Source organism: Microbacterium jejuense (genome assembly GCF_039544225.1).
Lineage (GTDB): Bacteria > Actinomycetota > Actinomycetes > Actinomycetales > Microbacteriaceae > Microbacterium > Microbacterium jejuense.
In genome coordinates this window covers 1-449,570 of the sequence record NZ_BAABLG010000003.1, presented here as the reverse complement: position 1 = coordinate 449,570, position 449,570 = coordinate 1, and the positions used below count along the sequence as shown (strand labels likewise).

General features: G+C 69.7%; 456 protein-coding genes, 16 tRNA genes and 1 other RNA gene (1 of these 473 running past the window's edge). 330 read left to right on the top strand and 143 right to left on the bottom strand.

Translation table 11 applies throughout. The annotated features are described in order from the left end of the window. From ABEA46_RS06575 to ffh, 5 genes are all read left to right on the top strand, one after another. Window positions 1-262, top strand: partial view of a hypothetical protein gene (locus ABEA46_RS06575; protein WP_345543576.1) — the 3' portion only. 170 nt of this gene lie to the left of the window's left edge; 262 of the gene's 432 nt are visible here — the last part of the coding sequence; its start codon lies off the left edge, out of view; its stop codon occupies window positions 260-262. Window positions 263-271: 9 nt separating this feature from the next. Then, window positions 272-1,297 (top strand): TetR family transcriptional regulator, encoded by a 1,026-nt coding sequence (locus ABEA46_RS06570; protein WP_345543575.1) that lies wholly within the window; start codon window positions 272-274, stop codon window positions 1,295-1,297. Between the two features lie 176 nt (window positions 1,298-1,473). After that, on the top strand, window positions 1,474-2,106 hold the full coding sequence (locus ABEA46_RS06565) for a hypothetical protein (protein ID WP_345543574.1): 633 nt from the start codon (window positions 1,474-1,476) through the stop codon (window positions 2,104-2,106). Next, a complete protein-coding gene (locus tag ABEA46_RS06560; RefSeq protein WP_345543573.1) occupies window positions 2,103-2,609 on the top strand; it encodes an RNA polymerase sigma factor in 507 nt (168 codons plus the stop codon). The genes ABEA46_RS06565 and ABEA46_RS06560 overlap by 4 nt, the downstream gene beginning before the upstream one ends. Window positions 2,610-2,654: 45 nt before the next feature. After that, window positions 2,655-4,217, top strand: a complete 1,563-nt coding sequence (gene ffh, locus ABEA46_RS06555) for a signal recognition particle protein (RefSeq protein ID WP_345543572.1) — start codon at window positions 2,655-2,657, stop codon at window positions 4,215-4,217. 44 nt (window positions 4,218-4,261) lie between these two features. Here ffh and ABEA46_RS06550 read toward each other — a convergent pair whose 3' ends face one another. The 3 genes from ABEA46_RS06550 to ABEA46_RS06540 all read right to left on the bottom strand — a co-directional run bounded on the left by ABEA46_RS06550 (window position 4,262) and on the right by ABEA46_RS06540 (window position 6,709). Then, complete coding sequence (locus tag ABEA46_RS06550) at window positions 4,262-5,425, bottom strand: glutamate--cysteine ligase (RefSeq protein WP_345543571.1); 1,164 nt, start codon at window positions 5,423-5,425, stop codon at window positions 4,262-4,264. Between the two features lie 73 nt (window positions 5,426-5,498). Continuing rightward, window positions 5,499-6,179 (bottom strand): hypothetical protein, encoded by a 681-nt coding sequence (locus tag ABEA46_RS06545; protein WP_345543570.1) that lies wholly within the window; start codon window positions 6,177-6,179, stop codon window positions 5,499-5,501. Next, window positions 6,176-6,709, bottom strand: a complete 534-nt coding sequence (locus ABEA46_RS06540) for an RNA polymerase sigma factor (RefSeq protein WP_345543569.1) — start codon at window positions 6,707-6,709, stop codon at window positions 6,176-6,178. Before ABEA46_RS06540 ends, ABEA46_RS06545 begins: the two co-directional genes overlap by 4 nt. Before the next feature lie 183 nt (window positions 6,710-6,892). Here ABEA46_RS06540 and rpsP point away from each other — a divergent pair, with 183 nt between their 5' ends. From rpsP to ABEA46_RS06520, 4 genes are all read left to right on the top strand, one after another. Next, window positions 6,893-7,318, top strand: a complete 426-nt coding sequence (rpsP, locus tag ABEA46_RS06535; RefSeq protein WP_345543568.1) for a 30S ribosomal protein S16 — start codon at window positions 6,893-6,895, stop codon at window positions 7,316-7,318. A gap of 4 nt (window positions 7,319-7,322) precedes the next feature. Next, window positions 7,323-7,553, top strand: a complete 231-nt coding sequence (locus ABEA46_RS06530) for an RNA-binding protein (protein ID WP_109210617.1) — start codon at window positions 7,323-7,325, stop codon at window positions 7,551-7,553. 49 nt (window positions 7,554-7,602) lie between these two features. Next, window positions 7,603-8,214: a ribosome maturation factor RimM gene (gene rimM / locus ABEA46_RS06525; RefSeq protein WP_345543567.1), complete on the top strand. Its 612-nt coding sequence runs from the start codon at window positions 7,603-7,605 to the stop codon at window positions 8,212-8,214. Between the two features lie 99 nt (window positions 8,215-8,313). After that, window positions 8,314-12,417, top strand: a complete 4,104-nt coding sequence (locus tag ABEA46_RS06520; protein ID WP_345543566.1) for a bifunctional nitrate reductase/sulfite reductase flavoprotein subunit alpha — start codon at window positions 8,314-8,316, stop codon at window positions 12,415-12,417. 194 nt (window positions 12,418-12,611) lie between these two features. Here the strand turns inward: ABEA46_RS06520 and ABEA46_RS06515 are convergent, their stop codons facing one another. Beyond that, on the bottom strand, window positions 12,612-14,033 hold the full coding sequence (locus ABEA46_RS06515; protein WP_345543565.1) for an MFS transporter: 1,422 nt from the start codon (window positions 14,031-14,033) through the stop codon (window positions 12,612-12,614). Between the two features lie 177 nt (window positions 14,034-14,210). On the opposite strand from ABEA46_RS06515, the gene trmD reads away from it, so the two are divergent. Beyond that, complete coding sequence (trmD, locus tag ABEA46_RS06510) at window positions 14,211-14,906, top strand: tRNA (guanosine(37)-N1)-methyltransferase TrmD (RefSeq protein WP_345543564.1); 696 nt, start codon at window positions 14,211-14,213, stop codon at window positions 14,904-14,906. 27 nt (window positions 14,907-14,933) lie between these two features. On the opposite strand, the gene ABEA46_RS06505 is transcribed toward trmD, so the two are convergent. From ABEA46_RS06505 to nirB, 4 genes are read right to left on the bottom strand one after another with little or no spacing between them, the layout of a single operon-like run. Further along, window positions 14,934-16,070: a uroporphyrinogen-III synthase gene (locus ABEA46_RS06505; protein WP_345543563.1), complete on the bottom strand. Its 1,137-nt coding sequence runs from the start codon at window positions 16,068-16,070 to the stop codon at window positions 14,934-14,936. Further along, window positions 16,067-16,819: a uroporphyrinogen-III C-methyltransferase gene (gene cobA, locus ABEA46_RS06500; protein WP_345543562.1), complete on the bottom strand. Its 753-nt coding sequence runs from the start codon at window positions 16,817-16,819 to the stop codon at window positions 16,067-16,069. Before cobA ends, ABEA46_RS06505 begins: the two co-directional genes overlap by 4 nt. Continuing rightward, window positions 16,816-17,244, bottom strand: coding sequence for a nitrite reductase small subunit NirD (gene nirD / locus ABEA46_RS06495; protein WP_345543561.1), 429 nt, complete (start codon window positions 17,242-17,244; stop codon window positions 16,816-16,818). Before nirD ends, cobA begins: the two co-directional genes overlap by 4 nt. Next, window positions 17,241-19,832, bottom strand: a complete 2,592-nt coding sequence (gene nirB, locus ABEA46_RS06490; protein ID WP_345543560.1) for a nitrite reductase large subunit NirB — start codon at window positions 19,830-19,832, stop codon at window positions 17,241-17,243. Before nirB ends, nirD begins: the two co-directional genes overlap by 4 nt. Window positions 19,833-20,112: 280 nt before the next feature. Between nirB and glgX (ABEA46_RS06485) the strand changes: the two genes are divergently transcribed. Then, the gene (gene glgX / locus ABEA46_RS06485; RefSeq protein ID WP_345543559.1) at window positions 20,113-22,314 is read left to right on the top strand and encodes a glycogen debranching protein GlgX; all 2,202 of its coding nucleotides are present in this window, start codon (window positions 20,113-20,115) and stop codon (window positions 22,312-22,314) included. Window positions 22,315-22,357: 43 nt separating this feature from the next. Here the strand turns inward: glgX (ABEA46_RS06485) and map are convergent, their stop codons facing one another. Further along, on the bottom strand, window positions 22,358-23,140 hold the full coding sequence (map, locus tag ABEA46_RS06480; RefSeq protein WP_345543558.1) for a type I methionyl aminopeptidase: 783 nt from the start codon (window positions 23,138-23,140) through the stop codon (window positions 22,358-22,360). A gap of 120 nt (window positions 23,141-23,260) precedes the next feature. Between map and ABEA46_RS06475 the strand changes: the two genes are divergently transcribed. The 9 genes from ABEA46_RS06475 to ABEA46_RS06435 all read left to right on the top strand — a co-directional run bounded on the left by ABEA46_RS06475 (window position 23,261) and on the right by ABEA46_RS06435 (window position 30,504). Further along, window positions 23,261-23,764: an MFS transporter permease gene (locus tag ABEA46_RS06475; protein ID WP_345543557.1), complete on the top strand. Its 504-nt coding sequence runs from the start codon at window positions 23,261-23,263 to the stop codon at window positions 23,762-23,764. Window positions 23,765-23,932: 168 nt separating this feature from the next. Then, entirely contained in the window at window positions 23,933-24,280 is a 348-nt protein-coding gene (gene rplS, locus ABEA46_RS06470; RefSeq protein WP_345543556.1) for a 50S ribosomal protein L19, read from the top strand. Window positions 24,281-24,431: 151 nt separating this feature from the next. Beyond that, entirely contained in the window at window positions 24,432-25,211 is a 780-nt protein-coding gene (gene lepB, locus ABEA46_RS06465) for a signal peptidase I (RefSeq protein ID WP_345543555.1), read from the top strand. After that, complete coding sequence (locus ABEA46_RS06460) at window positions 25,208-25,867, top strand: ribonuclease HII (protein WP_345543554.1); 660 nt, start codon at window positions 25,208-25,210, stop codon at window positions 25,865-25,867. Before lepB ends, ABEA46_RS06460 begins: the two co-directional genes overlap by 4 nt. Window positions 25,868-25,935: 68 nt before the next feature. Beyond that, window positions 25,936-26,259: a DUF2469 family protein gene (locus ABEA46_RS06455; protein WP_045297888.1), complete on the top strand. Its 324-nt coding sequence runs from the start codon at window positions 25,936-25,938 to the stop codon at window positions 26,257-26,259. 103 nt (window positions 26,260-26,362) lie between these two features. Further along, window positions 26,363-26,731: a YraN family protein gene (locus ABEA46_RS06450; protein WP_345543552.1), complete on the top strand. Its 369-nt coding sequence runs from the start codon at window positions 26,363-26,365 to the stop codon at window positions 26,729-26,731. Beyond that, complete coding sequence (locus tag ABEA46_RS06445) at window positions 26,728-28,251, top strand: YifB family Mg chelatase-like AAA ATPase (RefSeq protein ID WP_345543551.1); 1,524 nt, start codon at window positions 26,728-26,730, stop codon at window positions 28,249-28,251. The genes ABEA46_RS06450 and ABEA46_RS06445 overlap by 4 nt, the downstream gene beginning before the upstream one ends. Beyond that, window positions 28,248-29,486, top strand: coding sequence for a DNA-processing protein DprA (dprA, locus tag ABEA46_RS06440; RefSeq protein ID WP_345543550.1), 1,239 nt, complete (start codon window positions 28,248-28,250; stop codon window positions 29,484-29,486). The genes ABEA46_RS06445 and dprA overlap by 4 nt, the downstream gene beginning before the upstream one ends. A gap of 61 nt (window positions 29,487-29,547) precedes the next feature. After that, window positions 29,548-30,504 (top strand): tyrosine recombinase XerC, encoded by a 957-nt coding sequence (locus tag ABEA46_RS06435; protein WP_345543549.1) that lies wholly within the window; start codon window positions 29,548-29,550, stop codon window positions 30,502-30,504. Window positions 30,505-30,507: 3 nt separating this feature from the next. Here the strand turns inward: ABEA46_RS06435 and ABEA46_RS06430 are convergent, their stop codons facing one another. After that, window positions 30,508-31,068 carry a murein hydrolase activator EnvC family protein gene (locus ABEA46_RS06430; protein WP_345543548.1) on the bottom strand — a complete coding sequence of 187 codons (561 nt, stop codon included), beginning with the start codon at window positions 31,066-31,068 and terminating at the stop codon, window positions 30,508-30,510. 340 nt (window positions 31,069-31,408) lie between these two features. Here ABEA46_RS06430 and rpsB point away from each other — a divergent pair, with 340 nt between their 5' ends. The 9 genes from rpsB to ABEA46_RS06385 all read left to right on the top strand — a co-directional run bounded on the left by rpsB (window position 31,409) and on the right by ABEA46_RS06385 (window position 38,173). Beyond that, complete coding sequence (gene rpsB / locus ABEA46_RS06425) at window positions 31,409-32,371, top strand: 30S ribosomal protein S2 (RefSeq protein WP_345543547.1); 963 nt, start codon at window positions 31,409-31,411, stop codon at window positions 32,369-32,371. A gap of 86 nt (window positions 32,372-32,457) precedes the next feature. Next, a complete protein-coding gene (gene tsf, locus ABEA46_RS06420; RefSeq protein WP_345543546.1) occupies window positions 32,458-33,285 on the top strand; it encodes a translation elongation factor Ts in 828 nt (275 codons plus the stop codon). A 118-nt stretch (window positions 33,286-33,403) separates the two neighbouring features. Then, window positions 33,404-34,123: a UMP kinase gene (gene pyrH / locus ABEA46_RS06415; RefSeq protein WP_345543545.1), complete on the top strand. Its 720-nt coding sequence runs from the start codon at window positions 33,404-33,406 to the stop codon at window positions 34,121-34,123. Window positions 34,124-34,175: 52 nt separating this feature from the next. Continuing rightward, a complete protein-coding gene (gene frr / locus ABEA46_RS06410; protein WP_345543544.1) occupies window positions 34,176-34,730 on the top strand; it encodes a ribosome recycling factor in 555 nt (184 codons plus the stop codon). Window positions 34,731-34,739: 9 nt separating this feature from the next. After that, a complete protein-coding gene (locus ABEA46_RS06405; RefSeq protein WP_345543543.1) occupies window positions 34,740-35,822 on the top strand; it encodes a phosphatidate cytidylyltransferase in 1,083 nt (360 codons plus the stop codon). Continuing rightward, complete coding sequence (locus tag ABEA46_RS06400; RefSeq protein WP_345543542.1) at window positions 35,819-36,382, top strand: DivIVA domain-containing protein; 564 nt, start codon at window positions 35,819-35,821, stop codon at window positions 36,380-36,382. The genes ABEA46_RS06405 and ABEA46_RS06400 overlap by 4 nt, the downstream gene beginning before the upstream one ends. 56 nt (window positions 36,383-36,438) lie before the next feature. Beyond that, complete coding sequence (locus ABEA46_RS06395; protein ID WP_345543541.1) at window positions 36,439-37,158, top strand: aggregation-promoting factor C-terminal-like domain-containing protein; 720 nt, start codon at window positions 36,439-36,441, stop codon at window positions 37,156-37,158. Window positions 37,159-37,161: 3 nt separating this feature from the next. Next, a complete protein-coding gene (locus tag ABEA46_RS06390; protein WP_345543540.1) occupies window positions 37,162-37,446 on the top strand; it encodes a hypothetical protein in 285 nt (94 codons plus the stop codon). A 1-nt stretch (window position 37,447) separates the two neighbouring features. Further along, window positions 37,448-38,173 (top strand): alpha/beta hydrolase, encoded by a 726-nt coding sequence (locus tag ABEA46_RS06385; protein ID WP_345543539.1) that lies wholly within the window; start codon window positions 37,448-37,450, stop codon window positions 38,171-38,173. A gap of 6 nt (window positions 38,174-38,179) precedes the next feature. Here ABEA46_RS06385 and ABEA46_RS06380 read toward each other — a convergent pair whose 3' ends face one another. Next, window positions 38,180-39,247: an AI-2E family transporter gene (locus tag ABEA46_RS06380; RefSeq protein WP_345543538.1), complete on the bottom strand. Its 1,068-nt coding sequence runs from the start codon at window positions 39,245-39,247 to the stop codon at window positions 38,180-38,182. Between the two features lie 172 nt (window positions 39,248-39,419). Here ABEA46_RS06380 and ABEA46_RS06375 point away from each other — a divergent pair, with 172 nt between their 5' ends. Then, the gene (locus ABEA46_RS06375) at window positions 39,420-41,327 is read left to right on the top strand and encodes a DUF8094 domain-containing protein (RefSeq protein WP_345543537.1); all 1,908 of its coding nucleotides are present in this window, start codon (window positions 39,420-39,422) and stop codon (window positions 41,325-41,327) included. Next, a complete protein-coding gene (locus tag ABEA46_RS06370; protein WP_345543536.1) occupies window positions 41,324-42,277 on the top strand; it encodes a tetratricopeptide repeat protein in 954 nt (317 codons plus the stop codon). The genes ABEA46_RS06375 and ABEA46_RS06370 overlap by 4 nt, the downstream gene beginning before the upstream one ends. Window positions 42,278-42,313: 36 nt before the next feature. Here ABEA46_RS06370 and glgB read toward each other — a convergent pair whose 3' ends face one another. Genes glgB through glgX (ABEA46_RS06355) form a run of 3 tightly spaced genes read right to left on the bottom strand, consistent with a single transcriptional unit; the run spans window position 42,314 to window position 48,713 of the window. Next, window positions 42,314-44,491 (bottom strand): 1,4-alpha-glucan branching protein GlgB, encoded by a 2,178-nt coding sequence (gene glgB / locus ABEA46_RS06365; RefSeq protein WP_345543535.1) that lies wholly within the window; start codon window positions 44,489-44,491, stop codon window positions 42,314-42,316. Beyond that, window positions 44,488-46,572 carry a maltotransferase domain-containing protein gene (locus ABEA46_RS06360; protein WP_425563164.1) on the bottom strand — a complete coding sequence of 695 codons (2,085 nt, stop codon included), beginning with the start codon at window positions 46,570-46,572 and terminating at the stop codon, window positions 44,488-44,490. The genes glgB and ABEA46_RS06360 overlap by 4 nt, the downstream gene beginning before the upstream one ends. 56 nt (window positions 46,573-46,628) lie before the next feature. Then, window positions 46,629-48,713, bottom strand: coding sequence for a glycogen debranching protein GlgX (gene glgX / locus ABEA46_RS06355; protein ID WP_345543534.1), 2,085 nt, complete (start codon window positions 48,711-48,713; stop codon window positions 46,629-46,631). Window positions 48,714-48,816: 103 nt separating this feature from the next. On the opposite strand from glgX (ABEA46_RS06355), the gene ABEA46_RS06350 reads away from it, so the two are divergent. From ABEA46_RS06350 to ABEA46_RS06335, 4 genes are all read left to right on the top strand, one after another. Then, window positions 48,817-50,001, top strand: coding sequence for a cysteine desulfurase family protein (locus tag ABEA46_RS06350; protein WP_345543533.1), 1,185 nt, complete (start codon window positions 48,817-48,819; stop codon window positions 49,999-50,001). Window positions 50,002-50,010: 9 nt separating this feature from the next. Then, the gene (mnmA, locus tag ABEA46_RS06345) at window positions 50,011-51,108 is read left to right on the top strand and encodes a tRNA 2-thiouridine(34) synthase MnmA (RefSeq protein ID WP_345543532.1); all 1,098 of its coding nucleotides are present in this window, start codon (window positions 50,011-50,013) and stop codon (window positions 51,106-51,108) included. A 40-nt stretch (window positions 51,109-51,148) separates the two neighbouring features. Then, the gene (gene ligA / locus ABEA46_RS06340) at window positions 51,149-53,482 is read left to right on the top strand and encodes an NAD-dependent DNA ligase LigA (RefSeq protein WP_345543531.1); all 2,334 of its coding nucleotides are present in this window, start codon (window positions 51,149-51,151) and stop codon (window positions 53,480-53,482) included. Window positions 53,483-53,558: 76 nt separating this feature from the next. Further along, complete coding sequence (locus tag ABEA46_RS06335; protein WP_345543530.1) at window positions 53,559-54,050, top strand: DUF4262 domain-containing protein; 492 nt, start codon at window positions 53,559-53,561, stop codon at window positions 54,048-54,050. A 38-nt stretch (window positions 54,051-54,088) separates the two neighbouring features. On the opposite strand, the gene ABEA46_RS06330 is transcribed toward ABEA46_RS06335, so the two are convergent. Beyond that, window positions 54,089-55,789, bottom strand: coding sequence for a long-chain-fatty-acid--CoA ligase (locus ABEA46_RS06330; protein ID WP_345543529.1), 1,701 nt, complete (start codon window positions 55,787-55,789; stop codon window positions 54,089-54,091). Between the two features lie 92 nt (window positions 55,790-55,881). Between ABEA46_RS06330 and gatC the strand changes: the two genes are divergently transcribed. From gatC to ABEA46_RS06300, 6 genes are all read left to right on the top strand, one after another. Beyond that, the gene (gene gatC, locus ABEA46_RS06325; RefSeq protein ID WP_345543528.1) at window positions 55,882-56,181 is read left to right on the top strand and encodes an Asp-tRNA(Asn)/Glu-tRNA(Gln) amidotransferase subunit GatC; all 300 of its coding nucleotides are present in this window, start codon (window positions 55,882-55,884) and stop codon (window positions 56,179-56,181) included. A gap of 13 nt (window positions 56,182-56,194) precedes the next feature. Further along, window positions 56,195-57,715, top strand: coding sequence for an Asp-tRNA(Asn)/Glu-tRNA(Gln) amidotransferase subunit GatA (gene gatA / locus ABEA46_RS06320; protein WP_345543527.1), 1,521 nt, complete (start codon window positions 56,195-56,197; stop codon window positions 57,713-57,715). Further along, complete coding sequence (gene gatB, locus ABEA46_RS06315) at window positions 57,715-59,232, top strand: Asp-tRNA(Asn)/Glu-tRNA(Gln) amidotransferase subunit GatB (protein ID WP_345543526.1); 1,518 nt, start codon at window positions 57,715-57,717, stop codon at window positions 59,230-59,232. The genes gatA and gatB overlap by 1 nt, the downstream gene beginning before the upstream one ends. A gap of 91 nt (window positions 59,233-59,323) precedes the next feature. After that, window positions 59,324-60,586, top strand: a complete 1,263-nt coding sequence (locus tag ABEA46_RS06310; RefSeq protein WP_345543525.1) for a DNA polymerase IV — start codon at window positions 59,324-59,326, stop codon at window positions 60,584-60,586. 65 nt (window positions 60,587-60,651) lie between these two features. Beyond that, the gene (locus tag ABEA46_RS06305; protein WP_345543524.1) at window positions 60,652-60,972 is read left to right on the top strand and encodes a hypothetical protein; all 321 of its coding nucleotides are present in this window, start codon (window positions 60,652-60,654) and stop codon (window positions 60,970-60,972) included. Then, the gene (locus tag ABEA46_RS06300; RefSeq protein WP_345543523.1) at window positions 60,947-61,540 is read left to right on the top strand and encodes a nucleoside/nucleotide kinase family protein; all 594 of its coding nucleotides are present in this window, start codon (window positions 60,947-60,949) and stop codon (window positions 61,538-61,540) included. The genes ABEA46_RS06305 and ABEA46_RS06300 overlap by 26 nt, the downstream gene beginning before the upstream one ends. 10 nt (window positions 61,541-61,550) lie before the next feature. Here the strand turns inward: ABEA46_RS06300 and ABEA46_RS06295 are convergent, their stop codons facing one another. The 3 genes from ABEA46_RS06295 to ABEA46_RS06285 are packed head-to-tail and all read right to left on the bottom strand — an operon-like array spanning window position 61,551 to window position 62,685. Then, complete coding sequence (locus ABEA46_RS06295) at window positions 61,551-62,042, bottom strand: DUF2017 family protein (RefSeq protein WP_345543522.1); 492 nt, start codon at window positions 62,040-62,042, stop codon at window positions 61,551-61,553. Then, the gene (gene clpS / locus ABEA46_RS06290; protein WP_345543520.1) at window positions 62,039-62,347 is read right to left on the bottom strand and encodes an ATP-dependent Clp protease adapter ClpS; all 309 of its coding nucleotides are present in this window, start codon (window positions 62,345-62,347) and stop codon (window positions 62,039-62,041) included. The genes ABEA46_RS06295 and clpS overlap by 4 nt, the downstream gene beginning before the upstream one ends. After that, window positions 62,338-62,685 (bottom strand): metallopeptidase family protein, encoded by a 348-nt coding sequence (locus ABEA46_RS06285; RefSeq protein WP_345543804.1) that lies wholly within the window; start codon window positions 62,683-62,685, stop codon window positions 62,338-62,340. Before ABEA46_RS06285 ends, clpS begins: the two co-directional genes overlap by 10 nt. 133 nt (window positions 62,686-62,818) lie before the next feature. Between ABEA46_RS06285 and ABEA46_RS06280 the strand changes: the two genes are divergently transcribed. Then, entirely contained in the window at window positions 62,819-63,367 is a 549-nt protein-coding gene (locus ABEA46_RS06280) for a hypothetical protein (RefSeq protein ID WP_345543519.1), read from the top strand. A 241-nt stretch (window positions 63,368-63,608) separates the two neighbouring features. Here ABEA46_RS06280 and ABEA46_RS06275 read toward each other — a convergent pair whose 3' ends face one another. Continuing rightward, the gene (locus tag ABEA46_RS06275) at window positions 63,609-63,788 is read right to left on the bottom strand and encodes a hypothetical protein (RefSeq protein ID WP_345543518.1); all 180 of its coding nucleotides are present in this window, start codon (window positions 63,786-63,788) and stop codon (window positions 63,609-63,611) included. Window positions 63,789-63,848: 60 nt separating this feature from the next. Between ABEA46_RS06275 and ABEA46_RS06270 the strand changes: the two genes are divergently transcribed. Then, window positions 63,849-63,995 (top strand): hypothetical protein, encoded by a 147-nt coding sequence (locus ABEA46_RS06270; RefSeq protein ID WP_345543517.1) that lies wholly within the window; start codon window positions 63,849-63,851, stop codon window positions 63,993-63,995. Between the two features lie 305 nt (window positions 63,996-64,300). On the opposite strand, the gene ABEA46_RS06265 is transcribed toward ABEA46_RS06270, so the two are convergent. Beyond that, window positions 64,301-64,552, bottom strand: a complete 252-nt coding sequence (locus ABEA46_RS06265) for a hypothetical protein (RefSeq protein ID WP_345543516.1) — start codon at window positions 64,550-64,552, stop codon at window positions 64,301-64,303. A 150-nt stretch (window positions 64,553-64,702) separates the two neighbouring features. Between ABEA46_RS06265 and ABEA46_RS06260 the strand changes: the two genes are divergently transcribed. From ABEA46_RS06260 to ABEA46_RS06085, 36 genes are all read left to right on the top strand, one after another. Then, window positions 64,703-64,933 (top strand): hypothetical protein, encoded by a 231-nt coding sequence (locus ABEA46_RS06260; RefSeq protein ID WP_345543515.1) that lies wholly within the window; start codon window positions 64,703-64,705, stop codon window positions 64,931-64,933. Further along, window positions 64,930-65,160, top strand: coding sequence for a helix-turn-helix domain-containing protein (locus ABEA46_RS06255; protein ID WP_345543514.1), 231 nt, complete (start codon window positions 64,930-64,932; stop codon window positions 65,158-65,160). The genes ABEA46_RS06260 and ABEA46_RS06255 overlap by 4 nt, the downstream gene beginning before the upstream one ends. Then, entirely contained in the window at window positions 65,157-65,312 is a 156-nt protein-coding gene (locus ABEA46_RS06250; RefSeq protein ID WP_345543513.1) for a hypothetical protein, read from the top strand. The genes ABEA46_RS06255 and ABEA46_RS06250 overlap by 4 nt, the downstream gene beginning before the upstream one ends. Window positions 65,313-66,030: 718 nt before the next feature. Beyond that, on the top strand, window positions 66,031-66,441 hold the full coding sequence (locus ABEA46_RS06245; protein WP_345543512.1) for a beta-sandwich lipoprotein: 411 nt from the start codon (window positions 66,031-66,033) through the stop codon (window positions 66,439-66,441). 202 nt (window positions 66,442-66,643) lie between these two features. Next, window positions 66,644-67,234: a hypothetical protein gene (locus tag ABEA46_RS06240; RefSeq protein ID WP_345543511.1), complete on the top strand. Its 591-nt coding sequence runs from the start codon at window positions 66,644-66,646 to the stop codon at window positions 67,232-67,234. 111 nt (window positions 67,235-67,345) lie between these two features. Beyond that, on the top strand, window positions 67,346-68,260 hold the full coding sequence (locus tag ABEA46_RS06235; protein ID WP_345543510.1) for a DUF7666 domain-containing protein: 915 nt from the start codon (window positions 67,346-67,348) through the stop codon (window positions 68,258-68,260). Then, the gene (locus ABEA46_RS06230) at window positions 68,260-68,454 is read left to right on the top strand and encodes a hypothetical protein (protein ID WP_345543509.1); all 195 of its coding nucleotides are present in this window, start codon (window positions 68,260-68,262) and stop codon (window positions 68,452-68,454) included. Before ABEA46_RS06235 ends, ABEA46_RS06230 begins: the two co-directional genes overlap by 1 nt. A 6-nt stretch (window positions 68,455-68,460) precedes the next feature. After that, a complete protein-coding gene (locus tag ABEA46_RS06225; protein WP_345543508.1) occupies window positions 68,461-68,649 on the top strand; it encodes a hypothetical protein in 189 nt (62 codons plus the stop codon). A 33-nt stretch (window positions 68,650-68,682) separates the two neighbouring features. Next, window positions 68,683-69,159, top strand: a complete 477-nt coding sequence (locus tag ABEA46_RS06220) for a hypothetical protein (protein WP_345543507.1) — start codon at window positions 68,683-68,685, stop codon at window positions 69,157-69,159. Next, the gene (locus ABEA46_RS06215; protein WP_345543506.1) at window positions 69,156-69,485 is read left to right on the top strand and encodes a hypothetical protein; all 330 of its coding nucleotides are present in this window, start codon (window positions 69,156-69,158) and stop codon (window positions 69,483-69,485) included. The genes ABEA46_RS06220 and ABEA46_RS06215 overlap by 4 nt, the downstream gene beginning before the upstream one ends. After that, window positions 69,482-69,790: a hypothetical protein gene (locus tag ABEA46_RS06210; RefSeq protein ID WP_345543505.1), complete on the top strand. Its 309-nt coding sequence runs from the start codon at window positions 69,482-69,484 to the stop codon at window positions 69,788-69,790. The genes ABEA46_RS06215 and ABEA46_RS06210 overlap by 4 nt, the downstream gene beginning before the upstream one ends. Then, entirely contained in the window at window positions 69,787-70,323 is a 537-nt protein-coding gene (locus tag ABEA46_RS06205) for a hypothetical protein (RefSeq protein WP_345543504.1), read from the top strand. Before ABEA46_RS06210 ends, ABEA46_RS06205 begins: the two co-directional genes overlap by 4 nt. After that, the gene (locus ABEA46_RS06200; protein WP_345543503.1) at window positions 70,320-70,889 is read left to right on the top strand and encodes a hypothetical protein; all 570 of its coding nucleotides are present in this window, start codon (window positions 70,320-70,322) and stop codon (window positions 70,887-70,889) included. The genes ABEA46_RS06205 and ABEA46_RS06200 overlap by 4 nt, the downstream gene beginning before the upstream one ends. A 175-nt stretch (window positions 70,890-71,064) precedes the next feature. Continuing rightward, window positions 71,065-71,358, top strand: coding sequence for a hypothetical protein (locus ABEA46_RS06195; protein WP_345543502.1), 294 nt, complete (start codon window positions 71,065-71,067; stop codon window positions 71,356-71,358). Beyond that, window positions 71,355-72,266 carry a PD-(D/E)XK nuclease-like domain-containing protein gene (locus ABEA46_RS06190; protein ID WP_345543501.1) on the top strand — a complete coding sequence of 304 codons (912 nt, stop codon included), beginning with the start codon at window positions 71,355-71,357 and terminating at the stop codon, window positions 72,264-72,266. Before ABEA46_RS06195 ends, ABEA46_RS06190 begins: the two co-directional genes overlap by 4 nt. Next, a complete protein-coding gene (locus tag ABEA46_RS06185; protein ID WP_345543500.1) occupies window positions 72,263-72,652 on the top strand; it encodes a hypothetical protein in 390 nt (129 codons plus the stop codon). Before ABEA46_RS06190 ends, ABEA46_RS06185 begins: the two co-directional genes overlap by 4 nt. Continuing rightward, window positions 72,649-72,876 carry a hypothetical protein gene (locus ABEA46_RS06180; RefSeq protein ID WP_345543499.1) on the top strand — a complete coding sequence of 76 codons (228 nt, stop codon included), beginning with the start codon at window positions 72,649-72,651 and terminating at the stop codon, window positions 72,874-72,876. The genes ABEA46_RS06185 and ABEA46_RS06180 overlap by 4 nt, the downstream gene beginning before the upstream one ends. Window positions 72,877-73,000: 124 nt before the next feature. After that, the gene (locus ABEA46_RS06175) at window positions 73,001-73,255 is read left to right on the top strand and encodes a hypothetical protein (RefSeq protein ID WP_345543498.1); all 255 of its coding nucleotides are present in this window, start codon (window positions 73,001-73,003) and stop codon (window positions 73,253-73,255) included. 139 nt (window positions 73,256-73,394) lie between these two features. Continuing rightward, a complete protein-coding gene (locus tag ABEA46_RS06170; protein WP_345543497.1) occupies window positions 73,395-73,775 on the top strand; it encodes a hypothetical protein in 381 nt (126 codons plus the stop codon). Beyond that, complete coding sequence (locus ABEA46_RS06165; RefSeq protein WP_345543496.1) at window positions 73,772-73,987, top strand: hypothetical protein; 216 nt, start codon at window positions 73,772-73,774, stop codon at window positions 73,985-73,987. The genes ABEA46_RS06170 and ABEA46_RS06165 overlap by 4 nt, the downstream gene beginning before the upstream one ends. A gap of 19 nt (window positions 73,988-74,006) precedes the next feature. Continuing rightward, window positions 74,007-74,237: a hypothetical protein gene (locus ABEA46_RS06160; RefSeq protein ID WP_345543495.1), complete on the top strand. Its 231-nt coding sequence runs from the start codon at window positions 74,007-74,009 to the stop codon at window positions 74,235-74,237. Continuing rightward, entirely contained in the window at window positions 74,234-74,560 is a 327-nt protein-coding gene (locus ABEA46_RS06155; protein WP_345543494.1) for a hypothetical protein, read from the top strand. Before ABEA46_RS06160 ends, ABEA46_RS06155 begins: the two co-directional genes overlap by 4 nt. Next, window positions 74,557-75,141 carry a hypothetical protein gene (locus tag ABEA46_RS06150; protein WP_345543493.1) on the top strand — a complete coding sequence of 195 codons (585 nt, stop codon included), beginning with the start codon at window positions 74,557-74,559 and terminating at the stop codon, window positions 75,139-75,141. The genes ABEA46_RS06155 and ABEA46_RS06150 overlap by 4 nt, the downstream gene beginning before the upstream one ends. Further along, window positions 75,138-75,473 carry a hypothetical protein gene (locus ABEA46_RS06145; protein ID WP_345543492.1) on the top strand — a complete coding sequence of 112 codons (336 nt, stop codon included), beginning with the start codon at window positions 75,138-75,140 and terminating at the stop codon, window positions 75,471-75,473. Before ABEA46_RS06150 ends, ABEA46_RS06145 begins: the two co-directional genes overlap by 4 nt. Further along, complete coding sequence (locus tag ABEA46_RS06140; RefSeq protein WP_345543491.1) at window positions 75,470-75,736, top strand: hypothetical protein; 267 nt, start codon at window positions 75,470-75,472, stop codon at window positions 75,734-75,736. Before ABEA46_RS06145 ends, ABEA46_RS06140 begins: the two co-directional genes overlap by 4 nt. Continuing rightward, window positions 75,729-76,151 (top strand): DUF4326 domain-containing protein, encoded by a 423-nt coding sequence (locus tag ABEA46_RS06135; RefSeq protein ID WP_345543490.1) that lies wholly within the window; start codon window positions 75,729-75,731, stop codon window positions 76,149-76,151. The genes ABEA46_RS06140 and ABEA46_RS06135 overlap by 8 nt, the downstream gene beginning before the upstream one ends. Further along, complete coding sequence (locus tag ABEA46_RS06130) at window positions 76,135-76,416, top strand: hypothetical protein (RefSeq protein WP_345543489.1); 282 nt, start codon at window positions 76,135-76,137, stop codon at window positions 76,414-76,416. Before ABEA46_RS06135 ends, ABEA46_RS06130 begins: the two co-directional genes overlap by 17 nt. Window positions 76,417-76,844: 428 nt before the next feature. Continuing rightward, the gene (locus ABEA46_RS06125) at window positions 76,845-77,354 is read left to right on the top strand and encodes a hypothetical protein (protein ID WP_345543488.1); all 510 of its coding nucleotides are present in this window, start codon (window positions 76,845-76,847) and stop codon (window positions 77,352-77,354) included. Beyond that, on the top strand, window positions 77,332-78,285 hold the full coding sequence (locus ABEA46_RS06120; protein WP_345543487.1) for a phosphatase domain-containing protein: 954 nt from the start codon (window positions 77,332-77,334) through the stop codon (window positions 78,283-78,285). Before ABEA46_RS06125 ends, ABEA46_RS06120 begins: the two co-directional genes overlap by 23 nt. Window positions 78,286-78,299: 14 nt before the next feature. Continuing rightward, complete coding sequence (locus tag ABEA46_RS06115; RefSeq protein ID WP_345543486.1) at window positions 78,300-78,608, top strand: DUF7574 domain-containing protein; 309 nt, start codon at window positions 78,300-78,302, stop codon at window positions 78,606-78,608. Window positions 78,609-78,616: 8 nt separating this feature from the next. Further along, window positions 78,617-79,933 carry an RNA ligase family protein gene (locus ABEA46_RS06110; protein WP_345543485.1) on the top strand — a complete coding sequence of 439 codons (1,317 nt, stop codon included), beginning with the start codon at window positions 78,617-78,619 and terminating at the stop codon, window positions 79,931-79,933. A gap of 510 nt (window positions 79,934-80,443) precedes the next feature. Further along, window positions 80,444-80,884, top strand: coding sequence for a hypothetical protein (locus ABEA46_RS06105; RefSeq protein ID WP_345543484.1), 441 nt, complete (start codon window positions 80,444-80,446; stop codon window positions 80,882-80,884). Beyond that, the gene (locus ABEA46_RS06100; protein WP_345543483.1) at window positions 80,865-81,626 is read left to right on the top strand and encodes a hypothetical protein; all 762 of its coding nucleotides are present in this window, start codon (window positions 80,865-80,867) and stop codon (window positions 81,624-81,626) included. The genes ABEA46_RS06105 and ABEA46_RS06100 overlap by 20 nt, the downstream gene beginning before the upstream one ends. Before the next feature lie 31 nt (window positions 81,627-81,657). Next, complete coding sequence (locus tag ABEA46_RS06095) at window positions 81,658-81,924, top strand: hypothetical protein (protein WP_345543482.1); 267 nt, start codon at window positions 81,658-81,660, stop codon at window positions 81,922-81,924. Then, window positions 81,921-82,169, top strand: coding sequence for a hypothetical protein (locus ABEA46_RS06090; RefSeq protein ID WP_345543481.1), 249 nt, complete (start codon window positions 81,921-81,923; stop codon window positions 82,167-82,169). The genes ABEA46_RS06095 and ABEA46_RS06090 overlap by 4 nt, the downstream gene beginning before the upstream one ends. After that, window positions 82,166-82,903, top strand: a complete 738-nt coding sequence (locus ABEA46_RS06085; protein ID WP_345543480.1) for a hypothetical protein — start codon at window positions 82,166-82,168, stop codon at window positions 82,901-82,903. Before ABEA46_RS06090 ends, ABEA46_RS06085 begins: the two co-directional genes overlap by 4 nt. Window positions 82,904-83,334: 431 nt before the next feature. On the opposite strand, the gene ABEA46_RS06080 is transcribed toward ABEA46_RS06085, so the two are convergent. Continuing rightward, entirely contained in the window at window positions 83,335-83,862 is a 528-nt protein-coding gene (locus ABEA46_RS06080) for a hypothetical protein (protein WP_345543479.1), read from the bottom strand. Between ABEA46_RS06080 and ABEA46_RS06075 the strand changes: the two genes are divergently transcribed. The 47 genes from ABEA46_RS06075 (at window position 83,861) to ABEA46_RS05850 (ending at window position 117,444) form a co-directional block, all read left to right on the top strand. Beyond that, window positions 83,861-84,340 (top strand): endonuclease VII domain-containing protein, encoded by a 480-nt coding sequence (locus tag ABEA46_RS06075; protein ID WP_345543478.1) that lies wholly within the window; start codon window positions 83,861-83,863, stop codon window positions 84,338-84,340. The genes ABEA46_RS06080 and ABEA46_RS06075 overlap by 2 nt on opposite strands. Continuing rightward, entirely contained in the window at window positions 84,229-85,887 is a 1,659-nt protein-coding gene (locus ABEA46_RS06070) for a DNA methyltransferase (protein ID WP_345543477.1), read from the top strand. Before ABEA46_RS06075 ends, ABEA46_RS06070 begins: the two co-directional genes overlap by 112 nt. A gap of 181 nt (window positions 85,888-86,068) precedes the next feature. Next, window positions 86,069-86,329 (top strand): hypothetical protein, encoded by a 261-nt coding sequence (locus ABEA46_RS06065; protein WP_345543476.1) that lies wholly within the window; start codon window positions 86,069-86,071, stop codon window positions 86,327-86,329. A gap of 38 nt (window positions 86,330-86,367) precedes the next feature. Next, window positions 86,368-86,700 (top strand): hypothetical protein, encoded by a 333-nt coding sequence (locus tag ABEA46_RS06060; RefSeq protein WP_345543475.1) that lies wholly within the window; start codon window positions 86,368-86,370, stop codon window positions 86,698-86,700. Further along, on the top strand, window positions 86,690-86,914 hold the full coding sequence (locus ABEA46_RS06055; RefSeq protein WP_345543474.1) for a hypothetical protein: 225 nt from the start codon (window positions 86,690-86,692) through the stop codon (window positions 86,912-86,914). The genes ABEA46_RS06060 and ABEA46_RS06055 overlap by 11 nt, the downstream gene beginning before the upstream one ends. Then, entirely contained in the window at window positions 86,914-87,171 is a 258-nt protein-coding gene (locus ABEA46_RS06050) for a hypothetical protein (RefSeq protein WP_345543472.1), read from the top strand. Before ABEA46_RS06055 ends, ABEA46_RS06050 begins: the two co-directional genes overlap by 1 nt. A gap of 408 nt (window positions 87,172-87,579) precedes the next feature. Continuing rightward, window positions 87,580-87,972: a hypothetical protein gene (locus ABEA46_RS06045; RefSeq protein WP_345543471.1), complete on the top strand. Its 393-nt coding sequence runs from the start codon at window positions 87,580-87,582 to the stop codon at window positions 87,970-87,972. Continuing rightward, a complete protein-coding gene (locus tag ABEA46_RS06040; protein WP_345543470.1) occupies window positions 87,969-88,202 on the top strand; it encodes a hypothetical protein in 234 nt (77 codons plus the stop codon). Before ABEA46_RS06045 ends, ABEA46_RS06040 begins: the two co-directional genes overlap by 4 nt. Beyond that, window positions 88,199-88,537, top strand: a complete 339-nt coding sequence (locus tag ABEA46_RS06035) for a hypothetical protein (RefSeq protein ID WP_345543469.1) — start codon at window positions 88,199-88,201, stop codon at window positions 88,535-88,537. Before ABEA46_RS06040 ends, ABEA46_RS06035 begins: the two co-directional genes overlap by 4 nt. A gap of 7 nt (window positions 88,538-88,544) precedes the next feature. Next, on the top strand, window positions 88,545-90,413 hold the full coding sequence (locus tag ABEA46_RS06030) for a DNA cytosine methyltransferase (protein WP_345543468.1): 1,869 nt from the start codon (window positions 88,545-88,547) through the stop codon (window positions 90,411-90,413). Then, window positions 90,410-91,183: a hypothetical protein gene (locus ABEA46_RS06025; protein WP_345543467.1), complete on the top strand. Its 774-nt coding sequence runs from the start codon at window positions 90,410-90,412 to the stop codon at window positions 91,181-91,183. The genes ABEA46_RS06030 and ABEA46_RS06025 overlap by 4 nt, the downstream gene beginning before the upstream one ends. Further along, entirely contained in the window at window positions 91,180-91,668 is a 489-nt protein-coding gene (locus ABEA46_RS06020; protein ID WP_345543466.1) for a hypothetical protein, read from the top strand. The genes ABEA46_RS06025 and ABEA46_RS06020 overlap by 4 nt, the downstream gene beginning before the upstream one ends. Before the next feature lie 178 nt (window positions 91,669-91,846). Next, window positions 91,847-92,014, top strand: coding sequence for a hypothetical protein (locus tag ABEA46_RS06015; RefSeq protein WP_345543464.1), 168 nt, complete (start codon window positions 91,847-91,849; stop codon window positions 92,012-92,014). Continuing rightward, window positions 92,011-92,253: a hypothetical protein gene (locus tag ABEA46_RS06010; protein ID WP_345543463.1), complete on the top strand. Its 243-nt coding sequence runs from the start codon at window positions 92,011-92,013 to the stop codon at window positions 92,251-92,253. The genes ABEA46_RS06015 and ABEA46_RS06010 overlap by 4 nt, the downstream gene beginning before the upstream one ends. Window positions 92,254-92,977: 724 nt before the next feature. Further along, entirely contained in the window at window positions 92,978-94,228 is a 1,251-nt protein-coding gene (locus ABEA46_RS06005) for a hypothetical protein (protein WP_345543462.1), read from the top strand. Window positions 94,229-94,244: 16 nt separating this feature from the next. Continuing rightward, complete coding sequence (locus ABEA46_RS06000) at window positions 94,245-94,439, top strand: hypothetical protein (RefSeq protein WP_345543461.1); 195 nt, start codon at window positions 94,245-94,247, stop codon at window positions 94,437-94,439. 2 nt (window positions 94,440-94,441) lie between these two features. Beyond that, the gene (locus ABEA46_RS20370; RefSeq protein WP_425563163.1) at window positions 94,442-94,639 is read left to right on the top strand and encodes a DUF7455 domain-containing protein; all 198 of its coding nucleotides are present in this window, start codon (window positions 94,442-94,444) and stop codon (window positions 94,637-94,639) included. Further along, window positions 94,636-94,920 (top strand): hypothetical protein, encoded by a 285-nt coding sequence (locus ABEA46_RS05995; RefSeq protein ID WP_345543460.1) that lies wholly within the window; start codon window positions 94,636-94,638, stop codon window positions 94,918-94,920. The genes ABEA46_RS20370 and ABEA46_RS05995 overlap by 4 nt, the downstream gene beginning before the upstream one ends. A gap of 465 nt (window positions 94,921-95,385) precedes the next feature. Further along, window positions 95,386-95,541, top strand: coding sequence for a hypothetical protein (locus ABEA46_RS05990; RefSeq protein WP_345543459.1), 156 nt, complete (start codon window positions 95,386-95,388; stop codon window positions 95,539-95,541). A gap of 395 nt (window positions 95,542-95,936) precedes the next feature. After that, a tRNA-Tyr gene (locus ABEA46_RS05985) sits at window positions 95,937-96,010 on the top strand. A gap of 81 nt (window positions 96,011-96,091) precedes the next feature. Then, a tRNA-Gly gene (locus ABEA46_RS05980) sits at window positions 96,092-96,164 on the top strand. A 633-nt stretch (window positions 96,165-96,797) separates the two neighbouring features. Further along, the gene (locus ABEA46_RS05975; RefSeq protein ID WP_345543458.1) at window positions 96,798-97,259 is read left to right on the top strand and encodes a hypothetical protein; all 462 of its coding nucleotides are present in this window, start codon (window positions 96,798-96,800) and stop codon (window positions 97,257-97,259) included. Further along, window positions 97,256-98,968 carry a hypothetical protein gene (locus ABEA46_RS05970; protein ID WP_345543457.1) on the top strand — a complete coding sequence of 571 codons (1,713 nt, stop codon included), beginning with the start codon at window positions 97,256-97,258 and terminating at the stop codon, window positions 98,966-98,968. The genes ABEA46_RS05975 and ABEA46_RS05970 overlap by 4 nt, the downstream gene beginning before the upstream one ends. A 17-nt stretch (window positions 98,969-98,985) precedes the next feature. After that, window positions 98,986-100,509, top strand: coding sequence for a phage portal protein (locus ABEA46_RS05965; protein ID WP_345543456.1), 1,524 nt, complete (start codon window positions 98,986-98,988; stop codon window positions 100,507-100,509). Between the two features lie 28 nt (window positions 100,510-100,537). Further along, the gene (locus ABEA46_RS05960; RefSeq protein WP_345543455.1) at window positions 100,538-101,482 is read left to right on the top strand and encodes a hypothetical protein; all 945 of its coding nucleotides are present in this window, start codon (window positions 100,538-100,540) and stop codon (window positions 101,480-101,482) included. 9 nt (window positions 101,483-101,491) lie between these two features. Continuing rightward, a complete protein-coding gene (locus ABEA46_RS05955; RefSeq protein WP_345543454.1) occupies window positions 101,492-101,734 on the top strand; it encodes an Acb2/Tad1 domain-containing protein in 243 nt (80 codons plus the stop codon). 113 nt (window positions 101,735-101,847) lie between these two features. Next, window positions 101,848-102,459, top strand: a complete 612-nt coding sequence (locus tag ABEA46_RS05950) for a hypothetical protein (RefSeq protein ID WP_345543453.1) — start codon at window positions 101,848-101,850, stop codon at window positions 102,457-102,459. A 20-nt stretch (window positions 102,460-102,479) separates the two neighbouring features. Continuing rightward, on the top strand, window positions 102,480-103,328 hold the full coding sequence (locus ABEA46_RS05945) for a phage major capsid protein (RefSeq protein WP_345543452.1): 849 nt from the start codon (window positions 102,480-102,482) through the stop codon (window positions 103,326-103,328). Between the two features lie 58 nt (window positions 103,329-103,386). After that, on the top strand, window positions 103,387-103,725 hold the full coding sequence (locus ABEA46_RS05940) for a hypothetical protein (RefSeq protein WP_345543451.1): 339 nt from the start codon (window positions 103,387-103,389) through the stop codon (window positions 103,723-103,725). 3 nt (window positions 103,726-103,728) lie between these two features. Further along, window positions 103,729-104,292, top strand: coding sequence for a hypothetical protein (locus tag ABEA46_RS05935; protein WP_345543450.1), 564 nt, complete (start codon window positions 103,729-103,731; stop codon window positions 104,290-104,292). Then, on the top strand, window positions 104,289-104,681 hold the full coding sequence (locus ABEA46_RS05930) for a DUF6093 family protein (protein ID WP_345543449.1): 393 nt from the start codon (window positions 104,289-104,291) through the stop codon (window positions 104,679-104,681). The genes ABEA46_RS05935 and ABEA46_RS05930 overlap by 4 nt, the downstream gene beginning before the upstream one ends. Then, a complete protein-coding gene (locus tag ABEA46_RS05925) occupies window positions 104,681-105,076 on the top strand; it encodes a hypothetical protein (RefSeq protein ID WP_345543448.1) in 396 nt (131 codons plus the stop codon). Before ABEA46_RS05930 ends, ABEA46_RS05925 begins: the two co-directional genes overlap by 1 nt. Then, the gene (locus tag ABEA46_RS05920; protein ID WP_345543447.1) at window positions 105,073-105,498 is read left to right on the top strand and encodes a hypothetical protein; all 426 of its coding nucleotides are present in this window, start codon (window positions 105,073-105,075) and stop codon (window positions 105,496-105,498) included. Before ABEA46_RS05925 ends, ABEA46_RS05920 begins: the two co-directional genes overlap by 4 nt. Window positions 105,499-105,635: 137 nt before the next feature. Next, the gene (locus tag ABEA46_RS05915) at window positions 105,636-106,166 is read left to right on the top strand and encodes a phage tail tube protein (RefSeq protein ID WP_345543446.1); all 531 of its coding nucleotides are present in this window, start codon (window positions 105,636-105,638) and stop codon (window positions 106,164-106,166) included. Window positions 106,167-106,255: 89 nt separating this feature from the next. Further along, the gene (locus tag ABEA46_RS05910) at window positions 106,256-106,834 is read left to right on the top strand and encodes a hypothetical protein (RefSeq protein ID WP_345543445.1); all 579 of its coding nucleotides are present in this window, start codon (window positions 106,256-106,258) and stop codon (window positions 106,832-106,834) included. A gap of 65 nt (window positions 106,835-106,899) precedes the next feature. After that, entirely contained in the window at window positions 106,900-107,196 is a 297-nt protein-coding gene (locus ABEA46_RS05905; RefSeq protein WP_345543444.1) for a hypothetical protein, read from the top strand. Between the two features lie 72 nt (window positions 107,197-107,268). Continuing rightward, window positions 107,269-110,163, top strand: coding sequence for a phage tail tape measure protein (locus ABEA46_RS05900; RefSeq protein WP_345543443.1), 2,895 nt, complete (start codon window positions 107,269-107,271; stop codon window positions 110,161-110,163). A gap of 2 nt (window positions 110,164-110,165) precedes the next feature. Beyond that, a complete protein-coding gene (locus tag ABEA46_RS05895) occupies window positions 110,166-110,906 on the top strand; it encodes a hypothetical protein (protein ID WP_345543442.1) in 741 nt (246 codons plus the stop codon). 66 nt (window positions 110,907-110,972) lie between these two features. Continuing rightward, window positions 110,973-111,995 carry a hypothetical protein gene (locus ABEA46_RS05890; RefSeq protein WP_345543441.1) on the top strand — a complete coding sequence of 341 codons (1,023 nt, stop codon included), beginning with the start codon at window positions 110,973-110,975 and terminating at the stop codon, window positions 111,993-111,995. Then, entirely contained in the window at window positions 111,988-112,887 is a 900-nt protein-coding gene (locus ABEA46_RS05885; protein WP_345543440.1) for a hypothetical protein, read from the top strand. Before ABEA46_RS05890 ends, ABEA46_RS05885 begins: the two co-directional genes overlap by 8 nt. Continuing rightward, entirely contained in the window at window positions 112,880-113,230 is a 351-nt protein-coding gene (locus tag ABEA46_RS05880; RefSeq protein ID WP_345543439.1) for a hypothetical protein, read from the top strand. The genes ABEA46_RS05885 and ABEA46_RS05880 overlap by 8 nt, the downstream gene beginning before the upstream one ends. After that, window positions 113,223-114,347 carry a hypothetical protein gene (locus ABEA46_RS05875; RefSeq protein ID WP_345543438.1) on the top strand — a complete coding sequence of 375 codons (1,125 nt, stop codon included), beginning with the start codon at window positions 113,223-113,225 and terminating at the stop codon, window positions 114,345-114,347. Before ABEA46_RS05880 ends, ABEA46_RS05875 begins: the two co-directional genes overlap by 8 nt. Before the next feature lie 107 nt (window positions 114,348-114,454). After that, window positions 114,455-115,090, top strand: coding sequence for a LamG-like jellyroll fold domain-containing protein (locus tag ABEA46_RS05870; RefSeq protein WP_345543437.1), 636 nt, complete (start codon window positions 114,455-114,457; stop codon window positions 115,088-115,090). 221 nt (window positions 115,091-115,311) lie between these two features. Beyond that, complete coding sequence (locus ABEA46_RS05865; protein ID WP_345543436.1) at window positions 115,312-115,518, top strand: helix-turn-helix domain-containing protein; 207 nt, start codon at window positions 115,312-115,314, stop codon at window positions 115,516-115,518. A gap of 100 nt (window positions 115,519-115,618) precedes the next feature. Further along, complete coding sequence (locus ABEA46_RS05860; RefSeq protein WP_345543435.1) at window positions 115,619-116,521, top strand: M15 family metallopeptidase domain-containing protein; 903 nt, start codon at window positions 115,619-115,621, stop codon at window positions 116,519-116,521. Between the two features lie 210 nt (window positions 116,522-116,731). Next, window positions 116,732-117,211 (top strand): hypothetical protein, encoded by a 480-nt coding sequence (locus ABEA46_RS05855; protein WP_345543434.1) that lies wholly within the window; start codon window positions 116,732-116,734, stop codon window positions 117,209-117,211. Further along, window positions 117,208-117,444 (top strand): hypothetical protein, encoded by a 237-nt coding sequence (locus tag ABEA46_RS05850; protein ID WP_345543433.1) that lies wholly within the window; start codon window positions 117,208-117,210, stop codon window positions 117,442-117,444. The genes ABEA46_RS05855 and ABEA46_RS05850 overlap by 4 nt, the downstream gene beginning before the upstream one ends. A 130-nt stretch (window positions 117,445-117,574) precedes the next feature. On the opposite strand, the gene ABEA46_RS05845 is transcribed toward ABEA46_RS05850, so the two are convergent. From ABEA46_RS05845 to ABEA46_RS05810, 8 genes are all read right to left on the bottom strand, one after another. Beyond that, complete coding sequence (locus ABEA46_RS05845; protein WP_345543432.1) at window positions 117,575-117,850, bottom strand: hypothetical protein; 276 nt, start codon at window positions 117,848-117,850, stop codon at window positions 117,575-117,577. Between the two features lie 9 nt (window positions 117,851-117,859). After that, the gene (locus ABEA46_RS05840) at window positions 117,860-118,165 is read right to left on the bottom strand and encodes a hypothetical protein (RefSeq protein ID WP_345543431.1); all 306 of its coding nucleotides are present in this window, start codon (window positions 118,163-118,165) and stop codon (window positions 117,860-117,862) included. A gap of 38 nt (window positions 118,166-118,203) precedes the next feature. Beyond that, entirely contained in the window at window positions 118,204-118,401 is a 198-nt protein-coding gene (locus ABEA46_RS05835) for a hypothetical protein (RefSeq protein WP_345543430.1), read from the bottom strand. Further along, window positions 118,394-118,582 (bottom strand): hypothetical protein, encoded by a 189-nt coding sequence (locus ABEA46_RS05830; protein ID WP_345543429.1) that lies wholly within the window; start codon window positions 118,580-118,582, stop codon window positions 118,394-118,396. The genes ABEA46_RS05835 and ABEA46_RS05830 overlap by 8 nt, the downstream gene beginning before the upstream one ends. 44 nt (window positions 118,583-118,626) lie before the next feature. Beyond that, on the bottom strand, window positions 118,627-119,823 hold the full coding sequence (locus tag ABEA46_RS05825) for a tyrosine-type recombinase/integrase (RefSeq protein ID WP_345543428.1): 1,197 nt from the start codon (window positions 119,821-119,823) through the stop codon (window positions 118,627-118,629). Between the two features lie 125 nt (window positions 119,824-119,948). Next, a tRNA-His gene (locus tag ABEA46_RS05820) sits at window positions 119,949-120,024 on the bottom strand. A gap of 37 nt (window positions 120,025-120,061) precedes the next feature. Further along, window positions 120,062-120,688 (bottom strand): oligoribonuclease, encoded by a 627-nt coding sequence (gene orn, locus ABEA46_RS05815; protein WP_345543427.1) that lies wholly within the window; start codon window positions 120,686-120,688, stop codon window positions 120,062-120,064. 76 nt (window positions 120,689-120,764) lie between these two features. Continuing rightward, window positions 120,765-120,837, bottom strand: a tRNA-Arg gene (locus ABEA46_RS05810). Between the two features lie 107 nt (window positions 120,838-120,944). Here ABEA46_RS05810 and ABEA46_RS05805 point away from each other — a divergent pair. Then, window positions 120,945-121,157 (top strand): methyltransferase, encoded by a 213-nt coding sequence (locus tag ABEA46_RS05805; RefSeq protein WP_345543426.1) that lies wholly within the window; start codon window positions 120,945-120,947, stop codon window positions 121,155-121,157. Between the two features lie 49 nt (window positions 121,158-121,206). Here ABEA46_RS05805 and yczE read toward each other — a convergent pair whose 3' ends face one another. Continuing rightward, a complete protein-coding gene (gene yczE / locus ABEA46_RS05800) occupies window positions 121,207-121,854 on the bottom strand; it encodes a membrane protein YczE (protein ID WP_345543424.1) in 648 nt (215 codons plus the stop codon). A gap of 62 nt (window positions 121,855-121,916) precedes the next feature. Between yczE and yczR the strand changes: the two genes are divergently transcribed. Next, on the top strand, window positions 121,917-123,341 hold the full coding sequence (yczR, locus tag ABEA46_RS05795; RefSeq protein ID WP_345543423.1) for a MocR-like transcription factor YczR: 1,425 nt from the start codon (window positions 121,917-121,919) through the stop codon (window positions 123,339-123,341). A 6-nt stretch (window positions 123,342-123,347) separates the two neighbouring features. Here the strand turns inward: yczR and ABEA46_RS05790 are convergent, their stop codons facing one another. Continuing rightward, the gene (locus ABEA46_RS05790) at window positions 123,348-123,611 is read right to left on the bottom strand and encodes a hypothetical protein (RefSeq protein WP_345543422.1); all 264 of its coding nucleotides are present in this window, start codon (window positions 123,609-123,611) and stop codon (window positions 123,348-123,350) included. Between the two features lie 222 nt (window positions 123,612-123,833). Between ABEA46_RS05790 and ssb the strand changes: the two genes are divergently transcribed. The 4 genes from ssb (at window position 123,834) to ABEA46_RS05770 (ending at window position 127,344) form a co-directional block, all read left to right on the top strand. Next, window positions 123,834-124,385, top strand: a complete 552-nt coding sequence (gene ssb, locus ABEA46_RS05785; protein WP_345543421.1) for a single-stranded DNA-binding protein — start codon at window positions 123,834-123,836, stop codon at window positions 124,383-124,385. Window positions 124,386-124,519: 134 nt separating this feature from the next. Beyond that, window positions 124,520-124,996 (top strand): DUF6993 domain-containing protein, encoded by a 477-nt coding sequence (locus tag ABEA46_RS05780; protein WP_345543803.1) that lies wholly within the window; start codon window positions 124,520-124,522, stop codon window positions 124,994-124,996. A gap of 75 nt (window positions 124,997-125,071) precedes the next feature. Next, entirely contained in the window at window positions 125,072-126,751 is a 1,680-nt protein-coding gene (gene ettA, locus ABEA46_RS05775; protein WP_345543420.1) for an energy-dependent translational throttle protein EttA, read from the top strand. A 74-nt stretch (window positions 126,752-126,825) separates the two neighbouring features. Next, complete coding sequence (locus tag ABEA46_RS05770) at window positions 126,826-127,344, top strand: acyl-CoA thioesterase (RefSeq protein WP_345543419.1); 519 nt, start codon at window positions 126,826-126,828, stop codon at window positions 127,342-127,344. A 34-nt stretch (window positions 127,345-127,378) separates the two neighbouring features. Here ABEA46_RS05770 and ABEA46_RS05765 read toward each other — a convergent pair whose 3' ends face one another. After that, window positions 127,379-128,239: an acyl-CoA thioesterase gene (locus ABEA46_RS05765; protein ID WP_345543802.1), complete on the bottom strand. Its 861-nt coding sequence runs from the start codon at window positions 128,237-128,239 to the stop codon at window positions 127,379-127,381. Between the two features lie 121 nt (window positions 128,240-128,360). Here ABEA46_RS05765 and ABEA46_RS05760 point away from each other — a divergent pair, with 121 nt between their 5' ends. Further along, window positions 128,361-129,038 (top strand): DUF8185 domain-containing protein, encoded by a 678-nt coding sequence (locus ABEA46_RS05760; protein WP_345543418.1) that lies wholly within the window; start codon window positions 128,361-128,363, stop codon window positions 129,036-129,038. A 13-nt stretch (window positions 129,039-129,051) separates the two neighbouring features. Here the strand turns inward: ABEA46_RS05760 and ABEA46_RS05755 are convergent, their stop codons facing one another. The 8 genes from ABEA46_RS05755 to pepN (ABEA46_RS05720) form a co-directional block, all read right to left on the bottom strand. Further along, window positions 129,052-130,716 (bottom strand): FAD-binding dehydrogenase, encoded by a 1,665-nt coding sequence (locus ABEA46_RS05755; RefSeq protein ID WP_345543417.1) that lies wholly within the window; start codon window positions 130,714-130,716, stop codon window positions 129,052-129,054. A gap of 31 nt (window positions 130,717-130,747) precedes the next feature. After that, a complete protein-coding gene (locus tag ABEA46_RS05750; RefSeq protein ID WP_345543416.1) occupies window positions 130,748-131,227 on the bottom strand; it encodes a globin in 480 nt (159 codons plus the stop codon). Next, on the bottom strand, window positions 131,224-132,315 hold the full coding sequence (locus ABEA46_RS05745) for a mechanosensitive ion channel family protein (RefSeq protein WP_345543415.1): 1,092 nt from the start codon (window positions 132,313-132,315) through the stop codon (window positions 131,224-131,226). The genes ABEA46_RS05750 and ABEA46_RS05745 overlap by 4 nt, the downstream gene beginning before the upstream one ends. A 36-nt stretch (window positions 132,316-132,351) precedes the next feature. Beyond that, window positions 132,352-133,041, bottom strand: coding sequence for a response regulator transcription factor (locus tag ABEA46_RS05740; protein WP_345543414.1), 690 nt, complete (start codon window positions 133,039-133,041; stop codon window positions 132,352-132,354). Next, a complete protein-coding gene (locus tag ABEA46_RS05735) occupies window positions 133,038-134,300 on the bottom strand; it encodes a sensor histidine kinase (protein WP_345543413.1) in 1,263 nt (420 codons plus the stop codon). Before ABEA46_RS05735 ends, ABEA46_RS05740 begins: the two co-directional genes overlap by 4 nt. A gap of 10 nt (window positions 134,301-134,310) precedes the next feature. Then, a complete protein-coding gene (locus ABEA46_RS05730) occupies window positions 134,311-135,114 on the bottom strand; it encodes an ABC transporter permease subunit (RefSeq protein WP_345543412.1) in 804 nt (267 codons plus the stop codon). Further along, complete coding sequence (locus tag ABEA46_RS05725; RefSeq protein ID WP_345543411.1) at window positions 135,111-136,022, bottom strand: ABC transporter ATP-binding protein; 912 nt, start codon at window positions 136,020-136,022, stop codon at window positions 135,111-135,113. The genes ABEA46_RS05730 and ABEA46_RS05725 overlap by 4 nt, the downstream gene beginning before the upstream one ends. A 150-nt stretch (window positions 136,023-136,172) precedes the next feature. Continuing rightward, window positions 136,173-138,719 carry an aminopeptidase N gene (pepN, locus tag ABEA46_RS05720; protein ID WP_345543801.1) on the bottom strand — a complete coding sequence of 849 codons (2,547 nt, stop codon included), beginning with the start codon at window positions 138,717-138,719 and terminating at the stop codon, window positions 136,173-136,175. A 281-nt stretch (window positions 138,720-139,000) separates the two neighbouring features. On the opposite strand from pepN (ABEA46_RS05720), the gene ABEA46_RS05715 reads away from it, so the two are divergent. The 8 genes from ABEA46_RS05715 (at window position 139,001) to ABEA46_RS05680 (ending at window position 147,766) form a co-directional block, all read left to right on the top strand. After that, window positions 139,001-140,200, top strand: a complete 1,200-nt coding sequence (locus tag ABEA46_RS05715) for a ferrochelatase (protein WP_345543409.1) — start codon at window positions 139,001-139,003, stop codon at window positions 140,198-140,200. A gap of 80 nt (window positions 140,201-140,280) precedes the next feature. Continuing rightward, window positions 140,281-140,826 carry a ribose-5-phosphate isomerase gene (locus ABEA46_RS05710; RefSeq protein WP_345543408.1) on the top strand — a complete coding sequence of 182 codons (546 nt, stop codon included), beginning with the start codon at window positions 140,281-140,283 and terminating at the stop codon, window positions 140,824-140,826. Between the two features lie 3 nt (window positions 140,827-140,829). Beyond that, a complete protein-coding gene (locus ABEA46_RS05705) occupies window positions 140,830-141,828 on the top strand; it encodes an Fpg/Nei family DNA glycosylase (protein WP_345543407.1) in 999 nt (332 codons plus the stop codon). Window positions 141,829-141,863: 35 nt separating this feature from the next. Further along, on the top strand, window positions 141,864-142,505 hold the full coding sequence (locus ABEA46_RS05700) for an FMN-binding negative transcriptional regulator (protein ID WP_345543405.1): 642 nt from the start codon (window positions 141,864-141,866) through the stop codon (window positions 142,503-142,505). Continuing rightward, window positions 142,502-144,016 (top strand): amidohydrolase, encoded by a 1,515-nt coding sequence (locus ABEA46_RS05695; protein ID WP_345543404.1) that lies wholly within the window; start codon window positions 142,502-142,504, stop codon window positions 144,014-144,016. Before ABEA46_RS05700 ends, ABEA46_RS05695 begins: the two co-directional genes overlap by 4 nt. Before the next feature lie 87 nt (window positions 144,017-144,103). Continuing rightward, a complete protein-coding gene (locus tag ABEA46_RS05690; RefSeq protein WP_345543403.1) occupies window positions 144,104-145,684 on the top strand; it encodes a multicopper oxidase family protein in 1,581 nt (526 codons plus the stop codon). Beyond that, complete coding sequence (locus tag ABEA46_RS05685; RefSeq protein WP_345543401.1) at window positions 145,665-147,062, top strand: sensor histidine kinase; 1,398 nt, start codon at window positions 145,665-145,667, stop codon at window positions 147,060-147,062. The genes ABEA46_RS05690 and ABEA46_RS05685 overlap by 20 nt, the downstream gene beginning before the upstream one ends. A 20-nt stretch (window positions 147,063-147,082) precedes the next feature. Beyond that, on the top strand, window positions 147,083-147,766 hold the full coding sequence (locus ABEA46_RS05680; protein ID WP_345543400.1) for a response regulator transcription factor: 684 nt from the start codon (window positions 147,083-147,085) through the stop codon (window positions 147,764-147,766). A gap of 69 nt (window positions 147,767-147,835) precedes the next feature. On the opposite strand, the gene ABEA46_RS05675 is transcribed toward ABEA46_RS05680, so the two are convergent. Then, window positions 147,836-148,318: a Dps family protein gene (locus ABEA46_RS05675; protein ID WP_345543398.1), complete on the bottom strand. Its 483-nt coding sequence runs from the start codon at window positions 148,316-148,318 to the stop codon at window positions 147,836-147,838. A gap of 164 nt (window positions 148,319-148,482) precedes the next feature. Here ABEA46_RS05675 and ABEA46_RS05670 point away from each other — a divergent pair, with 164 nt between their 5' ends. Both ABEA46_RS05670 and ABEA46_RS05665 read left to right on the top strand, forming a co-directional pair. Beyond that, entirely contained in the window at window positions 148,483-150,630 is a 2,148-nt protein-coding gene (locus ABEA46_RS05670; protein ID WP_345543397.1) for an acyltransferase family protein, read from the top strand. Window positions 150,631-150,646: 16 nt separating this feature from the next. Further along, entirely contained in the window at window positions 150,647-151,186 is a 540-nt protein-coding gene (locus ABEA46_RS05665; RefSeq protein WP_345543396.1) for a gamma carbonic anhydrase family protein, read from the top strand. A 14-nt stretch (window positions 151,187-151,200) separates the two neighbouring features. On the opposite strand, the gene ABEA46_RS05660 is transcribed toward ABEA46_RS05665, so the two are convergent. Beyond that, window positions 151,201-152,100 carry an alpha/beta fold hydrolase gene (locus ABEA46_RS05660; RefSeq protein WP_345543395.1) on the bottom strand — a complete coding sequence of 300 codons (900 nt, stop codon included), beginning with the start codon at window positions 152,098-152,100 and terminating at the stop codon, window positions 151,201-151,203. 84 nt (window positions 152,101-152,184) lie between these two features. Then, a tRNA-Gly gene (locus tag ABEA46_RS05655) sits at window positions 152,185-152,255 on the bottom strand. 146 nt (window positions 152,256-152,401) lie between these two features. Between ABEA46_RS05655 and ABEA46_RS05650 the strand changes: the two genes are divergently transcribed. From ABEA46_RS05650 to ABEA46_RS05610, 9 genes are all read left to right on the top strand, one after another. After that, window positions 152,402-152,475, top strand: a tRNA-Pro gene (locus ABEA46_RS05650). A gap of 76 nt (window positions 152,476-152,551) precedes the next feature. Beyond that, window positions 152,552-154,078, top strand: coding sequence for a trigger factor (gene tig / locus ABEA46_RS05645; RefSeq protein ID WP_345543394.1), 1,527 nt, complete (start codon window positions 152,552-152,554; stop codon window positions 154,076-154,078). Between the two features lie 167 nt (window positions 154,079-154,245). Beyond that, a complete protein-coding gene (locus ABEA46_RS05640; RefSeq protein ID WP_345543393.1) occupies window positions 154,246-154,848 on the top strand; it encodes an ATP-dependent Clp protease proteolytic subunit in 603 nt (200 codons plus the stop codon). A gap of 31 nt (window positions 154,849-154,879) precedes the next feature. Beyond that, the gene (locus ABEA46_RS05635) at window positions 154,880-155,557 is read left to right on the top strand and encodes an ATP-dependent Clp protease proteolytic subunit (RefSeq protein WP_345543392.1); all 678 of its coding nucleotides are present in this window, start codon (window positions 154,880-154,882) and stop codon (window positions 155,555-155,557) included. A 210-nt stretch (window positions 155,558-155,767) separates the two neighbouring features. Further along, window positions 155,768-157,036: an ATP-dependent Clp protease ATP-binding subunit ClpX gene (clpX, locus tag ABEA46_RS05630; protein ID WP_345543391.1), complete on the top strand. Its 1,269-nt coding sequence runs from the start codon at window positions 155,768-155,770 to the stop codon at window positions 157,034-157,036. A 31-nt stretch (window positions 157,037-157,067) separates the two neighbouring features. Further along, window positions 157,068-158,042, top strand: coding sequence for a serine hydrolase domain-containing protein (locus ABEA46_RS05625; protein ID WP_345543390.1), 975 nt, complete (start codon window positions 157,068-157,070; stop codon window positions 158,040-158,042). A gap of 32 nt (window positions 158,043-158,074) precedes the next feature. Then, the gene (locus tag ABEA46_RS05620) at window positions 158,075-159,193 is read left to right on the top strand and encodes an epoxide hydrolase family protein (RefSeq protein WP_345543389.1); all 1,119 of its coding nucleotides are present in this window, start codon (window positions 158,075-158,077) and stop codon (window positions 159,191-159,193) included. Between the two features lie 172 nt (window positions 159,194-159,365). Continuing rightward, window positions 159,366-160,154 carry a hypothetical protein gene (locus ABEA46_RS05615; protein ID WP_345543388.1) on the top strand — a complete coding sequence of 263 codons (789 nt, stop codon included), beginning with the start codon at window positions 159,366-159,368 and terminating at the stop codon, window positions 160,152-160,154. A 4-nt stretch (window positions 160,155-160,158) separates the two neighbouring features. Continuing rightward, window positions 160,159-161,220 (top strand): alpha/beta fold hydrolase, encoded by a 1,062-nt coding sequence (locus tag ABEA46_RS05610; protein WP_345543387.1) that lies wholly within the window; start codon window positions 160,159-160,161, stop codon window positions 161,218-161,220. Between the two features lie 72 nt (window positions 161,221-161,292). Here the strand turns inward: ABEA46_RS05610 and ABEA46_RS05605 are convergent, their stop codons facing one another. Further along, a complete protein-coding gene (locus tag ABEA46_RS05605) occupies window positions 161,293-163,341 on the bottom strand; it encodes a M3 family metallopeptidase (protein WP_345543386.1) in 2,049 nt (682 codons plus the stop codon). Window positions 163,342-163,449: 108 nt separating this feature from the next. Here ABEA46_RS05605 and ABEA46_RS05600 point away from each other — a divergent pair, with 108 nt between their 5' ends. From ABEA46_RS05600 to ABEA46_RS05590, 3 genes are read left to right on the top strand one after another with little or no spacing between them, the layout of a single operon-like run. After that, complete coding sequence (locus tag ABEA46_RS05600) at window positions 163,450-164,070, top strand: winged helix-turn-helix domain-containing protein (RefSeq protein ID WP_345543385.1); 621 nt, start codon at window positions 163,450-163,452, stop codon at window positions 164,068-164,070. Window positions 164,071-164,080: 10 nt separating this feature from the next. Next, window positions 164,081-164,311 carry a hypothetical protein gene (locus tag ABEA46_RS05595; protein ID WP_345543384.1) on the top strand — a complete coding sequence of 77 codons (231 nt, stop codon included), beginning with the start codon at window positions 164,081-164,083 and terminating at the stop codon, window positions 164,309-164,311. After that, window positions 164,308-165,675, top strand: coding sequence for an MFS transporter (locus ABEA46_RS05590; protein ID WP_345543383.1), 1,368 nt, complete (start codon window positions 164,308-164,310; stop codon window positions 165,673-165,675). Before ABEA46_RS05595 ends, ABEA46_RS05590 begins: the two co-directional genes overlap by 4 nt. Before the next feature lie 54 nt (window positions 165,676-165,729). On the opposite strand, the gene ABEA46_RS05585 is transcribed toward ABEA46_RS05590, so the two are convergent. The 4 genes from ABEA46_RS05585 to ABEA46_RS05570 form a co-directional block, all read right to left on the bottom strand. Further along, window positions 165,730-165,969, bottom strand: a complete 240-nt coding sequence (locus ABEA46_RS05585) for a hypothetical protein (protein ID WP_345543382.1) — start codon at window positions 165,967-165,969, stop codon at window positions 165,730-165,732. 1 nt (window position 165,970) lies between these two features. Further along, entirely contained in the window at window positions 165,971-168,550 is a 2,580-nt protein-coding gene (gene valS, locus ABEA46_RS05580) for a valine--tRNA ligase (protein WP_345543381.1), read from the bottom strand. Window positions 168,551-168,692: 142 nt separating this feature from the next. Then, window positions 168,693-170,030 carry an MFS transporter gene (locus ABEA46_RS05575; RefSeq protein ID WP_345543380.1) on the bottom strand — a complete coding sequence of 446 codons (1,338 nt, stop codon included), beginning with the start codon at window positions 170,028-170,030 and terminating at the stop codon, window positions 168,693-168,695. A 62-nt stretch (window positions 170,031-170,092) separates the two neighbouring features. Then, complete coding sequence (locus ABEA46_RS05570) at window positions 170,093-171,583, bottom strand: GH1 family beta-glucosidase (protein WP_345543378.1); 1,491 nt, start codon at window positions 171,581-171,583, stop codon at window positions 170,093-170,095. Between the two features lie 332 nt (window positions 171,584-171,915). On the opposite strand from ABEA46_RS05570, the gene ileS reads away from it, so the two are divergent. Genes ileS through ndk form a run of 4 tightly spaced genes read left to right on the top strand, consistent with a single transcriptional unit; the run spans window position 171,916 to window position 177,528 of the window. Continuing rightward, window positions 171,916-175,281, top strand: a complete 3,366-nt coding sequence (ileS, locus tag ABEA46_RS05565) for an isoleucine--tRNA ligase (protein WP_345543377.1) — start codon at window positions 171,916-171,918, stop codon at window positions 175,279-175,281. Beyond that, window positions 175,278-176,636 (top strand): bifunctional folylpolyglutamate synthase/dihydrofolate synthase, encoded by a 1,359-nt coding sequence (locus ABEA46_RS05560; RefSeq protein WP_345543376.1) that lies wholly within the window; start codon window positions 175,278-175,280, stop codon window positions 176,634-176,636. The genes ileS and ABEA46_RS05560 overlap by 4 nt, the downstream gene beginning before the upstream one ends. Further along, entirely contained in the window at window positions 176,633-177,055 is a 423-nt protein-coding gene (locus ABEA46_RS05555) for a DUF4233 domain-containing protein (RefSeq protein ID WP_345543375.1), read from the top strand. The genes ABEA46_RS05560 and ABEA46_RS05555 overlap by 4 nt, the downstream gene beginning before the upstream one ends. A gap of 59 nt (window positions 177,056-177,114) precedes the next feature. Beyond that, window positions 177,115-177,528: a nucleoside-diphosphate kinase gene (ndk, locus tag ABEA46_RS05550; protein WP_345543374.1), complete on the top strand. Its 414-nt coding sequence runs from the start codon at window positions 177,115-177,117 to the stop codon at window positions 177,526-177,528. 70 nt (window positions 177,529-177,598) lie between these two features. Here ndk and ABEA46_RS05545 read toward each other — a convergent pair whose 3' ends face one another. After that, window positions 177,599-178,207, bottom strand: coding sequence for a vitamin K epoxide reductase family protein (locus tag ABEA46_RS05545; protein ID WP_345543373.1), 609 nt, complete (start codon window positions 178,205-178,207; stop codon window positions 177,599-177,601). A gap of 316 nt (window positions 178,208-178,523) precedes the next feature. Between ABEA46_RS05545 and ABEA46_RS05540 the strand changes: the two genes are divergently transcribed. Together ABEA46_RS05540 and ABEA46_RS05535 are read left to right on the top strand one after the other, a co-directional pair. Beyond that, window positions 178,524-180,962 (top strand): Rne/Rng family ribonuclease, encoded by a 2,439-nt coding sequence (locus ABEA46_RS05540; protein ID WP_345543372.1) that lies wholly within the window; start codon window positions 178,524-178,526, stop codon window positions 180,960-180,962. 86 nt (window positions 180,963-181,048) lie between these two features. Beyond that, a complete protein-coding gene (locus ABEA46_RS05535) occupies window positions 181,049-182,137 on the top strand; it encodes a glycosyltransferase (RefSeq protein WP_345543371.1) in 1,089 nt (362 codons plus the stop codon). Window positions 182,138-182,144: 7 nt separating this feature from the next. Here the strand turns inward: ABEA46_RS05535 and ABEA46_RS05530 are convergent, their stop codons facing one another. Next, window positions 182,145-182,411 carry a DUF4031 domain-containing protein gene (locus ABEA46_RS05530; RefSeq protein ID WP_345543370.1) on the bottom strand — a complete coding sequence of 89 codons (267 nt, stop codon included), beginning with the start codon at window positions 182,409-182,411 and terminating at the stop codon, window positions 182,145-182,147. Window positions 182,412-182,573: 162 nt separating this feature from the next. Between ABEA46_RS05530 and rplU the strand changes: the two genes are divergently transcribed. From rplU to ABEA46_RS05480, 10 genes are all read left to right on the top strand, one after another. Next, entirely contained in the window at window positions 182,574-182,882 is a 309-nt protein-coding gene (rplU, locus tag ABEA46_RS05525; protein ID WP_026305464.1) for a 50S ribosomal protein L21, read from the top strand. Window positions 182,883-182,900: 18 nt separating this feature from the next. Beyond that, on the top strand, window positions 182,901-183,158 hold the full coding sequence (gene rpmA / locus ABEA46_RS05520) for a 50S ribosomal protein L27 (protein WP_345543369.1): 258 nt from the start codon (window positions 182,901-182,903) through the stop codon (window positions 183,156-183,158). Window positions 183,159-183,248: 90 nt separating this feature from the next. Beyond that, window positions 183,249-184,766, top strand: coding sequence for a GTPase ObgE (gene obgE / locus ABEA46_RS05515; RefSeq protein WP_345543368.1), 1,518 nt, complete (start codon window positions 183,249-183,251; stop codon window positions 184,764-184,766). Then, complete coding sequence (gene proB, locus ABEA46_RS05510) at window positions 184,763-185,587, top strand: glutamate 5-kinase (protein ID WP_345543367.1); 825 nt, start codon at window positions 184,763-184,765, stop codon at window positions 185,585-185,587. The genes obgE and proB overlap by 4 nt, the downstream gene beginning before the upstream one ends. A 29-nt stretch (window positions 185,588-185,616) precedes the next feature. Beyond that, on the top strand, window positions 185,617-186,876 hold the full coding sequence (locus tag ABEA46_RS05505) for a glutamate-5-semialdehyde dehydrogenase (protein ID WP_345543366.1): 1,260 nt from the start codon (window positions 185,617-185,619) through the stop codon (window positions 186,874-186,876). Window positions 186,877-186,932: 56 nt separating this feature from the next. After that, complete coding sequence (locus tag ABEA46_RS05500) at window positions 186,933-187,157, top strand: hypothetical protein (RefSeq protein ID WP_345543364.1); 225 nt, start codon at window positions 186,933-186,935, stop codon at window positions 187,155-187,157. Window positions 187,158-187,168: 11 nt separating this feature from the next. After that, window positions 187,169-187,765 carry a nicotinate-nucleotide adenylyltransferase gene (gene nadD / locus ABEA46_RS05495; protein WP_191171083.1) on the top strand — a complete coding sequence of 199 codons (597 nt, stop codon included), beginning with the start codon at window positions 187,169-187,171 and terminating at the stop codon, window positions 187,763-187,765. After that, entirely contained in the window at window positions 187,762-189,045 is a 1,284-nt protein-coding gene (locus tag ABEA46_RS05490; protein WP_345543363.1) for a hypothetical protein, read from the top strand. Before nadD ends, ABEA46_RS05490 begins: the two co-directional genes overlap by 4 nt. Further along, window positions 189,042-189,422 (top strand): ribosome silencing factor, encoded by a 381-nt coding sequence (gene rsfS / locus ABEA46_RS05485; protein WP_345543362.1) that lies wholly within the window; start codon window positions 189,042-189,044, stop codon window positions 189,420-189,422. Before ABEA46_RS05490 ends, rsfS begins: the two co-directional genes overlap by 4 nt. Window positions 189,423-189,493: 71 nt before the next feature. After that, a tRNA-Ala gene (locus ABEA46_RS05480) sits at window positions 189,494-189,566 on the top strand. Between the two features lie 60 nt (window positions 189,567-189,626). On the opposite strand, the gene ABEA46_RS05475 is transcribed toward ABEA46_RS05480, so the two are convergent. After that, window positions 189,627-190,268, bottom strand: coding sequence for a M15 family metallopeptidase (locus ABEA46_RS05475; protein WP_345543360.1), 642 nt, complete (start codon window positions 190,266-190,268; stop codon window positions 189,627-189,629). A gap of 86 nt (window positions 190,269-190,354) precedes the next feature. Here ABEA46_RS05475 and ABEA46_RS05470 point away from each other — a divergent pair, with 86 nt between their 5' ends. Genes ABEA46_RS05470 through ABEA46_RS05440 form a run of 7 tightly spaced genes read left to right on the top strand, consistent with a single transcriptional unit; the run spans window position 190,355 to window position 197,857 of the window. Further along, complete coding sequence (locus ABEA46_RS05470) at window positions 190,355-191,041, top strand: response regulator transcription factor (protein WP_345543358.1); 687 nt, start codon at window positions 190,355-190,357, stop codon at window positions 191,039-191,041. Continuing rightward, the gene (locus ABEA46_RS05465) at window positions 191,034-192,119 is read left to right on the top strand and encodes a sensor histidine kinase (RefSeq protein ID WP_345543356.1); all 1,086 of its coding nucleotides are present in this window, start codon (window positions 191,034-191,036) and stop codon (window positions 192,117-192,119) included. The genes ABEA46_RS05470 and ABEA46_RS05465 overlap by 8 nt, the downstream gene beginning before the upstream one ends. A 59-nt stretch (window positions 192,120-192,178) precedes the next feature. Then, complete coding sequence (locus ABEA46_RS05460; RefSeq protein ID WP_345543354.1) at window positions 192,179-192,655, top strand: VOC family protein; 477 nt, start codon at window positions 192,179-192,181, stop codon at window positions 192,653-192,655. Further along, a complete protein-coding gene (locus ABEA46_RS05455) occupies window positions 192,652-193,809 on the top strand; it encodes a PQQ-dependent sugar dehydrogenase (protein ID WP_345543352.1) in 1,158 nt (385 codons plus the stop codon). The genes ABEA46_RS05460 and ABEA46_RS05455 overlap by 4 nt, the downstream gene beginning before the upstream one ends. A gap of 42 nt (window positions 193,810-193,851) precedes the next feature. Next, complete coding sequence (locus ABEA46_RS05450; protein WP_345543350.1) at window positions 193,852-194,937, top strand: zinc-binding metallopeptidase family protein; 1,086 nt, start codon at window positions 193,852-193,854, stop codon at window positions 194,935-194,937. Window positions 194,938-194,950: 13 nt separating this feature from the next. After that, window positions 194,951-196,621, top strand: coding sequence for an acyl-CoA dehydrogenase family protein (locus ABEA46_RS05445; RefSeq protein WP_345543348.1), 1,671 nt, complete (start codon window positions 194,951-194,953; stop codon window positions 196,619-196,621). Window positions 196,622-196,666: 45 nt separating this feature from the next. Then, window positions 196,667-197,857: a glycoside hydrolase family 3 N-terminal domain-containing protein gene (locus ABEA46_RS05440; protein WP_345543800.1), complete on the top strand. Its 1,191-nt coding sequence runs from the start codon at window positions 196,667-196,669 to the stop codon at window positions 197,855-197,857. A 22-nt stretch (window positions 197,858-197,879) separates the two neighbouring features. On the opposite strand, the gene ABEA46_RS05435 is transcribed toward ABEA46_RS05440, so the two are convergent. The 4 genes from ABEA46_RS05435 to ABEA46_RS05420 are packed head-to-tail and all read right to left on the bottom strand — an operon-like array spanning window position 197,880 to window position 201,292. Continuing rightward, on the bottom strand, window positions 197,880-198,752 hold the full coding sequence (locus ABEA46_RS05435; RefSeq protein WP_345543347.1) for a 3-methyladenine DNA glycosylase: 873 nt from the start codon (window positions 198,750-198,752) through the stop codon (window positions 197,880-197,882). Between the two features lie 40 nt (window positions 198,753-198,792). Then, entirely contained in the window at window positions 198,793-199,506 is a 714-nt protein-coding gene (locus ABEA46_RS05430) for an SOS response-associated peptidase (RefSeq protein WP_345543346.1), read from the bottom strand. A gap of 44 nt (window positions 199,507-199,550) precedes the next feature. Next, window positions 199,551-200,597 carry an App1 family protein phosphatidate phosphatase gene (locus ABEA46_RS05425; RefSeq protein WP_345543344.1) on the bottom strand — a complete coding sequence of 349 codons (1,047 nt, stop codon included), beginning with the start codon at window positions 200,595-200,597 and terminating at the stop codon, window positions 199,551-199,553. A 5-nt stretch (window positions 200,598-200,602) separates the two neighbouring features. Continuing rightward, window positions 200,603-201,292: a DedA family protein gene (locus ABEA46_RS05420; protein ID WP_345543342.1), complete on the bottom strand. Its 690-nt coding sequence runs from the start codon at window positions 201,290-201,292 to the stop codon at window positions 200,603-200,605. Between the two features lie 42 nt (window positions 201,293-201,334). On the opposite strand from ABEA46_RS05420, the gene ABEA46_RS05415 reads away from it, so the two are divergent. The 5 genes from ABEA46_RS05415 to holA all read left to right on the top strand — a co-directional run bounded on the left by ABEA46_RS05415 (window position 201,335) and on the right by holA (window position 209,461). Then, window positions 201,335-202,642, top strand: a complete 1,308-nt coding sequence (locus ABEA46_RS05415) for an anthranilate synthase component I family protein (RefSeq protein WP_345543341.1) — start codon at window positions 201,335-201,337, stop codon at window positions 202,640-202,642. Window positions 202,643-202,744: 102 nt separating this feature from the next. Further along, window positions 202,745-205,321 (top strand): leucine--tRNA ligase, encoded by a 2,577-nt coding sequence (leuS, locus tag ABEA46_RS05410; protein ID WP_345543339.1) that lies wholly within the window; start codon window positions 202,745-202,747, stop codon window positions 205,319-205,321. A 160-nt stretch (window positions 205,322-205,481) separates the two neighbouring features. Further along, the gene (locus tag ABEA46_RS05405; protein ID WP_345543799.1) at window positions 205,482-206,033 is read left to right on the top strand and encodes a ComEA family DNA-binding protein; all 552 of its coding nucleotides are present in this window, start codon (window positions 205,482-205,484) and stop codon (window positions 206,031-206,033) included. A 1-nt stretch (window position 206,034) separates the two neighbouring features. Then, entirely contained in the window at window positions 206,035-208,377 is a 2,343-nt protein-coding gene (locus ABEA46_RS05400) for a ComEC/Rec2 family competence protein (protein ID WP_345543338.1), read from the top strand. Between the two features lie 46 nt (window positions 208,378-208,423). After that, window positions 208,424-209,461 (top strand): DNA polymerase III subunit delta, encoded by a 1,038-nt coding sequence (holA, locus tag ABEA46_RS05395; RefSeq protein WP_345543337.1) that lies wholly within the window; start codon window positions 208,424-208,426, stop codon window positions 209,459-209,461. 78 nt (window positions 209,462-209,539) lie between these two features. Here the strand turns inward: holA and rpsT are convergent, their stop codons facing one another. After that, complete coding sequence (gene rpsT / locus ABEA46_RS05390) at window positions 209,540-209,800, bottom strand: 30S ribosomal protein S20 (RefSeq protein WP_345543335.1); 261 nt, start codon at window positions 209,798-209,800, stop codon at window positions 209,540-209,542. A 116-nt stretch (window positions 209,801-209,916) separates the two neighbouring features. After that, window positions 209,917-210,636 (bottom strand): alpha/beta fold hydrolase, encoded by a 720-nt coding sequence (locus ABEA46_RS05385; RefSeq protein ID WP_345543334.1) that lies wholly within the window; start codon window positions 210,634-210,636, stop codon window positions 209,917-209,919. A gap of 64 nt (window positions 210,637-210,700) precedes the next feature. Between ABEA46_RS05385 and lepA the strand changes: the two genes are divergently transcribed. The 11 genes from lepA to era all read left to right on the top strand — a co-directional run bounded on the left by lepA (window position 210,701) and on the right by era (window position 221,776). Next, window positions 210,701-212,551 carry a translation elongation factor 4 gene (gene lepA / locus ABEA46_RS05380; protein ID WP_345543333.1) on the top strand — a complete coding sequence of 617 codons (1,851 nt, stop codon included), beginning with the start codon at window positions 210,701-210,703 and terminating at the stop codon, window positions 212,549-212,551. A 10-nt stretch (window positions 212,552-212,561) separates the two neighbouring features. Beyond that, window positions 212,562-213,212: a DUF1990 domain-containing protein gene (locus ABEA46_RS05375; RefSeq protein ID WP_345543332.1), complete on the top strand. Its 651-nt coding sequence runs from the start codon at window positions 212,562-212,564 to the stop codon at window positions 213,210-213,212. A gap of 13 nt (window positions 213,213-213,225) precedes the next feature. Further along, window positions 213,226-214,443, top strand: coding sequence for a radical SAM family heme chaperone HemW (gene hemW / locus ABEA46_RS05370; protein ID WP_345543331.1), 1,218 nt, complete (start codon window positions 213,226-213,228; stop codon window positions 214,441-214,443). 143 nt (window positions 214,444-214,586) lie between these two features. Beyond that, complete coding sequence (gene hrcA / locus ABEA46_RS05365) at window positions 214,587-215,627, top strand: heat-inducible transcriptional repressor HrcA (protein ID WP_345543330.1); 1,041 nt, start codon at window positions 214,587-214,589, stop codon at window positions 215,625-215,627. A 51-nt stretch (window positions 215,628-215,678) separates the two neighbouring features. Continuing rightward, window positions 215,679-216,794, top strand: a complete 1,116-nt coding sequence (gene dnaJ, locus ABEA46_RS05360; RefSeq protein WP_345543329.1) for a molecular chaperone DnaJ — start codon at window positions 215,679-215,681, stop codon at window positions 216,792-216,794. 3 nt (window positions 216,795-216,797) lie between these two features. After that, complete coding sequence (locus ABEA46_RS05355) at window positions 216,798-217,535, top strand: 16S rRNA (uracil(1498)-N(3))-methyltransferase (RefSeq protein WP_345543328.1); 738 nt, start codon at window positions 216,798-216,800, stop codon at window positions 217,533-217,535. A gap of 58 nt (window positions 217,536-217,593) precedes the next feature. After that, window positions 217,594-217,941, top strand: a complete 348-nt coding sequence (locus ABEA46_RS05350; RefSeq protein ID WP_345543327.1) for an HIT domain-containing protein — start codon at window positions 217,594-217,596, stop codon at window positions 217,939-217,941. Continuing rightward, window positions 217,919-219,034, top strand: coding sequence for a PhoH family protein (locus ABEA46_RS05345; protein WP_425563162.1), 1,116 nt, complete (start codon window positions 217,919-217,921; stop codon window positions 219,032-219,034). The genes ABEA46_RS05350 and ABEA46_RS05345 overlap by 23 nt, the downstream gene beginning before the upstream one ends. Then, window positions 219,031-219,501: an rRNA maturation RNase YbeY gene (gene ybeY / locus ABEA46_RS05340; RefSeq protein ID WP_191170699.1), complete on the top strand. Its 471-nt coding sequence runs from the start codon at window positions 219,031-219,033 to the stop codon at window positions 219,499-219,501. Before ABEA46_RS05345 ends, ybeY begins: the two co-directional genes overlap by 4 nt. Beyond that, complete coding sequence (locus ABEA46_RS05335) at window positions 219,498-220,850, top strand: hemolysin family protein (RefSeq protein WP_345543326.1); 1,353 nt, start codon at window positions 219,498-219,500, stop codon at window positions 220,848-220,850. The genes ybeY and ABEA46_RS05335 overlap by 4 nt, the downstream gene beginning before the upstream one ends. Then, the gene (gene era / locus ABEA46_RS05330; RefSeq protein WP_345543325.1) at window positions 220,847-221,776 is read left to right on the top strand and encodes a GTPase Era; all 930 of its coding nucleotides are present in this window, start codon (window positions 220,847-220,849) and stop codon (window positions 221,774-221,776) included. The genes ABEA46_RS05335 and era overlap by 4 nt, the downstream gene beginning before the upstream one ends. A gap of 6 nt (window positions 221,777-221,782) precedes the next feature. Here era and ABEA46_RS05325 read toward each other — a convergent pair whose 3' ends face one another. Further along, on the bottom strand, window positions 221,783-222,418 hold the full coding sequence (locus ABEA46_RS05325; RefSeq protein ID WP_345543324.1) for a hypothetical protein: 636 nt from the start codon (window positions 222,416-222,418) through the stop codon (window positions 221,783-221,785). A gap of 253 nt (window positions 222,419-222,671) precedes the next feature. Between ABEA46_RS05325 and leuA the strand changes: the two genes are divergently transcribed. Continuing rightward, window positions 222,672-224,432 carry a 2-isopropylmalate synthase gene (leuA, locus tag ABEA46_RS05320; RefSeq protein WP_345543323.1) on the top strand — a complete coding sequence of 587 codons (1,761 nt, stop codon included), beginning with the start codon at window positions 222,672-222,674 and terminating at the stop codon, window positions 224,430-224,432. Between the two features lie 92 nt (window positions 224,433-224,524). Here the strand turns inward: leuA and ABEA46_RS05315 are convergent, their stop codons facing one another. Beyond that, a complete protein-coding gene (locus ABEA46_RS05315; RefSeq protein ID WP_345543322.1) occupies window positions 224,525-225,211 on the bottom strand; it encodes a trimeric intracellular cation channel family protein in 687 nt (228 codons plus the stop codon). A 59-nt stretch (window positions 225,212-225,270) separates the two neighbouring features. On the opposite strand from ABEA46_RS05315, the gene recO reads away from it, so the two are divergent. The 5 genes from recO to ABEA46_RS05290 all read left to right on the top strand — a co-directional run bounded on the left by recO (window position 225,271) and on the right by ABEA46_RS05290 (window position 229,727). After that, on the top strand, window positions 225,271-226,014 hold the full coding sequence (recO, locus tag ABEA46_RS05310; protein WP_345543321.1) for a DNA repair protein RecO: 744 nt from the start codon (window positions 225,271-225,273) through the stop codon (window positions 226,012-226,014). Next, window positions 226,011-226,823 carry an isoprenyl transferase gene (locus ABEA46_RS05305; protein WP_345543320.1) on the top strand — a complete coding sequence of 271 codons (813 nt, stop codon included), beginning with the start codon at window positions 226,011-226,013 and terminating at the stop codon, window positions 226,821-226,823. The genes recO and ABEA46_RS05305 overlap by 4 nt, the downstream gene beginning before the upstream one ends. A gap of 108 nt (window positions 226,824-226,931) precedes the next feature. Further along, window positions 226,932-228,326, top strand: coding sequence for a glutamate decarboxylase (gene gad / locus ABEA46_RS05300; RefSeq protein WP_345543319.1), 1,395 nt, complete (start codon window positions 226,932-226,934; stop codon window positions 228,324-228,326). 25 nt (window positions 228,327-228,351) lie between these two features. Further along, entirely contained in the window at window positions 228,352-229,038 is a 687-nt protein-coding gene (locus ABEA46_RS05295) for a hypothetical protein (RefSeq protein ID WP_345543318.1), read from the top strand. Continuing rightward, window positions 229,035-229,727 carry a DsbA family oxidoreductase gene (locus tag ABEA46_RS05290; RefSeq protein WP_345543317.1) on the top strand — a complete coding sequence of 231 codons (693 nt, stop codon included), beginning with the start codon at window positions 229,035-229,037 and terminating at the stop codon, window positions 229,725-229,727. Before ABEA46_RS05295 ends, ABEA46_RS05290 begins: the two co-directional genes overlap by 4 nt. Window positions 229,728-229,785: 58 nt before the next feature. Here ABEA46_RS05290 and ABEA46_RS05285 read toward each other — a convergent pair whose 3' ends face one another. Beyond that, the gene (locus ABEA46_RS05285) at window positions 229,786-230,289 is read right to left on the bottom strand and encodes a glutathione peroxidase (protein WP_345543316.1); all 504 of its coding nucleotides are present in this window, start codon (window positions 230,287-230,289) and stop codon (window positions 229,786-229,788) included. A gap of 60 nt (window positions 230,290-230,349) precedes the next feature. Here ABEA46_RS05285 and dusB point away from each other — a divergent pair, with 60 nt between their 5' ends. The 7 genes from dusB (at window position 230,350) to ABEA46_RS05250 (ending at window position 237,139) form a co-directional block, all read left to right on the top strand. Beyond that, window positions 230,350-231,516, top strand: a complete 1,167-nt coding sequence (dusB, locus tag ABEA46_RS05280; protein ID WP_345543315.1) for a tRNA dihydrouridine synthase DusB — start codon at window positions 230,350-230,352, stop codon at window positions 231,514-231,516. Next, window positions 231,506-232,849 (top strand): deoxyguanosinetriphosphate triphosphohydrolase, encoded by a 1,344-nt coding sequence (locus tag ABEA46_RS05275; RefSeq protein WP_345543314.1) that lies wholly within the window; start codon window positions 231,506-231,508, stop codon window positions 232,847-232,849. Before dusB ends, ABEA46_RS05275 begins: the two co-directional genes overlap by 11 nt. Then, the gene (gene dnaG / locus ABEA46_RS05270) at window positions 232,849-234,720 is read left to right on the top strand and encodes a DNA primase (RefSeq protein ID WP_345543313.1); all 1,872 of its coding nucleotides are present in this window, start codon (window positions 232,849-232,851) and stop codon (window positions 234,718-234,720) included. The genes ABEA46_RS05275 and dnaG overlap by 1 nt, the downstream gene beginning before the upstream one ends. 75 nt (window positions 234,721-234,795) lie before the next feature. After that, window positions 234,796-235,584: an ATP-binding cassette domain-containing protein gene (locus tag ABEA46_RS05265; RefSeq protein WP_345543312.1), complete on the top strand. Its 789-nt coding sequence runs from the start codon at window positions 234,796-234,798 to the stop codon at window positions 235,582-235,584. A gap of 77 nt (window positions 235,585-235,661) precedes the next feature. Continuing rightward, window positions 235,662-235,734 (top strand) — tRNA-Asn (locus ABEA46_RS05260). Window positions 235,735-235,798: 64 nt separating this feature from the next. Continuing rightward, window positions 235,799-236,467: a hypothetical protein gene (locus ABEA46_RS05255; protein WP_345543311.1), complete on the top strand. Its 669-nt coding sequence runs from the start codon at window positions 235,799-235,801 to the stop codon at window positions 236,465-236,467. Window positions 236,468-236,503: 36 nt separating this feature from the next. After that, window positions 236,504-237,139 carry a DUF1345 domain-containing protein gene (locus ABEA46_RS05250; protein WP_345543310.1) on the top strand — a complete coding sequence of 212 codons (636 nt, stop codon included), beginning with the start codon at window positions 236,504-236,506 and terminating at the stop codon, window positions 237,137-237,139. Window positions 237,140-237,187: 48 nt separating this feature from the next. Here ABEA46_RS05250 and ABEA46_RS05245 read toward each other — a convergent pair whose 3' ends face one another. The 3 genes from ABEA46_RS05245 to def form a co-directional block, all read right to left on the bottom strand. Then, the gene (locus ABEA46_RS05245; RefSeq protein WP_345543309.1) at window positions 237,188-237,784 is read right to left on the bottom strand and encodes a DUF305 domain-containing protein; all 597 of its coding nucleotides are present in this window, start codon (window positions 237,782-237,784) and stop codon (window positions 237,188-237,190) included. An 84-nt stretch (window positions 237,785-237,868) separates the two neighbouring features. After that, window positions 237,869-238,315, bottom strand: coding sequence for a DUF6153 family protein (locus tag ABEA46_RS05240; protein WP_345543308.1), 447 nt, complete (start codon window positions 238,313-238,315; stop codon window positions 237,869-237,871). 87 nt (window positions 238,316-238,402) lie between these two features. Continuing rightward, window positions 238,403-238,969 (bottom strand): peptide deformylase, encoded by a 567-nt coding sequence (def, locus tag ABEA46_RS05235; RefSeq protein WP_345543307.1) that lies wholly within the window; start codon window positions 238,967-238,969, stop codon window positions 238,403-238,405. 42 nt (window positions 238,970-239,011) lie between these two features. On the opposite strand from def, the gene ABEA46_RS05230 reads away from it, so the two are divergent. The 3 genes from ABEA46_RS05230 to nagE all read left to right on the top strand — a co-directional run bounded on the left by ABEA46_RS05230 (window position 239,012) and on the right by nagE (window position 242,333). Further along, on the top strand, window positions 239,012-240,130 hold the full coding sequence (locus tag ABEA46_RS05230; protein WP_345543306.1) for a DMT family transporter: 1,119 nt from the start codon (window positions 239,012-239,014) through the stop codon (window positions 240,128-240,130). Window positions 240,131-240,160: 30 nt separating this feature from the next. Further along, window positions 240,161-240,234: transfer RNA gene (locus tag ABEA46_RS05225), tRNA-Ile, on the top strand. 164 nt (window positions 240,235-240,398) lie between these two features. After that, on the top strand, window positions 240,399-242,333 hold the full coding sequence (gene nagE, locus ABEA46_RS05220) for an N-acetylglucosamine-specific PTS transporter subunit IIBC (RefSeq protein WP_345543305.1): 1,935 nt from the start codon (window positions 240,399-240,401) through the stop codon (window positions 242,331-242,333). 54 nt (window positions 242,334-242,387) lie between these two features. Here the strand turns inward: nagE and ABEA46_RS05215 are convergent, their stop codons facing one another. After that, window positions 242,388-244,394, bottom strand: coding sequence for a DUF262 domain-containing protein (locus tag ABEA46_RS05215; RefSeq protein WP_345543304.1), 2,007 nt, complete (start codon window positions 244,392-244,394; stop codon window positions 242,388-242,390). 165 nt (window positions 244,395-244,559) lie between these two features. Here ABEA46_RS05215 and ABEA46_RS05210 point away from each other — a divergent pair, with 165 nt between their 5' ends. Both ABEA46_RS05210 and ABEA46_RS05205 read left to right on the top strand, forming a co-directional pair. After that, complete coding sequence (locus ABEA46_RS05210) at window positions 244,560-245,333, top strand: hypothetical protein (RefSeq protein ID WP_345543303.1); 774 nt, start codon at window positions 244,560-244,562, stop codon at window positions 245,331-245,333. A 152-nt stretch (window positions 245,334-245,485) separates the two neighbouring features. Beyond that, entirely contained in the window at window positions 245,486-245,989 is a 504-nt protein-coding gene (locus ABEA46_RS05205) for a DUF3145 domain-containing protein (RefSeq protein WP_345543302.1), read from the top strand. A gap of 168 nt (window positions 245,990-246,157) precedes the next feature. Here the strand turns inward: ABEA46_RS05205 and ABEA46_RS05200 are convergent, their stop codons facing one another. The 6 genes from ABEA46_RS05200 to aceE all read right to left on the bottom strand — a co-directional run bounded on the left by ABEA46_RS05200 (window position 246,158) and on the right by aceE (window position 253,772). Then, the gene (locus tag ABEA46_RS05200; RefSeq protein ID WP_345543301.1) at window positions 246,158-247,396 is read right to left on the bottom strand and encodes a beta-ketoacyl-[acyl-carrier-protein] synthase family protein; all 1,239 of its coding nucleotides are present in this window, start codon (window positions 247,394-247,396) and stop codon (window positions 246,158-246,160) included. Between the two features lie 59 nt (window positions 247,397-247,455). After that, window positions 247,456-247,704: an acyl carrier protein gene (locus ABEA46_RS05195; protein ID WP_013586517.1), complete on the bottom strand. Its 249-nt coding sequence runs from the start codon at window positions 247,702-247,704 to the stop codon at window positions 247,456-247,458. Window positions 247,705-247,780: 76 nt separating this feature from the next. Further along, complete coding sequence (locus tag ABEA46_RS05190; protein ID WP_345543299.1) at window positions 247,781-248,782, bottom strand: beta-ketoacyl-ACP synthase III; 1,002 nt, start codon at window positions 248,780-248,782, stop codon at window positions 247,781-247,783. Window positions 248,783-248,794: 12 nt separating this feature from the next. Next, window positions 248,795-249,706 carry an ACP S-malonyltransferase gene (locus ABEA46_RS05185; RefSeq protein WP_345543298.1) on the bottom strand — a complete coding sequence of 304 codons (912 nt, stop codon included), beginning with the start codon at window positions 249,704-249,706 and terminating at the stop codon, window positions 248,795-248,797. A gap of 111 nt (window positions 249,707-249,817) precedes the next feature. Further along, a complete protein-coding gene (locus ABEA46_RS05180) occupies window positions 249,818-251,038 on the bottom strand; it encodes a PucR family transcriptional regulator (RefSeq protein ID WP_425563161.1) in 1,221 nt (406 codons plus the stop codon). Between the two features lie 7 nt (window positions 251,039-251,045). Then, window positions 251,046-253,772 (bottom strand): pyruvate dehydrogenase (acetyl-transferring), homodimeric type, encoded by a 2,727-nt coding sequence (gene aceE / locus ABEA46_RS05175; protein ID WP_345543297.1) that lies wholly within the window; start codon window positions 253,770-253,772, stop codon window positions 251,046-251,048. Between the two features lie 141 nt (window positions 253,773-253,913). Between aceE and ABEA46_RS05170 the strand changes: the two genes are divergently transcribed. Further along, a tRNA-Val gene (locus tag ABEA46_RS05170) sits at window positions 253,914-253,986 on the top strand. A gap of 24 nt (window positions 253,987-254,010) precedes the next feature. Here the strand turns inward: ABEA46_RS05170 and ABEA46_RS05165 are convergent. Beyond that, window positions 254,011-255,528 (bottom strand): amino acid permease, encoded by a 1,518-nt coding sequence (locus ABEA46_RS05165; protein WP_345543296.1) that lies wholly within the window; start codon window positions 255,526-255,528, stop codon window positions 254,011-254,013. An 88-nt stretch (window positions 255,529-255,616) separates the two neighbouring features. On the opposite strand from ABEA46_RS05165, the gene ABEA46_RS05160 reads away from it, so the two are divergent. The 3 genes from ABEA46_RS05160 to rnpB all read left to right on the top strand — a co-directional run bounded on the left by ABEA46_RS05160 (window position 255,617) and on the right by rnpB (window position 258,506). Then, window positions 255,617-256,348 carry a zinc ribbon domain-containing protein gene (locus ABEA46_RS05160; RefSeq protein WP_345543295.1) on the top strand — a complete coding sequence of 244 codons (732 nt, stop codon included), beginning with the start codon at window positions 255,617-255,619 and terminating at the stop codon, window positions 256,346-256,348. A 21-nt stretch (window positions 256,349-256,369) separates the two neighbouring features. After that, on the top strand, window positions 256,370-258,100 hold the full coding sequence (locus ABEA46_RS05155) for a bifunctional 3'-5' exonuclease/DNA polymerase (protein ID WP_345543294.1): 1,731 nt from the start codon (window positions 256,370-256,372) through the stop codon (window positions 258,098-258,100). A gap of 46 nt (window positions 258,101-258,146) precedes the next feature. Then, window positions 258,147-258,506: RNase P RNA component class A (rnpB, locus tag ABEA46_RS05150), an RNA gene on the top strand. Window positions 258,507-258,540: 34 nt separating this feature from the next. Here rnpB and ppgK read toward each other — a convergent pair. Beyond that, complete coding sequence (ppgK, locus tag ABEA46_RS05145; protein ID WP_345543293.1) at window positions 258,541-259,305, bottom strand: polyphosphate--glucose phosphotransferase; 765 nt, start codon at window positions 259,303-259,305, stop codon at window positions 258,541-258,543. A gap of 135 nt (window positions 259,306-259,440) precedes the next feature. Here ppgK and ABEA46_RS05140 point away from each other — a divergent pair, with 135 nt between their 5' ends. The 3 genes from ABEA46_RS05140 to ABEA46_RS05130 are packed head-to-tail and all read left to right on the top strand — an operon-like array spanning window position 259,441 to window position 264,082. Beyond that, a complete protein-coding gene (locus tag ABEA46_RS05140; RefSeq protein ID WP_345543292.1) occupies window positions 259,441-259,668 on the top strand; it encodes an SPOR domain-containing protein in 228 nt (75 codons plus the stop codon). Between the two features lie 60 nt (window positions 259,669-259,728). Then, a complete protein-coding gene (glnA, locus tag ABEA46_RS05135) occupies window positions 259,729-261,066 on the top strand; it encodes a type I glutamate--ammonia ligase (protein ID WP_345543291.1) in 1,338 nt (445 codons plus the stop codon). A gap of 13 nt (window positions 261,067-261,079) precedes the next feature. Further along, entirely contained in the window at window positions 261,080-264,082 is a 3,003-nt protein-coding gene (locus ABEA46_RS05130) for a bifunctional [glutamine synthetase] adenylyltransferase/[glutamine synthetase]-adenylyl-L-tyrosine phosphorylase (RefSeq protein WP_345543290.1), read from the top strand. Window positions 264,083-264,125: 43 nt separating this feature from the next. Here ABEA46_RS05130 and ABEA46_RS05125 read toward each other — a convergent pair whose 3' ends face one another. Both ABEA46_RS05125 and glnA (ABEA46_RS05120) read right to left on the bottom strand, forming a co-directional pair. Beyond that, window positions 264,126-264,698 (bottom strand): peptidase M23, encoded by a 573-nt coding sequence (locus ABEA46_RS05125; protein ID WP_345543289.1) that lies wholly within the window; start codon window positions 264,696-264,698, stop codon window positions 264,126-264,128. 271 nt (window positions 264,699-264,969) lie between these two features. Further along, window positions 264,970-266,394, bottom strand: a complete 1,425-nt coding sequence (glnA, locus tag ABEA46_RS05120) for a type I glutamate--ammonia ligase (RefSeq protein WP_345543288.1) — start codon at window positions 266,392-266,394, stop codon at window positions 264,970-264,972. Between the two features lie 132 nt (window positions 266,395-266,526). Here glnA (ABEA46_RS05120) and ABEA46_RS05115 point away from each other — a divergent pair, with 132 nt between their 5' ends. Then, window positions 266,527-266,919 (top strand): RDD family protein, encoded by a 393-nt coding sequence (locus ABEA46_RS05115; protein WP_345543287.1) that lies wholly within the window; start codon window positions 266,527-266,529, stop codon window positions 266,917-266,919. Window positions 266,920-266,979: 60 nt separating this feature from the next. Here the strand turns inward: ABEA46_RS05115 and ABEA46_RS05110 are convergent, their stop codons facing one another. Further along, window positions 266,980-267,690 carry a DUF4191 family protein gene (locus ABEA46_RS05110; protein ID WP_345543286.1) on the bottom strand — a complete coding sequence of 237 codons (711 nt, stop codon included), beginning with the start codon at window positions 267,688-267,690 and terminating at the stop codon, window positions 266,980-266,982. A gap of 125 nt (window positions 267,691-267,815) precedes the next feature. Between ABEA46_RS05110 and ABEA46_RS05105 the strand changes: the two genes are divergently transcribed. Next, on the top strand, window positions 267,816-269,141 hold the full coding sequence (locus ABEA46_RS05105; protein WP_345543285.1) for a hypothetical protein: 1,326 nt from the start codon (window positions 267,816-267,818) through the stop codon (window positions 269,139-269,141). 11 nt (window positions 269,142-269,152) lie between these two features. Here the strand turns inward: ABEA46_RS05105 and sucB are convergent, their stop codons facing one another. The 3 genes from sucB to ABEA46_RS05090 form a co-directional block, all read right to left on the bottom strand. Next, on the bottom strand, window positions 269,153-270,859 hold the full coding sequence (sucB, locus tag ABEA46_RS05100) for a 2-oxoglutarate dehydrogenase, E2 component, dihydrolipoamide succinyltransferase (RefSeq protein WP_345543284.1): 1,707 nt from the start codon (window positions 270,857-270,859) through the stop codon (window positions 269,153-269,155). 62 nt (window positions 270,860-270,921) lie between these two features. Continuing rightward, window positions 270,922-272,295, bottom strand: coding sequence for a dihydrolipoyl dehydrogenase (gene lpdA / locus ABEA46_RS05095; RefSeq protein ID WP_345543283.1), 1,374 nt, complete (start codon window positions 272,293-272,295; stop codon window positions 270,922-270,924). Then, a complete protein-coding gene (locus ABEA46_RS05090; RefSeq protein ID WP_345543282.1) occupies window positions 272,295-273,779 on the bottom strand; it encodes a leucyl aminopeptidase in 1,485 nt (494 codons plus the stop codon). The genes lpdA and ABEA46_RS05090 overlap by 1 nt, the downstream gene beginning before the upstream one ends. Before the next feature lie 84 nt (window positions 273,780-273,863). On the opposite strand from ABEA46_RS05090, the gene ABEA46_RS05085 reads away from it, so the two are divergent. The 4 genes from ABEA46_RS05085 (at window position 273,864) to ABEA46_RS05070 (ending at window position 277,693) form a co-directional block, all read left to right on the top strand. Beyond that, on the top strand, window positions 273,864-274,781 hold the full coding sequence (locus ABEA46_RS05085) for a proteasome assembly chaperone family protein (protein ID WP_345543281.1): 918 nt from the start codon (window positions 273,864-273,866) through the stop codon (window positions 274,779-274,781). A gap of 266 nt (window positions 274,782-275,047) precedes the next feature. Continuing rightward, window positions 275,048-276,388: an RNA polymerase sigma factor gene (locus ABEA46_RS05080; protein ID WP_345543280.1), complete on the top strand. Its 1,341-nt coding sequence runs from the start codon at window positions 275,048-275,050 to the stop codon at window positions 276,386-276,388. Further along, window positions 276,385-277,080, top strand: coding sequence for a coenzyme F420-0:L-glutamate ligase (locus ABEA46_RS05075; protein ID WP_345543279.1), 696 nt, complete (start codon window positions 276,385-276,387; stop codon window positions 277,078-277,080). The genes ABEA46_RS05080 and ABEA46_RS05075 overlap by 4 nt, the downstream gene beginning before the upstream one ends. A 109-nt stretch (window positions 277,081-277,189) precedes the next feature. Beyond that, on the top strand, window positions 277,190-277,693 hold the full coding sequence (locus ABEA46_RS05070) for a VanZ family protein (protein WP_345543278.1): 504 nt from the start codon (window positions 277,190-277,192) through the stop codon (window positions 277,691-277,693). On the opposite strand, the gene ABEA46_RS05065 is transcribed toward ABEA46_RS05070, so the two are convergent. Beyond that, complete coding sequence (locus ABEA46_RS05065; protein WP_345543277.1) at window positions 277,638-278,660, bottom strand: sugar-transfer associated ATP-grasp domain-containing protein; 1,023 nt, start codon at window positions 278,658-278,660, stop codon at window positions 277,638-277,640. The genes ABEA46_RS05070 and ABEA46_RS05065 overlap by 56 nt on opposite strands. 43 nt (window positions 278,661-278,703) lie before the next feature. Between ABEA46_RS05065 and ABEA46_RS05060 the strand changes: the two genes are divergently transcribed. After that, window positions 278,704-279,381 carry an alanine racemase C-terminal domain-containing protein gene (locus tag ABEA46_RS05060; RefSeq protein WP_345543276.1) on the top strand — a complete coding sequence of 226 codons (678 nt, stop codon included), beginning with the start codon at window positions 278,704-278,706 and terminating at the stop codon, window positions 279,379-279,381. Beyond that, on the top strand, window positions 279,378-280,421 hold the full coding sequence (locus tag ABEA46_RS05055) for an alanine racemase (protein WP_345543275.1): 1,044 nt from the start codon (window positions 279,378-279,380) through the stop codon (window positions 280,419-280,421). The genes ABEA46_RS05060 and ABEA46_RS05055 overlap by 4 nt, the downstream gene beginning before the upstream one ends. 15 nt (window positions 280,422-280,436) lie before the next feature. On the opposite strand, the gene ABEA46_RS05050 is transcribed toward ABEA46_RS05055, so the two are convergent. Next, window positions 280,437-280,655, bottom strand: a complete 219-nt coding sequence (locus ABEA46_RS05050; RefSeq protein WP_345543274.1) for a DUF7455 domain-containing protein — start codon at window positions 280,653-280,655, stop codon at window positions 280,437-280,439. Between the two features lie 170 nt (window positions 280,656-280,825). Here ABEA46_RS05050 and ABEA46_RS05045 point away from each other — a divergent pair, with 170 nt between their 5' ends. Next, a complete protein-coding gene (locus tag ABEA46_RS05045; RefSeq protein WP_425563160.1) occupies window positions 280,826-282,907 on the top strand; it encodes a DNA gyrase/topoisomerase IV subunit B in 2,082 nt (693 codons plus the stop codon). 78 nt (window positions 282,908-282,985) lie between these two features. Here ABEA46_RS05045 and ABEA46_RS05040 read toward each other — a convergent pair whose 3' ends face one another. Next, window positions 282,986-285,445, bottom strand: a complete 2,460-nt coding sequence (locus tag ABEA46_RS05040) for a DNA gyrase/topoisomerase IV subunit A (protein WP_345543273.1) — start codon at window positions 285,443-285,445, stop codon at window positions 282,986-282,988. Window positions 285,446-285,513: 68 nt separating this feature from the next. Here ABEA46_RS05040 and ABEA46_RS05035 point away from each other — a divergent pair, with 68 nt between their 5' ends. Beyond that, the gene (locus ABEA46_RS05035) at window positions 285,514-286,629 is read left to right on the top strand and encodes an alkaline phosphatase family protein (RefSeq protein ID WP_345543272.1); all 1,116 of its coding nucleotides are present in this window, start codon (window positions 285,514-285,516) and stop codon (window positions 286,627-286,629) included. An 18-nt stretch (window positions 286,630-286,647) separates the two neighbouring features. On the opposite strand, the gene sepH is transcribed toward ABEA46_RS05035, so the two are convergent. Beyond that, window positions 286,648-287,688, bottom strand: a complete 1,041-nt coding sequence (sepH, locus tag ABEA46_RS05030) for a septation protein SepH (protein ID WP_345543271.1) — start codon at window positions 287,686-287,688, stop codon at window positions 286,648-286,650. Window positions 287,689-287,895: 207 nt separating this feature from the next. Between sepH and ABEA46_RS05025 the strand changes: the two genes are divergently transcribed. Next, on the top strand, window positions 287,896-288,189 hold the full coding sequence (locus ABEA46_RS05025) for a DUF4193 domain-containing protein (RefSeq protein ID WP_345543270.1): 294 nt from the start codon (window positions 287,896-287,898) through the stop codon (window positions 288,187-288,189). On the opposite strand, the gene ABEA46_RS05020 is transcribed toward ABEA46_RS05025, so the two are convergent. Then, entirely contained in the window at window positions 288,164-288,682 is a 519-nt protein-coding gene (locus tag ABEA46_RS05020; protein ID WP_345543269.1) for a DUF3093 domain-containing protein, read from the bottom strand. The genes ABEA46_RS05025 and ABEA46_RS05020 overlap by 26 nt on opposite strands. Before the next feature lie 12 nt (window positions 288,683-288,694). Between ABEA46_RS05020 and dut the strand changes: the two genes are divergently transcribed. The 5 genes from dut (at window position 288,695) to dxs (ending at window position 295,521) form a co-directional block, all read left to right on the top strand. Next, window positions 288,695-289,147, top strand: a complete 453-nt coding sequence (gene dut / locus ABEA46_RS05015) for a dUTP diphosphatase (RefSeq protein WP_345543268.1) — start codon at window positions 288,695-288,697, stop codon at window positions 289,145-289,147. Then, window positions 289,144-289,743 carry a DUF3710 domain-containing protein gene (locus ABEA46_RS05010; protein WP_345543267.1) on the top strand — a complete coding sequence of 200 codons (600 nt, stop codon included), beginning with the start codon at window positions 289,144-289,146 and terminating at the stop codon, window positions 289,741-289,743. Before dut ends, ABEA46_RS05010 begins: the two co-directional genes overlap by 4 nt. Further along, entirely contained in the window at window positions 289,740-290,495 is a 756-nt protein-coding gene (locus tag ABEA46_RS05005; RefSeq protein ID WP_345543266.1) for a DUF3159 domain-containing protein, read from the top strand. Before ABEA46_RS05010 ends, ABEA46_RS05005 begins: the two co-directional genes overlap by 4 nt. A gap of 135 nt (window positions 290,496-290,630) precedes the next feature. Beyond that, entirely contained in the window at window positions 290,631-293,465 is a 2,835-nt protein-coding gene (gene acnA, locus ABEA46_RS05000) for an aconitate hydratase AcnA (RefSeq protein ID WP_345543264.1), read from the top strand. A 97-nt stretch (window positions 293,466-293,562) separates the two neighbouring features. Next, on the top strand, window positions 293,563-295,521 hold the full coding sequence (dxs, locus tag ABEA46_RS04995; protein ID WP_345543263.1) for a 1-deoxy-D-xylulose-5-phosphate synthase: 1,959 nt from the start codon (window positions 293,563-293,565) through the stop codon (window positions 295,519-295,521). Here the strand turns inward: dxs and ABEA46_RS04990 are convergent. Both ABEA46_RS04990 and ABEA46_RS04985 read right to left on the bottom strand, forming a co-directional pair. Continuing rightward, on the bottom strand, window positions 295,518-296,042 hold the full coding sequence (locus ABEA46_RS04990) for a hypothetical protein (protein ID WP_345543262.1): 525 nt from the start codon (window positions 296,040-296,042) through the stop codon (window positions 295,518-295,520). The genes dxs and ABEA46_RS04990 overlap by 4 nt on opposite strands. A 47-nt stretch (window positions 296,043-296,089) precedes the next feature. After that, a complete protein-coding gene (locus ABEA46_RS04985; RefSeq protein WP_345543261.1) occupies window positions 296,090-296,782 on the bottom strand; it encodes a TetR/AcrR family transcriptional regulator in 693 nt (230 codons plus the stop codon). A gap of 41 nt (window positions 296,783-296,823) precedes the next feature. Here ABEA46_RS04985 and pepN (ABEA46_RS04980) point away from each other — a divergent pair, with 41 nt between their 5' ends. Beyond that, entirely contained in the window at window positions 296,824-299,328 is a 2,505-nt protein-coding gene (gene pepN / locus ABEA46_RS04980; RefSeq protein ID WP_345543260.1) for an aminopeptidase N, read from the top strand. Between the two features lie 67 nt (window positions 299,329-299,395). On the opposite strand, the gene ABEA46_RS04975 is transcribed toward pepN (ABEA46_RS04980), so the two are convergent. The 4 genes from ABEA46_RS04975 to ABEA46_RS04960 all read right to left on the bottom strand — a co-directional run bounded on the left by ABEA46_RS04975 (window position 299,396) and on the right by ABEA46_RS04960 (window position 304,614). Further along, window positions 299,396-301,540, bottom strand: a complete 2,145-nt coding sequence (locus tag ABEA46_RS04975; protein ID WP_345543259.1) for a 3-hydroxyacyl-CoA dehydrogenase NAD-binding domain-containing protein — start codon at window positions 301,538-301,540, stop codon at window positions 299,396-299,398. A gap of 13 nt (window positions 301,541-301,553) precedes the next feature. Further along, window positions 301,554-302,759, bottom strand: a complete 1,206-nt coding sequence (locus ABEA46_RS04970) for a thiolase family protein (protein WP_345543258.1) — start codon at window positions 302,757-302,759, stop codon at window positions 301,554-301,556. Window positions 302,760-302,831: 72 nt separating this feature from the next. After that, complete coding sequence (locus tag ABEA46_RS04965; protein WP_345543257.1) at window positions 302,832-304,031, bottom strand: ribonuclease D; 1,200 nt, start codon at window positions 304,029-304,031, stop codon at window positions 302,832-302,834. Continuing rightward, a complete protein-coding gene (locus ABEA46_RS04960; protein ID WP_345543256.1) occupies window positions 304,024-304,614 on the bottom strand; it encodes a DUF3000 domain-containing protein in 591 nt (196 codons plus the stop codon). The genes ABEA46_RS04965 and ABEA46_RS04960 overlap by 8 nt, the downstream gene beginning before the upstream one ends. 25 nt (window positions 304,615-304,639) lie before the next feature. Between ABEA46_RS04960 and ABEA46_RS04955 the strand changes: the two genes are divergently transcribed. Further along, a complete protein-coding gene (locus ABEA46_RS04955; protein WP_345543255.1) occupies window positions 304,640-305,893 on the top strand; it encodes an alpha/beta hydrolase family protein in 1,254 nt (417 codons plus the stop codon). A gap of 9 nt (window positions 305,894-305,902) precedes the next feature. Here the strand turns inward: ABEA46_RS04955 and ABEA46_RS04950 are convergent, their stop codons facing one another. Both ABEA46_RS04950 and ABEA46_RS04945 read right to left on the bottom strand, forming a co-directional pair. Then, window positions 305,903-306,340: a SufE family protein gene (locus ABEA46_RS04950; RefSeq protein ID WP_345543254.1), complete on the bottom strand. Its 438-nt coding sequence runs from the start codon at window positions 306,338-306,340 to the stop codon at window positions 305,903-305,905. A 26-nt stretch (window positions 306,341-306,366) separates the two neighbouring features. Next, a complete protein-coding gene (locus ABEA46_RS04945; protein WP_345543252.1) occupies window positions 306,367-307,272 on the bottom strand; it encodes a sulfurtransferase in 906 nt (301 codons plus the stop codon). Window positions 307,273-307,449: 177 nt separating this feature from the next. Between ABEA46_RS04945 and zapE the strand changes: the two genes are divergently transcribed. The 3 genes from zapE to ABEA46_RS04930 all read left to right on the top strand — a co-directional run bounded on the left by zapE (window position 307,450) and on the right by ABEA46_RS04930 (window position 310,591). Beyond that, on the top strand, window positions 307,450-308,478 hold the full coding sequence (gene zapE / locus ABEA46_RS04940; protein WP_345543251.1) for a cell division protein ZapE: 1,029 nt from the start codon (window positions 307,450-307,452) through the stop codon (window positions 308,476-308,478). A 199-nt stretch (window positions 308,479-308,677) separates the two neighbouring features. Next, window positions 308,678-309,946 carry an ammonium transporter gene (locus ABEA46_RS04935; protein WP_345543250.1) on the top strand — a complete coding sequence of 423 codons (1,269 nt, stop codon included), beginning with the start codon at window positions 308,678-308,680 and terminating at the stop codon, window positions 309,944-309,946. 114 nt (window positions 309,947-310,060) lie between these two features. After that, on the top strand, window positions 310,061-310,591 hold the full coding sequence (locus ABEA46_RS04930) for a type II toxin-antitoxin system PemK/MazF family toxin (RefSeq protein ID WP_345543249.1): 531 nt from the start codon (window positions 310,061-310,063) through the stop codon (window positions 310,589-310,591). Window positions 310,592-310,750: 159 nt separating this feature from the next. On the opposite strand, the gene ABEA46_RS04925 is transcribed toward ABEA46_RS04930, so the two are convergent. Next, a tRNA-Val gene (locus tag ABEA46_RS04925) sits at window positions 310,751-310,826 on the bottom strand. Window positions 310,827-310,983: 157 nt separating this feature from the next. On the opposite strand from ABEA46_RS04925, the gene ABEA46_RS04920 reads away from it, so the two are divergent. The 6 genes from ABEA46_RS04920 to ABEA46_RS04895 all read left to right on the top strand — a co-directional run bounded on the left by ABEA46_RS04920 (window position 310,984) and on the right by ABEA46_RS04895 (window position 314,741). Then, window positions 310,984-311,056: transfer RNA gene (locus tag ABEA46_RS04920), tRNA-Gly, on the top strand. A gap of 53 nt (window positions 311,057-311,109) precedes the next feature. Then, window positions 311,110-311,180: transfer RNA gene (locus ABEA46_RS04915), tRNA-Cys, on the top strand. A 26-nt stretch (window positions 311,181-311,206) separates the two neighbouring features. Next, window positions 311,207-311,278, top strand: a tRNA-Val gene (locus tag ABEA46_RS04910). Window positions 311,279-311,341: 63 nt separating this feature from the next. Then, window positions 311,342-312,022, top strand: coding sequence for a DNA alkylation repair protein (locus ABEA46_RS04905; protein ID WP_345543248.1), 681 nt, complete (start codon window positions 311,342-311,344; stop codon window positions 312,020-312,022). Between the two features lie 143 nt (window positions 312,023-312,165). Next, window positions 312,166-314,160: a threonine--tRNA ligase gene (thrS, locus tag ABEA46_RS04900; protein ID WP_345543247.1), complete on the top strand. Its 1,995-nt coding sequence runs from the start codon at window positions 312,166-312,168 to the stop codon at window positions 314,158-314,160. Continuing rightward, entirely contained in the window at window positions 314,157-314,741 is a 585-nt protein-coding gene (locus tag ABEA46_RS04895; RefSeq protein ID WP_425563159.1) for an HIT family protein, read from the top strand. Before thrS ends, ABEA46_RS04895 begins: the two co-directional genes overlap by 4 nt. Window positions 314,742-314,786: 45 nt before the next feature. Here ABEA46_RS04895 and pdxY read toward each other — a convergent pair whose 3' ends face one another. Both pdxY and ABEA46_RS04885 read right to left on the bottom strand, forming a co-directional pair. Then, window positions 314,787-315,638, bottom strand: a complete 852-nt coding sequence (gene pdxY, locus ABEA46_RS04890; RefSeq protein ID WP_345543246.1) for a pyridoxal kinase PdxY — start codon at window positions 315,636-315,638, stop codon at window positions 314,787-314,789. 7 nt (window positions 315,639-315,645) lie between these two features. Beyond that, window positions 315,646-316,986 carry an aminotransferase class I/II-fold pyridoxal phosphate-dependent enzyme gene (locus tag ABEA46_RS04885; protein WP_345543244.1) on the bottom strand — a complete coding sequence of 447 codons (1,341 nt, stop codon included), beginning with the start codon at window positions 316,984-316,986 and terminating at the stop codon, window positions 315,646-315,648. A gap of 143 nt (window positions 316,987-317,129) precedes the next feature. On the opposite strand from ABEA46_RS04885, the gene pdxS reads away from it, so the two are divergent. The 11 genes from pdxS (at window position 317,130) to ABEA46_RS04830 (ending at window position 328,037) form a co-directional block, all read left to right on the top strand. Next, the gene (gene pdxS / locus ABEA46_RS04880) at window positions 317,130-318,020 is read left to right on the top strand and encodes a pyridoxal 5'-phosphate synthase lyase subunit PdxS (RefSeq protein WP_345543243.1); all 891 of its coding nucleotides are present in this window, start codon (window positions 317,130-317,132) and stop codon (window positions 318,018-318,020) included. Further along, window positions 318,014-318,640: a pyridoxal 5'-phosphate synthase glutaminase subunit PdxT gene (pdxT, locus tag ABEA46_RS04875; protein WP_345543793.1), complete on the top strand. Its 627-nt coding sequence runs from the start codon at window positions 318,014-318,016 to the stop codon at window positions 318,638-318,640. Before pdxS ends, pdxT begins: the two co-directional genes overlap by 7 nt. Before the next feature lie 10 nt (window positions 318,641-318,650). Continuing rightward, window positions 318,651-319,172, top strand: a complete 522-nt coding sequence (locus ABEA46_RS04870; protein ID WP_345543242.1) for a hypothetical protein — start codon at window positions 318,651-318,653, stop codon at window positions 319,170-319,172. Between the two features lie 72 nt (window positions 319,173-319,244). Continuing rightward, the gene (locus tag ABEA46_RS04865) at window positions 319,245-320,006 is read left to right on the top strand and encodes a YebC/PmpR family DNA-binding transcriptional regulator (RefSeq protein ID WP_345543241.1); all 762 of its coding nucleotides are present in this window, start codon (window positions 319,245-319,247) and stop codon (window positions 320,004-320,006) included. A gap of 81 nt (window positions 320,007-320,087) precedes the next feature. Beyond that, the gene (gene ruvC / locus ABEA46_RS04860; RefSeq protein WP_345543240.1) at window positions 320,088-320,666 is read left to right on the top strand and encodes a crossover junction endodeoxyribonuclease RuvC; all 579 of its coding nucleotides are present in this window, start codon (window positions 320,088-320,090) and stop codon (window positions 320,664-320,666) included. Between the two features lie 69 nt (window positions 320,667-320,735). Then, window positions 320,736-321,362 carry a Holliday junction branch migration protein RuvA gene (gene ruvA, locus ABEA46_RS04855; protein WP_345543239.1) on the top strand — a complete coding sequence of 209 codons (627 nt, stop codon included), beginning with the start codon at window positions 320,736-320,738 and terminating at the stop codon, window positions 321,360-321,362. After that, complete coding sequence (gene ruvB, locus ABEA46_RS04850; protein WP_345543238.1) at window positions 321,355-322,380, top strand: Holliday junction branch migration DNA helicase RuvB; 1,026 nt, start codon at window positions 321,355-321,357, stop codon at window positions 322,378-322,380. Before ruvA ends, ruvB begins: the two co-directional genes overlap by 8 nt. 83 nt (window positions 322,381-322,463) lie before the next feature. Continuing rightward, complete coding sequence (locus tag ABEA46_RS04845; RefSeq protein WP_345543237.1) at window positions 322,464-322,925, top strand: preprotein translocase subunit YajC; 462 nt, start codon at window positions 322,464-322,466, stop codon at window positions 322,923-322,925. 44 nt (window positions 322,926-322,969) lie between these two features. After that, entirely contained in the window at window positions 322,970-324,694 is a 1,725-nt protein-coding gene (secD, locus tag ABEA46_RS04840) for a protein translocase subunit SecD (RefSeq protein ID WP_345543236.1), read from the top strand. Further along, window positions 324,694-325,686, top strand: coding sequence for a protein translocase subunit SecF (gene secF, locus ABEA46_RS04835; RefSeq protein ID WP_345543235.1), 993 nt, complete (start codon window positions 324,694-324,696; stop codon window positions 325,684-325,686). The genes secD and secF overlap by 1 nt, the downstream gene beginning before the upstream one ends. A 101-nt stretch (window positions 325,687-325,787) precedes the next feature. Beyond that, window positions 325,788-328,037, top strand: coding sequence for a RelA/SpoT family protein (locus tag ABEA46_RS04830; protein WP_345543234.1), 2,250 nt, complete (start codon window positions 325,788-325,790; stop codon window positions 328,035-328,037). Here ABEA46_RS04830 and ABEA46_RS04825 read toward each other — a convergent pair. From ABEA46_RS04825 to ABEA46_RS04815, 3 genes are all read right to left on the bottom strand, one after another. Then, window positions 328,016-328,579, bottom strand: a complete 564-nt coding sequence (locus tag ABEA46_RS04825) for a type IV toxin-antitoxin system AbiEi family antitoxin (RefSeq protein ID WP_345543233.1) — start codon at window positions 328,577-328,579, stop codon at window positions 328,016-328,018. The genes ABEA46_RS04830 and ABEA46_RS04825 overlap by 22 nt on opposite strands. 122 nt (window positions 328,580-328,701) lie before the next feature. Continuing rightward, complete coding sequence (locus ABEA46_RS04820; RefSeq protein ID WP_345543232.1) at window positions 328,702-330,246, bottom strand: DUF349 domain-containing protein; 1,545 nt, start codon at window positions 330,244-330,246, stop codon at window positions 328,702-328,704. Window positions 330,247-330,355: 109 nt separating this feature from the next. After that, complete coding sequence (locus ABEA46_RS04815; protein ID WP_345543231.1) at window positions 330,356-330,649, bottom strand: dioxygenase; 294 nt, start codon at window positions 330,647-330,649, stop codon at window positions 330,356-330,358. Between the two features lie 244 nt (window positions 330,650-330,893). On the opposite strand from ABEA46_RS04815, the gene ABEA46_RS04810 reads away from it, so the two are divergent. The 14 genes from ABEA46_RS04810 (at window position 330,894) to nusB (ending at window position 344,156) form a co-directional block, all read left to right on the top strand. Continuing rightward, window positions 330,894-332,207: a replication-associated recombination protein A gene (locus ABEA46_RS04810; protein ID WP_345543791.1), complete on the top strand. Its 1,314-nt coding sequence runs from the start codon at window positions 330,894-330,896 to the stop codon at window positions 332,205-332,207. A gap of 198 nt (window positions 332,208-332,405) precedes the next feature. Further along, window positions 332,406-333,035 (top strand): 30S ribosomal protein S4, encoded by a 630-nt coding sequence (gene rpsD, locus ABEA46_RS04805; protein WP_018170803.1) that lies wholly within the window; start codon window positions 332,406-332,408, stop codon window positions 333,033-333,035. A 102-nt stretch (window positions 333,036-333,137) separates the two neighbouring features. Next, window positions 333,138-333,434 carry an ATPase gene (locus ABEA46_RS04800; protein WP_345543230.1) on the top strand — a complete coding sequence of 99 codons (297 nt, stop codon included), beginning with the start codon at window positions 333,138-333,140 and terminating at the stop codon, window positions 333,432-333,434. Between the two features lie 82 nt (window positions 333,435-333,516). Next, on the top strand, window positions 333,517-336,174 hold the full coding sequence (gene alaS / locus ABEA46_RS04795; RefSeq protein ID WP_345543229.1) for an alanine--tRNA ligase: 2,658 nt from the start codon (window positions 333,517-333,519) through the stop codon (window positions 336,172-336,174). Continuing rightward, a complete protein-coding gene (gene ruvX, locus ABEA46_RS04790; protein WP_345543228.1) occupies window positions 336,171-336,638 on the top strand; it encodes a Holliday junction resolvase RuvX in 468 nt (155 codons plus the stop codon). The genes alaS and ruvX overlap by 4 nt, the downstream gene beginning before the upstream one ends. After that, window positions 336,638-338,344 (top strand): endolytic transglycosylase MltG, encoded by a 1,707-nt coding sequence (mltG, locus tag ABEA46_RS04785; RefSeq protein WP_345543227.1) that lies wholly within the window; start codon window positions 336,638-336,640, stop codon window positions 338,342-338,344. Before ruvX ends, mltG begins: the two co-directional genes overlap by 1 nt. Continuing rightward, entirely contained in the window at window positions 338,311-339,189 is an 879-nt protein-coding gene (locus ABEA46_RS04780; RefSeq protein WP_345543226.1) for a shikimate dehydrogenase family protein, read from the top strand. The genes mltG and ABEA46_RS04780 overlap by 34 nt, the downstream gene beginning before the upstream one ends. Before the next feature lie 30 nt (window positions 339,190-339,219). Next, on the top strand, window positions 339,220-340,479 hold the full coding sequence (aroC, locus tag ABEA46_RS04775) for a chorismate synthase (RefSeq protein WP_345543225.1): 1,260 nt from the start codon (window positions 339,220-339,222) through the stop codon (window positions 340,477-340,479). Continuing rightward, complete coding sequence (locus ABEA46_RS04770; RefSeq protein ID WP_345543224.1) at window positions 340,463-340,993, top strand: shikimate kinase; 531 nt, start codon at window positions 340,463-340,465, stop codon at window positions 340,991-340,993. The genes aroC and ABEA46_RS04770 overlap by 17 nt, the downstream gene beginning before the upstream one ends. Next, a complete protein-coding gene (gene aroB / locus ABEA46_RS04765) occupies window positions 340,990-342,066 on the top strand; it encodes a 3-dehydroquinate synthase (RefSeq protein WP_345543223.1) in 1,077 nt (358 codons plus the stop codon). Before ABEA46_RS04770 ends, aroB begins: the two co-directional genes overlap by 4 nt. Further along, on the top strand, window positions 342,063-342,608 hold the full coding sequence (locus ABEA46_RS04760) for a GNAT family N-acetyltransferase (protein ID WP_345543222.1): 546 nt from the start codon (window positions 342,063-342,065) through the stop codon (window positions 342,606-342,608). The genes aroB and ABEA46_RS04760 overlap by 4 nt, the downstream gene beginning before the upstream one ends. Window positions 342,609-342,617: 9 nt before the next feature. Then, window positions 342,618-343,076: a type II 3-dehydroquinate dehydratase gene (aroQ, locus tag ABEA46_RS04755; protein WP_345543221.1), complete on the top strand. Its 459-nt coding sequence runs from the start codon at window positions 342,618-342,620 to the stop codon at window positions 343,074-343,076. A 105-nt stretch (window positions 343,077-343,181) separates the two neighbouring features. After that, a complete protein-coding gene (gene efp / locus ABEA46_RS04750) occupies window positions 343,182-343,742 on the top strand; it encodes an elongation factor P (RefSeq protein WP_345543220.1) in 561 nt (186 codons plus the stop codon). A gap of 3 nt (window positions 343,743-343,745) precedes the next feature. After that, window positions 343,746-344,156, top strand: a complete 411-nt coding sequence (gene nusB / locus ABEA46_RS04745) for a transcription antitermination factor NusB (RefSeq protein ID WP_345543219.1) — start codon at window positions 343,746-343,748, stop codon at window positions 344,154-344,156. A gap of 4 nt (window positions 344,157-344,160) precedes the next feature. On the opposite strand, the gene ABEA46_RS04740 is transcribed toward nusB, so the two are convergent. Further along, complete coding sequence (locus tag ABEA46_RS04740) at window positions 344,161-345,126, bottom strand: hypothetical protein (protein WP_345543218.1); 966 nt, start codon at window positions 345,124-345,126, stop codon at window positions 344,161-344,163. A gap of 146 nt (window positions 345,127-345,272) precedes the next feature. Here ABEA46_RS04740 and ABEA46_RS04735 point away from each other — a divergent pair, with 146 nt between their 5' ends. From ABEA46_RS04735 to ABEA46_RS04655, 17 genes are all read left to right on the top strand, one after another. After that, window positions 345,273-348,545: a DEAD/DEAH box helicase gene (locus tag ABEA46_RS04735; RefSeq protein WP_345543217.1), complete on the top strand. Its 3,273-nt coding sequence runs from the start codon at window positions 345,273-345,275 to the stop codon at window positions 348,543-348,545. A 101-nt stretch (window positions 348,546-348,646) separates the two neighbouring features. After that, on the top strand, window positions 348,647-350,215 hold the full coding sequence (locus ABEA46_RS04730) for a Rieske 2Fe-2S domain-containing protein (RefSeq protein WP_345543216.1): 1,569 nt from the start codon (window positions 348,647-348,649) through the stop codon (window positions 350,213-350,215). 160 nt (window positions 350,216-350,375) lie between these two features. Further along, window positions 350,376-350,906: a DoxX family protein gene (locus tag ABEA46_RS04725; RefSeq protein WP_345543215.1), complete on the top strand. Its 531-nt coding sequence runs from the start codon at window positions 350,376-350,378 to the stop codon at window positions 350,904-350,906. A 136-nt stretch (window positions 350,907-351,042) separates the two neighbouring features. Continuing rightward, the gene (gene pyrR / locus ABEA46_RS04720) at window positions 351,043-351,579 is read left to right on the top strand and encodes a bifunctional pyr operon transcriptional regulator/uracil phosphoribosyltransferase PyrR (RefSeq protein ID WP_345543214.1); all 537 of its coding nucleotides are present in this window, start codon (window positions 351,043-351,045) and stop codon (window positions 351,577-351,579) included. 10 nt (window positions 351,580-351,589) lie between these two features. After that, window positions 351,590-352,585 (top strand): aspartate carbamoyltransferase catalytic subunit, encoded by a 996-nt coding sequence (locus tag ABEA46_RS04715; protein ID WP_345543213.1) that lies wholly within the window; start codon window positions 351,590-351,592, stop codon window positions 352,583-352,585. After that, window positions 352,582-353,892 carry a dihydroorotase gene (locus ABEA46_RS04710; protein WP_345543212.1) on the top strand — a complete coding sequence of 437 codons (1,311 nt, stop codon included), beginning with the start codon at window positions 352,582-352,584 and terminating at the stop codon, window positions 353,890-353,892. The genes ABEA46_RS04715 and ABEA46_RS04710 overlap by 4 nt, the downstream gene beginning before the upstream one ends. Next, entirely contained in the window at window positions 353,889-354,398 is a 510-nt protein-coding gene (locus ABEA46_RS04705) for a PH-like domain-containing protein (RefSeq protein ID WP_345543211.1), read from the top strand. The genes ABEA46_RS04710 and ABEA46_RS04705 overlap by 4 nt, the downstream gene beginning before the upstream one ends. Next, window positions 354,395-355,552 carry a glutamine-hydrolyzing carbamoyl-phosphate synthase small subunit gene (carA, locus tag ABEA46_RS04700; protein WP_345543210.1) on the top strand — a complete coding sequence of 386 codons (1,158 nt, stop codon included), beginning with the start codon at window positions 354,395-354,397 and terminating at the stop codon, window positions 355,550-355,552. Before ABEA46_RS04705 ends, carA begins: the two co-directional genes overlap by 4 nt. Continuing rightward, the gene (gene carB / locus ABEA46_RS04695; RefSeq protein ID WP_345543209.1) at window positions 355,545-358,832 is read left to right on the top strand and encodes a carbamoyl-phosphate synthase large subunit; all 3,288 of its coding nucleotides are present in this window, start codon (window positions 355,545-355,547) and stop codon (window positions 358,830-358,832) included. The genes carA and carB overlap by 8 nt, the downstream gene beginning before the upstream one ends. Further along, window positions 358,829-359,671: an orotidine-5'-phosphate decarboxylase gene (gene pyrF / locus ABEA46_RS04690; protein WP_345543208.1), complete on the top strand. Its 843-nt coding sequence runs from the start codon at window positions 358,829-358,831 to the stop codon at window positions 359,669-359,671. Before carB ends, pyrF begins: the two co-directional genes overlap by 4 nt. A gap of 168 nt (window positions 359,672-359,839) precedes the next feature. Next, entirely contained in the window at window positions 359,840-360,772 is a 933-nt protein-coding gene (gmk, locus tag ABEA46_RS04685; RefSeq protein ID WP_345543207.1) for a guanylate kinase, read from the top strand. A 9-nt stretch (window positions 360,773-360,781) separates the two neighbouring features. After that, window positions 360,782-361,822 (top strand): DUF4037 domain-containing protein, encoded by a 1,041-nt coding sequence (locus tag ABEA46_RS04680; protein WP_345543206.1) that lies wholly within the window; start codon window positions 360,782-360,784, stop codon window positions 361,820-361,822. A gap of 92 nt (window positions 361,823-361,914) precedes the next feature. Beyond that, the gene (gene rpoZ / locus ABEA46_RS04675) at window positions 361,915-362,169 is read left to right on the top strand and encodes a DNA-directed RNA polymerase subunit omega (RefSeq protein WP_018170775.1); all 255 of its coding nucleotides are present in this window, start codon (window positions 361,915-361,917) and stop codon (window positions 362,167-362,169) included. Between the two features lie 121 nt (window positions 362,170-362,290). Further along, entirely contained in the window at window positions 362,291-363,484 is a 1,194-nt protein-coding gene (gene metK / locus ABEA46_RS04670; protein WP_345543204.1) for a methionine adenosyltransferase, read from the top strand. A gap of 19 nt (window positions 363,485-363,503) precedes the next feature. Next, a complete protein-coding gene (locus ABEA46_RS04665) occupies window positions 363,504-365,525 on the top strand; it encodes a primosomal protein N' family DNA-binding protein (RefSeq protein ID WP_345543790.1) in 2,022 nt (673 codons plus the stop codon). A 30-nt stretch (window positions 365,526-365,555) separates the two neighbouring features. Beyond that, on the top strand, window positions 365,556-366,476 hold the full coding sequence (gene fmt / locus ABEA46_RS04660; RefSeq protein ID WP_345543203.1) for a methionyl-tRNA formyltransferase: 921 nt from the start codon (window positions 365,556-365,558) through the stop codon (window positions 366,474-366,476). Next, window positions 366,473-367,843, top strand: a complete 1,371-nt coding sequence (locus tag ABEA46_RS04655; RefSeq protein WP_345543202.1) for an RsmB/NOP family class I SAM-dependent RNA methyltransferase — start codon at window positions 366,473-366,475, stop codon at window positions 367,841-367,843. Before fmt ends, ABEA46_RS04655 begins: the two co-directional genes overlap by 4 nt. A gap of 18 nt (window positions 367,844-367,861) precedes the next feature. On the opposite strand, the gene glsA is transcribed toward ABEA46_RS04655, so the two are convergent. Beyond that, window positions 367,862-369,034, bottom strand: a complete 1,173-nt coding sequence (glsA, locus tag ABEA46_RS04650) for a glutaminase A (RefSeq protein WP_345543201.1) — start codon at window positions 369,032-369,034, stop codon at window positions 367,862-367,864. A gap of 20 nt (window positions 369,035-369,054) precedes the next feature. On the opposite strand from glsA, the gene rpe reads away from it, so the two are divergent. From rpe to ABEA46_RS04575, 15 genes are all read left to right on the top strand, one after another. Further along, a complete protein-coding gene (gene rpe / locus ABEA46_RS04645; RefSeq protein ID WP_345543200.1) occupies window positions 369,055-369,750 on the top strand; it encodes a ribulose-phosphate 3-epimerase in 696 nt (231 codons plus the stop codon). Window positions 369,751-369,801: 51 nt separating this feature from the next. Next, the gene (locus ABEA46_RS04640) at window positions 369,802-370,065 is read left to right on the top strand and encodes a phosphoribosyl-ATP diphosphatase (protein ID WP_026305444.1); all 264 of its coding nucleotides are present in this window, start codon (window positions 369,802-369,804) and stop codon (window positions 370,063-370,065) included. Between the two features lie 44 nt (window positions 370,066-370,109). Continuing rightward, on the top strand, window positions 370,110-370,952 hold the full coding sequence (gene hisG / locus ABEA46_RS04635) for an ATP phosphoribosyltransferase (RefSeq protein ID WP_345543199.1): 843 nt from the start codon (window positions 370,110-370,112) through the stop codon (window positions 370,950-370,952). Further along, entirely contained in the window at window positions 370,952-371,725 is a 774-nt protein-coding gene (gene hisF / locus ABEA46_RS04630) for an imidazole glycerol phosphate synthase subunit HisF (RefSeq protein WP_345543198.1), read from the top strand. The genes hisG and hisF overlap by 1 nt, the downstream gene beginning before the upstream one ends. Then, complete coding sequence (gene hisI / locus ABEA46_RS04625; RefSeq protein WP_345543197.1) at window positions 371,722-372,087, top strand: phosphoribosyl-AMP cyclohydrolase; 366 nt, start codon at window positions 371,722-371,724, stop codon at window positions 372,085-372,087. Before hisF ends, hisI begins: the two co-directional genes overlap by 4 nt. After that, window positions 372,087-372,695, top strand: a complete 609-nt coding sequence (locus tag ABEA46_RS04620) for a Trp biosynthesis-associated membrane protein (RefSeq protein ID WP_345543789.1) — start codon at window positions 372,087-372,089, stop codon at window positions 372,693-372,695. Before hisI ends, ABEA46_RS04620 begins: the two co-directional genes overlap by 1 nt. A 46-nt stretch (window positions 372,696-372,741) precedes the next feature. Next, window positions 372,742-372,972, top strand: coding sequence for a DUF6704 family protein (locus tag ABEA46_RS04615; RefSeq protein ID WP_345543196.1), 231 nt, complete (start codon window positions 372,742-372,744; stop codon window positions 372,970-372,972). A gap of 2 nt (window positions 372,973-372,974) precedes the next feature. Next, window positions 372,975-373,751 (top strand): indole-3-glycerol phosphate synthase TrpC, encoded by a 777-nt coding sequence (gene trpC / locus ABEA46_RS04610; protein WP_345543195.1) that lies wholly within the window; start codon window positions 372,975-372,977, stop codon window positions 373,749-373,751. Continuing rightward, complete coding sequence (trpB, locus tag ABEA46_RS04605; protein ID WP_345543194.1) at window positions 373,748-374,956, top strand: tryptophan synthase subunit beta; 1,209 nt, start codon at window positions 373,748-373,750, stop codon at window positions 374,954-374,956. The genes trpC and trpB overlap by 4 nt, the downstream gene beginning before the upstream one ends. After that, on the top strand, window positions 374,953-375,762 hold the full coding sequence (trpA, locus tag ABEA46_RS04600; protein WP_345543193.1) for a tryptophan synthase subunit alpha: 810 nt from the start codon (window positions 374,953-374,955) through the stop codon (window positions 375,760-375,762). Before trpB ends, trpA begins: the two co-directional genes overlap by 4 nt. A gap of 65 nt (window positions 375,763-375,827) precedes the next feature. Next, a complete protein-coding gene (gene lgt, locus ABEA46_RS04595; protein WP_345543192.1) occupies window positions 375,828-376,799 on the top strand; it encodes a prolipoprotein diacylglyceryl transferase in 972 nt (323 codons plus the stop codon). 77 nt (window positions 376,800-376,876) lie between these two features. Further along, window positions 376,877-381,481 carry a glutamate synthase large subunit gene (gene gltB / locus ABEA46_RS04590; RefSeq protein ID WP_425563158.1) on the top strand — a complete coding sequence of 1,535 codons (4,605 nt, stop codon included), beginning with the start codon at window positions 376,877-376,879 and terminating at the stop codon, window positions 381,479-381,481. Next, window positions 381,474-382,940, top strand: coding sequence for a glutamate synthase subunit beta (locus ABEA46_RS04585; RefSeq protein WP_345543191.1), 1,467 nt, complete (start codon window positions 381,474-381,476; stop codon window positions 382,938-382,940). The genes gltB and ABEA46_RS04585 overlap by 8 nt, the downstream gene beginning before the upstream one ends. Window positions 382,941-382,986: 46 nt before the next feature. Further along, the gene (pyk, locus tag ABEA46_RS04580) at window positions 382,987-384,435 is read left to right on the top strand and encodes a pyruvate kinase (protein ID WP_345543190.1); all 1,449 of its coding nucleotides are present in this window, start codon (window positions 382,987-382,989) and stop codon (window positions 384,433-384,435) included. Window positions 384,436-384,517: 82 nt separating this feature from the next. Then, window positions 384,518-384,907, top strand: a complete 390-nt coding sequence (locus ABEA46_RS04575; RefSeq protein WP_345543189.1) for an SHOCT domain-containing protein — start codon at window positions 384,518-384,520, stop codon at window positions 384,905-384,907. Window positions 384,908-384,985: 78 nt separating this feature from the next. Here the strand turns inward: ABEA46_RS04575 and ABEA46_RS04570 are convergent, their stop codons facing one another. The 4 genes from ABEA46_RS04570 to ABEA46_RS04555 are packed head-to-tail and all read right to left on the bottom strand — an operon-like array spanning window position 384,986 to window position 387,301. Next, window positions 384,986-385,789, bottom strand: a complete 804-nt coding sequence (locus ABEA46_RS04570; RefSeq protein ID WP_345543188.1) for an ABC transporter permease — start codon at window positions 385,787-385,789, stop codon at window positions 384,986-384,988. Further along, window positions 385,786-386,565, bottom strand: a complete 780-nt coding sequence (locus ABEA46_RS04565) for an ABC transporter ATP-binding protein (RefSeq protein ID WP_345543187.1) — start codon at window positions 386,563-386,565, stop codon at window positions 385,786-385,788. The genes ABEA46_RS04570 and ABEA46_RS04565 overlap by 4 nt, the downstream gene beginning before the upstream one ends. Then, window positions 386,562-386,930 (bottom strand): DUF1048 domain-containing protein, encoded by a 369-nt coding sequence (locus tag ABEA46_RS04560; RefSeq protein WP_345543186.1) that lies wholly within the window; start codon window positions 386,928-386,930, stop codon window positions 386,562-386,564. The genes ABEA46_RS04565 and ABEA46_RS04560 overlap by 4 nt, the downstream gene beginning before the upstream one ends. A 2-nt stretch (window positions 386,931-386,932) precedes the next feature. Beyond that, on the bottom strand, window positions 386,933-387,301 hold the full coding sequence (locus tag ABEA46_RS04555; protein ID WP_345543185.1) for a PadR family transcriptional regulator: 369 nt from the start codon (window positions 387,299-387,301) through the stop codon (window positions 386,933-386,935). A gap of 157 nt (window positions 387,302-387,458) precedes the next feature. Here ABEA46_RS04555 and ABEA46_RS04550 point away from each other — a divergent pair, with 157 nt between their 5' ends. Beyond that, window positions 387,459-389,006: an APC family permease gene (locus ABEA46_RS04550; protein WP_345543184.1), complete on the top strand. Its 1,548-nt coding sequence runs from the start codon at window positions 387,459-387,461 to the stop codon at window positions 389,004-389,006. A gap of 64 nt (window positions 389,007-389,070) precedes the next feature. Here the strand turns inward: ABEA46_RS04550 and ABEA46_RS04545 are convergent. Beyond that, window positions 389,071-389,153, bottom strand: a tRNA-Leu gene (locus ABEA46_RS04545). A gap of 50 nt (window positions 389,154-389,203) precedes the next feature. Between ABEA46_RS04545 and ABEA46_RS04540 the strand changes: the two genes are divergently transcribed. Beyond that, a complete protein-coding gene (locus ABEA46_RS04540) occupies window positions 389,204-389,824 on the top strand; it encodes an ANTAR domain-containing response regulator (protein ID WP_018170749.1) in 621 nt (206 codons plus the stop codon). A gap of 64 nt (window positions 389,825-389,888) precedes the next feature. On the opposite strand, the gene ABEA46_RS04535 is transcribed toward ABEA46_RS04540, so the two are convergent. Next, window positions 389,889-390,320 carry a PaaI family thioesterase gene (locus tag ABEA46_RS04535; RefSeq protein ID WP_345543183.1) on the bottom strand — a complete coding sequence of 144 codons (432 nt, stop codon included), beginning with the start codon at window positions 390,318-390,320 and terminating at the stop codon, window positions 389,889-389,891. 48 nt (window positions 390,321-390,368) lie between these two features. Between ABEA46_RS04535 and polA the strand changes: the two genes are divergently transcribed. Continuing rightward, window positions 390,369-393,026 carry a DNA polymerase I gene (gene polA, locus ABEA46_RS04530; RefSeq protein ID WP_345543182.1) on the top strand — a complete coding sequence of 886 codons (2,658 nt, stop codon included), beginning with the start codon at window positions 390,369-390,371 and terminating at the stop codon, window positions 393,024-393,026. Window positions 393,027-393,077: 51 nt separating this feature from the next. Then, complete coding sequence (locus ABEA46_RS04525) at window positions 393,078-394,751, top strand: DUF885 domain-containing protein (RefSeq protein ID WP_345543181.1); 1,674 nt, start codon at window positions 393,078-393,080, stop codon at window positions 394,749-394,751. Between the two features lie 14 nt (window positions 394,752-394,765). Here the strand turns inward: ABEA46_RS04525 and ABEA46_RS04520 are convergent, their stop codons facing one another. After that, window positions 394,766-395,416 (bottom strand): phosphoribosyltransferase, encoded by a 651-nt coding sequence (locus tag ABEA46_RS04520; RefSeq protein WP_345543179.1) that lies wholly within the window; start codon window positions 395,414-395,416, stop codon window positions 394,766-394,768. A 109-nt stretch (window positions 395,417-395,525) separates the two neighbouring features. Between ABEA46_RS04520 and ABEA46_RS04515 the strand changes: the two genes are divergently transcribed. Further along, on the top strand, window positions 395,526-396,287 hold the full coding sequence (locus tag ABEA46_RS04515; RefSeq protein ID WP_345543178.1) for an SGNH/GDSL hydrolase family protein: 762 nt from the start codon (window positions 395,526-395,528) through the stop codon (window positions 396,285-396,287). On the opposite strand, the gene ABEA46_RS04510 is transcribed toward ABEA46_RS04515, so the two are convergent. Both ABEA46_RS04510 and ABEA46_RS04505 read right to left on the bottom strand, forming a co-directional pair. Further along, entirely contained in the window at window positions 396,279-396,764 is a 486-nt protein-coding gene (locus tag ABEA46_RS04510) for a DUF2087 domain-containing protein (RefSeq protein WP_345543177.1), read from the bottom strand. The two genes, ABEA46_RS04515 and ABEA46_RS04510, sit on opposite strands and share 9 nt — an antisense overlap. Then, the gene (locus tag ABEA46_RS04505) at window positions 396,757-397,389 is read right to left on the bottom strand and encodes a dihydrofolate reductase family protein (protein ID WP_425563157.1); all 633 of its coding nucleotides are present in this window, start codon (window positions 397,387-397,389) and stop codon (window positions 396,757-396,759) included. Before ABEA46_RS04505 ends, ABEA46_RS04510 begins: the two co-directional genes overlap by 8 nt. Window positions 397,390-397,450: 61 nt before the next feature. Between ABEA46_RS04505 and ABEA46_RS04500 the strand changes: the two genes are divergently transcribed. Both ABEA46_RS04500 and ABEA46_RS04495 read left to right on the top strand, forming a co-directional pair. Further along, window positions 397,451-397,825 (top strand): ArsR/SmtB family transcription factor, encoded by a 375-nt coding sequence (locus tag ABEA46_RS04500; RefSeq protein ID WP_345543176.1) that lies wholly within the window; start codon window positions 397,451-397,453, stop codon window positions 397,823-397,825. After that, window positions 397,818-398,261, top strand: coding sequence for an SRPBCC family protein (locus ABEA46_RS04495; protein WP_345543175.1), 444 nt, complete (start codon window positions 397,818-397,820; stop codon window positions 398,259-398,261). The genes ABEA46_RS04500 and ABEA46_RS04495 overlap by 8 nt, the downstream gene beginning before the upstream one ends. 18 nt (window positions 398,262-398,279) lie before the next feature. Here the strand turns inward: ABEA46_RS04495 and ABEA46_RS04490 are convergent, their stop codons facing one another. The 3 genes from ABEA46_RS04490 to ABEA46_RS04480 are packed head-to-tail and all read right to left on the bottom strand — an operon-like array spanning window position 398,280 to window position 401,346. Further along, entirely contained in the window at window positions 398,280-399,116 is an 837-nt protein-coding gene (locus ABEA46_RS04490; protein WP_345543174.1) for a carbohydrate kinase family protein, read from the bottom strand. Then, the gene (locus ABEA46_RS04485; protein ID WP_345543173.1) at window positions 399,116-400,030 is read right to left on the bottom strand and encodes a pseudouridine-5'-phosphate glycosidase; all 915 of its coding nucleotides are present in this window, start codon (window positions 400,028-400,030) and stop codon (window positions 399,116-399,118) included. Before ABEA46_RS04485 ends, ABEA46_RS04490 begins: the two co-directional genes overlap by 1 nt. Continuing rightward, a complete protein-coding gene (locus tag ABEA46_RS04480) occupies window positions 400,027-401,346 on the bottom strand; it encodes an MFS transporter (protein WP_345543786.1) in 1,320 nt (439 codons plus the stop codon). The genes ABEA46_RS04485 and ABEA46_RS04480 overlap by 4 nt, the downstream gene beginning before the upstream one ends. Before the next feature lie 179 nt (window positions 401,347-401,525). On the opposite strand from ABEA46_RS04480, the gene ABEA46_RS04475 reads away from it, so the two are divergent. Beyond that, a complete protein-coding gene (locus ABEA46_RS04475) occupies window positions 401,526-401,789 on the top strand; it encodes a DUF6458 family protein (protein WP_345543171.1) in 264 nt (87 codons plus the stop codon). A 65-nt stretch (window positions 401,790-401,854) separates the two neighbouring features. On the opposite strand, the gene ABEA46_RS04470 is transcribed toward ABEA46_RS04475, so the two are convergent. Further along, window positions 401,855-402,532, bottom strand: a complete 678-nt coding sequence (locus tag ABEA46_RS04470) for a GNAT family N-acetyltransferase (protein WP_345543169.1) — start codon at window positions 402,530-402,532, stop codon at window positions 401,855-401,857. 79 nt (window positions 402,533-402,611) lie between these two features. On the opposite strand from ABEA46_RS04470, the gene ABEA46_RS04465 reads away from it, so the two are divergent. After that, on the top strand, window positions 402,612-403,181 hold the full coding sequence (locus ABEA46_RS04465; RefSeq protein WP_345543167.1) for a TetR/AcrR family transcriptional regulator: 570 nt from the start codon (window positions 402,612-402,614) through the stop codon (window positions 403,179-403,181). 23 nt (window positions 403,182-403,204) lie between these two features. After that, window positions 403,205-404,077 carry a serine hydrolase domain-containing protein gene (locus ABEA46_RS04460; RefSeq protein ID WP_345543165.1) on the top strand — a complete coding sequence of 291 codons (873 nt, stop codon included), beginning with the start codon at window positions 403,205-403,207 and terminating at the stop codon, window positions 404,075-404,077. Between the two features lie 34 nt (window positions 404,078-404,111). Here the strand turns inward: ABEA46_RS04460 and ABEA46_RS04455 are convergent, their stop codons facing one another. Further along, window positions 404,112-404,882, bottom strand: a complete 771-nt coding sequence (locus ABEA46_RS04455; protein ID WP_345543164.1) for a TetR/AcrR family transcriptional regulator — start codon at window positions 404,880-404,882, stop codon at window positions 404,112-404,114. Between the two features lie 71 nt (window positions 404,883-404,953). Here ABEA46_RS04455 and ABEA46_RS04450 point away from each other — a divergent pair, with 71 nt between their 5' ends. Next, complete coding sequence (locus ABEA46_RS04450; RefSeq protein WP_345543162.1) at window positions 404,954-405,649, top strand: hypothetical protein; 696 nt, start codon at window positions 404,954-404,956, stop codon at window positions 405,647-405,649. A 227-nt stretch (window positions 405,650-405,876) separates the two neighbouring features. On the opposite strand, the gene ABEA46_RS04445 is transcribed toward ABEA46_RS04450, so the two are convergent. Then, entirely contained in the window at window positions 405,877-406,806 is a 930-nt protein-coding gene (locus tag ABEA46_RS04445) for a Rossmann-fold NAD(P)-binding domain-containing protein (RefSeq protein ID WP_345543161.1), read from the bottom strand. A 50-nt stretch (window positions 406,807-406,856) separates the two neighbouring features. On the opposite strand from ABEA46_RS04445, the gene ABEA46_RS04440 reads away from it, so the two are divergent. Next, window positions 406,857-407,411, top strand: coding sequence for a hypothetical protein (locus tag ABEA46_RS04440; RefSeq protein ID WP_345543160.1), 555 nt, complete (start codon window positions 406,857-406,859; stop codon window positions 407,409-407,411). A 27-nt stretch (window positions 407,412-407,438) separates the two neighbouring features. Here ABEA46_RS04440 and ABEA46_RS04435 read toward each other — a convergent pair whose 3' ends face one another. Further along, entirely contained in the window at window positions 407,439-407,921 is a 483-nt protein-coding gene (locus tag ABEA46_RS04435; protein ID WP_345543785.1) for a 2'-5' RNA ligase family protein, read from the bottom strand. Between the two features lie 53 nt (window positions 407,922-407,974). Here ABEA46_RS04435 and ABEA46_RS04430 point away from each other — a divergent pair, with 53 nt between their 5' ends. Both ABEA46_RS04430 and ABEA46_RS04425 read left to right on the top strand, forming a co-directional pair. Further along, window positions 407,975-408,430 (top strand): MmcQ/YjbR family DNA-binding protein, encoded by a 456-nt coding sequence (locus tag ABEA46_RS04430; protein ID WP_345543159.1) that lies wholly within the window; start codon window positions 407,975-407,977, stop codon window positions 408,428-408,430. Then, window positions 408,327-409,055 carry an NUDIX domain-containing protein gene (locus ABEA46_RS04425; protein WP_345543158.1) on the top strand — a complete coding sequence of 243 codons (729 nt, stop codon included), beginning with the start codon at window positions 408,327-408,329 and terminating at the stop codon, window positions 409,053-409,055. The genes ABEA46_RS04430 and ABEA46_RS04425 overlap by 104 nt, the downstream gene beginning before the upstream one ends. Window positions 409,056-409,402: 347 nt before the next feature. Here ABEA46_RS04425 and ABEA46_RS04420 read toward each other — a convergent pair whose 3' ends face one another. Further along, window positions 409,403-409,852 (bottom strand): pyridoxamine 5'-phosphate oxidase family protein, encoded by a 450-nt coding sequence (locus ABEA46_RS04420; protein WP_345543157.1) that lies wholly within the window; start codon window positions 409,850-409,852, stop codon window positions 409,403-409,405. An 87-nt stretch (window positions 409,853-409,939) separates the two neighbouring features. Between ABEA46_RS04420 and ABEA46_RS04415 the strand changes: the two genes are divergently transcribed. Continuing rightward, the gene (locus ABEA46_RS04415; RefSeq protein ID WP_345543156.1) at window positions 409,940-410,860 is read left to right on the top strand and encodes an AEC family transporter; all 921 of its coding nucleotides are present in this window, start codon (window positions 409,940-409,942) and stop codon (window positions 410,858-410,860) included. Between the two features lie 13 nt (window positions 410,861-410,873). On the opposite strand, the gene ABEA46_RS04410 is transcribed toward ABEA46_RS04415, so the two are convergent. The 3 genes from ABEA46_RS04410 to ABEA46_RS04400 are packed head-to-tail and all read right to left on the bottom strand — an operon-like array spanning window position 410,874 to window position 412,458. Continuing rightward, a complete protein-coding gene (locus tag ABEA46_RS04410; protein ID WP_345543155.1) occupies window positions 410,874-411,146 on the bottom strand; it encodes a DUF6510 family protein in 273 nt (90 codons plus the stop codon). Next, the gene (locus tag ABEA46_RS04405) at window positions 411,143-411,868 is read right to left on the bottom strand and encodes an FAD-binding oxidoreductase (protein ID WP_345543783.1); all 726 of its coding nucleotides are present in this window, start codon (window positions 411,866-411,868) and stop codon (window positions 411,143-411,145) included. Before ABEA46_RS04405 ends, ABEA46_RS04410 begins: the two co-directional genes overlap by 4 nt. Beyond that, the gene (locus ABEA46_RS04400; protein WP_345543154.1) at window positions 411,865-412,458 is read right to left on the bottom strand and encodes a sulfite oxidase-like oxidoreductase; all 594 of its coding nucleotides are present in this window, start codon (window positions 412,456-412,458) and stop codon (window positions 411,865-411,867) included. Before ABEA46_RS04400 ends, ABEA46_RS04405 begins: the two co-directional genes overlap by 4 nt. A 103-nt stretch (window positions 412,459-412,561) precedes the next feature. On the opposite strand from ABEA46_RS04400, the gene ABEA46_RS04395 reads away from it, so the two are divergent. After that, window positions 412,562-413,119, top strand: a complete 558-nt coding sequence (locus tag ABEA46_RS04395; protein ID WP_345543153.1) for an HdeD family acid-resistance protein — start codon at window positions 412,562-412,564, stop codon at window positions 413,117-413,119. Window positions 413,120-413,180: 61 nt separating this feature from the next. Here the strand turns inward: ABEA46_RS04395 and ABEA46_RS04390 are convergent, their stop codons facing one another. Continuing rightward, the gene (locus ABEA46_RS04390) at window positions 413,181-415,160 is read right to left on the bottom strand and encodes a prolyl oligopeptidase family serine peptidase (RefSeq protein ID WP_345543152.1); all 1,980 of its coding nucleotides are present in this window, start codon (window positions 415,158-415,160) and stop codon (window positions 413,181-413,183) included. Window positions 415,161-415,163: 3 nt separating this feature from the next. Then, window positions 415,164-415,949, bottom strand: coding sequence for an SDR family oxidoreductase (locus tag ABEA46_RS04385; RefSeq protein WP_345543151.1), 786 nt, complete (start codon window positions 415,947-415,949; stop codon window positions 415,164-415,166). A 44-nt stretch (window positions 415,950-415,993) separates the two neighbouring features. Here ABEA46_RS04385 and ABEA46_RS04380 point away from each other — a divergent pair, with 44 nt between their 5' ends. The 4 genes from ABEA46_RS04380 to ABEA46_RS04365 all read left to right on the top strand — a co-directional run bounded on the left by ABEA46_RS04380 (window position 415,994) and on the right by ABEA46_RS04365 (window position 418,712). Then, entirely contained in the window at window positions 415,994-416,479 is a 486-nt protein-coding gene (locus ABEA46_RS04380) for an NfeD family protein (protein ID WP_345543150.1), read from the top strand. Beyond that, window positions 416,476-417,438: an SPFH domain-containing protein gene (locus ABEA46_RS04375; RefSeq protein WP_345543149.1), complete on the top strand. Its 963-nt coding sequence runs from the start codon at window positions 416,476-416,478 to the stop codon at window positions 417,436-417,438. Before ABEA46_RS04380 ends, ABEA46_RS04375 begins: the two co-directional genes overlap by 4 nt. Beyond that, a complete protein-coding gene (locus ABEA46_RS04370; RefSeq protein WP_345543148.1) occupies window positions 417,435-418,211 on the top strand; it encodes a glycerophosphodiester phosphodiesterase family protein in 777 nt (258 codons plus the stop codon). Before ABEA46_RS04375 ends, ABEA46_RS04370 begins: the two co-directional genes overlap by 4 nt. 126 nt (window positions 418,212-418,337) lie before the next feature. Then, window positions 418,338-418,712 (top strand): RNA polymerase-binding protein RbpA, encoded by a 375-nt coding sequence (locus tag ABEA46_RS04365; RefSeq protein ID WP_345543147.1) that lies wholly within the window; start codon window positions 418,338-418,340, stop codon window positions 418,710-418,712. A gap of 3 nt (window positions 418,713-418,715) precedes the next feature. On the opposite strand, the gene lnt is transcribed toward ABEA46_RS04365, so the two are convergent. The 9 genes from lnt to ABEA46_RS04320 form a co-directional block, all read right to left on the bottom strand. Beyond that, window positions 418,716-420,299 (bottom strand): apolipoprotein N-acyltransferase, encoded by a 1,584-nt coding sequence (gene lnt / locus ABEA46_RS04360; protein ID WP_345543146.1) that lies wholly within the window; start codon window positions 420,297-420,299, stop codon window positions 418,716-418,718. Window positions 420,300-420,321: 22 nt separating this feature from the next. Continuing rightward, a complete protein-coding gene (locus ABEA46_RS04355) occupies window positions 420,322-422,820 on the bottom strand; it encodes a DEAD/DEAH box helicase (RefSeq protein ID WP_345543145.1) in 2,499 nt (832 codons plus the stop codon). After that, the gene (gene tatC, locus ABEA46_RS04350) at window positions 422,817-423,578 is read right to left on the bottom strand and encodes a twin-arginine translocase subunit TatC (protein WP_345543143.1); all 762 of its coding nucleotides are present in this window, start codon (window positions 423,576-423,578) and stop codon (window positions 422,817-422,819) included. Before tatC ends, ABEA46_RS04355 begins: the two co-directional genes overlap by 4 nt. A gap of 66 nt (window positions 423,579-423,644) precedes the next feature. Then, on the bottom strand, window positions 423,645-423,893 hold the full coding sequence (tatA, locus tag ABEA46_RS04345) for a Sec-independent protein translocase subunit TatA (RefSeq protein WP_345543142.1): 249 nt from the start codon (window positions 423,891-423,893) through the stop codon (window positions 423,645-423,647). Window positions 423,894-423,960: 67 nt separating this feature from the next. Then, the gene (locus ABEA46_RS04340) at window positions 423,961-424,920 is read right to left on the bottom strand and encodes a helix-turn-helix transcriptional regulator (protein ID WP_345543141.1); all 960 of its coding nucleotides are present in this window, start codon (window positions 424,918-424,920) and stop codon (window positions 423,961-423,963) included. Beyond that, the gene (locus ABEA46_RS04335) at window positions 424,917-425,912 is read right to left on the bottom strand and encodes a helix-turn-helix transcriptional regulator (RefSeq protein WP_345543140.1); all 996 of its coding nucleotides are present in this window, start codon (window positions 425,910-425,912) and stop codon (window positions 424,917-424,919) included. Before ABEA46_RS04335 ends, ABEA46_RS04340 begins: the two co-directional genes overlap by 4 nt. A gap of 47 nt (window positions 425,913-425,959) precedes the next feature. Then, on the bottom strand, window positions 425,960-426,943 hold the full coding sequence (locus tag ABEA46_RS04330) for an FKBP-type peptidyl-prolyl cis-trans isomerase (RefSeq protein ID WP_345543138.1): 984 nt from the start codon (window positions 426,941-426,943) through the stop codon (window positions 425,960-425,962). A gap of 9 nt (window positions 426,944-426,952) precedes the next feature. Beyond that, entirely contained in the window at window positions 426,953-427,996 is a 1,044-nt protein-coding gene (locus tag ABEA46_RS04325; protein ID WP_345543137.1) for a tRNA (adenine-N1)-methyltransferase, read from the bottom strand. After that, window positions 427,993-428,706, bottom strand: coding sequence for an HAD family hydrolase (locus ABEA46_RS04320; protein WP_345543136.1), 714 nt, complete (start codon window positions 428,704-428,706; stop codon window positions 427,993-427,995). The genes ABEA46_RS04325 and ABEA46_RS04320 overlap by 4 nt, the downstream gene beginning before the upstream one ends. Before the next feature lie 94 nt (window positions 428,707-428,800). Between ABEA46_RS04320 and ABEA46_RS04315 the strand changes: the two genes are divergently transcribed. After that, entirely contained in the window at window positions 428,801-429,679 is an 879-nt protein-coding gene (locus ABEA46_RS04315; protein ID WP_345543135.1) for a PAC2 family protein, read from the top strand. Window positions 429,680-429,721: 42 nt separating this feature from the next. Here ABEA46_RS04315 and ABEA46_RS04310 read toward each other — a convergent pair whose 3' ends face one another. From ABEA46_RS04310 to ABEA46_RS04285, 6 genes are all read right to left on the bottom strand, one after another. Then, entirely contained in the window at window positions 429,722-430,543 is an 822-nt protein-coding gene (locus ABEA46_RS04310; RefSeq protein ID WP_345543134.1) for an undecaprenyl-diphosphate phosphatase, read from the bottom strand. Window positions 430,544-430,613: 70 nt separating this feature from the next. Further along, entirely contained in the window at window positions 430,614-431,909 is a 1,296-nt protein-coding gene (locus ABEA46_RS04305; RefSeq protein ID WP_345543133.1) for a M20/M25/M40 family metallo-hydrolase, read from the bottom strand. A gap of 83 nt (window positions 431,910-431,992) precedes the next feature. Beyond that, window positions 431,993-432,077: transfer RNA gene (locus tag ABEA46_RS04300), tRNA-Leu, on the bottom strand. Between the two features lie 81 nt (window positions 432,078-432,158). Next, window positions 432,159-433,247: a VIT1/CCC1 transporter family protein gene (locus tag ABEA46_RS04295; protein ID WP_345543132.1), complete on the bottom strand. Its 1,089-nt coding sequence runs from the start codon at window positions 433,245-433,247 to the stop codon at window positions 432,159-432,161. 31 nt (window positions 433,248-433,278) lie between these two features. Beyond that, the gene (locus ABEA46_RS04290; RefSeq protein WP_345543131.1) at window positions 433,279-433,809 is read right to left on the bottom strand and encodes an SRPBCC family protein; all 531 of its coding nucleotides are present in this window, start codon (window positions 433,807-433,809) and stop codon (window positions 433,279-433,281) included. 31 nt (window positions 433,810-433,840) lie between these two features. Next, complete coding sequence (locus ABEA46_RS04285) at window positions 433,841-435,727, bottom strand: DEAD/DEAH box helicase (RefSeq protein ID WP_425563156.1); 1,887 nt, start codon at window positions 435,725-435,727, stop codon at window positions 433,841-433,843. Between the two features lie 157 nt (window positions 435,728-435,884). On the opposite strand from ABEA46_RS04285, the gene ABEA46_RS04280 reads away from it, so the two are divergent. Both ABEA46_RS04280 and ABEA46_RS04275 read left to right on the top strand, forming a co-directional pair. Then, window positions 435,885-436,745, top strand: coding sequence for an SGNH/GDSL hydrolase family protein (locus ABEA46_RS04280; RefSeq protein WP_345543130.1), 861 nt, complete (start codon window positions 435,885-435,887; stop codon window positions 436,743-436,745). Between the two features lie 2 nt (window positions 436,746-436,747). Continuing rightward, window positions 436,748-437,437, top strand: coding sequence for an SDR family oxidoreductase (locus ABEA46_RS04275; RefSeq protein WP_345543129.1), 690 nt, complete (start codon window positions 436,748-436,750; stop codon window positions 437,435-437,437). Window positions 437,438-437,461: 24 nt separating this feature from the next. Here ABEA46_RS04275 and ABEA46_RS04270 read toward each other — a convergent pair whose 3' ends face one another. Both ABEA46_RS04270 and ABEA46_RS04265 read right to left on the bottom strand, forming a co-directional pair. After that, the gene (locus tag ABEA46_RS04270) at window positions 437,462-438,262 is read right to left on the bottom strand and encodes a TrmH family RNA methyltransferase (protein ID WP_345543127.1); all 801 of its coding nucleotides are present in this window, start codon (window positions 438,260-438,262) and stop codon (window positions 437,462-437,464) included. 26 nt (window positions 438,263-438,288) lie between these two features. Beyond that, entirely contained in the window at window positions 438,289-439,062 is a 774-nt protein-coding gene (locus ABEA46_RS04265; protein WP_345543126.1) for a class I SAM-dependent methyltransferase, read from the bottom strand. Between the two features lie 84 nt (window positions 439,063-439,146). Here ABEA46_RS04265 and ABEA46_RS04260 point away from each other — a divergent pair, with 84 nt between their 5' ends. Both ABEA46_RS04260 and ABEA46_RS04255 read left to right on the top strand, forming a co-directional pair. Further along, complete coding sequence (locus tag ABEA46_RS04260) at window positions 439,147-440,001, top strand: Sir2 family NAD-dependent protein deacetylase (RefSeq protein WP_425563155.1); 855 nt, start codon at window positions 439,147-439,149, stop codon at window positions 439,999-440,001. Between the two features lie 74 nt (window positions 440,002-440,075). Then, window positions 440,076-440,684 carry a histidine phosphatase family protein gene (locus ABEA46_RS04255; RefSeq protein ID WP_345543125.1) on the top strand — a complete coding sequence of 203 codons (609 nt, stop codon included), beginning with the start codon at window positions 440,076-440,078 and terminating at the stop codon, window positions 440,682-440,684. A 24-nt stretch (window positions 440,685-440,708) separates the two neighbouring features. Here ABEA46_RS04255 and ABEA46_RS04250 read toward each other — a convergent pair whose 3' ends face one another. Genes ABEA46_RS04250 through ABEA46_RS04230 form a run of 5 tightly spaced genes read right to left on the bottom strand, consistent with a single transcriptional unit; the run spans window position 440,709 to window position 446,829 of the window. Further along, entirely contained in the window at window positions 440,709-441,518 is an 810-nt protein-coding gene (locus ABEA46_RS04250; RefSeq protein WP_345543124.1) for an HpcH/HpaI aldolase/citrate lyase family protein, read from the bottom strand. After that, window positions 441,515-442,018, bottom strand: a complete 504-nt coding sequence (locus ABEA46_RS04245; protein WP_345543123.1) for a MaoC family dehydratase — start codon at window positions 442,016-442,018, stop codon at window positions 441,515-441,517. The genes ABEA46_RS04250 and ABEA46_RS04245 overlap by 4 nt, the downstream gene beginning before the upstream one ends. 4 nt (window positions 442,019-442,022) lie before the next feature. Further along, the gene (locus ABEA46_RS04240; protein ID WP_345543122.1) at window positions 442,023-443,180 is read right to left on the bottom strand and encodes an acyl-CoA dehydrogenase family protein; all 1,158 of its coding nucleotides are present in this window, start codon (window positions 443,178-443,180) and stop codon (window positions 442,023-442,025) included. Next, the gene (locus tag ABEA46_RS04235) at window positions 443,180-445,216 is read right to left on the bottom strand and encodes an acetyl/propionyl/methylcrotonyl-CoA carboxylase subunit alpha (protein ID WP_345543121.1); all 2,037 of its coding nucleotides are present in this window, start codon (window positions 445,214-445,216) and stop codon (window positions 443,180-443,182) included. Before ABEA46_RS04235 ends, ABEA46_RS04240 begins: the two co-directional genes overlap by 1 nt. An 8-nt stretch (window positions 445,217-445,224) precedes the next feature. Next, window positions 445,225-446,829 carry a carboxyl transferase domain-containing protein gene (locus ABEA46_RS04230; protein ID WP_345543120.1) on the bottom strand — a complete coding sequence of 535 codons (1,605 nt, stop codon included), beginning with the start codon at window positions 446,827-446,829 and terminating at the stop codon, window positions 445,225-445,227. Window positions 446,830-446,992: 163 nt separating this feature from the next. Here ABEA46_RS04230 and ABEA46_RS04225 point away from each other — a divergent pair, with 163 nt between their 5' ends. Together ABEA46_RS04225 and ABEA46_RS04220 are read left to right on the top strand one after the other, a co-directional pair. Further along, window positions 446,993-447,589, top strand: coding sequence for an SACE_7040 family transcriptional regulator (locus tag ABEA46_RS04225; RefSeq protein ID WP_345543119.1), 597 nt, complete (start codon window positions 446,993-446,995; stop codon window positions 447,587-447,589). Window positions 447,590-447,622: 33 nt separating this feature from the next. Next, window positions 447,623-449,437 carry an alkaline phosphatase family protein gene (locus tag ABEA46_RS04220; RefSeq protein WP_345543118.1) on the top strand — a complete coding sequence of 605 codons (1,815 nt, stop codon included), beginning with the start codon at window positions 447,623-447,625 and terminating at the stop codon, window positions 449,435-449,437. The last annotated feature ends 133 nt before the right edge of the window (window positions 449,438-449,570 follow it).

Genomic DNA, 449,570 nt, shown 5'->3' with positions numbered 1-449,570 from the left:
CGAGGCCGCAGCGGGCGCCCTCGCAGCGGCGGGGCTCGGGCCGGTCGTGGCCAGTCCCGTCGTGAGCGTGCGGCTCGCGCAGGACGTGCCCGGGCAGCTCGGCGCGTTCACGCGTCGTCTCGGCGACGCGGGCATCCGCATCCTGGTCCAGTACAGCGACCACGATCACCGACTCATCGTCGTGGTGCCCGAATCCGATCGCCCGGCGGCCCGAGAGATCTGCGACCAGTGGGAGCAGGAGCGCGTCGCACGCGGGTCATAGGGTGGCTTCATGTCCACCGAGCCGCGCGCCGGGCGCCCCAAGGCCTCGTCCCGAGAGAACATCGCCGAGGCCGCGTGCGAGCTGTTCCTCGAGCAGGGCTACGAGCAGACCTCGATCGTCGACATCGCGAACCGGGCCGGCGTGAGCCGCTCCAGCTTCTTCAACTACTTCGCGTCCAAATCCGACGTCCTGTGGGCGGGCCTCGACGAGCGCCTCGCCGTGTTCGAGGAGCGGCTCGCCGCCGACGACGAAGGGATGGATGCCGCGGCCGCCGTGCGCCGCGAGTCCGAAGCCGTCGCGCGCGATTTCGCCCCCGACAGTCTGGCGCTCGGCATCGTCAACGCGGTCGCGATGGGGATCGCGGCCGAGTACGAACGCGACGCCGCACTGCGCCGGGCCAGGGTGGCCCGCGCCGCCGCGGCCCGCTTCGCCCGCGGCGGAGCCGACCGCGTGCGCGCCGAGGTCGCCGGCGCCGCGTGGGGCGGCGCCGTGCTCGCGGCGATCGAGGCGTGGGCGCACGACGGCGCCGGTCGCACGTCGCTCCCGCGGTTCCTCGCGCGCGCAGCGGACGCCGCCGAGGCGGTGCGGCCGCAGCCGGGTGGAGAGGTGCGGCAGCTGCGCGTCGTGGCGAGGGCGGAGGACTTCGAGGACGCCCTCGGCTTCTACCGGGACGTGATCGGGATGCCGCAGGCCGAGGCCTACGAGGCCGAGGGCGGCGCGCGCGTGGTGATCCTCGAGGCAGGCCGCGCGACTCTCGAGCTGTCCAACCCGGCGCAGGTGGCGTTCATCGACCGCGTCGAGACCGACGGCGATGCCCCGAGCGACCCGATCCGGCTGGCGTTCGAGGTGGACGACACGGCCGCGGCGACCGCGCGTGCGACCGACGGCGGAGCGATGCTGGAGGCATCCGCGCGCGAGACCCCGTGGCGTTCGCTCAATGCGCGTCTGCGCGGGCCGGCCGGAGTTCAGTTGACCCTGTTCCAGGAGCTCGCTGCGTCGGTCGTTGAGCGAGCGCAGCGAGACGAAACGCAGTGAGCCGCGCTGCGGACTCGACCACTTCGGCGACGTTCGCGTCGTGCCTGTTCTCGAGACCGGCTTGCGACGATGCGTCTTCGCTCGTTCCTCGCTCCGAGGGGCGAGCGGATGGCGGCGGACGTTTCGCGCTGTGCCGGACAGGTCAGGGGTAGAACACCCCCGACACTGGAGGCACCATGACCCCCGATCTGCTCGACGAATTGCTCGACCGCTCGGCCCCCGCGACGCGCGCCGCGGACCCCGCCGGACTGCGGTCGATGATCCACGACGCGTCGCGGCGGGCGAGGCCGCGTCGCCGCCGCAGCATCGGAATCGCCGCGGGCGCGCTCACGGTGCTGCTCCTCGGCGGAGCGGGGGTGGCCACCGCAAGCGGAGACTGGCCGTGGAGTGCGGGGCTGGAGAACCCGGACCGCAGCTACATCTACACGGCGCCGACGTGGGGTCAGTGCGAGATCCGCTTCAGCGGATACGACACGCACAACCTGCTGATCCAGGCGGACGTCAACCGCGTCATCGACGAGTGGTTCGAGAACACCGATGTCGAGGCTGCCGCGGCGCCGTACGTCGGCAGGCACCTGGCGCAGCTGAAGGCGGACCAGGCCGCCCAGGCCGCCGCCGGTGACGAGATCACCGACCCGCGGCTGGCGGATCTGAACGCCTGGACGGCGCATGAGCAGGCGCTCGGTGACGCCCTGTACGAGGAGCTGACGGCGCACGGCTACGATTCCGCCGCGCTCGCGGGCTCGGATGCGCACAGCCAGGTGCACTGCGAGGACGAGGACTGGGGCGGCGAAGGCGGCGACCGATGAGCCGCGACGACGTGCGTCTCACCGCGGCGCTGGGCGCGGCATCCGCCGATCTGCTCTCGTATCTGCAGCGACGCGTCGGATTGGACGACGCACCGGACCTGCTGGGCGAGACGATGGTGGTGGCGTGGCGGCGGGTGCGCGAGCTGCCGATCGAGCCCGAGCGCGCTCGCATGTGGCTGTTCGGCATCGCGCGGGGGACGGTGCTCAACCATGCGCGTGGGGAGCGGCGTCGCTGGGCCCTGGCCGATCGCATCCGTCTGGCCGTCGCAACGGGCGCCCCCTCGCCGGCCGCCGACGAGGGGGCCGAGATCCGGGACGCGATCGCCCGTCTCGATCCCGATCTGGCGGAGCTCGTGCGCCTGGTGCACTGGGAACGGTTCACGATCGCGGAGGCCGCCGGGGTGCTCGGGGTGCCGGCATCCACCGCTCGCGGACGGTACGCGAAGGCCAAGGACGCACTGCGCGTCGCGCTCGGTGCGGACGCCGTGGCGCCCCGTCTCTGAGCAACGGCTGGGAGCGGCATCCGTCGCCGGTAGAATCGGGGCATCATGGCGACTTTCGGCACACTCTCCGACCGGCTCACCGAGACCTTCCGCAACCTCCGCACCAAGGGCAAGCTCACGCCCGCGGACGTCGACGGCACGGTCCGCGAGATCCGGCGCGCGCTGCTCGACGCCGACGTGGCGCTGCCCGTCGTCAAGGAGTTCACCGCCAAGGTGCGCGAGCGCGCCCTCGGCGACGAGGTCAACCGGGCGCTGAACCCGGCCCAGCAGGTCGTGCAGATCGTCAACGAGGAGCTCGTCGCGATCCTCGGCGGCGAGCAGCGCCGGCTCCAGTTCGCGAAGAACCCGCCGACAGTCATCATGCTCGCGGGCCTGCAGGGCTCGGGCAAGACGACCTTCGCCGGCAAGCTGTCGCGCCAGCTCGCGAAGGACGGGCACACGCCGCTCCTCATCGCCGCCGACCTCCAGCGCCCGAACGCCGTGAACCAGCTGCAGGTCGTCGCCGAGCGCGCCGGTGCCGCCATCTATGCCCCCGAGCCGGGCAACGGCGTGGGCGATCCGGTCAAGGTGTCGCGCGACGGCGTCGAGTACGCCAAGCAGAAGCAGCACGACATCGTCATCATCGACACCGCCGGCCGTCTCGGCGTCGACGCCGAGCTCATGAAGCAGGCCGCCGACATCCGCAAGGCGACCGATCCCGACGAGGTCCTGTTCGTCATCGACGCGATGATCGGTCAGGATGCCGTCAACACGGCCAAGGCCTTCCAGGACGGGGTCGACTTCACCGGCGTCGTGCTCTCGAAGCTCGACGGCGACGCGCGCGGTGGCGCCGCGCTGTCGGTCGCCTCGGTCACCGGCCGCCCCATCATCTTCGCGTCTACCGGTGAGGGACTCGACGACCTCGAGGCGTTCCACCCCGACCGCATGGCGTCGCGCATCCTCGACCTCGGCGACATCCTCACCCTCATCGAGCAGGCCCAGCAGGCCTTCGACGAGGAGGAGGCGCTCAAGGTCGCCGAGAAGCTCGCGACCGAGCAGTTCACGCTCGAGGACTTCCTCGGGCAGATGCAGCAGATGCGCAAGATGGGCTCGATGAAGAAGATGCTCGGGATGCTCCCGGGCATGGGCTCGATGAAGCAGCAGCTCGACGACTTCGACGAGCGTGAGATCGACCGCACCGAGGCCATCATCCGCTCGATGACGCCCGCCGAGCGCCGCAACACGAAGCTGCTCAACGGCTCGCGCCGCCTGCGCATCGCGCGCGGCTCGGGCATGACCGTCACCGACGTCAACCAGCTCGTGCAGCGGTTCGACCAGGCCGCGAAGATGATGAAGACCGTCGCCCGCGGCGGTGTGCCGAACATCCCCGGCATGGGGCCGATCCCGGGCGCCGGGCGCCCCGGTGCATCGTCCAAGCGCGGCAAGCAGCAGAAGGCCAAGGGCTCGCGCTCGGGCAACCCCGCCAAGCGCGCCGCCGAGAACGCCGGCATCGCGGCCGAGGCGCCGCAGACGCCGACGGGCTCGGGCTTCGGGCTGGGCGGCGGAGCGAAGGGCGCGCCCACCGAGGCCGACCTCGCCGAACTGCAGAAGATGCTCGGCCGCGGCTGACCGCGGTGAGAGGGACGGATGCCAGGGCCCCGGCATCCGTCAGTTCAATGACCCAGGCTCGCGAGGTGATCGCGCAGGGTCGGCCCTGAGCGGAACTCGCCGACCAGGTGCCGCACCACCTCTCGCAGGTCGCCGTCGGCAGCGTCCGCGACGGCGAGCTGGCGAGAGTAGCTGGCGCCGTCGGTCAGGATCGTCTCTATCCCGGCGAGCTCCCGCGCGCATTTGAGCTCGACCGCGATATCGCGGAGCTCGTCGAGCGTCTCGCGCAGGTGCTCGGACACCGGGCGCTGGGTGCCGAGGTGATCGACGATCACGCGCGCATCGAGCCCGTAGCGGGCGGCGCGCCACTTGTTCTCGCGGATGAACCACGGCTGGATCGTCTCCAGCGGCAGGCCTTCGTCGAGGCGGCGCGAGAAGTGCTCGACGAGCACCTGCACGAGCGCGGCGACCGCCGCGAGCTCGGGGAGCGTCGACATGCCGTCGCACGCGCGGACCTCGATCGTGCCCCAGCGGGGCGCGGGCCGGATGTCCCACCGCACTTCGCTCGCGTCGGCCATGACGCCGGTGCCGATCAGGTCGTCGAGGTAGCCCTCGAACTCGCTCCAGTCGTGCAGCGGCCAGGGGAGTCCGGCCGTCGGCAGCTGCTGGAACACGAGCGCGCGATTCGACGCGTAGCCGGTGCGCTCGCCCGCCCAGAAGGGGCTCGAGGCCGACAGCGCCTGCAGGTGCGGCAGGTACACGGCCAGGGCGTTGATGATCGGGAAGACCTTGTTGACGTCCTCGACGCCGACGTGCACGTGGATGCCCCAGATCATCATGTTGCGTCCCCACCACTGGGTCCGCTCGATGAGCTTGTGGTACCGGGTCTTGTCGGTGACGCTCTGGTCGTACCACTGGGCGAACGGGTGGCTTCCCGCGCACAGCAGATCGACGCCATGCGCGTCGGTGTAGGTGCGCACCGCCGCGATGGCGTCGGCGATGTCGTCGACCGCGGCCGCGACAGTGCCGCCGATGCCGCTGGTCACCTCGACCGTGTTGGTCAGCAGCTCGCCGGTGACCGTGTACCGCTCCAGCGACGAATCCTCTTCGAGAGCGGCCAGCAGCGGCGGCGCCTGCGGGATCAGGTCGCCCGTGGCGGCATCCGCGAGCATCAGCTCCCATTCCAGCCCGACCGACGAGCGGGCCGACGTCGCGAAAGGCACCGTCATGCGCACAGTCTGGCACGCGGATGCGGCAACCCGACCGGTTCGGTGACGAACGATGTCGCGGCGTGGCCGGCCTTCACTCGGGCACGGCGTAGACGTCGACGGCATCCCCATCGATCGTGAAGCGGAGGAGCTCGCCGTCCACCCGGCGTTCGATGACCGCGGGCGCGCCGGCGGCGGGGCACACCGCCTCCGACCAGCCACCGCCGCCGTAGTCCGCCCGGATGAACAGGCAGGTGCCGCTGCCGTCGCTGCGGTCGGCCGTCCACGGATGCACGCGCCACACGCTCTGGTAGCCCTGTGCGGTGGCGCCGTCGAATCCGTTGTCGTCGAGCCAGACCCCGGTGCCCAGCAAGGCGCGGATGGTGAGGACCTGATCCGCGGGGAGGGTGATGCGGGTGCCGACGGCGGGCGGCGAGACGGCGGGCAGTCGGACCACATCGCCGTGCGGCGTCCAGATCTTCTCGCCGACACCCGGGGCCTCGGCGGGCGGCGACTCCTCCGGAGCCCGCGATGCGTCGAACGGGATGATCACCTCGGGCGTCAGGCTCGGGGTCGGTGCGGCGGGAGGCGCCTCGTGTCGCGACCCGAGCTGCGCGGTCACCGCGACGCCTCCCACGACCGCGGCGACGAGGATCGCGGCCGTGCCCGCGGCGATCCAGGTGCGACGCCGCGCGGCGGGCCGGATGCGCTGCGTGCCGGCCAGCAGCAGGTCGCGCATGTCGTCGTGCTCGTGCGGGGACAGGTGATCGTTCACGGCAGCACTTCCATCTGCGCCAGCTCTTCGCGCAGCCGTGACCTGGCGCGCGACATCCGCGATTTGACCGTGCCGATCGGGATTCCCAGTGCGACGGCTGCTTCGCTCTCGCGATAGCCCTGCATCACGGTCAGCACGACGACGCTCTGCTCCTTCTCCGGCAGGCGCCGCAGGGCGGCGAGCACACCGGTCTCGTCGGAGGGGGCGGGGCTCTCAGGCAGCGGCGGTTGGTCGATGCGTCCGAGCAGCGCGCGGTAGCGGCGTCCGGATCGCTCCAGATTGCGCGCCGTGTTCGACACGGTGTTCAGCAGCCACGGCAGCGGCGAGCCGTCGACCAGCCGGACCGACGCGCGACGGCGCCAGAGTTCGAAGAACGCGATCAGGACGGCATCCTTCGCGTCCTCCCGCACGGTGAGCAGTCGCGCCGCCTGCCGGAACAGGCGTGCCTCGTGGCGGTCGAACAGCCGCGCGAGCCCGCGAGGGTCGCCGTCGGTCAGCGCCCTCCAGTCGTCGGCGTCTTCGTCGCTCATACTCTGTAATGTCCGCCCGCGTTCGTTCGGTTCGTTCTGAGGCGTCCTGTCTGGCACAATAGAGGGTCGGAACATGCGCTCGACCCTCTATCCAGCGTGCTGTTCCTCCTCTGAGCTTCCGCCGGGTGTGCACCCCACGCTCCAGGCGATCAGTTCGTCCACTTCCACACATTCAGGAGAATCGTGGCTGTCAAGATTCGTCTCAAGCGCCTGGGCAAGATCCGTGCGCCTTACTACCGCATCGTCGTGGCCGACTCGCGCACCAAGCGCGACGGTCGTGTCATCGAGGAGATCGGCAAGTACCACCCCACCGAGGAGCCCTCGTTCATCGAGGTCGACTCCGAGCGTGCGCAGTACTGGCTGAGCGTCGGCGCGCAGCCGACCGAGCAGGTGCTCGCCATCCTCAAGCTGACCGGAGACTGGGGCCAGTTCAAGGGTGACAAGAACGCGGTCTCGACCGTGAAGACCCGTGAGGACAAGGCTGCGTTCGAGGTCGACGCCTCGAAGAAGTCGGTCATCAAGCCCAAGGCTGAGAAGAAGGTCGAGGAGCCCGCCGAGGCTCCCGCCGACGAGGCGACCGACGCGGCCGACGCCGAGTCCGCCGAGTAATCCGTTGCTCGCCGCCGCGCTCGAACACGTCGTCAAGGGGATCGTCGATCACCCGGACGACGTCCGCATCGACTCGTCCACGTCGCCTCGCGGCGACGTGCTCGAGGTGCACGTCCACCCCGAAGACCGGGGTCGCGTGATCGGGCGTGGCGGCCGCACGGCCAAAGCCCTGCGCACCCTCATCACTGCCCTCGCCGACGGCCGCCGCGTGCGCGTCGACGTGGCGGACGACTGAGGTGGCAGGCGAAGACACCACGGGATCGGGCGAGGACGCCCGCAAGCCCGTGAACGCAGTTCCCCCCACCGGCAAGACGCAGCTCCGGGTCGGCCGCCTCGTGAAGGCGCATGGCCTCAAGGGCGCGATCAAGCTGGAGCTGTACACGGATGATCCGGACGGGCGCTTCGTCCCCGGCGCGACCTTCACGCTGCAGGTGCCGGCATCCTCGCCGTGGCACGGCAAGCCGCTGACGGTCCGCGACTTCCGCTGGATGAACAGCCACCCCGTCGCCTTCTTCGAGGGAGTCGAGGATCGCGACGCCGCCGAGGAGCTGATCCGCGCGATCCTCTGGATCGACGAGGACGCCGAGTCCGCCCCCGTCGAGGAGGATGCCTGGTTCGACCACCAGCTCGTGGGCCTGGACGTCGTCCGCGAGGGCTCCGTGGTCGGCCGCGTGGCACGCGTCGAGCACCTGCCCGCGCAGGACCTGCTCATCGTGCGCGTCGGCGACGACGAGGTGCTGGTGCCGTTCGTGAAGGCCATCGTGCCCGAGGTCGACATCGCGGGCGGCCGCGTCGTCGTGACGCCCCCGGCCGGGCTGTTCGAAGAGCTTCCCGAGGACCCCGCCGACGACAAGCGCGCCGGCACGGGCGACGACGAGTCGCCCGACCAGGACTGACCCTCTCACACGCACTCCCACCCGCCCGTGCAGCAGATGTGATCTGCGGGAAACACGGTGGGACACGGCCTGGAACCTCGGTGCCGGAGCCTGGATGGCATGGGTGATGCCGGCAGCCGGGAGAGCACCGCGGTCAAGACCGTGTGCTCGTACTGCGGGGTCGGCTGCGGCATCGCCGTCACCGCCTCGCACCCCGACGTGGGGCATCCGATCGTCCTGACCAAGGTCGCCGGCGACCGCGAGCACCCGACGAACGCCGGGCGGCTGTGCACCAAGGGTGCGACGCACGCCGAGCTGATGCAGGCGCCCGGACGCCTGGCCACGGCGCTCGTGCGGCCCGCGCGCGGCGAGCCCGCCGTGCCTGCGGCGGTCGCGGATGCCGTCGCCGACACCGCCGCCCGGCTGCGTGCGATCGTCGACGAGCACGGTCCGGACGCCGTCGCGCTGTACGTGTCGGGGCAGATGAGCATGGAGGCGCAGTACCTCTCGAACAAGCTCGTGAAGGGGTACCTGCGCGGCATCCACATCGAGTCGAACTCGCGCCTGTGCATGGCTTCGGCGGGAACCGGCTACAAGCAGTCGCTGGGTGCCGACGGCCCGCCGGGGTCGTACGAGGACTTCGACCGCGCGGACCTGTTCTTCGTGATCGGCTCCAACGCCGCCGACTGCCATCCGATCCTCTTCCTGCGCATGGCCGACCGTCTCAAGCAGGGCGCGCGGCTGATCGTCGTCGACCCGCGGCGCACCACGACCGCCGATCGCGCCGACCTGTTCCTGCAGATCCGGCCCGGCACCGACCTGGCGCTGCTGAACGGACTGCTGCACCTGCTGGTCGAGGCGGGTGACATCGACGAGGCGTTCATCGCTGCGCACACCGAGGGCTGGGAGCGCATGCCCGAGCTGCTCGCTGACTATGCCCCGGCGCGGGTGGCCGAGCTCACCGGTCTCGCGGAGGACGACATCCGCACCGCGGCCCGCTGGATCGGCGAAGCCGGCGAGTGGATGACACTGTGGACGATGGGTCTCAACCAGTCCACGCACGGCACGTGGGCGACCAACGCGATCTGCAACCTCCATCTGGCGACCGGTGCGATCTGCCGTCCCGGCAGCGGGCCGTTCTCGCTCACCGGCCAGCCGAACGCGATGGGCGGCCGTGAGATGGGCTACATGGGCCCGGGGCTTCCGGGCCAGCGCGCCGTGTTCGACGCAGACGACCGCGCGTTCGTCGAGGAGCGCTGGGGCATCGAGCCCGGCTCGATCCGCGCGGAGTCCGGCGCGGGCACCATCGACCTGTTCCGGCGGACAGCGGACGGCGAGATCAAGGCCGTCTGGATCATCTGCAGCAACCCGGTCGCGTCCGTCGCCAACCGTCGCACCGTGATCGAGGCGCTCGAGACCGCCGAGCTCGTGGTCGTGCAGGACGTGTACGGCGAGACCGCGACGTCGGCCTACGCCGACGTCGTGCTGCCGGCGACCCTGTGGGTGGAGTCCGACGGGGTCAGCGTCAGCAGCGACCGGACGATGACCCTCGTGCAGGAGGTGCTGCCGGCGCCGGGCGAGGCGCAGCCCGATTGGCTGACGATCTGCCAGATCGCCCGAGCGATGGGCTTCGAGGGCTTCGACTTCGCCTCGAGCGAAGAGGTCTTCGACGAGATCCGCGGATTCTGGAACCCGCGGACCGGCTGGGATCTGCGCGGCGCGACGTACGAGCGACTGCGACAGGCGCCCGTGCAGTGGCCGGCCCCTCCGGATGACACCGGGACGCGGCATCCGATCCGGTATCTCAACGACGGTGTGAGCCAGACGCTCCACGTCGAGGCCGACGGCAGCGTGCCGCAGCTGGCGTTCGCGACGCCGTCTCGCCGGGCGCAGTTCCTCGCGCGGCCGCACCTGGACCCGGCCGAGCTGCCCGACGACGACTACCCCTGGGTGCTCAACACCGGGCGGCTGCCGCACCACTGGCACACGCTGACCAAGACCGGCCGGGTGGCAAAGCTCGCGAAGCTGCACCCGGGACCGTTCGTCGAGGTGCATCCCGTCGACGCGGAGCTGCACGGCATCGCCGACGGCGACCAGGTCGAGGTGGCCTCGCGGCGCGGCCGGTTCGTCGTTCCCGCCGTGCTCACCGACCGGGTCCAGCCCGGCGGGCTGTTCGCGCCGTTCCACTGGAACGACGAGCACGGCGAGTACGTCACCGTGAACGCGGTCACCAGCGACGCGGTCGACCCGCTGTCGGCACAGCCCGAGTTCAAGTACGCCGCCGTGTCGCTGCGCCGCGTGGGGCCCGCACCGGCCGCCGCCGACGACAGCGCCGAGGTCGAAGCCGCACTGAGGGGAGCGGGTGTCGCGCTGACGCCGCCGGAGCTCACCGACATCGAGGGCGCCTACCTCGCCGGCTTCCTGTCGATGGTGCGGTCGGTCGTCCTCGCTCCGGGTCAGGTGCCGGTGCTGCCGCCCGAGGCCCCGCTCGGCCCCCTCGTACGCGGCTGGTTCGACGGCGTGCTCGCCGGCGCCTTCTCGCGCACAGCGGCGGGAGGAGGGATGCCGGCGGCCGGAGCCTCGGCCGCCGACGAGGTGGTCGTGCTGTGGGGCTCGCAGACCGGCAACGCCGAGGAGTTCGCGGCGGCCGCCACTGCCGCTCTGGGCGCACGAGGCATCCCTGCCCGTGCACGGAGCATGGCCGAACTGCGGGCGGCCGACCTCACCGAGGTGCGGCGGCTGCTCGTGGTGACCTCGACGTTCGGTGACGGTGGGCCGCCCGACAACGCCGCCTCGCTGTGGCACGACCTCATCGCCGACGGCGCGCCGGAGCTGTCGGGCCTGCAGTACGCGGTGCTCGCGATGGGCGACTCGAACTACGACGACTTCTGCGGCCACGGCCGGCGACTCGACGAACGGCTCGGTGAGCTCGGGGCGACCCCGATCCTGGAGCGCGTCGACCTCGAACCGGATGCCGACGCGCCGCGTGAGGCGTGGCTGAGCCAGATCCTGGCGACGCTCGCCGACACCGGGGCCGGCGTCGGCGCCGGGGGTGCGGCATCCGCTTCTCCGATCGTCGGGGGTGCGGCGCCGGCACCGGCCAAGCGTCTGTTCACACGTGCCAACCCGGTCCACACCAGGCTGGTGCGCAACGACCTGCTGAGCGGGCCGGGGTCGCAGAAGGAGGTGCGCCGGTTCGCGTTCGATCTGGCCGACACCGGCGCCGCGTACGAGGCCGGCGATTCGCTGGGCGTCGTGTGCGCGAACTCCGGCGCCGTGGTCGCCGAGTGGCTGGATGCCACCGGGATCGCGCCGAGCGCCGTGGTCGAGCTCGACGGCGAGGAGCGCACGTTCGCCGATGCCCTGCGCACGCGCCTGGACATCACGAAGACCCCGCTGGACCTCGTAAGGTTCGTCGCGGATCGCAGCGGTGACAGCGGGCTGGCGACCTTGTTGCGGCGCGAGAACAAGAGCCGCCTCGACCAGTTCCTGTGGAGCCAGCAGGCGATCGACCTCGTACGCGACTTCCCTGTGAGCGCATCGGCGGAGGAGTGGGCGGGTGTGCTCAAGCGCCTGCAGCCGCGCCAATACTCCATCTCGTCGAGTCCCAAGGCGGACCCCGACACGGTGGAGCTCACGGTCTCGGTCGTGCGCTTCGAGACCGAGACGGGCCGCGCGCGCGGCGGCGTCTGCTCGACGTTCCTCGCCGACGGCGAGTCGCCGGCAGCGCCGGTGTACCTGCAGCGGACGCCGGCGTTCCGGCCGCCGGCCGCGCCCGATACGCCGATGATCATGATCGGCCCAGGCACCGGTGTGGCGCCGTTCCGTGCGTTCCTGCACGACCGGCGCGCCGACGGCCACACCGGGCGCAACTGGCTGTTCTTCGGCGAGCAGCACGCCGCGAGCGACTTCTACTACCGCGACGAGCTCGTCGGGATGCACGACGACGGGTTCCTGACCCGCCTGGATCTCGCGTTCTCGCGGGACCAGCGACAGAAGGTCTACGTGCAGGACCGCATGCTCGAGCACGGCGCCCGGTTGTGGCGCTGGCTGGAGGACGGCGCGCACGTCTACGTGTGCGGCGACGCCGCCCGCATGGCCAAGGACGTCGAGGCGACGCTCGCCACGATCGCGCAGCAGCACGGCGGCCTGGGCGAGGAGGCCGCGGGGGAGTACCTGCGCACGCTCGCTGCCGGCGCCCGCTACGTGCGCGACGTGTACTGACGCGCGCTCCGCCGTCTCGCGTCCCGCTCGTCGACGGCGGCCGTGCATGTCCCGACTCCGCGCCGTCGTGTCCCGATCCCCACTGCACGCGCCGGGGCGTTGTGAGCGAGATCGGGACATGCAGGGGAGTCCGCGCATGCGAGAACGGAGTGGATGCCTCGGGCCGAGGCATCCACTCCGTCCGGGTGGTGGCGTCAGATGCGCTGCTTCGCGAGCGACGCGCGCGGGATCACGTAGACCAGCAGCGTCACCAGCAGCAGTGCGACGTACGCCGCCACGAAGCCGATGAAAGCGGCGGTGTAGCCGCCGGTCGCGAGCTGGGAGGCGTTGAGCACCTGAGGCACGAGGAACCCGCCGTATGCGCCGATCGCGGCGATGAGGCCGAGGGCGGCCGCCGACTTGCGCTGCATGCTCAGCGCCGCGTCCGATCCCGGCTCGATGCCGCGTGCGAGCGTGCGTGCGGCGAAGATGCTGGGGATCATGCGGTATGTCGAGCCGTTGCCCATACCCGTCGCGGCGAACAGCACGAGGAAGCACGCGAGGAAGACGGCGAAGCTGCGCAACGGCATGGTCCACACCAGCGTGAGGGCGCCGAGCGCCATCACGGCGAACGCGCAGACCGTCACCCGCGCACCGCCGAAGCGATCGGCGAGGCGTCCGCCGTAAGGGCGGGCGAGCGACCCGACGAGCGCGCCGAGGAAGGCCAGCGACACGGCGGCCTGGCCGACCTGGATGGTCGAGAACGCGGGGAACTGGTCGGCGATGAGCTTCGGGAACACGCTCGCGAAGCCGATGAACGAGCCGAAGGTGCCGATGTACAGCACCGCCATGATCCACAGGTGCGGCTCGCGCAGGGCCGCCGCGGAGCCGGTGAAGTCCGCCTTGGCGGAGGACAGGTTGTCCATGTACCGCCACGCGCCGAACATCGCCACGAGGATGAGGGGGATCCACATCCAGCCCGCCAGCGAGATGTTGAGCGTCGCCCCGGCGCCGATGGTCACGACGATGGGCACCGCGAACTGCGCGACCGACGTGCCGAGGTTGCCGCCCGCGGCGTTGAGCCCCAGCGCCCAGCCCTTCTCCTTCTGCGGGAAGAAGTAGGTGATGTTCGCCATTGAGCTCGCGAAGTTGCCGCCGCCCACGCCGCCCAGCGCCGCGACCAGCAGCAGCACGCCGAAGGGCGTATCGGGGTTCGAGACGACGACGCCGAGCAGCACCGCAGGGATCAGCAGCAGACCCGCCGACACGATCGTCCAGTTGCGGCCGCCGAAGATCGCGACCATGAACGTGTACGGGAACCTCAAGGTGGCGCCCACCAGGCTCGGCAGCGAGATGAGCCAGAACGACTGCGAGCTGGTGAGATCGAAGCCGGCCGCCGGCAGCATCACGACGACGATGCTCCACAGCTGCCAGATGATGAAGCCGAGGAATTCAGCGAAGATCGACCAGCCCAGGTTGCGCCGCGCGATGGCGCGGCCCTGGGTGCGCCAGAACTCGGGGTCCTCGGCATTCCAGCCGTCGATCCACCTTCCCGCGCGGCGGGTGATGGCACCCGGTGGCGCGGCGAGGGGCGGAGATGCGGCATCCGTCGTCGACGGGGTCACGGTCGTGGTCATGGCGCCTCCCTGTGAACAGGCACTGCGGGTGAGTGTGCCTCCACGCTAGGAAACGGGTGTTTCGGGCCGTCGTGCCGGGCGGTTACCTCTCGGTCACTTCTCGATCACCCCGTCCGCAGGAGGGAGGTGGGGATGCCGTCACACGTCGGTAACACGCGCTCCTTCTAGACTCGAAGCATGCGCGTCGACATCGTCACGATCTTCCCGACGTTCTTCGACGTGCTCGGCGTCTCGCTGATCGGCAAGGCCAGGGACCGCGGCATCCTCGACATGCACGTCCACGACCTGCGCGACTGGACGCACGACCGGCACCGCACCGTCGATGACACGCCCTACGGCGGCGGCGCCGGCATGGTCATGAAGCCCGAGCCCTGGGGCGAAGCGCTGGACGCGGTGCTGAGCGAGGATGCCGTCCTGCTGGTGCCGTCGCCCGCCGGCGAGCTGTTCTCGCAGCCCCTCGCACGCGAGCTCGCCGAGGAGCAGCACCTGGTGTTCGCCTGCGGCCGCTATGAGGGCATCGACCAGCGCGTCGTCGACCACTACGCCGCGCGCGGCCGCGTGCGGCTGGTGAGCCTGGGAGACTACGTGCTCAACGGCGGCGAGGTCGCGGCGATGGCCGTCATCGAGGCCGTGTCGCGCCTGATCCCCGGCGTCGTCGGCAACCCCGAGAGCCTCGTCGAGGAATCCCACGAGCTCGGGATGCTGGAGTACCCGAGCTACACCAAGCCCGCCGAATGGCGCGGCCTGGAGGTGCCGCCCGTGCTGCTCAGCGGCAATCACGGCGCGATCGCCGCCTGGCGACGCGAGCAGAGCCTGGAGCGCACCCGCGCCCACCGGCCGGACCTGCTTGACGGCGCCGCCGCGACGGACTGAGCGCCCCGCTGGGCGCCGTCCCCGCGGTCAGGCGGGGTCGATGACGTCGATGCGGTAGCCCCGCTTGACGACGGTCTTCACGAGATCCGGCGTGCCGAGTGCTTCGCGCAGCCGTGCCACCGCCATCTCGACGGCGTGCGTGCTCTCGCCCGACCGCGGCAGCACGGTCTGCAGCCGCTGCCGCGACACGACGCCGCCGGCGGCGTCGAAGAGTGCGGCCATGAGGTCGGTACCGGTGCGCGACAGCGGGATGTGGCGGCCGTCGAGCACGACCCCGGAGCTGCGCAGCTCCAGGCGCCCCGACCCCGTGTCCAGCGCGTCGGCGTGACCGCCCCCGAAGTGGGAGACGACGGCGCGCACCAGCGCGCCCAGGCGTCCGCGCTCGGCGATGAGCGGCTCGACACCGGCGTCCTGCAGCGGACCGGCCGTGATCGGCCCGACGGCCGCGAGCAGCAGACGACCGCGCCCGGCGCGGTCGACGATCGCGTCGAGCGCGCCCTCGCGGGCCGCAGCGGCCATCCACTCCGCGGCGCCCGGCGCCGACGTGAAGAGCACCGCGTCGACCTCGCCCTGTGCGGCGGATACCACCGAGCGGGCCACCACGGCGGGGTCCGGCGGTGGTCCCCAGCGGTAGACGGTGAGGCTCACGACGTCACCGCCGGCATCCCCGAGCAGTTCATCGAGCCCGTCCGCACCCGAGCCGTGGTGCTGCACGGCGACGCGCCGGCCGGCGACGCCTTCGGCGAGCAGGTACTCGCCGAGCTCGGCCGAGGTCTCGGACTCCGCGACCCAGTCGGCGCTGAACCCGGCCTGCTGGATCGCCCCGCGTGCCTTGGGCCCGCGGGCGACGATCCGCGCCGACGCCAGCGCGGCGTGCAGCTCGTCGGCGAGACCGGCTTCGTCGGCCGCTTCCATCCACCCGCGGAACCCGACACCTGTTGTGGCGACCACGATGTCGGGCGGCGCCGTGATCAGGGTCCGCGTCGCGGCGATCAGCGCTTCGTCATCGATGTGCGGCACGATCGTGAGCGCCGGGGCGTGGCGCACGACCGCGCCGTGGCGTTCGAGCGCTGCGGCGAGCTCGGAGGATCGCCGATCGACCGCGATGACGACGGTGCAGCCGTCGAGCGCGGCCGAGAGGGTGGGGCGGGTGGTGGAGCTCAACGGACGGTGTCACCTGTCATCTCATGCGCGGGGAGCAGCAGTTCGGCGCGGGCGACATCGCCGACGACGATGACCGCGGGATTGCGGATGCCGGTGCGCCCGGCATCCAGCACCGCTCTACCGAGGGTAGTGCGCGTCGTGCGCTGGTCGAGATGGTGGCCCCGCTCCACGATGGCGACCGGCCGGTCGACGTCGACCCCGGCGCGCAGCGCGTCGGCGACGATGCGCGGGATCGCGCTCACGCCCATCAGGATGACGGTCGTGACCTCCGGGTCGCGCAGGGCGGCGAGGGTCGATTCGGTGACCGTGGTCTGCCCGTGGACGATGTGCACGGCAGTCGCGACCCCGCGATGGGTGACCGGGATGCCGGCGGCCTGGGGGACGGCGACGGCGCTGGTCACGCCCGGTATGACGTCGACGGGGATGCCGGCGGCCAGGCACGCCGTCACCTCTTCGCCGCCGCGACCGAACACGAACGGGTCGCCGCCCTTGAGCCGCACGACCTGCTTGCCCTCGCGCGCCCGGTCGACCAGCAGGGCGTTGATCTCGTCCTGGGGCACGGGGTGGTGGCCGGGGCGCTTGCCCACGTCGATCACCTCGGCGTCGGGGCGCAGCTCGCCGCGGATGTCGGTCGGCCCGAGCCGATCCATGACGACGACGTCCGCGGCGGTGAGCAGGCGCCAGGCGCGCAGCGTCAGCAGGTCCAGCGGACCCGGCCCACCGCCGATGAGGTGCACGCGGCCGGTCACGGTGCGCCTCCGTCGCCGACGGGGTCGTCGCATCGGACGAGCACGATGCCCCCGTCGTCCACCGCCGTGGGCCACACGTGGAGGTTGACGGGGTCCTTGCCCTGCGCGTCGAGGCAGATCCCGGTGCGCAGGTCGAACACCTGCTTGAACATCGGGGAGGCGACGGTCGGGGCGTCCTGGCGCGTGCCGACGATCCCGCGCGAGATGACGTTCGCCCGGCTGAAGGGGTCGAAGTTCGACACCGCGTAGACCCGTCCGTCTCGTCCGTCCGCACCTCTCGTGAGGAACAGCGCGATCTGCGTGCCGCCGAGGAGCGCCGCCCGTCCCCGCTCGACCTCGAGGTCCGCGAGGGCGCACACGGGCACCCAGCCGGGCGGCGCCCCGGTCGGCGGCTCCGCGGTCGTCTGCTGCTCGATCAGGGTCATCGGCGCACCTCCAGGGTCGTTCCGGCGATGAGGACGCCGCCGTCGGCGCGTTCGGCCTCGCGCTCCGCAACGGTGGCGGGGCGGGGCTGACCGCGTTCGGCGACATAGGCGAGCGAGGGATCGGGCGTGGTCGGGGCGTTGACGAACGAGGCGAAGCGGCGGAGCTTCTCGGGGTCGTGGAGCGTCGCGGCCCACTCGTCCTCGTACGAGCCGATGTGCGAGGCCATCGCGGCGTCGAGGTCGGCGCAGATGCCCAGGCTGTCGTCGAAGATCACCTCGCGCAGGCCCTCGATTCCGCCGTCGAGGTCCTCGAACCACGGCGCCGTGCGCTGCAGGCGGTCGGCGGTGAAGATGTAGTACATCAAGAAGCGGTCGATCGCGGTGAGCAGCTCCTCGTCGCTGAGCCCTTCCGCCAGCAGTACGGCGTGGCGCGGCGTGAAGCCGCCGTTGCCGCCCACGTACATGTTCCAGCCGGCCTCGGTGGCGATGACGCCGACGTCCTTGCCGCGCGCCTCGGCGCACTCGCGGGCGCATCCCGACACCCCGAGCTTCAGCTTGTGCGGCGAGCGGAGCCCGCGGTAGCGCAGCTCCAGACGCACCGCCATGCCGACCGAGTCCTGCACGCCGTAGCGGCACCAGGTCGAGCCGACGCAGGACTTCACTGTGCGCAGCGACTTGCCGTACGCGTGACCGGATTCGAATCCGGCGTCCACGAGTCGCTTCCAGATCTCGGGGAGCTGCTCCAGGCGTGCGCCGAACATGTCGATGCGCTGACCGCCGGTGATCTTCGTGTACAGCCCGAAGTCCTGCGCGACCTGGCCGATGACGAGCAGTCCCTCGGGGGTGATCTCGCCCCCCGGGATGCGCGGCACGACCGAGTAGCTGCCATCCTTCTGCAGGTTCGCCATCACGTGGTCGTTGGTGTCCTGCAGCGTCGCGTTCTCGCCGTCGAGGACGTGTCCGCCGACGAGCGTCGAGAGGATGCTGGCCAGCGCCGGCTTGCAGATGTCGCAGCCGCGGCCGACGCCGAACCGTTCGATGACCGCGCTGAACGTGGTCAGGCCCGACACCCGGACCGCGTCGAACAGCTGCCGCCGCGACAGGTCGAAGTGCTCGCACAGCGCATCGCTGACCGTGGCCCCGGCCTTCGTGAGCTCGGTGGCGACGAGCTTCTTCACCATCGTCACGCAGGATCCGCACGCGGCGCCGGCCTTCGTGCACTCCTTGATGCCCGCGACGTCGGTGCAGCCCTCTTCGTGCACCGCGTGGCGGATGCGACCGGCGCTCACGCTGTTGCACGAGCAGACGAGCGCGTCGTCCGGCAGGTCGCCGGTCGGCGCCGTCACGCCCCCCTCGGGCATCAGGTAGGCCGCAGGGTCCCCGCCGAGCGCGCCGCCGACGAGTGGGCGCAGCGAACCGTAGGCTGACGCGTCGCCGACCAGGATGCCGCCGAGCAGCGTCTTCGCGTCGTCCGACAGCACGAGCTTCTTGTAGACGCCGGCCACCGGATCGGCGTAGACGACGTCGAGGGCGCCGGGCGTCTCGGCGAACGCGTCGCCGAAGCTCGCCACGTCGACGCCCGAGAGCTTGAGCTTGGTCGACAGATCGTAGCCGGGAAAGGATGCCTCGCCCCCGAGCAGCCGCGTCGCCGCGACCTCGGCCATGGCATAGCCCGGCGCGACGAGCCCGACGCACTGGCCGTCGTAGTTCGCGACCTCGCCGATCGCGAGGACGCGGGGGTCCGAGGTCTGGCACCCGGCGTCGATGAGTACGCCGCCGCGCGGGTGGACGTCGAGCTCCGCGCCGCGGGCGAGCTCGTCCCGTGGCCGCACGCCGACGGTGAACACGACCACGTCGGTGCGCGCGTACGATCCGTCGCGGAACTCCAGGCCGGTCACCTGGCCGGTGCGGTCGGGGTCGAGGCGGGTCGTGACGGCCTCCGTCTTGACGCCGATGCCCCGCGACTCGATCAGCCGGCGCAGGGCGTCGCCGGCGGGCAGGTCCAGCTGGGCAGACATGAGACGGTCCGACGACTGCACGACGGTGCAGTCGACATCGAGGCCCTGCAGGGCGCCCGCGGCCTCCAGCCCCAGCAGTCCACCGCCGATGACGGTACCCGTCAGGCGACGGCCCAGCTGAGCCGAGCGCTGCTGCACGAACGCTTCGAGCCGTTCGACGTCGTCGAGCGTGCGGTAGACGAAGCAGCCGTCGAGCCCGAAGCCGTCGACCGCCAAGCGCGCCGCGTACGACCCCGTCGCGAGGACGAGCCGGTCGTAGCCGACGCTCAGGCCCGACTTCGTGGTCACGCGTCGTGCGGAACGGTCGATCCGCACGACCGCGTCGCCGCGCAGGAAGCGCAGGCGGGCGTCGTCGAAGAACGAGCGCTCGAGCGTGAGGTCGTCGGTCGACGCGCCGGCGAAGAATCCGGTGAGCCCGACCCGGTCGTACGGATGCCGGTCCTCCTCGCCGATGAGCGTCACGTGCCAGCGCTCGTCGGCGCGGCTCAGGAGGCTCTCGACGAAGCGGTGCGCGACCATGCCGGCGCCCACGACCACGACGTGCGTGCCGAGGGCGGGCAGGGTGGTCATGTCGTCACGGTACGCGGGCGATGTTGCATCGGTGTCAGCGTCATGTTTCGGGCTGTCGACACGGTCGCGGTGGGCCATGGCTCCTCCTGATCCGGTGGGGATTCGGTACCGCCGACGTTAGGAGCACGGTGTTTCGCCGCCGGGGCGCGTGCCGTTACCCCGAGCGAACGTTTCGCTCACAGGGCGTCCGGGCCCCATGTGAGACGCGGCCGGTGCCGCCGTACCCCGCGCCGCCCACCGGCGCGGGTAGGGTGTGGCCAGCGACGCATGGGGGAAGACGATGCACACCTGGCCGGGATCCGCGTATCCGCTCGGGGCGACGTTCGACGGGAGCGGCACGAACTTCGCGCTGTTCAGCGAGGGCGCGGAGCGCGTCGAGCTGTGCCTGTTCGGTACGCGCGGCGCCGAGACCCGGCTCGACCTCGTCGAGGTCGATGCGTTCGTCTGGCACGCCTATGTGCCGAACATCCAGCCCGGTCAGCGGTACGGGTATCGGGTCCACGGGCCGAACGATCCCGCGAACGGCCTGCGTTTCAATCCGTCGAAGCTGCTCCTCGACCCTTACGCGAAGGCAGTGGAAGGGGCCGTGCAGTGGGGCCAGCCGGTGTACGGCTACAACTTCGGCGACCCCGACTCCCGCAATGACGACGACTCCGCTCCCGACATGATGAAGGGCGTCGTCGTCAATCCGTTCTTCGACTGGGCGGGCGACCGCAGACCTGGTACCCCCTACGCCGAGACGCTGATCTACGAGGCTCACGTCCGCGGCCTGACGATGCGGCATCCCGCGATCCCCGACGAGATGCGCGGCACCTACAGTGCCGTCGCGCACCCGGCGATCATCGAGCACCTGACGAAGCTCGGCGTGACGGCGGTCGAGCTGATGCCGGTGCACCAGTTCGTCGACGACGCCGTCCTCCAGCAGAAGGGGCTCTCGAACTACTGGGGCTACAACACGATCTCGTTCTTCGCGCCACACAACCGGTATGCGGCGACCGGAGAGCTCGGTCAGCAGGTGCAGGAGTTCAAGGGCATGGTGCGGGCGCTGCATGCCGCGGGCATCGAGGTGATCCTCGACGTCGTCTACAACCACACCGCCGAGGGCAATCACCTCGGGCCCACGCTCTCGATGCGGGGCATCGACAACGCCGCGTACTACAAGCTCGAAGACGACAAGCGCTACTACACCGACTACACCGGCACCGGGAACAGCCTCAACGTCCGCAACCCGCACTCCCTGCAGCTGATCATGGACTCGCTGCGGTACTGGGTGATCGACATGCACGTCGACGGCTTCCGGTTCGACCTCGCCTCGGCGCTCGCGCGCGAGTTCTACGACGTCGACCGGCTGTCGACCTTCTTCGAGCTCGTGCAGCAGGATCCGGTGGTCTCGCAGGTCAAGCTGATCGCCGAGCCGTGGGACGTCGGTCCCGGCGGCTACCAGGTCGGCAACTTCCCGCCGCAGTGGACGGAGTGGAACGGCAAGTACCGCGACACCGTGCGCGACTTCTGGCGCGGCGAGCCGCAGGCCCTCGGCGAGTTCGCCTCGCGCCTGACCGGGTCCAGCGACCTCTACGAGCACTCCGGACGCCGGCCGGTGGCATCCGTCAACTTCGTCACGGCGCACGACGGCTTCACGCTGCGCGACCTCGTCTCGTACGACGAGAAGCACAACGAGGCCAACGGCGAGGACGGCCGGGACGGCGCGGACGACAACCGCTCCGACAACTTCGGGGTCGAGGGCCCGAGCGATGACCCGGCCGTGCTGACGATGCGGGCGCGGCAGCAGCGCAACTTCCTCGCCACGCTGATGCTGAGCCAGGGCGTGCCGATGATGCTGCATGGCGACGAGCTCGGCCGCACGCAGCGGGGCAACAACAACGGCTACGCGCAGGACAACGAGATCACGTGGATCGACTGGGATGCCGCCGACCGGCCGCTGCTGGAGTTCACGGCGGCCGTCAGCAGGCTGCGCCGTGACCACCCCACGTTCCGCCGGCGGCGCTTCTTCGAGGGGCGCCCCGTGCACCGGGACGTGGGCACTCCCGTGCAGGACATCGCGTGGCTGCGCCCGGACGGCACGCTCATGAAGCCGGAGGACTGGGGATCGGGGTTCGGCCGGGCCGTCGGGGTGTTCCTCAACGGCCTGGGCATCCGCGAGAAGGACCGTCGCGGCGAGCCGATCCGCGATCGCCACTTCATCGTGCTCTTCAACGCGGGCGACGACATCATCGACTTCCGCATCCCCGTGGTCGAGTACAGCCCGGACTGGGAGGTCGTCATCGACACCGCGGGGGAGCGGGCCGACTCGCCGCTGCTGAGCCCGGGCGACACCGTGCGTCTCGCGGCGAAGTCGCTCATCGTCCTGAGCGAGCACCCCCGCGTCGAGCGGGAGGTCGACCATTCGGTCGCGGCGTCGCTCGCCGCGCTGGCGGGGGCCTCGACGCCCGCCCACGCTCCGCGCGCCGAGCTGCGCATCTGAGCCGTCTCGGTGTCAGGCGGCAGGGCTGCCGGGCTCGTGCGGATCAGCTGACGCCGAGCCAGGACCGATCGGTGAGCACGAGGGGGCCGTCGGCGGTGATTGCGACGGTGTGCTCGGAGTGCGAGCCCCGCGAGCCGTCCACCGACCGCAGCGTCCAGCCGTCGGGGTCGGTCACGAGCTCGTCGGTCGTCTGCAGGAACCAGGGCTCCAGCGCGACGACGAGCCCTTCGCGCAGCGGGTAGCCGCGGCCCGGCTTGCCGTCGTTGGGCACGTGCGGGTCACCGTGCATGATGCGTCCGACGCCGTGGCCGCCGAAGTCGGTGTTGATCGAGTAGCCCTCGCCGTGGGCGACGGCCGCGATCGCGGCGGAGATGTCGCCGATGCGGTTGCCGACCGTCGCCGCCGTGATGGCGGCATCCAGGGCCCGCTCGGTCGTGTCGATCAGCGCGAGGTCCTCGTCGCGCGGGGTGCCGACGACGAACGACACGGCGGAGTCGGCGACCCAGCCGTTCACCGAGACGGCGAAGTCGAGCGAGACCAGGTCGCCATCGCGCAGCGCGTAGTCGTGCGGCAGCCCGTGAAGCACGGCGTCGTTCACCGAGGTGCAGATGACCTTGCCGAACGGGCTCGCGCCGAACGACGGGTGGTAGTCGATGTAGCACGACTCTGCGCCGGCACGGCGGATGAGGTCGTGCGCGCGGCGGTCGATCGCGATCAGGTTGGTGCCCACCTTGGTCTCATCGCGCAGGGTCGCCAACGTCTCGGCGACGAACCGCCCAGCGGGCTTCATCGCTTCGATCTCGGCAGGGGTGCGCAACTCGATCATCGGTAGTCCTCTCGTTCCTGCTCCCATTCTGCCGGGCGCGGGGCGGTGTGGCTGGGAGGATGCTCCGCGGCACGCAGGAGCGGACCCAACCGGGTGCGGCACCGGCGTACCATCAGAGGCATGTGGCTGCGTCGCGCATTCTTCGGCTGGCTGATTCCCGCAGCCTTCCTGCTCCCGCTGTGGCTGCTGGTGGGCTGGGCCGTCTTCAACGCGGGCGGCTGGGCGTTCCTGTGGGTGCTCTTCCTCGCGATCCCGGGTGTGTTCGTGTGGCAGCTGATCCTCACGCTGCTGGTGCGTGCGCGCGGCACTGTCCGCGCGCAGCGCGCGGTGTCGTGGTGGGACGTCGGCGGCTTCACTGTGTGGCACGCGCTGGTGATCTCGCTCGGCTTCTTCGTCGAGTCCTGGTGGGCGCCCGTCATGGTCGTCGCCATCCTCGCCGGCGTCGGTCTGTTCTGGCTCGCGCTCTGGCAGCTGTGGAGCGAGGCGCGCCCGTCGCGCGTCGTGCTGCACACCGCCGAAGGCGTGGCGTACATCCCGCCGCCGCAGGACGCGTCAGACGGCCCGACCGCTTCCGCGCGCGAGGTCATCGTGATCACCGAGAAGCAGACGCCGCCCGCGAACTGACGCGTTTTGGTGCCACGTCGCATCCGTGGCAGAATAGCTGTTTGTGCCCTGACCGGTTCTGCCTCAGGGGAACCAGCTGTACGGCGTCACGCCGGAGGCCTGTGGCACACCGAATCCTTCATAACACTTCCCGCGGTCGACCTGTGGCGGCCGCAGAGAGAGACGATCATGCAGATCCTCGACGCCGTCGACGCGGCTTCGCTCCGCTCCGACATCCCCGCCTTCAACGCCGGCGACACCGTCAAGGTGCACGTGAACATCACCGAAGGCAACCGCTCGCGCATCCAGGTCTTCCAGGGCGTCGTCATCGGCCGCTCGGGCGACGGCGTGCGCGAGACCTTCACGGTCCGCAAGATCAGCTTCCAGGTCGGCGTGGAGCGCACGTTCCCGGTGCACTCGCCGGTCATCGACCACATCGAGGTCGTCACCCGCGGTGACGTGCGTCGCGCCAAGCTCTACTACCTGCGCAACCTGCGTGGCAAGAAGGCCCGCATCAAGGAGAAGCGCGACTACTGACACGTCGTCGCCTTCGCGCATCGAAGCCCCGGACCGCTGGTCCGGGGCTTCGTCGTCTCCGGCGCGCACACGCAAACGCGCGGCAACGGCTCCGGAGTGTGTCACCCTTGAAGGCGGGCTGGCCGACGGTCGGCGCCCGCGGAGGAACTCGATGACGACTGAGAAGTCGGCCCCGGCCGAACCGTCGCCCGCGGACGGTGCCGAGGCGGCCGCGACGATCCAGCCGCGGCGACGCGGATGGCTCGTGTTCCTGCGCGACGTGCTCGTGATCATCCTGATCGCCGTGCTCGTCTCGCTCGTGGTCAAGACCTTCCTCGTGCGATCGTTCTACATCCCGTCGGGCTCGATGGAGGACACCCTCCTCATCAAGGACCGCATCCTCGTCGACGAGATCACGCCCCGGTTCGGCGGCTACGAGCGGGGCGACATCGTCGTCTTCCGCGATCCGGGCGGCTGGCTGCCGCCGAGCACGGAGCCCGCGCGGCCGCCGGTGGTCGAGGCCTTCGAATGGGTCCTCTCGCTCGTGGGCCTGGCCGCGCCCGACAGCGACGACCATCTGGTCAAGCGCATCATCGGGATCCCCGGCGACCACGTCGTGTGCTGCAACGCGATCGGGCAGATCAGCGTCAACGGCGTGCCGATCGACGAGTCGGCCTACATCAACGTGGCCGCGGACGATCCCGCGTCCAAGGAGTCCTTCGACGTGACAGTCCCCGACGGCTCCCTGTGGATGCTCGGCGACAACCGCAACCGGTCTGCCGACTCGCGGTTCCACATGGACCAGCCGGGCAAGGGATTCGTGCCGATCGACAATGTGGTGGGACGCGCATTCCTCATCACGTGGCCGTTCGACCGTTTCGGCATGCTCGACTTCCACCACGACGTCTTCGCCGGCGTGCCGGCGCCCGAAAGCGGCGACGGCGACGAATGACCGTCGCCGAGCCGCGGCTCACGCTCGAACGCCGCCTGCTGCGCGAGCACACGCTGGTGATCGCCTGCGACGAGGTCGGACGCGGTGCCCTCGCCGGGCCTGTCGCCGTGGGTGCCGCGGTCGTGGACGCGCCGCGGTCGCGCAAGCGCATCCCGCAAGGGCTGCGGGACTCGAAGCTCGTGCCCGAGCTGCGTCGACATGAGGTCGCCGCCCGTGCGGCCTCGTGGGTGGCCGCCAGCGCCGTGGGCTGGGCGAGCTCGCAGGAGATCGACGAGATCGGCATCATGCGCGCGCTCGGGCTCGCCTCGGTGCGGGCCCTCGCCGACCTGCGGACGCAAGGTGTGGTCGTCGAGGACGCGATCGTCATCCTCGACGGCAACTACGACTACATCTCACCGGCCGGCGAGTGGGCGCTGACCATCAGGCCGGTCATCAAGGCCGACCGCGACTGCGCGTCGGCCGCTGCCGCGTCGGTCATCGCCAAGGTCGCCCGCGACGATCTCATGACCGAGCTCCACGACGAGCTCCCCGCCTACGACTGGGCGCGCAACAAGGGGTACGCGAGCCCGGATCACCGCGCCGCGATCCGCGAGCACGGTATCAGCCGGCATCACCGCGCCTCGTGGTCGATCGCCGACGCGCCGACGCTGTTCTGATCCGGCGTTCGCCGCCCGCGGAACGCGGAGGTGCGGCATCCGCTCTCGGTCCTAGGATGGGAGACACCATGGACGACGAGGTGTTCGAAGACTACGACCGTGAGCTCGAGCTCGCCCTGTACCGCGAGTACCGCGACGTCGTATCCCAATTCCAGTATGTGATCGAGACCGAGCGCCGGTTCTACCTCGCGAACGAGGTCAATGTCGTGCGGCGCGACACCGAGCACGATTTCTACTTCGAGATCTCGATGTCCGACGTCTGGGTCTGGGACATCTACCGCGCCGACCGGTTCGTGAAGGCGGTCCGGGTGCTGACGTTCAAGGACGTCAACGTCGAAGAGCTCTCGCGCCGCGACTTCCACCTTCCCGAAGAGCTGTCGCTCGACACCTGACGTCTCCTCCCCAGCCCGGTGCTTCTGCGGCGCGTTCGGGGATTGTGAACGGATGCCGCCATCCGGCCTCCGCGGGGCATGCTCCCCGCGCGACGATGCCGGAATGGCAGAGAAGGACGAACTCGGGCGCGCGGGCGAGGACCGCGCGGCCCACTACTTCACGGAACTCGGGTACGCGGTCCTCGCGCGCAACTGGCGATGCGGCGTCGGCGAGATCGACCTCGTCGTGGCCGATGCGCGCAATGTCGTCGTGGTCGAGGTCAAGACGCGACGCGGTGAGGCGTTCGGGCATCCGTTCGAGGCGATCGACGCGCGCAAGCGCGCTCGGCTGTGGCGACTCGCCGTGGCCTGGGCGGCCGACAACCGCGACGTCCTGCAGGGACGGCGGCTGCGCATCGACGCGATCGGCATCGTCGGTCCGGAGCCCCGGTGCGCGGCGCTGGAACACCTCGTCGACGTCGAGGTGCCATGAGCGTCGCGCGCACCTGGGCGGTCTCGCTCGTCGGCGCCGAGGGCGAGGTCGTCGAGGTGGAGGCCGACCTCTCGAACCAACAGCCTGACTTCCGCATCATCGGACTGGGAGACAAGGCGCTCGGCGAGGCCGTGCAGCGCGTGCACAACGCGTGTGCGAACAGCGGGACCCCGCTGCCGCGACGACGGCTGACCGTCAACCTGTCGCCGGCGAGCCTGCCCAAGCAGGGTTCGGGCTTCGACATCGCGATCGCCGTCGCGTCCCTCGCGACCGAGCCGGGAATGGATGCCGCCTCCGTCGCCTCGACCGTGCACATCGGCGAGCTGGGGCTCGACGGTCGCCTCCGCCCTGTCACCGGGGTGCTGCCGGCCGTCGCCGCCGCTCGCCGCGCAGGACACCGCCGAGTGGTCGTCCCGCACGCGAACGGGCCCGAAGCAGCACTGGTCGACGGGATGGAGGTGCTGGCGGCCACCAATCTGGCGCAGGTGGTCTCGTGGCACGGCGGCGAGGTCGATGTGCCCGCGGACGAGCCCGTCGAGCTGGCCGACGACGCCGTCGCGCGCGACGACGTGGTCGACCTCGCGGACGTCATCGGGCAGCGCGACGCCGTCGACGCGCTCATCGTCGCCGCCGCCGGCGGGCACCATCTGCTGATGTGCGGCCCGCCCGGCGCAGGCAAGACGATGCTCGCGCGGCGGCTGCCCGGCATCCTTCCCGAGCTCGACGATCGGGCCGCGCTCGCGAGCGCCTCGATCCGGAGTCTGTCGGGCGTGCGGGTGGTGGAACTGTCGCGCACGCCGCCGTTCGAGGCGCCCCACCACAGCGCGTCGGTCGCGGCGCTCGTCGGCGGCGGATCCCGCGTCGTCAGGCCGGGCGCCATCGCACGGGCGAGCGAGGGCGTGCTGTTCCTCGACGAGGCAGGCGAGTTCCCCGCATCGGTGCTCGATGCGCTGCGCCAGCCGCTCGAGACCGGAACGATCGCGATCCACCGCGCCGGTGCCCATGCCGAGTATCCGGCGCGGTTCCAGCTCGTCCTCGCCACGAACCCGTGCCCGTGCGGCAACTACGGCATCCGCGGCGGCGACTGCTCGTGCCCGCCGGCCGCGATCCGGCGCTACCTCGGACGCCTGTCGGGGCCCCTGCTGGACCGGATGGACATCGAGCTGACGCTGTCGCGCGTCTCGGTCGCGCAGCGGGACACCGCGCCGGTCACCTCGACGGCCGTCGCCCGCGGGCGCGTGGCCGAGGCTCGCGACCGTGCGCGGCACCGGCTGCAGGGCACGATCTGGCACGTCAACGCCGACGTGCCCGGAGCCTGGCTGCGGGAGGGGCCGTCGGCACCGCCGCCGATCGTGCGCCGCCCGCTGGACGCAGCGCTCCATCGCGGCACCATCACGCTGCGCGGGTACGACCGCGTGCTGCGCGTCGCGTGGACCATCGCGGACATCGAGGGGCGGGCGCAGCTGAGCGCCGATCACATCGGTCGTGCGCTGTACCTCAAGAAGGGGATCGCGCTGTGAGCGGAATCGATCTGTCCGTCGCGGCGGCGCGCGCCGCACTGACTCCGCTCGGCCTCGACCTCGCCGACGAGGACGCGCAGCACCGCTACGCCGTGGCCGTCTGGTGTCAGCTGGTGGAGCCGGGCGATTCTGCCGCCGGCCGCGTGGTGGCCTCGCTCGGCCCCGTGGAGGCTCTGGTACGGCTCGCAGCGGCCGCAGAGTTCGCGGAGCTCACGGCCCGTGAGAACTCGGACGCGCGCAAGCGCTGGCTGCCACGATTGTCGTCGCGAGGAGTCTCCGACATGCTGCGCATCGCCGGTGCGCGCGGAGTGCGTCTCGTGACGCGCCGCGAGCCGGCCTGGCCGCAGCAGCTCGACGACCTCGGACCGCACGCGCCGATGTGCCTGTGGGTGCGGGGCGACGTCGGGGCGCTCGCGCGTCTCGATCCCTCCGTGGCGCTCGTGGGAGCGCGTGCCGCCTCCGGCTACGGCGACCTGGTGGCACGAGAGCTCGCCGCCGAACTGGCGGGCTCGGGTGTGCCCGTCGTCTCGGGCGGCGCGTACGGCATCGACGGTGCGGCGCACCGCGCAGCCCTCAGCGCCGGCGGACTGACCGTCGCGCTGCTCGCGGGCGGCGCGGAGCGCGCGTATCCGGCGGGGCACACCCAGCTGATCGACCAGATCGCCGCAACCGGAGTCGTGGCGAGCGAGGTGCCGTGCGGCTCGGCACCCACGAAGTGGAGGTTCCTCCAGCGCAATCGGCTCATCGCCGCACTGACGACTGCCACCGTGGTGGTCGAGGCCGGGTGGCGCAGCGGATCGCTGAACACCGCCGGTCACGCCGCCACCCTCGGCCGTGGGCTGGGCGCCGTTCCCGGGCCCATCACGTCGCCCGGCTCGTCCGGCACCCACCGGCTGATCCGCGAGTACGGCGGCGCGGCGTGCATCACCAGCGCCGACGATGTGCGCGAGCTGCTGGGACTGTCTGCGGTGACGCGAGGGGACGGCGGCATGACCCACGGCAGCGGGGGCGCCCGGGCGGGTGGCTCGCGGCCGGCGAGCGCCGGCGCCCGCACCGACGACACGACGCGGGTGCGGGACGCGCTGAGCGCGCGCGTCGGTCGTGACGCGGACGACGTCGCCCGCCGGGCCGGAATGGCCGTGGACGACGTCCGGGCGATGCTCGGCCTGCTGCGTCTGGAGGGGATGGTCCTCGCCGCCGCGGACGGGTGGCGCCTGCCGTCCGCTCACGGGTGAAACGGCCGGGGTCGCGGTGTGCCGCGGTCCCGGGTGCGTTCGCGCGCGACAAGCTGGAGGAATGAGGATCGCCGAGGCAGCCGAGGCGTACCTGCGTCACATCGACGAGGTGCGCCGGCTGTCGCCCGCGACAGTCCGCGCGTACCGGTCGGACCTCGCGGGGCTGGCGGCCGTGTGCGGCGACGTCGAGCTCAGCGCTGTGGATCTTGAAGTGCTGCGGGACTGGCTGTGGCAGGCGGTGCAGCGCGGCGACAGTCGCGCCACGATCGCGCGTCGTACCGCGGCGGTGCGCGGCTTCTTCGCGTGGGCCACCGAGACCGAGCGGATCGAGACGGACCCGAGTCTGCGGCTGGTGACGCCCAAACGCGGCAAGACGCTTCCGAAGGTCGCCACGGCACAGTCGTTGGAGGGGATGCTGGCGCGCCTCGAGCAGGCTGCCGCCGAGGGGGATCCCGTCGCCCTGCGCGATCACGCCGTGCTCGAAGTGCTGTACGGCGCCGCGGTCCGCGTCTCCGAGCTGTGCGGACTCGACCTCGACGACCTCGATCCACAGCGGCGGACCGCGCGAGTCCTCGGCAAGGGCTCGAAGGAGCGCGTCGTGCCCTTCGGCCTGCCCGCCCTGCGCGCGGTGGACGCGTACCTGGTGCGCGGGCGTCCCGCTCTCGCCGCCCGCGCGGACACCCCCATCGGCGGCGCGGCGGCGGGCCGGTCGGCCTCGGGGGTGGCACGCGCCGGCGGCGCGGCATCCGCTCTCTTCCTCGGTGCCCGCGGCGGGCGCCTCGGGCCGCGCGCCGTCTACGACCTCGTGTCGCGGGAGTTGGGGCCCGAGCTCGGTGCGCAGGTGGGACCGCATGCGCTGCGGCACTCCGCCGCGACCCACCTGCTCGACGGGGGAGCGGACCTGCGCGCGGTGCAGGAGATCCTCGGCCATGCGAGTCTCGGCACCACGCAGATCTACACGCACGTCTCCAGCGAGCGTCTCGCGGCCTCGTACCGCCTGGCGCACCCGCGGGCGTGAGGCTCAGCAGCAGGGGAGCAGGATCGCCCGCGGCACGCCGCCGAGCAGCAGCAGGGGATTGATGTACTCGCCATCCAGACGCACGCCGAAGTGCACGGTGCCGGCTGCCGCGTGGCCGCCCGTCGACACGATGCCGACCTCGGCGCCGCGCGAGACGATCGTCCCGGCGGCGAGATCGGACTGGACGGGTTCGAGCGTGGTCACCAGACCGTCGCCGTGATCGATCGTGAGGATGCCGCGACCGGCCACCTGGCCGGAGAAGGCGACGACCCCCGCTGCCGGCGCCATCACGTCCGCACCGCCGATGAGGCGCAGATCCACGCCGCGGTGACCCGGCCCGTACGCGTGCGGCGGCGCGACGAACGCCTGCTCGAGCCGGAACTGACGCACCGGCCACGCCCAGTCCTCTCCGCGCGGCACGACGTCGCGGGGCGCGGCGATCATGGTCGACGCGGCACGCGCGCCCTCCGGCTGGGTCCCCGTGGCGAAGACGACGAGCAGGGCCAGGACGGCGACCGCGCGCACGCCGCGGTGCACCCGAGGTGCGTCGGAACGGGACGTCATCTCCCGAGCGTCCCGCCGTCGCTGCACCACCTGCATCGGGGCCGACCGATCTGTGGAGAACCAGGGTCGCCGCCGACGAGGGGAGGAGGGGCGAGTTGCGCCGCTCCTGGTACACTGGGGGTCGCACTCCGCATGTCGGAGTGACTCCGCGTGCCCTCAGCGTGACGGACTCGACCCGGAAGGGACGACGTCTGTGACGCGGCATCCATTCCCAACGGTCCCTGCGAACGCTCCACCGCGAACGCCGGGCGGGTATGTGCCGGGCACCAGGCTCGCCGGCCGTCGGCCGGCGCGACACAACCGCAACAGGCGCTCATCGCGCCAGAACAGGAGACCGGCCATGGCCGTCGTCACCATTCGCCAGCTGCTCGACAGCGGCGTCCACTTCGGACACCAGACCCGCCGGTGGAACCCGAAGGTCAAGCGCTTCATCCTCACGGAGCGCAGCGGCATCCACATCATCGACCTGCAGCAGTCGCTGACGTACATCGACAAGGCGTACGAGTTCGTTAAGGAGACCGTCGCCCACGGCGGCACCGTCCTCTTCGTCGGCACCAAGAAGCAGGCGCAGGAAGTCATCGCCGAGCAGGCGACCCGCGTCGGCCAGCCCTACGTGAACCAGCGCTGGCTCGGTGGCCTCCTCACCAACTTCTCGACGGTGTCGAAGCGTCTCGCCCGCATGAAGGAGCTCGAGGAGCTCGACTTCGAGGACCCGGCCGCGAGCGGCTTCACCAAGAAGGAGCTCCTGCTCAAGAAGCGTGAGCTCGACAAGCTGCACAAGTCGCTCGGCGGCATCCGCAACCTCCAGAAGACCCCGTCGGCCATCTGGGTCGTCGACGCCAAGCGCGAGCACCTCGCGATCGACGAGGCATCGAAGCTCGGCATCCCGGTGATCGGCATCCTCGACACGAACGCCGACCCGGACGAGTTCCAGTACCCGATCCCCGGCAACGACGACGCGATCCGCTCGGTGGGCCTGCTCACCCGCATCATCGCCGACGCCGCCGCCGAGGGCCTCATCCAGCGCCACCAGCCCACCGACGAGGCCGCTGACGCCGAGCCGCTGGCCGACTGGGAGCGCGAGCTGCTCGAGCAGGGCGCCGCCACTGCCGAGGCTGACGCCGTCGAGCTGGCGACCGAGGCCGTCGTGGCCGAGGCCGTCGCCGAGGAGCTCGCCGCCGAGGGCGACCTCGAGGACGCGGTGGCCGTCGAGGCCGTCGCCGAGGAGCTTGCCGCCGAGGCCGTCGTGGCCGAGGCCGTCGCCGAGGAGCTGGCCGCCGAGGCCGGCGACGCCAAGGCGTAATCGCATCTTCCCGCCCGGCGGAGTCGTCTGAGGACGGCTCCGCCGCGGCATCCACGAGAACTCACAGAATCAAGGAGCCGCCACCCATGGCAAACTTCACGATCGCCGACATCAAGACGCTGCGCGAGCAGCTCGGCACCGGCATGGTCGACACCAAGAAGGCGCTCGAGGAGGCCGACGGCGACCTCGAGAAGGCCGTCGAGATCCTGCGCCTGAAGGGCGCGAAGGGCAACGCCAAGCGCGCCGACCGCTCCACGAGCGAGGGCCTCGTCGCGGCCAAGGAGGTCGACGGCAAGGTCACGCTCATCGAGCTGAACACCGAGACCGACTTCGTCGCGAAGAACGAGCGCTTCATCGCCCTCGCCGACAAGGTGCTCGACGCCGCCGCCGCTGCGGGCGCCGAGTCCGCCGAGGCTGCTCTGGCCGCCCCGGCCGGTTCGCAGACCGTCGCCGAGCTCATCTCGGACGAGGCCGCGATCATCGGCGAGAAGGTCGAGCTGCGTCGCGTCGTCACCCTCTCGGGCGACAAGTTCGAGATCTACCTGCACCGCACCAGCAAGGACCTGCCCCCGCAGGTCGGCGTGGTGCTCGCGTACACGGGTGACGACGCCGAGACGGCTCGCAGCCTGGCGCAGCACATCTCGTTCGCCAACCCCTCGTACCTGTCGCGCGACGAGGTCCCCGAGGCCGAGGTCGAGAAGGAGCGCGAGATCGTCACCGAGATCTCGCGCAACGAGGGCAAGCCCGAGGCCGCCCTGCCGAAGATCGTCGAAGGCCGCGTCAACGCGTTCTTCAAGCAGGTCGCCCTGCTCGACCAGGACTATGCGAAGGACAACAAGCAGTCCGTCGCCCAGGTCGCGAAGGCCGCCGGCCTGACTCTGACGGGCTTCGCCCGCTTCAAGGTCGGCGCCTGACCTTCTGAGAAGGCCCGCATCCGGACTCCGGTGCGGGCCTTTTCTCATGCCCTTCGGGGTGCTTCCTGGGTAGTTTTGGCCCAGGGCTGAGTAGTTTGTCGTCATCGAGAGGATCACCGTGATCAACGAGAACACCGGGCGCCGCCGCGTCCTGCTGAAGCTGTCGGGCGAGGCGTTCGGGGGAGGCCAGCTCGGCGTGAACCCCGATGTCGTCGGACAGATCGCGCGTGAGATCGCCGAAGCCGTCGACCGTGTCGAGATCGCGGTCGTCGTGGGCGGCGGCAACTTCTTCCGCGGCGCCGAGCTCAGCCAGCGCGGCATGGATCGCGGCCGCGCGGACTACATGGGCATGCTCGGCACCGTGATGAACGCACTGGCGCTTCAGGACTTCCTCGAGCAGGCAGGTGCCGCCACCCGCGTGCAGTCGGCCATCGCGATGACTCAGGTCGCCGAGCCGTACATCCCCCGTCGCGCCGAGCGGCACATGGAGAAGGGCCGCGTCGTCATCTTCGGCGCCGGCGCCGGGCTGCCCTACTTCTCGACCGACACCGTGGCCGCCCAGCGAGCGCTCGAGATCGATGCGCAGGAGGTGCTGGTCGCCAAGAACGGCGTCGACGGCGTCTACACGGCTGATCCGAAGAGGGATGCCTCGGCCACCAAGATCGACCGGATCACTTATCTCGATGCACTGCAGCGCGGCCTCAAGGTGGTCGACTCGACGGCGTTCAGCCTGTGCATGGACAACCGCATGGACATGCGCGTGTTCGGCATGGAGCCTGCCGGGAACGTGACCCGGGCGCTGCTGGGCGAGTCCATCGGCACGCTCGTCACGGCGTGAGCGCCGCGGCGTCGGTAGACTTGACCAGCCCCATCCATATGAAGGAGACACTGTGATCGCGGACGTCTTGGCCGATGCCGGAGCGCGCATGGACCGCGCCGTGGAGGCTGCGAAGGAGGACTTCGCGACGGTGCGCACGGGCCGTGCGAACCCGCAGCTGTTCCAGAAGGTCCTGATCGACTACTACGGCACGCCGACTCCGCTCGCGCAACTCGCCTCGATCAACAACCCCGAGGCTCGCACCCTCATCGTCACGCCGTACGACAAGTCGGCGCTGAAGTCGATCGAGCAGGCGATCCGCGACATCCCGAACCTCGGGGTCAACCCGACGAACGACGGCAACATCGTGCGCATCACGATGCCCGAGCTCACCGAGGACCGTCGCAAGGAGTATGTCAAGCTGACCCGCAGCAAGGGCGAGGACGCCAAGGTCCACGTGCGCGGCATCCGTCGCAAGGCGAAGGACGACATCGACGCGCTCAAGGGCGAGGTCGGCGACGACGAGCTCGCTCGTGCCGAGAAGGAACTCGACGCGCTGACCCGCGCCCACGTCGACGCCATCGACGAGGCGCTCAAGCGCAAAGAGGCCGAGCTCCTCGAGGTCTGAGGCACGCCCATGACCGACGCATCCGAGCCGCGGGGCGACGACGAGAACGGCGCCCCGCACCCTCGCCGCGAGGCCGACGACGCGCGTCGTCTCGCCGACGACGCTCGGCGCGCCGCCGCGGCTGCGGACGCGGCCGACGAGGGCGACCCCGGCGCGGTCCTGCAGGCGCATCTGCGTGCCGCGCGCAGCGAGTTCGAGAGCCAGGTGGCGCAGGCGAAGGCCGACTTCGAAGAGGCCAACGAGCGCATCAAGGAGCGGACCGGGCGCGATCTGCTGCTCGCGATCCTGATCGGATTGGCGATCGGCGCCGCCCTGCTGGCGTCGCTGCTGTTCGTCAAATGGGTCTTCGTCGTGTTCGCACTCGCGGCGGTCCTGCTGTCGATCTTCGAGTTCTCGCGCGCGCTGATCGCGAGCGGCCGGCGCGTGGACCTCGTGCCGCAGCTCATCGCGGGCGCTCTGCTGGTCGGGACGGCGTACTTCGTCACGTCGTGGCTGCAGTGGGTCATACTGTTCGTCGCCCTCGCGTTCGTCGTCGTCTGGCGACTGGTCGCCCAGATGGCATCGCATGACGGCCGCGCGTACGGGACCGTCCTGGGCGACGTGCTCATCGCGACGTTCATCCAGCTCTACGTCGCGTTCCTCGGCAGCCTGTGCATCGTGCTGCTGGGCAAGGACGGCGGCGAATGGTGGGTGCTCGGCTTCATCGTGGTCGCGGTCGCCGTCGACACCGGTGCCTACATCGCGGGCATCTCGTTCGGCAAGCACCCGATGGCGCCGCGCATCAGCCCCAAGAAGACCTGGGAGGGTTTCGCCGGTGCGGTGGCGGCGGCGATCATCGCCGGCGTGCTCGTGGGTCTGTTCATGCTCGGGCTCGACTGGTGGATGGGCGTTGTGTTCGGCATCGTGATCCTCGGCACGGCCACGGCCGGCGACCTGGGAGAATCGATGATCAAGCGCGACCTCGGCATCAAGGACATGAGTTCGTGGCTCCCCGGCCACGGCGGCGTCCTGGACCGGCTCGATTCGATCCTCCTGTCGGCGGCCGGCGCACTGACCCTGTACTATCTCTTCACCCCCCTGGTGGCATCATGACGGCATCCGAAGCTCCCGCGCGAGCGTCCTTCCCCGAGACCCGTGGCCGAGAGAAGGGCTACGACCCCGAGGCGGTCGACGACTTCCTGGCCAGGGCCCGCGGCAGTTTCGAACGAGGCACCGACGACATGACGTCGGCCGTGATCCGTCAGGCGGCGTTCCCGCTCGTGCGTCACGGCTACGTCATCGGATCGGTGGATGCCGCGCTCGGCCGCATCGAGGACGCCTTCGCCGCTCGCGAGCGGACCACGGCCGTGGCCGCGTCCGGGGCGAACGCGTGGGTGGGTCACACCCGTGACCTGGCCCAGGAGGTGCTCGACCGCCTGTCGCGTGCCCGCAAGGAGCGTTTCGACAGGGTCTCCGCCCTCCGGTACGGCTATCGCGTCGACGAGGTCGATCTCGTCGCCGACAAGCTGGCGAAGTACCTCGCGACCGGCGAGTCCGTGACTGTCGAGCAGGTGCGCTCGGTGGCCTTCCGCATGCAGCGCGGGGGCTATCAGGAGGCGCAGGTCGACGCGGTGCTGGACGCCGTCGTCGAGGTCATGCTCGCCGTCAAGTAGGACCCCGCCGCGTCGGATGGAAAGATCCGGCGGGGCTGTGCGAGAATCGGGACACTGTGACTTCCGGAAACGAGCTGAACCCGACCAGACGATCCCGACGTCAGGACGTGTCGACCCGGACCGCTCGCCGTGCCGTCGCTCCGCGACGGTCTGCATCGCAGACGTCGCGCTGGTCGCGTCGCCGCGGCGTCGTCGGCGCTTTCGCCGCCTTCGCCGCGCTGGGTTTCGTCGCGGCGTATGTCGGGCCGATCGGCGTCGCACTGGCGGACGTCGATGCCGCCGATGAGCCCGTGACGCTGTACGCGAGCTCGCTGGGCGATGTGCAGACGATCACCGGAGACGCGTCGGCCGAGCCGGCGCCTGCCGCGGAGCTCGATCGCGGCACCTACTCGGTCTACGTGAAGCCCAAGCCGACCATCGAGGCGAAGACCGCGTCATCGGGCGGATGGCGTCCGCCGTTCGTGACGCCGGATCCCGGCAGCGCCCAGGCCATCGCCTACGACATGGTGAAGGCGCGCGGGTGGAGCGACAGCGAGTTCGCCTGCCTTGTGGCGCTCTGGAAGAAGGAGTCCGGCTGGCGCGTGAACGCGTACAACGCCGGCAGTGGCGCGTACGGCATCCCGCAGGCACTCCCGGGCAAGAAGATGGCCAGCGCGGGCGCCGACTGGGAGACCAGCGCGGCCACCCAGATCACGTGGGGCCTCGGCTACGTCAGCGGCCGCTACGGCACGCCGTGCGGCGCGTGGGGCCATTCGCAGAGCACCGGCTGGTATTGAGCCATGCCGCGGTCAAACCGCCGCCGCAACGACTCGGGTGGCGACGACTCGTTCGAGCGTCTGCTCGCGGGGTGGAAGCGCACCGAGTACCGTCGTGGCACGGAATGGACCGTGCAGCCGGTGTCGGCCGCTCAGGCGCAGAAGGTCTACACCTGCCCGGGGTGCGGCGGTCCGATCGACGTCGGCGTCGCGCATCTCGTCGCGTGGCGCGCGGACGGCGTGCTGGGGGATGCCGCCGATCTCGCGGCGCGCCGGCACTGGCATCAGCACTGCTGGAAGGTTGCCTGACATGGAGATCCGCGGCCCGATCCAGCTGCCCGCGCGACGCGAGGAGGTCGAGCTCGAGACGCTCGACGGCCTGACGCTCGTCGGCGAGCTCGCCCTGCCCGAAGACCGTGAGCCGGTGGCGACACTGGTGACGCTGCACCCGCTTCCGACCGCGGGTGGGTTCATGGACTCGCACATCCTGCGCAAGGCCGCCGGTCGGCTTCCCGCACTCGCGGACCTCGCGGTGCTGCGTTTCAACACCCGCGGCACGTCGTCGCCGCGGGGGACCAGCGAGGGAGCATTCGACGGCGGCCGTGCCGAGGCGTTCGACGTCGCCGCTGCCATGGACTTCGTCCACGCCCGCGGACTGCCGCGGCCGTGGCTCGTCGGCTGGTCGTTCGGGACCGAGCTCGCACTCAAGTACGGCCGCGACCACGACGTCGAAGGCGCCGTTCTGCTGTCGCCGCCGCTGCACCGCGCCTCGGACGACGAGGTGGCCGCGTGGGCGGACGATCCGCGCCGGCTCATCGTGCTCGTGCCCGAGTTCGACGACTACCTGCGCCCCGAGGCCGCCGCCGAGCGCTTCGCGAGCGTGCCGAGGGCCGTGCTCATCCCGGTCGAAGGCGGCAAACACCTGTGGGTCGGCGAGAACCAGACCCGCCGCGTTCTCACCGAGATCGTGGCCGCGGTCAATCCCGATGCGCTGCCGCTGCCGACGCAGTGGCACGGTCCGATCGTCGCGGAGTAGTCGGCGTCACCTCTCGTTCTGCCGGGGGATGACCACCTGACGGTAGATGATCAGGATGCTGGCTGCCACGGGGATCGCCACGAGGGCGCCCAGCAGGCCGAGCAGCGAGCCGCCGGCGAGAGCTGCGATCACGACGACCGCCCCCGGCACGGCGACGGCGCGTCCCATGATGCGCGGTGAGATCACGTACGCCTCGATCTGCATGTAGACGAGGTAGTAGATCGCCGCGATGAGGGCAGTGATCGGGGTATCGGCCAGACCGAGACAGATCAGGACGATGATCGCCGAGCCGGTGAGGGTTCCGACGAGCGGGATCAGCGAGAAGAAGAACGCGATGACCGCGAGCACCGCGGGGAACGGGGCTCCGATGATCGACAGGAAGATCGCGCTGAGCACACCGTTGATGACGCCGAGGCTGACCTGGCCCATGACGTAGTAGCCGACCGAGTCGGTGATCTGCTCGCCGAGGTCCATGAACCGCGCGCGCTTGGACGCGGGCACGAGCTGATAGACGGCGCGCTTGAGGCCGGGGGTGGAGGCCGTGAAGTAGATCGTGAGGATCAGCACGATGAAGGCACCCGCCAGGCCCGAGAGCACGGCGCCGCCGATCGCGATGATGCTGCCGCCGATCTCGCTGCCGATCGCGCCGTAGTCGAGCGAGTTCAGCCATTCCTGCACGGACTCGAACACGTCGTCGACCTTCAGCAGCGGGAACTGCTGGGTCATCCAGGTGCGCAGATCTTCGACCGGGTTCCAGCTGCCGTCTTCGATCATCTTCTGGATCGCCGCGACGAGCTGACCGATCTGCTGCACGATGACGGGAACCACGATGAGGATGATGCCGGCGAACGCGGCGAGCACGACGAGGATGGTGATGAGCACCGCTGCCCAACGGGGGAGCTTGCGCCGCTCGAGCCACGCGACGAGCGGATCGAGGCCCAGCGACAGGAACAGCGCCGTGCCCACGTAGAGCAGGATCGTCTGCAGATTCTGGATGCTCCCGATGAGCAGCAGCCCCAGGCCGACACCGAGTGTTGCGAGCAACGCGGTGCGGAATGGGTTGTGGATCTTCATCGAGGTCCCCTCCGATCGGCTCGTCGCCGATCCCTGTCCGCCCAGGATACGCATCGGGGCCGTTCGGCTCGGGAACGGCGCCCTCCCACGCGGCTCCCAGGTCGTTTTCGCTAGTCTGAACTGTCGAATCGAAGGGCTGCACGCCTCCGTGCGCCCGGGAAAGGGTTTCTTCGTGCGTTTCGTGTGGGCCGTGGCGGCTTTCGTGCTCGCCACCGTGATGATCGGTGCGGGCATCGCCCAACGGACGATCTTCGAGGGACCCAAGACCGAGACGGCGGCGATCTCGGTCGAGGACGATGCTCCCTACATGCTGATCGACGGTGCCGTCCTGAACCAGATGCCGGGCACGCAGACGCTGCGGGCGCAGGCCGACGGCGACCTCTTCGCGTCGTACGGGCGCACCTCCGACATGGAGGACTGGCTCGCCGACGCGACCTACAACCGCGTGACTGTCAGCAAGAACGGCACGATCAAGACCACCCTGGTCGAGCCCGAGACGACCGATCCCGCCGCCACGACCGATCCCGCCGTCACCGATCCCGCCGCGACCACGGATCCCGCTGCCGCGACGACCGACCCGGCAGCCGCGGGCGACGCCGTCGCTCCGGTCGAGGGCACCGACCCGGCGGTCGTGACCGGCCGCAACCCCGCAGGCTCCGACCTCTGGCTCGACGAGTACACGAACAAGGATCTGCTGATCGCCCCGCTCCAGCTTCCCGAGGGCATGAGCGTCCTGGTCGCCGCCGACGGCACCGCTCCGGCCCCCAGCAAGGTCACCGTCACGTGGCCGCTGCAGACGTCGACCCCCTGGGCCGGACCCCTCATCGTGGGTGGCGGCATCCTGATGGCCGTCGGCGTGTTCCTCTACATCCTCGGAATCCGGCACGTGCGTCGCCGCCGCGGTCCGCGCCGCAAGGGCCTTCCCCTCCCGGTGACCGAGCCGATCGACATCTCGATGATCGACGATGACGACAAGGGCGTGATCAGCAGCCAGGCGCCGACGCGTCGTCGCGCGGTCGCCAGTGGCCGACGAGCGTTCGCCGTCGTTCCCGTCGTGGCGGTGTCCGCCCTGCTGTTCAGCGGCTGTTCCGCCGATGCGTGGCCGCAGTTCGGCTCTTCGCCGACGCCGAGCCCCACGGCGACCGTGATCGCACCCGAGGGCCAGCAGGCGCCGGCCGTCACCAAGGCGCAGGCCGAGCGCATCCTCACGCGCATCGCCGCCACAGTGGCCGACGCCGACGCCGCGATGGACGGCGACCTCGCCGAGACCCGCATGTCGGGTGCGGCACTGGCGGCACGCGACACCAACTACAAGCTGCGCTCGCAGATCGCGGACTACAAGGTGCCGGACCCGATCCACGCCAAGCCGCTCAGCGTGATCCTGCCGCAGGCGTACGACGACTGGCCCCGCTCGGTGATCGTGGTCGGCGCCGACGAGGAGTCGAAGACCTCCAGCATCATGGTGATGTCGCAGGCGGATCCGTGGTCGGACTACCGGCTGTCGTACATCGCGAACCTCGAGGCCTCTACGACGCTGCCCAATCTGGCGCCCACCTACATCGGCGCCGCGCAGGTCGAGCCGGACTCGCCGTTCCTGACCCTCGCTCCTCAGGACGTCGCGACCGCATACGCGGACATCATCGACAACGGCGAGGCCAGCCAGTACTACTCGATGTTCGAGTCGGACGGCGACCAGCTCCGCACCAGCATCGCCGCCGATCGCGTCCGCCGTCTGGCCGACTTCAACACGACGGCCCTCACCACGGCGCAGACCGGAACCCTCCTGTTCAAGGCCGCCGCCGGCACGCAGGCGCCCTTCGCACTGCAGACCGTCGAGAGCGGCGCGATCGTTGCCGTGAACATCGACGAGACCGACACGGCGACTCCCACCACTGCCGACGCCGTCATCACGAACAACGCGACGGTTGCCGCGCTCGCGGGCGCGACGCAGTCCGCGACCGGCACCACGACCACCTACAGCGACCAGGTGTTCTTCTACGTCCCGGGCCCCGGGTCGAACGAGAAGATCCGCCTGCTCGGCTACTCGTCCGCCATCCTCGAAGCGAAGGTCATCCCTTGAGCGATCCCTCCCTCGGCGCCGCGGTCCGCGGTGCGGTCGACCTCTCGTCGCTGCGCAATCGTCCGGCGCCGGGCGCGCCCGGGGAGCCGCAGGCTCCTGAGGGCGCAGGGGCGGCGGTCGCCGTCCCGTCGCTCGTGCTGGACGTCACCGACGACACGTTCCCGCAGGTGCTCGAGCTCTCGCGCACGGTGCCGATCGTCGTCGATCTGTGGGCCGAGTGGTGCGGGCCGTGCAAGCAGCTGAGCCCCATCCTCGAGCGGGTCGTCGCCGAGCTGGGCGGGCGTCTGGTGCTCGCGAAGGTGGACGTCGACGCGAACCCGCAGCTCTCTCAGGCGTTCCGTGCCCAGTCGATCCCGATGGTCGTCGCGCTCGTGGCGGGTCAGCCGGTGCCGTTGTTCACCGGCGCCGTGCCCGAGCAGCAGGTGCGCGAGGTCTTCGCGCAGCTGCTCCAGGTCGCGGCGCAGAACGGCGTCACGGGCACGGCCGTCGTCGACGGCGAGGAGGATGCCGCGCCGGGTGAGCCCGAAGAGGCGCCGTTGCCGCCGCTCCACGCCGAGGCGTACGACGCCATCGAGGCCGGCGACTTCGCGCGCGCGATCGTCGCGTACGAGAAGGCGCTGGCGGAGAACCCCCGCGACGAGGACGCCCGGGCCGGTCTCGGTCAGGTGCGTCTGCTCGATCGTGTGCAGGGGCTCGACCTGCAGGAGGCGCGTGCGGCGGCCGCGGCGGCACCGGCCGACGTGCGGGCTCAGCTCGCGGTCGCCGACCTCGATGTCGCCGGCGGCCACGTCGAGGACGCCTTCGGTCGTCTGCTCGACCTGTTCGCCCAGCTTCCCACCGACGAGCGCGGCCCGGTGCGCGAGCGACTGCTCGAGCTGTTCGGGCTCGTCGGCGACGCCGATCCGCGTGTCGCCACGGCGCGCGGCCGCCTGGCCTCGCTCCTGTTCTGAGAGAAGGGCCGGCGCGGCCCCGCTCCCGACGTCCCCTCAGCCCCTGGTGGGCGAGGGCACGTGCGCTGCGGTCTCGTGGCGCAGCCACAGCACGCCCAGCGGCGGCAGCACGAGCGTCGCCCGACCGCCCTCCGCGGCGTGGACCAGTCCGAGATTGCCCACGCCCGACCCGCCGTACGTCTGCGAGTCGGTGTTGAGGATCTCGTGCCACACGCCGCTCTCAGGCAGGTCGAGCTCGTACGCCGACAGGGGAGTGCCCGAGAAGTTCGCGGCCACCACGACGGTGTTGCCATGCCAGTCGCGCCGCGCGAAGACGATCACATTCGGGTTCCACGTGGGCGCACCCAGGCGTGAGAATGCGGCGCCGTCGCTGTCGCGGGCCCACATCGCGGAGTTGTCGCGGTAGACGCGGTTGAGTGCGCCGACGAACCCCAGCAGTTCGGCATGGCTCGGCTGGTCCAGCAGCCACCAGTCGAGCGAGCGGCCCTCGGACCATTCCGACAGCTGACCGAACTCCTGCCCCATGAACAGCAACTGCTTGCCGGGATGCCCCCACATGTACGCGAGGAACGCGCGCATGTTGGCGAGCTTCTGCCAGTGGTCGCCGGGCATGCGCCCGAACAGGCTCCCCTTGCCGTGCACGACCTCGTCATGGCTGATGGGCAGGACATAGTTCTCGCTGAACGCGTAGACGAACGAGAACGACAGCTCGCCCTCGTGGTGCGAGCGGTGCACGGGATCCCGCTTGATGTACTCGAGCGAATCGTTCATCCAGCCCATGTTCCATTTGAAGCCGAACCCGAGCCCGGCCTGGCTGGTCGGGGCGGTCACTCCGGGGAAGCTGGTGGACTCCTCGGCGATCATCGCGATGCCGGGGTAGCGCTTGTAGGCCGTCGCGTTGACCTCCTGCAGGAAGCGGATGGCCTCGAGGTTCTCGCGACCGCCGTGGATGTTGGGCTCCCACTCGCCGTCGCTGCGGGAGTAGTCCAGGTAGAGCATCGAGGCGACGGCATCCACTCTCAGACCGTCGACGTGGAACTCCTCGAACCAGTACAGCGCGTTCGCGACGAGGAAGTTGCGCACTTCGTTGCGGCCGTAGTCGAAGATGTACGTGCCCCAGTCCTTGTGCTCGCCGCGCCGGGGGTCCGGGTGCTCGTAGAGGGGCTCGCCGTCGAAGCGGGCCAGCGCGAACGAGTCCTTGGGGAAGTGCCCGGGGACCCAGTCCATGATCACGCCGATGCCCGCCTGGTGCAGCCGGTCGATGAGGTACCGCAGGTCGTCCGGGTGGCCGAACCGGCTCGTCGGGGCGTAGTAGCCGGTCACCTGGTACCCCCACGAGCCGCCGAACGGGTGCTCGGCCAGCGGCAGGAACTCCACATGCGTGAACCCCTGCGCCGTGACGTACTCGATGATCTGGTCTGCGGCATCCCGGTACGACAGCCCCTGACGCCACGAGCCGAAGTGCAGCTCGTACACCGACATGGGCTTGGACACCGGTGCGCTCTTGGCCCGGGCGTCGAGCCACGCCGCGTCGCCCCACGCGTAGGACGCGTGGACGACCACCGACGCCGTCGCAGGGGGGACCTCGGCGAAACGGGCCATGGGATCGGCCTTGAGCACCCACTCGCCCGCCCGGCTGCGGATCTCGTACTTGTACGCGGTGCCGGGGCCGAGGCCGGGGATGAACAGCTCCCACACGCCGGTCGCGCCCATGGAACGCATCGCGTGACCCTGGCCGTCCCAGCCGTTGAAGTCGCCCACCACCCGGACGGCGCGGGCGTTGGGCGCCCACACCGCGAACGACACGCCCGGGCTGCCGTCGTCGGTGCGCACGTGCGAGCCGAGGACGCGCCAGAGTTCCTCGTGGCGTCCTTCACCGATGAGATGCAGATCGAGCTCGCCGATCGTCGGGCCGTGGCGGTACGGGTCGTCGGCCACGTAGTCGGGGCCCTGCGCATACGTCGCGACCAGCTCGTACCGGCCGCGTGAGCCGGCGCGCGTGCCCTCCCAGATGCCCGAGCGCACGTGCTCCAGCGGGATGCGCGTGCCGTCGTCGAAGACTGCGGTGACGCTGCGGGCCAGCGGACGGCGGGCGCGGATCGTCCAGGTGGCGGTCCCCTCGGCGTCGGTGTCGGGATGGATGCCGAGCACGGCGTGAGGGTCGTGGTGCGAGCCTGCCGCGACGGCGTCGAGGAGCTGGTCGGAGGGCGTCATCGGGACTCCTTCACGTGCAGGATGTGGACGGGCTCGGTGAACGCGTCGAGCATCACGTAGTTGTGCTCCGCCCACGTCCAGCGCGCGCCGGTGACGAGATCCTCGACCTCGTACGGGGTGCCCGGCTCGACGCCCCACACGCGGGTGTCGAGATGGACCATCGTCTGGCGCACCGAATGGGGATCGGTGTTGACGACGACGATGACGGTATCGGCGCGGCCGTCGGGGGAGAGGGCCGCATCGAGGCGCTTGACGTACACGAGGATCGCGTCGTCGTCGCTCCAGTGGACGCTGAGGTTGCGCAGCTGGCGCAGGGCGGGGTGCGCGCGCCGGATGGCGTTGAGCTTCTCGAAGTACGGCGCGAGCGAGTCGCCGTGCTGGACGGCACCCGCCCAGTCGCGGAGCTTGTACTCGTACTTCTCGTTGTCGATGTTCTCTTCCGAACCCGGGCGCGCGACGTTCTCGTACAGCTCGTACCCGGCGTACACGCCGTACGTGGGGGCCGCGGTGGCCGCGATCGCGGCCCGGATGCGATACGCCGGGCGACCGCCGAACTGCAGGTACTCGGTGAGGATGTCGGGCGTGTTGACGAAGAGGTTCGGGCGCAGGAACGCGTCGGTGGAGTGCGAGAGCCCCGTCAGGAACTCCTCGAGCTCGACCTTCGTGTTGCGCCACGTGAAGTACGTGTAGCTCTGCTGGAAGCCCGCGGCGGCGAGGCTCTGCATGGGCGCGGGCCGTGTGAACGCCTCGGCGAGGAACACCGCGTCGGGGTGCTCATCGGTGATGGTCCTGATCAGCCACTCCCAGAACTGCAGCGGCTTGGTGTGCGGGTTGTCGACGCGGAAGATGTGCACGCCTTGCGCGATCCAGTGCTTCACGATGCGCAGCACCTCGGCGCGGATGCCCGCCGGGTCGTTGTCGAAGTTGACCGGGTAGATGTCCTGGTACTTCTTGGGCGGGTTCTCGGCGAATGCGATCGACCCGTCGGGCAGTGTCGTGAACCACTCGGGGTGCTCGGCGACCCAGGGGTGGTCGGGCGCGGCCTGCAGCGCGAGGTCGAGGGCGATCTCCAGTCCCTCCGCACGCGCCGCGCGCACGAACGCGCGGAAGTCGGCGAGCGAACCGAGGTCGGGGTGCACGGTGTCGTGACCGCCGGCCGCCGAGCCGATGGCCCACGGCGATCCGGGGTCACCGGGCCCGGCGTCGAGGGTGTTGTTCGGCCCCTTGCGGTTGAGCGTGCCGATGGGGTGGATCGGCGGCAGGTACACGACGTCGAACCCCATCTGCGCGACGGCAGGCAGGCGCTTGGCCGCGGTGCGGAACGTGCCGCTCTTGATCGTGCCGTCCTTGAGCCGCCGGGCGCCCTCGGAGCGGGGGAAGAACTCGTACCACGCACCGACGCCGGCGCGTTCCCGCTCCACAAGCAGCTCGAGGTCTTCGCCGAGGGTCACGAGCGACATGACCGGGCGCTGCCGGAAATGCGTCGCGATCGCGGGGTCGTCGACGATCGCGAGCGCGCCGTCGTCGTCGAGCTCTGGATCGCGGAGGGATGCCGCAGCCGCTGCCAGCGCCCTCTTCTCGGCCGCGGGGCGTCCTTTCTCGGCGCCGGCGCGGTCGAACAGCAGTGCTCCGAGCTCCCGCATGAGGGCGGCATCCACCCCCGCCGCGATCTTGACGGATGCCGCGTGCCGCCACGTGGCGAAGTCGTCGCCGAACGACTCGAACCGGAAGCGCCACACGCCCCGCTCGAGCAGCGCGACCTGTGTCTGCCAGCGGTCGAAGCCGTCGTCGAGCGCATCGAGGCGGTGCAGCGACTCGTCGCCCGAGGGGGAGAAGAGTCGCAGCTGCACGCCGATGCGGTCATGCCCCTCGCGGAACGCGGTCACCCGGAACGGCACCACCTCGCCCTCGTACCCGGTGGGGCGGTAGTCGCCCCAGGGGACGGCGGGGAACGGCCGGGCCAGCGGGATCCGGCGCGCGACGGTGTCGGGGTCGGGCTGCCAGGCGCGGGCATCGCGGACAGGGAGGGCCGAGGCGCTCCGCCACGGGCGGGAGCGCGCGGAGCGCGTCGTCGTGACCACGTCTCGAACCTACCGTTCCCCAGAGTCAGGCGACACCGACGTGACCGAAGCGTGCCTCACTCGGCGCGGAACAGGTGCATCGAGGTGCCGGGAAGCGAGACGACATCGCCCGGGGCGAACACCCTGCCGTCCTCCGCGGGCGTCTCGTCGGCGCTGGACCACAGCGACACGTACCGTGTCACGCCGTCGGCGTCGGGCAGGGTGACCTCGATCGGTCGCTCGGTGCCGTGGATCATGAGCAGGATCCGGTTGAAGTCCTCGACCTCCGGCGTCGAGCTCGCGACGTACTGCAGCGTGCGGTGGGACGGGTCGGTCCAGCGCTCGATCGACATGGTCTCGCCGTGCTCGTCGTACCACTCCATCACCGATGCGGACGGCGTGTGCTCGCCGAGACGCGCGAACCTGCTCGGACGCAGGGCCGGGTTCTCACGTCGCAGGCGCAGCAGGTGCCGCACGTGGGAGTACAGGTCCTGCTGCCAGGGTGTGTGCTCCCACCGCAGCCAGGTGAGGTCGGAGTCGTGGCAGTAGGCGTTGTTGTTGCCGTTCTGGGTGCGTGCGTGCTCGTCGCCGGCGGTGATCATCGGCACGCCCGCCGACAGCAGCAGCGTTCCCATGAGGTTGCGCATCGCCTTGCGGCGTGTCGCGAGGATGACCGGGTCGCCGGTGCGTCCCTCGGCACCGTGGTTGAACGAGCGGTTGGTGTCGGCGCCGTCACGGCCGTGCTCCCCGTTGGCGTGGTTGTGCTTGACGTCGTACGACACCAGGTCGCGCAGCGTGAAGCCGTCGTGGGCGGTGACGAAGTTGATGCCGGCCAGCGGGCCGCGCTCGTCGTCGAAGGTGTTTGCCGACCCCGCGAGCCGATGTGCGAGGCCGCCGATGCCGACCGGCGACACGCCGGCGCGCTGAGCGTAGTCGACGTCGCTCAGCCAGAAGTTGCGCACGCGGTCGCGGTAGCGGTCGTTCCACTCGCTCCAGCCGGCGCCGAAACCGCCGGTCTGCCAGCCGCCCATGCCCACGTCCCACGGCTCGGCGATGATCTTGGTGGCGCCCAGCACGGCGTCGTCGGCGATCGCGCGCAGGAGCGGATGCTGGGCCGTGAACTCGTGCGTCGCGTCGCGGCCGAGGGTCACCGCCAGATCGAACCGGAAGCCGTCGATCTGCACCTCCTCGGCCCAGTAGCGCAGCGAGTCCAGCACCAGACGGGCGGCGGCGTCGGTCGAGGTGTCGAGCGAATTGCCGCACCCGGTGACGTCGATGTAGGCCCCGTCGTCCTGCTGGCGGTAGTACGCCCGGTTGTCGATGCCGCGCAGGCTCGACCGCGGTCCGCCGAGCCCCTCTTCGGCGGTGTGGTTGTACACGACGTCGAGGATCACCTCCAGCCCGGCCTCGTGCAGCAGCTTCACCATGCCCTTGAACTCGCGCAGCACCGCCTCAGGACCCTGGCGGCGCGCCTCCTCGGTGGCATAGGCCGCGTGCGGTGTGAAGAAGTTGAGCGTGTTGTAGCCCCAGTAGTTCGCCAGGCCGTGCTGGAGCAGGCGCGGCTCGGTCGTGAACGCGTGCACGGGGAGCAGTTCGATGCTGGTGACGCCGAGGTCGAGGAAGTGCTGCACCATGGCCGGGTGGGCGAGGCCCGCATACGTGCCGCGCAGGGCGCCGGGAAGATCAGGATGCCGCTTCGACAGCCCTTTGAGGTGGCCTTCGTACAGCACTGTGCGATCGAGTGGGATGCCCGGCTTGCGCGATTCGCCCCAGTCGAACGAGCCCTCGACGACCACCGAGCGCCAGCCGTCGTAGCCGGTGCGCACGAGCCCCTTCGTGTACGGCTCGAGCAGGAGGGTGCCGCGGTTGAAGGTGTTCCCGGGACCTTGCGGCCCATCCACCCGGATCGCGTACGGCGTGCCCGGGCGCAGCAGCGACGACGTGACCTCCCACACGCCCTCTCCCACGGGCACGAGCGGCTCCGTGGCGGTGATCCAGTCCAGATCCGTGTCGTCGAACACGACGAGCTCGACCGCGTCGGCAGCTGCCGACCACACGCGCAGCCGGGCGCCGCCGGGCACGAGTTCGACGCCCAGCCCGTCCAGTCCGGGGCGGAGCAGGCCCGTGGCGGGGTGGGTGACGACGGTCTCCGGGCTCACCATGCGGACTACCATAACCATGGTCCGAGTCGGTGGCGTTACGGGACCGGGTCCCATACGGCACGGCACTCGGGTGCAGTCATGGACGTGAGTGGAGGGATGCCGGGTGCCTGTGTACCTCGACCACGCGGCGACCGCGCCGTTGCGACCGGAGGCCCGCGACGCGTGGGTGGCCGCCGCTTCCGAGGTCGGCAACGCGTCCTCGATCCACGGTGCCGGCCAGGACGCGCGACGCACGCTGGAGGAGGCGCGCGAGCGGCTGGCCGCAGTCATCGACGCCGACCCGATCGAGGTCGTGTTCACCTCCGGCGGCACGGAAGCGGTGAACCTGGCCGTGAAAGGCCTGTGGTGGGCGCGTGACGCCTCGAGCGACGTCGTGGTGCTGCCGGACGGCGAGCACCATGCGACGCTCGACGCGGTCGAGTGGCTGCACGCGCAGGGCGCCGAGGTGCGCCACCTCGGGCTCGACGCGGTGGGCCGGATCCCCGTCGACGCCTTCGCACAGGCGCTCCCGGGCGCGGCCCTGGCCACCGCGCTCGTCGCCAACAACGAGGTCGGCACCGTCAACGATGCGGCAGGACTCGCGGAGGCCGCGGCTGCTGCGGCGGTGCCGCTGCATCTGGACGCGGTGGCGGCCTTCGGCCATGTGCCCGTCTCGTTCCGCCGGTGGCGCGGCGCTGTGAAGGGACGCGCCGGGCTCGTGGCGCTGAGCGTCTCGGCCCACAAGATCGGAGGGCCCGCCGGCGTCGGCGCGCTCATCGTGTCGCGCGCCGCCGAGCTCACCGCGCTGGTCCACGGCGGGGCGCAGCAGCGACGCCTCCGAGCCGGCACGCAGGACGTCGCCGGTGCGGCGGCCTTCGCGGTCGCCGCCGAGCTCGCCGAGGCCGAGCGTGAGGCCGAGGCCGTCAGGCTCGCGGCGCTGCGGGAGCGGCTGGTGGGCGGCATCCACGCGACGATCTCCGGGGCGGAGCTGCTGGGCGACCCGGTCGACCGCGTGCCGGGCAACGCCCACGTGCTGTTCCCGGGGGCGTCGGGCGAGACGCTGCTGTTCCTGCTGGACCGCGCGGGCATCTCGGTGTCGACCGGGTCGGCGTGCCAGGCCGGCGTACCGGAGCCGTCGCACGTCGTCATCGCGCTCGGCCGCAGCGATGTCGAGGCGCGGCAGGTGCTGCGGCTCACTCTCGGCCGGACCACCACCGCCGACGATGTGGAAGCCGTGCTGGCGGCCCTCCCGGAGGCTGTGCAGCGCGCGCGTGCGGCATCCGGCCCGCGTCCAGGCCGGGGTTCGTAGACTGGACCCATGCGGATCCTTGCGGCCATGAGCGGTGGAGTGGATTCCGCCGTCGCGGCCGCGCGGGCCGTCGAGGCGGGCCACGACGTCGTCGGCGTCCACCTGGCGCTCTCGCGCGCCGGCGGAACGCTGCGCACCGGCAGTCGGGGCTGCTGCACCATCGAGGACGCCATGGACGCACGGCGTGCGGCCGATCGCCTCGGGATCCCGTTCTACGTGTGGGACTTCTCGGAGCGCTTCCGCGACGACGTCATCGAGGATTTCGTGTCGGAGTACCGCGCGGGTCGCACCCCGAACCCGTGCATGCGCTGCAACGAGAAGATCAAGTTCGCGGCGCTCCTCGAGCGGGCGATCGAGCTCGGCTTCGACGCCGTCTGCACCGGGCATTACGCGACCCTCGTCGACGCTCCTGAGGGGCTGGAGCTGCACCGCGCCTCGGACTCCGCCAAGGACCAGTCCTACGTGCTCGGGGTGCTCGACGCCCAGCAGCTGGCGCACACGTACTTCCCGCTCGGCTCCACGCCCTCCAAGGCGCTCGTGCGCGCCGAGGCAGAGGAGCGCGGGCTCAGCGTCGCGCACAAGCCCGACAGCCATGACATCTGCTTCATCCCCGACGGCGACACGCGCGGGTGGCTGGCCGAGAAGGTCGGCGCCGAGCAGGGCGACATCGTGGATCGCACGGGTGCCGTCATCGGCACGCACGAGGGTGCGCACGCGTTCACGGTTGGCCAGCGGCGCGGGCTGCAGCTCGGCGTCCCCGCGCCGGACGGCAAGCCCCGGTTCGTGCTCGAAGTGCGTCCCGTGTCGAACACCGTGGTGGTCGGCCCCAAGGAGGCGCTCGCGACCGCAGAGATCGCAGGGGAGCGCCACTCGTGGGCCGGGCGCCCGCAGCCCGAGGGCGAGTTCGCGTGCGACGTGCAGATCCGTGCGCACGCCGATCCGGTCCCTGCCACGGCGACCTTCGCCGACGGACGCCTCACCGTCGTGCCCGAGACCCCGTTCGACGGCGTCGCACCGGGCCAGACCGCGGTGCTGTACGACGGCACGCGCGTGATCGGCCAGTTCACGATCGCCACCACCGTGTCGGCGGTCCCTCTCCCGGCCTGAGCGCCCTGGCGGTGTCGGCGACCCCTCCTAGACTGGCGGGGTGACGGATGCCGCACTCCCCGCCGACGCCGGACTCGATGCCGCGCGGGTCGAAGCCCAGGACCTGACCGACCGCATCATCGGCGCACGCGACGCCTACTACGGCCGCAACGCCGAGCTGGTCGACGACGCCACCTATGACGGGTGGATGCATCGGCTCGAAGAGCTGGAGCGCCTGCACCCCGAGCTGCAGGGCCAGGACTCGCCGACGCAGACGGTCGGCGCGGCCGAGAGCTCGATGTTCGCACCGGTCGAGCACGCCGAGCGCATGCTGAGCCTCGACAACGTGTTCAGCCCAGAAGAGCTGCGCGAATGGTGCGTCAAGGCGCAGGCCTCCGCCGGCCGTACCGTGCGGTGGCTGACCGAGCTCAAGATCGACGGGCTCGCCATCAGCCTGCGCTACGAGGACGGCGTGCTGACCTCGGCCGCGACGCGGGGGGACGGCAGGGTCGGTGAGGACGTCACGGTCAATGCGGTGCGCGTCACCGGCATCCCGCAGCGACTGGCCGGCACCGGGCACCCCGACATCGTCGAGGTGCGCGGCGAGGTCTTCATCCCGGTCGCCGCGTTCGAGCGCCTCAACGCATTGCAGGCCGACATGCGCGATCGGGTGGTCGAAGAGACGCGTGCACGCGGTCGGTCCTTCGACGAGGCCAAGGCCCGGCAGAGCGCCGAGCGTCGCTTCCCGTCGTTCGCGAACCCGCGCAATGCTGCGTCGGGCGGCCTGCGCCAGCAGCTCGACAAGAAGGACGGCCTCGAGCTCGAAGCCGGGCAGGCGCGCCTGGATTCGCTGCGGCTGTTCGTCCACGGCATCGGCGCGTGGAGCCGCCCGCCCGTCGACTCGCAGAGCGAGACGTACGGCCTGCTGGCCGAGTGGGGACTGCCGACGAGCCCTTACTTCCGCACGACCGACGACATCGACGGAGTGCTCGAGTTCGTCGCCTACTACGGCGAGCACCGGCACGACGTCGAGCACGAGATCGACGGCATCGTGGTCAAGGTCGACGAGCTCGCACTGCACGACGAGCTGGGTGCGACCAGCCGGGCGCCGCGCTGGGCGATCGCCTACAAGTACCCGCCCGAGCAGGTGAACACGAAGCTGCTCGACATCGTCGTGTCGGTGGGGCGCACCGGCCGTGCCACGCCGTACGCCGTCATGGCTCCCGCGCGCGTGGCCGGGTCCGTCGTGCGGCAGGCGACCCTCCACAACCAGGACGTCGTGCGCGCCAAGGGCGTGCTGATCGGCGACACCGTCGTGCTCCGCAAGGCGGGCGACGTCATCCCCGAGGTGCTCGGCCCCGTCGTCGAGCTGCGCGACGGCACCGAGCGCGAGTTCGTCATGCCGGCGAACTGTCCCGAGTGCGGCTTCCCGCTGCGCCCCGCGAAGGAGGGCGACATCGACCTCCGCTGCCCGAACGCGCGGTCCTGTCCTGCGCAGGTGCGAGGGCGTGTCGAGCACATCGGATCGCGCGGCGCTCTCGACATCGAGGTGCTCGGCGAGGTGACGGCTGCTGCCCTCACCCAGGCAGAAGCACCGGCAACGCCGCCGCTGCAGACCGAGGCGCGGCTGTTCTCGCTGTCGCTCGACGACCTGGTGCCGATCTCGGTGATCGTCAGGGATGCCGAGACCGGTGAGCTGAAGGTCGACGAAGAGACCGGCGAGCCGGTGCGTCGTGCGCCCTTCCGGCGCAACCCGACCGCCACCGAGAAGAAGCAGGGGGTTCAGGGGTCGCAGCCCTCTGCAGCCGCGGTGAAGCTGCTCGCGGAGCTCGAGAAGGCGAAGACGAAGGAGCTGTGGCGCCTGCTCGTCGCGCTCAACATCCGGCACGTCGGCCCGGTGGCCGCTCGGGCTCTCGCCCAGTGGTTCGGCTCGCTCGACGCCATCCGCTCCGCCGACCGCGAGCAGCTGGCGCAGGTCGAGGGCGTGGGCGGGATCATCGCCGACTCGCTGCGGGAGTGGTTCGAGGTCGACTGGCACCGCGACATCGTCGACGAGTGGACGCTCGCCGGCGTGCAGTGGGCCACGCCGGGGCATCCCGGTCCGGGCGCGGCCGTCGTCGAGGGCGGCGTGCTCGAAGGGCTCACGGTCGTGGCGACCGGCTCGCTCGAGGGGTACACGCGTGAGGGCGCCCAGGAGGCGATCCTGAACGCGGGGGGCAAGGCGGCCTCCAGCGTGTCGAAGAAGACGGATTTCGTCGCCGCCGGGCCGGGCGCCGGCTCCAAGCTGGCGAAGGCCGAAGAGCTCGGCATCCGCATCCTCGACGCCGAACAGTTCCGCATCCTCGTGACGGAAGGACCGGCGGCGCTCGGGGCGCTCGATCCCGACGCGGGCTGAGCAGTCAGAGCGATCGAGTCCCACGCCAGTGTCGTAGGTATGTTCTAACGTCGATGTCATCGACGAAAGGACCCCCATGACCACTGCACTCACCCCGTCGTCGCTCGGGTGGCTGGACCAGGAGGACCGGCGGACGGCGCAGACGATCCGCGCACACGGCACGAGCAACGAGTACGTGTTCGGCGACCTGCAGAAGCGCGAGGCGCCGTACGCCTACACGATCGGGCTGTTCGGCCTCGGGCACCCCGAGCTGCTCGTGTTCGGCCTCGACCCGCGCACCTCGGCGCTGCTGCTCGACGACGTCTCGGCGCGCGTGCGTGCCGGCGAAGACCTGCGGGCCGGGCAGATCCTCGCGTTCGCCGGCTGGCGGCATCGGGTGGCCGTCGAAGTGGTGCCCAATCCGGGCGAGATCGTGTTCGCCGCGAACAGCTACTACGAGCGCGCCGATCTGCACTCGGTGCCGGTCTTTCAGCTGACGTACGACGACCGCGACGGCCGGTTCCCGTGGGACGACGGGTACGACACCGCCGCATGGCTCCAGCCGCGGCCGGGAACGTTCCGCGCCTGACGGCACGGTCGAGGGTGCGGGTGTGCGCTGAGCGGGTGTCAGGAACCCGAGGTGAGGGCGAGCAGGCGGTCGCGCACCTGCCGGCGCAGCACTTTTCCGATGAGGGAGGTGGGCAGTTCGTCGACGACGTAGATGCGGCGGGGCACTTTGTAGGGGGTGAGGATGCCGCGGGCGAAGTCGCGAATGGCCTCGACGTCGATCTCCTCGCCGGGCGAGACGACGATGGCCGCGACGACCTCCTCACCGGAGTGCTCGCTGGGCAGGCCGACGACTGCCGCGTCATCGACCTGCGGGTGCTGGCGCAGCGCGTTCTCGACCTCGGTCGGCGCGACGTTGAAGCCGCCCGTGATGATGAGCTCCTTGATGCGGTCGACGATCCGCACGAATCCCGCGTCGTCGATCGTGACGATGTCGCCGGTGCGGAACCAGCCGTCGACGAACACCGCCTCGGTCTCTTCGGGCTTGCCGTAATACCCGCTGAACACCTGTGGCCCGCGCACGAGCAGCTCGCCGCGCTCACCGCGGGGCACATCCTTCGTGGGGTCGTCGGGGTCGACGACGCGGCACTCGGTGCCCGGGATCGGCAAGCCCACCGTGCCGGGCACGCGGTTGTCGGCGACGGGATTTGCCATGAGCACGGGCGAGCACTCGCTGAGGCCGTACCCTTCGACGAGGTAGCCTCCGGTGGCGGCCTCGAAGGGCACCACGAGCTCGTGCGGGAGAGCCATGGCTCCCGAGATCGCCACCTCGGTGCCGGCGAGCGACACGCCCTTCTCCTTCGCTGCGCGCAGCAGGCGCTCGGCGATCGGCGGGACCAGGGGCAGGAACGTCGCGGGGTGCTTCTTGGTGACCTCGAGCACCATGTCGGGGTCGAACTTCGGGAACAGCACGAGGCGCGCGCCCATCGACATCGCGAACGTGAGGCACAGCGTGAGGCCGTAGGCGTGGAACATGGGCAGCACGGCGTACACGACACAACCGTCTCCGCGCACGATCGACGGCACCCACGCCTGCGCCTGCGCGGCGTTCGAGAGCAGGTTGCGATGCGTCAGCGCTGCTCCCTTCGGGGTTCCGGTCGTGCCGCTCGTGTACTGGATGAGCGCGAGGTCGTCGGTCGCAGGCCGCGGGTGGGATGCCGGCAAGGCGGCGGTGCCGACGACCTGCTCCCACGGCACGGTGCCCGAGACGCGTTCGGTGAGTGCGGACCGCGCCTCGCGCGCCTTCGCGATGGGCAGGCTCAGGGCGAGCCGCGTGCCGAACGGCATGGCCTTCGTCACGTCCACCGAGACGAGGCTCGTGAGTGCCAGATCGGCGGGGAAGTCCTGGATGGTCTTCACGACCTTGGTCCACACGATCGCGTGCTTGGCGCCGTGGTCCTCGAACTGCTTGCGCAGCTCGCGTGGCGTGTACAGCGGGTTGTGCTCGATGACCACGGCGCCCAGGCGCAGGATCGCGTAGAACGCGACGATGTGCTGCGGGCAGTTGGGCAGGACGATCGCGACGGGGTCCCCGGCCCGGACGCCGAGGTCGCGCAGCCCCGCGGCCGCGCGCTCGATCTGCTCGTGCAGCGAGCGGTACGACGTCTCACGCCCGAAGAACTGCAGGGCTGCGGTATCGGGGTAGTCGCGCGCGGACGCGTCGACGATGTCGACGAGCGATCCGGTCACGGGGGCGAGGTCCTCCGGGACGCCGTCGGCATAGCTGGCGGTCCAGGGCCGCGGCGGGTCGTATGTCGTCACGCGGATCAGCCTACGCCGGGGCCGCGTTCCACCGCCGGAGCGGCGGCGCACACCGGCGGTGGGTCGCGGGCGGGCCCCGGTAGTCTTGACGGGTGTCTGAAATCACCCCCGATCTCGTGCGCCATCTCGGTGTGCTCGCCCGGATCCAGCTGAGTGACGAGGAGGTCGAGCGCCTGACCGGTCAGCTCGACGTCATCGTCGACAACATCGCCAAGGTGTCCGAGGTCGCCACGCCCGACGTTCCCGCGACGAGCCACCCGATCGCCCTCCAGAACGTGTTCCGCCAGGATGTGGCGGGCGGTCAGCTGACGCCGGCGCAGGTGCTGCAGAACGCCCCCGACGCCGCGGACGGCCGCTTCCGCGTGACCGCGATCCTCGGCGAAGAACAGTAGAGGGGCACCGACAGTGACTGATCTCACGAAGCTGAGCGCCGCCGCGCTCGCAGACAAGCTCACCGCGCGCGAGGTGTCGAGCGTCGAGGCGACGCAGGCGCACCTCGACCGCATCGCGGCGGTGGATGCCGACATCCACGCCTTCCTCCACGTCAGTGACCACGCGCTGGAGGTGGCGGCCGACATCGACCGCCGCCGCGCCGCGGGCGAAGAGCTCAGCCCCGTCGCCGGCGTGCCGCTCGCCATCAAGGACGTGCTCGTCACGACCGACATGCCGTCGACGAGCGGCTCGAAGATCCTCGAGGGCTACCTGTCGCCGTATGACGCGACCGTCGTCGCACGCGCCCGCGCCGCGGGTCTCGTGCCGCTCGGCAAGACCAACATGGACGAGTTCGCCATGGGGTCGTCGACCGAGCACTCCGCCTACGGCCCGACTCGCAACCCGTGGGACCTGGAGCGTATTCCGGGCGGTTCGGGCGGCGGCTCCGCGGCCGCGGTCGCCGCGTTCGAGGCGCCCCTGGCGCTCGGCTCCGACACGGGCGGCTCGATCCGGCAGCCCGCGCATGTGACCGGCACGGTCGGTCTCAAGCCGACGTACGGCGCGGTCAGCCGGTACGGCGCGATCGCCCTCGCCTCCAGCCTCGACCAGGTCGGTCCCGTGACCCGCACGGTGCTCGACTCGGGTCTGCTGCACGACGTCATCGGCGGGCACGACCCGCATGACTCGACCTCGTTGAGTCACGCGTGGCCGTCGTTCGCCGCCGCGGCCCGCGAGGGCGCCACCGGCGAGGTGCTCAAGGGCCTCAAGGTCGGCGTCATCCGCGAGCTTCCAGACAGCGGCTTCCAGCAGGGCGTGTCGGAGTCGTTCCGCGCCTCGCTGGCCGCCATGGAGGCGCAGGGCGCCGAGATCGTCGAGATCAGCGCTCCGCACTTCGAGTACGGGGTCGCCGCGTACTACCTGATCCTCCCGGCAGAGGCATCCAGCAACCTGGCCAAGTTCGACTCGGTGCGCTTCGGCATGCGCGTCGACGTGCCGGGCGGGACTGTCGAGGACGTCATGGCGCGCACCCGCGACGCGGGCTTCGGCGAAGAGGTCAAGCGCCGCATCATCCTCGGCACGTACGCGCTGTCGGCCGGGTACTACGACGCCTACTACGGCTCGGCGCAGAAGGTGCGCACGCTCATCCAGCGCGACTTCGCGGACGCGTTCGCGCAGGTCGACGTCATCGCGACGCCGTCGGCGCCCACCACGGCGTTCAAGATCGGCGAGAAGATCGACGACCCGCTGCAGATGTACCTCAACGACGTCACGACGATCCCCGCGAACCTCGCGGGCGTCCCCGGCATCTCGATCCCCTCGGGCCTGGCCGCCGAGGACGGGCTGCCCGTCGGCATCCAGTTCCTCGCACCCGCGTACGAGGACGCGCGGCTGTACCGCGTGGGCGCGGCCCTCGAAGCGCTGCTCGTGGACTCGTGGGGCGGTCCGCTCCTCGACAGGGCGCCGGTCCTCGGCGCGAACGGAGGTGCCCGCTGATGGCGAAGGACAAGCTGATGGACTTCGACGAGGCGCTGGAGCGGTACGAGCCGGTGCTCGGGTTCGAGGTGCACGTCGAGCTCAACACCGAGAGCAAGATGTTCTCGTCGTCGCCCAACCCGGCACACCCGTCGCAGCACGATGCCGAGCCGAACACGCTCGTCGCCCCCGTCGACATGGGACTGCCCGGTGCGCTGCCGGTCGTCAACGAGCAGGCGGTGCGGTACTCGATCAGCCTGGGCCTCGCGCTCGGCTGCTCGATCGCGCCGTCGAGCCGTTTCGCGCGCAAGAACTACTTCTACCCCGACCTCGGCAAGAACTACCAGATCTCGCAGTACGACGAGCCGATCGCCTTCGAGGGGCAGGTCGAGGTCGAGCTCGAGGACGGCACGCTCGTGCAGATCCCGATCGAGCGCGCCCACATGGAAGAGGATGCCGGCAAGCTGACGCACGTCGGCGGCGCGACCGGTCGCATCCAGGGCGCCGAGTACTCGCTCGTCGACTACAACCGCGCCGGCGTGCCGCTGGTCGAGATCGTCACCAAGCCGATCTTCGGCGCCGAGGAGAACGCCCCCAAGCTCGCCGCGGCGTACGTCCGCGCGATCCGCGACATCGTCATCGGGCTGGGGATCTCGGAGGCCCGCATGGAGCGCGGCAACCTGCGCTGCGACGCGAACGTGTCGCTGCGCCCGCGGGGGCAGGAGAAGCTCGGCACCCGCACCGAGACGAAGAACGTCAACTCGATGCGCTCGGTCGAACGCGCGGTGCGCTACGAGATCCAGCGTCAGGCGGCGATCCTCGCCGCCGGGCGCACGATCACGCAGGAGACGCGTCACTGGCACGAGGACACGGGGACCACGTCGCCGGGGCGCCCGAAGTCCGACGCCGACGACTACCGCTACTTCCCGGAGCCCGACCTGCTGCCGGTCGCTCCGGCGCCCGAGCTGATCGAGGAGCTGCGTGCCGCGCTGCCCGAGCAGCCGGCCGTGCGCCGTCGCCGGCTGAAGTCCGATTGGGGCTTCACCGACCTGGAGTTCCAGGACGTGGTCAACGGCGGTCTGATCGACGCGGTGGAGGCGACCATCGCCGCAGGCGCCGCACCGGCCGCCGCCCGCAAGTGGTGGACGGGTGAGATCACCCGCATCGCGAACGCCCAGCAGGCCGAGGCCGTCGACCTGGTCACGCCCGCAGGCGTTGCCGCTCTCCAGGCTCTCGTCGACGCCGGGACCCTCACCGACAAGCTCGCCCGCCAGGTGCTCGAGGGGGTCATCGCGGGCGAGGGAACGCCACAGGAGGTCGTGGATGCCCGCGGCCTCGCTGTCGTGTCGGACGACGGCGCGCTGATCGCCGCGATCGACGAAGCCCTCGCGGCGCAGCCGGACGTGCTGGAGAAGATCCGCGACGGCAAGGTGCAGGCCGCCGGCGCCGTCATCGGTGCCGTGATGAAGGCGATGAAGGGCCAGGCCGACGCTGCGCGCGTGCGTGAACTGGTCCTGGAGCGCGCCGGCTCCGCCTGATCGGACGGCATGGCGGTACCTCGACGTGGGGCGGGTCCTTCCGGGACTCGCCCCACTGTCCGATGTCGGAGCTCCCTGAAAGGATCGAGCCATGGGGCGCGGCGACGGAACGGGCCGGCTCGTCTCGCCGGAAGGTGCGGACGACACCGGTGCGGGCATCCTCCACGTCGACATGGACGCGTTCTACGCGTCGGTCGAGCAGCTCGACGACCCGTCGCTGCGGGGCAAGGCGATCATCATCGGCGCTCCCGAGAGCCGGTCCGTCGTCTCCAGTGCGTCGTACGAGGCGCGGCGATTCGGCGTACGGTCCGCCATGCCTGTCGGACAGGCGCTGCGACTGTGCCCGCACGCCGTCGTCGTCGCGCCGCACTTCGAGCGCTACCTCGAGATGTCGGCGCAGGTGATGCGCATCTTCCGAGATGTCACGCCGCTGGTCGAGCCGCTGTCGATCGACGAGGCGTTCCTGGACGTCAGCGGCGCAGGCAGGCTGTGGGGGAGTCCTGCCACGATCGCACGCATGCTGCGCCGTCGAGTCCTCGACGAGACGGGGCTGACCTGCAGCATCGGCGTGGCCGCGACCAAGCACGTCGCGAAGATGGCGTCCACCATCAGCAAGCCCGACGGGCTGCTGATCATCGCCGCGGCCGACACTGCCGCGTTCCTCGCACCGCGCTCGGTGCGAGCGCTGTGGGGCGTGGGGCCCAAAGCGTCCGAGGCGCTCGAAGGACGCGGCATCCACACCATCTCGGATGTGCTCGAGACACCGCGAGAGGTGCTCGACCGCGCGCTCGGCCCCGCCATGGGGGAGCGGATCTGGCACCTGGCCCGCGGCATCGACGCCCGCGAAGTCGACACGACGCGGGTCGAGAAGAGCATCGGCCACGAAGAGACGTTCCACGAGGACGTCGGCGACACGACGATCCTGCGCTCCGAGCTGCGCCGTCTCGCTGACCGCGTCGGCGCCCGGCTGCGCAGCAACGGGTGGGAGGCATCCACCGTCGCCATCAAGGTGCGCTTCGCCGACTTCACGACGATCTCGCGGTCGCAGACACTGCCTGAGCCCACGGCTGTCGGCCAGCGGATCGGGGATGCCGCACACGAGCTGTTCGCGTCGATCGATCGGTCGCTGCCTATCAGGCTGATCGGCGTGCGCGCCGAGAAGCTCCGTCCGTCGGGTTCGGCCGTTCCCGCCCTCTGGGACGACGATGAGGGCTGGCGACGGCTGGAGGACGCTCTCGACGACGCGACAGCCCGGTTCGGCCGCGGAGCCGTCACCCGAGCGACCCTGCTCGGCTCGCGCGGCGGCACCACTCTGCCGTCGAGTCCGCCCGCGCCGCGACTCGATCAGGGCTGACCGGATCGGTCGCTCGGCGGGCCGGCCGTCTGTGCCGGAGCGCCGACGACCGCTACGTTTGACACATGCCCAACATCGCACTCGAACTCGGCAAGCAGTCGGCGTCCTTCGGCGTGAAGAGCGCATACGGCGAGCAGCAGGACGTCGACGGCGTCAAGCTCATCCCGGTGGCCGTGACCTGGTCCGGCTTCGGCGGCGGGTCCGACGAGGCCGGCAACGGGGGCGGCGGTGGCGGCGGCTACGCGATCCCGATCGGCGCGTACATCCGCCGAGGCGACGACCTGCGATTCGAGCCGAACCTCATCGCCCTCCTGACCGTCGCGATCCCGTTCGTGTTCTTCACCGGGCGTGCGCTCAGTCGTGTCATCCGCACCCTCAAGAAGTGACGCCGATCCGGTCGCGACGTCCCTCGCCCTGGCGGTCGGGCATCTGACCACCGCGATCGAACAGGTCGCGGCATCCAATCCCGTCGTCCTGATCGACGGACGCAGCGGCGCGGGCAAGAGCTCGCTCGCGCGGACACTCGTCGCGCGGTGGCCGTTGCGCGGTCGAGTGCAGCTGGTGGCGCTGGACTCGATCTACCCCGGCTGGGACGGCCTGGACGACGGGGTGGAACTCGCCCGTGAACTGATCCTGACCCCGCATGCGCGAGGGATCGTCGGCGTCTGGCAGCGGTGGGACTGGACGATCGGCGAAGCGGCCGAGGCCCACGCTGTCGACCCGTCGCTTCCACTGATCGTCGAGGGGGCGGGCCTGCTGACGCCGGCCACGGCCCGCCTGGGCGACGTGCGGGTGTGGCTGGAGTCGCCGTCGGCATCGCGCAAGCAGCGTGCGCTCGACCGGGACGGAGACGCGTTCCGCCCCCACTGGGACCGCTGGGCGCGCCAGGAGCAGCGCCACGTCGAGCGGGACGACCCGATGCGTCTGGCGACGCATCTGTTCCCGGTGCCGTGACACGGGGCTCTCAGTCCCGATCGACAGCCGCGACGAGGCCGTCCAGGCGATAGCCGAGCCACTCGTAGACACCGAAGCGCGGGTCCTTCGCATCATGGTCCTCGGCCGCGGTGACACCCAGGCGCGTGGCGAGCACGAGACGGACCGCCGCCAGCGTGCGAAGCCACGCCCGCGCCGATTCCGGCTCCAGCCGGATCTCGACCTCTTCCAGCAGCGCGGGGTCGTCCGGATCGTCGGGGATCCGGGCAGCGTCGGTGAGCGAGAGCAGGACGATCTCCGCATCGGCGCGCCGACGGTTCAGCAGATCCGTCTGCGTCAGCGAGCGGAACTCCCGCGCGGCTTCCTCGTCGTCGGGGTAGGGCGTCGGCACCAGCCGGGCGATCGCGGGGTCGCCGTCGAGGGGCGATGATTCGTCGACGAGCTCGGCGAACTGGCCCACCAGCCGCGACAGGTGCGCGGCTTCGAGCCGGGCGACCTCCAGCACCACCACGCGGCCGGTCACGCCGGCTCCTGCCGGACGGTGGCCCACAGTCCATAGTCGTGCATGGCCTGCGCGTGCAGCTCCATGCGTTCGCGGGCGCCCTGCGAGACGACCGCGTGACCCTCGTGGTGGACGGCGAGCATGAGTCTCTCAGCCTCGGCACGCGGCATCCCGAAGTACTCGCGGAAGACATGGGTCACGTAGCTCATGAGGTTGACCGGATCGTCCCAGACCACTGTCTGCCACGGGCGATCGGGATCCGTCCGCTGGGCGCGGTCGACCTCTTCGTCGACGGCGGGTGTCGCGAGGGCGTTCATCACGCCCACCCCAGCTCGTGCAGACGGTCATCGTCGATGCCGTAGAAGTGGGCGATCTCGTGGACGAGCGTCGTGTGGACCTCGTCGCGCAGCTCGTCCTCGTCCTCGCACACGGCCAGATGCGGCTCGCGGTAAACGAGGATGCGATCGGGGAGCTCGCCGACTCCGTAGCGATCGCGCTCGGTGAGGGCCCAGCCGTCGTACAGGCCGAGCAGGTCGAGGCTGCCGTCCTCGGGCCGGTCCTCGACCACGAAGACGACGTTGTCGAGCCCGGCGACCATATCGTCGGGAAGGGCGTCGAGCTCGTCGATCACGAGCGACTCGAAGGTCGCGGCATCCATCTCCATACCGTCTGCCACGATACCCGCTGGCACGTGCCGGAGACGGCAGGCGGCGCGGTCGGTGACGCGCGAGCACGGGGCTCCCAGGCGCCGGCGGGTAGGGTGGGCGCTTTGCCGATCGCAGTCCCCGGAGGAAGCCATGTCTCGCGCGCTGTGCGCCCTGTTCGTCGCCGGAACCCTCGCGCTCGGGCTCACCGCCTGCGCGGCGACCGGTCCCGGCGTCGTGGATGACGCCGCGCAGCCGGACCAGACCTCGGCACCCGTGCCGACGAGCGCCGGCGCGGACGACGCGTCGGCGGCTGCGCAGGCCGGTTCCTCGCTGTGCCAGGCGGGTCGCGAGGCGGACGTCTGCGTGATCGAGGCGCAGGACGCCGAGGGCGATGTGACCCTCGACGCCTACCGGATCGTGAAGATCCTCGACTCGTCGCTGCGCGGCGTGGTGACGATCTCGGGCGCCCAGCAGGTGGTCGTCCAGGGTGCGACCATCGCGGGCGATCTCATGCTCACGCAGAACGCCGGCCTCGTGGTGAAGGACAGCACGGTCAGCGGCAGCGTGACGGCCTCGGGCGGCGAGCATGCGACGCTGGTCGCCAACACCGTGGCGGGCGATCTCACGTGCGACGGCGCCCGCGTGGACGGCAACAAGAACGACGTCGCCGGGGCCAATGCGTGCGCGGGGCTGCGCTGACGCGGCAGACGCACCGCCGGAAACGAGACGAGGTCCGTTCCATGACGAGCTTCTCACTCGCCGAGGAACGGACCTCGTCTCACTTGGGGTGGCTAACGGGGCTTGAACCTGTTGCGCCTCCACCCGGAAACCGCGGAATCCTGCGGTTGTTCGTTGAGAGGATTCTACTCCCAGAGGACAGGAAACTCCATCACCTGACAGTAGTTTGTTGGCGTGCCAACACGGGCCTCCGCGCTTGGCCTCACGTCGAAGGTGCGCCGGCCGGATCCTGATCGGAATCGTCCGCTGCGTACTCTTCCAGCCACTCATTGATCTTCGCGACAAGGTTCGTGCCCTCGCGTTTTGCTCGCGCGCGTGCCTTCATCTGAGTCTCCAAGGGCGCGCGATAAGTCCACTGCGGCGTCTTCGGCTGGTTGGGCACGCCCCTATCGTGGCACCACCCGATATTGAGGTGACTGTCACCCGGTGGTACGGTCCCGCCATGAGCGAACCGATCGGTGAGCTCGATCCCGAACTCGTCGCCCGCGCGCTCGCGAAGGCGAAGGCTCGTGGCGAGCGCCTGCAAGACGTTCTCGACCGCCGCATGCGGGAGTACGTAGAGGACGAGACCGAGGCTAGCGGCGAATAGCTTCCCTGGGCTAGCAAGGTGGGATAACCCTTACCGAAAAGTGGGCGAGTGCTTGGTAATGAGGGTGACATACACCTTCACGAATGTCCGGTGTTCAGATTAGAGTTCGATGAGACGCCCCGGGATGGACCCGACCGTGTACGGAGCAACCCCACAACCGAAACACCGTACTGTCCTGGGGAGGACCATCATGGCTGAAGCCACCGTCGACACAGTCACCTGCGGCACTGGGGCTGCGTGCGAGCAAAAGTGCCCCTTCAAGCGGGCTGGCCACCCGTGCCTTGCGTTTGATGAAGCAGTCGCACTTACTCCGCTGACGAACGAAGATCAGCATCGACGCGCCGCATGAGCTCGTCGTACGACAACTCCAGGTGATCAAGGATCTCCATCACGACGTTGAACTTCGGCATTGAGGTGCCATTGAGGTTGTCCAACAGTGCGTGCTTCTTGACGGTCGTCATCATCGGCGCGAGCGCCGTGACCGACCCGTACTTGGCGTCGATCTCGACCCGAAGCCTCTTGAGCGCTGCGGCAGTCCGTTCGTCGATGGTAGGCATCGGATTAATGCTACTGGTCTGAATGTCCACGTCATACCCCTTTTGGTGAGTGCCTGATGTAGGAACCTCCACGTGGCGCCCTGATACATCCCCCCAGAAAAGTTTGGATCAGGGGTTGCGGGTGGAGAAAACTCCACCTAAGGTGGAGACATGACTTCCACCAACGCAACACCGGGGACTGCGGCCGAAGCGTTCGCCACCCGCGTGAAGTGCTACCTCACTGATGAGGATCGTACGCCGGGGTGGCTCTCCCGCAAGGCAGAAATCGCGTACAACACGCTTCGCCGGCAGCTGGACCGCCCCGAACTTCTCACGTTCGGCAACGCCGTCCGCATCTCCGATGCCACAGGCGTCCCCGTCCAAGAGGATGTGGCGGCATGACCGAGGTGGAGCAGTGGATCACTGCTGTCACTCTCGCCGCCGTCCTGCAGGTGTCCGTGAAGACCATCTACCGGATGACCGAAGACGGACGCATCCCGTCGATGCCGGTCGGGCGTCAGCACCGCTACAACATCGAGGCGGTCAAGGAAGCTCTCGCCCCGAAGCCGGAACCCGTCGCGACGTGGGCACAGTCTGCACGTTCGCTCTCCCGGAAGCGGGTGGCGTGATGGGCCTGGCAGCGGTGGGCGTGGCGCTCATGATCCTCGGGTTCACGAACCAGACGCCGGCCACCACGAACGGTGCGACGATCCTGGTGTTCGTCGGGTTCGTCTGCCTCGTCGCCGCGGTTCTGAGAGGCGGACGTCATGTACACGACTGACAGTCGGCCGAACGGTCACCACGTCGTAGCGGACATTCTCGACGACGACGAACCGCTCCCTACGGAGATCCCCGACCGGGAGTAACCCGATCCCATCCCGCCTCAGTTCAGGGCCGCACGCCTTGGACCTTGGCTACCGCATTGCCTTCACGCAGGTGACACCCGTTCGCGACGGGAGCAATGCACGCAGACCCCGGAACCACATCGGAACCGGACTGACAGCTCGAACCTTCACAACTCCACACGAGAGACACGCTGATACGCGTCATCTCAGGATCAAACGCACCGGTAGGTCCCGGTCACGCGGTTCTGGCACGCCAATGGGGATGACGTAGACGGGGACGAGTGGACCGAACGCCAGGCAGGCGAGGCCCCCCAGGAACGGGCGAGTGCGACCCATCGTGTGGTCGAAGGGAATCAGGAACGTCAAGGACTGCTAAACGAACCGGGGTGAGGGTCCAATCTGACCACCGGTCGGGCAGTGAAGCGTTCCGAACAACTTACAGGGAGTAGGAGCCTCGTGCACCACCCCTGATACATCGCAGTCGAAGGACTTTCTGAACGAACTGGTCGGGCACTGAACACCCAAGGGTGGATGGAGTGCTGAACGAACCAGTCGGGATCGTGAAGACGCGGTGGCCCTGTGGTCGCTATAGGCGGCGCCGTGGTCAAGCACGGGCAGGGCGCACAACACCCAGTCATCAACCAAGGAGAATGCATGAAGCACGCTAAGAAGATCGCCGCGGCGGGCGCTGTAGTCGCGGCGCTTGCTCTCGCCGGCTGTTCGACTCAGGCAGACACCGTGTCGTACAACCTGTCTCAGGACGCGGAGAAGTTCGAAATCGAACGTCGCATCGTGTTCATCAACGGCATCACCGACAAGTACCTCCTTGAGATCGAGGGGAAGTGCAACATCGAGACCGGCGACAGCATGGCTGCCGGGACGCTCGAAGTCGTCTGCAAGGTCGGTGACGAAGAGTACAAGAAGCACTTCCTCGGTCTCTCCGACAACGTCACGTTCATCGTCGAGCAGGTCGAAGGAACCGAGGTGGATCCGTTCCACTACCGCGTCAACTTCCGCCCGGAGACGATCCTGCCAGACATCGACCTGCAGGTCAGCGACGGCTGACGCATGCTCCCGCTAGCTGGCGGCGGGAACCCCGGCAAAACGGGGAATCGTCAGCGGTAACAGCGGAACCTAGCGACCCACACCGGGTAACGCGAAGGGTTACGCCGGGGCGGCAGGTTTGGCACGCCGGTCTACCTACGCCGGATGGAAGGGTTCAACTTCCCTCCCGCCCCACAACAGATCAACACCAGAGAAGATGGTCATGCCCACCGGATACACCGCGCCGCTTCACGACGGCGAGGACATCACCTTCGCCCAGTTCGTCCTTCGATGCTCCCGTGCCATGGGGGCGGCGATCATGCAGCGCGACGAGTCACTGGACGTCGAGCTCGCGTACCGCACCATGGACAGCTACCACGAAGACAACGTCGAGAAGGCTCGACTTGCTCTGAACGACGCCTACGTTCTCACCGATGACGAGTGGGAGGCGCGGCAGATCGAAGAGATCTCGAAGGCTAAGGCGTACCGGGCCGAGTATGTGCAGAAGCGGGACGCGATGCTTCGGCGCTATACCGCGATGCTCAGTCAGGTTCGGTCGTGGACGCCACCGACCGCCGACCACGAGGGCCTCAAGAAGTTCATGACGGAGCAGATCGAAGAATCGATCCAGTTCGACTGCGGCGACTACACACCGGATGTTCCTGAACGGCTACCGGTTCCCGAGTACCAGTCCCGGGAGATCTCCCGCCTGTCGGATCGACTCAGCCGCGAGCACCGGTACCTGGCTGACGAGCAGAGCCGTGTCGCATCCCAGAACGCATGGGTGGACGCGTTGCGCGGATCCCTCGCCTGATCACCGCCCGCGTTCGGCGGTTCCCCAATCGAACGCAACTCCCCCCTGAGGGCCGGTCTTCACTACTCCGATGACCGGCCCTCACCCATGTTCAACGAGAGGTAGCGACTCATGACCACCATCCAGGCTTACAAGGGATTCAACAAGGACCTGACGTGCCGCGGGTTCCAGTTCGAAGAGGGCAAGACGTACGAACACGACGGACCCGTTGAAGCATGCCGTTCCGGGTTCCACGCGACCACCATGCCGCTCGACGTCCTCAAGTACTACAAGCCCAACCAGTCCGTCTACCACCTCGTCGAACTCGAAGACGTGGACGACAGCAACGACGAAGACTCCAAGGTCGCCGCCCGCAAGATCAAGATCGGCGCCAAGCTCGACCTCACCGGCCTCATCAAGGCGCAGGTCGACTTCGTCTTCAAGAACTCCAAGCCTGTGGCTGGCGCGACGTCGAAGAAGGCGAACGCAGCCGTCAAGGCCGAGATCGAGAACGGTGCCGCGACGGCCAGCGGGTACTACGGTGCCGCGACGGCCAGCGGGCGCTACGGTGCCGCGACGGCCAGCGGGCGCTACGGTGCCGCGACGGCCAGCGGGCGCTACGGTGCCGCGACGGCCAGCGGGGACTACGGTGCCGCGACGGCCAGCGGGCGCTACGGTGCCGCGACGGCCAGCGGGGACTCCGGTGCCGCGACGGCCAGCGGGGACTACGGTGCCGCGACGGCCAGCGGGGACTACGGTGCCGCGACGGCCAGCGGGGACTACGGTGCCGCGACGGCCAGCGGGGACTCCGGTGCCGCGACGGCCAGCGGGCGCTACGGTGCCGCGACGGCCAGCGGGTACAAGTCGGTCGCTTCTGCGACGGGTTACGCGGGCCGAGCTCGCGGGAAGGCCGGTACGGCTCTGCTGCTGGTGGAGCGGGACATCGACTGGAACATCACCGCCGCTGCGGGCGTGGTGGTCGACGGCAAGAAGATCAAGGCCGACACCTGGTATGTGCTGCGTGGCGGGAAGGTCGTGGAGGTCTGATGCGCGCGCTCGGTGTTGTGTTTCTGATCCTCTTCGGTATCGCCCTCGCGGTCGCCGGCTTCGTCTTCGCGACGTGGGTAGTCGTGTGGAACCTGACCGACATGCAGAACGTCGGCATCAACTTCTGGAACGTGTTCTGGATCCTTCTCGTCGGCACCGTCCTGTTCGGCGGTGTCGGCGCGTCACGGAGGTAGCGACTGATGGACAAGCCGATCATCAACCGTCGCTTCGACGGCGAGTACAGCACGGTCCTGCTGCCGGGCGGGATCATCGAGACCATGTGGTTCCCGCACGACCCGGACGAGCGGGAAGTGTGTGTGGGCCGGTCGACGATCGCGGCGATTGCGCAGCGTCACATCGCCGACCACACCCCGTCCCACTCGTCATGAGTACCCCGCAGAAGGTGGTGGAACGCCTGTTCCGTGACCTCGGTGGACGGAAAGACTTTCTCCGACCCTGCCGGATGGATTTGGGTGTTCCCAGACGGCGCGAGGAAGCACGTCCACCACAACCTGAACGCTGCGTCCGCCCGTCACCTCACCGGGTGGGTGAAGAACCGGTACGGATCCAACTACCGTCCCGTGTTCGACGGCGACCGGGTCAAAGGGCCGAAGCCGATCATCGACCTGACCCGGCTCACTGCATCACAGCATGCACAAGACCGCCTCGCACTCATGCGCCGGCAAGACAACCTCACCTTCGAGGAAGTGCTGTTGGCATTGCGGGCACCGGAGAAGGTGCTGTGGTCCGACACCCACCACTCCTGGATCTGGGTACGCGACCGCGTCGGCGTCGCCGCGCACGTCGACCGGGCAGGAAACGCAGTCATCGCCACGCTCCTGTGGGCGACCCGCGAGCTCTGGGACGCGAACCCGCGCCCGATGGAGAGGAAACGATGATGTTCGCCAGCAGGAACGCGGCCGATGTGCCGTTCCGTGTGGGGCAGCGGGTGACGCTTCACCCGCTTACCTCCACGGACGGGATCGGGCACATCGTGGTCCGCAACTACGTACAGCACAACGAGCCGAACCCGATCCTTGTAGACATTCGAGCACACCGTGAGGGACCGAACTTCTCGACGTGGGAGCGAGTGCAGCGCAGATTCCTTCGTGCCGTGGAACACGGCCACTTCGTCGACCGCAACTGGCAGCGGTACGACGTCGACGGGAGCGCCGACATCATCGACCACGCGCGTCGTGTGCTCGAAAGGTTGGCGCGGTCATGAACGACGTCATCCCGATCCGTCCTCCCGTGACGGTTCCCACGTTCACCCGCGACTCGATCACCGACCTTCTCAAGTCTGGTCGCATCCCGGAGCCGGGTGACTTCATCCGGTCCATCAGTCTGCAGGACGACAACGACGAAGGCGCGGTCCTGGTCTCCACGCCCATGTTCGGGCGTGTGCGGGACGTGGACACCCACCTCGAGTCCGAGCATCCGTCCGTCACGTTCCGGTTCGACTTCGGCCTCGCGATCACCCTCACCGGGCAGGCAACCATCACCTGGCGGGAACAAGGAGAAACAGCATGAACGAGTTCACCGCAAGCAACGGAGTGACGGTCGAATGGGCCGGCTCGGATACGTCCTCGACGCGTTGGCTTTCAATCGGCGGCAACTACATGTGGACGGACGAAGACCCCGATGTCTCCGCGCTACGAGAGTTCTTCCGAGCAGAGGAAGACGAACTCCTGGGAAGGTGGCGCAGCTCCGAACACCCCGGATTCGTCGCGCACGTCCACGAAGGCGGCTTGTACGTCTGGGTCTCCAAAGAAGTCGGTGGGGCATCCACGGGAGCGTTCTATCGCGACGCCGTTGACACCAACAACCGCCGCTCCGAGTTCGCTCGTGTCGCCCGTGCCTATTTCGATGACCACCCAGTGTCGAAGCCGTGGCACGACGCGAAGGAAGGTGACATCTGGGTCCTCGACCTCATCGCCTCTGGGGAAGCGCCGTGGCAGGTAGTCGGCCAGCGATTCGAACATGTGCAGACGGGTACAGCAAGACCCCTAAACGACAAGTCGTTCCGTGAGGGGCGGCGCATCTGGACGGAGGAAACAGCATGAACGAGTTCCCCGCCTCCAACGGATTGAAGGTCGTTCTCACGAACGCGGGGCAGACGGCCTACACCGCAGTCGATGGTGAGTCCGAGAGCACGTCCTACCTCGGGTTCGCTGAGTTCCTGGCGTTCCGCGAGTACTTCCGGGCTGAGGAAGACGAACGCCTCGGACGGTGGCGTTGGCCCGAGAACCCCGACTACGTCGTGTACCCGTCAGCCCTCTACAAGCACCCCGCGGACTCCGATGAGGTGAATGTTGTCAACACGAGCAACGGTGCCTCGCATCGGGTGAAGCGCGCCGATTCTCCGCGCTTGTTCGGGTACTTCTCGGAGGCGGGGAGCGCCTACTTCGATGCTCGCCCCGAGCCGAAGCCCTGGGCCACGGCCGAACCCGGCGAAATCTGGGACCTGACTGTGGACGGTGTCGAGAACCGGTATGCCGCCATCCTGAGCCACGGCAAGAACGGACCGTACGTTCGCATGTTCCCCACCGACAACGTGGCCGCAACCACGGTCGGCACTCAAGCCACTGCCATCACCGCAGGGCAGCGCATCTGGCCGGAGGAATCATGAACAGGCTGACGTGGGGACTGCCCCTGAGGCTGCTCCTGCAGACCCGAGACATGACAACAGGAGGCTGGTTCACCATCGCCGAGTACGAGGGTGAACGCATCAGTCGGGCACAGCGGACCCGACACCTGTTGAAGTCGCAGGGCCTCCCGGCCCGACTGATCGTTGGGAAGGCGTCATGACCCGACCATGGTTCGGCGTTCTCCCGCCGCCGCGCGGTCACGGGTACTACCCGGACGAGTACGGCATGTACGCGGCCCGCGAGTATCCCGCCTACTTCGCACCGAAGCCACCTCTCACGCGTGGTGACCTTCATTTCGACCCGGCACCCGACATCGACGGGCTCGTGCGTGACGAACTCCGACGCGTCATGGACTCCCTACGCGCGGGTCTCGATGCCGCCACTACCCAACTCGTCGTCGAGTACTTGCGAGCCATGGGGTACACGATCACGGAACCGGAGTACTCATGACCTACGAAGGCTTCGTCCACGATCTGGACGAAAACACGTACCACGCACAGCCGGAGCTTTCGAGCACGGGTGCGAAGAAGATCCTCAAGTCTGCCGCGCACTACAAGGACTACATCGAGAACCCGCACGAGACGAAAGCAGCGTTCGACGTCGGTTCAGCCGCACACTCCAAGATCCTCGGTGTTGGTGCTCAGATCGCTGTCTACCCGGACGGCGACGGACCAGAGACTCACACGATGATCGGGGACGATGGGGAACCCGTCACGCTGACCAACGTGCTCGCCGTCAACGGCGCCGTCAGTACCAAGGCCGCGAAGGACTTCGAGAAGGTCAGCCGTGACGCCGGGCTCATCCCCGTCAAGCGAGTGACTGCGCGCGTCGTCGACCGGATGGCCGAGTCCGTGCTGAGGGACCCCCGCGCGCGCCGGCTTCTCGAAGGTGCGGCACGTGAGGTGTCCGCGTTCGCGACCGACCCCGTCACTGGGCTCAGGATCCGTGGCCGATTCGACGCCCTCGGAGACCGGGCAGCCGACGTGAAGACAACCGGTGGTGAGGCATCCGAGACCGGGTTCGAGCTCGACGCGTTCCGGTACGGGTACGACGTTCAGCAAGGTCACTACGAGTACATCCACGAGGTTCTGACGGGGTCAGAGATCCCGTACTTCTTCATCGTCGTGGAGAACCACCGCCCCTACCTGACCGGAATCCACGTGCTCGGACCGGAAGAGTCCGCCGCTGCCCGCGACAAGGCGCGAGTCGCACGAACCCGCCTGGCACAGAGCCTCGCCACGGGGGAGTGGCCCGGTTACCAGAACCGCAGCGGTGGCCCCATCGGAACCCTCCGCGCACCCGCATTCTCGATCGCGGAGTACACGGCTCTCGTGGAGAGCGAAGGAGTCGCAGCATGACAACCACCGAACCCGACGTCCTCGAGGTGCTCCCAGACGGCCGTACCAGCAGGTACACGCGCCGCGACGAGACCGGCGACACCAACCCGGACGACCTCGCCACAGTCGACTCGAAGGTGGCAGCGTTCCGCAAAGAGTTCCCGCAGGGGATCATCGACGCCACCGACATCAAGCAGTTGGACGACAAGACGTGGCTGGTGACAGCACGAGTGTGGAAGCACCGTGCGAGTGAGAACGGGAAACCGGACTCTGCAGGATCCGCGCTGCGAACCGTGAACCTCGACGGTCACGTGTCCGAAGCGTTCGCATTGGAATCGGCGCAGTCGCTCGCGATCCTGCGGTCGCTGCGGTTCCTCGCGATCACCGCCACCGAGGGGGAGCGATGAGCAACGAATTCGGCCAGCTCGAAAGCGAACCCGACGAGGTCGACGAAGAGGCCCCGAACCCGATCGTGTTCAAGGACATGGACGGGCACTGGACGACACTCACTTTCCGTCCGTTCACCGCACCTCAGTTCGACACGTGGGCTGAGGCGTACTCGCACGCGTACTGGCATGCGCGGATCGGCAACGTCCTCAGTGACGTGTTCGCTGGGGCGGACTGCTCATGACCGACGAATGGGAAGAGGACATCCCTGTCCTGCACGTATGCACCAGGTGCGGCCAGGAAGGTTCCCGCCTGTGCGACGACTGCCAATACGTTCTGACGCCGAGGGAGTTGACGGTATGGGCGGCATGACAGCAATCGAACCGGACGTGATCGTGCTCGACGAGACGATCCTCGACGACACCGCAGAGTGTTCGTACGGTGACGGTCCCGCCGAATGGGTCGCCGGCTGCAAGACGTGCGGGCACAGCATCCTGTGGTGCAAGTCCCACCACGACAACAAGATGGCGGCGATCGAGGCCGGTGTCCGCGGTTGGTACTGCTCTAAGTGCAAGTCCGAACAACCGGACTGGCACGACCAGTTCTTCACCTACCCGATATGAACCCGCGTTGCGACTGCAAGCCCGGCACGTTCGAGAACGGGTGGCACGAGGTACGCGGTGAATCCTGTCTTGCTGCGGAGCGTGAATCATTCGCGCGCGCGATGGATGCCTGCCGCCTATGGATGCGGCAGGAGAACACGTGAACAAACGTCGGGGGTCACCGAACCCGTCAGTGCAGGTCAAACGAGCCGTCATCCGGAGGGATGGCGGCTTCTGTGTTCTCCGACTCCCCGGATGTCTGGGGGAGGCGCAGACCACCGACCACCGGGCGAACCGGCAGGCCGGGGGGTCACGGCTACTCAACGATCCTGCCGTCCTCATCGGGGCCTGCACGATCTGCAACGGCAACAAGGAATCCACCACGGGCGAGGTGCGGGCCGAGCTCATCCGACGCGGGCTGATCGTCCTGCCCGCATCCACGCACGAGAAGACGTTGGCGCGCGTGAAAGACACGCCCGTGATCTACCCGGACGGGTCGACATGGCTGCTGATCGACGCATCCACAAGGGAGCGAACGTGAAGACCTGGACGTATGGCGACTGCGGAACCCGGTACCCGAAGACCGTGCACCACTGCACCCGCTACTTCGACGACTACCTGGCATTGCACGGCGGGTCCGTCGAGAACGCTATTCACCGCGCGGTCGCCAAGGCAATCGACCCTCTGGTCCGCCGCGCCGAAACACGCATCGAGATCCACCACCTCGAGTGGTGGCAGGTGATCGCGTGCTAACCGCAACCAAGGAGACCTCATGAACCTGCTTGCCAATCTCGCGCTGCTGGGCGCGATCCTCGCGTGGACGATTGCCGCCACCTACTTCGTGCAGACGGCAATCGCCTACTTCTCCGTCTACTCGAAGGCGGGCAACCTCACCCGCATCTCCACTGGGATGCTCTGGCGTTCAGTGCAGACCGCGGCCTTCGCCTTCTCGGGCTTCTGGCTACTCGAACTTCACGTTCAGCTTGGGGGATTCCTCGCATGACCACGCCGGCTAAGCCGTTGGAGTTCGAGCTCCGCTACCACATGGTCGCTTCCACCCATAACCGGAAGGCAGCGAAGTTCACCGAGCAGGAGTTCACGCACGACCCGGAACGCGTCAAAGTGCTCCCGATCATCCCGCCCGGGTTCGTCCCCGTGAAGGGCGACTGGCCGACCGTGAACCGGGAAGCGAACCGTCTCAACGACGCCCAACTGAACTCGGGGATCCTCGACTACTTCTTCTTCCCCGAAGCCACCCCGGCCGACTGGAACCGGACGCATTGCCCAGCGTGCAAACGCAACGCAGCACGAGAGATGGACGAATGACCGCGATCGAAGACGCGAACGCCGCGGCCGACGAGCTCGACCGGCGCATCGACGCCTGCGACCTGATGCAGGCGTGGACCGTGATGGACCAGGCTTCGACCGCTCTCCGCGCCCTGATCGCAGCATACGAGCGCCAGAGCGCCCGCCTCGCGTTCGTGAACGCGGAGCGACGCAGGATGCTTCCAACCCAGCCCACCGACGACGCGCGCGAGGCGCTGGCTGAGGTGATCTGGGAGTCGCGGATTGAGTTCTCGTCGCCCGGGAAGACGCCCGCCACGAACTGTAGTGACGTGGCGATCAGTGCCGCACGCCAGTCCGCCAGACACACCGCGGACAGGATTCTCGCTACCGGCTTCCGCCGACAGGGGCCGATCACCGACGAGTGGGAGTACAGCATCCACACCGCTGCGGGTGAACACATCTGGCCCCTGGGGCCGCAGGACGAAGAGATCGTCGAGACCCGCGAAGCCTGCGAGAAGGCGCTGGGCGACAACGATCCGGACTACTGGGAGCCGACAGATCGAATCATGCGCCGTCGCAAGGCTGGCCCGTGGGAGCCGGTCGAGGCGGACACACAATGACCGGTGTCTTCGATCCTGTCGAGAACACGTGGATGCCCACCCCTGACGCTGACTGGCGTTACGCGAACATCCACCCCGAGTCCGACGACTGCCGTGAACACGGGTGCATGATCCACAACCCCGACGAAACCTGGATCGGCAACGTCGAACAGTGGCCCTACTACCCGCGCGCCGATGGGCGCATGGAACGGATCTGCCGTCACGGGGTAGGGCATTCCGATGTTGACGCGGCGCGGTTCCTCAACCGTGTCCGCCCCGACCTCGCCGCCAGTGTCCACGGATGCGACCTCATCGACGGGGTGCCCTGCTGCCAGAGAAAGGCGAACGCATGAAGGTTCAGGCCACGTGGCATCACGTCTTCGAAGTGTCCCGCGAAGTCGACGTTGACGAGGACGAATTCAAGGAGTGGAAGCACGAGCGGTATGGCGAGTTCGCAGACGACGAACTCGCCCTTGCTGTCTGGATCGACCAGCAAGACACGGAGTTCACGGCAGAGGTGTTCCATGACTGGCGCCTATCCACCCCGTTGCCGTCCGACTTCGAACTGCTGTACTCCGACGTCGCTGATGCGCGGGTGGGTGGTTCCGATGCCTGAGCGCTTCCAGTTGAAGCGGTCGCGTGACTGGCGCATGCCGGAGGGCGCGTTGAAAGCCAGCCGGGGGACGCACCTCGGCAACCCGTTCCGTGTGTACGAGCACTGCAAGGGTCCGGCCGGCGACTGGGGCGTAGAGGACACGGGACGATTCAACCTGTCCATCGCCCACGGGTGGACGCGCCTGGGTGCAATCCGGTTCGCGATCGACTGCTACCGGCAGGAGTTCGACAAGGTCTACCCGCCCGACAGCACAGCCCGAAAGATCCTCGCCGCACGGCTGGCAAACACCGAACTAATCGGCTGCTGGTGCGCGCCGGCCGACCCGTGCCACGTCGACTACCTCATCGAGGTGGCCGGTGAAGCGGACCCCGAGCTCGTCAAGTCACTGAAGGAGATGGATGATGCAGACGCTTAGAGTGACCATCGATCTGGACACTGACGAGATCCGTGACGTCCTCGCCTTTTACACCGAAGGCGCACACGCGGTGAAGGATCCGACGATCCGCCGCTACCTGCTCACCATCTACGACTACGGCGTGCCAGTGGAACGACGTGAGGCGTTCAGAGACGCCATGCGCGTCAGCCTTCGATTCTGCATCGAGGAAGTCGAGTTCGGTCGTGCAGGGGCACTCAGGGCACTACTCGACGGGGTTCCTGATGCTGACCCTCCCACGATCTGACACCCACCTTGACCTGACGTTCGCCACCGAACCTTACGTGCCGCCAGCCTGCGAAGGCGCATCCCACCCGAAGCAACTGTTCGATCACGTGCTCGGACAGACCGCCTCGTACGCCTGCACGTTCCCGTGTGGTCGAACGGTCCTGATGTGCGCGGGATGGGTTGCGGGCAGGCGACGTCAGGGCGCCACGGGTCTCGTGAAATGCAACCAGGGATGCGACCAGGTCCACGAAGTACGCGACCTGCACTTCACACCACTCGACTAGGGAGGCGCTGTGCGACCTCAGCACAACCACATCTTCCAGTCGCACCGCGAACCCATCCCAGGGTGTCCAGCGTGCGCTCTGATCCGCGTCGAGGTGATGAACGCCTCGTTCGGAATGATCCGCGCCGGAGTCTTCGGACCTGCCCCCACACCGGGACGGCCGCGTGGCTGACGTCATCTTCACGACCATCCACGGATCGAACCTCTACGGGTTCGCTCACGCAGGGTCCGACCATGACACGTTCACCGTCACGGACTCGCACCGTGCACGCGCGCGACAGACGGTCGACGACGCAGGTAACGATCGTGTCGTGGTCGGACTCGACCACTTCCTAGACCTCGTGCACGGCGGATCCCACCAGTCGGTCGAAGCACTGTTCTCACCCGTGAAGGAATGGGCAGACACCCCAGCCGCGGACCACTACCGACCGATGCTCAACGCACACCGCATCACCGGATCGGAAGTGTTCGCGAAGTACGAGCGAACCATCCGCGCTTTCGCGTTCGGCGACTACAAGCGGCGCCGGCACGCGGCCCGCCTCACCACCAACCTTCAGCAACTCCGCATCGACGGGACGATCCGTCCCCGCCTGTCGGAGGACGAAGCACGGTGGTGCAACCTCACCGCCGACGCCTACTCCGGCCGCGACCTTGAACGGTACCTGCTGCCCTGAAAGGAACACCATGCCCACCATCACATTGACGAGGGGTATCCCCGGCAGCGGCAAGTCGACCTTCGCCCGCGAATGGGTGCAGGAAGACCCCGACCACCGGATCCGCATCAACAGGGACGACCTCAGACGAACCCTCTACGCGACCACCTCAACGCTCCTGACCACTGATCAGGAGCGTTTCGTTTCGGTCGTGGAGAAGGACATCGCCCGTGACGCGCTCCGCAACGGGTACGACGTCGTCGTGGACGCCATGAACCTCAACCCCAGGTGGGTGAAGGAATGGCAGAAACTCGGGCACCCGGTGATCTTCCGCGACTTCCCGATCAGCCTCGAGGACGCCATCGCCAGGGACGACCAGCGCGAACACCGCATCGGAGAAGACGTCATCCGACGCCTCTTCCAGCGGTACACCGACAAGGGCGCACTCCCCGCCACCCCACTGCCCGTGAAGGCACCCGTGTTCGACCCGTATGTGCCCGGCGACATCGCCACATACTCGTTCGACATCGACGGCACTTTGGCGTTGATGGGAGACCGACGCGGCCCGTACGACACTTCGAAGTACCACCTCGACGAACGCGACAACGCAGTCTGGGACATCTACTCGCTGCTCGAATACGCGCTGGACGACTTCTACGGTCCCGGTTCCCGCGGCACGTCGTGGGCGATCATCGGTCTCTCCGGTCGCAGCGAAGACCACCGTGCCGTCACCGAGAAGTGGCTGACCGACCACGACATCACGTTCGATGCGCTGTTCATGCGCCCTTCTGGGGACACCCGCAACGACGCGATCGTGAAGTCCGAACTCGTCGACCAGCACATCTCCGGCGTCTACAACGTCATCGCCCACTTCGACGACCGCAACCGCGTCGTCAACGCACTCCGCGCCAAAGGACTGAAAGTCGTTCAGGTCGCTCCTGGGGACTTCTGACCGGAAGGAATGTCATGAGCTACTACGACGACGACTTCTCCAAGATCGGCATTCGCATGGTTGCAGAAGCCGACCTCACCGAGCCCGACTACTCGTTCGATCTGGTCGGTGTGTGGAAGCACACGGACGGGTCGTTCTACCTCGGCACCGACTCGGGATGCTCCTGCCCCTCGCCGGGGGAGGACTACAAGAACCTGGACCAGTTCACCGGTCCACTGACCCGCGCGCAGGCGATCGAGGAAGCCACCTCCCTGTGGACCGCATACGGCGAGTACGACCCGCCCGCGTTCGCTGAGTTCATCGAGACCATCACTAAGGCGTAAGGATTTCCATGACCAAGTTCGAGATCATCGACAGCGCAAACTACGCCGCACAGGTGGTTCGCGTCCCCGCACCGTTCGCGCTCCCGAACGCTGACCGCCTCGTCGGGGTCGGCGTCTTCGGATACACCGTCGTGACGGCGAAGGGCGGGATCAGCGAAGGCGACCTCGCCGTCTTCTTCCCCGCCGAGGCGCAACTGAGCACGGCGCTCACCTCCGGAGCCAACCTGTTCCGCCACTCCGAACTCAACACAGATCAGTCGAAGACCGGATACCTCGAAGACAACCGCCGCGTCCGCGCACTCAAGCTCCGCGGCACAGTCTCCAACGGACTGCTCCTGCCTGCTGCAGAGGTCGCCGCGATCTTCCGTGTCCCCGTCGCCGACCTCACGGAGGGCGTCGCTTTCGACCACATCGGTGGTGCGGAGGTGTCCCGCAAGTACCGGGTGAAGGAACCAGCGCCAGCCAACGCCCGCGAGAAGGCGAACCTCAAGAAGGCCTTCAAGCGTGTGGACGACAAGCTGTTCCCCGTTCACATCGAGACCGACCAGTACCTTCGCAACGAGCATCTGCTGTCCGACGATGACGTGCTCATCGTGACCCAGAAGCTCCACGGCACGTCGTTCCGCGCCGGTCGCGTCCCGGTGCGGCGGAAGCTCACCTGGCTTGAGCGTCTCGCGCAGCGGGTTCGCGTCCGTGTTGCAGAGTCCGAGGTTGACACGGTGTTCGGATCCCGGCAGGTCATCAAGGACGTCAACAACCCGAACCAGCAGCACTTCTACGGCACCGACCTGTGGACCGAGCATGGGAAGCAGATCGAAGACCGCATCCCGTCGAACGTCATCGTGTACGGCGAGCTCGTCGGCTGGACGAAGGACGGCGCCGCAATCCAGAAGGGCCACACCTACGGCGTCGAACCCGGCACAGCCGAACTGTCTCTGTACCGGGTATCGATCATCACCGACGCCGGCGAACTGTACGACCTGTCCTGGGACCAGGTCCGCACCTTCGCCAACGAACACGGATTCAAGCACGTCCCCGAACTGTGGCGCGGCTTCAAGCGCGACTTCGACATCGAACAGTTCCAGGAAGTCGACTTCGCGAAGAAGCACCGCGCACTCCTCGCGCTCGGTGGCCCCGGATGGGCCGACGAACCGCTCCCGATCAGCGCGGATGGGACCGGAGCCGACGAGGGGATCGCGATCCGCGTCGATCGTGGCGGACGTGTGCCGCTGCTGTTCAAGTACAAGAACGACAGTCATTACCTCTACGAGACGGCACAGCTTGACTCGGGCGAGGTCGACTTGGAGTCCGCGGAGGCAGCGTGAGCTTCCCCGCGAAGTTCGAAGGCGGACTCTGCCCCGCGGACTGTGGACAGAGGATCCATGCCGGCGACGAGGTGACATACGACACCGCCGACCGGCTTGTGCACGCGTCCTGCACGCCACGACCGGACCCGTTCACGATCGGCGCCCACGAGACCGTCTGCCCTGACTGCTTCTGTGTTCGCCCATGCCGATGCGTCGATGACTGAGAAGGGAAGTGGGTAGTGGTCTGGTTTAGACGCAAGCTGAAGCTGCCCGCGCCGATCCCGACACCGGTCCGGCAGGAGATGGACCGGACGCCCGAGTGGTGGGACCGCGAGTACCGCGCCCTCGTTCGCAGGGTGTTTCCGCCGAAGCCGTTCAACCATGCCGAACACGAGGGGCACAACATCGTGGAGGACATCACGTACGGGGGACGAGTTACGCACCGCGCTTGCATCGATTGCCGAGGTGATGGGTAGTGCCGAGGGATTCACGTCTCTACATGACGTTCCCCAACGAAAGGACTTGGTGATGCCCTACTACATGCGTTGGCAGAGCCGGCCGAACGAACCGGAACGCACGGAGAGATATCAGATCTTCACCGACGATGAATGCCTCTGGCCGACTCGCGCTCCCAGATCTCCGGATGGGTTCACCTACCTCGTCTCGTGGGATCGAGCGGGGATCATCAAGGTTGGATCGACCGAGTACCCGGCTCGTTGGCGCCGATTCTGTGGCAGAGGCGCGCGACTTGTTTTGGCGGTGAAGGCCAACTGGCGAGATGCGCTCGACCTGGAGATCAACACCCAGGGAGTCCTCAACGGATTCGTTGCCGCGGCCTTCTCGGACAAGAGCGAGTCGCTCGAATATCTGCCCGATGGTGGCGGGTGGCTCGAGTGCTACCGAGCCGACCCGGCCGGCGTGGAGAGAGTCATGAGGGGGCTGATCGCGCGTGCCGTGGTTCAAGGTTGACGACGGGTTCCACGGCCACCCGAAGGTCATGGGCCTGTCGCTCGAAGCGGTCGGCTTGTGGGCGCTCACCGGCTCATGGTGCGCGAAGTACTTGACGGATGGGAAGGTGCCCGAGAAGACGATCCGTCGCCTCGGTGGCGGTCCCGATCTTGCAGGCGAGCTCTACGACGCCGGACTGTGGGAAGCAACTCCAGACGGGTGGCAGTTCAAGGACTGGGCGGACTACCAGCCGACGAAGGAAGAAGTCGAAGCGGAACGCGCCGCCGCCCGCGATCGGATGAAGAAGGTTCGGGCATCCAAGAAGGGTGTGCGTTCGAGCGAACAACTCGAGAACGTCGACGGAACTTCGCCGGAAGTTCGCATTGCCCCGACCCAGTCCCAGTCCCTATCCCATCCCGACTCTCCTTCTAACGAAGGAGAGAGTGCACGCAAGCGTGCAACCCGCATCCCAGATCCTTTCCTACTGACCGCTGACATGAAGGCGTGGGCAGTCACAGAGGTCCCGCACGTGGACGTCACCCATGCCACGAAGCAGTTCGTCGACTACTGGCGTGCCGCATCAGGGCGGACGGCGACGAAGAAGGACTGGCTGGCCGCGTGGCGGTACTGGCTGCGCAACGAGCGAGGTGCCCAGCCGGTGAAGCAATCGAAGGCTGCGGCGAACGCGGCCGAATACAGGAGGTTGTTCGGGGATGGATCTGAGGGAAGCGTTCCAGTTATTGACGCTGGCATCAGCACGTGACGGCCGAACCGTTGATCGTGAGGTGGCGTCTGTGTGGGCTGACGACCTGTCCGCTGTGTCTCTGACGGACGCGGTGGAAGCCGCCCGGATGTACTACCGCGAGACGCCGGGGAAGGCGTGGCTGGTGCCTGGCGACGTGATCGCGAACGTCAAACGGATCCGCGAGAAGCACGAACGCGAAGACCGTATTCAACGGCAACTCGCACCCGCACCGGATCCGACGTTCTCGGACGAGGGCGTCAAGCACTACTGGGCTGAGGTCGCACGACTGAAAGCCGAGAAGGCGAAGAACGAATGACCACAACCGAACACGCTCACTACCTGGAGGCTCCGGAAACGGGGCCTTCTTCATTGGGGCGGTCGACGGCAACCGACTGGGCTGACGAGTGGTGGTCCCGCCTGCTGCGGGACTCGAGACGACGCTCACGGGCAGTCAACGAGCGGTTCGAGCATCCGTGGGATCAGCCGATCCGTGCCGCCGCAGAGTACGACGCGGAGACCGACAACCTGCTCAAGTTCATCCGTCGTCAGGAGGCATCGTGACCGATCGCTACGAGTGCCCGCAGACACCCGAACACAAGCACGGGGAGAACTCGACATGTAGGTCGCTGCATCACTGCAAGTGCGCCGACTGCACCCAGTTCGGGGCCGAGTACGAGTTCTGGCGGCAAGCGCAGATCCGCCGCGGACGCAAGCTTCTGATCGACGCCACCGGAACGCGGCGCCGGATCCGCGCACTGCACACGATCGGCTATTCGCAGCGTGCAATCGCGACCATGGCGGGCAGGTCGGAACCGTGGGTGACGCACCTCATGCGGGTCGACAAGGTGAAGCCGCCGACCGCGGAACTCATCGCCGGCATCTACTCCCGTTGCTGGATGAACCCGCCAATAGGTGACACCCCAACGGCACGGGCCGCGATCACGAAAACGAAACGGTACGCCGCCGCGGCGGGCTGGGCAGGGCCGCTCGACTGGGACGACATCGACACGGACCCGGAACCGGGTACGCAAACTGTGACATCCGGGCCGGTGGACGAGGAACCGTACATCGACGACGTCGCCGTGGCACGCGCCCTGGCGGGGGAGAAGCAAACCCTCACCCGCCCGGAGAAGGTCGAAGCGATCCGCATCGCCCACGGCAGACGTTGGGCCGACACCCTCATCGCTGCCCGTCTCGGGATGGTGCTCGACACCGTCAACCGCATCCGCAAAGACGAGCTCAAGCTGCCCGCGTGGTCGCTTGACGAATCCATCAGCAGAACGGAAGCCGCATGACCGCGCTCCTGTCCCCGTCGTTCCTTGAGCACCCGACAGACACCTACGAAGAGTTCATCCGCGAGAAGGTCGCGTTCGACAAGAGCTTCGGATTCGAGGTCGACGACTCTGAACTTTCCCCGGTCCTTCTGCCGCACCAGCGGGAGATCGTGAAATGGGCGATCCGAGGTGGCCGGCGCGCCATCTTCGCGAAGTTCGGACTCGGCAAGTCCGTGATGCAGCTTGAGATCCTCGATCGCATCCTGGACCGCTTCACGCCGGGGAAGCGCGCGCTCATCATTGCGCCGCTCGGTGTCCGTGGAGAGTTCATCCGTGACGGGCGTGAACTGCTCGGCATCGACGTTCGGTTCATCCGGCACACGCACGAGCTCGACGGTGGCGGCATCTACGTCACCAACTACGAGTCTGTGCGCGACGGCAAGCTCGACGTCTCACTGTTCGAAGCGGTGTCGCTGGACGAAGCATCGGTGCTCCGGTCGTTCGGTTCGAAGACGTACCAGTCGTTCCTTGGCCTGTTCGACTCGGTCCCGTTCCGGTTCGTCGCGACCGCAACGCCGTCCCCGAACCGTCACAAGGAACTCATCCACTACGCCGGCTACCTCGGCATCATGGACACCGGCCAGGCGCTCACCCGGTTCTTCCAGCGCGACTCGACGTCCGCAGGGAACCTGACGCTGTACCCGCACAAGGAACGCGAGTTCTGGCTGTGGCTGAACACGTGGGCGTGCTTCGTGCAGCGGCCGTCCGACCTCGGCTTCTCCGACGAGGGATACGACCTGCCCCCGCTTGCCGTCGAGTGGAACCCGGTCGAGGTCGACGTGCAGTCGGACCAGATCGACCGCGACGGCCAGGGTGTTCTCGTCCGCGCCGGCGCGAAGTCGCTCGCTGATTCTGCGCGCGAAAAGCGCGATTCTCTGACGGCGCGTGTTGCCCGCGCCATGTGGAAGGTGCGTGAGCATGCCGTACTCACGGGAGTACTACCTGAAGAATCGGGAGAGGCTTCTGGCGGAGCAGAAGGAACGGGACCGGAAGCGGGACCCGGAGAAGGCTCGGGAGTATCGGCGGGCGTACTACGAGCGGAACAAGGAACGTCTGCAAGCTCAGCAGCGGGAACGCGGAAGGCGGAACTACGCGGCGCAGCCGCAAGCGTACCGAGCGAGATCGCGGAAGGCCCGGCTGAAGACGTACGGGCTGACGCCGGAATCGTACGCGGCGATGCTCGAATCGCAGGGCGGGAAGTGCAAGCTCTGCGGACTGGCGGACGACCGGATGCCGGTGGATCACAGTCACGAGACGGGCGAGGTGCGGGGGATTCTCTGCACGTCGTGCAACACGGGTCTGGGGCTGTTCCGGGAGGACACGGCGCTGATGCTTCGGGCGATCGAGTACCTGACCAGATCATCATCTGGTGTGACCTCAACGACGAGCAGGACCTGATCGAGAAGTCCCTTCTTGCTGAAGGCCTCAGCTTCTCGTCGGTGTACGGGAGCCTGACCGATGAAGAGGCGGAACGCCGCCTCGACGAGTGGCGGGACGGCAAGACGTACGCGCTGATCGGTAAGCCGGTGATGCTCGGCCAGGGCATGAACCTGCAGCAGGCCAACACGGCGATCTTCGTGGGCGTGTCTTACAAGTTCGACCAGACGATTCAGGCTTGCCACCGCATCCAGCGGTTCGGTCAGGAGCGTGCGTGCTCGGTCACGATCATCTACGCCGAGACCGAGAGTGAGGTGAGGGACGTTCTTGAAAGGAAGTGGAAGGAACACGACCGTCTCACCGACACCATGTCGGACGTCATCCGAGAGTTCGGGCTGAACTCGACGGCAATCTCGGCGGCGCTCACCCGTTCGATGGGTGTGGACCGTGTCGAAGAGTCGGGCGACGAATGGACGATCGCGCTCAACGACTGCACGTTGGAGACCCGCGACCACATGGACGCCGAATCGATCGACCTGATCGTCACGTCGATCCCCTTCTCGAACCACTACGAGTACACGCCCAGCTACAACGACTTCGGGCACACCGACGACAACCTGCACTTCTGGCAGCAGATGGATTACCTGACGCCGGAGCTGTGGAGGATCCTCAAGCCCGGCCGGATCTACGCCTGCCACGTGAAGGACCGCATCCAGTTCGGCGCGGTCACCGGCGCCGGCGTCCCCACCGTCTCCCCGTTCCACCAGGAAGCGACCGTGCACGGGCTCAAGCACGGCTTCGACTACCTCGGCATGATCACCGTCACCACCGACGTCGTCCGCGAGAACAACCAGACCTACCGACTCGGGTACACCGAGATGCGCAAGGACGGTACGAAGATGGGCGTCGGCTCGCCCGAGTACATCCTGCTGTTCCACAAGCCGCAGACGGACCGGGCGAAGGGGTACGCCGACGTGCGGGTCTCCAAGGAGGTCCGGGATTACTCCCTCGCCCGCTGGCAGATCGACGCTGCCGCCGACTGGCGGTCCTCGGGGAACCGGCTGCTGTCGCCTGACGAGCTCGCGCTGCTCGCTCCCGACGTGCGGTCGAAGCTGTTCAAGACGCAGTCCCGCGGCAACGTGTACGACTTCGACGCGCACGTCGCCACCGGAGAGGCCCTGGCCGCGAAGAACGCGCTCCCGTCGACGTTCAAGTCACTCGACCCGGGGTCTTGGCGGCCGGACGTGTGGGACGACGTGAACCGCATGCTCACCCTCAACGGGGAGCAGTCCCGCCGGGCCCTGGAGTTCCACATCTGCCCGCTGCAGTTCGACATCGTCGACCGGCTCATCGAGCGGTACTCCAACCGTGGAGAGCTCGTCTACGACCCGTTCGGCGGCCTCGGCACCGTCCCCCTCCGTGCCCGGAAGCTGGGCCGCCTCGGCCGGGCCTCCGAGCTCAACCCGACGTCGTTCCGCGACGCGGTGATGTACCAGCGGGAGCTCGACAACGAACAGGCGACCCCGTCACTGTTTGACCTTCTCGAATTGGAGGACACCGCCGCATGACCGAGACGTGTGGTTCGAGCATCGACTTCTACAACAACGGGGTCCTGTACGCGTGTGACCGTGACCCCAACCACACGGGCCGGCATGCACATCACGGGACTGACGCGATCCTCACCTGGAGCGGAACATGAAACGAGACACGAAGTCCGCGTACCGTGCCCGCGCAGCCGCGACGGAACGCATGATCGACGACGCCGTGGCCGCGGTTCGGGCAGAACGGCTGACTGCGTGGGATGCCGTGGTGCTAGCCGCCCGGGAACGTGAAGCCAACCGCGTCCGCTACACCGCCGCCGACCTGAAGGAAGCCGCCTACGTGTGCGACCAGATCGGCTGGCACCACGTGGTTCGAGTCAACGGGAAGTCCGTGACCGTGACCACGCCCTATTCGTGGACCGACCGCATCCCGGTCGAGAACATCCTCGAGTTCCGGGAGGCACAGTGACCCGGTCCCGTGCATCCGCGAAAGCCGCAGGGACAGCCATGGAAACCCTCGTGGTCCGATACCTGCGGGAACGTCTCGGGGATGACCGGATCGAACGTCGCGCGAAGACCGGTGCGAAGGACCGGGGTGACGTGACTGGCATCCGCACCGTTCTCGGGCACCGTGTCGTGATCGAGGTGAAGGACTACGGTGGCCGGCTCCTGCCGGGACCGTGGCTGAACGAAGCCGCAATCGAGGCAGGCAACGACGACGCGCCCGTGTCATTCGTGGTCGCGAAACGACGCGGCACCACCAACCCCGCAGACCAGTTCGTACTCATGCGGCTGGCAGACGCCGCCGTACTCCTTGGAGGTGACCCCGATGGACCGTGACCAGCTTGCCCGCATCATGTGGGACATCGACCAGAGGGTCATCTACGGGCACGTGAGGACACCGTGGGACCCGAACCGCCGCGACGCAGCGAACCAGAACACCCGGAAACGGGCAGAACAACTGCTGCTCTACTGCGACGTTCGCCCGATCCCGCCCCGCATCGACCGGGCTGCTGCCGGGTACAACCACATCGCCCAACTAGGAGGGGACTGATGATCAAGAAGACGACCACCACAACCCGATCGGTCGGCGTCGTCGCCGAAGTCCTCGACTTCGGAGCCCGGAAGCTGACGCTCGCCCATCTGCGGGCGTTTGTCGAGCAGGCCGACATCGCTGGCTTCAAGGACGAAATCGAAGTGCGGTTCGACAAGAAGCTGCAGACATCCTCGCCGTACTACGACATCACCATCCGGGCGTCGACTCACGAGAGCGACACCACGGAGATGCCCGGCAAGGCGGATTCGCCGTGACCCCATCCGAAACCATCTGGTCCCTTATCGCCGCCGTACTCACGGTGGCGTTTCTCATTTGTGCTGTGACCGCTGTGTGGGTTCTCTCCGGACTACGCCATCAGGCCCACGGGGACTTTGAACCCGAAGACGACGAAGGAGACGACGACTAGTGGCCACGCGAGACGACCCGAAGTGCAAGCACCGTGGATACGGAGACTCCCAAGTCCTCGTCACCAACCAGCCCCACGCCTACGACCCCACCCGTTCGCACCGATCCACATGGGTCTGCACCCGCCAGGAATGCGTCTGGGACGCCGCCGGATGGGTCATGCGCGGCACGGGGGAGAAGCCGTGGTGGCGCACCGGTGTCGACGGCGAGTGGCGCGACGACACCTACCAGAACGAAACCGAAAGGGTCACCGCCTGATGGCATCCGCAACCGTGACGGGAACCGTCGCATCACTGAACAGCACCGGCACCGGGTTCCGGGTCGAAGAGACCTGGGAAGGACGCGACGGGCGATCCTCCCGCCGCTTCTGGGCCGTCTGGTTCCCGAAGGGCACCGGGGGCATGGCACCACCCGTGAACGCCCACGTGAAAGTCACCGGGCTACTCGGAACGAAGGTCAGCGAACGCGACAACCGGTACGTCGACCACACCATCAACGACGCCCAGGTGGAACTGCTCAACGGGGAACCCGCGCCGGCCGCAGATCATCGTGCGCCCGTTCAGCCGTATGTCGGCAACCCCGCCTACGACACACCACCGGAAGACCCGTGGGCAACCGCCCCGATCCCCGAGAGCGAGACCCCGTTTTGACCAACGCACCACTGTTCGTGTTCAAGATGCGCGCAGTCGCCCGGCCCACCGATCCGTACTACGTCACCCGGTGGGACCGTGCAACACCGGTTGAGGTTGTCGCCGCGACGAAGCAGGAAGCCATCAACAAGGCTGACGCGACGCTCGGTTCCGCTGGCGCGCACCGCTACTGGGTGTTCCGGGTCGACTCGGTACGCGACGTGCTGATCCCCACGGAGGCAACGACATGACCGAACGAATCGACCACGCCGCCGAAGCCCAGAGCATCCTGCGCGACATCGACACCGCCGGCCCGAACGACAACCTGCCAATGGATTGGTGCGGGGCTGACGCAGACGAGCAGTGGCTAGTTCACGCATCACTGCGAGAGGCGCAGGTACACGCGACGCTCGCCCTCGTGGAACAGCAGCGCATCGCCAACCTCATCGCGTACGTCGCTCTTCTTGAGCAGCAATTCGCCGAAGCCGCGCAGCACCCGACCGAGTTCGACTGGGAGACCCGCGAAGACAGCGAGAAGAGACACACGGAAGCACTCGTGCTCATCCGGGAAGGCCTCAACCTGTGACTCCTTCTTGGCCCCACTATCCCCGCACCACCCTCACCGACGACGAAAACGAATGGCTCGAAGAAGCCCGCACAGACCCCGTCGTGAACACCCACATCTGCGGGAACTGCCGCACCCCGTGGGGGCGCAGTTCGGTCCCGTGCAAGAACGACACCGGAACGGAGTACAGGTGATCGGATACCAGCACCCCGACGTTCAGTGGAACGGGCTCACCGTCACCGACCTGTTCTGCGGCGCCGGCGGATCCTCGTCCGGGCTCGTCGAGGCCGGGTACCGGGTGGTCATCGCTGCGAACCACTGGGCGAAGGCGATCGAGTCACACCAGATCAACCACCCGGAGACGGACCACGCGCAGGCCGACATCTCACAGGTCGACCCCCGGTACTTCCCGCGCACGGATGTTCTGTGGGCGTCGCCGGAATGCACGAACCACTCCATCGCGAAAGGAGTAAAGCGTCACCAGGCGCAGCAGCAGGCACTCTTCGAGCTCGACGGGAAGCGACCGCAGGAGGACGCAGCCGCGAACCGGTCCCGCGCGACCATGTGGGACGTGCCCCGGTTCGCCGAGGCGCACGAGTATCGGGCCATCATCATCGAGAACGTGGTCGACGCGGCGAAGTGGTCACAGTTCCCCGCGTGGCTGTACGCCATGGACCTGCTTGGATACGACCACGACATCGTCTGGCTGAACTCGATGCACGCACAGGCCGGCGGTCTCCCCGCACCTCAGTCCCGTGACCGCATGTACGTGGTGTTCTGGCGGCGCGACTCGAAGCGGAAGCCGAACCTGTCCGCATGGCAGCGACCCATCGCGTTCTGCGAACAGGACGGTGAAGTCCGGGCCGTGCAGGCGTTCAAGAAGTCGGAGAGGTGGGGCCGCTACAAGGCCCAGTACCTCTACCGGTGCCCGTCATGCGGTCACGTCGTCGAACCGGCATGGTTGCCTGCCCTGTCGATCATCGACTGGTCGATCCCGGCACCTCGCATCGGCGACAGGGAGAAGCCTCTGGCAGAGAAGACCCGTGAGCGGATCCGCCGCGGTATCGAACGGTACTGGCGACCGCTGACCGTCTCCGCGGCCGGGAACACGTACGACGGTGTCACGACCGGATCGAACTACCTGCGGGCATGGCCAGTCGACGAGACACTCCGAACACTGAACACGACCACCGAATACGGTGTCGCCATCCCACCGTTCCTGTCGCAGTTCCGCGAACGCGACAGAAACATCTCAGTCACAGACCCGCTGCCCACGGTCGTCGCCGACGGCGCGAACCACGCGCTCATCGTCAACAACCTCAGCGGGAACGACGAATCCCGGTCCAAGCCCATCACCGACGCGCTGCCATCACTCGTCGCAGGCGGCAACCATGCATCACTGCTGGTGCCGGTCGAGGGCCGCGAAGGCAAGATGGCGGCACCCGCCGCGGACCCGATGCGCACCCAGTCGACCCGGAACGAGACGGGCATCGTCGTACCGCTCCGGAACCATGGTGTCGCCAAGTCGATCAACGAGCCCATCGACACCGTCGCAGCGAACGGCAACCACCACGCGCTCGTGATGCGGAACAACGATGGCGGCGCAGAGATGTCGACTCCGGTCACCGAGCCGATCCGTACGCTCACCACGGGCGGTCACCAGTCGGTCCTCGAGCCGGGCGAGCCGATCTCGCTGGACGTTGACGACGCCGGCTTCCGGATGCTGGAGCCTCACGAGATCCAGCTGGGCATGGGATTCGCTGCCGACTACCACCTGGTCGGTTCGAAGCGGGACAAGGTCAAGCAGGCCGGGAACGCTGTCACACCTCCGGCCGCACGTGACCTGGGGTTGGCTGTCGCTTCGTACCTGAACAACACGATGGAGGTTGCTGCGTGACATTCATCACCAACGACTGTGTGACCAACACGCTCGAACTGCTGCCAGGGGCAGACCGCCCGCGGCCGTGCCTGCAGAAGGTGTTCGACGACGAGTCGGGTAGGTGGGTGCCGGCGCACTGGGCAACCTGTGACAACCCGAACTGTCGGGGCTGTGTGCCGAGGGAAGCAGAGCACGGGAAGCTGTGCCGCACCTGCTACTCGAAGATCACCGACGCCCTCTCGCGGGTGGAGGAACTGATCGTCCACTTCCGGTCCATCGACAAGACCGCACAGGCCATCGGGGAACGCGTCGACACGTCCATGACGAAATCGATCGTCATCCCCGATGCATGGTTGGCGGCGGACGGGCTGATGGAAGCACTCGGCGCACCGCCCATCCCGTCCACCGCATCCATTGACGACACGTTCGAGCTCGCCCGCCAAGCCGTGGGGGAGTGGGCCGACGTCGACTCCATCATCGCCACACGGGAAGGCGCGAAACGGGCCGTCGTGCTGGTCAAGCGCCTGCAGACCGCGTTGAAGCGGTGGCCGGACGCCGAAGTGCTGTACCGGCCCATCCCTTGGTTCGTTTGTGAGCAGTGCCGCACCCGGGGGTCACTGTGGCGTCGTTCCCCGGTCGAACAGGGGGACGACCTGCTCATCGAATGCGGAACACCTGACTGCGGGTGGTCTGCTGAATGGTTCGGGTGGATCGAAACCCACAAGCAGGCTCTCGAAACGTTCGCGGCCGAGTGGATGCGGATGCAGAAAGAAGGGGGAGCAGCATGATCGCTATCGAAGACGCCCGCGCCGCACAGGCGCTCGATCTCGGCATCCGCCATAGCCCCGGCGATGGCCTATACCCGATGAGTGCGCGAGCCGTCCAGGCACTGAAGGATGCTCTCGACACCCTGATCGCCGAGCACGAGCGCACGGTCCGCGAGATGCACGCCCGCGAACTGCACCACTTCGAGACGGAGAAGCTGCTCACGGAGGCGGGCATAGACCCGGACGCCACCCCACCGACCGACGACGAGCGCGAGGCGCTGAACGCCGTTCTGTTGCGTGGGTTCACTGACCACGCGAACGGTGCGGGGAGTCCGCTCCTGGGCGTCTACCTCGCTGACCGCATCCTCGCTGCTGGTTTCCGCCGACAGGGACCAATCACCGACGCACAGGTGGAAGCCGCGTGGCAGGCGCTCGAAGAAGAGGGTGTGCGCCCGCTCTTACGGATCGTCCGGGCCGCTCTCGAAGCCGCGAGGGACGCATCATGACCGCGGCACGTGGGGTGCAGGAGGAAAGCTGGTGGCGTGCCGCTGTGGCATGCCTGCTCGGTGTAATCGCATGTGCCGGATACCTCGCAGTGTTCCTGGTCGCCGTGGGGATTATCGGGAGCGTCATCATGTGGTCTGTAGCGTCATTCCACTGGCTGCTGACGTCGTTGCTGCCGACATGAAACGCACCTACCGCATCGTCCGGGGAGCCCTGGCAGTGACCGCACTGCTGGGGCTCTCCCTTTTCACCGCCTGGCACGTCCTCCTCTGGCGCATGGGCGAAACCTACACGGGCGAGGGCGGCACACCCCTCAACCACTGGACAGGAAGCAGCAAAACACGATGACCACCTACGCCCAGAACCCGGAGTCGTGCGCGTACATCGCATCGTTCGGCATCGACCCCAACCGCATCCCCGCAGACGGATTCGACCGCACCGGATACGACGAAATCCAAGGCGACGGCCCATACGGCGACGTCCGCCGTGGGAAGATCCGTCGATCCTGGCCTGACGGATTCGACTACCAGCGCCTACTCGAAGCGTGGGCCGCTGACGAACCCACCCGACGCGTCTGGACGTCGTGACCGGTTCGGGCACGCTCATCCCGTTGGACTTGATTTGCGACACGTACAGGATCAGCCGGTTCGTGCTCTACCGAAGGATCCGCTCGGCCGGCGTCGACTCCGTGAACCTCGCCAACGGAGGCAAGGCACTCCGATACCGCGACTTCCTCTCACTCGGAATCCATAACGAATCTGAATGAGATGTTGCGAACGCACATCGAACCGTGATAGTTTTCTAGAGTAGCGCGACGCGCACACCCAAGCCTCGGACACGTCCGGGGCTTTTCTCGTTCTCCCCGCTGAGCGCACTGGTTACCACCGCCGCCGAAACGGGTAGAGATGGCCGAGCGCAGCAGCCGGCCACCCATCCATAAACAGTCGCTTTGGCTCGCTACCTCCACGCGACTCACAGCCCGGAGCCAGCGTCGAATCTTCGGCGGCTGCGGTCGGGCATTCTTCCATCCCCGTGCGCCCCGCGCTTACTGGGGGTGACACACGACCATTGGAGTAATCCCGTGGGACTCGCTGAACGACTTGCAACACCACCGATGAAACGCCCCGCGGGCAAATCGGTCATGGACGTGTGGGTGGATAGCCGCCCTGAACAGGAACAGTCCGCAATCCTCGCCGCGGTGACCGACCCCGCATGGGGACATGTTGTCCTTCTCGACGAGCTCGTGACTGAGGGTGCACCGAAGATGTCTGACACCGCGTTTCGTGCGTGGCGGAAGAAGCGGGGGCTGGCATGAGTCTCGCTGACCGTCTGCAGACACCTCCGATCGTGCAGCCCGCCCGTGACCGCAACCCGGCCCCGAAGGGTTGGGAGCCGGGCATCGCGTTCGACCCGGACACGCACGAACCGACCGTCATCACAACGCCCGTGGTTCCGAAGATCGTCGGCGACGACTACGAGAGCATCCTCGAGTCCATGGGCGTCGAACTCCCTGACGGGTTCGAGCTGCGTCTGATCGCCGCGTCCTACGATCCGGTGGCGTGGACCCGTGATGTTCCGTTCGTGGATCATCCCGGCAAGGATGGGAAGCAGACGAAGACGCCGGCCGTCACACGTCCCGCATGGCGGTACCGGTTCGCAGTGGTGCCCTCCGAGCAGAAGATCGAGCTCGACGCGCTCGCACTGCTCGGACGCCTCAAGCGGACCCCGAAAGCACGCACCCGGTTCACAGGTGAAGCATCGTTCGTCACCCCCGTCTCCGACTGGCAGGTCGGGAAGGTCGCGAACGGTAAAGGCACCCCGGAACTGATCGAACGCCTCGACGGCTACTTCGACCAGGTCATCGACCGGGCCAAAGACCTCGGCAAGAGGAACCTGGGCGAGATCGTCATCCCCGCGATGGGTGATCTCATCGAAGGCTGTTTCGTGTACAAGAACCAGTCCCACCAGATAGACCGCAACCGCAGACAGCAGATGAACACCGCCACAGAGGTTTTCGTTGACTACCTCGACCGGGTAACCGGACTTTTCGATCGTGTGCGTGTCGTGGCGGTTCCCGGTAATCACGGTGAGAACCGATTCGAGGGTAAGCGGATCGACCGGCACGACAACGACGACGTCAAGGTAATCGAAGACGCCGCCCGAACTGTGTCACGTGATCCTCGAATGTCCGGTGTGTCGTTCATGATCGCGAACGAAGAAATGGCGCTCACGTTCGACGTGCAGGGTCACATCTTCGCGGCAACCCACGGACACGTGTACGGGAAGATGAAGGGCGCCACGCCGGATCAGAAGGCGTACGAGTACTACCGAAACATGGCGGCAGGCCACCAGCCTGTCGGTGACGCGACGGTCCTACTCGGTGCACACTTCCACCACGACATCGTGAAGAACTTCGGTTCGCTCCTGATGTGTCAGGTGCCCGCAGCCGACAACGGCTCACCAGAGTTCGCCGACTACTCGGGAACCGACTGCCCCGCAGGCATGACGACGTTCGTCGTGACCCGCGCGCAGAAGTTCCGCGACTACGAAGTCATCCGATAGTCCGGGGAGGCGCATCATGGCGCACACCGACAAGGACCAGCCGTACAAGTACACCGGCCAGTGGAACCACAGGTACTGGACCACACCCCGTGGGCACAGCAAGTTCACGCGCGCGTGCCGGCAGGCGGTCAGAGCCGCAGCAAAGGCCGCACTGCGCGTCGGCCGGGAACCAGAACCCCGGCATCCCGCCGAACACTGGTACTGGGACTGATCGTGGACGAGGTGTGGGACAAGCCACGTCCGGACGCGACTGACCGATGCGACGGGTGCGGTGCGCAGGCATACGTGATATCCCGCGCATTCGGCACCCTCATGAGATGGTGCGTGCACCACTGGCGGCAGGGCAAAGAGAAGCTTCTCCCCAACGTGACCGAACTGCACGACTACTCATTCCTCCTGGAGGAAGCATGAACGATAGCGAACGCGCGACCATCCTGGGGCTGCTGCACGAATCGGGACTGCAGGGTACCGACGCCACCACAGCGGTCGACGCCGTGATCAAACTCTCGGGCGCCGAAACCCTGGCGCAGTGGCACGACGAGAACGCGAACCTCGGACGCACTGAACTCACGGCACGCTACGGGCATGACCCTGTCCGCGCAGCACGAGTACTGCAGGTGAGGGTCGACGAGATCGTGTCCGCACAGGCCGACCCCGATTGGGAACCCGCAGCCGAATTTGACTGCGACTGATGTCCGGTTGGACTCGAGCATGGATCGTCTGGGTTGCCGCGTTCGGCGTCATCGAAGGGGCCGCGATCGGACGTTCAGCCCGGACCGGTGACGGATCCGGCACGCTCAGTGCCCACCTGGCCGACGCATTCGTGATTCGGCATCCGGTTGGACAAGCCGCGTGGGCAATCACCGTTGCCACGGCCGCGGTATGTCTTTGGGCACATATTCGTGCCTACGGGAACCGGAGAACACGATGAGTCTCGCCGACGACGCCGAATCGGCCTACAACGCGTGGCGTGAAACGAACTCAGGGTCATACCTGGAACGAACCCTCGCTGACGCGATCGTCCGTGACCTTGTGCCCGCACTCATCCACGCACTACGGCGCCGACCCGTCCCACTCGGATTCGGATCCGACGTGGGCGAGCTCACAACAGACACGAGCATCCCGTTCGAACCCGACGATGAAGAAGGGAACGACGAATGACCGCTGACACGATCACACCCACCCACAAGCTGCGGATCAAGAATCCGACACCCCGGCAGGAAGCACGCATCCCGAAGACGGCGTCGCGTGCAGTGTCGTTCGACGGCGAAGGCAACACCATCGCCGAGTACGAATGGCCGGCCGAACCCTGACAGATAGAAGGTGCACAGCTATCTCGTCGCTGGTGACGACGCAAACCACACCACGGGGCTCGATCTGGTCGGGCTATCAAGAAAGACGGGATCCTCGTCTTCCTTGATATATGCGGGATCGTGACCCGCGAGCTCCACAGGTGGATGTAACAGAGCTACCCGCACCTCGACCAGGAGAACGCTCTGACGGTGCACCTGTAATGGTGCTCACGCCCGCTCCGATAAAGGCGGCGCTGACTTGGATAGATCCGGGAGCCAACGTCCCCGGAGCTACGCGCACCAAAGCCTGATGTCCGTAGCGCGCGGGCATCACCGGCAACGTAGACCTCAGGCCGCAGGGCGGACAACACGGCCGCGAAGCGTAAACGCAGTAATCGCAGTTGACCTGAGGCGATGGTGTCGCACATTGGTGCGTAGCGCTGACTGTAAATCAGTAGCCCTGCCAGTTCGAATCTGGACGGCACCACCAAGCAGCGAAGTCGTGGCGACGCTGCACGTCACTCAAGTTGCGCTGAGTGTAGGTAGCCCGCGAGGGAGCCAAGTCACACCCGCCATACAGGCCCAGTTCGGCAGGGCATCCGGCTTCCACCCGGAAGGTGCGAGTTCGATCCTCGCGTGTGGCTCACAATCGATTCCCTTCGACCCGATACGAGGTGCGCACCATGCGTGTGTGCAGCGTCGCCGGATGCCCCGAACTCTTCCCCCGCAACGAGGGAAGCAAATGCCGGGCACACCGACAGGAAGCAAGACGAGCCCGAGTAGACAACGCCGTCTACCGCACACAAGGACACCGCGACTTCCGCACCGCAGTACTCACCCGAGACCCAGTGTGCGTCCAATGCCGCGCCGCAATCGCAACAGTCGCAGACCACTACCCACTCACACGCCGCGAACTGGTCGCACAAGGACATGACCCCAACGACCCGACACGAGGCCGCGGACTCTGCGCCACTTGCCACAACAAACACACGGCAGCAACCTCACCCGGAGGCTGGAACCAACGGGAGTGAACGAACCTTCGAACACCCCACACCCACCCCGGGGGGAGACCCCCAACAGCCCACCACCGAGAGCATCGCCGATGAGGGCTCTGGATGGTGTGGAGGGTTCAAAACGTTCGGGATCGCACTGATGTTCGACTGATGCCGCGCGATGCGGGGGAGGTGGTGTTGGTCATGCCTAGAGGTGGTGCGAGGCCGGGTTCTGGTCCGGCTCCTGATCCGAAGTCGGGTCGGTCTGAGCGACGGGGCTATTCGGTGACGGCGCTTCCGTCCGAGGGGTTCAGGGGTGAGGCGCCTGCCTTCCCTCTGCAGCCGATCATCCTGTTCACGGAGTACTTCGAAGACAAAGTGAAGGTGAAAGCGCCTGACGAGGGCGGCACTGAGTCGTTTCGTGAGCGTGAAGCCGAGATCTGGGCTGAGGCGTGGACGACACCGCAGGCGTGCGCGTGGTCGATGGAGGCGTGGCGGTGGCCTGTGGTGGCCGAATACTGCCGCCTGAAGGCTGTTATCGAGTTCGCCCCGGGCGAGAACGCCGCGCTTGTGGGGCAGCTGCACCGTTACCGCGACCAGCTTGGGTTGACGCCGGCTGGGATGCGGTTCAACGGGTGGGCAATCGCTGTTGCCGAGGTCGGTGCGCGACGCGCTGACCGGGAAGACCGACCAGTGGAGGCAGGTGAAACTGCGGCTCCGCAACGTCGGATGAGGGCGTTGCCGTGAGCGAGTTCACCATCGACTTTCCGACGCTCGGTGACCTGGGGGACCGGTGGATTACGGCGCATTGTCGTGTTCCGCAGGGATTTGCCCGAGGTAAGCCGTTCCAGATGGCTGATTGGCAATTCTGGTGTCATGCGAACCGGTACCGGGTGCGTCCCGAGGCTGTTTTCGTGCGACCTGAGGACGTTGGGCCGGACAACCCGCCCACCCTCAACCAGGCATTCCATTACCGGCGCACGCTGATCGTGGCACCGCAGAAGACCGGTAAGGGGCCGCTGTCGGCGTCGCAGGTGGCGTTCGAGGCGTGCGGACCTTCCGTCTTCGGAGGATGGGCTGACGGCGGCGAGATCTACCGGTGTTCGGACTGGGGATGCTCGTGTGGGTTCGACCATGAGTTCCTGGCCGGGGAACCGATGGGGATCCGACATCCGTCGCCCCTGATTCAGATCACCGCGAACTCTGCTGACCAGGCAGAGAACATCTACGGCCCGTTGCGGGCGATGATCGCGCTCGGTCCACTCAAGGAGACCCTGGCGGTTCGCGAAGGATTCGTGCGAATCCTCGGTCTGTCGGGGCTCGACGACCTCGACCGCATCGACGTTGTGACGTCGTCGGCACGGTCCCGTCTCGGTAACCCGATCTCGGATGCCGAGCAGGACGAAGCGGGCCTCTACACCCAGTCCAACAAGATGGTTGAGGTTGCTGACACGCAGGCGCGCGGCGCGGCCGGTATGGGCGGCAGAACGCACCTGACCACGAACGCTTGGGATCCGGGCGAGAACTCGTACGCGCAGCAGATCTTCGAGCTCGACGAAGACGACACGTTCGTCTTCTATCGTGACCCGGACCAGGCTGTCGAGCTGCGCCGCAAGGACGGGAAGCCGCTCGACTACAAAGACAAGGACGACCGGCGCCACATCCACGAGTACGTGTACCGCGGTTCATGGTGGGTGAACCTTGACTCGATCGAGGCTGACGCTGCCTCGCTGATGAAACGTGACCCGGCGCAGGCGGAACGGTTCTTCGGAAACCGTCGCGTGACCGGCGGTGGCGCGTGGATGGACATGAGCAAGTGGGCGCTCAAGGGATACCGGCAAGACGTGGATCTCGGTGTACGCCTCTGCGGCGGATTCGACGGGTCGGACAACAACGACCACACGGCTATCCGGCTCGAGACCCTCGACGGGTACCAGTTCACCCCGACGTACGGCGCGGACAAGCGCAAAGCGTATTGGAAGCCGCAGGACTGGGGCGGGCGCATCCCGCACGCCGAGGTCATGGCGGCGTGGGATGAGATCGCAACCGTCTACAAGCTGATCCGCGTCTACTGGGATCCGAAGTTCTGGGAATCCGAGTGCGACGAACTCGCGTCACGGCATGGCGACAAGGTGTTCGTGAAGTGGGAAACGAACCGGATCAACCCGATGCACGCGGCGCTCGACAGGTTCAGGACAGATGTCTACAACCCCGACTCGGATTTCACGCACGACGAGGACCGCGACGCGGACACGCACATGCGGAACGCGTTCATCCGGTCCGGAACCATCGACTCGGTCACTCTCATCCGTCGCTACACGATCGGCAAACCGTTCGGCGAGGACCACCGAAAGATGGACATCTCCATGTCCTCCACTCTCGCCCACGAGGCCCGGATGGATGCACTCGCTAAGGGCATCGACGACGAACCCCAGGAGTCTTTCGCCTGGATCTAGACACCCTAGGGGGATTCTTGGACGACATCACAGCATCCCCCGAGGCCCGCGAGGCGCGCGGCCTGGTGGAGCGGATCTACGCGCGACTGAACGCACGTCGACCTGAGATCGATGAGGACGAGCGCTACTACGGCGGTCAGCACAACCTGACGTTCGCGACCGAAGAGTGGTTGAAGGCGAACGGTGCCCGTTACTCGGGGTTCTCCGACAACTGGTGTGCCGTCGTGGCTAACGCGGAAGCTGAGCGACTGACGCCGATCGGCATTCAGTACCGCGGTGACGACGCTGCGTCGCGCAACTCCGTGTCGCTCAAGACGTGGGATGACTGGCTGCTGAATGAGATGGACTCGCAGGCTTCCGCCGGCATCCTCGCGTCGCTCTACGCACGTCGATCGTACGTATCCGTGTGGGGCACGGATGAAGCAGAGCCGACCTACTCCTGGGACCACGCCTCGAACATCGAGATCGAGTACGACTTCGCGAACCCGCGCCTCCGTCGCGCGGCACTGAAGACGTGGGTCGACGGTGAGATGGAACGGGGCATCCTCTACACGCCTGATTCGGTGTGGAAGTGGCAGCGCCGGTACCTGAAGAACACGAGCGATCGTGACTCGTGGTCGTCTCAGGCGCGGTCGAAGGCCAGTACTGAGGGCGGCTGGGAGCCGTGGCAGGAATTCGGCGACGACACGTGGCCGTTGGATAACCCGCTCGGGGTTGTCCCGGTCGTGGAAGTGCCGAACCGGCCCATGCTTCGTGGTGAGCCGGTATCCGAACTCACCATCGTGAAGCCGAAGCAGAACGCCATCAACCTGATGTGGGCGTACCTGTTCCTCGCGGCTGACTTCGCCTCGATGCCAGCGCGCGTGCTGCTTGGAGCAGCGCCACCGCAGCGCCAGATTCTCGACAAGCTCGGGAAGGTCATCGGTCAGGTTCCGGTGACGATGAAGGACCTCAACGAGCGTCGATTCGCCGTGTTCTCGTCGAAGGACGCCCGGATCGCTCAGTGGGACGCAGCCAAGCTCGACGTGTTCACCGATGCGGTCTCGGTCATGGTGGGCCACATCGCGGCACAGACGCGCACGCCTCCGACCTACCTCGTCACCAAGACGGGTATGTCGAACGTGAACGCCGAGGGCCTCAAGGCATCCGAGATCGGGCTTGTGAAGAAGTCGATTGAGTTTCAGACGTTCGCGACTCCGGCTCTGAAGGAAGTACTTCGGCTGGGACACCTTGTGCGTGGCAACACCGAACTCGCCGAACAGACTCGTTTCGCGTCCCTGCGGTGGGCGAACCCCGAGATCCGCTCCGAAGCCCAACTCACCGACTCCCTCACGAAGAAGCGAAACGTGGGCTACCCCTTCCGCTATCTGATGGAGTTGGACGGCGTCTCGCCGACTGACATGGACCGCATCATGCAGATGGTCGAGGAAGAGAACGCCGCGATCTTCTCCGGCGCGGCGCAGGCTGCGCTGCAGGGCGAGCTGGAGGCCGACGTTGAGCCTACTGACGGACCTGGCACAGAGCCGGCAGACGCAGCTTGATCGCGTAGCCACCGAAGCCTCCTCGCGGGTGGTATCGCTCTGGGCCTCCGCGGACCCGTCCGCCCTGGACGAACAGTGGGACGCGCGAGCCCCAGAGATCAATCGGGTAGTCACGGCCGCGCAGGTCGAGGCTGCACGCCAAGCGACGCCATACATCGAGGTTGCTTCTGCAGGCGCGGCCGGCGCCGATCTGGTGCATGAAGCCTTCGGGGGTGCGACCCGCGAGGGTCGTGAGGTCGCACCGGAGTTGTTCTCGGGTGTCCGCTACACGAAGTCGCTGATCGGGCGAGGGATGGGTGTTGGGCAAGCGTTCCGTGCGGGGACGGCACTCATGTCCATCCTTGCTGCGAACACGATCCGTGACGCTGGGCGGTCCGCCGACAACACCGCGGCGGTATCCAAGGGGATGCTGTGGCGGGTGCGGGTGGTGCAGCCCGGGGCTTGCTCCCGGTGCGCGATCCTCGCAGGCGTCAGGGGCTACAGGGCCGATTTCGAACGCCATCCGGCTTGCCGGTGCACGTCGATGCCGCTGTATGACTCAGACACCCCGGACGGCTTCTTCCGAGACCCGATCGACTACTTCGACTCGTTGGGGGAGGCCCAGCAGGACCGTGTCTTCACAAAGGCTGGTGCCTGGGCGATCCGCAACGGTGCAGACCCAGCGAAGGTCGTCAATGCCCGCAGGGGCGCGCTCAGTTCTGTGAAGCGTGACGACGGGACATTCTCGCTAGCGCGACTGCGGCCGACAAACATCGGTGTGAAAGCCAACGGAACACCGCTGACCGTGTACGCCACACCCGAGGGCACAACCTCCCGCGGGTGGGGAGCGACGCAGGGCCGCCTTGTCAAGACCGGAAATGACCGATACCGGCGCACCAGAGCAATCCGGCTCATGCCCGAACAGATCGTCCAGATGTCGCAGGACGTTGAGCACGCACGATCGCTGCTCCGAAAGTACGGCTACCTCGTCTAGGGAGAATTCATGACCATCGGAAGCGACGCTATCGAGCACCGTTTCGGGTTCCACAAGGCCACGATCGAGGGCGAGAACGCCACCCTCCCGCGCCACCGCGACGTCCGGCTGAAGTTCCGAGAGTTCGCGGAGTTCATCGACGGCGTACTCCCGGACGGTCGCGCGAAGTCCGTCGCATTCACCGAGCTCGAATCGGCGAGCATGTGGGCGCACAAGGCAATCGCTGAGGACGCGCCGCTCGTCGCGGAGTAGCCCAAACCACCAATTCTTCCCCGTGCGATGCGGGGTTCGCACCCCTGCATGGGGTGGCACTACGGCCCCGGAATGGGGCCTTTTCCATTCCATCAAGCAGGGGAGATCCCAACATGCCTGAAGACGACGTCGAAACGACCGACTCCGAAGCGAACACCGAGACAGAGTCCGTCGAAGAAGCGACGGACGAGTCGGGTGACAACGAGCAGACCCAGACCACTCCGGACTTCAAGTCCAAGTGGGAGGGCCAGCGGAAGGTGAACCGCGACCTCGAGCGCAAGCTCGCGGAGGCGAACCAGAAGATCGCGGACTTCGGCAAAACCGCGGAGGAGGTCGAGGCGCAGCGCGCTCAGCGTGACGTTGAGGTTGCGGCGCTCGCGAAGGCGAACGACCGAATCCTGCGCTCCGAGATCCGCGCCGCCGCAACCGGGAAGCTTGCCGACCCGGCTGATGCAGTCCTCTTCCTGAACCTCGACGACTTCACCGTCACCGAGGAAGGATCCGTCGACAACGACGCGATCGAGGAAGCGATCAGCGATCTGCTCACCCGCAAGCCGCACCTCGCCGCAAAGGCCGAGAAGCGGTTCGGGAACGTCAACCAGAACCCGAAGGCGCCGGCCAAGCCGGGGCAACTGTCTCGTGCCGAATACAACGCACTGTCCCGAGAGGACCGACGCAAGGCCCGTGACGAGGGCCGCGTCAACAACATCCTCGGGGCGAACTGACCCAAGAGAGGTAGCCAACCATGGCTGTCACCAACTTCATCCCTGAGATCTGGTCGGACCAGCTTCTCGACCGATGGGAGGCCGAGGCGGTCTTCCCGCAGCTCGTCTCCCGCAAGTACGAAGGCGACGCTCGGAAGGGCAACGTCGTGCACCTGACCGGTGTCGTCGCGCCCACGATCAAGAACTACAAGACCGGTGTCGTCTCGGACGGCGCGTCGGGCACCATCGCCCGGACGACCGCCCCGGACGAGATCTCGGACACCGGGGTCGACCTGCTCATCGACCAGGAGAAGTCCTTCGACTTCAAGGTCCACGACATCGACCGCGTGCAGGCCGCTGGCTCGTTCCAGGACTACACCGACGCTGCCGGCGACGCCCTCGCGGCCGACTCGGACTCGTTCATCGCGGCAATGCTTGCGACGAACGGTACCGCGATGACGGCTGCGGCTGTCACGACCGGTGACGCCGCGTGGGACCAGATCGTGACCGCGCGCAAGCTCCTGCAGAAGGCGAAGGTCCCGGCCTCGAACCGAATCCTCGCGATCAACCCCGAGTTCGAGGAGCTCCTGCTCAAGGCGTCGTCCAAGCTGACGTCCTTCAACACGGCAGGTGACACGGACGGTCTGCGCAACGCGACCCTGGGCAACATCCTCGGTTTCCGCGTCGTCTCGGCGCTGAGCATCCCGGACTCGTCCAGCAAGCCGCGCTTCATCGCCTTCCACCAGTCGGCTGCGGCCTACGTGTCGCAGATCGACGAGATCGAGGGCATGCGCGACCAGAACTCCTTCGCCGACCGTGTCCGTGGCCTCCACGTGTACGGCGGAAAGGTCGTCAAGGCGACGGGCGTCCGCGTCTTCACTGCGTCCTGAACGCACACCCGGGTGGGGTCGACTGGCCCCACCCGGTCTCACAACTTAGGAGACACCCTTGACCCTCATCATTGGCCCGTCCGGGATTGAGATCGACGTAGAGCCTGGCATTGCCGAAGGACTGGTGGCCGGAGGGCATGCCAGCTATGTCAAGACGGTGACGGAAACCCCGAACCCAGTCGAGAACATCCCCGACCCCGCTGAGGAATCCAGCATCATCACCGACACCAGCGACGACACGATCGTGGTCGAGACAGTGGCGGAGACCCCGGACCCAGTCGAGAAGCCTCGCGGCAATGCCGGGTTCGAGGAATGGTCAGCATTCGCAGAGGCGCGGGGCAAGAACATCGAGGGGCTCAGCCGGGACGAGATCCGGGCACTGTTCAAGGGAGAGTGACGCATGGTCGCCTTCGCAAAGCCGGACGATGTCGCGGGCACCCTGAAGCGCACCTTCTCGTCCGACGAAGACGACTGGGTCAAGCTGCTCCTCGAACAGTCCGCCGACTACCTGCGGTACAGCGTCATCGGACAGCACGTGTACCCGCCCACGACGGTCACATTCACCGCGTACCCCGTGGGTGGCCGTGTGACTCTCCCGCAGTCGTACGTGCAGGAGATCGTCTCAGTGAAGGCCGGTGACGACGATGTCGCGTACACGCGGTTTGAAGACGTCATCGAGGGCGTCTGGGAGCAAGCGGTCGACGTCACCTTCACCTACGGTGCGGTGAGCCCGCCCGCGGACCTCGCCGGCGTCAACATCGCCATGGTTTCGTCCGCGATCTCGCTCGTCGAATCCGGTCTCGGAGTCAGCTTCGGTGGGCTGTCCAGCCTGGCGCTGGATGACTTCAAGGTTGCGTTCGCGGACGGTGGCGACAAGACCGGTCATTTGACCCTCCCTGCGCTCACCGCGGACAACCTGCGGCGCGCCTATGGCGCGGATTCGGGGACGGCGGAACATCGATGAGCCTGCTCGAAGGAACCCTGAACCTGGGGCGTGCAATGAGCGCGCAGCGGCTCACCGAGACCGTAGTCGTGGGTGTCTTCGACATGGGAACCGACCCTGCGACGGGCGACCCGATCGAAGTGCTTACCTCGCAGTCGTACAGCGGTCCAGGGCAGATCGTGTATGGCACGCTCACTGTCTCGGACCACGACGCACCAGCGCAGCCGGCCGGGGTGCAATCGCCGTATCTCAAGCTCCCCTCCGGCACCGTTGTTGCACGCGGCCAGGAGGTTAGGGTCACCGCTTCCAGGGCTGACTCCGCACTCGTCGGGTTGAAGTTCACCATCGACGGCCGCGGACAGTCCGGGCAGACGACGACCGTGCGATACCCGCTCATAGAGGCTTCCTGATGGACGGCATCGAGGACTGGACGAAGCTCGAACAGGACATCAAGAAGGCACCCGGTAAGGCCGCGAACTACCTGGGAAAAGCACTTGAGGTCACGGCCCGGTCGATCAAGGACGACTGGCGCGAAGGAGCAGTAGTCGACCGCACCTATGCGGAGGATTACGCCAACTCGATCAGCTACGACAAGAAGTACAGCAACACGGTTCTCGAAGTCGAGGTCGGTCCTGTAATCGGAAAGCGAGCGTCCGCTGGCTTCCTCGAAGAAGCGCCCGGCGACGTACTGGCGCCGCCACTTCACGCTGGCCGTGATGCTGTGCGCGCGAATGAGGCGGACTTCTACGAAGGCATCGCGATTGCTCTGTACGACGCGACTCGTGAGGCGGTGGAGGGAACGTGAAGCCCGAGTTCAACGCGTATCTGGCGAGGCTGCGGGCGCATTCGACCCTCGCCAACAAGACAGACACGGTCTCCCGAGTGAACACAGACGGGAGCCCCGTCCGTACGAACTACGTCGTCGCCATCCCGTCGACTCCGACACGCCTTGACGACGATCGCCTGTCCGCCCCGCAACGGTTCGAGTCGTCCCGTGGCCTGTCTGTCGACGTGAAGGTGGTTGCGGTTGACATCGACGGCCTGTGGCTGCTTCTGGAAGCAGTGCAGACCCAGTCGATCGGTCACGAGCTCATTGTCCCCGGGCGGAAATGTTCCCCCATCGTGATGGCGACAGACGACCTTGAAGAGGGCCGTATGAAGTACGACCCCACCGCGAAGCTCTACTACATCGTCGCTTCGTTCGACTTCACATCAGATCCCGCCTAATCATTCCCGCTTGATAAGCGGGCCTCGAATCAAAGCCCCTGGCATTCGCCGGGGGCTTTCGCATTTCCAGAGACTCCCTCGGATTCTCCCCGAGGGCCAACGAGCCCCGGCATCGGGGAGAAGAAAGGAGTCAACCAATGGTTGACGTTCGGAACGGGGTTCCTCCCGCAATCGACCAGATGGCGCAGACCGTCATCTGGTTCGTGGGCGGAACAATCGCAGACACCTCCGCGGTGAAGGCATCGACTGAGCTCGGCGCGGCGACGTCGTACGACGTGACGTATTCGTTCACGACGGACGGGTTCCCGCTGGTGTCCTCGCAGGAGAAGACGACGGATGAGCGTCTGACGCTGTTGAACACGCTGGAAGCTCTCGGCAAGGTGACGACCACCTTCGGTGACGGCGTCACGTACGTCGACTCTTCGGAGGCGACGGCGGCAGCGACCGTGCTCAAGCCGGTCTCGCCGGCGACATCGAAGTCTGGCTACTTCGTGGTCCGTGCCGGTGTGCCGTACGCGCAGCTTGCGGCGGCTGCGCAGAAGGCGACCATCTACCCGGTGACGCTCGGCCCGCAGATGCGTGGTCCGATCAACGGTTCCGGGAAGTTCACGTGGAAGCAGCAGGTGATCCTCACGGGTCCGCCTGTCGAATCCATCATGGCGGCGTAAGCGCCGGCACATCATCTCCGGGCCGAGGGTTCCGCACCGTACCCTCGGCCCGGTCAATCTTCATCAACGGTGCAGAAACGGTGCAACCCATGGATTTTGATGCAGCCCTCGACGAGGCAGAACAGATCCCCGACGACTCGATGAGTCTGAAGGTGTGTATCAACAGGGCAATCGCCCGCAAGCGCGCTGAACTGCTCGACGCGCTCGACGCGGCCCGGAAGGCTGAAGCGAAGCAGGCTGCAGAGGATCCGCGACTCGGTGCCACGGGACCGGTAGACACCACTGCATCAGAAGCGGCGCTGGCGGCGTTCGAGGCTCACGAGCCTGAGGTTCAGAACGCGCTCATCGAACTGAAGTTCACGCGCCTCGACCCGAACGAGTGGACCCTGCTGACGCAGCTGTATCCGATGCGGCCTGAGGTTCAGTTGGACCGCCACTACGGCTACAACTTCGACGAGGTGTCCAAGCAAGCGGCCCGCCGATCGGGCGTTCGGCTCGACGGGGACTCGGAGGTCTCGCTGACCGAGGCGCAGTGGACGCGAATGTTCGGGAAGAAGGTGCTATCCGCGCCCGACCTCGCGCGCGTTGTCGATGTGATCTGGACTCTCAACGAATACAAGCCGGCGCAGGACATCGCGGCACTGGTAAAAGGCTCCGGAGTCGCGTAGCACTCCGGGAAGAGGTCGGCGCCGCTGCGCACCTGGGGATCTCGCACAAGAGGTTCATGGGGTGGATGCCGACGAACGGTGAGTCCGAATGGGATCACGAACAGCGAGCTCTGCTAGTCGCATATCTGCGTGTCGAGCGGAGCACGGGGGAGTACGGGGAGTGGCTTCCCGATGCGACCGATGATCGGGCAGACCCGACGAACTACGACGACCCGCTGCGGTACTACCACCATGGCCCCTTTACGAACTGGGCCAGGAAAGCGATCGAAGACGTTCGTGACGAGTATCGCAAGAACAACGAGGGAGTCAACATGAACGGCCTGTTCTGGACCGTCAGCACCGACCCTCCGCAAGCCGAGTAGACCGCCCGGCCAACCACAACTTCAGATCTGTTAGCCGTCCCGATGGGGCGGCTTTTGCGTTAGGGGGCCACCTTGGCAGAGCGCGTCGTCAAGGTCCGGCTTACCGCCGAGGTCGCCTCCTATCTGGACAACCTCGACAAGGTCGCGAAGAAGACCCGTGAGGGGCGCACAGAGGCTCAGCAGCTTGCGGCGTCGCTGGAAGCGCAGAAGAAGGCGTTCCAGGTCACTGGTGCCGGTCTGCTCACCGCGGGTGGTGTCGCTGCTGCCGGTCTCGTCCTGGCGACGAACAAGGCTGCCGAGTTCGACCAGGCGATGTCGAACGTCAAGGCGGCGACGCACGAGACCGCCGAGAACATGACCATCCTCCGGGACGCTGCAATCGAGGCTGGCGCGTCGACCGTGTTCTCCGCGAAGGAATCCGCGGAAGCGATCGAGGAACTGGCGAAGGCCGGACTCGAGACGAAGGACATCGTCGGTGGTGGGCTGAAGGGCGCACTCGACCTTGCCGCCGCTGGTGGCATGAACGTCGCGGACGCGGCCGGTGTCGCATCGACGACGCTGCAGCAGTTCAACCTGACCGGAGACAAGGCCTCTCACGTCGCTGACGTGCTCGCGGCTGGCGCCGGTAAGGCGATGGGTGACGTCTCTGACCTGTCGATGGCGCTCGCTCAGTCGGGTACCGTCGCGTCGCAGTTCGGCATTTCGGTTGAAGAGACTGCCGGGTCGCTGTCGGCGTTCGCGTCGAACGGTCTGATGGGTTCTGACGCTGGTACGTCGTTCCGGTCGATGCTTCTTCACCTGGCGAGCCCGTCGAAGCAGGCCGCTGAGCGGATGGCTGAGCTCGGCATCAGCGCGTATGACGCGTCGGGTCAGTTCGTCGGTATGGAGGGTCTTGCGGGGCAGCTTGAAAAGGGCCTCAACGGTCTGACGCAGGAGCAGCAGAACGCGGCCCTGTCGATCATCTTCGGATCCGATGCGATCCGTGCCGCGAACATCCTCTACAAGGAGGGTGCGGACGGCATCGCTGACTGGACTCGGAAGGTTGACGACACCGGTTACGCGGCCGAGACCGCCGCGCTCCGTCTCGACAACCTCAAGGGTGACCTCGAAAAGCTCGGGGGAGCGTTCGACTCTGCACTGATCTCCATCGGTGAGGGCGGGCAGGGTCCGCTGCGGCTGGTCGTGCAGGGCATCACCGATCTCGTTGACGGGTTCAACGGCCTCCCCGAGGGCGGCAAGGAAGCCGTCTTCTGGGTCGGTGCCGTTGGTACCGCAGTCACTCTCGCGAGCGGTGCGTTCTTCCTCGCAGTCCCGAAGGTCGCGGCGTACAAGATCGCTGTCGGGGACCTTGGTCCCGCGGCGCAGCGTACGGCCGGCGCGATCGGCACTCTGACGAAGACTGTTGGTGCGGTTGCTCTTGTCGCGACCGCCGTGTCTGCGTTCGACGGGCTCGAAAGCTCGCTCCGGGAGCGTCTGCTTCCGACGAGTGAGGCGCTCGCGAACTCGCTGAAGACGGCGTCGTCCGCGAAGCAGTTGTTCGACAAGACGCTGGTGGTCGAAGACCACTTCCAGTTGAAGCCGATCATCAAGGACGTCGAAGAACTGAAGTCGGTTCTCCGCACCGCGAACTCCGAAGGCGACAACCTGTTCACGTGGTTGAACGCGAACACCGCGTTCACCGCTGAAGGTGCGAAGTTCAACGAGTTCCGGGAGCAGTGGCAGAAGCTCGCTACCCAGCTTGCGGAGTCGCCTGATCAGATCGCGCCGACGTTCGCGAAGATTCGTGACGAGTTCAACCTGTCGTCGGACGAGATGTCTCGTCTCATCGAGCTCTCGCCGGACCTCACGGCCGCGCTCACTCAGCAGGCGTCGGACGCCGGCAAGGCCGCTGACAAGCAGGCTCTCCTCGAAACTGCGCTAGGCAAGAACAACACCACAGTCAAGACGTCCGCCGACATCTACAAGGAGCAGGCGGACCAGGTCAACGGTGTTCGTCAGGCGATGCAAGACCTCATGGATCAGGTCAACGCGCAGAACTCAGACGAGCAGAAGGCGATCCAGACGAACGCTGACTGGCTGTCCGGTATCGCTGACCTGCCGGATGCCATCAAGCAGATGCAGGATGCGTTCCTCGAACCGCAGAAGAAGGCGTTCCAAGACCTGCACGGGTCGATGGATGGGTTCGTTGGTGACCTGTCCGGGTTCACGCTGACACTCGACGAGTCGACGGCCGCGGGTGCCGACAACGCGTCCATGCTGTCCGACATTGCGGCGAAGGGGCAGGAAGCTGCTCAGGCGCAGTACGACGTCGACCAGAAGACGATGTCGGCTGAGGACTCGACCCGGAAGTACCTGGACACTCTCGCCGCGCAGAAGAAGAACTTCGAGGACTCGGCTATCGCTGCCGGGTTCAACGCCGATCAGGTGAAGGCGCTCTCGGATCGCATCTTCCAGATGCCGTCCGAGAAGGAAGTGTCGATGCTCATCGACACGGCTGGGGCGAACGATCAACTCACGCAGTTCATCAACGACTCGTCGCAGCGTCAGATCACGATCGGTGTCCGCACGTACCGCAAAGACGGTGACGACCTCACGTTCGAGAACGGCAACTCGGGTCTGATCGGACGTGCAGACGGTGGCATGCTGCCTGGTCCTCCGTCGTCGACAGACAACATGATCATCGCTGCGGCGACGGGGGAGTTCATCACCCGGGCGTCGCAGGCGGCGATCCCTGAGAACCGTCGCGTCCTTGAGTACATCAACAACGGTGGCCGGATGCGTGGGTACCAGGACGGCGGGTTCGTTCGACCCCAGTACGCGGCGCCCACGGGCGGATCGTCGGGTGGGTTCGGGGGCGGTGCGCCGTCCGTGCACGTTGACATGCCGATCTACCCCACGCCGGGGATGTCCGAAGGGCAAGTCGGTCGGATCGCGGCCGAGAAGCTCAACTTCGCTCTGAGGGGGTGACGGTGCGCGCCTACTTCGCGGGTTTGGAGTTTGTTGGTGACGGTGGGGCTGCGACGTTCACTCTTGGGCGGAACGGTCTGGTCGGTTGGTTTGAAGGTGTGGGGACGCGGGGTGAGCAGACTGCCCGGTCTGTTGCGGATGGGGATCATGTTTCTCCCGCGTTCCTCACGGGCCGGCTGATCACTCTGACGGGGCTGGTGTTGGGGGCGTCGACTGAGGCGGCGTTGAGTGCGCTGTCGGCTTTGCCGCGACGCACCCTGGGTCAGTTTGCGGTCGAGTCGGATGATTCTGACACGTGGGCGTTGGTGCGTCGCCTCGATAAGCCGGACATTTCGGTGGATGCGTGGGGTTCGGCGGTGTCGTACCAGTTGCGACTGTATGCGCCCGACCCGTTCCGGTACGGGGAAGAGGTCATCTCGTCGTCTGGGACTGAGGTGTCGATCGCTCATGCGGGTAACACGGTCGCGGTGCCGGTCATTGAAGTGTCGGGGTCGATGCCTTCGGGGTATGAGATCGCGTCGCAGGGGAAACGGTACGTGGTGACGCAGGCGCTCACGTCGGGTCACACGCATGTGATCGACATGGCGAACGGGTTCCTGACGCTCGATGGTGACTTGCAGGTCGGCGCGGTTTCGCGGTGTGAGACGTTCACGATTCCGCGTGGTGCGGGGGCGACGGTCACGATCACGCCCGTGTCTGGTTCGGGGTCGATTGTGGTGCACACGGTCGACACGTGGGAGTAGGTGCCAGTGTCTGACTCGTGGGGCGTTGGGATTTACGAGACCCGTACGGGGGCTCCGGCACTCGACGTGACCGCGTTCGTTTCTGCTGGGTCGTCGTGGGAGTCGCGGCTGAACGGGCGGGGGAGTGGTGGACACACCCTCAACCTGCACAACTCGGGTATCCCCCGGGCGATGGTTCAGGAGCTCGTCACGGGAAACAAGTACACGATCGCCCAACTGTGGGGTGACCATGTCGCGTTCGCGGGAGTGATCCAACGGGCACGGTACCGGCACAAGTTCCGGACGTTGCAGATTGATTCGCAGGAGTTGCGTGGGGCGTACATGAACGCCCGCATGCTGTACGGCGTAGGGAACTACGAGACCACCACGAACGTGCTGAAGGTGGACGACAAGTCTCGGTCGGGTGCGACCCGTGCGGTGATCGAGACGGCGTTGCCGAACTCGGATTGGACGCTGCCGATTGACCTGCCTGCGGATGGGTCTGGTGGGTTCTCTGCTGAGTGGTTCCACCGGGAACGGCTCACGTGGGAGGACCACCTTGCGCAGATCGAAGCGGACGGGTGTGAGATCGCGTTCATCCCGTACCTGACGGATGACGGGTTCCTGCGGTGGGACACAAAGGTCATGTCGAAGATCGCTCTGGGTGATGGACCTGACCTGAACATCACTGCACCGTCATCAACGGTCCTCGACCTTGAGGTGGTGCAGGACTGGTCGCGTGCGTTGACGGGTGTTCTCGGGTTCGGTCAGGCGAACTCTGACGCTGTCCGTGCAGCGGCCATGTACGACCCGGGTGAGACGCCGTTCTCGGTGCGTGACCTGTTCGTCAACTATCCCGATATCACGTCGCAGACCCGTTTGCAGGCGGCTGTTGACAAGACGTTCGCGGAACGTCTCAGTTCGACGGAGCAGTGGGTGTATGGGTTGCAGATTTGGCCGGATGGTCCCGCGAAGGCGGGTGTTGGTCGACGGCAGAACTTGTGGTCGTACGGTGACCCGTTCATCGCGGACGGGAAGCATGAGAAGCGGGTTCTGGCGGCAAAGGGTGACATGGGGTTCACCGTGACTGTGGAGGTCCAGAATGGCTGACGACCTCGGTGACTCGATAGCTGAAGTGCGGCAGATGAAGAAGGATCTCGACCGGATCATGCCGCAGCTCGGCCGTGGCGGGGACAGTGGGCATCCGGGCAGTGGTGCGTTCTCGATCCTCATTGACCCGGGGTCGGGGATCGGTGAAGCGTCTGGCGATTACACAACCGCGGTCGGGACGGATGCGAAGGCGACCACGTTCGGGGCGACGGCGTACGGGTTCGGTGCGGAAGCGACGACCGGTACGGAGCCGACTGCGGTCGGAAGTAACGCTCACGCTGAGGGTCTTCGGGCGTCCGCTGTTGGGCGGGCCGCTGGTGCGACGGGGGAACGATCCACCGCTGTGGGTGCGGACTCGGACGCGACGAGCCTGTATGCGACGACGGTGGGCGCGGAGGCGACCGCGGAGGCGTCCGATTCGACTGCGCTTGGGGCGTACTCGCATGCGTACCATGCGCGCAGTGTCGCTGTTGGGGCTGGTACGGAGACGACCGCGGACGATCAGGTGATGCTCGGCAACTCCGATCAGACCGTGGTGGTCCCGGGCACGTTCTCGAACCCGTCCGCGCGGCGGTTGAAGCAGAACATCGTCCCCGCCCCGACCCTGCGGTCGATCTTCCCCACCCAGTACGAGTGGGAGTACATCCCGGCTCCGGACGCTGAGGTGGACCCGCGTCGGCGTATTAGTCCGATGGCGGATGATCTGCTCGGCACGGACGCCGAACGGTTCGTCACGTTCGACAACGACGGTGACGTGGCGGGGATCGCGTACATCGAACTGCTCGTCGCGCAGGTTGGCGTGCTCCACGCCCGTGTGACCGCGCTCGAGAACACCCCCGCACGCCGGTTCGCGTGCTGGCTCTCAACCCTGCTGAGGAGACGAAATGGCTGAGCTCGAACAGATGCCGGGGCTGCTGGACCTGAAGTTCAAGCGTGGCGACGACGTCAACTTCCAGCCGGTGCTCACCGATGAGGCCGACGCGCCTCTGGTGTTGCCGACGACAGGATGGCGTGCCCAGGTCCGGCAGGACACCGGCCTGGCCAGCCCGGTCTTGTTCAGCATCGCTGTGAACGCCGCCGACGCGGCATCCGGTGAGATCGGGCTGTACGTCAGCGGCACTGACACTGCGGAGATTGACGGCACGTTCGCGTGGGACCTGGAGAACACGGACGAGAAGCGCACCTACCTGTCGGGGAAGGTCCGAATCAGCGGGGATGTGAGCCGCGATGTCTGATATTCGTGTTGTCGTTCCCGCTCCGCCGCCGATCAACGTCACTGTCAACCCGCTCGGCGCGACCGGCCCGTCCGCGTACCAACTGGCGGTCGCGAAGGGATACCCGGGCACGGAGGACGAGTGGCTCGCCGACCAGAAGGGCGAGGATGGCGCACCCGGCCCGACCGCGGTGAGCGCGGACGCGGGCAACACGGCGACGCTCGGCGAGGACGGTCTGATCTACGTCCCCGAATCGACCAGTGGTGGCGGTGGCGCGTGGGGTGAGATCACCGGAACGCTCTCCGAGCAGACCGACCTTCAGGACGCGCTGGACCTCAAGGCTGACGCTGCCGATCTCGGGTCCGCCGCTTCGGCGGAGACTGCTGACTTCGCGAGCGCGGCGCAGGGTGGACTCGCTGACTCTGCCGTGCAGCCGGGCGACCTTGGCACTGCCGCTTCGGCGGATTCCTCGGCGTTCGCCACCGCGGCTCAGGGTGCGAAGGCGGACACTGCGGTTCAGCCTGCGGACCTGACTGCTGCGATCGAAGATGTCGTGGACTCTGCGCCTGGCGCACTGGACACGCTGAATGAGCTTGCCGCCGCGCTCGGTGACGACGCCAACTTCGCCGCCAACGTGACTGCCTCTCTCGCGGGTAAGGCGAACACTGCGGACCTCGGCACGGCGGCAACGCGCAACGTTCCGGCTTCCGGCAACGCTTCGGCGAGCGAGGTTGTGAAGGGGGACGACACTCGTCTGTCGGATGCCCGCACGCCGACCGCGCACACCCACTCGGCTTCCCAGGTCACCGACCTTGCCTCAGCGGCAGCCACTTACGCGGCCGTGAACGCGCAGACGGCTACCACCTACTCTGCAGTCCTGACGGACGTGGGCAAGCTAGTGACCTTGACGAACGCCGCGGCGATCGCGGTCACGCTGCCGAAGGATGCGACGGCCGCGGTACCCACGGGGGCGCGGATCGATTTCCTTGTGCTGGGGGCCGGCAAGGCGACGTTCCAGGCTGAGTCGGGGGCGACTGTGAACGGCACGCCCACCCTCGTCTCGCGTGCACAGTACTCCGCGGTGACAGCCGTGAAGGTCGCATCCAACACGTGGATCCTCGTTGGAGACTTGGGATGATCCCTCTCGGCATTGTGAGCTCGGCGCGGCACGCCGGAGCATCCCCTGGGTATGCGGCATCGGTTCTGGCCGACTCTCCGGCGCTGTGGTGGCGTCTCGGAGAATCCGTGGGAGCCACCATTGCAGTGGATGCCTCAGGCATGAGCCGGCCGGGTGTCATCCCTGGCAGCGGCGTCTCGCTCGCCGCGACTGGTCTCGCAGGGGACGCTGACACTGCGGTGAAGGTCTCCGCATCGGGTATCTACCGTGTGGACGAATCGTGGATGGTCGCCACAACGATCACCGTTGAGGCGATCATCTTCATGTCGCCGTCTGACTCGTACGCGTCGTACCACTGTGTGGTGTCGCTGGACGGGGGCGCGTCCGCTCGTGGGTGGAACATTTACATTCGCGACGGGAAGCCGCTGCTGTTCAATCCGAGCGACGGGAACGACGTGATCGTGGGACCGTCCGTTCTTGCGAGCGGCGTAAAGCACCACATCGCCTACGTGGCCACGTCAGGTTCACAGTCGCTCTATGTGGACGGTGCGGTGGTGGGGTCCGTGGCACGCTCAATGCCCGCCTACCCCGGCGCGCCAGGCAACCGGATGCTGAAGGTGGGTACGAGCAGTGCCGGGGTCAGCTTCGCGAACAACTCGTTCCCTTTCGGCGCGAATGGGATTCTCGACGAAGTGGCGGTGTACACGTCAGCCCTGAGCGCCGCTCGCATCCTCGCGCACGCGCAAGCCTGCGGAGCTGCCTAATGAGACAGGCCCGATATGTATCACTGTGGGGTACGTAATCTCTTGTGTTACGTATCCCTTAGTGACACAGTAAGGCTCATGACCATGAACACGATCACCCGCCCTCTCCCGGTCGGCGCTCTCCACATGGACGACGACACCGAATGCACCCACCCGGAGTCCTGCACCCGCCCCGCCTACTGGCCCGGTGGCGCACCCGCAGAACTCCCTATGCTGGGCGAGTGACGAGACCCCCGAAGCTCGTGCCCAAGAAGCACCAGACCGCGATCCAACGCGCCCGCCGCGCGAAGGATGCCGCCGACCTGGCGTTCCGCGACGCGATCCGTGCCGCGAACGCCGAGTCCGGCGCATCCGTCCGTGAGCTCGCGAAGGTCGCCGGCGTCACCCCCCGCACTGTGCAACGGATCCTCACCGAACCCACCGAGTAACCGGCCCACTCACCCCCAGCCCTCGACACGTCGGAGGCTTTTCCTTTGCCCTCGCGCCCGAACCGGCCCGGGGGCTTCGTCATGCCCCGGGAGGTTCCCCATGCTCTACACGAACGGTGACGTCCCGCTCTCTGTCGTCTCGGTCGTGCTCGGGTCCGGGTACGACTCGAAGGGCCGCTACTGGGAGCATCGCCTCACACCGACGACGGCCGCGCGCTGGCGGTACGCGGTCCAGTACGCGCTCACCAAGTGGGGCGTGCGGATGCGGATCCGCGACGGCGCCAACGGGTACCGCAACCGTGCATGGCAGAACATCGCCCGCAACGACGCATGCGCGGCCGGGAACTGCAACGGCGCATCGGAACCCGGCTACTCATCCCACGGCGGCAACTGGGGCGGCCGAGACTGCCTCGCGATCGACGTCAACCCGAACGGGCTCACCTGGGATCAGGTCTGGGAGGCGTGCCGCGCAGCCAGGTTCGAGTGCGGACTCATCACCCAGAAGATCAGCGGCATCCCCGGCGGCGAGCCGTGGCACGTGATCGACTTCAACGCTTTCGGCCCCATCCCAGCCGGGATGGACGCAACACCTTTCGAGGAGGATGACATGCCACTGACCGACGCCGACATCGGCAAGCTGCTCAACTACAAGGCGTACGACAACGGCCCGACCATCTCCGAAGTCCTCATGCTCATCGGCAAGGGCGGCATCGCCACCCAGGTGTGGGCGACCACCGTGAACCGGGGGCTCGACGCCAACAAGAAGCCGGTCCTGATCCCCGCACTGCAGGAGCTCGCCGACGCGAAGACGGTCGCGATGCAGATCGCGGGCCGCCCGGTGCAGACAGCGACGGTCGACATCGACGAAGCGGCGCTCGCGAAGCAACTCGCCCCGCTCCTCACCGACATGTCGAAGCTGAGCGACGCGGAGGTGAAGCGCCTCGCTGTCGCGGCGGCCGATGAACAGGATCGCCGCGACGTACTCCGGGTGAAGGTCAAGTGACCGAGCGACCCCGTAGGGGGCTCCCGCTCTGGCTGATCGCCGTCGTCATCTTGGCGGCGGCGATTGGTGTCGGATGCGTCCTCGGCGCACCGGGAGCAGGGTCATGACGGCGCGCGAGCGACGCCGGAGCATCCGGCCACTGGTTCCGGTGCTCGCGGTCGCCACGGTCCTGCATGTCGCGTTCGCGCTGCTCGTCAGCTGGTGGATGTCGTGAACCTCGAAGCTCCGGAGTGGCTCGTCGCCTGGCTGCAGTCGGTGAACCTCTGGGATGCGATCCTCATCGCTGCCGCGGTTGTGGGCGTGATCGTGTTCCTCCGCCGCAAGGGCTGGCGGTGGCTGAAGTCGTTCGCGAAGGCGGTCCTCAAGACGGCCGACGTGATCGAGAACGTCGGCGAGCTGCCCGACTTCATCGCCGAGATGCGCGCGATCAACGCCCGCAATGAGGCGACCTTCGCAGAGCACACCCGGCAGCTCAAGAACAGCCACAGCTCGAACCTGCGTGACGACGTCACCGCGGCGCTCGTTGCCGCCGAGGCGGCGCGAGAAGCGGCGGAGAGCACCGCGACGAGCGTCGAAGGACTTCATGGCCGGATGGACGCCGTCGAGACGCAGGTGACCGCGCTCGCGCGCGCGGACGACGAGATCCGCGCCGAGCTCGAACAGACCCAACCCCCGAAGGAGAACACATGAGCACTCCGCTCCCCAGTCAGACCCCGAACGTCGTCATCGAGAGCCCGAAGGTCCGCAAGACGGTCCGCACGGTCATCGACGTGATCGGCGCGCTCGCGTTCGTCGCGATGGTCGTCGACCAGGCCTCGCCCGCGGTCGACATTGCAGCGATCACCGTCCCGGTGCTCGCCGGCTACGGCGCACTCCGCTCCGTGTTCGGCTTCGTCGTCGACAACCGGAACACTCCCTCGTGATCCGCCTCACCCCGTTCCCGAGGACCAACGGCTTCGGGCTGAGCCTGCTCAGCTTCCTTTTCCGCTGGTTCTGACCAGCACGAAACGCCCCTCTCCGACTTCGGTCGGGGAGGGGCGTTCTTCGTCGTTGTCAGAGCTCGCGGACGCTGAGCAGCTTCCACCCGTCGGGCACCTTGGCCTCGAGCGCGGTCATGTCGTCGGCCTCGATCTCCTGCGTGCCGTCCATGCGGGTGATGGTCGCGGTCGACGTGAGCAGCTGCGACCCCTTCGGCATCGCGGCCGGCACGTTCGTCGCCACCCACCCGTCCGGGAGCTGCGCGTCAACGGCCGCCTGCAGCGCGGCGAGCGAGTCGCCCTCGACCTCGATGGTGCGGGTTTCGACGGGGCGGATGGTGCCGATGAGCATGCGTCGATCCTACGAGCGGCGGGTGACCGCGTTGCGCCACACCATCGTTTCGATGGTGCCGCGCGGCGTCTCCCACTCGACGTTCACGACGCGGTCGTTCCACCCTCGCGCGAACCCGGCGATCCGTTCCGCGGGACGGTCGGGCCAGGACACCCACACCCACACGGCGGGCTTCGATTCGCCGCCGCGAACCCACTGGATCTCCTTGGGTCCGTACGCTGACGCCGGGAGCGTGACCGGTCCTGCAGGTGCGTTCGCGATAGCGCGGTCATTGAGGGCGTCGTAGTGCGCCTCGTACCGCTTGTTCTTCGTCACGGGTCGCCGGAATCCTTCCTCCGGCCGAGACCACCAGATTACTCGTCGGCGCCGACGTCGTACCTGGGTCCGTCGTGGATGCTCGGACCACGAAACGCGGGCGGCATCACAACCTTCACGACCGGCGCAATCACATGCCCACATTCCGGGCACTGCCACCCGCCGTCGATGTCGCGCATGAGAATGCCGTCGTTCGGGCAGCGCAGCACCGACGCGTCGTCCAGCGGGTCAACCATCGTTGGATGTGAACCCACGGAAGAACGACCGGGTCACGACCGTCCCGAGCGCGATCAGAACTCCGAGCACCGTGAGAACGATGCCGACCACAAGCCACCCGCTGGTGTCCGCATTGACGGCCGTGACCAGCCCACCGATCGCGAGCAAGATCCCACCGGCCACCAACGCCCAGAACGCCATGCCCCGAACGATACACCGATCCCCAGCCCGACCGGATGGGTTGATCAGGTGAGCTGTTTGAGCGGGCGCACGTTCGCCAGGGTGCCGCCGATGACGTCCGCCATCTGAATGTGGGCGTCAGGCACGAGGTGTCCGTACACGTTGACGGTCGTCTGGATGGACTCGTGCCCGAGACGGGCTTGCACATAGGGGAGCGGCGTCCCGGCAGCGATGAGCCATGATGCGTGCGAGTGCCGCAGATCGTGCGGGGTAGGGCGACGAGTGAGGGGCACAAGCCCTTCCCGCTCGCACAGGTCGACATCCATCGCCTTCGCGACCGCCGGCAACCACACCCGCGCCCGAAACGTCTGGTAGCGGACGCGGCGCTTGAGGTCTCGCGTCGAGAATGCAAGCTCGGATGCTGCGCCCCGATCGCCCATCGCCGCCACGGCGTCGGAAGGGATGCTGATGGTTCGGTTCGCCCGCTGAGACTTCGGGTGCTTCAACACGGGCACGTTCGTCTCCGACTTCTTCCACGCCTTGTCGATGCGGACGGACACGGGATTGACCCGAGCGTTGATGTCGCCCCACGTGACCGCTGTGGCCTCACCCCAACGCGTACCTGTTGACGCCAGGAACAGCACGAGCGGTTGGTAATGATCAGCGACAAAGTGCAGGAGCGTGGCGAACTCGTCGGGGGAGAGGAACACCGCCTCACGCTTCACGCCTTTCGAGAGGCGGGTCTTGTAGGCAGGGTTGTCGGCGCGGTAGCCCTTCTCAACGGCGGCAGACAGCACCGACGAGAGAATCGAGTGATAGTTCTTGACCGTCTTGGCTGCGACCGGCCTACCGCGGCCACGCATCGCCGGCTGCACCTCTTGCCATGCGAGCCACCGCCCGACGTCTTCCTTGTCGATCGAGTCGACCGGATGGTCACCGAGAATGTGCAGGAACGAAAGGTTCGCGGCACGCTCGTAGCCCTTCCGCGTTCCCGGCTCCACACCGGTCAGCAGGCCCGACGTTGCGTCCAGGTACCGCGCGGTGAACTGGCGAAGAGTCGGCATGTCTGTGTCCGCGGCCTGCTTCGCGGCCTTGACGCGCATCGCGGCAGCACCGCCGATCAGATCGACATTGCGCTTGAACGCGTACGCGGACTCGGGATCAAGGAACGTCTCTTGACGCTGCGTCGTGCCAACACGGAACATCACACGCCACGTCACCGCGCCCGTGCGGGCCGATACCCGCTCGTGGACACTGGCCATCACTACCGCCGATCCGCCCAGCAATTCCGGGCTGCTGATGCAGTGATTCCGATGTCCTCCGAGTCGAGATGTTGGCGTATCTGTTGGCAAAGCGGTTCAGATGCGCCGCGATCCCAGTGTTTTCTTGGGGTGGCTAACGGGGCTTGAACCCGCGACCCCCGCGACCACAACGCGGTGCTCTACCAACTGAGCTATAGCCACCATGCTTCCCGCTCGCGCGGGCAACCAGACGATTCTCTCACACCTCAGGGGCGAACGATGACACGGCGGCGGCTGCCGCCGCGCGTGCCCCATCGCTGGTCGGTCCGGGCTCAGGCACGAAGACCGCCTGGCGGTAGTACGCGAGCTCTCGCACGGACTCGATGATGTCGGCGAGGGCGCGGTGACCACCATCCTTCGCGGGCGCGTGGATGTACGCGCGCGGGTACCAGCGGCGTGCGAGCTCCTTGATGCTGGAGACGTCGACGTTGCGGTAGTGCAGCCAGTGGTCCACGCGCGGCATGTACTTCGCGAGGAACATGCGATCGGTGCCGATGGTGTTGCCGGCGAGCGGCGCCTTGCCCTCGAGCGGGACGAATCGCTGGATGTACTCGAGCACCTGGAACTCGGCGTCGGCGACGGTGACCCCGTGCGGGATCTCGTCCAGGAGCCCCGACGAGCGGTGCATGTTCGTCACGAACTCGTTCATGTGCTCGAGCGCCGACGCATCTGGCTTGATCACCACATGGAAGCCGGGATCGAGCAGGCGCAGCTCGAAGTCGGTCACGACGACGGCGATCTCGACGAGCTCGTCGACCGCGAGGTCGAGTCCCGTCATCTCGCAGTCGATCCACACCAGGCGATCGTTGTCGGATGTCCCCACCATGTGCTCCATCCTCGTGACGGGCTCCGACATCGCGGTGCCCGGATAAGGGGCTCGGCGTCTCCGCCGAGCCCCGGTGCCCCTCCGGGAGGATTCGAACCCCCGACCTGGCGGGTAGAAACCGCTCGCTCTGTCCCCTGAGCTACGGAGGGAAGGGTGAGTTCCCAGATTACCCGGTCGCGCAACGCCGCTGCGGACTCTGGCTTCTCCGTGCGTCGCGGCGTAGCGTCTGCAGCGGAGGCATCGAAAGGAGTTCACGATGAGCACCACAGAGACGCACCACCCGCTGTGGGTCGCCTTCGGCGCCGGCGGCGTCGTCGGGAGCATCCGCAAGGACGAGGACGGCTACACGGTCACGATGGCCGGAGCCGACCAGTCCGCAGGGACGTTCCCCACGATGGAGGTCGCCAAGAGCGCCCTTCATGCACGCATGACACCGGGCAGCGACTGGCCGCAGTTCCAGGAGCACTGAGCCGGGACGTCGCCGCGGCCGGCAGCGGTCCGTCCGCGGCGCACGGTCGTCAGGGTGCCGGTTCGGTCAACGGGCCGGGGGCGGCGACGCCTCCGGCCGGCTCGGCAGTTGCGATGCGCGTCGTCCGACGCGTGTCCAGCAGCGGCAGCGCGACATGCACCAGCGGCCCGATCAGCACAGCGAAGAGCACGGTGCCGATGCCGACAGTTCCGCCGAGCAGCCAGCCGATGGCCAGGACGGTGAGCTCCACGAGGGCGCGGCACACCCAGATCGGCCAGCCCAGCCGCGAGTTCAGGCCCGTCATGAGGCCGTCGCGCGGCCCCGGGCCGAAGCGCGCGCCGATGTAGAGGCCGGATGCGAGGGCCACCACCACGATGCCGGCGAGCAGGGTCGCGGCCTGCGCGAGCAGGCCGGTCACCGGTGGCACGACGCCGAGCACGAGCTGCATGCTCGTGCCGACCAGCAGGATGTTGGCGATCGTCCCGGCCCCCGGGCGCTGCCGCAGCGGGATCCACAGCAGCAGGACGAAGAAGCCGACGATGTTCGTGATCCAGCCGATCCCGATGCCGGTCCGCAGCGACAGCCCCTGCGCGAAGACGGTCCACGGATCGACGCCGAGACCGGCCTCTACGGTGAGCGCGCAGCCGGCGCCGTAGAGGAACAGTCCGATCAGGAGCTGGGCGATACGACGAGGCATGAGGCCATCCAATCGCACAATTGGCACGAAGAGACCAGTCCAATGCGACTAGGCTGGCACCCATGGACTCCCGCGTCTCCGCCCGCGCCCTCGCCGTGTCGCTCGGTGGATGGCGCACGCGAGAACCGGCGTATGAGGCACTGGCCGACGGCATCCGGCTGCTGTGCCTCGACAACCGGCTGGCTCCGCGCACGACCCTGCCGGCCGAGCGTGAACTCGCGAGCGCGCTGCACGTCAGCCGCAGCACCGTCGCCGCGGCGTACCGCAGTCTGCGCGACACGGGCCATATCGCGAGTCTGCGAGGGTCGGGCAGTGTGACGCTGCCCGTCGGGCACCGCGACACCGGCCGGGCGGCGGCCTCTCCCGGGATGATCGACCTTCAGCAGGCCAGTCCGCCTGCGTGGCCCGGACTGGCCGGCGTGATGGCCGAAGAGGCGACCGGTGCCGCTGCCCTCATCTCACGCGTCGGCTACGACGTGCTCGGCGGGATCGAGCTCCGCGAGCAGATCGCCCAGCGCTACGCCGACCGAGGCATCCCCACGTCGCCGGACGAGGTGCTGGTCACCACCGGCGCGCAGAGCGCGATCCACCTCGTCTCGTCGGTGCTGCTCGGGCGCGGAGACCGGGTCGTGGTCGAGACGCCCACGTACCCGCACGCCGTGGATGCGCTGCGACGGGCCGGCGGCCGACTCGTCGGCGTACCCGTGACGACCGCTGACGGATGGGACATCGACCGCGCCGAGCAGGTCTTCGCCCGGACGCTCCCGGTCATGGCATACCTCATGCCCGACTTTCAGAACCCGACCGGGCGGAGCATGTCGGACGCCGAACGGGAGGCGATGCTCACGGCGGGGGAGCGTGCGGGCACCGTCCTCGTGCTCGACGAGACGACGGGTGACCTCGACATCGATCGCGGTCCGCTCGCGGCCGGGTTCGACGGCGCAGAGCCGGGGACGGTCGTGCGGATCGGCTCGCTGGGCAAGACGGTCTGGGGTGGCCTGCGCGTCGGATGGGTGCGGGCCGATGGTGACCTGATCCGCCGGCTGGTCGCGGCCCGGCCGGCGCATGATCTGGGGACGCCCGAGTTCGAGCAGGCGATCGCGGCGCGCCTGCTCGGCGACTTCGACGCGATCGTGGCGCAGCGTTCGGCGCTGCTGCGCGCGGGGCGGGATGCCGTCGTCGGCGCCCTGCGGGACAACCTGCCGTCGTGGCGCATCCCGGATGTGCACGGCGGAGTCGCCCTGTGGATCGAGCTCGATGCCCCGCTCAGTTCGGCGCTGGTGATGGAGGCCCGCTCCCGCGGAGTGCTCTTGACCGCCGGATCGCGCTTCTCGATCGAAGGCGGTCATGATCGCCACCTCCGCGTGCCGTTCACATCACCGCCCGACGACATGGTGCGGGCGGCGCGGGTGCTCGCCGATTCGTGGGCGGCTGTGCGGGCAGGCGCGCCGACCGCCGTGGTCGAGCACGTCGGCGCCGTGGTCTGAGGCGACTCAGCGGCCGAGTCGCAGCACGTCGACCGCGTCGTCGGCGTTCCAGAAGTCGCCGAGGTCTCGGAACCCGTGCGCAGTGGCGTGGAATCGCCGTGCGCGATACCGGGTGCCCTCGCGCTCGGACACGATCTGAAGATGGCCGATCACCAGACCGGCGCGGTCGATGACCCGCCAGAGGTCCGGCGCGACGCGATCGAGCCGGACCTGGCTGCGGCTCGACACGTGCGGCACGTCGAGCGGGGCCAGTTCGAGGATGTTCGTCATGTCGCCTCCCTTCGATTAGAAGATACGTTCGACCTCCGACATCGGCCGGTGGTCATCGCTTCCTCCCCATCGGGCTGGGGCGACGGACAATCCCCAGATCGGAGGGCATCGGTCCCACCGGCGCGCTGTCTCGGTCAGGCTGAACCCACCGCCGGCGTCCTCGGGCACGGGGCGCCGGCGGAGCCAACGGGGATCGACCCCGACGCACAGAGAGGAACCGATATGAGCGACCAGTACGACAGCATCACCGTCACGGGCAACGTGGCGAGCGACCCGCAGTTCAGGCGCACGCAGAACGGTCTGCCCATCACCTCGTTCCGGGTGGCCAGCGGGCAGCGCAAGTTCGACCGGCAGACCGAGCGCTGGGTCGACTCCGGCACCAACTGGTACACGGTCTCGGTCTTCCGCGGTCTGGCCGACCACGCCTTCGCCTCGCTGCACCGGGGCGACCGCGTCATCTTGACCGGTCGGCTCCGGCAGCGCGAGTGGGAGAGCGGCGAGAAGAGCGGCATCGCGTTCGACATCGAGGCCGACGCCCTGGGGCACGACCTGCTGTGGGGCACCACGACCTTCGTCAAGGACGACCGGCGCCGAGCCGTCGATCCGGTCCCGGCCGATGCATGGCAGACCCCTGCGGGCGGCGACGCCTGGGCGACCCCCGGCCTCGGTGGCGACGGGCGCGCTGCCGTGCTGGCGGAACCGCCTGTCCCCGAACTGGTGGGTGCGGCCGCCGGTGGCGCCGACGACGCCGGTTCGGCTGACGCGCCGTTCTGAAGCATGCCGGTCCCACGGCGTTCAGCGGGGAGTCGGGCGGGCGCACGTAGACTGCATCCGTGGCCCGACTCCCTGCACCCGCTGCGAACGCCGCGGTTCCGCAGGCACGGCGCGGAGCGCTCGGACTGCTGGCGATGACGGTCATCGTCGTCCTGACCGCGTGCGCACCGGCCACGCCGACCCCCACCGAGAGCGCGACGTCCGCGGCGCCCACGACCGGTCCGACCTCCAGCGGCTCGCCCAGCCCGGGTGCGACCCAGTCGCCGACGCAGACCGCACCCGTCCTGGTGCCGGAAGGCACAGCAGGCGACAACCTTCCCTACTTCGCCGCCGTGACGGCGGCCGTCTGGGCGACGGATGACCGCGTCTCGGGCCGCGCCTACATCGATGCACTCGTCGCCGCAGGCTTCGACAAATCCGCGATGCAGGTCACCAACGATCGGTCGACGGTGGGCAACCCGGCCGAGAGCATCCAGTTCTCGGTGCGCTGGGGTGACGAGTGCCTGGTCGGTCAGGTCGGCCCGGCCACCGGCGATCCGGTCACGGTCGTCGTGCCCGTCGTCGCCGAGGGCACGTGCCTGATCGGGCAGACGCGTCCGATCGACTGGTGAGCGCCGCCCGCCCGGCCGATCCCCGGCCGGTAGGCTGGGACGCTGACGTCCGATCCCAAGGAGAACACAAACGCGATGGCTGAGTACATCTACTCGATGGTTCGTGCCCGCAAGGCGGTCGGCGAGAAGCTGATCCTCGACGACGTGACCATGGCGTTCCTTCCGGGCGCCAAGATCGGCATGGTCGGCCCGAACGGCGCCGGAAAGTCGACGATCCTCAAGATCATGGCGGGCCTGGACACGCCGTCCAACGGCGAGGCGAAGCTGTCGCCCGGGTTCACCGTCGGCATCCTCATGCAGGAGCCCGAGCTCGACGAGTCCAAGACCGTCCTCGAGAACATCCAGGAGGGCGTCGCGATCAAGGCGAAGCTCGACCGGTTCAACGAGATCTCGGCGCTCATGGCCGACCCTGACGCCGACTTCGACGCGCTGCTGGCCGAGATGGGCACGCTGCAGGAAGAGATCGACGCCGCTGACGCGTGGGACCTGGACTCCCAGCTCGAGCAGGCGATGGACGCGCTGCGCACCCCGCCCGCCGATGCCGCGGTCTCGAACCTCTCGGGTGGTGAGCGCCGCCGCGTCGCCCTCGCGAAGCTGCTGCTGCAGAAGCCCGATCTGCTGCTCCTCGACGAGCCCACGAACCACCTCGACGCAGAGAGCGTGCTGTGGCTCGAGCAGCACCTGCAGAAGTACGCGGGCGCCGTCATCGCCATCACGCACGACCGGTACTTCCTCGACAACGTCGCGGAGTGGATCGCCGAGGTCGACCGCGGCCGACTCATCGGCTACGAGGGCAACTACTCGACCTACCTCGAGAAGAAGGCCGAGCGCCTCGCGATCCAGGGCAAGAAGGACGCCAAGCTCGCCAAGCGCCTCGCCGAGGAGCTCGACTGGGTCCGCTCCAACCAGAAGGGGCGCCAGGCGAAGTCGAAGGCGCGTCTGGCCCGCTACGAAGAGATGGCGGCAGAGGCGGACCGCACCCGCAAGCTGGACTTCGAAGAGATCACGATCCCGCCGGGGCCGCGCCTGGGCAGCATCGTCATCGAGGCGAAGAAGCTCCAGAAGGGCTTCGACGGGCGTTCGCTGATCGACGGCCTGAGCTTCACGCTCCCGCCCAACGGCATCGTCGGCGTCATCGGCCCCAACGGCGTCGGAAAGACGACGCTGTTCAAGACGATCGTCGGACTGGAGCCGCTCGACGGTGGCGACCTGAAGATCGGCGAGACGGTCAAGATCAGCTACGTCGACCAGTCGCGCGCGAACATCGACCCCAACAAGACGCTGTGGGAGGTCGTCTCCGACGGCCTCGACATCATCACGGTCGGCAAGACCGAGATCCCGTCGCGCGCCTACGTGTCGAAGTTCGGGTTCAAGGGCCCCGACCAGCAGAAGAAGGCCGGCGTGCTCTCGGGCGGTGAGCGCAACCGCCTCAACCTCGCGCTCACCCTGAAAGAGGGCGGCAACCTGCTGCTCCTGGACGAGCCGACCAACGACCTGGACGTCGAGACGCTCCAGTCGCTCGAGAACGCACTGCTCGAATTCCCCGGCTGCGCGGTGGTCATCACGCACGACCGGTGGTTCCTCGACCGCATCGCGACCCACATCCTGGCGTACGAAGGCACCGACGAGAACCCCGACCAGTGGTACTGGTTCGAGGGCAACTTCGAGGCGTACGAGGCGAACAAGGTCGACCGTCTCGGCGCCGACGCCGCGCGCCCGCACCGGACCACCTACCGCAAGCTGACACGCGATTGAGCCGAAGGCAGCCGAGCGAGCCCGGATGCTGAGGCGATCGAAGCGCGTGGTGACGAGCGAAGCGAGGATCACCAGTGACTGATGCCGATGGCGCGGCGACCGCTCCCCAGCGGAGCGGTCGCCTGCACATCCCCATCCACCTGCGATGGGGCGACCTCGACGCGTTCAATCACGTCAACAACACGTCGATGCTGAAGCTCCTCGAAGAGGCGCGCGTGCGCGCGTTCTGGGTGCCGGCGCCGGGTGAGACGGCACCGCCCACCGCGGTGCTGGACTCCAGCATCTTCAGCGGCGTGCTGACCCTCATCGCCCGGCAAGAGATCGAATACCTCGCTCCGGTGCCCTACCAGCGGCATCCTCTCGACGTGCAGATGTGGTTCGGAAAGATCGGCGGCTCGAGCATCGAGGTCTGCTACGAGGTCTACAGTCCCGTCGAGACCGCCGACCTCGGCCGGCAGCTCTATGCCCGCGCCACCACGGTGATCGTGAAGGTGGATGCCGCCACCGGGCGTCCGCTGCGCCTCACGGCCGACGAACGCGCCGCGTGGGCGCCGTACGTCGGCGAGCCCATCTCGTACGGGTACCGCCACTGACCCGGACCTCACAGCAGACGGGGCCTGTGCGGCGTCAGGCGCCGGTCAGGCGCTCATCGGGCACGCGCACCATGATCTCCTGCGCGACGCTGGCCAGCAGCGCGCCGCCCTGGCTGTAGATGCGGCCGGTGGCGAGGCCCCGGCCCCCGCGTGCGCTCGGGGACTCCTGGACGTACAGCATCCACTCGTCCACGCGGCCGAAACGGTGCCACCACATCGCGTGGTCGAGACTTGCCACCTTGAGGCCGGGGGTCGTCCACGCGATGCCGTGCGCACGCAGGATCGACTCCTGGATCGTGAGGTCGGTCAGGTAGGCGAGCGCGGCCCGGTGGATCGCCGGGTCGGCGGGGATCGGGCGGCGCACCCGCATCCACACCATCTGGTCGGGACGCCGCGGCCCATCGACGGCCGTGTAGATCGGCGCCGGGATGTGGCGCAGCTCGACGGGCCGGTCGGTGAAGAACCTCTTCGTCATCGGGTGCAGACCGTCCAACTGCGCCTCGACGTCGGGCAGGTCATCGGGGTGCGGCACGCCGGCGGGCATCGGCGCCTGATGCTCGAGCCCGGGGTCCTCGTCCTGGAACGACGCGATCATCGAGAAGATCGGCACGCCCTCCTGGTAGGCCTGCGTGCGGCGCGTCGAGAAGGAGCGGCCGTCGTGGATGCGGTCGACCGAGAACGTGATGCCCTTCGCCGAGTCGCCGGGCCGCAGGAAGTACCCGTGCATCGAGTGCACCTTGCGGTCATCCGGGAGGGTCCGGGATGCCGCGACGATCGACTGCGCGAGCACCTGGCCGCCGTACACGCGGCCGAGTGGCATCGACTGCGAGCGGCCGGTGAAGATGTCCTCGGTCGTCCGGGCGTCGGAGCCGCTCAGGTCGAGCACCGCGAGCATCGACGCGACGGCGTCGGTGGATGGATCTGCGGGGTGCTCGGCGTTCACGGGTCTCCTCGTCGTCGGTGCGTGGACAGAGGGCGGACTGCGCCCCTCGTTCCGCTTGGTAGCTTAGGGGGCGATGTCTCCCCGCCTGCTGTTCGCCGATCCCGCCTCCGCCGCCGACGCTCTGACGTTCGCGGGGCGGGCGGCACGGTTCACGGTCGAGGGTCTCCGGCTGCAGGCCACCGGCGGTGTCCTGGCGATGACCGCGGCCCCGCTCGCGCCCCGCGGGCTCGGCGATTCGACGCCGACCGTCCTCGCGATGCGCACGCTGGCCGCCGACCCCGAGCTGGTATGCGACGTCGTGGTCGAGGCATCCACCCTCGCTGCGGCGACAGACGATCCCCGTGCGCTGGCGCTGCCCGACACCGCTGTGTCGGCGGCATGGGCCGGCATCGCACCGCCGCGCGGCGGATGGGAGCCGCGGCCCGGGATCGAGGCATCCACTCTCGCCGCCAAGGCGCAAGGCGGCATCGCGCGGGTCTCGGAGTCGGTGCCGACCGACGCCGGGGAGGACGTGGTGCGCGCCGTGCGCGCCGCGGTGTGGGGGGCGCCGGACGACGACCTCGGCGGACTGCCGCTCGGCGTGGCATTCGCCGCGCTCAGCATGGGCTTCATCAGCGGCGCAGAGACGGCCCGCGTGTACGCGAGCGGTCCGTGGAGCCGCGTCAGCCTCCAGCGCGGGCACATCGTGGTCCGTGGACCGATGGTGTCGGGGCTCACCCCCGTGCGCCGCACCGGCCCCGCATCGGCCTGACGCGGCCGACGGCTCAGACCGCGGCGGCGGCCGCCCGGCCGGCGACGCGCCCCGAGAAGAGGCATCCCCCGACGAACGTCCCCTCCAGCGCGCGGTAGCCGTGCACGCCGCCGCCGCCGAAGCCGCTGGCCTCACCTGCCGCGTACAAGCCAGGAACGGGTGTCCCATCGGCGCCGAGTGCGCGACCCGACAGGTCTGTCTCGATGCCGCCGAGCGACTTGCGCGTGAGCACGTGCAGCTTGACCGCGATGAGCGGACCGGAGTCCCGGGCGAGGATGCGGTGGGGAGTCGCCGTGCGGATCAGCTTGTCGCCACGGAACGCACGGGCCGAACGCAGCATCGCGATCTGCGCATCCTTCGTGAAGTCGTTGTCGACCTCGCGGTCGCGCGCCTCCACCTCCATCCGCACCCGCTCGGGGTCGAGCGCTTCGCCGCCCGGCAGCGCCTGCATCCCGGCGATGAGGTCGTCGAGCTTCTCGCGGACGACGAAGTCCGCGCCCTTGTCCATGAACGCCTGCACGGGGCCCGACGCGCCCTTGCCCAGCCGGGACTTGGCGAGAAGCCGCACGTCCTTGCCGGTGAGGTCGGGGTTCTGCTCGCTGCCCGAGAGGGTGAACTCCTTCTCGATGATCTTCTGCGACAGGACGAACCACGAGTGGTCGTACCCGGTGGCGCGGAGGTGTGCGAGCGTGCCGAGCGTGTCGAAGCCCGGGAACAGCGGTACGGGCAGCCGGGCTCCGGTGGCGTCCAGCCACACCGACGACGGACCGGGGAGGATCCGGATGCCGTGCTGCGGCCACACCGGATCCCAGTTCTGGATGCCCTCGACGTAGTGCCACATGCGGTCCCCGTTGATGAGGCGCGCGCCGGCGGCCTCGGAGACGGGCTGCATCGAGCCGTCGACGTATGCGGGCACGCCCGTGATCATCGTCTCGGGGGGAGTGCCGAGTCGCTCGGGCCACGCGCGGCGCACCAGATCGTGGTTGCCGCCGATGCCGCCTGACGCGACGATCGTCGCCTCGGCGGTCACGGTGAAGCCGTCGACCACGTCGCGGGAGCTCGCGACGCCGCGGCTCGCGCCCGAGGGCTCGAGCACGTCACCCGAGGCGCCGGTGACGACGCCGCCCGCGACCGTCAGCGCCGTGACGCGGTGCCGCGGCAGGATGGTCACACGGCCATCGGCCTCACCGGCCTCGACCTCGGCCTGGAACGGCGCCACGAGCCCCGGGCCGGTGCCCCACGTGATGTGGAAGCGGGGGACCGAGTTGCCGGGGCCGATCGCGGTGTAGCCGCCGCGCTCGGCCCAGCCGACGATCGGGAAGAATCCGACGCCCTTGCTGCGCAGCCAGTCGCGCTTCTGCTGGTGGGCGAACTGCAGGTACGCCTCGGCCCAGCGGCGCGGCCAGAGGTCCTCGTCGCGGTCGAACCCGGCGTTGCCGAACCAGTCCTGGCGCGCCAGTTCGATCGAATCGTGGATGCCCAGGCGCCGCTGCTCGGGCGAATCCACGAAGAACAGCCCGCCGAAGGACCACCAGGCCTGACCACCGAGGTTGGTGCGCGGCTCCTGGTCGACGATCGTCACCCGCTTGCCGGCGGCGACGGCTTCGGCGGCCGCGACGAGTCCGGCCAACCCCCATCCGATCACGAGCACGTCGGTGCGATGGGTGGCAGCGGGCATGTCGACTCCTTCGTCGGCGGGTGGGGGGAATTCAGCGGGTGGTGTCGGGTTGCGCGGGCGGCGCGGCGGTGACGGGAATGGATGCCGCAGCCCGGGCGCCCGCGGACGGTCCGATGCCGGACGGCTCGAACGTGTTCACCATGGCATATGCGGCACGCTGCAGGTAGTCCCACAGCGTCGCCTCGTGCAGGGGAGGCAGCTCGATCTCGTCGACGGCCGCGCGCATGTGGGCGAGCCACCGGTCGCGGGCGTCGGGATCGATGTGGAAGCCGGCGTGCCTCATGCGCAGCCGCGGGTGACCGCGCTCCTCGCCGTAGGTCGTGGGGCCGCCCCAGTACTGCTCCAGGAAGGTCGTGAGGCGGTGCTTGGCCGGACCGAGATCCTCTTCGGGATACATCGGCCGCAGCACCTCGTCGTCGGCGACGCCCCGGTAGAAGATGTCGACGAGGCGCACGAAGGTGTCGTGCCCGCCGATCTCCTCGTAGAACGTGATCGGGTTCGCATCCGTCATGAGGTCGCTCCGGGGGTCGTGCCGGACTCGTCGCCGGACGTGGTCTTCTTCTTGCTCGTGCGCTTGGGCTTCCAGACGGCGCCCTCCGCGGCCGGCGCGACGGGGTTGGGCCGCGTCCTGGGCGGGTTCGCGCCGCGCACCCGCTGCGCACCCTCGAGGCCCGACGGCATGACGGCAGTGAGCGAGGGGAGCGAGATGCCCATCTCGTCGATCGCGTGCTTGAGACGCATGCGCAGCTCTCGTGCCACGTCGTCCTTGGCGTTCGCGCGGGTCTTGATCACCAGGCGGATGACCAGGGCGTCGCCAGAGATCGACTCGAGGCCCCACACCTCGGGCTGCTCGATGATCCGCGTGCGCCACTTCGGGTCCTTCGCGAGGCCCTTCGCGGTGTCGAGCATGACCCGCTCGACCTCGTCGATGTCGGAGTCGGTCGCCACCGACAGGTCGAGGATCACCCGCGACCAGCCTTGCGACAGGTTGCCGATGCGGGTGATCTCGCCGTTGCGGACGTACCAGAGGGTGCCGTTCACGTCGCGCACGTGGGTGACGCGGACGCTCACGTACTCCACGATGCCGGTGGCGAGACCGAGGTCGACGACGTCGCCGATGCCCACCTGGTCCTCGGCGACGATGAAGATGCCGTTCAGCACGTCCTTGACGATGTTCTGGGCGCCGAAACCGAGGCCGGCGCCCACCGCAGCCGTCAGCAGGGTCAGCGAGCCGAGTGCCGTCGGGGCCAGGACGTTGATGATGAGCAGCAGCGCGATGATCACGACGGTGACGTTGACGATGTTGCTGAGGATCGACCCGAGCGTGCGCGTGCGCTGCACGAGTCGCACCGAGGCGAGAGGCGAGCGCTCGAGCGCCTGCGTGTCGTCGACGTTGGCCTTGTTCTTCGCGCCGTTGACGATGCGGTTCACGACGCGGTGGATCACGAAGCGCAGGATCCACACCAGCAGGAAGGCGCCGACGATGATGCAGACGACTGTCAGCACGTTCCACCCGGCGGACACGAAGAAGTCGCCGACGCTCTGCCAGAACGTCGCAGTGGTGATGGCGGGAGGATCTTCGAGGGGCACGGAGTTCATCCCTTCCAGCCTAACGATCGCGGCCTTGGAAAGACCTCAGCGCAGGGGCGGCAGCGGCTCGTCGTCGCCGAGAAGCCGCAGCCGGTGCGCGAGGATCACGGCGTGGATGCGGTCGCGCGCGCCGACCTTCGCCAGCACCCTTCCGACGTGTGTCTTGACTGTCGACTCGCTGAGGAACAGCTGCTGCGAGATCTCGGTGTTGGTGTAGCCGCGGCCCATCGCGAGGAACACCTCCCGCTCGCGCTCAGTGAGCTCACCGGTGGGGTCGGGGAGCGCGGGCTGCGCCGGCGGCTGCGCGGCCAGCCGGTCGAGCAGCACGCGGGTGATGCGAGGTGAGAGCGGCGTGTCGCCCCGGCGCACGGCGCGGATGGCCGACGTCAGCTCGGCGCGCTGCGCATCCTTCAGCAGGAAGCCGCTCGCGCCAGCCTCCAGCGCGCCGAACGCGTACTCGTCGAGGTCGAACGTCGTGAGCACGAGCACCCGCGTCTCGGGGGCCACGCGTGCCAGCAGCGCGGTCGCCGCGATGCCGTCGAGCACGGGCATCCGCACGTCCATCAGCACGACGTCAGGTCGCAGCCGGGCGGCGAGGTCGGCAGCCTCCTGCCCGTCGCCGGCCTCGCCGACGACGACCAGATCGTTCTCGGCTTCGAGCACCAGGCGGAAGCCCACGCGGATCAGCGCCTGATCGTCCGCGATCAGGATGCGGATGGGGGCGGCGTCGGTCATGAGGCGTCCTCGCTGCCGGGGTCCGAGGTGGGCGTGGGCGCGGTCACCGGGATCGACGCGGTGAGCTCCCAGCCGCCCGCGCCGTCGGGTCCTGCCGACAGCGTGCCGCCGATGTGCGCGGTGCGTTCGGCGATCCCGCGGAGTCCGAAGCCGCCGGGCGCGGTGGACGGCTCGGCTCGGTCGTTGCGGACGGTGACGTTCGTCGCATCCGCGCCGTGCTCGATGCTCACCCGGATGCCGGTCGCCGACGGAGCATGACGCATGGCGTTGGTCACGCCCTCCTGCACGATGCGCCCGAGCGCGTACTGTGCCCCGTCCGAGAGGTCCGCAGCGCCCGTGACGACCAGCGTCGCCGGGTAGCCCGCGCGCTGCGCCGCCGCGACGACGTCGTACGGCGACACCGGGGCGAGGGGAGCCAGCGGCGCGTCCAGATCGCCGTCCCGCAGCACGCCGAGCATCGTGCGCATCTCCGCGAGAGCCTCACGCGCCGTGGTCGCTGCGGCCTCCATCGCGCCACGCGCCCGTGCGGCGTCGGAGGTCGCGGCGGCGCCCTCCGAGAGCGCCACGATCACGGTGAGCGAGTGCGACACGACGTCGTGCATCTCGCGGGCGATGCGTGAGCGTTCGCCCGCGGCCGCGAGCTGCGCCTGCTGGTCGCGCTCGACGACGAGCTGGCGCGAGCGGTCGATGACGGCTTCGAGGTAGCGCTTGCGGTTGCCGATGTTGATGCCGACGAGCGCGCCGACGAGGGCGACGACGGCCGCTGCCAGCAGCGCGTTGAGCGCCGCCTGCAGGTCCACGGCGCCAACGAGCACGCCGAGGCCGCCGACGATCGCGATGGCGCCCATGCCGACGCCGTACGCGATCCAGCACAGGCGGCTCGATCCGTACACCGCGACGGCGTACATCGAGAGGATCAGGAGGGGCGAGCCGGCCGCGGACGGGTACGCGAGCATCACGAGCTGCAGCAGCACGGCGAGTGCGTACGGCAGGAGCGGCCACCGCCGGCGCAGCATGAGCGACGCCGCGGCGGCGATGGCGATGATCATCGAGACGATGTGGAACGCGGCGCCGGGGTCGGCGTCGCCGGTGCCGACGGGGCCGGCCGTCGTCAGGGCGATGAGGAAGCCGATGACGGCCACGACGATGTCGGTGAAGAGGGGATGCCGCGCCCAGAACTGGCGGATCACTCCGGGCGGCCGAGGAAGCAGCAGCTCCGCATCCGCCGGGGCGGATGCGGAGCTGCGGCGGCGAGCCATGCGCTCGACTCTACGCGTCGCGCGTGCGCAGGACGCCCCAGCCGACCAGCAGCGGGATGACGGTCCAGCTCACCAGGGCGAGCAGCGCCGGCACGAGGTCCTCGCCGCCCGGGGCGGTCAGGGTCGACGCGGCGTTCATCGGCAGGTACTGGCCGAGATCGACGATCCAGCGCCAGCCCTCGCCGGCCATGGCGAACATGCTCACCACGATCGGCAGGACGAAGAGCACGCCGACGGTCGCGGCGATGGCACCGGCGCCGTTGCGCACGATGAAGCCGAACCCGAGGCCGATGAGGGTGAAGGCGACCATCGAGAGCACGCCGTACGCGAGCGGCACGATCGACAGCGACGGCTCGGACCAGTCGATGCCCTCGGTGAGGAGGGGAGCGGTGGCGACGATCGCCACGGCGTACGTGACGACGGTGACGACCGCCATCAGCGCTGCGAGGACGACGGCCTTGGCGGCGACGACGGCTCCGCGGTGCGGCTCGGCCGTGAGGGTCGAGCGGATCATGCCGGTCGAGTACTCGCCGGTGATCACGATGGCGCCCAGGATGCCCGCGACGAGCATCGTGAACTGCGTCGGCGAGAGGATGGCGCTGACGGCGGGGAAGCCCGGCCCGAAGCTCGACGACGCGGCGGCGATCATCATCGAGATGCCGATCGACAGTGCGGCGGCGACGCCGAGCGACCACCAGGTCGAGCGGACGGACATGATCTTGATCCACTCGCTGCGCAGCAGGTGGCCGAAACTGAGGCGGTACGGCGAGGCGGTGCGCGAACGCGTGGCCTGCTCGGTGGCGATGGCGGTCATCGGATCTCCTTGGACTTGTACTCGACGGCTTCGCCGGTGAGAGCGAGGTAGGCGTCCTCCAGCGAGCCGGTGCGTGAGGTGAGCTCGTGCACCGGGATGCCGAGCGATGCGGCCAGGTCGCCGAGCGACGCGGCGGTGACACCGGTGATCTCGGCGGCGCCGGGCTCGGTGGCGGTCACGGTGATGTCGGGGCCCGACACGGCCGCCGCGAGCTCTGCCAGGCGCGGCGATCGCACGAGGACCGTGTTGCTCGTCCACGCCCGGACGAGTGCCGACAGTTCGGCGTCGGCGAGCACCTGACCGCGTCCCAGCACGATGACGTGGTCCGCGGTCTGCGCCATCTCGCTCATGAGGTGGCTCGACAGCAGCACGGTGCGTCCCTCGGAGGCGAGGTGCCGCACGAACTGCCGCACCCAGCGCACTCCTTCGGGATCCAGGCCGTTGACCGGCTCGTCGAGGATGAGCGTGTGCGGATCGCCGAGCAGCGCGGCGGCGATCCCGAGGCGCTGGCCCATGCCGAGCGAGAACTTGCCGGCCCGCTTGTCGGCCACCGAGCCGATGCCGGTCAGCTCGATCACCTCGTCCACGCGCGCGCGGCCGATGCCGTGGGTGGCGGCCATCGCGCGCAGGTGGTTTCGCGCAGAGCGGCCGGTGTGGACGGCCTTGGCGTCCAGGAGCACGCCCACCTCGGCCAGTGGCGCGCGCATCTGCCGGTACGGCGTGCCGTTCACGGTGACGTGGCCGGCGGTCGGGCTGTCGAGCCCGACGATCATGCGCATGGTGGTGGACTTGCCGGCGCCGTTCGGGCCGAGGAATCCGGTGACCTTCCCCGGCTGCACGGTGAACGACACCTGCGACACGGCGGTCTTGTCTCCGAATCGCTTCGTGAGCTGTTCTGCAACGATCATGTCGTCAACGCTATGGGGGCGCAGGGACCCGCACATCGGTCCGCGGGATGACGTGTCGGCGACGGCGTGGTACCGCGGTGCCGAAATGCCGGATGCCTCGGTCCTGCGCGGGGCGCAGGACCGAGGCATCCACTCGATCAGGAGTGCGGGCTACTGGGCGTCGCGGTCCTGGACGGCGAGTGCCCGCTCGACGCCGGCGAGGTTCTCGGCCACCAGGCGACGCAGCGCGGGAGCGGCGTCGGCGTTGGCCTCGAGCCAGGCGCGCGTGGCGTTGCGCAGCGCGACGTCGGCGAGCGGCGCCGGGTAGAGCCCGACGATCAGGTACTGCGCGATCTGGTAGGTGCGCGAGTTCCAGACCGGCAGCAGCGCGTCGAAGTACCGCGCGACGTAGCCGGCGAGCAGGTCGCGGCCGGCCGGGTGCACGAACCCGAGCGCCGCGGAGCGCACGATCGTGTTGGGCTGGTCGTCGCGGTCGACGAGCGAGGCCCAGGCGGCGTCCTTCGCCTCGGTGGACGGCAGCGCCGCCTTCGCCTGCGCGGCGAACTCGCCGCCCTTGGCGGTGTTGTCGGCCTCCAGTGCCGCGTCGATGTCGGCGGCCGTCACGACGCCGCCGGCAGCGAGCGAGACGAGCAGCTGCCACGACAGGTCGGTGTCGACCTCGAGTCCGGCGAACGTCTCGGCACCCTCGCGGACGGCGCGGACCTTGTCCCACTGCGCGGCCGTGGCCGCGGCCGAGGCGAACGCGGTCACGAACTGCAGCTGGCTGTCGCTGCCCGCTTCGGCGGACTGCGCGAGCTCCCACAGCGCGTCGGCGACCTTCGCGCGCGTCGCGTCGCGCTTCTCGGGGGCGACGTAGGAGTTCGCGGCGAGCTGGAGCTGGCCGAGCGTCGTGCGGACGGTGGTCGACTCGGTCTCGGCGCCGATGTTTCGCAGCACCAGATCGACGTAGTCGGATGCGGATGCCTCGGCGTCGCGCGTCTGGTCCCACGCGGCACCCCACACCAGCGATCGGGCGAGCGGGTCGCTGATCTTGCCGAGGTGGTCGATCGCGGTCTGCAGGGACTGCGCGTCGAGGCGGATCTTGGCGTAAGCGAGGTCCTCGTCGTTCAGCAGCACGAGCGCGGGGCGGGCGATGCCCTTCAGCTCGGGCACCTCGGTGAGGTCGCCGTCGACGTCGAGCTCGATGTGGTGGACGCGGACGAGCGCGTCGCCTTCGAGGTCGTAGAACCCGACGCCCAGACGGTGCGGGCGGATGGTCGGGTAGTCGGCCGGGGCCGTCTGCACGATCGCGAAGCGCGTGATCTTGCCGTCGACGTCGGTGACGATCTCGGGGGCGAGCGTGTTGACGCCCGCGGTCTCGAGCCACTTCTTCGACCAGGTCGACAGCTCGCGGCCGCTGGTGGCCTCGAGCTCGGCGAGCAGGTCGCCCACCTCGGTGTTCGACCACTGGTGCTTCTTGAAGTACGCCGCGACGCCGCCGAAGAACGCCTCGATGCCCACCCAGGCGGCGAGCTGCTTGAGCACCGACCCGCCCTTCGCGTACGTGATGCCGTCGAAGTTGACCTGCACGTCTTCGAGGTCGTTGATCTGCGCCACGACCGGGTGAGTCGAGGGGAGCTGGTCCTGGCGGTATGCCCAGGTCTTCTCCATGGCGTTGAAGGTCGTCCACGCCTCGGTCCACTCGGTGGCCTCGGCGGTGGCGATCGTCGACGCCCACTCGGCGAACGACTCGTTGAGCCAGAGGTCGTTCCACCACTTCATGGTGACGAGGTCGCCGAACCACATGTGGGCGAGCTCGTGGAGGATCGTGACGACGCGACGCTCCTTGACGGCATCGGTCACCTTCGAGCGGAACACATACGTCTCGGTGAAGGTCACCGCGCCGGCGTTCTCCATCGCGCCCGCGTTGAACTCGGGCACGAACAGCTGGTCGTACTTGGCGAACGGGTACGGGAAGTCGAACTTCTCCTCGAAGTACGCGAAGCCCTCACGCGTCTTGTCGAAGATGTAGTCGGCGTCGAGGAACTGCCACAGGCTCTTGCGGCCGTAGACGCCGAGCGGGATCACACGGCCCGAGGCGCTCGTGAGCTCCGAGAACGTGGCCTCGTAGGGGCCGGCGATGAGCGCCGTGATGTACGACGAGATGCGCGGCGTGGCCTCGAAGACCCACGTGGCGCTCCCATCACCATGCGCCGTCGGCTCGGGCGTGGGGGAGTTCGAGACGACCTTCCAGGGCTCGGGGGCCGTGATCGTGAACTGGAACGTCGCCTTCAGGTCGGGCTGCTCGAACACCGCGAACACGCGGCGCGAGTCGGGCACCTCGAACTGCGAGTACAGGTACACCTCGCCGTCGACGGGGTCGACGAAACGGTGCAGGCCTTCACCGGTGTTGGTGTAGAGGCAGTCGGCGTCGATGACGAGCTCGTTGTCGGCGGCGAGGTCGGTCAGCGCGATGCGCGAGTCGGCGAACGCGGCGGCGGGGTCGATGGACCGGCCGTTGAGGGTGATCTCGCGCACGTCGCGCGCGATGAGGTCGATGAACGTCGCGGCGCCGGGCGTCGCGGTGAAGCGCACGACGGTCCGGGATCCGAAGACCTCGGCGCCCTTCATCAGGTCGAGTGCGACCTCGTACGACTGGGTGTCGACGATCGCGCGGCGCTCCTGCGCCTCGATGCGGGTGAGGTTCTCTCCAGGCACTGCTGTGGCTCCCATGGGTGAGGATGACGGATGATCTCGACGCCTCCGCGATGCGCAGGCCCGTTCCGGCGGCCGTCGTGAGCACTGCTGGCGCCCACGACAACCGTCCCAGCCTACGTGGTGTGCGCCCCGAAATGCCCTCTGACGTGGTTGCGGGCATGCGCGACCTCCGCGGGCAGAGCGACGTCGGGGAGACGGTGCTCCGCAGCCGACGCGCCCCCGGAGCGAGGAATGCCGGGTATCGGCGTGTCGGCCCCGGGCGACGGTGTCAGGATGGAGGGGTGAGTCCTGCCGAACCGCCCCTCATCCCGTTCGCCTCTCCCGCTGCCGCCTCCGGTGCTCCGTTCGTGGAGCAGCCGGTCGCGTACGACGGCATCCTGCTGGCCGGCTTCGGCGGTCCCGAGGGCCAGGACGACGTCATCCCGTTCCTGCGCAACGTCACCCGCGGTCGTGGCATCCCCGACGAGCGCCTCGAAGAGGTGGCCCACCACTACCGCCACTTCGACGGCGTGAGCCCGATCAACGCCCAGAACCGCGCGCTCAAGGCCGCGCTCGAAGCGGAGCTCGCCCGCCGCGGCCTCGACCTGCCCGTCTACTGGGGCAACCGCAACTGGTCGCCGTATCTCGACGAAGCGGTGAGGGATGCCGCCACCGCCGGCGACACGAACCTCCTGGCCCTCGCCACAAGCGCCTATTCGTCGTTCTCGAGCTGCCGGCAGTACCGCGAGGACTTCGCACGCGTGCTGACCGAGACGGAGCTGGAGGGCACCGTCAGCATCGACAAGGTGCGCCAGTTCTTCGACCACCCCGGGTTCGTGCAGCCGTTCGTCGACGGCGTGCGCGCGGCGGTCGCCGGGTTCCTCGGCGACGGGATCGCCCCAGAGGCCGTGCGCGTGCTGTTCTCGACGCACAGCATCCCGACCGCCGACGCCGAGCGCTCGGGCCCGCGCGAGGGCGACGAGCTGCACCGCGAGCTGGGGGAGGGCGGCGCGTACGCGGCGCAGCACCTCGCCGTCGCCGAGGTCGTGATGGCCGCCGTCGCCGCCGAGATCCCCGGCGCCGAGCGCGTCGGGTGGGACCTCGTGTACCAGTCTCGTTCGGGCCCTGCGAGCCAGCCCTGGCTCGAGCCCGACGTCAACGATGTGATCTCCGGACTCCCGGCCGCGGGCATCCAGGCTGTCGCGATCGTGCCCGTCGGGTTCATGAGCGACCACATGGAGGTCCTGTGGGACCTCGACACCGAGGCGATGGAGGCCGCAGAAGAGGCTGGCATCCGAGCCGTGCGCACCCCCACGCCGGGCGTCGACCCGGTGTTCGTGTCGGGGCTCGTCGACCTCGTCCAGGAGCGCCTGAACGGCACGCCGGCCGCGGACCGGCCGCACCTCACCGACCTCGGCCCCTGGTTCGACGTGTGCCGCCCGGCCTGCTGCGAGAACGTCCGCGCCGGTTTCAAGCCCGCCGCCGCGGGCATCGCACCCTGAGCGGCGAGCCTGCTGCCGCGTGGGTGCCCGCCCCGCGGCATCCCGTCTTCCCCCGCCCGCCCCTCTCTAGGATTGAGCCCATGCGCATCCACATCGCGACCGATCACGCCGGCCTCGAGTTCTCGACGCAGCTTCAGCACCATCTCGCCGCCGCGGGGCACGAGGTCGTGGACCACGGCCCGATCGAGTACGAACCGCTGGACGACTATCCGGCGTTCTGCATCCGCGCGGCGCAGGCCGTCGTGCGCGATCAGGCCGCCGGCGTCGAGACCCTGGGCGTCGTCTTCGGCGGTTCGGGCAACGGCGAGCAGATCGCGGCGAACAAGGTGACGGGCGTGCGCGCCGCGCTGGTGTGGAGCATCGCGACGGCAGAGCTCGCCCGCGAGCACAACGACGCCAACGTGATCGCGATCGGCGCGCGTCAGCACACGTTCGAAGAGGCGGCGACCTTCATCGACCGCTTCATCGCGACGCCGTTCTCGGGCGAGGAGCGCCACGCGCGTCGCATCGCGCAACTGGCCGCCTACGAGGCCGACGGCTCACTGGAGCCCGACCCGCGCGCCACGCCCGGTCAGGCCGACGTGCTCGCCGACGACGACAGCTCGTTCGACCCCGAAGCCGGCTGACCGGTGCCCGAGGGCCATTCCGTCCACCGCATCGCGCGTCAGTTCGACCGCAACTTCGTGGGGCGCCAGGTCGTCGCCTCCAGCCCGCAGGGTCGATTCGCCGAGGGCGCGGCGGTCCTGAGCGGCCGTACGGCGACCGACGTGCGCGCTGTCGGCAAGCAGATGTTCCTCGAGTTCGACGACGACCTGTGGCTGCGCGTGCACCTCGGGATGTACGGCGCGTGGGACTTCGCCGGCGAGATCCTCGTCGACCCGACCATCGCGTCCGCGAACGGCCGGATGGGGCAGACGAACCAGCGCGGCACCGACCTGGGCGACCCTATCCTCGACGCCGCCGGTGAGAACTCGCTCACCTCGATCGGGGCTCCACGCCGCGCACGTGTGCATGTCCGCATGTCGGAGCAGACGACCGGCCTCGCCGACGAGGGCGACGAATGGCCGCCTCCGGTGGTCGGCCAGGTGCGCCTGCGCCTGCTCACGGACGTGACATGCGCGGACCTGCGCGGACCGACGGCCTGCGAGCTGCAGACCCCCGACGAGGTCGCCGCCACGATCGCGAAGCTCGGCCCCGACCCGCTCGTCGACGACGTCACCGAGGGCGAGGAGCGCTTCACCTCGGTGGTGCGACGCAAGCCGACGGCGATCGGGCTGCTGCTCATGGATCAGAACGTCGTGAGCGGCATCGGCAACGTCTACCGAGCCGAGCTGCTGTTCCGCGCACGCCAGAACCCGCACACGCCTGGGCGCGACGTGCCCGAGGAGGTCGTGCGCGACCTGTGGCGCGACTGGGTGCGGCTGCTCGCGATCGGCGTCGAGACCGGTCAGATGATGACCATGGACGACCTCGACCCCGCTGCGTACCGCGCGGCGATGGCGAGCCGCGACGACCGGCACTGGGTCTACCACCGCGCCGGTCTGCCCTGCCGGGTGTGCGGCACGGCGATCGTCGTCGAGGAGGCGGCGGGGCGCAAGCTCTACTGGTGCCCCTCGTGCCAGGCATGATCCGGCGTCCTTCCCCGCGCGCCTAGGCTGAGCGCATGCGCCAGAACCCGAGCTTCGCGATGACCGACGTCGGCGAGATCCGCCGGCTGATCGACCTGAACCCGTGGGTGACGATCGTGAGCGCGACCGACCAGGGGCTGGTCGCGTCGCACTACGCGGTGCTGCTCGACGAGGGCCGCGACGACCTCACGATCGTGGGACACGTCGGCAAGCCCGACGACCTCGTCCACGGACTCGGCGAGCACGAGCTGCTCGTGGTGGTGCAAGGCCCCCATGGCTACGTCTCGCCGGGCTGGTACGGCGACGTGCAGAGCGTGCCGACCTGGAACTTCGTGTCGGCGCACCTGAGCGGCATCCCCGAGATCCTGACGCCCGAAGAGAACCTCGAGGTCCTCGAGCGGCTCGTCGCGCGGTTCGAGAGCGGGATGCCGCAGCCCCGGCTGATGTGGCAGCCGCCGAACGATCCCGACTTCGTGCGACGGCTCGAGCGGGGCACCGTCGGGTTCCGGCTGACGCCGACCCGGGTGGTCGGCAAGCGCAAGCTCAGCCAGAACAAGCCCGACGAGGTCGTCGAGACCGTGATCGCCGCGCTCCGTGCCGGCAGCGGCCCGTACGCCGACCCGCGTCTGCCCGACGAGATGCGGCGCGACTTCGAGACCCGCAAGGCCGCCCGGTGACGACGGCGCGCGGCGATGCCCCCGATGTCATCGCGAACGCCCGCCTGACCGGGGCCGAACGCACCGACCCGTTCGGCGACGACGTCGTCGACCTCCATCTCGCCGAAGGGCTCGTGGCCGACATCGCCCCGGCGGGCGCCCTGCCGCGGCGGGGCGCGGTGCTCGATGCCGACGGCGGCTGGGTGATCCCGGGCCTGTGGGACCACCACGTGCATGTCGTGCAATGGGCGCTGTCCGCGCAGCGCGTGCCGTTGGGCGGCGCGACCTCTGCCGCGCACGCCGCCGCGCTCATGGCCGACGCGGCGCCGCTCGGCGACGGACGCCTCGTCGGCAGCGGTTTCCGCGACGCCTTCTGGCCCGATGCCCCTGACCTCGCGGTGCTCGATGCCGCCACCGGTGGGGTGCCGACGTACCTCATCAACGCCGACGTGCACAGCGTGTGGCTCAACTCGGCGGCACTGCGGCGTGAGGGAATCGAGCCCGACGGCATCGGCGTGCTCCGTGAGGAGCCCGCGTTCGAGATCTCGCGGCGGCTCAACGCCGTCGACGTGTCGGTCTCCGACCCGCTCGTGACGCGGATGGCGCAGGATGCCGCCGCCCGAGGCGTCGTGGGCCTCGTCGACTTCGACATGGCGTGGAACCACGAGGCCTGGACTCGCCGCCTGGCCGCCGGATTCGACGCGCTGCGCGTCTCGTACGGCATCTACCCGGAGTTCCTGGATCGCGCCGTCGCGCAGGGGCTGCAGACCGGCGATGCCGTGAACGGGCCCGCGCCGGCGGCATCCCCTCTCGTCCGCGTCGGACCGCTGAAGGTGATCACCGACGGATCGCTCGGCACACGCACCGCCGCGTGCTCACACGCGTACCCGGGAGACCCGCACAACCACGGCCTGCTCACCGTCGATGCCGCGACGCTGGTCGACCTGATGACCCGCGCGACCGGCGCGGGCATCGCGTCGGCGATCCATGCGATCGGCGACGTGGCCAACTCCCATGCGCTCGATGCGTTCGCGGCGACCGGTGCGTGGGGGACGATCGAGCACGCCCAGCTCGTCGCGCACGCCGACATCCCGCGGTTCGCGCGGCTCGGCATCGGCGCGAGCGTCCAGCCCGAGCACGCCCTCGACGACCGCGACCTGACCGACACCGTATGGGCCGGCCAGACCGCGCAGCCGTACCCGCTGCGCACGCTCGCCGACACCGGCGCGAACCTGCTGTTCGGCTCCGACGCGCCCGTGGCACCGCTGGATCCGTGGGTGGCGATGGCGTCGGCGGTGTTCCGCACGCGCGACGGGCGCGAACCCTGGCAGCCGCAGCAGCGGGTCGATGCGGCGACGGCGCTCGCGGCATCCACCCGAGACGGATCCGCGGTGCCCGCCCGCGTCGAACCGGGCGATGTGGCCGACCTGGTGGTCTGCGCGCACGACCCGCTCGCGGCCGACGAGGCGGCACTGCGCGGCATGCGCGTGGCCGCGACGCTCGTGGCGGGCCGGCTGACGCACGTGGCGTGACCCTCCGCCGGTACGGGGGTCTGCCCCCGTACCGGTTCGGGAGAGGGTCGGATGCCGTCGCACCGGCGTCGCCGCGAGGCTGGAGGCATGACTTCCGACGTGCCCCCGCCTCCGGCCCCTCCCGGGGCGATGCCGGCTGCGCCGGCGCCACCGCGCCGACGGCGCCGCCGCGGTCTCGTCATCGGGCTCATCGTGGCCCCGCTGGCGGTGCTCGCGCTGCTCATCGGTGCAGCGGCGGTGTGGTTCGCCACGAACGCGGTCCGGCCGGCGCCGCCCGCCGCCGGCAGCGTCGGCTTCGAGAACCCCGTGGCCGTGCCGCCGCTCGCGCCGTCGCACATCGAAGACGGCGTGCGCGTGTTCTCGCTGACCGCCGCCGAAGGACGCACATCGTTCGTGCCGCAGGGCGACACGCCCACGCTCGGCTACGACGGCTCGTACCTCGGACCGACCCTGGTCGCTCAGCGCGGCGAGCAGGTGCGCGTCGACGTCACCAATGATCTGCCTGCCACGACGACCGTCCACTGGCACGGCATGCACCTGCCGGCCGCGATGGACGGGGGTCCGCATACGCCGATCGCTGCGGGCGCGCTGTGGCAGCCGACGTGGAAGGTCGACCAGCCGGCCGCGACGCTCTGGTACCACCCGCACCTCCACGGCCGCACACGCGAGCAGGTCGACGCGGGGCTGGCCGGGATGTTCCTCGTGCGCGACGACGAGGAGGCGGCGCTGGCGCTGCCGAGGGACTACGGCGTCGACGACTTCCCGCTGATCGTGCAGGACCGCTCGTTCGACGCCGACGGCTCGTTCGCCGGCGGCCTGAGCATGCAGTTCGACGGCGTGCTCGGCGACACGATCCTCGTCAACGGCACCGTCGCCCCGTATCTCGACGTCACCACCGAGAAGGTGCGTCTGCGCCTGCTGAACGGCTCGAGCGCGCGCATGTACGACTTCGCCTTCGCGGACGGACGCGAGTTCGACCTCATCGGCACCGACGGCGGGTTGCTCGAGGCACCCGTGACGTCGACCGACATCCCGCTGTCGCCCGGGGAACGCGCCGAGATCGTCGTGACGCTCTCACCGGGCGAGCGGATCGCCCTGCGCTCGAACGCGCCCGATCCCGCGCTGCACGCCGGCTCGGCGGCCTTCGACGTGCTGGAGCTGCGGGCCGCGGGGGCCCTCGCCCCTTCGCCCGACGTGCCCGTCCACCTGGCTGACGTCCCCGCGCCGGACCCGACGGGAGCCGTCGCCGAGCGCACATTCGTGATGTCGGGGCACGACATCAATGACAAGGAGATGGACCTCGGGCGCGCCGATGTGGTCGCCACGGTGGGAACGAGCGAGATCTGGACCGTCCGCAACGACAACCCGCTGCCGCACTCGTTCCACGTGCACGACATGCAGTACCGCATCCTCAGCATCGACGGGTCGCCGCCGCCGGCGCGGCTCGCGGGGTACAAGGACACGATCGCGCTCGCAGCGGACCGCGAATACCGCCTGCTGGTCCGGTTCGACGACTATGCCGATCCGACGACCCCGTACATGTACCACTGCCACCTGCTGTGGCACGAGGACCAGGGCATGATGGGACAGTTCCTGGTCGTCGAGCCGGGCCAGCAGCCCGCCCTGACTCGCCCCGAGGGAGAAACCGATGACCACAACGACCACTGACCTGTCGCAGCCGCGGCCCGACGCCGCCCGCGAACCCGCCACCGGGTTCTGGGCATCGTACGGACGGGCCTGGCTGCACACCCCCGGCAGCGCCCTGTACCTGCTCGCGGTGTTCGTGCTCGCGATGATCTCGATCAGCCTGCTGGCCTCGCTGTTCTGGACGAGCGTCGGCCTGCTGATCCTGGTGATCGGCCTGCCGCTGATGGTGCTGACCCTGCTCATCGCACGCGGCCTCGGCGTCGCCGACCGCTTCATGCTGCAGCTGACCGGCCTTCCCCGGATCGCCGAGCCGGAGTGGAACCGCGACGCCCCCACCAGCACCGGCTTCTGGGCGACGCTCACCCGTCCGGTGCGCAATGCGCACTACTGGGTCTATCTCGTGCACGGCATGATCGTCACGCCGATCATCAGCACCATCTCGTTCGTGATCACGACAGTCTGGCTGAGCGTCGGCCTCGGCGGCCTGACGTACTGGTTCTGGGGGATGTTCCTGCCCAGCGGCGCCGAGAACGGCGACTGGGGGCAGTACGTGTCCGGTGCCATGCCGTGGCTGTTCGGCGGATGGGACGCCAACGCCGTTGAGATCGTGCTGTACCTGGTCGCCGGCGTCGTGTTCACCTTCACGATGCCCTGGGTGCTGGGCGGGCTCGCCCGTGGCCATCACGCCGTCGCGACCGGGATGCTGGGGCGCTGGAAGTCCGACGAGCTGGCCGCCGAGGTGCGGGCCGAGGCCGCGGCACGCGGCGCGGCCGTGCACGCCGAGGACGTCGCGCTGCGCCGCCTCGAGCGCGACATCCACGACGGCCCGCAGCAGCGTCTTGTGCGGCTGCAGATGGATCTGGCTGCTCTCGAGCGTCGCGCCGAAGCCGGCGAGGCGGATGCCGCAGCCGACCTCGCGCGCGAGGCCCGTGGTCACGCCAAGGCGGCCCTGGACGAGCTGCGCGCGCTGTCGAGCGGCGTCGCGCCGCCGCTGCTCCAGGACCGCGGTCTGGCCGCCGCGCTGGACGCACTCGCCACGAGTTCGCCGCTGTGGGTCCAGGTCGAGGTCGATCCCGCGATCGATCGTGCGGTCAGCCAGGAGGTCGCGCGCACCGTGTACTTCGTGGTCGCCGAGCTCATGACGAACACGGTCAAGCACGCCGGGGCCAGCGCCGCCACACTGCGGGCGACGCTGCGCCGGTCGACGACCGGCGCGCCGACGCACCTGGACGTATGGGTGGTCGACAACGGCCGCGGGGGAGCCGTGCTCTCCAGCGGCCACGGACTCGAGGGCCTGCGCGAGCGCGTGGCCGGCCTGCGCGGGATCCTGGTCGTCCAGAGCCCCGTGGGCGGCCCGACGTCCGTCGGCGCGCACATCCCGCTGACGGTGGCGCCGTGACGGATCCCTATCCTGAGGGGATGGCTGCTTCGACGCATTCCGCCCGGCAGGTTCCCGATGCGCTGCGCGTCGTCCTCTTCGAGGACTCCGTGCTGCTGCGGGAGGGTCTCGTCCGGCTGTTCGACGAGGCGGGGTACGTCACGGCCGGGGCGTGGGGCGACGTCGAGGATGTCGTCGGCAGGGTGCGCCAGGCGCACGCGGACGTCGCGATCCTCGACGTGCGCCTGCCGCCCGGGTTCCGCGACGAGGGCATCAAGGCCGCCCTCGCCCTGCGTGCCGCACTGCCGGAGGTCGGGATCCTGGTCCTCAGCCAGTACGTTGAAGGCGTGTACGCGCGCGAACTGCTCGCGGGCGGCGAGGGTGGCGTCGGGTACCTCCTGAAGGACCGCGTGACGTCGCTCGAGGAGTTCTCGGACGCCGTCCGCCGCGTGCGCGAGCGCGGCACCGTGCTCGATCCACTCGTCGTGCAGGGACTGCTGTCGGCACGCCCCGACCCGCTGTCGACGCTGACGCCGCGCGAGCGCGATGTGTTGACGCTCATGGCCGAGGGGCGCAGCAACGCCAGCATCGCCGAGCGCCTGTTCATCGGGGTCGGCGCTGTGGAGAAGAACATCAGCGCGATCTTCGCGAAACTCGGACTGGAGGAGTCCGGCACCGAGCACCGGCGCGTGCTCGCCGTGCTCGCGTTCCTGCAGAGCGCCTGATCGGCACGGCACACGACGAGGGCCCCGGGATGATCCCGGGGCCCTCGTCGGATCAGGCTCGGCTGAACGTCACTCGGCGAGGTGCGCGAAGAGGAACCAGCGGTCCTTCTCCAGCGTCTCCTTGATGCCGATCGCGATGTCCTGGCTGGTGAGGTCGAACTCGTCCAGACCGTCGATCGCGTCCTGCACGTCGCGGATCACGACGTCCATGTCCGAGATGACGTTGCGGATCAGGGCGTCCCACTGCGTGAAGCCGGCGGGAACGGCCGTCGTCGCCTTGGCGGCGACGGTGCCGACGCGGGCGTCGACCGGAAGCCCGAGGGCGACGATCCGCTCGGCGGCCTGATCAGCTCCGGCCTGCGCGTTGGCGACGACCGCGTCGAGCAGCTCGTGGATCGCGATGAAGTTCGCCCCGCGCACGTTCCAGTGGGCCTGCTTGCCGTTCACGGCGAGGGCCTGGAGTCCGAGCACCACGGGAGTGAGGAACTGTGCGGTCGCGGCTGCGACATCGGGAATCGCAGCGGTTGCGGGAACGGTCTTCGTGTCAGTCATGTCTCTCGCCTCCATCGTGCGGAGCGCCGCCCATCGAGCGGTCGTCCTCCAGTGACTGCAACGCTACTCACGGGTGGTCATTCCGCAAGCAAGAGAAGGCTGGGCTTAGCGGGCGCTCCGGCAGCCGATGCGGGCATCCGGCCGCGACCGGCTAACGTCGATGCGTGCCTTCCGCAGATCACGACCTCGGACCGCAGCATCTGGGCGCCCCCGCCAAGACCGTGGCCCGAGAGCCCCACGACCGCTCCCCAGAGCACGCCGAACCCTCCCGGTTCCTGCCGCACGTGCAGGGACTGCGCGCGATCGCCGTGCTGTGCGTCGTGCTCTACCACTTCTGGCCGGGGCGGATCACCGGCGGCTACATCGGCGTCGACATCTTCTTCGTCATCTCGGGCTTCCTCATCACGTCGCATCTGATGCGCGAGATGACCGCGACCGGCACCGTGAAGCTCGGGCAGTTCTGGGCCCGTCGCGCGCGGCGCCTGCTGCCGGCATCCCTGCTCGTCCTGCTGTTCTGCGCGGTCGTCGTGATGTCGCCGTACCTCATGCCGACCTCGGCGCTGCCGAACGAGGTGCGCGAGATCCTGTCGTCGACGTTCTATGTCGAGAACTGGTACCTGGCGCTCAACTCGGCCGACTACCTCAACCACTCCGGCTCGCCGACGACCGTCCAGCACTACTGGTCGCTGTCGCTGGAAGAGCAGTTCTACGTGATGTGGCCGCTCATCATGCTGCTGGCTGCCTGGATCGGCGTGAAGTTCTTCCGCGGCGCCCGGCGCCGTGCGATCCTCGTCGCGCTCGGCATCGTGACGGTCGTCTCGTTCGCGTTCTGCGTCGTCTTCACGATCACGAACCCGGCGCCGGCGTACTTCGTCACGTTCGGCCGCATGTGGCAGTTCGGCGTCGGAGCCATGATCGCGCTCGTGCCGATGCTGCGGGTGCGCGGCGCCATCGGCAGCTTCCTCCTCGGGTGGGGCGGCATCCTGCTGCTGGTCTACGTGACCTTCACGTTCGACGGCCAGACGCCCTTCCCGGGCTACATGGCGGCGCTGCCCACGCTGGGTGCCGCAGCCGTCATCGCGGCGTCGAACAGCGACCGCTGGTGGTACCCGACACGGATCCTGTCGATCCGTCCGGCGCAGTTCGTCGGCGACATCTCGTACTCGCTGTACCTGTGGCACTGGCCGCTCATCATCATCGCGCCGTCGGTGCCGTTCTGGGGCCTGACCATCTACCACCGCGTCGCCCTGCTCGTCATCTGTTTCGTGCTGGCGTGGCTCACCAAGCGGTTCGTCGAGGACCCGGTGCGCGGCTGGAAGGTGCTCACGACCCGTCCGGCCCGCGTCACGCTGTGGTCCTCGCTCGCGGCGATGGTCATCGTCGCGCTGGTCGCCGCGACGGCGTGGTTCGTCAACGCGCCGCTGTACAACCAGGGCACCCGCGACATCGCCGAACTGCAGCAGAACCCGCCCGAGTGCTTCGGCGCGGCATCCGTCCTCGATCCCTCGTGCGCGGGGACGGACTTCGGCGACACGATCCTCCCGGCCCCCGGATTCGCCGGCATCGACCGGCCCGAGGACCCGCAGTGCTTCGTCCAGCTCACCGACTCGCGGCCCGTGTCGTGCGAGTTCGGCTCGGACGACCCCGACGCGCCGCGCGTAGCCCTCATCGGCGACAGCCACGCATACCAGCTGCTGCCCACGTTCCAGCGCATGGCCGAGGCAAACGGCTGGAAGCTCATCACCTGGTTCAAGGGCGCCTGCCCGTGGAACGCCACGCCGCTGTCGACCCCCGGCGCGTTCGGCGCCGCGTGCACCGACTGGCGCGAAGGCGTCCAGCGCGCCATCGACGACACGGACCTGGACGTCGTCTTCACCGCGGCGATCGCCAACACGCCGTATTCGTCCGCCGGGTATGACTCGTCGCACGATGCCGCCGTCGCCGGCTACCGCGACGCATGGAGCACGGTCACCGACCGCGGCATCCCCGTGGTCACCGTGGTCGACAACCCGGTGTGGGAGACCGACCCGAACAAGTGCCTGCGCACCCGCGACGCCGCGGAGTGCGACGGTGCGCGTTCGGACGTGCTCGTCGAGAACGATCCGCTGCGGGATGCCGCGACCGGCCTGGACTCCGTGACCCTGCTCGACTTCACCGACGTGTTCTGCGGCGAGGACGCGTGCGCCCCGGTCGTGGGCGGCGCCAACATCTACCGCGACCAGGACCACCTGACGGTGACGTTCGTCGACACGTTGGCGCCCTGGTACACCGAGGCCATCCAGATGGCCCTGGCGGGTAGGGTCGCACCATGACGGTCGCGAGGTGTTCATGACGGTTTCGCAGGGAGCATCGGTCCTCTTCGCCGCGGGCAGGACCCCGGAGCTCGATCCCACGTCGTTCGTCGCGGCAGGCGCACGGGTCGTCGGGGGAGTGATCCTCGGGGCCGGTGCGAGCGTCTGGTACAACGCGGTGCTCCGCGCCGACGGCGACACCATCACTGTCGGCGCGAACAGCAATCTGCAGGACAACGTGTCGGTCCATGTCGATGCGGGCCATCCCGTCGTCATCGGCGCGAACGTCTCGGTCGGTCACAACGCCGTCGTGCACGGCTGCACGATCGGCGACGGCTCGCTCATCGGCATGGGCGCGGTCGTCCTCAACGGCGCGAAGATCGGGTCGGGATGCCTCATCGCGGGCGGCGCCGTGATCCTGGAGGGCTCCGAGATCCCCGACGGGTCGCTGGTCGCCGGCGTCCCCGGCAAGGTGCGGCGAGAGCTCACCGACGAGGAGCGCGCCGGCCTGCTGCGCAACGCCGAGCACTACCTGCAGCACATCGAAGAGCACCGCGGCGCGTTCTCGGTCTCCTGACCTGTTCCGCGAACTCAGCCCTTCGTCGGCGGATGGTGCTTGCCGCGGTGCACCTCGTACAGGCGCACGTGGCCAGGCCACGACGGGTCGTTCTCGATCGGCCGGTCGTCCATGAACGCGCGGATGACGTGTGCGAGCTGACCCGGGTGGCTGTAGTTGATCGCGTGTGCGGCGCCCTCCAGCAGCACCACCAGCACATGGCTGTCGGTCTGACGGGCGATCTCGTCGACGCGGTGCGCATGGGGGAGCAGCGGGTCGCGCTGCCCCAGCACGACCAGCGTGGGGATGTGCAGCTCGAGCAGCCGCTGCAGCGACGGGTACTGCGTCAGCGACCGGAACATGCGCATCGTGCTCGGGATGCCGAAGCGCACGTAGTCCGGCACGGCGACGGTCGCCATCTTGAACGGCTCGCGCGGCGCATCGGCCGACAGCTGACCGATCGCGCGCCGGAGAGGTTGATTGTGGATGCCACCCGCCGGCGAGACGAGCACGGCCCGGTCGATGCGGTCGGGGTAGCGGTGCGCGTACTCGATGATGACGGGGCATCCCATCGAGTTCCCGACGAGGGTCGCCTTCTCGACCTCACGGTCGTCGAAGAAGTGCAGCGCAGCCCGCGCGAGGTCGGGGATGTCGAGCATGCCTCTGCTCTTGCCGCTCCGGCCGAACCCGGGCAGGTCGGGCACATACGTGTGGAACTCGTCCGAGAGCCGCTCGGCCGTGGGCAGCAGATAGCGGCCGGAGAGGCCGAACCCGTGGACGTGCGCCATAACCCGTGCGCCGGCGGGCGGGTGGGGGGACTCGCGGTAGAACACGTCGACGCCGTCGACGCGCGTCCACTTCTCGGCGAGGGCCGACGCCGGGCGGCGCGGCAGCTTCCTCGGCGTGGCCGAGGGATCAGACGATGACGCGTCCATTGCGGCTCCCCACACAGGCATCGAACGGTGCCATGCCAGTCTGCCGTGCAGACGGGCGGTGCGGGAGAGGGAGAGAAAGCTCGGAGGGGCTGACGGGAATCGAACCCGCATCATTAGTTTGGAAGACTAAGGCTTTACCACTAAGCTACAGCCCCGCATTGCGGGAGATGCCGCGGCGGTGGGCTGCGGCATCCATGAGTCTAGGGCACATGACGGCCAAGACCGGCATCGCAGGCGGTGCCCGGGCGGGTCGGCTAGACTTCTCGGGGCCGAAAGGCGCACGCACGCGTGCGGACCCGCCCGGGGCGTAGCTCAGCTTGGTAGAGCGCCCGCTTTGGGAGCGGGAGGTCGCAGGTTCAAATCCTGTCGCCCCGACATCACGGCCCGAAGATTCGAACCCAGACCTTCACGCCGCGCGTTCGCGCGGTCCGATAGAGGAGAAGTAACAGGCATGGTGAACAGCACCGTCGAGAAGCTCAGCCCGACCCGGGTCAAGCTGCACATCACGGTCAGCCCCGACGAGCTCAAGCCGTCGATCAAGCACGCGTACGAGCACATCGCTCAGGACGTCCAGATCCCCGGTTTCCGCAAGGGCAAGGTCCCCGCGCCGATCATCGACCAGCGCATCGGCCGCGTCGCGGTGCTCGAGCACGCTGTCAGCGAGGGCCTCGACAACTTCTACCGCGAGGCCGTCTCGGCTCACGAGCTGCGCGTCCTGGGCCGTCCGGCCGCCGAGGTCACCGAGTGGCCGAACGAGAAGGACTTCTCGGGCGACCTCGAGGTCGAGGTCGAGGTGGACGTGCGTCCCGAGTTCGACCTGCCCGCGTTCGAGGGCACCACTGTCGAGGTCGGGGCCGTCGAGGTCGACGACGCCGCCATCGACGAGGAGCTGGACCGCCTGCGTGCCCGCTTCGGCACGCTGGTGACCGTCGACCGCCCCGCCACGTCGGGCGACTTCGTCGAGCTCGACCTCGTCGCCACGATCGACGGCAACGAGATCGACCGCGCCGAGGGCGTGTCGTACGAGGTCGGCTCGGGCGAACTGCTCGAGGGCATCGACGAGGCCATCGACTCGCTCACCGCCGGTGAGGACACCACGTTCCGCTCGAAGCTCGTCGGCGGCGACCACGCCGGCGACGAGGCCGAGGTCTCGGTCTCGGTCAAGGCCGTCAAGGAGCGCGAGCTGCCCGAGGCCGACGACGACTTCGCCCAGATCGCGAGCGAGTTCGACACGATCGCCGAGCTGCGCGACAGCCTCAAGGAGCGCGTCGGCCAGCAGGGCGCGTTCACGCAGGGCTCCGCGGCGCGCGACAAGCTCATCGAGGTCCTCCTCGAGCAGGTCGAGATCCCCGTCCCGCCGCAGCTGATCGAGGACGAGGTGCACAACCACCTCGAGGGTGAGGGCCGCCTGGAGGACGACGTCCACCGCGCCGAGGTCGCCGAGGCCAGCGAGAAGCAGTTCAAGACGCAGATGCTGCTCGACAAGATCGCCGAGTCGGTCGACGTCCAGGTCTCGCAGGACGAGCTCACGCAGTACCTCGTGCAGTCGGCCGCCCAGTACGGCATGGCTCCCCAGGACTTCGTCAACGCGCTGCAGGAGGGCAACCAGCTTCCCGCGATCATCGGCGAGGTCGCGCGGAACAAGGCCCTCGCGGTCGCGCTCGGCAAGGTCACGGTCGTGGACACGAACGGCAAGCCGGTCGACCTGAGCGGCTTCATCGCCGTGGACGACGAGGCCGAGGCTGAGGAAGAGGTCGTCGAGGAGGCGCAGGAGATCGCGGATGCCGCGGCCGACGCCGACGCGGTGGTCCAGGCCGAAGAGGCCGCCAAGCCCGCCAAGAAGGCTCCCGCCCGCAAGCCGACGGCCAAGAAGGCCGCTGCCGACGAGACCGCTGCCGACGAGGCTCCCGCGAAGGCTCCCGCCAAGAAGCCGGCCGCCAAGAAGGCTCCGGCCAAGAAGGCCGCCGACGCCGAGTGACACAGCCTGACGGCCGCTGCTGAAGCGGCCGGGGTGAACAGGAGGACGGATGCCGCGGCATCCGTCCTCCTGTTCGTCCGGGGGCGCTCTGCCCAGGGCGAACACGGGCGGGTCGGTCGCGGTGCGCCGGTAGATTCGATGGCACCGACACGGAATCAGGAGTACACATGGCCGAACCACTTGTCGCGACGAGCGTCTTCGACAGGCTGTTGAGGGACCGCATCATCTGGCTCGGGTCCGAGGTGCGCGACGAGAACGCCAACGAGATCTGCGCGAAGATCCTGCTGCTCGCCGCTGAGGACTCCGAGAAGGACATCTACCTGTACGTCAACTCCCCGGGCGGCTCGATCACCGCCGGCATGGCGATCTACGACACGATGCAGTTCGTGCCGAACGACATCGTCACGGTGGGCATCGGCATGGCGGCCTCGATGGGCCAGCTGCTGCTGACGGCGGGCACCAAGGGCAAGCGCTACATCACGCCGAACGCGCGCGTGCTGCTGCACCAGCCGCACGGCGGCTTCGGCGGCACCGCGAGCGACATCCAGACGCAGGCGCAGCTGATCCTCGACATGAAGAAGCGCCTCGCCGAGATCACCGCGTCGCAGACCGGCAAGTCGGTCGAGCAGATCAACGCCGACGGCGACCGCGATCGCTGGTTCTCGGCGCAGGAGGCGCTCGAGTACGGCTTCGTCGACCACATCCGCGAGTCGGCGGTCGACGTGATCGGCGGCGGCGGAACCGACGGCGGCGCCCGCGCGGCGGACTGACGGCACGAAGGCGAAAGAGAGAGAACCCGCAATGCTGACCCCCACCTTCGGCGGTGCCCCGATGGCGCCTCAGGGACTCCAGATGCCCGGCAGTCGCTACATCCTGCCGCAGTTCGAGGAGCGCACGGCCTACGGCTACAAGCGCCAGGACCCGTACAACAAGCTGTTCGAGGACCGCGTCATCTTCCTGGGCGTCCAGGTCGACGACGCCTCGGCGGACGACGTCATGGCCCAGCTGCTCGTGCTCGAGTCCCAGGACCCCGACCGCGACATCATCATGTACATCAACTCGCCCGGCGGCTCGTTCACGGCGATGACGGCGATCTACGACACCATGCAGTACGTGTCGCCGCAGATCCAGACGGTCGTGCTCGGCCAGGCGGCCTCGGCGGCCGCCGTGCTGCTCGCGGCCGGCGCCCCCGGCAAGCGCCTGGCGCTGCCCAACGCCCGCATCCTGATCCACCAGCCCGCCATGGGCGAGGCCGGTCATGGTCAGGCGTCCGACATCGAGATTCAGGCGCAGGAGATCCTCCGTATGCGCACGTGGCTCGAGCAGACGCTGTCGAAGCACTCGAACAAGACTGTCGAAGAGGTCAACAAGGACATCGACCGCGACAAGATCCTCTCGGCCGAGGAGTCGGTCGTGTACGGCCTCGTCGACCAGGTGCTCACGACCCGCAAGCGCGGGCAACAGGCCCTCACGAAGTAGGCGCTCCGACCACGCGCGCGGATGCCGCGACACCCCGCCGCCCGGATTCTCCGGGCGGCGGGGTGTTCTGCTGCGCGCCGACGCCGTTCCGCTCACCGCGAACCCCGGTCGTCCACAACGTGCGTCGCAATGCCGCCGCATGTCGGCGTCAGCTATTAGGCTCGGAGAACAGCTGGGGGGCTTCCCCCCGACGTGACGAGGAGGAGCCTCATGGCACGCATCGGTGAGAGCGCCGACCTGTTCAAATGCTCCTTCTGCGGAAAGAGTCAGAAGCAGGTCCAGCAGCTGATCGCCGGCCCCGGCGTCTACATCTGCGACGAGTGCGTCGAGCTGTGCAACGAGATCATCGAAGAGCGCATGGCCGAGTCCTCGTCTGGCGTCGTCGCCGACTTCGATCTTCCCAAGCCGCGTGAGATCTTCGCGTTCCTCGAGGAGTACGTGGTCGGCCAGACCGACGCGAAGCGCGCACTGTCGGTCGCCGTGTACAACCACTACAAGCGCGTGCGCGCCCACGGCACGATCCAGTCTGCCGAGCAGCGCGCCGACGAGATCGAGATCGCCAAGAGCAACATCCTGCTGCTCGGCCCGACCGGCTGCGGCAAGACCTACCTCGCGCAGACGCTGGCCAAGCGCCTCAACGTGCCGTTCGCCGTCGCCGACGCGACCGCGCTCACCGAGGCGGGGTATGTCGGCGAAGACGTCGAGAACATCCTCCTCAAGCTCCTGCAGGCCGCCGACTTCGACACGAAGCGCGCCGAGACCGGCATCATCTACATCGACGAGGTCGACAAGATCGCCCGCAAGGCCGAGAACCCCTCGATCACCCGCGATGTGTCGGGCGAGGGCGTGCAGCAGGCGCTGCTGAAGATCCTCGAAGGCACCGTCGCCTCAGTGCCGCCGCAGGGCGGGCGCAAGCACCCGCACCAGGAGTTCATCCAGATCGACACGACGAACGTCCTGTTCATCGTCGCCGGTGCCTTCGCCGGGCTCGAAGACATCATCTCGTCGCGCGTCGGCAAGCACGGCGTCGGCTTCGGCGCCTCGCTTCACCGCAAGGACGAAGACCTCAATCTGTTCGGCGACGTCCAGCCCGAAGACCTGCACAAGTTCGGCCTGATCCCCGAGTTCATCGGGCGTCTGCCGGTCGTGGCATCGGTCTCGCCGCTGGACCGTGAGGCTCTCATGGAGATCCTCACGGAGCCCAAGAACGCCCTCGTCAAGCAGTACCACCGGATGTTCGAGCTCGACGGCGTGACGCTCGAGTTCGATCGCGAAGCGCTCGAGGCGATCGCCGATCTGGCCGTCGCCCGCAAGACGGGCGCGCGCGGACTCCGGGCGATCCTCGAAGACGTACTCGGCCCGATCATGTTCGAGATCCCGTCGACCGACGACGTCGACAAGGTGATCGTCACCCGCGCCTCCGTCGACGAAGGCGCTCCGCCGACCCTGGTGCTGCGCGAGAAGCGCAAGAGCGCCTGATCCCACCCGCTCCGCCACGGGAGTTCCCGCCATGGCAGACCTCAAGCCCGACCTCGACGACTACAGCGGTGTGCTGAGCGTCCGCCGCGACGGCGACGTACGGGGTGAGTGGGCCGTCGGCCTCGCCGATCGCACCTGGGGCGTCCCGAACACTCCTGAGACACGATTCGGTCTGGCCAGCGGAACCAAGACGTTCACGGCGCTCACCGTGCTCTCGCTCGTGGCCGACGGGGCGCTGTCGCTCGAGACGACGGCCCGCGAGATCCTCGGCGACGATCTGCCGCTCATCGCCGACGACGTCACCGTCGACCATCTGATGACCCACCGCTCGGGCATCGGCGACTACCTCGACGAAGAGGTCGACGCGCTCGCACCGATGACGGTCCCGGTCCAGCAGCTCGATTCGACGCCCGCCTACCTCGCCGTGCTGGATGGCTTCCCGACGAAGTTCCGCGCGGGGGAGCGCTTCTCGTACTGCAACGGCGCATTCGTGGTGCTCGCGGTCATCGCCGAGCGCGTGTCCGGCACACCCTTCGCCGAGCTGGTGGCGAAGCGGGTCTTCGTCCCGGCCGGGATGACGGCATCCACCTTCCCCCGTTCCGATGCGCTTCCGCCGTCGACGGCGACAGGGTACAAGGACGACGGCCGGACCAACGTGTTCGAGCTGCCCGTGGTCGGCACGGGCGACGGCGGGGCTCATTCGACGGCGGCCGACCTGCACCGGTTCTGGCTCGCCCTCACCGGAGGACGGTTGCTGCCGGCGGAGCTCGTCGCCGTCGCGACGGAGCCGGTCACGCCCGACACCGGCGACGGCATGGGGTACGGACGCGGGATCTGGCTCGGCGACGGGGATCTGATCCTGTCGGGCGGTGACCACGGCGTCACCGCCGTCAGTCGCCACGACCCGCGCACCGGGACGACGGTCACGGGCCTGGCCAACATCGAGGTTCCGATGTTCGCACGGGTCGCCGCGCTCATGGCGCAGACCGGGCCACGACAGCGCTGAGGGATGTCGGAGGCCCGGCGTAGCTTCGGCGCATGTCCACTCCGCAGTCGTTCTCGATCGCCGTCTCCGACACGGAACTCGCCGACCTGCGCGAGCGTCTCGACCGGTTCCGCCCCCTGCCGGACTCGCCCCGTCGGCCGCCCGCCGGCATGTCGTCGGACTATCTCGGCGAGCTCGTCGCGGGCTGGCGTTCATGGGACTGGCGTGCGCGCGAAGCGTGGCTGAACCGGCATCCGCAGTTCCTCGTCGACATCGACGACACCACCTTGCACTTCGCCCACCTGAGATCCGCGCGCCCCGATGCCCCCGCGCTCCTCGTCATGCACGGCTGGCCTCACACGTTCGCCCTGCAGCTCGACTTCGCAGACCTGCTCGCGGACTTCCACGTCGTCGTGCCGAGCTTTCCGGGATTCGGCTTCTCCACCGCCTACGAGCGGGGGTCGATCACCGAGAAGCGGCTCGCGGCGACGATGCACGCCCTCATGACGGACGTGCTCGGGTACCGCCGGTACCTCACATACGGCGAGGACGTGTCGGCCAACGTCAACGACCTCATCGCGGGCAGCTACCCCGAATCGGTGGCCGGCGTCATCGCGACGCATTCGCATTTCCCGTCGCGGGCCGAGCGGCCCCTCTTGACGGCATCCGACGAGGTCGCGTTCTTCGCCCGCCTCGACGATTGGGGCGGGGCGAACGGCGCCTACGGGCATGTCCAGGCCACCCGGCCCGACACCCTGGCCGCGAGCCTCAACGATTCGCCCGCGGGGCTTCTGGCATGGCTGGCCGAGAAGCTGGTCGAGTGGAGCGACACACCCGAAGGCGATCCGCGGGCGGTCGAACGCCGCATCTCACGCGAGCGGATCCTCACCGAGGCGATGATCTACTGGACGACCCAGAGCATCGGCACGTCGTTCCGCCCGTACTACGAGGGGGCGGACCAGCCCGACGAGATGCCGCCCGTCGAGGTGCCGGCATCCGTCCACATCCAGCGGCACGAGTGGGACTACCCGGAGTCGCTCGCGCGGCGCTTCTACCTCGACCTTCGGACATTCGAGCGGCTGGACGAGGGCGGGCACTTCACCGTCGCAGAGGTGCCGGAGGCCATGGCCGAGCGCGTGCGCGCGTTCGCCCGCGACATTGACCTGCTGTGAGCGCGACCGCGCGTCCGGACCACGAGCGACACCGGTTCGCCGACCGCAGCATGCCGAGGCGCTGGGCCTGGACGGGCTGACGAGGATCGCCCTCCGATCTGGCTGATCCGGGCCATCCGGATGGCCCCTCTCGGCGATGAGGCGGGGAAGGGTGCCGGACTTGACTCGGGTCATGTCTACCGACCTTCACCCGAGTGCCGTCATCGGCACGCTCACCATCGACCTGAGGCTGAACGGTCCCCGTCGCTCGGCGAACGGCGGCTTCGCCGCCGGGACCGTCTCGCGCAGCGTCGACGCCGACGTCGTGACCGTGCGACTCCACAAGCCGGTTCCCCTCGGCCGCGAGATGAACGTCGTCGCGGCGGACGGCGACGGGATCCGCGTCGTCGACGGCGCGCGGACGATCGCGACCGCGCACGCGGGCACGCTCACCGACGCGCCGCCGCCTGCCGCGCCGTCCTACCGCGAGGCGGTGCTGGCGCGTGCGGCGCACCCGCTGGCCGGCGTGCACCACCCGTTGTCGGACTGCTTCGTCTGCGGACCGCATCGGCCCGACGGCATGCATGTCACACCGGGCTTCGTGCCGGACCGCCCCGACATGCTCGCGGCGCCGTGGGTGGTCGGGGCGGATGTGTCGAATGCCGGTCTGGCACACTTCGCCGCGGTCTGGGGCGCGATCGACTGCACGAGCTATCCGGCGCGGGCTCTCCGCTCCGGTGAGCTGTGCCTGCTCGGCACGATGACCGCGGACGTCGAGCGCCGGCCTCGCGTGGGGGAGAAGCTCGTCGTCTTCAGCTGGACCCGGTCGCACGAGGGCCGCCGCTACGAGACATCAGCGGCCATGGTCGACGCCGCCGGCGCCGTCGTCGCGCGAGCCGATGCCACCTGGATAGCGCTGCGGCACCAGCGCCTGCATGCTCTGCGCGTCCGGCGGCGTCCTGCACCGCGTGTCTCATACTGATGTCGTGGAGTTCACGGTGGGGCCGACGCGGTACGCGCGTGCGGGATCGGACGACATCGCCTGGTCCGAATCGGGCGCAGGCTCACCCCTGATCCTCGGGGGATGGTGGATGAGCCACCTCGAACGCGACCTCGAGTACGCCCCTATCCGCTCGTTCCTCGCAGCGCTCTCGGCCCGGCGCCGGGTCATCAGGACCGACCCGATCGGGAGCGGCCTGTCGCGCTCGAGACGCGCGACGCCCGCGACGCTGACCCCGCACGTCGACGCCCTCACCGCCGTCCTGGACGACGCGGGCGCGGAGCGGGTCACGGTGCTCGCGGGCTCGTCGGGCTGTCCTGTCGCCGTCGCGTTCGCCGCCCGTCACCCCGACCGCGTCGAGCGTCTCGTCCTCTGCGGCGCGTACCTCGACGGGAGTGCGATCGCCTCCGCCGCCGACCGTGATGCACTCACGGAAGTCGTCCGTCGCAGCTGGGGTGTGAGTGCGCGCGTCATGTCTGAGATCTTCTTCCCCGACGCGACGCCCGAGGAGCAGCGCGCATACCTCCGCCACCAGCGGACGGTGGGTTCGCCCGAAAGCGCGGCTGCAGCACTCGCCGCCGTGTACGCGTTCGACGCCCGCGCCGAGGCGGCGGCCGTGCGTGCCCCCACGCTGGTGCTGCACCGGCGGGGCGACCGTGCGATCCCGCTCGCGCTCGGCGTCGAGACGGCGAACGCAATGGCACCGGCGCGGCTGGCGATCGTCGACGGCACCGCCCATCACCCGTGGCATGGCGACAGCGCGGAGATCGTGCGTCAGATCCTCACCTTCGACGGGGTGGATCCCGGCCTTCTCACCGAGCCGGCTGCCGCAACGGACGCGCCGGGCACGTCGCCCGCGGGGCCGCTGTCGGAGCGCGAGCGGGAGGTTCTGCTGCTGGTGGCCCAGGGAAGGACCGACGCCGAGATCGCCGCCGAGCTGTATCTGAGTCCGCACACCGTGCACCGTCACGTCGCCAACGTGCGCAGCAAGCTCGGAGTGCCGACGCGTTCCGCCGCGGCCGCGTGGGCGGCCGTCAACCTGACGTGACCGGCCCTGGACGGACCGCCGACGCGGTCACGGGCCCCACGGGATCACCGCGCGGAACCCGCGACCACGATCTCAGTCCGCGAGGCCTCGACGCTCCAGCAGCGGCTGGATGACGGCATCCCGTCCCCGGAAGTCGCGGTAGGCCTCGAGCGGGTCCTTCGACCCGCCGACGCCCAGCAGACGGTCGCGGAAGCGGTCGCCGTTCTCACGGCGCAGACCGCCGTTCTCACGGAACCACTCGACGGTGTCGGCGTCGAGCACCTCGCTCCAGATGTATGAGTAGTAGCCGGCGCTGTAGCCGCCGGAGAAGACGTGCGCGAAGTACGTCGACGAGTACCGAGTGGGCACCGCCGGGTTGTCGAGCCCGATGTCGGTGAGCGCGGCCGCTTCGAACGCCGCGACGTCGACGTCCTCTGCGGCCTCGGCCGACGACAGCGAGTGCCATGCCTGGTCGAGCCATGCGGCTGCGAGGTACTCACTGGTGGCGAAGCCCTGGTTGAACGCCTCGGAGGCGTGCAGCTTCTCGACGACGTCGGCCGGCAGCGGCTCGTCGGTGTCGATGTGGCGGGCGTAGGACGCGAGGATCTCGGGCCAGTAGATCCACATCTCGTTGACCTGGCTGGGGAACTCGACGAAGTCGCGGAACACGTTGGTGCCGGCGAAGTGCGGGTAGGTGACGGTCGCGAACAGGCCGTGGAGCGCGTGCCCGAACTCGTGGAACAGCGTGGTGACCTCGTCGAGGCTGAGCAGTGTCGGACGCCCCGCCGCCGGCTTGGGAACGTTGAGGTTGTTGACGACGATCGGGGCGGTGCCGCGCAGGCGCGACTGCAGGACGATCGAATTCATCCACGCACCGCCGCGCTTGGTGTCGCGCGTGTACAGGTCGAGCACATAGAGCCCGAGCGCGGACCCGTCGGCGTTGTGCACCTCGAAGACGCGGTTGTCAGGGTGGTACCCGTGCAGGTCGTGCCGCTCGGTGAACGTGATGCCGTACAGGTCGGTGGCGGCGCGGAACACGCCGTCCTGCAGCACGCGCTCGGCCTCGAACCACGGGCGCAGCGCCGTGCGGTCGAGGTCGTACTCGGCCGCGCGCACCTTCTCGGTGTAGTACGCCCAGTCGTGCGCCGCGATCGGGAACGGCGCCGCCTCGGCGTCGACGATCGCCTGGAGCTTCTGCTGCTCCCGCACGGCGTTGCGGGCTGCGGGGACGGCGAGCTCGCGCAGCAGGTCGTGGACGGCGGCCGGGGAGCCGGCGGTCTCGTCCGAGGTGATGTAGGCGGCGTGCGAGTCGTAGCCGAGCAGGGCGGCCCGCTCGGCGCGCAGGCGCACGATCTCCCGCAGGGTGTCCCGGTTGTCGTGCGCGTTGCCGCGGGATCCGCGGGAACGGGATGCCGCCAGCAGGCGCTCGCGCGAGGCCCGGTCCGTGAGGCTCGACAGGTACGGGTGCCCGGTGAACAGGGTCAGCGTGACGACCCACTTGCCGTCCAGGCCGCGATCCGCCGCGGCCTGGACGGCAGCGGACACCTCGCCCTCGCTGAGCCCGTCGAGCTCGGCAGGATCGTCGAAGATGACGGCGAGGTCGTTCGTGTCGGCCAGCAGGTTCTTCTCGAACTGAGTGGTGAGGGTCGACAGGCGCTGGTTCAGCTCTGTGAGCCGCGCCTTGGCCTCGTCGTCGAGCCCGGCGCCGGCGTGCGACATCTCGGTGAAGTGCCGCTCGACGAGGTAGCGCTGCTCGGCGTCGAGGCCGAGCTCGTCGAGCCGGTCGTGCAGCGTCTTGATGCGCCAGAACAGCGCGGAGTCCAGCTGGATGGAGTCCTGGTGCGCCGACATGAGCGGAGCCAGCTGCTCTTCGATCGCCTGGATCTCGTCCGTCGCGTCGGCCGACGACACCGTGTAGAACGCGCGTGCGACATCGCCCAGCAGGCGACCGCTGGTCTCGAGCGGCACCATCGTGTTCTCGAACGTGGGCATCGAGCGCACGACGGTGATGCGCGACACCTCGTCCTTGTGCGCCGCGAAGGCCTGCTCGAACGCCGGGAGGTAGTGCTCCGCGCGAATCGCGTCGTAGTCGGGGAGTCCGTAGGGGAGGGTGCTGGGGGAGAGAAGCGGGTTGTCGGTCACGACGCCAGCCTAGTTCCCGCGGACCCCGGATCACCGAGATACCTTTGCAAAACATTCATTGCAAAAAAGTACTTGCAAAGATGTCTTTGCATTCTGTACAGTCAAGGCATGGAAGACGAGACGCCCCGCACCGCGTGGTCCGCAGCAGAGCACGAACGCGGCGACCGCATCCTCGACGCGGGCGCCCTGCGCGCGCTCGCCCACCCGCTGCGCGTCAAGATCTACGACATCCTGAGCCAGTACGGCCCGCAGACCGCCAGTTCGCTCGCCGAGCGACTGGGGGAGTCGTCCGGCTCGACCAGCTACCACCTGCGCGCCCTGGCGAAGCATGACCTGATCCACGAGGTCGAAGGTCGCGGCTCGGCACGCGAGCGCTGGTGGGAGCGACCGAAGGGCGGCGTCTCGTTCGCGAACGCCGAAGCCATCAAGACCCCCTCCGGCCGGGCCGCGACGCAGATCGTCATGGGCGAGTTCTTCAAGCTCCGCCAGGAGCAGCTCATGCAGTTCATCGATCGCGGACTCGCCGAAGAGGAGGACGACTGGCAGGAGGGGAGCATGATCTCCACCGCCACCGCCCGCCTCACCCCCGAGCAGTCCGCAGAACTCTCCCGCAACATCATGGCGCTGATCGACGACGCCGTGGAGAAGTACCGCACCCAGACCGGCGAGAACGTCCGCCCCGTCACAATCCGGGCCGACCTGTTCCCGCTTCCGGAACTCGAAGACTAGGAGCGCCGTCATGACCACTATCACCGCCCACCGCCTCGCCTCGTCCGCCGCACCCATTCGCACGACCACGTTCGAGCGCGCGCTGCTGCACGCGGCGACCACTTTGGACGCCTTCGTCGGCGCGCGCCTCGAGCGCCGCGCCAGCACCGCGCGTCGGCAGGCTGTCGCGGCTCAGGATGCCGCGGCCCGCACCCGCGGCGCCGCCCAAGCGCGCGGCGCCATGGGTCTGCTCCCGCGATGAGCGATTCCGTCGACATCGCGACGCAGACCGAGTCGTCGGCCGGGCGGGCGCGCAGGGTCCCGCTCGGCCGCGACTTCGGAAAACTCTGGACGGCCGCTGCCTTCAGCAACCTGGCCGACGGCATCGGGCGCACCGCCGTCCCGCTCGTGGCGACGACGCTCACCCACGATCCTCTGATGATCTCGGTGCTGGGCGCGCTCGCCTTCCTCCCGTGGCTGCTGTTCGGCCTGCCCGCCGGCATGATCGTCGACCGGTTCGACCGCCGCATCGTGATGGCGATCGCGAACACGTTCCGCAGCGCGGCCGCGCTCGTGCTCGCCGTGCTCACGGTGACCGGCACGCTCTCCATCTGGTGGCTGTTCGCGGGCACGCTGGTGTTCGGGCTCGGCGAGACGCTGTTCGACAACGCGACGAACGCGGTCATCCCCGGCGTCGTCACCCGCGATCAGCTCGACCGCGCGAACGGCTGGATGCAGGCCGCGCAGATCACGATCGACAGCTTCATCGCCACGCCCATCGGCGGTGTGCTCTTCGGTATCGCGCTGGCCGTCCCACTGTGGGTGGACGGCGCCGCCTACCTCGTCCCGATCGTGCTGGCGCTCATGCTGCCGCTCTCCGCGGCCCGACCGCTTCGCGCTCCCGCGACCGCCGAGCCCGAGCAGGTCCCCGACCCGACGGCCCCCGACGTCGCCCCCGCCGGGGCCACCTCCGAGCCTGTCCCGGCCCCGGTGGCGCAGTCGTCGGTATCGGCGCGCGAAGCGATCCGGTTCCTGTGGCACCACACCTACCTGCGGTCGATGGTGCTCTTCACCTCGATCGTCGGCTGCTGCCTGTCGTTCGCGCAGGCGGTCACCGTGCTGTTCTTCCTCGACGTGCACGATGTCGACCCGGTCGCGATCGGCTTCGTGACGGCGGGCATCGGCATCGGCGCGCTCGTCGGGTCGCTGCTGGCCTCACGGCTGGTCGCCCGGTTCGGACGCGGGGTCGTCATGGTCGCCGCGAACGCCATCGTGGCGGTCTCATCCGTGCTGGTGGGCCTCGCTCCGAACGTCGGTCTCGCGATCGCGGCCTACGCCCTCATGGCGTTCGCGGTGTCGACGTGGAACGTGCCGTGGGGCGCGCTGCGCCAGCAGATCATCCCACCGCACCTCTTCGGTCGCGTGCTGGGCATCACCCGCATGCTGACGTGGGGAATCTTCCCGATCGCGACGCTGCTCGGCGGCCTCGTCTCGAGGGTCAGCCTGCAGCTGCCGTTCGTGATCTCGGGCATCGTGGTCGCGATCGCGACGACCGTCGCGCTGCGCCTGCTGATCGTCGGCACGCGTCAGGCAGGGGCCGAGGCCGGAGCCGCACCCGCGGAGTGACAGACGACGAAGGCCCACGGACCGCGGTTCGTGGGCCTTCGTCGACTGGCCGGGTCAGGCGAACTCGTCCTCGTCGTCGTGGCGCACCACGACGGCGCCAGCGCGATCGATCGTCACGATCACGCCGGTGTCGAGCTCGGCGACCGGTCGGCCCTCGAGCCATGTCAGCGTCCACCGCGGCGCGGGCGTGCCCGGCGGCAGGTCCTGCTCCACGGCGGCGAGCTGTGCGTGCAGCTCGGCGGGGACAGCGGCCGGCGGCTGCTCGCCGGCGGTCCAGCGGGTTCCGAGCTGCATGTCAGTCCTCCTGCGGCGCCAGCTCGATCGCCGTCACGGCCAGCGTGTCGGCATCCGCGTACTCGATCTCGGCGATGCGGCCGACGGCCTGCAGGTCGCCTTCGGCGAGCTTGAGCACGGCGAGGGATGCCGCCGGCCCGGCGATGACCGCACGCGCCACCTGCGCCTTCTGCGACACCTTGGCCTCGGTCTTCGCGCGGCGCACGCCGATGAGCGCTTCGCCCACGACGGAGAGGACGGCGGGGTCGCCCCACTCCTCGTCGGGAGCGACCGGCCACCCGGCGGTGTGCACCGATCCGTCGTTGAACCACGACCACGCCTCTTCCGTCGCGAAGGACAGCACCGGCGCGAGCAGGCGCAGGAGCGCCGACAGCGCCAGACGCAGCGCGAGCGCGGCCGAGGCCTGACCCGCATCGGTCTGGTTGTACGCGCGCTCTTTGACCAGCTCGAGGTAGTCGTCGCAGAACGTCCAGAAGAACGATTCGGTCAGCTCGAGGGCGCGTGCGTGGTCGTAGTTCTCGTACGCCTTGGTGGCCTCGCGGACCACGCCATGCAGGCTCGCGAGCATCGACGCGTCGAGCGCGTGCGTGACCTCGGCGCCCTCGGGGACCGGGAACGACAGCACGAACTTGGCGGCATTGAGCACCTTGATCGCGAGGCGACGGCCGATCTTGATCTGCGTCGGGTTCTGCGGGTCGAACGCTGCGTCGGTGCCCAGACGGCTGGAGGCCGCCCAGTACCGCACCGCGTCCGAGCCGTGCTGCGAGAGGATGTCGGCGGGCGTGACCACGTTGCCCTTCGACTTCGACATCTTCTTGCGGTCGGGGTCGACGATGAAGCCGGAGATGGCGGCATCCGTCCACGGCGCGCGGTCGTCCTCCAGGGCGCTGCGCAGCATGGTCGAGAACAGCCACGTGCGGATGATGTCTTGGCCCTGCGGGCGCACGTCGAACGGCGCGACGAGGTTCCACAGCTCCGGATCGCGCTCCCAGCCGCCCGCCAGCTGCGGCGTCAGCGACGAGGTCGCCCACGTGTCGAAGATGTCCTTCTCGCCCTCGAAGCCGCCGGGAACCCCGCGCTGCGCCTCGGTGAAGCCCGGAGGCACATCGGTCGTCGGGTCCACGGGCAGGTTCGCGAGATCGGGCGTGAGTACGCGCTGGTAGTCCCGCTCGCCGTTCTCGTCCAGGCCGTACCAGACCGGGATCGGCACGCCGAAGAAGCGCTGACGCGAGACCAGCCAGTCGCCGGTGAGCCCGCCCACCCAGTTCTCGTAGCGCACGCGCATGAAGTCGGGGTGCCAGTCCATGCCCTTGCCGAGCTCGAGGAGCTTGTCGCGCAGGGCCCCGTCGCGAGCGCCGTTGCGGATGTACCACTGGCGGGTGGAGACGATCTCGAGCGGACGGTCGCCCTTCTCGTAGAACTTCACCGGGTGGCTGAACGGCTTCGACACCTCCAGCAGCTCGCCCGACTCTTCGAGGAGCTCGACCATGCGCTTCTTGGCACTGAACACGGTCTTGCCCGCGAGTTCCGCGTAGGCCGCCTTGCCGGCCTCCGCCACGATCGCCTCGGGCACGTCGGCGAGGATGCGCCCGTCCATGCCGAGGATGGTGCGGTTGGGGAGGTCGAGCTCGCGCCACCAGACGATGTCGGTGACATCGCCGAAGGTGCAGATCATCGCGATGCCGGTGCCCTTGTCCTGCTGCGCCAGGTGGTGGGCGAGCACCGGGACCTCCACGTCGAAGACGGGGGTGCGCACGGTCGAGCCGAAGTACGGCTGGTAGCGCTCGTCGTCAGGGTTCGCCACGAGTGCGACGCACGCGGCGAGGAGCTCGGGACGGGTCGTCTCGATGACGATATCGCCCGAGCCGTCGGTCTTGTGGAAGGCGACCTTGTGGAACGAGGCCTGCTGCTCCCGGTCCTCGAGCTCGGCCTGGGCGATCGCGGACCGGAAGTCGATGTCCCACAGCGTGGGCGCGAGCGACTGGTACGCCTCACCGCGCTCGATGTTGCGCAGGAACGCGCGCTGACTGGTGCGGATCGTGTCGTCGGAGATCGTGCGGTACGTCTGCGTCCAGTCCACGGACAGTCCGAGCTGGCGGAACAGGTCCTCGAAGTGCTTCTCGTCTTCGAGGGTGAGCGCCTCGCAGAGCTCGATGAAGTTGCGGCGGCTGATCGGCACCTGATCGGCGGGCTTGAGGCTCTTGGCATCGCCCTGGAACGGCGGGACGAACTCGGCGGTGTAAGGCAGCGACGGGTCGCACCGGACGCCGTAGTAGTTCTGCACGCGGCGCTCGGTGGGCAGGCCGTTGTCGTCCCAGCCCATCGGGTAGAAGACGGTCTTGCCGCTCATCCGCTCGAACCGCACCTTGACGTCGGTGTGGGTGTAGCTGAACACGTGCCCGATGTGCAGCGATCCGGATGCGGTGGGCGGGGGAGTGTCGACCGAGTACACGCCGTCACGGCCGGCCTCGGCGGCGCGGAGGCGGTCGAACAGGTACGTTCCCTGTGCCCTCCACGCTTCATCCCACTTCGTCTCGAGGCCCTCCAGTGCGGGCTTCTCCGGAATATGCGCGTCGGACATGGATCTCCTCGATCGATATGTGCGGCACTGTGTGAGCGTGCCTGAGTGTGGGATGCCGCTCGAGTCTACCGGGGCGAGCGATACACCCGGACGAGTGGATGCCGGCGGCCTCGCGGCCGCCGGCATCCACTCGTCTTCGTCGTCAGGCGGCGACGGTCGCCGTCTCGGGAGCCGTCTCGAGCTCGGGCTCGACCGGCCGGCGAGCGGCGAGCCACGCCGACACGAGGGTGATGACGGACATGATCGCGAGGATCACGCCGGGGTGCCACCACGCGAACTCGGTCGCAGAACCGAGCTGGAGAGTGAGGTACGGCACGAACCCGCTGATCGTCGCGGCGAGGGCGTAGGCGAACGACAGCGCCGAATAGCGGAAGTGGTCGGGGAACAGGTCGTTCATGAGCCCGCCCAGCGCCGCCCACGCCATCGTCGGCAGGGTGCCGCCGACGATCATGGTCGCCACCAGGATCGGGAAGGTCGCGAACTGCAGCAGGAAGTACATCGGGAACGTGATGACGAGCGTGCCGAGGGCGCCCCACAGCACGACGCGGGCCGAGCCGATGCGGTTCGCCCACGCGCCGAACAGCGGGATCGTCACGAGCTGCAGCAGGCCGCCGATCGTGGTCGCCACCAGCAGGTCCTGGAAGCTGAAGCCGAGCTCGGTGACGCCGTAGTTGACGGTGTACGTGTTCATCAGCGAGTACGAGCCGATGCCCAGCAGCGCCGCGCCGACGGCGATCGCCATGGCTCCGGGGCGCTTGGCGAACATCGTCACGAACGGCACGCGGTCGCGGCGGCCCTCGGCGACGAGTCCGGTGAACACCGGCGTCTCGGTGATCGACCAGCGCAGGTACAGCGAGACCAGCAGCAGCGGCACCGCCAGGAGGAACGGGATGCGCCAGCCCCACGCGGCCATCTGGTCGGACGGGAGCACCGCGGTCATCACGATGAACACGACGGCCGAGAGGATCGAGCCGACCGGGGAGCCGAGCTGCGGCACCGCCGCGTAGAACGCGCGCTTGAGGGGACCGGAGTTCTCGGTCGCGATGAGGATCGATCCGCCCCATTCGCCGCCGAGCGACAGGCCCTGCACGGTGCGCAGAAGGATCAGGAGCACCGCACCGAGCCAGCCGGCCTGCGCGTACGTGGGCAGCAGGCCGATGAGGCCCGTCGCGACGCCCATGATCCCGACCGTCCACAGGAGCGTGGCGCGGCGGCCCAGGCGGTCGCCCATGTAGCCGAAGATCAGTGCGCCGATCGGGCGGACGACGAACGCGAGCGCGATCGTGAGGAACGCGACGCTCGTGGCCCCGACCTCGCCCAGCGGGTCGAAGAAGAGCGGTCCGACGAAGAACGCCGAGAAGTACGCGTACAGGTAGAAGTCGAAGGATTCGAGGGACGTGCCGACCATCGAGGCCCACGCGACGCGGCGGGTGGGCGAGCTCTCGGGAGCGATGGCGGCTTCGGGTGCGGCTGCGGTCACGGACGTCAATCTTGGCACGAGTCCAGAAACCCCACGCGGCGGGCGGGCATTCCCGCCGCGCGTCAGTCCCTCGACACCGCGCCGGCGGCGATCACGTCGGCGAAGAATCCGGCGCTCTTCTTCGGTGTGCGCTCCTGCGTGTCGAAGTCGACGGCGACGATGCCCCAGCGCTGCGTGTAGCCCTCGGCCCATTCGAAGTTGTCGAGCAGCGACCAGACGTAGTGGCCTTCGAGCGGCACCCCGTCGCCGATCGCCCGCGCCGCCTGCTGGAAGTGCGAGCGCAGGAACTCGATGCGGTCGGGGTCGTCCACCGTGATGTCGGCGGTCGCATCGGGGATGCCGTTCTCGGTGAGGATGAGCGGGATCGCGGGGTACTCGTCCTTCAGCCGCGTCAGCAGGTCGTACAGGCCCTGCGGGTCGATCTGCTGCCAGGTCGCGGCCGACGTCGGCGCGATCTCGACGGTGTTGCCGATGCTGTCGATCCCGGTCACCCCGTAGTACTGGATCGCCAGCAGGTCGCAGGGCGACGAGATCAGATCGAGGTCGCCCGGCTGCTGCAGGGCGAGGAACTCGGCGGGGTCGGCCGGCAGCTGCCCGGCCTGGTCGCCGATCGCATCGTCGGGGTACGAGCCCTTGAGGATCGGATCGAGGAACAGGCGGTTCTCGCGGGCGTCCGTGAAGGTCGCAGCCTCGGGATAGTCCGGGTCGGTGGGGATCACGGGGATCAGGTTGAGCGCGGCGCCGATCCGGCCGGGCGTACTGCTCTCACGGAAGCGCTGGACGGCGAGGCCGTGTGCGAGCAGCTGGTGGTGCACGGCCGCCGCCGCCGCGTCGGGATCGCGCAGCCCTGGCGCGTGCACGCCGTACCAGTGGCCGACGAACGCGTGCGTCTTCGGCTCGTTGAGCGTCAGCCAGTCCGCGCCGGCGTCGCCGAGGGCCTCGAAGCAGACGGCGGCGTAGTCCGCGAAGCGCGCAGCGGTGTCGCGCGAGCTCCAGCCGCCGACGTCCTGGAGCGCCTGCGGCAGGTCCCAGTGGAACAGCGTGATGGTGGGGCGGATGCCGGCGCCGACGAGCTCGTCGACGAGGCGCCGGTAGTAGTCGAGGCCGGCCTGGTTGATCTCGCCGGCACCCGTCGGCAGGACGCGCGACCACGAGATCGAGAAGCGGTAGGCGCCGAGGCCGAGCGAGCTCATCAGGGCGACATCCTCGACGTACCGGTGGTACTGGTCGGCCGCGGGATCGCCGGTGGAGTCGTCGGCGATCTTGCCGGGCAGCGCAGCGAACGTGTCCCACACCGAGGCGCCGCGTCCGTCGGCGGCGAGCGCGCCTTCGATCTGGAACGCGCTCGTCGACGCTCCCCAGGTGTAGCCCTGCGGGAACGCCATCGGCTCGGCGGGCGGCGTCCACGCCGCGGGTGTGGCGGACGTGGCAGGCGCGGGTGATGCGCCCTGAGGGGTGCAGGCGGCGAGGGCCGCTGTCACGCCGACACCGCCGGCTGCGAGGAGGAAGGTGCGGCGGGTGAGATCGCCGTCGCGGCGCAGGGGAGTGGGCATCTTCGCCTTCGTGTGCTGGGATCTGCGGGCTGCGCATGGGAGCGCTCCCATGCGCAGCACAGCATAGCGCAACGGCGCCGGGTAGAATCAAGCCCAACGACATCGATCCGGCCATCACCGGGGAGTCTTCGGAAGAACGCGGCGCGCGCTGTCATCAGGTGGGCACCGTCACTAGAACCGAACGGGTCAGGCCCGTCACAGCCGCAGTGAGAGGGGACGGATGCCGGGCCACCGGCATCCGTCAATGCAGGGTGGTACCGCGGTAGGCCTGGATCCACATCCAGACCGATCGTCCCGGCAGGAAGCACACGAGCGAGCACCTGCGAGAGATGATGACCTACCCCCGCCCCTCCGCCTTCGGCCCTGCCGCCGACGCGGCGCCAGATCCCGTCGTCCCCAGCCCGCGCTTCCCCGAGATCGAGCAGGAGACGCTCGCGTTCTGGGAGGCCGACCAGACCTTCCAGGCCTCCATCGCGCAGCGCGACGGCGCCGAGGAGTGGGTCTTCTACGACGGCCCGCCGTTCGCCAACGGCCTGCCGCACTACGGCCACCTGCTGACCGGGTACGCCAAGGACCTCTTCCCGCGATTCCAGACCATGCGGGGCAAGAAGGTCGACCGCGTGTTCGGCTGGGACACCCATGGCCTCCCGGCCGAGCTCGAGGCAATGAAGCAGCTCGGCATCACCGAGAAGAGCGAGATCGAGGCGATGGGCATCGCCACGTTCAACGCCAAGTCGCGGGAGTCCGTCCTCGCGTACACGCGCGAGTGGGAGGACTACGTCACCCGCCAGGCGCGCTGGGTCGACTTCGACCGCGGCTACAAGACGCTGGACCTCACCTACATGGAGTCCGTGCTGTGGGCGTTCAAGACGATCTACGACAAGGGCCTCGCGTATGAGGGGCACCGCGTGCTCCCGTACTGCTGGCGCGACGAGACGCCGCTGTCGGCGCACGAGCTGCGCATGGACGACGACGTCTACAAGATGCGTCAGGATCCGTCGGTCACGATCACGTTCCCGCTGGTCGGCGTCAAGGCCGAGGCGCTCGGGCTCACCGGCGTGCGCGCACTCGCGTGGACGACGACGCCCTGGACCCTCCCGACGAACCTCGCGCTCGCCGTCGGCCCCGACATCCGGTACGTCGTCGTGCCCGGTGGTCCGAACGGCGCCGCCGATGTGCCCGCGGGTGACGACCCCGAAGGCGCCACGGCGCATCGCTATCTCCTCGCCGAGGAGCTCCTCGCCGGCTACGCCAAGGACCTCGGGTACGACTCCGCCGAGGCCGCCCGCGAGGCCGTCGACCAGACGGTGCTCGGCGCCGAGCTGGAGGACGTCACCTACGACCGCCTGTTCGACTACTACGCCGACGCCTCGATCTGGAACACCGGCAGCGCGTGGCGCATCCTCGTGGACGACTACGTCACCACCGGCGACGGCACCGGCATCGTGCACCAGGCCCCGGCCTTCGGTGAGGACGACCAGCGGGTGACCGAGGCCGCCGGCATCCCGCTCATCATGAGCCTCGACGACGGCGGGCGCTTCCTGCCGCAGGTGACGGATGTCGCCGGCGAGCTGTGGATGGACGCCAACCGTCCGCTGATCCGCATGCTGAAGCAGGAGGGGCGGCTCCTGCGCGAGGCGAGCTACGAGCACTCGTACCCGCATTGCTGGCGCTGCCGGAACCCCCTCATCTACCGCGCGGTGTCGAGCTGGTTCGTGCGCGTCACCGACATCAAGGACCGCATGCTCGCGGGCAACGAGCAGATCACGTGGGTGCCCGAGAACGTCAAGCACGGCCAGTTCGGCAAGTGGCTCGAGGGCGCGCGCGACTGGTCGGTCAGCCGCAACCGCTACTGGGGCTCGCCCATCCCGGTGTGGAAGAGCGACGACCCCGAGCACCCGCGCATCGACGTGTACGGATCGCTGGAGGAGCTCGAGCGCGACTTCGGCCGTCTGCCGCGCAACGCCGAGGCCGAGGTGGACCTGCACCGGCCGTTCATCGACGACCTGACGCGGCCGAACCCCGACGACCCCACCGGCCGGTCGACGATGCGACGCATCGAGGACGTCTTCGACGTGTGGTTCGACTCGGGCTCGATGCCTTACGCACAGGTGCACTACCCGTTCGAGAATCGCGAGTGGTTCGACTCGCACTCGCCGGCGGACTTCATCGTCGAGTACATCGGTCAGACGCGCGGCTGGTTCTACCTCATGCACGTCCTGTCGACGGCGCTGTTCGACCGTCCGGCGTTCACCGCGGTGTCGGCGCACGGCATCGTGCTCGGCTCCGACGGGCTCAAGATGTCGAAGTCGCTGCGCAACTATCCGGACGTCAGCGAGGTCTTCGACCGCGACGGCTCCGACGCGATGCGCTGGTTCCTCATGTCGAGCTCGGTGCTGCGCGGCGGCAACCTGATCGTCACCGAAGAGGGCATCCGGGCCGGCGTGCGGGAGTTCCTGCTGCCGCTGTGGAATGCGTGGTACTTCTTCGCCACCTATGCCAACGCGGCCGGCGGCGCCGGCGGCGAGGGCTATCAGGCCTCGTGGCGCACGGACTCGACCGACCCGCTCGACAGGTACATCCTGGCGCTGGCGGGCGATCTCGTGCGCGACGTCGCCGCCGACCTCGACGTGCTCGACTCGACGCTGGCCGCGGCCAAGCTCCGCGACTTCGCCGAGGTGCTCACGAACTGGTACATCCGCCGCTCGCGCGACAGGTTCTGGGTGGGCGTGTCGGACGACCCTCGCAGCCGTGAGGCCTTCGACACGCTGTACACGGTGCTCGAGACGCTCACGCGCGTCGCCGCGCCGCTGATCCCGCTCGTGGCCGAGAAGGTCTGGCGCGGCCTCACCGGCGGCCGCAGCGTCCACCTGCAGGACTGGCCCGACGCCGCGCGGTTCCCCGAGGCCGCCGACATCCGCACGGCGATGGACACTGTCCGCGAGGTATCGAGCGTCGCGAACGCGCTGCGCAAGAAGGAGGGGCGTCGCGTCCGGCTCCCGCTGCCGCGGCTCACTGTCGCCGTCCCGGACGCCGCCGGCCTGGCGCAGTTCGACGGCATCCTCCGTGACGAGCTCAACGTGAAGTCTGTCGAGATGCTCGTGCTCGTCGACGACCTGTCGGCTCGCTACGGCATCAGCAAGCGTCTGAGCGTCAACGCGCGTGCTGCCGGGCCTCGTCTCGGCAAGCAGGTGCAGCACGTCATCGCCGGCGCGAAGTCGGGCGTGTGGGAGGAGCGCGACGGCGTCGTGGTCGTCGACGGCGTCGCCCTGCAGGAGGGCGAGTACGAGCTCACCCTCGAAGCGGGCGGCGTCGACGAGGGCACCGCGATCGCGCTGCTGGCCGACGGCGGGTTCGTCCTGCTCGACACCACCACGACCCCGGAGCTGGAGGCCGAGGGCCTCGCGCGCGACGTCATCCGCGCCGTCCAGGACACGCGCAAGGCCGCCGGCTTCGACGTCAGCGACCGGATCCGGCTGACGCTCGTGTTCGACGACGCCGCGGACGGCGACGCGGTGCAGTCCGCGTTCGAGGCCGCCGACGTCGCCGGCGAGACGCTCGCGGTCGAACACGCCGTGCTCGTCGCGCCGGATGCACTGGTCGACAGTCACGACCATCAGGTCACGTTCCCGGCGGGGACGTACGCCAACCGCGGCGAGTTCACGGTGGCAGTGTCGAAGGCGGAGGCCTCGGAATGAGCGATCGCGACCGTCGGCGTGCCGACGCCGTCTACGAGGCGCTGCTGCACCGGCAGGGCGAGCGCTGGGTGCAGCCGCGCGTGGAGCGCACGCGGCGGGTGCTGGAGCTTCTCGACGACCCGCAGCGGACGTACCGCGTGGTGCACGTGACCGGCACCAACGGCAAGACCTCCACCAGCCGGATGATCGAGAGCCTCGTGCGCGCGCACGGCCTGCGCACCGGCCTGTTCACGAGTCCTCACCTCGAGCGTTTCACCGAGCGCATCACGGTCGACGGCGAGCCCATCGACGACGCCGCGATCGCCGACGCGTGGGATGAGATCGTCCCCTTCGTGGGGATCGTGGATGCCGAGCTCGAGGCCGCCGGCGACGCGCCACTGACCTTCTTCGAGCTGTTGACGGTGCTCGCCTTCGTGGCGTTCGCCGACGCGCCGATCGACGTCCTGGTGCTCGAGGTCGGCATGGGCGGCGCGTGGGACTCCACGAACACCGCGGACGGCGACGTGGCGGTGTTCGCACCGATCGATGTCGACCACGCCGACCGTCTGGGCGAGACGATCGGCGCGATCGCCACCGTCAAGGCGGGCATCATCAAGGACGGCGCCGCGGTCGTCTCGGCCCGGCAGGATGCCGCGGCCGAGCGCGTGCTGCGCGCGGCGGCGGAGGCCCGCGGTGCGACGATCGCGTTCGAGGGTGCCGAGTTCGCGCTCGCCGAGCAGCGTCTGGCCGTCGGCGGTCAGCAGCTCACCGTGCGTGGTCTCGCGGGCACGTATCAGGACGAGTACCTGCCGCTGTACGGCGCGCACCAGGGCTTCAACGCCGCCCTCGCGATCGCCGCGGTCGAGTCCCTCGTCGGCGGCGGCCTGCAGCCGATCGCCGGCGACATCCTGGCCGAAGGACTGGGCGGCGTGACGTCGCCGGGTCGCCTGCAGCTGGTCGGCGCGTCGCCGACGGTGCTCGTCGACGCCGCGCACAACCCCCACGGCGCCCGAGCGCTGGTGACCGCGCTGCGCGAGTCGTTCGACTTCGACGAGTGGGGGATCGTGCTGGGCGTGCTGTCCGACAAGGACGCCGCCGGCATCGTCGACGCCCTCGCACCGGTGGCGGCCCAGGTGTTCGCCACGGCGCCGGACTCCGAGCGTGCCGAGGACGCCGACGCGATCGCGGACCTCGCCGAGGCGCACGACCTGCGCGTCTCGGTGCACCGCGATCTCGCCGACGCCGCGGAGGCCGCTCGCACGTGGGCCGCGGCATCCGATCGACGCGCCGTCGTCATCGCGGGGTCGGTCGTCCTCGCCGGCGAAGCGCTCGCGCTGTCGGCCGCCGAGGACTGGAAGGCCGGGTGGAGCGCGTGAGCGCGTCCGAGCCGACCGGTGCGCCGGAGGCCGTGCCACCGCAGAGGCTGCGCCGCGCACGCGGCGCCGAGGAGTCGCTGGCGACCATCGTGCTGGGCTTCGAGTCGATCGTCGCGTTCCTCGGCGGGCTCGTCGTCTACGGCCTGAAGGCGCTGCCGGCGAGCATCCCGCCGTGGTGGGGGATCGTCGCGGGCACGGTCGTCGCGCTGCTGATGATCGCGACGACGCGCGTGACGCGGTATCGGTGGGGGATCATCCTCGGCTGGGCGCTGCAGGTCGTGGTGCTGCTCGGAGCATTCCTGGTGCCCGCACTCGCGATCGTGGCGGTCATTTTCGGCGTCATGTACGGGTATGCCACCATCAAGGGTGCCGCTCTCGACAGGCGCAACGCCCGACTCGCGGCCAATCAGCCGGAGTAGCGCAGCCCGCCCGAGCAGCCGCCCTCCCCAGAAGAAGTCCGATCCGAACGGAGACTCCCATGGCCACCGAAGAGACCCTCGTCCTCGTCAAGCCCGACGGTGTCGCACGCGGCCTCACCGGCGCGATCCTCGCCCGCATCGAGGCGAAGGGATATGCCCTCGTCGACATCCGTCTCGTCGAGCCCGACCGTGAAACGCTGGAGCGCCACTACGCCGAGCACGAGGGCAAGCCGTTCTACGAGCCGCTCCTCGAGTTCATGATGTCAGGCCCGTCGGTCGCGATCCGCCTGGCGGGCAACCGCGTGATCGAGGGCTTCCGCTCGCTCGCGGGCACGACCGACCCCACGACGGCCGCGCCCGGCACGATCCGCGGCGACTTCGGCCGCGACTGGGGTCTGAAGGTCCAGCAGAACCTGGTGCACGGCTCCGACAGCCCCGAGTCGGCCGCACGCGAGCTCGACATCTGGTTCTGACCCGGGAACGGAGGACGCGGGCGCACTCGGATGAGTACGCCCGCGTCCTGCGTATCGGCGGTGGAGTGTGTCAGAACAGGGTCGCGAGGATGTTCAGCTGCAGCTGCGCCGCACCGAAGATGATCACGTAGCCGGCGATCACGATGAGGGGCACCCAGCCCGCGATCGCGTCGCCGAAGCGGCGCAGCGCGTCGCCCGCGAGCCCCGCGCGCAGGTTCCGCACCGTGACCATGACGAACATCGGGATCGTCACGACGTAGACCAGCGAGCACCACGGGCACAGCGTGCCGATGTCGAAGATGCTCTGGAACGCGAGCCAGAACACGAACGAGACGGCGAACAGCATGCCGGCGTTGAAGATCCACCAGAACCAGGCGGCGAAGCGCGCCCGGGCGATGAGCGCGAAACCGACGACCACGGGCGCCGGGAAGGTCATGAGCCCGAGGATCGGGTTGGGGAACCCGAAGACGCTGCCCTGCCAGGAGTCGATGTTCTTGCCGCAGTTGACCACCGCGTTGACGTTGCAGCTGAGCGCGGCGTCGGGATTCTTCAGCAGGTTGATGTCGTCCATCGTCAGCGCGAACGACGCCAGCAGGCCCAGCAGCCCGCCGACGATCAGCACGACGGCCAGAGCGTAGGGCGTCCGCGCCTCCGGGCGCTCGGCGGGGATAGTCACCATGCTCGGATTATGGCATCGACGCCTTGGCGGATGCTTCGCCGGACGCCGTGTGAAACCCGCGGCGCGGCGCGAATGGGCATTCTGCCGGGGGAAGTGCGATAATAGGCCTCGATGACGAGCGGCCGCGCCGCGACGAGCATCACCAGAAGACTTCAGGGCGACGAATGCCCTTGGCAGCGCGAGCATCCGCCTAGCGCCGGACCTCCGCTGCAGACCGAGTGAGTTCGCGGCACCGCCCCGCCAGAGGGCATGGGCGGCGCCGCACGAGATTTCGCCGGGCGACGCGCGGTGTCGTCCCGCTAGGAGTACGCCAGTGATGGCTGATGGAACCGATGCAGAATTCACCCCTCAGACCGATGCGGACGCTCCGCTAGACGCGGACGCCGCGTCGCAGGCTTCCGCCGAGGCGGCGCCGGTCGACGAGACCGTCGCCGAGTCTGCTCCTGAGGAGGTCGCGGTGGATGCCGCACCCGACGACGCGGCTCCGGCCGAGGCCGACGGCGACGCGGGGGAGACGACCGAGGACGCGGAAGCCACTGCCACCGCTGAGTCCGAGACCGTCGAGTCTGAGACCGAGGACGCGGTCGAGCCGGAGGCAGCCGAGACCGACGCTGCCGCCGAGCCCGAGACCGAGACGGCCCCTGAGGCTTCCGTTGCGGAGCCCGAGACCCCGGAAGAGCCCGTCGGCCCCACCACGGCCGTGAGCCTGGGACTGCTGCCCGAGGTCTTCGTGTCGGCCGTGTCGACCGACCTCCACTTCTACGCCCCGGCGATCGCGCTCCTTCCGGCTCGCCCGGGCCGCGAGCCGCAGCCCGAGCCCGAGGCCGCCACGTCGAGCACTTCCCGTCGCCGCAACCGCCGTCGCGGAGGAGAGGGGCGGGACGAGGCATCCACCCCGTCCGAGCCGTCGCAGCCGCGCCAGCGCGCGGTCGAGCTCATCACCGAGCCGCAGCGCATCAAGGGCTCCACCCGCCTCGAAGCCAAGAAGCAGCGCCGCCGCGACGGCCGCGAGGCGGGCCGCCGCCGCGCCGTCGTCACCGAGGCCGAGTTCCTCGCGCGCCGCGAGGCCGTCGACCGCGACATGATCGTGCGCTCGCGCAACGGCCGCATCCAGATCGCCGTGCTCGAAGACAACGTGCTCGTCGAGCACTACGTCGCGCGCAACCAGGACGCGTCGCTGATCGGCAACGTGTACCTCGGCCGCGTGCAGAACGTGCTGCCCAGCATGGAGGCGGCCTTCGTCGACATCGGCCGCGGCCGCAACGCCGTGCTGTACTCGGGCGAGGTGGACTGGGATGCCGTCGAGACGGGCAACCAGCCGCGCCGCATCGAGCTCGCGCTCAAGACCGGCGACCGCGTGCTCGTGCAGGTCACGAAGGACCCGGTGGGTCACAAGGGCGCGCGCCTGACCAGCCAGATCTCGCTCCCCGGCCGCTACCTCGTGTACGTGCCCGGCGGCAACATGAACGGCATCTCGCGCAAGCTCCCCGACACCGAGCGCGCGCGCCTGAAGAAGATCCTCAAGGAGGTGCTCCCCGAGTCGTCGGGCGTGATCGTGCGCACCGCCGCCGAGGGCGCCACCGAGGACCAGCTGACCCGCGACGTGCAGCGCCTCACCAATCAGTGGGAGCACATCTCGAAGCAGATCGAGACGATCCAGGCGCCCGCGCTGCTGCACTCCGAGCCGGACCTGCTCGTCAAGATCGTCCGCGACGTCTTCAACGAGGACTTCTCGAAGATGCTCATCCAGGGCGAGGACGCGCACCACACGATCTCGAAGTACCTCGAGTCCGTCGCGCCCGACCTGCTGGAGCGCGTCGAGCGCTTCGAGGGCGACCACGACCCGTTCGACGAGTTCCGCGTCACGGAGCAGATCGAGAAGGCGCTGGACCGCAAGGTGTGGCTGCCCTCGGGCGGCTCGCTGGTCATCGACCGCACCGAGGCCATGACTGTCGTCGACGTCAACACCGGCAAGTTCGTCGGCTCGGGCGGCAACCTCGAAGAGACAGTCACCAAGAACAACCTCGAGGCCGCGGAGGAGATCGTCCGGCAGCTGCGCCTGCGTGACATCGGCGGCATCATCGTCGTCGACTTCATCGACATGGTCCTTGAGTCCAACCGCGACCTCGTGCTGCGCCGCCTCGTCGAGTGCCTGAGCCGCGACCGCACGAAGCACCAGGTCGCCGAGGTGACGTCGCTGGGCCTCGTCCAGATGACGCGCAAGAAGCTCGGCCTCGGCCTGCTCGAGACCTTCAGCGAGCCGTGCGAGGTCTGCGCGGGCCGCGGGCTCATCGTCCACCACGACCCGGTGGTCAAGCACCGCGCACCGGGTGCCGGCGCCCAGCCCTCGAGCGGCGGGCGTCGCCCGCGCGGTGGCAGCAGCGGCGGCGCAAGCAGCACCCCACCGGCATCGAACGGCTCGACGGGCACGCACGTCATCACCGAGGGCATGAAGTCCGCACTCGCCCAGATCGCGGCATCCACGATCCACCACACCGACGAGGCCGGCGCGGCCGCCCCCGTGGTGGAGGAGGCTCCGGTGGAACGGCCCAAGAAGCGCAAGAAGCGCTCGGAGTCGAGGGCGAAGCAGCCTGTGGCCAAGAAGGAGCCGAAGACCGAGAAGGACATGCTCCTGGACTCGGTGCTCAACGCCCTTCCTGAGCCGAAGGCGCCCGGTCAAGGACGCTCGCGTCGCCGGGTGACGACGGCGGCGCTCACCGGCACGCCGGTGCCGCACACGCCCACCGAGGACTGATCCCGTCACTCACCATCCCCAGAGAGGGACTGTCGCCTCGGGTCCTCCGGTCGCTAATCTTGGCCGCGGGGACCTGGGGAGGCGCCATGGCGCGCTACGTGTTCGTGACGTGGGATGGTGGCGGCAATCGCATGCCGACCATCGCGATCGCGCGCGCCCTGCAGCAGCGCGGCCACGACGTGCGGGTGCTCGGCCACGACTCGCAGGCCGACGACTACCGCGGCGCCGGTCTGGAGTTCACGGCATACGCCAGCGCACCGGGATTCGTGCTGGAGTCGGGACCGCGGGGGCTGATGCGGCTGGTCTTCGACCGCGGCATGGCCGACGACACCGTCGCGCTGCTCGTGGAGCACCCGGCCGACGTGGTCGTGGTCGACTGCCTGCTGGTGAGTGTGCTCGACACCCTGGACCGCATGGGTCGTCGCTACGCCGTGCTCGAGCACACGCTGCACAATTTCCTCGCTTCCGGCATGCGGGCGCTGGGGACGATCGGCTGGGCCCGCGGTGTGAGGGTCGGTGCGGCGAGGGCGCACGCGATGCCGATCGTGGTGGCCTCCGTTCCGGGCCTGGTCGCGCCCTTCGCGCCGCAGCCCGCGCTGTCTGCGCATCCGGGGACCGTCGTCTACGCCGGAGCGATGTCGACGGCCGTGGCCGCGCATCCGACCGAGCCCACTGTCGTGCTGAGCCTGAGCACCTTCCGCTTCCCCGACCTCGTGGCGACCTGGCAGCGTGTGCTGGATGCCGCCGACACCCTGGACGCGCACGTCGTCGCCACCCTCGGACCCGCGGTGTCACAGGCCGAGCTGAGGATTCCCCCCGGCATCGACGTGCGGGACTGGATGCCGCACCACGAGCTGTTCCCGTCGGCCTCGCTCGTCGTCGGCCACGGCGGGCACGGCACCACGCTGGCGGCGCTCGCCCACGGCGTCCCCGTCCTCGCGCTGCCGCTGGACGGCGCATCCGACCAGCCGCGGGTGGGGCGCGCGATCACGCGGGCCGGCGTCGGTACGACGATGTCGCGTCGGTCGGACCCCGATGCGATCCGCGCGGCGATCCTGGCTCTGCTGGCCGACCGCGTCGTGCACGAGCGCGCCCAGCGGCTGGGGGAGGCCGTGCGCGCCCTGGACGGACCGGCTCGGGCCGCCGAGGTGCTGGAGATCTCTGCAGCCGCGTGAGCCGCTGTCAGCGCCGGTCGCGGGCTCGCACCCGCAACCCGGAGGCGATGAGCCGGCGCACCAGCTCATGACCGTCGACGTGCACGGCGCCGGCGGCGATCAGCCGGGCGTGCGCCTCTTCGGGGACGTCGTAGTGGTCGAGGTCGAAACCGCGCGCCGGGATACCGTTCGCCGACGCGAACGCGTGCAGCTCGGCGATCGACTCGTCGCTCACGAGGTGCGCCCACAGTCGCCCGTGTGCGGGCCAGCGGGGATCGTCGATCAGGATCGTCACGTGCAGATACTATTCATGGGATGCGGCGACACGGTGCCGCATGCTTTCGCGGAGCGTTCCGGCATCTGGTAAAGTAGACCCTTGGTGCGTCGAGATATCCGCACCAAGTCTTTGTTGACGTCCTGAGCGCGTGCGCGTGCTCCCAGAAGAAACAGGTGTGAAGTGGTTTACGCAGTTGTGCGCGCCGGCGGCCGGCAGGAGAAGGTCGAGGTCGGCACGATCGTCGTTCTCGACCGCCAGGCCGCGAAGGTCGGCGACAAGATCGAGCTCCCCGCGGTGCTCTTCGTCGACGGCGACGCCGTGACGACCGATGCTGAGAAGCTCGCGAAGGTCACCGTGACCGCCGAGGTGCTCGGTGAGGAGCGCGGCCCGAAGATCGTGATCCAGAAGTTCAAGAACAAGACCGGCTACAAGAAGCGCCAGGGGCACCGTCAGGACCTCACGCGCGTCAAGGTCACCGGCATCAAGTAAGCCACAGGAGACGCAGAGATGGCACACAAAAAGGGCGCAAGCTCCACCCGCAACGGTCGTGACTCCAACGCTCAGCGCCTCGGCGTGAAGCGCTTCGGCGGCCAGGCCGTCAACGCCGGCGAGATCATCGTCCGCCAGCGCGGCACCCACTTCCACCCGGGCGCCAACGTCGGCCGCGGTGGCGACGACACGCTGTTCGCGCTGGCCGCGGGCTCGGTCGAGTTCGGCCACAAGGGCGGCCGCAAGGTCGTCAACATCGTGGCGGCGGCGGAGTAATCCACCGGCTTACACACTTCGAGGAGGGGGCGGGCTTCGGCTCGCCCCTTCCCTTTACTCTGGGGAGCACCCAGGCCTGAGGGGGACCGCATGGTCACGTTCGTCGATCGCGTGACGCTGCATCTGAGCGCCGGCAAGGGCGGCAACGGCTGCGTGTCGGTCAAGCGTGAGAAGTTCAAGCCGCTCGCCGGCCCTGACGGCGGCAACGGCGGTCACGGCGGCGACGTCGTGCTCGTCGCCGACCCGCAGGTGACCACGCTCCTCTCGTACCACCACTCGCCGCACCGCTCGGCGGGCAACGGCGGCTTCGGCATGGGAGACCATCGCTCCGGTGCCGCAGGGGAGTCCCTCGAGCTCCCGGTGCCGGTCGGCACTGTCGTGAAGGACGCCTCGGGCGAGACTGTCGTCGACATGCTCGAACCCGGCATGCGGTTCGTCGCCGCTCCCGGCGGGCTCGGCGGGCTCGGCAACGCCGCGCTGGCGACCCCGAAGCGCAAGGCCCCTGGCTTCGCGCTGCTCGGCACCCCCGGCTGGACCGGAGACGTCTTCCTCGAGCTCAAGACGGTCGCCGACGTCGCGCTGGTGGGCTACCCGTCGGCGGGCAAGTCCAGCCTGATCGCCGCGATCTCTGCCGCGCGCCCGAAGATCGCGGACTACCCGTTCACGACGCTGCACCCGAATCTCGGTGTCGTGCAGGCCGGCGAAGTGCGGTTCACCGTCGCCGACGTCCCCGGCCTCATCGAGGGCGCGAGCGAAGGCAAGGGCCTCGGCCTGGAGTTCCTGCGCCACGTCGAGCGCTGCACGGCACTCGTGCACGTGCTCGACTGCGCGACACTCGAACCCGGGCGCGACCCGCTGAGCGACCTCGACGTGATCCTCGCCGAGCTCGCCGCGTACCCCGTCCCCGAGGGCCAGCTGCCGCTGCTCGAGCGGCCGCAGCTCGTCGCGCTGAACAAGGTCGACGTGCCGGAGGCCAAGGACCTGGCCGATCTCGTGCGACCCGATCTCGAAGAGCGCGGCTTCCGCGTGTTCGAGATCTCGACGGTCAGCCATGAGGGACTGCGCCAGCTCACCTTCGCGCTCGGCGACATCGTGGCCACGCACCGTGTGGAGCAGGCCGCGGCCCCGCAGCCCGAGCGCGTCGTGATCCGCCCGAAGGGTGCTGACAAGGAGTTCAGCATCCGCGTCGAGGGCGGCACCTACGGCAACGTGTACCGCATCCTCGGCGACAAGCCGCTCAAGTGGGTGCAGCAGACCGACTTCCAGAACGAAGAGGCCGTCGGCTATCTCGGCGACCGCCTCGAGAAGCTCGGCGTCGAGAACGAGCTCTACCGTGCCGGAGCCGTGCCCGGGGCGACGGTGGTCATCGGCGAGGGCGACGGCATCGTCTTCGACTGGGAGCCGTCGGTCTCGTCGACTGCCGAGCTCATGACCGCACCGCGCGGCACCGACCCGCGTCTGCTGCGCAGCACGCGCCGTACGACATCCGAGCGCCGCGACATGTACCACGACATGATGGACGCCAAGGCTGAGGCCCGTGCCGAGCTCGAAGCCGAACGTCTCGCTGAGCGCGGCCCGAACCCCTGGGACGACGAGGAAGACGAGTGAGCGTGCTCGACCGCGGTGACATCGCCACCGCCCGTCGCGTCGTCGTGAAGGTCGGGTCCTCGTCGATCAGCGGCGACAACGCCCACAAGATCCGCCCGCTCGTGGACGCGCTGGCCGCGGCGCACGGGCGCGGCGTCGAGATCGTGCTCGTCTCGTCCGGCGCCATCGCGACCGGCATGCCGTATCTGCTGCTCGACGAGCGGCCGAGCGACCTCGCGACCCAGCAGGCCGCCGCGGCGGTGGGCCAGAACATCCTGATCTACCGCTACCAGGAGGCGCTGCGTCCGTTCCGGATCGTCGCCGGGCAGGTGCTCCTGACCGCCGGCGACCTCGAGAACGCGACCCACCGCGAGAATGCGCGACGGGCCATGGAGCGTCTGCTGGGCCTTCGGATCCTGCCGGTCGTCAACGAGAACGACACCGTCGCCACGCACGAGATCCGCTTCGGCGACAACGACCGGCTGGCGGCGCTCGTCGCCCAGTTGATCGGCGCCGACGCGCTCGTGCTGCTCAGCGACATCGAGTGCCTGTACACGCGTCCGCCGGACGAGCCCGGCGCGCTGCCCATTCCGCACGTGGCATACGGCGATGATCTGCACGGGTTCGAGTTCGGATCCGTGGTCGTCAACAGCGTCGGCACCGGGGGAGCGGCGACCAAGGTCTCGGCGGCGCGTCTGGCGGCGGCATCCGGGATCGGAGTCCTCGTGACGAGTGCCGATCTTGTCGGCGAGGCGCTCGCAGGCGACGACATCGGCACCTGGTTCGCCCCCAACCCCGCGCCTGCGGCGTCGCCCTTCACGGGGGCCGTGCGCACCGGCTGAACACCCGTCGGCCGTCCTAGACTGGACGGATGACGACCACCGCCACGACGGCACGCGAACGGATGCTCCTGGCGAAGGACGCCGCCCGCAGCATCGGACTGCTCGGCGACGCCGCGAAGCGCGATGCACTGCTCGCGATCGCGGACGCGATCGAGGCGTCGACGGCCGACATCGTGACGGCCAACGGCGAAGACCTGCGGCGCGGGACCGCGAACGGCCTGTCTGCCGCGCTGCAGGACCGGCTGCGGCTCGACGAGCCGCGCGTCGCCGCGCTCGCCGCCGCCGTGCGCGAGATCGCGGCGCTTCCCGATCCGGTCGGCCGCGTCCTCGACGAGCGGACGCTCACCAACGGCGTGTCGCTGACCAAGGTGGCCGTCCCGTTCGGCGTGGTGGGCTCGATCTACGAGGCCCGCCCGAACGTCACCGTCGACATCGCTGCGCTCGCCCTGCGCTCCGGCAACGCCGTGGTGCTGCGCGGCGGCACGGCCGCCGAGCTGACCAACGCGGCCCTCGTGCGCGCCATGCGCGGGGCTCTGGCCGACCGCGGGCTCGATCCCGAGGCCATCCAGACCGTCGACGAGTTCGGCCGCGAGGGCGCCCGCGAGCTGATGCACGCCCGCGGCGTCGTGGACGTGCTCGTGCCCCGCGGCAGCGCGCAGCTCATCGAGACCGTCGTCACCGAGTCGTCGGTGCCCGTCATCGAGACCGGCGCCGGCGTCGTGCACATCGTGCTCGACGAGACGGCGCCCCTGGACTGGGCCCGCGACATCGTCGTGAACGCCAAGACGCAGCGGCCCAGCGTCTGCAACGCCGTCGAGACGGTGCTCGTGCACCGCGGCGCCGCGGACCGCCTGGTCGGCCCCGTGGTCGAGGCGCTGCAGCAGAGCGGCGTGACGGTGCACGGCGACCCCACCGTGGCCGAGCTCGCCGCCGGGGTCACACCCGCGACGGACGAGGACTGGGCCACCGAGTACCTGAGCCTCGATCTCGCGATGCGCGTCGTCGACGACCTCGATGCGGCTCTGGAGCACATCCGCCGCTACTCGACCCACCACACCGAGTCGATCGTGACGAGGGATGCCGCCAACGAGGCCCGCTTCCTCGCCGAGGTGGACTCCGCCGTCGTGATGGCCAACACGTCGACGCGATTCACCGACGGCGGCGAGTTCGGTTTCGGCGCCGAAGTGGGGATCTCAACGCAGAAGCTGCACGCGCGGGGGCCGATGGGGCTGGCCGAGCTCACCAGCTCGAAGTGGCTGGCGCGCGGCGCCGGACAAGTGCGCGCGTGACGGAATACACTGGATCAGTCCCGCGCCCTTGAGGGCGAACCCGAAACGGAGCCCGAATGACACTCGCCACGATCATCGCCATCGCCGCCGAAGAGGCGGAGCACACCGGCAACGTCGCCCTCGAGACCGTCGGCTACGGCATCGTGGCGGTCCTCGTGTTCGCCGCACTGGCTCTGGTGACGCTGTCGTATCGCAACGTGGCCAACCGCCACGCCCACAAGGCCGAGGCGTACGCCAAGGCCCACGCGAACGACGTGCAGCGATCGGGGCACGGCCACTGAGGCAGCACCGCATGGTCGGTACCGGGGCCTCGAGGATCGGGGTCATGGGTGGGACGTTCGACCCCATCCACCACGGGCACCTCGTCGCCGCCAGCGAGGTCGCCCAATGGTTCGACCTCGATGAAGTGGTCTTCGTGCCGACGGGCGAGCCGTGGCAGAAGGCCGACGTCTCGCCGAGCGAGCACCGGTACCTCATGACCGTCATCGCGACGGCATCCAATCCCCGTTTCACTGTGAGCCGGGTCGACATCGACCGCGACGGCCCCACATACACCATCGACACGCTCCGCGATCTGAAGGCCCAGCGCCCCGACGCGGAGCTGTTCTTCATCACCGGGGCAGACGCCATAGCGCAAATTCTCAGTTGGAGAGACCATGATGAGTTGTGGGACCTCGCCCACTTCGTCGCTGTGTCTCGCCCCGGACACGTGCTGAGCACGGACGGACTGCCCAGCGATGACGTCAGTCAGCTCGAGATCCCCGCCCTCGCCATCTCGTCGACGGACTGCCGCGACCGGGTCCAGCGAGGACACCCCGTGTGGTACCTCGTGCCCGACGGGGTCGTCCAATACATTGCGAAGCATCATCTCTACCGGAGCAAGGAATGAGTACACCCGAGCAACCGGCATCGCCCGCCCTCACCCGCAAGCAGATCCGCGAGCTGCGGAACACGGGCTCGACGCCCGTGATCACCGACGCGCAGATCGCCGACGAGGCGCCTGAGGCCCCCGTATCCGCCGTGCCGGCCGCGCCCGTCATGCCGACGCCGCCTCCAGCCGCTGTCGTCCCGGTCAGCGCCGCACCGTTCCCACGCCCCGCCGAACCCGCCGTCGTGCCGCCCGCACCCGTCGCCGACTCCACCGTCGACCTCGGCGTGTCGCCGCTCACGCGTCGCCAGGCCCGCCAGCAGGAGCGCATCCGCACGGCGTCGGTCCCCGTCATCACGCCTGAGGTCGTCGCCGCGCACGCCGCGGCCACCGGCGCCCCCGCCTTCGCGTACTCGCCGGCGACCGTCCCCGAGCAGCCGCAGTTCACCGAGCCGGCACCCGTGTCGGCCCCGACGCCGTCGCTGTTCGTCGAGTCGACCGATTCGGGCGAGGTCAGCACCGACAGCGGCATGCACGCGCTGTTCGGTCTCCCGCGCGACGCCGAGCCTGAGGTCGCCGAACCGGCCGCGGCTCCTGCGCCCGTCGCGGCTCCCGCGCCCGCGCCCGTCGCGGCTCCTGCGCCCGCCGCCGCGCCCGTCGCGGCCTCGACGGCGCCGCAGGTGTCGTGGATCCAGCCGCTGCCCGAAGAGGCTGCCGTCGACTCGTTCGATCAGGCGCTGGCCGGCATCGAGGACCCGATCGCCGAGGAGTCCAAGGCTGTTGTGAGTCCGCTGTTCGGCGCAGGACTGCTCGAAGCCGATGCTGTCGCCGTCGCCGAGCCCGAGCCGGAGCCGGCGGCGGCGGAGTTCCCGCCGTCGTTCGACCAGCTGCTGTCGCGCTCGACCGGCGCGATCGCGCTGCCCAGCGCCCTGATCGTCGCCCAGGCGCCCGAGGTGTCGCCGCTGGTGGCCCCGGTCACCGCGACCGGCGAGGTCATCGTGACCGGCACGTTCAACCTTCCCGAGGGCCTCGGTTCGACCGGTCACGCCAAGGGCACCGCGGACGGCAAGGAGATCGACGCGACGCTGGTCGACGGCGAGCTCCCGGTGCACTCGTCGCCGACGCCTATCGCGGCCAGCGCCGCGGTCAGCACGGTCAAGATGCCCGGCGAAGTCATCAAGCCCCCGGCGCCCGAGAAGGGCGGCAAGCTGATGATGTCGCTCGCCGTGACGGCGGGCGTGCTCGCTCTCGCCCTCGTGGGCGTCCTCATCCTCGCCTTCGTGACGGGAGTCTTCTCATGACCGCGACCCCTCAGTCGCTCGAAATGCTTCAGATCGCCGCGACGGCCGCAGACGCCAAGGGCGGCGAGGACCTCATCGCTCTCGATGTCTCGGAGCCGTTGCCGCTGGTCGACATCTTCCTGCTCGTCACCGGGCGCAACGAGCGCAACGTGGCCGCCATCGCGGACGAGATCGAAGACAAGCTTCTCGAGGCCGGCCACAAGCGGCTGCGCCGCGAGGGCCGCCAGGAGTCGCGCTGGGTGCTGATCGATTTTGGCGACCTCGTCGTCCACGTGTTCCACGAGCAGGAGCGCGTCTACTACGGCCTCGAGCGCCTGTGGAAGGACTGCCCCGTCGTGCCGGTCCAGCTGCCGGCGCACGCGGGCGCTGAAGAGTGACCGTGGTTCGGACCACCCCTCGGAGTGTTGTAAGCTAGACGAGTTGCCCCGCGAGAGCGGGAAAACGGTCAGGGCCTGTGGCGCAGCTGGTAGCGCACCTGCATGGCATGCAGGGGGTCAGGGGTTCGAGTCCCCTCAGGTCCACCGAGAAAGGCCGCCCGATCGGGCGGCCTTTTCGCGTTCCTGGGCTGAGCGCGAGCTCGGTCAGCCCTGCGTCCGCGGGTCCTCGGTCGGGTCCCGGTACGGGCGCGGGCATCCCTGCTCGACGGCCTCGGGGCGAAGCTCGTAGTGCCACGCCTCGTTGTCGTAGGTCTGGCACAGGCCGTAGGCCTGGCCCTGCGCCATCATCCACGCTGCCGCGGCGTACGGGCCGACGTCGACCGCGTCACCCGCCACGTGCGCAGACGTCGCCGGCGTCGCGACCCAGCGCGCGGCCTCGGCCTCCGATCCGTACTCCGCGACCGCGTCGCGCCGGAGCTGCTCCTGGTACTCGGCGGACCGCCAGCCGCTGTTCACGCGCATGTCGATCCCTTCGGCGGCGGCGTCGGTCGCCGCCCGCCGGAGCGCGTCCAGCAGCGCGGGCGAGAGCCGGGCGATCCCGGGGAGCCGATCGTCGAACGGGCCGGCGTCGGCGGGGAGGATGCCATCCGCCTCTGTCACCGCCCCGTCCGTGGTCTCGTCGACCGCGCCCGCGATCGCCGGCGCGCCCGAGGACGGCGCGCCCGCAGCCCCGCCCGCCCGATAGGCCACCGCCGCGACGACGGCGGTCGTGAGCACCGCCAGTACGAGGACGAGCGCGACGAGCGCGCGGCGCAGGCGAGTGGGGCGGGACGAGAGGGTGTTCATGGTCCCAGCACACCCGCGCGCCCGTTGCCGGAGCGTATGAGGATTTCGCTACACGGACGATATGCGCCGCCTCGTAGCATCGAGGCATGCGCGTGCTGGTGGTCGAGGACGAACCCCTGATGGCCGGCGCCATCCGCGATGGTCTGCGGCTGGCCGCGATCGCCGCCGACATCGCCGGCGACGGCGACACCGCCCTGGAGATGCTCAGCGTCAACGCGTACGACATCGCGGTGCTCGATCGCGACATCCCGGGGCCTTCGGGCGACGACATCGCCGCGCATCTGGTGGCATCGGGGAGCGGCATCCCGATTCTGATGCTCACCGCAGCCGATCGGATCGACGACAAGACGTCGGGCTTCGAACTCGGTGCCGACGACTACCTCACCAAGCCGTTCGAGCTGCAGGAGCTGGTGCTGCGGCTGCGTGCGCTGGATCGCCGGCGCGCCCACAGCCGGCCGCCGGTGCGGGAGATCGCGGGGCTCCGGGTCGACCCGTTCCGTCGTGAGGTCTTCCGTGACGGCCGGCACGTCGCCGTCACGCGCAAGCAGTTCGCGGTGCTGGAGGTGCTGGTCGCCGCCGACGGCGGAGTGGTCAGCGCCGAGGACCTGCTGGAACGCGCGTGGGATGAGAACGCGGACCCGTTCACCAACGCGGTGCGCATCACGGTGTCGGCGCTGCGCAAACGACTCGGTGAGCCGTGGGTCATCGCCACGGTTCCGGGCGTGGGCTATCGCATCGAGGCGGCACCGGCCGAGGAGCAGTCGGATGGCTAGACGACCCGGAATGAGTGTGCGGCTCAAGCTGACGCTCAGCTATGCGGGGTTCCTGATGGTCGCCGGTGCGCTGCTGCTCGCCGTCGTCTGGGTGTTCCTGCTGCGGTACGTGCCCGACGGCAACCTCACCGGACCGGGGCCGGTCATCCCGAACCGTGGGGACCTCGAGCGTGCGTTCGCGCCGCGTGCCGCCTGGGCTCTGGCCTTCCTGCTCGTCTTCGGGCTGGTGGGCGGCTGGTTCCTGTCCGGTCGCATGCTCGCTCCGCTGAGGAGGATCACGGATGCCACACGCCGCGCGGCGAGCGGCTCGCTGTCGCACCGCATCGAGCTGGACGGACGCGCTGACGAGTTCCGTGAGCTCGCGGACAGCTTCGACACGATGCTCGCGCGGCTGGAGGCGCAGGTAGACGAGCAGCGCCGGTTCGCGGCCAACGCGTCGCATGAGCTGCGGACGCCGCTCGCGATCACCCAGACGCTGCTCGACGTCGCCCGCGACGATCCGGACCGCGACGCCGCCGAGCTGATCGCGCGGCTGCGTGTCGTCAACACGCGCGCGATCGATCTGACCGAAGCCCTCCTCGTGCTCAGCCGCGTCGATCAGCGTTCCTTCGTGCGCGAGGTCGTCGATCTGTCGCTGGTTGCGGAGGACGCCGTCGAGACGCTGCTGCCGTTCGCCGAGGCGCGCGACGTGTCGATCTCGACGTCGGGAGATGTGGTGCCGGTGCTCGGATCGCCCACGCTGCTGCGACAGCTCGTGACGAATCTCGTCCACAACGCGATCGTCCACAACCTCGCGACGGGCGGCACCGTCACGGTGGCGACCGCCCGCGACGGCGGGCTCGCCCAGCTGACGGTAGAGAACACGGGAGCCCCGCTCAGCCCCATGATGGTCGGCACCCTCACCGAGCCGTTCCAGCGGGGGAGCGAGCGGGCACGCGGTGATCAGCACGCCGGGGTGGGACTCGGACTCGCGATCGTGAAGAGCATCGCCGAGGCCCACGGCGGGACGCTGGCCCTCACCGGATGCGTGGACGGCGGCCTGCGCGTCGTGGTGCGCCTTCCGGCGACGTCCACCTGAGCCCGGGCATCCACCCGATGCCTGTTGCGCGTGCGGACTGTGTCGACGAGGGTGGAGGCATGACCGACGTGACCCCCTTCCTCTGGTTCGACGACTCCGCCGAGGCCGCCGTCACGTTCTACACGTCGCTGATCCCGGACTCCGAGATCGTCGAGCTCGGACGCTACCCCGACGAGGTGCCCGGCATGGGCGGCAAGGTCATGAACGTGCACTTCCGCCTGGCCGGTCGCGACTACTTCGGGATGGATGCCGGACCCCAGTTCCCGTTCACCGAGGCCGTGTCGCTGTACGTGGCGTGCCACGATCAGGCCGAGGTGGACCGCTACTGGGACGCGCTCATCGCCGACGGCGGCGAGGAGCAGCCGTGCGGCTGGCTCAAGGACCGCTGGGGCCTGTCATGGCAGATCATCCCGGAACGGCTGGTCGAACTGATCCGCCACCCGGATCCTGAGATCGCGCACCGCGCCGTGCAGGCCATGCTGCGCATGCGCCGCATCGACCTCGCGACGCTCGAGGCCGCCGTGGCCGACAGATGAAAGCCGACGCCCGGACGGCGGCGATCGGATGCCTCGCCCTGGCGCTGATCGTCGTCGCGGGGTGCGGCGCGTCCGCACCGAGGCCGGTGCCTCCGACGGCGACCGCGACGGCCGTCCCCTCGCCTTCGGGGACGGAGCCGTCACCCGCCCCGGAGGGGACGTTCTGGCGCGCCGGCACCGACATCGCGACCCTCGCGTCGGGTCTGACCTCGCCGTGGTCGGTGGTGCCCCTGGCAGGCGGTGGTGCGCTCATCTCGCAGCGCGACGACGGCGTCGTCCTCGAGCTGACGCGGACCGGCGACCTCCGCACGGTGGGCGCGGTGCCGGGTGTCGTCTCCGGCGGCGAGTCCGGCCTGCACGGGCTCGCCGTGCTCGACACCGGTGAAGATCCGCTCCTGTACGCCTACTTCGGATCCGTCGACGACAACCGGGTCGTCCGGATGCCGCTTCTCGGCGACCCGGGCTCTTTCCGGCTCGGCGATGCCGAGGTCGTGCTGGACGGCATCCCGAGGGCGAGCACGCACGACGGAGGACGCCTCGCGTTCGGACCCGACGGGTACCTGTACGTCACCACCGGCGACGCCCAGCAGCGCGATGCGGCACAGGACCGGGAAGCTCTCGGCGGCAAGATCCTGCGGCTGACGCCGGACGGCGATGCGGCGCCGGGCAACCCGTGGGGCACGCGCGTGTGGTCGATGGGGCACCGCAACGTGCAGGGCATCGCCTGGACGGCCGACGGCACGATGTGGGCGAGCGAGTTCGGGCAGAACACGTGGGACGAGCTGAACCGCATCGAGCCGGGTGCGAACTACGGCTGGCCGGTCGTCGAGGGCGTCGCAGGCCGGGACGGCTACACGGATCCGGTGGCGCAATGGCCGACGAGCGAGGCGAGCCCCAGCGGGCTCGCCTCCGTGGGCGACACGCTGTTCCTGGCGGGCCTGCGCGGGGAGCGACTGTGGCAGGTGGACACCGCCGACGGTGAGGCCGCGGCGGATCCCGTCGCCGCGCTCACCACGCAGTTCGGACGCCTGCGCGACGTCGTCGCGCGGCCGGACGAGACACTCTGGCTGCTCACGAGCAACACCGACGGACGCGGCGATCCGGGTCCGTCGGACGATCTGCTGCTGCGCGTGCCGCTGGTGACCGCACCATGACACCCGCGATCCGGGCGCCCTCTGGCACGCTACGGTGAGACGGTGAGTTCGCAGCCCCGCTGTCCGCATTGCCGCCACTTCGTCTACCTCGACACCCTGCGGTGCCCGAACTGCGAAGCCGAGATCGGCTACCACCTGCCTTCGCGCGAGTTCCAGGGGCTGCGCCACGGTCAGGCCGTTATCGACGGCGAGGTCTGGTACGCCTGCTCGAACCGCGAGTGGGCGTGCAACTGGCTGGTGTGGGAGAACGCACCCGCGGGACGCTGCTTCTCGTGCCGGCTGACACGGCGCAGCCCTGCCGCGAACGACACCGTCGCACTGGAGAAGCTGTCCAAGACCGAGGAGGCCAAGCGCCGCCTGCTGCTGCAGCTGGCCGACCTCGGACTGCCGATCGTCGGGTGGGACACCGAGAAGGGCGGGCTGGGGTTCGACCTCATCTCGAGCCTGTCCGACGGCAAGCGGGTGACGATCGGGCACGCCAACGGCATCATCACGATCGATCTGGCGGAGAGCCTCGACGATCGCCGCGAGGCGCTGCGCGTGAAGCTCGGCGAGCCCTACCGCACGATCCTCGGACACCTGCGCCACGAGGTCGGCCACTACTACCAGAACGTGCTGCTCACGGACCCCGCGCTGTGGGATCGCTGCCGGGAGCTGTTCGGCGATGAGCGCACGAGCTATCGCGACGCGCTGCAGCGCCACTACAAGCTCGGCGCACCCGCCGACTGGCACGAGTCGTTCATCTCGGAGTACGCCACGATGCATCCGTGGGAGGACTTCGCCGAGACCTTCGCGCATTATCTGCACATCACAGGGACGCTTCAGACGGCTGCGATCATCGGCATCCATCTCGACGCGTCAGTGACGAACCTGCGCGACACCGACGTCGTGCCGCTCGATTCGTACGAGGACGAGCCGATCCAGCGGCTCCTGACGGACTGGGAGTGGATGTCGCAGGGGTTCAACCGGATCAACCGGTCCATGGGATTCGGCGACCTGTACCCCTTCACGATCGTGGCGCCGGTGCGCCACAAGCTCGCCTTCATCCACGACATCGTGACGCGCGCCCCCCTGAGCCCCAGCGAGCAGTACGCGCTGGCCACCGCCGGGGACTCGGAGCGCTCATGACCGTGGGGCGTCCATGAGCGCGGGCGGCACGCCGCAACGGGGGAGCTCCACCCATCCCGTCGAGAACCAGGCGCCGTGGCGCGTCCGCCTCGACGAGTACACCGTGAACACGCCGCTCGCCGAGGCCGTGCGCGCGTTCGGCGCGGACTGGGCGGACGACGCGCTGCGCGAGACCGGCGCCCTCGTCGGCTCGGCCTCGTTCCAGGACGACGCCGAGCGGGCGAACGTGCACACCCCCGTCGCACGGCTCCACGACCGCTGGGGCAACCGCATCGACGAGGTGGAGTACGACCCCTCGTACCACCGGATCATCGGCGAGGCGGTCGCCCGCGGCGCGCACACCTCGGCGTGGGCCGATCCGCGCGCGGGCGCCGGCGTCGCCCGCGCCACCACGTTCATGCTCTTCGCGCAGGTCGAGCCCGGCCACGCCTGTCCGGTGTCGATGACGCACGCGGCCGTCGCGTCGATCAAGGACTCACCGTGGATCGCCGATGAATGGATGCCGCGCCTGCTCTCGCGGGAGTACGAGCCGCGTCTGCTCGACGGCGGGAAGCGCAGCGCGCTGGTCGGCATGGCCATGACCGAGAAGCAGGGCGGGTCGGACGTCCGTGCGGGCACGACTGTCGGCGTCGCGATGGGCGGCCACGCGTACGAGCTCACCGGGCACAAGTGGTTCTGCTCGGCGCCGATGTCGGACGCGTTCCTGGTGCTCGCGCAGACGCGCGACGGTGGCGTCGAGGACGGTCTGTCGTGCCTGTTCGTGCCGCGCGTGCTGCCGCACGGCGTGCGCAACGCCTTCCGCATCCAGCGACTGAAAGACAAAGTGGGCAACCGCTCGAACGCGTCGTCCGAGGTCGAGTTCGACGGCACTGTCGGTCTCCTCCTCGGCGAGCCTGGACGGGGAGTGCGGACCATCATCGAGATGGTGCAGCGCACGCGGCTGGACTGCGTCCTGGGCACCGCCGCCGGCATGCGCCAGTCGGTGGCCGAGGCGGTGTGGCACGCACGGGGCCGCTCCGCATTCGGGCGCCTGCTCGTGGATCAGCCGGCGATGACCTCGGTGCTCGCCGACCTCGCACTCGAGTACGAGGCCGCGATGCTCACCGGGATGCGGCTCGCGCAGCTGTTCGAGGCCGATGCGTCCGATCACGACGTGGCGCTGCGGCGTCTGGCCACACCGGTGTCGAAGTACTGGATCTGCAAGCGCGGCCCGCACCACGCGTACGAGGCGATGGAGTGCCTGGGCGGCAACGGCTACACCGAATCGTTCCCGCTCGGACGTCGGTACCGCGAGCAGCCGGTGATGGCGATCTGGGAGGGGTCCGGCAACGTCATCGCGCTCGACGTGCTGCGCGCCCTGACTCGCGACCCCGAGTCGGCTGCGGCCTTCGCGGATGAACTGGCCACGACGACCGGATCCTCGGCGCTGCTGGACGCCCATGTCGACCGGACGCTCGCGCTTCTGGGGCGGCTGTCGACTGCGGACGCCGACGAAGCAGCCGCACAGGCCCGCCGACTCACAGAGGACCTCGCCCTCGCCTTCCAGGCGTCCCTCATGCTCCGTCACGCCCCCTCGCGCGACGCCGACGCGTTCGTCGCCGCGCGTCTCGGCGACGACCGCGGCGCGCAGTACGGCGTGCTGCCGAGCGGGACGGATGCCGCGGCCATCGTCGCCCGGCACTGAAAGAGCACACGCCACCCACGCCGCCCGACCTAGGCTGGACGGGTGATGTCGTCGCGTCGGTTCTGGTCGGGCGCGGTCGCGGCGCTGGCTGCGGCGGCGCTCGCACTGAGTGTCGGGAGCCCCGCCCTGTCGTCGCCGCGCACGACGCGCGTCGTGACGCAGCCCGCGTCGGACGCCGCCGTCGAGGCCGACGCGCGCGACCTCGTCGCCGCGATGACCGTGCGCGAGCGGGCGGCGAGCGTGGTGATGGGACACGTGCCGACGACCGATCCCGCCGTCCTGAACACCTACATGCAGTCCACCGGCATCGGCGGGTTCCTGCTCATGGGGGCCAACATCCCCGGTGACGAGGCCGCCCTGCGCGCGATCACGGCGGCGCTGACCACCGATCCCGCGCTGCCGCCGCTCATCGCGATCGATCAGGAGGGCGGCGACGTGTCGCGCCTGCCGTGGGACGACTTCCCCTCCGCCCTGACTCTGAAGGGCGCCGCTCCGGAGGCCGTCCAGGACGCCTACGCCGGCCGGGCCGCGCTCGTGCGCCGCGCAGGCATCGGCGTCAACTTCGGGATCGTGGCCGACGAGACGGACGACCCGCGGTCGTTCATCTACCGGCGTGTGCTCGGCACGACGCCCGATGCGGCCGCCGCGAGCGTCGCGGCGGCCGTCCGCGGAGAGGCCGAAGCCGTCGCCTCGACGCTCAAGCACTTTCCGGGCCACGGCGCCACCGAGGCCGATTCGCACGCCACGATCCCGGTCACGCCGATGTCGTACGACCAGTGGCGGCAGAGCGAAGCTGTGCCCTTCGCCGCCGGCATCGCCGAGGACGCGCCGCTGCTGATGTTCGGGCACCTGGCCTACACCGCCGTGGACTCCGCCCCCGCGAGCCTGTCGCCCGAATGGCATCGGATCGCCCGAGAAGAGCTCGGCTTCACCGGCATCGCCGTGACCGACGATCTCGGGATGCTGCAGGCCTCCGGCGACCCGCAGTACGCCGACCCGTCCGCGAACGCCGTCGCCGCGCTCGCCGCGGGCAACGACCTGGTGCTCACCGTCGTCTCCTCCACCCCCGAGACCGCACCGCACATCGTGGATGCGGTGGTCGCCGCCGTCGAGTCGGGCGCGCTGCCGGCGGCCCGCCTGCAGGAGGCCGCGACGCGCGTCACGACGCTGCGGCTGCATCTCGCTGCGCAGGGTCAGGGGCTGCTGCCGTGCCCCGACTGCGCCCCGGTCGGCTGACCCGGACTGCGGCCTTGCCGAGTCAGGCGTCGACGATCGCGAGCAGCCTCGAGCGCAGCGCCTGCCCGCGCTCGGCGAACCCCCGCTGGGCGCGCACGTAGCTCGCCTTGCCCTCGGCAGTCTCGATGCGCACCGGCTCGTAACCCCAGTCCGCGAGGTCGTACGGCGAGGCCTTCATGTCGAGTTCGCGGATGTCGCGCGCGAGCTCGAAGGCATCCAGCAGCAGCTCGCCGGGCACGAGCGGCCCGAGCTTGACCGCCCACTTGTACAGGTCCATCCCTGCGTGCAGACAACCCGGCTGCTCGAGCGCCGCCTGCAGCTCGCGGGTCGGCATCTCGCGATTGCGTGGCACCGCCTCCGGTGTGAAGAAGCGGAACGCATCGAAATGGGTGCAGCGCAGGTCGTGCGCCTCGACGACGGCGTCGGTCCCGTCGCGGCCGAGGCGGAGTGGGACGGGATGCCGGTGCTCGCGCTGCCGGTACACCATGGCCCACTCGTGCAGACCGAAGCAGCCGAAGCCCGGCGCGCGGCCGGCCGTCGCCCGGACGATGCTCCCGACGTTCGCGATCAGCACGCGGCGCTCTTCGCGGAGTGCGGCGGCGTCGACGACGAGCGAGCCGCTGGTCGTGCCGGGCGCGTACCACCGCCACGTGGCCCGGGCGTCGGCAGCGGCATCCTGGAGCTCCACGCCTTCGCCCGGATGCCAGCGGTGCAGGATCGCGGGCTTGTACGAGTAGTACGTGAACAGGAAGTCCTCGACCGGATGAGACTCACGCCGGGCGGCGCGCTCGCGATGCGCGCGAGTGAGCCCGCGTGCGCGCTCGGCATGCACGCGTTCGCGCTCGCGCCACGTCTCGGCGGCGAGCACCGCCGGAGCCGGGGGAGCGATCGTCACCGCTCGAGGATACGCGGGCGGGACCGGGGGACTATGAGAGTCAGTCCTCGGCCGGCTCGATCAGCTCGAGGGAGTTGTTGCGGACGTTGCCCACCGCTTTCGACACGACGTGGTCGTCCAGCGTCTCGGCAAGCGCGGGCGCGGCGTCGATGGCGGCATCGAGCACATCGCGCACGTTGTCGGTCGTGGGGTCGAGCCACGCGTCGGCGTGATCAGGGTCGAGGAACAGCGGCATGCGGTCGTGGATAGACCCCAGGTGTCCGATGGCGTCGCGCGTGAGGATCGTGAAGCTGAGCAGCCAGCGCTCGGGGTCGTCGTCGCCCTTCGTCTTGTCGCGCCACCACTCATACAGCCCGGCGAGGAACAGCGGCTCGCCGTCGGCGGGATGGATGTAGTGGGGCGTCTTGACGCCCTCGACAGTCTTCCACTCGTAGTAGCCCGAGGTCGGCACGACCGCGCGCCGCTTCTCGAGCGCGCCGCGGAACATGGGCTTGTCTTCGAGCTCCTCCGCCCGCGCATTGAACGCGCGGACCCCCATCTTGGTGTCTTTCGCCCACGAGGGCACGAGACCCCAGCGCGCGGACTCCAGACGCCTGGTCGGCGGCTCGGTCTTGGCGGAGTCGAGCACGATCGCCGCGCGGTCGGTGGGCGCGACGTTGTACGAGGGCTCGGGCAGATCATCGCCCTCGACGTCGACGCGCAGCACGCCGACGAGATCGGATCCGGCACTGGCCACCACGAAGCGTCCGCACATGCCGTCAGCCTACGCGCGGGCTCCGACGTGCGCGGTGCGGCGGGTCAGGTCTGGGCGGTGTGCACGACTCCGACGTCTTCGAGCCGCTCCAGCAGCCCGGCGCCGTCGGTGTCGCTCACCCACGGCACCTCGGCGGCGGCGTGGTCGTTGACGGCGGTGCGTCCGCCGGCCAGGACGGCCTCGGCGGGCGAGAGCCGGCGGATGGCGACCGCGACGACCTGGGTCGGGTGCTCGTCGGTGAAGGTCGTGTAGATGGCGTCGTCGTGCTGGCCGTCGTCGCCGATGAGCAGCCACCGCACCTGCGGGAACTCCTGGGCGAGCCGCCGCAGATTCGAGAGCTTGTGCGCCATGCCGCTGCGGAACCACCGGTCGTGCGTCGGGCCCCAGTCGGTCAGGAGCATCGCCCCCGGCGGGAACACATGACGGCCGAGGAACCGCATCAGCGTCGGCGCGATGTTCCAGGCGCCGGTCGAGAGGTACACGAGGGGAGCGCCGGGGTTCTCGCGCACGACGCGCTCCATGAGCACCGCCATGCCGGGCACCGGCTGACGCGCGTGCTCGTCGACCACGAACGAGTTCCAGGCCGCCAGCAGCGGTCGCGGGAGCGCGGTCACCATCACGGTGTCGTCGACGTCGGAGACCACGCCGAAGCGCACGTCGGGCGCGACGATGAACGCGCGGGTCTCGACAGGATCGCCGCCTTCGACCGACATCGTGAACGTCTGCCAGCCGGGATCGAGCTGCGCGGGGATGCGCGTGTCGATCACTCCGCCGCGATCGGCGACGACCTCGTGCGCGACGCCGGCGATCGTGATCGTCACCTGCGCGTACCCGATCGGAACGGCGACGAAGCTGCGCCAGCCGCGGACGCTGGCGTACTCGCCCTCGCCGACGGGCTTCACGGGCGGGACGATCATGACGCGGCCCAGCACCCGAACCCAGTTTGGGGCGCCGTAGCCGGGGAACGGGGTGACGGTGGGCGTCTGGCCGCGACGACGGGCGCGGCGCTCGCGCCACGCGTGGAACCGGTACTCCAGACGCGCGAGCCACAGGACTTTGGCGCGCGCGGAAGACGTGTCGGTTTCGGGCATCCCCTTCAGTCTTTCACGTCCGGCGCCGGCGCTTCGGACGCGCCGTCCGCCGAGGCGTCGTGCTCGAGGTGCTTGCGTTCGCTCCGCTCGATGATCTTCTTCGCGAGGAACACGAGCACGAGGAAGACCACGATGACGGCGACGAAGATGTAGCCCGCGTAGTGCAGCTGATCGGCGAGCTCGCGGTACGTGCCGGCCGCCGCGGCCGCCACGGAGATGTACAGGGTCGACCAGATGACGCAGGCCGGGATCGTCCAGGCGAGGAACCGGCGATACGAGTAGCCGCTCATCCCCACCGTCAGGGGGACGAGGGAATGCAGCACGGGCAGGAACCGCGACAGGAAGATGGCGGGACCGCCGCGCCGTTGCAGATAGCGCTCCGAGCGCTCCCAGTGCTCCTCGCCGATCCGGCGGCCGAGCCGGGAGTGCCGGATCCGCGGGCCCAGGACGCGACCGAGCCAGAATCCGATGCTCTCGCCGGCGATGGCGCCGGCGACCACGGCGATGCCGAGCAGCACCCCTTCCAGCGGCGACGACACGGCAGTCGCCGCCACGATCACGACAGTGTCGCCGGGGATCACGAGACCGATCAGCACACTCGTCTCGAGCATGATCGCGATGCCGGCGAGGATCGTCCTGACCAGTGGATCGACGCTCTGCACGGCGTCGAGGAGCCACGTCAGGAACTCGTTCACGGCACGAGCCTAGAGGCCCTGCGGTCCCTCTAACCTGGGAAGATGTCGGAGCACCTCGTCGCGGTCGACCTGCCGAGGTGGGTCGCCCCGGCAGCCGTCTTCGCCGCGGTCTTCGCCGATGCGCCGCACGCGTTCTGGCTGGATGCCGGGCCGCACGCCGACACCGGGCTCAGCTGGATGGGCGCCGGCGTCCCCGACGATCCGGCGCGCGTGCGTGCGACGGTGGCGGAGCCGCGCACCGACGGGGCATGGAACGGCGGCTGGGTCGGCTGGTCGGGGTACGACGGCGCAGCGTCGCGCGCAGGAGCCCCGGCACGAATCGGCGACGACGACGTCCCCTCACAGCTGTGGCTGCGCGTCGAGCGCATCGTCGTGTTCGACCACGCCCGCCGTCGCGTGACGGTGCACGCCGCCCCCGCGATCGCGCCGGTCCTTGCCGCCGAGATCGCGGACGCGACGGCATCCGCTCCCACCTTCGCGCCGGCGCCGCTCGCCGACCTCGGCACGGCGCGGGCGCGTCATACTCCTCCCGCGTACGCGGCGCTCATCGAGACCTGCCGCGCGGCGATCCGCGACGGCGACGCATATCAGCTGTGCCTGACGACGCGCTTCTCGGTCGAGGCATCCATCGATCCCGTGGCCGTCTACGCGCGCCTGCGCGGTGCGACGCCCTCTCATCACGGCGGGTTCGTGCGATCCGGCGACATCGCGCTGCTCAGCGCGAGCCCCGAGCAGTTCCTCGAGGTGAGCAGGGCGGGCGACGGAGCCGTGGTGCGCACGCGGCCCATCAAGGGCACACGGCCACGCGGGGCCGACGCCGCCGCGGACGCCGCGCTCGCCGCCGAGCTGCGTGCGGACGAGAAGGAGCGCGCCGAGAACGTCATGATCGTCGATCTGATGCGCAACGACCTCTCACGCGTCTGCGTCGCCGGAACCGTCGGCGTGGACGCGCTGCTCGAGGTCGAGACGTATCCGGCCGTGCATCAGCTGGTGAGCACGGTGTCGGGCCGGCTCGAGCCGGGGACGACGGTGGGGGAGCTGCTGGATGCCACGTTCCCCGCCGGTTCGATGACCGGGGCGCCCAAACTGTCGGCGATGACGATCCTCCACGGGCTGGAAGGAGCGCCCCGCGGGGTGTTCGCCGGCTGCTTCGGATGGGTGGGCGACGACGGCGCGCTCGATCTGGCCATGGTCATCCGCTCGATCGTCGTGCATCCTGCCGGCGCCTACGTCGGGGCGGGCGGCGGCATCACGTGGCGCTCGGACGCCGCCGCCGAGGTCGCCGAGGTGGGCATCAAGGCGCGCGGCCCCCTCGCCGCGATCGGCGCGGCGCTTCCGCCGGGCTGGTGACCCGGGCAGTCCGCTAACCTGGAAGATGCGCTGGCCCGCGCGTTCTGCGTCGTGCCCGCCTTCCGGCCTTCCAGGATTGGTACTTCCCCCGTGAGTCAGACCATGTCTACCGACACCACGTCGCCCGCCGAGGGCTACGACGCGTACGCCATCCAGCAGAAGTGGCAGGCGCGCTGGGCCGAGGCCGACCCGTTCCGCGCGGGCGGTGCCGAAGACACCCGGCCCCGCAAGTACGTGCTCGGCATGTTCCCCTACCCCTCCGGCGACCTGCACATGGGGCACGCCGAGAACTACGCCTATGTCGACGTCGTCGCGCGCTTCTGGCGCCACCGCGGCTACAACGTGCTCAACCCGATCGGGTGGGACTCGTTCGGACTCCCCGCCGAGAACGCCGCGATCAAGGGCGGCGCCGGGTCCGACCCGCGCGAGTGGACCTACGCGAACATCGAGCAGCACAAGAAGAGCTTCCGCGAGTACGGTTCGTCATACGACTGGTCGCGCATCCTGCACACCAGCGACCCCGAGTACTACCGGTGGAACCAGTGGCTGTTCCTGCGCCTGCACGAGCGCGGCCTGGCATATCGCAAGGCGAGCCCGGTCAACTGGTGCCCGAACGATCAGACGGTGCTCGCGAACGAGCAGGTCGTCGACGGCCACTGCGAGCGCTGCGGGGCCGAGGTCGTCAAGAAGAACCTGACCCAGTGGTACTTCAAGATCACCGACTACGCCGACCGCCTGCTCGACGACCTGAACCAGCTCGAAGGCTTCTGGCCGCAGAAGGTCCTCCGCATGCAGCGGAACTGGATCGGCCGTTCGGTCGGCGCCGACATCGACTTCGAGATCGAGGGCCGTGCCGACAAGGTGACGGTCTTCTCGACGCGCCCCGACACGCTGCACGGAGCGACCTTCATGGTCGTCGCCCCCGACAGCGACCTGGCCGCCGAGCTCGCCGCGGGCTCGACCGCCGAGGTCCGCATGCGCTTCCAGGACTACCTCGAGAGCGTGCAGCGCGAGAGCGACATCGAGCGCCAGTCGACCGACCGCCCCAAGACCGGCGTGTTCCTGGACCGGTTCGCGGTCAACCCGGTGAACGGCGACCGGCTGCCGATCTGGGCGGCCGACTACGTGCTCGCCGACTACGGCCACGGCGCCGTCATGGCGGTGCCCGCGCACGACCAGCGCGACCTGGACTTCGCCCGGGCGTTCGACCTGCCGGTGAAGGTGGTCGTCGACACGACGGCATCCATCACCGGTGCGATCCCGGTGATCGAGCTGGACGACGAGGGCGTGCCGCTGGACCCGGGCCCGCTCGACTCGCTGGGCGACCTGGACCCCGCCAAGACCGGCATCGCGCTGACGGGCGAGGGCCGCCTGATCAACTCGGGCTCGCTCGACGGACTGTCCAAGCGCAACGCGATCGCGCGCATGATCGAGCAGCTCGAGGCAGCCGGCACCGGCCGCGCCGCGAAGTCGTACCGCCTGCGCGACTGGCTGATCTCGCGCCAGCGCTTCTGGGGCACGCCGATCCCGATGATCCACACGCCGGACGGCCGCATCGTCCCGGTGCCCGAGGACCAGCTCCCGCTCGAACTCCCCGATGCGCGAGGCCTGGATCTGAAGCCGAAGGGGACGTCGCCGCTGGGCGGCGCGACCGAGTGGATGCAGACCACCGACCCCGAGACCGGTGAGCCGGCGCTGCGCGACCCCGACACGATGGACACGTTCGTCGACAGCTCGTGGTACTTCCTGCGCTTCCTGGCGCCCAACGACCCGACCCAGGCGTTCCCGTCGGCCGAGGCCGACCGGTGGGCCCCCGTCGACTCGTACATCGGCGGTGTCGAGCACGCGATCCTGCACCTGCTGTATGCGCGCTTCATCACGAAGGTCCTGTTCGACATGGGCCTGATCGACTTCACCGAGCCGTTCACGAGCCTGATCAACCAGGGCATGGTGCTGCTGGGCGGCTCGAAGATGTCGAAGTCGAAGGGCAACCTGGTCGAGTTCGCCTCGAGCATGGTCGACCCGGGTGCCGACGCGTCGCGCGTGGCGATGGTGTTCGCCGGTCCCGTCGAGGACGACATCAACTGGGAGGACGTGTCGACGACCGGGGCCCAGAAGTTCCTCGCGCGCGCCTGGCGCGTCGCGAACGACGTCACCAGCACGCCCGACGTGGTGTGGGCCGAAGGCGACGAGGCCCTGCGCCGCGTGACGCACCGCCTGCTGGCCGATGCGCCGGGCCTGGTCGAGCAGACCAAGTTCAACGTGGTCGTCGCACGCCTCATGGAGCTCGTCAACGCCACCCGCAAGGTGATCGACTCGGGTGCCGGCCCGGCCGACCCCGCCGTGCGGGAGGCAGCCGAGGTCACCGCGATGGTCCTCGACCTGTTCGCCCCGCACACCGCGGAGGAGATGTGGGAGATCCTCGGCTACGAGGGCTTCGTCGGCCTCGTGCCGTGGCGTACCGCCGACCCCACGCTGCTGGTCGAGGAGCGCGTGACCGCGGTCGTGCAGATCGACGGCAAGGTGCGCGGCACGCTGCAGGTGTCTGCCCGCATCGACGCCGCCGAGCTCGAGCGGCTGGCGCGCGCCGACGAGAAGGTCGTCCGTGCCCTCGGCGACCGTGAGATCGTCCGCGCCGTCGTCCGCCCGCCGAAGGTCGTGAGCTTCAGCACTCGCTGACCGTCCTCCACAGGCCAGTGAGCGGCCGGGGTCTCCACAGAAGCGGAGACCCCGGCCGCTCGCCTGTTGCCGCGCCGCCTAGCGTGGCGACGTGACACGCGGTGAACGCCCTGCGGGCCCGGAAGAGGGTGATGCCGCATCCCCTCGCCGACGGCTCGGCATCGGCGCCGTCGTGATCCTGGTGATCGCCGCGCTCGCCGTCACGGTCGGCATCGGCATCGTGCGGGGCGTCGTGACGCCGACCGAGGAGGTCGTGGTCGAGGCGACCCCGACGGGCATGTCGGCGCGTTCGGCGGATCTCTACGTGCATGTGTCGGGCGCGGTGCGAGCACCCGGGCTCTACGTGCTCCAGGCGGGCTCACGCGTCGTCGACGCGATCGCGGCGGCGGGCGGGTTCTCCGACGACGCGGACCGGGATGCCGTCAACCTCGCCCGCACCGTCGCCGACGGCGAGCAGCTGCCTGTGCCGCGAGCGGGCGAGGCGCCGCCCGGTCCCGCCGGCGCACCCGCCTCGGCGGACGCCCGTGTCGACCTGAACACCGCCGACGCCTCGCAGCTGGAGGAGCTGCCGCGCATCGGACCGGCGCTCGCCGAGCGCATCATCGCGTGGCGCGACGACAACGGCCGCTTCACGAGCGTGGACGACCTGCTGGCCGTGCCCGGCATCGGCGACAAGATGCTCGAATCGCTGCGCGACCTCGTGACGGTGTGACGTGCGGCACTCCCGCGGCCTGCGTCTGGTGCCCGTCGTCGCCGCCGCCTGGGTCACCGCAGCGGTGGCGATCCAGCTGCCGGCGTGGACGGGTGCGCTCTCCCTCGCCCTGTGGACCGCCGTCGCGGTGACGATGTGCGTCGCAGCCTTCCTCGGACGGGGGATGCCCCGCCACGGCGTGCCGGCAGCGCTGCTCCTGCTCGTCGTGTCGCTGGCCGCCGCCGCGGCGGCCGCGTCGCACGTGGCGCTGGCGCAGCCCGCGCGCGCGGAGGTCGCCGCGATGGCGCTGGACGGCGGCCGGGCCGTCGACGTCGTCGCCCGCGTCGTGGGCAAGGTGGAGCGACGTGCCGACGGGTCCCAGGCCTTCGACGCCCGCGCGACGCGGTTCACGACCGGCCCGAATGGCCGGAACGCCGACGTCGAGGTCGTCGTGCGGGTCGCGCCGCAGGACGTCGACATTCCCGACGCGCTCGACGTCGGCTCTGAGGTGGTCGCACGGGGCACGGCGCGGCCCGGGCGTCCGGGGGAGCGGGCAGTGCTCACGGTGTGGGCGTCGCGCGGTGTCGAGGTGACGACCGCGCCGACCGGACCGTCCGCCGTGACGGCCGCGCTCCGGCGGGGTCTCGTTCGCGCGGTCGGGGGCATGCCCGGTGCGGGCGCCGGGCTCGTGCCCGGCCTCGCCGTCGGCGACACCTCGGCGGTCGCTCCCGAGCTCGATGCGGCGATGAAGGCCTCGTCGCTGTCGCACCTCACGGCCGTGTCGGGCGCCAACTGCGCCCTCGTCGTGGGGATCGCCTTCGCCGTGGCCGCGCTGCTCGGCGCGTCGCGCGCCGGGCGCGTGGCCGTCGGCATGGCCGTGCTGATCGGCTTCGTCGTGCTCGTGACACCTGAGCCGAGCGTGATCCGCGCCGCCGCGATGGCCGCCATCGCGATGCTGGCGGTGCTGCTGGGCCGCACCGCGGCCGGCACGGCGGTCCTGTCGCTGTCGGTCGCGGTGCTGCTGATCACGGACCCCTGGCTGGCCGCTTCCCTCGGCTTCACCCTCTCGGTGGCCGCCACCGGTGCGCTGCTGCTGTTCGCGCGGCCCCTCGCGGGCGGACTCGGGCGCAGGATGCCGCGACCGCTCGCGCTCGCGCTGTCGATCCCGCTGGCCGCGCAGCTCGCGTGCGGACCGCTGCTCGTCCTCATCGAGCCGACGATCCCGCTGTACGGCGTCCTGGCCAATCTGCTGGCCGAGCCGGCCGCGCCCGCCGCAACGGTGCTGGGGCTGGCGGCATGCCTGGCGCTGCCCTTCCCCTGGCTGCAGTCCGGTCTCGCCGCGCTCGCGTGGCTGCCGGCGTCATGGATCGCCGCGACGGCGGGCACCGTCTCGACCTTGCCCGCCGAAGCGCTCCCGTGGCTCGAAGGCTGGCCCGGCGCAGCGGCGCTCGCGGTCGTGGGGGCCGCCGTCGGCGCGATCGTCGTGCTCCCGCGGCGCGGCGGCCGGTGGCGTCTCGTCGCGCGCGCGGGGTCGGTCACTCTCGTCGCCGCGCTGGCAGGAGTGGCGCTCGGCTCGACCGCGCTCACCACGGTCGCCGGCAGGTGGACCCTCCCGTCGCAGTGGAGCGTCCTCGCCTGCGACGTCGGGCAGGGGGATGCCGTCCTGCTGCGCTCCGCCGGAGCGGTGGCCCTCGTCGACACCGGGCCGGACCCCGCCCCGCTCACTGCGTGCCTCGACCGCGTCGGGGTGTCGCGGATCGACCTCCTCGTCCTCACACACTCTGATCTCGACCACATCGGCGGGGTGGCAGCGGTGACCGGGCGGGTCGACACTGTGCTGCACGGCCCCGACGACGCGCCGGGGCGCACGGCGGTGCAGCGGCTCACCGCAGCCGGAGCGCACGAGCTGGCGGCCTCCACCGGCATGTCGGGAGCGCTGGGCGATGCCCGATGGCGTGTGCTGTGGCCGCGTGCGGACGATCGCGCGTTCCCGGTCGGCAACGACGCGAGCGTCGTCCTCGACGTCCGGGGCGGCGGCATCCCACCCACGCTGCTGCTGGGCGACCTGTCGGCATCGCCGCAACGCTCCCTGACGGCGAGCGGGGCACTGGACCCGCCGTACGCGGTCCTCAAGGTCGCCCATCACGGCAGCGCGGATCAGGATGCCGGACTCTACGCCGCGTCACGGCCCGGCGTGGCGCTGGTCACGGTCGGCGTCGACAACGACTACGGGCATCCGCGCGACGAGACGCTCGCCGTGCTCGACGATGTCGGGGCACGCATCGCCCGCACCGACCAGGACGGCATCATCGCGCTGTGGGCCGGCGGCGCCGGCGTGGTCGTGTGGCGCGAGCACGGCGGATGACCCGCCGGAGCGCAGCCGATGTCGGCGTCGTCGGTAGGCTGGAGACATGGCCTCATCCGCGCGTCGACCCGCCGCCAAGGCTCCGCGCAGCGCCATCCCGCAGCTCTCGTGGCGCACGCCGCAGCCGGCTCCGGTGGTCCTGGTGTCGGGTCCGGAAGAGGTGTGCGCCGAGCGTGCCATCGCGGGCGTGCGCGACTACCTGCGCGCCGAGGACCCCACGCTCGAGGTCACCGACATCCGTGCCGATGACTACGCCGCCGGTACGCTGCTGTCGGTCGCCTCGCCGTCGCTGTTCGGCGAACCGAGGCTGGTCCGCGTGAGCGGCGTCGAGAAGTGCTCCGACACATTCCTGGCGGAGGCGGTCTCGTACCTCGCCACGCCCCAGGACGGCGCGACGGTGGTGCTGCGTCACACCGGCGCGAGCGTCCGCGGCAAGAAGCTGCTCGACGCGATCCGGGCCGGTCAGGGCTCCGGAGTCGAGATCGCGTGTCCCGCGATCAAGCGCGACTCCGACCGCTACGACTTCGCCGCCGGTGAGTTCCAGGCCGCCAAGAAGCGGATCGCGCCGCCTGCGCTGCGCGCACTGGTCTCGGCGTTCAGCGACGATCTCACCGAGCTCGCCGCCGCCTGTCAGCAGCTGATCGCCGATGTGCCGGGCGACGTCACCGAGCAGGTGGTCGAGCGCTACTACGGCGGCCGTGTCGAGACGTCCGCGTTCACGGTGGCCGACACCGCCATCGCCGGCCGCTATGGCGAGGCGCTCATCGCCCTGCGGCACGCTCTGGCCTCCGGGGCGGATCCGGTGCCCCTGGTCGCCGCTGTCGCCATGAAGCTGCGCTCGATGGCACGGGTCGCCGGCACCCGCGAGTCCTCGGCGGCCCTCGCTGCGCGCCTGGGCATGAAGGACTGGCAGATCGACCGCGCCCGCCGCGACCTCGTCGGCTGGAACGAAGAGAGCCTCGGCCGCGCGATCCAGGCGACCGCGCGAGCGGATGCCGAGGTCAAGGGCGGCTCGCGCGACGCCGTGTTCGCGCTCGAGCGGATGATCACCGTGATCGCCACCCGCGCGCCGTACGGCGCCTGACCCGCCGGGCGCCCGCGGTACGCGAAAGGCCCGCCCCTTGCGGGACGGGCCTTTTCAGCTCGTGTGAGCGGCGCGGCGTCAGAGCGCAGCGACCTGCTTCGCGATCGCCGACTTGCGGTTCGCAGCCTGGTTCTGGTGGATGACGCCCTTGCTGACGGCCTTGTCGAGCTTCTTCGACGCGGTCTTCAGCGCCTTCTCGGCGGTGGCCTTGTCGCCCGAAGCGATGGCCTCGCGGGTGCGGCGCACCTCGGTCTTCAGCTCGCTCTTGACGGCCTTGTTGCGCTCGCGAGCCTTCTCGTTGGTCTTGTTGCGCTTGATCTGCGACTTGATGTTCGCCACGTGTCGACGTTCTTTCGTTCGGAGGTGAATCGGTTGGAAAATGCCGTTCGGCGAGAGAGGGCGCCTCGCGGCGGTCGTGAGGGACGAACCCACACGCAAGCCAAACAAGGATTCTATCAGGTCTGTTCGAGAGTCGTGATCGCCAGGCCCAGCACCGCGTTGAAGACCCGCGGGCGCATCGCCGTGACGAGATGACTGGTGCGCGGGACGACGATGAGCTCGGCATCCTTCGCGACGTTCAGGAACAGCTTCTCATTGACGCGCAGCTGGTCGTACTGGCCGTTGACGAACCAGAGCGGCACGTCGATGCGATGCAGCGCCGCGAGCAGATCGAGCACCGACAGGCTTCGCAGCGCGGTGTCCTGCGTATCGAACGCGTAGCCGCCCGCGCCGAAGTCGGCGCGCGTCTCGGCGGGGAGCGTACGGTCGAGCACCTGGTCTGTCAGCCACATGCCGCGGTCGGGGAGCGAGTCGAAACCGCGGGCGAGCATGCGGTAGGTCGCCAGCCCCACGCCACGCGGGATGGCGGTGCACGATGCCGCGATGAACGCGTCGACGGGCGGACGGCCTTCACGCCCGACGTAGTCGATCGAGAGCAGGCCGCCCATGGAGTGCCCGACGAGCAGGACGGGACCTCGGGCCGCGGCATCCGTCACCGCATCGTCGATCGTCGCGAACGCCGCGTCCAGCGTGAACGTCTCGGCCATGCGCGAGCCGTGCCCGGGAAGATCGACCGCGACGACGGGGTCGCCCCGGCGCTGCAGGTACTCCACCTGGGCCCGCCACATGGTCGCGGACGTCCGGATGCCGTGCACGAGCACGACCTGAACCGCCATGCAGACAGGCTAGTCACCTCGCACGCAGGGTCCCGGCATCCGGCACCCGTACAATCGTCTGGACATGTCACCCCGTGCCCTGAAGCCTCTCGAGCCGTCTGCGACCCCTCCTGAGCTGATCCGCAACTTCTGCATCATCGCCCACATCGACCACGGCAAGTCCACGCTGGCCGACCGCATGCTGCAGATCACCGGCGTGGTCGCCGAGCGCGACATGCGCGCCCAGTACCTCGACCGCATGGACATCGAGCGCGAGCGCGGCATCACGATCAAGTCGCAGGCCGTGCGCATGCCGTGGGCCACCGCCGACGGCACGTTCGCGCTCAACATGATCGACACGCCGGGTCACGTCGACTTCACCTACGAGGTCAGCCGGTCGCTCGCCGCGTGCGAAGGCGCGATCCTGCTCGTCGACGCCGCCCAGGGCATCGAGGCGCAGACGCTCGCGAACCTGTACCTCGCACTCGAGAACGATCTGCACATCATCCCGGTGCTCAACAAGATCGATCTGCCCGCCGCCGACCCCGAGAAGTTCGCCGCCGAGCTCGCGAACCTCATCGGCGGCTCGCCCGACGACGTCCTGCGCGTGTCGGGCAAGACCGGCATGGGCGTCGAGACGCTGCTGGACCGCATCGTCGAGCAGATCCCCGCCCCGAAGGGGAACGCGGACGCCCCCGCCCGGGCGATGATCTTCGACTCGGTGTACGACTCGTACCGCGGCGTCGTGACGTACGTCCGCATGGTCGACGGCAAGCTGGAGCCGCGCGAGCGCATCCAGATGATGTCGACAAAGGCGACGCACGACCTGCTCGAGATCGGCGTGTCCAGCCCCGAGCCGATCCCCTCCAAGGGCCTCGGCGTCGGCGAGGTCGGGTACCTGATCACCGGCGTGAAGGACGTGCGCCAGTCGAAGGTGGGCGACACGATCACCAACGCCCGCAAGCCCGCCACCGACGCCCTCGCCGGCTACACCGACCCGAAGCCGATGGTGTTCTCGGGCATCTACCCGATCGACGGCAGCGACTACGGCGACCTCCGCGAGGCGCTCGACAAGCTGAAGCTCTCGGACGCGTCGCTGCAGTATGAGCCCGAGACCTCGGTCGCGCTCGGCTTCGGCTTCCGCTGCGGCTTCCTGGGCCTGCTGCATCTCGAGATCATCACCGAGCGGCTGGCGCGCGAGTTCGACCTCGACCTCATCACCACGGCGCCGTCGGTGGTCTACGAGGTCCTGACCGACACCGGCGAGCACGTGACCGTCACGAACCCCAGCGAGTACCCCGACGGCCGTGTGGCCTCGGTGTCCGAGCCCATGGTGAAGGCGGCGATCCTGCTGCCGAAGGACTACGTCGGCACGGTCATGGAGCTGTGCCAGTCGCGCCGCGGTCAGCTGCTGGGCATGGAGTACTTCAACGAGGAGCGCGTCGAGCTCCGCTACAACATGCCGCTCGGCGAGATCGTGTTCGACTTCTTCGATCAGCTGAAGTCGCGCACCCAGGGCTACGCGAGCCTGGACTACGAGCCTTCGGGCAGCCAGGAATCCGATCTCGTGAAGGTCGACATCCTGCTGCAGGGCGACAAGGTCGACGCGTTCAGCTCGATCGTGCACCGCGAGAAGGCGTACGCGTACGGCACGATGATGACCGAACGGCTGCGGAAGCTCATCCCTCGCCAGCAGTTCGAGGTCCCGATCCAGGCCGCGATCGGCGCCCGCATCATCGCGCGCGAGAACATCCGCGCGATGCGCAAGGACGTCCTCGCGAAGTGCTACGGCGGTGACATCACGCGTAAGCGCAAGCTGCTGGAGAAGCAGAAGGAAGGCAAGAAGCGCATGAAGATGGTCGGACGCGTGGAGGTCCCGCAGGAGGCGTTCATCGCCGCCCTGTCGGGTGACGTCGAAGGGAAAGCCTCCAAGTAGGCTGGTCCGCATGCGTCGAGGAACCTTCCGTGACGACACCGTCGACTACGCCGCCGTCGGGGCGACGCAGGCGCCGGATCTGATGCAGTATCCGCCGGAGCGCAGCATCCCGGCGGAGGAGTCGTGGCGCATCGGCAGCGGCGAGACCCGCTTCCGTGCCGCCTCCGAGGCGCTGATGTCGTGGACCGCCCAGCGCGGCGCCGGGCTCGTCGTCAAGGACGTGCGCCCGGCATCGGGCCCGATGTACTCCGGCGTCAGCTTCGATGCCGAAGGCAACCCGATCGCGCCGAGCCGCTCCGAACCCGAGCAGCGCTTCGACGCCGACGGCACGCCGTTCGTGAGCGCCGGTGCCACCGTGCTTCTGGACGGCCGCGTCAGCGGCCTCAAGGCCGACGCCGAGCTGCGCGTCATCTTCGCCGTCGAAGAGGCCCGCCGTGTGGGATTCGCCCTCGGCACCGTGGGCGACTCGGTCGTCAGCGGCGAGGAGTCCTTCATGCTCGAGTGGTACGACAACGACGAGGTGTGGTTCACGGTGCGCGCGTTCGACGCGCCGCACGCGTTCTTCTACAAGCTGCTGCCGGGCCTCACCAAGCGCCGCCGCCGCGAGCTGTTCACGCGCTACCTGCGCGCGATCTCGCCGCTGTACTCGACGCCCGCGTGAACGCGGGACGCTGATGGGCTCCGCACTGCCGCTGGGGGACCCGGTTCCGACGGACGGAGCCCTGCCTGACGGCGTCCGCATCGATCCCGCCGCGCCGTTCAGCGTCTACCTGCACGTGCCGTTCTGCCGGGTGCGATGCGGGTACTGCGACTTCAACACGTACACCTCGTCCGAGTTGCGCGGTGCGCGCCAGGACCAGTACGCCGACACCCTGCTGCAGGAGGTCGGACTGGCGACCACGGTGCTCACGGCCGCAGGCGGCGTGCGTCCCGCCTCGACGGTGTTCTTCGGCGGCGGCACGCCGACGCTGCTGCCCCCAGGCGACCTGGCGCGGATGCTCGACGGGGTGCGCGACGCGTTCGGGCTCGTCGACGGCGCCGAGGTGACGGTCGAGGCGAATCCCGACACCGTCTCGCCGGCCGTCGCGGCCGAGCTGGCGGCGGCCGGCGTCACGCGCCTGTCGATCGGCATGCAGTCGGCCGTCCCGCACGTGCTGGCCGCGCTGGACCGCACGCACGATCCCGAGAACGTGCGCACCGCCGTCGCCGCGGCCCGCGAGGCAGGCCTCGACGTGAGCGTCGACCTGATCTACGGCGCGCCGGGCGAGTCCCTGGACGACTGGCGCGCGTCGCTCGAGGCGGCGATCTCACTGGAGCCGGACCACATCTCGGCGTACGCGCTCATCATCGAGGACGGCACGAAGCTCGCGCGGCAGATCCGCCGCGGCGAAGTGCCGGCGCCCGACGACGATCTGCAGGCCGACATGTACGAGCTCGCCGACGATCTGCTCGTCGGCGCCGGCTTCGACTGGTACGAGGTGTCGAACTGGGCGCGGGGCGGGGCCCACCGATCGCGCCACAACCTCGCGTACTGGACCGGGGCGGACTGGTGGGGCTTCGGCCCCGGCGCCCACAGCCACGTCGCCGGGGTGCGGTTCTGGAACGTCAAGCACCCCGCCGCGTACGCGCAACGGCTCGCGATGGGGGAGTCGCCGGGTGCGGGGCGGGAGATCCCGGATGCCTCGGCCCGGGCGCTGGAGGGCGTGCTTCTGCGCACGCGCATCCGCGAGGGCCTCGAGGTGTCCGAGCTGCTCGGCGAGGGCCGCCACGCCGTCGCCGCGCTCATCGCGGACGGGCTGATCGAGGGCGCGGACGCCGTTCGCGGGCGCATCGTGCTGACCCGGCGGGGCCGGCTGCTGGCGGATGCCGTCGTGCGCGCGCTCACCGACTGACGCCGTCGGCCGGCCGGCCTCCCGAACCGGGCCCAGACTCGCGCGTCCGGCTCGGCGAACGCGCGAGGCCGATCGGATAGAATTGGCACTCAAGACATGCGAGTGCCAGGTGCATGGCGTCCACGGTGTGGCGAGGAGGCGGGATGGTCAGCGAACGAGGTCTGCAGGTGCTGCGGGCGATCGTGCAGGACTACGTCGACACGCGCGAGCCGGTCGGCAGCAAGGCGATCGTCGAGCGCCACGCGTTCGGTGTGTCGGCGGCCACGATCCGCAACGACATGGCGCTGCTGGAGGACGAGGACCTGATCGTCGCCCCGCACACGTCCTCAGGCCGCGTGCCCACCGACAAGGGGTACCGTGTCTTCGTCGACCACCTCGCCGAGCTGCGCCCGCTCAGCACCGGTCAGCGGGCGGCCATCGCCTCGTTCCTCGACGGCTCCGGCGACCTCGATGACGTCCTGGTGCGCACGGTGCGGGCGCTCACGCAGCTGACCGGCCAGGTCGCCATCGTGCAGTACCCCTCGTTCGCGCGCGCCCACGTGACCCACGTCGAGCTCGTGCAGCTCGGCGGCGGACGCATGCTCGTCATCGTCGTGACCGACACCGGGCGCGTGTCGCAGCGGCTCACGTTCGTCGGCGACGAGTTCGACGAGGCCGACCTCGCCCGCATCCGCGCCGAGCTGGGCACGCTCCTGGTCGGTCGCCCGGTCCGCGACGGGCTGCAGCGCATCGCCGACCGGCTGGCCGCGCCGCCCGCGCAGGCCCCGGCGCACGTGCGCGCGACCGACGAGATCGTGCGCGCGGTCGCCGAAGAGCTCGAGGAGTTCCGGCAGGACAAGCTGGTGATGGCCGGCAGCGCCAACCTCGCACGACGCGAGGCCGACTTCCGCGGCAGCATCTATCCGCTGCTGGAGGCCATCGAGGAGCAGGTGACGCTGCTGCGCCTCATGGGCGAGATGGTCGCGGACGAACAGGGCCTGGCCGCGAGCATCGGCCGCGAGAACGAGCCGTTCGGCCTGGCCGAAGCATCCGTCGTCACCAGCGACTACGACGCGACCGGCGCCCGCGCCCGCATCGGCGTGCTGGGGCCGACGCGCATGGACTATCCCACGAACCTCGCGGCGGTCCGTGCCGTCGCGCGCTATCTCACGCGCATGCTCGAGCAGGACGACACCTCCCGCTGACACCGGCGCGCAACACGATTTCCGCGGCGAGGCCGCGGCAGGAAGGCGAAAGTGGCTGACCACTACGAGGTCCTCGGCGTCTCACGCGACGCCACCCCCGACGAGATCAAGAAGGCATACCGGCGCCTTGCGCGCCAGCTGCACCCGGACGTGAATCCGGGCGAAGAGGCATCGGAGCGGTTCAAGCTCGTGACGCACGCGTACGACGTCCTGAGCGACCCCGATCAGCGCGCGCGATACGACATGGGCGGCGGCGACTCGCCGTTCGGCGGCAGCGCCGGCGGGTTCGGCGGCTTCGGCGACATCTTCGAGACCTTCTTCGGTGGTACGGGCGGCGCGCGCGGCGGACGGCCGCGGTCGCGCCGCGAGCGCGGGCAGGACGCCCTCGTCCGCGTGACGCTCGAGCTCGGCGACGTCGTGTTCGGCGTCCACCGCGACATCGAGGTCGACACCGCCGTGATCTGCGAGACCTGTGACGGCTCGTGCTGCCAGCCGGGCACGACGCCCGTCACCTGCGACATCTGCCACGGCACCGGTCACGTGCAGCGCCAGGTGCGCAGCCTGCTGGGCAACGTCGTCACCACCCAGCCGTGCAACGTCTGCCAGGGCTACGGCACGACGATCCCGTACCCGTGCGCGACGTGCCAGGGACAGGGCCGCGTGCGCTCGCGCCGCACCGTGTCGCTCGACATCCCCGCCGGCGTCGAGACCGGCCTGCGCCTGCAGCTGCCCGGTTCGGGCGAGGTCGGCCCGGCCGGCGGGCCCAACGGCGACCTGTACATCGAGGTCACCGTCACGCCGCACGACGTGTTCAGCCGCGACGGCGACGACCTGCTCGCGACGCTCGAGGTGTCGATGCCCGACGCGATCCTCGGCACGACGACCACGATCGAGTCGCTCGACGGGCCGGTGGACCTCGAGGTCCGTCCGGGGGTGCAGGCCGGCGACATCCTCACGATCAAGGGCCGCGGCATCACGCCGCTGCGCGGCTCGCAGCGCGGCGACCTCAAGGTCGGCGTACACGTCGTGACCCCGACGCGCCTGGATCACAAGGAGCGCGCCCTCATCGAGGACTTCGCCAAGCGCACCAAGGCGCCCGGTCCCAAGCTCGCCGAGTTCCACCAGGGGCTGTTCGCCAAGCTGCGCGACCGGTTCCGGAACGGCTGACCCATGGCGCTGCACTTCCTCATCGACGAACGCCTCACGGCCGGCCCCGGCGACGAGGTGACCCTCACCGGCGCCGAGGCGCATCATGCCGCCACCGTGCGGCGCGTGCGCGTCGGCGAGGAGGTCACGCTCGGCGACGGCCGCGGCGCCTGGCTGACGGGGCGTGTCGCGTCCGTCGCGCCGCGCGAGGTGGTCGTCGCCGTCGAGCAGCGAAGGGATGCCGCGGCGCCGAGCCCGCGCGTCGTCCTGGTGCAGGCGCTGGCCAAGGGCGACCGCGACGAGCTCGCGGTGCAGGCCGCGACCGAGCTCGGAATCGACGAGATCGTGCCGTGGCAGGCGTCGCGCAGTGTCTCGCGGTGGGATGCGGTCAAGGCCGCCAAGGGCCGCACGCGATGGGCGACGATCGCCCGCGAGGCCGCCAAGCAGGCGCATCGCGCGTGGCTGCCCGAGATCGCGGACGTCGCCACCACGAAGGTGCTCGCGCAGCGGGCCGCGGCATCCCGGATCCTCGTCCTCGAGCCGACCGCCGCCGACGCGCTCAGCGCGATCGACCTCGACTCCGCCGACGAGAGCGATGTCGTGCTGGTCGTGGGGCCGGAAGGCGGGATCGCGCCGGACGAGCTGGATCTGCTGGCGGCCGCCGGCGCCCGGCTCGTGCGGCTGGGCGACACCGTGCTGCGCACCTCGACGGCCGGGCCCGCCGCCCTCGCCGTGGTCAGCACGCGACTCGGCCGCTGGTGAGCGGCGGCTGACCATGCCGATCGGGCCGGGCGCGGGGCCGCGTCGCTAGACTTGGCGCATGAGCGAACCCTCGGTCTTCACCCGCATTCTGAACGGCGAGATCCCGGCCGAAGTCGTCGGAGAGACCGAGAACGCGGTGGCGATCAAAGACATCGCTCCCAAGGCTCCCGTGCACGTCGTGGTCTTCCCTCGCACGCAGGAGTACCGCAACGTCGTCGAGCTCGCGGCCGCCGACCCGGCACTCATGACCGAGGTCGTCGGCCTCGCCCACACCGTCGCCGCCGAGCTGTCGGACGGCGACTTCCGTCTCGTATTCAACACCGGCCCCCACGCGGGCCAGACCGTCTTCCACGTGCACGCGCACGTGCTGGCAGGCGGACTCGATGAGAAGAGCCTCGGTGCCTGATCACCCCTCTGACAACTCCGTGACCGACCGGGTCTACGCCGACGGCGTGGCGATGGTGCAGCTGCTCGGACCGCAGGACCGGCTGCTGCGCGTCGTCGAGAAGGAGCACCCCGGCGTCGACGTGCACGTGCGCGGCAACGAGATCACCCTCTCGGGGGATGCCGAGGCCGTCGCCGCCGCACGGTCGCTGGTCGACGAGCTCCTGGCCATGACGCGCGCAGGCCACGCACTCGGCGAGTCCGATGTGACCTCGTCCAACCGCATCCTGCGCAACGCCGCCGCGTCCGGCGGTCCGCGGCCGTCCGAAGTGCTGGGCGAGGCGATCCTCTCGTCGCGCGGACGCGTGATCCGCCCGAAGACGCTCGGGCAGAAGGCCTACGTCGACGCGATCGAGGATCACACGATCGTGTTCGGCATCGGCCCCGCGGGAACAGGCAAGACCTATCTGGCGATGGCGAAGGCCGTGCAGGCGCTGCAGCGCAAAGAGGTCGAGCGCATCATCCTGACGCGTCCGGCCGTCGAGGCGGGGGAGCGGCTGGGGTTCCTGCCCGGCACGCTCACCGACAAGATCGACCCCTACCTGCGCCCGCTGTACGACGCGCTCAACGAGATGATGGATCCCGAGATCGTCCCCAAGCTCATGGCGACGGGCACGATCGAGGTCGCGCCGCTCGCGTACATGCGCGGCCGCACGCTCAACAACTCGTTCGTCGTGCTCGATGAGGCGCAGAACACCACGCCCGAGCAGATGAAGATGTTCCTCACCCGCCTCGGGTTCGGCACGCAGATGGTCGTCACCGGCGACATCACGCAGGTCGACCTGCCGCAGGGTGCGTCAGGGCTCCGGCTGGTGACGCGCGTGCTGAAGGACATCGACGACATCCACTTCGCGTACCTCACGAGCGACGACGTCGTGCGTCACAGCCTCGTGGGCCGCATCGTCGACGCCTACAGCGAGTACGACGAGCTGCGCCTGGCCGCCCGCCGCGAGCGGGACGAGGCATCCGAATTCGCCAACCGCGCCGAGCGGCGCTCGGGGATGCCGCGCTCCGGCGGCCCCCGTGACCACCTTCCGAAGCGAGGACGCTCATGACCATCGAGATCGGCAACGAGTCCGGGATCGCCGTCGACGAGACGGTGCTGCTGCGTCTGATGGAGCACAACCTCGCGGAGCTGCACGTCAGCCCCGATGCCGACGTAGCGATCCTCCTCGTCGACGAGGGCGCCATGGAGGCGCTGCACGTGCAGTGGATGGACGAGCCCGGCCCGACCGATGTGCTCAGCTTCCCGATGGACGAGCTGCGTCCCGGCACCGAGGACATGCCCACGCCCGCCGGCCTGCTCGGCGACATCGTGCTGTGCCCTCAGGTCGCCGAGACGCAGGCCGTCGCAGCGAAGCACTCGACGCTGGACGAGCTGATCCTGCTGACGACGCACGGTCTGCTGCACCTCCTCGGCTTCGACCACGCCGAGCCCGAAGAGGAGCGTGAGATGTTCGGCCTGCAGCGCGAGCTCATCGCGTCGTTCCAGGCGTCCGAACGCCGACGACCCCGCGCATGACCGCTGCGCTCCTCCTCGTCGCCGCAGCGCTCCTGCTCGCGTTCGGCGCCCTCATGGTCGCTATCGACGCGGCGCTGGGCGTCACCTCGCGTGCCGACCTCGCCGAACTCGGTGCCGGCGGCGGCAATGCGAAGGCGCTGCAGCGCATCGCGGCCGATCCCGAGGCGCACAGCAACGCGGTGCTGTTCATCCGCGTCCTCGCCGAGACGACGGCCGCCGTGCTCGTCACCGTCGCCTTCACGCTGCTGTTCTCGAACATCTGGTGGGCGATGCTCGCCGCCGCGGTGCTCATGACCGGCGTGTCGTACGTCGTGGTCGGCGCGAGCCCGCGCACCGTCGGACGCCTGCACGCCAAGGGGCTGCTGCGCAGCGCGGCACCGGTGATCCGCGGTGTGCGCATCATCCTCGGGCCGCTCGCGCACGGTCTCGTGGCACTGGGAACCCGCATCACGCCGGGCGCATCGCGGGGCTCGTCGTTCGCGTCCGAGGAGCAGCTGCTCAGCATCATCGACGAGGCGGCCGAGAACGAGCTCATCGAGCAGGACGACCGCGAGCTCATCCACTCCGTGTTCGACTTCACCGACACCTTCGTGCGCGCGGTGATGGTCCCGCGCACCGACATGGTGACGGTGGATGCCTCGACCTCGACCCGCGAGGCGATGACGATCTTCCTGGAGAAGGGCGTGTCGCGCGTCCCGATCGTCGACGACGACGCCGACGACGTCGTCGGCGTGCTGTATCTCAAGGACCTCGTGCAGTTCGGGTTCCGCGACGAGACCGGCTGGCGGGATGCCCCGATCGCCCGCATCGCGCGGCCCGCGGTCTTCGTGCCCGAGTCGATGAAGGCCGAGACGCTGCTGCAGCAGATGAAGCGGGACGCGGTGCACGTGTGCCTCGTCGTGGACGAGTACGGCGGGGTGTCGGGGCTCGTCACGCTCGAGGACCTCATCGAGGAGCTCGTCGGCGACATCTCCGACGAGTACGACCCGCGCGCCGAAGAGGTCACCGAGCTGGAGCCTGGTCACTACCGGGTGAGCGCCCGCCTCGGGCTCGACGAGGTCGGAGACCTGTTCGGCCTGGACCTCGAGGACGAGGACGTCGACTCGATCGGCGGACTGCTCGGCAAGGCGCTGGGCCGCGTGCCGCAGCCCGGCGCGACCGCCGAGTACGCCGGTCTGGTCCTCACCGGCGGTGCGTCGCGCGGCCGCGGGCGCGGCATCTCGACGGTGTTCGTCGAGCGCGGCGATCCCGCCACCGATATCGGCCGTCCGCCTCGCACCGGCGAGATCCGCATCGTGAACCCGCGCACCGGCGAGATCCGGCTGCCGAAGAAGGAGGAGACGCCATGAGCGAGTCCCCGTCCACCCCCGAGACCGACGCGGCCGCAGAGGGGCGTTCCGGCTTCGTCACATTCGTCGGCCGCCCCAACGTGGGCAAGTCGACGCTGACGAACGCGCTGGTCGGCGAGAAGGTCGCCATCACGAGCGACAAGCCTCAGACGACGCGCCGCGCGATCCGCGGCATCCTGAACCGGCCGGGCGGGCAGCTCGTGATCGTCGACACGCCGGGACTCCACAAGCCGCGGACGCTGCTCGGTCAGCGTCTCAACGATCTCGTCGAGCAGGTGCTGGGCGACGTCGACGTGATCGGGTTCTGCGTCCCGGCGACGGAGAAGGTGGGCCCCGGCGATCGTCGCATCGCGGAGTCGCTGAACGGCTACGGCCGGGCCAAGAAGGTGGCGATCGTCACCAAGACGGACGCGGCCTCGCGCGACCAGATCACCGAGCGCCTCATGGAGGTCGACAGCCTGCGCGAGGACTGGGCCGCGGTGATCCCGTTGTCGGCGCTCACGCGCGACCAGCTCGACGTGCTGAGCGACGAGCTGCTCTCGCTGATGCCCGTGGGACCGGCGCTGTACCCCGACGATGTCGTGACCGACGAATCGACCGAGGACCGGATCGCCGAGATCATCCGCGAGGCCGCGCTCGAGGGCGTGCGCGACGAGCTGCCGCACTCGATCGCCGTCACGATCGACGACGTCGCCGAACGCGAGGAGGGCGGGCTGACCGACGTCTACGCGAACATCGTCGTCGAGCGCGACAGCCAGAAGGCGATCATCATCGGACACAAGGGATCCCGCCTTCGGGATGTCGGCACGCGTGCCCGTGCCCAGATCGAGCCGCTGCTGGGCACGAAGGTGTTCCTGAAGCTGCACGTGCGGGTCGCCAAGGAGTGGCAGCGCGATCCCAAGCAGCTCGGCCGGCTCGGGTTCTGACCCGGCTCAGCCGTCCATGTCGCGCAGGGCCGAGCGGATCACGACGAGCCCCTCGCCGTACTCGGCGTCGGCGGCGTGCTGCCACGTGCCGTCGTCCCACACCACGTCGATCCACAGCCACCCGTCCTGCGGCGTCGACCCGAGGTAGGAGTCGCCCAGGCGATCCGGCAGCTCGTCCTGGATGCCGGCGAGCGTCGCGTCATCGCCCTTCCCCGGCTCCCCGCCGGTCGGATCGGGCAGCGCGATCGGGTCGTACAGAGCGAGCATCACGGGCTGCTGGGCGGCGGTGAACGTGTCGCCGTCGTATGTGCCGCGCACGGCATACGCGCCCCACGTCGTGTCGCCGGAAGCCTCGAATCCTTCGACGCCCTCCCACGTCCACCCGTCGAGCGGGATGCCGGCGGGGCCGCACTGCGGCGGATACGACTCCGCGATCGCCCCGATGCACAGCTGCACGTCGCCGCCGGCGTCCAGGACGGTGCCGACGGCTGCCACCTCGCCGTCCGGCGGCACGGGTGTGACGGCGCCCAGCGGCGCGGCCGACCCGCCCGAACCGGGGGTCGCGGTGGCACAGGCGGTCGCGGCGAACAGGACGAGGGCGCCGGCGGCGACGATGCCGAGCGGCCGGGAGAGGCGTCTCATACCCCATACGTGTCGGCGCGGCCACGATCGTCTCGGAGCGGCGGCTGCGGCATCCGCTCGTCGTCCCGGTTCGCGCTCACGCCGATCACGGGTGTAGCCTGAGGCCATGCGCTTCGGTGGGCTCCTTCTTCTTAGCCGCCGCGACGAGACCTCGTTCTAGGGCCTTCCTCGTCGCGGAGCTTTTCGTTGGCCCGCATCATCAGGCATCGCCCGCCCCCTCGCGGCGGCGACAACGAAGAGAAGCGACGACATCATGAAGAACACCCAGAAGCCCTCGGCCATGCCCGTCCACAAGTACCGGCCGTTCCACGAGCAGATCCGGGTGGATCTGCCTGACCGCACCTGGCCCGACCAGCGCATCACCGTCGCGCCTCGCTGGTGCGCCGTCGACCTGCGTGACGGAAACCAGGCGCTCATCGATCCGATGAGCCCCGAGCGCAAGCGCATCATGTTCGACCTGCTCGTGAAGATGGGCTACAAGGAGATCGAGGTCGGCTTCCCGTCGGCGAGCCAGACGGACTTCGACTTCGTGCGCCAGCTGATCGAAGAGGGACTGATCCCCGACGACGTCACCATCCAGGTGCTGACGCAGGCGCGCGAGCACCTGATCGAGCGCACCTACGAGGCGATCGCCGGCGCCAAGCAGGCGATCGTGCACCTGTACAACTCGACGAGCGTGCTGCAGCGCGAGGTCGTCTTCCGCACCGACGAGCAGGGCATCATCGACATCGCCCTCGAGGGCGCGCGGCTGTGCCGCGAGTTCGAGAAGCGCATCCCCGGGACCCAGGTCTTCTACGAGTACTCGCCCGAGAGCTACACCGGCACCGAGCTCGAGTTCGCGCTGGACGTGTGCAACCAGGTCATCGAGATCTTCGAGCCGACGTCCGAGCGCAAGGTCATCATCAACCTGCCCGCGACGGTCGAGATGGCCACGCCCAACGTCTACGCCGACTCGATCGAGTGGATGAGCCGTCGCCTGGCCCACCGCGAGAACGTCATCCTGTCGCTGCACCCGCACAACGATCGCGGCACCGCGATCGCGGCGGCCGAGCTCGGCTACATGGCCGGCGCCGACCGCATCGAGGGGTGCCTGTTCGGCAACGGCGAGCGCACCGGCAATGTCGACCTCGTCGCCCTGGGCATCAACCTGCTGACGCAGGGCATCGACCCGCAGATCGACTTCAGCGACGTCGACCAGGTCAAGCGCACCGTCGAGTACTGCAACCAGCTGCCAGTGCACGAACGCAGCCCGTGGGCGGGCGACCTCGTGTTCACCGCTTTCAGCGGATCGCACCAGGACGCCATCAAGAAGGGCTTCGAGGCGATGGAGGCGCGTGCGGCCGAGGCCGGCGTCACCGTCGACGACATCGAGTGGGCGGTCCCGTACCTGCCCATCGACCCCAAGGACCTGGGCCGTTCGTACGAGGCGGTGATCCGCGTCAACTCGCAGTCCGGCAAGGGCGGCGTCGCCTACCTGCTGAAGACCGACCACTCGCTCGACCTGCCGCGCAAGCTGCAGATCGACTTCTCGGGCGTCGTGCAGGCCAAGACCGACGCCGAGGGCGGCGAGATCACGAGCGACCAGATCTGGAAGATCTTCACCGACGAGTACCTGCCGTCGGAGGTCCCGGGCGACCGCTGGGGCCGCTTCGAGCTGCTGGCCACCAGCACCCGCAGCGATCTGTCGGGCGATGTCGCGCTCGACATCACGCTGCGCGACGGCGACGAGCGCCGCGAGGAGTCCGGCCGGGGCAACGGCCCGGTCGCGGCGTTCCTCGAGATCGTCCGCGCACAGGGCTTCGAGGTGACGCTGTACGACTACGTCGAGCACGCGCTCAGCGCCGGCGGCGACGCGCAGGCTGCCGCGTACATCGAACTCCAGGTCGACGGCGAGCGCCTGTGGGGCGTCGGCATCGACTCAGACATCTCGACCGCATCGCTCAAGGCGATCGTGTCGGGCGTGAACCGCGCCATCCGTACGCGGGAGCGCTCAACGGCCCTCGCGGCCGTCTGAGCGCTGACCGTCGACGGGTGTGCGCGGGCGATCCCCGCGCGCGCCCGTCGGTGTTCGCCCGGAGCCGGACCCCGGCTGCGTGAGTGGATGCCTCAGGGCTTGACGATCGGGATCGCCGAGGTCTCCACCGCCACCTTGCGCCGGTAGAGGGCCCGCTGCTCGGGCAGCGAGATGTCGAAGATCACCGCGAGCAGGCGGATGACCGTGGTGACCGCGATCCCGATCACCGCGGCGGCGACGACGTTCACTCCGAGCAGCTCCGCGACGGCCAGGACCAGGCAGCCGACGGCCGCGGCCACCGCGTAGAGCGACCCGACGTGCATGATCGCCACAGGCAGCCCCATGATCATGTCGCGCAGGATGCCGCCGCCCACGGCCGCGCAGACGCCCACGAACACGGCAGGGACCAGCGGCAGCCCCAGCACGATCGCCTTGCTCGTGCCGAACGCGCCGAACATGCCGATGACGAGCGCGTCGAGGCCGACGATCACGGCGTTGAGGCGCTGGAAGAGTCCGGCCAGCAGCATCCCGAACAGCGCCGCACCGCCCGCCGTCAGCAGGTACCAGTTGCTCTGCAGCGTGGTCGGGGTGACGTTGAGCAGCAGATCGCGGATGAGTCCGCCGCCCATTCCGACGACGATTCCGATGATGGCGACGCCGAGCATGTCGAGGCGCTGCTGACCGCGGAAGCCCGAGGCGAACAGCGCCCCCTGGATGCCGCCGAGGCCCACTGCGATGAGATCCGCCCACAGGGGGATCACGAAGATCGGCTCGTTCACCTCTCCATTCTCGCGGTGCGCGGCGCCCGTGAGCAGGGCGACGCGACGATAATTGATGCGTGCCCACCTACCGCGATGAAGTCGTGGTCCTGCGCACCCACAAGCTGGGGGAGGCCGACAGGATCGTGACGATGCTCAGCCGTCGCCATGGCAAGGTGCGTGCCGTCGCGAAGGGCGTGCGCCGCACGACGTCCCGGTTCGGCTCGCGCCTGGAGCCGTTCATGGTGGCCGACGTGCAGCTGTACCAGGGCCGTTCGCTCGACATCGTGCAGCAGGCGGAGTCGCTCGGCTCGTACGGCGCCGACATCGTGGCCCACTACGACCGCTACACGTCGGCGCACGCGATGGTCGAGGCGGCCGACCGGCTCAACGAGGCCGAGGCGACGCCCCAGCAGTATCTCCTGCTCGTGGGCGGCCTGCGTGCACTCTCGCGCGGCGAGCATGCCGCGCGCAGCGTGCTGGACTCGTATCTCCTGCGGGCCATGGCGCTGTCGGGCTGGGCTCCGGGCCTCGGCGAATGCGCACGCTGCGGAGGCACCGGCCCCCACGACACGTTCGTCGCACAGCAGGGCGGCATCGTCTGCCGGGACTGCGCCCCGGTCGGCGCGGCGCGCGTCGACGCCGCCACGGTGTCGCTCCTGCAGTCGCTGATGGCGGGGGAGTGGGACGCGGTGGATGCCGCCTCCCCGGGTTCCACGGCGGCCGCGTCCGGCCTGATCGCCGCGTACGCCCAGTGGCATCTGGAACGCGGCATCCGCTCGCTCTCCCACGTCTCGGCAGCCCCACCGGAAGGCCCCAGGTGACCCCCAAGCCCTACACGCATCGCGACGCGGTGCCGTACCGCCCGCTCGACTGGACCGGCGTGTACCCGCCGGAGTATCCGAAGGGCGCCGTGCCGAACCACGTCGCGATCGTGATGGACGGCAACGGCCGGTGGGCGAACCGTCGCGGCCTCACCCGCATCGAGGGCCACAAGGCCGGCGAGGCGGCGCTGCTCGACGTCGTGGCAGGAGCGATCCAGGCGGGCGTCAAGCATCTGTCGGTGTACGCGTTCTCGACCGAGAACTGGTCGCGCTCGCCCGACGAGGTGCGCTTCCTCATGGGCTACAACCGCGACGTGCTGCACCGCCGCCGCGACCAGCTCAACGAGTGGGGCGTGCGCATCCAGTGGGCCGGGCGCAAGCCGCGCCTGTGGGGCTCGGTCATCAAGGAGCTGCAGTACGCCGAGCGGCTGACCGCCGGCAACGACGTGCTGACACTCACGATGTGCGTGAACTACGGCGGGCGCGTCGAGCTCGTGGACGCCATGCGGTCGATCGCCGACGACGTCGCGGCCGGGAGGCTCAAGCCGTCGGCAGTGTCGGAGAAGCTCATCCAGCGTCGCCTCTACCGGCCCGGGATGCCGGACGTCGACCTGTTCCTGCGCTCCAGCGGGGAGCAGCGGACGTCGAACTTCCTGCTATGGGAGTCGGCGTACGCCGAGTTCGTGTTCCTCGACACGCTGTGGCCGGACTTCACGCGCGTCGATCTGTGGCACGGCATCGACGTGTATCTCGGCCGTGACCGGCGTTTCGGCGGCGCGGTGGACACTCCCGGCGACGCCTCGGCGTGACGGCCGGCGCGCGGGCGGGCGTTGCCGAGATCACCCTGGGCACGCGCTCCGAACGGCGCTACCATCGGGCTGTCGCGTGCGGGGCGCGACCTGACTGGGGGTGGCGGCATGCTGCACAAGCGCGATTCGATCCGTGACGAGATGCTCGACGAGATCTACTCGTCGGGTGATCTGTCGGGTTCCCTGCCGAAGTACCGGATGCCCGAGAGGGAGCAGCTGCCGCGGCACGCGTACCGCGTCATCTCGGACGAGCTGATGATGGACGGCAACTCCCGTCAGAACCTGGCGACGTTCTGCCAGACCTGGCTCGAGCCCGAGGTCCTGCTCATCATGGCCGAGACGCTCGACAAGAACATGGTCGACAAGGACGAGTATCCGCAGACGGCCGCGATCGAGGAGCGCTGCGTGCACATCCTCGCCGACCTGTGGAACTCGCCGGATGCCGCCAACACCCTGGGCACCTCGACGACGGGCTCCAGCGAGGCCGCGATGCTCGGGGGCATGGCGCTGCTGTGGAACTGGAAGGCGCGTCGCCGCGCCGCGGGGCTGCCCGTCGACAAGCCGAACATCATCACGGGTCCGGTGCAGGTCTGCTGGCACAAGTTCGCCCGCTACTGGGACGTCGAGCTGCGCGAGATCCCGATGGAGGGCGACAGGTTCCTGATGACGCCGGAGCAGGTGATGAAGCGCGTCGACGAGAACACCATCGGCGTGGTCCCCACGCTCGGCGTCACATTCACGGGCGGATACGAGCCGGTGCAAGCCGTCAGCGACGCCCTCGACGCGCATCAGGCGGAGACGGGCCTGGACATCCCGATCCACGTCGACGGGGCCAGCGGCGGCTTCCTCGCCCCGTTCACGGCGCCCGAGATCGTCTGGGACTTCCGGCTGCCGCGCGTGAAGTCGATCAACACGTCGGGCCACAAGTTCGGGCTGGCCCCGCTCGGTGTGGGCTGGATCGTCTGGCGCGACGCCGAGGACCTGCCCGAAGAGCTGATCTTCGACGTCAACTACCTCGGCGGCAACATGCCCACGTTCGCCCTGAACTTCTCCCGTCCGGGCGGGCAGATCGTCGCGCAGTACTACAACTTCGTGCGCCTCGGACGCGAGGGCTATCGGAAGGTCCACCAGGCCTGCTACGACACGGCCATGTTCCTCGCCGAAGAGATCGGCAAGCTCGAGCACTTCGACATCATCAACGACGGGAGCCCGCAGTCCGGGATTCCCGCCGTGTCGTGGAAGCTGAAGGAGGACGTGGCGCACCCGTTCACGCTCTTCGACCTCGCCGACAGGCTGCGGGCGCGCGGCTGGCAGGTGCCGGCCTACACGATGCCCGCGAACCGCGAGGATCTCGCGATCCAGCGGATCCTCGTGCGCGTCGGATTCGGCAGGGATGAGGCATCCCTCCTCATGGACGACTACCGGGCTGCGATCGAGCACTTCGACAAGCACCCGATCACGGTGCCGATGAGCGAGCAAGAGGCGGGGTCGTTCCACCACTGACGGCACGTCGCGATCGGGTACCAGGGTGAGCACGGATCATGAGCGGCGCCGGCGGGCGCCGCGGACACGGGTCATGCGGCTGCGACGCGAGTCCTGGGGCTTCGCGTTCGGCTCGGTCCTCTTCGCCGTGGGCGTGGTGCCCTGGTACGTCGACGCGGTCGGCCCGGTGTGGGATGCGGCGACGTTCTTCGCGGGGTCGATCTTCTTCACCCTGGGCGGCTTCATCCAGCTCGCCCTGAGCGGCCGGCGGCCGCCGCGGCGGTCCTCGTCGACCGCCGACTTCGCCGACTGGTGGTCGGCGGCTGCGCAGTTCGTCGGCACCCTGCTGTTCAACGTGAGCACCGCCGCGGTGCTCATCGGAGCGATCCGGGCGACGTCGACCCCCTCGACGGGCTGGACGCCCGACGCGTGGGGCTCGGCCGCGTTCCTGATCGCGAGCGTGCTCGCGCTCGTCGCGGCACGGCGCCGACATGAGCTGTGGGATCCCGACGCGCGCACCGCGCACGGCACGTGGCTGAACATGGCGGGCTCCGTCGCGTTCGGCTTCTCGGCCGTCGGTGCCTACGTGGTGCCCGCGACGGGGACGATCTACGATCCCCGCTGGGTGAACCTCGGCACGTTCCTCGGCGCAGTGTGCTTCTTCGTCGCCGCCGTGCTCGCGCGCAGGTCGATGGAATACGAGCAGGACCACCCGGGGTTGTCCCCAGCATGACAGACGCCATCAAGATCGACGTGTGGAGCGACATCGCCTGCCCGTGGTGCTACATCGGCAAGCGGAACCTCGAGAACGGCCTGGCCGCGGCATCCACCGACGAGGACGCCCCCGCCGTCGAGGTGACCTTCCACTCGTTCGAGCTCTCTCCTGACACTCCGGTCGATTTCGACGGCGATGAGCTCGACTTCCTGGCCACCCACAAGGGCATGCAGCGTGAGCAGGTGCAGCAGATGCTCGAGCGCGTCACCGGCGTCGCCGCCGACGCCGGCCTGGAGTACCGGTTCGACCTGCTCAAGCACACCAACACCGTGAAGGCGCACGAGCTGCTGCACTTCGCGAAGGAGCAGGGCCGCCAGCACGAGCTCGCCGAGCGCCTCATGGCGGCGTACTTCACCGAGGGCCGCCACCTCGGCCGGGAGGACGAGCTCGTCGCGCTCGCCGCGGACGCGGGCCTCGAGGCCGACGCCGCGCGCGAAGCCCTCCAGAGCGGACGCTACCTCGATGCGGTGCGCGCCGACCAGGCTCAGGCCGCCGCCTACGGCATCAATGGCGTGCCGTTCTTCGTCATCGACGGCAAGTACGGCGTGTCGGGCGCGCAGCCGGCCGACGCCTTCGCCCAGATCGTCCGCCAGGTGTGGGCGGAGCACAACGGCGCCGACGTCGAGGCCGACGAAGCCGTCGCCTGACCCCGGATCCGCAGCGGCCCGTCACGAGCGATCGTGACGGGCCGCTCGCACGTGTGCGTCAGCGCGGCAGGTTCGACTCGATGACCTCGACGATGGCCCGGTCATCGGGCTTGACGTTGGGACGGAAGCGGTGGATGCCGCCATCGGGCGTGAGCACGAACTTCTCGAAGTTCCACACGATCGGGCCGCGGCCGCCCTCGGCGTCCTTTGACTTCTTGAGCGCCTTGTACAGCGGGGCCGCGCCCCCGCCGTTGACCTTGATCTTGTCGAAGACGGGGAAGCTGACCCCCCAGGTCGTCGAGCAGTACTCGAGGATCTCTTCCATCGTGCCCGGCTCCTGGCCCATGAACTGGTTGCAGGGGAATCCGAGAACGGTGAACCCGCGCTCCGCGTAGGCGCGCTGCAGCTCCTCGAGCTGCTCGTACTGCGGGGTCAGGCCGCACTTGGACGCGACATTGACCACGAGGAGCACCTGGTCGCCGTAATCGGCGAGTGTGGCGGTGCCGCCATCGGCGGTCTGGAAGGGGATCTGGCGCAGGTCGGTGAGGGTCGCCTCGGTCATATCCCCAGGCTAAGCGCCGGCGTTCAGCCAAGGGCCGGATTCCTGTAAGAGAATGGAGTCGTGACGACTGCCATCGCCCCCGCGCCCACGCTGCGCATCGGGCCCATCGAACTCGACGCCCCCGTGGTGCTCGCGCCGATGGCGGGCATCACCAACACCGCCTTCCGGCGTCTGTGCCGCGAGTACGGCGCCGGGCTCTATGTGAGCGAGATGATCACGACCCGGGCCCTGGTGGAGCGCAACGCCACCACGATGCGGCTGATCACGCACCACGAGTCCGAGACGCCGCGCTCCATCCAGCTGTACGGCGTCGATCCCGCGACGACCGAGGCCGCCGTGCGCCTCCTCGTCGAGGAGGACCGTGCCGACCACATCGACCTGAACTTCGGCTGCCCCGTGCCCAAGGTGACCCGCAAGGGCGGCGGAGCCGCACTGCCGTGGAAGCTCGGGCTGTTCCGCGAGATCGTGACCCGCGCCGCGCGCGCCGCCGGCGACGTGCCGCTCACGATCAAGATGCGCAAGGGCATCGACGGCGACCACCTGACCTACCTCGACGCGGGGCGCATCGCCGAGGACGCGGGCGTCGCGGCCGTGGCGCTCCACGCCCGCACGGCCTCGGAGTTCTACTCGGGCACGGCCGACTGGTCGGCGATCGCCCAGCTCAAAGAGACCGTCACGAGCGTTCCGGTGCTCGGCAACGGCGACATCTGGTCGGCCGAGGACGCGGTGCGCATGATGGCCGAGACCGGCTGCGACGGCGTCGTCGTCGGTCGCGGCTGCCTCGGACGCCCGTGGCTGTTCGGCGACCTGGCCCGCGCGCTCGGCGGCCCCGACGCCGCGCCGGCCGACCCCGTCGACGCCACCCTCGGCTTCGTGGCAGACGCCTTCCGCCGCCACGCCGAACTGCTCGTCGAGTTCTTCGACGACGAGGATCGCGGCTGCCGCGACATCCGCAAGCACGTCGCGTGGTACTTCAAGGGCTACCCGGTGGGCGGTGAGCTGCGCGCCAGCCTCGCGACAGCCTCCAGCCTCGCCGAGATCGACGACCTGCTCGCCACGCTCGACCTCGACGCGCCGTACCCCGGCGCCGCCGCCGAGGGTCAGCGCGGCCGCGCCGGCACCCCGAAGCGCCCCGCCCTGCCCGACGGCTGGCTGAACTCGCGCGAGCTCGGGGCCGCGGCATCCATCGCCCTCGCCGAAGCGGAACTCGACCACAGTGGCGGGTGACGAGGCGGGCGCGTCGGAGCGGCCCTTCGGGTACGACGACGCGGATGCCGCACGGTTCCACGCCGAACGCCACCGGTCGCAGCGCGACGACTTCGCGCGCGACCGCGCCCGCGTGCTGCACTCCGCCGCACTGCGGCGCTTGGCGGCCAAAACGCAGGTGCTGAGCCCCGCGAGTCCTGCCGACTTCGCCCGCAACCGGCTGACGCACTCGCTCGAGGTCGCGCAGGTGGGCCGCGAGCTCGCCACCGCGCTGCAGCTGGCGGCGGACGTCGTCGACACCGCGTGCCTGAGCCACGACCTGGGGCACCCGCCGTTCGGTCACAACGGCGAGCGGGCGCTCAACGAATGGGCAGAGGACTTCGGGGGCTTCGAGGGCAACGCGCAGACGCTGCGCATCCTGACGCGTCTCGAGCCGAAGGTGATCGACGCCGACGGCCGCAGCTTCGGACTGAACCTCACCCGGGCGAGCCTGGACGCATCCTGCAAGTATCCGTGGACGGCGGATCATCCGCTGCCCGATCCGGGCGGCCGCTTGAAGTTCGGCGTGTACCCCGACGACGAAGAGGTCTTCCACTGGCTGCGCGCCGATGCTCCCGGGAGGGTCCGCTGCATCGAGGCCGAGGTCATGGACCTGTCGGACGACATCGCGTACTCGGTGCACGACTTCGAGGACGCCATCGTCAACGGCTACCTCGATCCGGCGCGCCTGGTCGATCCGCGCGAGCATGAAGGGCTGCTGACGGCGATCCAGTCGTGGGTCGGCTTCGACTTCGCGCGCGACGAGCTCGAGGATGCCCTGTTCCGCCTGACGCGCATGCCGGAGTGGATCGACTCCTTCGACGGCACGCGCGCCGCACTGGCGCGCCTGAAGAACCTCACCTCCGACCTCATCGGGCGGTTCGCCCGGGCAGCCACGACCGCCACGCGCGAGGCCTACGACCTCTCGGTGCTCACCCGCTACCGCGGCCACCTCGTCGTGCCGCGAATCGTCGAGGCCGAGATGGCGGTGCTCAAGGGCATCATCGGTGCGGCGGTCGTGTCGATCGAGGGCCGCAAGGATCTGTACAAGGAGCAGCGCCGTCTGCTCAAGCGCCTGGCGACGGCGCTGTGGGAGCACCCCGAGGCGCTGGACGCGATCCACGCGCAGGACTTCGCCGCGGCACCGACCGACATCGCGCGCCGGCGCGCCGTGGTGGACCAAGTCGCGAGCCTCACCGATCAGCTCGCGATCGCCTGGCACGGCACGCTCGTCGCGCCGGTGGATGCCGCGACAGTCGGCGTCTGGGCACCGGGCGCGCGCCCGATGGACGTCCCCTCGCACGGAGCCCGCTGATGCCGGGACGGATCCGTCAGGCCGACGTCGACGAGGTCAAGGCCCGCACCAACATCGCCGACATCATCGGCGAGCGGGTCGCGCTCAAGTCGGCCGGCGTCGGCTCGCTCAAGGGCCTGTGCCCGTTCCACGACGAGCGCAGCCCGAGCTTCAACGTGCGTCCCCAGGCAGGCTTCTATCACTGCTTCGGGTGCGGCGAATCGGGCGATGTGTACTCGTTCCTGCGCGCGATGGATCACGTGTCGTTCACCGAGGCGGTGGAGAAGCTCGCGGGCCGCATCGGCTACGCGCTGCACTACGAGGACGGCGGCGCCGCCCCCGAGCACACCGGCCGCGCGCGGCTCTACGCCGCCAACTCCGCCGCCGCGGAGTTCTTCCGCACCCAGCTGATGACGCCCGAGGCCGACACCGCACGCCGCTTCCTCGGCCAGCGCGGATTCGATGCGGGCGCTGCCGGGCACTTCGGGGTGGGCTACGCCCCCAAGGGCTGGGAGGGCATGACCAAGGCGCTGCGCACGCAGGGCTTCACCGACGAGGAGCTCTCGTCGGCCGGCCTGGTGTCGCAGGGCCAGCGGGGCGTGTACGACCGCTTCCGCGGGCGCGTGGTGTGGCCGATCCGCGACGTCACGGGCCAGGTGATCGGCTTCGGCGCCCGCAGGCTGTATGACGACGACAAGGGCCCGAAGTACCTCAACACGCCCGAGACGACGCTCTACAAGAAGACGAACGTGCTCTACGGGCTCGACCTCGCCAAGCGCGACATCTCACGGGAGCACCGCGTCGTGGTCGTCGAGGGCTACACCGATGTGATGGCGTGCCATCTGGCGGGCATCACGACAGCCATCGCGACATGCGGGACCGCGTTCGGCGCCGACCACATCACGGTGCTGCGGCGCGTGATGGGCGATGACTCGACGGCGGGCGAGGTGGTCTTCACCTTCGACCCCGACGCCGCCGGCCAGAAGGCGGCGCTGCGCGCCTTCGCCGACGCCAAGCGGTTCAACGCGCAGACCTATGTGGCCACCGGCCCCGAGGGTCTGGACCCGTGCGACCTGCGGCTCGCCCGCGGCGACGGCGCGGTGCGAGGGCTCATGGAGACCAAGGTGCCGATGGTGGAGTTCGTGCTCGACCAGCGCATCGCCGGGTTCGACCTCGCGAGCGTCGAGGGCCGGGTCGGGGCGCTGCGCACAGCGGCGCCGGTCGTCGCGGAGCTGCGCGATCCGCTCCTGCAGCCGGAGTACATCCGGGTGCTCGCACGCCGGCTGGGCATGGACACCGAGGACGTCCGCCGTGAGGTCGAGCGTGCCGCGCGCAGCGGCCCGCGGGACGACCGCCGGCGCGATCCTGCGCCCCCGGCCGAGCAGACGACGGACGCCGGCGATGACGGTGTGCGCAAGGTGACGCTGGCGACGCTGCCGCGCACACCCGAGGCCGCTCTCGAGCGCGACGCGCTCATGGGTGTGCTGCAGTTCGGGCACCGCATGGATCCGACCCTCGTCGCCCCCGCGCTCGAGCTGCCGTTCCGGCTCCCGCCGCTCGAGGCGGTGCGCGTCGGCGTGGCCGGCGCGGTCCCGACGATGCAGCGCCCGGGTTGGTCGGTGGATGCCGTGGCCACCGTGCGGGAGCCTTACCGATCGCTGGCGGCCGAGCTCCTGGCCGGCAATTTCCCGGCGCTCGACGACGACGCCGCCGTGGCCTCGGCGAGCGACCTGCTGCGCCGGCTCGTGCTGCGCGGACTCGATCGAGAGAAGTCCGAACTGCTCGGCGCCATCCAGCGCGTGCCGGCGGACTCGGAAGAGGGACGCAGCATCCGCCTGCGCCTGCGCGAGCTGGACGCACGCCGCCAGACCGTCGCCGACGAAGCCTCCTGAGCAGGCCTGCGCGGATCGCCGCACGTGCGGCGCTGTCTGCTGGTGCGTCGGGGCGCTCCACGGCAGGATGAGGGAATGGCTCGCCGACGAGATGCAGACATCGCGATCGACTGCTCGGACCTGTCGATCGCCCGGGCAGGGCGAGGCGGGCCGGCGCAGCGCGTCGTGGACGGGGTGACCTTCCGCCTTCCGCGCGGCGGCACGCTGGCGCTCATGGGGCCGACCGGCTCCGGCAAGTCCTCGCTCGCGGCCGTGCTGGCCGGAGCGGACGAGCCGGGCCTCGCCGTGGTCGGCGGCAGCGGCACCGTCGAGGGCGTGTCGGTGCGGCATCCCGGACGCGCGCATCGGTACCTCACCTACTACGCGGGCTACCTGCCGCAGTCCGCCGGAGCGCATCTGCCGGCACGCCTGACCGTCGCCGACGTCATCGGCGAGCCGATCACGAGCCGCGATCGCCGCGTCAGCGCCCGAGGGCTCGCGGTGCGCATCGCGTCGCTGCTGGACGAGCTGATGCTGCCGCTCGGCGCATCGGCGAAGTATCCGTACGAGCTCAGTGCCGGCATGCGCCAGCGGGTCGCGTTCGCGCGCGCTCTCGTGCTGCAGCCGCGCGTGCTGGTCGCTGACGAGCCGTTCGCCAACATGGACGTCGAAGTGCGCAAGGCCGCTCGCGAGGCGATCCTGCGACGCCGGCGCGAACTCGGCATGGCGGCCCTCGTGGTCACCAACGAGCCCGAGGTCGTGAAAGAGCTGGATGCCGACGTCCTGGTGCTGCGCGGGGGCCGCCCGGTCGCGTACGGGCATGGCACGCATGACCTGCTCTGGACGCCGAGCGCGGACGCGGACCGACGGCTCGTCGGATCATGATCGCGCCACCGATGGTCATGAGCATGGGTTGAGCTTTGCTAATATGGTCTAGTTGCCCGCACGAGAGTGCGGAACATTCCTCCATAGCTCAATTGGCAGAGCAATCGGCTGTTAACCGATAGGTTCTTGGTTCGAGTCCAAGTGGGGGAGCGAAGGCCTCGGGGCTCCACCCCCGGGGCTTTCTTCTTTTCGGATGCGTTGCTCGAGGGGTGTCATGCCGGGTCGTGCGAAGTCCTCGCCGCTGCTCGCGGTCGAGGGCGCGGTGCCCGCGCCGCAGCCGATCTACCGCTCCGTCCCGCTCCTGGCGGTGCTCGCCGCCTACGCGTGCGTCGTCGCGTGGGTCGGACTGGTCGTGGTGTTCGGCGGGGAGCCGTGGATGCTGCTCGTCGCCGCACCCGCTCCGTGGCTGTTCCTCGACCTGGTGCCGTCGGTGGCCGCGATCCTGCTGGCCTTCCGCGGCAACGTCCTGTGGGCCTGCCTGTTGACGCTGGCCAGTCTGTGGCTGGTGCCGACCGGCATCGCCACGGCGGTCGTGGTCGTGGTCGCGCTGTGGACGGTCCGCGGCATCCGCCGGCAGTGGGCCGCCCATGACCTCGACACGGTGCTCGCCACGGCGTCGGAGCACAGTCTGCCCGTGCTCGTCGTGCAGCACGTCGCGGGCGGCACGCGCCGCCGTTCGTCGACCGACACGACTCAGGTGCAGGTGCGCGATGTCGACACCGGCGCGCTGTCGACCGCGCGCGTGTGGGGTCCGATGCGCGTCGGCACACATCTCGTGCGGCAGGGGATGAACGTGATCGCCCAGGCGCCCCCGGGCGCCGAGGTGGAGCTGCGACGCTGGGTGGAGCGTCAGAACCGGCGTGCGGAGTCCGCCGCGGCGTGACGGTGCGCAGCGCGAACGCTGTGCCATGATGCGGGCATGCCCCGTCCCCGCCCCGCGATCCTCACCCGGGGCGTCGCGTCGCTCGTCGTGGGCGTGCTGGTCGGCAGCGCGGTCACGCCGTTCCTGGGGCTGGCCGCCGGCCTGCTCGCCGGGTGGGCGGCGCTGTCGCTCACGAGCATCCTGCTCGTGCTGCCGATGGTGTGGCGGATGGATGCCGCGCAGACACGTGCTCATGCGACGGTGGAGGATCCGAGCCGCCGACTCACGCGACTGATCGCGCTGGTCGGCAGCATCGCGAGCCTGGGCGCCGTCGCAGTGGTGCTGTTCCAGGCGCGCCACGCCGACGAGCTGACGTCATTCCTGCTCGCGGGCATCTGCGTCCTCGCTGTCGCCTCGTCGTGGGGGCTGATCCAGGTGGACTACCTGCTGCGGTACGCGCACATGTACTACACCGAGCCGGTGGGCGGCATCGTGTTCAATCAGCAGGAGGACCCGACCTACAGCGACTTCGCGTACTTCTCCGTCGGCCTCGGCATGACCTACCAGGTCTCGGACACGAACGTCACCGTGAACGCGATCCGTCGCACGGTCGTCGCGCAGACGCTCCTGGCGTACCTGTTCGGCGCCGTGATCCTGGCGACCGTCATCAACCTCGTCACAGGTCTGGGCTGAGCTGCCCGGCGTGGGAGCCGGCTCGTCCGCCGACCCCCACGCGCAGGGTCACAGCTGGGCGGCGAGCTGCTGCATCTCGTCGATCTCGGCCGTCTGGTCGGCGATCACCTGACGCGCGAGCTCGAGCACATCGGCGTCCGAGGCGCTGTCAAGCGCCTCTTCAGCCATGACGACGGCGCCCTGGTGGTGCGCGACCATCTGCTCCAGGAACAGCACGCCCGCCGTCGCGCCGTCCGCGTCGGCGAGCGCGGTCATGTCGTCCTCGGTCATCATGCCGGCGCCGTGATCCATCCCCGACGACGGGGCCTGCTCGTCGACGCCCCATACGTCGAGCCAACCCTGCATGCGCGCGATCTCGGGTCCTTGCGCGGCCTGCACCCGCTCGGCGATGGCCCGCACCCGCGGGTCCACGTCGTCCTTGGCCAGCACGAGGTCGGCCATCTCGACAGCCTGCTCGTGGTGGGGGATCATCATGGCCGCGAACATGACGTCCGCTCCCTTCGCGCCGGCGGCCGTCGCGGCGGGGGTGTTCGCTCCGTGGTCCATCCCCGCCATATCGCCGTCTGCGGCGCCGGCGCAGCCGGCGAGCCCCAGAGCGAGGACGAGGGGAACGGCTGCCGTCAGCAGGCGTGTACGCGTGTTCATCGGTATCTCTCTTCCGGTCGGTGTCGTCTGACTCCGCGCGAGGGCGCGGTGATGCGTGCCCGGGCGTGCCGGGCAGAGAACGGGTCAGGTCCGGCTGATCGAGAGGGCGATGAGAGAAGGGGGATGCCTCGGCCCGCGGTCCGTGAGAACCCTCCAGGCGGCGGCCACGCGGGGCCGGCCGGAGCGCGGGTCGCGCCAGAACACGGAGGGCCGTACTGCCACCAGGGCGGCGAGCAGCAGGGCGAGGGCGCAGACGACGGCCCAGACGCCTCCGGGCGCGCCGGTGCCGTCGCCGGCCGGCCTCGCCACGGCGGCGACGGATTCCGCCATCGCGGGCGCCGCGGGGACGTGGGCAGCGTCGTGGTGCGTCGCGGACGCGGCCGAGGCGCCACCGGACACACCGCCGTGAGCGCCGTGCGCTCCCGGCGACATCAGGACGTGCATGCCGAGCAGTCCGAGGATGACGGCGGCGACCACCAGCGTGCGCGCGATCATGGCCCCCAGGCGAGGGAGGACGTGGGGGTGCGGCATCCACTCTCCTCCCGGTGCGGCGACGCCGACGGCGCGCGAGCAACACTCTACGCCATACCCCATATGGGTATACGCGAGCGCTCGGGCTCAGGCCTCCAGGTCGTCGATGCCGGGGGTCCATGCGCTGCCCGGGCGCCCCCAGCCGCGCTTGCGCGCGATCTTCTGGACGGTCTTCCAGTCGCCGTCGTCGAGCCGGTCGACGTAGAGGATGCCGTCGAGGTGGTCGAACTCGTGCTGCATGATCCGTGCCCGCCAGCCGTCGACCTGGATGCGCACCGGCTCGCCGTCGAGGTCGGTGCCGGTGACCAGAACCTCGTCGGAGCGTCGCAGCGGGAACCGCTCGCCCGGGAACGACAGGCAGCCCTCGGACTCCTCGTCGGGGTCGGGAGCGCCGGGCTCGGTGGGCCGCATCCACAGCTCGGGGTTGATGATGACGCCGCGCCACGGGGTCCCGTCGTCGCCCGGGTACGTGTAGGTGTAGATCCGCAGCGCGACACCCACCTGCGGGGCGGCCAGTCCCACGCCGGGCGCGGCATCCATCGTCTCGAACATGTCGGCGACGAGCGTGCGGACCTCGTCGGTGATCTCGCCGACGGGCGACGCAGGGGAGTGCAGGACGGGGTCGCCCATGATGCGAATCGGAAGAACAGCCACGCCTTGAGCCTACCCAGCGGCGCCTCCGGCTAGTGTCGAAGGGTGGTGTGGACTGCGGATGAGCTCGGGGATGTCGGCGATCAGCTCGTCGGCGCGTTTCAGAACCCCGGCATCCTGATCGGCATCCCGCTCGCACTGCTCGGCGCGGTGTTCATGTCGTTCGGCGCGCAGTACCAGCATCGCGGCGTCACCAAGGTCGAGCGGCTGACCGGGTCCTCCGGCAGCAACGGGCTGGAGTTCAGCCACCTGCTCAAGCTGCTCGCGCGCCCGTCGTGGGTGATCGGCACGATCATGCTCGGGCTCGCGATCGTGTGCCAGTTGTCGGCCCTCGCCTTCGCACCGCTCATCGTCGTGCAGCCGCTCGGCGCGATCGCGCTGGTGATCACGACCCTTCTGAACGCGCAGATCAGCGGGCACAAGCCGACGAAACGCTCGCTCATCGCGATCGGCGCGTGCGTCGGCGGGATCTTCGTCTTCGTGGCCATCGCCGCACTGTTCGCCACCGAGAAGCCTGTCTCAGACGCCGAGCTCATCACGATCCTCGTACTGCTGGCCGTCGTCGCGATCGTCTTCACGGGCCTGTGGATCTGGCTGCGCTCCCGGATCGGCGCCCTGTTCTACATCATCGCCGCCGGTGTGCTGTACGGCTTCGTGGCGACCCTCGCCAAGGTGGTCATCGAGCGCATCAAGGCCGAGGAGTTCGACTGGCTCACCCTCGTCTGCGTCATCGCGCTGATCATCGCCGCGATCGTGGGCGCGTACTTCGTGCAGAGCGCGTACGCCTCAGGCCCTCCCGACCTCGTCGTCGCCGGTCTCACGGTCGTCGATCCGATCGTGGCGATCATCATCGGCCTCACGATCCTGCAAGAGGCGGCGGGTGCGCCGCTGTGGGTGTTCATCTCGTTCGGCGTCGTGGGCGCCATCGCGGTGTGGGGCGTGTTCCAGCTGGCGCGCCATCATCCTCAGGTCGTGAGCGACAGTCAGGAGATCCCGATCGAGCGCGGCAGCCACGGCGGACCGGTGGATGCCGCCCACCCGCGCACCGGCTCGATCAAGGTCACCGAGGCCGTGTCGAAGGTGTGGCCGGAGCCGCCGGTCAAGGATCGCGCCGACAAGGACTCCGCCGGCAGGGACGCCACCGGAAAGAGCGACGACCGCTGACGGTAGGCTCGTGTGCGCGCACGCGCGTGCGGGGCGGTGGCCAAGCTGGTCAAGGCAGCGGGCTCATAACCCGACGATCGTGGGTTCAAGTCCCACCCGCCCTACTCGAAACAGAGGCCGCGGCTCCCCGGAGCCGCGGCCTCTGCGCGTTCCCGCCGATATTTCGTTCACCCTCCTTACTTTCGGAGGGAGAACTACTGACTTAGAGGGTCCATTGGCTGTAGCGTCATCGACAGCAACCTGTCCCTGACTCCTGACGGAGGCAACAATGAAGTTCTTGCAGAGGCTCGGCAGATCGATCATGCTCCCGGTGGCTGTGCTGCCGGTCGCCGCGATCCTCGCCGGCATCTCGTACTGGATCAAGTCCGCAGCCGGAGACAACATCGTCTCGGCGTTCCTGGGCGCCGCCGGCGGCGCGCTCCTGGACAACATGGCGCTGCTGTTCGCGGTGGGCATCGCGATCGGCATGGCGAACAAGTCGGACGGCACGTCCGCGCTCGCGGGACTCGTGTCGTGGCTCACCGTGACCACGCTGCTCAAGCCCGAGACGGTGGCCCTCTACACCGGTATCGCGGACGTCAACGAGGTCGACCCCGCGTTCCTCAAGGTGCAGAACGTCTTCGTCGGCATCATCTGCGGTCTCATCGGCGCGTACTGCTACAACAAGTTCAAAGACACGAAGCTCCCCGATGCGCTGTCGTTCTTCTCCGGCAAGCGCTCGGTGGCGATCGTCACGGCCGCCGTGTCGCTGGTCGTCGCCATCGTGCTGTACTTCGTGTGGCCGTGGGTCTACGGCGGTCTCGTGACGTTCGGCGAGTGGATCGTGACGCTCGGGCCCTTCGGCACCGGCATCTACGGCTTCCTCAACCGCCTGCTGATCCCCGTCGGCCTGCACCACGCGCTCAACTCGGTGTTCTGGTTCGATGTCGCAGGCATCAACGACCTGAACAACTTCCTCGCGGGCGAGGGCACGTACGGCGTGACCGGTCAGTACATGACGGGCTTCTTCCCGATCATGATGTTCGGCCTCCCGGGCGCCGCCCTGGCGATGTACCTGACGGCCAAGACCACGAAGAAGAAGATCGCCTACGGCATCCTGCTCGCCGGCGCGATCTCGTCGTTCTTCGTCGGCGTCACGGAGCCGCTCGAGTTCGCGTTCATGTTCGTCGCTCCACTGCTGTACGTCGTGCACGCGATCTTCACGGGCATCTCGATGGCGATCAGCCAGATCCTGCCGGTGCGCATGGGCTTCGGCTTCTCGGCCGGCTTCATCGACCTGGTGCTGGGCTGGATGAATCCGATGGCGCAGAACCCGTGGCTCATCCCGGTCATGGGCGTGTTCTGGTTCTTCGTCTACTTCGGCGTGTTCTACTTCCTGATCAAGCGGTTCAACCTCAAGACCCCTGGTCGTGAGGACGACGACACCCTCACGCAGGGCACGGAGTTCGACACCTCGTCCGTCGACGACAAGTACCTCGTGACGGCCGGCCGCTTCCTCACCGCGCTCGGCGGCAAGGAGAACATCACCGACCTGGAGAACTGCGCCACCCGACTCAGGCTCGAAGTCGCCGACGTCAGCAAAGTCGACGACGCCGCGCTCAAGCGGGCCGGCGCCGCAGGCACCATGAAGCCCGGTGGCACATCGGTGCAGGTCGTCTACGGCACCAACGTCCAGTTCGTGAAGGACGCCATGGAGGCGATCATGACGGGCCAGGCCGAGGCGCCGCAGGGCGCGTCGCCCGAGCCCGTGGTCGAGACGGCCGCCGGCAGCACCGCGGTGCTGACCGATACCGCTACGGCCACCGTGACGCTCCGCCAGCCGCTGACGGGCAAGGTCGTCCCGCTGTCGGAGGTGCCGGACCCCACGTTCGCGCAGGGGATCATGGGCCCGGGCCTCGCGATCGAGCCGACCGGCGACACCGTGATCGCCCCCGCGGACGGCACCATCGGCGCCACGTTCGACACCGGCCATGCGGTCGCCCTCGTCCTCGAGGACGGCACCGAACTGCTGATCCACGTCGGCATCGACACCGTCAACATGAAGGGCGACGGCTTCACGACCCTGGTCGAGAAGGGGCAGAAGGTCACGGCGGGCACCCCGCTGCTGCGCTTCGACCTCGCCAAGATCCAGGCCGCCGGCCACCCGTCGATCACTCCGGTGATCGTGCTGAACAACGAGAACGCGACGGTGGCCTTCGAGTAGGTCCCGTTCGACAGGGGGAGTGGATGCCGCGGGCCGCGGCATCCACTCCCTCTTTCACATCGCCGAGCCGATGTACGAGTACTTGACGAAGACCTCGGGCGCCAGGCCCGCCTCTTCGAGCACGCCCTGGACCGCGGCCAGCATGTAGCTGGAGTCCCAGCCCATGTAGAGCCAGTGCTCGTCGTCCAGCCGGTCCCACTGACCGTTCCACGAGGGGGCGGTGTAGACAGGCCCGCCCCGGCGGCCGCTGTAGGCGACCACGGCGTCGCGGGAGTCGGCCCACAGCCGCTTGAACACGCGGTTGAACAGATACTTGACGTCGGGCACCTCCCAGTGCTCGCCGCAGTACTCGACGTACGACCATTCGCGGTGCCAGCCCGCGGGCCAGCCGCGGCGGCGCACCGCGTCGAGGATGGGGGTCAGCCCGTCGTCGTCGATCACCGGGCCTCCCGGTCGGCGCCACACCTCGACGAATCGCGCGGTGAGCTGCGCGGAGCGTTCGGCGATCGCCGCTGTGCCCCACGAAGGCAGTCCGGCCAGGGCCGTCGTCGTCGGCACCCCGCTGCGCGCGTAGAACGCCTGCTTCTCGGGGAAGGAGCGGTCGAATGCGCGGAACGCGAGGTCTTCTTCGAGCACCGTCAGATTGCCGATCGTCTTGGCGAGGGCGCGATGGCTGTTCTGCTCGTCGTCGCTGTACGAGGACCATTCGCGCACGCCGTCGCCCGACCAGCCGTCGCCCGGGGCGAGCGGGAAGATGTGCTCGACGTCGAGCCCGCCTGCGCCGTCGACGCCGGCGATGCGCCCCAGGATGTACGACGCGTGCGGGAGCTCGGAGTATTTGAGCGCCACGGCGATCCGCTCGTCCGACGGCGTGATGCGCGAGATGGCGGACACGAGCTCCACAGAACCCTCCTCGCGCGCCCGGCACAGCCGTGCCACCAGACGCTCGGTGCCGGTGCCGACGACGCTGCGCCGGGCGAGCAGCGACTGGACCATCTCGAGCGTGTCCAGGAGCGCCTCCCGGTCGAGCGCTCCGAGCTCGAAGTCGCGGTACGCGCGCATGACGAGCGGATACATCCCCGAGCCGAACGTGCCGAGGTAGGCGAGATGGCGCGCGATCTCGGTATCCGGGGCCTCCCCGGGATCCAGCAGCACGCGGTAGACCCGTGAGAACGCCCGCCATTGGTCGGCATGACGCACGAGGTCGGCGAACTCGAGGCGCGGGAACTCGGCGCGGAACGCGTCGTACACGCCGCGGCCGCCCACGACCGTCACCTCGCGCCCCGTCCGCATCACCAGGTACTGGCGCCAGAACTCCGCGATCGCCTCACCGGTGTTCTGCTCGATCGGCTGCCAGTACTCGGCCTCGATCTCGCGCTGCTCGGCATGGTTCAGCCCCATCAGCACGTAGTTGTGGATCAGCTCGTGGTCGCGCAGCGGCTCGCCGGTCGAGTTGAGGCTCTCGAAGATCTGCTGCGCGTTCGCACCGGGGCCGAGGGTGATGGCCACGTGCTCGAGCTTCTGCAGGCCGCGCCAGACGTGGGCGGCCTCGTCGCTGCTGATCTGACTGCGGAAGAACGCGTAGTTGTCGTCGAACCGGGAGTCCCGCTGCTCACCGGGCGGCAGCGGCAGATCCAGGACGACGCGTTCGAACACCGACGCCCACGCACGGTGCGGGCGCAGCTTCGTGCGCGTGGCGTCGTGCGAGTGCACCAGCACGCGCTGCAGCTCGTCGGCCAGCGCCGGATCGCTCTCGCGCACGGTGTGGTGCAGGGCTGCCACCAGCAGCATGAGCGTCGTCGTCCGCTGCTGCCCGTCGATCAGCACGAGTTCCGCATCCGGGCCCTCGCCGCTCGCGGACGAGAGGATGGAGCCGATGAAGTGCATGTGGCGGTCGTCGAGGTCTGCCACCGCGCGGATGTCGGCCAGGAGCTGCTCGCACCCGCCGATGTCCCACCGATACTGCCGCTGATAGACCGGGACGACGATCGTCCAGTCGGCGGCTGACAGCCACCCGACCGTGTTGACAGCAGTGGCGTCGACGTTCGTGGCAGTGACCATAGCCTTTCCAGTCTAGGAGGGGCGCGCCCGGGCCCGGCCTGCCGCGGAGGGGGCGCCGGTTATTCACGGCCACGCCACCCGGTCGCCTCAGACCCCCGATGTAGGCTTGCCTAAGTTGAGCCTGTTAAAACGTGCTGGCTCACTGACCGAAAGGCATGATTCGTCATGGGTTACATCAAGTCCGCCGCTCTCGATGAGACCGGCTTCGTGGTGCTCGACTCCTACGGCAAGGAGATCGACCCGAAGGAATGGCTCGACATCGAGTACGTCGACTGGAAGTCGTCGGGCGACACCCGCTTCGCGCCGCTCGCCTCGGCCAAGGGTGAGATCGAGTGCAACGGCTTCTGGAACCACACGCCGCCGCGCACCGACAAGGACGGCGTCTGGATCCCTGCGCAGACCGAGCTCTCGCCCACGCTCACCGAGCGCGCGCAGGAGCCGGGCGCCAATGTCGGCCGCTGCCGCATCATCGAGCTGCAGCCGAACTCGTACGCGGACGCGCTGTACAACCTGCACCAGGACGACAACAACCGCCTGAACCCGGACGGCACCGGCTGGGTCGTGCGCGGCTTCTTCAACCTCACCGACGACAAGAACAGCTACTTCGTGCTGCGCGAGAACCGCACCGACCCGAGCATCGAGTACCGTGTCGCGCTGCCCGCCGGCGCCCAGCTGATCGTCGACACCCAGCGTCTCTGGCACGCCGTGCACCACGACGGCACCGAGCCGCGCTACTGCCTCATCACCTCGTGGGAGTCGGGCCCCGAGCTCGACGCCTACATCGAGAAGTACCACGGTGTGCCCACCACGGCGCAGTTCGAGGTCGCTCAGGACGTGCTCGACGCGGGTCAGGTCGAGCAGTCCCGCCGTGACGCCGCGCGCGCCGCGTATTACGCCGCCAAAGGCAAGGCCGAGGTCCAGGCCATGAGCGAGGCCTGAGCCTCAGCTGCCCTTCCGAGAGGGCGGGGGAATCACAGTCTTGTGATTCCCCCGCCCTCTCGGCCATAATGGGCGGCAACAACCGAAGAGCCGTGACATCTCATGAGTGAGCCAGGTCGTAGGGGAAGACGCACCTGACGAACGGAGAGATCATGGCGACAACACAGGCGCGCGGGGTGATCTTCATCCACTCCGCGCCACGCGCGCTGTGCCCCCACCTCGAATGGGCAGTGGGGCGCGCACTCGGTCGTGCGGTGAACTTCGACTGGGCTGAGCAGCCCGTCCTCGCCGGCAGCCGTCGCGCCGAGTTCTACTGGGAGGGCACGGCCGGCACCGGCGCCGCTCTGGCGACCGCCATCCGCGGCTGGGAGCACCTGCGCTTCGAAGTCACCGAGGATCCCACTCCGCGCAGCGACGGCGGTCGCTGGCTGCACACGCCGGGGCTCGGCATCCACTACGCCCAGACCGACACCGCCGGCAACGTGGTCGTCGGCGAGGACCGCATCCGCTACGCCCTCGAGATCTCGGGCAGCGACCCGCTCGAGCTGAACCGCGAGCTCCAGGTCGCGCTCGGCTCGGCGTGGGACGAAGAGCTCGAGCCGTTCCGTCACGCCAGCGACGACGCGCCCGTCGTGTGGCTCCACAAGGTGGGCTGACCGAGGCCCGCTCCCAAGACGCAGGCGGTGCGAGGCGCCACTACCGAGGCTCGGAGGCCATGAATCCCGGGCCACGGGACCGCGAACCACCGCCTGGCACGACAGACGCCCCCGGAGGCTTCCCGGGGGCGTCTTCGTATGTCGCACGTCGGCGGTGAGGTCGATGCCTCAGACCGTCGAGAACGCGGCGACGGCGTTGTGGCCGCCGAAGCCGAACGAGTTGCTGATCGCGAGCTGCGGGCCGTCGCCGAGCGGCGTCGGGGTGCCCGAGATGCGGAACGGGACCTCGGGGTCCTGCGTCGTCAGGTTGATGGTCGGGGGAGCGACGCGGTCGCGCAGCGCGAGGACCGTGAAGATCGCCTCGAGCGCACCGGTGCCGCCGAGCAGGTGCCCGGTCGAGGCCTTGGTGGCCGACACGGGGATCTCGTCGATGCGGGGGCCGAACACCGAGCGCAGGGCACTGTACTCGTTCGGGTCGCCGACCGGCGTCGAGGTCGCGTGCGCGTTGATGTGCGTGACATCGTCTGCCGATGCGTCGGCCATCTCCAGCGCGAGGCGGACCGCACGCGATGCGCCGAGGCCCTCGGGATCGTTGGCCGTGATGTGGTACGAGTCGGCGGTGACGCCGCCACCGACGACGGCCGCGTAGATCTTGGCGCCGCGAGCACGCGCGTGCTCCTCGGTCTCGAGGATCAGGACGGCGGCGCCTTCGCCCATGACGAAGCCGTCGCGGTCGATGCTCGTCGGACGCGACGCAGTCGCGGGATCGTCGTTGCGCTTGGAAAGCGCCTGCATGGACGAGAACGCGGCGAGGGTGACCGGATGGATGACCGACTCGGTGCCGCCGGCGATCACGACATCGGCGTATCCGGCACGGATGTGCTCGATCGCGTTCACGATCGACTCCGTGCTGGACGCACAGGCACTGGCGACCGTGCGGGCGTACGCACGGGCGTTGAAGTGGAGCGACAGGTTGCCGGCGGCCGCGTTCGGCATCAGCATCGGCACCGTCATCGGCAGCACGCGGCGCGGGCCCTTCTCGCGCAGGACGTCCCAGGCGTCGAGCAGGGTGTGCAGACCGCCGATTCCCGTCGCGAAGTCGACGCCCAGACGTTCGGGCTCGACTTCGGGGCTGCCGGCATCCGCCCACGCCTCCAGCGCCGCGACCAGCGCGAACTGCGAGGACGGGTCGAGACGCTTGGCGACGGGACGCTCGAGCACGGTGTCGGGACGCACCTTGGCCTCGGCCGCGAAAGTGACGGGCAGCTGGTACTGCTCGACCCAGTCGTATTCGAGGGTGCGGGTGCCGGAGACGCCGTCCAGGAGCGCGGACCAGCTCTCGGGTGCCGTGCCGCCCAGCGGCGACGACGCGCCGATGCCGGTCACGACGATGCGGGAGTTGCTCATGTCGTTCTTGATCCTCGTGGGGTTCATGCCGGTGGGGGCCGCGGCCCCCACCGGAGGGATTACGCCTGGTTGGACGTGATGAAGGTGACGGCGTCGCCGACCGTCTTGAGGTTCTTGACCTCGTCGTCGGGGATCGTCACGCCGAACTTCTCCTCGGCGTTGACGACGATCGTCATCATCGAGATCGAGTCGATGTCGAGGTCGTCCGTGAAGGACTTCTCGAGCGCGACCTCGTCGGCCGAGATACCCGTCTCGTCGGTGATGAGCTCAGCGAGTCCGGCGAGGACCTCGTCGTTGGTGAATGCCATGGGATTCTCCTGTGTTTGTTAGGGGTACGGGTGCCCGGACGGGCCGGGAATCAGTCTAGGGTCGCGGTCGGCCGCGTCAGGGAAGGACGACGACCTGGGCGCCGAAGACCAGTCCCGCGCCGAAGCCGATCTGCAGAGCGAGTCCTCCGCTGAGCTCGGGGTGCTCCTCGAGCAGGCGGTGTGTGGCGAGCGGGATCGACGCGGCGGACGTGTTGCCGGTCGTCTCGATGTCACGGGCGATCATGACGCTCTCGGGCAGCTTCAGCTGCTTGGCGAACTCGTCGACGATGCGCATGTTCGCCTGGTGAGGGACGAATGCGGCGAGATCGGATGCCTCGACACCGGCCTCTTCGAGAGCCTGGCGTGCGACCTTCACCATCTCCCACACCGCCCACCGGAACACCGTCGGGCCCTCCTGGCGGAGCGTCGGCCACGGCGCCGCGCCGTCGCGGAACTCGGTGAGGGTGTGGTTCATGCCGACGGCGTCCGCCTTGGAGCCGTCCGAACCCCACACCGTGGGGCCGATGCCGGGGGTGTCGCTCGGGCCGACGACGGCCGCGCCCGCGCCGTCGCCGAGCAGGAACGAGATGCTCCGGTCGGTCGGGTCGACGATGTCGCTGAGCTTCTCGGTGCCGATCACCACGGCGTAGTGCGCCGCGCCGGCGCGGATCAGGGCGTCGGCCTGCGCGATGCCGTACGCGAAGCCCGCACACGCCGCGTTGACGTCGTACGCGGCGGCCGGGTTCGCCCCGACTCGGTCCGCGACGATCGCCGACACCGACGGCGTCTGCTTCGGGTTGCTGATGGTCGCGACGATGACCGCATCCACCTTGCTCGGGTCGACGCCGGAGCGCTCGATGGCCTCGCGTGCGGCATCCGTCGCCAGATCGATCGCGTCGGTCTCGGGGACGGCGCGCGTGCGTGTCACGATGCCGGTGCGCTGGCGGATCCACTCGTCGCTGGAATCGATCGGACCGACGAGGTCGTCATTGGGCACGGCGATCTCGCCGCGGGCGGCGCCGTAGGCGTAGATGCGCGTGTGGGCGGGGCCGGTGGGCTGGACGAGGGTGCGGGTCATGCTTCTCTCCGGTCAGGCGTCGACGGCCACCAGAGCGGTGGCGGCCTCCAGGTCGTCGGGTGTCTTGACTGCCACGGCGGGGGTCCCGCGCAGCGCACGCTTCGCGAGCCCGACCAGCGTGCCCGCCGGCGACAGCTCCACGATGCCCGACACACCGGCGTCCGCGAAAGACGCCATGCAGAGGTCCCAGCGCACCGGAGAGGCGATCTGGTCGACGAGCAGCTCGACGAACGCGGCGCCCGACGCGACGGCCGAGCCGTCACGGTTGGTCCAGATCGTGAGCGACGGATCGGATGCCGCCACCTCGGCCGCGGCGGCGCGCAGCGTCTCGACGGCCGGCGCCATGTACTGCGTGTGGAAGGCGCCCGCCACCTGCAGCGGGATCACCCGGGTGCCCGCGACAGGCTCGGCCGCCAGTGCCTGCAGACCCTCGATCGCGCCGGCGACGACGAGCTGTCCGCCGCCGTTGTAGTTGGCGGGCGACAGGCCCAGTTCGGCGAGGCGCGCGACCACGGCTGCCTCGTCGCCGCCGATGACGGCGCTCATGCCCGTCTCGGCGGCTGCTGCGGCATCGGCCATCGCGCGGCCGCGGATGCCGACGAGCGTCAAGGCCGCCTGCTCGCTGAGGATGCCGGCGGCCGCCGCGGCGGCGAACTCGCCGACCGAGTGGCCGGCGACGCCCGCGATGCCTGACCGGTCGGGGATCGCGTTCCACGACAGCAGGCTCGCCGCGACGATGAGCGGCTGGGCGACCTGGGTGTCGCGGATGCGGTCCGCGTCCCACTCGGTGCCGGCGGCCACGAGGTCGACGCCCGCCCACTCGGAGTACTGCGCCAGCCGATCGGCGGTGCCGTCGAGTTCGAGCCAGGGAGTCAGGAAGCCGGGGGACTGAGAGCCCTGCCCGGGGAAGACAGCGATACGCACCGTTCCATCCTGCCAAGGATCAGCACGCGGGCTCTGGCGACACCGTCACAAGAATTCCGCGGACCTTTGTGCGCGTCCCACACCGGCTCGGATCCCGACCGGCGCCCGACATCAGAGCGGGCCGCGCCGGGCCCCGGTCGGACGCCGGCGGGTGGCATCCGTTCCGATCGATCCCAGGATGAGAGCGGTCTGCAGGATCAGCGCCTCGCGCGGGCCGGTCGCGTCCCACCCGATCACCTCCGACACCCGCTTCAAGCGGTACCGGACGGTGTTGGGGTGGACGAACAGCTCACGCGCCGTCGCCTCGAGCGAACGGCCGTTGTCGAGGTACGCCCACAGCGTCGACACCAGATCGGCGCTGTGCGACTGCAGCGGACGGAAGATGCGTTCCACGAGCGTCTGCTTGGCGAGCGGGTCGCCGGCGAGGGCGCGCTCGGGCAGCAGATCGTCGGCCTCGACGGGGCGCGGCGCGTGCCGCCAGGCGCGCGCGACGGCGAATCCGGCCAGCGCGGCGCGGGCGCTCTGGCTCGCATCGACGAGCGCCGGGACCGTCGGGCCGAGCACGAGGTAGCCCGCACCGAAACCCGGCTCGAGGCGCTTGGCGATCTCACCGAACGGCAGATCGGTGATGGTGTCTTCGGCGCCGGGGGCAGCCTCGGCGCGTCCGACCACGAGCACGAGTCGAGAACCCTGCACGCCGATCAGCACATCCACACCGAGCTTGCGCGCGGTGCGGCGCAGCTGATCGACGTCGAACTGCGCAGGCGTGGTGCCCACGAGGACCGCGACCTCGCCGTGTCCGTGCCACCCGAGCGCCGCGATACGGCTCGGCAGCTCTTCATCGGCCTCGCCCGTGAGGATCGAGTCGACGACGAGCGCCTCCAGCCGCGCATCCCAGAGCCCGCGCGCCTCGGCCGCCCGCGCGTAGACGTCGGCCGCGGCGAAGGCCACTTCGCGCGAGTAGAGCAGGATCGCCTCGCGCAGATGCTCGCCCTTGCCCGCGACGCGCTCTTCGGTGACCTCGACGGTCACGCGGATGAGCTGCAGAGTCTGCTGCAGGCTGACGCTGCGCAGCAGTTCACGCGGCGCGGCGGCGAAGATGTCGGACGCGATCCACGGCGTCGAGCCGGGGTCGTCATACCACTGGATGAACGAGGTGATGCCGGCCTGAGCCACCAGCCCGACGGCGGAGCGTCGGGCCGGTGGCATCTCGGCATACCAGGGCAGCGTGTCTTCGAGGCGCTTGATGGTCACGGTCGCGATGTCGCCCGAGATGCGTCGCAGCCACGCGAGCGTCTCGACCTTGTCCATCACGTCGACAGGCTTGCCCATCCGCGGTTCAGCTCTCGCCGCCCGCGTTCCCGCTCGTGCCGGCGGTCACGTCGTGCAGGCGGTACTTCTCGATCGCCTGCGCCGCCAGGCTGCGGTCCACGGCGCCCTCTTCGGCCAGGGCCTGCAGCGTGCGGACCACGACCGACGGGCCGTCGATCTTGAAGAAGCGGCGAGCCGCGGCGCGCGTGTCGGAGAAGCCGAAGCCGTCGGCGCCCAGCGTCGCGAAGCGGTTCGGCACCCACGGCCGGATCTGGTCCTGGACGGCGTGCATGAAGTCGCTCACGGCGACGACGGGGCCCGCGACGCCCTGCAGCTTCTCGGTGAGGTACGCGGTGCGCGGCTCCTCGCCCGGGTGCAGGAAGTTGTGCTCGTCGGCGGCGAGGCCGTCGCGACGCAGCTCGGACCACGAGGTGACCGACCAGACGTCGGCCTGCACGCCCCAGTCCTCGCGCAGCAGCTGCTGCGCCTCGAGCGCCCACGGCACCCCGACGCCAGACGCGAAGATCTGCGCGCGCGGACCCGCGCCCTCGGCGACCGAGATGCGGTGGATGCCGCGCACGATGCCGTCGACGTCCACCTCGGCCGGTTCTGCCGGCTGCACGAGCGGCTCGTTGTAGACCGTCAGGTAGTACATGACGTTCGGGTCGGGGTGGTTGCCGCCGTACATGCGGTCGAGTCCGGCGCGCACGATGTGCGCGATCTCGTACCCGTAGGCCGGGTCGTACGCGACCGTCGCCGGGTTCGTCGACGCCAGCAGCGGCGAGTGGCCGTCGGCGTGCTGCAGGCCCTCACCGGTGAGTGTCGTGCGACCCGCTGTCGCGCCGACCACGAAGCCGCGCGCCATCTGGTCACCGGCGGCCCAGTTCGCGTCGCCGGTGCGCTGGAAGCCGAACATCGAGTAGAAGATGTAGACCGGGATCAGCGGCTCGCCGTGGGTCGCGTAGGACGTGCCGGCGGCGGTGAAGGCTGCCATGGCGCCCGCCTCGTTGATGCCGACGTGCACGATCTGGCCCTGCGGGCTCTCTTTGTAGGCGAGGAGCAGTTCCCGGTCGACCGAGGTGTAGTGCTGACCGTTCGGGTTGTAGATCTTCGCGGTCGGGAAGTACGCGTCCATGCCGAACGTGCGTGCCTCGTCGGGGATGATCGGCACGATGCGGTGGCCGAAGTCCTTCGAGCGGAGCAGGTCCTTGAGCAGGCGGACGAACGCCATCGTCGTGGCGATCTCCTGGTTGCCCGAGCCCTTCTTCGGCAGCGCGTACGCCTCGTCGCCGGGGAGCGTGATCGGGACGTGGTGGGTGCGGCGCTCGGGCAGGTAGCCGCCCAGGCTCCGGCGACGGTCGAGCATGTACTGCACCGTCTCGTCCTGCTCGCCCGGGTGGAAGTACGGGGGCAGATACGGGTTGGCCTCGAGCTGCGCGTCCGAGACGGGGATCTGCATCCCGTCGCGGAAGTGCTTGAGGTCCTCGAGCGTCATCTTCTTCATCTGGTGGGTCGCGTTGCGGCCCTCGAAGTGCGGACCCAGGCCGTAGCCCTTGATGGTCTTGGCGAGGATGACGGTCGGCTGGCCCTTGTGCTCGACGGCCGCCTTGAACGCCGCGTACACCTTGCGGTAATCGTGGCCGCCGCGCTTCAGGTTCCAGATCTGCTCGTCGGAGTAGTCCTTGACGAGCGCGGCGGCACGCTCGTCGCGGCCGAAGAAGTGCTCGCGGACGTAGGCGCCGTTCTCGGCCTTGTAGGTCTGGTAGTCGCCGTCGGGGGTGACGTTCATGAGGTTCAGCAGCGCACCCGAGTCGTCGCGGGCGAGCAGGTCGTCCCACTCGCGGCCCCACACGACCTTGATGACGTTCCAGCCGGCGCCGCGGAAGAAGGCCTCGAGCTCCTGGATGATCTTGCCGTTGCCGCGCACCGGGCCGTCCAGGCGCTGCAGGTTGCAGTTGACCACGAAGGTCAGGTTGTCCAGGCCCTCGTTCGCGGCGACCTGCAGCTGGCCGCGGCTCTCGACCTCGTCCATCTCTCCGTCGCCGAGGAATGCCCACACGTGCGCGTCCGACAGGTCCTTGATGCCGCGGTTCGTGAGGTACTTGTTGGCCTGCGCCTGGTAGATGGCGTTGATGGGGCCGAGACCCATCGACACCGTCGGGAACTGCCAGTAGTCCGGCATCAGCCGCGGGTGCGGGTACGACGGCAGCGCGTGCGGCGCGTGCGACTTCTCCTGGCGGAAGCCGTCGAGGTCGTCCTCGCCCAGACGCCCCTCGAGGAACGAGCGGGCATACATGCCGGGGGAGGCGTGGCCCTGGAAGAAGACCTGGTCGCCGCCCGACGGGTGGTCGAGCCCCCGGAAGAAGTGGTTGAAGCCGACCTCGTACAGCGCCGCCGACGACGCGTACGTCGAGATGTGGCCGCCGACCCCGATGCCGGGACGCTGCGCACGGTGCACCGTGATGGCGGCGTTCCAGCGGATCCAGCGGCGGTACCGGCGTTCGAGCTCCTCGTCGCCGGGGAACTCGGGCTCGTTCTCGGGGGCGATCGTGTTGATGTAGTCCGTCGTCGGGACCTGCGGCACGTTGAGCTGGAGTTCGTGCGAGGTCTGCAGCAGGCTCAGCATGATCTCGCGGCCACGACCGTGGCCCTTGGCCTGCACGAGCTGCTGCAGGGATTCCTGCCACTCGGAGGTCTCGTCGGGATCGCTGTCGAGGGAGTCCTGCGAGTACGGATCCTGATCGTTGACAGTCACAGAAGACCTTTCGTCGTCTGGCAGATCGTGCCAGGGAATCGCTACCGGAGCGGGGCGGACTTTGTCTGCCCGTCACAACGCACCATCTGCCAGCCTACCGAGTTCGAGCGGCCCCGGACGCACCTCGTAGACTGAGCGCGAGGGCCTTTAGCTCAGCTGGTAGAGCGCCACGTTTACACCGTGGATGTCGTCGGTTCGATCCCGGCAGGGCCCACACCTGACGATCAGTGGATGCCGCTCACCCGCGCCCCTCGCCGGCATCGCGTTCGTGCGACACGACATGGGGGAGCGCGAACTCCTCGTAGCCGGGCTGTCCCACGCGCGAGTGCCGGTGCGAATAGGCGAAGTAGATCACGAAGCCGATCACGAGCCACACCAGGAACCGAAGCCACGTCTCGACCGTGAGGTTGAGCATCAGATAGATGCAGATCGCCGCCGACAGCCCCGGCAGCCAGGGACTGAACGGCACGCGGAAGCTGCGGTGCAGGTCGGGCCGCCTGCGGCGCAGCACGATCACGCCGACCGAGACGAGCACGAAGGCCGACAGGGTGCCGATGTTGACCATCTCCTCCAGCAGCCCCACCGGCGTGAAGCCCGCGACGATCGCGACGATCACCGTCACGATGATCGAGATGACCCAGGGCGTGCGCCAGCGGGGATGCACCTTGGCCAGGCGCACCGGCAGCAGGGCATCGCGCGACATCGCGAAGATGATGCGCGTCGCCCCGATGAGCAGGGTCAGCACGACGGTGGTGAGGCCGGCGACGGCGCCGGCCGAGATGAGCGTGGCCATCCACGTCGCGCCGTGGAACGCGAATGCGTTCGCGAGCGCCGCAGCCGGGTCGAGGTCCTGGTAGGGCACCATGCCGGTCACCACGAGCGCGACCGCGCAGTACAGCAGCGTGCAGATGATCAACGACGCGATGATGCCGATCGGCAGGTCGCGCTGCGGATTGCGCGTCTCCTCCGCCGTGGTGGCCACGACGTCGAAGCCGATGTAGGCGAAGAAGACGAGCGCGGCCCCGGCGAAGATCCCGCCCACTCCGAACGCCGTCGGGTCGATGCCCGAGAGGAACTGCAGGAGCGGCTGACTGAGGCCCGTCGCGGCCTCCCGGGGAGCGGGGTCGGGGATGAAGGGCGACCAGTTCGCCGGATTCACGAAGAGCAGTCCGGCGACGATCACGAACAGCACGATGAAGAGCTTGACGGCGACCAGGACGAGGTTGACCCGCAGCGATTCCTTGATGCCGAACGTCATCAGCCCGCCGAGCACCAGCACCAGCAGGATCGCCATGAGGTCGACGGTGCCGCCGTACCCGATCTCGGCGGGGATCGGGATGCCCAGCTGGTCGAGGAGCGTGCCGAGGTAGGCGCTCCAGCCCTGCGCCACCACGCTCGCGCCGAGGAACATCTCCAGGATCAGGTCCCAGCCGATGATCCACGCGAACAGTTCGCCGAGCGAGGAGTATGAGAACGTGTAGGCAGATCCCGACACCGGGACCGTCGAGGCGAACTCGGCGTAGCAGAGCGCCGCGAGGGTGCACGCGATCGCGGCGACCACGAAGCTGATCACGATCGCCGGACCGGCGACCTCGTGCGCGGCGCGCCCGGTCAGCGTGAAGATGCCGGCGCCGATCACGACCCCGATGCCGAAGACCGTCAGATCGAGCGCGGTCAGCGACTTCTTCAGCCGGAACTCTGGTTCGTCCGTGTCGGCGATCGACTGCTCGACGGACTTCGTACGCAGAACACCCATCGTTGCGCCTTTCGTCGTCGGAAGGGCCGGTCGTCGAATGCTAGTCCTCGCCGTTCGCGGCGTCGACGCCCCACGATAGGTTTGTTCCGTGAACGCCAGCCACGCAGACCAGCGCCGCCTCGTCGAGGTCGCACAGCTCGACGCCCGTATCCGACAGGCCGACCACGCGCGCAAGAACCCGCCGCAGGCCGCGCGGGTGCAGGAGCTGCTGGGGCGCCGGCAGGAGCTCTCGCAGGAGCTCTCGGTCCGCCTGGGCGTGCGCGACGACATCCGCACCGAGCTGTCGCGCATCGAATCAGATGTGGCCGTCGTCGACGCACGGGCCGCGCGCGACAACGAGCGGCTGGCCGCGTCGAGCAACCCGAAAGAGGCGCAGAGCCTCGAGAGCGAGCTCGGGGCGCTCGCACGCCGCAAGAGCGACCTCGAAGACGCCGAGCTGGCCGTCATGGAGCGCCTCGAGACGGCGGATGCGGCCGTGGCCGAGCAAGAGGCGCTGATCGCGGCCACCAACGCCGAAGGCGCCGCACTGAGCGCCGACGGCAAGCGCGCGGTCGCCGAGGCCACCGCCGCGTATGAGGCCGCCGAGCGCGACCGCGCCGCGATCGCGGGCGCTGTTCCCGCCGGCCTGCTGGCGCTGTACGACACTCTCGCGACCCGCAGTGCCGGCGCGGCGTTCCTGCGGGCCCGCACGTGTGAAGGGTGCCACATGGTGCTCGCCGGCACCGACCTGCAGGTGCTCCGGCAGGCCACCGATGACCAGGTCGTCAACTGTCCCGAGTGCGGCTGCATCCTCGTCATCGACGTGGACTCGGGCCTGTGATCCGCTGCTCGCGCCCGTACCGTGGACGCCGCTGACCCACCGGCGTGGATCGTCCTCGGACGCACGTCACGGGGCGCCGTCGCGATTCTGCTCGATGCCGCGGCGACCGAGTACGCGCGTGACGACTTCGCCGAGGACGCTCTCGCGGCCTGGGTGGCCGAGGTCGAGGCGGCCCACGCCCCGCGCTGGGTCTGGAACGACGCGCCGCGCTGGCACCCGCTCCTCCTCGCGGCGGGAGTCCGCGTCGCCCGCTGTCACGATCTGCGGCTGTGTCATGCCATCCTGCGGGATTCGGCGCTCGTCGCGCCGACCTGCGCGATCGGGGACGCCGTGGAGTGGGATGCCGCACCCCACGCGCAGGAAGACATGGCTCCGGCGCTGTTCGAGCTCGACGGCGCCGCCTCCGGACGGACCGGGCTTCCCGACGGAGCAGACGATGCCCTCGCCGAGTTCGCCCGTCAGCGCGAGGCCATCGCCGGCTCGCGCGACCCGGGCCGCCTGCGACTGCTGACCGCGGCCGAGTCCGCCGGAGCTCTCATCGCCGCCGAGATGCGCGCGGCGGGGCTGCCGTGGGATGCCGCCGAGCACGACCGCATCCTCGTCGAGACGCTCGGTGAGCGACCGCTCGCCGGCGGGCAGCCGGCACGGCTGGCGGCCGCGGCCGCCCGGGTGCGGGACGCGCTGGGCGATCCGTCGGCCAGCCTCGATTCGCAGCCCAAGCTCCTGCGGGCGCTTCACCGCGTGGGCGTGCTGGTCGAATCGACGAGCAGGTGGGAGCTGGGCGAGCACCGGCATCCCGTCATCGAGCCGCTCCTGGAGTACAAGAAGCTGTCGCGGCTGCTGTCGGCCAACGGCTGGTCGTGGCTGGCCGAGTGGGTCGCGGACGGGCGATTCCGGCCCGTCTACATCCCGGGCGGCGTCGTCACCGGACGATGGGCGTCCTCGGGCGGCGGCGCGCTGCAGCTGCCGCGCCAGCTGCGCGAGGCGGTGCGCGCCGACCCCGGATGGCGGCTGGTCGTCGCCGACGTCGCGCAACTGGAGCCTCGGGTGCTCGCCGCGATGTCGGGAGACACCGCGCTCGCGGCCGCCGCACGCGGGCGCGACCTCTACGCCGGCATCGTCGAGAGCGGAGCCGTCGCCACACGCCAAGAGGCGAAGATCGCGATCCTCGGCGCGATGTACGGCGCCACGACGGGGGAGTCCGGGCGGCTCGTGCCGCGGCTCCGGCGCGCGTACCCGCGTGCCATGGGGCTGGTCGACGAGGCGGCGCGCACGGGCGAGGACGGCGGGATCGTCTCGACATGGCTCGGACGCACGTCGCCGCCGCCGTCGCCGGAGTGGTCGGCGCTGCAGTCGCGGGCGACGGAGGCCGAGGCATCCGGAGCCGACGAGACGCGCGCCAAGCGCTGGGCGCGCGATCGGGGCCGCTTCACCCGCAACTTCGTCGTGCAAGGCACCGCCGCGGAGTGGGCCCTGGCGTGGCTCGCCGATCTTCGCACGCGCCTCGCCGCGATGCCGCCCGTCGCGCCCGAGGTCGCGGCGCCGCGCTCCGGTCCGGTGTTCGCCGACCGCCCGCACCTCGCGTTCTTCCTGCACGACGAGGTGATCGTGCACACACCGGCGGAGCATGCGGACGCCGTCGTCCAGGCCGTCGAGGAGGCCGCTGCGGCGGCGGGTCGCCTGCTGTTCGGCGGCTTCCCGCTCGACTTCCGGCTCGACGTGCGCATCGCCGACACCGCGCTCAAGGACTGACGCGCAGCGCGGACCCAGTCCGCGACGATAGACTCGCCGACGCGAATGGGTCGGCTGGACGGTCGCGTCGCGGTCATGCCGCGCCGAGGAACGTCCGGGCTCCACAGGGCAGGGCGGTGGGTAACACCCACCCGGAGCGATCCGCGAGACAGTGCCACAGAGAGCAGACCGCCCGGCTTCGGCCGGGTAAGGGTGAAAGGGCGGTGTAAGAGACCACCGGGGTCGTGGTGACACGACCCGCACGGCAAACCTCGCCCGGAGCAAGGCCAGACAGGGGATGATGACGCGGCCCGCCGAGTCCCCGGGTAGGCCGCTGGAGCGGCACGGCAACGTGTCGCCGAGAGAGATGACCGTCCACGGGGCGTGAGCCCCCGGACAGAACCCGGCGTACAGGCCGGCCCATTCGCCCTCTCGACGCACGGCGGCTGAGCCGTGACGGCTCAGCCGCGCGCGAGTGCCGCCGCGCCGATGATCCCCGCGTTGTTGCGGTGCACCGCGGGCACGATGGGCGTGTTCAGGTCGAGAAGATGCAGGAACTGATCGGCGTGCTTCGAGACACCGCCGCCCACCACGAAGAGGTCAGGGCTGAACAGGAACTCGATGTGGCTGTAGTACCACTGCAGCCGCTTGGCCCACTTCTCCCACGACAGGTTGTGACGCTCCATGGCGGAGTACGCCGCGTAGGACTCGGCGTCGCCGCCGTGCTTCGCGCGCTGCACGTGCCCCAGCTCCGAGTTGGGCACGAGCACGCCGTCGTACAGCAGCGCCGAGCCGATGCCAGTGCCGAGGGTCGTGAGGATCGTGAGGCCCGCCTGATCCTTCGCCGCGCCGTAGCGGACCTCCGCGACGCCGGCGACGTCGGCGTCGTTGGCGAAGTGGATGTCGCGTCCGAGACCGTCCTCGAAGAACTTCTCGGCCTCGAAGCCGACCCACTGGTCCGAGACGTTCGCCGCCGACATCGTGCGTCCCTGCTTGATGATCGCGGGGAAGGCCACCCCCAGCGGCACCGATGCGTCGTCGGCGACGCCGAGGGTGGAGAGCACCTCGGTCACCGCGGCCAGCACGTCCGGCGGGTGGGCTCCCGCCGGCGTCGCGACCTTCACCCGATCGCTGACGAGTTCGCCGCGTTCGAGGTCCACGATGCCCGCCTTGATGCCGGTGCCGCCGATGTCCACGCCGACGGCGCGTGCCGCGTCAGATGCCATGCGGACAGCCTACCGACGACACGTCGCCGCGCTGGAGACTTCCCGGCCCGAGGCTTCCTCCGGCGGACCGAACGGCAGGGGGCGTCAGTAGGATCGTGCTGACGGCCACAGATCACGCGATCAGGGAGTGCGACGATGACCGACGGCAGCGAGAAGTACTGGTACAACCTCAAGACCGGCGAGGTCGAGAAGGGCTTCGAATCGCCCGCGCCCGACCGCGCCGGCCCGTTCGACACGCCGGAGGAGGCCGCGAAGGCGCCTGAGGTCATCCGGGAGCGCTCGAAGGCATGGGCCGATGAAGAGGCGCGCGAGGACTCGTGGGGGACCGGCTCCGTGTCGGAGGACCCCGGCGCCGACCAGTAGTCTGGCTTCGACCCGGCTCGTACCGACGAGCGGGCCAGATCGGGCACCGGAGAGGACGCGATGGACAAGCAGCGTGACTTCGTTCTGAGGACCATCGAGGAACGGGGCGTGAAGTTCGTCCGCCTGTGGTTCACGGATGTCATCGGCACGCTCAAGTCGGTCGCCATCGCACCGGCAGAGGTCGAGGGCGCCTTCGCCGAGGGGCTGGGCTTCGACGGGTCCGCCATCGAGGGACTCACGCGCTCGTACGAGTCCGATCTCTTGGCGCACCCCGACCCGACGACGTTCCAGATCCTGCCGTGGCGCGGCGAGATCGATCCGACGGCGCGCATGTTCTGCGACATCACGACGCCCGACGGGCAGCCCGCCGTCGCCGACCCGCGCCACGTGCTCAAGCGCACGCTCGCGAAGGCAGCCGATGCCGGGTTCACGTTCTACACGCACCCCGAGATCGAGTTCTACCTCCTCAAGTCTTCGGCGTTCGGCACCGATGGCCCCGAGCCTGTGGACTCGGCCGGTTACTTCGACAACGTCCCCGGTGGCACGGCGCACGACTTCCGCCGTCGCTCGGTGCGCATGCTCGAAGACCTCGGCATCTCGGTCGAGTACAGCCACCACGAGGGCGGTCCCGGTCAGAACGAGATCGACCTGCGGTACGCCGACGCACTGACCACCGCCGACAACATCATGACGTTCCGCACGGTCATCAAAGAGGTCGCGATCGAGCAGGGCGTGTACGCGACGTTCATGCCGAAGCCGATGACCGGCAAGCCCGGCAGCGGCATGCACACGCACATGTCACTGTTCGAGGGCGACGTCAACGCGTTCTACGAAGAGGGCGCCCAGTACCAGCTGTCGAAGGTCGGCCGCCACTTCATCGCGGGACTGCTGCGGCACGCGAACGAGATCTCGGCCGTCACGAACCAGTTCGTCAACTCGTACAAGCGCCTGTGGGGCGGCGACGAGGCGCCGAGCTTCATCTGCTGGGGCCACAACAACCGCTCCGCGCTCGTGCGCGTTCCGCTGTACAAGCCCAGCAAGGGCCAGTCGTCGCGGGTCGAGTACCGTGCGCTCGACTCCGCAGCCAACCCCTATCTCGCGTACGCGCTCATGCTCGCGGCCGGCCTCAAGGGCATCGAGAACGAGTACGAGCTCCCGCCCGAGGCCGAGGACAACGTCTGGTCGCTGACCGACGCCGAGCGTCGTGCGCTCGGCTACGCGCCGCTGCCGGCGAGCCTCGACCACGCCCTGGAGTACATGGAGGAATCCGAGCTCGTCGCCGAGACGCTGGGCGAGCAGGTCTTCAACCACGTGCTACTCAACAAGCGGCGCGAGTGGCAGGAGTACCGCTCCCAGGTCACGCCGTTCGAGCTCAAGAGCAACCTCGAGCTGCTCTGAGGCCGTCTGACGCATGTCTGCGAGCGACCGGCCCGGATCTCTCACCCCGCTCGCGCGCGTCGGCTTCAGCAGCCTCGGCGACGCCGAGCAGCTGCTGGACGAGCTCACCGGGCTGACCGGCATCCCTCGACAAGACGTGCTCGAGCGGGCGACGACCGCAGCCGATCCTGACGAGGCCCTGCACGCCGTCACGAAGCTCGCGCGACGCGACGACCAGGCGGTGCGGCGCGCCCATCGCCACGCCGGCGCGTGGCGCGCCCTGTGGGCGCTGCTGGGCGCCTCGACGGGGTTCGGCGAGTTCTTCGCACGCCATCCCGCCGAGATCGACGAGCTGGTGCACGTCGGTGATCGGCTGCCGACCGAGGCCGAGCTGCGTGAGGGCATGCTGGACGCGGTCGGCGCCGTCGACGGCTTCGCCGCGGACGGCGGCGAGAGCGCCTGGGTGGCGCTGCGGGTCCGCTACCGCCGCATGCTCGCCAGGATCGCCGCGTACGACCTGCTGAGCCCGTCTCCGGTCGACGAGATCGCCGCCGTGTCGATGCGGCTCGCGGATGCCGCGGGGGCCGCCCTGGAGGCATCCCTCGCCGTCGCCCGCACGCGGGTCTCGGGCGGCACCGCCGGCGTCGGGCTCTTCCCTCGCGAGCAGGTCGCCGAGGCGGGCCTCGCGATCATCGGCATGGGCAAGACCGGCGCCCGGGAGCTCAACTACGTCAGCGATGTCGACGTGATCTTCGTCGCGGGCGGGTCCGATGACGCGGTCGCCGAGTATGGCGAGAGCCGCATCGTCGACATCGCGACACGGCTCGCCGTGCAGACCATGCGCGGGATCTCGGGCGTCGAGATCGAGCCTCCGCTGTGGGAGGTCGACGCGAACCTCCGCCCCGAGGGCAAGCAGGGCGCGCTCGTGCGGACTGTCGAGTCCCATGTGGCCTACTACCAGCGGTGGGCGAAGAGCTGGGAGTTCCAGGCGCTGCTGAAGGCACGCCCGATCGCCGGGGACCCCGTCGTGGCCGCCGAGTATATCGCCGCCGTCCAGCCGAAGGTGTGGACCAGCGCGGCCCGCGAGAACTTCGTCGACAGCGTGCAGCGCATGCGCGAGCGGGTGACCGAGCACATCCCTGCCGCCGACGTTCCGTATCAGCTCAAACTCGGGCCGGGCGGCATCCGCGACATCGAGTTCACCGTGCAGCTCCTCCAGCTCGTCCACGGTCTGTCGGACGACCGCATCCGCCAGCGCGGCACGCTCGACGCCCTGGACGCCCTGGTCGCCGAGGGCTACATCGGCCGCGTCGAGGCGTCGGCGTTCTCGCACGACTACCGCGTGCTGCGACTGCTCGAGCACCGCGTGCAGCTGCGGCAGCTGCGGCGGACGCACCTGATGCCCTCGCGTCCCGAAGACCTCCGCGTCCTGGCACGTGCGACCGCCCTGGCCGACACGGGCCAGGCCGTCTGGGACCTGTGGGAGTCGACCAAGCGCGAGGTGCGCGACATCCACGTGCGCCTGTTCTACCGGCCGCTGCTGTCCGCTGTGGCGGCGCTGCCCGCCGACGAGCGGGTCCTGTCGACCGAGCAGGCGCACGACCGTCTCGCGGCGATCGGATTCGCCGACCCCGCCGGCGCCCTCCGGCACATCGCCGCCCTCACCACCGGTCTCAGCCGCAAGGCGACGATCCAGCGGCACCTGATGCCGGTGATGATCCGGTGGTTCGCGGACGGCGTCGACCCGGACTACGGTCTGCTCGCCTTCCGGCGGCTGAGCGAACGACTCGGCGACACGCACTGGTTCCTGCGTATGCTGCGCGACTCATCGGGCGCTGCTGAGAGCCTCTCCCGCGTGCTCTCGGGCTCACGGTACGTGGGCGAGCTCATCGAATGGATCCCCGAGTCGGCGGCGTGGCTCGACGACCCCGAACTGCTGCGCCCGCGCTCGGGTGTGGCGCTGCAGCAGGAGGCGCGAGCCATCCAGACCCGCCACGCGACGGTGACCGACGCCATGCGCGCCGTCCGCGCGCTCCGGCGCCGCGAGCAGCTGCGCCTCGCGATGGCCGCGATCCTCGGCGCCGTGACGATCGAGGAGGTCGCCGAGGCGCTCACGACGATCACCGAGGTCACCATCCAGGCGACGCTGCGGGCAGTGCGCCGCGACATCGTCCCGCCTGAGGATGCCGCGCTGGACTTCTCGGTCATCGCGATGGGCCGCTTCGGCGGCGCGGAGCTCGGGTTCGGCTCGGATGCCGACGTCATCTACGTGTACCGCGCGAACGGCATCGACCCGCAGCGCGCGCAGGAGCTGGCGCTGAAGCTCGTCGCCGGGCTGCGCACGCACTCCGAGGATCACCGCGTGCCGCTCGAGCTCGACGCCGATCTGCGGCCCGAGGGCCGCAACGGGCCGCTCGCGCGCTCGCTCGACGCGTATGCCGAGTATTACCGACGCTGGGCGCTGTCGTGGGAGGCACAGGCGCTGCTGCGGGCGCGTGGCGTCGCGGGCAGTGTCAAGCTGATCGCCGACTTCATGCAGCTCGCCGATCAGGTGCGGTACCCGTCGACCGTCGAGATCGCGGCGGTCCGTGAGATCAAGCGCATCAAGGCGCGGGTCGAGAGCGAGCGGCTGCCGCAGGGGGTCGATCCGTCCCGCCACCTCAAGCTCGGGCCCGGCTCGCTCAGCGACGTCGAGTGGCTCGTGCAGCTGCTGCAGCTGCAGCACGCGCACGCCGTGCCCGAGATGCGGACGACCTCCACGCTCGACGCCCTGAGCGCCGCGGTCGACGTGGGCCTGGTCCCGTCGACGTCGGCGGATCGGCTGGCCGCGGCGTGGCGCCTGGCGAGCCGGCTCCGCTCCGCCAACACGCTGCTGTCGGGCCAGACCAGCGACGTGCTGCCCGTCGACCGCAACAAGCTCGACGGCATCGGCCGCCTGCTGGAGTACCCGCCGCGCTCGGCCACCCGCGTCGAGGACGACTATCTCGGCACCACGCGTCGCGCCCGTCGCGTGTTCGAGAAGCTCTTCTACGGCTGACGGATGCCGCACCGCCGGCGGTTCCCACCGCCGGGGTCGACGGTCACGTCGCCGGGCACTGCGGGATGCCGTCGGTCCGGTCGCCCGCGAGCGGACTGCCGCTGACCGCGGCGACGACGCGGACCGCGCGGTCCCAGAACCGTGCATAGTGGTTCGGATCGTCGTTCACCTGTGTCCGGTGCGCGACGAGCGTGGGATCGAGCCCCGCCCGATCGGGCACGCGTTCGGCCATCGCCTGGTAGAACAGCACGGCGGCCGTGTACGGATCCAGACGGGCTTCGCGGGTTCCCCAGGAGTCCTGCTGCTGGAACAGCCCGAGCGACGTGGTGCGCGAGCCGTCGGGGTTGCGCACCCCGTTCGTCTCCCAGTCGCCGTACTCGAGGTTCCGCAGCGAGGACTCGCCCATCGCGGTCATCACGGCGATCGTCTGGTCGCGCTCGTCGAGGCCGAGGTCCCTGCCCGCGACGAGAACGGTGCAGGCGTTCGTGAGCTGCTCGACACGATACCCGGCGACCGCCGGAACGGGTTCCGCCCGATATCCGACGAACGCCTCGTCGAGCGACCGCGCGAGGAAGCCCGCGCCGACGAGGAACATCGCGACCAGTGCGATCGGCACCGCGATCGCCAGCGCGACACGCGGCCACCGGGACCGCCCCCGAGCGCGTCGCCGTCGCCCGCCGCGTCGTGGTGCCGATGCCTTCGGCCGCACCGCGCCGCCGGGACGCGTCTTCACGGCTGAACGGGCGGGCATGGTCTTCACCTTCGATGGGGGACGTGGCGGAGGGCTCTGTTCAGCCTAGGCCGCAGGCCGGGGTGCGGCATCCTTCCTCCCGCGCACGCAGAAGGGCCCCGGTCTCCCGGGGCCCTTCTGTCACGGTGCTGGAACGTCAGACGCCGAAGTACAGCTCGTACTCGAACGGGTGCGGCCGCGCGTTGAGCGGCTGGATCTCGTTCTCGATCTTGTACTCGATCCACGTCTCGATGAGCTCGGGCGTGAACACGCCGCCCTTGAGCAGGAACTCGTGGTCGGCGCGCAGCGCCTCGAGCGAGTCGAGCAGCGAGTTCGGCACCTGCGGGATGTTCTTCGCCTCCTCGGGGGGAAGCTCGTACAGGTCCTTGTCGACCGGCTCGTGCGGCTCGATGCGGTTCTGGATGCCGTCGAGGCCCGCCATCAGCTGGGCGGCGAAGGCGAGGTACGGGTTGCCCGAGGCGTCCGGCGCACGGAACTCGATGCGCTTGGCCTTGGGGTTGGAGCCCGTGATCGGGATGCGGATGGCCGCCGAGCGGTTGCCGGCCGAGTAGACCAGGTTGACCGGGGCCTCGTAGCCCTTGACGAGACGCTTGTACGAGTTGAGCGTCGGGTTGGTGAACGCGAGCAGCGCCGGCGCGTGGGCCAGGATGCCGCCGATGTACCAGCGGGCGAGGTCCGAGAGCTGCGCGTAGCCCTTCTCGTCGTAGAACAGCGGCTTGCCCTCGAGCCACAGCGACTGGTGCGTGTGCATGCCCGAGCCGTTGTCGCCGAAGAGCGGCTTGGGCATGAAGGTCGCGACCTTGCCCCACTCGTTCGCCACGTTCTTGACGATGTACTTGAACTTCAGGATGTCGTCGGCCGCGTGCACCATGGTGTCGAAGCGGTAATTGATCTCCTGCTGGCCGCCGGTGCCCACCTCGTGGTGCGCGCGCTCGAGGTGCAGGCCCGACTCGATGAGGCGCAGGCTGATGTCGTCGCGCAGGTCGGCCGTCTTGTCGACGGGCGAGACGGGGAAGTATCCGCCCTTGAAGGGGGTCTTGTTGGCGAGGTTGCCGCCCTCTTCGACGCGACCGGTGTTCCAGGCGCCCTCTTCGGAGTCGACCGAGTAGAAGCTGGAGTTCTGCTTCACCTCGTAGCGGACGTCGTCGAAGATGTAGAACTCGGCCTCGGGGGCGAAGAACGCGGTGTCGGCGATGCCGGTCGAGGCGAGATACTTCTCGGCCTTCTTGGCGACCTGACGCGGGTCCTTCGCGTAGATCTCACCGTTGCGGGGGTTGTAGATGTCGAAGACCATGATGAGGGTCTTCGCCTCACGGAACGGGTCGAGGTACGCCGTCGACACGTCCGGGATCAGCTGCATGTCCGATTCGTGGATGTTCGCGAAGCCTCGGATCGAGGAGCCGTCGAACAGCTGGCCGACCGTGAAGAACTCTTCGTCGACGGTCGAGGCCGGGATGTTGAAGTGCTGCTGCACGCCAGGAAGATCCGTGAAACGGATGTCGAGGAACTTGACGTCCTCGTCCTTGATGAACTTCAGCACCTCGGATGAATCTTTGAACATGAAGACTCCAGAGGTAGGGCATTCGGATCCGCCCGTGCGGGCCGGGCTCTTTGGCAAGCTACCGGCAGGGGATTGCCCGGCAGTATCACTAGTGTTTCAGGGATGTTACGACGGCCTGGGTACGCTTGAGAAGTGACGCAGAGCACTCAGGACTATCCCGGCGAACGCCTCGGACTCCCTCGCGAGGGCACCGGATCGATCGGCCACCTGGGCCGTCGCGTCGGCGCGCTGTTCATCGACTACGGTGCCGCCTACCTCATCTCGGGGTTCTTCGGTTGGGACCCGATGGCCATCCTCGCGCTGTTCGCCGCGATCCAGCTCGTGTTCCTGCCGACGCTGCAGGGGAGCCCCGGTCATCGCCTCTTCGGCCTGCGCCTCGTGCGCCTCGACGGCGCCTGGGTGGGCCTGTGGCGCCCCATCGTTCGCACGGCGCTCCTGATCCTCGTGATCCCCGCCGTCATCTGGGACGCCGACCACCGCGGTCTGCACGACAAGGTCGCCGGCACCGTCCTGCTCCGGGCCTGAGACGACATCAGCCGCGCCGGCGGAGGCCGGGCGCGGCTGATGATCAGGTCGCGAGGGGGATCAGCGTGGACGCGGTGCGCGCGCCTTCGTCGGGTCGATGCCCTTCGGGATCGGCAGCGACGTGAGCGACTGCGAGACGGACTCGATGCGCTTGATGACCGCGGCCTGCGTGGTGCGGTCGATCTTCTTCGGGAGCGCCTTGATGGTCGAGGCGAGCTTTGCGATCGTCACGTCGCCCTCGCCGTGGCCCACGTAGAGCACGGTGACGGGAACGCCCGCGGCCACGCGCTGCACCTTGGAGCGCTCGTCGTTGACGAGGCGCGTCAGGCGCCCGCGGGCACCCTCGCCCACGATCACGACGCCGCCCTTGCCGACCGCTCGGTACACGGCCTCCTGCGTCTTCGGGTTGATGCCGACGGGCATCTCGCTGGCCTGCCAGGAGCGGCCGAGCGAGGTCGAGAGCACGTGACCCGTCGCCCCCGGCATCCCGTCGATCTTCTTGTACATCGCCTGCGTCGACAGACGGGTCATCGTCATCATCGACGCGAGGATGCCGAGCATGAGACCCGTCACGCCCCACAGGATGACGCTCCAGATCGCCACCGGCGGGATCAGGAACCCGATCGTCACGCCGATGCCGGCGCCGACCAGCAGGATGCCGCCCAGCAGGAACGGCAGCCAGGGGAACGCCTTCTGCGTGAAGGTGTAGAGGGTACGGATCTGGGAGAAGAAACCCGGGCTCTTCTCGGGTGCGGAACTGCGCGCGGCCATACCTTCCAGCCTACCTTTCCGAGGGGGCTTACTCGGCTCCTCCCCAGCCGCGATTGCACGGTGGTCGTCCACAGATCGCAGATCGCAGCCCTCGGACCGCCCCGGGGGCGCCGACACTTGGGTGCGTGACCCCCGACGACGGCCTGCTCGCCAGCCCCTACCGCTCGGTGCGCACGGTGCGCGCGAAAGACGACGCGCCGTGGCCGGGGGTGCTCGTACGCGAAGTCGACGGCGCGATGCGGCATCTCGTCGATGTCCAGGATCTGGGCCCGTCGTGGACCGGATGGGATGCCGCATCCGGCGGCCACGTGCTCACCCCGCTCGACATCGCACGGCGCCGGGACGGGCACGACGTCGTGCTGCCGGTGTGTGTGGAGCGGCTCGATGACTTCCTGCGTCGTCGCGCGAACCGGCTGCCGCTGACGGCGGGCGAGGCGGTGACGCTGGGAGTCAGCCTGCTGCGCGGCTGCGCGCAGCTCGTGTCGGCGCCGCAGACGACGGGGGAATGGTGGCTGGACGACGCGGGGCGCCCTCTGCTCGCGACGGACGCGTCGCCCCGGCGAGCCTTCGAGGCGACAGCGGAGGCGATGGCGGGTCTCGACGTGGACGGCCCGCTGCAGCGGACCTGGGCCACGGCTCTGCGCGCGCTCACCGCCGAGCGCGTGTCGGTGCACGAGCTCACGGCGGCCGAGGATGCGCTGTTCGCGCTGGCGGTGCCCGAACCGCTGAGCACGACCAGCCTCGCGCCCCGGGCGGTCGTCGACATCGGCGGCGGCCAGCGCGCGGATCGCACGGTCATGGCCGAGCCGCCGGCGCGCTCGCTCTGGCAGAACCTGCTCGTCGGGGTCGACGACGACCTCGCCGACACGGTGTCGCGCACGACCACCGCGGTGTGGCGACGTCTTCGCGGCGGCGGCGCACGCGGTGCCTCGACGCCGGGTCGTCGACGGGCGCCGTGGCTCGTCGGGGGCGCCGTCGCAGCGGCCGTGCTCGCAGCCGGTGCTCTGTGGCCCGGCGGCGGTCCAGCCACTGCCGACGGCGCCGGGGGGATGGATCCCACGCCGACGGCCACGACCCTGATCGCGGACACGGGTGCGCCGGAGGGCACCCCGGCGGCCGAGGAAGGAGCGGACGACGCCGTGGCTCAGCCGGGCGATCTCGCCGCGGTGGCCGCCGCGCTGCTCGACGCGCGAGTCGCGTGCGCGGGGGAGTCCGGGTGTCTCGCGGACGTCCTCGTCGATCCGGCGACGGCACCGGCAGGAGGCGGAGTGATCGACCGCGCCGCTGCGGAGCGGACCGTCACGCTGCTCGATGACTTCGGCGATCTCGCCGTCCTCCGCGTCGACGCTGTCGATGCGCGGGAGGTGCCGCAGCTGATGGTGATCCTGCGCCGAGACGAGAAATGGCTGCTGCGCGACGTCAATGACGTCGCGCAGCAGCCGGAAGGTTGACCCGGTCGGGGTCAGATGCCGATCTGGCCCTCGAAGGCTGCCGCCTCGAGACGTGCCTTCACGGCGCTGAGGAAGCGGGCCGCGTCCGCGCCGTCGACGACGCGGTGGTCGTACGACAGCGCCAGGTACACGTACGAGCGCACCGAGATCGCATCCTTGCCGTCGACGCTCACGACGCCGGGGCGCTTGACGACGACGCCGGTGCCGAGAATGGCCGATTGGGGCAGGAACACCACAGGCGTGTCGAACAGCGCGCCGCGCGAACCCGTGTTGGTCAGCGTAAAGGTACCGCCCGCGAGCTCGTCCGGCTTCAGCTTGTTGTCGCGCGTGCGCGCAGCCAGGTCGGCGATCTCGTGCGCGATCTGCGCGAGGTTCTTCGCGGCCGCGTCACGCAGGACCGGTGTGAGCAGACCCCGCTCGGTGTCGACCGCGATCGACAGGTTCTCGGTGGCCGGGTAGACGATCTGGTCGCCGTCCACGGTCGAGTTGATCACGGGGTACGCCTGCAGGGCCTCGGCGGCCGCGAGAGCGAAGAACGGCAGGAACGACAGCTTGTCGCCGGTCTTGGCGAGGAAGTCGTTCTTCACGCGGTCGCGGTAGTTCGCGAGCTTGGTGACGTCGACCTCGACCACCGTCGTGAGCTGGGCCGTTGACTGCATCGACTCGACCGCACGCTGGGCGAGCACCTTGCGCAGACGCGACATCGGCTGCGTCGTGCCGCGCAGCGGCGAGACCTCGAGCGGCGCGGGCGCCGCAGCCGCGGCCGCGGCCGGTGCGGCAGCAGCGGGGGCGGCAGCAGACTCGGCGGCCTTGAGGACGTCCTCCTTGCGGATGCGGCCCCCGACACCGGTGCCCTTCACCGACGCCAGGTCGACGCCCTGCTGCTGCGCGAGACGGCGCACGAGCGGAGTCACGTAGGTCACGCCGTCGTCCTCGGCCGCAGCGGCGGCCGGAGCCGGTGCGGCAGCGGCCGGGGCAGCAGCGGGCGCAGGTGCCGGCGCCGGTGCGGCGGCAGGCGCCGGAGCAGCAGCGGGCGCCGGAGCCTCGGCGGCGGGAGCGGGAGCCTCGGCGGCGGGAGCGGGAGCAGCGCCGGCCTCGCCGATACGCGCGAGCGCGGCGCCGACGGCGACGGTCTCGTCCTCGCTCACGAGGATCTCCTGCAGCACGCCGGCGAACGGCGACGGGATCTCGGTGTCGACCTTGTCGGTCGAGATCTCCAGCAGCGGCTCGTCGACCGCGACCTCTTCGCCGACCTGCTTGAGCCACCGGGTGACGGTGCCCTCGGTGACGCTCTCGCCGAGCTCGGGGAGCACGACCTCCTTGCCGGTGCCGCCGGCAGCGGGAGCCGGGGCGGCGGGGGCTTCGGCCGCAGGAGCGGCTTCGGCAGCGGGCGCCTCGGCAGCGGGGGCCTCGGCAGGAGCGGCGGGGGCGGGCTCGGCGGCAGCGGCCTCAGGCGCGGGCGCGGCGGCGGGAGCGCTCGAGCCGTCGCCGATCTTGGCGAGGATGGCGCCGACCTCGACGGTCTCGTCCTCCTGCACGAGGATCTCCTCGATGACGCCGCTCACCGGCGAGGGGATCTCGGTGTCCACCTTGTCCGTGGAGATCTCGAGCAGGCCCTCGTCGGCCTGTACCGTGTCGCCGACGTTCTTGAGCCAGCGGGTGACCGTACCCTCGGTGACGCTCTCGCCGAGAGCGGGGAGGACCACGGATGTGCTCATGAGGAAGTCTCCTTCTGAATGAATATCGGATCTAGCTTAGTGATGGGGGGTGGACTGGAGGGTCAGAGCGCGTGCAGGGGCTTGCCTGCCAGGGCGAGGAAAGCCTCGCCCAGCGCTTCGGACTGCGTCGGGTGCGCGTGGATGAACGGCGCGATGTCTTCGGGGTGCGCCTCCCATCCCACCGCGAGCTGGCCTTCGGTGATGAGCTCGCCGACGCGGTCGCCGATGAGATGAACGCCGAGGACAGGACCGTCCTTGGCGCGCACCACCTTCACGATCCCGCTGGTGCCGAGGATCTCGCTCTTGCCGTTGCCGGCGAGGTTGTACTCGTACGCGACGACGCCGTCGGCTCCGAACTGCTCGGAGGCCTGGACCTCGGTCAGCCCGACGGAGGCGACCTCTGGGTGGCTGTACGTGACCTTGGGGATCTGCGTGTCGGGGATGACGACGGGGGACAGACCCGCGATCTCCTCGGCCACGAAGATCCCCTGCTGGAAGCCGCGATGTGCCAGCTGCAGGCCGGGCACGATGTCGCCGACGGCCCACACCTGGGGGACTCCGGTGCGCAGGCGCTCGTCGGTCAGGACGAAGCCGCGGTCCAGGCGCACGCCGGCCTCCTCGTAGCCGAGACCGCCGGTCGCCGGGCCGCGGCCGACGGCGACCAGCAGGTAGTCGGCGGTGAAGGCCTTGCCGTCCTCGAGCGTCACGGTGACGGCATCCGCCGTCTGCGTCGCCGATTGGAACCGCACCCCGAGGGAGTACTGGATGCCGCGCCGCCGGTACGCGCGCTCGAGAGCCTTGCTGAGCGCGAGATCCTCGTTGGGCACGAGGTGGTCCAGCGCCTCGACGATCGTGACCTCGGCGCCGAAGGAGCGCCAGACGCTCGCGAACTCGACGCCGATCACGCCACCGCCGAGGATCACGACGCGGGACGGGATCTCGTCGAGCTCCAGCGCCTGCTCGCTCGTGAGGATGCGCCCGCCGATCTCGAGGCCGGGGAGGGTCCGGCTGTAGGAACCGGTGGCGAGGATGACGTCGGTGCCGCGGTACACGTCGTCGCCGACACGCACGGCGGGACCGGCCTCGAGGCGGCCCTCGCCCGGCACGACGGTGATGCCGCGAGCCTTGACCAGCCCCTCGAGTCCCTTGAACTTCTTGGCGACGATGCCTTCGCGGTAGGCGCGCACGCCGGCGGGATCGATCCCGTCCAGCGTCGCGCGGACGCCGTAGGCGGCGGACTCGCGCGCCGTGTCGGCGACCTCGGCGGCGTGCAGCAGCGCCTTGGTGGGGATGCAGCCGCGGTGGAGGCAGGTGCCGCCGACTTTGTCCTTCTCCACCAGGGCGACGGTCTTGCCGAGCTCGGCCGCGCGCATCGCCGCGGCGTAGCCGCCGCTGCCGCCGCCCAGCACGACGAGGTCGAAGGTGTGGTCGGTCATCATGCCTCCGCGTCGAGGTCTGCCAGGACGAATCGGATCAGGCTGCGGACGCTCGCCGCGGTCGGACCCTTGTCGGTGAAGCCGTACGGTGCGCCTTTGAGGGTGCCCGAGCCGGCGATGTCGAGGTGCACCCAGGGGATGCGGGGCGCGTCGGCCTCGTCGCCGGTGCGGCCGACGAAGTGACGCAGGAACAGGCCCGCGAACAGCGAGCCGCCGGCGGGATCGCCGATCTTCGCGTTCTGCAGGTCCGCGATGGGGGAGTCGAGCTCTTCGACCATGTGGGCCGGCAGCGGGAGCTGCCACGCGAGCTCGCCGACTTCTCCGGCCGCGGCGAGGTAGCCGGCGACGGCCTGCTCGTCGCCCATCACGCCGGTGTGCCGCGTGCCGAGCGCGACAAGGATCGCCCCCGTCAGCGTCGCGACGTCCACGATCACGTCCGGGTGCTCGCGGCTGGCCGCGACGAGTCCGTCGGCGAGCACGAGGCGGCCCTCGGCATCCGTGTTGAGCACCTCGACTGTCGTGCCGTCGAGCATGCGCAGCACGTCACCAGGACGCGTGGCGCTGCCGGACGGCATGTTGTCGGCGACGCACAGCCACGCCGTCACGTGCACCGGCGCGGCCACGGCCGCTGCAGCCCGCACCACCGCGAGCACTGTCGCGGCGCCCGCCATGTCGTACTTCATGCCGACCATCGAAGCCGCCGGCTTCAGCGACAGACCGCCGGTGTCGAACGTGATGCCCTTGCCCACCAGCGCGATGTGACGGGTGGCGCCCGCCGGAGCGTAGTCGAGGCGCACGAGGCGCGGCGGACGCTCGGATCCCTGGCCGACGCCGAGGATGCCGCCGAATCCCTGCTCGCGCAGCGCCGTCTCGTCGAGGATCTGCACCTCGACCGGCAGCTCCGTCACGGCCTCCCGGGCGCGCTCGGCGACATCGGCAGGACTGAGCCACTCGGCCGGGATGTTGACGAGGTCCTTCACGAGCGCGACGGACGCCGCGGTCTCAGCGACGAGCTTCAGGGCGGCGTCGTCTGCCGCGGCGGTGCCGTGCACGACGACGCGCGAAGCGCGCGCCTTGGGGGCCTCGCTCTTGTAGCCGTCGAAGCGGTAGCCGCCCAGCGCTGCGCCCTCGGCCGCCGCGGTCCACAGGTCAGCCTCCGCGAACGGAGCCGCGACCGCGACGGTGGCGAACCCGGTGAACGACCGGATGCCCGCGCCGACCGCGTCACGCAGGGCCGCGGCATCCACCACCGCACCGGTGCCGACGACGGCCAGCGGCAGCGTCGTCACCTCGGGCGCGTAGACCCGCAGGAATGAACCGGACGCGCCGCTGAAGCCGACGGCCGACAGCGCATCGCGCAGCCCCGGCCAGTCCGACAGGTCGGGGGCGTTGTCGCCCTCGACCGGCGGCAGCGCCAGCAGCAGTGCATCGGCTTCGGACTCTCGGACGGATGTGGTGCGGTACTCGAGGTCGGGGAACGCCATGGTGTCCATCCTACGGAGCCGCGTGTTCGCTCTGAGCGCGACCGTCCCGCCCTCTGCCCCTCCGACGGCTCGTAGCATGGACCCATGCCTCTTTCCGGCCCGCTGTTCGAGCGCGCGGCATCCGCGCCCCCGGTACCGCGCGGTCTGCCGCTGGTGATCGCCCTGACCGGCTTCACCGATGCCGGCAGCGCCGTGAGCCGTGTCATCGACTATGTCCGCGACGACCTGTCGCCGACACCGCTCGTGGTGTTCTCGAACGACACGCTCCTGGACTACCGGGCGCGGCGGCCGATCGTCTCGTTCGAGAAGGATCACCTGACGGACTACCGTCCGCCGCGTCTGGAGCTCGCCTTCGCGCACGACTCGCTCGGGCAGCCGTTCCTCGTGCTGTCGGGGTTCGAGCCGGATTTCGCGTGGGACGCGTTCGCCACCGCCGTCGTCGACTTCACCGAGGTGTACGGCGTCTCCACAGTCACGTGGGTGCACGCGATCCCGATGCCGGTGCCGCACACGCGGCCGATCGGCACGACCGTGAGCGGCACCCGGACCGAGCTCACCGAGGCGCACTCCGTGTGGCAGCCGCATACGCAGGTGCCCGCGACCGCCGGGCATCTGCTCGAATACCGGCTCGCCGAGGCGGGTGTGCGCGTCGCCGGCTTCGTGCTCCTCGTGCCCCACTACCTCGGCGACTCCGAGTACCCCGCGGCGGCGCTCGCGGCTCTCGACAGCCTCACGGTCGCCACCGGTCTGGTCTTCGCGGGCGATGAGCTGCGGGATGAGAATCGGGAGTACCTCGAAAAGGTGACCGAGCAGATCGAGGGAAGTGACGAGCTGGCGCGCATGGTCGAAGGGCTCGAGGAGCGGTACGACGCCTACATGGCCGGATCCACCCTCGCGACGCCGATGATCCACACCGGCGACCTGCCGAGCGCGGACGAGCTGGCCGCCGAATTGGAGCGGTTCCTCGCGACCCGCCCCGGCGAGGATGACAAGCGTCCCTGACACGTCATCCGCGGGCATCCGGAATTCTCGTTCCGGCCCGCGCGTTGTGTTGTGTGTGGAGGTGCGCAGGCCTCACCGACACGACGCCGGAATGCGATCGTGCAGTGCTGGCGGTGCACGGCAAGTATGAGATACTAGACGCTCTGACCCGTTGTCAACCGTCTTCGCACGAGCAATCTGCGAAGGCCGGGACTTGACAAGGGTCTTACTAGTGTCCGAAACCGACCGGAGGCGCGCGGAGCGCGTCGACCGGTGAAAGGCGAAACGTGACTCCAGGCACGAACACCAAGGCTCGCTCGGCCGCGAAGGACACCGAGTCGGACGAGACGAAGACCACCGCCGCCAAGAAGGCTCCGGCCGTCAAGGGCGCCGCGAAGGCCAAGGCTGCGCCGAAGACCGCATCCAAGCGCGCCAAGAAGTCGGACGACGAGTTCGAGGACGACGTCGAGGAGCTCGACGACGACGTCGAGCTCGAGGGCGACGACGACGCAGCCGACGACGAGTCGACCGAGAGCGCCGACACCAAGGGCGCCGCGAAGACGGCGGGCGGTGACGAGAGCGCGTCCGACGACGAGGACGAGGACGAGGAGAGCACCAAGCCCGCCTTCACCGAGCCGCTTCCGACCGGTGCGATCGTCATCTCGTCCAGCGACGAGGACGACGTCCCCGTCTACTCGACGCAGATCACCGGCGCGACGGCGGACCCCGTCAAGGACTACCTCAAGCAGATCGGCAAGGTGCCGCTCCTGAACGCGGCCGAAGAAGTCGAGCTCGCGATGCGCATCGAGGCGGGTCTGTTCGCCGAAGAGAAGCTGTCGCACATGTCGGCCGCCGAGAAGACGTCGCAGCTCGGACTCGACCTGCAGTGGGTCGCCCGCGACGGCCAGCGCGCGAAGAGCCACCTGCTCGGCGCCAACCTGCGTCTGGTCGTGTCGCTCGCCAAGCGCTACACCGGCCGCGGAATGCAGTTCCTGGACCTCATCCAGGAGGGCAACCTCGGTCTGATCCGCGCGGTCGAGAAGTTCGACTACACCAAGGGCTTCAAGTTCTCGACGTACGCCACGTGGTGGATCCGTCAGGCCATCACCCGCGCTATGGCGGACCAGGCTCGCACCATCCGCATTCCGGTGCACATGGTCGAGGTCATCAACAAGCTCGCGCGCGTTCAGCGCCAGATGCTGCAGGACCTCGGTCGCGAACCCACGCCCGAGGAGCTCAGCCGCGAGCTCGACATGACCCCCGAGAAGGTCATCGAGGTGCAGAAGTACGGCCGTGAGCCGATCTCGCTGCACACGCCTCTCGGCGAGGACGGCGACAGCGAGTTCGGCGACCTCATCGAGGACACCGAGGCCGTGGTGCCGGCCGACGCGGTGGGCTTCACGATGCTGCAGCGTCAGCTCGAGTCGCTCCTCGATTCGCTCTCGGAGCGCGAGGCGGGCGTGATCCGCATGCGCTTCGGCCTCGGCGACGGCCAGCCGAAGACCCTCGACCAGATCGGCGACACGTTCGGCGTCACGCGTGAGCGGATCCGCCAGATCGAGTCGAAGACGATGGCGAAGCTCCGCCACCCGTCGCGTTCGCAGTCGCTGCGGGACTACCTCGAGTGAGTGAGGCGAACGCCGGCAAGGCGCTCACCGTCCAGGTCGAAGGCTCGTCGTTCGCGCGCATCCCGATCCGCACACGGGTCGTGATGCCCGGCGACGACCTCGACGAGTTCATCCGCGAGTACGCGACCGACGTCGTGCGCGAGGGCGACCTGCTGTTCGTGACCGAGAAGATCGTCGCGATCACACAGGGCCGCTCGTACCTCGTCGAAGACATCGCACCGCGCAAGCTCGCGTTCTTCCTGTCGAAGTACGTGACCCGCACACCGTACGGCATCGGGCTGGGCATGCCCGAGACGATGGAGATGGCGCTGCGGGAGTGCGGCACGATCCGCATCCTGTTCGCGGCCGCGGTGTCGGCGGTGACGAAGCTGTTCGGTCGCAAGGGCGATTTCTACCGCATCGCGGGAGACAAGGCCCGCGCGATCGACGGCCCCACGTCGGGCACGATCCCGCCCTACAACAAGGCCGTGGTGCTCGGACCGGAGCGTCCTCGCGAGGTCGCCGCACACCTCAAGGCGCTGCTCGGCGGCGTTCCCGAGGTCGCCGTGGTCGACATCAACGACCTGGGAGGCAACATCCTGGGTTCGACGCTCGACAAGGCCGGCGAGAAGCAGCTCGTCTCGATCCTCAAAGACAACCCGCTCGGTCAGGGGCACCAGTCGACGCCGCTCGGCGTCGTCCGGTCGGCCTGACCGGCATCACGTGCGAAGGCGCGGCATCCTTCGGGTGCCGCGCCTTCCGCATTCCCGGGGCACGCAGAACCATACGCTCACGCAACATCCGACCCGCTGAGGTGGATGCATGTCCACCCCCGCCCGAATGCCCCCGACCCTCGGTCCGCGGCTCTTCCTCGCGGCCCTGACCGCGGCCGTCGTGGTCGCGCTCACGCTCGCGCCCCGCGCCGTCGTCGCACCCGTCCGCGGAGCCGTGATGGCCCTGGCGGGACGCTTCGCCGAGCCCCTGGTCGCCGGTCTGAGCCCCCTGCAGCTGGAGAGCGCGCTCAACGCGCTCCTGTTCGTCCCGCTGGGCGCGGCGCTGGCCCTGTTGCTGGGCCGGCGGCTGTGGGCACTCGCACCGGTGCTGGGCTTCGCGGTGTCGTTCGCGGTCGAGTACGCGCAGGTGCGGATTCCCGGACGGGTCCCCGACCTTCAGGACGTCGTCTGGAACACCGTCGGCGCCGTCGTCGGGGCGGCGGCCGTCGGAGTGGTCCTCGCCGGAGTGGGCAGCCGCCGCAGCGGCTGCGCCGGCCTCAGAAGCCGATGGCCGCCCGGTAGCGGGGCTTGTGACCGGTGCGGATGCCGGTGACGCTCGGCTTGTTCTCGTAGACGCCGGCGCCCCAGTTGCCCTCGACGAGCACCGGACCGTCGGGGGTGACCACGATGTCCCAGCCGACGTACTGGATCTGCGGCACGACGCGCGCCACCCGGTCGACGAACGCCTTGACCTCGTCGATCATCGGCAACTGGAAGTCTGCGATCACGAACCCGCTGTCGGGGTGCTTCACATGCACGTGGGCGTGCGAGTCGTAGCCGGGACCGACCGCGTGGCCGTTCTCGTCGAGCATCGTGTAGAAGCCGCCGAAGGTCATCTGGTCGCTGACCGCGCCACGGCCGAACTTCTGCGCCATCGCGAGGATATGGGTCTTCTCGCCGTCGAAGAACGCAGTCACGCGGGTCGTGTTGACGGTGCCCGGGCACACCGCCGCGAGATCCGCGTGCTGGCGGATGACCTCCTCGATGAGCAGCTCGCCACGCGCGAGCAGGCCGCGGTGAAAGGCGTCCCAGTCCGAGACCTCGGCCGCGTGGTAGCGATGCACGCCTGTGCCGGCCTGGCCCACCGGCTCCTTGGTGACGATCGTGCCGTGCTTCTCGGCGAACGCGCGCACGGCCTCGGCGTTGCCGTCTTCGACGACCATCCAGTCGCGACGCAGGAAGTCGCTGAAGACGCGGTCGAACTCGACCTTGTCCTGGAACTGACCGCGGTAGTCGGGGTGGTCGTACTTCTGCGACAGCTCGTTCGACACCGGGTGCGTCATGTAGGTCGCACGCTCGGCGCGGTTGAGGATCGCGAAGTCGTAGTCGACGTAGTCCTGGAAGCCGACCTGCCGGAAACCGGCCGACCACAGCATGTCGACGACGACGGCCGGGGTCCATTTGCCGTGCTCGTGGGCGGTCTCCTTCGCCCGCTCGACCACGGACCCGACGTCGATGCGACGGACCCGCCAGGCGAGGTAGCGAAGGCGGTTCGAGAGGGCGAGGCCCTGAGAAGACATGCGTGCTCCGGGTTCGGTTCGGGGACCCCGATAGTCTAGAGGCGTGAGTTCCGCTATCCCTGGGCACGACATGTCGACGCCGGGATCCGGACCCCGCAGCGCGCCCGTCGCACGCATCTCGCGGTCTGCCGTCACCGCGAACGCGCGGGCGGCACGGGCGCGCGGCATCCATTCGTTCTCTCCGTCGGTGTTCGACGCGGATGCCTGGGGCCACGGTGCGGCGCTCGTGCAGAGCGTGCTCGCCGCCGAGGGGCTGACCCCGGGCGACGCTGGGGGTGGGTCTCTCGGGGCGCGGGAGCTGCTCGGCGTCGCGCACCCCGACACCACGCCCGCCCTGCGGCTCACCGGCTGCGTGCTGTCGGTCAAGGATCTGCGCGCGGGTGAGGGCGTGTCGTACGGCTTCGCGTTCCGCGCGCCGTCCGACACGCGCGTCGCGCTCGTGACCGGCGGGTACGCGCAGGGGATCGTCCGCTCGCTCGGCGGCGTCGTCGACGTCGCGATCGCGGGGCAGCGGCATCCGATCGTCGGACGCGTCGCGATGGACGTGTGCGTCGTCGAGATCCGGGATGCCGTCGTCCGGCGCGGAGACGAGGCGCTGTTCCTCGGCGACCCTGCGAAGGGCGAGCCGTCGCTCGCGGACTGGGTGCGTGTGACGGGGCTCCGCGGCTCAGAACTGATCACGCCGGTCGGCCTGCGTGCGATCCGCGAGGAGGCCGAGTGACCGCGCGACTGCTCGTCGATCTCGCGACACTCACGGCGAACCTCGACCGGGTGCGCGCCACCGTCGCGCCCGCCGAGTTGATGCTCGTCGTGAAGGACGACGCGTACGGCCACGGGCTGGGGCCCGTCGTCCGCGCCGCGACGGCCTCCGGCGTGAGCTGGTTCGGCGCGTTCGACGTCCGCACCGGCGCGGCCGTGCGCGCCGTCGCCGGCGCCGGGTCGCGCATCTTCGCGTGGATCGCCGCGTCGCGTGACGACCTCGACACCGCGATCGGCGCGGACCTGGATCTCGGCATCGGCGACGCCGAACTCCTCGAAGAACTCGTGGATGCCGCACGCGCCGCCCAGGCGACGGTCCGCGTCCACCTCAAGATCGACACCGGCCTGCACCGCAACGGCGTGCGCCCTGAGTCGTGGCCGGCATTCATGCAGCGTGCGGCGCAGCTTCAGGCGGACGGCGTGATCGACGTGGTCGGCGTATGGAGCCACATCGCCGAAGCGTCGGACGCCGAGGACGACGACGCTCGCGCGGTGTTCGACTGGGCGCTCGACGAAGCCGCCGCTGCCGGCATCCATCCGTCCGTCCGTCATCTGGCCGCCAGTGCCGCGTCGTTCGCGCGGCCCGCGTTCCGGTACGACCTCGTGCGCGTCGGGGCGTTCTGTTACGGCATCCGCTCGGCCGGAGGACCGTCGGCCGAGCAGCTCGGACTGCAGCCGATCGCCCGGCTGGAGGCCGTTGTGACCGCTGTGCACGACGAGGGCGTGAGCATCGGAGTCGGCGCCCTGCAGGGTCTGCCGTCTTCGCTGCGGGGCGCGCGGGTCGGCACACCCGCGGGCACCCGACGGCTCACCGAGGTGGGGGAGTCGGCGTCCCTCGTCGAGACGTGGCCCGCAGCCGCGGCGGGCGACACCGTGACGGTCTACGGGCCGGGCGCGAACGGCGAAGGTTCGAGCACCGACCTCGCCGAACTCATCGGCACGATCGGTGAAGAGATCGCGGTCCGGGTGTCTCCCCTGGTGCCGCGCGTCTACGAACGGTGACGCGCGGCTTGCGGATCACTCCGAGAGGCGGGCCGTCTCGTCGTGCCACGACGTGGCGATGGCGCGGAGCTTCTCTTCGTACTTGCGGCCGTGGTGGGCGCAGAAGAGCATCTCGGTGCCGTTGACCTCGGCCGCGATGTAGGCCTGGGCGCCGCACGAGTCGCAGCGGTCCATGGCCGTGAGTCGGTGCTCGAGGACGGCGGAGGTCTCGGTGGGTGTCGATAGCGTGGTCATCTCGGTGCCTCCTCGTATACGTAGAACGTCGTTGCCGGTCATGAAATACAACCACGCCGGGGATCGGAGAATGCCGCAAGTCGCTGACATTTCGCTCAGCGCGTACGTGACCGCGCGCGCGACGCGTGTCTGCCCGAGGGTGTCACGCACCCCGATTACGATGGGAGATTGTGACCGCCGAGTACTCCGCCCATCATCTCCAGGTGCTCGAAGGGCTCGAGGCGGTCCGCAAGCGCCCGGGCATGTACATCGGCTCGACCGATTCGCGCGGCCTCATGCACTGCCTGTGGGAGATCATCGACAACGCGGTCGACGAGGCCCTCGGCGGCTTCGGCACGCGCATCGACGTCATCCTGCACGCCGACGGCAGTGTCGAGGTGCAGGACCGCGCGCGCGGCATCCCCGTCGACATCGAACCGCGCACCGGACTGTCCGGCGTCGAGGTCGTCTTCACCAAGCTGCACGCCGGCGGCAAGTTCGGCGGCGGCTCGTATGCGGCCTCCGGCGGTCTGCACGGCGTGGGTGCCTCTGTCGTCAACGCGCTGTCGGCGCGACTGGACGTCGAGGTCGACCGCGGCGGCAAGACCTGGGCGATGTCGTTCCACCGCGGCGAGCCGGGAGTGTTCTCCAACGGCAGCCCCGAGTCTGCGTTCACGCCGTTCCAGGAGCGCAGCGAGCTGCGCGTGGCCGGTCGCGCCGCGAAGGGCGCCACGGGCACCCGCATCCGCTACTGGGCCGACCCGCAGATCTTCACCAAGGACGCCGCGTTCAACCTGCAGGAGCTCGAGCAGCGGGCGCGACAGACCGCGTTCCTGGTTCCCGGGCTCGAGATCGTCATCCGCGACGAGCGCCCCGGCCGCGAGACCGAGGAGCCCGTCGAGACGAGCTACCGGTTCGACGGCGGGATCTCGGAGTTCGCGGACTTCCTCGCCCCCGACTCGGGCGTCACCGACACGTGGCGCCTCACCGGCGTCGGCTCGTTCACCGAGACGGTGCCGGTGCTGCAGCCCACGGGCGCCATGGTGCCGACCGAGGTGCAGCGCGAGTGCCACGTCGACATCGCGGTGCGCTGGGGGACGGGCTACGAGACGGTGTCGCGCTCGTTCGTCAACATCATCGCGACCCCCAAAGGCGGGACGCACCAGCAGGGCTTCGAACAGGGCCTCATGAAGGTGCTCCGCGACCAGGTGGCGCAGAACTCCCGCCGACTCAAGGTCGGCAACGACAAGCTCGAGAAGGACGACATCCTCGCGGGTCTCACCGCCGTTCTGACGGTGCGCCTTCCCGAGCCGCAGTTCGAGGGTCAGACGAAGGAGGTCCTCGGCACGCCGGCGGTCCGCCAGATCGTCTCGAACGTCGTCACTCGCGAGCTCACCGCCCGCTTCACGTCGACCAAGCGCGACGACAAGGCACAGACGTCACTGCTGCTGGACAAGGTGGTCTCCGAGATGAAGGCGCGCATCTCGGCGCGCACGCACAAAGAGACGCAGCGCCGCAAGAACGCGCTCGAGTCCTCGTCGCTGCCGGCGAAGCTCGCCGACTGCCGCTCGAACGACGTCGCCGAGTCCGAGTTGTTCATCGTCGAGGGCGATTCGGCGCTCGGCACCGCCAAGCTCGCCCGCAACAGCGAGTTCCAGGCGCTGCTGCCGATCCGCGGCAAGATCCTCAACGTCCAGAAGGCGTCCATCAGCGACATGCTCTCCAACGCGGAGTGCGCGGCCATCATCCAGGTGATCGGCGCCGGCTCCGGCCGCTCGTTCGACCTCGATGCGGCCCGCTACGGCAAGATCATCCTGATGAGCGACGCCGACGTCGACGGAGCGCACATCCGCACGCTGCTGCTGACGCTCTTCTTCCGCTACATGCGGCCCCTCATCGACGAGGGCCGGGTCTACGCGGCCGTCCCGCCGCTGCACCGCGTCGTGGTGATGAACCCCGGCTCGAAGCCCAACGACACGATCTACACGTACTCCGAGCAGGAGCTGCACGCGCTGCTCACGAAGCTGACGAAGGCCGGCAAGCGCTGGCAGGAGCCGGTCCAGCGTTACAAGGGGCTCGGCGAGATGGATGCCGACCAGCTGGCGGTCACCACGATGGACCGCGCCGGCCGGACGCTCCGCCGCGTCCGCATGCAGGACGCCGAGGCGGCGGCCACCGTGTTCGAACTGCTCATGGGCAACGACGTGGCTCCGCGCAAGGAGTTCATCATCGATTCGAGCGATCGCCTGGTGCGCGAGCGCATCGACGCGTGAGGCACAGCGTCGAGGGTGAGCGGGCGAAGCGAGCCGAAACCACGTAGGCCGCGCACCGCAGCCCGCTTCGCCTGAGCCTCAGCGGATGCCGGTGCCCACGGCGCCGATGACCCCGTCGAGAGCCGTGCCCGAGGCATCGCGCTTCGCCCCCGACTCGGGGAGCGTGCGCGTCGCACCGTCGGTGCCCACGGCGCGGGGGTCGGAGCCCACCCACGCGAGCGTGAGAGCGTCTTCGCCCTTGAGCAGCCGCTGGGCGCGCACACCGCCGGTCGCGCGCCCCTTCGCGGGGAACTCGCTGAACAGCGACACCTTGGCGCTGCCCGCGTCGGTGCCCGCGATCGCGCCGTTCGACCCGGCGATTGTGACGACGACCGCGTCGAAGGCCGTCGCGCCGACCACGTCGAAGGCGATGACCTCGGCGCCGGGAGTCAGACGGATGCCCGCCATCCCGCCGGCCGATCGGCCCTGCGGACGCACCGATGCCGCGTCGAAGCGCAGCAGCTGCGCGTCGTTCGCGACGAACACGAGCTCTGCACCGTCCGAGGCCGGAGCGGCGCCGACGACGCGGTCGCCGTCCTTGAGCGAGATGATCTCGATGTCGTGCTTGCTGCCGAGCTCGGTGGCAACGACCCGCTTGACGACGCCCTGCGCCGTGCCGATGGCGATCGGCGGCGCGTCCACCAACGGGACCAGGGCGACGACGTGCTCACCCGACGCGAGTCCCAGGTACTGGTCGACGCGGGTGCCCGCGGCGAGCTGCACGGAGTTGCCGGGCACCGACGGCAGGTCGACCGGCGTGAACCTCACCAGCCGGCCGAGGCTCGTGACGGCGCCCACATCGCCGCGCGTCGTGGTGTCGACCGACGAGCGGACCGCGTCGTGCTTCGAGCGGCGCGTCGGGGCGACGATGCCGCCGCCGGGAGCCGCCACATCGAGCTCGGCGCGCACCATGCGACCCGTCGCCGACAGGTAGACGCGGCACGGCGAGTCGGCGATCTGCAGATCGGCCACGGCGGCCGCGGCACGCGAACGCGGCTGTACCGGCCCGCCGTTGAGCAGAAGGGTGCGCCGGGGCGTCCCGAAGGCCTCGGCGGCGGCATCCAGTTCCTTCGCGACCTGCGCACGCAGCAGCAGATCGCTGCCGAGCAGCTCTTCGAGCTGGGCGATCTCGGCCTTGAGGTTGTCGCGCTCGGCCTCGAGCTCGATGCGCGAGAACTTCGTCAGGCGGCGCAGGCGCAGTTCGAGGATGTACTCAGCCTGCGGCTGCGACAGGTCGAACACGTCCATGAGGCGCGTGCGGGCCTGCTCGCCGTCGTCCGAGGCGCGGATGACCTGGATGACCTCGTCGATGTCGAGGATCGCGATGAGGAGGCCCTCGACGAGGTGCAGTCGCTCTTTGCGCCGGTCGAGGCGAAAGCGGCTGCGTCGCGTGACGACGCTGATGCGGTGGTCGAGGTAGACCCGCAGCAGCTCGCGCAGCCCCAGCGTCTGCGGCTGGCCCTCGACCAGCGCGACGTTGTTGATGCTGAACGAGTCCTCGAGGGGCGTGAGCCGGTACAGGTGGTCGAGCACCGCCTGCGGGTCGAAGCCGGTCTTGATGCCGATGACCAGGCGCAGGCCCTTGTGGCGGTCGGTCAGGTCGTTGACGTCCGAGATGCCCTGCAGCTTCTTGGCGTTGACGGCGTCCTTGATCTTCTCGATCACGCGCTCGGGGCCGACGAGGTACGGCAGCTCGGTCACCACCAGGCCGGTGCGGCGCGGACCGAGGGACTCGATCGACACCTTCGCGCGGGTGCGGAAGCTGCCGCGCCCGTTCGTGTAGGCGTCCTTGATGCCGTCGAGGCCGACGATGATGCCGCCCCCGGGAAGGTCGGGCCCCGGGACGAACTCCATCAGCTCCTCGACGGTGGCCTCGGGGTTCTCCAGCAGGTGCGTGGCCGCACCCACGACCTCGATGAGGTTGTGGGGCGCCATGTTCGTGGCCATGCCGACCGCGATGCCTGTGGTGCCGTTGACGAGCAGGTTCGGGAACGCGGCGGGCAGCACCTCGGGCTGTTGGAACTGGCCGTCGTAGTTGGGGATGAAGTCGACGACGTCCTCGTCGAGGTTCTCGGTGAGCGCGAGCGCCGGCGGCGCCAGGCGCGCCTCGGTGTAGCGGGGCGCGGCGGGACCGTCATCGAGCGAGCCGAAGTTGCCGTGGCCGTCGACCAGCGGCACCCGCAGCGAGAACGGCTGCGCGAGACGCACGAGCGCGTCGTAGATGGGCGCGTCACCGTGCGGATGGAGCTTTCCCATCACCTCGCCGACGACGCGCGCGCTCTTGACGTGACCGCGGTCGGGCCGCAGCCCCATGTCGGCCATCTGGAACAGGATGCGCCGCTGCACCGGCTTGAGTCCGTCGCGCGCGTCGGGCAGCGCGCGCGAGTAGATGACCGAGTACGCGTACTCGAGGAACGACGTCTGCATCTCGGACGAGACGTCGACGTCCTCGATGCGTCCGTGGTCGGCGGGAGAGGAGTCGGTGCGGGATGCGGGCATGTGACCTGGAAGCCTCGGGTGACGGCGGGAGAGAAGGGGCGCGGCCGCGGTATGCGAGACTGGCCCCGATGTCACTCAGCCTACCCGCGGACCCGCCCCGCGCCCGGACGCTCACCCGTGTCGTCCCCGAGATGTCGGCCGCGCTGGACGGGGCATCCGAGTGGTTCGCGCCGGCGCGCAGCGCCATCGTGTGGGTGCTCGACGGCCTGGGCGTGCACAACCTCGCCCAGCGTGCGGGTCACGCCCGGTTCCTCTCCGAGGCCCGGACGAAACGGGATACCGCACGCACGGTCTTCCCGTCCACCACGGCCGCGGCGCTCACGAGCCTGCTGACCGGCGCGGCGCCGGGCGCTCACGGCATCGTCGGCTACCGCGCCCGCGTCCCCGGTACCGACGACATCGTCAACCAGCTGCGCGGCTGGGACACCGACGGGCTGCCGTTGTCGTTCCAGCGTGCGACACCGTTGTCGGCGAGCCTCGGCCGTCCCTTCTTCGCGGTGTCGCGCCGCGAGTACGCCGGCACCGGCTTCACGGCCGCCACCCTCGGCGACGCCGAGTTCCATGCCGCCGACGACCTCGACGAACGCGTCAGCATCGCCGCCGACCTGGCCGCCCGGCATCCCGGTTCGCTGACGTATCTCTACGCGCCGGACCTCGACGCCATCGGGCACAGGCGTGGCTGGGAGTCCGACGAGTGGGTCGCGACCCTCGAGCGGGTGGACGCGGCGGCCCGCACACTCTCGAACGCCCTCGATCGCGGCACGGGCGTCGTCGTCACCTCCGATCACGGCATGATCGATGTGCCGCGGCACCGGCACATCCTCCTGCACGACCGGGACCCGCTGGTGGACGGGGTGCGCCTGATCGGCGGCGAGCCGCGCATGCTGCACCTGTATGCCGAGCCCGGCGAGGCGGAGGCGGTGCTGGAGCGATGGCGCGAGGCCGAGGCATCCCGATCCTGGATCGCCTCGCGCGACGAACTCATCGCCTCGGGACTGATGGGCGAGGTCGACCCCGAGGTGCGCGAGCGGATCGGCGACGTGATCGTCGCCCCGCGGGCTGCCATCGCGTACTACGACGACCGGATCGCCGACAAGGCGCCGCAGAAGATGGTCGGTCAGCACGGTTCGCTGACCGACGAGGAGCGCATGGTGCCGCTCATCCGCCTCGGCGCGTTCGCCTGAGCCGGCTTCCGCTCCGAGTCAGTCCTCGGTGCGCGCGCCGAAGACGATCTCGTCCCACGACGGCATCGAGGTGCGCCCCTTGCGGCGACCGGCCTCGGCCACGGCGGGGGAGGGCGCCTGGTACTCGGATGCCGCCGGCACGTCGTCCGTGGACGACTCGTCATAGCCCGGCTCGAGGGCGTCGAAGAGCGCCACCGGCGCCGATCCGCGCGGCGCCGCCGCCTCTTCTGCACCGGGCAGGGGCTCGCGCTGGCCGCGACGGCGGCGGAGCGCTTCGAGCAGATCGGCCGTCTCGGCCGACGTCACCACGGTGGGCTCACTGGCCCGCTTGATCGCCGCCTCCTGCACCGCCTGTGCAGCGGGCGCCGGAAGGTCGGGCGACTCGAGGTCGGCGTCGGGAAGACGACGAGGACCGAACGCGCCACTGTCGAACCGCGAGTCGTCTTTGGGGTGGACGACCTCGAGGGCGCGCAGGCGCGGGATGAGCCCGTCGGGGAGCGAACCCTGACGGGACAACTGCACGGCGTCCGTGTTGAGCGGCGTCAGCGTGCTGCGACGCGGATCGAAGCCCCACCGCGCGTCGTGGTCGACCTCGCCCGCCGTGAACTCGAGCTTGACGATCCAGCCCGTCGGCTCTTTCCAGCTCGTCCAGCGCTCACCGGACGCACCGGCCTCGGCGAGCTTGCCGCGCAGCGCCGAACCGAACGTCGCCTGTCCGTCGCCGTCGAAGTCGCCGCCGCCCAGCAGCACGGGCACGGCCAGCGCCTGACCGACGATGTGCTCGCGCTCGGCGAGCACCGGGCCCTCGAAGCGCTCGATGTCTTCGACGCGGGCGCCGAGCAGTTCGGCGACCTCGCGCGCCGACAGACCTGCGCGGATGTGCGACTGGATCTCGCGCGGACTCGGCCGCGGCGTCTGTGCTTCGGGGTCTCGATCGCGACGCGCCTTGCGCAGTTCGATCCGCAGCACGTCGTCGACGTCGAGCGAGAATCTGTCGCCCGACTCGGTCGCCAGGATGAGCTTGTCGTCCTCGGTTCCGATGACCTTGAGCTGTTCCATGCGAACGCCCCTTCCAGCTGTCCCGCCCATGCTGTCACAGCGCATCGCGGGGGCCGGGAATATCCCACGCGTGGCGCGAGTTTCACGCGAACGCACGGTCGGATGCCGACGGTCCGCATTTGCGAAAACCGGAGCCGTCGTGCAAACTATCGCCGCCCGTAAGGGCGAGCGCAACCCGCGATACCCCGGAAGTTGAGATCTTCACGCATGGCAACCGATTACGACGCCCCCCGCAAGACCGAGGACGACAGCGAGTCGATCGAGGCCCTCAAGGAGCGGGTTCCCGACAAGCTTTCGGGCTCGGTCGACGTAGAGGACGCCGACAACCCCTCGGGCTTCGAGCTGCCCGGTGCCGACCTGTCGGACCTCGAGCTCGACGTCGTCGTGCTCCCCGCGCAGGAGGACGAGTTCACCTGTGCGAACTGCTTCCTCGTGAAGCACCGTTCGCAGCTCGACCACGAGAGCGCAGACGGTCCTATCTGTACCGAGTGCGCTGCATGACCTGAGCCCGCCGCACGGCGGCGGCAAGCCGATCCGGCGTCCGCGAGGAGATCACCCACGCGGTCGTCGGATCGTCTTCGTCTGTCACCGGGATCACGACGACTCCGTCGATCCCGCCGCGCAGCAGGTGCCACGCCCGCGGGTCGAGACCCGCACCGCGTGCATGGCGCGCGTCGTCACCGATGTGCACCACCGGCTCGCCGAGGAACTCGGCGCCGATGTGGGCACGGCCCGCACGCAGCTCGCCGTCCTGCACCGACACGCTCGGCGCACCGAAGATCAGCAGGACGATGACCAGGACGCCCACGGCCGCTCCGATCACGAGCGCGAGCGTCGTGTCGATCGGCGTGAAGACCAGCGCCGCCATCGGACCCGCCAGCGCCGCGGCCACGAGGATCCACAGCGAGGGCCCCAGGCGCTCTCGATATCGGTCCGTCGGGCTCGACCCGGCGGCGGCCGCTGCGGGCCCGGCATTGCGCGCTGTGTTCTGCATTACCCTCGTTGGGTGACTGAAACGGTGGACGTCCCCATTATCGCCTCCGACGTCCCGGTGTACGCGCACCCGGGCGACGCCGGAGCCGACCTCGTCGCCGCCGAGGCCGTGCGCCTCGAGCCCGGCGCCCGTGCCCTCGTCGGAACCGGCGTGCGCATCGCGCTGCCCGACGGACACGTCGCCTTCGTGGTCCCGCGCAGCGGGCTCGCGGCCAAGCACGGCATCACTGTCGTGAACGCCCCCGGCACGATCGACGCCGGCTACCGCGGCGAGATCAAGGTCATCCTGCTCAACACCGACCGCGAGCAGGCGCACGACATCGCGGTCGGCGACCGCATCGCACAGATCATCGTGATGCCGGTGCCGCGCGCCCGCTTCCTGCCCGTGGACGAGCTGCCTGACAGCGTCCGCGGCGAAGGCGGCTTCGGCTCCACCGGCTACCAGAAGGACGGAGTCCTCGCATGACCGACCCCACGCCCGCCGACGGCCCCCGCAAGGTCGCCCCCGAAGACCGCGCGACGGCAGGACCGTTCGACGAGTCCGAGGCGAACCCCGTCCGTCCCTACATCGACCTCGGCGGAATCAAGATCCTCCCGCGCGAGGGCCTGAACCTGCGCCTCGAGGTCGAGGAGCAGACCAAGCGCATCGTCGCGGTGGGTCTGGACTACTCCGACTCCACCCTCCAGGTCCAGCCGTTCGCCGCACCGCGCTCGGCGGGACTCTGGGAGGAGACGCGCGAGCAGATCCGCCAGCAGATCCGACAGCAGGGCGGCCGTGTCGAGGAGCGCGAAGGCCCCCTCGGCCCTGAGCTGCTCGCCGAGGTGCCGGTCGTCGCCGGCCCCGAGGCCACGGCGGGCAAGCGTCTGGCCCGCTTCGTCGGCGTCGACGGGCCGCGCTGGTTCCTGCGCGGCGTGATCGGCGGGGCGGCGACGGCGGACGTCGACGCCGCTGCGGCCGTCGAGGACCTGTTCCGCTCGATCGTCGTCGTGCGGGGCGGCTCGCCGATGCCGCCGCGCGACCTCATCCCACTGCGCATGCCGGCGACGCCGGGCACCGCGTGAGCGACGACGCGCGGCCCGAGGACTCGCCGGCAGACCCGGCGGCCTCTCCGTCCGTCACGCCTCCCGACGCCCCCGGGTCCGCGTCCGAGATCCTCGGTGCAGCACTCGGCAGCGCCGCCCGCCGTGCCGGGCTCGACCCCGCCGAGGGCAAGAGCACGGGTCATGTGGTGTGGTCGGCCATGGGCGGCTGGCGCGGCATCCTCGAATCCGTCCTGCCGAGTCTCGCCTTCGTGATCCTCTTCACGATCACGCGGGAGCTCGTGCTCTCGCTGGCGGTGTCGGTGGGCATCGCCGCGATCTTCACCGCGGTGCGCCTGATCCAGAAGCAGCCGATCACGGCGGCCCTCGGCGGCCTGATCGCCACCGTCGCGGCGGCCGCGCTGTCGCTGTGGACGGGCCGCGCCGCCGACAACTTCCTGTGGGGCTTCCTGACCAACGGCGTTTACGGCACCGCGTTCCTCGTGTCGGCCCTGATCGGCTGGCCACTCATCGGCCTCGCCGTCGGCTTCCTGATGGGGGAGGGCACCGCCTGGCGCGCCGATCGGCGCAAGCGTCGCGCGTTCTTCTGGCTCTCGATCGCGTGGGCCGGGCTGTTCGCCGCGCGGCTCATCGTGCAGCTGCCGCTGTACTTCGCGAACGACGTCACGGCGCTCGGAACGCTCAAGCTGGTCATGGGCCTGCCGCTGTTCGCGCCGCTCGTCGCGGTCACGTGGCTCGCCGTCCGCGCGCTCTACCCGCCGGCCGCGAAGTGATACATTTATCTTGACATCAAGATAAATTTCCCCCGCGGGGATTAGGGCGACCTCACTAGCCGAGGGCCTCGTCGCGGGGGAAGATGGGGATGCCGGGGTTCCGGCCAGCTCCCGCCGCCGACGAAGGAGACAGACGTGTCCACGGTTGACAGCTTCGGTGCCAAAGGCACCCTGACGGTCGGCAGCACCGACTACGAGATCTTCCGCATCGCGACGGTCGATGGCTACGACAAGCTCCCGTTCAGCCTCAAGGTGCTGCTGGAGAACCTGCTTCGCACCGAGGACGGCGCGAACGTCACGCAGGATCAGATCCGCGCCCTCGGCTCGTGGAACCCGGCGGCCGAGCCCGACACCGAGATCCAGTTCACGCCGGCACGCGTGGTCATGCAGGACTTCACCGGCGTGCCCTGCATCGTCGACCTCGCCACCATGCGCGAGGCGGTCACGGCCCTCGGCGGCGACCCCAGCAAGATCAACCCGCTCTCGCCCGCCGAGATGGTCATCGACCACTCGGTCATCGCCGATCTGTTCGGTCGCGAGGACGCCCTCGAGCGCAATGTCGAGATCGAGTACGAGCGCAACGGCGAGCGGTACCAGTTCCTGCGCTGGGGCCAGACCGCGTTCAACGACTTCAAGGTCGTCCCCCCCGGCACCGGCATCGTCCACCAGGTCAACATCGAGCACCTGGCGAAGGTCATCTACGACCGTGAGGTCGGCGGCGTGCTGCGCGCCTACCCCGACACCTGCGTCGGCACCGACTCGCACACCACCATGGTCAACGGCCTCGGCGTGCTCGGCTGGGGCGTCGGCGGCATCGAGGCCGAGGCCGCGATGCTCGGCCAGCCCGTGTCGATGCTCATCCCGCGCGTCGTGGGCTTCAAGCTGACCGGCGAGATCCCCGCTGGCGTCACGGCGACCGACGTCGTCCTGACGATCACCGACATGCTGCGCAAGCACGGCGTCGTGGGCAAGTTCGTGGAGTTCTACGGCGCTGGTGTCGCCTCGGTGCCGCTGGCCAACCGCGCCACGATCGGCAACATGAGCCCCGAGTTCGGCTCGACGGCCGCGATCTTCCCGATCGACGACGTCACCCTGGACTACCTGCGCCTGACCGGTCGCGACGAGGACGCCGTGGCGCTCGTCGAGGCCTATGCCAAGGAGCAGTCGCTCTGGCACGACGCGGCCAATGAGCCGAACTTCAGCGAGTACATGGAACTCGACCTCTCGACGGTCGTCCCCTCGATCGCCGGCCCGAAGCGCCCGCAGGACCGCATCCTGCTGTCCGAGGCCAAGGCGCAGTTCGAGAAGGACATCGTGGGCTACGCGACGCCGTCGACCACGGACGACATCGTCGACCTGGAGTCGAAGCACTCCTTCCCCGCATCCGACCCCGGCCAGGTCCCGGGTGAAGAGGCGCCGACGACGCGCCCCGTGCACATCAACAGCGGTGCGCCCGCGACGGCCTCCAAGCCGATCAAGGTCACGACGCCCGATGGCGAGGCGTACATCCTCGACAACGGCGCGGTGACGCTCGCGGCCATCACGTCGTGCACCAACACGTCGAACCCATCCGTCATGATCGCGGCAGGCCTGCTCGCGAAGAAGGCCGTCGACAAGGGCCTCAAGCGCAAGCCGTGGGTCAAGACCACGCTCGGCCCCGGCTCGAAGGTCGTCACCGACTACTACGAGAAGTCCGGCCTCGACAAGGCGCTCGAGGGCCTCGACTTCTTCACCGTCGGCTACGGCTGCACGATCTGCATCGGCAACTCGGGCCCGCTGATCGACGAGGTCTCGGCTGCGATCAACGAGCACGACCTGGCCGTCACGGCCGTCCTCTCGGGCAACCGCAACTTCGAGGGCCGCATCAGCCCCGACGTGAAGATGAACTACCTCGCCTCGCCGCCGCTGGTCGTCGCGTACGCTCTCGCGGGCTCGATGAACTTCGACTTCGAGACCGATCCGCTCGGCAAGGACACCGAGGGCAACGACGTCTTCCTGAAGGACATCTGGCCGTCGCCCGAAGAGGTCCAGCAGATCATCGACACGTCGATCTCGCGCGAGCAGTTCATCACGCAGTACGCCACGGTCTTCGAGGGCGACGAGCGCTGGAAGAACCTGCCCACGCCCGAGGGCCCCGTCTTCGAGTGGGACGCCGACTCGACGTACGTCCGCAAGGCCCCGTACTTCGACGGCATGTCGATGGAACTGACCCCGGTCGCCGACATCTCCGGCGCCCGCGTCATGGCCACGCTCGGCGACTCGGTCACGACCGACCACATCTCGCCCGCCGGCAACATCAAGGCCGGCACGCCCGCGGCGCAGTACCTCACCGACCACGGCGTCGCGCAGAAGGACTTCAACTCCTACGGCTCGCGTCGCGGCAACCACGAGGTCATGATCCGCGGCACGTTCGCGAACATCCGCCTGAAGAACGAGCTCGTCTCGGCCGTCAACGACGGTCAGGTCGTCGAGGGCGGCTTCACGCGCGACTTCACGCAGGAGGGCGGCCCGCAGTCGTACATCTACGACGCGAGCATGAACTACCAGGAGCAGGGCACCCCGCTCGTCGTCTTCGGCGGCAAGGAGTACGGCTCCGGCTCTTCGCGCGACTGGGCGGCCAAGGGCACGAGCCTCCTGGGCGTCAAGGCGGTCATCACCGAGAGCTTCGAGCGCATCCACCGCTCCAACCTCATCGGCATGGGCGTCGTCCCGCTGCAGTTCCCGGCAGGCGAGAGCTGGAAGTCGCTGGGCCTGGACGGCACCGAGATCGTCTCGATCAGCGGCCTGGAGCAGCTGAACGAGGGCGTCACGCCGAAGACGGTCCGCGTCACCGCTGAACCGAGCGAGTTCTCGCCGGAAGGCAAGCAGACCATCGAGTTCGACGCGGTCGTCCGCATCGACACGCCGGGTGAAGCCGACTACTACCGCAACGGCGGCATCCTGCAGTACGTGCTGCGTTCGCTCGTCTGACAGCGGATTCACGGGGGACCGGGTGCCTCGGCACCCGGTCCTTCGTCATGCCGCGGGTAGACTGACAGGGCCCGTCCGGGCCGGGAAAGGAGCGGGGATGTCGCTGTTGTCGTCCATCACCGGGCCCCGTGACCTCGATGCCCTGAGCATCGATCAGCTGGAACAGCTGGCGGACGAGATCCGCGGATTCCTCGTCGAGAACGTGTCCCGCACGGGCGGTCATCTCGGCCCGAATCTGGGTGTCGTCGAGCTGACGATCGCGCTGCACCGCGTGTTCGACTCGCCCGACGACCCGATGGTGTTCGACACCGGCCACCAGTCCTACGTGCACAAGCTGCTGACGGGCCGGCAGGACTTCACCGGGCTGCGCACGCGCGGCGGCCTTGCCGGCTACCCGCAGCGCTCCGAGAGCCCGCACGATGTCGTCGAGTCCTCACACGCCTCCAGCTCGCTGAGCTGGGCCGACGGCGTCTCTCGCGCCCTCACACGCACCGGCCGCAAGGACCGGCACGTCGTGGCCGTCGTCGGTGACGGCGCGCTCACCGGCGGCATGACGTGGGAGGCGCTCAACAACATCTCCGACGACAACGACCGCAACCTGGTCATCGTCGTGAACGACAACGGACGCTCGTACGCGCCCACGATCGGCGGCATGGCCCGCTACCTCAACCGGGTGCGCACCACCGACGGGTACCGGTCGCTGCACCGCGGGTCGGACTCGCTGTTCCGCCGGTTCGGTCCGGCCGGGCGGGCGATGTACCGCGGCATCCGCGGCGGGACGCACGGGTTCCTCTCGCGCTTCACGAACAACGCGGCCCTGTACTCGAACCTCGACATCAAGTACCTGGGCCCGGTGGACGGTCACGACCTGACCGCCCTGCTGGAGACGCTCGAGCTGGCGAAGTCCTACGGCGCCCCGGTGATCGTGCATGCGATCACCGAGAAGGGCCGCGGCTACGCGCCGGCGCTCGAGGACGAGGCCGACCAGTTCCACGCCGTCGGCAAGATCGACCCGGTGACCGGTGAAGCGCTGGGCGGATCCGGCGGACGCGCCTGGACCGACGTGTTCGCCGACGAACTGGTGTCGGTGGGGGAGGAGCGCGCGGACGTCATCGCGATGACGGCGGCGATGCTGCGCCCGACCGGACTGCTGCCGTTCGCACAGCGGTTCCCGGACCGCGTCTACGACGTGGGCATCGCCGAGCAGCACGCCGTCGCCTCGGCCGCGGGCCTCGCCTTCGGCGGGCTCCACCCCGTCGTGGCGATCTACGCGACATTCATGAACCGCGCCTTCGACCAGGTGCTGATGGACGTCGCCCTGCACAAGGCGGGCGTCACGTTCGTGCTCGACCGCGCCGGCGTCACCGGTCCGGACGGCCCGAGTCATCACGGCATCTGGGACCTCGCGATGCTGCAGATCGTGCCGCACATCCGCATCGCGGTGCCGCGCGACGAGACGCGCCTGCGCGAAGAGCTGCGCGAGGCTGTGGCGGTGGACGACGGGCCTACGGTGATCCGCTTCCCGAAGGGCGGTGTGAGCGCCGAGATCCCGACGCTGGAGCGGCTCGCCGACGGAGTGGACGTGCTCGTGCGCTCCGACACGGCGGACGTGCTCCTCGTGGGCATCGGCCCGATGGCGCACGTCGCGGTCGAGGTCGCGGACCGCCTGCGCGCGCAGGGCATCGGCGCGACCGTCGTCGATCCGCGGTGGGTGGTGCCGGTGCAGCCTTCGATCGTCGAGCTGGCGGCATCCCATCGCCTCGTCATCACGATCGAGGACGGCATCCGCGTCGGGGGCATCGGCACGCGCGTCCGGCAGGTGCTGCGCGAGGCCGGCGTCGACACGGCCGTGGACGAGCTGGGCGTGCCCGACGAGTTCATCGACCACGCCTCGCGCGAGCAGATCCTCGAAGATGCGGGGCTCACCGCCGCCAAGATCGCCCATGACGTCGTGGCGCAGGTGCTCGGCACCCGCATTCCCGTCGCGCGAGGCGCGCAGACCTCCGAGATCCCCACGCTGCCCGACCTCGCACGCAGCCACGACGAGCGCAGCTAGAGCGCGTCCTCGAAGGCTTCGTCGATACCGACGGGCGAACGCGGATCCGGCAGGACGAGGCCTCTGCGTGCGTGCCGTGAGGCGCGCCACCAGCCGACCAGCACCGATACGGTGGTCAGCACGACGGTGATCGGCAGCAGCGGGCTCAGGAACGCGGTCGACCAGTTCGTCGAGGCGACCGCGAAGACGAACAGCGCGACCACGCCGACGGCTGCTCCGAACACCGCGAACGCGATGACATGTGCGGTGATCGAGACGCTTCGCCGGAGCGACCAGGCGATCAGCCAGGCCAACGGCAGCCCGACGAGCGCGACGAGCATCGAGACGCCGCCGCCGATCAGCACGGCATAGCCCAGCACCAGGGCGAAGCCCCAGACCTGCGCCACGATCGCGCCGCCACCGTTCGGCTGCATCATCGATGCGACCAGACCCGACACGACGAGCGTCGCAAGCACCAGTGCATTGAACGTCAGCAGCGCCCAGAGTGCCCCGCGCAGCACCTCCTCGCGCGTCGGCATCATCGGTGCCTCATCCGCGCGGGGACTCAACGCGCCCGTGGCGTGCATCGTCATGCTTTCACCGACGCGACGAGGCCCAGCAGCTCCTGCAGCGGTCTGCGCAGCAGCGGCAGGCGCGTGAGCGGCAGCGCCATCCGCAGCAGTCGCAGGCCGCCGTCCAGCAGCGTGCGGGTGCGCTGTTGCCCGGGCGAGCGGTCGTAGACCCAGAACAGGGCCAGCAGCAGATGCCCGAGCACGAGCGCATCGGGCAGCGACGCGCGGAACTCCTCGGGGAGCGGAGGTCCCGCGGCACCGTCGACCGCCTCGCGGAACAGCCCTTCGATCACGCGCAGTGCGGGCGCCGACTCCGCCGACAGCGGGTTGATCGGCGATCGCGGCGAGACCGCGGCCGACAGGAACTCCGGGGCGAACGCATGGAACGGCGTCAGCTGATCGAGTCCGGTGCGGTACACGACGGCGAGCCTGTCGATGAGGTCGGTGGATGCCGCCAGCTCCGGCCCTGCGGCATCCCGATGCTGTTCCTGGACGTCGAGGTAGAGCTCCTGCACCAGATGGTTCTTCGAAGCGAAGTGGTAGTGCGTGGTGCCCACCGACACCCCGGCCTCCTGCGCGATGAACCGGATCGTGGTGGCCTCGTATCCTCGCTCGCGGAACGACCGCAACGCGATGGCGCGGAGCTGGGCGCGGGTGCGCTCGCTCTTGCTGAGCGGGGGAGTCGGGACCACGGCATCCGAACTGAACATGTTCAGAAACTACCACGGAGCACGCATGAAAGCATGGTGGCATGACTTCCGCGAACCTCACCCGCGACGAGACCGCGGCCCGATCGTGCGTCATCCGTGTGGACACCATCGAGGTCGATCTGGACGTGCGCGACGCGCGCGACCTGGCGGCGCAGACCTTCCCGACGTCGGCGACGCTCACGTTCGCGGCCACGGCGGATGCGACGTGGCTCGACTTTCTCGGCGAAGCCGTCGACAGCGTCACCGTCAACGGCGCGGCGCGCGACGTCGACTGGGACGGCGCCCGTATCCGTATCGACGGACTGGCGGCGCACAACGTCGTGACGGTGCACGCCCGAGGCCGCTACAGCACGTCCGGCGAGGGCCTGCACCGCTTCCGCGACCCTGTCGACGGCGAGGTCTACCTGTACACGCAGTACGAGCCCGCCGACTCGCGTCGCGTGTACCCCGTGTTCGAGCAGCCCGACATGAAGGCGAACTGGCATTTCACGGTGAGCGCTCCGGCGGGCTGGCAGGTCCTCTCCAACGGCGCCGAGACCGCGCGGGAGGAGGTCGACGGCGGCGTGCGCGTCGGCTTCGCCGAGACGCTGCCGCTGTCGAGCTACATCACGGCGGTCGCCGCCGGGCCGTACTACCGTGTCGACGGCGAGTGGCGCAGCACGGATCGCGTCGTTCCGCTCGGCGTCCTGTGCCGCGCCTCGCTCGCGCCGCATCTCGACGCCGACGAGATCCTGGACATCACCCGACGCGGGCTGGAGTTCTTCGAGCAGGCGTTCGCCTACCCCTACCCGTGGGGAAAGTACGATCAGATCTTCGTCCCCGAGTACAACCTCGGTGCCATGGAGAATCCCGGACTCGTGACGTTCACCGAGAGCTATGTGTTCCGCGGAGCGGCGACCGCGGCCCAGCACGAGGGCCGCGCGAACACGATCCTGCACGAGATGGCCCACATGTGGTTCGGCGATCTGGTGACGATGCGGTGGTGGGACGACCTGTGGCTCAAGGAGTCCTTCGCCGACTTCATGGGCGCCCATGCCGCGGTCGTGGCCGGCGGCTTCCCGGATGCGTGGGTGACCTTCGCCAGCCGCCGCAAGGGCTGGGCGTACGTCCAGGACCAGTTGCCGACGACCCACCCGATCGTGGCCGACATCCCCGACCTCGAGGCGGCCAAGCTCAACTTCGACGGAATCACCTACGCCAAGGGTGCGTCGGTGCTCAAGCAGCTGGTCGCGTTCGTCGGGGAGGACGCCTTCTTCCGCGGCGCTCAGCGGTACTTCGCGGACCACGCGTTCGGCAACACGACGCTGCCCGATCTGCTGTCGGCGCTCGAGGGGGAGTCCGGTCGCGACCTGACGGCGTGGAGCCGCGCCTGGCTGCAGACCAGCGGCCTCTCCGAGATCGCCGTCGAGCGTGACACCGATGCACTGGTGCTGACGCAGACGGATCCACGACCGCACCGGCTCACATGCGGACTCTTCGCCGTCGCCGACGGCCGCCTCGCCCAGCAGGGACGCCTCGAAGTCGATGCGGTCGAGGCGCGCACGCCCCTGGCGGGCGCGACGGGCGCGGAGCCGGACCTGGTGCTGCCGAACGTCGACGACCGCACGTACGCGAAGGTGCGCCTGGACGATCGCTCGACGGATGCCGTCGCCGCACACCTGTCGTCGATCGAAGATCCGGTCGCCCGCGCAGTGGTCTGGTCCGCACTGTGGAACGCCACCCGCGACGGAGAGCTGCCGGTCATGCGCTTCGTCGAGATCGTGTCACATCACGCCACGCGCGAGTCGAACGTCGCACTGGTCTCCGATGCGCTCACGCACACCGGCGTCGCGATCGGCCGCTATGCGGCCGCCGTCACTCGCACGTCGATCGCCGACGCCTGGCTCGAGACGTGCTGGGCCGCGCTCTGGACGGCAGAGGCCGGATCGGACGCGCAGCTGGCCTGGGCGCGGGCGCTGGGCGCGGCCGCGGCGCGGTCGACGGACCGCGCCGACGAGCTGCGTGGCATCCTCGACGGCGCTGTGGCGCCGCCCGCCGGCCTCGCGCTCGATCCCGAGCTGCGCTGGGCGTGGCTCATCGCCCTGGCTGCGACGGGACGCGCCACCGAGGCCGACGCGGACGCAGAGCTGAGAGCCGACCCCTCCGCGCAGGGACACGTCGCGCACCGGACCGTCCTCGCCGCCCGGCCGGACGCGGCGGTGCGTGAGGCCGCCTGGCATGCGGCCTGGGAGGACGAGGGACTCACCAACGACCACCTCGCTGCGACGATCGCCGGCGTGCGGGCGGGCGATCGCCGCGACCTGATCGCGCGCTTCGACGAGGAGTACTTCGCCCGGATCCGTCCGGCCTGGGCCGCCCGCAGCATCGAGATCGCACGAAGGCTCGTCGTCGGACTGTTCCCGTCTTCGGACTCGCTCGACGACGTCGACGCCTGGCTGGCGCAGAACCTGGACGCCCCTGCCGCCCTCCGCCGGCTCGTGATCGAGCAGCGCGACGGCCTCGCCCGGGACCTGAGGGTGCGCGCCGCCCAGCCTGCCGTCGGCTGAGCCCCGACAGCGTCGCCGAACGCAGACGACCCCGGACAGCTGCCCGGGGTCGTCCTGTCGGTACGTGTCAGCCGCCGTTGCCCGTGATCACCGGGTGGTGGAACGTGTCGCCGAACGCGCGGTCCGAAGCGCCCTCGCGGTCGAGGTACGGCGAGACGCCACCGTCGATGAACGGCCAGCCGGCGCCGAGGATGAGGCACAGGTCGATGTCCTCGACCTCGGGCACGACACCCTCGTCGAGCATGAGCTTGATCTCCTGCGCGAGACCGTCCTGCACGCGGCGCAGGATCGTCTCGGCCGAGGCCGGGGTCGAGCCCACCGCGGGCTTGATCGCCTTCTCGGCCGCCTTGGTCCAGCCGGTCACGCGACCGCCCTTGTCCTTCTCGACGACCTCCGGCAGCTCCGCCAGCGCATGGAAGTTCTCATTCGCGTAGAAGCGCTCCGGGAACGCGTGCACCATCGTGTCCTGCACGTGGGCGGCGACCTTCCAGCCGACCAGATCGATCAGCTGGAACGGGCCCATCGGAAGCCCGAGCGGCGCGAACGCCTTCTCGACGTCGGCGACCGGCGTGCCTTCGTACACCGCACGCGCGGCCTCGCCCATCACCTTCGCCAGCAGGCGGTTGACGACGAAGCCGGGGGCGTCGGCGGTGAGGACGGCGTTCTTGCCCAGGTTCTTCGCGACCACGAACGCTGTCGAGAGGGCGGCATCCGTCGTCTGCGGCGTCTTCACGATCTCGATGAGCGGCATGACCGCCACCGGGTTGAAGAAGTGGAAGCCGACGAGGCGCTCGGGGTGCGCGAGCTTCGCGCCGATCTCTTCGACCGACAGCGAGGACGTGTTGGTGGCGAGCACCGCGTCGTCGGCGACGATCTTCTCGATCTCGCCGAACACCTGCTGCTTGACCCCGACCTCTTCGAACACGGCCTCGATGACGAAGTCGCAGTCCGCGTAGCGGCTCTTGTCGGTCGTGCCGGTGACGAGGGCGCGCAGCTTGTTGGCGGAGTCGCCGTCGAGGCGTCCCTTGGCCTCGAGCTTGCCGATCTCGTCATGGATGTACGCCACGCCCTTGTCGACGCGCGCCTGATCGAGGTCGGTGATGAGCACCGGCACCTGCAGCTTGCGCACGAACAGCAGCGCGAACTGGCTGGCCATGAGGCCCGCACCGATGATGCCGACCTTCGTCACCTTCTTGGCAAGGTCCTTGTCGGGGGCGCCGACCGGCCGCTTCGCACGCTTCTGCACCAGATCGAACGCGTACATCGACGCCGCGAACTGATCGCCGGTGACGAGCTCGGCCAGAGCCTCGTCCTCGCGGGCGAAGCCTTCGGCCTTCGTGCCGCTCTTCGCCTTGTCGAGGAGCTCGAGCGCCGCGTACGGGGACTTCGGCACGGTGCCGATCCTGGATTCGAGCATGCCGCGCGCCATCTTGATCGCAATCGGCCACTTCGTGAGGCGCTCGATCTTGCCGGGCTCGTTCTTGCGCTCGACCTTGATCCGGCCGGTCAGCACGCCGTCGGCCCACTTCAGCGAGTCCTCGAGGTAGTTCGCCGCCGGGAAGATCGCGTCGACGATCCCGTAGTCGAACGCCTGCTGAGGCTTGAGCATCCGGTTCTGCTTGAGCGGGTTCGAGATGACGACCTCGAGCGCGTTCTCGATGCCGATGAGGTTCGGCAGCAGGAAGGCGCCGCCCCAGCCGGGGATGATGCCCAGGAACACCTCGGGCAGCGCGATCGCTGCGGCCGAGGCATCCACCGTCCGATACGCGCTGTTCAGGGCGATCTCGAGCCCGCCGCCGAGCGCGAGCCCGTTGACGAACGCGAACGTGGGCACGCCGAGGCCCTCGAGCTTGCCGAACACCTTGTGGCCCAGCTGCGCCACCAGGCGCGCGTTGTCCTTCGAGCCGACCTTGGTGATGTCGCTGAGGTCGGCCCCTGCGGCCAGGATGTACGGCTTGCCGGTGATGCCGACCGCCTGGATCTCGCCCGCCGCGGCGCGCGCCTTGAGGGCGTCGAGCGTCTCGCCGAGCTGGAACATCGTCGCCGGGCCCAGCGTGTTCGGACGCGTGTGATCGCGGCCGTTGTCGAGGGTGATGAGGGCGAGCACCTTGCCCGAGGCGAGGCGGACGTCACGCACACGCGAGTGGGTGATCACCTCGCCCTCGGTGAGCGCGAGGATGGGGGAGAAGTCGATCTCGTCGTAGTTCGTCATTCCTGCGCTGCCCTTACTTCCGCTTCTTGCCGTCGTAGAACGGGTTCTCCCAGATGACCGAGCCGCCCTGGCCGAGGCCCACGCACATCGCGGTGAGGCCGTAGCGGACGTCGGGGCGCTCGGCGAACTGCGCGGCGAGCTGGATCATGAGGCGCACGCCCGACGCGGCGAGCGGGTGACCGAGCGCGATGGCGCCGCCCCACTGGTTGACGCGCGGGTCGTCATCGGCGATGCCGAAGTGGTCGAGCAGCGAGATCACCTGGATGGCGAACGCCTCGTTGAGCTCGAACAGGCCGATGTCGCCGATCTTCAGGCCGGCCTTCTTGAGCGCCTTCTCGGTCGACGGGATCGGGCCGATGCCCATGATCTCGGGCTGCACGCCCGCGAACGCGAACGACACGAGCTTCATCTTCGGCGCGAGGCCGAGCTCCTTCACGGCGCCGCCGCCGGCGAGCAGCGACATCGTCGCGCCGTCGGTCAGGGGCGACGACGTGCCGGCCGTCACCCGGCCGTGCGGGCGGAACGGCGTCTTCAGGGCAGCGAGGTCGGCCATCGTGGTCTGCGGGCGGCGGCCCTCGTCCTCAGCGGCCAGACCCCACGAGCCCTCGGCGTCCTTGATGGCGACCGACACCAGGTCGGGCTGGATCTTGCCCGCGTCGTACGCCGCCTGCGCCTTGTGCTGGCTGAGCATGCCGAAGCGGTCGGAGCGCTCCTTGGTCAGGTGCGGGAAGCGGTCGAAGATGCGCTCGGCCGTGACGCCCATGTTGAGCGCACCCGGGTCGACCATGCGCTCGCTGACGAAGCGGGGGTTCGGGTCGGCGTTGCCGCCGATCGGGTGGTGTCCCATGTGCTCGACGCCGCCGGCGAGGGCGAGGTCGTACATGCCGACGCCGATGGAACCGGCCATCGTGGTCACGCTCGTCATCGCGCCCGCGCACATGCGGTCGATCGCGAAGCCCGGGACGGTCTGGGGCAGACCCGCCAGGATCGCGACGCTGCGGCCGAGGGTGAGCCCCTGGTCACCGGTCTGCGAGGTCGCCGCGATGGCGACGTCGTCGATGTGGTCCTTGGGAACGTTCGGGTTGCGCTCCATGAGCCCGATCGTCGCCTTGACGGCGAGGTCGTCCGCTCGGGTGTTCCAGTACATGCCCTTCTCGCCGGCGCGCCCGAACGGCGTGCGCATTCCATCGACGAAGAAGACGTCCGAGATCTCGGCCACTCTGCCTCCAAGGTTTGGGATTGCACCCAGCCTATGGTGAGACTGAGTCTCACGAAATCGGTTGGTCCGATCCTACGAAGCCGCTTCGGATGCCTCCGATGCGCCTTGCACGGAATCCACAAAGGCATCGGCGATCACCTGTGCAGTCTGGTCAATCTGCCACGAGCGGGCGCCGAGTCCCGCGAGGGCTTCGCCGATGGATGCCGCCGACAGCGGCTGCGGGGGCGTCCAGGCCACGCGTCGCAGCAGCTCGGGCGTCAGCAGGTTCTCGGTGGGCATGTGCAGCTCTTCCGCACGCTGCTCGACGAGCGGTCGCGCGGCCTTCAGACGCGCGTCGGCTTCCGGGTTGCGGTCGATCCATGCCCGCGGCGGCGGGAGTGTGTCTCCGCCGCTCGCCCGCTCCAGCGGGAGCTGCGTCACGGCGCGACCGGCCTCGATGGCATCCCACCAGCGGTCCAGCTGCGAGCGGCTCGCGCGTCCGGTGAAGTCCTTCACTGCGGCCAGCGCGCTCTTGGTCTTGGGGTCGGCGAGCACCGCGGCCACGAGGGCGCGATCGGGCACGAGCCGGCCGGGGGCCACATCCTCTTCGCGCGCGTACTCCTCACGTGCGGTCCACAGCGAGCGGGCGACGGCCAGCGCCTTGCGACCCCGCACCGTGTGCAGGCCGCTGAGGCGCCGCCAGGGCTCCTCGCGCGGCGGCTTCGGTTCGCGCTCGAGCACCGCGCGGAACTCCTGGGCCGCGAAGTCCGTCTTGCCCTGCTCGTCCAGCTCGACGGCGAGCTTGTCGCGCACGTCGATCAGGTGCTCGACGTCGAGGGCGGCGTATTCGAGCCACGCCTGGGGGAGCGGGCGCGTCGACCAGTCCGACGCCGAGTGAGCCTTGGCCAGCGTGATGCCGAGCGTGTCTTCCACGACGGCGCCGAGGCCGACCCGCTCATGACCGAGCAGCCGGGCCGCGAGTTCGGTGTCGAAGATGCTGGGGGGCTCGAGGCCGATCTCGCGCAGGGACGGCAGATCCTGGCTGGCCGCGTGCAGCACCCACTCCTCGCCGCCGATCGCGTCTTCGAGCGCGCGGAAGTCGCCGATGGGCGGCGGGTCGAAGAGGAAGACGCCCGCGCCTCGTCGATAGATCTGCACGAGATAGGCACGCTGCGAGTAACGGAACCCGGAGGCGCGCTCCACGTCGACGGCCACCGGCCCGGTGCCGTCGGCCAGTCTGCGGGCGGCATCGACCGCACGGCCGACCTCATCGATGACGTCGTAGTCAGCCACGCGGTGACCTGCGCGAATCGAGCATCGCGATCCCTTCCGAGCCGGGCGGAAGTCCCGCCAGCATGCACAACAACTCCGCCCATGCTTCCACGTGCGGAGCGATGTCGCCTTCTGGCGACCACGAGGCACGCAACTCGATCTGCGCGCCGTCGCCCTCGGCGGCGAGGGAACCGAACCCTTTGGACAGTGTCTTGGTGGCTGTTCCCGACGCTGAGTGGAACGGCGCGCGACGGGACTCCAGCGCATCGGTGAGCCAGGTCCAGGCGACGTCCGCCAGCAGGGGATCGACCCCGATCTCGGGCTCGAGCGGCGCCTGTGCGAAGCACACGATGCGCCAGGGGCCGCGCCACGGCGCCGGCTCGTCCGGGTCGTGCAGCAGCACGAGTCGCCCGGTGCCGTACGGGGAGTCGGTGTCGTCGGGCCCCGAGCGCACATCGCCGGCGATCGCGAGGGCGTTCGGCGCGAGACCCTGCGGGGCAGTGATCTCGTGGACCGTCAGGTCGTCGCGGAACACGATCGCACGCACCGCGTCCGCCGCCTGCTCGAACGAGGCAGGTGCCGCGGGGGGACGCTGCTCAGCCACGCGGACAGACTAGAGTGATGCCTCGATGGTCGCCTCCAGGCGCGCCGCGAGAGACGGCGCAACTCCCACTCCCCGCCGGCTGAAGGCTCCCGGGTCGGGTGCCGCTCGGCCCGCCCCCGCGTACGTGCTCGGTGTGAAGGCCGCGCTCACCGTGCTCAGCCTCGGCTTGGCCGCCGCCCTGGGCGCCCTGGCCGCAGGATCGGTGGTGATGGCGCGACGTGTCGTGACGCCGGCGCGACGCCGGCCCGACACGCGGATCCTCGCGCTCGACACGGCCGCGCAGACGATCACGCTCTCGCGCACGCCCGACACCGAGCTGCCCGGCCGCTACGGCCTGTTCACGACCGGCACCTCCGACTACGTGAAGCTCGGGTCGGTGCTGTCCGAGGACGCCATCAGCGTCAAGCGCAAGCTCCTCACCCATGTCGGCCCCGACGAGCGCCTGGAGCCCGACGCGGCGTTCAGCGGCTGGTACTTCGATCACCCCGAACAGCTGCATCTGCCGTTCACGCCGGAGCTCATCGGCTCGACCGTCGGTCCGTGCCCGGCATGGCTGTTCCCGGCGGGCGACGGCGACACATGGGTGATCCAGGTCCACGGCCGCGGCACGACGAGGGCCGAGTGCCTGCGCGCCGTCCCGGTGTTCCACGCGCTGGGCATAACGTCGCTCGTGGTGTCGTACCGCAACGACGGCGAGGCGCCCCGCAGCCGCACCGGCACGTACGCGCTGGGCGACACCGAGTGGCGCGACGTCGACGCCGCCGTCGGGTTCGCCCGCCGGCGGGGCGCGCGCCGCGTGATCATCATGGGCTGGTCGATGGGTGGTGCGATCGCGCTGCAGCTCTCGCTGAACTCGGCGCACGGCGACGCGATCGCCGGACTCATCCTGGAGTCGCCCGTCGTGGACTGGCGCGTGGTGCTGCAGTTCCAGGCGCGCGTCGAACGTGTGCCCGCGGCGGTGAGCCGCTTCGCGATCGGGGCGCTCCAGAACGAGTGGGCGGCACCGCTCACCCGCACCGGCGGCGCGATCGACCTCGACCGGCTCGACGTGGTCGCCCGCGCGGCCGAGCTGCGGCATCCGATCCTCATCCTCCACAGCGACGACGACGGATTCGTGCCGTCGGACGCGTCGCACGGCCTCGTCGCGGCGCGCCCCGACCTCGTGGAGCTGCAGGTGTTCGAGGTGGCCCGTCACACCAAGCTGTGGAACTACGACCAGGAGCGGTGGAGCGACAGCATCCGTGCGTGGCTGACCGCGCACGGTCTCACGGGGGACTGATCCCGCGCGTCAGAGGCCGGACTTCGCGCGCACCTGACGCTGGGCGCGCAGCAGCATGCCCGTCATGCCCGAGATGCGCAGCGGCGACACCACACGGGTCAGGCCGAGCGACTGCGGGTAGTCGCCCGGCACGGCGAGCACGTCGGCAACGCTCAGACCGGTCAGCCCCTGCGCGAGGATGCTCGCGAAGCCGCGGGTCGTCGGCGCCTCGGCGGGAGCGGTCGCGTGCATCGCCACGACTCCTGCCTCGTCGACGTCGACGATGATGTACACCGGCGACTGGCACTCGACCACGCGCTCGGCGAGCTCGGGGTGTCCCTCGTACGCGGCGGGGATCGCGGGCAGCTCGTACGAGTACTCCAGCAGGAGCTGCAGCCGATCGGACTCGGCGAGCTCGAGGAACTCGTCGCGGATCTCGGCGAGGGGTTCGGGCAGGGTGTCGGTCATCCAGACCAGTTTCCCACGACCGGCGGTCAGCGGCCCGGGATCTCGCCGGGCTCGGCGCCCGTCACGATCGGCACGCGCACCGCGCTGCCCCATTCGGTCCACGAGCCATCGTAGTTGCGGACGTCGTCGAAGCCGAGCAGGTGCCTGAGCACGAACCATGTGTGGCTGGACCGCTCGCCGATGCGGCAGTAGGCGACGATCGCGTCGCCGTCCTGCAGGCCGACTTCGCCGCGATAGATCGCGTCCAGCTCGGCGCGCGGCTTGAAGCCGCCGTCCTCGGCGACCGCCCGTGCCCACGGCACGCTCTGGGCGGTGGGGATGTGCCCGCCGCGCAGCGCGCCCTCCTCGGGGTAGGCGGGGGCGGACGTGCGCGAGCCGTCGTACTCCTCTGGCGACCGCACGTCGATGAGCGGACCGGAGCCCAGATGGGCCACCACGTCGTCCTTGTACGCACGGAGGACCGTGTCGTCGCGCTCCACGACCGGGTACTCGGTCGTGGCGGGGGTCGAGGCATCCCTCGTGAGGGGGCGACCCTCCGCGATCCACTTGTCGCGGCCGCCGTCGAGCAGACGGACGTCGTCGTGGCCGAAGAGCGAGAACACCCACAGCGCGTAGGCCGCCCACCAGTTGTTCTTGTCGCCGTAGATGACCACCGTGTCATCGCGCGAGACGCCCTTGCGTCCGAGCAGCGCGGCGAAGCCCTCGCCATCGACGTAGTCGCGTACGACCGGGTCGTTCAGCTCGGTGTGCCAGTCGACCTTGACGGCGCCGGGGATGTGGCCCGTCTCGTAGAGCAGGACGTCCTCGTCGGACTCCACGACGACCAGTCCGGGCTGACCCAGGCGCGCTTGCAGCCAGTCTCCGGTCACCAGGCGGCCGGGCTCGGCGTATTCGGCGAACTTCTCGGACGACGTGTCGATCTCGACGGACATGGCTTCTCCCGGGTCTCGGATGCGCTGCGGTCGGCGGCGCCGTGCTGACGATGAGCACAGGGCTGACGGTTAGGGTTGAACCGTCGATTCCGACCCTAGATTCCCACGTGCCCGCGCGAGGCCTCGACGTAAGACTCCGTCACAGGTCGCCGCGTTCTTCTCCCGCAGAGGATCCGTATGACCGTCTCCGCCACCCGCACCGGCGTCGTCCACCTCACGGAGCGCACGCCGCAGCTCGCCGGCGCCGAGATGGTGGCGGCGCTCGTCCCGCCGCCGCAGTTCGCGAACGCGACCTTCGACACGTATCGCGCCGATCCCGCCTTCGCGTCACAACAGGAGGCCAAGGACCTCCTGATCGCGTTCGCCGGCGGCGGCGCCCCGGCCAAGGGCGGACTGTTCCGCCGGGCGAAACGGCCCGAGATCAAGCCCGGGGTGTACCTGGACGGCGGGTTCGGTGTCGGCAAGACCCACCTGCTGGCATCCGTCTACCACGCCATGCCCGCGCGTCGGAAGTACTTCGGATCGTTCATCGAGTACACCGCCCTGGTCGGCGCGCTCGGCTACCAGAACACCGTCGAGCTGTTCCGCGGATCCGACCTCCTGTGCATCGACGAGTTCGAGCTCGACGACCCAGGCGACACCATGGTCATGACACGCCTGCTCGGCGAACTGGTGGCCTCGGGCACGCGGCTGGCCGCGACCTCCAACACCCCGCCGAACGCCCTCGGCGAGGGACGGTTCGCCGCGCAGGACTTCCTGCGCGAGATCCACGCGATGGCGGCGAGCTTCCAGACCGTGCGCATCGACGGGACCGACTACCGCCACCGCGCGGTGGACGGGCACGCCGCGGTGCTCACTGCCGCACAGTACGAGGCGGCGATCGCGGACGCCGCGACCACCGGCATCGCGTCGGACGACGGCTTCGAGGCCCTCGTCGCCCACCTCGCGCACGTGCACCCATCGCGCTACATCCGCCTCATCGACGAGCTGTCGACGGTCGGCCTGCGCGACGTCCAGCCCTTCAACGACCAGTCGGCCGCGCTGAGATTCGTCGCGTTCGTGGACCGCGTGTACGACGCGCAGCTGCCCATCCGCGCCACCGGGACGTCACTGGACCTCGTCTTCCCTGACGAGATGCTCGCCGGCGGGTACCGCAAGAAGTATCTCCGCGCCATCTCGCGACTGGTGGCCTCGACGCTCGCCTGAGCGCCCGACACTCCTGAACCGGTCGACTCGGGCCTGATTCACGGGCCGCATTCGGCGCGGCGAAACACGATGTTTACGCTCGGGGCCCTCGTGTAACCGACGGGAAACACGGGATGGCCCGCTGCCGAAACGGCGCCTCGCGACACTGAGGGGACCCGACGCTATCCTGCGTCCCCCCGCAGAGAGGTTCTCCACCGAGATGGATCAAGGCAACACCGCATTCATGCTCATCGCGGCTGCGCTCGTCCTGTTGATGACGCCCGGTCTCGCGTTCTTCTACGGCGGCCTGGTCAAGGCCAAGAGCGTCATCAGCATGATGATGCTCAGCTTCGGCGCCCTCGGCCTCATCGGCGTGCTGTGGGTCGTCTACGGCTATGCGATCGCGTTCCCCGGCTCTGAGGGGCTCATCGCACCGTGGTCGATCGACTGGTCCGCCATCGGACTCACCAGCCTGCTGGAGGTTCCGGAGGGCGCCGCCTACCCGCCGCTCGCTTTCGTCGCGTTCCAGGCGACGTTCGCGATCATCACCGTCGCGCTCGTCTCGGGCGCCATCGCCGACCGCGCCAAGTTCGGCTCGTGGATGATCTTCGCCGCGATCTGGGCGACGATCGTGTACTTCCCGGTCGCGAGCTGGGTGTTCAACTTCGGCCTCGCCGACGACGGCAGCTTCGCGTACGGCGGCTGGATCACGTACGGCATGCAGGAGGTCTTCGGGGTCGGCGCGATCGACTTCGCCGGCGGCACCGCGGTCCACATCAACGCCGGTGCGGCCGCCCTCGCCCTCGCCCTCGTCCTCGGCAAGCGCCTCGGCTTCCAGAAGGGCGTGCACGTCCCGCACAACCCGCCGTTCGTGCTCCTCGGCGCGGGCCTGCTGTGGTTCGGCTGGTTCGGCTTCAACGCGGGCTCCGAGCTCGCCGCCGACGGCACGGCCGCAGTCGCGTTCGTGAACACCATCGCGGCCCCGGCCGCCGCGCTCCTGGCATGGCTGGTCGTCGAGAAGATCAAGGACGGCAAGCCCACGTCGGTCGGCGCCGCTTCGGGCGCGGTCGCGGGCCTCGTCGCGATCACCCCCGCGTGCGCCTCGCTCACCCCGATCTGGGCCATCGTCCTCGGTCTCGTCGCCGGTGCCGTCTGCGCCCTGGCGATCGAGCTCAAGTACAAGTGGGGCTTCGACGACTCGCTCGACGTCGTGGGCATCCACCTCGTCGGCGGTCTGCTCGGCACGCTCTACCTCGGCTTCTTCGCCAACACGACGGGCCTCATCTACAGCGGCAACCTGACGCAGCTGCTGGTGCAGGCGATCGCCGCCGTCTCGGTGCTCGTGTACTCGTTCGTCCTGGCGTACGCGATCGGCTGGGTCATCGAGAAGACGATCGGCTTCCGCGTGAAGAACGAGGACGAGGTCGCCGGTATCGACACCGTCGTGCACGGCGAAGAGGGCTACGTCCTCGAAGGCGCCCGCGCCTGACCCGTCCCTGACCCCGAAGGGGGCGTCGCGGTTCCCCCCACCGCGAGGCCCCCTTCGGCGTCTCCGCACGGACGACGGCGAGGGGATGCCGCGCCCGGCCGTTATCGTGATCCCGTGGCCCGTGGCATCCTCTCGTCCCTGCTCAACCTCTTCCGGCCCGCCCCGCGACCGTCGACGACTGCGGCGCCCACCGCGCCGGCCGTCGTCGCTCCCGGACGCTCGGGCAGCACCGCGACGCGGGAGATCGACCCGCCGAGCCGATCGGCACTGCGGATCACCTACAAGCCCGTCCACGACGCCGACCCCGACGCCGGCGAGATCGTCTGGACGTGGGTGCCGTACGCGGAGCGCGACGGCCGTGGCAAGGATCGGCCGGTCCTCGTCATTGGACGGTGCGACGCCGACACGGTGTACGCCGTGAAGCTCACGAGCAAGGCGCACGACGGCCAGCGGGACTTCCTCCCGATCGGGTCCGGCGCATGGGACTCGCAAGGCCGGCCGTCGTGGGTCGACATCGACCAGTTCTACCTCGTGCACCGCGCCGGTATGCGGCGGGAGGCCGCCGCACTCGACCTGGAGCGGTTCGTCCGCGTCGCAGATGCCCTTCACCGCCGCTACGGGTGGGCCGTGGGGGATCCGCGCTAGGCCGAGCGCGCCCGGTCCGCCGACGGAAGGTGCCCGCGTATCCGAGACCCCGCGCGGCCTCATCGACCGCGCGCTGGTCGGCGAGCTGCAGGGCGTCACGACGGCCTGAGAAGTGAGACAGGAGAAGCGAAAACCCCGGGCGAACCGGGGGTTTTCTTTTGGTGGGCGATACCAGACTCGAACTGATGACCTCTTCCGTGTGAAGGAAGCGCGCTACCAACTGCGCCAATCGCCCGCATCCCCGAGGGGGACGAGTAACGATAGTACCGGATGCCGAGGCATGCCTCGAACCACAACGGTGTGACACGCGCGGGCTGCATCTGGTTTTGCATGCGGCCGAACGTCGGCTAAAGTCTTACAAGTGCCCGGCGCGAAAGCGAAGGGAACGAAATGCGGATGTAGCGCAGTTGGTAGCGCACAACCTTGCCAAGGTTGGGGTCGCGAGTTCGAGTCTCGTCATCCGCTCAAGTGCAGGGATCTCTTCCAGGGATCACAGCACGTGGGGTCAAACCACACGCGGTGGCGTGGCCGAGCGGCTAGGCACCGGCCTGCAAAGCCGTTTACACGGGTTCGAATCCCGTCGCCACCTCGCCGACAACTTAACAGCCTCTATAGGCGCGATTGGCGCAGCGGTAGCGCGCTTCCCTGACACGGAAGAGGTCACTGGTTCGATCCCAGTATCGCGCACAGACGAAAACCCCTGAGAAATCAGGGGTTTTTTGCTGTTCCCGCACCAGGTACGGTGAGCGCGTGCCCCTCGTCGACGACATCCGCTCCGCGCTGCGCGAGGCCGGCGATCCCGAGCGCGCGCCGGGCCAGCAGGCGTACATGAAGTCCGCCATGCCGTTCCTCGGCGTCCGCGTGCCCGATGCCCGCCGGGTCGCGAAGGCCCTCGCGAAGGGGAGGGATGCCGCCACCCTGCGAGAGACCGCACTCAAGCTCTGGGATGCCGCCGGCTTCCGCGAGGAGCGCTACGCGGCGATGGCGCTGCTGTCGCTGCGACCGCTGCACGCCGATCCCGAACTCGTTCCGCTCGTCGAGCACTTCGTCCGCACGGGGCAGTGGTGGGACTACACCGATGAGCTCGCCCACCGCCTGGCGGACCTGCACGACGCGCGGCCCGCGCAGACCGCCGCCCTCGTGCGGGAATGGGCCCGCGACCCCGATCTGTGGATCCGGCGCATCGCGATCCTGTCGCAGCTCGGGCGAGGCATCCGTCTCGATCCTGCGATCCTCGCCGACACGGTCGCTCCCAGCACGGCAGACCCGGAGTTCTTCCTCCGCAAGGCCATCGGCTGGGCGCTGCGCGAATATGCGCGCGTCGCGCCGGACTGGGTGCGTGCCTTCGTCGACGCCCACGAGCTGAGCGCGCTCACGCGACGCGAGGCGCTCAAGCACCTGGACGCGGCTCCTCTCCGGGCCGCTGGGTAGAATCGTCCCGTGGAACTCGTCTGGACGACCGCTGCGGCGGCACTCAAGACCATCACGCGAACGCTCGGTGCCTGAGCGGGCGGGGCGCGGCGTGCGCCCGAAGCTGAGTAGCCTTGATCCGAGCCATTCCCAGGAGAGTTTCCGTGACTGACGCTGTGTCCTACCCCCTTGACGGCTTCGCCCTCTTCCCCGACCGTTCCGTGGTCGCGCTGAAGGTGAACGGCGAACTGAAAGACCTCGCGACGGTGGTGACCGAGACGGATGCCGTCGAGCCGGTCACCATCGACAGCCCCGACGGGCTCGCCATCCTGCGCCACTCCACCGCGCACGTGATGGCCCAGGCCGTCCAGCGCATCAACCCGCAGGCCAACCTCGGCATCGGCCCGCCCATCACCGACGGCTTCTACTACGACTTCGGCGTGGAGCATCCCTTCACCCCCGAAGACGTCAAGGCCATCGACAAAGAGATGCAGCGCATCATCCGCGAGGGGCAGCGCTTCGTGCGCCGCGTCGTGACCGACGAAGAGGCGCGCGCGGAGCTCGTCGACGAGCCGTTCAAGCTCGAGCTGATCGGGCTGAAGGGCGGGGGCGCCGAGAAGACCGAGGGCGCCTCGGTCGAGGTCGGCGCGGGCGAGCTGACGATCTACGACAACGTCGACCGCGACGGCCAGACTGTCTGGAAGGACCTCTGCCGCGGACCGCACCTGCCCAGCACCCGCCTGATCGGCAACGGCTGGGCGCTGCAGCGCGTCGCCGGCGCGTACTGGCGCGGCAGTGAGAAGAACCCGCAGCTGCAGCGCATCTACGGCACCGCATGGCCGACCAAGGACGAGCTGCGCGCCTATCAGACCCGGCTGGAAGAGGCGGCGAAGCGCGACCACCGCAAGCTCGGCAAGGACCTCGACCTGTTCTCGTTCCCCGACGAGATCGGCTCCGGCCTGTCGGTATGGCACCCTCGCGGCGGAATCATCCGCGGCGAGATGGAGCAGCACGCGCGGCGACGCCACATCGCGGGCGGGTACACCTACGTGTACACCCCGCACATCTCGAAGCAGGACCTCTTCCTCACGTCGAACCACCTCGTCACATACAAGGACGGCATGTTCCCGCCCATCGTGATGGACGAGGAGCGCGACGAGAACGGCGAGATCACCAAGCAGGGCCAGGACTACTACCTGAAGCCCATGAACTGCCCGATGCACATCCTGATCTACAAGGAGCGCGCGCGCAGCTATCGGGATCTGCCGATGCGCCTGGCCGAGAACGGCACCGTCTACCGCAACGAGCTCTCGGGCGCGCTGCACGGCCTCACCCGCGTGCGCGGCTTCACGCAGGACGACTCCCACCTGTTCGTCACCCCCGAGCAGCTCGAGGGCGAGGCGACCCGCGTGCTCGAGTTCGTCATCTCGATGCTGCGCGACTTCGGCCTCGACGACTTCGAGCTCGAGCTGTCGATGCGCGACGACGAGAAAGACAAGTGGATCGGGTCGGACGAGTTCTGGGAGTACTCGACGAACGCGCTGCGCAACGTCGCGGTCGCCAGTGGGCTGAAGCTCACCGAGGTGCCCGGCGAGGCGGCGTTCTACGGGCCCAAGATCGACCTCAAGACCCGTGACGCCATCGGCCGCACCTGGCAGCTGTCGACAGTGCAGGTCGACCCCAACCTGCCGGAGCGCTTCGAGCTGGAGTACACCGACCGCGACGGCCAGAAGAAGCGGCCGATCATGATCCACCGCGCGCTGTTCGGTTCGATCGAGCGCTTCTTCGCGATCCTGCTCGAGCACTACGCGGGCGCGTTCCCGGTGTGGCTGTCTCCGGTCCAGGTCGTGGGCATCCCGGTCGCCGAGGAGTTCGCCGACTACCTCGGCGAGGTCGTGGACCAGTTGAAGGCGGAGGGCGTCCGGGCGGAGCTCGACCACTCCGACGACCGCATGCAGAAGAAGATCCGCACGCACACCACCCAGAAGGTGCCGCTGCAGCTGATCGCGGGCGCGCAGGACCAGGCCGCCGGCACCGTGTCGTTCCGCTTCCGCGACGGCTCGCAGGAGAACGGCGTGCCGATCGCCGACGCGGTGCGTCGCGTGGGCGAGGCCATCGCCTCGCACGCTCTGGTGAACACTGCGGAGGACTTCGCGTGAGCTCCGTCGACGGGGCCGGGTCGGCCACACCCGAGCGGGATGCCGCCGACCCGGCGCTCGTCGACGCCGCGTCGTTCGCGGGCGTGCCGGACGAGTTCCAGCGCCTGTGGACGCCGCACCGCATGGCCTACATCCAGGCCGGGCCCGAGGTGCTGCGCAAGGAGTGCCCGTTCTGCGAGGCGCCCCGCAAGTCCGACGAGGACGGCCTGATCGTCTTCCGCGGGCGGACCGCCTACGCGCTGCTGAACCTGTTCCCGTACAACTCGGGGCACCTGCTCGTGTGCCCGTACCGCCACATCGCGACGTACGACCAGGCGACCGACGAAGAGGTCGCCGAGATCGCCGCGCTCACCCAGCAGGGCATGCGTGTGCTGCGTCAGGTGTCGCGCTGCGACGGCTTCAACATCGGCATGAATCAGGGCCATGTCGCCGGTGCGGGCGTCGACGAGCACCTGCATCAGCACATCGTGCCGCGGTGGGCGTCCGACGCGAACTTCTTCCCGATCATCGCGCGCACCAAGGCGCTCCCGCAGTTGCTGGGCGATGTGCGACGAGCGGTCTCGGACGCCTGGAACGCGTAGGAGGAGTGGATGCCGCGGGCCGCGGCATCCACTCCTCGCGAGGTGTCAGCGCACCTGCTGGACGGCGAACTGCAGACGCGGGTTCGCGTAGGCGTCCTGCGACTCGATGAGCTGCAGTTCGCGCTCACCGGACGCGTGCGTGCGCTCCAGCAGGTCGAAGACGCTCGACGTGGTGCGCGCCAGGGCGTCGGCCGCGTCACCGGTGCGACGGTAGTGCGCGGTGAACAGGGCCGCCGTCACGTCGCCCGAGCCGTTGGCCTTCATCGGGATGTGCGGTGTCTGCACGATCCACGCGCCGTCGTCGGTGACGGCGAGCATCTCGATCGTGCCCTCGGCGCGGTCCGGGCGCTCGACGCTCGTGACGAGCACGGTGCGGGGGCCCATGTCGCGGGCGAGGTCGGCCGAGGCGAGCGTGGATTCGAGGTCGGCGGGCTCGGTCTCGGTGAGGAAGCCGAGCTCGAACTGGTTCGGGGTGATGATGTCGGCTGCCGGCACCACGCGATCGCGCAGCAGGACCGGGATCGCCGGGGCGACGAAGCAGCCCGACTTGGCGTTGCCCATCACCGGATCGCACGCGTACACGGCGTCGGGGTTCGCGGCCTTGACCCGTGCGACAGCGTCGAGGATCACGTCGGCGATGCCCTCGCCGCCCTGATAGCCCGAGAGGACCACGTCGATCTGGGGGAACGCGCCGCGCTCCTCGATGCCCAGGATCACCTCGCGCACGTCGTCGGGGCTGATCATCGGACCGCGCCACGCGCCGTACCCGGTGTGGTTCGAGAAGTTGACCGTGTACACCGGCATGACCTCGACGCCGATGCGCTGCAGGGGGAACACGGCTGCCGAGTTGCCGACGTGGCCGTAGGCGACCGCCGACTGGATCGAGAGGATCTTCACCGGTCGATCATCCCACTTCGCGCAGCCGCACCCTGCCGCCCGCGGCGGCGACGGCCGCGGCGAGGTCGTCCGCCAGCTGTGCGGCGGCCGTGTCGTCGAGGTCGTGCACGGTCAGTCGCAGGCGGTGCGAAGGCTCGTCGCCGGCGAGCACGAATTCGTCTCCGGGGCGCGCCAGCCAGCCCCGGCGCATGAGCTGCTCCGAGACGGCACGGGCGGGGACAGGCAGCGGGATCCAGAGGTTCAGTCCGTCGCCCACCTCGGCATCGAGGTCGTGTGCGGCCAGCAGCTCGGCGAAGGCCGCGTTGCGCGCGGCGTAGTGGGCGCCGGCCCACTCGATCCGGGCAGCGGTGGCGTCGTCGGTCACGAGTGCCAGCGTGAGACGCTGCAGCAGATGGCTCACCCAGGTGGTGCCCGGCGTCAGCCGCATCGCGAGCCGCTCCGCGGTCTCGGGATCGGATGCCGTCACGGCGAGGCACATGTCTGGGCCGAGGAACTTCGACACCGACCGCACGAGCGCCCAGCGCCGGTGCTCGGGCGAGACCAGGGAGTGGAAGGGCTGTCGCGAGAGCATCGAGAAGTGGTCGTCCTCGATCACGAGCACATAAGGATGCTCGCGCAGCACGGCGCGCAGGTCCGCGGCGCGCGCGGCCGACAGGCTCGCGCCCGTCGGGTTCTGAGCCCGCGGTGTGTGGACGACGGCTCGCACACCCTGCTCGAGCGCCGCGCGGAGCCCCTCGACGGTCATCCCCTCGTCGTCGACGGGCACGGGGACCGCGCGGTAGCCGCCGATGCGGACCGTGTGGATGCTGGTGAGGAAGCAGGGGTCCTCCAGGCCGACGGCGTCGTCGCGCGTGAGCGCCTGGGCGAGAAGTCGCTCGACGGCATCTGCCGCACCGCTGGTGATGGTGAGGCGCAGGTCGGCGGCGGCGAGCCCCGCACTCATCCATCCCCGCGCCCACCGCTCCAGGTCGGGGTCTATCACCGGCTCGCCGTAGAGCACGGGGCGGCCGGCCATGCTCGCCAGCGCGGGCGCGATGTCGGGGATCAGATCCGGGTCGGGGTTGCCCGTGCCGACGTCGCGCAGCACGCTGCCCGCCGCGAACCCCTCCTGTGCGACGGGGGAGAGGTCGGCAACGCGTGTGCCCCCGCGCCCTCTCGTGACGACCACGCCCGCCTGTGTCAGCTGACGGTAGGCGGCCACGACGGTGTTGCGATTGACACCGAGCTCGTCCGCGAGCGAGCGCACCGGGGGGAGCGGATCGCCCGGACGCAGTCGCGCCCGCTCGATCAGTGCACGCACGCTGTCGGCGATCTCGGTCGCGGATCGGCCGCGGATCTCGGGGGTCATGTCCACCGTCCCTGCTGTTCGCCGGTCCCGCCGATTGTAGGACGCAGACCATGCTATCTTTTGGCCTAGGTCAATGGTCGTATTGTCCTGATTCATCGTTCGACGGCGTGGCCCGTCGAGTTTCCAGCCAAGGGAGAACCGTCGTGAGCACTGCCGACACGGGAACGGACCGCGTCAAGCGCGGCCTCGCCGAGATGCTCAAGGGCGGCGTCATCATGGACGTCGTCACCCCCGAGCAGGCCAAGATCGCGGAGGACGCCGGCGCGGTCGCCGTGATGGCGCTGGAGCGCGTGCCGGCCGACATCCGCGCCGAGGGCGGCGTCTCGCGCATGAGCGACCCCGACATGATCGACGGCATCATCGAGGCCGTCTCGATCCCCGTCATGGCGAAGGCGCGCATCGGCCACTTCGTCGAGGCGCAGGTGCTCCAGCAGCTCGGCGTGGACTACATCGACGAATCCGAGGTGCTCTCGCCGGCCGACTACGTCAACCACATCGACAAGTGGAACTTCACCGTGCCGTTCGTGTGCGGCGCCACCAACCTCGGCGAGGCGCTGCGCCGCATCAACGAGGGCGCCGCGATGATCCGCTCCAAGGGCGAGGCCGGCACCGGCGACGTCTCCGAGGCGACCAAGCACATCCGCAAGATCAACGCCGAGATCAATGCGCTCCGCTCGATGAGCAAGGACGAGCTGTACGTGGCCGCCAAGGAGCTGCAGGCGCCCTACCAGCTGGTCGCCGAGGTCGCCGAGACCGGCAAGCTGCCCGTCGTGCTCTTCGTCGCCGGCGGTGTCGCGACGCCCGCGGATGCCGCGATGATGATGCAGCTCGGCGCCGACGGCGTATTCGTCGGTTCGGGCATCTTCAAGTCCGGCAACCCGGCCGAGCGCGCCGCCGCGATCGTCAAGGCGACGACGTTCTACGACGACGCCCAGGTGATCGCCGACGTGTCGCGCGGCCTCGGCGAGGCGATGGTCGGCATCAACGTCGCCGACCTCCCCGCGCCGCACCGCCTCGCCGAGCGCGGCTGGTGACGTCACCGCGCGTCGGCGTCCTGGCGCTGCAGGGCGATGTCCGCGAGCACGCGCGCGTGCTCGCGGACCTGGGCGCCGACGTCGTGGCCGTCCGCCGGCCGGCCGAGCTCGACTCCGTCGACGGCCTCGTGATCCCCGGCGGCGAGTCGAGCGTGATCGACAAGCTGTCCCGGACGTTCGGGATGCGGCATCCGCTTCGCGAAGCGATCGCCGACGGGATGCCGGTGTACGGGACGTGCGCGGGGCTCATCCTGCTCGCCGACCGCATCGCCGACGGCGCGCCGGGGCAGCAGACCTTCGGCGGGCTCGATGTGACGGTGCGCCGCAACGCCTTCGGCAGCCAGGTCGACTCGTTCGAGGTCGACCTGGACGTGCCCGCGCTCGGCGACCCGCCCGTGCACGCGGCGTTCATCCGCGCGCCGCTGGTCGAGCAGCTCGGCGCGGGCGTCGAGCCCCTCGCGACGCTGTCGGACGGACGCGTCGTCGCGGTGCGCCAGGGGGCGCTGCTGGGCACCTCGTTCCACCCCGAGGTCACCGGCGAACGCCGCTTCCACGCGCTGCTGCTGGATCTCGTCCGCGAGCGTGTGCGCCGCACGGGCCGCGCCGACGCCGCGCGGTAGATTCGGACGCATGACGATCAACGACTGGTGGCGCGAGCACCCCGAGGAGCGCTACTGGATGATCGCGCCGTCGCGCGGCGTCGTCGGAGACGCCCTGTCGGCGCCGAAGGCCCGCGACGAGCACCGGTTCGAGTGGTCGCACGAGCTCGTCGGCTACACCGAGCCGGGCGACACGCTGTTCGTCTGGGACCGCACCCTGCCGGTGCCAGGCATCGCCGCATGGGGCCGCGTGCTCGGCCCACTCGGTGAAGAGACCCGCGAACGCCGGGGCGACGACCTGCCGCACTGGCGCATGCCGATCAGCGACACGCTGCGCCTCGCGGCGCCCATCACGCTGCCGAGCCTGCGACGCGTCGGATCCGAGATCGTCGCGGTGCGCGACCGCGTCGAGGCACTCACCGAGGGGCCCGTCTACTTCCCGTTCATCGGCGCGCCGGAAACCCTCGCACCCGCCCCCGCGTACCTCACCAAGGTGCCGCGGGACCTCGTCGCGCTGCTGTCGTCGCGGTTCGGTTTCGAGTTCGCGCTGTAGCCGGGGGATAAACTGGTCCATCGGGCGAGGCGCTCACGCGCCTTCCGCTGACGAGCGATTTTCAGGAGGACCATGTCCGGGCATTCCAAGTGGGCAACGACCAAGCACAAGAAGGCCGTCATCGACAGCCGCCGTGCGAAGTCGTGGGCCAAGCTCATCAAGAACATCGAGGTCGCGGCGAAGCTCGGCGGGCCCGACCTGCAGGGCAACCCGACGCTGTTCGACGCCGTGCTCAAGGCGAAGAAGACCTCGGTCCCCAAGGACAACATCGACCGCGCGATCAAGCGCGGCGCGGGCATCGGCGGCGAGTCCGTCGAGTACGCGTCGATCATGTACGAGGGCTACGGCCCCAACGGCGTCGCACTCATGATCGAGTGTCTGACCGACAACAAGAACCGCGCGGCCGCCGAGGTGCGCACCGCGCTGACCCGCAACGGCGGCACGCTCGCCGACCCGGGCAGCGTGGCGTACAACTTCACGCGCAAGGGCGTGATCGTCGTCGGCGGCGAGGGCACCAGCGAGGACGACGTCATGCTGGCCGTGCTCGAGGCCGGCGCCGAGGAGGTCGAGCCGCACGCGCAGGGCTTCGAGGTCATCACCGAGGCGACCGACCTCGTGTCGGTGCGCTCGGCGCTGCAGGAGGCCGGCATCGACTACGAGTCGGCAGACGTCGAGTTCGTCCCCAACCTCAAGGTCGAGGTCGACGCCGACACGGCACGCAAGGTGTTCCGCCTCATCGACGCGCTCGAAGACAGCGATGACGTGCAGAACGTCTACAGCAACTTCGACCTCACCGCCGAGGTGCAGGCCGAGCTCGAGTCCGACGAGGACTGACACACACAGATCGAGCGGATGCCTCGGCCCGGCGCAGCGCGCCTGGCCGAGGCATCCGCTCCTCTCATCTACCGTGGGGGAGTGCGAAACGGCAGCTCGCGCGGTCCGCTCCGCGTCCTCGGCATCGACCCCGGCCTGACCCGCTGCGGCGTCGGAGTGGTCGACGTCGCCGCGGACCGGTCGGCGCAGCTCGTGCACGTCGGCGTCGTCCGCTCCGACACCGACGCCCCCATCGAGGAACGGCTCGCCGTCATCGCCGCAGGGCTGCGCGCCGTGCTCGACCGGCATTGTCCCGACGTGGTGGCCGTCGAGCGCGTGTTCGCGCAGCACAACCGCGCGACGGTGATGGGCACGGCGCAGGCCAGCGGCATCGCGCTGCTCGTCGCCGGCGAGCGAGGCATCCCTGCTGCGACCCACACGCCGTCCGAGGTCAAGGCGGCGATCACCGGCTACGGCAACGCCGACAAGCGCCAGGTGCAGACCATGGTGGCGCGCGTGCTCCGGCTCGACGAGCTGCCCAAGCCCGCCGACGCCGCCGACGCGCTGGCGCTCGCGCTGTGCCATGCCTGGCGCGGAGCCCCCGCCACCGCCGGGGCGAACGGCCCGCTCACTCCCGCGCAGCGCGCGTGGGCCGACGCCGAGCGCCTCGCCAGACGCTGAGCGCGCACCGAGCACGTCGGCGTGCGTGTCGCTCGAACAAACGTCCGAACCACCACGTAGGCTCGCAGCATGATCTCCTCAGTCCGCGGCACCGCCGTGCACGTCGATGCGGATTCGGTCGTCGTCGAGGTCGGGGGAGTCGGACTCCACGTCGCGGTCACTCCGCAGGTCGCGCGCACGACCCACCTCGGCGACACCGTGCTGCTGCACACCACCCTGATCGTCCGCGAAGACGCGCTGTCGCTGTTCGGCTTCGAGTCGCGTGAAGAGCTGACGGTGTTCGGGCAGCTGCTCGGCGTGACCGGCGTCGGGCCCAAGTCCGCCCTCGGCGTCCTCGCGACGCTGACGGTGCCCCAGATCGCCGACGCCGTCGCGGGCGATGACGACGCGCCGTTCCGCCGCGTGTCGGGCATCGGGCCCAAGACGGCCAAGCTCATCGTGGTGCAGCTCGCCGGAAAGATCGCCGTCACGCGCCCCGCAGGATCCGCCGGTGCGGATGCCGCGGCGTCGACCGCCGTGCCGGCCCAGGTCGTGCAGGCTCTCATCGGCCTCGGGTGGTCCGAGCGGGTGGCCGCCGAGGCCGTCGAGGCGGCGGCATCCGACGCACCCGACTCCGATCGCGGATCGGTGCCGGCCCTGCTCCGCCTGACGCTGGCGGCGCTCGGCCCCGCGCGGAAGGAGACGGTCGGTGGTTGACGTCCACGATGACGCCGAGCCCGTGGACGAGACCGAGCTCGCGATCGAGGGCGCTCTGCGCCCCACCTCGCTGTCGGAGTTCGTCGGTCAGCAGAAGGTGCGCGGCCAGATGCAGCTGCTGCTCGATGCCGCACGCATCCAGCAGCGGCCGGCCGATCACATCCTGCTGTCGGGTCCGCCCGGACTGGGCAAGACCACGCTCGCGATGATCGTCGCCCATGAGAGCGGGCGACCGCTGCGGCTGTCGAGCGGGCCGGCGATCCAGCACGCGGGCGACCTCGCCGCGCTGCTGTCGAGCCTCACGCCCGGCGAGGTGCTGTTCATCGACGAGATCCACCGCATGGCGCGGTCGGCCGAAGAGATGCTGTACCTCGCAATGGAGGACTTCCGGATCGACATCATGGTCGGCAAGGGGGCGGGCGCCACCAGCATCCCCCTCGATCTGGCCCCGTTCACGCTGGTGGGCGCGACGACCAGGTCCGGGCTCCTGCCCAACCCGCTGCGCGACCGGTTCGGCTTCACCGCGCACCTGGAGTACTACGAGCCCGAAGAGCTGGAGCGCGTCATCGAGCGCTCGGCCGTCATGCTCGGCGTGTCGCTCCCGCCCGCCGCGCGGGCCGAGATCGCCCGCCGCTCCCGCGGCACGCCCCGCATCGCGAACCGCCTGCTGCGCCGCGTGCGGGACTACCTCGTCGTGCACGGCCGCAAGGGCGCCGACATCGCCACCGTCGACGCCGCGCTCGACCTGTACGACGTCGACGCGATCGGGCTCGACCGACTCGACCGGGCGGTGCTCGACGCCGTGGTGCGGCGCTTCCGCGGCGGCCCGGTCGGCCTCAGCACGCTCGCCGTGGCGGTCGGCGAGGAGCCCGACACGATCGAATCGGTCGTCGAGCCCTACCTCGTCCGCATCGGCTTCATGGGGCGTACGCCGCGCGGCCGCATCGCCATGCCCGAGGCCTACGCGCATCTCGGCGTCGCGAGCGTCGAATCGGTGCTCGGATTCGATGACCTATAATCGCTGGAGGCTTTCGCCTACCCCCCTCCTGCAAGGCACCGCCGCCACGGCGCGTGCCTGACCCGAAAGGTGCCACCGGCTCCATGGACTTCGCTGCCTTCCTGAGCAACTACGGCCTCATCATCCTGCTGGTCGTGCTCCTCGTCTTCATGTTCTGGAGCTCCCGCCGCCGTATGCAGAAGCAGAAGGCCGAGCAGGAGGAGAAGGCACGCCAGACCGTGCCCGGCTCCGAGGTGCTCCTCCAGGGCGGCCTGTACGGCACGATCGTGTCGTACGACCCCGACAACCTGGACCAGCCGGCGATCGTCGAGCTCGCGCCCGGCGTCGAGATCAAGGTCCACAGCCAGGCCATCCTGCGCGTCGTGACGCCTGGGGCCGACTCGGTCTCCGAGGACGAGTACCTCGAGGCCGAAGAGAGCCACGCCGAGTACGCCGAGGGTGTGGCCAACGGCGACATCAGCTCGATCAGCGACGACGCCGCCAAGGCGAAGGACAAGGACGCCGACAAGGGCGACACCGGGTCCGGCACCAAGGCACAGGACTAAGGTCTGACCGTTCGCCCGTTCGGGCACCTCCAGAAAGCGAAGACGTGGCGACATCCACTCCCGTCCGGCATGCGTGGCGCGCGCTGACCGGCCTTCTCGCCATCGTGGCGATCCTCGTCGGAATCAACGCGCTCGGCGTCTACGCCTTCGGCAAGAGCTCGTGGCTCCCGTCGCTCGCGCTCGACCTGCAGGGCGGCACGCAGATCGTCCTCGAGGCGCAGACCGAGAACGGCGCCGACCCGTCGACCGAGCAGATGCAGCAGGCGGTCACGATCATCCGCCAGCGCGTCGACGCCTCGGGCGTCGGCGAGGCCGACGTGACCACGCAGTCCGGCAACCAGATCGTCGTGCAGATCCCCGGTCAGGCCGACGAAGAGACGCGCAACCGCATCGAGGCCTCGGCCCAGCTCCAGTTGCGCGCCGTGCTCTACACCGGCGCTCCCGCGAACACGTTCGTGGGAGACGACGGCAACGAGACGCCGTACCCGACGCCCGACCCGACGCTGCAGTCCACGCCCACGTCCTCGCCCACCAGCGGCAGTGACCCGGCCTGGATCACGCCTGCACTGTTCGCCGAGTTCCAGGCCTACGACTGCTCCGACCCGGCGAACGACCCGGCGAACGAGCCGAAGGACGAGCCGCTCATCACGTGTGAGGCCGACGGCTCGGTCAAGTACATCCTCGGCCCGGTCGAGCTCGACGGCTCGTCGATCGACGACGCCACGTTCGGTCTGCAGACGAACAACAACCAGTGGGCTGTCAACCTGCAGTTCGACGCCGACGGCACCACGACCTTCGGTGAGATCAGCAAGCGCCTCTACGGCGCCACCGCCCCCCTGAACCAGTTCGCGTTCGTGCTCGACGGCTACGTGCTGTCGGCTCCCTCGATGAACGCCCAGATCCTCGACGGCAAGCCGAGCATCACGGGCAACTTCACGCAGGAGAGCGCGAAGGTCCTCGCAGACCAGCTGAAGTACGGTGCGCTGCCGCTGAGCTTCACCGTTGTCAGCTCGGACTCGATCTCGGCGACGCTCGGCTCGCAGCAGCTGATGATCGGCCTCATCGCGGGCCTCATCGGTCTGGCGCTCGTCGCGCTGTACTCGCTGATCGTCTACCGCGCGCTCGGGTTCATCATCATCGCCTCGCTCGTGGTGATGGCGGTGCTGACGTACCTGACTCTGTGCATCCTGGCGTGGCGCATGGGCTTCCGCCTGTCGCTCGCCGGCGTCGCGGGCCTCATCGTGACGATCGGCTTCACCGCCGACTCGTTCATCGTCTACTTCGAACGAATCAGAGACGAGCTGCGCGACGGCAAGTCCATCACCGCCGCCGTCGAGGACGGCTGGGGTCGCGCCAAGCGGACGATCTACATCTCGAAGTCGATCAACATCCTCGCCGCCGTCGTGCTGTACATCCTCGCGGATGCCACGGTCAAGGGCTTCGCCTTCACCCTGGGTCTCACCACCGCGATCGACGTGCTGATCTTCATCCTGTTCACGCACCCGGTGCTGCAGCTGCTGGCTCGGACGAGGTTCTTCGGTTCAGGACACCCGCTGTCCGGTCTCGACCCGACCGCGCTCGGCGCCGTCTACCGTGGTCGCGCGCAGTTCCGCGATCCGGTGCTCACCACCGGCACCGCCGGCCGCCGCAACGCGAAGTCCCGCGGCGAGGCAGCCCGACGGCAGACGATCGCCGAGCGCAAGCAGGCGGAGCAGACAGCCGCCGAGAGCGGTAAACCCGTCACGACCGTCAAGGAAGGAGACGAGTGATGCGCTCCATGAACCAGCTCGGAAACGACCTCTACTCCGGAAAGACCTCGTTCCCCTTCGTCGGACGCCGGCGGCTGTGGTTCCTCATCGCCGCGATCCTCGTGGTCGCATCGGCGCTCGTCCCGGTGTTCCGTCCGATCCAGTTCTCGATCGAGTTCACCGGCGGCTCGCAGTTCACGGTGACCGGCCTCGAGGCGCCGATCGACCAGCTGACGGCCACCACGGCCGTGCAGTCGGTCGTCCCCGACGCCACGACCAAGGTCGCCACCGTCGGTGACACCGCGGTCCGCGTGCAGACCGACCAGCTCACCGATGCCCAGAGCCGCGAGGTGACGGTGGCGCTGGCCGACGCCTACAACGTGCCCGAGAGCGAGGTGAGCGCCTCGTTCATCGGCCCCAGCTGGGGTGCCGACGTCACGCGCCAGTCGCTGTGGGGTCTCGCGATCTTCCTGGCGCTGACCTTCCTGATCCTCGCGCTGTACTTCCGCACCTGGAAGATGTCGGTCTCGGCGATCATCGGCCTGGTCGACGTGCTCGTGATCACGATCGGCGTGTACGCGCTGTTCGGCTTCGAGATCTCGCCCGCCGCCGTGATCGGCTTCCTGACGATCCTGTCGTACGCGCTGTACGACACGACTGTCGTCTTCGACAAGATCCGTGAGAATACGAGCGAAGACGGCGAGGTGTCGGGCCGCACCTTCGGCGAGTCCGTCAACCTCGCGGTCAACCAGACGCTCGTGCGCTCGATCAACACGACTGTCGTCGCGATCCTCCCGACCGGTGCCATCCTGTTCATCGGCCTGGTCTGGGTGGGCGCGCAGACGCTCACCGACCTGTCGCTGGCGATCTTCGTGGGCACCATCGTCGCCGCATACTCGACGCTCTTCGTCGCGTCGCCGCTGTACTCGCTGCTGCGCGAGAACGAGCCGGCGATCAAGACGCGCGACCAGCGCGTGCTCGACGCACGCTCGCTGGCAGGCATCCCGGCGTGACGCCCCGCCTGGGCCGGATGATCCCGGCCCAGGCGTCCGCGGCCGGGGCGACCCGGCCGCGGGCGTAGGATTGTGGGATTCGCCGGAGGGGAGGGGTTCGCATGACCGAGACCATCCCGCCCGCCCAGTCCTCTTCGCTGCGCCGCCTCGTGCCGCGCATCTTCTCGCGCTCGGCGAGACGTGACGACGTCGAGCAGCTGCTGCGCACTGTTCGCACGCATCACCCCAAGGGCGACCTCTCGATCATCGAGCGCGCCTACTCGGTCGCCGAGCGTGCCCACTCGGGCCAGGCACGGCAGAGCGGCGAGCCGTACATCACGCACCCGCTGGCGGTCGCGCAGATCCTCGCAGACCTCGGCCTGGGTCCGCGGGCGATCGCCGCGGCGCTGCTGCACGACACCGTCGAAGACACCGACTACTCGCTCGACACGCTGACAGCCGAGTTCGGCGACGAGGTCGCGATGCTCGTCGACGGCGTCACCAAGCTCGACAAGGTCAAGTACGGCGAGAGCGCCCAGGCCGAGACGGTCCGCAAGATGATCGTCGCGATGTCGCGCGACATTCGCGTGCTGCTCATCAAGCTCGCCGACCGGCTGCATAACGCGCGCACGTGGGGCTTCGTGCCGCCCGAGAAGGCGCGCAAGAAGGCCACCGAGACGCTCGAGATCTACGCTCCGCTCGCCCATCGCCTCGGCATCCAGGCCATCAAGTCCGAGCTCGAGGACCTCTCGTTCGCCGTGCTGCAGCCCAAGCTGTACGCCGAGATCGACAGCCTGGTCAAGCAGCGCACCCCGCAGCGTGAGCAGTACGTGCAGAACGTCATCGACGCCGTCGACAGCGACCTGCGCGAGCTGCGCATCCGCGGCCGTGTCATGGGCCGGCCCAAGCAGCTGTACTCCGTCTACCAGAAGATGGTGGTGCGAGGCCGCGAGTTCGACGACATCTACGACCTGATCGGCATCCGCGTGCTCGTGGGCAGCGTCCGCGACTGCTACGCGGTGCTCGGGGCCATCCACGCGCGGTGGACGCCGCTGCCCGGTCGCTTCAAGGACTACATCGCGACCCCGAAGTTCAACCTCTACCAGTCGCTCCACACGACAGTGATCGGCCCCGGCGGCCGCACCGTAGAGATCCAGATCCGCACCCACGAGATGCACCAGCAGGCCGAGTACGGCGTTGCGGCGCACTGGAAGTACAAGGAGCGGATGAACGGCGGCAAGACGGACGCCAAGTCCGTCGACACCGACATGGCCTGGCTCGCACACATCTCGGACTGGCAGGCCGAGACCGCCGATCCGGGGGAGTTCCTCGATTCGCTCCGCTTCGAGATCGGGGCGAAAGAGGTCTACGTCTTCACGCCGAAGGGCCGGGTCATCGGACTGCCCGCCGGCGCCACCCCGGTGGACTTCGCGTACGCGGTGCACACCGAGGTGGGTCACCGCACGATGGGGGCCAAGGTCAACGGCCGCCTCGTGCCGCTGGAGTCCGAGCTCAAGAGCGGCGACGTGGTCGAGGTCTTCACGTCGAAGAACCCGGATGCCGGCCCCTCGCAGGACTGGCTCGGCTTCGTCAAGAGCACCCGCGCCCGCAACAAGATCCGCGGCTGGTTCACGAAGGAGCGGCGCGAAGAGGCGATCGAGCAGGGCAAAGAGTCGATCGCCCGCGCGATGCGGCGGCAGAACCTGCCCCTGCAACGGCTCATGAGCCAGGATTCGTTCTCGGAGGTCGCGCACCAGCTGCGCTACGAGGACGTCTCGGCGCTGTACGCCGCGGTCGGCGAAGGCCATGTGTCGACCCAGTCCGTGATCGAGAAGGTCACGGCGCTCGTTGCCGCCAACGACACCGCGACCGGCCCCATCGACCTTCCACCGGTCGGACGCACCCGTGCCCCGCGCGGCGGCGACTCGGGCGTCCTGGTGCGCGGCGCGCCCGACATCCTCGTCAAGCTCGCGAAGTGCTGCACGCCCGTCCCCGGCGACCAGATCGTCGGGTTCGTGACCCGCGGCAGCGGCGTGTCGGTGCATCGCACCGACTGCACGAACGTCGCCTCCCTCATGGAGGACCCGGACCGGATCATCGACGTCGAATGGGCGCCGACGACCAAGAGCGTCTTCCTCGTGCAGATCCAGGTCGAGGCCCTCGACCGTTCGGGGCTGCTGAGCGACGTCACCCGCGTGCTCAGCGAGCACCACGTCAACATCCTGTCGGCCACGGTCTCGACGACGAACGACCGCCTGGCGCTCAGCCGGTTCGTGTTCGAGATGGGCGACATCGTCCATCTCGACCGGGTGCTCAACGCGGTGCGGCGCATCGACGCCGTCTACGACGTCTACCGCGTCACGTCCTCCTGACCCGCCGCCTCGACGACGACGTCCGCGAGAAGCTCCAGCGCACGGTTCTTGTGCGGCAGGCTGCCGTCCCGCAGGCGCGCGATCGCCGGGGCGACGGCGCTCGGGTGCGCGACGGCCAGCAGCCGCGTCGCGCGGCCGTGCGCGGCATCCGTCGCCCTCGCGAGGTCGATGAGCGTCCTCACCGGCGTCGTCACGCGGACACCGCCCAGCAGTTCGAGGTCCTCGTCGGGCACGGCGGTGTCGCGGTAGCGCACGTGCCGATCGGGGACGACGTGCAGGCGTCGCGCCACGGCGCGCTGGACGGTGTGCCGGTCCGGCGGCTGGGGGAGTGCCCCGTGGATCCACGCGGCCGACAGGTGCGTCGCCGCCAGCGCCTCGCCGAGCACGCGCGCGAGGGATCCGGCGCGCAGCGCGGCGGTCTCGACCGCATCGGCCGGGATGTACGCATCGCCCAGTGCGACGAGGTGCCCGTCCAGGCACGCCGCCGTCAACTCTGCGCGTGAGAGCCGGTCGTCGGCGAAGTACAGGAACGGCGAAGCCATGCGTGAAGTGTGCCGCACCCTGTCAGACGAAGGGATGCCTCGCCCCGCCGCCTGTGGACAACCGAAAGGCCTCCGGTCGGCAGGACGCCGGCCGGAGGCCTCAGGTGCGGGGACGCGGACGGTCAGCCGCCGAGCGCCTTCAGCCAGGTCTTGCGGGCCTCGAGGGCGTCGGTCGCCTGCGCGATGGCCCGCTTGTCTCCGGACTTCTTCGCCGCCGCGAGTTCGTCCTCGAGCTTCTGGATGGCATCGGTGAGCTGCCGCGTCATGTCGTTGGCGCGGGCCTTCTGCTCGGGGTCGTTGCGCTTCCAGTCTGCGTCCTCGCGCGAGCGCAGGGCATTCTCGATACGGCGCAGCTCGTCGTCGAGGGAGCGCTCGGCCTCGCGCGGGAAGATGCGGCCGATCTCGTCCCACTGGCGCTGGATGCCGGTGAGGAGCGATCGCGCCTTGGCGATGTCGCGCTCGACGCCGACGGCCTTGGCCTCGTCCAGCAGCCCGCGCTTGGCCTCGATCTTCTCGCGGGACGCCTCGGCGTCGGCGGCCTCGCGCTCGACCCGCGCACCGTAGAGGGCGTCGCCGGCAGCCTTGAAACGCGCCCACAGGGCGTCGTCGACCTTCTTGCCGGCACGGCCGGCGGTCTTCCACTCGTCGAGCAGGTCGCGGTACGCGGGGATGCCGTCCTCGCCCTTGGGAGCGAGCGCCTCGGCCTTCTCGACCAGGCGCGTCTTGCGGTCGCGGACGCCCTTGTGCGCCTCGTCGAGTTCCGCGTAGAACGCACGGCGATGCTTGTCGACGGTGGCACGGGCGTCGCGGAATCGCTTCCAGAGCTGCTGGGCGGTCGACTTCGGCAGACGCGGGCCGTTCTGCTGCTGCGACTGCCACTGGTCGAAGAGGCCGTTGATCTCGGCCGTCGCCTGCTTCCACTGCACCGTGCGCGGGTCGCGCGCGGCGAGGGCCTCGGCCTTCTCCACCAGTTCGGTGCGGGCCTTCACGGCGTCGTCGACGGCCTCGCGCGCCGCGACGGCCTCGGTCTCGGTCTGCGCCGCGAGCGCCTCGGTCAGCGCCGCGACGCGGGCCACGAGGCTGGCGAGGTCGCCGACCGCCGCAGCGTCGACGAGCTTGCCGTTGATCGTGCGCGCCGTCGAGCGCAGGTCGGAGGCGGATGCCCCGCCGCGACGGTGGCGCACCTCGAGGAGGGTCACTTCACCGGCGAGATCGGCGTACTTGCGCTCGAAGTAGGCCAGTGCTTCTTCGGACGATCCGTCGGGGTACTGCCCCACGACGCGCCAGCCCTCGGCCTCGCGCACGGAGACGGTGCCGTCGTCGTCCACGCGGCCCCACGGCTCGTCCGAGCCGGCCTCAGGGGCGGGAGCGGAGTCCTCGACGACGATCTCGGTCACCTCGACGGCGACCACGTCGCCCTCGGCGTCTTCGACGACCTCGACGATCTCCACGACCTCGACGTCGACCACCTCGGCCTCAGGGGCCTCGGCGCCGGAGGCCTCGGGGGCCTCCGCCTCGGCGGTGGCGGCATCCGTCTCGACGGTCTCCTCGGCGACGGCTTCGTCGGCGGCGGGGTTCTCGGTGGGGGATGACGCAGTGTCGTTCTCGCCGTTCTCGGGAAGCTCGGCGGCGTCGGTCTCGGGCTGGGGGTCTGCTGCAGCAGTCACGGGATGCACCTCATCGCGGCTTGCGCCGTCTGTGGGAGTAGGACGGCTCACAGCCTAGTACGGCGGATGCCCCATCCCGGTGCTGTTGCGGGCGAGGACGCCGCGCCGATCAGGGCGTGGGCGTCGGCGTCGCGCTCGGTGCCGGCTCGCCGGTGCCGGTGGGCGTCGGGGTGGGCGTCGACGTGGAGGTCGGCTCGGGGGCCGGCGCGCCGGGTCCCGCGACGAAGTACGCCGTCTGGATGCCCACGATGCCGAGCACGAGGATGCCGCCCGCGATGCCTGCGACCAGGTTGTCGCGCGTGCGGCGGCGGGCCTGGTCGTCGTGGAACTGACGGCGGGCCTGATAGGTCCGCGCCCGATCACGTGCGGCACGTGCGTCTCGATCCTTGCCACCGCCGGCCACGGGGCCTCCTCTTGTCGTCGTCCCAAGGCGCGCCCCGGTCCACAGCCCCGGGGCGGGTTGATCCTACGGCCCGGCGGCACGGCGGCCAAACCGCGCCGGGCCTGCTGTCGTGCCCCCGGGATAGCCTGGAGCGGTGAGTATCCCCACGCCCTCTCCTCGTGCCGCCGGCGCGACACGCGGAGCCTCGGGGAGCGTGGGCCCGCCGACCGCGCTCTTCCAGGGGCTGACGCCGCTGGCCGTGCGCATGCGTCCCTCCTCCCTCGACGAGGTCGCGGGGCAGTCGCATCTGCTGCGGGCGGGGTCGCCGCTGGTGACACTGGCGAATCAGGATGCCGCGGCCCGCGCCGCGACCTCGGTCATCCTGTGGGGCCCGCCGGGCACCGGCAAGACGACGCTCGCGCAGGCGATCGCCCGCTCGTCAGGACGTCGCTTCGTGGAGCTGTCGGCCGTGACCGCCGGCGTCCGCGACGTGCGCGAGGTCATGCAAGAGGCGCTGACGCAGCGCGACCTGTACGGCCAGTCCACGATCCTGTTCCTGGACGAGATTCACCGCTTCACGAAGGCGCAGCAGGACGCGCTGCTCCCGGGCGTCGAGAACGGCTGGGTCGTGCTCATCGCCGCGACCACCGAGAACCCGTCGTTCTCGGTCATCTCGCCGCTGCTTTCGCGTTCGCTGCTGCTGACGCTCAAGCCCCTCACCGACGCCGACCTCGCGATGCTGCTCGATCGGGCCGTCACCGACGCGCGGGGCCTCGCCGGGTCCGTGAAGCTCGGCGACGACGCCCGCGACGCGCTGGTGCGCCTGGCCTCGGGCGATGCGCGCCGGGCCCTCACGGCGCTCGAGGCCGCGGCATCCCTCGCCACACCCGACGAAGCGGACGACGAGGGCGACGACACCGCCAGCGACGCGGACGACGCCGTCCCCGTGATCACGGCGGACCAGGTCGCGCAGGCCGTCGACCGGGCGCTGCTGCGCTACGACCGGCAGGGCGACGAGCATTACGACGTCATCAGCGCGTTCATCAAGTCGATCCGCGGATCCGACGTCGACGCCGCGATGCACTACCTCGCGCGCATGATCGAGGCGGGCGAGGACCCGCGCTTCATCGCCCGGCGCCTCATCATCTCGGCCGCCGAAGACATCGGCCTTGCCGACCCGCAGGCACTTCCGATCGCCGTGGCGGCGGCCGACGCGGTGCAGTTCATCGGCATGCCCGAGGGCCGCATCCCGCTCGCCGAGGCGACGGCCTATCTCGCCACCACGGCGAAGTCGAACGCGGCCTACCTCGCCATCGACGCCGCCATCGCGGATGTCCGCTCCGGCGGCTTCGGCCGCGTGCCGATGCACCTGCGCGACGCGCATTACCCGGGCGCCAAGCGGCTCGGCCACGGCAAGGGGTACGTGTACCCGCACGACTCCGAGATCGGCATCGCGCCGCAGCAGTACCTGCCCGACGAGCTGCGCGGACGCCGCTATTACGAACCGAAGGCGCTCGGCGCCGAGCGCGACGTCCAGGCCCGGCTGGAGAAGATCCGCCGCATCCTCGGCGGCCAGTGAGTACCTGAACATCGACTGACCGGGTCGAAAGCCCGTGTCTGGTAGGCTTGAGCGGCTCGAAACGCAGTTTTCGGGCATCCCCTCTCTTCTTGACCTACCTTCCGGCATGCCCCGGCGTGCAGTCCGGACAGGGCGAAGACAGGGCGATACGTCCGCGGGCCGTGAGAGACACGGCCGCGTCATCGAAAGGAACACTTCGTGGCAACGAAGTCCCAGGACCGCCGCAAGGTCCGTCTGTCCCGCGCTCTCGGCGTGGCCCTCACCCCGAAGGCCGCCAAGTACCTCGAGAAGCGCCCCTATGCTCCGGGTGAGCACGGCCGCACGAAGCGCAAGCAGGACAGCGACTACGCCGTCCGCCTCCGCGAGAAGCAGCGTCTGCGCGAGCAGTACGGCATCCGCGAGAAGCAGCTGCGCATCCAGTTCAACGAGGCCCGCCGCACCCAGGGCCTGACGGGTGAGAACCTCGTCGAGCAGCTCGAGATGCGTCTGGACGCGCTCGTCCTGCGCGCCGGCTTCGCCCGCACCACCGCGCAGGCGCGTCAGCTCGTCGTGCACCGCCACATCCTCGTGGACGGCCAGCTCGTCGACCGCCCGTCGTTCCGCGTGAAGCCGGGTCAGCTCATCCACGTCAAGGCCAAGAGCGAGGGCATCGAGCCCTTCCAGGTCGCAGCTCTCGGTGGTCACGCCGAGGTCCTGCCGCCCGTTCCGGGCTACCTCGAGGTCGAGCTCGACAAGCTCCAGGCCCGTCTCGTGCGTCGCCCCAAGCGCGCCGAGGTCCCCGTGGTCTGCGACGTCCAGCTCGTCGTCGAGTACTACGCAGCTCGCTGAGCAGCAATCCATGAAGGGCGTCGGGGTCACCCGACGCCCTTCGTCGTTTCCCCTTACGATGGAGGGATGCCGCGCCCCGGCGGCCCGCGAGGAAGTGGTGACATGAAGAACCTGGTGTGGTTCCTGCTCGGCATCGCCGGAGGATTCGTCGTGGCGCACTTCATGAACAAAGACCCGCGCGGCCACGAGATCCTCGCCGATGTCGACGCGCGCATCACCGAGTTCACCGACCGCATCGGCGACGCGTACCGCGAGCAGGAGGCCCGGTTCGCCGGCATCGTCGACGACGTCCGGGATGCCGCGGCCGAGGCCGCCGGCACCGCCAAGGACGCGGCATCCACCGCCGCCGACGCGGTCGTCGACGCCGCGAAGAGCGCGGCAGACAAGCTCACCGACTGAACCGCGCGCACCCGCTCACCGGCATCGCCGGAGAGTCGGCGTGCCGCCCGACACGCATCCGCACGCACGAGCAAGGACCCGCATGAAGACCGCTGAGATCGCGCAGCGCTACCTCGACTACTTCGAGAAGAACGGCCACACCATCGTCCCCTCGGCGTCGCTGGTGACCGACGACCCCGCGCTGCTGTTCACCGTGGCCGGCATGGTCCCGTTCATCCCGTACCTGTCGGGCGACGTGCCGGCTCCGTATGCGCGTGCGGCCGACAACCAGAAGTGCATCCGCACCAACGACATCGAAGAGGTCGGCAAGACGCCGCGCCACGGCACGTTCTTCCAGATGCTCGGAAACTGGTCGTTCGGCGACTACTTCAAAGAGGGCGCGATCCGCTACGCGTGGGATCTGCTCACCGGCTCCGAGGCGGACGGCGGACTCGGCTTCGACCCGAAGGACCTGTGGGTCACCGTCTACGAAGAGGACGACGAGGCGCACGACCTCTGGCTGCGGCTCACGGACCTCCCGGCCGAGCGCATCCAGCGCCTGGGCAAGGACACGAACTACTGGAGCACGGGCCTGCCGGGCCCTGCCGGCCCTTGCTCGGAGATCTTCTTCGACCGCGGCCCCGCCTACGGCATCGACGGCGGACCGGCGACCGACGACGACCGCTACGTCGAGATCTGGAACCTCGTGTTCATGCAGTACGAGATCACGAACGTGCGCTCGAAGTACGACTTCGACATCGTCGGGGAGCTCCCCAACAAGAACATCGACACCGGCATGGGCCTGGAGCGCATCGCGTTCATCAAGCAGGGCGTCGACAACATGTACGAGACCGACCAGGTGCGCCCGGTGCTCGACAAGGCCGTGGAGCTCTCGGGCCGCACGTACGGCGCGAACCACGAGGACGACGTCCGCTTCCGCGTGGTGGCCGACCACGTCCGCTCGTCGCTCATGCTGATGTCGGACGGCGTGACGCCCTCCAACGACGGCCGCGGCTACATCCTGCGTCGCCTCATGCGTCGCGCGATCCGCTCGATGCGCCTGCTGGGCGTCGACGGGCCGACGTTCGAGGTGCTGTTCACGGCATCCCGTGACGCCATGAAGGGCGCGTACCCCGTCGTCGAGACCGACTGGGCCCGCATCTCGCAGTACGCGCTGGCCGAGGAGGCCACGTTCCTGCGCACCCTCGCGGCGGGGGAGTCGATCCTCGAGGAGTCCCTCGTCGAGACCAAGTCCTCCGGCGGCACCACGATCGCCGGCGCCGAGGCGTTCCTGCTGCACGACACGTACGGGTTCCCGATCGATCTGACGCTGGAGATCGCCGAAGAGGCGGGCCTCTCGGTCGACCGCGCAGCGTTCGACACGCTCATGCAGGAGCAGCGCGCCCGCGCCAAGGCCGATGCCCGCGCCCGCAAGCGCCAGCTCGCCGACACCAGCGTCTACCGCGACCTGCGTGCGCTCGGCGAGACCGGGTTCACCGGCTACAGCGACCTCGAGACCGAGTCGCGCGTGCTGGGCATCCTCGTCGACGGCGTGTCGGTCGACCGTGCCGCCACGGGCCAGATCGCCGAGGTGATCCTCGCCGAGACCGCGCTGTACGCCGAGTCCGGCGGCCAGGTCGCCGACAAGGGCGTCATCGTGGGCCCGGGCTACGAGCTCGAAGTGCTCGACGTGCAGAAGCCCGTGCCCGGCCTCATCAGCCACACCGTCGAGGTGTCCTCCGGCGAGGTCGGTGTGGGTCAGCCCGCGACGTCGGTGGTGGATGCCGCCAACCGTCGTGCCGCCCGCCAGGCCCACTCCGCCACGCACCTCGTGCACGCCGCGCTGCGCGACACGCTGGGCAAGACGGCGACGCAGGCGGGCTCCCTCAACCGCGCCGGGTACATGCGCTTCGACTTCTCGTGGGGCCAGGCGCTCTCGGACGACACCAAGAGCGAGATCGAAGAGATCGCCAACAACGCGGTGCGCGACAACCTCGAGGTGACCACGCGCGTGCTGCCGCTCGACGAGGCCAAGTCCCTCGGCGCGATGGCGCTGTTCGGCGAGAAGTACGGCGACACCGTGCGCATGGTCGATATCGGCGGCCCCTGGTCGCGCGAGCTCTGCGCCGGCACGCATGTGTCGACCAGTGCCGAGATCGGCCTCATCAACCTGGTCGGCGAGTCGTCGGTCGGCGCCTCCAACCGTCGCGTCGAGGCGCTCGTGGGCCTGGACGCGTTCCGGTCGCTGGCGGCCGAGCGTGCGCTGGTGTCGCAGCTGACGTCGTCGCTCAAGGCGCCGCGCGAGCAGCTGCCCGCGCGCATCGCAGAGCTCCAGGCGAACCTCAAGGCGGCCGAGAAGAAGATCGCCGCGTTCGAGGCGAAGGCTCTCGGCGACCGTCTGCCCGCGCTGGCTGCCGCAGCCACCCGCGTCGGCGACACACTCGTCGTGGCAGAGCCGCTCGGCTCGGCGGCATCGGCGGACGACGTGCGCTCGCTCGCCCTGCAGGTGCGCGAGCGTTTGGGCTCCGACGCCGCCGTGGTGGCGCTGGGCGCGGTCGTGAACGAGCGTCCGGTCGTGATCGTGGCCACCAACGACGCCGCACGCGCTGCGGGCGCGAAGGCGGGCGTGCTCGCCAAGACCGCGGCGGGCGTGCTCGGCGGCGGCGGCGGCGGACGCGACGATGTCGCGCAGGGCGGTGGAACGGATTCCGCGGCCCTGCCGGCCGCGCTGACCGCGGTGAAGGACGCCCTCGGCGCGTGACGGGCTTCAGACGCGGCACCCGGCTCGGCATCGACGTGGGCAAGGCCCGGGTCGGGGTCGCGAAGTGCGACCCCGACGGCCTGCTCGCGACCCCCGTCGAGACGGTTCCCCGCGACGACGGCTCGGTGGCGCGGATCACCGCGCTGGCCGGGGAGCATTCCGCATTCGAGCTGTACGTCGGCCTGCCGTTGAACCTCCGCGGCGAAGACACACCGTCGACCCAGGACGCGCGCGACTTCGCCGCCGCGCTGGCTTCTGCGACAGGGCTGGGCGTGCGCCTCGTCGACGAGCGGCTGTCGACGGTGTCGGCACACGCGGCGCTGCGCAGTTCGGGCAGATCCCAGCGATCGTCGCGTAGCATCGTTGACCAGGTCGCCGCGGTGGTGCTGCTCCAGCAGGCACTCGATGTCGAGAAGAGCACCGGCCGCCCGCCCGGAATCCCCGTCCCCCAGGAGCCCGCCTGATGCCCGACTCATCGCCCGACGGCGAAGCAGCACCCCTGTCGCGCCGCGCCGCCCGCGAGGCCGCGGCACGAGCGGCGGCGACGGGCGCCACGCCCACGGCGCCGGCGGCACCCGCTCCCGCACCGCAGCCACCGGCCCCGCAGGCCGCCGCACCCGCCCCCTCCTGGGAGGCACTGATCACCGGCTCGACACCGGTCGTCGGGAGCGGTCCCATCTCTGCCGTGCCGGTCGCGCCGATCGCCGCCGTCGTACCCCCCGCACCCGCTGACGAGGCCCCCGCAGAGCCCGTGCCGGGAAGCGGCTTCCAGCCCGTGCCGCTGCGCGCGCCGCGCCCGACCCGCAGCGACGCCGACTCGACGCCCGAGAACGACCCGTGGCTGTTCTCTGCTGACTCCGCGCCGGCCATGCCCTACAGTCGTGGCAACACCGGCGCGAACGCGACGGTGACCGCCACGGCGACCCGGACGGCGACGCTGCCGGACGTGACGCCCGAACCGACCCCGCAGCGCCCCGCCTCGGCGACGCTCGACGATCTGTTCAGCGGTTCGACCTCGACAGAGGACATCGGACACGTGCCACCGCCCAAGAACAAGAAGCGCCGCCGCATCGGCGGGTGGATCGCGCTCGGGGTCGTGCTGCTCATCCTCGGCGGCATCGGCGGCGGCGCGTACTACGTGTGGAGCACGTACGAAGACAAGATCCGCGAGGTCATGGGCTGGGAAGAGCCCAAGGACTACGAGGCCGGCCTCGCCAACGGCGAGACGACGATCACGATCTCGTCGGGCGACACGGGGCAGCCGATCTCGGAGGCGCTGCACGACGCCGGCGTCACGAAGACCTCCGACGCGTTCTACGACTACCTCATCAAAACGGGCCAGAACCCGAACTTCCAGCCCGGCGTCTACAAGCTGCAGAAGCAGATGACGAGCGAAGCCGCCCTCGCGGCGCTGATGGATCCCGCGAACCGCGAAGAGAACACCGCGCAGATCCCCGAGGGCTTCACCGTCGACGGCACGCTGGAGCGCATCGCCGAGGGCACCGGCATCCCGCTGGCCGATCTGCAGGCCGCCGCCGCCGATCCCGCCGCATACGGCATCACTGTGGATCCGGCCATCGCCGCAGCCGGCGGGCAGCCGCTGGAAGGCTGGCTGTTCCCGGCGACCTACACGTTCGATCCCGGGGTGACCGCGCAGTCGGCGATCCAGACGCTCGTGGACCGCACCGTCCAATCGCTCGACGATGCCGGCGTGCCGGCCGACCAGCGCCAGCGCGTGCTGACCGTGGCGTCGATCATCCAGCGCGAGGCGCGCTTCGAAGCCGACTTCTACAAGGTCGCGCGGGTCATCGAGAACCGCCTCCTGCCCGACAACCAGGAGACGTTCGGCAAGCTGCAGATGGACTCGACGGCCCAGTACGGCTACGGCGAGCTGCACGACGGCACAGCGAGCACGTCGGACGAGGCGCAGAACGACCCGAACCCGTGGAACACGTACTACGTGACGGGACTGCCGGTCGGCCCGATCGCCAACCCCGGCGACGTGGCCATCGATGCCGCCATGCACCCCGCCGAGGGCCCGTGGCTCTACTTCGTGACCGTCAACATGGACACGGGCCAGACCGAGTTCACCACGACCTACAAAGAGCACCTCAAGTTCGTCGATCAGATGCGGCAGTGGTGCTCCGAACACCCGGATTCGGGGTGCTGACGCGGCAGGCGACGCGGCTTGAGGTGTGGGGAGACCCCATCTCGCACAGTCGCTCGCCGCAGCTGCACGCGGCCGCGTACGAGGTCCTGGGACTGGACTGGGCCTATGGCCGGCGCCGCGTCGACGAGGCATCGTTCGCCGATGAGCTCGCCGGCCTGGACGAGACCTGGCGCGGGCTGTCGCTCACGATGCCGCTCAAGGGCGTCGCATTCGCCGCCGCCGCGAGCCGCGATCGCCGGGCCGAGCTCACCGGCGCCGTCAACACGCTGCTGCTGGGCGCGGACGGGCCCCACGGCTTCAACACCGATGTCGGCGGCATCGTGCGCGCCCTCGCCGACGACGGCGTCACCGCCGTGCCGCGGGCGCGGATCGTCGGAGCCGGCGCGACGGCGACGTCGGCAGTCGTGGCGCTCGGCGAGCTCGGCGCGACCGACGTCGAGGTGATCGCGCGGCGGCCCGAGGCCGTCGAGCCGCTCGCCTCACTGGGCGCCCGCCTGGGCATCGAGGTCACGGCCGCGCCGTTCGCGGCATCCGGATCCCACGACGTGCCCCTCACGATCGCGACGCTGCCCGGCGACGCGGCGGTGACGGATGCCGCCGCCGACGCGCTCGCGCAGACCGGCGGGCTGCTGCTGGATGTCGTGTACGGACACTGGCCGACTGCCCTGTCAGGCGCATGGGAGCGCGCGGGCGGCACGGCCAGGTCGGGGCTCGGGATGCTGCTGCACCAGGCGGTGCTGCAGATCCGGATCTTCCGGCACGGCGACCCCGACACCCCGCTGGCGGCCGAGAACGACGTGCTCGGTGCGATGCGTCGTGTGCTCGAAGCGTCGGCCGCGGCGTAACCGGCCCCCGCGGCGTGGGAGACTGGAGCAATGCTCCGCGTGCTCACGGCCGGCGAATCGCACGGCCCCGAACTCGTCGCCGTCATGGAGGGTCTGCCTGCGGGCGTCCCGATCTCGCGCGCCGCGATCCAGGCGGATCTCGCGCGCCGCAAGCTCGGCTACGGCCGCGGCTCGCGCATGAAGTTCGAAGAGGACGAACTGACCATCTCGTCCGGCGTGCGCCACGGCTACACGCTCGGCAGCCCGATCGCGCTGCGCGTCGGCAACACCGAATGGCCCAAGTGGGTCGAGGTGATGAGCGCCGAGCCCGTCGAGCTCACCGACAAGTCGCGCGGCCGCGGCGCTGCGCTCACCCGCCCCCGACCCGGCCACGCCGACCTCGTCGGCATGCAGAAGTACGGCTTCGACGAGGCACGTCCGATCCTCGAGCGCGCCAGCGCCCGCGAGACCGCGGCCCGCGTCGCACTCGGCGCCATCGCCCGTTCCTTCCTCGGCGAGCTCGGCATCCGCCTCGTCAGCCACACGCTGTCGATCGGCCCGGTGCAGGTTCCGGCAGGGGCCGCACTGCCCACCCCCGACGACGTCGACGCGCTCGACGCCGATCCGCTGCGCTGCTTCGACCCGGCCACGAGCGCTGCGATGGTCGAAGAGGTCGACGCAGCCAAGAAGGACGGCGACACGCTCGGCGGCATCGTCGAGGTGCTCGCGTACGGGCTGCCGCCCGGGCTCGGCTCGCACGTGCAGTGGGACCGCCGGCTGGACGCGAAGCTCGCACAGGCGCTCATGAGCATCCAGGCGATCAAGGGCGTCGAGGTCGGCGACGGCTTCGAGACCACGCGCCGCCGCGGCTCCGCCGCGCACGACGAGCTGTTCACCGCGGCGGACGGCATCACCCGCTCCAGCGACAAGGCGGGCGGCACCGAGGGCGGAATGTCGACCGGCACCGTGCTGCGCGTGCGCGCCGGCATGAAGCCGATCGCGACTGTTCCGCGCGCGCTGCACACCGTCGACGTCGCGACCGGGGATGCGGCCCAGGCCCACCACCAGCGCTCCGACGTGTGCGCCGTGCCCGCCGCGGGCGTCGTGGCCGAGGCGATGGTCGCGGTCGTGCTCGCAGACGTCGTGCTCGAGAAGTTCGGCGGCGACAGCGTCGCCGAGACGCGCCGCAATCTCGACGGCTACATCGCCGCGATCCCCGAGGCGCTGCGCACGGCCGCCGAGAGCGACCTGGCACTGCTCGTCGACAGCGCAGAGGGCGAGCCGCTGTCAGGCCATGACCTCGCGCTCTGACGCTGTCGTGCTGATCGGCCCGATGGGGGCCGGCAAGACCAGCATCGGCAAGAAGGTCGCGCGCGCCCTCGGTGTGCCGTTCTTCGACACCGATGCGGCCGTCGTACGCGACCACGGGCCCATCGAGCAGCTGTTCGCCGAGCGCGGAGAGGCGCACTTCCGGGCGCTGGAGCGCGCCGCGGTGCAGGAGGGCCTCGAGGCGGGCGGCGTCGTATCGCTCGGCGGTGGCGCCGTGCTGCATCCTGAGACGCGTGCGGAGCTCGAGGGCCACCGCGTGGTGCTGCTCACCGTCGCCCCGCGGGTCGTCGCCGGACGCGTGCGCGACTCGAGCCGCCCGCTGCTGCAGGGCGATGATGCGATCGAGCGGTGGACGGCGATCTTCGAAGAGCGACGCCCCGTGTACGAGAAGCTCGCCGACGTGACGTTCGACACGTCGAGCGGCCCCATCCAGGACATCGTCGACGCGCTGGTCGCATGGGTGCGCGGCGGGAACGAGCAGGAGGAGACGGCATGAGCGATGCCACCACCATCACCGTGAGCGGCGACGCGAGCTACGACATCACCGTCGGCCGCGGCATCCTCTCGTCCCTGGGAGACGTGCTGCCGCCCACGGCACGCAAGGTGCTCGTGATCCACCCGCCGACGCTCGCGGCCGAAGCAGAGCGCCTGCGGACGCAGCTCGTCGACGACCGCGAGGTGCTGCTCGCCGAGATCCCCGATGCCGAGGCGGGCAAGCGCATCGAGGTGGCGGCCTTCTGCTGGCAGGTCATGGGCAAGGCGGACTTCACCCGCACCGACGCCGTCGTCGGCTTCGGCGGGGGTGCGGTGACCGACCTCGCCGGCTTCGTGGCGGCGACCTGGCTGCGCGGCGTCGAGGTCGTGCAGGTGCCGACGACCGTCCTCGGCATGGTCGATGCGGCAGTCGGCGGAAAGACCGGCGTCAACACCGCCGAGGGCAAGAACCTCGTAGGCGCCTTCTGGGCCCCGCGCGCCGTGCTGTGCGACCTCGACCTGCTCGACTCGCTGTCACGAAACGAGCGTGTCGCGGGGTACGCCGAGGTCGTCAAGGCGGGCTTCATCTGGGCGCCCGAGATCCTCGACCTCGTCGAGGCGGACCCCGAGAACGCCGTCGACCCGCGCAGTGCCGCGTTCCGCCGCACGATCGAGCTCGCCATCGAGATGAAGGCCCGTGTCGTCGGCGAGGACCTGCGCGAGGCCGGACTGCGCGAGATCCTCAACTACGGCCACACGCTCGGTCACGCGATCGAGCACGCCGAGCGCTATCGCTGGCGCCACGGCGCGGCGATCTCGGTCGGCATGGTGTTCGCCGCCGAGCTGTCGCGCCTGGCGGGCCGGCTCCCGGATGCCGCAGCCCAGCGCCACCGCGACATCCTCGAGTCCCTCGGGCTCCCCACGAGCTACCGCCCGGGCGCCTGGCCGCAGCTGCTGTCGACCATGCAGCGCGACAAGAAGAGCCGGGGCGGCATGCTGCGCTTCATCGTGCTCGACGACATCGCCAAGCCGACGGTGCTGCAGGCGCCTGACGAGTCGCTGCTGTTCGCGGCGTACCAGGAGGTCGCCGGATGACCGCGCCGGCCGTTCGTCGCGTCCGCGCCGACGAGTGGCCCGCGGTCCGTGCGCTGCGCCTGGAGTCGACGAGCGACCCCGACGCGGCCATCGCGTTCCTCGAGACGCCCGAGCAGGTCGCCCAGCGCACCGACGGGTTCTGGCGCGACCGCACGGTCCGCGCCGCCGAGAGCGACATCGCCGCGCAGTTCGTCGCCGAGGCCGGCGGCGTGTGGGTGGGCAGCATGTCGGTGCTGATCCGCGCGACCGGCCAGACCGACAACGTGGGGCGCTTCGTCGACGATCGCCGCGCGGATGTCGTGGGCGTCTATGTGAATCCCGTGCACCGGGGCATCGGCACCGTCGACGCCCTCTTCGATGCCGCGGCAGCGTGGGCGGCATCCCAGGGGCTGTTCCGCCTCACGCTCGACGTCCACGCCGACAACGCCCGCGCCCAGGCGGCGTACCGTCGCAACGGCTTCACACCGACGGGCGTGACCTTCACCGGACCGATCGGGCCGGAGCTCGAGATGGCGCGCGAACTGCCGCGGCAGGCTCGGTAGGGTATGCCCGTGACCACGCCCCGCCGCCTGCTGCTCGTCAACGGCCCCAATCTCAACCTGCTGGGCATCCGCGAGCCCGACGTCTACGGCACGCAGACGCTCGCCGACGTCGAGCAGGTGACGGTGGATGCCGCCGCCCGGCGCGGCTTCGAGGTCCGCGCCGTGCAGAGCAACCACGAGGGCGTGCTCCTCGATGCGATCCACGCCGCCCGCGAGGACTGCGCCGGGATCGTGATCAACCCCGGCGGCCTCACGCACACCTCCGTCGTGCTGCGCGACGCGCTCTCGGGCGTCGGCCTGCCGGTCGCGGAGGTGCACATCTCGGATGTGAAGGCGCGCGAGGAGTTCCGCCACCACTCGTACGTGGCCGACGTGGCAGTCGTGCACGTGATCGGCGAGGGGGTCGCCGGCTATGCGACAGCGGTCGCCCGCCTGATCGACATCCTCACCGGGCAGGCAGAGGGCTGAGCCGGGGCCGACTCGCGGCATCCCGTAGAATGTCCTGTCGGCAACGTGAGATCCTCCGCCGCCGAACCGGAACGACTTCCCCTGACGAACGGAAAACTTCACCTCATGGCTTCCACCGCAGACATCAAGAACGGCGTCGTCCTCAGCATCGACGGACAGCTGTGGAGCGTGGTCGAGTTCCAGCACGTCAAGCCCGGCAAGGGCGGCGCGTTCGTCCGCACGAAGCTCAAGAACGTCGTGTCGGGCAAGGTCGTCGACCGCACCTACAACGCCGGCGCCAAGATCGAGATCGAGAATGTCGACCGCCGCGACTTCACGTACCTGTACAACGACGGCGAGGGCTTCGTCTTCATGGACGTCGCGGACTACGACCAGCTCACGGTCCCCGCCGCCACTGTCGGCGACGCGGCGCACTTCCTGCTCGAGAACCAGCAGGTGCAGATCGCGCTCAACAACGGCAACCCGCTGTACATCGAGCTGCCGGCATCCGTCATCCTCGAGATCACCTACACCGAGCCGGGCCTGCAGGGCGACCGCTCGTCGGCCGGCACCAAGCCCGCCACCCTTGAGACCGGCTACGAGATCCAGGTGCCGCTGTTCCTCGAGACCGGCACCAAGGTGAAGGTCGACACGCGCACGGGTGACTACCTCGGCCGCGAGAAGTAAGGCGTGAGCGCCCGCTCGAAGGCGCGCAAGCGCGCGCTCGACATCCTGTTCCAGGCCGACGTCCGTGGCGACGAGCCGGCGACCATCCTGGCCGCCGAGGCCAAGCGCGCGGTCGGCGAGCCCGCCAGGCAGACCTCGTGGCTGTACGCCCGCGACATCGTCGACGGCGTGATCGACAACCGCGACGCGATCGACGAGCAGATCACCACGTTCTCGAAGGACTGGACACTCGCCCGCATGCCCGCGGTCGACCGCGCCGTGCTGCGCATCGGGGTCTGGGAGATCATGTTCAACGACGAGGTGCCCACCGCGGTCGCGATCGACGAGGCGGTGGAGCTCGCGAAGGAGTTCTCGACCGACGAGTCGGGCGCGTTCGTCCACGGCGTGCTCGCCGGGATCGCCCGCGCCTCCTGACGCCTCAGCCGGCCGGCGCCGGTTGTCCGTCGCCGACCGCGTCGGCCTCGTCGTGCTCCGGCGCGACCGCATCCTGCGGCGCCGCACCCCGTGCGCGACGGGGTGCGCTGCGCCGTTCCCGGAGGATCAGCCAGCCGAGCAGTCCGGCACCGGCGACGACCGCGGCGATGCCCAGCGGCAGCAGCCACGGCGACACCTCGGCCAGCGTCGAGGTCACCAACGGCGCGACCAGCGGCGTCCAGGGTCCGGCGCCGCCGGCGAGCAGCCAGTCGTGCAGCAGGCCGAACAGCGGGATCGCGAGCAGCGCCGCGGCGCCGCCGACGACCAGCCAGATCGCGAAGGCCCGCAGCGGTCTGCGCGCGAGCACGATGCCGGCGATGCCGGCGACCGCGCCGGCCAGCAGGCCCCAGCGGTCGATGATCGTCGTCCAGTGATACTTGGTGCGCCACGCGTCCATGCTCGCCGCATCGGCGATCGGCACCGCGAACTCGCCCGAGATCCCGATCAGCTGACCGGCCTCGGGCGGGAGGGCGATGCCGAAGGCGGTCAGCACCGGTCCCAGCTCGACGGCGAGGGCATGGGTCGGGCCGGTCGACTCGAACTGCGACAGCGCCTCGTCGCGCACCGCGACGAGCGTGACGGTGATCGCATCCGCCGCCGCGGGCGGGATCCGACCACCGGCGAGCACGGCGTGCAGCTGCTGCTGCACGGGCGCGATGACCTCCGAGGCGCCACTGACGGCGACGCCCTGTTCGAGCAGCCAGTCCACGCCGTCCGAGACCTGACTGCGCACCGCCGGGTCGTCGTAGACGGTGATGGCGCCCCGCACAGTGCTGCCGTCGTCGTGCAGCACAGCCAGCAGCAGGTGCGCCTGCAACCAGGCCGTCAGCAGGGCGACGGACGTGACGATGAGCCAGCGGCTCAGTCGCGGCATGCTGAAGTCCGTGATCAGCCCCAGGATTCCCCTCACGCGCGTCCCTTCGTGCGTCAGCGTCTGCGCTCCCACGGCGCAGCGGTGATTCTTCTTACACCCGGTGAGGCACCGACGGCACTCCGAGATACACGGCGGGCCTCGCGAGGACCCGCGTGTCGGCGGAGCTTGCGAGGATGGATGCCGTGACTCCGCCGATCCACGAGACGCCGCCGTACATCGATCCGGCGCACATCCGGCGGTTCACCGACAGCGGGACGTACGAGCGCGGGGTCGCGTACTTCGCCGACGGCGCCGTCCAGCAGGTGACATGGGACGCGATGACCTCCGTGCTCGAAGCGAGCGTCACCGGCAGCGGACTGCGCGCCTACCGCAGCCGCGTCCGCCTCGACCCGCAGCGCGCCGACCGCCCGATCGCGGCGACGTCGTGCACGTGTCCGGTGCAGTTCGACTGCAAGCACACCGTCGCGACGCTCCTGGCTGGCAATCGACTGGCGCAGGCGGCGCCGCCGGCATCGGCCGAGGCCTCATGGCGCGCCGTGTTCGCTCCGCCGCCGACCGCCCCCGGTGCGCGCACCGGCCTCGCCCTCGGTGTGGAGCTGCGCCAGCGGGTGCGCCGCGGCACGTCCACCTGGGCGCCCGCGCGCATCGAGACGGCGACCCCGCGCGGCCTCCACCAGTTCGGCTCCGACGTGCTGGTCGGGCTGCGGCCCCTCGAGCGCTCCGGCCGGTCGGCGGCCTGGATCAAGGGCGGCGTGTCGTGGGACCTGCTGCGTCGTCCCAGCACCGCGTACGAGCCGGAGCAGGCGCGCTGGTTCGCGGAGCTGCACAGCATCGGTCGTGACGTGCGCTCGTTCGGCGCGTTCTCGGACGTGTCGGAATGGCTGACCCTCGACGACATCGAATCGAGCCTGCTGTGGCCGCACCTGGCCACGGCGTCGGACCGCGGCATCCCGATCGTCCCCACCCGACGCGGCACGACGGTGGACGTCGCCGCCGCCGCGAGCGTGACGGTCGAGGCCCGTCGCACCGCGCACGGTCTCGAGGTCGCCCCGGTGGTCGAGATCGACGGCGAGCGCGTGGATGCCGTCGCCCTGCGTCCGGTGGGCCGCACCGGCCTGTACCGGTTCTCGGTCGAGCGCGACAGCATCTCGCTGGTGCTCGCCGAGGTCCCGCTGCCGGATCCGGTGCCCGCACTGCTCGCGGCGGGCGAGACCGTGACAGTCCCCGATGAGGACTCCGCGGAGTTCGTGCGCGATCATCTGCCACGCCTGGCCCGCCGGATCGCGGTCACGGCGCCGGGCATCGATGTCGCACCTCCTGCGCGGCCGCGGCTCGTGCTGCTCGTCCGGTTCGAGCCGGCCCATCGCATCGTGTTCACCGTGGCCTGGCGGTACGGGGACGACGAGCTGCGGGGGCTGGGCGCCGCCGGCGAGGACCGCGACGAGGCCGCCGAACTGGCGATCCGCACGCGTGTCGAGGGGCTGTGGCAGGACAGCTCGCCCGTCGGCTTCGCGGCGTCCGGCACGCTGACCGGCCTCGAAGCTGCCGAGTTCGCGTCGGTGCTGCTGCCCGTGCTCGAGGCCGATCTCGACGTCGACGTCGAGATCTCGGGGGAGCGGCCGCGCTACCGCGAGCTCGCGGGCGACCCGCGCATCGAGATCAACACCGTCGAGACGACCGACGCGGACTGGTTCGACCTGGGGGTCGTCGTGTCGATCGACGGTCGCACGATCCCGTTCGGGACGCTGTTCACCGCGCTCTCGCGCGGGCGCAAGAAGATCCTGCTGAGCGACGGCGCGTACTTCTCGCTGTCGCACCCGTCGCTGCAGCGGCTGCGCGACCTCATCGACGAAGCCGGCGACCTCGACGAGTGGGAGACCGGCCCGCGGATCAGCCGGTACCAGACGGCCCTGTGGGCCGACTTCGAGGACCTCGCCGACGAGGCCCAGCCGGCGGTGTCGTGGCGGGCGACGGTGGACGCGCTGCGCGACGTCGAGTCGGTCCCGGCCACCCCGCTGCCCGCAGGGTTGCAGGCCGAACTGCGCCCGTATCAGCGCACCGGCTTCGACTGGCTCGCCTTCCTGTGGCAGCACCGGCTGGGCGGCATCCTCGCCGACGACATGGGGCTCGGCAAGACGCTGCAGCTGCTCGCGCTCATCGCGCACGCGAAGGAGCAGGGCGAGCGCCGCCCGTTCCTGGTGGTGGCTCCGACGTCGGTGCTCTCGACCTGGCGGAGCGAGGCGGCCAGGTTCACTCCGGGGCTCCAGGTCGAGGTGATCGACGCGACGCGCCAGAAGCGGGGGATCACCGTCGCCGCGACGGCTGCGTCCGCAGACCTCATCGTGACCTCGTACACGCTGCTGCGCCTGGACGAGCGCGAGTTCGCGGCTGTCGAGTGGGCGGGGCTCGTGCTGGATGAGGCCCAGTTCGTGAAGAACAGCCAGACCAAGGTCTACCGGGCCGCGCGCGACCTGCGCGCGGACGTCGTGTTCGCGATCACGGGCACGCCGATGGAGAACAGCCTCACCGAACTGTGGGCCCTCCTGTCGCTCACCGCACCCGGGTTGTTCGCGTCCGCGCGGCGGTTCCGCGAGGAGTACGTCGGACCGATCGAGAAGGGGAAGGTGCCCGAGAACCAGGAGGGCGGCGAGTACCGCGCCGGACGCCTGGCGCGGCTGCGCCGGCGGATCCGTCCGCTGGTGCTGCGGCGCACCAAGGAGCTCGTCGCCGCCGACCTGCCACCCAAGCAGGAGCAGGAGGTGCGGATCGAGCTCGGCGCCGCGCATCGCGCGCTGTACGACACCGTGCTGCAGCGCGAACGGCAGAAGGTGCTGGGACTGCTGGAGGACCTCGACCGCAACCGGTTCATCGTCTTCCGCTCCCTCACACTGCTGCGCATGCTCGCGCTCGCCCCCGAGCTCGTCGACCCCGCGCACGCTCACATCGCGCCGAGCAAGCTCGGCGCGCTGTTCGAGCAGCTGGACGAGGTGCTCGCCGAGGGGCACCGCACGCTGGTGTTCAGCCAGTTCACCTCGTTCCTCGCGCTGGCCGCCGCACAGCTGGAGGCACGCGGCATCCCGTACGCGTACCTCGACGGCTCGACGAGGGACAGGGATGCCGCCATCGCGGCGTTCCGTGCAGGAGAGGCACCGGTCTTCCTCATCAGCCTCAAGGCCGGCGGCTTCGGACTCACGCTCACCGAGGCCGACTACGTCTTCCTGCTCGACCCGTGGTGGAACCCCGCCGCCGAGGCGCAGGCGGTCGACCGCGCGCACCGGATCGGACAGGACCGCAGCGTCATGGTCTACCGCTTGATCGCCAACGGCACGATCGAGGAGAAGGTCATGGCCCTGCAGCAGCGCAAGGCGCGCCTGTTCCGCGCCGTCATGGACGACGACGCCCTGTTCGGCAAGGCGCTCACCGCCGACGACATCCGCGGCCTGTTCGAGGACTGAGCGATCGCTTTTGCACGGCCGGTCGGTCCGGGCGGGCGAGGCGCTCTCGCCTAGAATCGACGGGTTCCACCGATCGCCTGCAGGAAAGAAGGGGGCCTCCCATGCGCGTCACGGGCCTCGGCCACGCCGGAATGTTCATCGAGACGGCGGGCGGCAGCATCCTGTGCGACCCGGTGATCGGTCCGACCTTCTTCGGCTCCTGGTTCCCGTTCCCCGACAACCGAGCCCTCGACTGGGAGAGGTTCGGCAAGGCCGACTTCCTGTACGTGTCGCACCGGCACCGCGACCACTTCGACCCGGCCCTCATGGAGCGGGTGGTCCCGAAGGACATCAAGGTGCTGCTGCCCGAGTATCCGACGGACGACCTCGAGCAGGACCTCCGCAAGCTCGGCTACGAGAACATCATCTACACGCAGGCCGGCGTGCCGCTGGAGTTCGGTCCGCTCACCCTCATGGTCACGCCGCTGCGCGCGCCCAGCGACGGCCCGATCGGCGATTCGTCGCTGTCGGTCGACGACGGCACCGCCAGCATCCTGAACCAGAACGACTCGCACCCGCTCGACCTCGAGAAGCTGATGTCGTTCTCGAAGCCGGACGCGTACTTCACCCAGGTGTCGGGCGCCATCTGGTGGCCCATGGTCTACGACCTGCCGCAGGATGCGAAGCGGAACTTCGCGAAGCTCAAGCGCGACGCGCAGAACAAGCGCGCGATGTACTACATCGAGAAGGTCGACGCCGAGCACGTCTTCCCGATGGCCGGTCCGCCGATGTTCCTGCGCGAGGAGCTGTTCCGCTACAACGGGCAGGGTCTCGAGGGCGACGCGATCTTCACCGACCAGCGCGAGTTCCTCGCCCACATGCGCGAGGAGCGGCCCGAGCAGAAGGGGTACGAGTTCCTCCCCGGCACGGTCGTCGACATCGTCGGCAGCGACGTCACCATCACGCAGACGCTGTACACCGACGCCGAGATCGATCGCGTCTTCGACGACAAATGGTCGTACCTCGCCGAGCAGCGCGACAGCCGCCAGGACGAGATCCGCGCGGAGGAGGCATCCCGTGCCCCCGTGCTGCCGCCGGAGGAGATGCTCGCCGCGATCAAGGAGTGGTGGGAGCCGCTGCTGCGCCGCGCCCGTACGATCCGGGGCGGCGTGGGGGGCAACGTGCGCTTCCGGATCGGCGACCTCGACATGGTCGTCGACTTCCCCAAGGCGAAGGTGCGCGAGTACGACGGCGAGGAGTGCATCTACTGGTACACGATCCCCGCCGACCTCGTCTCGACGAACATCCGCGACCACGAGATCGACTGGTCGAACTCGATCTTCCTGTCGATGCAGTTCGAGGTGGGCCGCAGCGGCAAGTTCAACGAGTTCCTGACGACCTTCCTCAAGTGCCTGTCGCGCGACCGCATCGAGTACGTCGAGAACTGGTACTCCGAGCAGACCGACCAGACCGAGGACGCGCAGCTGGGCGACTGGACCGTGCAGCGGCGCTGCCCCCACCTGCGCGCCGACCTCACGAAGACCGGCAAGATCGAGGACGGCGTCCTCACGTGCTCGCTGCACGACTGGAAGTGGGACCTGGCCTCGGGCCGATGCCTCACCAGCCAGGGGCATCCGATCCGCGCCTCGCAGGTCGAAGAAGAGCGCGAGGCGGCCACTCCCGCCGCCTGACGCCTCGGCTTGTAGGACTCGTACAACGAGACGCTCGCTCGTGCGGGCGTTTCGTTGTACAACGGCGCCGAATGTGGCCGGGGGAGTATCACCGGACCCGGGATCGGATCCTGATCACCGTGCCCGCCAGACGGGCAGACAGATCTCGAAGGAGCCCGTCATGACCACTGTTCCCGTCCGCGGCGCCGCCGGCGTCGTCACCGTCCCCGCCCGCCGCACGAACCCGCTGCGCGCCGCTCTCGCCGCCGAGGCGCGCGCGGAGGCGGCCGTGAAGTCGTTCCTGGAACGGTGGAGCATCCCCGCGCTGCGTGTCGCGCTCGGCCTCGTGTTCCTCGTGTTCGGCGCACTGAAGTTCATCCCGGGGCTCAGCCCCATCGAGGCGCTCGTCGCACGCACCTGGAACGCGCTGTCGTTCGGCATCGTCACCGGATATCCCGCGCTGGCGCTCACCGCGGCGATGGAGACCCTCGTCGGCGTGCTCCTGGTCATCGGCGTGTTCCAGCGGTTCGCACTGGCGCTGCTGGCCGTCACGTTCGTCGGCATCCTTTCGCCCCTGGTGTTCTTCACCGGCGACCTGTTCACGCCCGGGCCGACGCTGACCGCGCAGTACATCCTGAAGGACGTCGTGCTGGTCACTGCGGCGCTGGTCGTGGCATCCCGCGCACTTCGCGCCGCTCCGCGCGACAACTGACAACTGGCACCGAGCCGGGGCGGATCATCGTGATCCGCCCCGGCTCGGTGTCTGGGGGCCGGCCCGGTGTCGTAGACTGGACGGCGATCACAGCAACCTTTAACCCCGTCCCGTGAGGCGGAGAAGGGAGCGGCGGATGAGCACGCGAATCGTGCTGCACGAGGCCGACATCGCCCGGGCCCTGACTCGGATCTCGCACGAGATCCTCGAGTCCAACAAGGGTTCCGATGGCCTGGTCCTCCTCGGCATCCCCACTCGGGGCGTCACCCTCGCCCATCGCATCGGCGCGCTCGTCGAGCAGTTCGGCGGCGAGCCCGTCCCGATCGGCGCGCTCGACGTGACGATGTACCGGGACGATCTGCACCGCAATCCCACGCGCACGCCGCAGCGCACGCAGATCCCCGACGGCGGCATCGACGGCAAGGTCGTCGTGCTCGTCGACGATGTGCTGTTCTCCGGTCGCAGCATCCGCGCCGCGCTCGACGCGCTGCAGGACATCGGGCGCCCCGCGGCCGTGCGGCTCGCGACCCTGGTCGACCGCGGGCACCGCGAGCTGCCGATCCGCCCCGACTTCGTGGGCAAGAATCTGCCGAGCTCCCGGGAGGAGCGCGTGAACGTGCGCCTGCGCGAGGACGACGGCGGCAAAGAGTCCGTCACGATCGAGGGACGGTGAGAAGCGGATCATGAGGCACCTGCTCGACACCCAGACCCTCTCGCGCGAGGACGCGCTGCGCATCCTCGACGTGGCCGAAGACATGTCCGACACGCAGCAGCGCGAGATCAAGAAGCTCCCGACGCTGCGCGGCAAGACTGTCGTGAACCTCTTCTTCGAGGACTCCACGCGCACCCGCATCTCGTTCGAGGCGGCCGCGAAGCGGCTGTCGGCGGACGTCATCAACTTCTCGGCGAAGGGCTCCAGCGTCTCGAAGGGCGAGTCGCTGCAGGACACGGCCCAGACCCTGCAGGCGATGGGGGCGGATGCCGTCGTCATCCGCCACGGGGCGTCCGGGGCTCCGCGCACGCTGGCGACCAGCGGCTGGATCAGCGCCGGCGTGGTCAACGCCGGCGACGGCACCCACGAGCACCCGACGCAGGCGCTGCTGGACGCTTTCACGATCCGCAAGCGCCGGTTCGCCGGCGACAGCCGCGGCCGCGACCTCGCCGGGGTGAAGGTCACGATCGTGGGCGACATCCTGCACTCGCGCGTCGCACGCTCGAACGTCTGGCTGCTGACCGCCCTCGGCGCCGAGGTCACTCTCGTCGCGCCGCCGACTCTCGTGCCGCAGGACGTCTCGGGCTGGCCCGTCGAGGTGCTGTACGACCTCGACGACGCGATCGCCGCCGGCCCGGACGCGCTGATGATGCTGCGCATCCAGCTGGAGCGCATGAACGCCGCCTATTTCCCGACGGAACGGGAGTATTCCCGTCGGTGGGGCCTGGACGCCCGCCGCCTGGACGCACTCGGGGTCGATAGCATTGTCATGCACCCCGGCCCGATGAACCGGGGTCTGGAGATCTCCGCAGAAGCCGCGGACTCGCCCCGTTCGACGGTGCTCGAGCAGGTGACCAACGGCGTCTCGGTGCGCATGGCCGCGCTCTACCTGCTGCTGGCGGGTGCGGACGCCCCCACCACCGAGCCCACGGCACCCGCCGGCACAGCGAAGGAGAACACCCGATGAGCGAGACCCTTCTCTTCCGCGGTGCACTGGTCGAAGGCACCGCCGCGGCCGACGTGATCGTCGACGACGGCGTGATCGCAGAGATCGGCCCGAGCCTCAGCCGCGCCGGTGCGACGGTGGTCGACGCGGACGGCCTGGTGCTGCTGCCCGGCCTCGTCGACCTGCACACGCACCTGCGCGAGCCCGGGTACGAGGCATCCGAGACCATCCTGACGGGGTCGCGTGCGGCCGCGGCCGGCGGTTACAGCGCCGTGTTCGCGATGCCCAACACGTCGCCCGTCGCCGACACCGCCGGCGTGGTCGAGCAGGAGCTCGCCCTCGGCGAGGCCGCCGGCTTCGTCACAGTGCAGCCCATCGGCGCCGTCACCGTCGGGCAGAAGGGCGAGCGCCTGGCCGAGCTCGGCGCGATGGCCGACTCGCGCGCCCGCGTGCGCGTCTTCAGCGACGACGGCTTCTGCGTGTGGGACCCGCTGATCATGCGCCGCGCCCTGGAGTATGTGAAGGCGTTCGACGGTGTCATCGCGCAGCACGCGCAGGACCCGCGCCTGACCGAGGGCGCGCAGATGAACGAGGGCGCCGTGTCGGCGGAGCTCGGCCTCGCCGGATGGCCGGCCGTCGCCGAGGAGTCGATCATCGCGCGCGACGTGCTGCTGGCAGAGCACGTCGGCTCGCGCCTGCACGTGTGCCACCTGTCGACGGCGGGCTCGGTCGACATCATCCGGTGGGCCAAGAAGCGGGGCGTCAACGTCACCGCCGAGGTCACGCCGCACCACCTGCTCCTCACCGACGAGCTCGTGCGCGACTACGACGCGCGCTTCAAGGTGAACCCGCCGCTGCGCCGCGAAGAGGACGTGCTCGCGGTGCGCGAGGGCCTGGCCGACGGCACGATCGACATCGTCGCGACCGACCACGCCCCGCACCCCGCCGAGGCGAAGGCGTGCGAATGGCACGCGGCCGCGAACGGCATGGTGGGCCTGGAGAGCGCGCTGCGCGTCGTCCAGCAGGCCATGGTCGACACCGGGCTCATCACCTGGGGCGACGTCGCGCGCGTCATGTCGCGCGAACCCGCGCGCATCGGCCGGCTCACCGGCCACGGCACGCCGCTCACCGAGGGGCAGCCGGCATCCCTCGCCTTCTACGACCCGTCACCGCGCCGGACGTTCACGACCGGCGATCTGCGAGGCCGCAGCGTCAACTCGCCGTACCTCGGCCGCGAACTGCCGGGTGACGTCCGCTGGACGCTGCACCGCGGCACCGTGACCGTCGCCGACGGCGCCCTGCTCGACACCCCGGGGGTGCGCGCATGACCCGCGAGGGCGCGCTGGCGATCATGATCGCCGTCGCCGTGGGGCTGCTTGCGGCGCTCGCGTGGGCCTGGTGGCGACGAACGCGGCGCGACGCGGCGTTCACGGCGCCGGTCGGCGAGATCCCCGGCGGCGCGCATGAGCTCGCCGAGTTCGCGGCGCTGTACGTCGCCACGACACGGCACGGCGACCCGCTCGAGCGGCTCGCGATCGCCGGCCTCGGGTTCCGCTCCCGATCGGATGTCACAGTGACCGACGCCGGCGTCGCGCTCGATCTCACCGGCCAGCCCCGGGTGTTCCTCGCCGCGGACCGCATCGCCGACGTCGGCCAGTCGACTGTCGCGATCGATCGCGTCGTCGAGCCCGACGGCCTCGTGCGCCTCGCGTGGCGCCTCGACGACGGCACCGTCGTCGACTCCTACCTTCGTCCTCAGGATGCCTCGGCCCGCGCCCTCGCGGACGCCGTGGCCGGCATCCTTCCCCCGAACCAGACGGGAACCCACGCATGACCTCCCTGTTCCAGACCGCTCCGGCCGTCCTCGTGCTCGAGGACGGCACCCGCCACGTCGGCCGTGCCTACGGCGCCCAGGGCACGACGCTCGGCGAGGTCGTCTTCGCCACCGGCATGACCGGCTATCAGGAGACCCTCACCGACCCGTCGTACGCCGGCCAGATCGTGCTGCAGACCGCACCGCACATCGGCAACACCGGCATGAACGACGAGGACCCCGAATCGCGACGCATCTGGGTGTCGGGCTACATCGTGCGCGACCCCTCCCGCGTGGTGTCGAACTGGCGCGCCGACGAGTCGCTCGACGACGCGCTCGTGACCGATGGCGTCATCGGCATCAGCGGCATCGACACACGTGCCGTCACCCGCCACATCCGTTCCGCAGGCAGCATGCGCGGCGGGATCTTCTCGGGGGACGCCGCCGCGATCGAGCCCGACGAGCAGCTGCGCCTCGTGCGCGAGGCTCCCGAGATGGCGGGCCAGAACCTGTCGGCCGAGGTGTCGGTCGCCGCCGTCGAGGTCACCCCGGCCACCGCGGAGCGCATCGGCAACCTCGCGGTGCTCGACCTCGGCGTCAAGCAGGCCACCGTCGACAACCTCGCCGCCCGCGGCTTCGACGTGCACGTGCTGCCCCAGTCGGTCACGATCGACGGCATCCGGGCGATCGACCCGGTCGCGGTGTTCTACTCCAACGGCCCCGGCGACCCGGCGGCGTCGGGCGACCACGTCGACCTGCTGCGCGGCGTGCTCGACGACGGACTGCCGTTCTTCGGCATCTGCTTCGGCAACCAGCTGCTCGGCCGCGCGCTGGGCCTGGGCACCTACAAGCTGCCGTTCGGCCACCGCGGCATCAACCAGCCGGTGCTCGACAAGGCGACCGGCCGCGTCGAGATCACCGCCCACAACCACGGCTTCGCCGTCGACGCGCCCGTCGAGGGCGAGTTCGACAGCCCGAACGGCTACGGCCGCGTCGAGGTCAGCCACGTCGGCCTGAACGACCAGGTCGTCGAGGGTCTGCGCGCGCTCGACATCCCCGCGTTCTCGGTGCAGTACCACCCCGAGGCGGCCGCCGGCCCGCACGACGCCAACTACCTGTTCGACCGCTTCCGCGACCTGGTCGTCGCGAACCTGGAGACCAAGAAGAATGCCTAAGCGCGACGACATCAACTCCGTCCTCGTCATCGGATCCGGCCCGATCGTCATCGGCCAGGCGTGCGAGTTCGACTACTCCGGCACGCAGGCCTGCCGCGTGCTCCGCGAGGAGGGCGTGCGCGTCATCCTCGTGAACTCGAACCCGGCCACGATCATGACCGACCCCGACTTCGCCGACGCGACGTACATCGAGCCGATCAACTGGCGCGTGATCGAGACGATCATCGCCAAGGAGAAGCCCGACGCCATCCTGCCGACGCTGGGCGGTCAGACGGCGCTCAACGCGGCGATCGACCTGCACAAGCACGGCATCCTCGAGAAGTACGACGTCGAGCTCATCGGCGCCGACTTCGAGGCGATCAACAAGGGCGAGGACCGCCAGATCTTCAAGCAGCTGGTGCTCGACGCCGGCGCCGACGTCGCGGACTCCGTGATCTGCCACACGATGGACGAGCTGCTCGCCGGCGCCGAGAAGCTCGGCTACCCGCTGGTCGTGCGCCCGTCGTTCACGATGGGCGGTCTCGGCTCGGGCTTCGCGTACGACGAGGAGGACCTGCGCCGCATCGGCGGCGCCGGTCTGCACGACTCGCCGACCAACGAGGTGCTCCTGGAGGAGTCGATCCTCGGGTGGAAGGAGTACGAGCTCGAGCTCATGCGCGACACCGCCGACAACACGGTGGTCGTCTGCTCGATCGAGAACGTCGACCCGGTGGGCGTCCACACCGGCGACTCGATCACCGTCGCCCCGGCGCTCACGCTCACCGACCGCGAGTACCAGAAGCTGCGTGACATCGGCATCGACATCATCCGCGCGGTGGGCGTCGACACCGGTGGCTGCAACATCCAGTTCGCCGTCGATCCGGCCACCGGCCGCGTGATCGTCATCGAGATGAACCCGCGCGTGTCGCGGTCGTCGGCGCTGGCGTCCAAGGCCACCGGCTTCCCGATCGCGAAGATCGCCGCGAAGCTCGCGATCGGCTACCGGCTGGACGAGATCCCGAACGACATCACCAAGGTCACGCCGGCGAGCTTCGAGCCGACGCTGGACTACGTCGTCGTGAAGGTGCCGCGCTTCAACTTCGAGAAGTTCCCGGCCGCCGACACGACCCTCACCACCACCATGAAGTCGGTGGGCGAGGCGATGGCGATCGGCCGCAACTACGCCACCGCGCTGCAGAAGGCGCTGCGCTCGCTCGAGAAGCGCGGCTCCAGCTTCCACTGGGGCGATGAGCAGCGCTCGGTCGACGAGCTGCTCGAGATCGCGCAGACCCCGACCGACGGCCGCATCGTCGTCCTGCAGCAGGCGCTGCGCAAGGGCGCGACGATCGACCAGGCGTTCGAGGCCACCAAGATCGATCCCTGGTTCCTGGACCAGATCGTCCTCATCAACGAGGTCGCCGAGTTCGTGCGCGCCGCGGGCGAGCTGAATGCCGCCACCCTGCGCATCGCGAAGGAGCACGGCTTCAGCGACGCCCAGATCGCGGAGCTCCGCGGCGACACCGAGGCACAGGTGCGCGGGCTGCGGCACGGCCTGGGCGTGCGCCCGGTCTACAAGACCGTCGACACGTGCGCGGGGGAGTTCCCGGCGCTCACGCCGTACCACTACTCCAGCTACGACCTCGAGACCGAGGTCACGCCGTCGGAGCGCACCAAGGTCGTCATCATCGGCTCTGGCCCGAACCGCATCGGCCAGGGCGTCGAGTTCGACTACTCGTGCGTGCACGCGTCGTTCGCCCTCGCCGACGCCGGCTACGAGACCGTGATGGTCAACTGCAACCCTGAGACGGTCTCGACCGACTACGACACGTCCGACCGCCTGTACTTCGAGCCGCTGACCCTCGAGGACGTCCTGGAGGTCCTGCACGCCGAGGCGCAGTCCGGCACCATCCTCGGCGTCATCTGCCAGCTCGGCGGTCAGACCCCGCTCGGGCTCGCGAAGGGCATCGAAGAGGCCGGGTACACGATCCTCGGCACGAAGCCCGCCGCGATCGACCTCGCCGAGGAGCGCGAGCTGTTCTCGCGCCTGCTCGACGACGCCGGACTCGTGGCGCCGCGCAACGGCACCGCGATCGACGTCGAGGGCGCTGTGGCGGTGGCAGAAGAGATCGGGTACCCCGTGCTGGTGCGCCCGAGCTTCGTGCTCGGCGGTCGCGGCATGGAGATCGTGTACTCGACCGAGGCGCTGCGCGACTACTTCGTGCGCGTGGCCGACCAGGCGATCATCGGGCCCGGCCTGCCCCTGCTGGTGGACCGGTTCCTCGACGACGCCATCGAGCTCGACGTCGACGCCCTGTTCGACGGCGAGGAGCTGTACATCGGCGGTGTCATGGAGCACCTCGAAGAGGCCGGCATCCACTCCGGCGACTCGTCGTGCACCCTCCCGCCGGTGAGCCTCGGCCGCACCGACATCGACCGCGTGCGCGAGGCCACGCACGCCATCGCCGAGGGCGTGGGCGTGCGGGGTCTGCTCAACGTGCAGTTCGCGATCTCGGCCGGCGTCCTGTACGTCATCGAGGCGAACCCGCGCGCGAGCCGCACGGTGCCGTTCGTGTCGAAGGCGCTCGGCATCCCGCTCGCGAAGGCGGCGTCGCGCATCATGGCCGGCTCCTCGATCGCCGAGCTGAAGGCAGAGGGCCTGCTGCCCGCACAGGACGGCTCCCGCGTGCCGCTGGACGCCCCGGTCGCCGTCAAGGAGGCCGTGCTGCCGTTCAAGCGGTTCCGCACCCGTGAGGGCCAGACGGTGGACTCCGTGCTCGGTCCGGAGATGCGCTCCACGGGCGAGGTCATGGGCATCGACCGCGACTTCCCGACCGCGTTCGCGAAGTCGCAGGATGCGGCGTACGGCGGCATGCCGCAGTCCGGCACCGTGTTCATCTCGGTCGCCGACAGCGACAAGCGCGCGGTGATCCTCCCGGCCCACCGCCTGCAGGAGCTGGGCTTCGACCTGGTCGCCACCGAGGGCACGGCCGAGATCCTCGCCCGCAACGGCATCGACGTGCAGGTGGTGAGCAAGTACTCCGAGACGCAGGAATCGGGCGCGACGAACATCGTCGACCTCATCAACGCGGGCGACATCGACATCGTCGTGAACACGCCCTCCGGCGGCGCCGCGCGCGCGGACGGCTACGAGATCCGCGCCGCCGCGGTGGCCGGCGACAAGGCGCTGTTCACCACGATGGCGGTCCTCGGCGCCGCGGTGAGCGCGCTGCCGGTGCTGCGCGAGGGATTCGACGTCAAGAGCCTGCAGGAGTACGCCCTCGACCGGCAGGCACGCTCGTGACCTCGTTCGGACAGCGCGTCCGTGCGGCGTTCGCGTCGCACGGACAGCTGTGCGTGGGGATCGATCCGCATGCGCATCTGCTGTCCGAGTGGGGGATGGATGCCACGCCCGGAGCCGCCCGCGACTTCGGGCTGCGCGTGGTCGAGGCCGCCGCAGGGCGCGTGGGCGTGGTCAAGCCACAGGTGTCGTTCTTCGAGCGCTACGGCGCGGCCGGGTTCATCGCCCTGGAGACGGTGATGGCGGCCGCCCGCGACGCCGGGCTCCTCGTGATCGCCGATGCCAAACGCGGCGACATCGGCACCACGATGGACGCGTACGCCGAGGCCTGGCTGACCCCCGGCTCGCCGCTCGAGGCCGACGCACTGACGGTGAGCCCGTACCTCGGCGTGGGCGCTCTGGAAGGCACGTTCGCCCTCGCGGAGCGCCATGGCAAGGGTGTGTTCGTGCTCGCGGCGACGAGCAACCCCGACGCGCGTGCGCTGCAGGGCGCCCGGACCACGGACGGCGCCACGGTGGCCGCCGAGGTCGTGCGCGAGGTGTCGGAGCGCAACGCGGGCACGACGCCCACGGGGGAGTGGGCGAGCCTCGGCTTCGTCATCGGAGGCACGGTGGACTGGACGGATGCCGGCCTGCAGCCGTTCTCGCCGGTCGCTCCGATCCTCGGCCCGGGGTTCGGCCATCAGGGCGCCGAGCCCACGCACCTGCGCGACCGCTTCGGCGTGCTCTCAGAGGCCGTCATCGCCTCCGAGAGCCGCAGCATCCTCTCGGCCGGTCCCGACGGGATCGCTGCCCGCATCGCGGAGCGTGCGGGGCTGTACACTGCCGCAGCGGCGGGGTAAACGCTGTCCTCCGACAGGCCCGCACGGGAAGAATTCCCGCGCCACGGAGTGGTTTCGGTCAGCCCGCCTCCGCGGTGATACCTTCGGAGAGCCGCAGCACGAACAGCCGGACCCGACCGGCTCCCGCCGCGCATTCTGAGCTCGCCCATCTCTACCGTGGTGATTGACATGCCCGATTCACGCACCCCAGAAACTGGGGTCCCCGCCCACTCAGCGACCCGGCCGCCCGAGGTCGACCGGGTCGCGGCATCCCGTCGCGCCGTCGCCGCCCGACGCGAGCGCGCCGCCCTCAAGAAGGACGTCGCGATGCGCGTCATCACGCCGCAGGAGCTGCTGCGCCGTGCACTGGCCGATCCCTCGTCGCCTGCCGGCGCGATGCGCGTTCCCGAGTTCCTGACGGCGATCCCTGCCATCGGCGAGGGCAAGCGCGATCGGATCCTGCACGACCTCGAGATCTCACCGGTCAAGCGGCTGGGCGGGCTCGGCTCGCGCCAGCGCGAAGAGCTGCGTGCGTTCCTCGACGCCCGCTGGCCCGAGCTCGAGCCGCGCGGCGGCCGCAGCCGGCTCGTGGTGCTCGCCGGGCCGACCGCCGTCGGCAAGGGCACCGTGGCCGCGTACATCAAGGACCACCACCCCGAGATCCTGCTGTCGGTGTCGGCCACGACCCGTGCGCCGCGTCCCGGCGAGGTCGACGGCGAGCACTACTTCTTCGTCGACGACGCCGAGTTCGACCGCATGATCGCCGATGGCGAGCTGCTCGAGCACGCGACGGTGCACAACGCCTATCGCTACGGCACGCCGCGCGGCCCCATCGAGAAGGCGCTGGCCGAGGGACGCACTGTCCTGCTCGAGATCGACCTGCAGGGCGCCCGCCAGGTACGCGAGGCCGATCCGTCGGCGACGCTCGTGTTCCTCCTGCCGCCCAGCTGGGACGAGCTCGTCCAGCGCCTCGTCGGCCGCGGCACCGAGGACGCCCCCGAGCGCGCCCGTCGTCTGCGCACCGCCAAGACCGAGCTCGCCTCGCAGGGCGAGTTCGACTTCCGGGTCGTGAACGACGACGTCGCGCACGCTGCCGCCGAGGTCGCCCGCCTGACGCGCTAGGCTGCGGCCGTGCCACACGACGACGGGGACCACGACGGACGCCGGCTCGCCGAGCGCTACTTCGTCGAGGTGGTGCGGCCGCTCGTCGCGGCACGCTGGCCGGGGCTCTCCGTCGCGGCGGGACGCCTCGGCTCCGGATCCGACGTGCTCGGGCTCGACGACGCGACCTCGCGCGACCACGACTGGGGTCTGCGGCTGAGCCTCTTCGTCGACGACGCGATGGTCGACGACGTGGACCGGGCGCTGGCATCCGATCTCCCTGAGACGGCGTTCGGACTGCCGACGCGCTTCCCGTTCACCGGGGAGGACGCCGCCCGCCACCACGTCGAGGTCGCCTCACCGCGCGCGTTCGCCATGGCGCGGCTCGGTCTCGACGCCGGCGAGCCGATGTCGGCGGTGGACTGGCTGTCGGTGAGCGGCCAGGCGGCGCTGGAGATCGTCGCCGGCCCGGTCTTCGCCGACGAGGCGGGCGAGCTCACCCGGATCCGCACGACGCTCCGGTGCTATCCGGACGATGTGCGCCGCCACGTCATCGCCGTGGGGTGGCAGCAGATCGCCGAGGAGCTGCCGCTGCTCGGGCGCGCCGCGCAGGTCGGCGACGACCTCGGTTCGCGCATCATCGCCGGCCGGGTCGCGGCCACCGTCGTGCACCTGGCCTTCGTCATCGCGCGGTCCTGGATGCCCTACGCGAAGTGGAGCGGGACGCTGCTGCGGCGGCTGCCGGGCACCGGCCCGCTCATCGGGGCCCTCGACGCCGCGCTGCGCGCGTCCGACGGCGCGCAGCGCCAGGCCCGGATCTCCGGCGCGCTGGAGGCGCTCCTGGACCTGCAGCGGGCCTCGGGCCTGCCGGCGCCGGCTCCGGCGACCGAGGCGTTCTGGGATCGCCCGTTCCGCCACCCCCGCGCCGAGGTCATCGAGCATCTGCGGGCGGAGATCACGGATGCCGGGGTCCGCGCGCTTGCGCCGACCCGCGGCTGCATCGAGCAGCGGACCGCCGACGTCGCGCTCCTGACGGATCCGGCCGCTCGCCGCGCGATCGCCGCGGCGTGAAGCGCCGAAGGCGCCGACCGGGTAGACTGGTCCGATGCGTCCGCGCGCGGCTTGCGCGCGCCCACAGACATCCCCGAGACCAGGAGGTTCCCATGGCCGGAACGAACCAGGGCATCATCGAGCCCCCCATCGACAGCCTGCTCGAGAAGGTCGACTCGAAGTACCAGCTCGTGATCTTCGCGTCCAAGCGCGCGCGCCAGATCAACGACTACTACTCCGACCTGCACGAGGGGAACCTGTTCGACAACGTCGGCCCGCTCGTCGACTCGACGGTCGAAGACAAGCCGCTGACGATCGCGATGCACGAGATCCACGAGGACAAGCTGCGCCTTCGTCGCGCCGAGTAATCCCGGTTACGACCGATATGCCCCCGAGGACGGCGATGTCCGCTCTCGGGGGCATACTGGTGTCCGCCCCCGCAGCGCCCCCGCCCGCACGGCGCACAGAGCCCCGACAACTGGAGTATCGATGACCGACCTGCGTCTGTTCACGTCCGAATCCGTCACCGAGGGGCACCCCGACAAGATCTGCGACCAGATCTCGGACTCGATCCTCGACGCGATCCTCACGGCCGACCCGAACGGCCGCGTCGCGGTGGAGACGCTCGTGACCACCGGGCTCGTCCACGTGGCCGGCGAGGTGTCGACCTCGGCGTACGTCGAGATCCCGGCGATCGTGCGCGATGTGGTGAACCGCATCGGCTACACGTCGAGCGAGACCGGCTTCGACGGCGACTCCTGCGGCGTGAGCGTGTCGATCGGCGCGCAGTCCTCCGACATCGCGGCCGGCGTCGACAAGGCGTTCGAGCGCCGCGAAGACGGATCTGAAGACCCGCACGATCTGCAGGGCGCCGGCGACCAGGGCATCATGTTCGGCTACGCGACCACCGAGACGCCGCAGCTCATGCCGATGGCCGCCTGGACCGCGCACCGCATGGCCGAGCGTCTCGCCGAGGTGCGTCGCTCGGGCGAGCTGCCGTTCCTGCGCCCCGACGGCAAGACCCAGGTCACGCTCGGCTACGACGGCCACACGCCGCAGACGGTGGACTCCGTCGTGCTGTCGACCCAGCACCACCCCGACATCTCGCAGAAGGCGCTGCGCGCCGCCGTGCGCGCCGAGGTCATCGACCCCGTGCTCGAGTCGACCGGGCTGGACCTGTCGGACGTGAAGTTCTACATCAACCCCGCCGGCCCGTTCGTCATCGGCGGCCCGAAGGGCGACGCCGGGCTCACCGGCCGCAAGATCATCATCGACACCTACGGCGGCGCGTCCCGTCACGGCGGCGGCGCCTTCAGCGGCAAGGACCCGTCGAAGGTCGACCGCTCCGCCGCGTACGCGATGCGCTGGGTCGCGAAGAACGCCGTCGCGGCCGGACTCGCCGACCGCCTCGAGGTGCAGGTCGCCTACGCGATCGGCAAGGCCAAGCCGGTCGGACTGTACGTCGAGACGTTCGGCACCGGCCGGGTCGCCGACGACGTGATCACGCGCGCGATCCTCGACGTGTTCGATCTGCGCCCGAAGGCGATCATCGAGCAGCTCGACCTGCTGCGTCCGATCTATGCGCAGACCGCGGCGTACGGGCACTTCGGCCGCGAGCTGCCCGATTTCACCTGGGAGCGCACCGACCGCGCCGACGCGCTGCGCGCGGCCGCGGGCCTCTGACGCGGGCCGCGTGAGCGCGGTGCCCGACGAAGCGCCGGACGGCACGGATGCCGTGCCCTCGCCGATCCGTCGCCGGCGTGTCGCGCGCGTGCTGCTGGACTCGCCGCTGCCGCAGCTCGACCGGCTCTTCGACTACGAGATCCCGGTCGAACTCGCCGACGAGGCGGTGCCGGGCGTGCGCGTGCGCGTCCCGCTGCGCAGCGCGGGGCGGATGATCGACGGATTCCTTGTCGAGCTGGGCGAACCGGATGCCTCCGACCGGCCGCTCTCGCGACTCGAGGCGGTCGTGTCGCCCATGCCGGTGCTGATGCCCCGCCTGTACGCTCTCGCCCGCAGCGCCGCCGACCGCGCCGCGGGATCCGCCGGCGACATCCTGCGCCTGGCGATCCCCAAGCGCATGGTGAGGGCCGAGAAGGCCTGGCTGGCCGCCGACCCGCCACGGCGGCCGGAGCTTGCGCCCGAGGCGCGCTCGTGGGCCGACGCGGTGCTCGCCGAGTATCCCGGGCTTGCGGACGAGCTCGCGCAGGGCGCCCGCCTCGCCCTCGATGCGCCGCCGCAGCCGACGCGCCTGGCCGACGGCACACCGGTCGGCGCGTGGGCGGTGCTGCTCGCCGCCGCCGCCGTGCGGACGCTCGCCGATGGGCGGAGCGCTGTCATCGCGGTGCCCGATCATCGCGACCGCGCCCAGCTCGAGGCCGCGCTGCAGGAATGGATCCCCGCGGACGCGCTGGTGCGTGACGATGCGAAGCAGAGCGGGCCGACGCGTTACACCGCGTTCCTGCGCACCCTGGCCGACGCCCCCTGCGTCGTCATCGGCAACCGCTCCGCCGTGTACGCACCGGTCGCGAACCTGGGCCTCGTGGCGCTGTGGGATGACGGCGACCCGCTGTTCGGCGAACCGCTCAGCCCGGGCGTGCACGCCCGCGACGCGGCCCTGCTCCGACAGGAGCTCGACGGCGGCGCCCTCGTGTTCGCAGGACACACGCGCACGAGCGACGTAGAGCGCCTCGTCGGCGTCGGCTGGGTGCGCGACCTCCCGGCGACCCGTCGGCGCAGCCCGCGGGTCGTGCTCACCGCCCACCGCGAGGGGGAGTCGCGGGCGGCGCGCGTGCCGTCGGCGGCGTTCGCCGCCGCCCGCGAGGCGCTGACCCAGGGGCCGGTGCTGGTGCAGGTGTCACGCCCCGGGTACGCCCCCGTGCTGGTGTGTGCGAGCTGCCGGCACCCCGCACGCTGCGTGCACTGCGGCGGTCCGCTGCATGCGGCACGTCACGGCGCCGTCCCGGCCTGCACGTGGTGCGGGCGCTCGGCCAACGCGTGGAAGTGCCCGGAGTGCTCCTCGACCATGCTGCGCATGGCCTCGTCCGGCAGCGAGCGGACGGCGGACGAGCTCGGTCGCGCGTTCCCCGGCACACGGGTCGTCGTCGCCGACGGCGACCATCCCGTCGTGTCCGTCGACGAGCGTCCGGCCCTCGTCGTCGCCACGCGGGGCGCGGAGCCGCTCGCGATCGGCGGCTATCGGGCCGTGATCCTGCTGGACGGCGACAAGATGCTGATGGCCGACGATCTGCGCATCGGCGAGTCGTGCCTGCGCTGGTGGTCCAACGCGGCCGCGCTGGCCGCCCCCGGCGCTCCGGTGCACCTGGTCGGCGTCGGCGGGGAGGTCGCCCGTGCGCTCGCAACGTGGACGCAGGCCGGCTACGCGCGATCGGAGCTCGCCGATCGCGCACCGCTGCGCATGCCTCCGACGGTGCGGGTCGCCGCGGTGGACGGCCCCCGACGATCGGTGGATGCCGCACTCGCGGAGCTGCGCCGCGCGGTCCCCGAGCTGAGCGCAGAGGCCGTGCTCGGCCCCCTGGCCCATGGGGAGGGCGTCCGCGCGCTCGTGCGCTTCGAGTACGGGCTGGGCGCCCGCGTCACAGAGAATCTGCGCGCCTCGGTCGTGAGCCAGGCCGTCAAGGGCCGCCGCCCGGCGAAGGGACGGCCCGCGGGTACCGCCAATACACTGAGGGTGCGGGTCGACGTGCCCGATCTCGATCTCTGAACACCTCGAACGCCACGGATCTGGAGCCTCATGCGCCTCGTCTTCGCCGGCACTCCTGCGCCGGCGGTCCCGTCATTGCGTCGGCTTGCGGCATCCACTCACGACATCGCCGCGGTGATCACGCGCCGTGACGCGCCGCTGGGACGCAAGCGCGTGCTCACCCCGTCGCCGGTCGCCGCCGCGGCGGCCGAGCTCGGCCTCCCGGTCATCAAGGCGGACCGCCTGGACGCCGATGCGACGGCCGAGATCACCGCCCTGCAGCCTGACCTGGGCGTCATCGTCGCCTACGGCGGCCTCGTCCGCGAGCCGCTGCTCTCGACGCCGGCGCACGGCTGGATCAACCTGCACTTCTCGCTGCTGCCGCGCTGGCGCGGCGCCGCTCCGGTCCAGCATGCGCTGATCGCGGGGGATGCCGCGACCGGCGCGAGCGTGTTCCAGCTGGTCGCAGAGCTCGACGCCGGGGACGTGTTCGCCGAGTTCGCGAGGGACGTGCCCGCCGACGCGACAGCGGGCGACCTGCTGGCCGCGCTCGCGGACGACGGCGCGGACCTGCTGGCCGACGTCGTCGACGCGATCGCCGCGGGCTCCGCCGTCGCACGCCCGCAGGAGGGCGAGCCGACGTACGCGGGCAAGCTCGGCGACGAGGACGGCCGGGTCCGCTGGAACGAGCCGGCGTCCGCCGTGCTCGGCCGCATCCGGGGCGTCACCCCGGAGCCCGGCGCCCACACGACGGTCGACGGCGCGCGCATGAAGGTGCTCGCCGTCTCGGCTGCACCCGAGGACGCCCCTGTCCTCGCGCCCGGGGAGCTCACCCTGCACGCCAAGCGGGTGCTGGTGGGGACGGCATCGACACCGATCGCCCTCGACACCGTGCAGCCGGCCGGCAAGGCGGCGATGCGCGCCGCGGACTGGTGGCGAGGTCTGCGCGACACCCCGGTGGCCGGATCATGAGCCGCACCGTCGCCGCGCGACGCATCGCGTACGAGACGCTCAGGGCCGTCCACGAGTCCGACGCCTACGCCAACCTGCTGCTTCCGACCGCGATCTCCCGGGCGGAGCTGTCGCCCGCGGATGCGGCGCTGACCACGGAGCTCACCTACGGCACGCTGCGCCGACAAGGCACCTACGACGCCGTCATCGCGATCGCCGCCGACCGCCCCGTGGCGAGCATCGACCCCGCGGTGCTGGATGCGCTCCGGCTGGGCGTGCACCAGCTGCTGTCGACGCGGGTCGCCTCGCACGCCGCCGTCAACGAGTCGGTGGAGCTCGCACGCGCTGCCGGCGGGAGAGGTGCCGCCGGCTTCGCGAACGCCGTGCTGCGCCGTGTCTCGCGCGACACCCCCGGCGACTGGATGACGCACGTGGCCGCGAGCGCGCGGTCCGACGACGAGCAGCTCGGCCTGCTGTTCTCGCACCCGGTGTGGGTTGTGCGGGCGTTCCGGCGCGCGCTGGCCGCCGAGGGGCGCGCCGACGAGCTCGAGGCGCTGCTGACGGCCGACAACGCGTCGCCGCGCGTGACCATGGCGGCGCTGCCGGGACTCGCCGAGGCCCCCGATGACGCACGTCGCACCCCGTTCTCGCCGATCGGGTTCCGCCTCGGCGGGGGAGACCCCGACCAGACGGTGCGCGGCTCGGGCGGCAGGATCCGCGTGCAGGACGAGGGGTCGCAGCTGGCGGCGCTCGCACTGACGCGCGCCCTGCCGGTCGCCGAGGGGGAGCGCTGGCTCGACCTGTGCGCGGGACCCGGCGGCAAGACGGCGGTGCTCGCGGCCGAGGCGCTCGCACACGGCGCCCGGCTCGAGGCGAACGAGATCTCGCCCGCGCGCGCCGGCCTCGTGCGCCAGGCGATCGCCGGGGTGCCGCTGGACGTGCCGGTGTCGGAGGAGGACGGCCGCGCGCGTGCTGAGTCCGCTCCGCAGACCTACGACCGCATCCTCGTCGATGCGCCGTGCACGGGGCTGGGTGCGCTGCGCAGGCGGCCCGAGGCCCGGTGGCGCAAGTCGCCGGGCGATGTGCCGGCGCTCACGACTCTGCAGCGCGAACTGCTCACCTCAGCGGTGTCGGCGCTCAAGCCCGGCGGCGTCGTGGCCTACGTGACGTGCTCGCCGCACCTGGCCGAGACCTCGGCGGTCGTGTCCGACATCCGTCGCGAGTGGGGCGAAGCGCTCCACGAGATCTCGGCCCGCGACGTCATCACGCAGCTGTCGGACGCAGACCCCGGCCTTCCGCCGCAGGCCGACGGCAGCGGGCGGGCGCAGCTGTGGCCGCACCGTCACAACACCGACGGCATGTCGATCTCGCTGCTGCGACGCGTCTGAACCGCGCGCCGCAAGAGCTCACTCGAGCAGCGCGAACCCGCGAGGCATCAGCGCGAACTCTGCGCGCAGCGCCACGAGGGCCTCGTGATGGGTACGGCCGAGGTCGCGCGCGTCGACGGTGATCACGGCGCCCGGCGGCAGCGCGTCGGCGAACTCGCGGAGCACCGCGACCACCCGCTCGGTGCCCGCCAGCCCGAGTTCGCCCGAAAGCCGCAGCACGCGGCCGTGATCGGTGTCCTCGACGGTGAACGCGGGGACGGCCACGCTGTCGTGGGGTTCGAGCAGGTGCATGCCGAATCGCTGCGACAGCGTCTCGATGACGGCGATGCCGCGCACGGAGTTGCCATGGGCGTCGAGCCGCGGACTGAACGCGGCGACGCCGAACTGCGAGGGTGCGACCGCGAGCAGCCCGCCGCTGACCCCGCTCTTGGCAGGAAGCCCCACCCGCAGCAGCCACTCGCCCGAGTAGTCGTACATGCCGCAGCTCGTCATGATCGACAGCACGTCGCGGGCGACGTGCTCCGCCACGACGCGATCACCGGTCACCGGGTTGACGCCTCCGAATGCGAGCGTCGATGCCATGACGGCGAGGTCCCGGGCGGTGACCAGCAGCGAGCACTGCCGGAAGTAGGTCTCCACGGCGGTGTCGACGGAGCCGTCGATGATGCCGTACGAGCGGAGGAGGTGCGCGAGGGCACGGTTGCGGTCGCCGGTCGCGGACTCGGACGCGTACACCTGCTCGTCGACCCACAGCGAGCGGCCTGCGAACGCCGACAGGCCCTCGACGATGCGGGCCGTGCGGTCGTCCACCCCCTCGCCGGGGATGAGCGCGGAGGTGGCGATCGCGCCCGCGTTGACCATCGGATTGGCCGGTCGTCCGGTACCGGACTCGAGGCTGATGGCGTTGAACGGCTCGCCGCTCGGCTCGGCGCCGACCTTGCGCAGCACGGCATCCCGCCCGCGGTCGACCAGCGCCAGCGCCAGCACGAACGGCTTCGAGATCGACTGGATGGTGAACTCGTGCTCGGTGTCGCCCACGGCGCGCACGCGCCCGTGCGGCCCGACCGCAGCCATGGCGAGCCGGTCCGGGTCGGCGTCAGCGAGTTCCGGGATGTACCCGGCTGTCGCACCGTCGTCCCGCGGCCGGACGTCTTCGAGCACCTGGTGCAGCAGCGCCGTGATCGGATCCACGGCTCGACCATAATGGACGCGTGCTCCCGACCTCCGAGACCGGCCGCGACGACGGCATCCGCATCAACCCCAGCATCCTGGCGGCCGACTTCGCGAACATGCAGGCGGATCTCGCGCGCATCGCGACAGCGGACTTCGTGCACGTGGACGTCATGGACAACCACTTCGTCCCGAACCTGACGTTCGGACTTCAGATGGTCGAGCGTGTGCAGGCCACGAGTCCGGTGCCGCTGGACGTGCACCTCATGATCACGAACCCCGACCGCTGGGCACCCGGGTACGCCGAGCTCGGCGCCGCGTCGGTGACGTTCCACCTCGAAGCTGCCACCGAGCCTGTCGCGCTCGCCCGGCGTCTGCGTGACATCGGCGCGCGCGCGGGCGTGGCCGTCAAGCCCGCGACGCCCGTCGAGGGGCTGTTCGATCTGCTCGACGACTTCGATCAGATCCTGGTGATGACCGTCGAACCCGGCTTCGGCGGCCAGTCGTTCATGCCCGAGACGATGCCCAAGCTCCGTCGCCTGGCCGACGAGGCGCGCCGACGGGGGTCGTCGGTGTGGCTGCAGGTCGACGGCGGCATCGGCGAGTCGACGATCGCGCTGGCCGCAGAGGCGGGGGCCGATACGTTCGTCGCCGGCTCCGCCGTCTTCGGGGCGGCCGACCCCGCGAACGCGATCGCCGGGCTGCGCGCCGCGGCCGCACACGCCCACGCGCACTGACGCCGACGTCACGCGGCGCCTCGGCGCCGCGTGGTTCGATACCCTGGAACCGTGAAGACGTTCGATGCCCTGTTCGCCGAGCTGACCGCCAAGGCGGCCGAGCGCCCCGAAGGATCGGGGACCGTCGCAGAGCTGGACGCCGGTGTGCACACGATCGGCAAGAAGATCGTCGAAGAGGCCGCCGAGGTGTGGATGGCCGCCGAGTACGAGTCGACGGATGCCGCGGCCGAAGAGATCTCGCAGCTGCTCTACCACCTGCAGGTGCTGATGCTCGCGAAGGGTCTGAGCCTCGAGGATGTCTACCGACATCTCTGAGCTCCGCTCCGACCCCTCTCATCCCCACATCTAAGGATCCGCGAATGCTGCGCATCGCCGTGCCGAACAAGGGATCGCTGGCCGAGACCGCCGCTGAGATGCTCGCCGAGGCGGGCTACACCGGTCGCCGCGACCCGAAAGACCTCCACGTCATCGACCCCGCCAACGAGGTCGAGTTCTTCTACCTCCGCCCGAAAGACATCGCGACCTACGTCGGGTCGGGTGCGCTCGACGTCGGCATCACCGGTCGCGACCTGCTGCTGGACGCCCGGATGCCGGGCGCCCGTGAGATCGAGAAGCTCGGGTTCGCGGCATCCACCTTCCGCTTCGCCGCCCCTGCCGGCCGGTTCACCGGCGTCGGAGACCTGCAGGGCGTGCGCATCGCGACGTCGTACCCGGGTCTCGTCGACGGATTCCTCGACGAGCACGGCGTCGCCGCCGATCTGGTGCCGCTGGACGGCGCCGTGGAGTCGGCCGTCGAGCTGGGCGTCGCCGACGCGATCGCCGACGTCGTCGAGACCGGCACGACGCTGCGTCAGGCCGGCCTCGAGGTGTTCGGGCCCGTGATCCTCAAATCGGAGGCGGTGCTGATCGGCGCCCCGACCGAGGCGGAGGGCACCGAGACGCTGTTGCGGCGTCTTCGCGGCGTCATGGTCGCCCGTCGCTACGTCATGGTCGACTACGACCTGCCGGCGGATCTGGTCGACCGGGCCGTCGAGATCGCACCGGGCGTCGAGTCGCCCACGATCTCGCCGCTGCGCGACCCGGAATGGGTGGCTGTGCGGGTCATGGTCGCCCGCACGGGCGTCAACCAGGTGATGGACGCGCTGTACGCGATCGGCGCCCGCGCGATCCTCGTCACCGCGATCCACAACGCGAGGCTCTGATGTCGCTCGTCTGCCGTGTGATCCCGTGCCTGGACGTCGCCGCCGGACGCGTCGTCAAGGGCGTCAACTTCGAGAACCTGCGCGACATGGGCGACCCCGTCGAACTCGCGCGCGAGTACTTCCGCCAGGGCGCCGACGAGATCACCTTCCTCGATGTGACCGCGACCGTCGACGAGCGCTCCACGACGTACGACGTCGTGCGGCGCACCGCCGAAGAGGTCTTCATCCCGCTCACCGTCGGCGGGGGAGTCCGCAGCGCGGACGACGTGGCCCGGCTGCTGGCGGTGGGTGCCGACAAGATCGGCGTCAACTCGGCGGCGATCGCACGGCCGCCGCTGCTCGACGAGATCGCCGACCGCTTCGGCGCCCAGGTGCTCGTGCTGTCGCTCGACGTCAAGCGGTCGCCGGACACGGCATCCGGCTTCGTCGTCACGACCCACGGGGGCCGCACCGAGACCGAGCTCGACGCGCTGGAGTGGGCCCGTGAGGCCATCGAACGCGGCGCCGGCGAGCTGCTGGTCAACTCCATCGACGCCGACGGCACGAAGGAGGGCTTCGACCTGGAGCTCGTGAGCCTCATGCGCGAGGTGTCGAGCGTTCCGGTGATCGCCTCGGGCGGCGCCGGCGCGGCGGCGGACTTCGGCCCCGCGATCGAGGCCGGCGCGGACGCCGTGCTTGCGGCATCCGTCTTCCACTCCGGCCAGCTGACGGTGGGCGACGTCAAGCGCGCCCTGCTCGCCGACGGCATCCCGGTGCGGGAGGTCGCGGCATGAGCGAGACGCTCGACGAGCGCATCGCGCGCGTGAGGTTCAACGGCGACGGCCTGGTCGCCGCGATCATCCAGCAGTGGGACTCCCGCGAGGTGCTCATGCTGGGATGGATGGATGCCGAGGCCCTGCGCCGCACGCTGACCCAGGGCCGTGTGACCTTCTGGTCGCGATCCCGGCAGGAGTACTGGCGCAAGGGCGACACCTCGGGCCACATCCAGCTCGTGCGCGGTGCGAGCCTCGACTGCGACGGCGACACGATCCTCGTCGAGGTGGAGCAGGTCGGCGCCGCCTGCCACACCGGCACCCGCACGTGCTTCGACGGCCGCGACCTCGAGGCCGCGCGCGGCCCGGAGCTGCCCGCGTGATGCGGCGCGCACGGCTGCTGTCGGTCGTCGTGATCGTCCTGTGCGGCGCGATCGGCGTGATCTCGTCCACCCAGACGTGGCTTACCGTCGAGCTCGCCGACGGCGCGCATCACACGCTCGAGGTGCCCGGCGCCTCGGCGGTGCCCGTCCTCGCCCCGCTGAGCCTCGCCGTGCTCGCGCTCGGCGCCGCCCTGTCGATCGTGGGGCTCGTGCTGCGCTACCTGTTCGGCGCCCTCGCGATCCTCATCGGCGGGACGCTGATCTGGCTCACGGCACGCGTCGTGTTCGAGCATCCCGTCTCGGCTGTCGCATCCGTCGTGACGGAGTCCACCGGGATCGCCGGCGAGAAGTCGGTGGCGCAGCTCATCGCGACCATCACCGCCTCGGGCTGGCCCGCCGTGACCCTCGTGGTGTGGGCGGTGCTCATCGTCGCCGGCGTGTTCGTGCTCGCCACCGCGCGCGCCTGGGCCGGCACGGGTCGCCGGTACCGCACCGAGGACGCCGCGAAGTCCGCCACACCGGCGGGACCGCGCCCCCATGACGCCGCCGGATCGCACGCCATCGACGACTGGGACGACCTGTCGCGTGGCGAGGACCCGACGGCCTAGACCGCTAGACTGGCGGAATCCCGCCCGGCTTCACGAGGAGACTTCCATGAGCAACAACATCGGCGACCCCGGCCACGGACACTCGCCCGCCGCCTGGACGGCCGTCGTGATCATGCTCGTGGCCGTCGCCCTCGGCACACTGTTCTACTTCCTCGACATGCCCGTGCTGGTGTGGGCGTCGGCGGGCCTGCTGATCGTCGGCGCGATCGTCGGCTGGATCATGGCCAAGGCCGGCTACGGCGTCAACGGCTCGAAGTACGTCGCGAAAGAGCACTGAGCGTGCTCGCCGACCTGACGGCCGGCGCGGTGGAGGATGCCGAGGCGCGCGCCTCGGTGCGGCCCCTGGCGGCCGTCGAGGCCGCAGCCCTCGCACAGCGCCCGGCATTGGACGCCCTCGCCGCGCTCGCTCCCGCCGACCGCGTCAAGATCATCGCCGAGGTCAAGCGCGCGAGCCCCTCGCGCGGCGACCTGGCCGACATCCCCGACCCCGCGCTGCAGGCCGGTCGCTATGAAGAGGGCGGCGCGTCCGCCATCTCGGTGCTCACCGAGGGCCGCCGCTTCAAGGGCAGCATCGCCGACCTCGAGGCCGTGAAGGCGGCGGTCTCGCTCCCGGTGCTGCGCAAGGACTTCATCGCCACCGAGTACCAGGTGCTCGAAGCCCGGGCCTCGGGCGCGGACCTGGTGCTGCTGATCGTCGCCGCGCTCGAGCAGGACGTGCTCGAGCGTCTGCACACCATGGTGCGCGAGCTCGGCATGACGCCGCTCGTCGAGACGCACTCCGCCGAAGAGGTCGACCGTGCCGTCGACATCGACGCGAAGCTGATCGGCGTGAACGCGCGCGATCTGTCGACCTTCCAGCTCGACCGCGACCTGTTCGGCCGCCTGGCCGGGCGCATCCCGGCCGACGCCGTGAAGATCGCCGAATCGGCGGTCCTCGCCCCGGCCGATGTCGCCCACTACCGGGCAGCCGGCGCCGACGTCGTCCTGATCGGCGAGGCGCTCGTCACGGGCGATCCCGTATCCACCCTGCGCGCATTCCTGGAGGCCGGCGCATGAGTCTTCGTGAGGCATCCGGACCCTTCTTCGGAGAGTTCGGCGGCCGGTACATGCCGGAGTCGCTCATCGCGGCGATCGACGAGCTGACCGCGGAGTACGAGGCCGCCAAGGCCGACCCCGCGTTCCAGGCCGAGTTCGTGCGGCTGCTGAACTCGTACGCCGGCCGCCCGTCGCCGATCACCGAGGTGCCCCGGTTCGCCGAGCATGCCGGCGGCGCGCGCGTGTTCCTCAAGCGCGAGGACCTGAACCACACCGGCTCGCACAAGATCAACAACGTGCTGGGCCAGGCGCTGCTCACCCAGCGCCTCGGCAAGACCCGCGTGATCGCCGAGACCGGCGCGGGTCAGCACGGCGTCGCCACGGCCACCGCGGCCGCGCTGTTCGGCTTCGAGTGCACGATCTACATGGGCGAGGTCGACACCGAGCGGCAGGCGCTCAACGTCGCACGCATGCGCCTGCTCGGCGCCGAGGTCGTGCCCGTGAAGACCGGGTCGCGCACGCTGAAGGACGCCATCAACGACGCGTACCGCGACTGGGTCGCCAGCGTCGAGACGACGAACTACATCTTCGGCACCGCGGCGGGGCCGCATCCCTTCCCGGCGATGGTCCGCGACTTCCAGAAGGTCATCTCCGAAGAGGCGCGCGCCCAGCTTCTCGACGAGGCCGGCCGCCTTCCCGACGCCGTGCTCGCGTGCGTCGGGGGCGGCTCCAACGCGATCGGCATGTTCGACGCGTTCCTCGACGACGAGGCCGTCAGGCTCTACGGCGTCGAGGCGGCCGGCGACGGCGTCGACACTCCGCGGCACGCGGCATCCATCGAACGCGGCCGGCCCGGCGTGCTGCACGGCGCGAAGACCTTCGTGCTGCAGGACGAGGACGGCCAGACCATCGAGTCGCACTCGATCTCGGCCGGGCTCGACTATCCGGGTGTCGGCCCCGAGCACTCGTGGCTCGCGTCGATCGGCCGTGCCGAGTACATCCCGGCGACCGACGACGAGGCCATGCAGGCACTGCGCCTGCTGTCGCAGACCGAGGGCATCATCCCCGCCATCGAGTCGGCGCACGCCCTGGCCGGCGCGCTGCGCATCGGCCGCGAGCTCGGCCCGGACGCGATCCTCGCCGTGTGCCTCTCCGGCCGCGGCGACAAGGACATGGACACCGCCGCCCGCTACTTCGGGCTCTACGACGAGGAGTCGGGCGCATGAGCGCGCACGGTGGCGCTTCACGGGTCGGCGCGGCGATCGAGGCCGCCCACGCCGACGGACGCGGGGCGTTCGTCGGGTACCTGCCGATCGGATACCCCGACCTGCAGACCAGCATCGACGCCGCGGTGACGCTCGCCGAGAACGGCGCCGACATCCTCGAGCTGGGCCCGCCGTACTCCGATCCCGTCATGGACGGCACGGTCATCCAGGAGGCGACGCAGACCGCTCTGGCGGCCGGCTTCCGCCTGCGCGACACCTTCACGGCCGTGCGCGAGATCACCCGCCGCGTCGACGTCCCCGTGCTCGTGATGACGTACTGGAACCCTGTGCTGCAATACGGCGTCGACCGGTACGCCGACGACCTGCTCGCCGCGGGCGGCGCGGGCCTCATCACACCCGACATCACGCCCGAGGCGGCCGCCGAGTGGATCGCCGCGAGCGCGCGCACCGGCCTCGACCGCGTGTTCCTGGCGGCGCCGACCTCGACCGACGAGCGCCTCGACCTCATCGTGCGCAACTCCACCGGGTTCGTGTACACGGTCTCGACCATGGGGATCACGGGGGAGCGCGCCGAACTGGATGCCGCGGCCCGCACGCTCGCGGCGCGGCTGCGCGCCCACGGGGCCGAGCATGCCTGCGTCGGCATCGGCATATCGAACGCCGAGCAGGTGGCCGGAGTGCTGGAGTACGCGGACGGTGCGATCGTCGGGACCGCGCTGGTCCGGGCGCTCCGCGACGGGGGTCTCGACGGCCTCGCCGAGACCGCTCGCGCCCTCGCCGCAGGCACAGCCCGCCGCGCGAACTAGACTTCTCAGGTCGGCGCCCGGCGCCGGCATCCCACGCACGGATCCAGCAAGGACACGGTTCTCCCATGATCAACGCCGCCGCGAGCGTCGTCGCCAGCATCCCGAGCCCGTCGATCAGCTACTTCGACATCGGCCCCCTGCGGATCCACATCTACGCGCTGTGCATCATCGCGGGCATCATCGTCGCGGTGCTGTGGACGAACGCCCGCCTCACCAAGCGCGGCGCCGAGCCGTGGGTCGTGATCGACATCGCACTGCTCGCGGTGCCCCTTGCCATCATCTGCGCGCGCATCTACCACGTGCTGACGCACTGGGGCTTCTACTTCGGCGAGGGGGCGAACCCGCTCTCGGCCCTCTACATCTGGGAGGGCGGCATCGCGATCTACGGCGCCCTCATCGGCGGCGCGATCGGTGCGTGGCTCGGCTGCCGCTGGACCGGCATCCGCTTCTGGACCTTCGCCGACGCGCTCGCGCCGGCGCTGCTGCTCGCCCAGGCGATGGGCCGCTTCGGCAACTGGTTCAACCAGGAGCTGTTCGGCTGGCCGACCGACGCGCCGTGGGGCCTGCAGATCGACTACCCGAACCCGGCGTGGCCCGTGGGGCTGCCCGAGGGCACCCTCTTCCAGCCCACCTTCCTGTACGAGGTCATCTGGAACGTCCTGGGCGTCCTGGTCGTCGTCTGGGTCGGGCGCCGCTTCCGGCTGCAGTGGGGCCGCCTGTTCGCCGTGTACCTGGTCTGGTACAGCGCCGGACGCATCGTGTGGGAATCGATCCGCATCGACCCGAGCGAGATCATCCTCGGGCTGCGCAGCAACGTGTGGGCCGCGATCTTCGGGGTGGTCCTCGGCATCGTGATCTTCTTCGTGCAGAAGCGCCGCCACCCGGGCCTGGAGCCGTCGCCCTATGTGTCCGGCCGCGAGTGGACCGCCGGACAGGCTGTACAATCGCAGAACACCGACGACTTCGTCGACGTCAGCGAACCCCAGACGTCCGAGGCCGAAGGGGCTACCGCCACAAGCACTCCTGCCAGCAAATAACGAGCGCTCGATCGCCCGATCGAGCGCCCTAGGGCCGACGTCGTCCCATCTTGACTATCAACGTGAGGACGGTAGGTATGGCTTCGAGCCCCCGTCACGGCGCCTCTGAGCAGGCGCCGACCCCCGCTTCGTCCGGCCGGGCCGGATTCCCGAGCAAGCAGGGGATGTACAACCCCGCCTTCGAGAAGGATGCGTGCGGCCTGGCAATGGTCGCCACGCTCCGCGGCGAGGCCGGCCACGACATCATCGATCTGGCGCTGACGGCGCTGCGCAACCTCGAGCACCGCGGGGCGATCGGCTCCGACGCCGGCACCGGCGACGGCGCGGGGATCCTGACGCAGATGCCCGACGCGTTCCTGCGCGCCGTCGTCGGATTCGAGCTGCCCCCGGTCGGGGAGTACGCGGCGGGCATGGCCTTCCTGCCCCGCGACGCCGACGAGCGCGCCGCCCAGAAGGCCGGGATCGAGCGCATCGCGGCATCCGAGAACCTCACGGTCCTCGGCTGGCGTGACGTGCCCACCGTCGACGACAACCTCGGCAAGCTCGCGTTCGAGGCGCGCCCGGTGTTCGAGCAGCTGTTCGTGTCGCATCCCGCCGCCGACGGCACCCCCGCACTGTCGGGGATCGCCCTCGACCGCCGCGCCTACCGCCTGCGCACGCGGGCCCGCAACGACCTCGACGCGTACTTCGTGTCGCTGTCGGCGCGGACGCTCGGCTACAAGGGCATGGTCACGACGCTGCAGCTCGAGCCGTTCTACCCCGACCTGCAGGACGAGCGCTTCGCCTCGGAGCTCGCCGTCGTGCACTCGCGCTACTCGACCAACACCTTCCCGTCGTGGCCGCTCGCGCAGCCGCTGCGCATGCTCGCGCACAACGGCGAGATCAACACCGTCGGCGGCAACCGCAACTGGATGCGCGCCCGCCAGTCGCAGCTCCAGTCCGAGCTGCTCGGCGACATCCAGCCGCTGCTGCCGATCTGCACCGAGGGCGCCAGCGACTCGGCCTCGTTCGACGAGGTCCTCGAGCTCCTGACGCTCACCGGGCGCAGCCTGCCGCACGCGATCATGATGATGGTGCCCGAGGCCTACGAGAAGCAGGCCGACATCAGCCCCGAGCTGCGGGACTTCTACGACTACCACTCGATGCAGATGGAGCCGTGGGACGGACCGGCGGCCCTCATCTTCACCGACGGCACGTCGGTCGGCGCGACGCTCGACCGCAACGGCCTGCGCCCGGGCCGTTGGACCGAGACCACCGACGGACTCGTCGTGATCGGCAGCGAGACCGGCGTGCTCGACTTCGAGCCCGCGCGCATCAAGCGCCGCGGTCGTCTGCGCCCGGGTCGCATGTTCCTCGTCGACACCGCTCAGCGGCGCATCATCGAGGACGAAGAGATCAAGCAGCAGCTGGCGACCCAGCAGCCCTGGGGGCTGTGGATGCGTCAGCGCCTGCAGCTGTCGGAGCTGCCCGAGCGCGAGCACATCGTGCATCCCATCGCCTCGATCACGCGCCGTCAGCGCACGTTCGGGTACACCGAGGAAGAGGTCAAGATCCTCCTCACCCCGATGGGTCAGACGGGCGCCGAACCGCTCGGCGCCATGGGCAGCGACACGCCCGTCGCGGTGCTCAGCGAGCGTCCGCGCCTGCTGTTCGACTACTTCACGCAGCAGTTCGCGCAGGTCACGAACCCGCCGCTGGACTCGATCCGCGAAGAGGTCGTGACGAGTCTGCGCACGGGCATCGGCCCCGAGCGCAATCTGCTCGCGTCGGGCCCCGACCACGCGCGACAGATCACGATCGACTTCCCGGTGCTCGACAACGACGAGCTCGCGAAGATCCAGAACATCGAGCGGACGATGCCCGGCCGCCGCGCTGTCACGATCCGCGGCCTGTACCACTTCGACGCCGGCCCCGGCACCATGAAGGCCCGCATCGACGAGATGTGCGAAGAGGTCGACGCGGCGATCGCGGACGGCGCGGAGTTCATCATCCTGTCCGACCGCGACTCGAACAAGGACCTCGTCCCGATCCCGTCGCTGCTCATGGTCTCGGCCGTTCACCACCACCTCATCCGGCAGCAGAACCGCATGAAGGTCGGACTGCTCGTCGAAGCGGGCGACGTCCGCGAGGTGCACCACGTCGCGACGCTCCTCGGCTACGGCGCGTCGGCGGTCAACCCGTACCTCGCGATGGAGACCGTCGAGTACCTGGTGCGCTCGGGCTTCATCACCGGCATCACGCCCGAGAAGGCCGTCCGCAACGTGATCTACGCGCTCGGCAAGGGCGTGCTGAAGATCATGTCGAAGATGGGCATCTCGACGGTGTCGTCGTACACGGGGGCGCAGGTCTTCGAGGCGATCGGCCTGTCGCAGGAGTTCGTCGACGCGTACTTCACCGGCACCGAGTCCAAGCTCGGCGGCATCGGCATCGAAGAGGTCGCCGCCGAGAACCAGGCGCGTCACGACTTCGCCTACCCCGAGGATGCGGCAGTCCGAGCCCACGAGCGGCTCTGGACCGGCGGCGAGTACCAGTGGCGGCGGGACGGTGCGCCGCACCTGTTCAACCCCGACACGGTGTTCCGCCTGCAGCACTCCACGCGCACGCGCCGCTACGACATCTTCCGCGAGTACACGAAGCTGGTCGACGACCAGGCGAACGAGCTGAAGACGCTGCGCGGCCTGTTCGCGCTCAGGACCGAGGAGCGCACGCCGGTCCCGATCGACGAGGTCGAACCCGTGTCGTCGATCGTCAAGCGCTTCTCGACCGGTGCGATGAGCTACGGCTCGATCTCGCGCGAGGCGCACGAGACGCTGGCGATCGCCATGAACCGCATCGGCGGCAAGTCGAACACCGGCGAGGGCGGCGAGGACGTCGAGCGCCTGCTCGACCCCGAGCGGCGCAGCGCGATCAAGCAGGTCGCGTCGGGCCGGTTCGGCGTCACGAGCCTCTACCTCACCCAGGCCGACGACATCCAGATCAAGCTCGCGCAGGGCGCCAAGCCCGGCGAAGGCGGTCAGCTGCCGCCGACGAAGGTGTACCCGTGGATCGCGCGCACGCGCGGCGGCACGGCCGGCGTGGGTCTCATCTCGCCGCCGCCGCACCACGACATCTACTCGATCGAGGACCTCAAGCAGCTGATCTTCGACCTGAAGCGCGCGAACCCCGGCGCCCGGGTCCACGTGAAGCTCGTGAGCCAGTCCGGCATCGGCGCGGTCGCCGCCGGCACCGCGAAGGCGCTGGCCGACGTCATCCTGGTCTCGGGCCACGACGGCGGGACGGGCGCCAGCCCGCTCAACTCGCTCAAGCACGCCGGCACGCCGTGGGAGCTGGGCCTCGCCGAGACGCAGCAGACGCTCATGCTCAACGGCATGCGCGATCGCGTGGTGGTGCAGGCCGACGGTCAGCTCAAGACCGGCCGCGACGTCATCATCGCCGCGCTGCTGGGCGCAGAGGAGTACGGCTTCGCCACGACGGCTCTCGTCGTGGAGGGCTGCATCATGATGCGGGTCTGCCACCTCGACACGTGCCCGGTGGGCGTTGCCACGCAGAACCCCGTGCTGCGTGCGCGGTTCTCGGGCAAGCCCGAGTTCGTCGTCAACTTCATGGAGTTCATCGCCGAAGAGGTGCGCGAGTACCTCGCCGAACTGGGCTTCCGCACGCTCGACGAGGCGATCGGCCGCAGCGACCTGCTCGATGTCGACGGTGCGGTCCGGCACTGGAAGGCGAGCGGTCTCGACCTGACTCCCGTCCTGCAGGGCCCGCAGTTCGCCGAGGACGAGCCCCGGCGAAACACGACGGCGCAGCTGCACGAACTCGAGGAGCACTTCGACGTCGGCCTGCTCGAACGCGCACAGGACGTCATCGCGAACGGCGGGCACGTCACGATCGACCTTCCGATCCGCAACACCGAGCGCGCCGTGGGCACCCTGCTGGGGCACCACGTCACGAAGGCGCGCGGCGAGAACGGCCTGCCGTCGGGAAGCATCGTCGTGAATCTCACCGGCTCGGCGGGCCAGTCCTTCGGCGCGTTCATGCCGGCAGGCATCACGCTGCGCCTCGAGGGCGACTCGAACGACTACGTCGGCAAGGGGCTCTCGGGCGGTCAGATCGTCGTGCGCCCGCCGCGCGGTGCGACCTTCGACGCGTCGAAGAACGTGATCGCGGGCAACGTCATCGGCTACGGCGCGACGCAGGGCACCATGTTCCTGCGCGGTGTCGTGGGGGAGCGGTTCTTCGTCCGCAACTCCGGTGCGACAGCGGTGGTCGAGGGCGTGGGCGACCACGCGCTCGAGTACATGACGGGCGGTCTCGCCGTGATCCTCGGCGCGACCGGCCGCAACCTCGGCGCCGGCATGTCGGGCGGCATGGCGTACATCCACCGCCTCGACAGCAAGCTCGTCAACCGCGAGGCGCTGGCCTCGGGCGAGCTCGAACTCGGCGCGCTCGGAGCGGGCGACGCCGAGATCCTGCGCGACCTGCTGGTCCAGCATGTCGCCGAGACCGAATCGACCCTCGCCCAGGCTCTCCTCGACGACTTCGAGGCCGAGCTGGCGAACTTCGTCCGGGTCCTGCCGCGCGACTACGCCGCGGTGCTGCAGACCCGCCAGGAGGCCGTCGCCGAGGGGCTCGACCCCGACGGCGACGTCGTCTGGAACCGCATCCTGGAGGTGACGGGTGGCTGACCCGAAGGGCTTTCTGAAGGTCACCGAGCGAGAGCTGCCCGCGCGGCGGCCGGTGCCGGTGCGCATCATGGACTGGAAAGAGGTCTATGAGCCGGGCGACAACGCGGTGCTGCGCCGGCAGGCGGGGCGCTGCATGGACTGCGGCGTGCCGTTCTGTCACAAGGGCTGCCCGCTGGGCAACCTGATCCCGGAGTGGAACGACCTCACGTGGCGCGGCGAGGGCCGTGCCGCGAGCGAGCGGCTCCACGCGACGAACAACTTCCCGGAGTTCACCGGGCGGCTGTGCCCGGCGCCGTGCGAGAGCGCGTGCGTGCTCGGCATCAACCAGCCCGCCGTGACCATCAAGCAGGTCGAAGTGTCGATCGCCGACGAGGCGTTCGCGAACGGCTGGATCGAACCGGAGCCCCCGGGGCGCCTGACCGGCAAGACCGTCGCCGTCGTCGGCTCGGGTCCTGCGGGCCTCGCCGCCGCCCAGCAGCTCACCCGCGCCGGCCACACCGTCGCCGTGTTCGAGCGCGACGACCGCATCGGCGGACTGCTGCGCTACGGCATCCCGGACTTCAAGATGGAGAAGAAGCACCTCGAGGCGCGGCTTCGCCAGATGCAGGACGAGGGCACGCGCTTCCGCGCCGGCGTCGAGATCGGCAAGGACATCACGTGGGCCGACCTGCGTGCGCGCTACGACGCCGTCGTGGTCGCGACAGGGTCGACGATCCCGCGCGACCTGCCGATCCCGGGCCGTGACCTGGCCGGCGTGCACTTCGCGATGGAGTACCTCGTCGAGTCGAACAAGGCCGTCGCGGGCGACGCGGTGCCCAACCAGATCACCGCCGAGGGCAAGCACGTCGTGGTCATCGGCGGCGGCGACACCGGCGCCGACTGCATCGGCACCGCCCACCGTCACGGCGCACTGAGCGTCACGAACCTCGCGATCGGCGTCCGCCCCCCGGGCGAGCGTCCGGAGCACCAGCCGTGGCCGATGGACCCGACGGTGTTCGAGATCTCGTCCGCGCACGAAGAGGGCGGCGACCGCGCCTACCTCGCATCGACCGTCGAGTTCCTCGCGAACGACGCGGGCGAGGTGCGCGCGCTGCGCGTGGCCGAGACCGAGTTCGTCGACGGCCGCCGCGTTCCCAAGAGCGGCACCGAGCGCGAGATCCCCGCGGACCTCGTGCTGATCGCCATGGGCTTCACCGGCCCCGAGCACGCTCTCCTGGAGGAGCAGCTCGGCGCCCGGTTCACCGAGCGGGGCAACGTGCGCCGCGAGGACGACTACCAGACGACCGCCCCGGGCGTGTTCGTGGCCGGCGATGCCGGTCGCGGGCAGTCGCTCATCGTGTGGGCGATCGCCGAGGGCCGAGCGGTCGCCGCGAGCGTCGACCGCTTCCTGATGGGCGAGACCGAGCTGCCCGAGCCGGTCCGCCCGACTGATATCGCCATCGGCCTGCAGCCCGCGTAGGCTGGCCGAGGCACTCGCCAATTCACCCAACCCGGAGAAACCACGGATGAGACGCGCCAAGATCGTCGCCACCCTGGGTCCCGCCACTTCGACGTATGAGATGGTCCGCGCGATCATCGACGCCGGTGTGGACGTGGCCCGATTCAACCTGAGCCACGGGGACTACTCGGTCCACGACAACAACTTCGCCAACGTGCGCAAGGCCGCCGACGACGCCGGGCGTGCCGTCGCGATCCTCGTCGACCTGCAGGGTCCGAAGATCCGCCTCGGCAAGTTCGAGAACGGCCCGCACGAGCTCGCCGTCGGCGACATCTTCAAGATCACCACCGAAGACATCCTCGGCACGAAAGAGATCGTCGGCACGACCTTCAAGGGCCTGCCGCACGACGTCAAGCCGGGCGACTTCCTCCTGATCGACGACGGCAAGGTGCGCGTCGAGGTCGTCGAGACCGACGGCACCGTCGTCACCACCAAGGTGATCGTGGCCGGCCCCGTCTCGAACAACAAGGGCATCAACCTGCCCGGCGTCGCGGTGAACGTCCCCGCGCTGTCCGAGAAGGATGAGGCCGACCTGCGTTGGGGCCTGCGTGCCGGCGCCGACATCATCGCGCTGTCGTTCGTGCGCGACGCGAAGGACGTGCAGCGCGTCCACGTGATCATGGCCGAAGAGGGGCGTCACGTCCCCGTCATCGCCAAGATCGAGAAGCCGCAGGCCGTCGACAACCTCGAAGAGATCATCGACGCGTTCGACGGCATCATGGTCGCCCGCGGCGACCTGGGCGTGGAGCTGCCGCTGGAGGCGGTCCCGATCGTGCAGAAGCGCGCGGTCGAGCTGTGCCGCCGCATGGCCAAGCCCGTCATCGTCGCGACCCAGATGCTCGAGACGATGATCGAGAACCCGGTCCCCACGCGCGCCGAGACGAGCGACGTCGCCAACGCCGTCCTCGACGGCGCGGACGCGGTCATGCTCTCGGGCGAGACCAGCGTCGGCAAGTACCCGGTGACGGTCGTCGAGACGATGGCCCGCATCGTGGCCTCGACCGAGGAGCACGGCCTGGAGCGCATCCAGCCGCTCACGACCAAGCCCCGCACGCAGGGCGGCGCGATCACGCTCGCGGCCATGGAGGTCGCCGAGTTCGTCGACGCGAAGTACCTCTGCATCTTCACCGAGTCGGGTGACACGGCGCGCCGCATGTCGCGCCTGCGCCCGCGCATCCCCATGATCGGGTTCGCGCCCGAGCCGGCGATCCGCCGTCGCATGGCGCTGACCTGGGGCGTGCAGTCGACCCTCGTCGAACACGTCGCGCACACCGACCTGATGTTCATCCAGGTCGACGACTACCTGCTGTCGAACGACCTCGCGAAGGTCGGCGACAAGGTCGTCGTGATCTCGGGATCCCCTCCCGGGATCATCGGCTCCACCAACGACATCCGCATCCACAAGGTGGGCGATGCGGTGCACGGCAAGGCGCCGATCTACCAGACACGCAACTGATCCTCACCGGATCCCGCGAACGGGCTGCCGCGACCACTAATGTGATCGCGACAGCCCGTTTCTCGTGGAAAGTGATACTCGCATGTTCTTCCAGGACCTGTTCTGGTTCCTTCTGTGGAGCTTCTACTTCGTCGCGTACCTGTACATCGTGATCGTCGTCATCATGGACCTGTTCCGTGATGAGAAGCTCAACGGCTGGTTCAAGGCGCTGTGGATCATCGCTCTCGTCTTCGTGCCGTTCCTGACGGGTCTGATCTACGTGATCGCCCGGGGCAAGGGAATGGCCCAGCGCGCGCAGGCCGCTCGACGCGGTGTCGTCCCCGAGTCGGACGACTATCGTCCGGCCGCTTCGTCCAGCCCCGCCGACGACATCGCGAAGGCGAAGGCGCTGCTCGATGCCGGCACGATCTCGCAGGGCGAGTACGACGCGCTCAAGAGCAAGGCGCTGGGCAACCAGTACTTCGGCGCCTGAGACGAAGAGAAGAGTGGATGCCTGGGGCCCAGGCATCCACTCTTCTCGTCTCTGCGCGCGAAGCGCGGGGGAGTGCGCTCAGCTGACCTTGCGACGGTAGATCGACATCGAGATCGCGTAGGCGACGACCAGGATGCCGACGAGCCAGGCCATCGCCACCCAGATGTCGCTGCCGACCGGCTGACCGGCGAACAGCGCCCGGATCGAGTTGACGATCGAGGTGACCGGCTGGTTCTCGGCGAACCACTGCACCGGACCGGGCATGCTCTCGGTCGGGACGAAGGCCGAGCTGATGAACGGCAGGAAGATGAGCGGGTACGAGAACGCGCTCGCGCCATCCACCGTCTTGGCCGACAGCCCCGCGATCACCGCGAGCCAGGTGAGCGCCAGGGTGAAGAGCATCAGCAGCCCCGCCACTCCGAGCCATGCGGCGAAGCTCGCGCCGGTGCGGAAGCCCATCAGCAGCGCCACCCCGATGACGATCGCCAGCGACACCGCGACAGACACCATCGACGTCAGCACGTGGGCCCACAGCACGCCCGATCGTGAGATCGGCAGCGACTGGAAGCGCTCGAAGATCCCGCCCTGCATGTCGAGGAACAGCCGGTATGCCGTGTAGGCGATGCCCGACGCGATCGTGATGAGCAGGATGCCCGGCAGCATGTAGTCGATGTACGACCCCTGGTCGGATCCCAGATCGATCGCCCCGCCGAACACGTAGACGAACAGCAGCATGAGCGCGATCGGCGTGACGGCGGTGGTGATGATCGTGTCGGGGCTGCGCAGGATGTGGCGCAGCGACCGGCCGGTGAGGACGGCGGTGTCGCTGAAGAAGCGGGCGCCGGAGGCGGCGCGCGGCGCCGCGACGGTTGCGGTGGTCATGACTCCTCCTTTGCGGATTCGGTGTCGACCTCGCCGGTGAGGGCGAAGAAGACGTCTTCGAGGCTCGGCTGCTTCTCGACGTACTCGACCTTCGCCGGCGGCAGCAGGCGCTTGAGCTCGTCGAGTGTGCCGTCGACGATGATCGTGCCCTTGTGGAGGATCGCGATCCGGTCGGCGAGCTGCTCGGCCTCGTCCAGGTATTGCGTGGTCAGCAGCACCGTGGTGCCGCCGCGGGCGAGCGTCGTGACGGCCTCCCACACCTCCAGGCGCGCCGCGGGGTCCAGTCCCGTGGTCGGCTCGTCGAGGAAGATGACAGCGGGCTCGCCGATGAGGCTCATCGCGATGTCGAGCCGGCGACGCATGCCGCCGGAGTAGGTGCCGGCCTTGCGGCCGCCGGCCTCGGTGAGCGAGAAGCGGGCGAGCAGGTCGTCCGCGATCGCGCCGGGGTTCTTGAGATGGCGCAGCTGCGCCACGAGCACGAGGTTCTCGCGGCCCGAGAGCACCTCGTCCACGGCGGCGAACTGCCCGGTGAGGCTGATCGTCTCGCGCACCCGCTGCGCGTCGGCCGACACGTCGTGCCCACCGACGACGGCGGTGCCGGCATCCGCCTTCAGCAGCGTCGACAGGATCCGCACGACGGTGGTCTTGCCGGCCCCGTTGGACCCGAGGAGCGCGAAGATGCTGCCTCGCGACACCTCGAAGTCGACGCCCTTCAGCACCTGGAGGTCCTTGTAGGACTTCACCAGGCCTTTCACCTGGATCGCTGCATCGGTCATCGGTGCTCACCCCGTTCTGCTTCGTCGATCGCCTTGTTGAGGCGTGCGCGCTCCTTGTCGATCCACTGCTTGCCCGAGTACGCGGCTGCGAAGTCCTCGGCGAAGCCCGCCGGGTCGTCGCCGACGATGTCTCGCACCGGTGTGCCGTCGGCTGCGGCACGCTCCCACAGGTCGGCGGAGTCTCCGAGCATGCGCATCATGGTGTCGCCGTCGACGATGCCGCCGGCGTACATGAGGTACCGGTCCAGTGCCTTCGCCGAGGCGCGGTACGGCTCGGGCAGGGCCTCGATACGCGCCTTGTACTGCTTGTACTGCTTCTTCTGGTCGAGCGAGCCGGTGACGATTTCGTACCACTTGGCGGCCATGATCAAACCTCTTCCTGAGATGTGCTGTCGGTCTGTGCGCTGTCGGTCTGTGCGCGGTGGAGCTGTTCGATGCGGTCTGCGAGGAAGCTCCATGTCCTCCAGAACTCCGAGAGCTGCTCGCGACCCTGCGCGTTCAGCGAATAGACCTTGCGCGGCGGCCCCTTCTCGGACGGGACCTTCTCGACGTCGACGAGTCCCCGCTGCTCGACCCGCACCAGGAGGGCGTAGACAGTGCCTTCGGCGATGTCGGCGAACCCCTGGTCGCGCAGCCACGCGGTGATCTCGTACCCGTAGGCGGGACGCCCGGACAGGATCGCGAGCACGATCCCTTCGAGCGTGCCCTTGAGCATCTCGGTCTCTTGCTTGCCCATCGGGGCACCCCCTCTCTTTCGCTACTCTGTCTTGCTGACTACCGGTACAAAGTAACACTGAGTACCAGTACTTAGCAACACCGAATAGCAAGTTTTTCGAATCCGCGGGTGTAATGTCCATCCGTCGCCAACGAAGACGACAGAAGAGGACCCTTCGATGACCCGATCAGGCTCACCGGTCGCACCCGACGACCAGAGCACCCTTGAGCGTCACGATCTGCAGGCAGGCGGCGTCAGCGCCGCGGGCTCGATCGTGATGGCCGTCGCCGGCAGCGCGCCGGCATATTCCATCGCCGCCACCACCGCGACCCTCGTCGGCGTCGCAGGACTGGGCGCCCCGGCCGCCCTGCTGTGGTGCGGCATCCCGATGCTCGGCATCGCGTGGGCGTTCCTGTATCTCGGACGCGCCGACGTCAACGCCGGTGCCGCCTATTCGTGGGTGGCACGGGCTCTGCATCCGGCGCTCGGCTTCTTGTCGGGCTGGGCGCTCGTCATCTCGGCGACGATCTTCATGGTCGCCGGCGCGCTGCCGGCGGGAGCCATGACGGTGTCGCTGTTCGATCCGTCTCAGGCCGGCAACGTGCCGCTCATCACGAGCGTGGGCGCCGTGTGGTTCGTCATCATGGCGGCCTGCGTCTACTTCGGCGTGAACATCACGGCCCGCGCGCAGTGGATCATGTCGACGATCGAGGTCGGCATCCTGGTGGTGTTCGCCGCGCTCGCACTCTTCCGCGCCGCCACGACGAGCCACGACGGACCGAACTTCTCGTGGGAGTGGCTGGGCTTCTCGCACCTCACCGGTCCCGGCATCTTCGTCGGTGCGGCGCTGATCGCGGCCTTCTACTACTGGGGATGGGACGTCAGCTCGAACCTCAACGAAGAGACCACCGACGGCCACAAGTCGGCGGGCGCCGCAGGGCTCATCGGCGTGGGCATCGTCTTCGTGCTGTTCGAGATCTTCACGATCGCGACGCTCATCATGCTGTCGCAGGAGCAGATCGAGGCGAACAGTGCCAACATCCTGTCGGTGCTCGGCGACGTCATCTGGCCGGGGCTCGGCGGCAAGATCCTGATCATCGCGGTGGCCCTGTCGACGATCGCGACGCTCGAGACCACACTGATCCAGGTCACCCGGTCGCTGTTCGCGATGGGCCGGGACCACACGATCCCGCGCGCGTTCGGTCGTGTGCACCCGCGGTGGAAGACGCCGACCTTCGCGACGATCGTGATCCTCGTCGTCTCGCTGCTGCTGTTCGTCGGCTCGAACTTCCTCGGCAGCGTGGGCGACATCATGGAGAACGCGATCCTGTCGATCGGCCTCCAGATCGCGTTCTACTACACGCTCGCCGGCGTCGCCGTCGTGGTGGCGTATCGGAGGGTGCTCTTCCAGTCCGTGAAGAACTTCCTGCTGATCGGGCTGTGGCCCGCCTCTGGTGCGGTGTTCATGGGCTGGGCGTTCTTCGCGTCGATCCCGAGCAACGACCCGATCGTGAACTGGCTCGGCATCGGGCTCATCGCGCTGGGCATCGTGCCGCTCGCGCTCTTCTACCGCAAGGCGAAGGTGTACTACTCGCGGCGCCCGCTCGAGGTGCCGCCCGAGCTCGACAAGAAGGCTCCGGCCGATGTCGACCTCCGCTCGCCGGAGCAGGTCGAGACGCTGCCCGACCCGAACACGACTGTGATCAAGACGGTCGACGACGACTAGGCCGCAGAGCAGAAGAAGAGTGGATGCCTCGGGCCGAGGCATCCACTCTTCTCTTCGTTCTGGGTGCCGGTGGTGGGAGTCGAACCCACACGCCCTTGCGGGCAACCGAGTTTGAGTCGGTCGCGTCTGCCATTCCGCCACACCGGCCGGCGCGGGCCTCCGCGCGTCCGCGAACGACCATACCGTAGGATTGGCAGGTGACTGAGCAGGAGCAGACCGCCGCTACGACGGCTTCCACCCCCCGTCGTGTCGTCGTGGCAGAGGATGAGTCGCTCATCCGCCTCGACATCGTCGAGATCCTTCGCGACAACGGATTCGATGTCGTCGGCGAAGCGGGGGACGGTGAGACGGCCGTGGCCCTCGCCACCGAGCTTCGTCCCGATCTCGTGATCATGGACGTCAAGATGCCGCAGCTCGACGGCATCTCGGCCGCTGAGAAGCTGAGCAAGAACCACATCGCGCCCGTCGTGCTGCTGACCGCGTTCAGCCAGAAGGAGCTCGTCGAGCGCGCGAGCGAGGCCGGCGCACTGGCCTACGTCGTGAAGCCGTTCACGCCCAACGACCTGCTGCCCGCGATCGAGATCGCGCTGGCCCGCTACGAGCAGATCATCACCCTCGAGGCCGAGGTCGCCGACATGGTCGAGCGCTTCGAGACCCGCAAGCTCGTCGACCGGGCGAAGGGGCTGCTGAACGAGAAGATGGGGCTGTCCGAGCCCGAGGCGTTCCGCTGGATCCAGAAGGCGTCGATGGACCGCCGCCTCACGATGCAGGACGTCGCCAAGGCGATCATCGAGCAGCTCGCGCCCAAGAAGGGCTGACACTCCACGACCGGGTCGACGACCGGATGAAGAGCGGATGCCGCGTGATGCGGCATCCGCTTCGTCATGCCTGCGGCAGATCCTTGATGTGGTTCGTGATGCGCACCGTCGAGCAGCGGCGGCCCTGATCGTCGGTGACGACGATCTCGTGGACGGTGAGGCTGCGGCCGAGGTGCAGCGGCGTGCACACGCCGGTCACATGGCCCGCGGTCGCCGAGCGCGTGTGCGTGGCGTTGATGTCGACGCCGACGGCGAGCCTCCCGGGTCCGGCGTGGAAGTTCGCGTGCATCGAGCCGAGCGACTCGCCGAGCACGACATAGGCGCCCCCATGGAAGAGGCCGACGGGCTGTGTGTTGCCCTCGACGGGCATGCGCGCAACGGCGCGGTCGGGCGTGAACTCGAGCCACTCGAACCCCATCTTCTCGGCCAGAGCGCCGATCCCGCGGCTCGTGGCCCACGCGAGTCCGTCGATGGTGGCGGGGGAGGGTTCGGGCATGGCACACCTTCGCTCGGGGGTGTCGTCGGCCCTGGCTAGGCTGGCAGGGTGACGGACTCCGCAAAGCCTACCCTCCTGGTCGTCGACGGCCATTCGCTGGCATACCGAGCGTTCTACGCGCTCCCGGTCGACAATTTCTCGACCAAGGACGGGCAGCACACGAACGGCATCTACGGGTTCCTCGCGATGCTGATCAACCTGCTGAAGGCCGAGAAGCCGACCCATCTGGCCATCGCCTTCGACACATCGCGGCAGTCGTTCCGCACGCGCGAGTACGAGGAGTACAAGGCGAACCGCTCCGAGACGCCGAACGAGTTCAAGGGGCAGATCCCGCTGCTGCAGGACTGTCTGGCAGCGATGAGCATCACGACCATCCAGAAAGAAGACATCGAGGCCGACGACATCCTCGCCACGCTCGCGACGCAGGGCGCCGAGCAGGGCTTCCAGGTGCTGGTGTGCTCGGGCGACCGCGACACCATCCAGCTCGTGAACGACGACATCACGCTGCTGTACCCCAACGTGCAGGGGGTTTCGCAGCTCAAGCGCTACGACCGTCAGGCCGTCATCGACCGCTACGGCGTCCCCCCCGAGCAGTACCCCGACATCGCGGCCCTCGTCGGCGAGACGAGCGACAACCTGCCCGGCGTCCCGAAGGTGGGCGAGAAGACCGCCGTCAAGTGGCTCAACCAGTTCGGGTCGCTCGACGCGCTGCTGGACGGCGCCTCGACGATCAAGGGGGTCGTGGGCGGCAACCTGGTGGCCCACACCGAAGACGTCCGCCGCAACCGCCGCCTCAACCGCCTGCTGCGCGACGTCGAGCTGCCCTACGGTCCCGCCGACCTCGAAGTGCAGCCGATGGACGCGCAGGCGGTGCGCGACATCTTCTCGCGCCTCGAGTTCAAGACACTCATCCCGCGCGTGGCCGAGCTCGCCGGCATCGAGCAGCAGATGGCAGCTGTCAACTCCGCGGCCGCCGAGCTCGCGCCGGTCGCCGCCGAGCTCGCGGCCGCCGACCTCGCCGGCTGGCTCGAGAAGGCGAGCGGCGCCGTGGGCGTGACGCTCACCGTCGAGGGCGGGCTTCCCGCGCGCATCGGCGTGGCGACGAAGGATGCCGCGGCCGAGGCGTCGTGGGCGCCGGAGGTGCAGGCATCCCTGGCCCCGTGGCTCGCCTCCGACGCGCCGAAGGTGTTCGCCGATGCCAAGCCGCAGGTCAAGGCGCTGCGCCGCGCCGGGCTGCGCCTGGGCGGCCTCGGCTTCGACGTCGTCCTCGCCGGCTGGCTGCTGCGCCCGAGCTTCCCCGACAAGACGCTGGCTGACCTGGTCGACCGCTACCTCGACGAGAAGCTGCCCGAGGCCGACCCGTCGCAGCTCGTGCCCGAGACCGAGGGCGCCACGCCCGGCCAGCTCTCGTGGTACACGCTGCGCGTCGAGCAGGCGGTGCGGGCGGAGCTGCCCGAGAGCGTCGCCGCGGTGCTCTCCGACATCGAACTGCCGACGCTGCACACGCTGGCCGACATGGAGCTCGCCGGCGTCGCCGTGTCGCACGGGATCCTGTCGACATTCTCGGGCGAGCTCGGCGCTCGCGCCGACGCGCTCGCGCAGGAGGCGTACGCGGCGATCGGGCGCGAGGTCAACCTCGGCTCGCCCAAGCAGCTGCAGGAGGTGCTGTTCGACGAGCTGCAGCTGCCGAAGACCCGCAAGACCAAGACCGGGTACTCCACCGACGCCGCCGTGCTCGCTGATCTGCAGGAGACCAACCCGCACCCCTTCCTCGACCTGCTGCTGCAGCATCGCGAGGCCACCAAGCTGCGGCAGATCATCGAGTCGCTCGACAGCTCGATCGGCAACGACAAGGCGATCGGCGACGACGGCCGCATCCACACCACGTACGTGCAGACCGGCAGCCAGACCGGCCGCCTGTCGAGCACCGACCCGAACCTGCAGAACATCCCGATCCGCACGGAGGAGAGCCGGCGCATCCGCTCGGCCTTCACCGTCGGCGAGGGTTACGAGACGCTGCTGACCGCCGACTACTCGCAGATCGAGATGCGCATCATGGCGCACCTGTCGGAGGACCCGGGTCTCATCGAGGCGTTCAACTCGGGCGAAGACACCCACCGGTTCGTCGGTTCGCGCGTGTTCGGCGTCGCGCCCGAGGACGTCACCCCGCAGATGCGCACCAAGGTCAAGGCGATGTCGTACGGCCTCGTGTACGGCCTGTCGGCGTTCGGCCTGTCGAAGCAGCTGCGCATCGAGCAGTCCGAGGCCAAGCAGCTCATGATGGAGTACTTCGCCCGGTTCGGCGCGGTGCGCGACTATCTGCGCTCCTCGGTGGAGCAGGCGCGCATCGACGGCTACACCGAGACGATCTTCGGTCGCCGCCGCCCGTTCCCCGACCTCGCGAGCCCCAACCGCGTGCTGCGCGAGAACGCCGAGCGCGCGGCGCTCAACGCGCCGATCCAGGGCAGCGCGGCCGACATCATGAAGATCGCGCTGTTCCACATCCACGACGACTTCGCGGCCGCTGAGCTGAGCTCGCGTGTGCTGCTGCAGATCCACGACGAGCTCGTGGTCGAGGTCGCCCCGGGGGAGTGGGATGCCGCCGAGCAGATCGTGCGCACGCGCATGGGCGATGCCGCGAAGCTGTCGGTGCCGCTCGATGTGCAGATCGGCCGCGGCGGGGACTGGAACGAGGCCGGGCACTGACACGGGATTCCGCGTTTGTCGGCATCGCGTCGCGTGCCTAGGCTCGGAGTCATGACAGACGAAACCCGCACGCCCACGCAGATCGACAAGATCGCTGATGCGTGGGTCGACACCCTTGCCGAGCTGGAGCCGACGCTCGCGACCTACATCGGTCGCACCGAGCACAACGGCCGGTTCGGCGACTACAGCCCGGCCGGGCAGGAGCGCCTCACCGAAGAGGGACGCAAGACTCTGGCCGCGCTGCAGGCCGCGACCCCGGTCGACTTCGTCGACGAGGTGACCAAGGACGACCTCTCGCGCGAGATCCAGCTGGGCCTGGACCTCGACGAGGCGAAGTGGCACCTGCGCGACCTGAACGTGATCGCCTCGCACGCGCAGAACATCCGCTCCGCGTTCGACCTCATGCCGACCGCCACGACCGACGACTGGTCCGTCGTCGCCACCCGCCTCGCGGCCGTCCCTGGCGCGATCGACGGCTATGTCGCCTCGCTCCGCGAAGGCATCGCGCAGGGTGTCGTCCCCGCGCGCCGCCAGGTCGTCGAGGTCGTCACGCAGATCGCCCGCTACACCGCCGACGGCGGCTTCTTCGCGACGTTCGCGGCCGAGGCGGCGCCCGAGGAGGGTCAGCTCCCGGCATCCCTCGCCCGTGACCTCGCCGACAACGCCAACGCCGCCCGCGTCGCGTACGACGAGCTCGCGTCGTTCCTGTCGGGTGAGCTCGCTCCGGCGGCCTCAGAGAAGGACGCCGTCGGCCGCGAGCTGTACGCGCTGCACTCCCGCCGCTTCCTCGGCGCGACGATCGACCTCGACGAGACCTACGAGTGGGGCGTCGAGGAGCTCGCGCGCATGGTCGCCGAGCAGGAGTCGATCGCGAACGAGATCAAGCCGGGCGCCTCGGTCGAAGAAGCCGTCGCGTTCCTCGAGCAGGACACGTCGCGCAAGCTGTACGGCACCGACGCACTGCAGAAGTGGATGCAGCAGACCAGCGACCGCGCGATCGAAGAACTGGGCAAGACCCACTTCGACATCGCCGCGCCGATCCGCGACCTGGAGTGCATGATCGCCCCCACCAAGGAAGGCGGCATCTACTACACAGGTCCGACGGACGACTTCTCGCGCCCCGGCCGCATGTGGTGGTCGGTTCCCGAGGGCGTCGAGGACTTCGACACCTGGCGCGAGCTCACCACCGTTTACCACGAGGGCGTCCCCGGCCACCACCTGCAGATCGCGCAGGCGGTGTACAACCGCGCTCAGCTGAACACGTACCGTCGTCTGCTCGGCGGCACGTCCGGCCACGCAGAAGGCTGGGCGCTGTACGCCGAGCGCCTCATGGAGCAGCTCGGCTACCTGTCCGACCCCGCCGACCGCCTCGGGATGCTCGACGGTCAGCGCATGCGCGCCGCGCGCGTGGTGCTCGACATCGGCGTGCACCTCGAGAAGCCGCGCCTGGACGGCCAGGGCACGTGGGACGCCGACTACGCGCTGGACTTCATGCTGCACAACGTCAACATGCCCGACGAGTTCGTCAAGTTCGAGGTCAACCGCTACCTCGGCTGGCCGGGTCAGGCGCCCGCGTACAAGGTCGGCCAGCGCATCTGGGAGCAGCTGCGCGACGACGTCGCCGAGCGCGAGGGCGACGCCTTCTCGATCAAGCAGTTCCACAAGCGCGCGCTCGACATCGGTGGTGTCGGCCTCGACACGCTGCGCTTCGCGCTGTCGCGCTGACCCCTTCGACAGGCTCAGGGACCGGGTTCGGTCGCTGAGCCTGTCGAAGCGCGCTGCAGCAGCGCCACGACCTCCCCGTCGCTCGTCTGGGCGAAGTCGTCGTAGTACTGTCCGACTGCCCAGAAGTCGTCCTCGCGATACGGGCACACGTAGTCGGCCACGGTGTCGCCGGGCGGCGTCCACTCGGCGGGGGCGACGGGCACCGCGAGCACGATGAGCGACGGTCGTCGTGCCTGCACCGCGCGGCAGGCCGCGACCGCGGTCGCCCCTGTCGCGACGCCGTCGTCCACGACGATCGCCGCGCGCCCGGCGAGGTCGAGCCCGCCCGCGCCGTAGGCGTTCGTCCGCCGCACGAGCTCGTGACGCTCCGCGTCCTCGACCTGCTGCACGTCGCCGGCGCTCATGCCGGCCCACCGCACGGCATCGGGCGTGACGATGCGCACGCCGTCCGCGATCGCACCGACCGCGAACTCCTCGTGCCCGGCGGCACCGAGCTTTCGCACGACCACGGCGTCCAGCGGCAGGCCGAGCTCGCTCGCGACTGCCGCACCGACCACGACGCCGCCGCGCGGGATGCCCAGCACGACGGCATCGGTCCCGCGCCAACGTGCGAGAGACCCGGCGAGCGCCCGCCCGGCCGCCCGCCGATCGGCGAACAGTGCCATGGCCTCACGCTACGCCGGTGTCCGAGGCAGCGGGGTGTACGCGGATCGCGCGGGATGCCATACATCTACGACGGACGAAGCCGTGCCGAGGGCGACGTAGGCTGGGGGCGTGGCATCCGTTCGATACGTCGCAATCGGCGACTCCTTCACCGAGGGCGTAGGCGACGAACTCCCTGACGGACACGTGCGCGGGTGGGCGGACCTCGTCGCACAGGGCTGGGCGGATGCCGCCGGCGAGCCGATCGAGTACGCCAACCTCGCCATCCGCGGCAAGCTGGTCTGGCCCATCGTCGAGCAGCAGCTGGAGCCGGCGCTCGCACTGAAGCCGACGCACCTGTCGTTCAACGGCGGCGGCAACGACATGCTGCGCCCGCGCACGAGCGTGTCAGGGGTCGTGGACGCGTTCGAGACGGTGCTGCGCCGCTGCGACGAAGAGGGCGTGCGGCTCATCGTGCTGTCGGGAGCGAACCCGTCCGGCCAGCTCCCGATGCGACGGCTCATCCAGCGACGCGGCGATCTGCTCTCGCACGCCGTCGAGGACCATCTCGCGTCACGCTCCGACGTCGTGCGCGCCTACAACTGGTTCGACACCGACCTGGCGAAGCCGCCGTTCTGGTCGGAGGACCGGCTGCACATGAACGCGCGAGGGCACCATCGCGTGGCCGCCCGCGTACTCGATGCCCTCGGGCTCGCCCCGCATCCGGAGTGGTGGTCGCTTCCGCCGCTGCCGCAGACCGGCACCCGCGGAGCGGCGTACTACCGCGAGCACGTCGGACCGTGGGTGCGCCGGCGTCTCACTGGAACGTCGTCGGGCGACGGCCGCGAGCCCAAGTTCGGCGGTGGCTGGACCGAGTTCGCCCCGTCAGTCTGACGTGGCCGGTCGCGCGTACTCCGAGCCCGATCGCGTACGCTCCAGCAGCCCCGCGTCGACGAGGTGACGACGCAGCACGGCGCTGTCGCCGGTGAAGGCGCTCAGCCGTTCGTTCGTCTGCTTCTCGGTGAGCACCTCGCCGGCGGGGAACGCACGCTCGACGACCCATCGCAGCAGTTCGTCGCGCTCGCCGCGCTGCGCAGGGTAGCGGTCGATCCGCCCGTCGGCGTCGAGGAACCGCATGGGTCCGGTCGGCTTCGCCGGCGGATTCTCCGACAGGATGCCGCGTACCGCCGCCTCATCGAACTCGAGGCCGTCCGACCCGCTCTCGTGCACCAGGCCGAGCTCCGCGAGCCGGGTGATCGCACGACGGCGTCGCGCATCGGGGAGCGGATCGGCGGTCATCGCTTCGGCGAGCACGGCACGCAGGTCGGGATTGAGCAGTGCCGCCAGGACTCCGCGCCAGCGCTCACTCATCGTCGCGCGCTCCGGTGACGCGATAGGTGAGCTCGGCGAAGGCGCCCGCCTGGCGCACCGACGTGAGTTCGAGGCGGTCGGCGCCGAGCGTGCGGGGGAGCAGCGGCTTGCCCGAGGGCAGCGTGGCCGGCGCGATCGAGATCCGCAGTTCGTCGAGCAGTCCCGCGTCGGCGAACTGGCCGGCGAGGTCGCCGCCGCCCACGACCCACACGTCGCGCCCGCCGGCCGCATCGCGGATCTGCGGCCACACGTCGCGCACGTCGCCCGAGGCGAACCGGATGTCGACGCCGGGGACGACCGGCTGCTCCCGACTCGTGAACACCCAGGTGGGGCGCTCGCCGTAGTAGGCGGGCCATTTCTCGGGGTGCGCTACCAGATCCTCGTGCTCGAGCACCCAGCGGTACGTCGACGAGCCCTGGACGAGCACACCGATGCCGGCGAGGAACGTCTGGAAGCCGGCATCCCCGCCTTCCCCGCCTGGAACGGCGAACAGCCAGTCCAGCGAGTCGTCGTCGTCGGCGAGGAAGCCGTTGAGGGTCGTGGCGGTGTAGAAGATCACGCGGGCCATGTCGTCACCGTACCGCGACACACCGACACGGAATCCGGCGAAGGTGTTGACAGGCATTCAACCGATTAGTACAGTACCAATCAGTTGAATACCGAGAAGGAATCGACGGAGGTGAGACATGACGGACACCCTGAGCCGCACGTTCGCGGCACTGGCAGACCCCACCCGACGCGCCATCCTCGCTCGGCTGAGCGAGGGCGAGGCGACTGTGGGGGAGCTGGCGGCGCCGTTCGACATGACCTTCGCGGCGGTGTCGAAGCACCTGCGCGTGCTCGAGGGGGCAGGTCTGGTCACACGCGGCCGCAACGCCCAGTACCGTCCGGCCCAGCTCGACGCACGACCACTGGCCGCGGCATCCGCCTGGATCGGCGACTACGCGAAATTCTGGGACGACAGCCTCACTGCTCTCGACCAGTACCTCAACGCCCTGCAGCAGCTCGGCACCCACCCTGACAATGACCGCACGACCGACAAGGAGAACGACAATGGCTGAGTACTTCACGGTGACCCGCACCCTCCGGGCCCCTCGCGAACTGGTGTTCGAGACGCTCGTCAAGCCCGAGCATTTCGCGGTGTGGTTCGGCACCGCCGCCGTCGAGGTGCCGCAGGACACCCTCACGATGGACGTGCGCCCTGGCGGTCAGTTCCGCGCCGTGATGCACCTGCCCGACGGCAATCGCATCGACTGGGCCGGCGAGTACAAGGTGGTCGAGCCGCCGTCGCACCTGTCCATGACCATCACCGACCAGCCGGGCGACGATGTGGGGCTTCCCGTGCTGTTCGACCTCGAAGAGACCGCCGAGGGAACGGTGCTCACGATCCGCCAGGACCGCTCCGACTTCACCGACGAGCAGGTCGCAGCCACGATCGCCGGCTACAACGAGTTCATCGACGACATCGAACGCGTGCTGGAGCGCCTGCAGGCCTGACGCACGCGGCAGACGCCGTCACAGGGCGCCCGGGCGCCGCAGCGCGCTCATCGCGAGCACGCTGCCCGCCTGGGCGCTCGCGTGCGCATCCGCACCGCCCAGGGTCGCGACCAGATAGCCGGCGGCGAAGGCGTCACCCGCGCCCGTCGAGTCGAGCACGTCGTCGACCCGATCGACCGGCACCTCGCGGGTCTGGCCAGCCACGGTCACCCGCACGGGATCGGCGCCGCGCTTGACCACGGAGACACCGGGCACGTCGAGCCCGAACTCGGCGGCCATCCGCGCTTCGTCCTCGTTGGCGAACACGACGTCGGGACGCAGCTCGGCAAGGATCGCGTGCAACGCCTCGGCACCGAGCTCGCGCAGCGTCGCGACACTCGACAGGTCGAGGCTGATGCCCGCGCCGTCGCCGGCCGCCCGCGCGGCCGCATCGCTCACCGCCGCCCGTGAGCGCGGCACCGCGAAGCCGTACAGCGGCAGGTGCACCCATGTCGCACCCTCGAGCCACGACGGATCGATGGCATCGAGCTCGGCGGCAGCGCCGCGGTCGGTGATCATCGTGCGTTCGCCGACCGCGTCGACCAGCACGACGATCGAGCCGGTGCGGCCGCTGCGCTGCACGCGCACGTCGACGCCGGCGCCCTCCAGTTCGCCGACGAGCGCCCGGCCGAGTGTGTCGTCCCCGACGCGTCCGATGAAGCGGACGGGATGCCGCGGCCCGGCCGCCGCCGCCACGTTGGCGGCGCTCCCGCCGCGGGTGAGCCGCACCTCGGCGGCGTTGTCGGTGCCGCGCTCCAGCGACGCACCGCCGAGCACGATGAGGTCGGCGACCAGATCCCCGATGACGACGAGCATCAGGCGTCGCCGGCGAGCGCGAGGGCGATGCGCGCGCCGAGGTCGACGTTGCCGCGGTACACCTCGACATTCACGTCCAGGCTGCGGCCTCCGGTCTCGCGCTGGAAGAAGTCCAGCAGGAACGGCGTGGTGTCGTGCCCCGACACCTCCTGGGCCTCGGCGGCGGCGAGGGCGCGCCCGAGGACCCGGTCGTGCTCGGCGGGATCGAGCTCCCGTTCGGCCGGCAGCGGATTGGCGACGAGGAGCGTCGACGCGATGCCGAGGCCGTCGCGCGTGCGGGCGATCGCGGCGATCTCGGCGGGGGAGTCGACCGCGTACTCGATGTCGTGCCCCGAGTCGGCGACGTAGAACCCGGGATAGTCGGTGGTGCGATACCCGACGACGGCGAGCCCCAGGGTCTCGAGGCGCTCCAGCGTGAGCGGGATGTCGAGGATCGACTTCACCCCGGCGCTCACGACGACCAGGGGGAGCCCGGCGAGGGCGGGAAGGTCGGCGGACTCGTCGAAGCTCGTGGCGGCACCCCGGTGGACGCCGCCGAGCCCTCCCGTGGCGAACACGCGCACACCGGCGCGCGCCGCGAGGTATGCGGTCGCCGCGACGGTGGTGCCCGCACTGAGCCCTTTGACGGCGGCGACGGGCACATCGCGCACGCTCGCCTTGACCACGCCGTCGGCGGTGCCGAGCCGCTCGATCTCGTCGGGTGTCAGGCCGACCGTGGGACGCCCGTCGATGAGGCCGATGGTCGCGGGCACGACACCGAGCGCACGCACGCGAGCCTCGGCCTCGAGCGCCACGTCCAGGTTCCGCGGCCGCGGCAGCCCGTGCGTGAAGATCGTGGACTCCAGCGCCAGCACGGGTTCGCCTGCCGCGACGGCCGCCTGCACCTCGGAAGCGATGACCAGGGGACCTGTCACGGGATTTCCTTCCGACGCGGGCGACGCGGCGGGTCCATGCCCAGCCGGATGCGGGTGCGCTTGCGTTCGATCACGATGAAGACCGCCCCGAGCGCCCACAGCGGCAGCTGCGTCAGGAACGCGAGCCGGAAGGCGTCCAGCGTGTAGGTCTCCGGCGTACCGGCGCCCTGCAGGTCGAGCGCGAGACCGATGAGCAGGATGGCGACGAGCGCGGCGAGGAAGCCTCCCGCATTCGTCACGCCGGTCGCGGTGCTCAGCCGGTGCGAGGGATTGTGGGTGCGCGCGTGGTCGAACGCGATCATCGATGCCGGGCCGCCGGTCGCGAGAGCGACCGCGAGAGCGAGCAGCAGCCACAGCGGAGCCGGTCCGGGGTACGCGATCACGGCGACCCACGCGGCCGCCTGCACGGCGATCGTGGGCAGCACGAGCGCGCGGGAGCGCAGGTGGGGGATCCGCTGCGACAGGCCGCCCATCACCGGGCCGAGCACCATGCCGACCACGACGTAGAGCGACATGATCGAGGCCGCCTGGGCGGTCGTGAGCCCTTCACCGGCGGTGAGGAACGGCATGCCCCACAGCAGCACGAACGCGGTTCCGGCGAACGGGGTGGTGAAGTGCGACCAGAACGCCAGCCGCGTGCCGGGGTGCGCCCACGCCGCCCGGATGCCCGCGCCGGTGTCGACGGCCGACGTCACGACCCGGATCGCCCCCGTGTCGGTGTCGACGGACACGTCCTCGGTGCGGTCGGGCGGATGGTTGCGGATCAGCAGGAACACGAGCACCGCGAACAGCAGGCCGAGCCCGGCGATGCTGCCGAACGTGATGCTCCATGTCGTCGCGTGCAGCAGCGCCGCAAGCGGGATGAGGGCGACGAGCTGACCGGTCTGGCCGACGATGCCGGTCAGCTGCACCATGATCGGCCCGCGCTGGGCGGGGAACCACGTCGCGATGAGCCGCAGCACGCCCGGGAAGATCGCCGCATCGCCGGCGCCCAGCAGCATCCGCGCGAGGATCGCCACCCCTACACTGGGCGAGACCGCCATCGTCAGCTGGCCGACCGCCATGAGGAGCATCCCGACCGTCATGATCGGTCGTGCGCCGTAGCGATCCAGCAGCACGCCGATGGGGATCTGCATGCCGCCGTAGACGGCGAGCTGCACCACCGCGAACATCGACAGCGTCGCCGCATCGGCGTCGAACCGGGCCGCGGCGTCGACGCCCACCGCGCTGAGGGAGGAGCGGTTGGTGATCGCCAGCACATACGCCGCGACACCCACGGTCCAGATCACCCAGGCGCGCACCCCCGGCCCCGTCATGGCGGGGCGGGACAGGCTGGGCACCTTTCCAGCGTAGTCACCGGAGCGGGCCTGGCCGCCGGCATCCGCTTTGTCAACCCCCTCGCCGGAACCCCGGTGACCACGCGAGCGTTCTAGACAGGACGAACCCGTCCCCGAAAGAGGGGAGTGCCACCCGCACCCCCGGAAAGGAGCTCCGCATGAGCATCGGTGCAGGCATTCTGCTGTTCGCGATCGGAGCCATCGTCGCGTTCGCTCTCAACGTTCAGGTCGACTGGGTCAACCTCGACATGCTCGGCTACATCCTGATGGGCGCGGGAGTCGTGATCTTCCTCGTCGGCATCGTGCTGATGATGCGCCGCCGCCGGTCGGACGTCGTGACCCGCACGGCTGTCGATCCCGCCGCGGAGGAGCAGGTGACGCGGCGCACGACGCGCACGCCCGACGACGCCGCCGGTCTCTGACCCCAGCCGTGGAGCGGGCGCGCGGGGCGCCCGCTCCACTCACGCCGGGCGCCGCACTGCGCTGCTCAGTCGCTCGCCGGCGTGCGGATGGCCTCGACGCCCGACAGCTCGACGGGTGCACCGAGCAGCGCTTCGTGAGCCGCGCGCTGCGACCCCCACCGCTCGCGAGACATCACATATCGGTTGTGGAGCGCAGCGACGCCTTCGCGAGCGACCAGGAACGCCCCGTCGGACTCGTAGCCGAGGCGTCGTGACACCCCGTTGGAGGGTGCGTTGTCGGCGAACGCCCCCGACCTCGCCTCGTGTGCGCCGAACCCCGCGAACGCGAGCTGCAGCAGGAGAGCCCGCATGCGGGTGCCTATGCCCTGCCCCTGATGCTCCAGACCGAGCCACGACCCGCTCTGCACGGCGCGCAGGACCGTCCAGTCTTTGGCGGTGATGCTCTGGACGCCCACCGGCACCCCGCGGTGCAGCACCGCGAACTCCAGCCGGAAGGCGTGCGGCGACACGTGCCCGCGGCTCTCCCACTGATACATCAGCACGCTGCGGGCCACCTCGTCCGCCGTCCCGCGCGTCCAGGGGTGGTCGAACGGCATGAAGTCGGGCCGATGGATGCCGCGCCCGGCCAGTTCCGCCAGCTCGATGAGCAGCTCGTCGTCGATCCAGCGCAGTTCCAGATCGCCCGCGCGCGCCCGGACGGCGGAGGCGGGCCACAGGCGGGTGAGGGCGTCAGGGTGCGGCATCCCGGAATTCTGCCAGAAGAGTAGAGTGGGCGCGCGCCCGCTTGTAGTGGGCGTCCGCCCACTACAAGGATCCGATGCAATGCCGACCGGCCGTGCCCTCGAAGACCCCCGCAACGTGCTGCTGGACGCGGGGCGCCGGCTGCTGGCCACCGACGGCCCGAACGCCGTCACCAGCCGGTCGGTGACGATCGCCTCGGGCGTGGCCAAGGGGGTGCTGCACCGGCACTTCGAGGACTTCGACGCGTACCTCGCCACGCTCGTGATCGAGGACGCGGCACGCATCCAGGCGATCGAGCCGCGCGTCGCCGTGTCGGCGCCGGCCGCCGTGGCCGATGTCATCGAACAGGTCTTCACGCCGACGACGCTCGCGCTGATCGCTCTGGTCATCAGCCGTGACGACGTGCGGCGACAGGCGCGGTCCGATGGCGCGTACGGCATCCCGCTGCTGATGGACGCGACCACCGTCGTGGTCGACGTGCTCGCGGCCGGCCGCGAGGTGGGGTGGATCCGGAAGGATGCCGACATCCCGGCGCTCGCGCTCGCCCTCATCGGCAGCGCGCATCTGCTGTACGCCGGTGAGCTCGGCGAGTTCCCGGACCACTCCGCCGTGTACGAGGTGGCCGAGTCGATCCTGGTCGGATCGCTCTGACCACCTCTGCCAGACTGCTGGACGTGAGCGCCGTCGCCGTCCTGCAGAGAATCGTCGCCGACATCGATGCCGAGGGGCTGGGCGCGTACGGCGTCCACGTCCGCGTCGGCGACGAGGAGGCGCAGCACCGGTGGCGCAGCGACGACCGCGTCAACGTCTACTCGGCGTCGAAGGGCGTCTGCGCGCTGGCGGTCGGGATGGCCGTGGACGACGGCATCCTCTCGCTCGACACGACAGTCGGCGAGATGCTGCCGTCCTTCGAACTCGGCGAGGGCGTCGACCGCGTGACGATGCGGCATCTGCTGACGATGACGAGCGGCATCGACTTCGAATGGTTCGGCGACCAGCCGGCGCCGTGGCCCGATCTCGCACAGGAGATGCTGCGTCGCCCCTCGGCCGGCGCGGGCGAGACGTTCCAGTACAGCGACGCCAGCACGTACACCGCGATGCGGATGCTGGGCGCCCGCGTCGGCGATGTGCGCGACTGGCTGCTGCCTCGGCTGTTCGATCCGCTCGGCATCCACAACCCGCAGTGGCACCGCTGCCCGCAGGGGTGGATCGTCGGCGGCACCGGCCTCGAACTGCGCACGGAAGAGCTCGCTCGCATCGGCCGCCTGCTGCGCGACCGCGGCCGGTGGGGAACCGACCGGCTCGTCAGCGCGGACTGGGTCGATCGCCTGCACGCGGACTGGGTCACGACGCCCTACGGCGGTTCTTCGTCGCGCTACGGCCTGGCCGTGTGGCAGGGACCCGGGGCATGCTGGCGCCTGGACGGCAAGTACGGCCAGTACGTCGTCATCGACGACGCCGGCACGTCGGTCGTGACGATCACCGCCCACGAAGAGACCCGCGACCACCTGCTCGCACAGTTCGCGGCGGACGCCATCACCGCGTGAGCAGCGGACGGATGCCGGGCGCCAGCCCGCCTGATCACCGTTCGACGTACGCCGCGATGCCGTCGAGGATGCGGTCGAGCCCGAACTCGAAACCGTCGAGCGGGGGCTCGTCGGCGAGGAACATCGGCTCCTGCATCACGTCGGCGACAGCGTCGAGCCGCCGCGCACGCAGCTGCACATCGAGGAACTCGCGCACCGCGCCCATCGCGCGCTGCTGATCCGGGTTGGCGCGGCGCAGTTCCGCCGGCGTCGGGGCATCGCGTCGCAGATCCGCGCCGTATCGCGCGTGGCTGTCGAGCAGATAGGCGCAGTTGAGCATCTGCTGCGCGCCCATGCCGGTCGGCGCCAGCGCGCCGATCAACTCGTCCAGCCAGGCCGCGTTGTGCGGGGTGAGCGGGACGGTTCGCGGCACGTCGAGCAGCCAGGGCCGGGCGCTGAACTGCTCGAACAGCCGCCGCGCCCACATCGCCGACGCCGCGCGCCAGTCCTGCGGCAGTGCGGGCGGGTCGCCCCATGCGCGGTCGGCGACCAGGACGAGCAGTTCGTCCTTCGAGCTCACGTAACGGTAGAGCGCGTTCGTGCTCACCCCGATCCGGGCGGCGACACGGGGGAGGGATGCCGCGGCGATGCCCTCCTCGTCAGCCAACGCGGTCGCAGCCTCGACCACCTCGTCGACGCTGTGCGCGGGCTTGGGGCCACGACGCCCCTCGGCCTCCACGACGCCCCACGCGGCCGCGAGGCCCGGAGGCAGAGCGTCGAGGTCCACCTCGGCTGCGAGCGGGCGATCTGGTGCGGCAGGCGTCATGCGCGGCATCCTCTCGACGACTTCGAGATAAATAGTAGACGGCTTACACAGTTAAGGCTACTGTGCATGCCATGAACACTTCATTGCTTACACAATTACCGCTTCCGAAGGCCGCCCAGCGTTGGATCGGGGGAGCCGCGATCGCCGGCGGGATCTTCGCCATCGCCGAGCTTCCGCTGTACTTCGTGGTGCCGGCCTGCAACACGTGCACCGTCGACACCGGTTCGCTCATGCCGGACGGGCTGATCCTGACGCGCACGCTGTTCAACTTCCTGGCGCTGACCGCGTTCCTGATCTTCATGAGCGGGGTGCGGTTCCTGATCGGCCGCAGCGATGCGCGATTCGAGTGGTACGGAACTGTGGCGGGCACCGCCGGTGTCGCCTGGACGATCGTCGACATGGTCGCGAAAGGGCTCGAAGGAAGCAGCGCGATCCAGACGGCCGAGCTGATCGATCCGACCCGGACGGTACCGACCTACCTGCTGTACGGCTCGATCTCGCACCTCCTGCTCGCGGTGTTCGGCGTGGCGTTCGGGTACGCGGTGCTTCGCACGCGAGCCCTCGCGCCGTGGGTCGGATGGTCGGCGTTCGCTGTCGCCCTTGTGCACGTGGCAGGCGTGCCGTCGATGTTCTTCGGCTACAACTCCTCGGAGTTCTACGCCTCGAACGGCTGGGGCGCCGTCGCGATGTTCAACGGGATCGCCGCCCTGTGGCTCGCCGTCGTCGGGATCGCCGTCCTGCGGAGCAAGGCGCCCGCGAACGCGTGACCGCCCATCGCGCTCCGCGGTCTCGGCAGCCACGCCAGACCGCGGAGCGCGATCACCCGACGGGGACGATATCGAGGTGGTGCGACGACCAGTCGCCGGCATGACAGGATGCGCTCACACCGGGGTCCGAGAATGCCCGTGCCGTGCCGCGGCATAGCGATCGGCCAGTCCGTCGAAGTGCATCGGGTCGACCATGCGTCCTCCTATGGCATCGTGTCAGCGTCGCGTCAGAGCGTGGCGGCCACCCATCGCGCTTCGTCGGCGATGAGGTCGATGCCGCGCCCGACCGGTCGATACCCGAGCTCTGCGGATGCCGTGGTGTCCAGCACGATGGGGTTCGGCGCCGCCCAGGGATGTGCCCCGCGTTCGTCATCGCCTGGGAGCAGCTCGATCCGGCCACCCCAGTCGAGTGCGTCAGCGATCGCCCGCACGATCTCCACCGCAGACGGCGCATCCGGATCTGCGCTGTTCACCACGCGCGCTGCCGGCGACCCCGCCACGGTTTCGATGAGCGCCGCGGTGTTGTCTGCGGCGGTGAGGTGGTCGATGGATGCCCCGCGCCGGGCGAGCGGGATCACCTCGTCGCCGCGCAGCATCCGTTCCACGATCACTCGCGTGCGCGCGTTGCGCGCCCAGCGACCGTGCACCTTCGACGGTCGGATCACGGTGATCGGCAGCCCGCTGTCGAGCAGCACCTGTTCCACCGCGACTTTGGATGGCGCGTAGCCTTCGCGCGTGTACGGATCCACTTCGTCACCGGCAGGCGGCAGCGTCGGATTCGACTCGGCGAGCGGGACGGGGAATCGCGGCGGCTCCTCGCCGTTGATGTGGCGCCCCTCGGCGTCGACGTACACCGCACGGGAGGAGATCACGACAGGGGAGTCCACCGCACCCAGCACCGGGAGAAGTGCTCGCGCCTGCGAAGCACGATAGGCGAGCAGATCCACGAGCAGTTCGGCGCCGGTCCCGACGAGCTGTCCGATCGTCCGCGTGTCATCACGTTCGATCTCGTGGAACCGCACGCCGGCGTCGTGAAGCGCCCTCGGCATGAGCTCGGGGGAGCGACCCGTCACATCGACCGACCATCCGGCGGTCGCCAGCCTCAATGCCGTCGCCCCGCCGATCGCACCCGTCCCGCCGAGAATCACCGCACGCATCCGTCCACCCTGGCATAGGCTCCTCTGCAGCCGCGATCGAGGGAGTGCCGATGGATGCCACACGCCGGTTCGCGGCCGGCGCTGTTCTGCTCGTCGCGGCCGTGGCATGTGCGGGGTGCTCAACGTCGGTCGCGCCGCCTCCGGATGCCGTCGGGGACGACTACCCGGGCACCTGCATGCCGCCCGAGCTCTCATGGCCGTCCGACTTCCTGGAATCGCTGCCGGGCGAATCGGCCGCAGTGGGCGGGAGCATCGTCGGGCTGCGACTCGAGTACGTCGACTCCGAATGGGTGTGGCGGATCCGGAGCGCCGACACGAGGCAGGACGCATTCGGCGAGCGCGTGGAGGATCCGAGCTTCGGCAAGGAGTCGCTCGTCGACGTCCGGACTCTGGAGCCCGTGAGCACGCACGAGACCGAGCTCACCGAAGCGGAGCAGCAGCTCACCGGCAGCGGCGCCTACGACGCGGCACAGGCGTCGGGCGAGCAGTGGCCGAGCCCGCTGATCATCGAGATGGCGCGGACGATGGACGACGGGACGCCGAAGTGGCGGATCACGACCTGCGACACCGCGACCAATGAGCAGTCCGTGATGACGCTCGACTGAAGAGCGTGCGGATCCCGTCCCGCACGGTCATGACCGGCGCGTTTCGCGCTGCGCAGGTCCCTCCGGCAGAGAGATCTCCGCCCAGGCCGTCGCCCGTGTGGCGTTCAGCTCGGCGATCGCCACGTACCGCAGCTGTTGCCGGGAGCCCGGGGGAGTGTGCACACCGGCCACGTGCGTCATGTGAGGGCGGTAGCCGCTTCGCCAGAATGCCGGCTGCTCCGCCACGAAGCCGGACATGTCTTCGAGCGCGTCGGCGAGGCGCCGGTGCAGCGCCACGATGCGGTCGGACTCCACCAGCTGAACCGGGATGTCCTGATCCGGACCGAACAGAGCTTCTCCGCCGAACCGGATCGTCAACGGTGGGCAGTCGGTGCAGATGCGGCGCACGACGTCCTCCAGCAACTCGCGCGACCCGTCGACGACGAAGTTCGACGCGAGCGTCACGTGGGCCGGCCACTCCCGCCGGCGGAGGACCGCTCCGACGCCGAGCGAATGCGGGAGCGCAACCACCACAGACTGCAGGGGGGTGTCTTCACTGCGCACGGCATGAGTCTTGCAGACCCGTGTTCACTGCAGCTGCCTACCGGGTGGAGCGACTAGCCGTCGAACGCGACGCAACGAGTGCAGGTCGCTCTATCGTCGCTGAGTGGAGGCAGGGTATGGCGACGATCGAAGATGTCCGCGCGCTGGGGTCGACTCTGGAGCGTTCATACGAGGTGATCGTCCGCGGCCGGCTGAAGTTCCGCGTCGCGCAACTCGTCTATGTCGCGTTCTCACGGGACGAGCGGACCATGGAGTTCGCGTTCCCGAAAGAGATGCGGGACGGGCTCATCGGCGGCCAGCCCGAGAAGTTCCGCCTGCCGGCGCCGTCGGACCTGCGATTCAACTGGGTGAGTTCCGATCTCGAGGCGCTCGATGCGGGTGAAGCGCGCGAGTTCGTCGTGGACGCGTGGCGCATGGTGGTCCCGCAGAAGGTGTCGCGGGCTTACGACCTGGCCCATCCGAACGGCCCTGGATGAGCTCGCGACCGCATGGGTCCGCGCCGTCTTCGCTCTCCGGCGTCAATGGCGCGGCCGATCGCCGCCCCACACACGACGCAGAGTCTCTGCGGAGCGGCTCTGGGCATCCGGCGTCAGCAAGATCGGCGCGGAGCGCACGGAGAGCGGTCCTAGGCTGTCGGGCATGCCCGCCTCTGCCTACCTGACGTCGCTTCGAGAGCGCGTCGGCCACGATCTGCTGCTCCTTCCTGCGGTGTCTGCGGTGATCCGCGACGCCCAGGGCAGGATCCTGCTCGCCAGATCGCAGGGCGATGAGCAGTGGGCGCTCGTCGGCGGGGGTCTGGAGCCGGGTGAGGAGCCGATCGCCGCGATCGCGCGTGAGATCCGTGAGGAACTCGGTGTCGAGGCGACCGTCGGCCGGATCATCGGCGTCTACGGCGGGGAGCGGATGTTCATCACATACCCGAACGGCGACCGTTGCGCCTATGTGACCGCAGCGTACGAGTGCCGGCTCGATTCCGACTCGCTGACGCTCGAAAAGGATGAACTGGCCGCCGTGGCCTGGTTCGCGCCCGAAGCCGTCTCAGAACTGAACGTTCAGCCTTATGTGGCACCGATCCTGACGGACGCCGACGTGCTCGGCTGAACGTTCAGGGGAGCCGCGGCCTCGGCAGCAGAATCAGGTGACTGTGAATGAGTTGACATAATGTGCATTATCGGCGCACCTCCAATGGATGCCACCAGCCTCTCTCAGACCCGCTTCCGCCTCGATCGCCCCAGAAGGGGCTGCCGCCGGCATCCACAGCCACGCCGTCCACCGAAGACGACGACGAACTGCACGCGCACGACGCAGAATCTGCCGTCACGCAAGCCGCTGCAAGACACGACGCAACCCCACGCAAATCCGCGACACTTCTGGTCACAGCGAATGAGCCCCTTCTGAGGCCGCTGCTGCGCACTGGATACCGTCCCACGCCGACGCGTGAGCGACCGCTAGACCACCCACGCCCCATCGCGCATCAGCACGCGACCGGACAACTCGTTCGACTCGCGCCACGCCTGGATGCGCGTCGGCCGCAGCACGAGGTACACGTAGCCGTCGAGGCCGCGCGGATCCCAGTCGGCCTGCGCCGCGTACGCCGCACCGAGCGCAGCATCCTCATCGACGCCGACGGACCGCTCCAGCACGACGTCCAGCAGCGCGACGTCACGCGTCGGCCCCAGGCCGAGTCGCGCCGCACCCGACACCGCGAGATTGCGCGTCGTGATGGATGCGGCATCCAACGCGATCACGACTCGGTCCTCGATCCACGTCAGCGACAGCGGCACGAGATGCGGCGCTCCCGCCGCCGATGCCGTCGCCACCCACGCGTCGGCGGCGGGCGCCGTCAGCGCCAGGATGAGATCCGCCTTGCGGGCCGCACGATCGCGTGGTTCCGGCATCCCACTCCCCTATCTGTTCAGCGAGTCAGTCTGTCAGACGGCGCCACACGATTCTCGCGCAGAGAACGATTTCTCTAGGCTCGACTCATGCTGGAATCGCTCACCGGGTTCGTCGTGGTGGGTGTCGCCATCCTCGTGGGGTGGATCCTCGGCCGTATCGACCTGCTCGGAGAGCACGCCCGCCCCGTGCTGGCGCGCCTCACGTTCTTCGTACTGTCGCCGTTCCTGCTGTTCACGGTGCTGTCGCAGGCGGACGTGCACACGCTGTTCTCGTCGCTGCTGCCGGTGTCCGCGATCGCGGCGGTCGCGGTCATCCTCGTCTATGCACTGATCGCGAGGTTCGCGTTCCGGCGCTCCGTCGGCGAGACCGTCATCGGCGCGCTGAGCGCCGGACAGGTCAACTCGAACAACATCGGCATCCCGCTGTCGCTGTATCTGCTGGGCAGCGCGGCGTACCCCGCGCCGGTGATCCTCATGCAACTGCTCCTGTTCACGCCGATCACGATGGCGATCCTGGATGCCGTCACCACCGCCCGCACGTCGCTCTGGCGCTCCGTGGCCCGGGTGGCGACGAACCCGATCGTGCTCGGATCGGTGCTCGGGACACTGGTCTCGGTCCTCGGGATCGAGCTGCCGCCGGTCGTGTTGCAGCCGGCGTTGCTCATCGCGAACGCGTGCGTGCCGGTGCTGCTGATCGCCTACGGCATCTCGCTGCACGGTCAGCGCGTGCTCGGCGCATCCGGACACCGGCGCGACATCGTGCTGGCGACGGTCCTGAAGCTCGTGGCGATGCCGCTCATCGCGTGGGCGGTCGCGGAGTTCGTGTTCGGCCTAAGCGCGCACGATGTCCTCGTGGTCACCGTGCTCGCGGCGCTCCCCACGGCGCAGAACGTCTTCAACTACTCGCAGCGCTACGACATCGGCGAGACGATCTCGCGCGACACCGTCTTCCTCACCACGATCGGCTGCGTCCCGGTGCTGATCCTCGTGACGCTGCTGCTGGGCTGACCCGCGCTGCCGGTCACTCCCGCACGATCTCGTGCAGCATCCCCAGGATCAGGCGTGTGCCGCCCTCGTCGCGCAGCACCGTGAACAGTGTGTGCGTGCACGAACGGCAGCGGACGATCGCCGCGGCCTCGTCGAGCTCGACTGTCGTCTCGGCGAACGGCGCCGCCGACCCGCACCCGCCGCATACGCCGACGACCGACGTGATGTCGGCCTCGAACACGTCCCACAGCATTCCCGCCACGGCATTGCCGTCGACCGTGCTGGCCGCGATCTCACCGCGCATCATGCACCTCCGAACCGTTCGGTCTTGATACGCGCCGCGGGATGCCCGAGCCCGACCAGCGCATCGGCCACATGCTCGACGAACCCCGTCGGTCCGCACACGTAGATGATCGGCCCCTGCTCCGGCGGCCACACCGCTTCGCGGAGCGCCTCCTCGTCCAGCCGCCCGACCGACCCCTCCCAGCCGTCCGGTGCAGCACGGGTGTACCGCCAGGTGACCGCCGCTCCCCCGTCGCCGGCCTCCCGTTCCAGCTCATCGCGATATATCGCGTCTGCCTGGGTGCGTACGGAGTAGAGCAGACGAGTGGATGCCGCGGCCCCGGCATCCCTCGCGGCCCTCCTGATCGCGACCAGCGGGACGATCCCCGAGCCTCCCGCGATGAGCTGCACCGGCACCGCTCCCCCGGCCCGCCACACGAAGTAGCCACCGAGAGGGCCCTTGACCTCCAGCTCATCGCCGGGAAGCACATCGCGCACCAGGTAGGGCGACACCTCGCCCTCGGGGATCTCGTCGACCGCGAGCTCGATCGTCGCGGACGCGCCGTACGAACCCAGCGAATACGAGCGCACCGCCTGATACCCGTCTTCGGCGGTCAGACGGATGTCCACGTGCTGACCGGCCTCGTTCCCCGGCCACCCCGGCACCTCGACGCGCAGGACGCGGGCCGACGGGGTGACGTCCGCGACCTCCACGACCCGCGCAGCGCGCCAGCCGCCGACCGTCACCAATACCGCTCCTCGGTCCAGGGGTCGCCGTGCATGTTGTAGCCGTTCTGCTCCCAGAACCCCGGCTCGTCCTCGTCCATCAGCGTGAGGCCGCGCACCCACTTGGCGCTCTTCCAGAAGTACAGGTGCGGCACCAGCAGTCGCGCCGGCCCGCCGTGCTCGGGGTCCAGCGGTTCACCGTCGAACTCGAACGCCACCCACGCCTGACCGTCCCGCAGCTCGTCGAGCGGCACGTTGGTGGTGTAGCCGCCGTAGGAGTGCGCCATGGCATAGGACGCCTCGGTGTCGACGCTCTCCAGCAGCGTGTCGAGCGAGACGCCCCGCCACGAGGTGCCGAGCTTGGACCACCGCGTGACGCAGTGGATGTCGGTCTGGACGTCCTCGATCGGCAGCGCGAGGAACTCGTCCCACGTCCACGACACCTCCGTGCCGGACTCGGAGCGGATGCCGAAGCGCCAGGCTGCGGTGTCGATGCGGGGTGTCGGACCGGCCGACAGGACCGGGAAGTCCTCCGTGAGGTACTGCCCCGGCGGCAGATGCGGGTCGCTGTCTCGGCGCCGTGCGCCGAATCCGCGGGAGATGACAGGCATAACGCTGTTCTACACCGTCCGGCCCGTCGTCATCACGAAGTTCGATGCACGGTCTAAGCTTGGGCCGCATTCCATTCAGGGAACTCTCAGAAAGGCACCCCTCATGTCCACCGCATCCGAGGCCGACAAGTCGGCCGTCAACGGAATCCGCACCGCGCTCGGCATCGGCGGCGTCCTCGCACTCATCGTCGGCATCCTGATCCTGGTCTGGCCGGGCAAGACCGCCGCGGTCGTCACCGCCATCATCGCGATCTACGCCATCGCCGCGGGTCTCGTCTACGCCGGGCTCGGCATCTTCTCCAAGACCAAGGGCGGATGGGCGCGCGTCGGCCACATCGTCCTGGGAATCCTGTTCATCATCGCCGGTGTCGTGGCGCTGTTCAACCTCGCCGCGTCGACCGCGTGGCTCGCGCTGTTCATCGGCATCCTCGTCGGCATCATGTGGATCGTCGAGGGCATCGTCGCGCTGTCGACGCTCGGTGACGCGTCGTCGAAGGGCTGGTCGATCTTCTTCGCCATCCTGAGCATCATCGCGGGCATCATCGTGCTGTTCTCGCCGGTCTGGGGCACGATCGTGCTCTGGTGGATCCTGGGCATCTCGCTCATCGTCCTCGGCATCATCAACATCGTTCGCGCCTTCACCTTCAAGGGCGACCTCTGATCCGGGCCTGAACGACGAGGGCCCCGGGAGCGCTGCTCCCGGGGCCCTCTCGTATCCGGCGTCAGCCGACGGGCAGGTGGCGCGCCCACCAGTCGAGCACGGCGTCGAAGCGCTCGACGCGGTGACGCGGCTGGCCCGAGCGGGTGAGCTCGTGGTTCTCGCCCGGGAACACGAGCATCTCGGCCTCGGTGCCCTGGCGCTTGAGCGCCGAGTAGTAGCGGGTCGCCTGCTCCAGCGGGCAGCGATAGTCGAGCTCGGAGTGCATCACGAGCGTCGGCGTCGTCACCTGGCCGACGACGGCCATCGGGCTCTGACGGGCGATGTCGTCCGCCGAGATCCCGACGTACTCGTCGCCGAAGAACGACCCGATGTCGCTCGTGCCCTGGAACGACACCGGCTCGAGGAAGCCACGCTCGACGATCGCACCGGCGAAGCGGTGATCGTGCGCGATCACCCATGCCGTCAGGTAGCCGCCGTACGAGCCGCCCTGCACGCCGACGCGCGCACCGTCCAGACGCGCGTCCGATGCGATCGCGCCCTCGAAGAAGTCGATGACGTCGGCGAAGTCGACGGTGCCCATCTGCTGGCGGATGCTGCGGCCGTGCGCCGGACCGTAGCCCGCCGATCCGCGCGGGTTCGAGTACACGACCGCGTACCCGGCGTCGACGAGGACCTGCGTCTCATCGAACAGGTGCACACCGTACGTCGCGAACGGTCCACCGTGGATCTGCAGGATCACCGGGAACGGGCCCTCGCCCTCGGGCGTCGCGACCCAGCCGTGCACGGGGTAGCCGTCGCGGCCGGTCACGGTGAGCTCGCGCGGGAGCGAGATCCCGGATGCCGCAGCCGCGGCTCCGAAGCCGGTGAGGGTGTGCGCGACGCCGCCGTCGACGAGCACGAGCTCGCCGAACGAGTCGGGACGCGCCACCGCCGCGACGACGCGGTCGCCGGCGGCGGCGTGGCCGCCGACCTCCAGGTCGCCGCCGAGCACCTCCGACACGGCGCCGTCGCGCGTGACGCGCAGCAGGCGCACGCGGCCGCGCGTGCCGTCGTGGACGAGGAAACCGTCACCGTCGGCGCTCAGGTGTCCCTCGCCGAGGTAGAGCTCGTCGGCATCCGTCAGACGGCGCGGACCGGAGGCTTCGAGCACCCACAGCCCGACGGCCGGTGCGATGAAGTCGCGGCCGTCGCCGACCTCGTGACCGAGCACCGCGACGGTGTCGTCGTCGGCGACGGCGATGTCGAACACCGACAGGCCCGCGCCGACGCCCAGCACCTCGCGATCACCCGAGCCGTCGACGGCGATCGCGACCAGGCGGGTGCGCAGGTCGCGCACGGAGGACTCGATCTCGTCGGTCGAGGTGAGCACCTCACTGCCGTCGGCCGAGAACACCAGCCCGGCGTGCGAGGTCGTGCCCTCGGTCAGCTGTCGGGCCTCTGCGGCCACGACTGTCTTCTTGGGCGCCGGAGCGTCGTCGTCGCGGACCGCCGCGGCGGGCTCGTAGAACGGCTCGCCGTCGGCCTCGGGAGCCTCGACCACGAAGACGTGCGCAGGGCGGTCGCCGATGTAGCCCAGCCCGTTGGCGTGCCAGCGGATGCCGGTGATGTGCCGCGGCGACTCGGCGGAGGCATCCAGTCCCTCGACACTGCCGTAGCGACCCTTCTCGGGCACGCGGGCGAGGAACGCGATCGAGCTGCCGTCCGGCGACCACGCGTAGTCCTCGACGCCGAGGACCGCCTCGGTCGCCTGGACCGGCTCGCCGCCGGACGCGGGGATCACGTGCACCTGCGGCTTGCCCTTCGCGTCACCGCGGACGAAGGCGAGCATGGTGCCGTCCGGCGACAGCCGAGGCGCGCCGTCGGCGGTGCCGCGCGTGAGGCGCCGCGGCGCGCCGTCGGGCAGCTCGACGCGCCAGACCTGGCCGACCCCGCGGTTGGCCGCGATGTCGGGACGAGAGGTGGCGAAGACGGCGAACGTGCCGTCCGGCGCGATGTCGGGGCGCGAGAGCGCGATCAGGGTCTCGATGTCAGCGGCGCGCATCGCTCACTCCGCCACGAACGACGAGACGTCGCCGATGAGACGCGTGTTGCCGGCGGGCACCGGATCGAACGCCGCGGCGGCGACCTCGGCGGCGAACTCCGACACGTTGTAGAGCTTGCCGGCGTCCTCGCGGCGGGCGGCGATCGCACCCGGGTTCGCGCGCTCGAGCAGGGTCGCCGTGATCGTGCCCTCGATCATGTCGCCCGACACGACCACGAACTCGACGCCGATCTCGGAGAGCCCGGGGATGCGCTCGCGCAGGGCGTCCTCGCCCGCGCGCTTGGACAGGGCGACCGGCTCGTACTCGGGCATGGTCGGCGTGGTGCGGATGAAGTGGGCCTGGTGGCTCGTGACGAACACGACGCGCGAACCCTCGCCGAGCAGCGGCAGCGCGGCCTCGAGCACGTTCACCTGCGCGTCGCGATTGAGCTTCAGGGCGTAGTCCTCGGCCATGCCGGACTCCATGCCGCCCGACGCGTTGAGCACGAGGATGTCGAGCCCGCCGAACGCGTCCTTGACCTGGTCGAACATCTCCTGCACCGAGGCCGGATCGGTGAGGTCGGCGCCCACGACGAGCGTCTGAACGCCGAGGTCGCGCAGCTCGCCGGCGAGCTTCTCGGCGCGCGGCGCCTTGTTGCGGTAGTTGATGACGACGTTCGCGCCGGCCTCGGCGAGGTACCGCGCAGTGTCGGCGCCGATGCCTCGTGACGAACCGGTCACGAGCGCGGTCCTGCCGCTCAGCGAACCGGCAGGAATCGGGGTGGAAGTCGCGTTGGTTGACTCAGTCACGGAACGACCCTACCTGGTAGGTTCGAGGCAAGAGGAGGCGCACCGTGGAGCTCATCCAGACCATCGAGCAATGGGCGTGGATCGGCTGGCTCGTCCTGATCCTCGTCTTCCTCGTCATCGAGATGCTCACGCTCGATTTCACGTTCCTGATGCTGTCGATCGGCGGGCTCGCCGGACTCGGCGCAGACCTGCTCGGCGCCCCGATCTGGCTGCAGGTGATCATCGCCGCGGCCGCGGGCGCCCTGCTGATCCTGTTCCTCCGGCCGCCGCTGCTGCGACGCCTGCGACGAGGCGAGGATCCGACCCCGTCGAACGTCGATCGGCTCATCGGGCTCACCGGCACGGTCGTCTCGACCGTGGGTGCCCACAGCGGGCAGGTCAAGCTCGCCAACGGCGATGTGTGGACCGCCCGGGCGGAACGCGGCGACCTCGAACCCGGCACTCGCATCCTGGTCAGCCGCATCGACGGTGCCACCGCGATCGTGCGCACCCCCGAACCGCTCAACCCCGCTGAGGAGCCCCACCTGTGAACGACTCCATCATTCCCACCGCGATCGGGTGGATCCTCGCGATCGCGGTCTTCATCTTCGTGCTGGTCGTCATCTTCCGGTCGATCCGCATCATCCCGCAGGCGAGCGCCGGGATCGTGGAGCGTCTCGGTCGATATCACAAGACGCTCTCCCCCGGACTGAACCTCCTGGTGCCGTTCATCGACCGGCTCCGCCCGCTCATCGACATGCGCGAGCAGGTGGTCTCCTTCCCACCGCAGCCGGTGATCACCGAAGACAACCTGGTCGTGTCGATCGACACCGTGGTCTACTTCCAGGTGACCGACGCGCGCGCCGCGACCTATGAGATCGCGAACTATCTCGGCGCCGTCGAACAGCTCACCACGACCACACTGCGCAACGTGGTCGGCGGGCTGAACCTCGAAGAGGCTCTCACCAGCCGAGACAACATCAACGGGCAGCTTCGCGTCGTCCTCGACGAGGCGACCGGCAAGTGGGGCATCCGCGTCGGTCGGGTCGAGCTCAAGGCGATCGACCCGCCCCTGTCGATCCAGGACTCGATGGAGAAGCAGATGCGCGCCGAGCGTGACCGCCGCGCCGCGATCCTGACGGCCGAGGGGTCGAAGCAGTCGCAGATCCTCGAGGCCGAGGGGCGCCGGCAGGCCGAGATCCTCCGCGCCGAGGGCGACAAGCAGGCCGCCGTGCTGCGCGCACAGGGCGAGGCCGAGGCGATCCAGACCGTCTTCGACGCCATCCACTCGGGCAACCCCGACGACAAGCTGCTGGCGTACCAGTACCTGCAAACCCTGCCGAAGATCGCCGACAGCGCCTCGAGCAAGCTCTGGATCATTCCGAGCGAATTCACCGAGGCGCTGAAGGGGCTGAGCGGCTCGTTCGCAGGTGTGATGGCGGATGCCGCCGGCAAGGGCCGCGCGTCGAGCACCGGCGCTGTGACCCGGGGTCCTGACACCACGCCGTGACGCACCCGTGGTTCGCCGGCATCACGCCGCCGCGCGTGCTCGCGCATCGCGGCCTGGTGACGGCCGAGGCGGCGGCCGGCGGCATCGCCGAGAACTCGTTCGCGGCGGTCGCCGCCGCCCATTCCGCCGGCGCGCACTATGTCGAGTCGGACTGCCATCTCACCGAGGACGGCGTCGTCGTGCTCTTCCACGACGAGGACCTGACCCGGGTGACGGGTGATCCGCGGCGGATCGCCGAGGTGTCGGTCGGCGAGCTCGAAGCCCTGATGGCGGACCGCGGCGGACTCATCACCCTCGAGCAGGCGCTGGACGCATTCCCGACCGTGAGGTTCAACCTCGATGTGAAGGCCGAGGACGCTGCTGTCTCCGTCGGCACGATTGTCGCGCCGTTCGCCGACCGGGTGCTCGTGACGAGCTTCTCGGACGATCGGCGCCGCACGGCGCTGGCCGCGGCCGCCGCAGCGGGCCGCGGCATCCCACCCGCGACGTCGGGCGGCACCCGCACGATCACGCGCGTGATCGCGGCCCTCGCGGTCCGGTCGGAGCGGCTCGTGGCGCGCGCGCTGCGGGGCGTGGACGCGCTCCAGGTGCCCGAGTGGCAGGGACGTGTCCGCATCGTCTCTCCGAGGCTCCTGGCGGCCGCGCATCGGCACGGCGTCGAGGTCCATGTGTGGACCGTCAACGACCCGCAGGACATGCACCGGCTGGTCGATCTGGGCGTCGACGGGATCGTCACGGACCGGGCCGACATCGCGCTGGAGACACTCCATTAGCACACGTCGATGACGGGGTGGCCGCGCCCCTGTGCATCCACTGTGAAAGGCCGCTGAACGGGCCCGGCTCGGATGATCCGCACAGGTCACTTCGTTATACCTGTACAGCGACGAGAGGACCACAAAATGGCAGACCGCAGCCTGCGCGGCATCCGACTCGGCGCCCAGAGCCTACAGAGCGAAGAGGGCGTCGTGTTCCATGAGCGTGCACAGCACATCTACACGTGTTCGACGTGCGGACGTGACACGACCCTGACTTTCGCGGCAGACGCCGAGGTCCCCCCGGCCTGGGAGTGCCGCACCTGTGGCGCCGAGGCGCTCCTGCGCGTCGGCGAGGGCACGGCCACCGTCGACCACTCGGGCGACAAGACGCCCCGCAGCCACTGGGACATGCTCCTGGAGCGCCGCACCATCCCCGAGCTCGAAGAGCTCCTCGAAGAGCGCCTCGCCTACCTGCGCGCCCGCCGCGGCGGAGAAGACGCCGCCAAGCTCAGCGCCTGACGCTCAGTCGATACCTGCGACGCCGGTCCCTTCGGGGGCCGGCGATTTCGCGTTGCGCCGGCGCCCCAGCACGCCGAGCGTCAGTAGCCCGACGACCGCGCCCCACACCAGCAGCAGCTGGATGCCCGCACCGGCGAGCACGGCGGGCGTGAGCCCGGTGCGCAGGGGTACGTCCTCGAGCATGTGTCCTGCCGTATCGGCCGGGATGCCGGCGATCTCGGATCCGTCCGGCGCGATGATCTGACTCGTGCCGACGGTGGAGATGTTGACCACCGAACGCCCGGTCTCGACCGCGCGCATGCGCGCGAACGCGAGCTGCTGAAGGTTCTCGTCGGTGCCGCGGAAGTCCGCGTTGTTCGTCTGGAACATGAAGACCTCGGCGCCGTCCTTGGCGCCGTCCCACACCACGTCGTCGTAGATCACGTCGAAGCAGATCGCCAGGCCCACGCCCACGCCGTTCACGTCGAAGTACGGCCGCGCGCCGCCCGGGGTGTACTCCCGCTGGATCAGGTCGATGAGGTCCGGCGCGAACAGCCGGTAGAACCCGCGGTCGGGCACCCACTCCCCGAACGGGACGGGATGCCGCTTGTCGTACACGTCGACAGGGTTGTCGGCATCCTGCTCCCACAGCAGCGACGAGTTGAAGTACTCGTCGCCGCGCTGCGTCACCGCCGCGACGATGAGCGGCGCGTCCATGCGCGCGGCCAGTTCGTCCAGCGTCCGGGCGGTGCTCGGGTTCTGCGTCGGATCGGAGTCCACACCGCCCTCCGGCCACAGCAGCACGTCGACGTCCTCGCCGAAGAGCGGTGCGGTCGCCTGCAGCTGGGCGTTCAGCACGTCGTTGCGGCCGCGTTCGTCGAAGTACCCGGCAGGTCCGTTGCCCTGGACGGCCGCGACGCGCATGGTGCCGGCATCCGTCGTGGGGAACTGCGGCAGCGCGAACAGCAGCACGACCAGCAGCACCACCGGCAGCGGCGTCCGCAGATCGCGGAACCTGCGCAGCCGCACCCACTCGACGGCGGAGGCGCACAGCATCACGATGAGGAACGACAGCCCCGCGACACCCACCCACGAGGCGACGCTCGCGAGCGGGCTGTCGGCCTGAGTGATGCCCACCCGTCCCCACGGGAAGCCGCCATACGGCCACGTCCCGAGCAGCTGCTCCCGCAGCACCCACAGCGCCGCGACGAGTGCCGGGAGGGCGACGAGCCGCGCCCAGGCGCCATTGCGCACACGCGGCAGCCAGCGGTACGCCAACGCGATCGGCACGGCGGCGGCGGCCGTCAGCGCCGCCTCGAGGAGCGACAGCGCGAGCCACGGCACCGGCCCGAGGTAGCGCGCAGTGAACGACACGTTCACCAGGAAGAACGCCAGCCCGAAGACCAGTCCCACCAGCAGCGCGCTCCACGCGCGCCGGCCGATCAGGCTGACCAGCGTCAGCGGGATCGCCACGAACACCATCGGCCACCACGCGAGCGCCGGGAACGCGGTGGTCAGCGCCAGGCCGCCCGCGGCAGCGGCGATGACGGCGGCCCACAGCGGCAGGACGGGGCGCTCAAGGGCGGGGCGGGATCGCGCGGCGGGCACGGATCTACCCTAAGCGCGCGGCCTAGACGCCCGAGTACGCCACGATGCCCCGGCGCACCGCGTCGAGAGCCTTGCGCGCGGTCCCCGCGATCGGCTGATCCGCCACGATCGACAGCTGGTCGAGCAGGTCGATGGTCTGCTTGGCCCACCGCACGAAGTCGCCGGCGGCCATGTCCGCCTCGATCAGCACGCGATCGAGCGCGCCGCCCCGCGCCCAGGAGTGCATCGCACCCGAGAGCCCGGCGGCGATCGGCTCGGATCCCGGGAGCCGGTGATCGCGCTCCAGATCGTCGAGCTCCTGCCAGAGGGTCAGGGTCGCATCGAACGCGCCGCGGAACGCCCCGCGCGGCAGCCCCCGCTCCCCGGGGCCGCCGTCGTCGCGCCGCGGCTCGTAGACCAGGGCGCACGCGAGAGCGGCCAGGGACGGGGCATCCAGGTTCTTCCAGATGCCCCGTCGGAGGGACTCCGCGACCAGCAGGTCCCGCTCGCCGTAGATGCGCCGCATCGTGCGGCCGGCGGGCGTCAGCCCCGTCGCGCCGTCGTCCGCGATCGTCACATAGTCGAGGGCGCCCAGCACGTCCACGACACGGTCGAAGATGCGCGCGACGGTGCCGGTGCGCGCCTCGATCTGGCGCCTCAGCTTGTCGATGTCGCGCTTCATTCGCCAGTAGCGCTCGGCCCAGCGGGCGTGGTGCTCGCGGTCGGGGCACAAGTGGCAGGGGTGTCGCTGCATCTGCGTGCGCAGGCTCGCGATGTGGCGCTGGCGCTCGTCCCGCGTGCGACGCGAGGCGTTCGCGTCCTTGCGGTTGGTCTTCTCGAGGTCGCTGAGCTCGCGGCGGATGCGCGAGTACTCGGCGAAGTCGCCGCGGTCGCACGTCATCGCTTTGGCGTAGCCGGCGAGCGTCTCCTCCTGCTCCCGCACCTGACGCGCGATCCCGACGACGGCCCGGTCGGCCTGGAACTGCGCGAACGACGACTCCAGGATCTCGCGGGCCCTGGCCCGGCCGAACTGGTCGATGAGGTTCACGGCCATGTTGTAGGTCGGGCGGAAGCTGGAGTTGAGCGGGTAGGTGCGCCGCGACGCGAGTGCGGCGACGGCCTGCGGGTCGAGCCCCTCGGTCCACTGGATGACGGCGTGGCCCTCGACGTCGATGCCGCGGCGGCCGGCGCGGCCGGTGAGCTGCGTGTACTCGCCCGATGTGATGGCGACGCGCGCTTCGCCGTTGAACTTCTCGAGCTTCTCGAGCACGACGGTGCGTGCGGGCATGTTGATGCCCAGCGCCAGCGTCTCGGTCGCGAACACGACCTTCACCAGCTTGCGCTGGAACAGCTCCTCGACGACCTCCTTGAAGGCCGGCAGCAGCCCTGCGTGGTGCGACGCGACGCCGCGCTCGAGGTTCTCGCGCCACTCCCAGAAGCCGAGGACGGCGAGGTCCTCCTCCAGCAGCGTCCGCGTGCGCTCCTCGACGACCTCGCGGATCTCGCGCCGCTCCTCGGGCGTGGTCAGCTGGACCCCCGACCGCCGCACCTGCTGCACGGCCGCGTCACAGCCGACACGGCTGAAGATGAAGAAGATCGCGGGCAGGAGGTTGGCGCGCCGGAGCAGTTCGACCACGTCGGGCCGGTCCAGCCGCTCGATCCGCCGCACGTTCGCCGATCGCACCGGCCGCTTGTTGCCGCGATGAGGACGACGGCCGGATGCCTCGTACCCTGCCTGTCGTGCGCTGTTCGAGGCCTGCACGCGGTGGTTGCGCTCGAAGTTCGCGCCCTTGAACGAGCGGATGCGCATGAGTTCCTGGTTGACCTGCGCGGTCGCGATGCCCGCGCGGTCGTCGAAGAGCGGCAGCAGATCGCCGCGGACCAGCACGTGCTGCTCCAGCGGCACCGGGCGTGTCTCGGACACGATCACCTGGGTGTCGCCGCGCACGGTGTCGAGCCAGTCGCCGAACTCCTCGGCGTTGGACACCGTCGCCGACAGCGACACGAGCTTGACGCTCGGGGCGAGGTGGATGATGACCTCTTCCCACACCGCGCCGCGGAAGCGGTCGGCGAGGTAGTGCACCTCGTCCATCACGACGTACCGCAGGCCCCGCAGCGCCGGCGAGTCGGCGTAGAGCATGTTGCGCAGGACTTCGGTCGTCATGACGACGACCCGCGCGTTGCCGTTGATGTTCGTGTCGCCGGTGAGCAGGCCCACCTCGCCCTCGCCGTACACCTCTTGCAGCTCGCGGAACTTCTGGTTCGACAGCGCCTTCATCGGCGTCGTGTAGAACGCCTTGTCACCCGGCTCGCGCATCGCCAGGTGCACCGCGAACTCGCCGACGATCGTCTTGCCCGCCCCGGTGGGCGCGGCGACCAGGACGCTCCGGCCGTCCTCCAGGGCGCGGCATCCATCGATCTGGAACGGGTCGAGATCGAACGGCTGGGATGCCGCGAACGCGGCCGTCAGCGGATGACTGCGGTCATGGCGCGCCGAGTCGGTCGCGCGCGCGTAGCGCTCGGCGGGGCCGGGATCGCTCACGAGGCCTCGGGCCGGAACAGCTTCGCGTCGCGCTTGGCCTTGCGCCTGTCGAACAGCATCGACAGACCCACTGCGGCGAAGTACAGCACGCACAGGATCCCGGCCAGCAGCAGCATCGACGTGACGTCGGCGGCGGGGGTCGCGGCGGCCGCGAACACCGTGATCACGATGACCGCGACGCGCCACCCCTTGAGGATGCCGCGACCGGACACGACACCGGCGAGATTCAGTGCGACCAGGAACACCGGCGTCACGAACGACACCCCGATCACGAGCAGCAGCTTGAAGACGAAGTCGTAGTACGTCGCGTAGTCGTAGAACTGCGCGATCCCCTGGCCGTTCGGCACGAAGTTCGCCATGATCACGACCATGTGCGGCATGATCAGCCAGCCCACGTACAGCCCGACGACGAACAGCGGGATCGCCGAGGCGAGGAAGCCGACCGTGTATCGGACCTCTTTGCGCGTGAGGCCCGGCATGACGAACGCCCACAGCTGCCAGAGCCACACCGGTGCCGAGATCAGCAGGCCGATCGCGAACGCGATCCGCATGTGCAGGTCGAAGCCGCTGGAGACCGTCGTGAAGTTGAGGGCCGTGTACTCACGGCCGGCCTGCTGGGCGATCTGCTCGATCGGCTCAGACAGCAGCGCGATCACCCAGCCGCTGATGACGAACGCGATGATCATGCCGACGATCAGGCCGGCGGCGGCGATGAACAGTCGCCTGCGCAGTTCGAGCAGATGACCTCTGAGCGACATGCGCTTGTCGCGCCGAGGCTGTTCAGGCTCCTCGATGCGCGGTGGATCCGTGGTGACCACGGCAGGTCAGGAAGACGTGTCTGAGGTGCTGCTAGAGCTCGCGGGGGTGTCGGCTGCGGGCTTCTCAGGCGCCGCGTTGTCGGCCTTCGCCGACGCGGTGGGGACGTCGTCGTCCTTCATCGCCTTCATCTCGCCCTTGAACACACGCGCGGACTGCCCGACGCTCTTGGCGAGGGCCGGAAGCTTCGCAGCCCCGAAGAGGAGCAGGATCACCGCGAGGATGATCAGAAGATGCGGCCATCCGAATGCGCCCATGCGGAATCTCCTTGTCGGTGCGGATGTGGGTCCAGTGTAACCCGCTGAGGGCGGCGTGATGCCGACTTCACCGGTACTGCGCGAGTCCGGCCTCTGCCCATTCCGCCACGGCGCGACGCGCCGCGGGCGGTTCGAGCACCTCGACGACGCCGCTGCGGCGGGCGGCCAGACGCCGGAGGCTCAGCTCGTCGGCGACGCGCATCGTCGCCACTGTCGTGCCGTCGGCGGTGTCGAGCACGGCACGGTCGATGTAGTCGCCCAGCAGCGGCGCCGCCTCCTCGGGGAACCGCACGCGCGCCACCACCTCGCCCGCGTCGGTGTCGAACCAGGCCGGCGCCGGCTCCTCGGAATGCGTGCTCGGAATGCCGGTGAGCTCCAGGTCGCTCACCCGGTCCAGGTGGAACGTGCGCATCGCCTGACGCAGGTGGCACCAGCCCTGCAGGTACCACTGACCGCTCGCGATGTGCACCTTCACCGGGTCGACCGTGCGGGTCGTGGGGGCGGCATCCGGAGCCTTGTACGTGAACGAGACGGCCACGTGGCGCCGCAGGGCGTCCGCCACGAGATCACGCACCGCGTCGACGGGCTCGGGCGCCAGGATGACCTCGGCAGGGCTCGCCGAGGCGCCGCGCGAGAGCTTGGCGAGCAGCCCCGCGTACAGCTCGGTGTCGCCGACCCCGGGGATCGTCCGCGACAGCTGCAGCCCCGCCACCAGCGCGGCCACCTCGCGGGCCGTGAGCTTCGGCGCACGCTCGAGGCCGACCGCGTTGGTGATGACGATGACGTCCTGGTCGTCGAGCAGGTCCCAGTCGATGTCGAACAGGTCGTTCGCCATCTGCCAGTACCCGCGGTCGCCCGGCAGCCCGATCACCGTGAGCTTCTCGACCATCGAGCGCATCTGGGCGGGAGTCACGTCGAACTCGGCCGCGGCCTCGTCGAGCGAGACCTCGCCCTTGCCGACGAGGTAGGGCACGAGCTGGAGCATGAGCGCGGCGCGGTCGGTCGCGATCAGCGGACGTGGACTCATTCGGCGCCCCCGTGAGCGTCGCGGGTGACGACGAGACGGTCGATCACGCGGTCGCGCAGATCGGCGGGCTCGACGACGCGGACCTCGGGTCCGTACGACGCGAGCTCGTCGGCGAAGATGTGGACGTCGACGTAGGGAACGCGGATGCCCTGCTCGGCCGGGGTCGCCCGCCGGGCGAGGCGCAGTGCCGCTTCGGTGCCGGGATTGACCTCGAGCAGGGCGCTGTTGCGCGCGGCGACCGCCTCGAGGCCCGCCAGCGCCCGCTCGCCGGCGCCCTCACGCAACGCGGGATCGAACGACCCACGGGCAAGCGCGACCGGACCGACGATCCGCGAGAGCAGGAAGGTGCGATCGGCCTGCGCGTCGAGGTCGATGCCGAACACGTGCCAGCGCGCCTCGTACTCGACGAGCGCGAGCGGCTGGATCCGCCGGGTGCGGGGCGTGTCCTCACCCGGCTTCAGGTACGGGAAGGTGACCACGCGACTCGCGTCGATCGCCTGGTGGAGTGCGGGGAATGCGGGGTCGCGCGGATTCAGGCGTGGCGAGAAGCCGATGATCGGCTCGTCGACCAGGTCGCCGAGCGCTCGGATCTTGCGCAGTCCACTGCGGGCGTCGTCCGACATGGAGCTCTCGCTCCACACTCCCCCGGCCAGGTTCAGCAGAGCGAGTTCGGCGGGCGTGAAGTCGATGTCCTCGGGCAGTTCGTACTCGGCGCTCGGCACGCGGTACCGGGCCTCGCGCAGATCATCGGGATCCGCCCAGTCGCCGATCGTCTCGATCGGCACGCCGAGACCGCGCAGCGACTCCTTGTCGCGCTCGAACATCTTCTCGAGCGCATCCTTGGACGCCCCCGCTTCGCTCTGCTCGCGGTAGCCCGCGACCGAGGTCAGGATCGTGTCCTTGGTCAGGCCTTGATCGGTCGCGATGAGGGCCACCACGAGGTTGAGCAGGCGCTCCTCGGGCGGGATCTTCGCAGCGGCGGTGGCAGGCACCCGCCTATCCTATGGCCGGGCCGCAGCCCGGTCTCGGACGCGCGCGATCAGCCCTGATCCGTCGTGGGCGCGACGGCGTCCAGGCCCAGGATGTCGATGACGAAGACCAGGGTGGAGTTCGCCGGGATCGACGCCTTCTCCTGGTCCTTGTACCCCAGCTCGGGCGGGATCACGACCATGACCTGCGAACCCACGGTCTGCCCCTTGATCGCGTCGGCGAAGCCCGGGACCACGCTGTCGAGCGTGACGGAGGCCGCCTGGCCGTCCCACGTGCTGTCGAACGACTCGTCGGCGCCCCACACGACGCCGGTGTAATGGACGCGCACCGGCTCATCGCCGGTGACCTCGTCGCCGTCGCCCTTGATGAGGGTCTGGATCACGAGATCCTCGGGAGCGGGCGTGCCGCTCGGGATCGTGATGCCGGGGCGTCCGCCCGGGGCGCGCACGACGCTGGGCAGGCCGAAGCCGCTGTTGAACTGGAGCGCGCCGGTGGCCGACGCGAGGTACACCTTGCGGATGTCGAGCACCGCGACGACCGAGTCGTCGTCCTTCAGGCCGAAGCTGGTCGCGACGTCGGCCGCCATGTCGTCGGGCGACAGCGCCACCGCGATGCGGGATCCGGCCGTCGCGCAGTGCAGCGCCGTGTCGAAGCCGGGGAAGTTCGTCGCCCACTGCGACGGCGCCGACACCCGGGACAGGTCGCCGTCATAGGCGGTGGCGACGATCGGTTCGCCGGTCGCGCCGCTGAACAGCGAGACGTCCATCACCATCAGCTGGTTGTCGGACGTGATCGCCGTGCCGTCGCCGGTCACGACGTCCTGGTAGCCGAGGCTCGACGCGTGCAGCGGCGTGTACACGTCCACCTTCGGCGCATCGTCGGTGTCGCCGGTGACGTCGATGAGCTTCATCACGTCGGGTTCTGACACCGGGGTTCGCGAGCAGTCCGCGGCAGACACATTCTGCAGCGAACATCCGGTGAGGCCGACGGTCACCAGGCCCAGGACGACGAGGGCAACGGGGATCTTGCGCACCGGAACAGTCTAGGCGGTGCGCTCGGGGTGTTCCGTGCCGTCCGCGTCGTCGGCGTCCCCGGGGCGTCCGGAAGCCAGGCGGGCGCCCTCCGCGGCGCGCTCGGCCTCGCGCACCCGCTTGCGGAGGTTCTTGTCGGTGATCTGGCGGTCGCCGACGGCGCCGGGGGTCCACAGTTCCACGTCCTCGTCGCCGTAGCTCGACTTCGACGCGCGCCGCTTCACCTCGGGCGGCACCGCGCCGGGCGCGAGCCGGCGCGCCCACACCAGGAACCCGGTGTGCGCGATCATGCGGTGATCCGGCCGCACGGCGAGGCCCTCGACGTGCCAGCCGCGCACCATGGTCTCGTTCGCGTCGGGCTCGGTGAACAGTCCGGTGGCGCGGATGTACTCAGCGACCCGGCTCAGCTGCGTCGCCGTCGCCACGTAGCAGACCACGACGCCGCCGGGCGTGAGCGCGTCGGCGACGACGTCGATGCATTCCCACGGTGCCAGCATGTCGAGGACGACGCGATCGACGGATGCCGCGGCCACGGTGTGCGGCAGGTCCTCGGCGAGATCGCCGACGACGACGTCCCAGTTGTCGGGCACTCCCCCGGTGAACGTCTCGACATTGGCCTTCGCGACCGCCGCGAAGTCCTCGCGGCGCTCGAACGACACCAGGCGCCCTTCGGCGCCGATGGCGCGCAGCAGCCACAGCGACAGTGCACCGGAGCCGACTCCGGCCTCGACGACGGTGGCGCCCGGGAAGATGTCGGCCTCGGCGAGGATCTGCGCGGCATCCTTCGGATACACGATGGCCGCGCCGCGGGGCATCGACATGACGAAGTCGCGCAGCAGCGGGCGCAGTGCCAGGTACTCGTGTCCGCCGCTGTTGGCGACGACCGAGCCGTCCGGCTGGCCGACCAGCTGCTCGTGCTTGAGCACGCCGTGGTGCGTGTGCAGCTCGCCGCCCTCGCGCAGGGTGATCGTGTGCAGGCGCGCCTTGGGGCCGGTGAGCTGCACGCGGTCGCCGAGGCGGAACGGGCCGCTCGGGCGGGTCGGGTCGTCGGTCATCGCGCGGTCTCCTCGGCGGGGCTGGTCGCACTGGCGCGCAGGCGGGCACGATGGGTCTGGTGGAAGGCGGCGACGTCGTCGACGGTGCGGCCGTCGAGCGTGTCCCACAGCGTGTGCGCGCCGGCGCCGGTGAGCGACACCATGAGCGGCACGCCGATGACCGACGCGCCCGAGGCGACGGCCGAGCGCAGGCCGTTGGGCGAGTCCTCGATGGCGACAGTCTGGTCGGGCGTCACGCCGAGCGCCTCGCACGCCTGGAGGTAGGGGTCGGGGAAGGGCTTCGGACGCGTGGCGTCGTCGCCCGCGACGATCACGTCGAACGCGTCGAAGTCGATGAGGTCGACCACGGTGTCGGCCATGCGGCGCATCGACATCGTCACCAGACCGGTCTTGATGCCTGCCGCGCGCAGGTCGGCGAGCAGCTCTCGCGCGCCGGGACGGAACGGGATGCCGGTCTCGGAGAGCTGGCGCATGACCTCGGCCGTCAGGTGGTCGATGATCGCGTCGGTGCTCATCCGCACGCCCGCCTCCTGCAGGATGCGGGCCGAATCCTCGAGTCCGAGGCCCACCAGGCCGAGTGCCTGCTCGTGCGTCCAGGAGCCGCCGTAGCTCTCGATGAGCGGCGTCTCGGCGGCCATCCAGTAAGGCTCGGTGTCGACGAGCGTTCCATCCATGTCCCAGAGGACCGCGGCAAGACCAGGCGCATTCACCGTCTCATCCTCCCATAGGGGCCTCCGCGCCCTGCGGCGCCCCCGGGCCTATCCTGGAGGGAACCCCGCAGCCGCTGCGGGTGGAGGGGGTCTCGTGGACGGACTGGGTCGCCGGGTGCTCGTCGCGGCGTTCGACGGGTGGAACGATGCGGGCGAAGCCGCGTCGTCCGCCATCACGCAGCTGCGCGAGGGCGGCTCGTACGAGACGGTGTTCTCGGTCGATCCCGAGCTGTACTTCGACTACCAGTACACGCGTCCGAGCGTCGAGACCGACGGCGACGGGCGCCGCACGCTGCGCTGGCCCGAGGCGACGCTGCTGCGTCCCGCCCGCACCACGCGGGGCGGCACTCAGCTGTGGCTGCTCACCGGCGTGGAGCCCGCCCGCGCGTGGCAGGCGTTCTCGTCGGAGCTCATCGACGTCGCGCTGCGCGAAGACATCACGGGCTTCGTCGCGATCGGCTCGATGATGTCGGACGTGCCGCACACGCGTCCGATCTCCGTCTTCGCCGGCAGCGACAACGAACTGCTGCGCGGCGCGCTGGACCTCGAGCGGAGCACGTACGAGGGCCCCGTCGGCATCCTGAGCGTGCTCGGCGACGCCGCCGAGCGTGCCGGCATCCCGACGGCCAGCCTGTGGGCGAGCGTGCCGCACTATGTCGCGGGTCACACCCCGTCGCCCAAGGCGACGCTGGCCCTCCTCGACAAGCTGGAGGACCTCACCGGCGCGTCCGTCCCCCGTGGCGACCTCGCCACCGAGGCTGCCGCGTGGGAGGCGACGATCGACGCCGCCGCGGCGGACGACGAAGAGATGACGGAGTACATCCATCAGCTCGAGCGCACCCGCGACACGTGGGACTCCCCCGAGGCGTCGGGCGACGCCATCGCTCAGGAGTTCGAGCGCTACCTGCGGCGCACCGACGGCCGCGGGGGCGACGGGCCGCAGAAGCCCGGCCGCGACGAACCGCGTCGCTGAACGGCCGGGGACTGCCCCGCGTCCGCAGCCGGGCGACGCCGCCTACGCGCTGATCACGCCCAGGCTGAGCAGGACGAGCAGGGTCGAGCCCACCGCGACGCGATAGACGACGAACGGCAGGAAGCTGTGCTTCGAGATCCAGCTCATGAAGAACGCGATCACGCCGAGCGCCACGACGAACGCGACACCGGTGGCGACCGCCGTCTCGCCGAGTGAGAACACGCCCGGCTCGTCGAGGCTCTTGAACAGCTGGAAGAAACCGCTGCCGAACACGGCGGGGATCGCCAGCAGGAACGCGTAGCGCGCCGCTGCCGCCCGCTCGTAGCCCATGAAGAGGCCTGCGGTGATCGTGCCACCCGAACGCGACACGCCGGGGATGAGCGCGAGGGCCTGCGCGAAACCGTAGATCACGCCGTGGCCGACGGTGATGTCCTGGAGCTTGCGCTTCTTGGCGCCGTAGTGGTCGGCGATGCCGAGCAGCACGCCGAAGAAGATCAGCATGACGGCGGTGATCCACAGCGACCGCAGGACTGTCTCGATCTGGTCCTGGAACAGGATGCCGAGCACGACGATCGGGATCGAGCCGATGATGATGAGCCAGCCCATCTTCGCGTCGGGGTCGTTGCGCGGGATCCTGCCGAACAGCGCGCGGAACCAGTGTCCGATGATGCGCACGATGTCGCGCCAGAAGAACACCACGACAGCCGCCTCGGTGCCGATCTGCGTGATGGCGGTGAATGCGGCGCCGGGGTCCTGCGCGCCGGGCAGGAACTCCCCCAGGATGCGCAGATGCGCGCTCGACGAGATCGGGAGGAACTCGGTCAGGCCCTGGACCAGGCCCAGGATGATCGCCTCGAGAAGCATGGACGCCTTTCAGCCGTGCGGGTGACGGGGAGGGATGACGGGATGCCGCATGCCCGGCATCCGTTCACTGTCAGTAGTTGCGCAGCAGGTCGGTGAGCACGGCCTGCCCGAAGACGAGGGCGTCGATCGGGACGCGCTCGTCGACGCCGTGGAACATGCCCGTGAAGTCGAGGTCGGAGGGCAGCCGCAGCGGCGCGAACCCGTAGCCGGCGATGCCGAGCGTCGCGAGCGCCTTGTTGTCGGTGCCGCCTCCCATGAGGTACGGGATCACCGGAGCCCCCGGGTCGTGACGGCCGAGCGCTCCGACCATGGCGTCGACGAGGTCGCCGGCGAACGGGACTTCGAGGCCGATGTCCTGGTGGACGATCTCGACCTCGACGCCATCGCCGACGATGCGGCGGATGTCGGCGAGGGCTGCCTCCTCGGTCCCAGGCAGCACCCGCACGTCGACGAGTGCCTCGGCGCGGTCGGGGATGACGTTGTGCTTGTAGCCGGCGACGAGACCCGTCGGGTTGGTGGTGGTCCGCAGCGTCGAGCGGAGGAATCCGGATGCCGCACCCGTCGCTGCGGCGATCGCATCGGCGTCGTCCGACGACTGGCCTGTGAGCTCGGCCAGGCGCTCGGTCATCTCACGCGTCGCGTCGGTGAGGGTGACCGGCCACGCGGTGCGGCCGAGCGCGGCCACCGCCTCGGCGAGGCGGGTCACGGCGTTCTGGGAGTGGAAGCTGGAGCCGTGGGCGGCGCGGCCCCGTGCGACGAGCCGGATCCAGATGAGCGCCTTCTCGCCCACCTGCAGCAGGTACGCGTGACGGTCGCCGATCGGGATCGAGTAGCCGCCGACCTCGCTGATCGCCTCGGTCGCGCCCACGAACCACTCCGGACGGTTCTCGACGACCAGTGCCGAGCCTTCGACGCCGCCGTTCTCCTCGTCGGCAAAGAACGCCAGCACCAGGTCGCGCTCGGGCTGCTCGCCCGCGCGCAGCAGGCCGGCGACCGAGGTGAGGATCATGGCGTCCATGTCCTTCATGTCCACCGCGCCGCGGCCCCACAGCAGGCCGTCCTTCACGACGCCCTCGAACGGATCGACGCTCCAGTCCTCGGCGATGGCCGGCACCACGTCGAGGTGTCCGTGCAGCACGAGCGCCGGTTTGTCGCGGTTGCGGCCCGGCACCCGCGCCATGACGTTGGTGCGCCGCGGGATGGGCTCGTAGAAGTCGGGCGTCAGGCCCAGGCCTTCGAGGTAGGCGCCGACGTACTCGGCGGCCTCACGCTCGCCGACGGCGCGGCCGCCGCCGTGGTTCGTCGTGTCGAAGCGGATGAGATCTCTCGCGACAGCGGCGACCTCGGGCAGTTCGGCTTCGGGCATGCCTGCAAACCTATCGTCTCGAACCTGGGACTCGAATCAGGGAGAAACGACGAAGGCCCCCTTTCGGGGGCCTTCGCCTTCTGTGCGCGAGGGGGGACTTGAACCCCCACGCCCTATACGGGCACTAGCACCTCAAGCTAGCGCGTCTACCTATTCCGCCACCCGCGCAGGTGGTTTTCGGTTTCGCAACCGAGGAATGACATTACCACGTCACCCGGGGTTCAACGAATCGCGCGCAGCCCGGGCGCGTCAGCCCATCGACACGCCGAACAGCAGGCCCAGTACGTAGGTCACCGCGGCGGCCCCGAAGCCGATCGCCAGCTGGCGCAGCGCGCGCTTGAGGGGCGGCGCGCCCGACAGCAGGCCGACCGCGGCACCGGTCGACATCAGGGCGATGCCGACGAGCACGAGCGCCAGGACGATGGCGGTGAGGCCCGACAGGCCGAAGATCCACGGCAGCACCGGGATGATGGCGCCCGAGGCGAAGAACAGGAAGCTCGACAGCGCCGCACCCCAGGCGCTGCCGACCACCTCGCCGTGGTCCACGAGGTCGATGGGCCCGCTGTCGGCGCGGCCGCGACCGAGCGCCTGGGCCTGCTCGACGACGCGGCGGGCGCGCGCCGACGCCTCGGCCTCCGGCATCCCCCGCGTCCGATAGACGAGGGCGAGCTCGTTGGCGTCGATGTCGAGGTGCGGCAGGGCGATGTCGGCGAAGTCGCTGGGCTCGGTCGCGGCGAGCAGCTCGCGCTGCGAACGCACCGACACGAACTCCCCCGCACCCATCGAGAGGGCGCCGGCGAGAAGGCCTGCGACGCCGCTGAAGAGCACGAACTGGCTGCTGGCGCCCGTGGCGCCGATGCCCATCACCAGGGCCAGGTTCGACACCAGACCGTCGTTCGCGCCGAACACGGCTGCCCGGAAGGTACCCGAGAGCCGACGGCGGCCGCGGGCGGCGAGGCCGCGGACGACCTCGTGGTGCACCTTCTCGTCCGCGGCCATCGTCGCGGTGGCGAACGGCTCGTCGTCGTACGGCGACCGCGCCTCGGCGTTCTGCGCGAGGGCGAGCACGAAGATCGATCCGAAGCGCTTGGCCATGCTGCCGAGCAGGCTCGTGCGCGCGTCGGGGCGCGGCAGCCTCGCCGGCTCGCCCCCGAGCAGCCCCAGCCAGTGCGCCTCGTGGCGCCCCTCGGCCTCGGCCAGGGCCAGCAGGATCTCGCGCTCCTCGCCCTCGCGGCGGCCGGCGAGCTCGCGGTACACGCGCGCCTCGGCGCGCTCGTTCACGAGATACTGCGCCCATCGGCGGCGGTCACGGTCGGTCGGTGCAGCGGGCGCGCTCACTCGGGCCTCCAGTCAGGGGTTTCGGGACCCGTCAACGGTAGTCAGTGCCCACGGCCGATTCCGCCCGAAACCGAGGATTGCCAGCATTTCGGGGTTCCGAACCGCCTGCCCCGACGGCGGCGCGCAGCCCGGCCTCGCCCCGGCGCATGACGTGGGCATGCGCCCGCTCGAACGCCGGGCGCAGCAGCCACGCTGTCGCGTTCATCCACGCCCGACGGGTCTCGACCTGCCACAGGACGGTGACGGATGCCGCCTCACCGTCCTTCTCGACGGTCAGGCGTCCGCTCCCCCGCAGGTCGCCGTCGCTCAGGGCGCCGATCGCCCGACCCGGCTGGATGTCGGTGAGCTGCAGGCGCATGCGCAGGTCGTAGCCGAGCGGACTGCGCACCTGCAGCACGAGACGCTCACCCGGCACGAGCCTGCGCGGAGCCAGCGGCAGCGTGACACCGGGCCACCACGCGCGGGCCGCCCCGGGGCGCAGCATCCCCTCGATCTCACGCCACACGCGGTCAGCCGAGGCGTTCACGCGCCAGCGCGACACGAACGAGTACGCCGCGGGCATGCCCGGAGTCTAGGGCGGTGCAGCGGCGTCGTCAGGAGTGGACGCGCTTGCGGAGCACCTCGATGCGTGCCTGCAGCTGCGTCACCGTCGCGTGCGAGACCGCCGGTCCGCCGCAGATGCGGCGCAGCTCGGCGTGGACGAGGCCGTGCGCCTCGCCGGACTGGCGCGCGTACAGCCCGACGAGGCTGTTCAGCAGCTGCCGCTGCTCTTTGAGCGTGCGGTGCAGCGCCTGGGGCAGCGCAGGCTCCTCTTCGGGCGCAGCCTCACGTTCGTGAGCCTCGCGGGCGGAGCGGTGGCGGGACTGCCGCGACACGCGTGACATCAGCACGTCGTGCACCTGATCGGGTTCGAGCAGGCCCGGGATGCCGAGGAACTCCTCCTCCTCGGGCGTGCCCGGCACTGCGAGCTGACCGAACTCCTTGCCGTCGAAGAGCACACGGTCGAAGTGGGCGAGCGAGCCGAGCGCCTGGTACGTGAACTCCTGCTCGAGCGCGTCGGACGCCTTGTCCTCGCGCTCGGCGGCGTCCATCAGGTCCTCTTCGGCGTTCCACTCGTCGTCGCCGTCCGAGTCGCGGTCCAGCGCGTGGTCGCGCTGCACCTCCATCTCGCCCGCGAGGGCCAGCAGCTGCGGCACGTTCGGCAGGAACACGCTCGCGGTCTCGCCGCGACGGCGGGCCCGCACGAAACGACCGATGGCCTGGGCGAAGAACAGCGGCGTCGAGGCGCTCGTGGCGTAGACGCCGACCGCGAGCCTCGGCACGTCCACGCCCTCCGACACCATGCGGACGGCGACCATCCAGCGGCTGGTGGACTTCGAGAACTCCTCGATGCGCCCCGACGCCTCGGCCTCGTCCGACAGCACGACGGTGGGCATCTCGCCCGTGGCCTCGTGCAGGATCGCGGCATAGGCGCGCGCGGCGGTCTGATCGGTCGCGATCACGAGGCCACCGGCATCCGGGACATGCTCGCGCACCTCGGTGAGCCGCCGGTCCGCCGAACGCAGCACCGCGGGGATCCAGTCGCCCTCGGGATCCAGCGCCGTGCGCCACGCCTGCGAGGTGATGTCCTTCGTGTTGTCCTGGCCGAGCTGGGCCTCCATCTCTTCACCGGTCTTGGTGCGCCAGCGCATCTGCCCGGCGTAGACCATGAAGAGCACGGGCCGCACGACGCCGTCCTCGAGCGCACGCCGGTACCCGTAGGCGTAGTCGGTGCGCGAGACGCGGATGCCCTTGTGATCGGGGTGGTACTCGACGAACGGGATCGGCGCGGTGTCGCTGCGGAACGGCGTGCCGCTCAGCAGCAGGCGCCGCGTGGCGCGCGCGTACGATTCGCGCAGGGCGTCGCCCCAGCTGAGCGCGTCGCCGCCGTGGTGCACCTCGTCGAGGATCACGAGCGTCTTCGCGTCCATCGTCAGCCGCTGGTGCACCGATGCCTTCACCGCGACCTGCGCGTAGGTCACCGCGACGCCGTGGTACTGCCGTGCGGGGACGAAGTGACGGTTGCTGAACGCGGGGTCCAGCCGGATGCCGACACGCGCGGCCGCATCGGCCCACTGGGTCTTCAGGTGCTCGGTCGGGGCGACGACGACGATGCGGGTGACGATGCGGCGCCGCAGCAGCTCGCTCGCAAGGCGAAGGGCGAACGTGGTCTTGCCGGCGCCCGGGGTCGCTGCGGCGAGGAAGTCGCGCGGTCCTGCGCCGACGCCGTCGGGGCCGTCGAGCGAGAAGTACAGGTCCAGCGCCTCGGCCTGCCAGGCACGCAGGCGCTGCGCGGTGCCCCACGGGGCGCGCTGCGGGTACGTCGGAGACAGGTGCTCGGCCGCGAACGAGCCGATGTGCGGATCGGATGCCTCGGGCCCGACGTGCGGCTCCGCGGCGGTCGCCTCGGCGACGGATGCGACGGCGGATTCGTCGGTCACCGAACACCCCTTCCCCCGTAGACAACGAGTCACCACGATAGACGACGTCATCGACATCGTCGCCGGGGCCGGCCCCGAGTCGCGGCATCCCGTCTTCGCCTCGCCGGGCCCGCGATAACCTGACAGTCGGTCACAAGCCGAGGAGGACGCGAGCCACATGCCCACACGCGAGGATCACCGGAGTCCCTACGTCGCCAACGCCGAGCCGCACCCGTGGCGGCGGTACGTCGCGCTGGGCGACTCGTTCACCGAAGGGGTCGGCGATCCCGAGCCGTCGGCGCCGAACGGTCTGCGCGGCTGGGCCGATCGCGTCGCCGAGGTGCTCTCGGATCAGGTCGAGGATTTCGCCTACGCGAACCTGGCGATACGCGGACGGCTGATCGGCCAGATCGTCGAGGAGCAGGTGGAGCCGGCGATCGCGCTCAGGCCCGACCTCGTGACCTTCTCGGCCGGCGGCAACGACGTCATCCGCCCCAACGGCGACCCGGACCATGTCGCGCAGCTGTTCGAGGACGCCGTCGTGCGCCTCTCGCAGGGCGGCGCCACCGTGGTCGTCTTCACCGGCATCGACACGGCGTTCACGCCGGTGTTCCGCGGCATCCGCGGCAAGGTCGCGATCTACAACGAGAACATCCGGGCGATCGCCGACAAGTACGACTGCATCGTCGCCGACCAGTGGGCGCTCAAAGAGGTGCAGGACATGCGCTTCTTCGACGACGACCGCCTGCACTACAACGCGCTGGGCCACCACGAGATCGCGCGCATGGTGCTGCGATCGCTCAATGTGCCCAACGACCTGCAGCCCATGCAGCCCGACCCCCTGCCGCTGCGCACGTGGCGCGAGGCGCGCGCGGTCGACCTGGTGTGGGCGCGCGAGTACCTCGTGCCGTGGGTGCTGCGGCGCCTGCGTCACCAGTCCTCGGGCGACACGGTCTCGGCCAAGCGTCCCGATCCGCTGCCGGTGACGACGCTGGCACCCGGAAAGAACTCCGCGGCCCACCGCGGCGAGGAGGCCTGACCGTGGCGACGCATCTGATCACCGGCGCCGGCTCCGGCATCGGCGAGGCACTGGCCGACACGCTCACCGCGCGCGGAGATGAGCTGTGGCTGCTGGTGCGCGACGCCGGACGCGCCGCGCAGGTGCGCGAGCGGTTCCCCCGCGCGCAGACGCTCGTGGGCGATCTCGCCGACCCCGCCCGGCTGTCGTGGGCGTTCAGCCACCAGAGCGTGCCGCCGCAGCTGGACTCGCTCATCCACGTCGCCGGCATCGTCGAGCTGGGCTCTGTCGCAGACACGCCGGTCGCGACGTGGCAGCAGCAGCTCAACGTCAACGCCGTCGCTCCCGCCGAGCTCACCCGCCTCATGCTGCCCGCGCTGCGCACCGCGCGCGGACACGTGGTGTTCGTGAACTCCGGAGCGGGCCTGCGGGTCAGCCCCGAGTGGGGCTCGTACGGCGCCAGCAAGTTCGCCGTGCGCGCCATCGCCGATGCACTGCGCGAAGAGGAGCGCGGTAACGGTGTGCGGGTGACCACCGTCTACCCCGGCCGCACCGCCACCCCGATGCAGGAGAAGGTCCATCAGCAGGAAGGGTCTGCGTACGATGCCGCGCGCTGGATCGATCCCGCGTCGGTCGCGACGACGATCCTGGCCGCCCTCGACCTGCCGCGCGACGCCGAGCTCACCGAGCTGACGGTCCGCCCCGGCGCCTGACCGGACGACGCCCGGGCGCCGGCGTCAGCGGGCGCGCAGCTCCCACAGCGCCACCGCGCTCGCCGCGGCGACGTTGAGCGAGTCGACGCCGCCCGCCATCGGGATCGTGATCACCGTGTCAGCGGCTTCCAGCGCCCGTCGCGAGAGCCCGTCGCCCTCGGCCCCGAGCATGAGTGCGACCCGCTCGGGGCGTCGCGCACTGAACACATCCAGCGTCACGGCGTCGTCGGCCAGCGCCAGCGCCGCCAGCTCGAATCCTGCCTCGTGCAGCACGCCCCGCGCCTCGGACCACTCCGGCAGTCGCGTCCAGGGCACCTGGAACACCGTGCCCATGCTCACGCGGACGCTCCGGCGGTACAGCGGGTCTGCGCAGCGCGGGCTCACCAGCACGGCGTCGGCGCCGAGCCCGGCCGCTGCGCGGAAGATGGCGCCGACGTTCGTGTGGTCCACGATGTCTTCGAGCACGACGACCAGTCGCGCGCCGGCGACGACCTCGGCGACGGGCGGGAGCGCCGGCCGGTGCATCGCCGCCAGCGCGCCGCGGTGCACGGCGTAGCCGGTCAATGACTCGGCGATCTCGGGCGTGACGACGTACACCGGCGTGACGGCATCCACGAGTCCTTCGATGTCGGCAAGCCACTTCTGCTGCACGAGGACCGATCGAGGACGGTGGCCGGCCGCGAGAGCGCGCGAGATAACCTTCGCGGACTCGGCGATGTAGAGGCCCCCTTCGGGTTCGAGGACACGGCGCAGCGCGACATCGGTGAGGTCGCGGTAGTCGGCGAGGCGGTCGTCGGAGGCATCGGTGATCTCGAGGACGGGCACGCCCCATCGTCCCACGGCGGCCCGGCTCAGCCGGCGAGCCCGACGGCCGCCCACGCGCGTGCGGTGATCTCGAAGCCGCCGTCGCCGATCTCGTCGCGCAGTGCGCGCTCGAGCTGTGCGGCGGCCGCGTCGTCGAGCGTCGCGACGTAGCGTCCGGCGGGTCCGACACCGCCCAGGAACGGCTGCCACCACTCGTCGAAGTTCTGGAACGAGACGGTGCAGCCGACGACCGACTGCGTCACGTCGTGCAACCCGGCGCGCTCGAAGATGTCGACGAGCTGCCCCTCCGAAGCGCCGTTGAGCGACGCCTCGCCGCGCACACCGGGGTCGAGGGCGGTGGCCACCCGCCAGAAGTCCGACAGCGGCCCGCTGCCGCCGCCGTGATCCCACACGCACGCGCTCACCCTGCCGCCGGGTGCGCTCACCCGTGCCATCTCGGCCACGCCGCGCACCGGGTCGGTCATGAAGTGCACGACGAGCTGCGCCAGTGCGGCGCCGAACGCGCCGTCGTCGAACGGCAGATCCTCGGCGCGCCCGATGCGGACGTCCGCCGAAGGGCACGCCTCGGCCGTCGCCGCCACGAACGCCTCCTCGGGGTCGACGGCCGCGATCGGGCCGACGCCGCGGCGCCGCGCGAGTTCGAGCGTCAGCATGCCCGGCCCGCACCCGACGTCGAGCACCCGGGCGTCCGCGGGCACGCCGTCGAGGCCGAGCGCCGCGAACTCCACAGCCAGCGGCGACGAGAACCGGCCCATGAAGGCCGCGTAATCCTGCGCACTGACCCCGCCGAAGCCGCCCACGCGCTCATCCTGGCACGCTCCGGCCCCCGCCGTAACATGCCCGAAAACCACGAGGCCTACACTCGACCCCGAAGGGGGTGCGCCGTGACGACGATCGCGACCTGGTTCGACGCGAAGACGACGGATGCCGTGGCCGCAGCGGTCTCGGAGCTGTCAGGCCGACGCATCGCGGTGCTCACCGGCGCCGGGGTCTCGACGGACTCGGGCATCCCCGACTATCGCGGCGAAGGCGCCCCCGTGCGCACGCCCATGACCGCCGACACGTTCCTGTCGAGCGAGTCCGCGCGGCGGCGGTACTGGGTCGGCAGCCACCTCGGCTGGAAGGCTTTCGCGGCGGCCGCGCCGAATGCCGGCCATCGTGCGATCGCCGCTCTCGAGGCGCGGGGCCTCGCGACGGGCGTGATCACCCAGAACGTCGACGGCCTGCACGTGCGCGCCGGCAGCCGTCGCGTGGTGGAGCTGCACGGCACGATGCGCCGTGTCTTCTGCACGCACTGCGGTCAGGTGTTCGACCGCCGCGACATCGCCCGCCGCGTCGAGCACGACAACCCGTGGATCCGCATCCCCGCCGATGTGCCGCTGGGCCCGGACGGCGACGTGCTGCCCGAGACCACCGAGGGCTTCGCGATCCCGGCGTGCAGCGTGTGCGGCGGCATACTCAAGCCCGACGTCGTCTTCTTCGGCGAGTTCATCCCCGCGGCGAAATTCCGCGAGGCGGAGCAGCTCGTCCACACCAGCGAGGCACTCGTGATCGCCGGCTCATCGCTGGTGGTCAACTCCGGCATCCGCCTGCTCGAGCGCGCGCGGCGCCGCCGCCTGCCGGTCGTGATCGTCAATCGCGGGCAGACCCGCGGCGACGCCCGCGCCAGCGTCAAGATCGATGCGGGCACGAGCGAGGTCCTGCAGGCGCTCGCCGACGCCCTCCCGCCGCTCACCTGAGGCGCGCCGCCGGCCCGCCTCCGTACTCGGCTGATTCCGGGCTTCCCGTCATCTCGCGTCGATAGGGTCGAACGGTGACTGCGCTGACTCTGATCCGCCACGGCGAGACCGACTGGAACCGCGATCGACGCATCCAGGGGGCCACCGACATCCCGCTCAACGACACCGGACGCGCGCAGGCCCGTGCCGCCGCCGACGAACTGGCGGCGGAGTTCGATCGCCTCGGCGTGACTCCGGTCGTCGTGTCGAGCGACCTTCAGCGCGCCCATGAGACGGCGCGGATCATCGCCGCCGTGCTGGACGCCGAGGCGCCGATCCTCTACCCCGGACTGCGCGAGCGCCGCTACGGCGCCGCGGAGGGCATGCTGGTGCCCGAATACCGCGCGCAGCACGGCGACCCGGGCCGGCCCGCCGAGGACGAAGAGGAGCGCACGGCACTGCGGGCACGCGGTGTCGACGTGCTCCACCGCATCGCCCGCGACGTGCGTCGCACGACGGCGCCCACCGACGTGCCGGTCATCGCGGTGTCGCACGGCGGACTGATCGGCGAGCTGATCCGCCACGCCAGCGGCGACACGCTCCCCCTCGCGGGCGAGCGCCTGGGCAACGCCTCGGCGCACCGGTTCATCGTCGACCGCGACAGCGTGCGCCTGCTGTCGTACACCGCCGTCGCCGCCGCCTAGCCCCTCCCGCGGGCGGCAGCCGCGTCAGCCGCTGGCGCGGCCCAGCACGCTTCGCGCGTGCCGCAGCACGGGCTCATCGACCATCTTGCCGCCGTACGAGAACACTCCCCGCTCCCCCGTCGCCGCGGCCAGCACTCCACGCGCCCACGACACCGTCTTCTCGTCGGGCCGGTAGGCGGCGCGGATGATCGCGACCTGCGACGGGTGGATGCAGGCGGTCGCGCGGAATCCGGATGCCGCGGCATCTGCCGCCTCGATGGCCAGGCGCTTCGTGTCGTCGATGTCGAGGTGCACGGCGTCGATCGCGGCCTTGCCGCGTCCCCCCGCGGCCAGCAGCACGCGCGAACGCGCGTACCGCGCGATGTCGCGGTAGCGGCCGTTGGGCTTGCGGCTGGAGGTGCCGCCGAGCGACGCGACGAGATCCTCGGCGCCCCACATGAGCGCCACGACGTTGTCGAGCGCGGCGATGCGATCCGCCTGCGCGATGCCCTTGGCCGTCTCGCACAGCGCCACGACCTCGAACCGCGGATCCAGACGGCCGATGCGCTTGGGCGACTCCGCCTTGGCGACCATGATGCGCCGATAGTCGGTCTGCGAGAGCGTCGACAGGTCGGCGGTGAACGCGTCGGTCTCGGGCGGGTTGACGCGCACGATCACACGCTCCGGGTCGAGCTCGGACTCGATGAGGTGGCCTCGCGCGGCCGCCTTGTCGGCGGGGGCCACGGCGTCCTCCAGGTCGAGGATGACGGCATCGGCCCGCTCCAGCGCCTTCGCGTAGCGCTCAGGGCGGTCGGCGGGGCAGAACAGCAGGGCCGGTCCGAGGTCGAAGCTCACGGGGTCTCCTCCGGGGTGTCGGGAGTGCACCACATGAGCGCGGTGCGGGTGGCGCGGGCGACGACCTCGCCGTGCTGGTTGCGGCCGGTGTGCCGCAGTGTCACGATGCCCTGGCCGGGCCGCGACGCCGAGGGGCGCTTGGACACCACCTCGGTCTCGGTGTACAGCGTGTCGCCGTGGAACAGCGGCGCCGGGAACGAGACGTCGGTGAGGCCGAGCTGCGCGACCAGGGTGCCCTGCGTGATCTGCGACACGGATGCCCCGACCATCGTCGCGAGCGTCCACATCGAGTTCATGAGACGCTGCCCGAACGGCTGGGCGGCCGAGTACGCGGCATCCAGGTGCAGCGCCTGCGCGTTCATCGTCAGCGACGAGAACAGCACGTTGTCGGTCTCGGTGGCCGTCCGCCCTGGGCGGTGCAGGTAGCGGGCGCCCACCTCGAGCTCGTCGTAGTACAGCCCGCGCTGGACGATCTCGGTGCTGCTGCCAGGCTCGCTCACGGTGTCACGCTACCCCGAGCGCTCGCGCGATGACGAGCAGCTGCACCTCGTTGGTGCCCTCGCCGATCTCGAGGATCTTCGAGTCGCGGTAGTGGCGCGCGACCGGGTACTCGTTCATGAACCCGTTGCCGCCGAACACCTGCGTCGCGTCGCGGGCGTTGTCCATCGCGGCATCGCTCGCCGTGAGCTTGGCGATCGCGGCCTGCGTCTTGAACGGCTTGCCGGCATCGCGCAGCCGCGCCGCGTGGTGCCACGCGAGCCGCGCGACGTGCACGCGCTGCTGCATGCGGGCCAGGAGGAACTGGATGCCCTGACGGGTGGCGAGCGCCTCGCCGAACACTGTGCGCTTCTGGGCGTAGTCGACGGCGGCTTCGAGGCATCCCTCCGCCGCCCCGGTGGACAGCGCGGCGATCGCGATGCGCCCCTCGTCGAGGATGTGGAGGAAGTTCGCGAACCCGCGGCCGCGCTCGCCGAGCAGGTTGCCCTCCGGCACGCGCGCGTCCTGGAACGTCAGCGGGTGCGTGTCGGAGGCGTGCCAGCCGACCTTGTCGTAGGCGGGCTCGACGGTGAAGCCGGGCGTGCCGCCCGGCACGACGATCGTCGAGATCTCTTTGCGCCCGCCGGACTCGCCGGTGACCGCGGTGACGGTGACGAACCGGGTGATGGCGGTGCCGGAGTTGGTGATGAACTGCTTCGACCCGTTGATGACCCACTCGCCGCCGTCCAGGCGCGCGGTCGTGCGGGTGGCGCCGGCATCGGACCCCGCCTCGGGCTCGGTGAGCCCGAACCCGGCGAGCGCGCGTCCTGCCAGCAGGTCGGGCAGCAGCTCGTGCTTCTGCTCGTCGGTGCCGAACCGGAACACCGGCATCGCGCCGAGGCTGACCCCCGCCTCCAGCGTGATGGCGAGGGACTGGTCGACTCGGCCGAGCGCCTCGATCGCGAGGCACAGGGCGAAGTAGTCGCCGCCCTGGCCGCCGTACTCCTCGGGGAAGGGCAGGCCGAACAGCCCCAGCTCCCCCATCTGCGCGACGATGTCGAGCGGCAGCGTGTGCGTGCGGTCGGCCTCGTACGAGCGCGGCGCGACGACCTCGCCGGCGAACTGGCGCACCAGCCCGGCGAGCTCGCGCTCGTCGTCGGTGATGTCGTAGTCGTAGTCGGGCATCAGTCGTTCTCCTTCACGTGCGCGAGCACCTGGTCGCGCCGCACCTGGTCGCCCACGGCGACGTCGATGCGGACGAGCCCGGCGTGCGGAGCAGTCACAGGGTGCTCCATCTTCATGGCCTCGATGGTCGCGATCCGGTCCCCCGCGGCGACGGTGGCGCCGTCGGCCACGTGGACGGCGACGACGGCCCCCGGCATGGGGGCGCGCAGTTCGGGATCGGATGCCGCAGCCCCGCGTTCGCGGGCCGCGCGGCGCCGTTCGGCCGCGTGCCGGCGCGTCAGCGGCCGCAGCGCGGACGTGACCCCGTCGGCATGGATCCACAGGATGCCGTCGTCCGTGGTCGCGACGACGACGCCGTCCGCGAGCGCCCGGCCGACCGGGCGTGCGCTCCCGCGCCGCGCCCCCACGGCGACGACGGGGCCGGACTCGGGCACCTCGCTCCACACGATGCTGCCGTCGCCGGTCTCGAAGGCTGCGGTCACGGGTACCGCCGGAGCGCCCGGGCGCCATCCCGTCGCCGTCTGCCACAGGACAGAGGCGTGCCCCCCGCGTCCCCCGTGCCCAGAACGCGGTTTCTCGCCGAAAGACCCCGTTCCCGACGACGACAACGGGGTTGGTCGGCGAGAAACCGCGTTGTCGCCGAGGACGGTGGCAGCAGCGGCGGCGAGCGCGGCGGCAGAAGGGGCGGGGACGATGTATGCGGGCAGACGCTCGATGAGCCCGGTGTCCATGTCGGCGCTCTGCACGCCAGGGTCGGCGAGGAGCACCCGGAGGAACCCGATGTTGGTGTCGACACCCAGCACGACGGTCTCGGCGAGCGCGGCATCGAGCCGTCGCAGAGCCTCGGCGCGATCGGGAGCGTGGGCGATGACCTTGGCGATCATGGGGTCGTAGTCGGAGGTGACGACGCTGCCGGTCTCGACGGCGCCGTCGGTGCGGACGCCGGGTGCGGCACGCCAGGCGACCACCTCACCCGTCGCGGGCAGGAAGCCGCGCTCAGGCGACTCGGCGTACACCCGCGCCTCGATCGCGTGTCCGTCGAGGTGCACGTCGTCCTGGGCGATCCGCAGCACCTCGCCGGCCGCGATGCGCAGTTGCTGCTCGACCAGGTCGACGCCGGTCACCAGCTCGGTGACGGGGTGCTCGACCTGCAGCCGCGTGTTCATCTCGATGAAGAAGAACTCGTCGGGCCGATCGGCCGCGACGAGGAACTCCACGGTTCCCGCGCCGCGATAGTCGACGGATGCCGCAGCCGCACAGGCCGCGGCGCCCAGGCGTGCGCGCGTCGCCTCGTCGACGACCGGCGACGGCGCCTCCTCGACCACCTTCTGGTGGCGCCGCTGCAGCGTGCATTCGCGCTCGCCGAGGTGGATGACTCCCCCGTGCGCGTCGGCGAGCACCTGGACCTCGATGTGGCGCGGGCGCTCGATGAGCCGCTCCAGCAGCAGCGTGTCGTCGCCGAACGCGGCCGCCGCGACCCGCCGCGCGGTGGCGAGGGCGTCGGGCAGCTCGGCGGCCGAGCGCACCACCTGCATGCCCTTGCCGCCTCCGCCCGCCGAGGGCTTGACCAGGAGCGGATAGCCGGTGGCGTCGGCGGGCGCCGCGATGTCGGCATCCGTCATCCCCGCCGCGCTGAAACCCGGCACCGTCGGCACGCCATGTGCCGCGACGTGCTCCTTGGCGCGGATCTTGTCGCCCATGACCTCGAGCGCGCGCTCGCCGGGGCCGATGAAGACGAGCCCGGCGGCGGCGCAGGCCCGCGCGAAAGCGACGTTCTCAGACAGGAACCCGTAGCCCGGGTGCACCGCCTGCGCGCCGGTCGAGACGGCCGCGGCGACCACCGCCCCGACGTCGAGGTACGACTGCGCGGCAGCGGCCGGGCCGATGCGCACCGCGACGTCGGCCTCGCGCACGTGCGGTGCGGAGGCGTCGGCGTCACTGTAGACGGCGACCGAGCGGATGCCGAGGCGGCGGAGCGTGCGGATCACGCGTCGCGCGATCTCGCCGCGGTTGGCGACGAGGACGGTCTGGAACATGCTCTTCCTCACATCCGGAACACGCCGAAGCGCGGTTCGGGCAGCGGCGTGCGCGAGACGACGTCCAGGGCCAGTCCCAGGAGGTCGCGGGTGTCGAGCGGGTCGACGACGCCGTCGTCCCAGAGCCGGGCCGTCGCATAGTACGGGTTGCCCTGCTCCTCGTACTGCGCGCGGATCGGCGCCTCGAACGCCGATTGGTCTTCCACGGACCATTCCTCGCCGCGGGCCTCGAGCTGGTCACGCTTGACCGTCGACAGCACCGACGCCGCCTGCGGACCGCCCATCACCGAGATGCGGCTCGCGGGCCAGGTCCACAGGAACCGCGGCGAGTACGCCCGCCCGCACATGGAGTAGTTTCCGGCGCCGAACGAGCCGCCGATGACGACCGTGAGCTTGGGCACGCGGGTCGTCGCGACGGCGGTGACCATCTTGGCGCCGTCCTTGGCGATGCCGCCGGCCTCGGCGTCGCGGCCGACCATGAAGCCCGAGATGTTCTGCAGGAACAGCAGCGGGATGCCGCGCTGATCGCACAGCTCGATGAAGTGGGCGCCCTTCAGCGCCGACTCGCCGAACAGCACGCCGTTGTTCGCGACGATCCCCACGGGGTGCCCGTGGATGTGCGCGAACCCGGTGACCAGGGTCGTGCCGTACTCGCGCTTGAACTCGTGCAGCTCACTGCCGTCCACCAGCCGGGCGATCACCTCGCGCACGTCGTAGGGCTGGTTGACGTCGACGGGCACGACTCCGTAGAGATCGGATGCCGCCACGACGGGGTCGACGGTCGGCACGACCTCCCACGCGGGAGCTGCGGGCGGCGGCAGCGTCGCCACGATGTCGCGGACGATCTCCAGAGCATGCTCGTCGTCCTCGGCGAGGTGGTCGACGACGCCGGAGCGCCGCGCGTGCAGCTCTCCCCCGCCGAGCTCCTCGGCCGTCACGACCTCGCCGATCGCCGCCTTCACGAGCGGCGGACCGCCGAGGAAGATGGTGCCCTGGTTCCGCACGATCACCGTCTCGTCGCTCATCGCGGGGACGTAGGCGCCGCCTGCGGTGCACGAGCCGAGCACCGCGGCGATCTGCGGGATGCCGGCGGCCGACAGGCGCGCCTGGTTGAAGAAGATGCGGCCGAAGTGGTCGCGGTCGGGGAACACCTCGTCCTGCATCGGCAGGAAAGCACCGCCCGAGTCCACGAGATAGATGCACGGCAGCCGGTTCTCCCACGCGATCTCCTGCGCGCGGAGGTGCTTCTTGACGCTCAGCGGGTAGTAGGTGCCGCCCTTGACCGTCGCGTCGTTGCAGACCACCATCACGTGACGGCCGTGCACGAGCCCGATTCCCGCGATGACGCCGGCCGCCGGCGCCTCGCCGCCGTACAGGCCCTCCGCGGCCAGTGGGGCGATCTCGACGAACGGGCTTCCCTCGTCGAGCAGCCGGGCGACCCGGTCGCGCGGCAGCAGCTTGCCACGGGCGACGTGGCGCTCGCGCGATGCGACCGGCCCCCCGAGGGATGCCGCCGCCAGACGCGTCCGCAGGTCCTCGGCGAGCGCGCGCTGCGCGGCATCGGCGCGCGCGAACGCGTCGTCGGGCCGGGCCTGGGTGGTCAGCACGCTCATGGCTCTGCGCTCCGTGTCATCCTCGTCGACGTCACGATCGGGTCACACCTGTGGACCGGGTCCTTGTCTGGGTGCGGCTCGATTGGTTAGTGTTCACTAACTGAGGTTTAGGTTAGCGACCATTAACTGAGATCGCAAGCCCACCCCCATTCCCGGAGTACAGATGACTGACGGCGTCACCGACCGCAACCGCGCCAAGGCCGATCGGCATGCCGCGATCCTTCAGCAGGCCGCCGCCTTGTTCGCCGAGCGCGGCTTCAGCGGCGTCAGCCTCGAAGACATCGGCAGCGCGGTGGGCATCAGCGGACCCGCCCTGTACCGCCACTTCGCGGGCAAGCAGGCCCTGCTGGGGGCGATCCTCGTCGAGGTGAGCGAGCGCCTGCTCGCCGGCGGCCGCACCGTCGCGTCGACGCATGACGATGCCGACGCGCAGCTGGACGCCCTCATCGACTTCCATGTCGCCTTCGCGCTGCACGACGCCGATGTCATCCGCGTGCAGGACCGCGACATGGCGAGCCTCAGCGACGACGACCGCCACACCGTGCGGCGCCTCCAGCGGGAGTACGTCGAAGTGTGGATCGGCATCCTGTCTGTCGTCCACCCCGATCGCGAGGACGACGACCTGCGTGTGCGCGCGCACGCGTGCTTCGGCCTCATCAACTCCACGCCCCACACCGTCCGCGTGGGACGCTCGCGGCCCGCCGACTCCGATGTGCGCGGCATCCTGCATTCGATGGCCCGCGCCGCCCTCACCGCCTGACCGCACCGGCCTCGACGCTCTAGTCTGGACGCGATGGCGGGGGCGAGCCACACCGACGGCGCAGAGCCGGGTCCGCGGGGCGATCCGGCCCCCGACGCACGCCCGGACGGGCCCGAGATCGACGAGGGCTCGCGCCGCGACTTCCTGAAGCTCGGCGGCATCGCGACCGCGGGACTCGTCGTCGGCGGAGCGATCGGCGCCGCGGGAGGAGCGACGATCGGCCATGAGCTCGGCGTCCGCGAAGGCTCTGCCGACCTGGGCACGGTTCCGCCGCGCGCCGAGCCCGGCTTCGACCACATCGTCGTGCTCATGGGCGAGAACCGGTCGTTCGACAATCTGCTGGGGCGGCTCTACGCCCCCGGCACACTCCCGGCCGGCGCGACGTTCGACGGGCTGGAGTTCGGTGATTACGCGAGCCCCGCGCCGGACGGCGAGCGCATCCCCGCCCACGTGTACACAGGCTCGACCGACGTGATCATGGGCAGCCCCGACCCGGATCCGGGCGAGGAGTACCCGCACGTCAACACCCAGCTGTTCGGCGTCGTCGATCCGCCGGGCAACGCCGCAGCCGAGATCGCCGCCATGCAGTCGCCCTTCAACGCACCGCGCACCGGCGCCGCGCCCACGATGGACGGCTTCGCGCTCGACTACCGCAACAATCTCGTCCGGCTGCGCCACGGCTCCGAGCCGAGCCTCGACGACGTGTCGAAGATCATGGGCGGGTTCTCTCCCGAGCAGCTGCCGGTGCTCTCGACGCTCGCCCGGGAGTTCGCGGTCTTCGACGCCTGGTTCTGCGCCGTACCGTCGCAGACCTATTGCAACCGCTCGTTCTTCCACGCGTCCACGTCGCACGGCTTCGTCACGAACCGCGATCACGGCGGGTACGAGAAGTGGCTCGAGGTGGATGCCGCCCCCACCGTGTTCGACCGCCTCGAAGACGCGGGGCTGACCTGGAAGGTCTACTTCGACGAGCTGCAGCTCGTCTCGCTCACCGGCATCCTGCACTCTCCGAGCCTGGAGAAGTACTGGCGCACCGACCACTTCGTCTACATGTCGGAGTTCTACACCGACGCTGCCGACGGCACGCTGCCGGCCTACGCGTTCATCGAACCGCGGCTCGTGTACAACCACAACGACTTCCACCCGCCGGTGGGCGTGTTCCGCGAGAGCGATGTCTCCGGGGAGCCCGTGATCGATTCCGCGGTCTCGGACGTCCGCGCCGGTGAGAAGCTCGTCGCCGAGGTGTACGACGCGATCCGCACGAGCGCGAGCGCCGACGGCTCCAACGCGGTCAACACGCTGCTGCTGATCACGTTCGACGAGCACGGCGGCACGTACGACCACGTCGCGCCGCCGGCCGCGACTCCCCCGCACGCCGATGCCGCGGCGGGCGAGATGGGCTTCGCCTTCGACCGGCTCGGGCTGCGCGTGCCGGCGATCGCGGTGTCGGCGTACACCCGTGCAGGCACGATCGTGCACGACGAGATGCACCACGGCGCGCTCGCCGCGACGCTCGCGAAACTGCACGGGCTGCGGCCGCTCACGCGCCGTGACGCGGAGGCGCGCGACCTGTTCGCCGTGGTGAATCTCGGACGGCCCCGCGACCCCGCGACGTGGCCGCTCGTCCACCCGCAGTATCTGCCGCCGAACCCGGCCGAGGACCAGCGCATCGACCTCAAGAACGGCCCGCACCGCGACAAGCCGCTGAGCCCGCCCGGCAAGGGGCTCCTCGGTCTGCTGCTGGCGAAGTACGGCAGCGCCGACGACGAGGACCCGCAGACCTACGCCGACGCGTACCGGATCCTGCAGGCGAAGGGGCTCGGCCTGTTCTACCCCAAGAAAGGCTGATCGGCCGGTCCCGCAGGACCGGCCGATCGACACCGCTGCGACTGTCGGACTGCTAGCTGTACTGCCCAGGCAGGTTGGTTAACCGGGTGATCGGTGGGACCTTGCCGATGGCGGTGTGGGGCCGGTGGTGATT

What these genes read in the sequence shown, in the direction of transcription:
- ABEA46_RS06570 (WP_345543575.1), top strand. Translation starts at nt 272, where the DNA reads ATGTCCACCGAGCCGCGCGCCGGGCGCCCCAAGGCCTCGTCCCGAGAG.
- ABEA46_RS06565 (WP_345543574.1), top strand. Translation starts at nt 1,474, where the DNA reads ATGACCCCCGATCTGCTCGACGAATTGCTCGACCGCTCGGCCCCCGCG.
- ABEA46_RS06560 (WP_345543573.1), top strand. Translation starts at nt 2,103, where the DNA reads ATGAGCCGCGACGACGTGCGTCTCACCGCGGCGCTGGGCGCGGCATCC.
- ffh (WP_345543572.1), top strand. Translation starts at nt 2,655, where the DNA reads ATGGCGACTTTCGGCACACTCTCCGACCGGCTCACCGAGACCTTCCGC.
- ABEA46_RS06550 (WP_345543571.1), bottom strand. Translation starts at nt 5,425, where the DNA reads ATGACGGTGCCTTTCGCGACGTCGGCCCGCTCGTCGGTCGGGCTGGAA.
- ABEA46_RS06540 (WP_345543569.1), bottom strand. Translation starts at nt 6,709, where the DNA reads ATGAGCGACGAAGACGCCGACGACTGGAGGGCGCTGACCGACGGCGAC.
- ABEA46_RS06520 (WP_345543566.1), top strand. Translation starts at nt 8,314, where the DNA reads ATGGGTGATGCCGGCAGCCGGGAGAGCACCGCGGTCAAGACCGTGTGC.
- ABEA46_RS06515 (WP_345543565.1), bottom strand. Translation starts at nt 14,033, where the DNA reads ATGACCACGACCGTGACCCCGTCGACGACGGATGCCGCATCTCCGCCC.
- trmD (WP_345543564.1), top strand. Translation starts at nt 14,211, where the DNA reads ATGCGCGTCGACATCGTCACGATCTTCCCGACGTTCTTCGACGTGCTC.
- nirD (WP_345543561.1), bottom strand. Translation starts at nt 17,244, where the DNA reads ATGACCCTGATCGAGCAGCAGACGACCGCGGAGCCGCCGACCGGGGCG.
- nirB (WP_345543560.1), bottom strand. Translation starts at nt 19,832, where the DNA reads ATGACCACCCTGCCCGCCCTCGGCACGCACGTCGTGGTCGTGGGCGCC.
- glgX (WP_345543559.1), top strand. Translation starts at nt 20,113, where the DNA reads ATGCACACCTGGCCGGGATCCGCGTATCCGCTCGGGGCGACGTTCGAC.
- map (WP_345543558.1), bottom strand. Translation starts at nt 23,140, where the DNA reads ATGATCGAGTTGCGCACCCCTGCCGAGATCGAAGCGATGAAGCCCGCT.
- ABEA46_RS06475 (WP_345543557.1), top strand. Translation starts at nt 23,261, where the DNA reads ATGTGGCTGCGTCGCGCATTCTTCGGCTGGCTGATTCCCGCAGCCTTC.
- rplS (WP_345543556.1), top strand. Translation starts at nt 23,933, where the DNA reads ATGCAGATCCTCGACGCCGTCGACGCGGCTTCGCTCCGCTCCGACATC.
- lepB (WP_345543555.1), top strand. Translation starts at nt 24,432, where the DNA reads ATGACGACTGAGAAGTCGGCCCCGGCCGAACCGTCGCCCGCGGACGGT.
- ABEA46_RS06460 (WP_345543554.1), top strand. Translation starts at nt 25,208, where the DNA reads ATGACCGTCGCCGAGCCGCGGCTCACGCTCGAACGCCGCCTGCTGCGC.
- ABEA46_RS06455 (WP_045297888.1), top strand. Translation starts at nt 25,936, where the DNA reads ATGGACGACGAGGTGTTCGAAGACTACGACCGTGAGCTCGAGCTCGCC.
- ABEA46_RS06450 (WP_345543552.1), top strand. Translation starts at nt 26,363, where the DNA reads ATGGCAGAGAAGGACGAACTCGGGCGCGCGGGCGAGGACCGCGCGGCC.
- ABEA46_RS06445 (WP_345543551.1), top strand. Translation starts at nt 26,728, where the DNA reads ATGAGCGTCGCGCGCACCTGGGCGGTCTCGCTCGTCGGCGCCGAGGGC.
- ABEA46_RS06435 (WP_345543549.1), top strand. Translation starts at nt 29,548, where the DNA reads ATGAGGATCGCCGAGGCAGCCGAGGCGTACCTGCGTCACATCGACGAG.
- ABEA46_RS06430 (WP_345543548.1), bottom strand. Translation starts at nt 31,068, where the DNA reads ATGACGTCCCGTTCCGACGCACCTCGGGTGCACCGCGGCGTGCGCGCG.
- rpsB (WP_345543547.1), top strand. Translation starts at nt 31,409, where the DNA reads ATGGCCGTCGTCACCATTCGCCAGCTGCTCGACAGCGGCGTCCACTTC.
- tsf (WP_345543546.1), top strand. Translation starts at nt 32,458, where the DNA reads ATGGCAAACTTCACGATCGCCGACATCAAGACGCTGCGCGAGCAGCTC.
- ABEA46_RS06405 (WP_345543543.1), top strand. Translation starts at nt 34,740, where the DNA reads ATGACCGACGCATCCGAGCCGCGGGGCGACGACGAGAACGGCGCCCCG.
- ABEA46_RS06400 (WP_345543542.1), top strand. Translation starts at nt 35,819, where the DNA reads ATGACGGCATCCGAAGCTCCCGCGCGAGCGTCCTTCCCCGAGACCCGT.
- ABEA46_RS06390 (WP_345543540.1), top strand. Translation starts at nt 37,162, where the DNA reads ATGCCGCGGTCAAACCGCCGCCGCAACGACTCGGGTGGCGACGACTCG.
- ABEA46_RS06385 (WP_345543539.1), top strand. Translation starts at nt 37,448, where the DNA reads ATGGAGATCCGCGGCCCGATCCAGCTGCCCGCGCGACGCGAGGAGGTC.
- ABEA46_RS06380 (WP_345543538.1), bottom strand. Translation starts at nt 39,247, where the DNA reads ATGAAGATCCACAACCCATTCCGCACCGCGTTGCTCGCAACACTCGGT.
- glgB (WP_345543535.1), bottom strand. Translation starts at nt 44,491, where the DNA reads ATGACGCCCTCCGACCAGCTCCTCGACGCCGTCGCGGCAGGCTCGCAC.
- glgX (WP_345543534.1), bottom strand. Translation starts at nt 48,713, where the DNA reads ATGGTGAGCCCGGAGACCGTCGTCACCCACCCCGCCACGGGCCTGCTC.
- mnmA (WP_345543532.1), top strand. Translation starts at nt 50,011, where the DNA reads ATGCGGATCCTTGCGGCCATGAGCGGTGGAGTGGATTCCGCCGTCGCG.
- ABEA46_RS06335 (WP_345543530.1), top strand. Translation starts at nt 53,559, where the DNA reads ATGACCACTGCACTCACCCCGTCGTCGCTCGGGTGGCTGGACCAGGAG.
- gatB (WP_345543526.1), top strand. Translation starts at nt 57,715, where the DNA reads ATGGCGAAGGACAAGCTGATGGACTTCGACGAGGCGCTGGAGCGGTAC.
- ABEA46_RS06310 (WP_345543525.1), top strand. Translation starts at nt 59,324, where the DNA reads ATGGGGCGCGGCGACGGAACGGGCCGGCTCGTCTCGCCGGAAGGTGCG.
- ABEA46_RS06305 (WP_345543524.1), top strand. Translation starts at nt 60,652, where the DNA reads ATGCCCAACATCGCACTCGAACTCGGCAAGCAGTCGGCGTCCTTCGGC.
- ABEA46_RS06285 (WP_345543804.1), bottom strand. Translation starts at nt 62,685, where the DNA reads ATGGAGATGGATGCCGCGACCTTCGAGTCGCTCGTGATCGACGAGCTC.
- ABEA46_RS06280 (WP_345543519.1), top strand. Translation starts at nt 62,819, where the DNA reads ATGTCTCGCGCGCTGTGCGCCCTGTTCGTCGCCGGAACCCTCGCGCTC.
- ABEA46_RS06270 (WP_345543517.1), top strand. Translation starts at nt 63,849, where the DNA reads ATGAGCGAACCGATCGGTGAGCTCGATCCCGAACTCGTCGCCCGCGCG.
- ABEA46_RS06265 (WP_345543516.1), bottom strand. Translation starts at nt 64,552, where the DNA reads ATGCCTACCATCGACGAACGGACTGCCGCAGCGCTCAAGAGGCTTCGG.
- ABEA46_RS06260 (WP_345543515.1), top strand. Translation starts at nt 64,703, where the DNA reads ATGACTTCCACCAACGCAACACCGGGGACTGCGGCCGAAGCGTTCGCC.
- ABEA46_RS06255 (WP_345543514.1), top strand. Translation starts at nt 64,930, where the DNA reads ATGACCGAGGTGGAGCAGTGGATCACTGCTGTCACTCTCGCCGCCGTC.
- ABEA46_RS06245 (WP_345543512.1), top strand. Translation starts at nt 66,031, where the DNA reads ATGAAGCACGCTAAGAAGATCGCCGCGGCGGGCGCTGTAGTCGCGGCG.
- ABEA46_RS06240 (WP_345543511.1), top strand. Translation starts at nt 66,644, where the DNA reads ATGCCCACCGGATACACCGCGCCGCTTCACGACGGCGAGGACATCACC.
- ABEA46_RS06235 (WP_345543510.1), top strand. Translation starts at nt 67,346, where the DNA reads ATGACCACCATCCAGGCTTACAAGGGATTCAACAAGGACCTGACGTGC.
- ABEA46_RS06230 (WP_345543509.1), top strand. Translation starts at nt 68,260, where the DNA reads ATGCGCGCGCTCGGTGTTGTGTTTCTGATCCTCTTCGGTATCGCCCTC.
- ABEA46_RS06225 (WP_345543508.1), top strand. Translation starts at nt 68,461, where the DNA reads ATGGACAAGCCGATCATCAACCGTCGCTTCGACGGCGAGTACAGCACG.
- ABEA46_RS06215 (WP_345543506.1), top strand. Translation starts at nt 69,156, where the DNA reads ATGATGTTCGCCAGCAGGAACGCGGCCGATGTGCCGTTCCGTGTGGGG.
- ABEA46_RS06210 (WP_345543505.1), top strand. Translation starts at nt 69,482, where the DNA reads ATGAACGACGTCATCCCGATCCGTCCTCCCGTGACGGTTCCCACGTTC.
- ABEA46_RS06205 (WP_345543504.1), top strand. Translation starts at nt 69,787, where the DNA reads ATGAACGAGTTCACCGCAAGCAACGGAGTGACGGTCGAATGGGCCGGC.
- ABEA46_RS06200 (WP_345543503.1), top strand. Translation starts at nt 70,320, where the DNA reads ATGAACGAGTTCCCCGCCTCCAACGGATTGAAGGTCGTTCTCACGAAC.
- ABEA46_RS06195 (WP_345543502.1), top strand. Translation starts at nt 71,065, where the DNA reads ATGACCCGACCATGGTTCGGCGTTCTCCCGCCGCCGCGCGGTCACGGG.
- ABEA46_RS06190 (WP_345543501.1), top strand. Translation starts at nt 71,355, where the DNA reads ATGACCTACGAAGGCTTCGTCCACGATCTGGACGAAAACACGTACCAC.
- ABEA46_RS06185 (WP_345543500.1), top strand. Translation starts at nt 72,263, where the DNA reads ATGACAACCACCGAACCCGACGTCCTCGAGGTGCTCCCAGACGGCCGT.
- ABEA46_RS06180 (WP_345543499.1), top strand. Translation starts at nt 72,649, where the DNA reads ATGAGCAACGAATTCGGCCAGCTCGAAAGCGAACCCGACGAGGTCGAC.
- ABEA46_RS06175 (WP_345543498.1), top strand. Translation starts at nt 73,001, where the DNA reads ATGACAGCAATCGAACCGGACGTGATCGTGCTCGACGAGACGATCCTC.
- ABEA46_RS06160 (WP_345543495.1), top strand. Translation starts at nt 74,007, where the DNA reads ATGAACCTGCTTGCCAATCTCGCGCTGCTGGGCGCGATCCTCGCGTGG.
- ABEA46_RS06155 (WP_345543494.1), top strand. Translation starts at nt 74,234, where the DNA reads ATGACCACGCCGGCTAAGCCGTTGGAGTTCGAGCTCCGCTACCACATG.
- ABEA46_RS06150 (WP_345543493.1), top strand. Translation starts at nt 74,557, where the DNA reads ATGACCGCGATCGAAGACGCGAACGCCGCGGCCGACGAGCTCGACCGG.
- ABEA46_RS06145 (WP_345543492.1), top strand. Translation starts at nt 75,138, where the DNA reads ATGACCGGTGTCTTCGATCCTGTCGAGAACACGTGGATGCCCACCCCT.
- ABEA46_RS06140 (WP_345543491.1), top strand. Translation starts at nt 75,470, where the DNA reads ATGAAGGTTCAGGCCACGTGGCATCACGTCTTCGAAGTGTCCCGCGAA.
- ABEA46_RS06135 (WP_345543490.1), top strand. Translation starts at nt 75,729, where the DNA reads ATGCCTGAGCGCTTCCAGTTGAAGCGGTCGCGTGACTGGCGCATGCCG.
- ABEA46_RS06130 (WP_345543489.1), top strand. Translation starts at nt 76,135, where the DNA reads ATGATGCAGACGCTTAGAGTGACCATCGATCTGGACACTGACGAGATC.
- ABEA46_RS06115 (WP_345543486.1), top strand. Translation starts at nt 78,300, where the DNA reads ATGAGCTACTACGACGACGACTTCTCCAAGATCGGCATTCGCATGGTT.
- ABEA46_RS06110 (WP_345543485.1), top strand. Translation starts at nt 78,617, where the DNA reads ATGACCAAGTTCGAGATCATCGACAGCGCAAACTACGCCGCACAGGTG.
- ABEA46_RS06105 (WP_345543484.1), top strand. Translation starts at nt 80,444, where the DNA reads ATGCCCTACTACATGCGTTGGCAGAGCCGGCCGAACGAACCGGAACGC.
- ABEA46_RS06090 (WP_345543481.1), top strand. Translation starts at nt 81,921, where the DNA reads ATGACCACAACCGAACACGCTCACTACCTGGAGGCTCCGGAAACGGGG.
- ABEA46_RS06075 (WP_345543478.1), top strand. Translation starts at nt 83,861, where the DNA reads ATGCCGTACTCACGGGAGTACTACCTGAAGAATCGGGAGAGGCTTCTG.
- ABEA46_RS06080 (WP_345543479.1), bottom strand. Translation starts at nt 83,862, where the DNA reads ATGCTCACGCACCTTCCACATGGCGCGGGCAACACGCGCCGTCAGAGA.
- ABEA46_RS06065 (WP_345543476.1), top strand. Translation starts at nt 86,069, where the DNA reads ATGATCGACGACGCCGTGGCCGCGGTTCGGGCAGAACGGCTGACTGCG.
- ABEA46_RS06060 (WP_345543475.1), top strand. Translation starts at nt 86,368, where the DNA reads ATGGAAACCCTCGTGGTCCGATACCTGCGGGAACGTCTCGGGGATGAC.
- ABEA46_RS06055 (WP_345543474.1), top strand. Translation starts at nt 86,690, where the DNA reads ATGGACCGTGACCAGCTTGCCCGCATCATGTGGGACATCGACCAGAGG.
- ABEA46_RS06050 (WP_345543472.1), top strand. Translation starts at nt 86,914, where the DNA reads ATGATCAAGAAGACGACCACCACAACCCGATCGGTCGGCGTCGTCGCC.
- ABEA46_RS06045 (WP_345543471.1), top strand. Translation starts at nt 87,580, where the DNA reads ATGGCATCCGCAACCGTGACGGGAACCGTCGCATCACTGAACAGCACC.
- ABEA46_RS06035 (WP_345543469.1), top strand. Translation starts at nt 88,199, where the DNA reads ATGACCGAACGAATCGACCACGCCGCCGAAGCCCAGAGCATCCTGCGC.
- ABEA46_RS06020 (WP_345543466.1), top strand. Translation starts at nt 91,180, where the DNA reads ATGATCGCTATCGAAGACGCCCGCGCCGCACAGGCGCTCGATCTCGGC.
- ABEA46_RS06015 (WP_345543464.1), top strand. Translation starts at nt 91,847, where the DNA reads ATGAAACGCACCTACCGCATCGTCCGGGGAGCCCTGGCAGTGACCGCA.
- ABEA46_RS06010 (WP_345543463.1), top strand. Translation starts at nt 92,011, where the DNA reads ATGACCACCTACGCCCAGAACCCGGAGTCGTGCGCGTACATCGCATCG.
- ABEA46_RS06005 (WP_345543462.1), top strand. Translation starts at nt 92,978, where the DNA reads ATGAGTCTCGCTGACCGTCTGCAGACACCTCCGATCGTGCAGCCCGCC.
- ABEA46_RS06000 (WP_345543461.1), top strand. Translation starts at nt 94,245, where the DNA reads ATGGCGCACACCGACAAGGACCAGCCGTACAAGTACACCGGCCAGTGG.
- ABEA46_RS05995 (WP_345543460.1), top strand. Translation starts at nt 94,636, where the DNA reads ATGAACGATAGCGAACGCGCGACCATCCTGGGGCTGCTGCACGAATCG.
- ABEA46_RS05990 (WP_345543459.1), top strand. Translation starts at nt 95,386, where the DNA reads ATGACCGCTGACACGATCACACCCACCCACAAGCTGCGGATCAAGAAT.
- ABEA46_RS05955 (WP_345543454.1), top strand. Translation starts at nt 101,492, where the DNA reads ATGACCATCGGAAGCGACGCTATCGAGCACCGTTTCGGGTTCCACAAG.
- ABEA46_RS05950 (WP_345543453.1), top strand. Translation starts at nt 101,848, where the DNA reads ATGCCTGAAGACGACGTCGAAACGACCGACTCCGAAGCGAACACCGAG.
- ABEA46_RS05945 (WP_345543452.1), top strand. Translation starts at nt 102,480, where the DNA reads ATGGCTGTCACCAACTTCATCCCTGAGATCTGGTCGGACCAGCTTCTC.
- ABEA46_RS05935 (WP_345543450.1), top strand. Translation starts at nt 103,729, where the DNA reads ATGGTCGCCTTCGCAAAGCCGGACGATGTCGCGGGCACCCTGAAGCGC.
- ABEA46_RS05930 (WP_345543449.1), top strand. Translation starts at nt 104,289, where the DNA reads ATGAGCCTGCTCGAAGGAACCCTGAACCTGGGGCGTGCAATGAGCGCG.
- ABEA46_RS05925 (WP_345543448.1), top strand. Translation starts at nt 104,681, where the DNA reads ATGGACGGCATCGAGGACTGGACGAAGCTCGAACAGGACATCAAGAAG.
- ABEA46_RS05915 (WP_345543446.1), top strand. Translation starts at nt 105,636, where the DNA reads ATGGTTGACGTTCGGAACGGGGTTCCTCCCGCAATCGACCAGATGGCG.
- ABEA46_RS05910 (WP_345543445.1), top strand. Translation starts at nt 106,256, where the DNA reads ATGGATTTTGATGCAGCCCTCGACGAGGCAGAACAGATCCCCGACGAC.
- ABEA46_RS05905 (WP_345543444.1), top strand. Translation starts at nt 106,900, where the DNA reads ATGCCGACGAACGGTGAGTCCGAATGGGATCACGAACAGCGAGCTCTG.
- ABEA46_RS05885 (WP_345543440.1), top strand. Translation starts at nt 111,988, where the DNA reads ATGGCTGACGACCTCGGTGACTCGATAGCTGAAGTGCGGCAGATGAAG.
- ABEA46_RS05880 (WP_345543439.1), top strand. Translation starts at nt 112,880, where the DNA reads ATGGCTGAGCTCGAACAGATGCCGGGGCTGCTGGACCTGAAGTTCAAG.
- ABEA46_RS05875 (WP_345543438.1), top strand. Translation starts at nt 113,223, where the DNA reads ATGTCTGATATTCGTGTTGTCGTTCCCGCTCCGCCGCCGATCAACGTC.
- ABEA46_RS05860 (WP_345543435.1), top strand. Translation starts at nt 115,619, where the DNA reads ATGCTCTACACGAACGGTGACGTCCCGCTCTCTGTCGTCTCGGTCGTG.
- ABEA46_RS05850 (WP_345543433.1), top strand. Translation starts at nt 117,208, where the DNA reads ATGAGCACTCCGCTCCCCAGTCAGACCCCGAACGTCGTCATCGAGAGC.
- ABEA46_RS05845 (WP_345543432.1), bottom strand. Translation starts at nt 117,850, where the DNA reads ATGCTCATCGGCACCATCCGCCCCGTCGAAACCCGCACCATCGAGGTC.
- ABEA46_RS05835 (WP_345543430.1), bottom strand. Translation starts at nt 118,401, where the DNA reads ATGGTTGACCCGCTGGACGACGCGTCGGTGCTGCGCTGCCCGAACGAC.
- ABEA46_RS05830 (WP_345543429.1), bottom strand. Translation starts at nt 118,582, where the DNA reads ATGGCGTTCTGGGCGTTGGTGGCCGGTGGGATCTTGCTCGCGATCGGT.
- ABEA46_RS05825 (WP_345543428.1), bottom strand. Translation starts at nt 119,823, where the DNA reads ATGGCCAGTGTCCACGAGCGGGTATCGGCCCGCACGGGCGCGGTGACG.
- orn (WP_345543427.1), bottom strand. Translation starts at nt 120,688, where the DNA reads ATGGTGGGGACATCCGACAACGATCGCCTGGTGTGGATCGACTGCGAG.
- ABEA46_RS05805 (WP_345543426.1), top strand. Translation starts at nt 120,945, where the DNA reads ATGAGCACCACAGAGACGCACCACCCGCTGTGGGTCGCCTTCGGCGCC.
- yczE (WP_345543424.1), bottom strand. Translation starts at nt 121,854, where the DNA reads ATGCCTCGTCGTATCGCCCAGCTCCTGATCGGACTGTTCCTCTACGGC.
- yczR (WP_345543423.1), top strand. Translation starts at nt 121,917, where the DNA reads ATGGACTCCCGCGTCTCCGCCCGCGCCCTCGCCGTGTCGCTCGGTGGA.
- ABEA46_RS05790 (WP_345543422.1), bottom strand. Translation starts at nt 123,611, where the DNA reads ATGACGAACATCCTCGAACTGGCCCCGCTCGACGTGCCGCACGTGTCG.
- ssb (WP_345543421.1), top strand. Translation starts at nt 123,834, where the DNA reads ATGAGCGACCAGTACGACAGCATCACCGTCACGGGCAACGTGGCGAGC.
- ABEA46_RS05780 (WP_345543803.1), top strand. Translation starts at nt 124,520, where the DNA reads ATGACGGTCATCGTCGTCCTGACCGCGTGCGCACCGGCCACGCCGACC.
- ettA (WP_345543420.1), top strand. Translation starts at nt 125,072, where the DNA reads ATGGCTGAGTACATCTACTCGATGGTTCGTGCCCGCAAGGCGGTCGGC.
- ABEA46_RS05765 (WP_345543802.1), bottom strand. Translation starts at nt 128,239, where the DNA reads ATGCTCGCGGTGCTCGACCTGAGCGGCTCCGACGCCCGGACGACCGAG.
- ABEA46_RS05760 (WP_345543418.1), top strand. Translation starts at nt 128,361, where the DNA reads ATGTCTCCCCGCCTGCTGTTCGCCGATCCCGCCTCCGCCGCCGACGCT.
- ABEA46_RS05755 (WP_345543417.1), bottom strand. Translation starts at nt 130,716, where the DNA reads ATGCCCGCTGCCACCCATCGCACCGACGTGCTCGTGATCGGATGGGGG.
- ABEA46_RS05750 (WP_345543416.1), bottom strand. Translation starts at nt 131,227, where the DNA reads ATGACGGATGCGAACCCGATCACGTTCTACGAGGAGATCGGCGGGCAC.
- ABEA46_RS05745 (WP_345543415.1), bottom strand. Translation starts at nt 132,315, where the DNA reads ATGAACTCCGTGCCCCTCGAAGATCCTCCCGCCATCACCACTGCGACG.
- ABEA46_RS05740 (WP_345543414.1), bottom strand. Translation starts at nt 133,041, where the DNA reads ATGACCGACGCCGCCCCCATCCGCATCCTGATCGCGGACGATCAGGCG.
- ABEA46_RS05735 (WP_345543413.1), bottom strand. Translation starts at nt 134,300, where the DNA reads ATGGCTCGCCGCCGCAGCTCCGCATCCGCCCCGGCGGATGCGGAGCTG.
- ABEA46_RS05730 (WP_345543412.1), bottom strand. Translation starts at nt 135,114, where the DNA reads ATGACCGCCATCGCCACCGAGCAGGCCACGCGTTCGCGCACCGCCTCG.
- ABEA46_RS05725 (WP_345543411.1), bottom strand. Translation starts at nt 136,022, where the DNA reads ATGATCGTTGCAGAACAGCTCACGAAGCGATTCGGAGACAAGACCGCC.
- ABEA46_RS05710 (WP_345543408.1), top strand. Translation starts at nt 140,281, where the DNA reads ATGCGCATCCACATCGCGACCGATCACGCCGGCCTCGAGTTCTCGACG.
- ABEA46_RS05700 (WP_345543405.1), top strand. Translation starts at nt 141,864, where the DNA reads ATGCGCCAGAACCCGAGCTTCGCGATGACCGACGTCGGCGAGATCCGC.
- ABEA46_RS05690 (WP_345543403.1), top strand. Translation starts at nt 144,104, where the DNA reads ATGACTTCCGACGTGCCCCCGCCTCCGGCCCCTCCCGGGGCGATGCCG.
- ABEA46_RS05685 (WP_345543401.1), top strand. Translation starts at nt 145,665, where the DNA reads ATGACCACAACGACCACTGACCTGTCGCAGCCGCGGCCCGACGCCGCC.
- ABEA46_RS05680 (WP_345543400.1), top strand. Translation starts at nt 147,083, where the DNA reads ATGGCTGCTTCGACGCATTCCGCCCGGCAGGTTCCCGATGCGCTGCGC.
- ABEA46_RS05675 (WP_345543398.1), bottom strand. Translation starts at nt 148,318, where the DNA reads ATGACTGACACGAAGACCGTTCCCGCAACCGCTGCGATTCCCGATGTC.
- ABEA46_RS05665 (WP_345543396.1), top strand. Translation starts at nt 150,647, where the DNA reads ATGACGGTTTCGCAGGGAGCATCGGTCCTCTTCGCCGCGGGCAGGACC.
- ABEA46_RS05660 (WP_345543395.1), bottom strand. Translation starts at nt 152,100, where the DNA reads ATGGACGCGTCATCGTCTGATCCCTCGGCCACGCCGAGGAAGCTGCCG.
- tig (WP_345543394.1), top strand. Translation starts at nt 152,552, where the DNA reads ATGGTGAACAGCACCGTCGAGAAGCTCAGCCCGACCCGGGTCAAGCTG.
- ABEA46_RS05640 (WP_345543393.1), top strand. Translation starts at nt 154,246, where the DNA reads ATGGCCGAACCACTTGTCGCGACGAGCGTCTTCGACAGGCTGTTGAGG.
- ABEA46_RS05635 (WP_345543392.1), top strand. Translation starts at nt 154,880, where the DNA reads ATGCTGACCCCCACCTTCGGCGGTGCCCCGATGGCGCCTCAGGGACTC.
- clpX (WP_345543391.1), top strand. Translation starts at nt 155,768, where the DNA reads ATGGCACGCATCGGTGAGAGCGCCGACCTGTTCAAATGCTCCTTCTGC.
- ABEA46_RS05625 (WP_345543390.1), top strand. Translation starts at nt 157,068, where the DNA reads ATGGCAGACCTCAAGCCCGACCTCGACGACTACAGCGGTGTGCTGAGC.
- ABEA46_RS05620 (WP_345543389.1), top strand. Translation starts at nt 158,075, where the DNA reads ATGTCCACTCCGCAGTCGTTCTCGATCGCCGTCTCCGACACGGAACTC.
- ABEA46_RS05615 (WP_345543388.1), top strand. Translation starts at nt 159,366, where the DNA reads ATGTCTACCGACCTTCACCCGAGTGCCGTCATCGGCACGCTCACCATC.
- ABEA46_RS05600 (WP_345543385.1), top strand. Translation starts at nt 163,450, where the DNA reads ATGGAAGACGAGACGCCCCGCACCGCGTGGTCCGCAGCAGAGCACGAA.
- ABEA46_RS05595 (WP_345543384.1), top strand. Translation starts at nt 164,081, where the DNA reads ATGACCACTATCACCGCCCACCGCCTCGCCTCGTCCGCCGCACCCATT.
- ABEA46_RS05590 (WP_345543383.1), top strand. Translation starts at nt 164,308, where the DNA reads ATGAGCGATTCCGTCGACATCGCGACGCAGACCGAGTCGTCGGCCGGG.
- ABEA46_RS05585 (WP_345543382.1), bottom strand. Translation starts at nt 165,969, where the DNA reads ATGCAGCTCGGAACCCGCTGGACCGCCGGCGAGCAGCCGCCGGCCGCT.
- valS (WP_345543381.1), bottom strand. Translation starts at nt 168,550, where the DNA reads ATGTCCGACGCGCATATTCCGGAGAAGCCCGCACTGGAGGGCCTCGAG.
- ABEA46_RS05570 (WP_345543378.1), bottom strand. Translation starts at nt 171,583, where the DNA reads ATGCCCACTCCCCTGCGCCGCGACGGCGATCTCACCCGCCGCACCTTC.
- ileS (WP_345543377.1), top strand. Translation starts at nt 171,916, where the DNA reads ATGACCTACCCCCGCCCCTCCGCCTTCGGCCCTGCCGCCGACGCGGCG.
- ABEA46_RS05560 (WP_345543376.1), top strand. Translation starts at nt 175,278, where the DNA reads ATGAGCGATCGCGACCGTCGGCGTGCCGACGCCGTCTACGAGGCGCTG.
- ndk (WP_345543374.1), top strand. Translation starts at nt 177,115, where the DNA reads ATGGCCACCGAAGAGACCCTCGTCCTCGTCAAGCCCGACGGTGTCGCA.
- ABEA46_RS05545 (WP_345543373.1), bottom strand. Translation starts at nt 178,207, where the DNA reads ATGGTGACTATCCCCGCCGAGCGCCCGGAGGCGCGGACGCCCTACGCT.
- ABEA46_RS05540 (WP_345543372.1), top strand. Translation starts at nt 178,524, where the DNA reads ATGGCTGATGGAACCGATGCAGAATTCACCCCTCAGACCGATGCGGAC.
- ABEA46_RS05535 (WP_345543371.1), top strand. Translation starts at nt 181,049, where the DNA reads ATGGCGCGCTACGTGTTCGTGACGTGGGATGGTGGCGGCAATCGCATG.
- rpmA (WP_345543369.1), top strand. Translation starts at nt 182,901, where the DNA reads ATGGCACACAAAAAGGGCGCAAGCTCCACCCGCAACGGTCGTGACTCC.
- obgE (WP_345543368.1), top strand. Translation starts at nt 183,249, where the DNA reads ATGGTCACGTTCGTCGATCGCGTGACGCTGCATCTGAGCGCCGGCAAG.
- ABEA46_RS05505 (WP_345543366.1), top strand. Translation starts at nt 185,617, where the DNA reads ATGACGACCACCGCCACGACGGCACGCGAACGGATGCTCCTGGCGAAG.
- ABEA46_RS05500 (WP_345543364.1), top strand. Translation starts at nt 186,933, where the DNA reads ATGACACTCGCCACGATCATCGCCATCGCCGCCGAAGAGGCGGAGCAC.
- nadD (WP_191171083.1), top strand. Translation starts at nt 187,169, where the DNA reads ATGGTCGGTACCGGGGCCTCGAGGATCGGGGTCATGGGTGGGACGTTC.
- ABEA46_RS05490 (WP_345543363.1), top strand. Translation starts at nt 187,762, where the DNA reads ATGAGTACACCCGAGCAACCGGCATCGCCCGCCCTCACCCGCAAGCAG.
- rsfS (WP_345543362.1), top strand. Translation starts at nt 189,042, where the DNA reads ATGACCGCGACCCCTCAGTCGCTCGAAATGCTTCAGATCGCCGCGACG.
- ABEA46_RS05475 (WP_345543360.1), bottom strand. Translation starts at nt 190,268, where the DNA reads ATGAACACCCTCTCGTCCCGCCCCACTCGCCTGCGCCGCGCGCTCGTC.
- ABEA46_RS05470 (WP_345543358.1), top strand. Translation starts at nt 190,355, where the DNA reads ATGCGCGTGCTGGTGGTCGAGGACGAACCCCTGATGGCCGGCGCCATC.
- ABEA46_RS05465 (WP_345543356.1), top strand. Translation starts at nt 191,034, where the DNA reads ATGGCTAGACGACCCGGAATGAGTGTGCGGCTCAAGCTGACGCTCAGC.
- ABEA46_RS05460 (WP_345543354.1), top strand. Translation starts at nt 192,179, where the DNA reads ATGACCGACGTGACCCCCTTCCTCTGGTTCGACGACTCCGCCGAGGCC.
- ABEA46_RS05455 (WP_345543352.1), top strand. Translation starts at nt 192,652, where the DNA reads ATGAAAGCCGACGCCCGGACGGCGGCGATCGGATGCCTCGCCCTGGCG.
- ABEA46_RS05445 (WP_345543348.1), top strand. Translation starts at nt 194,951, where the DNA reads ATGAGCGCGGGCGGCACGCCGCAACGGGGGAGCTCCACCCATCCCGTC.
- ABEA46_RS05440 (WP_345543800.1), top strand. Translation starts at nt 196,667, where the DNA reads ATGTCGTCGCGTCGGTTCTGGTCGGGCGCGGTCGCGGCGCTGGCTGCG.
- ABEA46_RS05430 (WP_345543346.1), bottom strand. Translation starts at nt 199,506, where the DNA reads ATGTGCGGACGCTTCGTGGTGGCCAGTGCCGGATCCGATCTCGTCGGC.
- ABEA46_RS05425 (WP_345543344.1), bottom strand. Translation starts at nt 200,597, where the DNA reads ATGCCCGAAACCGACACGTCTTCCGCGCGCGCCAAAGTCCTGTGGCTC.
- ABEA46_RS05415 (WP_345543341.1), top strand. Translation starts at nt 201,335, where the DNA reads ATGTCGGAGCACCTCGTCGCGGTCGACCTGCCGAGGTGGGTCGCCCCG.
- leuS (WP_345543339.1), top strand. Translation starts at nt 202,745, where the DNA reads ATGTCTACCGACACCACGTCGCCCGCCGAGGGCTACGACGCGTACGCC.
- holA (WP_345543337.1), top strand. Translation starts at nt 208,424, where the DNA reads ATGGCCTCATCCGCGCGTCGACCCGCCGCCAAGGCTCCGCGCAGCGCC.
- ABEA46_RS05385 (WP_345543334.1), bottom strand. Translation starts at nt 210,636, where the DNA reads ATGGCGGTTCAGGTCGTGCTCGTGCACGGCATCCGGACGTCCGCGACC.
- lepA (WP_345543333.1), top strand. Translation starts at nt 210,701, where the DNA reads ATGTCACCCCGTGCCCTGAAGCCTCTCGAGCCGTCTGCGACCCCTCCT.
- ABEA46_RS05375 (WP_345543332.1), top strand. Translation starts at nt 212,562, where the DNA reads ATGCGTCGAGGAACCTTCCGTGACGACACCGTCGACTACGCCGCCGTC.
- hemW (WP_345543331.1), top strand. Translation starts at nt 213,226, where the DNA reads ATGGGCTCCGCACTGCCGCTGGGGGACCCGGTTCCGACGGACGGAGCC.
- hrcA (WP_345543330.1), top strand. Translation starts at nt 214,587, where the DNA reads ATGGTCAGCGAACGAGGTCTGCAGGTGCTGCGGGCGATCGTGCAGGAC.
- ABEA46_RS05355 (WP_345543328.1), top strand. Translation starts at nt 216,798, where the DNA reads ATGGCGCTGCACTTCCTCATCGACGAACGCCTCACGGCCGGCCCCGGC.
- ABEA46_RS05350 (WP_345543327.1), top strand. Translation starts at nt 217,594, where the DNA reads ATGAGCGAACCCTCGGTCTTCACCCGCATTCTGAACGGCGAGATCCCG.
- ABEA46_RS05345 (WP_425563162.1), top strand. Translation starts at nt 217,919, where the DNA reads ATGAGAAGAGCCTCGGTGCCTGATCACCCCTCTGACAACTCCGTGACC.
- ybeY (WP_191170699.1), top strand. Translation starts at nt 219,031, where the DNA reads ATGACCATCGAGATCGGCAACGAGTCCGGGATCGCCGTCGACGAGACG.
- ABEA46_RS05335 (WP_345543326.1), top strand. Translation starts at nt 219,498, where the DNA reads ATGACCGCTGCGCTCCTCCTCGTCGCCGCAGCGCTCCTGCTCGCGTTC.
- era (WP_345543325.1), top strand. Translation starts at nt 220,847, where the DNA reads ATGAGCGAGTCCCCGTCCACCCCCGAGACCGACGCGGCCGCAGAGGGG.
- ABEA46_RS05325 (WP_345543324.1), bottom strand. Translation starts at nt 222,418, where the DNA reads ATGAGACGCCTCTCCCGGCCGCTCGGCATCGTCGCCGCCGGCGCCCTC.
- leuA (WP_345543323.1), top strand. Translation starts at nt 222,672, where the DNA reads ATGAAGAACACCCAGAAGCCCTCGGCCATGCCCGTCCACAAGTACCGG.
- gad (WP_345543319.1), top strand. Translation starts at nt 226,932, where the DNA reads ATGCTGCACAAGCGCGATTCGATCCGTGACGAGATGCTCGACGAGATC.
- ABEA46_RS05290 (WP_345543317.1), top strand. Translation starts at nt 229,035, where the DNA reads ATGACAGACGCCATCAAGATCGACGTGTGGAGCGACATCGCCTGCCCG.
- ABEA46_RS05285 (WP_345543316.1), bottom strand. Translation starts at nt 230,289, where the DNA reads ATGACCGAGGCGACCCTCACCGACCTGCGCCAGATCCCCTTCCAGACC.
- dnaG (WP_345543313.1), top strand. Translation starts at nt 232,849, where the DNA reads ATGCCGGGACGGATCCGTCAGGCCGACGTCGACGAGGTCAAGGCCCGC.
- ABEA46_RS05265 (WP_345543312.1), top strand. Translation starts at nt 234,796, where the DNA reads ATGGCTCGCCGACGAGATGCAGACATCGCGATCGACTGCTCGGACCTG.
- ABEA46_RS05255 (WP_345543311.1), top strand. Translation starts at nt 235,799, where the DNA reads ATGCCGGGTCGTGCGAAGTCCTCGCCGCTGCTCGCGGTCGAGGGCGCG.
- ABEA46_RS05250 (WP_345543310.1), top strand. Translation starts at nt 236,504, where the DNA reads ATGCCCCGTCCCCGCCCCGCGATCCTCACCCGGGGCGTCGCGTCGCTC.
- ABEA46_RS05245 (WP_345543309.1), bottom strand. Translation starts at nt 237,784, where the DNA reads ATGAACACGCGTACACGCCTGCTGACGGCAGCCGTTCCCCTCGTCCTC.
- ABEA46_RS05240 (WP_345543308.1), bottom strand. Translation starts at nt 238,315, where the DNA reads ATGCCGCACCCCCACGTCCTCCCTCGCCTGGGGGCCATGATCGCGCGC.
- nagE (WP_345543305.1), top strand. Translation starts at nt 240,399, where the DNA reads ATGAAGTTCTTGCAGAGGCTCGGCAGATCGATCATGCTCCCGGTGGCT.
- ABEA46_RS05215 (WP_345543304.1), bottom strand. Translation starts at nt 244,394, where the DNA reads ATGGTCACTGCCACGAACGTCGACGCCACTGCTGTCAACACGGTCGGG.
- ABEA46_RS05210 (WP_345543303.1), top strand. Translation starts at nt 244,560, where the DNA reads ATGGGTTACATCAAGTCCGCCGCTCTCGATGAGACCGGCTTCGTGGTG.
- ABEA46_RS05205 (WP_345543302.1), top strand. Translation starts at nt 245,486, where the DNA reads ATGGCGACAACACAGGCGCGCGGGGTGATCTTCATCCACTCCGCGCCA.
- ABEA46_RS05200 (WP_345543301.1), bottom strand. Translation starts at nt 247,396, where the DNA reads ATGAGCAACTCCCGCATCGTCGTGACCGGCATCGGCGCGTCGTCGCCG.
- ABEA46_RS05195 (WP_013586517.1), bottom strand. Translation starts at nt 247,704, where the DNA reads ATGGCATTCACCAACGACGAGGTCCTCGCCGGACTCGCTGAGCTCATC.
- ABEA46_RS05190 (WP_345543299.1), bottom strand. Translation starts at nt 248,782, where the DNA reads ATGACCCGCACCCTCGTCCAGCCCACCGGCCCCGCCCACACGCGCATC.
- ABEA46_RS05180 (WP_425563161.1), bottom strand. Translation starts at nt 251,038, where the DNA reads ATGGGCAAGCCTGTCGACGTGATGGACAAGGTCGAGACGCTCGCGTGG.
- ABEA46_RS05165 (WP_345543296.1), bottom strand. Translation starts at nt 255,528, where the DNA reads ATGGGTGTTCTGCGTACGAAGTCCGTCGAGCAGTCGATCGCCGACACG.
- ppgK (WP_345543293.1), bottom strand. Translation starts at nt 259,305, where the DNA reads ATGGCATCTGACGCGGCACGCGCCGTCGGCGTGGACATCGGCGGCACC.
- ABEA46_RS05140 (WP_345543292.1), top strand. Translation starts at nt 259,441, where the DNA reads ATGACCGACGGCAGCGAGAAGTACTGGTACAACCTCAAGACCGGCGAG.
- glnA (WP_345543291.1), top strand. Translation starts at nt 259,729, where the DNA reads ATGGACAAGCAGCGTGACTTCGTTCTGAGGACCATCGAGGAACGGGGC.
- ABEA46_RS05130 (WP_345543290.1), top strand. Translation starts at nt 261,080, where the DNA reads ATGTCTGCGAGCGACCGGCCCGGATCTCTCACCCCGCTCGCGCGCGTC.
- glnA (WP_345543288.1), bottom strand. Translation starts at nt 266,394, where the DNA reads ATGTTCAAAGATTCATCCGAGGTGCTGAAGTTCATCAAGGACGAGGAC.
- ABEA46_RS05110 (WP_345543286.1), bottom strand. Translation starts at nt 267,690, where the DNA reads ATGGCCGCGCGCAGTTCCGCACCCGAGAAGAGCCCGGGTTTCTTCTCC.
- sucB (WP_345543284.1), bottom strand. Translation starts at nt 270,859, where the DNA reads ATGAGCACATCCGTGGTCCTCCCCGCTCTCGGCGAGAGCGTCACCGAG.
- lpdA (WP_345543283.1), bottom strand. Translation starts at nt 272,295, where the DNA reads ATGACCGACCACACCTTCGACCTCGTCGTGCTGGGCGGCGGCAGCGGC.
- ABEA46_RS05090 (WP_345543282.1), bottom strand. Translation starts at nt 273,779, where the DNA reads ATGGCGTTCCCCGACCTCGAGTACCGCACCACATCCGTCCGAGAGTCC.
- ABEA46_RS05085 (WP_345543281.1), top strand. Translation starts at nt 273,864, where the DNA reads ATGCCTCTTTCCGGCCCGCTGTTCGAGCGCGCGGCATCCGCGCCCCCG.
- ABEA46_RS05070 (WP_345543278.1), top strand. Translation starts at nt 277,190, where the DNA reads ATGTCCACCCCCGCCCGAATGCCCCCGACCCTCGGTCCGCGGCTCTTC.
- ABEA46_RS05065 (WP_345543277.1), bottom strand. Translation starts at nt 278,660, where the DNA reads ATGTCTTCTCAGGGCCTCGCCCTCTCGAACCGCCTTCGCTACCTCGCC.
- ABEA46_RS05050 (WP_345543274.1), bottom strand. Translation starts at nt 280,655, where the DNA reads ATGACCACGCTATCGACACCCACCGAGACCTCCGCCGTCCTCGAGCAC.
- ABEA46_RS05040 (WP_345543273.1), bottom strand. Translation starts at nt 285,445, where the DNA reads ATGCCCGCATCCCGCACCGACTCCTCTCCCGCCGACCACGGACGCATC.
- ABEA46_RS05035 (WP_345543272.1), top strand. Translation starts at nt 285,514, where the DNA reads ATGTCACTCAGCCTACCCGCGGACCCGCCCCGCGCCCGGACGCTCACC.
- sepH (WP_345543271.1), bottom strand. Translation starts at nt 287,688, where the DNA reads ATGGAACAGCTCAAGGTCATCGGAACCGAGGACGACAAGCTCATCCTG.
- ABEA46_RS05025 (WP_345543270.1), top strand. Translation starts at nt 287,896, where the DNA reads ATGGCAACCGATTACGACGCCCCCCGCAAGACCGAGGACGACAGCGAG.
- ABEA46_RS05020 (WP_345543269.1), bottom strand. Translation starts at nt 288,682, where the DNA reads ATGCAGAACACAGCGCGCAATGCCGGGCCCGCAGCGGCCGCCGCCGGG.
- ABEA46_RS05010 (WP_345543267.1), top strand. Translation starts at nt 289,144, where the DNA reads ATGACCGACCCCACGCCCGCCGACGGCCCCCGCAAGGTCGCCCCCGAA.
- dxs (WP_345543263.1), top strand. Translation starts at nt 293,563, where the DNA reads ATGTCGCTGTTGTCGTCCATCACCGGGCCCCGTGACCTCGATGCCCTG.
- ABEA46_RS04990 (WP_345543262.1), bottom strand. Translation starts at nt 296,042, where the DNA reads ATGATGCCGACGCGCGAGGAGGTGCTGCGCGGGGCACTCTGGGCGCTG.
- ABEA46_RS04985 (WP_345543261.1), bottom strand. Translation starts at nt 296,782, where the DNA reads ATGTTCAGTTCGGATGCCGTGGTCCCGACTCCCCCGCTCAGCAAGAGC.
- pepN (WP_345543260.1), top strand. Translation starts at nt 296,824, where the DNA reads ATGACTTCCGCGAACCTCACCCGCGACGAGACCGCGGCCCGATCGTGC.
- ABEA46_RS04975 (WP_345543259.1), bottom strand. Translation starts at nt 301,540, where the DNA reads ATGACGAACTACGACGAGATCGACTTCTCCCCCATCCTCGCGCTCACC.
- ABEA46_RS04955 (WP_345543255.1), top strand. Translation starts at nt 304,640, where the DNA reads ATGGTCGCCTCCAGGCGCGCCGCGAGAGACGGCGCAACTCCCACTCCC.
- ABEA46_RS04950 (WP_345543254.1), bottom strand. Translation starts at nt 306,340, where the DNA reads ATGACCGACACCCTGCCCGAACCCCTCGCCGAGATCCGCGACGAGTTC.
- ABEA46_RS04945 (WP_345543252.1), bottom strand. Translation starts at nt 307,272, where the DNA reads ATGTCCGTCGAGATCGACACGTCGTCCGAGAAGTTCGCCGAATACGCC.
- zapE (WP_345543251.1), top strand. Translation starts at nt 307,450, where the DNA reads ATGACCGTCTCCGCCACCCGCACCGGCGTCGTCCACCTCACGGAGCGC.
- ABEA46_RS04935 (WP_345543250.1), top strand. Translation starts at nt 308,678, where the DNA reads ATGGATCAAGGCAACACCGCATTCATGCTCATCGCGGCTGCGCTCGTC.
- ABEA46_RS04885 (WP_345543244.1), bottom strand. Translation starts at nt 316,986, where the DNA reads ATGACCCCCGAGATCCGCGGCCGATCCGCGACCGAGATCGCCGACAGC.
- ABEA46_RS04870 (WP_345543242.1), top strand. Translation starts at nt 318,651, where the DNA reads ATGACGATCAACGACTGGTGGCGCGAGCACCCCGAGGAGCGCTACTGG.
- ABEA46_RS04865 (WP_345543241.1), top strand. Translation starts at nt 319,245, where the DNA reads ATGTCCGGGCATTCCAAGTGGGCAACGACCAAGCACAAGAAGGCCGTC.
- ruvA (WP_345543239.1), top strand. Translation starts at nt 320,736, where the DNA reads ATGATCTCCTCAGTCCGCGGCACCGCCGTGCACGTCGATGCGGATTCG.
- ABEA46_RS04845 (WP_345543237.1), top strand. Translation starts at nt 322,464, where the DNA reads ATGGACTTCGCTGCCTTCCTGAGCAACTACGGCCTCATCATCCTGCTG.
- secF (WP_345543235.1), top strand. Translation starts at nt 324,694, where the DNA reads ATGCGCTCCATGAACCAGCTCGGAAACGACCTCTACTCCGGAAAGACC.
- ABEA46_RS04830 (WP_345543234.1), top strand. Translation starts at nt 325,788, where the DNA reads ATGACCGAGACCATCCCGCCCGCCCAGTCCTCTTCGCTGCGCCGCCTC.
- ABEA46_RS04825 (WP_345543233.1), bottom strand. Translation starts at nt 328,579, where the DNA reads ATGGCTTCGCCGTTCCTGTACTTCGCCGACGACCGGCTCTCACGCGCA.
- ABEA46_RS04810 (WP_345543791.1), top strand. Translation starts at nt 330,894, where the DNA reads ATGCGTCCCTCCTCCCTCGACGAGGTCGCGGGGCAGTCGCATCTGCTG.
- ABEA46_RS04800 (WP_345543230.1), top strand. Translation starts at nt 333,138, where the DNA reads ATGAAGAACCTGGTGTGGTTCCTGCTCGGCATCGCCGGAGGATTCGTC.
- alaS (WP_345543229.1), top strand. Translation starts at nt 333,517, where the DNA reads ATGAAGACCGCTGAGATCGCGCAGCGCTACCTCGACTACTTCGAGAAG.
- mltG (WP_345543227.1), top strand. Translation starts at nt 336,638, where the DNA reads ATGCCCGACTCATCGCCCGACGGCGAAGCAGCACCCCTGTCGCGCCGC.
- aroC (WP_345543225.1), top strand. Translation starts at nt 339,220, where the DNA reads ATGCTCCGCGTGCTCACGGCCGGCGAATCGCACGGCCCCGAACTCGTC.
- ABEA46_RS04770 (WP_345543224.1), top strand. Translation starts at nt 340,463, where the DNA reads ATGACCTCGCGCTCTGACGCTGTCGTGCTGATCGGCCCGATGGGGGCC.
- aroB (WP_345543223.1), top strand. Translation starts at nt 340,990, where the DNA reads ATGAGCGATGCCACCACCATCACCGTGAGCGGCGACGCGAGCTACGAC.
- ABEA46_RS04760 (WP_345543222.1), top strand. Translation starts at nt 342,063, where the DNA reads ATGACCGCGCCGGCCGTTCGTCGCGTCCGCGCCGACGAGTGGCCCGCG.
- efp (WP_345543220.1), top strand. Translation starts at nt 343,182, where the DNA reads ATGGCTTCCACCGCAGACATCAAGAACGGCGTCGTCCTCAGCATCGAC.
- ABEA46_RS04730 (WP_345543216.1), top strand. Translation starts at nt 348,647, where the DNA reads ATGCGCGTCACGGGCCTCGGCCACGCCGGAATGTTCATCGAGACGGCG.
- ABEA46_RS04725 (WP_345543215.1), top strand. Translation starts at nt 350,376, where the DNA reads ATGACCACTGTTCCCGTCCGCGGCGCCGCCGGCGTCGTCACCGTCCCC.
- pyrR (WP_345543214.1), top strand. Translation starts at nt 351,043, where the DNA reads ATGAGCACGCGAATCGTGCTGCACGAGGCCGACATCGCCCGGGCCCTG.
- ABEA46_RS04715 (WP_345543213.1), top strand. Translation starts at nt 351,590, where the DNA reads ATGAGGCACCTGCTCGACACCCAGACCCTCTCGCGCGAGGACGCGCTG.
- ABEA46_RS04710 (WP_345543212.1), top strand. Translation starts at nt 352,582, where the DNA reads ATGAGCGAGACCCTTCTCTTCCGCGGTGCACTGGTCGAAGGCACCGCC.
- ABEA46_RS04705 (WP_345543211.1), top strand. Translation starts at nt 353,889, where the DNA reads ATGACCCGCGAGGGCGCGCTGGCGATCATGATCGCCGTCGCCGTGGGG.
- carA (WP_345543210.1), top strand. Translation starts at nt 354,395, where the DNA reads ATGACCTCCCTGTTCCAGACCGCTCCGGCCGTCCTCGTGCTCGAGGAC.
- carB (WP_345543209.1), top strand. Translation starts at nt 355,545, where the DNA reads ATGCCTAAGCGCGACGACATCAACTCCGTCCTCGTCATCGGATCCGGC.
- gmk (WP_345543207.1), top strand. Translation starts at nt 359,840, where the DNA reads ATGCCCGATTCACGCACCCCAGAAACTGGGGTCCCCGCCCACTCAGCG.
- rpoZ (WP_018170775.1), top strand. Translation starts at nt 361,915, where the DNA reads ATGGCCGGAACGAACCAGGGCATCATCGAGCCCCCCATCGACAGCCTG.
- metK (WP_345543204.1), top strand. Translation starts at nt 362,291, where the DNA reads ATGACCGACCTGCGTCTGTTCACGTCCGAATCCGTCACCGAGGGGCAC.
- fmt (WP_345543203.1), top strand. Translation starts at nt 365,556, where the DNA reads ATGCGCCTCGTCTTCGCCGGCACTCCTGCGCCGGCGGTCCCGTCATTG.
- ABEA46_RS04655 (WP_345543202.1), top strand. Translation starts at nt 366,473, where the DNA reads ATGAGCCGCACCGTCGCCGCGCGACGCATCGCGTACGAGACGCTCAGG.
- hisG (WP_345543199.1), top strand. Translation starts at nt 370,110, where the DNA reads ATGCTGCGCATCGCCGTGCCGAACAAGGGATCGCTGGCCGAGACCGCC.
- hisF (WP_345543198.1), top strand. Translation starts at nt 370,952, where the DNA reads ATGTCGCTCGTCTGCCGTGTGATCCCGTGCCTGGACGTCGCCGCCGGA.
- hisI (WP_345543197.1), top strand. Translation starts at nt 371,722, where the DNA reads ATGAGCGAGACGCTCGACGAGCGCATCGCGCGCGTGAGGTTCAACGGC.
- ABEA46_RS04620 (WP_345543789.1), top strand. Translation starts at nt 372,087, where the DNA reads ATGCGGCGCGCACGGCTGCTGTCGGTCGTCGTGATCGTCCTGTGCGGC.
- ABEA46_RS04615 (WP_345543196.1), top strand. Translation starts at nt 372,742, where the DNA reads ATGAGCAACAACATCGGCGACCCCGGCCACGGACACTCGCCCGCCGCC.
- trpB (WP_345543194.1), top strand. Translation starts at nt 373,748, where the DNA reads ATGAGTCTTCGTGAGGCATCCGGACCCTTCTTCGGAGAGTTCGGCGGC.
- trpA (WP_345543193.1), top strand. Translation starts at nt 374,953, where the DNA reads ATGAGCGCGCACGGTGGCGCTTCACGGGTCGGCGCGGCGATCGAGGCC.
- lgt (WP_345543192.1), top strand. Translation starts at nt 375,828, where the DNA reads ATGATCAACGCCGCCGCGAGCGTCGTCGCCAGCATCCCGAGCCCGTCG.
- gltB (WP_425563158.1), top strand. Translation starts at nt 376,877, where the DNA reads ATGGCTTCGAGCCCCCGTCACGGCGCCTCTGAGCAGGCGCCGACCCCC.
- pyk (WP_345543190.1), top strand. Translation starts at nt 382,987, where the DNA reads ATGAGACGCGCCAAGATCGTCGCCACCCTGGGTCCCGCCACTTCGACG.
- ABEA46_RS04575 (WP_345543189.1), top strand. Translation starts at nt 384,518, where the DNA reads ATGTTCTTCCAGGACCTGTTCTGGTTCCTTCTGTGGAGCTTCTACTTC.
- ABEA46_RS04570 (WP_345543188.1), bottom strand. Translation starts at nt 385,789, where the DNA reads ATGACCACCGCAACCGTCGCGGCGCCGCGCGCCGCCTCCGGCGCCCGC.
- ABEA46_RS04565 (WP_345543187.1), bottom strand. Translation starts at nt 386,565, where the DNA reads ATGACCGATGCAGCGATCCAGGTGAAAGGCCTGGTGAAGTCCTACAAG.
- ABEA46_RS04560 (WP_345543186.1), bottom strand. Translation starts at nt 386,930, where the DNA reads ATGGCCGCCAAGTGGTACGAAATCGTCACCGGCTCGCTCGACCAGAAG.
- ABEA46_RS04555 (WP_345543185.1), bottom strand. Translation starts at nt 387,301, where the DNA reads ATGGGCAAGCAAGAGACCGAGATGCTCAAGGGCACGCTCGAAGGGATC.
- ABEA46_RS04550 (WP_345543184.1), top strand. Translation starts at nt 387,459, where the DNA reads ATGACCCGATCAGGCTCACCGGTCGCACCCGACGACCAGAGCACCCTT.
- ABEA46_RS04535 (WP_345543183.1), bottom strand. Translation starts at nt 390,320, where the DNA reads ATGCCCGAACCCTCCCCCGCCACCATCGACGGACTCGCGTGGGCCACG.
- ABEA46_RS04525 (WP_345543181.1), top strand. Translation starts at nt 393,078, where the DNA reads ATGACAGACGAAACCCGCACGCCCACGCAGATCGACAAGATCGCTGAT.
- ABEA46_RS04520 (WP_345543179.1), bottom strand. Translation starts at nt 395,416, where the DNA reads ATGGCACTGTTCGCCGATCGGCGGGCGGCCGGGCGGGCGCTCGCCGGG.
- ABEA46_RS04510 (WP_345543177.1), bottom strand. Translation starts at nt 396,764, where the DNA reads ATGAGTGAGCGCTGGCGCGGAGTCCTGGCGGCACTGCTCAATCCCGAC.
- ABEA46_RS04505 (WP_425563157.1), bottom strand. Translation starts at nt 397,389, where the DNA reads ATGCCTGTCAACACCTTCGCCGGATTCCGTGTCGGTGTGTCGCGGTAC.
- ABEA46_RS04500 (WP_345543176.1), top strand. Translation starts at nt 397,451, where the DNA reads ATGACGGACACCCTGAGCCGCACGTTCGCGGCACTGGCAGACCCCACC.
- ABEA46_RS04495 (WP_345543175.1), top strand. Translation starts at nt 397,818, where the DNA reads ATGGCTGAGTACTTCACGGTGACCCGCACCCTCCGGGCCCCTCGCGAA.
- ABEA46_RS04490 (WP_345543174.1), bottom strand. Translation starts at nt 399,116, where the DNA reads ATGCTCGTCGTCATCGGGGATCTGGTCGCCGACCTCATCGTGCTCGGC.
- ABEA46_RS04480 (WP_345543786.1), bottom strand. Translation starts at nt 401,346, where the DNA reads ATGACGGGGCCGGGGGTGCGCGCCTGGGTGATCTGGACCGTGGGTGTC.
- ABEA46_RS04475 (WP_345543171.1), top strand. Translation starts at nt 401,526, where the DNA reads ATGAGCATCGGTGCAGGCATTCTGCTGTTCGCGATCGGAGCCATCGTC.
- ABEA46_RS04470 (WP_345543169.1), bottom strand. Translation starts at nt 402,532, where the DNA reads ATGCCGCACCCTGACGCCCTCACCCGCCTGTGGCCCGCCTCCGCCGTC.
- ABEA46_RS04465 (WP_345543167.1), top strand. Translation starts at nt 402,612, where the DNA reads ATGCCGACCGGCCGTGCCCTCGAAGACCCCCGCAACGTGCTGCTGGAC.
- ABEA46_RS04455 (WP_345543164.1), bottom strand. Translation starts at nt 404,882, where the DNA reads ATGACGCCTGCCGCACCAGATCGCCCGCTCGCAGCCGAGGTGGACCTC.
- ABEA46_RS04450 (WP_345543162.1), top strand. Translation starts at nt 404,954, where the DNA reads ATGAACACTTCATTGCTTACACAATTACCGCTTCCGAAGGCCGCCCAG.
- ABEA46_RS04445 (WP_345543161.1), bottom strand. Translation starts at nt 406,806, where the DNA reads ATGCGTGCGGTGATTCTCGGCGGGACGGGTGCGATCGGCGGGGCGACG.
- ABEA46_RS04440 (WP_345543160.1), top strand. Translation starts at nt 406,857, where the DNA reads ATGGATGCCACACGCCGGTTCGCGGCCGGCGCTGTTCTGCTCGTCGCG.
- ABEA46_RS04425 (WP_345543158.1), top strand. Translation starts at nt 408,327, where the DNA reads ATGCGGGTGAAGCGCGCGAGTTCGTCGTGGACGCGTGGCGCATGGTGG.
- ABEA46_RS04420 (WP_345543157.1), bottom strand. Translation starts at nt 409,852, where the DNA reads ATGCCGGAACCACGCGATCGTGCGGCCCGCAAGGCGGATCTCATCCTG.
- ABEA46_RS04415 (WP_345543156.1), top strand. Translation starts at nt 409,940, where the DNA reads ATGCTGGAATCGCTCACCGGGTTCGTCGTGGTGGGTGTCGCCATCCTC.
- ABEA46_RS04410 (WP_345543155.1), bottom strand. Translation starts at nt 411,146, where the DNA reads ATGATGCGCGGTGAGATCGCGGCCAGCACGGTCGACGGCAATGCCGTG.
- ABEA46_RS04400 (WP_345543154.1), bottom strand. Translation starts at nt 412,458, where the DNA reads ATGCCTGTCATCTCCCGCGGATTCGGCGCACGGCGCCGAGACAGCGAC.
- ABEA46_RS04395 (WP_345543153.1), top strand. Translation starts at nt 412,562, where the DNA reads ATGTCCACCGCATCCGAGGCCGACAAGTCGGCCGTCAACGGAATCCGC.
- ABEA46_RS04390 (WP_345543152.1), bottom strand. Translation starts at nt 415,160, where the DNA reads ATGCGCGCCGCTGACATCGAGACCCTGATCGCGCTCTCGCGCCCCGAC.
- ABEA46_RS04365 (WP_345543147.1), top strand. Translation starts at nt 418,338, where the DNA reads ATGGCAGACCGCAGCCTGCGCGGCATCCGACTCGGCGCCCAGAGCCTA.
- tatC (WP_345543143.1), bottom strand. Translation starts at nt 423,578, where the DNA reads ATGTCGCTCAGAGGTCATCTGCTCGAACTGCGCAGGCGACTGTTCATC.
- tatA (WP_345543142.1), bottom strand. Translation starts at nt 423,893, where the DNA reads ATGGGCGCATTCGGATGGCCGCATCTTCTGATCATCCTCGCGGTGATC.
- ABEA46_RS04340 (WP_345543141.1), bottom strand. Translation starts at nt 424,920, where the DNA reads ATGAGTCCACGTCCGCTGATCGCGACCGACCGCGCCGCGCTCATGCTC.
- ABEA46_RS04325 (WP_345543137.1), bottom strand. Translation starts at nt 427,996, where the DNA reads ATGACCGACGACCCGACCCGCCCGAGCGGCCCGTTCCGCCTCGGCGAC.
- ABEA46_RS04310 (WP_345543134.1), bottom strand. Translation starts at nt 430,543, where the DNA reads ATGCTTCTCGAGGCGATCATCCTGGGCCTGGTCCAGGGCCTGACCGAG.
- ABEA46_RS04305 (WP_345543133.1), bottom strand. Translation starts at nt 431,909, where the DNA reads ATGCCCGAAGCCGAACTGCCCGAGGTCGCCGCTGTCGCGAGAGATCTC.
- ABEA46_RS04290 (WP_345543131.1), bottom strand. Translation starts at nt 433,809, where the DNA reads ATGCCCGCGGCGTACTCGTTCGTGTCGCGCTGGCGCGTGAACGCCTCG.
- ABEA46_RS04280 (WP_345543130.1), top strand. Translation starts at nt 435,885, where the DNA reads ATGCCCACACGCGAGGATCACCGGAGTCCCTACGTCGCCAACGCCGAG.
- ABEA46_RS04240 (WP_345543122.1), bottom strand. Translation starts at nt 443,180, where the DNA reads ATGCCCGACTACGACTACGACATCACCGACGACGAGCGCGAGCTCGCC.
- ABEA46_RS04235 (WP_345543121.1), bottom strand. Translation starts at nt 445,216, where the DNA reads ATGTTCCAGACCGTCCTCGTCGCCAACCGCGGCGAGATCGCGCGACGC.
- ABEA46_RS04230 (WP_345543120.1), bottom strand. Translation starts at nt 446,829, where the DNA reads ATGAGCGTGCTGACCACCCAGGCCCGGCCCGACGACGCGTTCGCGCGC.
- ABEA46_RS04225 (WP_345543119.1), top strand. Translation starts at nt 446,993, where the DNA reads ATGACTGACGGCGTCACCGACCGCAACCGCGCCAAGGCCGATCGGCAT.
- ABEA46_RS04220 (WP_345543118.1), top strand. Translation starts at nt 447,623, where the DNA reads ATGGCGGGGGCGAGCCACACCGACGGCGCAGAGCCGGGTCCGCGGGGC.